Below are 452,221 nucleotides of genomic sequence, written 5' to 3'. Positions count from 1 at the left end.
AGGAGGCGCGCGATGACGAAACCGTCGCCGCCATTGTTGCCGGGACCGCAGAGGACGAGGGCTTTGTGTGAGGTTTTGGCGAGATCGGGCCATTCGTTGAGGATGGCGGTGAGAACGCCCTGCCCTGCGCGCTCCATCAGGGTCAGGCCGGTGACGGTGCCCGAGGTGATGGCGTCGTGTTCAAGGGCGCGCATTTGGGCGGAGGTCAGAACGCCGGTCATCGCGTGGCTCTGCGATCATGTGTTGCGACCGTGTCAAAAGACACGGGATCAAGGGCGCGCATTTGGGCACTGGTCAGCAATTCTGCCATTTTTTGCCTCTAAAGTTTATAAACCGCCCATTTTGATTCCACATTGCACAAATATTGAGCATTGCATGCCGAATCCGGAGGTGCATTCAGATGCCGTCAACCTAGCCGATTGTGGGCCCATAAGAGAAATGGTCTCACGTCAGGCAATGATTCAAGGGAGTGAAGTGGTTCATGAAAAAGATCGAAGCGATCATCAAGCCTTTCAAACTCGACGAAGTGAAAGAAGCTCTGCAGGACATCGGTGTTCAGGGGCTTTCGGTTGTCGAAGTTAAGGGTTTCGGCCGTCAAAAAGGCCACACCGAACTTTATCGCGGCGCTGAATATGTCGTCGATTTCCTGCCGAAGGTGAAAATCGAGGTTGTGTTGTCGGACGATCAGGTCGACGGCGCGCTGGAGGCTATCGTGTCGGCGGCCAAGACCGACAAGATCGGCGACGGCAAGATTTTCGTCTCCCCCGTCGAGCAAGCCATCCGTATCCGCACCGGCGAGTCCGGTGAAGACGCACTTTAAGGGAGGGTGCGCGGCCCTCTCTATTGGCCCGCGCGCGCGCTAAAGTCATCCATCTACTGTGAAGGGACACTGTAATAAAATGAGCATCAAAGACGCAATCAAACTGATGAAGGACGAAGACGTTCAATACGTTGACGTTCGCTTCACCGACCCGCGCGGCAAGTTGCAGCACGTGACGCTGCGCCACACGGAAGTGGACGAGGATTTCTTTGAGGAGGGCTTTATGTTCGACGGCTCCTCGATTGCCGGTTGGAAATCCATCGACCAGTCCGACATGAAGCTCATTCCGGATGCGGCGTCGGCCTATATCGATCCGTTCTATGCCGAGAAGACCATGTGCGTGCATTGCACCGTGGTGGAGCCGGACACAGGCGAGAGCTATGACCGCGACCCACGTGGTTGTGCGCAGCGCGCCGAGGCCTATTTGAAGTCTTCGGGCATTGGTGATGCGTTCTACTGTGGTCCCGAGGCGGAATTCTTCCTCTTTGACGACGTGCGTTTCTCTGTCGGGATGAACAAGGTTTCCTTCGAAGTCGACGCGCTGGATGCGGCGTGGAATTCGGACACCGAGTACGAGATGGGCAACACCGGTCATCGTCCGGGCATCAAGGGCGGTTACTTCCCTGTGAACCCGATCGACGACGGTCAGGACATCCGCGGTGAAATGCTGACCACGATGGCCAACATGGGCATGAAGGTCGACAAGCACCACCACGAGGTGGCGTCCTGTCAGCACGAGCTGGGTCTGATTTTCGGCACGCTGACCACGCAGGCAGACGAGCTGCAGAAGTACAAATATGTCGTGCACAACGTGGCTCAGGCCTACGGCAAATCCGCGACATTCATGCCAAAGCCCATCGCGGGCGACAACGGCACCGGCATGCACGTGAACATGTCGATCTGGAAAGACGGCAAGCCTCTCTTTGCGGGTGACAAATACGCCGACCTGTCTCAGGAAGCGCTGTATTTCATCGGTGGTATCCTCAAGCACGCCAAGGCGCTGAACGCGATCACCAACCCGTCGACCAACTCCTACAAGCGTCTGATCCCGGGCTTTGAGGCCCCTGTTCTGCGCGCCTACTCCGCGTCCAACCGGTCGGGTTGCGTGCGTATTCCATGGGCGGAATCGCCCAAGGCGAAACGCGTCGAGGCCCGTTTCCCCGATCCGTCCGCGAACCCCTACCTGTGCTTTGCGGCGCTGTTGATGGCCGGTCTTGACGGCATCAAGAACAAGATCGATCCGGGCCCCTCGTCCGACAAGGATCTCTACGATCTGCCACCCGAAGAACTGGCCGGTATCCCGACCGTTTGTGGCAGCCTTCGTGAGGCTCTTGAGGAGCTGGAGAAAGACATGGACTTCCTTCTGGCCGGTGACGTGTTCACCAAGGACCAGCTCGAAGGCTACATGGATCTCAAGTGGGAGGAAGTTTACTCCTACGAGCACACGCCACACCCGATCGAGTACAAACTGTACTACTCCTGCTAAGCGCGGGGTGATCGAGACATTGGGAAGGGGCGCCTTTTGGGGCGCCCTTTTTCGTATGCGGGTGTTGGGGTGGCGCGCCGGAGAGCTACGCCCATGCGATCTATCGCGCGACCAGTTTCAGGAATTCGGATTCACCAATAATCCTGATCTCATGCCCCTCAAGAGCCAATTGCTCAGCTCGACGGTGTTTGGAGCTTTTTTCGTGGCCCGCCAGTGTCGAAAGGTCCTGATCGCCGACAACAAGGATTGAAACCTTCTTCGAAACACTCGACTTAACTGTGATTCCGGCGCCTGCGGCAATGGTCGCAGCTTCGATGCGCGAAATAGACAGTTGCCCTGTAAAGCACGCAACCTGGCCATATAGAGGACCTTCTTGATTACCCTCAAGCGCAATGGAAGTTTGGTAGTTGTTACGCTGTGACTTAGCTAGATCTGCGAAGGTTTGGCCCGTCTTTTCCTCCGCCTTCAGAGTAACCAGTGCAGCCGCCCGTGCATCTTCTTCGGCATCATGATGGTCGAATTGTAACCTTAGAAATTCTTTCAGGCTGGCCAGACCATGCCCCCCATTTCCTTTGAGCTCCGGCCACGCCCGTCTAGCTATTCGGACACTATCCAGCCAATTGGCGCGTAACTCTGGAATGCCATAGTCTTCGCAGGCCGCTTTGAATGCTTGTTTGTCGAAGTTGCTATGCTGGATAAGGATGTGGCGTTCCAGAAAAGGACGCAATGTTTGTATGGCCGCATCAAAGGTCAAAGCATTTTCTACGGCTGCTTCGTCAATTCCGTGCAAAGCAATATTGAAATCGTCAAATTTTTGACGTGGGTCGATTAGGACGCCGAATGTTTCGACACGTCCATCTGGCCGCACCATTGCCAACCCGATTTGGCATATACTCCCCTGATTTCCATTGGCTGTTTCCACATCGACAGCAACAAAGCGATAGGTTTCCCGAAAGAGCCGGCTCGGGTCGGCGTGGTCTGGTGGTGGCACCACTTCTGCAATTTGTTGGATCGGTGGCTTAGTTTCCTCCAAGCCAATACTCTCGCTCAGGCTCGGCGTTGCGGTTCGCTTAAAAAGTCTTTGAAAAATCCGGTTCATTGGGAATCCAATAAATTTGATTGAATTTCCGCTACTGTATTCTTCAGATTTTCAATCCGTCCAGTCCGCAGTCGGATCAAACCCGAAATTCGCCAGACGCCACGACAAATGGTAAAGGCCCCGAGCATGTGCCGGGGCCATTTTCGTGTTCAGGGCGCTGGTGGTTGTGCCGCTCAGGGCGCGGGGGGTTCCCAGAGTTCGATCGGGTTGCCTTCGGGGTCGTGGATGCGGGTGAATTTTCCGATGCCCTCCATGCTCACCACTTCGCCGCAGGGGATGCCGGCGGCTGTGAGGTCGGCGCAGGCGGTGTCGAGGTTTTCGACGCGGAAGTTCAGCATGAAAGCGTGGTCTTTTTCGAAGTAATCCGTGTCCGCGGCGAAAGGGGAAAAGACCGTCACGCCGGGGGCGGTGGTCCAGGGCGTCATCGCCTCGGAGGTCGGGGCGGGGTCGATGCCCAGATGGGTGTGATACCACGCCGCCAGGGCGTCGGGGTCTTTGGCGCGAAAGAAGAAGCCGCCAATTCCAAGTACTTTGACCATGTCGCTTTCCTCGTTTTGTGTTGAGCGCAGGGGATTTGGTGATCCGACTATGGCGGCGCGCGCGGGATTTGGGTAGGCAGGGGTTTTAGAACATAGAAAATTGACGAGAGGGACGGATATGGGCAATCGGGTTGTGAAGTTTGGTGTCGTTGTGGGCGCCGTTTTGGCGGTGGGGGCGTGTTCGGGCGCGTGGGAAGAGGACGGTCTGGGCGGGATCGAGACCAAGGCCCCTGCCTCGATGCAGGTGAGCCGCGCGCCGACGCCCGCCGATGAGATCCAGTTGTTCACCGGCAGCAGTGCCGCGCGCAGTTTTACGGTTATTCAGGACATCGAGGTGGCGGTGAACAAAACCACGGCCTTCCATCCCAATCCGACCGTTGCCGGTGTGGAGGCGCGGCTGCGCGCGAGTGCGGCCAAGCTCGGCGGGGATGCGGTGATCAATGTGGTGATTTCGGACGTGAAAATCCGCGCCTTTAGTTGGGGCGGTCGCACGGGGTCGGGCACGGTTGTGAAATACTGACGGGTTCGGGGGTGTCAGGCAGGTTGTATGGGGCTGGTGTGGGGCCGTAAGAGACTTTGGACGGCCTTGCAGCGAACGGCCGCAAGGAGGCCATTTTGACCTATGCTACATACCGTTCGAATGTCAGAGATTCGCAGAAAACCTACCAACCAAAGAGTGGCCAGTTTGCTGACTGCCGCCATCAAACTCGACTTTGGGTTGCTACTTAGAATTAGGTAGTCAACGCAGAGGAATATCGGAGTTCGATAGCTCGATTCCTGAATATTCACTGACCAACTCTTTTATTGAGGCTTCACTGTCAGGATTAATGCTCGGGCCAAAACACACTGACTTAATGGCAAAACCTAGACTGTCATTTTCGAGGGGAAGTTCAAGAAAGCGTATCGGTCCGTGCTGACTTTGTCGTTGCTGAATTGGCAATGCAGGAACATGCGTACCGTCACTCTTGTGACCCCCAACATCCCGCAAACCAAACGGCATTGTATCGTCGGTCACCGTGAGACGAGATATCCGCACCTCCCGCTCGGATCGAAAACGCGGATCCTTGAAAGCATACAAATCAAACACCAACATTGATGCCAGCTCTTCCAACTCGTGGCGATTATCTGGGTTATCTTCAAAAGCGGATTGCAGCATAGATAGGCCCGAATTTACAAAGTCCTTCAAGTAGTCAGTATCATAAGACACTCGCCTTACCGCCACACCAGCGGCTTCTGTCAACCAGAATGCGTCGATTCCCAGAGTGCACCCCGTACCGTGACCCGCATATCGGTCCCAAAGTCCGACATCATCCTTCTCTTCGGTCAGGCTTCCTATCATCATTGTGGTCGCAGGCTCGTGTGTCGTGAGCTTGATGTTTGCCGTCCAACGAGGAAATTCTTCGACCCAGACCTCACGGTTCTGATACGCCTCAATAAACTTGGATTTGGCGTATTCATACTCGGATGTATCATTCATCTTCGAGAATTCCGAAAGTCGTAGCTTTTTGGTCCGAAGAACAGCTTCCGCGCCCTCCGCTGAAGTGTAGTGATACAACGTTTGGCCCGTAACTGGCTCGAAGAAATGCTTCATCAAAACTCCCACCTTCCAATTGAACATTTTCTTCTGGGTAAGCTCTAACAGTGAAATTGGCTACTGTCCGACTCCTACTTGTCGGATAACGAGCCAATGGCTGGTTGTCCTTGCGTTTTCGATCCTGAGCCATTTCTGCTTTGATTGGAAGCGCGGTCATACCATTCGTGAAATCGGACGGCAGCTCCGTCCGCATTGCCGACCAACCCGTATTACAGACACGCTGCACGGGGAATGGGCGGTGGGGTTTTGTTGGCCCTGCCCTACAATGCGCAAAGGCCCCGGGCTTATGCCGGGGCCTTTTTTCGTGTTCAGCGCGCTTGGGGGTGGGTCGCTGAAGGGGGTAGGCGCGGGGTTGGTTAGCGGTAGAGGACCGGTTCGCCCATTTTTTCGTGGATGGCGTTGGCCATCTGGGGCTGGATTTTGAGGGCCTGACCGAGGGCGTGGATGTATTCCGCTTCGGCTTTGCTATCGAGGTCGAGGGCGACCAGCGACATCATGTAGACCTGCTGTTCGAGGCCACGGGGCACGTCGCGTGCGAGGGCCTGGACATCGACGGGTTTGGACAGCTCTTCGTTCACAAAGGCCATTTCGTCGTGGGTGAGGTCCTGCAGGTTGGCCATCAGGGCCTTTTTCTCTTCGGCGTCGATGCGGCCGTCGGATTTGGCGGCCTGGATCATCGCGCGCAGCATGAGGGCGGCGGTGTCTTCCTGTTCGCGCGACGGGGTGACTTCGGGTTCGTCCATGCGCTGGATGGCTTGGTTCAGCATATCGCCGAGCGAGCCCGAGGAGGGTTTGGGGGCTGCGACCTGACCGGGGTTGGAGGCTTTGCTCAGACCTTCGAGGAGGCCACCGAGGCCGCCCTGTTGGGAAGCACCGCCGCCGCCGAGGACCTGACCGAGCATGTCCTGAAGACCGCCTGCGCCGCCCGCAGAGGCACCGCCTGCCCCGCCGCCGAGGACTTGGCCGAGCAGGTCGCCCAGACCGCCCGTGCCGCCCTGAGATCCGCTCTGCGTGCGTGTGGTGGCTGTGGTGGTGTTCCCGCCGAGCACCTGGCCGAGCATATCGCCCAGACCGCCGCCTGCGCCGGTGGAGGAGCCGGAGCCAAAGACGCTACCCGTGCCGGGGTTGGAAGCTTGGCGGGTGGCGCCGCCTTTGGCCATGGAGCTGACGCCTTTGGCGACTGCGACACCGATGGCAACTTTGGCGAGAGTTTTGACGAGGCTCATAAATTGGGGTCCTTCCCTTAGAATTCTTTGAGGGCATTGTGGGGGGCTGGCGCGGCGCGGGTAAGGGGAATTCCGCGCGTTTGGCGGCATGTGAGGGATGCGTGCGGGTATGGCGCGGGGATTCGGGCGGGGCGGTATGTGCGGGGGCGAGATGTGCGGATTTGGGGGGGCGATTGGCGGTCGGTGCATCAAAATTGCAGGCATTTTTGACCAAAAGGTCGATAAATGGTAAAAGGGCGCGACTTTTTGGCCGCAGTTTTTGCGCAAACGCACAATGCGGTTAGATTTCAGAACGCTAGGCGGAATTTTCTCTGTCACGCGGCGCGGCGGTTGCGGTAAACGACGTAACGTCGCGAATTTTGGCGGAAACGGGTTGTTTCCAATTCCGCGCGTGACGTCCCTTCGGTGCCGGTTATGTGCCGAATTCATGCCTTGTTTCGAAGACTAAACGTTAACCAGTAGATAAATTTTAAAGAGTTCAATGAAACCATCTTTGAAAAACCTTTCCAGCACATCCGTTCCAGAGGGCGATTTTGCCGTTCTGGAGGGCTCTGGCGCGATGGAGAACGGGCGGGCGCATAAGGCCCGTGCGGTGGCGGTTTCGGCCGCGCGCCCCATGAAACGCGTCGCCGAGGGGCTGTATCAGGGTTTGCGGATTGCGGTCTTTGGATTGGCGATGGTGATTGTCTATTCTTTGGCGAAAGACGGGTTGGTGGCGTTTTTTGGCGCCGATAGTGCGCGCTCAACCTATCCTTTGTCGGTTCTCAACGAGCCTGCGCCCGAACCCAGACCCTTTGTCGCCGATCGCCCGCCGAGCGATTCCGCGCCCCTATTGCCGTTGTTGATCCCGTGAGGCGTGCGGTGCGGGCAGATGGTCGGCGCCGTGAAGTGCACCGTGAAGTGCGCCGTGCGGCGTTGATTGCGGCGGCGGAGGCGCGTCGGGGCGAGATGGCGGATCGGCGTGGGGATGTGGCGCCTGTGGCGCCCGTGGCAGAGCCGTCGGGGTTTGCCAAGGTGGTGACGGTTTCCGACACGGCGGTGCGGGTCGTTCAGGTGGGATTGTTCGCCGCGGGGCTGATCTATTTCATTCACACCTTTTTGGCGGGAACGCCGTTTACATCGCTATCCGATCCGGTTGTCGGGATGTGAGGGCGGGTCGTTGAAACGGCTTGGACACCGGACATGAAAAAAGGGCGCCTCGCGGCGCCCGTTTTCGTTTTTGGGGGTTGGTGGGGGCTGCGGGGTTAGCCGCGTGCCTTGCCCACGAATTTCCATGCGGCGGGCAGGATCAGAGCGGCCAGAGCCAGTTTGATTGCGTCGCCCACGAGGAAGGGTGTGAGGCCCCATGCGAGGATCGGTTGGTCCCAGCCGTAGAGTTGGCCGAGCCAGATCAGGCCGGGTACGTAGATGAGCACGTTGCCGATGAACATGCCGAGCGCCATTTTGCCAAACGAGCGGTCCCAGCCTTTGCGGGCGAACATGCCGAGCGCGATGGTGGCGAGCACGTAGCCGATGAGGTAGCCGCCGGTGCCGCCCTTCATGTAGGCGAGGCCGAATTTTTCCGCCGAGGAGCCTGCGAAGACGTCAAAGCCGAGCGCGCCGACGAGCATGTAGAGCGCGATGGTCGCAAACCCGAGGCGCGGGCCGTAGGCGGCACCAAGGCCAAGGACCGCGAAGGTGCCCATGGTGATCGGGACCGGCCACATCGGCACGGCGATTTTGGCGCTGATTGCGAGGATTGCCACACCGGCGAGCACGAGGGCCACCTGTTTGGCGCGCAGAGCGGTGCCTGAGTTTGCGCCGAAAGCTTCGGCGAGCACTTTGTCGGTCATCGGGATTGCCATGAAATTTATCCTTTCACACATCGCAGGTGGAATTGGTTCACTTGTGCCCCATGTGCCCTGCCTTCGCAAGACTATTGGCGGCTTTGGCGGGGGCAAAAGAGGCAAAGCTGCGAAAGTTGCTAAATGGCGGGGGGCGAGTTTGCAAACCCCGCTTAGCGGGAGTTTTCAAAGGTGGTGGTGGAGACGTAGTCCTTGCGCGGGCCTGCCACGTGCCAGCGCGATTGCCACATGGGCCAGCGCGAGAAGTCATAGGTGACATCATAGCGGTCGGGCGCGCAGTCGTGGCCTGCGGTGGGGTTTGTGGCGGCGGGGTCGACGTGGTGGAAGAACCGGCCATCGTCGAAATGGACCGCAATGAGGTCGCCGTCGCTGTGCCACAGGTAGCGCCGCGTGGCCTCAAACGAGGTGCCGGCCAGTGTGAGCGTGCCGGTTTCGGTTTGCAGCAATCCGGTGTCGGTGCGCGTGAAGGTGCAGGTGCCGGTCAGGGTGCCGGTCTGGCGCGCGCGCGCGTCCTCGATGTGGCGGGAGATGGTCCAGTGGCCTTCGAAGTCGTCCAGAGTGCGCATGGGGTCCCTTTTGGCCGGATGGTTGCGTAGTTGCGTGCGGGGATGCGCATTGCGGGGATGCGCGGGTCATTTGTGCGCGTCATTTGTGCGCGTATGGGCGCGGGCGTGCAAGGCCCAGTCTTGCCCTTTCGGGGCGGCGCGCGTACACCGCGCGCGACATCTGACGCAAAGGAAAGACGCCCATGATCCCCCGTTACTCCCGCCCCGATATGGTCGCCATCTGGGAACCGGCCACGAAATTCAAAATCTGGTACGAGATCGAGGCGCATGCCTGTGATGCGATGGCCGATCTGGGGGTGATCCCGCGCGAGAATGCGGATGCGGTGTGGAAGGCCCGCGATGTCGAGTTCGACGTGGCGCGCATTGACGAGATCGAGGCGGTGACCAAGCATGACGTGATCGCGTTCCTGACCCATCTGGCCGAACATGTGGGGTCCGAGGAGGCGCGCTTTGTCCATCAGGGGATGACCTCTTCGGATGTGTTGGACACTTGTTTGAACGTGCAGCTGGTGCGTGCGAGCGACATTCTGGTCGCGGATATGGAGGCGCTGCTGGCGGCGCTGAAGAAACGCGCGATCGAGCATAAGAACACGGTGCGCGTCGGGCGCAGCCACGGCATTCACGCCGAGCCGACGACCATGGGTCTGACTTTTGCGCGGTTTTACGCGGAGATGGATCGCAACCTCGCGCGCCTGAAAGCGGCGCGCGAAGAGATCGCCACGGGGGCGATTTCGGGCGCGGTCGGCACGTTTGCCAATATCGATCCGCGCGTTGAGGAGCATGTCTGTGCGAAACTCGGCCTGACGCCGGAGCCGATTTCCACGCAGGTGATTCCCCGCGACCGTCACGCGATGTTCTTTGCGGTGCTGGGTGTGATTGCCTCGTCGATCGAAAACGTGGCGATTGAAATCCGTCACATGCAGCGCACGGAAGTGTTGGAGGGGGCGGAGTTTTTCTCCATGGGCCAAAAAGGGTCCTCGGCGATGCCGCATAAGAAAAACCCTGTTCTGACCGAAAACCTGACCGGTCTGGCGCGTCTGGTGCGCATGTCTGTGGTGCCCGCGATGGAGAACGTGGCGCTCTGGCATGAGCGCGATATTTCGCACTCCTCCGTGGAGCGCGCCATCGGGCCGGATTCGACCATTACGCTCGATTTTGCGCTCAACCGTTTGACAGGTGTGATCGACAAGATGTTGATTTTCCCTGAAAACATGCTCGACAACATGAACAAATTCCCGGGGCTGGTCATGAGCCAGCGTGTGCTGCTCGCGCTGACGCAGGCGGGTGTGTCGCGCGAAGACGCCTATTCGATGGTACAGCGCAATGCGTTGAAGGTCTGGGAATTCCGCACCGATTTCCGTGAGGAATTGTTGGCGGACGCTGATGTTGTGGCCGCCCTCGGGGTGGAGGGGATCAACGAGAAATTCGACATGGAATATCACACCAAACATGTCGATACGATTTTCAAACGCGTGTTTGGCTAAGAAAATCCGCGGAAATGTGGTAGGGTCATCCTCAGGTCAACTTTGGAGATCCTACCATGATCCGCAAACTTGTTCTTCTATTCGCTCTGATTGCGCCCTTTGGCGCGCCCGCCCTTGCCGAAGGCTGCAGCCATGAACAACGCGCCGCCTCCTGTGCGGACGGGTTGGTTTGGAACGCGGAAAAAGGAATGTGCACCGAGCAGGTGATGGGCTAGGCCCCTGCCCTTTTCGTGCATTTGCCTCGTAAAATCGCGAGCTTGGTAGCTTTGCGTTAAACCTCTTTGTGCGACAGTTGTGCCGAACGGGGCATTTGCGCATGAGGCGAGTTTGAGCGGACTTCCACAATTAACCACGGATGCGGGCGGTTTGCCCGAGCTGGGCGGCTTTGACGGCGCCTTTGATCCCGATGCCTATGGCACGGAGGATTTTTCGCAAGGGTCCACGCGGGTGCCCACGGCGCTGCCGCGCAAGGCGAAGGTGGCGATTATTGTGCGTCTGCTGGCGGCGGAGAATATCAAGCTGCCGCTGTCACATTTCCCCGAACAGATGCAGGTCGATCTGGCTCATCAGATGACCGAGCTGCGCTATATAGACAAGGAAACATTGGCCGCGGTGGTCGAGGAGTTTCTCGATGAACTCGGCGCGATTGGATTGTCCTTTCCCGGTGGGTTGGAGGGGGCGCTCGATGTGCTCGACGGGACAATTTCGCAGACCACGGCGTCCAAGCTGCGCAAGAACGCAGGCTTCACCTTTACCGGTGACCCGTGGGAGCGGATTGCGGATGTGGATGATGCGCGCCTGATGCCGGTGTTGGAGGCCGAGAGCGTCGAAGTGGGCGCGGTGTTGCTCTCTAAACTCAAGGTCGCGAAGGCGGCGGGGCTGATGTCCAAGCTGCCCGGGGAACGGGCGCGCCGGATTGCCTATGCGATTTCGCTGACCGCGTCGATTTCGCCGCTGGTGGTGCAGCGGATCGGGATTTCGATTGCCGCGCGACTGGATGCGCAGCCGCCCAAGGCGTTTCGCGATATGCCGCCCGAACGGGTTGGCGCGATCCTCAACTTTTCGTCGTCGAGCACGCGCGAGGGGGTGTTGGAAGGGCTGGACGAGACCGACGAGGCCTTTGCCCGCGAAGTGCGGCGCAACATCTTTACCTTCGCCAATATCGCTACCCGTCTGGACGGGCGCGATGTGGGCAAGGTGGTGCGCGGTGTCGATCAGGCGGTTCTGGTGCGCGCTTTGGCGGGGGCCTCGGGCGACGGCGAGAAGGCGCGCGATTTCATTTTGGGCAATATGTCCAAACGGATGGCCGACGGGTTGCGCGAAGAGATGGCCGAAATGGGCGAGATTGCGGGGCCGGAGGTCGAAGAGGCGATGAATGCGGTGGTGGGCGCGGTGCGCGAGTTGGAAGCCGCGGGCGACATTTTCCTGTTGGTTGGCGACGACTGAGGGTCGATTTTTGCGCACCGCCTCTGCGCGTGGTCGCGGGCGGTGGGCGTGGACAGGCGACAGGCGGGCGCATAAGGAAAGTCATGATCTGGTTTTCCCGCCTCCCCGACCACACGCGTGGTATTCTGTTCATGCTCGCCTCGGTGAGTGCGTTTTCCTTTATGGATGCTTTGGCGAAGATGTTGGGCCAACGGGTCGATATCTCGCAGGTGCTATTGGCGCGTTATGGCGGGCAGTTGGTGGTGGTGCTGGTTCTGTTTGGCGCGTCGCTGCGGGTGATTGCGCGCACGGCGCATCCGTATTTGCAGCTATTGCGCGCGGTTTTGCAGCTCAGTGCGGCGGGGTCGTTTTTCATCGGGTTGAAATCGCTGGGCCTTGCGGAGGCCACCGCCGTGGGTGATCTGGCGCCTTTGTTCATCACCTTGCTGGCCGCTGTTGTTTTGGGCGAAAAGGTCGGGCCGCGCCGGTGGGCGGGGATTATTGCCGCGCTTTTCGGGGCGTTGTTGATCATCCGGCCGGGCACGGAGGTGTTCACGCCGCAGGCGCTCTGGCCGTTGATGGCGGCACTTTGTCTGGCCGGATATGCCATCGTGACGCGCCATATCGGCACGCGCGAGAGCCCGATGACCGCCCTGCTCTATTCGGGGATTTTCGGCACGGTGATGATGGGATTCGTGGCGCCTGTGCGCTGGGTTCAGCCCGATGGGACGGCGATCTGGTTGATGGCAGCGATCGGGATTGTGGGCACGGTGGGACAATTGATGATGATCCGCGCCTATATGAGCGCGCCGGCCTCGAGCGTGGCACCGTTTTCCTATGCGGGGCTTTTGACGGCGACGCTATGGGGTGTTTTGTTCTTTGGAAACTGGCCGGATTACTGGACGGTGGCGGGTGCGCTTGTGATCGTCGGGGCGGGTCTTTATGTCTGGCAGCGCGAGATGCGCCAACCGGTTGCGGTTGCGCAGGAGGTTGGCGAAGGGCCCAGATGACGATGAAACGCAGCGATCGGGACGGCACGGTAATCGAGGGCTCGCGCGCCCATTGGGTCGAGAATCTGGTCACGCGCGGGTTGTTGTCGATGGTTCTGGCGCTGCCCTACCGGTGGCGGGTGCCGTTCATGGGCTGGTTGATGTCGCGGGTTGTGGGGCCTTTGGCGGGTTACAACAAACGGGTGCGCGCGAATTTGAATTTCGTGCATCCCGAGTTGGACGAAGCGGCGGTGTCGCGGCTGGCGCGCGAGGTCACGGATAATGCCGGGCGCACGATGATCGAGATTTATTCGGGGCGTGAATTCATCGAGCGGATGAAGGATGTGGAGTTTCGCGGTGCGGGTGCTGAGCAATTGTTTGCCGCGCGCGATGCGGGGCGCCCTGTGGTTCTGGTGACGGGGCATTTTGGCAATTACGACGTGCCGCGCGCGGCCTTGAATGCGCGGGGGTACCCCCTCGGGGCGCTTTATAATCCGATGAAGAACCCGTTTTTTAACGCCCATTACGAACGCACGATTGCGACGATTGCCGAGCCTTTGTTTGCGCGGGGATTGGGCGGGTACGGGCGGATGCTGCGCTATCTCGCGCAGGGAAACATGGTCGGCATTCTGATCGATTTGCACGTGAAAACAGCGCCTTACATGGACTTCTTCGGCAAGCCTGCGCGCACGGCCCTGTCGGCGGGGGAAATGGCGATCAAATACGATGCGCTTTTGGTGCCCATTTACGGGGTGCGGGGCGCGGACGGGTTGAGTTTCCACGTCGAGGTCGAGGCCCCCATTGAAAAGGGCAGCGCCGAGGAGATGACGCAGGCGCTCAACGATAGTCTGGCGGCGATTGTGGCGCGCCATATGGGGCAGTGGTTCTGGATCCACAGGCGGTGGAAGCCCGACCAGTATCCCCCTGAAATTGCAGCACAAGTGGCGGGCGAGCAGAAAAAAGGCGGAGCCTAGGCTCCGCCGAACTCATCACCCCCAACGACCCAAGATGGCCGAGGCACTGGAGTGACCATGGCAGGGTTGTGCGAAGATTCGGCTAAGGTATTCGCTCTAATTTGCGACAGTTGCGGCGAGGATCGGTCCGGCGCCATTCGCCTGAACGATGACGGCGGCTTTGTCTGTGCCTGCCACGGGGGCCTCGATGGAGAGCGGGCCGAGCCCGTCCCAGTCGCGCAGCACGGTCCATTCGGTCACGATATTTGAGTAGTCGATTTCGCGGCCCGCGTTTTCGCCCCGCCCGATGGCGACGCGTTCATGGGGTTTGTAGCGCACCAGTTGCACGCGCATGACGGGCAGTCCGGCTGCGACGGGGGTGAGGTGGATGGTGAGCGTTGTGCCGTCGCGCCGAGCGATCAGGCCCACGGCGGGGGGTGCATCGCGCGTCATGCGGCGGTCGATCAGTTCGGCGAGCTTCATCGGTTTGTTGCCGATCACGTGGTCGGCGCCCTGCACGATGATTTGGGGGGTGTAGATGGTGCGTTTGCCGGCGGCCTTTGCGTAGGCTTTCTGGCGCAGGGTGAATTTGGGTTGGGCGAAGTGGTCTTTCCAGCCGATGTAATCCCAGTAGTCGACGTGCAGCGACAGGGCGATGACGTTTTCGCGGGTGGCCAGTTCGTTCATCATGGCGTCTGCGGGGGGGCAGGACGAGCAGCCTTGGGAGGTGAAGAGTTCCACCACCACGGGCACGCGGGTGGATTGGGTGTCTTGGGCCTGTGCGACGGTGCCCGCGCAAGCGAGGGCAAAGGACATCAGGAAGGGTTTGAGGTGTCGCATGGGGTCTCCGGCCTTGGTGGGGACTAGTTAAGACGACAGAGCCGCCGGTGCCAATCAAGGTTTTGAGAGAAACCGTTACAAAGGGGAGAACGGGGGGGCGCGCTAGAGCAGTTCGGGGACCATGCCGAGGGTGAGTGCGCCGATGGGTTTACCGGTGTCGGGGTCGGTGATGGTCATGGAGACCTGCCCCTGATAGGCGCCCGTCGAGGTATCGATCTCCATTTCGCCGACGTAGATGGCGCGCGGGCCCACGGGCACGGTGTGGGCATGTTTGACCTCGTCGCCCTGCCAGTAGTCGGTGGTTTTCTGGGACATCGCGATGGTGATGCCGTTTTCGTCGGTCAGGATCGCCTCTGTCAGGGCGCCGTCATAGGAAGGGAATTGTTTGCGCAGGAATTCCGAGGCTGGGTTTTGCAGTATCGCGGCCACGAGGTCCTCGGCCTGCCCCGTCGTCCATGCGTGATCGAGGTCGCCGATCTGGGCGCGGGTGGTGATGATGTGGTCGCGATTGGCCGCGCGCAGGCTCTCTATGATGACGGGATCATGGGCCCAGAGGGACACATAGTTGGTCATCAGCAGTTCGAGGTAAGGCGCCCAGTAGTTGCGGGTATCGTTCTGGGTGGCCCCGAGCGGGAGCGGCGCGATCACGAGGAGGGAAAAGGCGGCGCGCAGCAGGAGTTCGAGGGCAGATTTCATCGGTGCGCGGTCCTTATGACGGGGTGTGCGCAGGCTACAGGCGAAAACCTTCTACCGTGTTAAGGTCTAAGAACTGGGATTTTGGCGGGTTTTCGGGGGATGGGCGGCAAATTGTGTGCAATAGTATACAAAAAATCGCAAGCCCCCCTTGATTGGACTCGGCCAATCCGTCAAAAGCGGCTTAGCGTAACCCTCCATCGTTGAAAGGGAGCCACCCCCATGACAGTTGTCGTCGGTCAAGATACCGCAAAAACACGCCGTACCCTCAAGGTCGGCACCACCGAATATGCCTATTACTCCATCCCCGCCGCTCAGGAAGCCGGTTTCGGAGAGTTCTCGAAACTGCCCGCCGCGTTGAAAGTGGTTCTGGAGAACATCCTGCGGTTCGAGGATGGCGGGTTTTCCGTCTCCACCGACGATATCAAGGCCTTTGGCGAATGGGCGAAGAACGGCGGCAAGAACCCGCGCGAGATTGCCTACCGCCCTGCCCGCGTGTTGATGCAGGATTTCACCGGCGTGCCGGCTGTTGTTGACCTCGCCGCGATGCGTGACGGGATCAAATCGCTCGGTGGTGACGCCAAGAAGATCAACCCGCTGGTGCCTGTTGACCTCGTGATCGACCACTCGGTGATGATCGACGAATTCGGCAACCCGCGCGCGTTCCAGATGAACGTGGACCGCGAGTACGAGCGCAATATGGAGCGCTACCAGTTCCTCAAATGGGGTCAGTCGGCGTTTGAAAACTTCCGCGTTGTGCCCCCGGGCACGGGCATTTGTCACCAGGTGAACCTCGAGTATCTGTCGCAGACGGTTTGGACCGATGCCGATCAGGACGGTGTTCAGGTGGCTTATCCGGACACATTGGTTGGCACCGACAGCCACACCACCATGGTCAACGGCGCGGCCGTTCTCGGTTGGGGTGTTGGCGGGATCGAGGCCGAGGCTGCGATGCTCGGCCAGCCGATTTCGATGCTGATCCCCGAAGTTGTGGGTTTCAAGCTGACCGGCGCGATGGTCGAAGGCACCACCGGCACGGATCTCGTGTTGAAGGTCGTCGAATTGCTGCGCGAACACGGTGTGGTTGGCAAATTCGTTGAATTCTACGGTGACGGTTTGGATCGTCTGCCGCTGGCGCAGCGTGCCACGATCGCCAACATGGCGCCGGAATATGGCGCGACCTGCGGGTTCTTCCCGATCGATGACGAGACGCTGCGCTACCTGCGTCAGACGGGTCGTGACGAGGATCGTATTGCTCTGGTTGAAGCCTATGCCAAAGAGAACGGGTTCTGGCGCGGTGCGGATTATGCGCCGGTCTATTCCTCGACCCTCGAGTTGGATATGGGCGAGATCGTTCCCGCCATTTCCGGACCAAAGCGTCCTCAGGATTACCTCGCGCTGACCGGTGCGAAGGAAGCCTTTGCCAAGGAAATGAAAGAGACCTTCAAGCGTGACATGGCCAAAGCCGTTCCGGTGAAGGGTGAAAACTACGAGATGACGTCGGGCAAGGTTGTGATCGCCTCGATCACGTCGTGCACCAACACATCCAACCCCTATGTGATGATCGGGGCCGGTCTGGTGGCGCGTAAAGCGCGCGCGCTGGGTCTGAACCGCAAGCCATGGGTGAAGACATCGCTGGCACCGGGATCGCAGGTTGTGACCGAGTATCTGGAGGCTGCGAATCTGCAGGCCGATCTGGATGCGATCGGGTTCGACCTCGTAGGTTACGGGTGTACGACCTGTATCGGCAACTCCGGTCCGCTCCAGCCCGAGATTTCGGCCGCGATTGCCGAGGGCGATCTGGTCGCGACCTCTGTTCTGTCGGGTAACCGCAACTTCGAGGGTCGTATTTCGCCTGATGTGCGTGCCAACTACCTCGCCTCGCCGCCCCTCGTGGTGGCCTATGCGCTGGCCGGTGACATGAACATCGATCTGACGTCGGAGCCTCTGGGTCAGGACAAGGATGGCAATGACGTCTACCTCAAGGACATCTGGCCGACCGATAAAGAGATTGCCGATCTGGTCGAAAAAGTCGTCACCCGCGATGCGTTTGTGAAGAAATACGCAGACGTGTTCAAAGGCGACGAGAAATGGCAGGCCGTGGAAGTGTCCGGCGGCGAGACCTACGACTGGCCGGTGCATTCCACCTACATCCAGAACCCGCCCTACTTCCAGGGGATGTCGGCGCAAAAGGGCACGATCCACAACGTCAAGGATGCCAAGGTTCTGGCGATCCTCGGCGATATGGTCACCACCGACCACATTTCTCCGGCCGGTTCCTTTGCCCAGACCACGCCTGCGGGTCAGTATCTGATCGAGCGTCAGGTGCCTGTGCGCGAGTTCAACTCCTACGGGTCGCGTCGCGGCAACCACGAGATCATGATGCGCGGCACATTCGCCAACATCCGCATCAAGAACGAGATGCTCGATGGGGTTGAGGGCGGCTACACCAAGGGTCCCGACGGTCAGCAGGCAGCGATCTACGATGCCTCCATGGCCTATCAAGAAGCGGGCACACCGCTCGTGATTTTTGCCGGTGAGCAATATGGTGCGGGGTCCTCGCGTGACTGGGCGGCCAAGGGCACAGCGCTCTTGGGTGTGAAGGCGGTCATCGCGGAGAGTTTCGAGCGTATTCACCGCTCGAACCTCGTCGGGATGGGTGTGGTTCCGTTCGAATTCACCGGTGGGGATTCGCGCAAATCTCTGGGTCTGACGGGGTCGGAGACGGTCACGATTATGGGTCTGGATAGCGTGAAACCGCTGGAGACGTTGAACGCGGAGATCACCTACGCCGATGGCACGACCAAGACGATTGCGGTCAAGTGCCGGATCGATACCGCGCCGGAGATCGAATACATCGAGAACGGTGGCGTGTTGCACTACGTGCTGCGTAACCTCGCCAAGGCGTAAGCCCGCGCGACATATGTGATTTGGAAAGCCCCGGTGAAAATCGGGGCTTTTTCTTTGCTGTGGGTTCGGCCATCATATTCGAACTGCGGAATATGGGAGGGAACGATGACGCGTTCAGATCACTGGGACACGGTTTATGCGGATAAGGATCCCACGCACGTCAGTTGGTATCAGGAGCGCCCCGATGCCTCTCTGGACATGATTGCGCGGGCGGGCACGCCGCGCGGTGCGCCGGTTCTCGATGTCGGTGCGGGGGCGGGATTTCTGGTCGATCATCTGATCGCGGCGGGGTTCACCGATATCACCGCGCTCGATCTGTCGGCGAGTGCGCTCGCGGCATTGGTGGCGCGGCTGGAGGCGCAGGCGATTTTTGTCGAGACGGTCGCGGGCGATATTACGCAATGGGTGCCCGATCGGGCCTATGCGCTCTGGCATGATCGTGCGGCGTTCCATTTCCTCACCGATGCGGGGGATCGTGCGGCCTATGTGGCGCGCATGGAGACCGCCCTGCCCCGAGGCGCGCAGGCGGTGATTGCGACCTTTGACGCGGACGGGCCGACGATGTGTTCGGGATTGCCGGTGGTGCGCTATAGCCCTGCGGCTCTCGCAGAGGTGATCGGGCCGTCGTTCCGCTTGGTCGAGAGCTGTCATGTCGATCATGCCACGCCGCGCGGCGGGTCGCAGAAGTTCCAGTTTTCGCGGTTCGAGCGGCTTTAGGGGTCCTGTGCCTCATCTGGGGGCAGGTCGTAATAGTCGCCTTTTGAGGCGGTGAAGATATGGGTGAGGCCGTTTGGCCCCGGTGTGATGCCGGTGGCTGTGTCGAACAGGCCGAGCGAGATCGACATGTGGTCCTGCCCGTCGGGTTTCCAGAACAGGGTTGATCCGCAGGTGGCGCAAAAGCCGCGCTGTGCGGCGGGGGAGGATCGAAACCATGTCACGGGGCCGCTGTAGGTGATTTGCGTGAGGGGCATGGTGGTCGCGGCCCAGTAGTGGCCCGAGTGTTTGCGGCATTGGGTGCAATGGCAGGCCGAGAGCCGTTCCAGCGGGCCTTTGATGGCGATGGTGACAGCGCCGCACAGGCAGGATGCATCTGGCATGGGGTCCCCCGAGTGGTGGTTTCGGGGAACCCTCTCAGGCTCAGGCCGGTTCGGCAAGGCCGAGAGTGACGAGCGCGTCCAGATCATAGGCATTGGCCGTTTTGAAGGCGGGATGATCGGCGCAGCGCGCCACCCAGTCGCGGATCACCGGCACGTCCGGCACGCCATCGGGGAACCAGAAATAGGTCGACACGATGATCATGTCGGCGGCAGTAATGCTGTCGCCCATGAGATAGGGACGCCCGTCAGACAGCGCGGTTTCAAGCGCCGCGACCGCCTCTGTCACGCCGCGCCATGTGGCGGTGAAGATCGGGTGTTCGGCCTGCGCGAAGGTCAGCACATGGACCGGTTCGAACACATTGCCATACCACGCCAGCCAGCCGAGGTAGGTGCCGCGACCCTTTTGCCCGACACCGGGACCGCCGGCGGCGAAGTGGTCGGTGAGGTAGAGCATAATCGCGTTGGATTCACGGATTTCCTCGCCATCCTCGGTGACCAGAAGGGGGACTTTGCCATCGGGGTGCGGGTTGGCGGGATCGGCGTGGCCCGAGCCGTCGTTGCGTTTGATATGGACCGGTTTGATGTCGACTTTGTCGAGGGCGTCCAGTGCCGCGATGAGGGCCACGATGCGTGTCGAACGTGAATGGGGGGAATGGTAGAGGGTCAGCATGGGGGGCTCCTGTGTTAGATTGATGGGGAGAGAATGACATGACCCTCTTGCCAAAATCTGTCAGGAGTGATCGCCTAGAGTGACGCCATGCCCAAAACCGACCGCCTCTTTCGCCTGCTCCATCTGATCCGCGGATTGACCCCGCCGGTGACCGCCGCCCGTTTGGCCGCGTCGATGGAGGTGAGCGAGCGCACGATCTATCGCGACATTGATGCGCTGCGTGCGGCCGGGGCGCGCATCGAGGGGGAGGCGGGATTGGGCTATACCATGACCGAGGACCCCGCCCTGCCCCCGCAGACGTTTTCGCAGTTGGAGATCGAGGCGCTGGTGCTGGGTCTCTCGGAGGTGCAGCAACGCGGGGATACGGGGTTGGCGGATGCGGCGGCGGATGCCTTGGTCAAGATCATCGCCACCCTGTCGGAGCGCCAGCAACGCCAGGCCGCCCATGCGATCAACATGGTGCACCGGATGCATGACCCCTCTGTGCCGCCGGTCGATATGTCGGTGCTGCGCGAGGCGGCGTGGGCCGAGGAGGCGGTCGATATTGTCTATGTGGATCGCCAGATGCGCGAGAGTGCGCGGCGGATTTTCCCGCTGGGGATTTCCTATCTGGAGCACACGGTGATGGTCTTGGCGTGGTGTTGTCTGCGCGAGGATTTTCGCATGTTCATCGCCGCCCATATCCGGAGCGCGACGCGCACCCGCCAGAGTTTCCGCCCGCGCCGCGTGCCCCTGTTGCGCGACTATATTGCGCGGCTGGAGGCGCGCGCGCCCTACACGGGGCCTATAAAGCCGGTTGATTGACGCGCGCAGACAGTTTGGCCGCGCTTTCGACGCGCTCGGAGTAGCGGTCGGTGAGCACGGCGGAGCGGCCACGGGTCATATACGTGAATTTGACCAGCTCCTCCATGACATCGGTGATGCGGGCGAGATAGGGCGAGGGTTTCATGCGGCCCTTGGCGTCGAATTCATCCCATGCGCGCGCCACCGAGGATTGGTTGGGGATCGTCACCATGCGCATCCAGCGGCCCAGAATGCGCATCTGGTTGAGGGCGTTAAAGGATTGCGAACCGCCGGAGACCTGCATGATGGCGAGCGTTTTGCCCTGGGTCGGGCGGATGCCGCCCATCGAGAGGGGGAGCCAGTCGATCTGGGATTTCATCAGGCCGGTCATGGCGCCGTGGCGTTCGGGGGATGACCAGACCATGCCCTCTGCCCAGATCGCCAGCTCGCGCAGCTCGGCCACTTTGGGGTGGTTTTCAGGGGAGGTATCGACCTGTGGCAGGTCGCGGGGGTCGAAATAGCGCACGTCTGCGCCGAGCGCGGTGAGGATGCGCCCGCCCTCCTCTGCGGCGAGGCGGGAATAGGAGCGGTCGCGCAGGGATCCGTAGAGGATGGCGATGCGCGGGGCGTGGTGGTCGTCATCCGGGGCGGCGAAGAACGCAGGGTCGATGGGGGTGAGATCAGCGGTCGAGATGGCGGGCAGATCGGGGGTGGCAGTGAAATCGGAATGGGTCATGCGCGGGGTCCTTCGCCCTTGCCAGTTTCGGGGAGGATGTCGTGGATTTTATCGAGCGGGCGACACAGGCGGGTGCCGCGCGCGGTGGTCACGAAGGGGCGGTTGATCAGGATCGGGTCGGCGATCATGGCGTCGAGGATGTCGTCTTCGGTAACGTCGTCGCGGGTGAGGTTGTGGGTCGCGGCCTCGGCCTGTTTGGCGCGCAGGGTGGATTTGGCGGTTTCGCCCGCAGCCGCGATGAGGGCGGCGAGTTCGGCGCGCGTGGGGGGCGTTTTGAGGTATTCGATGACCTCGACATCTTGGCCTGCCTCCCTGAGCAGGGCGAGTGCCTTGCGCGAGGTGGAGCAGCGCGGGTTGTGATAGATTTTGGCCATGGGTTTACTCCTTTGGCGGGCAGCACGGGGCGAGTGTGTCGATGAGCGGCGCGCAGGTATCGCGCGTGCCCCCGCAGCAATCCTCGAGAAGGAAGTGCAGGAGCGCGTTCACCCCGCCCATATCGGCGCTATAGATCACCGCGCGCCCGTCGCGGCGCGATTTCAGCAGCCCCGCCTGCACGAGGTGGGCGAGGTTTTGCGAGGTTGTATTGGGTTTGGCGTCGAGTGCTGTGGCGATGTCACCTGCGCCCATGCCGCCCGGGCCGGTTTTGACCAGCAGGCGGAAGGCGTCGAGGCGCATGGGTTGCCCGAGGGCTGCGAAGGCTGTGAGGGCGCGTGTCGTATCCATATTTCATGAAATAATGAAATAATGATTCATGCGCAAGTGGAAACCCGTTGTTTCGCCAAATCATCCCCTTTGCGCACCCTCTGTTAACCATCTCGTGCAAAGATGGAGACATGAAACGCGCCCTTTATATGATCCCCCTGCCCCTGCCCGAACTTCTTGGGATGATTTGCCTTTTCGCGGTCCTGATCCTCGCGGGGTGAATCTGTTGCCACGGGTTGCCTGCTGACCTAGGCTCTGCGCGACATCATACCGAGGGAGGAACAGATGGCCGATCAAAAGCAGGGCTTTGACACGTTACAGGTGCATGCCGGCACGGAGCCCGATTCAGCGACCGGTGCGCGTCAGGTGCCGATCTACCAGACCACATCATTCGTCTTCAAAGACGCAGAACATGCGGCGCGGCTTTTTAACCTCGAAGAGGTTGGATACATCTATTCCCGCCTGACGAACCCGACCGTGATGGCCTTGGCCAACCGGATTGCGGCACTGGAGGGCGGTCAGGGCGCGGTGTGTTGTTCATCGGGTCACGCAGCCCAGATCATGGCGCTGTTCCCGCTCATGGCGCCGGGGCGCAATGTTGTGGCCTCCACGCGGCTATATGGCGGGACGCTGACGCAGTTTTCGCAGACCTTCAAACGGTTTGGCTGGTCGGCGAAGTTCGTTGATTTCGACGATCTCGACGCGGTGCGCGCGGCGGTGGACGATGATACGCGCGCGATTTTCTGTGAGGCGATTGCCAACCCGGGCGGGGTGATTACCGATCTGGACGCGATTGGCGAGATTGCCAAAAAGGTGGGTGTGCCGTTGATCGTGGATAACACGGCCTCGACGCCCTATCTGTGCCGCCCGATCGAACATGGCGCGACTTTGGTGGTGCATTCGACGACCAAATACCTCACCGGCAATGGCACGGTGACGGGGGGCTGTGTGGTCGATAGCGGCACCTTTGACTGGGCCGCGTCGGATAAATTCCCGTCCCTGTCGCAGCCAGAGCCCGCCTATCACGGCAAGGTATTCACCGAAGTGTTCGGGCCGATGGCCTATACGTTCCATTCGATTGCCGTGGGTCTGCGCGATCTGGGGATGACGATGAACCCGCAGGCGGCGCATTACACGTTGCTGGGGATTGAAACGCTGAGCCTGCGGATGGCGCGCCATGTGCAGAACGCGCGTGAAGTCGCCAATTGGCTCGAAGGGGACGCGCGTGTGGAGGGTGTGACCTATGCGGGTCTGCCGTCCTCGCCCTATTACGACCGGATGACGCGGATTTGCCCGCGCGGTGCGGGGGCGTTGTTCACCGTGGCGCTCAAGGGCGGGTATGAGGCCTGCGTGGCCGCCGTCGGGCGGATGGAGTTGTTTTCCCATGTCGCCAACCTCGGGGATACGCGGTCGCTCGTGATCCACCCTGCCTCGACCACCCACCGCCAGTTGACCGAGGCCGAACAGGCCAGAGCGGGGGTTGCCCCCAATGCGATCCGCCTGTCGATCGGGATCGAGGATGTGAACGATCTGATTTCGGATCTCGACCAAGCGCTCGGCTAGGGCGTCAGACAGGTTGCCGGCCCGCGGTGTCATAGCGCGGGCCGGTATACATTTTCGTCACAAAAAGTGACCTTAGGGAAACTTGTCTTGACCCATGGGAAGTCTACACCCAGTATCAACGCGTTAAGAGTGTTGGGTTTGGGTGGTGACGATGGATGTGGTGTTTCGCATCGCGAGAGCATTGGTGTCGCTTTTGAGGAGCGAACCTATTGTTATTGCGCTATTTTTCGTACTGGTGATTATGGCCTGACCTGACGTGGGCCGGATCGTTTACTGCGCCGCTTTTTCGATTTCGGGCAGAATGTAGTTTTCCAAAATCTCGACAGTGATCGGACCGGCAAACCGGTATGTGATGGTGCCTTGTGCGTCCAGAACATAGGTCTCCGGCACCCCGTAGAGGCCCCATTCCAGCGCCGTGCGCCCCGGGAAATCGGCGCCCACGGCGGTGAAGGGATTGCCCAATTCGTCCAGAAAACCGACGGCGTTGCCGGATTCGTCTTTGTAGTTGATGCCGTAGATGGTGACGCCATCCTCGGCGAGGGTTTCGAGCTGGGGGTGCTCTGCGCGGCAGGGTCCGCACCAGCTGGCCCAGTAGTTCACCAGTTTGACACCGCCCGTGCGCAGCATGTCGTCGCTGAGCGGGGGGAGATCGCCGAGCGGGGTGATGGCGGCGACGCTCGGGGCGGCGCGCCCTGCCTGTGCGGTGGGCAGTTGGTCGGCGTCTTGCCGGCCCATGCCAAAGATGAACAGCCCCGCGAGGCCTGCGAAGATCAGCGGGGGCAGCGCCATGAGGGGCGAGATTTTAGGCATTGGGGCGGGTCTCCAGACGGGCTTCGGCGGCGGCGAGTTGTTTTTTGACGGCGCGTGCACGGGCAATCGTGCGCCAGATCAGGCCGGCCAGCAGCAGGAGCGAGATGGCGTAGGCGGCATAGACGTCGGTCGCGTATTTTCCCAGATCAGGCATCATCCGTGGACCCTTTCGCGCATTTCGATGGCCGAGAGGCGGCGTTTGCGGATTTCGGTGCGGGTGCGCAGCAGCACCAGCGTGATGAATAAGAGCACATAGCCCGCAATGGCGACCAGCGCGGGATACCAATAGACGTCCGCCACGTTGGTTTCCGCATCCAGCGAGAGCGATGCGCCCTGATGCAGGCCCTGATTCCAGAACAGCACCGCGTAGCGCGACAGGATGGCAAAGACCGAGCCGACAAGGCAGAGCACAGAGGTGAGGTCGGCGGCGGTGTCGGGGTTATCGATGGCTTCCCAGAGCGCCATGTAGCCGAAATAGAACAGCAGCAGGATCAGGAAGGATGTCAGGCGCGGGTCCCATTCCCAATAGGTGCCCCACATCGGTTTGCCCCAGATCGCGCCGGTGACCAGTGCGATGACGGTCATGATCATGCCGATGGGCGCTGCGGCCTTGGCGGCCAGAGCGGAGACATGGTGGCGGCGCACGATCCAGATCAGCGAGGTGACCAGCATCATCGCCCAGATGTTGATGGCCATCATCGCGGCGGGGACGTGGATGTAGAAGATCTTGACCGTTGCGCCCTGTCGGTAGTCATCGGGGGTGAAGAAAAAGCCCCAGATCAGGCCAGCGGCAAAGACCACGGCGGAAATCACGGCCAGCACGGGTAGTGCGCGGTCGGTCCAGGCCATGAATTTGCGCGGGTTCGCCCATTCCCATATCGATGCCATGTGTCTCTCCCTTTGCTTCGTTCTAGGGCGGATTGGGGTGAGGCTCAACTCACCTGAGCGCGACTTTGAGGGCGGCGGCTGCGGCAAAGGGCAGCAAAGCTATGGTGGCGAGCGTGATCCCGGCCTGCATCAGCAGGGGTGTTGCGGTGGACAGCCCGTCCGCGCCGCGCCGCACGACCTCTGCGCCAAAGATCAGCGTGGGGATGTAGAGCGGCAGGACCAGCAGGCTGAGCAGGAGCCCGCCGCGTTTGATGCCCACGGTGAGGGCGGCCCCGAAAGCGCCGATGAAGGAGAGCGCGGGTGTGCCGATGGCGAGCGTTACGACCATCCACAGGTAGGCGGCGGGATCGAGGTGCAACAGGAACCCCATCGCGGGGGCGGCCACGACCAGCGGCAGGCCGGTGGTGATCCAATGGGCGAGTGCCTTGACGCCCACGACCGCTTCGAGCGGCAGGGGCGCGGTGGCGAGCAGGTCGAGCGAGCCGTCCTCGTAATCGAGCGCGAAGAGGCGGTCGAGCGAGAGCAGGCAGGCCAGAAGCGCGCCGACCCAGAGCACGCCGGGGGCGATGACGGCGAGGCGGTCCGATTGCGGGCCGACGCCGAAGGGGATGAGGGTGACGAGGATCAGGAAGAACCCGAGGCCGAGGCCGAAGCCGCCCCCTGCCCTGACGGCCAGTGTGAGATCGCGCCACAGGAGCCGGATCATAGGAAGGCCTCGTCGAAATCGCCGCTCATTTTGTCGAGGCGGGCTTTGAACGGGGTGACGTCAAAGACGGTTTCTTCGATGCCGAGGTCAATGTGAGTGGCGATGATGGCGGCGCCGCCGCCTGCCACATGGGTGCGGATGGCGCGCCCAAAGAGGGCCACGGAGGCCGCGTCCAGCGACACGGTCGGCTCGTCGAGCACCCAGACGGGGCGGCCGGTGACCAGCAGGCGCGCGAGGCCGAGGCGGCGTTTCTGGCCCGCCGAGAGGTTGCCGGCCATGCGATCGGCCAGTGCGGTGAGGTCGAAGGCCTCCATGGCCGCCTCAATCCCCTGCCCGCCATAGACGCCGGCCCAGAAGGTGAGGTTTTCGCGTAAGGTGAGCACGGCTTTGATCCCGTCGGCGTGGCCTGCGTAGGCGATGGTGTCGGGATCGGCGGTTATGGTGCCCTCAAAGGCGGGTTGCAGGCCCGCGAGGGTGCGCAGCAGCGTGGTTTTGCCCGCGCCATTGGGGCCGCGCAGCACGAAGATATCGCCTGCGCTCACGGCGAAATCCATCCCCTCAAGGACCGGCAGACCACCGCGCGCGACGGCAAGATTTTCGACGGATATCAACTGCATCGGGGTGATCTTAGCGCGGGAGGCGCCGCTGTCATACCGGCAAAAGCGCCGCGGCCACGCGTCGGCCTTCGGAGGCGAGCACGTTGTAGCTGCGGCACGCGGTCGGGCTGGCCATGGCTTCGACGCCGATGTCGAGGTCTTCGAGGGCTGTGCGCAGGTCGGCGTCGATATGGGCCATTTCGGCACCTGTGCCCACGAGCAGCACGTCGATCTTTCCTGCCAGCGCCAGAAGCGCGTCGCGGTCCGTGAGGCCGGACCAGAGCGTCACCTCCGCGCTCAGGCAGATCACCGCGCCCTGATAGAGTTTGCCGCCGACGCGAAAGAAGCCGGGACCATAGCCGTCGATGGGCACGGCGTCCTCGAAGGGCATTTCATTTAAGCGAACCATCTGCCCCTCCTTTGCGGGTCGTGTCCTTTAGACGGCGGAACCGTCGGTCTGGATCCCCGGTGCGGGGTCTTTTTTCTCCCAGTCGCGTTTGACACCGAGCCAGAGCAGGATGTTGGAGGCGACGAAGACCGACGACCATGTCCCGACCACGATACCGAGCGTCATCGCAAAGACAAAGCCGCGGATCACGTCGCCGCCGAGCACCAGAAGCGCGATCAGGGCGACGAGTGTGGTGCCCGAGGTCATGATTGTGCGCGACAGGGTTTCGTTGATCGACAGGTTTAGCACGCCTGCGAGTTCCAGCTTTTTGTATTTACGCAGGTTCTCGCGGACGCGGTCGAAGACGACCACGGTATCGTTGAGCGAGTAGCCCACGATGGTCAGCAGGGCGGCGATGATCGACAGGTCGAACTGGATGCCGAAGAGGGCGAAGACGCCGATGGTGATGGCCACGTCATGGATCAGCGCGACCACGGCGCCGAGCGCGAATTGCCATTCAAAGCGCATCCAGATGTAGATCAGCACGGCGGTGATGGCGGCCACGACGGCGTAGATCGCGGTCATGATGAGTTCGCCCGACACCTTTGGTCCGACGCTTTCAACGCTCGGGAAGGTAACGGTCGGATCGACGGTTTGCAGCGCCTGTTCGACGGCAGCAATGGTTTCGGGCGAGACCGCTTCGACGTCGTCCTGTGCCTGAATGCGGACCATGGCGACGTGTTGGTTTTCGTCGAAGTTCGGGTCGAAGACTTCGGTGATCGAGATGTCGCCGAGGCCGAGGGGCGCGATGGCGTTACGGTAGTCGCCGACGCTGACCGCGCTTTCGGATTGGGTGCGGATCGTGGTGCCGCCTTTGAAGTCGATACCGAAATTCAGGCCTAGAGAGAGGAAGGCGGCCAGAGCGGCGGCGACCATGAGGGCGGAGAAGCCGAAGGTGACTTTGGCGCGTTTGAAGAAGTCGACGGTGGTTTCGTCGGGCACCAGTTTGACGCCCGAAAGCTGCCAGCCTTTGCGGTTCTTGCGGCGGTACCACATCACCACCATCAGGCGGGTGACGTAGAGGGCGGTGAAGACCGAGGTGATGATGCCGAGCGCGAGGGTGACGGCGAAACCTTTGACCGGACCCGAGCCCATGATGAACAGGATCGCGGCGGTGATGAAGGTGGTGATATTGGCGTCGACGATGGCCGAGAGGGCTTTTTCATAGCCCAGTTCGATGGCGCGTCCGGGACCTTTGGCGGTGCGCAGTTCTTCGCGGATGCGTTCGAACACCAGCACGTTGGCGTCAACGGCCATGCCCACGGTGAGCACGATGCCCGCGATGCCGGGCAGTGTCAGGGTGGCGCCGATAGCGGACAGGAGACCGAACAGCAGGGCGACGTTGATGATGAGCGCGATGTTGGCGAAGATGCCGAACAGCCCGTAGGCCAAGCCCATGAAGATCAGCACGGCGGCAAAAGCGACGCCGGTGGCGATTTTACCCGCCTCGATGCTGTCTGCGCCGAGTTCGGGGCCGATGGTGCGTTCTTCGAGGAAGTTGATTTTGGCAGGCAGGGCACCGGCGCGCAGAAGGACGGCGAGTTCTGTTGATTCCTCGACGGTGAAGGAGCCGGTGATCTGGCCGGAGCCGCCACGGATGGCTTCCTGAATGGTGGGGGCGGAGATCACTTCGTTATCGAGGACGATGGCGAAGGGCGCGCCGACGTTGCTGGCGGTATAGTCGCCGAATTTGCGCGCGCCTGTCGGGTTGAAGCGGAAGGTGACCGAGGGGCGGCCGTTCTGGTCAAACGCCGGTTGGCTATCGGTGAGTTCGTCGCCGGAAACCACGGGGCTCTCTTCGAGGATGTAGTAGAGGCCCGAATCCTCGAGCGCGGGGGCGAGGAAGTTGCGGGCGCCGGGGTTGTCGTCGGGGTTGGTGGTGCGCCCGACAACGGGGTTGAAGGTGAGTTTCGCGGTGGTGCCGATCAGCGATTTCAGCTCGGAGGCCGAGCCGATGCCGGGCACCTGAATGAGAATGCGGTCATCGCCCTGACGTTGGATCGTGGGCTCGCGCGTGCCGACCTCATCCACGCGGCGGCGGATGATTTCGAGCGATTGTTGCATGGTGCGATTGTCGGTGGCGGATTTTTCGGCCTCCGAAAGTTCGATGGTGATCACATCGCCGGCGCCGGAAACGGTGATGTCACGCTCGCCGGCCGCCGCCAGAGAGGCGACGGGGGAGGACAGGTCGCGCACGGTGGCCAGCGCGGTTTCCATGCCTTCGGGGCGCGAGATGCGCAGGCGCAGCTGCCCGTCGGGGGCGTCGATGCGCCGGATCGGGCCGACGGTGTCGCGTTCATCGCGCAGGGCGTCGCGCACTTCGGGCCAATAGGCGTCCATGCGGGCGGCGTAAACCTCGCCCACTTCGACTTCGCCCAAGAGATGCGCCCCACCGCGCAGATCGAGGCCGAGGTTGACCAGTGAATTGGGCAGGAACGACGGCCATGCATCGCGCGCGGCGGCGCGTTCAGGGGTTTCCCCGGCCGCTTCGATGGCCACGACGGCGTCGTTATGCCCTTCAACACGGCTATAAAAAGCGTTCGGGAGGGCGGAAATCAGGCCAAGGGCGACAAAACCCCAGATCATAATCCGTTTCCAAAGCGGGAATTCCAGCATCTCTTAAGCCTGTCTATTCAGTGGGGACGTTTTTTGGTGCATTTGTTTCACCGACGCGGCGTAGCGCCAAGCGAAGAGGCCCGCAACGGGGTGCGGGCCTAGATCATACGAATGTGTTCAGGACGCTTTCGCAGGCTCTGTTTTGGACAGAACATTGGACAGCGTGCCTTTTTGAACGCGCACTTTGACGCCATCGGCGATGGTCACTTCGAGGATGCCGTCTTCGCGCACTTTATCGACCTTGCCGATGATACCGCCGGCAGTCACGACTTCGTCGCCACGGCGCACTGCGTTGATCATGGCCTGATGTTCTTTCACTTTTTTCTGCTGCGGACGGATGAGCAGGAAATACATGATCACAAAAATCAGGATGAGCGGCAAAAACTGCATGATGGGGTTGGCGGCGGCGCCACCGGCAGCTTGGGCGTAGGCGGGAGATGCGAGCATGGAAATTTCCTCTATGTGTGTCTGTCAGCCGGGGGTTGTGGGCCCCGAAAGTCGTCGCGCACCCTAATCGGGGCAAACGTGGATGGCAAGAAAGCTCACGCGGGACATATGCCCCCTGCCCGCGTGCTGCAACAGGCGGCGTGAGGATGTGTGAAAGGTCGCGCGCGATCTGGCGTTGATCCGCCCGCGCGCACAGGTCATAAGCGGGCCACAAACCAGACTGAGAGGACACCTGCGATGCATGACATCAAAGCCATTCGCGAAAACCCCGAAGCATTTGACGCCGGCATGGCGCGGCGCGGGTTGTCCGGTGAGTCTGCGGCGATTTTGGCGATCGATGCGGCGCGGCGGGCGAAAATCGTCGCCGCCGAGGAGGCCAAGGCCGAACAGAACCGTGCCTCCAAAGAGGTGGGTGCGGCCAAGGCGCGCGGGGATGAGGCCGAGTTCGAGCGTTTGCGCGCGCTGGTGGCCGAGAAGAAGGCCGAAGTGGCGCGTCTGGGCGAAGAAGCCAAGGCAGAGGACGAGAAGCTGCGCGATCTTTTGATGCGGCTTCCCAACATCATGTATGACGATGTGCCCGATGGCGCCGATGAGAACGACAATGTCGAGTTGAAAACATGGGGCAGCCCGCGCAATTTCTCCTTTGCACCCAAAGAGCATTACGAGATCGCCGGTGTTGTCCAAGGCATGGATTTCGAAACCGGAGCCAAGCTGTCGGGGGCGCGGTTTGTCGTGCTCTCGGGGGCTGTGGCGCGCATTCACCGGGCGCTGGCGCAATTCATGATCGACACCCATGTCGACGAGCACGGTTTTACAGAGACCAACGCGCCCGTTCTGGTGCGCGAGGAAAGCATGTATGGCACCGGGCAGTTGCCGAAATTTGGCGAGGACAGCTATCAGACCACCGATGGCATGTGGCTCATCCCGACCTCCGAGGTGACATTGACCAACATTGTGCGCGATGTGGTGATCGAGGAAAGCTACCTGCCGCGCCGCTATACCGCGCATTCGCTGTGCTTCCGTTCCGAGGCGGGCAGCGCGGGGCGAGATACCGCCGGAATGCTGCGCCAGCACCAGTTCGAGAAGGTGGAAATGGTCGCCATCACCCGTCCCGATCAGAGCGAGATGGAGCATGAGCGGATGACGCGCTGCGCCGAGGCGATTCTGGAAAAGCTGGGCCTGCCCTACCGGACGGTGAAGCTGTGTTCGGGCGATCAGGGGTTCGGGATGAAGCGCACCCATGACCTCGAAGTGTGGCTGCCGGGGCAGGACAAGTACCGTGAAATCTCGTCGGTCTCCGTGGCGGGCGATTTTCAGGCGCGGCGCATGAATGCGCGCTACAAGCCCGCTGACGGGGGCAAGCCGGAGTTCGTGCATACGCTCAACGGGTCGGGTTTGGCCGTGGGGCGGTGTTTGATCGCGGTGCTCGAAAACGGGCAGCAGGCGGATGGGTCGGTGAAACTGCCCGAGGTTCTCAAGGACTATCTGCGCGGCAAGACCACGCTGACGGCCGCGGGCCAGTTGGTCTAACGCCCTATCGTGTGACGGAAATGGCGGCGCCTCGGGTTAAAACGAGGCGCCGTTTTTGTCTGCGCCTTCGTGGACGAATTGTTTGGCGATCAGGGCCAAGAGCGAGCGACCCTTGCCGTGCATGGTCGAGGGCGACGGGCGTGCGAGGTAGCTGTCGAGCATCCCGCGGGCATGATCGCGCCCGTAGTCACGCAGCCAGTAGAAGGCCCATGAAAACACGGTGAAGGCGTCGGAGATCTCTTCGATCTCGACCACTGTGCGATCCCCTTCGCGGGTGATCTGGGTGCGCGCCACGGTTTGTGTCGACGTGCCGCCGGGCACTTCGCAGATCGCCTGGATGATGATTTCGATGCGGTCGTCGTAGCGGATTTCGCTCATCGGGCGGACCAGAAAGGCGTGTTCGCTTTCCTCGGGTTCGAATGTTTCGAGGTTGTGCCCGAGGATGTTGAACCAGACAGGGAACAGACCGTCCTCGCGCAGCGGGCCGCATCGGTGGCTGCGTGTTTCTTTGTCGGGCCAATGGCAAAAGGCCTCTGCGGCCTGTTCGAGGGTCAGAGGGACCTTGAATTTCGAAAACACACGGCGGCGGGCGAAATGGAAATGGTCGAAGAATATCAGCACCTTGACCATCACAAGCGCGATGGCGGCCCAAATCACAAAGCCGAGCGCGAGGGACCAGACGCCGTCATGCAGAAGCACGGTTTGGGCGATGTTATCGGTGGACATGGCCAGAACGAGGACCACGATGGCGTTGGAGATGGCTGTGGCGGCCGCTTCGATCCAGCTATCGGGGAGAGCGACCAGAAGAGCGCCATAGAACACGCAGCCCAGGCCAAAAATCACCAGCACCGTGATGATAGGTTGGCCCGTGAAGAGCGCCGGCACGGTTGGAAGCGCCGCGCAGAACAGGGTCAGGCGGCGATAAAGGTATAGGCGAAACAAAATAACGGACATTGCGTCTTCTCCCAAGCTGACCTTAGGTGACCCAAAGAATAGGGCGTGGGAATGGCGTGTTTTGGGAAATCACGGCACAATGAACCAAATTGCCCCTTCAAGCGTAGGTAAGTTATGGAAAAATTCAAAGCACTGCTCGTCGTCGTCTCCACGCTGGCTTTTGCCGCGGGGCCTTTCCTCGTCCCCGGGTTTGGCGGATTTGATCCGACCCTCTATCCGATCCCCCAGATTGATCCTCCGGTGCAGCCGGCGGGATATGCCTTTGCCATTTGGGGGGTGATTTACGTTTGGTTGGTGGTTCATGCGGGGTTTGGCTATTTCAAACGCCGCCATGCCGAGGATTGGGAGCCGATGCGGTGGCCGCTGATCGCGTCTTTGGCGGTCGGGGCGATCTGGCTGCCGGTGGCGATGGTGTCGCCGGTCTGGGCGGTCATCCTGATCTTTTTCATGTTGGTGACGGCTTTGATGGCGATGAACCGTGCGCCGTTTCTCGACCAGTGGTTCGCGGAAGAACCTGTGGCGCTCTATGCGGGGTGGCTGACGGCGGCGTCTTTTGCGGGTCTGGGCATTCTGGGCGCGGGCTATGGCGTGGTTTTCGGGCAGATCGGCTGGGCGTGGATCGCGCTCGCCGGGGCGTTGATCACCGCCTTTATCGGGCACAACCTGCGCCCTGAGGCGGTCGCCTATCCTTTGGGCACGGCATGGGCGCTGATTGCGATCATGGTGCAGAACTGGGGCAGCCAGTGGTTGTTGGTTTTCGGGGCCTTTGTGGGCGCGGTGATCCTGCTGTTGCTGGCTGCGCGCGCGTTTCAGCGCCAGCAGCGTCTTGAGGTCCGGTAGGGCGACTAGAGGCGCAGTAAGGTTTGCGCGCCTAGAGGCGCGACAGCGCGCGGCGCGCCACCTGTGCGACGCGCGCGGAGGTTTGCAGGGTATCGATTTCGGCCAGCGTGGCCCATTTAACGGCGCAGGCGTCATCTGCGGCAATCGCGGTGCCGTGGGGGTCGTCGAGCAGCACGGCGGCGAGCACGAAGTGATGGGTCACCTGCCCCGCGGTATCGCGTGTCAGCGCCTCCCCCCAATCCAGAATGCGCTGCGGCGTGGCGGTGATGCCGGTTTCCTCGTGCAATTCGCGCGTGGCGGCCATCATGACGGTTTCGCCCCATTCCACGTGGCCACCGGGAAAGCCCCAGAACCCCGCATCGGGGGCCTTGGAGCGTTGAACCAGCAGAAAGCGCCCCGCGTCGTGGCAGACGGCGAGCGCGCCGAGTTTGGGGCGCGTGGTCATGCCCCTACTCCGCAGCTTGGCGTCCCGCTTTCGCGAGCATCGGTTTGAGGTAATGGCCGGTATGGCTCTGTTCGGTTGCGGCGACCTCTTCGGGGGTGCCGGTGGCCACGATTTTCCCGCCGCCATCGCCGCCCTCGGGGCCGATGTCGATGATGTGGTCGGCGGTTTTGATGACGTCGAGGTTATGTTCGATGACGATCACCGAATTGCCCTGATCGACCAACTCGTGCAGCACTTCGAGCAGCTTTTTGACGTCTTCGAAATGCAGACCCGTGGTCGGTTCGTCGAGGATGTAAAGCGTGCGGCCGGTAGCGCGTTTGGAGAGCTCTTTTGAGAGTTTGACGCGCTGCGCCTCGCCGCCCGAGAGGGTCGTGGCCTGCTGGCCGACCTTGATATAGCCAAGGCCGACGCGCATCAGCGCATCCATCTTTTCGCGGATGCTCGGCACGGCTTTGAAGAACTCCTGTGCATCTTCGACCGTCATATCAAGAACGTCGGCTATGCTTTTGCCTTTAAACACAATTTCGAGTGTTTCGCGGTTGTATCGTTTGCCGCGGCAGGTTTCGCATTCGACGTAGACATCGGGGAGGAAGTGCATCTCGATCTTGATGACACCGTCGCCCTGACAGGCCTCGCAGCGCCCGCCTTTGACGTTGAAGGAGAAGCGTCCGGGTTTGTAGCCGCGTGCCTTTGCCTCCGGCAGACCGGCGAACCAGTCGCGGATCGGGGTGAAGGCGCCGGTGTAGGTGGCGGGGTTGGAACGCGGGGTGCGCCCGATGGCGCGTTGGTCGATGTCGATGACCTTGTCGAGATGTTCGAGGCCTTGAATCGTTTCGCAAGGCGCGGGTGTCTGGCGCGCGCCGTTGAGGCGCATCGAGGCGGTTTTGAACAGGGTTTCGATGGTCAGCGTGGATTTGCCGCCCCCCGAGACGCCGGAGATCACCACGAATTGCCCGAGGGGGAATTCGGCGGTGACGTTCTGGAGGTTGTTGCCTGTCGCGCCCACGACGGTGACGGTTTTTCCCGACCCTTTGCGCCGCTCGGCAGGCACAGCGATTTCGCGTGAGCCGGTGAGGTATTGGCCGGTGAGCGATGCGGGATCGGCGGCGATATGGTCCGGCGTGCCGCGCGAGACGACGGTGCCGCCGTGCACCCCTGCCCCCGGTCCCATGTCAAACACGTAGTCGGCCTGACGGATCATGTCTTCGTCATGTTCGACGACGATGACAGTGTTGCCTTGGTCGCGCAGGTGTTTGAGCGTGCCGATCAGGCGGTCGTTGTCGCGTTGGTGCAGCCCGATGGAGGGTTCGTCGAGCACGTAGAGCACGCCCTGCAGGCCGGAGCCGATTTGGCTGGCGAGCCGGATACGTTGGCTTTCGCCGCCCGAGAGCGTGCCGGCGTTGCGCGACATGGTCAGGTAGTCGAGGCCGACGTTGTTGAGGAAGCCGAGGCGTTCGCGGATTTCTTTCACGATGGCGCGGGCGATTTCCTGTTTCTGCGGGCTGAGCGCGTCCATGATGCCGTCGATCCATGCGTAGGCATCCTTGATCGACATCTGCACCACTTGGCCTGCGTGCATGAGGTTGTCGGGCGGGCCTATTTTCACCGCGAGCGCCTCTTCGCGCAGCCGGTAGCCGCCGCAGGCGCCGCAGGGGCGGTTGTTTTGATAGCGTTCGAATTCTTCGCGGATCCAGTTGCTGTCGGTTTCGCGGTAGCGCCGCTCCATATTGGGGATCACACCCTCGAAGCTGCGCGTGACCTCGTAGACGCGCCCGCCATCGTCATAACGGAACGGGATTTCTTCGTTGCCGGAGCCGTAGAGAAAGACCTTCTGGATTTTCGGGTCGATGGTTTTCCACGGCGCGGAGGGTTTGAAGCCGTAGTGTTTGGCCAGCGCTTCGATGGTTTGCAGGAAGTAGGGCGTTTTGCCTTTGCGCCATGGAGCGATGGCCCCGTCGGCGATTTTGAGCGTCTGGTCGGGCACCACGAGGCGTTCGTCAAAGAACAGCTCCATCCCCAAACCGTCGCAGGTCGGGCAGGCGCCGAAGGGCGCGTTGAAGGAGAACAGGCGCGGTTCGATTTCGGGGATGGTGAAACCGGAGACCGGACAGGCGAAGTTTTCCGAGAATGTGATGCGTTCGGGGTCGACACTGTCGTCTTTGGGCACGGTTTCGAGGATCGCGATGCCGTCAGCAAGGTCGAGGGCGGTGCGCAGGGAATCCGCGAGGCGGGTCTCCAGACCTTCGCGCACCACGATGCGGTCGACCACGACGTCGATATTGTGGCGGAACTTTTTGTCGAGCGTGGGCGGGGCGTCGAGTTCGTAGAATTCCCCGTCGACCTTGACGCGTTGAAAGCCCTGTTTGCGCAGTTCGAGGAATTCCTTGCGATATTCGCCTTTGCGGTCGCGCACGATCGGGGCGAGCAGGTAGCCGCGTGTCCCCTCTTCGAGGCGCATGGTGATGTCGACCATGTCCTGCACCTGCTGGGCCTCGATCGGCTCGCCGGTCGTCGGGCTATAGGGGGTGCCGGCGCGCGCGAACAGGAGGCGCAGGTAGTCGTAGATCTCGGTCACCGTGCCCACAGTGGAGCGCGGGTTCTTAGAGGTGGTTTTCTGTTCGATGGAGATCGCGGGGCTCAGGCCGGAGATGTGGTCCACATCCGGTTTGCCCATCATGTCGAGGAACTGGCGCGCGTAGGCCGAGAGGCTTTCAACGTAGCGGCGCTGGCCCTCTGCGTAAATCGTGTCGAAAGCGAGCGAGGATTTGCCTGACCCCGACAGGCCGGTGATCACCACGAGCTCGTCGCGCGGGATGTCCACATCCACGCCTTTGAGGTTGTGTTCGCGCGCGCCGCGCACCTCGATATGTTTCAGTTCGGCCATGCGACCCACTACCCCGGATAAATTGTCGAAAACTTTCCTCTCCTATCTAGGCGAGGTGGCGCGCGCATCCAACAAGAAAATGAGAACGAAGCGCGAACACGCGATATTGACGCGCCCAGATCGCGCTCGAAAAGCCTGCGTGACTTGATCACAGACGGCGTTGAGGGGGCAATGGTAGGAAAGGGGCAACTCGAAACACCATTAAAGGAATCATCCATGTTCGGACTTTTTGGCGGATCTGCCCCGAAACTCTCGGTCGATGACATTCAGCACGGCGTTGAAGACGGTTCTATGGTTCTGGTCGATTGCCGCGATCCGATGGAATTGCGCAGCACCGGCAAAGCCAAGGGCGCGCTTTCTGTGCCGCTCGCCACGATGGCGATGAAATGTAACCCCTCGTCGCCGGAATGCCTGCCGGAATTCAAAAACGGTGACAAAACCATCGTGCTCTATTGTGCCTCGGGCGCGCGCGCGGCGGGTGCGGCCAATATGCTGCGCCAGATGGGGCACACGGAAGTGCAGAACCTCGGCGGGTTGAACAACTGGGCCATGGGCGGGGGCGATGTCGTGGCCCCGTGAGTGCCACACGCAATGCAATGAAAAGGGCGGCTCCGCGTGGGGCCGCCCTATTCATGTCGGGATTTAAGTGGCCTAGCTGTTTGAGGCCAGAGTGCCTTCGAACTTGGCCGCATCGGGGCGCGTATCGGCGTTATCGATCACCTCGTCGGGACCCATATACAGCGTTTTGCGCGCCGAGAAGCGGCCCGCGATAAAGCGCATGAATTCGGTGACGCGGGGCACGTGGCGCAGGTCGGGATGGGTGAGCACCCAGATCGGCATATGGTCGGACAGACCCAGACCCGGCACGCGCATCAGGCCGGGATCGGGGTTGCCGAGGAAATGCGAGCTGCGCACCATGCCGACGCCTTGGCGGGCGAGCGAGAGCGCCGAGACCATGTCGTCGGTGCGGATGGCGACGGTCGAATTGGGCATTTCCGCAAAGAGTTGCGATGGGCAGGCCTGCGACCATGCGGTGAAGGAGATATAGGGCAGCGCGCGGTCACGGTCGCGCCCCGCGAGCACATCGCTATATTCGGCGACATAGGAGGGCGAGGCGAACCAGCCGGAGCGCTGTTGGGTCATCATGCGGCCCCAAAGGCTCTCTTCGGGGCTGCGGGTGACGCGGATGGCCACGTCGGCTTCGCGCCGGTGCAGGTTCAGCACCTCGGTCACGCCGACGATGTGGATGTCGATGGCGGGATGCAATTCCCTGAACACTTTGAGGTCTTCGGCGAAATGGTCATCGGCCAGAAGGGGCGGCAGCGTGATGCGCAATTCGCCCTCTTCGGTTTCATCGCGCGCGGCCAGCGCCATATCGAGGGCGACCATGCGCGCCTCGACTTCCTCGGCGTGGCCGATCGCGACCTGACCGGCCTCGGTGGGTTGAAGACCAGAGGCAAGGCGGGTGAAGAAGCGCACACCGGCGGCATCCTCCGCCTTTGCCAGCTGACGTGAAACGGTTGCGTGGTTGACTCCAAGCACGCGCGCGGCACCCGACAGGCCGCCCTCACGGGCGACGGCGAGTATGTATCTAAGAGAATCCCAATCTGTCATGTGCGACAGGTTAGCACATGTTCGAAACCGCACAAGGTTTGCGCTACCCTTTTACTGTTTTGTCACAACAGAACCGTTTGATCCCCGCCGCGGGTGGCATTGCGGGGGGGCCGCGGTGGGCATAGAGTCATCGGTGGATTGCACATTCAGGGACCACCATGATTACCGATGTCGATGACTATTTCGCCAAGGGATGCGGGCGCTGTGCGCGGTTCGAGACGCCGGCGTGTTCCACGCGGATCTGGGCCGACGGTCTGGCGGCGCTGCGCGCGATCTGCCTCGATGCGGGGCTGAGCGAGACGGCGAAATGGGGGCATCCGTGCTACATGCACGCCGGTCGCAACATCGTCATCATCGGGGCGTTTCGCGAAAACTTCCGGCTGACGTTTTTCAAAGCGGCGCTGATGAAGGACCCCGAGGGGGTGTTGGAGCGCCAAGGGGCGAATTCGCAGCACCCTGACATGATCCGGTTCACGACCTCTGATGGGCCCGCCGCGCAGGCCTCGGTAATCTCGGCCTATCTGGCGGAGGCGAAGGGCTATGCCGAGGCGGGGATCACGCCGGTCAAGACCACGGTTCAGCCGGATTTTCCCGAGGAGTTGGCCACGGCGCTCGACGATGATCCGGAGTTGGCAGAGGCGTTTTATGCGCTCACGCCGGGGCGTCAGAGGAGCTACCTGTTCAATCTGAATGGGGCCAAACAATCGCCCACACGTGTTTCGCGAATTGCGAAGTTTCGCGACAAGATCATTGCGGGCAAAGGAGCTTTGGAGCGATGAGGTTTCGCGGGTCCCCTGTCGCGATTGAGCGATGCAAAGGAAGCAGGCGCGCATGCACCATTTAGGCACCGACCGGTTGAAGACCGCGCTGCTGATCATTGCGGTTGCGGGGCTGGTGGTGGGCATTGGCCTTTATTTTGCGGGACATGGCGATGTTGCGCAGACGGTCTGGTTCATCGGGGTCGTGCCGGTGCTGGCCGCGCTGCTGGTCGAAATCCTGCGCAGTCTGTGGCGTGGCGAGGTCGGGTTGGACATCGTGGCGGCGCTGTCGATGAGTGCCGCGTTGCTGTTTGGCGAAACGCTGGCGGCGGCGGTTGTGGCGGTGATGTATTCGGGCGGCACCTTTTTGGAGAGCTTTGCCGAGGGGCGCGCGCGCCGCGAAATGAACGATCTGCTGTCGCGTGTGCCGCGCATGGCGACGCGGCACAAAGACGGTGGTCTCGAAGAGGTGCCGTTGGAGGAGATCGCGCTTGGCGATGTGCTCCTGATCCGGCAGGGCGATGTTGTGCCTGTGGATGGCACGGTTACTTCGGATGGGGTCTTTGTCGACACCTCCGCCCTGACGGGGGAATCCCTGCCCGTGCGCCTGATGAATGGGGGCGATGCGATGAGCGGCTCCACCAATGCGGGAGAGCCCTTTGATCTGATCGCAACGCGCCTTGCCAAGGAAAGCACCTATGCAGGGATTGTGCGTCTGGTAGAGGAAGCGCAGGCGTCCAAGGCCCCTATGGCGCGCATGGCCGACCGGTGGTCTTTGGCGTTTCTGGCCGTGACAGTGGCCATCGCCTTTGGCGCGTGGTGGGTCACGGGCGATCCGATCCGTGCGGTAGCGGTTCTGGTGGTTGCGACCCCCTGCCCGCTAATTTTGGCGGTGCCGGTGGCGCTGGTCGCGGGGCTTTCGCGGGCGGCGCATTTCGGTGTTTTGATCAAGGGTGCGGGGCCGCTCGAAACCATGGCGCGGGTGCGCACGCTGATCCTCGACAAGACCGGCACATTGACCGATGGGCGCCCGCAGATCGTCGAGATCATCAGCCACGAAGGGATGGAAGAGGACGAGATCCTGCGCCTTGCCGCCGCGCTCGATCAGGCATCAAAGCACCCTGTTGCGCAGGCTATCGTTGCGGCGGCAAAGGCGCGCAGTCTTGACCTCCCCGTGCCATCGCAGGTTGCCGAGATCGCGGGTGAAGGCGTCGTTGGCGGTGTCGAGGGGCGCAGCGTGATCGTGGGGGGCGACGGATTTGTGGCGCGCCGTGTCGGGCAATCCACGGGCGAGCATGCGGCGGGGGTTGCGGGATCGGTTCTGGTCGCGGTGGCGGTCGATGGGCGCATGGCGGGGCATCTGGTGATGGCCGATCCGTTGCGCGAGGGGGCGGGCGGATTTCTCGACGGGCTGCGCGGCGACGGGATCGACCGCATTCTGCTGGCGACCGGTGATCGTGCGGCGGTGGCCGAACGGGTGAGCGCGGGGCTGCGCCTTGACGGGGTGCGGGCGGGTTTGACGCCGGACCAGAAGGTGCTGCTGGTTTTGACCGAGTGCAAGAATGCCCCCGTTATGATGGTCGGCGACGGGGTGAATGACGCCCCTGCCCTCGCCGCGGCGGATGTGGGCGTGGCCATGGGTGCGCGCGGGGCGGCGGCCTCGGCGGAGGCGGCGGATGTTGTGCTCTTGGTGGACCGCATCGACAGGCTCGGGATCGGGATCGATATTGCGCACCGTGCCCGACGCATCGCGGTCGAGAGCGTCATCGCAGGGATCGGCCTGTCGGTTGCAGGCATGATCGCGGCGGCTTTCGGGTATCTGACGCCGGTTCAGGGGGCGCTGTTGCAGGAGGCGATTGACGTGGCCGTGATCCTGAACGCCCTGCGCGCCTTGTGGATCGTCCCCCATGGCGCGAAGGTCGAGTGAGTGCGGGTGGTGGTCGGGGCGATGAGAAAAGGGAGAGGCGATGCCCCTCCCTTTGTCGTTCAGATCAGCGGGTCGTTTTGAGGGACCCCTGTCTGTAAAACCTCAGGCTTTCGCTTTGGATTTGCGGCGAAAGCCAGCCATTGCGCCAAAGCCCGTCAGCAGCATCATGCCCGTTGCAGGCAGCGGAACAGCCGAGAGTTTCGGGGCCTGAGGCGCCGAGAAGTTCGAAATCGTCAAAGTGTTCGATCCAAAGATGCCGTCCTTTGTGACGATCGAAAATCCGATCACGTCACCTGCGGATACTGCGGCATTGTAGCTACCGGACGCACAATTGCTGGCCAGACCGCGCGATGCGCCACCGACAATCGCGTAGGATGTTGCCCAACCGCAATCTGATCCGCCGACTTTCCAATCAAACGCGAAAATGCCGGTGCTGGCGGCGGTGGTTGTGACCGAGACGGTCGCGCCGCCAACGGCGTTGTTCGGTTCGACCAGATAGATACTGTTGGGTGCGCCGGAGGTGTTGACGGACCCGCCGCCAGTCGAAATCGTCCAATTGGACATATCGTAGGCACCGGTGAAACCCGTGATTGTCGCCGCGCTGGCGCTGCTGGCGATCAGGGGAGCCGCCGCGATCAAGGCGGCAGCAAGGATGGATTTAGAACGTCCGCTCATGTCTGGACTCCTGTCTATTTACGGTGGTGTTTGCAAAAAGTGCACGGACCGGAACGATCAGAATGCCTGCAAACACCTGGGTGAATTAACGTCCCGTAAACCATGAATCGGGGCACAAATAAGACAGGTCTGGCATTGTAGAGCGGACGGAGACAAAGGGCGCTGTTTCGCCATTTTGTGCGCTAAACCCGCGATATTTTGCACCTTTTGCCCTGTTTTTGCCGTCAAATTCAGAGGGATGGGAATCGGCGAGGTGTCCGGGTTTGATCTGAAACGGGGTGCTGGACGGGTCTGGATGGCGCGCGCGGGGCGCAGACACAAAAGAACCCCGCGCGGGTGGCGCGGGGTTTGAGGGTCGATTGGGGTGACGCCTAGATGTGGAGCGCGCGACCGTAGGCGGCCAGAACGCTTTCGTGCATCATTTCCGACATCGTCGGGTGCGGGAAGACGGTGTGCATCAGGTCTTCTTCGGTGGTCTCCAGCTGGCGACCGATGACGTAGCCCTGAATCATTTCGGTGACTTCCGCGCCAACCATATGCGCGCCGAGCAATTCGCCGGTTTTCTCGTCGAAGATGGTTTTCACCATGCCCTCGGCTTCGCCCATGGCGACGGCTTTACCGTTGCCGATGAAGGGGAATTTGCCGACCTTGATTTTATGGCCTGCTTCCTTGGCCTTTTCTTCGGTCAGGCCGACAGAGGCGACTTGGGGGTGGCAGTAGGTGCAGCCCGCGATCGAGTTCGGTTTGATCGGGTGGACTTTGAGACCGGCGATCTTTTCGGCGACCATGACACCTTCGTGGGAGGCTTTGTGGGCCAGCCACGGAGCGCCTGCAATGTCACCGATGGCGTAGATGCCCGGCACGCCTGTGGCGCAATATTCGTCGGTGACGACATGGGTGCGGTCGATTTTCACGCCGAGCTCTTCGAGGCCGATGCCCTCCACGTTCCCGACGATGCCAACGGCGGAAATGACCGTGTCGAACTCTTCGGTTGTGGTTTTGCCGCCCGCTTCGAGATGGGCGATGACTTTGCCCTTTTGGCGGTCGAGTTTGGTCACCGTGGTTTTTTCGCGGATCTTCATGCCCTGTTTTTCGAACTGCTTTTTGGCGAAGGCGGAGATGTCTTTGTCCTCGACGGGCAGGACGCGGTCCATCACCTCGACCACGGTCGTGTCCGCGCCGAAGGTGTTATAGAAGCTCGCGAATTCGATGCCGATGGCGCCGGAACCGATGACGAGAAGTTTCTTCGGCATCCGTTTCGGTGTGAGCGCATGGCGGTAGGTCCAGACCAGATCGCCGTCGGCCTCAAGGCCCGGCAATTCGCGGGCGCGCGCGCCGGTGGCGACGATGATGTTTTTGCCGGTCAGGGTTTCTTCGCCCTTGTCGGTTTTGACGACCACTTTACCGGGGGCGGCGATTTTTGCCTCGCCCATGATGGCGGTCACTTTGTTCTTTTTGAACAGGCCTTTGATGCCACCGTTCATTTGGGCCGCGACTTTTCGCGAGCGGGCCACCACAGCGTCGAGGTCAAAGGAGAATTTATCTGCCGACAGGCCGAACTCCTTGGCGCGTTCCATGTGGTGGTAGATTTCCGCAGACCGCAGCAGTGCCTTGGTCGGGATGCAGCCCCAGTTGAGGCAAATGCCACCGAGGTTTTCACGCTCTACACAGGCGACCGACAGGCCGAGTTGGGCAGCACGGATTGCCGCGACATATCCACCGGGTCCTGCGCCGATCACGACGAGATCGAAGTTCTGTTCTGCCATAGGGTCCTCCCGACACCGAAAACTAGTTTGACACTAAACTATCCTTCAAGATGCAGCAACGGCGCCCGCATGTTGGCAGGTTTTCGCGTGACGCATAGCTACGTCATGAAACGCATGCCGGCGCGGGAGGTGGATTGGGCAGGATTCAGGCCGCTTTTTGCGGCAAGGCATTCAAAACCCGCATATATCCGCCATCGTCCATAAAGGCCTGCTCTGCCGCCGTGGTCGCGCGCCCGAGGGCTTGGTTGCGATAGGGGAAGCGGCCGAACATGCGGATGATTTCGCGATGGGCCTGTGCGTGGCGCAAATTGCCGGGTGATTCCTCGAGCCGTTCGCACATCAGGCGCACGCAGCGGTCCTGATCGGTCTGACCCTCCGAGTGCATCAGGGGGAGGTAGAAGAACTGGCGCGCGGGCGGGTCGATGCGCATATCCCAGCCTTTGTCGATCGCAGCCTTGGCGGCGGCGAGCGCGGCGCGGTCGGAGGAAAAGGCTTTGCCCTCTCCGCGAAACATATTGCGCGGCAGTTGGTCGGTGAGAATGATGTAGGCCAGAGCCCCGGAGGGATAGGTCAGCCAGAGCGAATAGGCCCCTGCCTGCGCGTGCTCCCACCCGTCGAGAAATCGCGTGCGGATTTCGGCATCGAAGGCCTCGTCACTGGCGTACCATTTGTCGGGCCCGACCTCATCGAGCCAGAACGACAGAACTTCTTCCGGCTTCAGGGGTGTTGCCCCGCTTTGACTATTCACCATGCCTCACTCCAACGCGGTAACCTTGTTTTAAAAAACTGTTACAATTCCAACCAAAGCCCGCAAGAAAATTGTCCCCTAAGGCCTGACGTCGTGCCTTATGTTGCGCTGATGAAACAAAATGCGACGGGGCGGGGCGGATTACTGCGCAGCTGTACGGTCGGTTTCGGCCTCTGTTGCAGCATCTGCTTCGGCCTCGGCTTCGGCCATTTCGATGGCGACTTCCTGAGCGACCTCGGAGCCGACCGGTGATGTCGATGGCATCACGGCGACATAATGCGAGGTATCTTCCACGGCGATGGAGGCGCGGCGTGTGGTTCGCCAGACCGCATAGAGCGTGACAGAAGCCATCAACAGGCCCTGAAACAGGAAGTAGCCCGGCGGGCCGACGCGGCTCATGAACCAACCGGCGAGCAAGGGGCCGGTGACCGATCCGAGCCCGTTGACGAACATCATTGCGCCCGAGGCGGAGGCCATTTCGTCCGTTTCAAGGTGGTCGTTGGTATGGGCAATGAGGAGCGAGTAGAGCGGGTTCGCCGCCCCGCCCGCGATGAACCCGATGAGCAGCGCGACCCTGTAACCCGGTGCCAGAGCGAAGCCTGCGAAACAGGCAGTGGCCCCCATCGCGGCCACGAAAAGGATCACGACACGACGGTCGATGCGGTCCGAAAAGTAGCCCACGGGGAGCTGGAACACCGCCCCGCCGATAAAGATCGCGGCGACGAAGGCAGAGATTTTGGCCAGATCGAAGTCGGCCTGTGTGGCGTAAACGGCGGCCATCGACATCTGCGCGGAGAACACGCCGCCCATCAGGAACATGCCGACGATGCCCAGTGGCGAGGCCTCGTAGAGGCGGCGGAAGGTCATTGGTTTGGAGGTCTCGAATGGCGGTGTCGGGGTGATCGACAGCAGGATCGGGGCAAAGGAAATCGAGACCAGCACCGAGGGGATCACAAAGAGGACAAAGCCCGAGGGGTCGCCGCGCGACAGGATCGCCTGTGCGATCACGAGGCCTGCGAGTTGCACCAGAAGGTAGGCGGAGAGCGTTTTGCCACGGGTTTCGTTGGAGGCGGCGTTGTTGAGCCAGCTTTCGGCGGTGACATAGACGCCCGAAAAACAGAAGCCGATCACGACGCGCAGCGCCATCCAGACCCACGGGTTGGCGATGACGGGAAACAGGATCAGCGCGGCGGAGATAAAGGAGGCAAGCGCCGCAAAGACGCGCACATGGCCAACACGCCGGATCAGATCCGGTGCGATGCGCGATCCGCCAAGAAACCCGAGGAAGTAGCCCGACATCACAAAGGAGACTTCGGTCGTCGAAAACCCTTCCAACTCGGCGCGCACGCCAAGCAGAGTGCCCTGCAGACCGTTGCCGATCATCAGGAAAAGTATGCCCAAAAGGAGGGGGGACGAGGCGGTGAGAACCTGTTTCATATGCCCAGCCTTAGGTGGATTCGGCGGCTGGCAAAAGCAAAGAGGCATCACCATAGGAAAAGAAGCGGTAGCGCGCGGCGATGGCGTGGTCATAGACCTCGCGGATGCGGTCGCGCCCCATGAGGGCGGAGACGAGCATCATCAGCGTGCTTTTGGGCAGGTGGAAATTTGTCATCAACGCGTCGGCGACGCGGAATTGGTAGCCCGGCTTGATGAAGATGTCGGTCTCGCCCAGAAACGGCGCGATCTCTCCGCCTGCGGCGGCGCTTTCGATCAGGCGCAGCGCGGTTGTGCCCACGGGGATGACGCGGCCCCCTGCCCGTTTGGTTGCCGCGATTTCGGCCACGGCAGTGTCAGTGACCTCGCCCCATTCGGCGTGCATTTTGTGGTCGTCCACATTGTCGACCTTTACAGGCAAAAACGTGCCCGCGCCGACGTGCAGGGTGACATAGGAAAAATCGACGCCCTTTTCGCGCAGGCGCGCCAGAAGCGGTTCGTCGAAATGCAGCGAGGCGGTGGGGGCGGCAACCGCGCCCGCGTTGCGCGCCCAGATGGTTTGGTAATCCTCGCGGTCCTGCGCATCGGCTTTGCGGATCGCTTCGATATAGGGGGGCAGCGGCATGGAGCCTGCCTCGGCCAGCGCGCGGTCGAAATCCTCGCCGGAGAGCGAAAACGACAGGAGCGCCTGCCCGTCCTCTTTACCCAGCAGAGTGGCCGAGAGGTCGTCGGAAAAGCGGATCGCCTCTCCGATGTGCACCTTTTTGAGCGGCTTGACGAGGGCGCGCCATTGACCGGCCTCTGCCTGAGGTTCGAGCAGCGTGACCTCGACCTTTGCCTCCTGCCAGCCCTGCGCGGTGTCGCGCCCGCGGGTGCCCGAAAGGCGGGCGGGCAGGACTTTGGTGTCGTTGAGCACGAGTCGGTCACCGGGTTGCAGAATGTCGACGAGGTCTGTGACGACGCCGTCCGTGATCCGCTGCGGCGTGGCCACGAGCAGGCGCGCAGACGAGCGCGGGCGTGCGGGGCGCGTGGCGATCAGGTCCTCGGGGAGGTCAAAGTCGAAATCGGAGAGTTTCATTGCCTCGCGGCCTTTCTGGTCGTCACGGATCGCCGCTCGGGGCGATTTAATTGCTTTGGGCGGGCGAGCGGCGGCGGAAGATGTCGCGCAGCGCACCGGGGGTCAGGATAGAGAGCGGGTTGACCCGCACATCGGGATCGGACGCCGCGCCTCGCAGGTCGAAATTGAACCCGAACAGGCCCTCGCCCCGACGTGACACCACCTGCCCGAGCGCGTTGATAAAGTAGAGCGGCGAGATGACGCCCTGAAAATCTACCTCTTTGGAAGCGGTGTCATAGATGCCGTCGAGGGAGATGCCAAGAGAGGCGCCTTCGGCGCTGCCCTGCCGGATGGTGATGCGCTCAGGGGCCAGCAAAAACTCGCTGTTGATGTCGGTGAATTTGAGACCCCCGCCGCCGAGTTGCTCCAAGAGGCCGACGACCGAGATGGAGGACAGGAGTTTAGCCAGCGAGGGGGCGGACAGGACGCTCATATCTGTGATCTGGGCGCGCCCGTCGTAGGTGCGCGTTTGGGGGAGTGCGACGAGCGTGACGGTCATGGCCCCGCCTTCGGCGCGCTCGAGCAGCCCGGCGGCCGTGACCACGCGGCCCGCATTGCGCGAGGTGAGCGTGATGGTCGGCCCATGGGTGGCGGGCACGAGGGTGCCCGACAGCGCGGCCTCGCCGTTGAGGTAGCCCGAGAATACGCCGCGCACATCGCGCCCTGCCGCGAGTTCCGCCGACAGGTTGGTCAGGCGCAGCCCGTCGGAAACCCGCAAGGTATCAAGGGCGGCAGTGACGGGACCATGCGCATCGCCGCCGCTGCCCCCGCCGGAGGGCAGTTTGCGCAGATCGAGCAGCCCCCCTTCGAGGATCACGGCGGGTGGCGCGCCCGCCCCCTGCCCGTCGAGGCGCAGCGAGGTCGACAGCCAGTCATCGACGGCGAATTGGCCGAATGACAGCCGCTCCAACCCGCCGCCTGCGCGGATCGCCACCGCCCCGTCGCGCGCGGTGAGACCGTCACCGACAAGCGTGAGTTCCGACAGTCCCGGCGCGGCCCCACCCGTGCCCTTGGCCGAAAATGTCATGCCGGTCGCGGCCGCTTTGCGCCATCCGATCGGCGGGATATTCAGCGTTGCGCCCTTCAGGTCAGAGGTCAGCGCGAAACGCGGTGGTTGTTTGGACACCAGATCGACGGTGACCGCACCTTTGGCGGCGCCTTGGAACATGCCTGTGGGCAGGGCTATTGCGAAGGTGTCGAGGAAGTTCTGGTCGATCGCCACATCGGCGGTTACCGAGGAGAGGCCGCGGTTTTCGGCCCCGAAGGCTTTGACCCACCGCCCATTGGCGCGCGCGCTGTCCAGCGTCACCGGGCCTGCGATTTCCATGCCTTTTTGCGTGACCTCCACGTTCAGGGTTTTGGCCGCGAGTCTGCGATCGGGGATGAGTTTCGTGCTGACAACATCGCTCAGGACGCCCGTGCCGCTATAGGTCACATCGGCGGGTTGCAGTTTGCCTTTCAGGGGGAAGGCGATCTCCGCACTCAGATCGAACTGCCCCTCTGCCACGTCGGGTCCGAAGGTCGCATCCTTGAGCGCGTTCAATGGCTTACCCGATAGAATTGAGAGGGCCGCCTCGACCGTGGAGCGGCTTTTAAGAGCGATTTCCAGATTGGCGGGTTTTTGGGACAGGTCGGGCAGTTGAAAGCTGCTGCCCGCCACATCTAGGGCGCCGCCTTGGGGGGCTGTGATCTGACCGGCCTCCACGACAAAGGAGAGCGCGTTTTGCGACAGGGTGGCATAGCCCGCCGCACCGGTGAGCGGGGGTTGGGCGGCGAGAAGTTTGGCCGTGAGATTGTCAAAGGCCCATGTTGCCTCGACCAGCGGTTTTGGCACATCGGGGAGGCGGCGAAAGGCGAGCGTCAGGTCGCGGTAGACCCCGCCCGACAGGTTCGCGGCGAGCCAGTCACGGGTTTTGGTCACCGCGAGAGGGGGCCAGAGGGTCAGCAGGTCGGCGTGCGAGAGCACTGGCACGCGCAGATCGAGCGCGGTTTCCCACCCGTCGCTGTGCGCAATCGCGCGCCCGTCCCCGCGCAGGGTGAGCCCCTGCCGTGTGAGGTAGAACTGCCCGACGTTGAGACGCAGCGGGTCCAGCCGCAGGTGCAGATCGACCGCGCCGGATCCAAAGGCGAGCGGCGCCTCGAAAAAGCCCAAGGGGTCGAGGCGCACGTCCGACAATTGAAGCTGGCCGGTGAAGGCCTGTGGCCAGTTGCCCTGAAAATCCGACACCAAAAGATGCCCGCGACCCGAAAGGTTCAGCGTCGGCGAGGACAGGGACACCTCGGCAAAATCGAGGCGGTTCTCTTTGGGATCATAACCGACGTAACCCTTGGCACCGTCAAAGGCGATGGGTTTACCCCCGCCACCGGGGTCGACATGGCCCGCCCCGATTTCGATGGTGCCGAACATGCGCGACAGCGTGCCGGAGGAGTCGATCTCGGCGCGCAGGTTGCTCGAAAGCGGGGCGTTGACGACGGAGAGGAAAGACAGAGCGGGGCTGTGCAGAGCGAAATCGCTGGCCGGCACGCGGTCGGCGGAGAGCGATATCGAACTCGCCAGAGATGTCTTTTGAGTGGAGAAGCTGATTTCGATATCCGAGAGGTCTTCGGTGCCATTGAAGAGCGCGAAATTCACGGTGATATCAACGCTGTCGGGGTGATTGGACAGCACGACCGAGGCGTCGGTGGCCTGCCAGATATTGCCCGTGCGCGCATCCTCCAGTGTCACGGTCAACTCGCGTGCCTCAACGCGGGAGATGCCCGACAGCGGTTCGGTCAGGAAGGCATCGTCAATGGCCTGCAGCACCTCTGCACCGGAGCCAGCCGTGCGCGCAGAGCCGCCGAAATCTAGCGCGAAGGAGCCGTCAACGCGGCGCCGGATCACGATTTGCGCGCCCGAGAGACGCAGGACATCGGGTTCGAACCGGAAATCCGCCACCGCCTCGCGCGAGAGCACCGCGCGCAGTGAATTCAGCCGCGCCAGCTCTACGCCAGAGGCATCGCGGATGCCGACGTTGCGGGCCGTCACGCGGGGGATAAAGTTGCGGTCCACCATGACCACGACGCGCCCGAGTGACACCTGACCGCTGTCGAAATCGCGGTTGATGCGGGTCTCGATACGTTCAGTCAGTCGGGCGGGCAGGACGATTTCGCGCCCCGTCAGGGCAAGCGTGCCGAAGGTTGCAAAAAGCGCGCCAAACGCCACAAAGGCCAGCGCCCATAGCATCACCCGCCGCGACCAATGACGGTGCGTGTCGGGGGGCGGGATGTCTGGGTCCTGCGGGTCGGCGTCTTGGTTCATACGTCTCGTTGGCCTCTTGGCGGGCAGCTGTGTCGTTTTATCTTGTTGCGCTCTCGCCTACAATGAATGCTGTTGCCTGCCACAACTGGTGCGCGAAAGAAGGATGCTGACAGATGCTCGAAACCGGAACCCCTGCCCCCGACTTTACCCTGGCCCGTGATGGGGGCACGGATGTGGCGCTCGGCGATTATCGCGGCAAATCCGTGGTTCTGTATTTCTACCCCAAAGACAACACCCCCGGATGCACCACCGAGGCGTTGGATTTCACCGCGCTCAAGGATCGTTTCGAGGCCGCGAATACGATCGTGTTCGGCGTCTCCCGCGACAGCGTTAAAAAGCATGACAACTTCTGCAAAAAACACGGGCTGGGCATCGCGTTGCTGTCGGATGCGGAGGGCGACGTTTGTGAGGCCTACGGCGTTTGGCAGGAAAAGAAGATGTACGGCAAAACCCATATGGGGATTGTGCGGTCAACCTATCTCATTGACGCGGATGGGAAAATTGCGCAGGTCTGGGAAAAAGTGAAGGTGACGGGGCATGCCGAGGAGGTTCTCGTCGCAGCGCAGTCGCTTACGAAATGATGCCTTTGGGCAGGGGGAGAGCGCGATGACGGTTCAGACAACAGGCCAGACGGACGCCAAGACACTGGCCGAGATGGCAGTGGAGGTTCTGACCTGTGCAAAGGGGCGCGAAAAGACCGAGCTCAGCCATGCCCATGCCGCGCGGTGGCGGGCGTCGCGCGAGGCGGGAAATACCATCGAGGTTGGCACCGCATCGCCGCCGCTGCGCCCCGGGCGACCGGAGCGGCCGGAGCTGCTCGACCCGCGCGAGGTGCCGCAGCGCAAACCGGGCACGCCGGAGGGGCGCATCGCGATCCTGCATGCTATCGCGCATATCGAATTGAACGCGGTTGATCTGCATTGGGACATCATTGCGCGGTTTTCGCATGTGCCTTTTCCGCTCGGGTTTTTCGACGACTGGGTGAAATCGGCGGATGAAGAATCAAAGCATTTCAACCTGATGTGTGACCGGTTGGAGGCGATGGGCAGCTATTATGGCGCCCTGCCCGCCCATGCCGGCATGTGGCAGGCGGCCGAGGATACGGCGGGCGATATCATGGGACGACTGGCGGTTGTGCCCATGGTTCTGGAGGCACGCGGGCTCGACGTGACGCCGGGGATGATCCGGCTGTTCGAGCAGGCAAAGGACCGCGAAACCGTGGATGCGCTCAAGGTCATTTACGCCGAGGAGGTCGCGCATGTGGCCTATGGCGCGAAGTGGTTCAACTTTCTATGCGGGCGAGACGGGCTCGACCCGAAGGAGGAATTCCACACCTTGGTGCGCCGGTATTTCCACAGCGGGACCAAGCCGCCGTTCAACGAGGAAAAGCGCGCGGAGGCCGGAATGCCGCCCGATTTCTATTGGCCGCTGAGCGATGCGCTGCCACCTGCGTGGTCGCGCTAGGGTTGCGAAAAAAGTCCAAACGTTATGATTTGTTGCCTTGACCTAGGGGAATGCGATTACAGGGGGAAATCGCGGATTTGGGCGAATTCGACCCTCTGAGCGAGTCAAATTTAGGCGAAAAACCGCGCACTTGCAGTGGGTTCCCGCCTGATCGCCGTCCAATTGGTCAAAAGCATTGCCCCGATAAGAATCGTTTTGTAACACCGTTGGCAAGAAAGGCGCGCACCGAAAGGTCGACGCCTCAGGGGATGGGGAAAACGGTTTCAATCTACACATGATTAGACAATTCAATCACATGCTCGAGCGCCGTTTTCCGGAACGCCGCATTTTCATTCGCTCGGAAGCGGAGACCCGCTACCTTCGGCTCACACCGCTGACCCAATGCGCAGGGATCGTTGGAACAACGCTCCTCGGGGCCTGGATGATCACCGCCTCCGCGATGGTTCTGATGGACTCGATCGGATCGGGTAATCTGCGTGACCAGACGAGCCGCGATCTGGTGCTGTTTGAGAACCGTCTTTCCGAACTGGCCAGCGAACGTGACATGCGCGCCGAAGAAGCGGCTGCCGCCCAATCGCGTTTCACCACCGCCCTGACCCAGATTTCACAGATGCAGAGTGACCTTCTCGCCTCCGAGGAGCGCCGCCGCGAGCTTGAGACCGCGATTGACGTTGTGCAGGCCAATTTGCGCGACGCGTTCAGCGCGCGTGAAGAGGCGGAGCTGGCTGTTGCCGTGCTCGAAGGCAGCGAAGCGCCGACCGCGGGTGTGACACCGCAGGACATGGAAGCCACGGTTGACGTTCTCGCCGCGACGCTGGCCGATACGGCGGATGAACGCGATGCGATGGTGGTTCAGGCCAATCAGGCGATGCGCATTGCAGAGACGCTGGATGCCGATCTGAAGCTTCTGGAAGAAAAGAACGACCGTATCTTTTCGCAACTCGAAGATGCTGTGACCGTTTCGGTCGCGCCGCTCGACAAGATGTTCAAAGCGGCAGGCATGGACCCCGACCGCCTGATTTCCACCGTCCGCTCCGGATATTCCGGTCAGGGTGGACCGCTGACACCGATCACTTTTTCGACCATGGGCGGCCTGCCCGATCCTGATGGCCTGCGTGCCAATGGCATCATCGAAAAGATGGACCGTTTGAACCTGTATCGCATTGCCGCGCAAAAAGCGCCCTTTGCCCTGCCCCTCAAGGATGGCTTTCGCTACACCTCCGGGTTCGGGCCACGGTGGGGCCGGATGCACGAGGGCACGGATTTTGCCGCAGCCTACGGCACCCCGATCTATGCGACGGCCGATGGCGTGGTGACTTTTGCCGGTTGGCAGAACGGCTATGGCCGTCTGGTGAAGATCCAGCACGAGTTCGGAATCGAGACCCGTTACGCGCATCAATCCCAAATCCACGTGAAAGTCGGGCAAAGGGTCTCGCGCGGAGACAAGATAGGTGCTATGGGGAATTCCGGTCGCTCCACTGGCACGCATCTTCATTATGAAGTTCGTGTGGGAGGCAAAGCCGTGAACCCCATGATCTACATTAAGGCTGCCAACGATGTTTTCTAAAAGCAGAATAAATGAACCCGGGCCCAAACAGGGCGACGAGCAGAACAAACCCGATCAGGCGGCTGCAAAGCCTGCCACGCCAAAAGCGCCGGCTGAATTTACGCCAAGCGCGCCCAAGGCGAAACCGCCGGCATCTGTTCTCTCAGCGGACCTGACCGTCACGGGTAATCTCAAAACCACCGGCGACATCCAGATCGAAGGCACCGTTGAAGGCGACATTCGTGCGCATCTTTTGACGGTTGGCGAAACGGCGACTGTCAAAGGCGAATTGATTGCGGATGATGTCGTGGTCAATGGCCGCGTAATCGGTCGCGTTCGTGGTCTCAAGGTGCGTCTGACCTCCACCGCGAAGGTTGAGGGTGATATCATCCACAAAACCATCGCGATCGAAAACGGTGCGCATTTCGAAGGGTCCGTGCAGCGGGCCGATGATCCGCTCGGTGGGACAAAAACCCCGATGCCGACGCCGAAATCCGCCGCGACCGGCGAGGCCAAGTAACAAACGCATTGGCGTTGTGTTCTGAGGCGGCCATTGGGGCCGCCTTTTTCACGACCGCTGTTTGAATGGTTTTGCCCCTTCCCTCCCCCGACCTTGTCCGCGCGAACCTGCGCGGTGCGGCGTTCATGGTTTTTGCCATGGCGCTCTTTGCGGTTGAGGACAGTTTGCTCAAAGGGGTGGCGGCGCATTTGCCGGTGGGCGAGGTACTGATCCTGTTCGGGCTGGGCGGCAGCATCGTCTTTGCGGGATTGACCGTTATGCGCGGCGAGCGGATTTTTCACCCTGCCCTGCGCCAGCGCGTCATGGCGCTGCGGGCCGTGTCGGAGATCACGGGGCGGGTGTTTTTCACGCTCTCGCTGGCGCTGACCACGCTGTCGGCGACCTCGGCAATTTTGCAGGCGACGCCTTTGGTGGTTGCGGCGGCGGGGTCGTTTATATTCGGCGAACGTGTCGGGCTGCGCCGGTGGTTCCTGATCGGGCTCGGGTTTGTGGGCGTGTTGATGGTGTTGCGCCCTGGCGCGGGAGATTTCTCGGCGCTCTCGATTTTGGCGATTTTGGGGATGCTTGGCTTTGCGGGGCGCGATCTGGCGACGCGGGCGGCCCCTGCCACGCTGTCCTATGCGCAACTCGGCCTTTACGGGTTCGTGCCGTTGATTGTGGCGGGAACGGCGCTCATGGTTTGGCAGGGCGGCGCGGTCATGCCGGTGGCGCGCGATCTGGCGTTGCTCTTGGCCGCCGTCATCATCGGGGTGATTGCCTATACCTCTTTGACCATGGCGATGCGGATGGGTGAACTCTCCGCCGTCACGCCATTTCGCTATTCGCGGTTGTTATTCGGCATGGGGATGGGCGTTGTCGTCTTTGGCGAAACGCCGAGTTTCTGGGACTACGCGGGCGGTGCGGTGATCGTGGTCGCAGGGTTGATGATCATGCTGTCGTCGCGTCGGCGCCGTTAGACCAGCGCGCGCCGGTAGAGGTGCCATGTCGCATGGCCAAACACCGGTAGCGCCACGAAGAGCCCCAGAAACATCGGCACCATCGCCACAATCGTCAGCCCCGCAATCAGCACCGCCCAGACCAGCATCACCAGAAAATTCTGCCGCACGACATCGATCGAGATGATCATGGCGGTCACAAAATCCACCTCGCGGTCGAGAAGATGCGGCAGGCTCGTGACCGTGAGCGCGTAGAGCACAAAGGACAACACCGCGCCGACGGCCAGTTCGACGGCAATCATCGTCATGCCGGTCGGGGTAAAGAAGGCCTCATAGGAGGAGGAGATATTGGTGAGGTTCGAAATCCCCATGAACATCGCGAACAGCATATGGGCGATGAAAGACCAGAACAGCACGTAGATCACGATGATCGCGCCCATCCACGGGATCTGGCGGTCCCGTTCGGCGGCAACCACGCCAAGGATCTGATACCAATCCATCGCCGCGCCGGATTCGATGCGCCGCGAGACTTCGTAGAGGCCGACGCCTGCGAAAGGAGCAAAGAGCGGGAAGGCGAGCGAGATCACCAGCGTCCATGCCAGCGTCCCTGCCCCGAAGGAGACCAGCGCCAATCCGATCCCGACATAGACGGCTGCGAAAAAGATGCCAAAGGCGGGCGCGGTGCGAAAATCGCGCCACCCCGCGACGAGCGCGGCACGCAGATCGGCAAGCGTAAGACGCGCGATATCGGGGATCGGCGAGGCCGCGACTTGATCGGCATCATCCATCTGTGTCTTCCCTCTCCCTAAATCTCAGCGCGCAGCTTTGGCGGGGTGCTAACCGCCCACGAAGTTCACGCCAGAACCCCGCAAAGGTCAAGGACGTGCCGGTTTCACGGCTTGTCAAAGCCATCCGTCGTCTGGTCCCCGTCACGCGCGATGAGGAGCGTCGAGAACGGCACCATCGACACAGAGGCCGCCCGCGTGCCGAGCGCCCATTCGGTGATGGCCTTTAACGTGTCAGGTTTGGTGCGCGCGACGAGGATGATTTCGCCATCCACACCGGCGCGGAATGCGGCCTGATCGAGGAACCGTTTGATGGCATCCGTGTCCTGCCCGCGCCCGTCGATGTCGCGGAACACCAATGCGGCGGGGGTTTTGGCGCGCATGGCCTCCTGTTCGAGCGAATCGAGGCCGCGCTGGTAGGTGAGCAGGGCGTGCCCGCTCTCCTGCGCGGTTGCCACGACCTGTGCGGCGATCTGACGGCGGGATTGGTAGCTGGCGGCGGGGGTGTCGAGGAACCCGATAGCGTGGGGCATCACGTGGCGCACCTCGCCGAGTGTGACGGCGACATCCTGAGGCGATGCGCCATCGGGCAGGCCGACGAGGGCGAGCACTTCGTGGCCCTGCGCGATGAATGCGTCCCCCCGATCGGGCGCCTGCGCGTCGAGCGCATCAACACCGATGGTCACCGCAAATGGCAGGGCAGCGATCATGCCGTCGTCGGGTGCGATATCCCCGGTATCGATCAGCACGATCGACAGGAGCGGCCCGGGACGCGGGGCGTCCACACTAGCCGCGTTTGCGATATAGGCGGGCACTGACGCGCTGGCGGCAGGCTCGGGTGCCGCGAGCGAGGCATTGCCGCCGATGGTGGGCAGACGGGCGGATTTGCGCGCGTCGGTGCGGTCGGTGAAGGCGGTGACGCGTTCACCAAAGGCCGGTTTTTCGGCCGGCTCCGTTGGTGCGGGCTCATCTTTGACGACACCGGGCATCGCCGACTGCGCATCACCCGCGTCGGGGGTTTCCAGTTCGCTCACCCCTTCCTCGGGCTGCGCATCCTCGAGCGGGGCGGGATCGGTGGGCGCGCTGCCTTCGAGAGGGGGCTGAGGCGCGACACGGGTCTGGGTGTCGAGCAGCGGTTGTGGCGCGCGGTCGGGCAGAGCCAGTTCGACCTGAGGCAGGGCATCGCCCGTCGCGGTCTGCGGGGCGAGGCCCTGTGGCGCGGTGAGCGTTGGCGTGTCGGTTGTCGCGGTCTGGGTCTGCGGGGCCGTGCCATCCTGTGGGGCGACGGGGGCACCTTCGCGCGTGGTGATCTGCGGTTTGGGGGCGGCTTCGATGTCCTGCGGCACGGGCGCGGCGTCGCGCGGCGCGACGGTGGTGGCGACATCTGGTTGGGCGCCGGAGCGGTCGGGTTCGCCCGCCGCCCCTTCCGGTTCCAAGTCAGGAGCCGGCGTTTCGCCCGGAAGCGCGCTTTGCGTGACGCCCAGATCGCCCGCCGCAGCGGGTGGATCGTAGGTAATTGTGACCGGTTCGACCACTTCATTGGCAATCGCTATGACGCCGAAGCCCACAACAACACCCCAGACCAGTCCCGTCAGTATCCCGCGCCCCATGGATGCGTGCTCCTCGATCGCCACTCGTTTTTGGCCCTGCGTATGTTTTTGGGATCGTTCGGGGCCTTGCCCTTGACCCTTCGCATGGCTTCATGAACATGTATAGCGCGCCTTCGAGGCGGGATCATCCCCCTTTGACGTGCCATTTCATGCCCGCGCCTGCGGGGCTCACCAGCGACGAAACCAGCGACGAAAGACGGCCGACGATGCTTCTCCTGATCGATAACTACGACAGCTTTACCTACAATCTCGTGCATTACATCGGCGAGTTGGGGTGGCAGGCGAAGGTCGTGCGCAACGACGCGTTGGATGTGCAGCAGGCGATGGCGCTGCGCCCGTCGGGCATTGTGTTGTCGCCGGGGCCGAAAACGCCGACCGAGGCGGGCATTTGTGTGCCACTGGTCCATGCGGCCGCCGATGCAGGTATTCCGCTGTTCGGGGTGTGCCTCGGGCATCAGTCCATCGGCGAGGCCTTTGGCGGTAAAGTCGTGCGCTGCCACGAAATTGTGCATGGCAAGATGGGCGAGATTTCCCACCACAACACCGGCGTGTTCGAGGGCCTTCCTTCGCCGCTTGCGGGGACGCGCTATCACAGTCTGGTGGTGGATCGCGAGACCCTGCCGGAGTGCCTCGAAGTGACGGCCGAACTGGCCGACGGCACCATTATGGGGATGCGCCACCGCACATTGCCCATCGAGGGCGTTCAGTTTCACCCCGAAAGCATCCGCTCGGAACATGGTCACGCGATGCTCAAGACGTTCCTTGACCGTATTCCGACGGAGGAAATGGCATGAGCGATGCGATGAAGCCGTTCATCGGACTGGCAGCTGACCGTCCCCTGACGCGCGGCGAGGCCGAGGCGGCGTTCGAGTTGCTCTTTGCGGGGGATGCCACGCCTGCGCAGGTTGCGGGTTTGTTGATGGCGCTGCGCACCCGTGGCGAAACCGTCGATGAGATCGCAGGTGCTGCCGCGCAGATGCGCGCGGCCTGTGTGAAAGTTCGCGCGCCCGAAGGGGCGATGGATATCGTGGGCACCGGCGGCACGGGCAAGGCCACGTTGCAAATCTCGACCGCCACGGCGTTTTGCGTCGCCGGATGCGGCGTGCCGGTGGCCAAACATGGGAACCGCAAACTCAGCTCCAATTCCGGCGCGGCCGACAGTCTGGGCATGAACGGAATCAACGTCATGGTTGGCGCCGATGTGGTCGAAGAAGCGCTGAATGAAATCGGCATCGCCTTTATGATGGCCCCGATGCACCATCCGGCGATGAAGCATGTGATGCCGGTGCGGCTCGATCTGGGGACGCGTACGGTGTTCAATATTCTAGGGCCCTTGACCAATCCGGCCGGTGTGAAGCGACAACTGACGGGCGCGTTTTCCCCTGCCCTGTTGCGCCCCATGGCCGAAACGCTCGGCGCGCTTGGCAGTGAGAAGGCGTGGCTCGTCCATGGGTCTGATGGCACCGACGAGATCACTGTGACGGGGCCCACGCAGGTGGCCGAATGGCACGACGGGATTGTGACCGAGTTCGAGGTGCATCCCGAACAGGCCGGTCTGCCGGTCTATGCCTTCTCGGAGATCGAAGGCGGATCGCCCGAAAGCAACGGGGCGCGGTTGCGCGCGGTTCTGGCGGGTGAGGAAAGCGGCGCCTACCGCGATGCAGTTTTGTTAAATTCCGCGGCGGCACTATTGATTGCCGGTCGTGTTGAAACGCTGACAGACGGTGTGGCCATGGCGGGCGAGAGTATTGATCGTGGCGAGGCTCTGAACCGGCTCGTCGCATTGGCGGAAATGACCGCGCGCCACTGAAAACCAACGTCGTCTCGAAATATACAAAACCGCCGCGTATTTCCAACGCGGCGGTTTTTTTGTCTGTCGAGGGACTGCATCGCAGTATCGCTAGTTCGTTATGATCTCCGGTCCCATCAATGCCGTAGGCAGGAAGGTCGAGATGATCGGCACGTAGGTGATCAGGATCAGGAAGACGAAGAGGATGGCGAGGAACGGCAGCGCGGCACGTACCACGGCCATCATCGGCATCTGCGCCACGCCGGAGGTCACGAAGAGGTTGAGACCCACGGGCGGGGTAATCATCCCGATTTCCATGTTCACCACCATGATGATGCCGAGGTGGATTGGATCAACGCCCAGTTCGATGGCGATCGGGAACACCAGCGGCGCGACGATCACGATCAGGCCCGAGGGTTCCATGAACTGCCCGCCGATCAACAGGATCACGTTGACCATGATGAGGAACATGATCTTGCCAAAGCCTGCCGAAAGCATCGCGGAGGCGATCTGTTGGGGGATTTGTTCGTCGGTCAGCACATGTTTCAGGATCAGCGCGTTGGCGATGATGAACATCAGCATGACGGTCAGCTTACCCGCATCAAACAGGGTTGCTCGCGTGTCTTTATGCACGAGGGCGTGGAAAATCGCGAAGCGTTTGAAGATGGCCAGCGGGCCGCCTTTTACGCCTTTGAGCGGTCCCATGTCGCGGTAGACGAAGGTGGCCACGAGGAAGGCGTAGACAGAGGCAACGGCGGCAGCTTCGGTCGGGGTGAAAATCGCGCCGGTCACGCCGGGGATGCCATAGATTCCGACCATGATGATGACGATCAACATCAGGCCCCAGAAGGCATCGCGGAACGAGGCCCAGATTTCGGCCCACCCGGCCCATTGGCCTTTTGGCAGGTTTTTGATGCGCGCAATGACGTAGATCGCAATCATCAACATACTGCCCGCAAGAAGGCCCGGGATCACACCGGCGAGGAACATCCGCCCCACCGAGACATCCGTGGCGGAGGCGTAGACGACCATCACGATGGACGGCGGGATCAGGATGCCGAGCGTGCCCGCGTTACAGATGACGCCGGCGGCGAATTCTTTGGAGTAGCCCATTTCGCGCATCGCGGCGATGACAATGGTCCCGATGGCAACCACGGTCGCCGGTGAGGATCCCGACAGGGCCGCAAAGATCATACAGGCAAAGACGCCCGCGATGGCCAGACCGCCGTGGAAGTGACCCACGCAGGCGATGGAAAACCGCACGATGCGTTTGGCCACGCCGCCCGTCGACATGAACGACGAGGCGAGGATGAAGAACGGGATGGCCAGCAGGGTGTAATGGCCTGCCATGGCTTGGTAGAGCGACTGGGCCACCGAGGCCAGCGAGGTGTCCGAGAACGCCAGCAGGAAGATCATGGAGCTCAGGCCCAGAGAGACCGCGATTGGCACACCAATCAGCAAAAGACCGATGATGAGTACGAAAAGTAGGACGACTGCCATGGGGATTATTCCTCGTATTCGCCGCGTTGGATGTGCTCGATCTCTTCCTCGGCCTCATGGCTGACGATGAGCGTGGCCTGTTTACCGGTCACGATACGAATGGTGGCCTGAACGATGCGCAGCAGGATGAGCGCGCACCCGAAGGGCAGGATGAAATAGGGAATGACGCGGGGCAGTTTGTCGTAGGTGTCGCCGTAGTTGATCGCATCTTCGAGCCAGCGGAAAATCCCCAGCATCGGCACCTGATCTGTGGTGTAGAAGGCGCGGTCGCGCACCCCTTCGGTAAAGCCGGTCGGGAACCAACGCCCCTCGGTCGGCTGGAGTGCGGCAAAGGGTGCCCAGTAGTCCCACGCGCCTTTGAGCAGGAGCAGCGCATAGACGACGCAGACCAGTGCGGAGATGATGGCGAGAACCCGTTTGGGACCCGCGGGCAGCATATTCGTGATGGCATCCACACCGAGGTGGGAGGTCTTTTTGAACCCGTAGGAAATGCCGAGCAGGACAAGCCAGGCAAAGAGGATCAGAACGACCTCAAGGCCCCAGATGAAGGATGTGTTGAACACGTAGCGCAGGATCACATTAATGAAGGTGACCAAAGTCATCGCGCCGAGAATGAAGGCGATGACGTTTTCCTCGAGCGCGTCGATGAACCGCCCCGTGGCAGACGTCGGTTGGTTATCCGAATGCTGGCTCATTGCTATCCCCCTGTCCCCTTTTGGCACCCGCGCGCGCGGGATGCGGAGAACGGCCCCCCTACCGCGATGCGCGGGGGGCCGTCCGGTCCTGCAAACGCAAGACTTAGTTTTTGGCGTTGATCGCCTGTGCTGCGGCGATGTTGTCGGCGCCTACGTCGGCTTCGAACTGGGCCCAAACAGGCTTCATCGCATCAACCCATGCCTGACGCTGGTCGGCGTCGAGTTCACGGATCACACCGCCTGCGTCGAGCACGGCCTGACGGTTATCCGCATCGACTTCCGCGATGGCGGCGTTCCGCTCTGCGGTGACTTCGTTCATGATCGTTGCGAGCTGGTCGCGAACGTCTGCGTCGAGACCTTCCCACCAGTCAACCGATGTCACGACCATGTAGTCGAGCAGGCCGTGGTTGGTTTCGGTGGTGCCGTCCTGCACTTCGAAGAACTTCTGGCCGTAGATGTTGGACCATGTGTTTTCCTGACCATCGACAACGCCGGTTTGCAGCGCGCCGTAGACTTCGGAGAAGGCCATCGGCTGTGGCGAGGCGTCGAGCGCTTCCATCTGGGCCACGAGAACGTCGGAGGGCTGAACGCGGAATTTCAGACCGGCGGCGTCGGTTGGCAGGATGAGGGGTTTGTTCGCGGAGAACTGTTTGAGGCCATTGTGCCAGAAACCGAGGCCGAGAAGACCACGACGCACCATGCTTTCCTTCATTGCCACGCCGGTTTCGGAGTTCTGGAACTCATCCACAGCGGCCATGTTTTTGAACATGAAGGGCAGATCGAAGATGCGGAAGACTTTGGTGAAGGTTTCGAATTTGGACAGCGAAGGTGCCGCCATCTGTACGTCGCCCTGAAGCATGGCTTCGAGCACCTGGTCATCGTTGTAGAGCGTGGAGTTCGGGTAGACCTCAACACAGGCCACGCCGTTCATTTCGGCGTTCACGCGCTCCATGAACAGGGTCGCGGCGATCCCTTTGGGGTGTTTGTCGGTGTTGGTCACGTGGCTGAATTTGATGACCATTTCGCCATCGTCACAGGCCGCAAAACCGGCCTGAGCGGTGACAGTAAGAGCGAGCGCCGTTGCGGCGGTTGCAAGAAATTTCATGGATATCCTCCCGTAAGTATCCGTTTTTTAACGAGCAGCGCACGGGATTTTCGATCCCGCAACACTTGGGTGAGACACAACAGCCTGTGAACACATCGATCAAGTGAAAGTCGCGGAGGGGGTTTTGAATTGATTTTTTATATTATTAACAGGCCATTAAGGATCAAACTTCCAGTTGGTGGAAATGCTGCAACGGCATCCTGTGCGACATCCCGCACGCCTGTTAGCGCCATATGTGCGGAAATCCGCACACCACCCCGATTGGTCATCCCGACTCAGGGCGCCTTATCGATAGGCTTCGGCGCGCACGCCGTGGCGGGCGAGTTTGTCGTAGAAGGTCTTGCGCGGCAGTTTGAGCGCCTTTGCAGCTTCTGTGGCGTTGCCGTCATGGCGTTGCAGGGCGGAGATGATCAAAGAGCGTTCCACCTGCGCCAATTGTTCGGCAAGACCGAGTTCCACTTCATGCGCCTCGCCATCGGTCAGCCCCATGGCAAACCGCATCGCCGCATTCATCAGGGATCGCGCATTGCCCGGCCAGTCCTGCGCCATCAGGCGTGCGATCACATCCTGACCGATTTCGGGCACCGGCAGGTCGGATTGCTCGCAGGCAATGTCGACATAGTGGCGAAAGAGCACGGGGATGTCTTCACGCCGCTCGCGCAGGGGCGGGATACGGATCACGGCCGCCTCTAGCCGGTAGTACAGATCGGGCGAAAACCGTCCCTCGCGCGTGGCGCGCCCGAGGTCGCTGTAGGACCCCGCGATCAGGCGCGGACGGTCGTGGTGTTCGAGCAATTCAGTCAGCGCGAATTGCGCAGGCGAGGGCAGCCCTGCGACCTCGTCGAGAAAGACCGTGCCGTCCTTTGCGTCGAGAAAGCCGGCGGTGAGGCTATCGGGAGTCTGCGCGGAGGCGGAGAATTTCAGGAACGGTGCCTGACTGCCCGCCGAGAGCAGATGAATGACCTCGGCCATTTTCGCGGTCCCCACGCCGGGTTCGCCGGTGACGAAGACGTCCGCAGCCGAGCGGGCGACGGCGCGCGCTTCTTCGCGCATGGCGCGCGAGAGCGCAGAGGTGCCCCGTAGCATCCGCGCGGCTGCATCGCCCTGTGCCACCTGCCGTTTCAGGCGGCGGTTCTCCATGACGAGGGCGCGGGTGCGAATGGCCTTTTCGACCACCGCCACAAATTCCTTCGGCGCGCAAGGTTTTTCGAGAAAATCGAACGCCCCCAATGCGATGCCCCGGACGGCCATGGGAATATCGCCTTCTCCGGTGAGCAGGATCACGGGCAGTTCGGGGTCGATGGAATGGGCATAATCGAGAAGAACGAACCCGTCTTTGCCGGGCATACGGATGTCGGACACAATGACGCCTGCGAAATCGCGGCTGATGTGGTCTTTGGCCTCGATGTACGAGCCGACAAGGCGCGGTGCCATATCTGCCAGTTCGAGCGTCTGGCCCAGCGCCTCGCGCACCGAAGGGTCGTCATCGACCAAAAGAACGTCCACCCTCATTCCGCCGCCTCCCGCATCTTGGCCGCTGTCAGGTCAATGGTGAATTCCGCGCCGCCGGTGGGCCGGTTTGATCCGCGAATCTCGCCGCCAAAGGATTGCACCAGCCCGTAGGAAATGGACAGGCCCAGCCCCATGCCTTCGGAGGCGCCGACTTCCTTTGTGGTGTAGAAGGGATCAAAGATCTTGTCCGGCTCGGAAATACCGGGGCCCGTGTCACGCACGCTGAGGCGCACAGGGTCACTGCCGGTAATGTCGATTTCGATCCGCTTTTGCGGGCTGTCGCGCATCGCATCGGCGGCATTGGACAGCAGGTTGACCACGACCTGTTGCAGGCGAACCTCCCCGCCACGCACCCAGACCGGCGCGCCCGCAGTCCAGTCAACGCTCACATTAGCGAGGGCGAGTTTGCCGTCGGTTACTTCGAGGGCGGCATCGACGACGCCGGTGAGGTCGACATCGGCCAGCGTATCGGTTTCCTGACGCGCGAAGGCACGCAGGTTTTTGATGATGCGCCCCATGCGGCGGGCAAGGTCGGAGATGCGCCCGAGGTTTTCGGCCGCTTTTTCAGGGCGGTCGCGTTCTAGAAACGCCTGCGCGTTTTCGGCAAACGAGCGGATCGCCATGAGCGGTTGGTTCAACTCGTGGCTAATCCCCGCCGACATTTGGCCCAGCGCGGTCAGTTTCCCCGCCCGCACCAGATCGGCCTGCGCACGTTTGAGATCACGGTTGGCAATTTCGAGCGCCTGTGTGCGTTTGGCGACGCGGGCCTCCAGTCGTGCGTTGGCCTCTGCCAGAGTGCGCCTGCGTTCGGTGGCAAGGAACAGAAGCGCCCCGAAAGCGAGACATATGGCCGCCGTCAGCCCCGCCTGCAGGGCGGCGAGGCTGCGCACCGGTGCGAGATCGAGCAGGAGTTCCGCCGTCAGACCGATGACCGGACGCGGTTGTGTCAGGTGCAGGGCGCGGGCGGGAATATAGGGGCCCGCGTCCAGCGTGTAGAGTTCATGCCCCCCCACCGTCCGCTTCGCCACCAGCGGGAACCCCGCGCCATCGCGCCCCGTCAGGATCAGTTCGGTGCGATTGGTCACAAAGACCAGCCCGCTCTCATCTGTGAAATAGACCGTGGCGGTTTCGGTGGGCCAGCTCCATTCGACATCGGCCACATCCACGGTGACCACAACGGCCCCCACCGATGGCCCGCCGGGTGAGAACACTGGAGCCGCAAAGACATAGGTGCGTGCGCCGGATGGGTCGATAATGCGCTCTATGCCCAGCGCCCCGTCACCGGCGCGCTCCAGTGCCCTGCCCACGCCATAGGAGCCCACAGAATTGGCGGCCGACGCGAGATTGCGCCCGTCCTCACCGACCACGAAAATCCCCGCCGCGCCGGTTTTGTCGACCATCGCCTGCAGGAGCGCATGTGTCGCCTCTACCGTGTCGCGCGTCTGTCCGCGTTCCAGCACGAGGGAGAGAACCGTTGGATGGTCGGCCAGAAACACCCCGAGATCACGGTGCCTTTGCAGGTCGGTGGTAAGGCGGTCGGCCGCCAGCGTGAGGTCCGCATGCCCGCGTTCGCTGGCCTGATCGAGCTCTGCGCGAAAGGCCACCGCATAGACGCCCAAACCGAAACCGGCCGTGCAGAGCACAAACAGAACCGCCCCGATCAGGCGACGGCGCGCCGATGTGTGGGGTTTGGAGATAGCTTGGGTTTCGGGCGCGGTATTTTCCATTGCAGCGCAGTCTAAAAACTCCCGCTTGCAAAGCAAAGCGCGAAGCGCGAGCGTGCGGGCATGAAGCGCTACAGTATGTCTCCCAAAGACCCCGATTTCGTCCAAAACCCTTACCCCTTTTACGATCGTCTACGTGAAGGCGGGCGCATGGTGTTTTGGGAAGAGTTGGGATTGCCGGTCATCGCGGGTTACGACGGGGTGTCCATGGCGCTGCGCGATTCCCGTTTCGGGCGCCAGCCGCCCGCGGAGTTTGCGCCCGTGATTCCCGCGCATCTGCGGCCCTTTTACGATCTCGAAGACCATTCGATGTTGCAACTCGAAGGGGACACACACAGGCGCCTGCGCGGTCTCGTTCTACGCGCCTTCACGTCACGCCGGATCAAATCGCTGATGCCCGCCATCGAGGTGGTGTGTGATGACCTTCTGGACGCGATGGACGGCGTTGAAAATAGCGAGGTGGATTTCCTCGACGCCTTTTGCCGCCCCCTGCCCGTGCGTATTATCGCCCAGCTTTTGGGCGTGCCCGAGGAGATCTGGCCCGATCTGCTGGCGTGGTCGAACGACATGGTGGCGCTCTACCAACCCCGTGCCACCCCCGCGGTCGAGGCCAAGGCAGTTGCCGCCGCGACAGCGATCTCGGACTACCTGCGCGCCTATGTCGACTCCCGCCGCGCCGCGCCTGCCGATGATCTCATCACCGAGTTAATCGCGGCGGAGGCCGAGGGCGAAAAGCTGACCACGGACGAGTTGATTTCGACCTGTGTCCTGTTGCTGAACGCGGGTCATGAGGCCACGGTGCATACGGTCGGGATTGGGGTGAAGACGCTGTGTGAACACGGGTCGGCGCAGGAGGCGCTCGGCGAAGACGCCATCGACCAGACCATCGAGGAGGTGTTGCGCTACGATCCTCCGCTGCATTTCTTTGACCGCTGGGTCTATGAGGACACTGTGTTCCTGGGCGAAACGTTGAAGCGGGGCGACCGTATCGGGCTGTTGCTCGGTGCCGCCAATCGCGATCCCGACGCATGGGATGATCCCGACCACTTCGATCCGACGCGCAAGATCAAACAGAACACGGCCTTTGGTGCGGGGGTGCATTTCTGCGTCGGCGCCCCCCTCGCGCGGTTGGAATTGCGTGTTGCCCTGCCGCGTCTTTTTGATCGTTTTCCCGACCTGACGGTCACGGCGCCTCCGCGATACGCCGACATCTGGCATTTCCACGGGTTGGAGGACCTGCGCGTGCGCCTTTAGTCTTCTCTTTGGTCCACACGCGCGCTACCAAAGCGTCCATGATGACAGTTCTCGATAAGATAAAAGCCTATAAGCTCGAAGAAGTCGCCGCCGCGAAAGAGGCGGTGCCATTGGCCGACCTTATGGCGAAGGCGAAATCCCAGGAACCGCCGCGCGGGTTTAAAGACGCGCTGATCGGTGCATCCAAAGTGGGATATGGTTTGATCGCGGAGGTCAAAAAGGCCTCCCCGTCAAAAGGTCTCATCCGTCCCGATTTCGATCCCCCCGCGATTGCCGCCGCCTATCAGGCCGGTGGCGCGACTTGTCTGTCGGTTCTCACAGACACGCCATCGTTTCAGGGCGCGCCCGAATTTCTGCGTCAGGCCAAGGCGGCGACGTCGCTGCCGATCCTGCGCAAGGATTTCATGTATGACACCTATCAGGTGGCCGAAGCGCGTGCGTGGGGGGCGGATGCGATCCTGATCATCATGGCCTCCGTCGAGGATGCGCAGGCCCTCGAACTGGAAGCGGCCGCGATGGAGATGGGCCTCGATGTGCTCGTCGAGGTGCATAACGCCGAGGAATTGGAGCGCGCCAGCGTGCTCAAATCGCCCCTGCTCGGCATCAACAACCGCAATCTCAAGACCTTCGAGACGACGCTCGACACCACGCGCGAGTTGTCGCGTCTGGCCGGTCCCGAGCGGTTGCTGGTCTGTGAGAGCGGTCTGTTCACCCGCGAAGACCTCGCGGACATGGCGCAATACGGCGCGCGGTGTTTCCTGATCGGGGAAAGCCTGATGCGTCAGGACGATGTTGCTGCTGCGACGCGCGATCTGATCGCCTCGCCTGTGTCGGGAGCGCTATAGGCCATGGCCGAGCTGACCCATTTTGACGCCGAGGGCCATGCGCATATGGTCGATGTCTCGGGCAAACCGGTGAGTGACCGTGTGGCCGTCGCAGAGGCGTTTGTGAAAATGCAGCCCGCGACTTTGGCCCATATCACCGAAGGCACGGCCAAAAAGGGTGACGTACTTGGTGTGGCGCGGCTCGCAGGGATCATGGGGGCCAAAAAGACCGCCGATCTCATCCCGCTATGCCATCCCCTGCCCGTGACCAAAGTAACGCTGGATATCACGCCTGACGACGCCCTGCCCGGGGTGCGGATTGTTGCGACGGTGAAGACCTGTGGTCAGACCGGTGTGGAGATGGAGGCGCTTACGGCGGTCTCTGTGGCTGCTTTGACGGTCTATGACATGCTCAAGGCGGTCGAAAAGGGCATGGAGATTTCCGGTATCCGCCTGCTGCGCAAAGAGGGCGGCAAATCCGGCACCTATGAGGCGGAGTAGATGATTTCGGTTGAGGAAGCGCTGGCACGGGTGTTTGACCTTTGTGCGCCGGTGGGACGCGAAACGGTGCCGCTGCGTGCGGCGGCGGGGCGTGTTCTGGCCACTGCGGTAACCGCGCGGCGCGACCAGCCACCGTTTTCGGCCTCCGCCATGGACGGTTATGCGGTGCGCGACGCGGATTGTGGCGAAGGGGCTTCCTTTGACGTGGTTGGCACCTCCGCTGCGGGGCACGGGTATTTCGACACGGTTGGCGCGGGCGAAGCGGTGCGCATTTTTACTGGCGCGCCCGTCCCTGCCGGTGCGGATCGTGTCATCATTCAGGAAGACGTCACACGCGACGGCGATCGCATCACGCTCACGGAACCTCTCGGCGCAGGCACTAACATTCGCGCCTCCGGTGGGGATTTCAGCGCCGGTGACACATTCGCACCGACGCGCCGTCTGACGCCGCAGGATGTGACCCTCTTGGCGGCGATGAATATCGCTCAGGTAGAGGTCTATTGCCGCCCCGAAGTTGCGATCATCGCCACGGGCGACGAATTGGTGATGCCCGGAGAAGATCCCGGTCCCTCGCAAATCATCGCGTCGAACAGTTTCGGTCTGGCCGCGATGGTCGAGGCCGCAGGCGGGATTGCCCGCATGTTGCCGATTGCGCCCGATGACCCCGATGGCCTGCGCTATGTGTTCTCGCTGGCTGAAGGGGCCGACATGGTGGTGACCATTGGCGGCGCCTCGGTCGGGGATCACGATATTGTTGGCAAAGTTGCCGAGGAACTGGGGCTCGATCGGGCGTTCTACAAGATCGCGATGCGTCCGGGGAAACCGCTGATGGCGGGGCGCCTCGGGGAGGCAGTGATGCTCGGCCTGCCGGGCAATCCGGTGTCGGCCATGGTCACGGGGCAATTGTTCATGCTGCCCGCGCTCGCCGTTTTGTCGGGACTGGCCGCTGCGACGGCACCGACGCTAACGGCGGTTCTCACGCAGGACATTTCCGAAAACGGGCCCCGTGAGCATTACATGCGCGCGCGGCTCAGCGGGAATGAAATCGCCCCTTTCGAGCGTCAGGACAGTTCTCTGATGTCGATCCTGTCGGATGCAAACGCTCTGCTTAAACGTCCGCCATTTGACCGCGCGCGCAAAGCTGGTGAGACGGTCGACTACGTCCCGTTTTAACCAGTTGTTAACCTCCACAGGCCAAGGCTGAACCCAACAACGCGCCGTCATCGCTTTGATCCGGTAAGCGGAGAGAAAAGTTGACAGATTCAGGGAACGTGGGTAGAACATTGTCAGAACAAAACGGAACTAGCCGACGGATTGTCCGGGTTGCTGCGGGTCTCGACCTTCGGCTCAACCCGACCAAACCTGACCCGTTGCGAAAAATAACAATGATCCGCCAAACCGTAACCTACTGCGGCCCGGCGGCGAGGAGCGAGCAGATGCTGACGAAAAAGCAACTCCAACTTTTGGAATTCATCAACACCCGCATGAACCGTGATGGCGTGCCGCCCTCTTTCGACGAGATGAAAGAGGCGTTGGACCTGCGGTCGAAATCGGGCATCCACCGTCTGATTACGGCGCTTGAGGAGCGTGGCTTTATCCGCCGCCTCGCCCACCGTGCCCGTGCGATCGAAATCGTTAAACTCCCCGAAAGCCTCGGCGGTAACGCCACGCATGGCGGTTTTTCCCCGCGTGTGATCGAGGGCGACCGCCCCAGCAGCCCGCCCCCCGCGCGCGCTATGGAAGTTGCGACAATCGAGGCCGTGAACCTGCAAATCATGGGTAAAATCGCCGCCGGTGTGCCCATCGAAGCTATCGAAGATGCCACCAACCAGGTCGCCGTTCCGGGGTCGATGCTATCGGGGCGCGGCAATCACTACGCGCTCGAAGTCAAAGGCGAATCCATGATCGAGGCCGGTATCAACCACGGCGACATCGTGGTGATCCGCGAAACCTCCAGCGTGTCGGATGGCGATATCGTCGTGGCGATGGTCGAAGGCTATGAAACGACATTGAAACGCTATCGCCGCACCGGCGGGATGGTGGCGCTCGAGGCGGCGAACCCTGCCTTTGAGACACGGATCCTGCCTGCCGAGAATGTCGAAGTTCAGGGAAAGCTGGTCGGCCTGATCCGCAGCTACTGATCGCGACTGACAATTTGATTTTGATGCTGCCGCGTGCCTTCGGGTTGCGCGGCGGTTTCTATTTGCGATCTGCCAGACGGATCGATGTCGGTGTGAGAATGCGCCGTGCGGCCTCTTTGCCCTGCTGGGCGCGCGCGGATCGGGCATCCGTTGCACGTGATCCACGCAAGGCGGGCGTGTTCCAAAGGCGCGTGCCCGCAGTGGCATAGGCTGTATCGAGGACCACGTTTTCACCGGCGAGCGAAAAGGCGAGTGCACCGCTTTTGCGCAGGGAATTCTCGTCAATCAGGAGGCAATCGCGGGGCATGGGCCCCTCCCACATCTGATTGACGATCACGATGTCATGGGGTCCGCATGCCGCATCAACGCGCTCCTGCCACCCCCGCCCTGTGACATGGGCGACGCGAATATCGCCGAGGTGCAGCGCCACAGCGACGCGTTCGGCGGCCCGCGCCTGCACCGGCAAATCGCCGTCGTTTTCGAGCCAAGTGAGGGCAGCAAAACCACTTCCCTTCGGTTTGGAGAGCACGCGACCTTCGGGGCCCATCCGACCGACGAGGCCACCATCACCGGAGACGAGCAGATCGGGACGCCCCTGCATGGACCACAGCAGAAACCCCGCCATCACGGGGATCAGGCCCAATCTCTGCCACCGCCCCCGCCACAGAATGACAAACAGGCTTCCAAGCGCGATGAGCGGCAGGGTTTCGGGTGCCGGGGAGGCCAGCCGAGTGACCGAACCGCCCCAGCCGGACACGGTTTCTGCGACCACGAGGATCCATGCGATAGCAGGTTTCATCACCAAGAACGCCAGGTTCGACAGGCCCAACGGGGCAAGGACGAGAGCGGCCAATGCGGCGGGCATGATGAGGGCGCCCATCAAGGGAACGGTGAACAGGTTGGCCACCAATCCGTAGTCGGCAATGCGGTTAAAATGGGCGGCGGCCACCGGCGCGGTGGCGATTCCGGCGACGGCGGAGGACATGACCAAGGTCACGAACATGCGCAGCCAGGCGGGCCATGTCGCCATGAAATTCAACCGTCGCGACACGCCAAACACCGTGACCAATGCGGTGGTCGCCGCAAAAGACATCTGGAACCCCGGCTCGGTGAGCACCTCGGGGTGCAACAGCAGGATGGTAAGCGCGGCGAGAGCGACCGAGTGCAGAGATATGGCCTGCCGGTCTACGAGGACGGCGGCCAGCATGATCGCGACCATAATAAAGGCGCGCTCGGTTGCGACATTGGCGCCTGAAAGAGCGAGGTAAAAGGCCCCTGCTGCGAGCGCGCCGAGTGCGGCGTATTTCTTGATCGGCCAGTGCAGCGCTGCGCCGGGGATCAGGGTTAGCGCGACACGCAGGGCAAAGAAAACAGCGCCGGTCAGCAGCCCCATGTGCAGGCCGGAGATGGCGAGCAAATGCGACAGGTTGGCGGCGCGCAGGGATTCTGCGGTCTCCTCGGAAATACCGGCGCGGTCGCCGGTGAGAATGGCGGCGGCAAAGGCCCCTTCCTGCCCGCCGATGGCGGCTTGGAGATGGTTGGACAGGCGCTGGCGCACGCGGTGCACCAAGAGCAGCGCACCTTCATCGGTGGGGCCGGCGCGCAGCACCGGAACCCGTGTATAGCCGACCGCGCCGAGTTGATCGAACCACGCCATACGTTGGAAATCGAACCCGCCGGGTTCGGTTGGGCCAGAGGGCGGTGACAAATGTCCGGTGAGCGCGAGCCGCATGCCAGGTTCCGGCGTAAAGCCGGTTTGATCGCCATGGAGCGAAATGCGCACGCGCTTTGGCGTACGCTCAGGGGCCATGTTGCGCAGGGTGACTTGGTCAAAGGTCAGGCGCAACGCGTCAGAGGCAGAGCGGTCGATTTTGATCACGCGGCCTTCGACGGGGCCGTAATAGCGAAATGTCAGAACCGGTTCGCCGATCAGATGGGTGCGCAGTCCGGCGACGGAAAACCCGATGCCGATGGCGAGGAGCGCGATGAGCGGGGGGGCCACATATCCGGGCAACCGCCATGCGAGGAGCGCGCCCGCCAGAGTGCATGCGGCGGCAATCCAGAGCGTCGCACGGGACGGTTCCAAGGGGAGCAAAAAGAACAGGCCGATCCCCATGGCGAGCATAATCGGCAGCCACAGGAATAGACGCCCTCGCTGTGCGTCGAGACCGTCGAGTAGAATGAGCGCTGCTGTGGTAAGGGGGCGCACTCTTGTGTCCTTTTCCGCCATCCCGTAGACCTGCCGCGACAATCATCCACCACCATGGTTAGCAAAGGGTTAATCACCGTATGTCCGATCTCCCCGTCGTCACTCGTATCGCCCCCTCGCCGACCGGAGACATGCACATCGGCACGGCGCGGACCGCCCTGTTCAACTGGCTCTATGCACGGGGTCGCGGGGGGAAATTCCTGCTGCGTATCGAGGACACGGACCGCGCGCGATCAACGCCCGAGGCAACGCAGGGCATTCTGGACGGGATGGCGTGGCTGGGCCTCGATTATGATGGCGACGCGGTGAGCCAGTTTGACCGCGCTCCACGCCACAAAGAGGTGGCGGAGGCGATGTTGGCCTCTGGTGCGGCCTATAAATGTTTTGCGACGCAGGAAGAAATCGAAGCTTTCCGCGAATCCGCCCGTGCGGCTGGCGAAAGCACGCTCTACCGCTCGCCTTGGCGCGACGCCGATCCTGCCACCCACCCCGACGCGCCCTATGTGATCCGCGTGAAAGCGCCGCGCGAGGGGGTCACCGTGATCGCCGACCGCGTTCAGGGCGATGTGACGATCCGCAACGACCAGCTCGACGATATGATCGTGCTGCGCTCTGACGGAACGCCGACCTATATGCTGGCCGTGGTTGTGGACGATCACGACATGGGGGTGACCCATGTGATCCGCGGCGACGACCACCTCAATAATGCTGCGCGCCAGATGTTGATCTATGCCGCGATGGATTGGCCGTTGCCGGTCTATGCGCATATCCCGCTGATTTTCGGGCCGGACGGCAAGAAGATGTCGAAACGGCACGGTGCCACGGGTGTGAAGGAATATCAGGCGCTCGGCTACCCTGCGCAGGCGATGCGCAACTACCTCGCCCGTTTGGGGTGGAGCCATGGGGATGACGAATTCTTTTCCGACGATCAGGCGAAAGAATGGTTCGATCTGGATGGAATCAATAAAGCGCCGGCGCGGTTTGACACCAAAAAGTTGGAAAACATCAGCGGTCAGCACCTGTCGGTGATGGGTGATAGCGCAATCATGGCCGAGCTTGAGGACTATCTGAGCGCAATTGATGCACCTGCATTGAGCATTTCGCAAAAAGGAAGATTGGCCGACGCGATGTCTTCGATCAAAGGCTCTGCGAAGACATTCGGGCAAATCATTGAAAAAGCACGTTTTTCGATCATCGATCTCCCGTTCGACTATGACGAAAAAGCTGCGGCTCTGGCAGGCTCGGTATCCAACGGTATACTGGATGAATTGACGCCGCACCTGCAAAGTGCTAGCTGGGAGCGCGACGCTCTGGAGAGCGCCGTCGGCATGGTCATGGAGGCCCGCGACATCGGCTTCGGCAAGGTTGCCGGACCGCTCCGCGCGGCACTGGCCGGTCGTACGGCAACACCGAGTGTTCTGGACATGATGATGGTGCTGGGCCGTGAAGAAACACTCACCCGCATTGCTGCGTTCCGCGCGCTAGGCACAGCCGAATAACCGGCCCGCCTCGTGTCAGGACCGGCGGCATGCGCCCGGGACAATCGGAATTGTCAGTGTAAAGAATTCGGCCGCAGCGCAAATAGCTTCGGCGGGTACATATGGCAGGAACGGGCGCTAACCCCTTTATGTCATTATTAAATTGCGGCCCCGCGCCGCACACGCCTGCAGATGTCGTCCGGTGAACTGGGCGACCAACTGACCTCAATACGACGCACCCGCGCCCATGGCGCGAGGCCGTCGCAAACCGAAGGAACGACCATGGCAGACACCCAGAAAACCGCGACCCTGACGATTAACGGAGAGAGCCACGAGCTTCCGATCTTTACGCCGACTGTCGGTCCTGACGTCATCGATATCCGCAAACTCTACGCCAATGCGGGCGTGTTCACCTACGATCCGGGCTTTACCTCTACCGCGTCCTGCGACAGCTCGATTACCTACATCGACGGTGAAGAAGGCATTTTGCTGCACCGCGGCTATCCGATTGGCGATTTGGCCGAAAAATCCCACTTTCTGGAAGTGTGCTACCTCCTTCTCTACGGTGAACTGCCAACGGCCGCCCAGATGGAAGATTTCGAGTGCCGCGTGACAAATCACACCATGGTCCACGAGCAGATGCACCGGTTCTTCACCGGCTTCCGCCGCGACGCGCACCCGATGGCCATCATGGTCGGTGTCGTCGGCGCCATGTCCGCCTTCTACCACGACTCCATCGACATCAACGATCCGTGGCAGCGTGAGGTCGCGACGATCCGTCTGATCGCGAAAATGCCGACGCTTGCGGCGATGGCTTATAAATACACCATCGGCCAGCCTTTCGTGTATCCGCGCAACGATCTCGACTACGCGGCCAATTTCCTGCGCATGTGTTTCTCTGTTCCTGCAGAGGAATATGAGGTGAACCCGATCCTCAGCCGCGCGATGGACCGTATCTTTACGCTGCACGCCGACCACGAACAGAACGCGTCTACATCGACTGTGCGTCTGGCGTCCTCTTCGGGTGCGAACCCGTTCGCCTGTATCGCGGCGGGCATTGCCTGCCTTTGGGGTCCTGCTCACGGCGGCGCAAACCAGGCGTGTCTGGAAATGCTGCGCGAAATCGGCACCGTGGATCGCATTCCCGAATTCATCGCCCGCGCTAAGGATAAGAACGATCCGTTCCGTCTGATGGGCTTTGGCCACCGCGTTTACAAAAACTTTGACCCGCGTGCGAAGGTGATGAAGCAGTCCGCAGACGAGGTTCTCGAACTGCTCGGCGTGGAGAACAACCCGACGCTGCAGGTTGCCAAGGAACTCGAAAAGGCCGCATTGGCCGATCCGTATTTCGCAGAGAAGAAACTGTTCCCGAACGTCGATTTCTATTCGGGCATCATTCTCGAAGCGATGGGTTTCCCGACCTCGATGTTCACACCGATCTTCGCGCTCTCGCGTACCATCGGCTGGATTTCGCAGTGGAAAGAGATGATCGAGGATCCGGCGATGAAAATCGGTCGCCCGCGTCAGCTCTACACAGGTGCAAACGCGCGCGAATACCGCAACGTCGAAGACCGCGGCTAAAACTGCCCGTCTTTTCGAAATTGAAAAGCCGCCCTTCGGGGCGGCTTTTTTGTGTGTATGGCAGTGTGACGTGACTTACCCCGTCAGTCTCCCATGCCGAAGGGTGCCGCGGGAGATAAGAGCGGATGGGACAAGCGCCCCGCCCGATCCGCCTAGTGGCCTAGCGGCCTTCGTATTTCGCGGGACGTTTTTCGAGGAAAGCGACGACGCCCTCTTTGAAGTCGCGCGTTTGGCCGCAGTGGTTTTGCAGCTTTGCCTCGAGCGTGAGTTGGTCCTTGAGCGTGTTGTCATAGGACGCATGCAGGGCGTCTTTCACGTGGCGGTAGGCCACGGTGGGACCGTTTGCGAGGTGCTTTGCCCGTGCGGCGACATGGCCTGCGAAGAGATCATCTTCGACGCTCTCGTAGATCATGCCCCATTGTGCCGCTTTGTCGGCGGAGATTTCATCGGAGAAGAGCGACATGCCCATCGCGCGGGCGAGACCGACTTTGCGGGGTAGGAAATAGGTGCCGCCCGCGTCGGGGATCAGGCCGATGCGGGTAAAGGCCTGCACGAAGACGGCGCTTTCGGTAGCGATGACCACGTCACAGGCGAGAGAGAGCGACGCCCCTGCCCCAGCAGCCGCTCCGTTGACCGCAGCGATTGTGGGTATCGCGCAATCATGGATGGCGTGCATCATCGGTTCGTATTCATCGCGCAGCGTGCGTTCGAGATCGGCGGTCGCCGCAGTGACGCCATCGCCGAGATCCTGACCGGAGCAAAAGGTTTTCCCCGATCCCGTGATGACGAGCACGCGGGCCGTTTTGGGCGCATCGCGCACGGCATGCGTGATTTCGGCACGCATTTGCGTGTTCAGCGCGTTGCGCACATCGGGACGGTCTAGTGTCAGTGTCGCGATGCCGTCGCGGCTCGAAAAACGGATGGTTTCATAATGCATATGCGTTGGGCTCCCTCGCCGGTGTGGTTTCAAGATAAGCACGCCACCGGCAAGGGGAAGGGGAACGCCCCGTCACGGGCGAAAAAACTCAGATCCCGTAAAAGGACGAGACGCGATCGGGGGCCTCCACGGCGCGATCCCGGCGGGCCTTGACCGCGCGAATGACGGCAAGCGCGGTGGCATCCGGGCGCGCTTCGAGGCGGACGTAGGATGATCCGTCAATGGTGCGCTCCAACAGGCGATCCTCGACGAGAGACCGCCGGATTTGCGCGGCGTCCCTAAAAGTCGTCATGTCGTTGAAGAGGGACGAGATTTCGCGTTCCGAATAAGTTTTGCGAGGCGGTATTTGCGCCCAGAGCGCCCAGAGGCAATGTTGGCGCACTTTGCGTTTGGTTGACCAATCCGTCATGCGGCCCTGATCGTCAAAGCGCGACATGGCGCGCGTAACGGCGCGCCCCTCGACAGGCTCGATAGGCGGTGCGCCTTCCTGAGTGGCTTTGAGGTGTTGGTAGTTGCGATATCCCCCTGCCCGCGCGATGGCGTTCAGGAGCGTTTGGTGCGGCGGCGCCGCGTCTGCGAGATCTGCCCTGAGCGCTTTGGCGAAGGCAGATACATCTGGCAGGGTGAGCGAAAGGGTCTCACGAGTCATCGGTCTCTCCGTTGATCGCGTCCGTCGGGTCGTGCGGGAGCTGCCATTGCCGCGCGGGACGCGCGAAGTGCCGATTGGCGGTGGAAATGGCAGGTTCAGCGGACCCTTTTGGGGCGGCAGCGACTCGGTTTTCTGCGGACCGTGGCCAAGAGATAGCCCCCCCGGGCGCGCAAAATCAACCCGCGTGCGTCAATCGTCGAGAATATCGGACAGGCGTGCGCGCTCTTCGTCACTGAGTGCCGTGGTCTCGGGCGCGCTTTCGCGGCGGCGCACAAAGGCGAAACCGATGCCAAGCGCGGCGAGCAACATGGCCGGACCCGCGATCCAGAGCAGTTTGTTCGCACCCGTCGCGGTCGGTTTCAGGAGCACATATTCCCCATAGCGATCAACGATGTAGTCCACCGCCTGCGTATCGCTGTCCCCCGCGAGCAGACGTTCACGCACCAAAAGGCGCAGATCGCGGGCCAGCGTGGCGTTGGATTCGTCGATGTTTTCGTTGCGACAGACGAGGCACCGCAGGCCCTCGGATATGTCGCGCGCGCGCGCCTCCATGGCCGGATCGGCGAGAACCTCATCGGGTTGAACCGCATAGAGCGGGGTCGCAATCAGCATCGCGAGAGCAAGGACGAAGGGCTTCATTCCGCTGGCACTCCCTGAACCCTTGTCGCCACTTTGCGAGCACCACCCGCGACGCGGTAGCGGCGGTCCGACAGCGACAGAAATCCACCGAGTGCCATGATGATCGAGCCGCCCCATATCCAGTTGGCGAGCGGTTTGATGTAGGTGCGCACGGCCCAACCGCCGTCTGCCTGCGCATCCCCGATGACGAGATAGACGTCGCGCAGGAACCCGTTGTCGATGCCCGCCTCTGTCGTGGGCACCTGCGCCACAGGATAGGAGCGTTTTTCGGGATGGAGGGTGGCAACCTTTCTGGCGTTTTCGAACACGGACAGAGTGGCCATGGTTGAAAAATAGTTGGGACCTTGGACGCGTTCGACATTGTCGAGCGCGATTGTGTAGCCGGCGACCTCAAAGGTTTCACCGACCTGCACGACGCGGATGTCTTCGACCGTCCACGCCGTCAATCCGGCGATACCTGCCATTGTGATGCCAAGTCCGCCGTGTGCGAAGAGGCGTCCCCAATCGGCGCGCGGCAACCTTGTCAGGCGTGAAAAATCGCGCTTGCGTCCGAGTTTTTGCAAGATGTCCTGAATGGCGCCGCCCACGAGCCACGCCCCGAGCGCAAGCCCGACGGGACCGAGCAGGGTGCGCTCTGTCTGGATCGTCCAGATGAGCCCGAAAACGGCCAGTGCAAACACGGCCGCCGGCCACAGTTTGCGCATCGTCGGCGCGAGGCGCGCGCGCTTCCATGGCAGCATGGCGCCAACCGGGAGGACCAGCGCCAGAACCACGAAGAACGGCGTAAAGGCTGCGTCAAAGAACGGCGCGCCGACCGAGAGTTTGCGGTCCCAGAAAGCTTCGGCCACGAGGGGCCAGATGGTGCCGATAAAGACGACCAGGGCCGCCACCGCGAGCAGGATGTTGTTGATGACCAACGCGCTTTCGCGGCTGACCAGAGAGAAGACCCCTTTTGCCGTCATGGAGGCCGCGCGCAGCGTGAAGAGCATCAGCGCCCCACCCATGAAAACCGCAAGAATGATGAGAATGAACACGCCGCGTTCAGGGTCGTTTGCGAAGGCGTGCACGGATGTGATGACGCCGGAGCGCACAAGGAATGTCCCGATGAGCGAGAATCCAAAGGCGAGAATGGCCAGCAGAATGGTCCAGGACTTCAGGCTTTCACGCTTTTCGACAACGATCGCAGAGTGCAGCAGCGCAGCCGCAAAGAGCCACGGCATGAAGGATGCGTTTTCGACCGGATCCCAGAACCAGAAGCCGCCCCAACCGAGTTCGTAGTAGGCCCACCATGACCCCAGTCCGATTCCGATCGTGAGAAAGACCCAAGCCGCGAGTGTCCATGGGCGCACCCACCGCCCCCATGCCGCATCAACACGCCCCTCCAGAAGGGCCGCAACCGCAAAGGAAAAGGTCATAGAGAGGCCGACGTAGCCGAGGTAGAGGAACGGCGGGTGAAAGGCGAGACCGGGATCCTGAAGCAGAGGATTGAGGTCATCCCCGTTCAATGGGGCAAGTTCAAGCCGCCAGAACGGGTTCGAGGTAAAGAGGATAAAGGCCAGAAAAGCCACGGAAATCGAGGCTTGGACACCCAAAACACGGGCGCGCAAAGTGGCGGGAAGGTTAGAACCATAGAGGGCGGCGGCCGCACCAAAAAGCGCAAGGATCAGCACCCAGAGCAACATCGAGCCCTCGTGGTTCCCCCAGACTCCAGAGACTTTGTACAGCATCGGTTTGAGCGTGTGGGAGTTCTCGACGACAAGTTTCAGCGAGAAGTCGGAGGTCACGAAGGCGTAGGTCAGCGCGCCAAAGGAAAACGCAATAAGCGCGAGTTGCACCAGCGCTGCAGGTTCTGCCACTGCCATGAAGGCGCGGCGATGCATATGGGCACCCCAGAGCGGCAGAACTGTCTGCACGATGGCGACCAGAAACGACATGACGAGCGCGAAATGACCCAGTTCGACGAGCATGGATGCCCTCCCTTGTTGGGGGAGTTCTACCGCGCCTAACGCCCCTCGCCAATGGGATGCGCCGCGATGTCGCAAAGAAATGAAGAGGGAAACACAAATGAAAGGGGCCCGCGAGAGGCCCCTTTCCGTCGCTTCCCACCACCCCTCACCGGCCTAGACCAGTAAAAGGACCCCAAGTGACATTGCGAAAGCACCCACCACCGGCACGATGAAAGCCCACCCCCGCAGACCAAACGTGCCTTGAATAACAGAAAAATGGATGACCGCGCCCGCCATCAGCAAAGACAGGCTAAACAGCAAAACGACCGCGCCGCTGATCCTTCCGGCGTCCTGGACGATGTTCAGGATCCACCACCACCCCAGTGTGAAACCCGTTCCTGCCCAGGACAGCGACATCCCGAGCGCCAGTGGCGTCGCACGGGCGTGCCAGAGCCATGCAAAGGTGCCCGCGATCAACAAAGCCATCAGCGCAATCGCACCAAAGACAATGACAACCACTGTGTGCGGGCCAAAAACCTGCGCGCAGGTTAGCGCGACCGAGACGATCATCGCGTAGAGAAGAGCGACCTGTTTCATTGTTCCAACAACTCCTTTACCGCGGCGTCGAGTGCATCCGCTGCGCGCCGATTGCGCTCTATTGCCGTCCTTAGGCGCCCACCGGGCCAACATGCCCGCAACACGCATCTCACTATTTGAACCAACCTGCGCATCATGCCTGCCCTCTGGGGAGACGTTCGCGGATCATCGTGGTCATCTCGATGAGAACTTGCGTGTTCTTGTCGAGAACGACACGCGTTGCCGCGTCCTTTTGCAGATCGCGATAGAGCAGGAAGAACACCATCATGACCCACGGCCCATGCTCTGAAATCGCGCGTATCAAGGCATCATTCATCACGCGCCCCCTGCCAATCCGCGAGGGCCGGGTTGTCGGACGCGCCGAGCTCTTCATGCTCGTAGACCGGTCCGATACCGTCTGCGTCCGCCCGTAGCGCACGCAACGCCTCTATATTGGCGGCAACTACCGGCGCCTGCGCCGCCGTTGCCGCGATAGAGCGTTGAAAATCCTGCCCTTTCGCCTGATAGCGCGCCCCGAAGTAAAAGGAGACAATCGCACCCATCAGCCACCACAGCGGTTCAGGGACCAAAGAAATGCCCTGCATGCGGCTTGCGAACCAAACCGGATCTGTCATCGCGGAGACACAGAGCCCGATGGTCCCGAACGCCATCAATGGGCGCGGCACGCGGTTCAACCCATCCATGAACCGATCGAATCCGCCTTTTCGTGCCACCGCGAACTCACGCGCGAATTGGTCGAGCGCAGCCCCGCGCACATCCATTTCCCGCGCCGACGCGTTTTCGCGGTTTTCCATGAATACTTCTGCCGTCTCACGCACCACGTTTCGCCCGTTTGCGAACAAAAGCCCCAACAATCCATCAACTACCCCCATACCGACACACGAGCGCGGTGCTCGGCCTCCGACAGGTGATAGCGCTTGGAAATGAAGTCCTCTGCGCGCTTGATCCAACCACCTTTCTTGCCGTCTTTTGTGCGCGCGTATTTACGCGACGTCGGGCGGCGGTCAGCCAGCTTGTAGTAGTAGTTGCGGCGCGCGATGCCATAGGCGTCCGCCAAATGGTCAGGCGCCAAAGACTGTGCGATATGCGCCGCCTCAATCGTGTTGGGGCCGATTTTTCCGTCGACCGCAACCTGTTGGCCCATATCAACGAGAAGCCGTTGAAGAATGCGTACGGCATTGCTACCGGAATTGACGTACATGTCGAAAACACTGGCCTGAATAACCGGCGGCAATTCGTCGATGCGCGGCCTGTGGAAGTAGTGTTCGACAAAGATGTCCCGCGCCTGAGCGCGTGTCAGTTTTTGCACATCACGGGCCGTCGTGCGCCCGTCATGATCGAGGTCCAGCCCCAGCCTTTGTAGCGTGCCCAATGTCACGCCGTATTTTGTCGCCCCGCCCGGATCGTCGGGATCATTCACATATCCACCCTCTCGGGCGATGATCGCGTCTGCGATGTCTTGTACTGATTTCATTTGCCTCAAACCCACCATTGCTTGATGGTCTAAGGCTCCCTGAAAAAGGTTAACGCAGGCGGACTTAAGCGTTCGCGCAAAGCAGGAACGGTCATGGATTGCGCGCATGCATTGGGCGCAACACGTTATGAGTAGTTGGGTTTTTAGCTATCCGGCGCCTGATAGACACCCTGCTCCTTGAGCGCGTCCACGACCTCTTTGGGCATGTAGCTTTCGTCGTGCTTGGCGAGAATTTCGGTGGCGATGAAAACGCCATCCACGAGAGATCCCGTGCCGACCATGCCCTGATTCTCGCCAAAGAGGTCGGGCAGGACGCCTTCATAATGAACGGGCACGGATTCGGCGCCATCCGTAACAGCAAAGGTCACGTTGGTCCCCTCCCCGCGCACGAGCGATCCGTCCTCGACCAACCCGCCGATGCGAAATACCTCGCCCGCGCGGGGCGGATCGGCTGCGATCTGTGCGGGTGAGCGGAACAGGTTGATTCCATCGCGCATGGCAAAACCGATCAGCCCCGTCGACAGAGCCAAGGCGATTGCCGCAAACACAACCACTTGGATGCGTCGGGTCTTTTTAAGGTTCTTGAGGCCTGCCATGTGTCAAAACTCCTACGGATAGACCGGCGCGGACATCAATCCGGCCGTCTCTTCGATGCCGAGCATCAGGTTCGCATTCTGGATTGCCTGACCCGACGACCCTTTGGTCAGATTGTCGAGCGTGGCGATCACAATAGAGCGGCCTTCGATCCGGTCGGCGACCACCCCGATGTGACAGAAATTCGACGCGCGCACGTGCTTCATCGCCGGGGCCTGACCGATTGGCAGGACCTTGATGAAGGGTTCGTTGAGATAGGCATCGGCCAATGCGTAGTGAATGGCGCTGGCCTCCCCGTCGACATATGCGGTGGCCAGAATGCCCCGCGTGGCCGGAATGAGGTGCGGTGTGAACTGAATTTTCACAGGCCGCCCAGCGAGTTTTGAAAACTCCTGATCAAACTCGCCCAGATGCCGGTGCTTGCCGCCCAGAGAATATCCAAAAGCGTTATCTTCCAACTCACCGTAAAGCAGATGTTCCTTGAGCGAACGCCCAGCACCGGACACGGCGACCTTCAGATCGAGCACGATCCGGTCGAGATCAATCACACCCGCCGCAATGAGCGGGCGCAGGATGAATTGTCCCGTCGCCGCGTTACAGCCGGTGCCCGCTACCAAACGCGCGGCTTTGATGTCGTCGCGGTAGAATTCGGTCAGGCCATAGACTGCTGTCGGTTGGATATCGACGGCACTATGGGGCTGACCGTACCATTTCTCGTATTCGGCCGGATCGCGCAGACGGAAATCTGCGGAGAGATCGACGACTTTAAGCGTGCTCGGAAGATCTTTGATCACCGCCTGAGACGTGGCGTGCGGCAAGGCGCAGAACGCCAGATCGATGTCGGAAAAATCGACATCCTCGATCCGTGTGAGCGCGGGAAGATCCATGTGGCGCAGGTGCGGATAAACATCATCCATCGCAAGGCCTGCTTTGCGTTCGCCGGTCAGGGCGGCGATTTCCATAGACGGATGGCCCGCGAGAAGACGGACGAGTTCGGCACCGGTATAGCCGGATGCGCCCAAAATGGCGATTTTATAGGTCATACTAAGGTCTTTCCTGCCGCGTCCGGATCAAATCAGACGCCAAACTAAAGGGAAGTCGCGCGCACCGCAATTGCGGCAAAACGCGCTCACGCTTTGATGAAGTCGACTTTTCGTCGCAGAAACTGTGTCGCGCCACGGCTGACCTTTGCCGGATCGCCCGTAGTGAGGAACATGGCGTCCTGCCCAGAACCGACCATTTGGGGGTGGCGGGCCAGATAATCGGCAAGGCTCGCCGCGACCAGATCGGCCTGGCTGAAGACTTTCACATCGGGTCCCAAGGCATCCTGAAACACATCCGCCATGATCGGGTAATGGGTGCACCCCAGAACCGCGGCGTCAGGCATCGGCATTTTGCGTTTGAGCGCATCAACGTGGGAGCGCACGAGAGCATCGGCGAGGATCATATCGCCGTCTTCGATGGCATCAACGACACCACCGCAGGCCTGAGCCTCCACATCCACACCAATGGCGCGAAACGCCAACTCGCGCTGGAAGGCACGCGAGGCAACTGTCGCCGGCGTTGCGAAGAGAGCGACATGTTTGACCGACACCTCACGCGGCGGCGAGTTGTCGCCCCAATGCCGTTCGGTCAGCGACTCGATCAGAGGCACAAAGACACCCAGCACCCGTTTGTCGCGCGGCACCCAGCTTTCCTGCATCCGCCGCAGAGCTGCCGCGGAGGCTGTGTTGCACGCCAGGATCACGAGATCACATCCCGCATCCCATAGCCGCTCGACGGCGGCGGTGGTCAATTCGTAGACGTCGTTGGCGTCGCGCACACCGTAGGGTGCGTGCGCGTTGTCGCCAAAGTAGACGAAAGGAACGTCGGGAAGCTGTTTGCTCACCGCGTCAAAAACGGTCAACCCGCCCAATCCGCTATCGAAAATGCCAACGGCCATTTCAGTATCGGTCCTTCCGACCTTTTCGGGGGCTCCCCCCGTGTTTTTCCTCGAACTCGAACCCGAGACCGAGCTCGTCAATCGGCGTCGGAGACAGTGCATACGTCTCGCGGCGCAAAAAATCCATCATCTTCTTGGGATCACCCTTATGCGCATCCAATTTCTCGCGCGGGATCGGTTCTCCCACCACGACACGCACTGGTGCGCCGATGTGGCGTTTGAACTCACGGATCAACAGACCCATCCGCAACGTGGTATGGAGGTGGCTGGCGAGTTGGAACAGCCGCGAGTTCGCGCCGTCAAAGTAAACCGGGACCACCGTTGCGTTGGATTTCGCAACCATCTTGGCGGTGAACGCCCGCCAACCCGGATCGAGCGCACGCCCCATCGGACGCGCCGCCGTAGACACCGTGCCACCGGGAAAAATGCCGATGCAGCCCCCTTCGGCGAGGTATTGAAGAGCAGCTTTGCGGGTCGCGAGGTTGAGCGCGACAGCTTCTTTTGTCTCTTCAAACGACACAGGCAAAATGACGCGGTCCAGATCCTCGGCCCGTTTGAACACCTTATGCGCCAATATCCGGAAGTCGCCGCGCGTGATCGACAGGATATTGCCCAGCATCAGCCCGTCCAGAATGCCGTAGGGATGGTTGGCCACGACAATAAGTGGCCCCTCACGCGGAATATTGGCCAGATCGCCCCCCGCCACTTCGAGCTGTAGATGATAGCGTTCGACCATCACCTGCCAGAAATCGCGCCCTTCGGCCACTTCCTGATCATATCCGGCGGCTTTACGGATGAGCCCGAGGCGACCAGTGACATTCTCCATCAACCGGATGAGCGTGCGACCGGTGCGCGTCTCAGCCGAACTTGCATAGGTAATGTCACGCGCCACCTGTCGTGGCGACGCAATCGGACTGGACTTGGGGTCGCTGGTGCCGCTCGACTGGATCATTCGGGCTCCTCTCGCCTCTTATATAATGTGCAACCGGATCACGCTCCAGTGTAGCCTCATTTTTCATCTAAATGGCTCAGGAGCCTGAAACAAAAGAAAAACCTCGTCCAGATTATGCTTTCTTCGTTTCTTCCTGACCAAAAGGAATCTATGTCCCGAAACAAAAGAAATTCGCCATGTGCCCTTTGGCATCATAGTGTAGCGAAGATTGACGATGCGGGAGGATGCGATGGACTGGGACAAACTCCGGATTTTTCATGCTGTAGCGGACGCGGGCTCTTTGACGCACGCGGGCGATACTTTGCACCTGTCCCAATCTGCGGTGTCGCGCCAAATTCGTGCGCTTGAGGAATCGCTCGGGACCACTCTGTTCCACCGGCATGCGCGTGGTTTGATCCTGACCGAACAGGGCGAACTTCTGTTTGACGCGACGCGCGCGATGAACAAACGGCTCGACGCGGCGGCGGCCCGCATTCGCGACAGCGAAGAAGAAGTATACGGTGAACTCCGTGTCACAACGGCGACAGGTTTCGGCACGCTCTGGCTCGCCCCGCGACTGGAAAAGCTATACGACAAATACCCCGAGCTAAAGATTGACCTGATGCTAGAAGAGCGGGTGCTTGACCTTCCGATGCGCGAAGCCGATGTGGCAATCCGCATGAAGGAGCCATCGCAGGCCGACCTGATCCGCAAGCGACTCATGAACATCCGCATGCGCCTGTTTGCGACGCCCGAGTATCTCAATAAATTTGGCGAACCGCAGAGACTGGAAGATCTGAGCACGCACCGCCTGATCTGTCAGAACCCGAACGCGCCGCAGGTTTCAGCGGGCGCAAAGCTGATCGAGACGCTCAACGATTATGATATCCGCTCGAAACTCTACGTGAACAACTACTTCGGCGTGCTTCAGGCCGTGTTGAACCATCTCGGGATTGGCGTCTTGCCCGACTATCTGACCGAAAGCTCATCGTCGCTGGTCCGCGTTCTGCCAGAGATCGAAAGCGGCGAAGTGCCAGTCTTCCTCGCCTACCCTGAGGAGCTGCGTCATTCGAAGCGCATTCAGGTATTCCGCGATTTCATCGTGGAAGAGATTTCTGCGCATCGTCGCCAAATGCGCGACGAAGAAGAAGCGAGTCATTGATTGCAAAGGCATTTTTGACGCACACGGCATACGACGGCATACAGTTATGCATTAGACGCATAGCGGCATTGCGCCGCGCTGCGGGGAAACCCCTTGTTTCGTTCGTAAACCGCCCCTAAATGCAGCAATGAAGGCGCTGGTTGAGGAAACTCTTAGCGTTCTTTACCTCCCTGTTGGACTTGGGCCGGGCTCTGCCCGGCCTTTTTTTTGGCCACTTCACGCTCGCCCCTATGCTTTTCCCGATCAATCAGGGCTCTGCAAAGGCGTCTCTTTGTCTCTCAGGATCGTGGCCTGCACCTACCCTCCCTCTTCCCTCTTGGCCCGCCTTGCCATATGAGATCGCGCAACCGTTGCTGCCGCTCGAAGGGAACATCCATGACCGACCCCGCCATCACCGAGGACCTGATTGCTGCCCATGGGCTCAAACCCGAAGAATACGCGCAGGTTTTGCGCATTCTGAACCGTGAACCGACCTTCACGGAACTGGGCATTTTCTCGGCGATGTGGAACGAGCATTGTTCCTACAAATCTTCCAAATTGCACCTGCGTAAGTTGCCGACCACGGGACCACAGGTGATTTGCGGACCCGGCGAAAATGCGGGCGTGGTGGACATCGGCGACGGGCAAGCTGTCGTGTTCAAAATGGAAAGCCACAACCACCCCTCCTACATCGAGCCCTATCAGGGGGCTGCGACCGGCGTGGGCGGCATTCTGCGCGACGTCTTCACCATGGGCGCCCGTCCGATCGCCGCGATGAATTCGCTTTCCTTTGGCATGCCGGATCACCCCAAAACGCGCCAACTCGTACATGGTGTCGTCGAAGGTGTGGGAGGCTACGGTAACTGTTTCGGCGTTCCAACAGTGGGCGGCGAAGTCCGGTTTCACAAATCCTACAATGGCAACTGCCTCGTAAATGCTTTTGCTGCAGGCCTCGCGGATGCGGACAAGATTTTCTATTCGGCTGCGTCCGGCGTCGGCATGCCCGTCGTCTACCTCGGTGCGAAAACCGGGCGTGACGGCGTGGGCGGTGCGACCATGGCATCGGCCGAGTTCGACGACACAATCGAAGAAAAGCGCCCAACCGTTCAGGTTGGTGACCCGTTCACTGAAAAGTGCCTGATGGAGGCCACACTGGAACTCATGGCGACCGGTGCTGTGATTTCCATTCAGGATATGGGGGCCGCTGGCCTCACCTGCTCTGCGGTTGAAATGGGCGATAAAGGTAAGCTCGGTATCCGCCTCGACCTCGAAAACGTGCCCCAGCGTGAAGAAAACATGACCGCCTACGAGATGATGCTCTCGGAGTCCCAAGAGCGCATGCTCATGGTGCTGAAACCTGAAAAAGAAGCGCAAGCGCGCGCTGTGTTCGAAAAATGGGACCTCGATTTCGCCATCGTGGGCGAAACCATTTCCGAGGACCGCTTTCTCATCATGCACAACGGCACCTGCATGGCGGATTTACCGCTCTCGACGCTTGCCTCTTCGGCGCCGGAATATGACCGCCCGTCCATCGATACGCCCGCCGCGGGCGCGATGGAAGATGTGCCCCAGATTGACCCGATTGACGGGTTGAAGGCGCTTGTTTCCTCGCCGAACTACGCGTCCAAGGCATGGGTTTACGAACAGTATGACACACAGGTGATGGCGGATACCGTCCGCGCGCCCGGGCTTGGCGCTGGCGTGATCCGCGTGCACGGGACACCAAAACTGCTCGCCTTTACCTCCGATGTAACGCCGCGCTACGTGAAAGCAAACCCACGCGAAGGCGGCAAGCAGGCCGTTGCCGAAGCCTACCGGAACTTGAGCGCTGTCGGGGCCAAGCCACTGGCAACAACCGACAACCTCAACTTCGGCAACCCCGAAAAGCCGGAAATCATGGGCCAATTCATCGGCGCGCTCGATGGCATCGGTCAGGCATGTATTGCGCTCGACATGCCAATCGTGTCCGGCAACGTGTCCCTTTACAACGAAACCGACGGCCAGGGCATTCTGCCCACGCCGACGATCGGTGCCGTAGGCCTGATCGCATCCGAAGATGGTTTGATCTCGGGCACGGCGGCGGCGGGGGATGTTGCTCTCCTCGTTGGCGAAACAAAGGGTCATCTGGGCCAATCCGCACTGCTCGCCGAGGTATTCAACCGCGAAGATGGCGACGCACCCCATGTGGATCTGCGCGCCGAAAAACTCCACGGTGAATTCATCCGATCCAATGCCGCCCTGATTTCCGCAACAACCGACCTCTCGGACGGCGGGCTCGCGCTTGCGGCTTTCGAAATGGCGGATGCGGCGGGCGTTGGCGTGACGCTTGAATCTGATGCAACACCCGATCTCTTCGGCGAAGATCAGGCGCGCTACCTCATTGCCTGCACTTTTGACGCCGCCGAGGCCTTGATGATCGCGGCCGCTCAGGCGGGTGTGCCGATTTCGACGGTGGGCAAATTCGGTGGCGATAGCGTGAAATTCGGCGCCTCCGAGGCTCCGCTTTGCGAACTATCCGACCTCTATCGCGGGACTTTCGCGGGCGTGTTCAGCTAAGGCTCGGAGCCAGGCAGGCTTATGGCACAAAACCCCGGTGACCTACCTGCGCTCAGTGCCGATTGTTCTCAATGCGCGGCACTTTGTTGCGTCGCGCTCACGCTCGACGCGGGGGACCTGTTTTCATTCGACAAACCCGCCGGCACGCCCTGCGCCAATTTGAAGGGCCATCGCTGTGCGGTTCACGACGAACTGGACGCGATCGGCAATCGCGGGTGCATCCTTTACGACTGCGCGGGCGCGGGCCAACGGGTCACGCAGATGCGTTTTAACGGTGAAAGCTGGCGCGATGATCCCACGCTATTGCCTGCAATGCTGCGCGATTTCGCGGCCCTGAAACCACTGCACGAACGTATGCGCCACCTCGTGGAAGCCGGAGTTCGCGACCTTCCCGCCCCCTTGGAAGAAGAACGCGCTCGTCTTTTGCACGCCACCGCGCGGCGATGGTCCGACACGCCCGCATTGGCATCGTCATTCGACAGTTTTCTCACAGCACTTGCACAGCTCCCGCGCGCCTGACGCCTTGCGGGTCACGCCCACGCGTTCTACATCTAAAAAGAAAGCTACCCGAGGAGCGCCAAAGATGGCCATTACCGCCGCCGAGATCGAGCATCTGATCAAAACCGCCCTACCCACATCCACGGTGATTGTGCAAAGCGAAGACGGGCACCATTTTGCCGCCGAAGTGATCGATGAAAGCTTCAAAGGCCTCAATCGTGTTCAACAACAACGCGCTGTGAACGCCGCTATCCGCGAAAAACTGGACAGTGGCGAGTTACACGCCCTCGCCCTCACAACACGGGCGCCTGATTGATACCGGCGCGAGTGAAGGAATAGCCTTCTCGCAATTGCTGTAATTGTGGCTATATATCTCGCAAGACGTCGCCTGAAACGACATAGCCTCTGCACCGAAGCGGAAAACGAGCAAGCAGCCGGACGCCTTGAACGCTTCATAAAAGACGAAACGAAAATCTCACATCCCTAGACGGGTCCACGTCACGGGAAAGACCCTAGGAAACGCAAATGACCGCTCAGGAAAACATCCAGAAAACCGTTGATGAAAACGATGTAGTGCTCTTTATGAAAGGCACAAAGCTCATGCCGCAATGTGGGTTTTCTTCCCGCGTGGCTGGCGTTCTCAACTTTATCGGCATCGAATACACCGACGTGAACGTGCTCGCCGATGATGAAATCCGCCAAGGGATCAAAGAGTTCTCGGATTGGCCAACGATCCCGCAGCTTTATGTGAAGGGCGAATTCGTCGGGGGCTGCGATATCATCACCGAAATGACCCTATCGGGTGAACTCGATAAGCTGTTTGAAGATAAAGGCGTCGCCTTCGACACCCAAAAGGCCGAACAAATCCGCGCATCAAACGCGTAAGGCAAAAGATCACCGAAATTGACAAAGGCAGGGCCATGACGCCCTGCCTTTTTCCATTGTAGCACCAAAACCCGGTCATCGCTCTGTCGGCCACGGTCCGGGATGAGAGCGATGGGGTCATTCGATCATCGAACCGCCGCGGGTTGTTGGGCCGTACCCCATTGTCTGGGGGGTTGCCCGTACATCCGCTTGAACTCGCGACTAAACTGGGAAGCACTGATGTATCCCACGTCGAGAGCGGCCTCGGAGACGGTCATTCCACCCGCGATCTTCATCGCGGCATTGTTCAGGCGCATGGATTTGACGAACTGGATTGGGGACATGGTCGTGGCCGCTTTGAATTTGCGGTGGAACACGGCGCGGCTCATGCCTGCGTGGGCAGCCATGTCGTCGATATTTACCGACGCGTCCAGACGGGAGGACACATGCGCAATAGAGCGCGCGATGGCGTTGCCGGGGCCAAAGGCCTGTCGGGCAAAGGGCCCCGCCTCGCCCTTCAGGATTGCATAATACAGCTCGCGCAGCCGCGCATCGCCAAGCACCGCGCTATCCGTCGGGTTTTCCACCAATCGCACCAGCCGCAAAAGTGAGTCGAGGAACATCTCGTCCCAACCGGCCAATCGGATACCGCGCGCGGACCCCTTAGCTGTGGGGAGTTGGCCACCGGCGGCGTCCATTTCAAAGGCCAACTCGCTCATCAGGCGCGGATCGAGCGCGATGTAGACGCCGAACAGCGGGTTGTCGGGTGACGTCGTGGGGGTGCCTGCCTCGACCGGCATGGACATCGGGCAGCACAGGTATTCGCTGCTGTCATAGACATAGCGTTCCCCGTCGAGCACGGTTTCCTTGCCGCCACTGACGATGGCGATGATGCAGGGTTCATAGACCGCGGGTGCGCAGGGCACCGATTGGGTCGCACGGAACAGCTGCACGCCCTTAATGCCCGTTTCGACCATGCCATCCGCGGGCATCGCCCTTTCGATTATCTGTCTGATCTGATGTTTGCTCATGCCCTTGAAATAAGTTCAGCGAATGCGCCGTTGCAAACACAATGATACAATCAGGCAAGTATTCGCGACGACATCGCCTGTTTTACACGTGGGATGAGATTTATCTCCCTATCAACACGGGACAACCGCGAGGCCCCGTCACACCGTTGAAAGGAAAAGCGCCATGACAGACTCACTCTTTGGCCCAAAAGGATGGACGCCGGAGCGTCTCGGTCCGCTTGCAGGGAAAACCTATGTCATCACGGGCGCGAATGCGGGGGCGGGATTTCAGGCCGCGCGCATCCTTTTGACCCGTGGGGCGAAGGTCGTAATGCTGAACCGGAGCGCCGAGCGGTCGACCACCGCCATCGAGGAGCTCAAACGCGAATTCGGGGCGCAGGCCGAGGTGAGTTTTATCCGCATGGACCTGTCGGATCTCTCCAGTGTGCGCGCCGCCGCGCGGGAGGTTTTGGAGACCGTGCCGCGCATTGATGCGCTGATCTGCAATGCGGCCATCGCGCAGGTGCCATCACGCCAGCTGACCGTGGACGGTTTCGAGAGCCAGTTGGGCACCAACCATTATGGCCACTTCGTGCTCTCTGGGATGCTGTTTGAGCGTATCGAGGCCTCCGAAGGGCGCATCGTTGTTGTCGCCAGCCTCGGCTACAATATGGGTCTGCGCACCATCAAATTCGACGACATAAATTGGGAAAAGGATTACGGCGCCAACACCGCCTATAGCCAGAGTAAACTGGCGCAGATGATGTTTGCCTATGAACTACAGGACAGGGTCGCAGAAGCCTCCCGCAAGGTCGAAGTCTACGTCTGCCACCCCGGCTCCTCTGCAACCTCGTTGATCAGTACCAGCGGAGGATTGATGACGCGGGTGATGTGGTGGCTGATGACCAAAACGCCGATGGTGCAAACCGCCGAACAGGGTGCCTATCCCGAGGTTATGTGCGCCACCGAGAGCGGGATGGAGCAGCGCGCCCTCTATGGCCCCACCGGACGGATGGAATTTGTGGGTCCCGTGGGCCGTGGCACATTGGAGCCGCACGCCTATGATAAAGCAGTCATGAGCCGGTTGTGGGATGTCTCCGAACAGGCAACCGGTTTCAACTGGTCACTTTAACCGGCGCGATTGCAGCGCGGCCCGCCCGCCACCAACAGAACAGGAAACGAACATGGACATCCTCAAGACCGCGACAAATTGGGCGAAGGCCGAAATGCTTTCCAACAGTGTGTTTATCCTGTTTGCCGCGCTTTTTCTCGCCGCGAGTTTCACGCTTTGGCAAGTCGCGCGCACGGATATGGCGCGCGCCTATACGGTGGCGACACTGGTTGCAGGGATTCTGATGCTGATCCTCGGTGCAGGCCTGCTCTACGGAACGTGGAGCTCGCTTTCGGGATTTGCCGAGGCAGCCGCACAGGACACACCCGGCTTTGTTGCCTCCGAAATCGCTCGCATCGACAAGACGGTGGCGCAGTATAAGACGGCTGTTTTCAAGGTTATGCCGCTATTGATCATCGCCGCGGCTGTGCTGATTACGGTGCTGAGTGGACCCGGCTGGCGTGCGGGGTTGATCACCACCATCGCCTTCCTCAGCATCATCATGCTGGTCGACAGCACCGCGCATGCGCGGTTGGTAGACTACAAGGTTAAGCTTCTGGAGGTGAAAACCACGCCATAGGGATTTCGGGAGGCAAACTTCCAACGCCATCACGGGACGAGCCAATGGGGCCAGCAGACATGAAACGGCAGGGCGAAAGCCCTGCCTTTTTCGTTTTCATAATGCAGTCGCCGCGATTTTACAGCGCGTCTTCCACACCCATGCGCTCTTCGAGAGCTGCAGCCATCGATTCTGCGCGCGCGGCCAGTTCCGCCAATGCGTCCGTAACTTCGGCCGGGACCACCGGCACCTCGACCTTTTCGGCCTGTGGTTCGGGTCGGGCGCGCAATTCTTCGATCAGCGCTTCTTGTGCGCCAACCTTGGTGTCGAGCGCACGCATCTGTTCCTCAAGACCTGCGGTTTTGTCGGCGAGCATCAGCCCCGCCATCAAAAGCATCCGGTTCTCGGGAAGGCGTCCGATCTGGCTCGACAAAACGCTCGCTTCAGCGTCGAGCATCTGGGCCGCGGATTTGAGGAAATGTTCTTCCCCCTCCTGACAGGCCACTTCAAATTCACGTCCGCCGATGTTGATTTTGATCTCGGGCATCGTCTAGGCCTCCTCTGCCTGCGCTGCCGCGCTTTTCAGATCCGTGAGGATCGCGTCGAGTTCGAGCGCATCTGCCGAGCGCGCGACGCGTAGCGATTCCAATTCGCTCGCAAGCGCCTCGTTGACGAGCGCCGGATCGGCGAGCCCCGCCTCATTGGCCGCGCGCAAGGCATTGTTATTGTCACGCAATTGCGCGTTCACACGGCGCAGGCTCTGCATTTCACCGTCATGATCCATCAGCTGGCGACGCAGGCGTTCCACCTCGCCCTCCAGACCGGCCACATGGGTTTTCTGCTTTTCATGGATCGCACGCACACGCGCTTCCAATTGGGAATTGGTTTCCTGTTCGGCTTCCAGCGCCTCGCGGAGCCGTCCGACCTCGGCCTCCAACTCTTCGCTTGCTATACCACCCGAACCGTCGCCGGCGGCGTCTGCCCGTTCTTCGGCCACAGCAACCGCGCGCCCGATCCGTTCGAGCGCCGCAGTGATCCGTGCTTCATACTCCGAGATCTCGCCCATCGCCTTCACTCACACTATTGTCCGGCGGACACCGCCCCCGGATTGTTGTTGAGGGCTCTCGCCCCTATTTGCTGCGCGGCCCATGCACGCCGTCTGTTGTCGCACAGGCCCCTTGAGGCCCGCCCCGCAGTGGGCCCAGTGTGGCCCGAAAGGCCTTTGGCATCAACACCTACTGCGCCAAGGTTCACGCATGGCCCCACGATTCGAAAGCCTATCGCATGGGCCTCCCCTTTTCCAACCTTGAAACCCTGCCCGTTTCGCTGCGTGCAAAGTGCCGCTTGGTGCCCCGTTCACCTTGCCATTCCCGCCCATGTTGGTATCAACCACGGGACCCATTTGCCTAGAGGAGAGACGCCCGTGGACATCGCCAAACTGCGTGAGGCACACCCTGATCACTGGATGCGCGCCGCCGCCATCCGTACCCTGACCCTCGACGCGGTCGCTGCGGCCAATTCCGGTCACTCCGGTATGCCCATGGGCATGGCCGATGTGGCCACGGTCCTGTTCTCCAAACACCTCAAATTCGATGCCGCCGCGCCGACGTGGCCGGACCGCGACCGTTTCATTCTGTCAGCGGGCCATGGCTCAATGCTGATCTATTCGCTCCTGTATCTCACAGGGCACAAAGAAATGCCGATCTCGCAGATCAAGAATTTCCGCCAGATGGGCGCCAAAACCGCAGGCCACCCTGAAAACTTCCTGCTCGACGGCGTTGAAACCACGACCGGCCCTCTGGGCCAAGGCATCGCGAATGCCGTCGGGTTCGCTATGGCAGAAGAAGCGCTTCGCGCGCGTTTCGGCTCAAAGCTACAGGATCACTACACGTGGTGCTTTGCCGGCGACGGATGTCTGATGGAAGGCGTCAGCCACGAAGCCATCGCTCTGGCGGGACGCCAGAAGCTCGGCAAGCTCGTGGTTTTCTGGGACAACAACAACATTACCATCGACGGCGAGGTCACGATTTCTGATCGCACCGATCAGGTGCAGCGTTTCAAAGCCGCCGGTTGGCACGTTCAATCCGTCGATGGCCACGATCCCGAAGAGATCGACGCCGCTATTGCAGCTGCCAAGAAGTCGCAAAAGCCGTCGATGATTGCCTGCAAAACGCATATTGCACTTGGCCACGCAGCGCAGGACACCTCCAAAGGCCACGGTGCCCTGACGAACGCCGACCAACTCGTCGCAGCCAAAAAGAACTATGGCGTCGATTGGGGTCCCTTCGAAGTCGCGGCAGATGTGAAATCATGGTGGGAAGAGGTCGGATCGCACGGCCGTAAATCCCGCGTTGAATGGGAAGCTCGCCTCGAAGAGCAAAGCGATCGCCGCCGCACGGAATTCACCCGCGTCTTCGCCGGTGAAGCCCCCAAAAAGCTGGCCGCGACCATCAAGGCCCTGAAACGTCAGATCTCCGAAACCAAGCCCAAAGTTGCCACCCGCGCAGCCTCCCAAACGGTTCTCGAAGTGATCAACCCGGTCATGCCGGAAACCTTTGGCGGTTCGGCGGATCTCACCGGATCGAACAACACGCTAACGGCTGATCTCGGCGTATTTGACGAAAAGAACCGCAAAGGCCGCTACGTCTACTACGGCATCCGTGAACACGGCATGGCGGCTGCGATGAACGGGCTGTCGCTCCATGGCGGCCTGCGCCCCTATGGCGGAACCTTCTTCTGCTTCACGGACTATGCACGCCCTGCGATGCGCCTTTCGGCCCTGATGAAAACGCCGGTCACCTATGTCATGACCCACGATTCCATCGGTCTGGGCGAAGACGGCCCGACCCACCAGCCGGTCGAGCACCTCGCAATCTGCCGCGCGACGCCCAACACGCTGACCATTCGTCCCTGCGATACGGTTGAAACCGCCGAAGCTTGGGAACTCGCGTTGACGTCACAGTCCACGCCGACGGTTCTCGTTCTGACCCGTCAGGGCCTGCCGACGCTGCGCACAGAGCACAAAAACAACAACCTCGTGTCCAAAGGCGCCTATGTTCTCGCCGAGGCCGAAGGCAAACGTGAAGCCATCATCATTGCAACGGGTTCCGAGGTGCACCTCGCCATGCAGGCGCGCGAAACGCTTCAAAGCGCAGGTATCGGCACGCGTGTCGTTTCCATGCCGTCGATGGAGCTCTTTGCCGAGCAAGACGATGCCTATCGTCGCAAGGTCCTGCCCGCTGGGCCGGTCCGTGTCGGTGTTGAGGCTGGCGTGCGCGCGGCAGGATGGGACCGTTGGCTTCTAGGAGAACGCGGTCGCGAGGCAAAACAGGCGTTTGTCGGCATGACCGATTTCGGGGCCTCTGCCCCCGCCGAGGAGCTGTTTGAAAAATACGGCATCACCGCCGACAACATCGTCGCACAGGTGAAAGGTCTGATTGGCTAAACCGCCACTGACCCGCAAACAAAAACCGCCCGCGCCCTTACCGGCGCGGGCTTTTGTTTGGCTGGCCCCTATTGGGGAACCAACGCGCGCTCCGGGTTTGAGCGCACCGATGCCGCGTTTCGCCCCACGATTGCTGGCGCCTCCTGAATCAGACGATCATCGCTCAGGGCATGCACCATAAAGAGGGCGAAATCCGTGCGTCGGGTGAGATTGGAGGCGAGAACGGGATCGCCGACATGGCGCGCCCAGATGGGCAACCCTTCGCTTTCGCCCTCCTCGAGGTTCGATCCCCGCACGACCGTCCAGCGGCGATTGGATGCGAATATGCGGCGCGTCGCCTCAACCTGATCGCGCAGATCCGCAAACCGTGCCCAGAGCGCCAGTTTGCCAAACAGGGCGACAAACACCCGCAGTTTCAGCGGGTACCGGTCCTTCCCGTCCCGGCTGATGTGCCAGCCACAGGAAAACACCAGTCGCGCATCCGGATCAGCGGTATCCAGAACCGCCTGCGCGGTTTTGGTGGCATAACCCTCCACGCCCCAAGGCACGAGAACACACAGCACTCCGTCACATCCCGCCACAGCGCGGGCCACTGCATCAGGGTCATCTGTATTCCCCGTGAAGAGTATGATGGCGCCTTTCAGGTGATCGAGTTTATGGGCGCTTTGGGCGCGGCAAAGGCCAGTGACCTCATACCCCTGAGCCAGCGCGTGTTTGGCCATGTAGAGGCCCAGTTTTCCGGAAATTCCGATGATGCAGATGCGTTTCATGGGGTCATCCTTTCTCAAAATATTTGTTTCAGTGGGTGGGCGTGGCGCGAGGCGCTCGGATAGTCAGCCAAAGCGCAAAGCCGACCTCGCCCAGCGTGACCACCACCAGAAATCCGATGCGCACGATGCCGAGCCAGCCGATCTGCGAAAACGCGAAGGCGTAGAGACTGTCGAGGAGGTAGCCGAACGCACCGATGGTGAGCGCCAGCCCCAGAATTTTGGGGAACCGGTTCGAGGCGTCGACGAGACGACCCAAGAGCGCGAGATGCACAAAGAAGAACAACTGCCAGATCCAGACACCGGCGTGGTGCATATCAAACAGCCACCCTACCATCTCCGCCCGCTGGGCGTCCGACAGGGCCGCGAAACTGCCGTCGATCAGGGCGAGCGCGCCTGCGTGGAAGAACAGCATTCCGGCCATCACAGCGACCATCATCAACCGCGCGACAGCGGCGATTTTCGCGAGCACTGGCGAAACGGGGCGGAACATGGCGTAGAGCATGACCGTCGCAAAGATTTCTATGAGCATGACCAGCGCGTCGGCACCGATCCCGGACAGATAGAGGGCGCGCTTTTCGTTGATGTTGGCGACCGTGGCGGCGGCGTCACCGGCCACGACAATCTGGGACGGCACGTAGCCGATGGCATAGGCACCGAACACGGCGATCGACAGGTAAGCCACGCCTGTTAGGCGCGCGAACTGCGAGGATTGGGGGTCGAGTATCACTTGCATGACGTTTTCCTTTCGGCGTGAGCAAAGGTGTTTCGGTGCCGCACGCGGGATGCGGCGGCGGATTTGGCTTCTTTTGGGTTTGGTTTTGGTGCGACGCCTTGTCCGGCGACTTGAGAACTTTACGCCGGCATGACTCTCAACAAAATTGACGAATTTTGTGGTTCAGATATACTTTTTTGTATGGATAATGCCCCCAAGAGCTTTGACTGGACGCGCGCGCGCGCGTTTCTCGCAACCGCAGAAGAAGGATCCCTGTCGGCGGCGGCACGCAGACTCGGCCTGACCCAACCGACGCTCGGTCGGCAGGTCGATGCATTGGAAACAGAACTCGGGGTTGTGCTGTTCGAACGGTTTGGGCGCGGTCTGCAACTGACGCCTGCCGGTCGCGCGCTCCTGCCCCATGTGCGTGCCATGGGTGACGCCGCTGATGCGCTCCATCTGGCAGCCCTCGGACATGGCGCGGAGATGGAAGGCGAAGTGCGCATCTCGCTCTCGGACGCCTATGCCGGTTTGTTGCTGCCCGACGTTCTGCGCGAATTGCGCATGGCCGAGCCGCGGATCTCGGTGCATGTCCTCGCCGACAACGACGCGGCCGACCTGATGCGTCGAGAGGCCGATATCGCGATCCGCAACTTTCGCCCCACAGAACCCGATCTGGTCGCGCGCCGCCTACACGATACGCAGGCGCGGCTCTATGGCGCGCCGTCATATCTGACAAAACTGGGACCCCTTCGCGGTCGCGATGACCTGCGACGCGCGGAGATCATCTCGCCGGGCCCGCCCGAGAGCTTTGTCCCGTTTCTGCAATCTGCGGGCCTGCCCGTGGGGGTCGAAAACTGTCCGATCCGGTGCACATCTTTTCTGGCGATGTGGGAAATGGTAAAGGCGGGATTGGGACTGGGTGTCATCGACGCACGGATTGGCAATGCGGAACCGGAGGTTCACTGCGCCATGCCGACGCTCGACCTCGTGAGTTTTCCGGTTTGGTTGGTGGCGCATCGCGAAGTGCACCGAAACGCCCGACTGAGATTTGTCTATGATTTCCTTGCCGCGCGGTTTTGAGCGCGAGCGCGGGGCCTGCGCATAGCGCTTATGTTCGAATCGCAGAGCAAAACCTCGCGTGGTTTGATCTGAACCCTTCCAAATGACCACATCCTGCGCCATTGTGCCCGCAAAACAGGGGAACACGCCAAAATATGACCAATCGGATCGCGCTCGGCCTCGGCATTGTCCTGCTTGCAGCAATCGCGGCGGATTTTGCGTTCAATGACGGGCAAGCGTTGCTGTTTCTGGCGCGCAAGTTTCTCGACCTGATTAGGGTCATCGCATTTTGGCGATGATGCCCCGCTTCTCGGTTGACCTTTTTGTGTGGATCGCGAAGTTATCGTCAAAGTCAGCCGTGCAAAAATGTACGGACGGCTACAAGACCGGCGGACAGGTGTCATGCCGGTGTCATGAGGGGGCGACGCCATTTTGTCGCCCAGTTGCCAGAGCGTCATAGGAGGTGCTGATATGGCTGTGAAAGTCGCAATCAACGGATTTGGTCGGATCGGGCGGAATGTCCTGCGGGCCATCATCGAGTCGGGCCGCACCGACATCGAAGTCATCGCCATCAATGATCTCGGGCCGGTTGAAACCAATGCCCACCTGCTGCGCTACGACAGCGTGCACGGACGGTTTCCTGCCACAGTAACCACGACCGAAGATTCCATCGACGTCGGTCGTGGCCCGATCAAAGTGACCGCCATCCGCAACCCTGCCGATCTGCCATGGTCGGATGTGGATGTTGTCATGGAATGCACCGGCATCTTCACATCGAAAGAGAAATGTCAGGCGCACCTCGATAACGGATCGTCGCGCGTTCTCATTTCTGCACCGGGCACCGATGCCGACAAAACCATCGTCTATGGCGTGAACCATGACACACTGTCCGGTGATGACATTGTCGTCTCCAACGCGTCCTGCACCACCAACTGCCTGTCGCCTGTGGTCAAAGTGCTCAACGACAATATCGGTATCGTCAAAGGTTTCATGACGACCATCCACTCCTACACCGGCGACCAGCCGACGTTGGACACGATGCACAAAGACCTCTACCGCGCTCGCGCCGCCGCATTGTCGATGATCCCGACATCCACCGGGGCTGCCAAAGCTGTCGGTCTCGTCCTGCCTGAACTGAATGGCAAACTGGACGGCGTCGCCATCCGCGTTCCGACGCCAAACGTCTCTGTTGTGGACCTCACATTCGAGGCCGCGCGTGACACCACCGTAGAAGAAATCAACCAGTTGATCCGCGATGCAGCCGATGGTCCGCTCAAAGGCGTGCTTGGCTACACCGACGACAAACTGGTGTCGTCCGACTTCAACCATGATCCGCATTCGTCGATCTTCCACACCGATCAGACCAAGGTCATGGAAGGCACCATGTGCCGTATCCTGACATGGTACGACAACGAGTGGGGCTTCTCCAACCGCATGGCTGATACGGCCGTTGCGATGGGTAAATTCCTTTAAGATCCGCAATTGAAGCGTTACCGATTTCCGCCCCGGAGCCTGTTGGTTTCGGGGCGGATTCTTTTTGACATGGGGCTACCCACGGCTGACCCACGTTCGGTGACCCCGCACACTCGCATGTAATCTCAGGGAGCCAATCAATTGAAAATATACGTCATTACCGCTGTCGCCCTCGCCACGCTTTCAGGTTGCATGGAGCCAACCCCGGCAACTCCGATCGCATCGCGGGCTGGAAAGAACGTCTATTCAACCACATGTGAGGTCCACCAAGGCACCCTCGGCAGAAAAGCCATTTACGGGCCCAACAAGGGTCAGATCATCACACCGGCGAATGCCTGCACTCAGATCGCCGCAACCTGTCCGGCCGGTGCTGTCGTTTACAGTGTCGATCAGGGATACCCACAAATGCGCTCGGTCACGACCCAAAACGGACTCTATCGATCAACGCAGCGATACATGATCCGTGAGACCACGGTCGACTACTCCTGCAAAGGCTAACAGCCTGCAGATGATACGCGACGAGTTGCCCCGCCCAATCGGCGGGGCTTTTTGCATCAGGGTATGGCAAAGCCATGCGCGGGGCGGCCAACTCATGCACATAGCGCATAACGGTTAGCGCAAACAGGCATTGGTAAAACCGGTCGGAAAGGCCCATCTTCCCATCAAAGGAAGACGCCAAACCCCGAAAGGACCGGCACCATGAGCTACTTTGCAAAAATCAAATCCGCCGCCCAAAAACGGGCTGCCTACCGTCGCACATTGGCCGAAATCGAAGCCCTGCCGACACGCGTTAAGGCCGATCTGGACTTGGATGGCACGCGCGCATCTTCGATGGCCCGTCAAGCCGTCTACGGCTAACCATTCCGAATTTTGAGGGACGGGACCTCCTCCCCCCATCCCACGAAAATGCCCCGCTGGCGCTCTCGCCAACGGGGCATTCTTTTTGGGCTCGTCGCGTTTTCAATCGAACTTGGCGCGAATCCGTTTTTCGATATCTGGGGCCACGAATTTGGATACATCCCCGCCCAGACGCGCAATCTCTTTGACCAGTTTTGATGCAATCGCCTGATGGCGCGCCTCGGCCATCAGAAACACCGTTTCAATGCTGTCATCGAGCGCACGGTTCATTCCAACCATCTGATATTCATACTCAAAATCAGAAACGGCGCGCAGGCCGCGGATGATGATTGACGCGTTTACGTCGCGGGCACAGTGAATGAGGAGGTTCTCGAAAGGATGTACGAGGATTTCGCAATCGGTTTCCTCTGCCAATCCTTGAGTAAAGGCCTGCAGCATCTCGACACGCTCTTCCAGAGAGAACAGAGGGCCCTTGTCGCGGTTGATCGCAACACCGATGACCAACCGATCCACAAGAGCGCAGGCGCGACGGATAATATCGCCGTGGCCGTGGGTTACAGGATCGAATGTCCCGGGGTATAGGCCAATACGCATCGGCGCCTCCATTATTTTTGCGCACGCAACTATATTGCGCGTCGCAATGCAAGAGCGTTCGTTCCGTTATGACCTGTTTGGCTCGCCTCAGTGGCCCATGATCATGCCTTCAAGGGCATTTCTCTCCATCGCGAGCTCATCAAGCCGGGCTTTGACCACGTCACCGATCGACACGAGCCCGATCATTTTGCCGTCTTGAAGGACCGGCATGTGGCGGAACCGGCCCGCGCTCATCTTTTCGAGAACCTGCAGCGCCGTTTCATCGGGGGCACAGGTTTTGAGCGAGGACGTCATGAGTTCAGATACCGGACTGGTCAAAACGCCCGCGCCTACGCGCCCCAGTTCACGCACGATGTCACGTTCGGACAGGATGCCTTCGGCTGTGGTTCCATCTTTGCTCACCACAACCGCGCCGATCTTGCGTGATGATAGCAGTTCCGCCGCATCGGAGATTTTCATATCCGGGCGAATGGTCACGGTTGCCTCGATTGCTTTGTTACTTAGAATTTGTCCTACGAGCATGTTTCCTCCTACACGTTATCGTTTCCGTCCCCTACCAACAGGGTTTCGCGCAGTCTGCGTCGTGTCAAGCGTGACGTCTGTTTCAAACAGAGTCGCTACCCCCTTCCGCCCGCGCCAGTGCTTCGATATCGTCGCCGAGAATTGAAAGGATATCCCATGAAAGAACTAACCCATTTCATTGATGGCGCGGCGGTCAAAGGCACTTCGGGACGCTTCTCGGATGTCTTGAATCCTGCAACCGGCGAGGTGCAGGCCAAGGTGCCGCTGGCCTCTGCTGCAGAGGTGGATGCCGCAGTCGCGCGTGCGGAGATCGCGCAAAAAAAATGGGCGCAGGTGAACCCCCAACGTCGCGCACGGGTCATGATGAAATTTGGCCAACTCGTGAACGAACATATGGATGCGCTGGCCGAATGCCTGTCACGCGAACACGGCAAAACGCTGCCCGATGCGCGCGGGGATGTTCAGCGCGGCCTCGAAGTAGTCGAGGTCTGCATGGGTGCGCCGGCGATGTTGAAAGGCGAGTACACGGGCGACGCAGGCCCCGGAATCGACCTTTACTCCATGCGACAACCCCTTGGAGTTGTTGCAGGAATCACACCCTTTAACTTTCCCGCAATGATCCCGATGTGGAAAATGGCACCAGCCATTTCGGCGGGTAATGCGATGATTCTGAAACCCTCAGAACGCACACCATCCACTGCGATGATGCTGGCAGACTTGCTGAAAGAAGCCGGCCTTCCCGATGGCGTGTTGCAGGTTGTGCATGGTGGCAAAGAGGCGGTGGATGCCCTGCTCGACAACGAGACGGTTCAGGCCGTGGGCTTTGTCGGCTCGACGCCGATCGCGCATTACATCTACTCGCGCGCCGCAGCTCAGGGCAAACGCGCACAGTGTTTTGGCGGCGCAAAGAACCACATGCTGATCATGCCGGACGCCGATCTCGACAAGGCGGCGGATGCTTTGGTGGGTGCTGGTTATGGCGCGGCGGGCGAACGCTGTATGGCTATCTCGGTGGCCGTTCCCGTGGGTCAGGAAACCGCCGATCGCCTGATCGAAAAACTTGTACCGAAAATCGAAAGCCTGAAAGTTGGCCCCTATACGGGTGGCGCGGACGTCGATTTTGGTCCGCTGATCACCGCCGCCTCGAAGGAACGGGTGGAACGACTCATCCAATCGGGCGTCGACCAAGGCGCTGATCTGGTTGTTGACGGCCGCGGGTTGTCGATTCAGGGCTATGAGAACGGCTTTTTCACCGGCGCATCGCTCTTTGATAATGTCACGCCGGACATGGAAATCTACCGCGAGGAGATCTTTGGGCCTGTCCTATGCACCGTGCGCGCAGAGACTTACGAGGAGGGTCTGAACCTCGTGATGGAGAATGACTACGGCAATGGAACGGCGATCTATACCGCCGATGGCGACACGGCACGTGATTTTGCGACACGGGTGAATGTCGGCATGGTCGGGGTCAATTTCCCGATCCCCGTCCCGCTTTCCTATTACAGCTTTGGCGGATGGAAAAAGTCTGCTTTTGGCGACCTCAACCAATACGGTCCCGACGCGTTCCGGTTCTACACAAAAACCAAAACCGTCACTTCCCGTTGGTTCTCGGGGATCAAGGACGGGGCGGCTCTCAATTTTAAAGCGCTCGACTGATTTTCGGGACTTGTGTGACGAACTCACAGACGGGCGCTTCGGCGCCCGTTATCGTGTTCCCATCCTCATGCTCGAAGGGAGCACATCATGTTTGGCAAAAACGTTGGAAATCTCGACCGCATCCTGCGCATTGTCCTCGGCCTCGCATTACTTGCGGGCTTTTTCCTGAACCCGGACGCACAGTATCGCTGGCTCTACCTGATCGGTGTGGTGCCTCTGGTGACAGGTCTGCTGTCCACCTGCCCTCTCTACAAGATTTTCGGGTTCAGCACCTGCCCGCTCGACAAGCGTTGATCAGGCGGCACTCGAGAGCGATCTGAGGGCCTGCGTGTCCAGGAGTTTCACCTCGCCGCGCGCGGTTTCAACCCAACCGCGGCGCTGAAACTCCTGAAGCTGGCGCGAAATGACTTCGCGCGCGGTCCCGAGTTCGGCGGCCAGTTGAGCATGCGTGGCTTTCAGGCTGCCCTTCCCGTTCGAAAGCTCCACAAGCTTTTGGGCGAGGCGGATGTCGACCTTTTGAAACGCGATTTCTTCGATCACGTGAAATAGATCGGTGATCCGGCGCGAATAGGCCGAAAACACGAAGGTGCGGAATGATTGTGACTGGGCAACCAGATCATCGAAAACGCGGCGTGGAATGGCCACCGCTTCAACTTCGGTTTCCGCGATCCCTTCGGCTGCATAGTCTTCGTAGGCTAGAAGACAGGCCGTGGTCATCACACAGCTTTCGCCAGCATGCACACGGTAGAGGACGATTTCGCGCCCCCCTTCGGTGACCTGCTGAACCCGCACCGTACCTTCCAAAAGCAACAAAAGGTTTTCGGGCTGTTTTCCCGGCCCGAAGAGAACCGTGTTCTTGGGCAAATGTACAATCTGGGATTGGGCCACAAGCCGCTCGCGCACTGGCTGTTCGAGCCGTGAAAGACCTGTGAATCGGTCAATCCAGTCCATGACCCTCTCCTTTGCACTTCGGATAGAGGGTACTTAGAAGCTAACGGCCTCTTCTACAATCTCCGTCAGCAAATCTTCGACGGCCTGCATAGAGCCGTCCGGGTAGTTTCGAAACCCGATGGTGACGTCACCGGCACGATCCGCGACGTAGATGGAATAGGGGCAATGGACGATGTTGGCGGGATCCGCCTCCATGACCTGACGGGAAACAACAGCGGAACAGAAAAGAAAGACATCCGCATTGTCGAATATCACCACATCCGATCCGACATCGGCGCGGGTGCGTTCCAACATTTCACCGGTATGGCTGCGGTAATCGATGACAAGACCGCGTGAAACGATTGCATCCTCAACCGCGAAGGTCGCGTCGTCAAAGGTGCCGTCATAATCAAATGTGATCGCCTCGTCGTTTGCCCAAAGGGGTGCACCGGCACAAATGGCCAAACCGAGTATTGCAGCGAGATGTTTCATTTATCGATCCTCCCAATCCTTCGATCATAGCACAGAAAAAAGGCGGCCCGTAGGCCGCCCATTGTCGCGTTCGGGTTATTGCGAAACCGATTTCAGGTATTCGATCACCGCCACGATATCATCGTCCTTCTTCAAGCCCGCGAAAGACATTTTGGTCTTCTTGTAGACGGCTTTTGGCTTGGCGAGGAATTCCGTGAGATGGGCATCGTCCCAGATCACACCTTCATCATGGGCGCTGGCGAAATCCTTGGAGTATTTGAAGCCGTCGATATGCGCCACAGGAGCCATGTAGACACCATTGAGGATCGGACCTGTCTTGTTCTTGGCGCCCTCGCCCACCTGGTGGCAGGCCTTGCACTTTTTGAACACGTTTTCACCTTTGGCGGCGAGATCCGCGTCGAATGCGGCGACCACTGCAGCCGCCTCTTCGACGGGTGCTTCGGCTTCGGCTGCAGCCTCGGCCACCTGCGCGGGCATTTCTTCGCTGGTCGCGCTATCGGCCTCGACGGTGTCGCCTGTTTCTTCCTGCGGCGTCACATCCAGAACGGCTGCGCGTTTGGTGATTTCGACGCTTTCCTTGCAGTTCTCGTAACAGGCCTCACCCCAAAAATGGGCTTCCGCTGCTTCACGATCGTCGATGATGAACCCGCCGGCATTGGGCATTTCAACGTCGAGAAAGTTTTCGTTCGACAGGACAAAATCATCCTCAACCAGATAGTTGGAGTAGAGGATATAGGCCGTGATCGCGTAGACGTCATTGTCCGACATGGTCTGCGCGGCCCCGAATGGCATGGAGCGGCGCACGTAATCATAGACCGTCGACAGGTAAGGCCAGTAAGAACCCACAGTTTTCAGCGGGTCCTTGTCGGCCAGCGAGCCTTCGCCCCCTGCCAGTTTCGGCCAGTTGCCCGCCCCTTCGGCGAATTCACCGTGGCAGGATGCGCAGTTGTCCGAAAAGATCATTTCGCCGTCTTCAACGGAACCGGACCCGACAGGAAGCCCCTGCCCTTGTGGACCAATATCGTGGTTCCACGCGGCAACCTCTTCGGGCAGGGCTTCGCGGCCCAGACCCAATTTCTCCGCAATAGCCGGTGTTGCGAGGACAGCGACAAGCGCCGTTGCCGTCAGCAGTTTAGGAAACTTCGACATTCTCTGACTCCCCATTTTCTTTGACCCACCAAGTCTGGATGCAATTGTTGTGATAGACCGAGTTCTCGCCGCGAACTTCGCGCAGCTGCGCTTTTGTCGGCTGAACATAGCCAGTCTCATCATGGGCGCGCGATTGCAGAAGCATCTCGGAGCCGTCCCAAACGATGTCGAGGTAGAAACGCGTGAGGGCCTTGTCTTCGCCCGGCTTGGCCAGACGCGCCTTGGACCACGTTTTGCCGCCATCAATGGAGACATCCACACCCGAAATTGCACCGCGACCGGACCATGCAAGACCCGTGATGACCAGCGGACCGGGACCATGGGTGATCGGCACCTGCGGGCTCGGCGAGGTGACGACGGATTTCGCATCCATCACCCACGTCCATTTGCGCGACGTGCCATCGGCCAGTGTGTCGGTGTATTTCGACGTCTCTTCGCGGCTCTCCACGGGGTGATCGGTCACCTCGATGCGGCGCAGCCATTTGACCCACATGTTGCCTTCCCAGCCCGGCACCACGAGGCGCACAGGATAGCCATGCTCCATGCGCAGCGCTTCGCCGTTTGCCTTGAACGCCACAAGAACGTCATCGAGCGCTTTTTCCATCGGGATGGAGCGCCCGTTGGAGGAAGCATCCGCGCCCTCCACATAGACCCATTTGTCGGCCAGATCGCCCGCGGCCGTCAAACCGGCCTCTTCGAGAAGAGAGCGCAGCGTGATGCCCGAGTATTCCATGTTGTGAATCATCCCATGGGTAAACTGGGACCCGTTCAACTGTGCGCCAGCCCACTCCATGCCGGTATTCGCCGCGCATTCACAAAAATAGACGTGGTTTTCACGCGGGAACCGTTCGAGATCGGCGTAGGAAAAGACCAGCGGCTTATCCACGAGCCCGTTGATCATCAAGCGGTAGTCTTCCTTGCGCAGCTCGATTGCGCCGGAGTGGTGACGCTCAAAAGCGCAACCTTGCGGAGTGATCGTGCCATCAAGCGCGTGGATTGGCGTGAAGTTGATCGACGAAATCGGGTCGGCGGTCAGCCATGGCACGTTGCGGCGAATGACATCCGCTTCGTATTTGATCGGCATGCCGTAAGGTGTGGCGTCAACCGGTTCACCCGTGATCATCGCCCAATCCTGGGGCTCGGTGATGAGGGGATCGGGCCCGTTCTGCGCCACGACGCCGCCGGCGGCCAACCCTGCGCCTGTCGCTGCCGCTCCGCGCAGAAATGCGCGGCGCGAGGAGCCGGATTTATCTGGGGTGTCACTCATGGAGAGTCTCCCTATTGACTTCGCTCATTCGCATAAGTGAATGAGACTATTGCAAAAAAGCCGTCCCGCGCGGTCGCGGGACGGCGGTGTTAAATCAGAGGCCGAGGACCTTGACCGTGGTGTTCGGCTCGGCTGAAACGGTTCCCTTGGCACGGATGTAATCTTCGACCACGTCCCAGATCGCCGGCCCTTCGGTGCCCTCATTGACCGATGCCCAGCCCGCGACGACATAGGATTTCGCAGGATCAATGGTCTCGCCGGTTTTCAGCAAGGTGATGTCGGAAATCCGCGACCCTTGGGGTTTGGTGATGTCGATGGTGTACCCAAGGCCGCCCATACGAACCATGTCGCCGCCCTGCTGGTAGTAGGGATCGGGGTTAAAGATGTTATCGGCCACATCTTCCATGATCGTATGAATAAACTCGCCGGTCATTTCCGAACGGTAGGCGTTCGGGTAGGTCATAGAGGTGGCGTTCCAGATATCTTCGCGGGTGATGTTGTCGCCGGGCAAAAGGCTCGGGCCCCACCGCACGCCCGGGCTCATCGCGATGTCTGCCTCACGTTGCTCTAAAAGGGCATCGCAAATCAGGTCGTCCCAGGTGCCGTTGAAATTGCCGCGACGATACAACAGGCTATCGGTCTGGCCGATCACCTCGGACATCGCGCTCTCATACGGCGCACGCTGCTCATCAATCACAGCTGTGACTTCTGCGTCAGGTTCGATCACATCCGAGAAAATCGGGATCAACTTGTGGCGGAAACCCATCATGCGCCCGTCGCGCACGTCGAGGTCGACGCGGGACACGAATTTACCGTTCGAACCAGAGGCCACGACGATCGTTTCCCCCACCAGAACCGGCTCGGGCAGCGCGTCATGGGTGTGGCCGGACAGAATGACGTCGATGCCTTTGACGAGGCTCGCCATCTTTTTGTCTACGTCAAAGCCGTTGTGGGACAGCAGCACAACGAGTTCCGCGCCCTGCCCGCGCACGTCGTCGACGACTTCCTGCATCCGCTCGGTACGGATACCAAAGGAGTATTCAGGGAACATCCAACCCGGGTTCGCAATCGGCATATAGGGGAATGCCTGACCGATGACGGCGATTTTCACGCCGCCGCGCTCGAAGAAGCGGTAGGGTTCGAAATCTTCGGCGGGTTCGTCCCATTCGGCGTCAAAGATGTTCGCGCCGAGCGCGGCAAAAGGCAGGTCTGCCACGATCTCGCGCACGCGGTCGGACCCGAGCGTGAATTCCCAATGGAACGTCATCGCGTCGGGTTTGAGCGCGTTCATAACGTTGACCATATCCTGCCCTTCGGTGTGGTAGCAGGTGTAGGAGCCGTGCCATGTATCGCCACCATCCAGAAGCAATGCGTCGGGACGTGCCGCGCGGATCGATTTGATGACGGTGGACACGCGATCCAATCCGCCAACTTTGCCATAGGCTTCGCCCAATGCCGCGAAATCGCCCGATGACAGCGCGTAGTGGGAGGGCGATCCATCGTCGATGCCATAGAGTTTGCGGAAATCGGCGCCTGTGACGTGAGGCACCTCGCCTTTGTTTCCGCCCACACCGATATTGATCGACGGTTCGCGGAAATAGATCGGCTTCAACTGCGCATGGATATCCGTGACGTGAATGAGGGAGACGTTGCCGAAGGTGTCGAAATCCAGAAGCTGGTCCTGAGTCAGGGACTGCTGCGCGGCAAGGCGCGACCAGTTTCCAAAAGACGACACGCCGGTAAGCGCAGCGGTGGCCATAGAGACCTGAAGAAAATCACGGCGGGACAACATGCGGTTTCGCTCCGTTTGGTCGCGCAAGGGAATATATAAGTTATGCGCGAAATTGAATATATTCGAGTAAAGAAAACCCCACCCTTTTGGAAAAAGGCGGGGCTCTCCAAGATTTAGTTACGGACAGAAGGCCCTTCGACCGACAGACCGTTGCCGCGAGATGCGACGTATAGCTCAAGTGCGATGAACTCAGGAGAGCCCGGAGAGAAAGTCTCTGCACGGGTATCGCGCACGCAGCCTTTGAAGCGGCCTTGTACACCATTGAGCTTGGCGTTTTTCAGACGATAGGTCGGGAAACCATTGATCTGGCCCTGAGACAGGTGGTCGGCGCGGATCAGGTTACCGTAGTTGTCTTCGTGGCAATTCGCACAGGACAGTTCGAGCTGACCATACCGTGTATAGTAGATCTCTTTGCCCTGCTCCCACGTGGATTGTGCGGGGCCATCGATGGCGACATTCACAGGTTTGCCACGTGCCACAGAGGCAATGAGCGCCTCGAGGTTGAGCATGCTGGAACTATCGTATTTCTCTTTTTCCGCACCCATCCGTTCCGTGAGGCAGTCATTGATCTGCATCTGGACCGTGTACACCTGCTCTTTGGCGTCGTTCCATTTGGGATAGGTTGGACGGACATCGGCGAGGCTTTCGGCACCGTCGTGACAATCCGCACAGGACTTACCTTCTGAACCCCAAGCCTTTGCGAACAACTCTTCGCCGACTTCGACGCCGAGCATGCCGGGATTGTCGAAGTCATCCATTTCCATGGCCTGCGTGCCATCCGCACGGAAGCGCCAGCCGGAATAGATTTCATCGAGGCTCCCCTCGAGATGCGCCGGAGCGGCGGTTTGTGTGACGATTGCGATTTCGCCGTTGATCACCAGTTCGTCTTCGTCCGGGTCTGCGACAGCACCGCCTGCGAGAGCAACGGCCGTCATCGCTGCCAGTCCGGCGATGGTTTTGTTAATTTTCATGCGTATTCCTCCCTGGGTGAGCCACGCGCCGCCTTCTGTCGGGCGGCGCGCGAAGCAGCGCTATCAGCCGACGGCGATTGCCGCGGTGTCCTCATAGACGTCGCCGTCATCGTCGTACCAAGTGAACTTGAATTCACCAGCCGCCGGAACGGTTGCGTCGAATTCCATGTATGGGTTCGTCGAAATCGCCGGTTCGAGCGTCACGTCCACCACCATTTCACCATTAAACTCACAGGTGAACCGGTTGATGATCGAGCGCGGGATGATGTTGCCATCGCCGTCCTTGCGCTGACCCGATTCCATGGGGTGCGAGATCAGGGTTTTGATGGTGATCACGTCGCCAGCAGCAGCTGACTTAGGGACCTTAACGCGGGGTTTGACACCAGATGCCATTGTCTTTGTCTCCTTTAAATCAGTCGGTTAGCCGCCACAGCCGCCGATGGTCACTTTGACCGTCGACGAGGTCTGCACGAAAGAACCGTCAGCCATTTTCGCAACCGCAACCACGTCCTGCGTGCCGGCAAGGCGAATGCGGGTCGAAGCGGTTTGCGAGCCTGCGAGTGGGCCGAAGTTAAAGGTGGCCACGCCCGGTGTCGGGTTTCCGGCGGCGAAGATGGCAATGGACACAGCGCCCGGTGCATCGACGGTGATCGGAACGGTGTTACCGTTTTCCGCGATTTCCGGTGCCGTCAAAGTGATCCCGCCCTCGCCTGCCATCTCACCGCCGGTGAAGGCGGCGATGGCGTCGTCGGCTGCGGCACTGGCGCGGAACGGCAGCATCGCGGCAGCCGTGGCACCGAGACCGAGAGCCAGAGCGTCACGTCGTGTGAGTTTCATCTGTTTCTCCTCGTTTTGTCGTAAAGGCGACCGCGATTACTCGTCGGTCAGCGTCATAAGATAGGCAACCACGTCCTCGACCTGCTGGGCCGTCAGAAGCGGTGGCAGTTCACCCGTTGCGGCCTTGCCCGTGTAGGCATCACCCGGGCGCACATAGCCGGCCGTTTTGTAGAACGAAGGCATCATCGAGCCGTCGAACATCATTTTAGCGTTAGCCACGATACCGCGGAGTTCGGCTTCGCTCCAACGCGAGCCTGCGCCGTCAAGCATAGGGCCGATGTTGCCGTGGAAAGGAATATCCGCGTAAGCGTCGGCGCTGTGGCAAGAGACACAATTGCCCAAGCTTTTGCTTGTGACGATATTATACCCCTCTTCCGCGTTGCCTGCCATGCCGGAAAGCGATTCCGCCAAAGCACCGTCCGTGAATTTCACGTCCGCCGGGGCCACTTCGCCCACTGCTGCACCTGCCGTGAGGCCAAGCACAACAAAAGTCGCTGCGATGCGTTTCATGTCTCCTCCCTAAGACTATTTGAACCCTTCAGGGTCCTTCTTACTTTGGCATACCGTAGCGCACCAAATCGAACCGGCGCAAGAACAAATTCAAAAATGAGAATTTTCATATTTCTGTGCAGGTGCAGCATACGAAATTTTGCAAGCGCAGCAGAAATACAGGTCTATTCGCCGACGTCGAGTTTGCCTTGCTCCTGCTGTAGAACCACCTGACGGGCATGGTATTTCTGAAACGGCTCATCGGTTTGGTAGCCATGGTCCAACACCCATCGCATCATGTTGTAGGTGGTGAGACGCCCAAAGGCCCCCGGCACAGATGCGACCGCAGATTGAACTGCGCTCACCCCTTCGGGCACTTCTTCGGGAAAGTAGAGATTCGTTGGCGTGAAAAGCACGTTCCACTTTGACACGGCATCTTTCTCGGACAGAACCTCGCCATCGAAATCGACCACTTCGACGTCGCCGAACATGTTGATCTGGACCACGAAGAAATTGTCTTCGATCATCTTGGTGATCTCGGGATCGGGATAAACCTCTTCGTGCATCTTGGTGCAATAGATACAGCCGCGCTGTTCGATCATGACCAATAGCCGCTTGCCCTCTGCCCCCGCCTCCGCGAGATCCTCGCGCAGGTCTTTGAACGTGTCGCGTTGCCATGACGTTTTGTGCAGCCCGTCGTCGCCCATCTCGAATGCAAGGGCGGGCGTGACTGACAGGGCGAGGATTGCTGTGATGATCGTGCGGCGTGCAAATTTGAGCATTTTACAGACTTCCTTGGGATCCGATTTTGGTGAAGGCGGGGAAGGCATCGAGCATCCACTGGGCGATCAAGTTCACCGAATTGGTGATGATCAGGACAGCGAACAGGATGAGGAACACGCCCATGAGCTTTTCAACTTTTGGCAGATGGCGCCGGAATTTCGATGCGAATTTCAAGAACGGTTTGATAAAGAACGCGGCAACCACAAAGGGGGCGGTCATGCCGATGCCGAAGATGACCATCAGCAAAAGGCCGCGTGCCGCCGTCTCCTCAACCGATGCTGTAAAGACCACCGCCGTGAGGATGCCGCCGACGCAAGGCGTCCATCCCGCGGCGAAGGCCAGTCCAACAACGTAGGACGACCAGACCGTCATGTTGGAGGTGTCGCCTGCGTTCATCTGGAACTGGCGGTTGAGGAACCCGATGCGGATTACCCCGAGAAAATGAAGGCCCATGACAAAGACAACCGCTGCGGCGGCAATCCGGAACAAGTCCTGCTGGGAGCGGAATACCTGTGAAAGCGAGAATGCCGCCGCGCCGAGAAGGACGAAAACGGTGATGATGCCGAGCGAAAACATGGTCGCGGAAATAACCGCGCGGCGGCGCGCGCCCGCTGCCAATTCGCCCTGGGCATTGATTTCCCCCATCGATGTGCCCGCCATATAGGACAGGTAAAAGGGCACAATGGGCAGCACACAGGGAGAGAAGAACACCACAAGCCCGCCCAAAAAGGCCGAGATCAAAGTCACATCCAGCATAAAACCCTCCAAGACATCCGTGCGTGCGCCACATTACATGGTCGCAGCGCGCTTGTGTCATTCACATATTCAAATTATGTTGAGAATGACTGACCCGTCAATCGGTACTCTTATGGATCGCTTCATCCTCTCTCTTGCAGCCGCGCTGTTCGTGCTGTTTTCCACGCCTCTCTGGGCGATGGAATTGGTCATGGCGGAGCGCGACGGCTGCGCCTATTGCGCACGCTGGAACGCAGAGATCGCTCCGATCTACCCCAAGACGCCTGAAGGTGTCTTTGCGCCCCTGCGCCGGATGGACATCTCCGAGCGTCCTGAGGACATCGAATTCGTGTCCCGCCCCTTTCTCACACCGACCTTTGTTCTGGTCGACGCGGGCAAGGAAATCGGGCGGATCGAAGGGTATGGGGGGGACGAGATGTTCTGGGCAATGCTCACGGTCCTCCTGCGCGATCACACCGATTTCGATATCGACGCACTCAACCCAACCAATTGAGGAGTTTACGATGAGAAACCTAATGCTTGCCGCAGCGCTAATTTGTGCTGGCCCCGTTATGGCACAGGACGATGGCGCGTTTGTCGAATTCAAAGTCCTGAAACCCGAGGTTGCCTTGGCAGCCGCTCAGGCGGCGCTGCAAAATTGCCGCGACAACGGATATCAGGTCGGGGTGATGGTGGTCGATCGTTTCGGGCTGCCGCAGGCCTATGTCCGTGACCGCTTTGCAGGCCCACACGTCTTTGAAACCGCCCATCGCAAAGCATGGACTGCAGTGTCGTTTCGCACCGGCACACTCGAGCTCGGCGAGATCACGGCCCCCGGTGAAATGATGTCCGGCATCCGCGACCTCTCCATGCCACTCGCACTCGGTGGGGGGCTTCCAATCGAAGCAGATGGCAGTATAGTGGCGGGAATTGGTGTTTCCGGGGCCCCGGGTCCCGATATTGACCAGGATTGCGCACAAGCAGGCATTGACGCGATTTTCGATGAAATCGCGTTTTAGAGGACAAAAGGTGGATCAGGTGAACTCGCCATTGCCAGTGATCACGCAAGATATGTCCGAGGAGGACATGGACGTGATGATGTCGAACGCGTGCGACGCGTCTCAGCTTTTGAAGGCTTTGTCGCACGAGGGGCGGCTGATGATCCTGTGCCATCTTGTGACCGGCGAAAAATCCGTCACGGAACTCGAAGAGCTTTTGTCTGCCCGCCAAGCGGCGGTGAGCCAGCAATTGGCCCGCCTGCGTCTGGAGGGTCTGGTCACGCCGCGCCGTGACGGAAAGGCAATCTACTACTCCTTGACGGACGACCGCCCGCGTCGCATCCTCGAAGTCATCTACGACATGTTTTGTTCGGTGGATGGCGGGAAAGCGTAGAACCGATTAGGTCGGCGCTTCTCCTGTTTGTGGGAGGAATTCGTGATTGATACTATTGGACCCGGCGCGTTTGCCGCGCTCATTGGCCTGTGCGGCGGCTTGATCCTCGGTCTCGCTGCGCGACTGGGCCGGTTCTGTTCTATGGGTGCAATCGAGGACGCCCTCTATCAGGGTTCGGATGCGCGCGCGCGCCAATGGGGGATTGCGATCGGCATCTCGCTACTCGGCACAGGAGTGTTATCGGCATTCGGGTTCTTTGCGCCGCTCGAGACGATTTATGCGTCACTGAAATGGTATCCGCTCGCATCGATCATCGGGGGTTTGATGTTCGGCTATGGCATGGCCATGGCTGGAAACTGCGGTTTTGGCGCTTTGGCGCGCCTTGGCGGCGGTGATCTGCGCAACTTTGTCATCGTCACAGTGATGGGGCTGGCCACCTATATGACCCTGAACGGGCCATTGGCCGAACTGCGCGTCATGCTCTTCCCACCTGCCCCTTCCGAGGCGCCTGCGTCATTGATCAGGTTCGGCATCTCTCCCCTGATAGCGGGCATTCTGGTTTTGGCGATCACCCTGTCATCGCGCGCCTTCTGGTCGGAGCGCAGGCTGATTGGTTGGGGGGTTCTCGTCGGGCTCGCTATTGTGTCGGGTTGGGCAGGCACGTCATGGGTGTCGATGGCATCTTTTGAGGCAGAGCCGGTTTCCTCGCACACCTTTGCAGCCCCGATTGGCGACAGCATGTTCTACCTGATGACCTCATCCGCTTCGACGTTGAACTTCGGGGTCGGCTCTGTCGCGGGCGTCCTTGGCGGGGCAGCCATCGGGTCACTGATCAAGGGCCATTTCCGGTGGGAAGCCTGCGAAGACCCGCGCGAATTGAAACGCCAGATCGCGGGTGCTGCCCTGATGGGCGTGGGGGCGGTACTGGCCTTCGGGTGCACGGTCGGCCAAGGCCTCTCGGCGCTCTCCGTGCTCGCCTTTTCGGCCCCCGTTACCATCATCGCGATCATTGCAGGCGCGGCGCTGGGTTTGCGGCAACTGATCTCCGGGTTTTCACTCGCGCGCTAGGCCCGACTTGCGCGGTCGGTACGTTATGTCAGGGTATAATCATTACCTGTAAATCCGCGACATTCGTGCCCGTCGCCCCGATGATCAACAAATCTCCCGCAGCCTGCAACCCGTGGTAGGCGTCGTTTCGCGACAGCACGTCGGTGATGTCAGTGCCCGCCTCACGCATCCGGTTCAGCGTGCCACCATCGACAATTCCACCCGCGGCATCTGTGGGGCCGTCGCGACCATCGGTACCGCCCGAGAGGAACACAAAGTCCTTCAGACCACGCGCCTGCGCCAATTCCGCAACCCGTAGCGCCAACTCCTGATTGCGCCCGCCGAGCCCGTCACCCACAACCCGCACCGTGGTTTCGCCACCAAAGAGGTAAATCCCCGGCGCGCACGCCGTGTCGAGGATCGTCGCCGCCGCGTCCCCCACATCGCCTTCAAGCGGGACAGGGTCCACCTGTACATTTGCATCCCCGCCCGTCGCGGCACGCGCCATGGCCGCAACCGAAAGCTTATTGGAACCGACCAATGTGATCTCACTCTCGGGAAGTGGCCCGAGGTCGTGCGCGGGCTTTGACAGGAACGCTGCCACACGCGCGGGCACCTTTTCCCACACCCCGAAATCACGCAGCACTTGTGCCGCGTCGGCGCGCGTTCCAATTGGCGAAACCGTTGGCCCCGACGCAATTGCGCGCAGGTCATCGGAAACCACATCCGACAAAACCAATGTCGTCACACGCGCAGGGGCGGCGGCGCGCAGAAAGCCCCCGCCTTTGAGGCGCGAAAGTTGTTGGCGAACGAGGTTCATGGTGACGATATCGGCCCCGCAGGCCAAAAGCAGTCGGTTCACCTGCGCCTTTTCCTCGAGCGATATGCCACTCACCGGCGCGGGAAGCAGCGCCGAGCCACCACCGGAAATCAACGCGATTACATCGCCCTTTGCATGGGCCAGAACCTCTTCCACGCGCAGCGCCGCTCGTGCGCCTTCGGCGTCAGGGACAGGATGCGCGGCGGCGCGCACTTCGGCCCCTTCCAAGGGACGCGCGTTTTCGTAGTTGGTGACCACCACAACCGTGCGGGCATCGACATGTTTCATCGCCGCCTCGGCCATCGTGCGGGCGGCTTTGCCCACTGCAATAATTACCGGATCATCGAACCTTCGACCCTTTAGGGCCAATTCAACGGCCTCGGCCGGATCGGCCGCGGCAACGCCTGCGAGGAATATGTCGCGGGCCTTTTCGCGCAGGTCGCCACCGTGGGACGGATGGCTTTGGGGTGTGTTTTCTTCGGTCATGCACCTTTCCTGCCACGCGCACGTCGATGGGTCCAGAGCTCTTGCCAACGGCACGCGTCCGCGTCACCTTCTCCTCATGGAAATAGCACAAAATCCGCCCTGGACGATGGACCTCGACCAGTTTCGCGCAGCGGCGTGGTCGGCGCTGTTGCCGCAGGCCATTAGTGACCGGATCGACGCCCGTTTGGCCATGCTGGCCACCGTTGACGGTACCGGCGCACCGCAGGCACGCGGCGTGGTTATTCGCAGCGTTGATCCCGCGCGTGCGACGGTCGATGTATTTACCGATGCGGCAACGCAAAAATGCACCGAAATCATAGCGAACCCGCATGTCGCAATGACCCTTTGGCGGGAGGATGTGTTGCTGCAAATCCGTCTCAGTGGCACCATGGAAATGATCGAAGGCAAACAGGCACGCGCCGCATGGGACGGCCTGCCGGATCGCGCCCTGCCTGACTACGGCGTGACACCCCCGCCCGCCACCACCATCCCTGCCCCCGATGCCTACCGCCGGTCACCGAATGCTGCACGATTTGCGATCCTGCGGCTCACCGTCGCGTCGATGGATGTTGTGAGCTTGCACCGCCCCTGCCATACCCGCGCGCATTACTGGCGCGCGAATGATTTCGCCGGTGAATGGCGCGCACCCTAGGGGACCCAATGGAAACCATCCCACTCACCCGCGAGATCGTCCTCATTGGCGGCGGACATACCCATGCGTTGGTCCTGAAACGCTGGGGCATGAAACCGCTTGCGGGCGCGCGACTGACAGTTATCAACCCCGGCCCCGTGGCGGCCTATTCGGGAATGCTTCCGGGGTTTGTTGCGGGTCATTACGCGCGCGACGATCTGGAACTCGATCTGGTGCGACTGGCGAGGTTTGCAGGAGCGCGTCTGGTAATGGGGCGCGCAACGGGCATTGATCGCGTGCAAAAACGGATCCAGATCGAAGGCCGCCCGCCCCTGCAATATGACGTGGCCTCCATCGATATTGGCATCACGTCTTCCATGCCTGACCTTTCCGGGTTCGAAGACTTCGGTGTCGCCGCAAAGCCGCTCGAAAACTTCGCCACCCGTTGGGCAGAGTTTCTGACGCAGGCCCAATCGGGTGCAACGCCGCCCCTCCCCGTCGTCATAGGTGGGGGTGTGGCCGGCGCCGAGATTGCGATGGCCATGGCGCATGCGCTGCGCGACGTTGCACGCGCAGGGGTCACGCTCATCGACCGCTCAGAAATTCTGACAGAAATGCGCAGTGGGACACGACGCGCAATGCTCAAAAAGATGAGCGACCTACAGGTGACCATCCTGTCCAATTCGTCGGTGACGGCCGTGGAAGACGGGGCGGTCGTTCTATCGGATGGGCGCAGGGTTGCGTCGGGATTTACGTTAGGGGCGGCGGGCGCGCGACCCTACGAATGGCTCGCGCAGACCGGTCTCGATCTGGACCATGGGTTTGTGTCGGTGGGCCCGACCCTGCAAACCAGCGATCCATCGATCTTCGCGGTCGGTGACTGCGCACACCTTAGCCACGCGCCCCGTCCCAAAGCGGGCGTTTTTGCCGTGCGGCAAGCACCCGTGCTGTTCGACAACCTGCGTATTCTGGTGACCAGCGATCCCGAAAACACGGCGCTGCGCCGCTACCATCCACAGTCGGACTATCTCAAACTCATATCGCTGGGCGCAAAATCTGCGCTCGCAGATAAGAACGGCGTGCGCCTGTCGGGGTCGATGATGTGGCGTTGGAAAAACGCCATCGACCAGAAATTCATGTCCAAGCTAAGGGACCTCGCGCCGATGCCGCCTGCCCCCCTGCCCCAACGCGTGGCTGCGGGGGTGCGTGAGGAAGTGTCTGGCAAAAACCCGATGTGCGGCGCCTGTGGAGCCAAGGTGGGCGGTGACATTTTGACCAAGGCTCTTGCAGGCGCCTCAGAGTTTTCGCGTGCAGATGTCGAAAGCCTGCCCGGAGATGATGCCGCGGTTCTCGTGCATGGGAACATGCGGCAGGTGATCAGCGTCGACCATCTGCGCGGTTTTGTGGCCGATCCCGTTCTCATGGCGCGCATCACCGCCATTCACGCACTGGGGGATGTTTGGGCGATGGGCGCCGCGCCGCAATCGGCGCTGAGCACGATCACCTTGCCGCGCATGACCCCTTCCCTGCAGGAGGGCTGGTTGCGGGAAATCAATCAGGCCGCGCGCGGAGTTTTCGAATCCGAAGGGGCAGAAATCATCGGCGGCCATACGACCATGGGCGCTGAGCTATCCATCGGGTTCACGGTCACGGGCCTGACGGATCGCGCTATCACCTTGGCAGGTGCAAAGCCCGGAGATCGATTGATTTTGACCAAACCGCTGGGCACAGGCGTTCTTTTGGCCGGTGAAATGATTTTGCAGGCCCGCGGACAGGATGTGGCCCACGCCTATGCATCCATGGCCCAAAGTTCGGGACCTGCGTCGCGGATTTTGAAAGACGCACATGCGATGACCGATGTCACCGGTTTCGGGTTGGCCGGTCATCTGCTCGGCATCTGCCGCGCGTCGGGTGTCGGGGCCGAATTGGCTTTGGAATCTATTCCGCTTCTGGACGGGGCAATGGACCTCGCACAAAGCGGCATTCGATCCACGATTTACGCCGCCAACCGCGTCTATGCGCACCAAGTCGACGGACCAGAAAGCGCATTGGCGGGTCTGCTCTACGACCCGCAGACGGCCGGTGGTCTCCTAGCGGCGGTATCACCAGACGAAGCGGAGGCCACTTTGGCGCGTCTTCGCGATGCGGGATACACTGCGGCACTGGTCGGGGTGATCACCGAGGGACCGGCGACCCTACGCGTTGTGTGAGCGGCCTACAGGGCCTCCATGAGCAACATGATTTGCCCGGCAGCGTCGTCACGCGCCGGCACGCCCAGATCGCATAGATCGAGCGTCGCGGCGATATCCGCATCATGGCGCGCGCGCGATTTCGCGTAGCGCGGGTCATAGTGGAACGCCATCAATGCGCCGGCCAGTTCGACAAACTCGCCGGTTCTAGCCATTTCTGACCACATATCGACGCGTTCATAACCTTGGAGCGGAACCAGTTTTTGCAGCATTCGCTCGAGTTCATGCGCGTCCACCACGAGGTCGGAATAGGCCTCTGACAAATAGCGCGCCCGCGAGGAAAGAGGTGCGGTGACATTGATACGGGGGGCGGCGCACATCTGTTTCCACACGGAGGCGGGCACAGAGCGGTCGCCGATCCGGCTGCTTTCGGCCTCCACGAGAACCGGACGCGCCGGATCGAGTTTCGCAAGCGCGACCGCCAAGTCGCTTTCAAACGTCTTCTGGGGGGGCTGCAGCCCCAAGGTCCCAAATATCGAGCCCCGATGTCGCGCAATCCCTTCGAGGTCGAGAACCTGCCCGCCCCGCGCGGCGACGCGGTGGATCAGGTCGGTTTTCGCCGTGCCTGTGAAACCGTCAAGCAGGACGAACCGGTGCGCAAGTTCGGTGTCGTGCAGCGCGCCGTTCACGAGCCTGCGCCAACTGCGATACCCCCCCTCGATAACATCGACGCGCCAGCCGATCTGCGTCAGGACGGTCGCGAAAGCATTGGATCGTTGCCCACCCCGCCAACAATACACCAAGGGACGCCACTTCCCGTCATACTCGCCCAGACGTTCTTCGATGTGTTTGGCCGTGTTGCGGGCAACCAATGCCGCGCCGATTTTGCGCGCAAGGAAGGGCGATTCCTGTTTGTAGATTGTGCCGACCCGAATGCGCTCTGCGTCATCCAGAACGGGCAAATTGATGGCCCCCGGCAAATGGTCCTGCGCAAACTCGCAGGGTGCGCGCACATCAATAATCGTGTCGTAATCCGCGCGCAAAACGTCATCGATGGAGGAAAAACTCTTTGCCATAACGCATTGTAACCCCCCGCAAACCGCTGCGACAGGGGCTTTCTTGTCTCACCAGACGCGTTGAGATGTCGACTATCTAGATCAGGGCCCTTTGTCGGGCGATCATCGCGGCATGGGCGCGGTTTTTGGCATCAAGCTTTATGCAGATGGCGCGCATCTTCATCTTGATCGCGACTTCGGTGCTCTGGGTCGCAGTGGCGATTTCACGGTTGGTTTTGCCTTCCGACACCGCCTGCAGGATTGTGCGCTCACGACCGTCGAGTGTGATCTCTGCGCCTTTATTGCGGGCGGGCAAATCAGGGGGGAGAACGATATTCCCAGCGGCGACATGGCGCAAAGTTGCCGCGAGGCTTTGGACAGGTTGCCCTTTTGAAATGAAGCCACGTGCGCCGAGGTCCACGGCGCTATGCACGAAGGACGCATCGACAGTGCCGGAGAAAACGATCACGGCCGTCTCGGGGGACAGTTCCACGACGTTTCGCACCGAGGACAGTCCCTCCATACCGGGCATCGCGATGTCGAGCATGAGGATATCAACGCCACCGCCGGATAGCGCGGCAAGCGTATCGTCCAAGGTTGCGCATAGCGCGACCGTGAAATCATCGGAGGTTTCCAGCACAATGCGCAGAGCATCGGCGATCAGAGAGTGGTCATCGGCGATCAGGACAGACAGCTTCACCGGCCCGCGTTGCGCGGCCCCACTTTGACTGTCAGTTCTGTCCTTCGTCATTGGAAACGACCCTTTTTGTGCTTCATTTCCACGCCCCGATGGTTTGTGAAAGCCCCACCTAACGTCACACGCGCCAATTAAAAAACGAAAAACATTCTCACCTTGGCATTTTTACGCCAAGGTTCAACGATTGATCACGGCTGCAGCATTGTCGCACATTTTTGGCGCGCGCGGTTCGATTTTCGCGAAGCTATGCAGTATATAACCTGCTGTGGGTCTCAAAGAAGGGGCGCAATGAAAGTATTTGGGCTCAGCAAAGCGCCCCGAAGTCGGACAGAAAACCGCCAGCGTGTTTTCGTGGCCGGCTTCCTGTCGCTCGCGGTGACGCTGACCCTGCTGGTTATGTCGCTCTTTCTGTCCAACCGCGTGCATGAACTGTCGCGTGCGCAATCCGAAAACGGGGCGTGGGGGCGCATCCAGACGCACGTCGATTTCCAATCCTTTCAAGTCGCTTTGGCAAATGCCTGCATCGAGATGCAGGACACCGGTCTGGTATCGGATGACACACGCCGCGAGGTCATCAAAAGGTTCGATGTTTTCTACTCGCGCGTCGATGTGATCGTGGTCTGGGCCAAACGCACGGACCTATTTCAATTCGAGGAACCGCTCGCGCAGATTACTGCGTTCCGCGAAGCGGTCGCGCGCACGTTCGACACCTCGCCCCCGCAAACAGCGCAGGATTACGCCACGCTTAAAGGCATGAGCGATGCGATTGCGCCCGCTGTTCGTGATTTTACCGTTTCGAGCATGCTCAGCTTTGTAGAGCTTCGCGAAAGCCACCGCACAGGTCTCTATGAATCACTGCGTTGGTATCTGAACGTTTCTTTGGGAACGATGTGCCTGACCACTCTCATCACCCTTTTCATGGCGCTTCTGTGGCGCCAGATTGATCGCCACGCCCGCCATCAGGAGCGCATCAGCTCATACCTCGACGACCTAGTGGAGGCATCGCAAGACGCGGTTTTCGTTCTGGATGCCGAACTGCGGGTGGCAGATTTCAATGCGCGCGCCGAAGAGATGTTTGGCACGCCGCGGGCAGAAGCGCTCGGCAAACCCGCAGTGGAGACGTTCACTCCAATCCGCTGGCACACGGTGTTCAAACGCCGGTTGACGCACCTTATGGAAATGGAACCGCAAAACAGGAATTCGATCCGCGGATTTCGCCGTACTCCCGTGCGCGCACAGCGCAAGAGTGGCGAAATCTTTGCAGGCGAATTAACGGTTCTGCGGGAAAGTGGACCGGATGGTGAACCGATACTGATGTGCTTTCTGCGCGATATGAGCGACGAAATCGCCGCGCGGCGCGATGTGCGCGATGCGCTGCGGCGCGCACGCTCGGACGCCAATGCCAAGGCACGGTTCCTTGCAACCATGAGCCATGAAATGCGCACGCCCCTGCATAGTGTGATAGCAGCGCTGGATTTGGCCGATCCATCTCGTGATCCGGCCGAAACCAAGACCTATCTGCGCCTCGCGCGCGATGCTGCGGATACGGCTCTCATGCAGATCGAAGACGTGCTCGACGTCGCAAAGCACGACAATGCGGTTGAACTAGAACGTCCCGAAACCTTTAATCCCAAGGCAGCATTGCAGGGCGTTTGTGATCAATTGGAGGCGCTTGCAGAGGCAAGAAGAAACCAGATCACGCTCAAATGGCAGGGCCCCGACGAAATCACCGGCCTGCGCCGATCCTTTGTAAAAGCCTTCTACAACCTTGTTTCCAATGCGATAAAATTTACCGAAGACGGTCAGATTTCGGTAAGCGGCACACAAATCGAAGGCGCGGACGGCGCGCAGATCGAAATCCGTGTTGCCGATACGGGCATCGGAATCGCGGCGCAGGATCGCGAGAAGATTTTCGAGGAGTTCTTTTCAGGCACGGGCACCAATACGTCAATTTTGGGAACAGGTCTCGGGCTCGGGATTGTGAAGAGAGCCGTGAACGCTATGCAAGGTTCTATCAGCATCGACTCCACGCTCGGTGAAGGGTCAATTTTCGTGGTCCGCTTGCCCGTGTCGCTTTCCAGCATATTAAGCGCGGATGACGCGGGCACGGAAGTTCACGTCGCACCGCACGTTGCCCCCTCGCTATCGCAACAAAACCACCAAGACATGGCCGCCTCCCTCGCAGCCCTTCTGCGCCCCTCCTCCGACAAAGTCACGCGGCGCGCATTGGTGATCGAAGACCATCCTCTCAACCGCAACCTGGTCTGCACGATGATGGATAGATTGGGCTATCAGGTCGACGGCGCGCAGGACGGGATCGAAGCGCTCAAAATCTGCTACACGACGGCCTATGACGTGATCCTGACCGATCTCAACATGCCGAACCTGACGGGCGTTGATACAGCGGCCTGCATTCGACTGACACCAATGTGCAAAGACGCCTGTATTGTTGCCGTCACTGCGCATACGCCAATTCAACCCCATGAGCAGCTCCGCCTGTTCGAGGCCGGCATTGACGGCATTATCCAAAAACCGTTCACGCGCGAAACGCTGTGTCAGCAGCTCGATGACATTATTGCCGACCATGACGATGCGCTCGCGCTGCCGCGCCCGGGGAGCTATGGCTTACCCGGCACTCTGCCCACGGAACTTGTGGGGGCTGAAGGGGTGGAACTGCTGAACCAGACACGTGCCGATGTTGACGCTGTTCGGGACGCCTTGACGTCCATTCTTCGCGCGCCGGAGGGGGCGGATTGGAAAACATTCGAACAGGATGCCCACCGAACGACGGGTGCGTTCATGTTCCTCGGATTTTCCAACGCCGCTGCGACGTTTTCCGAAATCGAACACTCGGTTCGGCTGCGCGACACGGAGCGGCTCAAGGGGCTTTTGTGTTTGTTGGACCTTTTGAGCGACACCCTGGCGAAGGGCGATCTACACGCCATGCAATCCCCATGACCTGACGCCTCGGGCATAATTGTGGGGATTGTTCTGGCGACCTGTTCGAACGAACGTGTTTTCTTTCGCTTGATCCGTTGGTGGGGTGTATTTCTGGCAATTTTGGAACGTGACGTCGCGCAGGAACGCTCGGGCTCCATCCATACTTGACAAAAACTATCGGGTTACTTATGCCGAACCCACTCAGAGCCAAAATGGCCACGCCTCACGGCAAAACGCACATCAGCCAGCGCAGGCATAATTAGCCGCGCAGCCAACCCACAATCATTCACATCTTTGAACCCAACCGCGCACCCGCGGGAAGGCCAACATGTCTGAAGATATCCGCAAGGCACTCGAAATGAACGCACAACTGCCCGTCACCCCGCTCGAATCCGGATCAGAAACACCGATCAACGCACGCTCCCTGATTGGACAAGGCATGACATGCCAAATCGATCTCGACGGGCAAATCTATACCCTGCGGATTACGCGTGCGGGCAAACTTATCCTGACAAAATAGGCAGGGCACCAATTGGGGGGCGCGACACACCATTGCCGCGCCAACTTCCGGATCAAAGAGTGCGCATGATGAGGGATGCCGGTTCGATTTCTCCCGCCTCGGTCTGGACCGCATGCGCGTTGTAATTGAACCAGAATTCCTGCGATTGCGTGCGCCGTACACGAACCCCGACGGGCAAAGACCGCGTCACCATGTCCACCTGTGCTGCGACGATTGAGATCAGGCGGTCCCAGCCCTCATCATCCAGCCAGGCCGCGCAATACATCAAGTTACCGTTTTGCACCGCGACAGGCGCGCCTGCGCTGTCCTCTAGCACCGGCTCATGCTCTGACGCGATGGTTTCGAGGTATCCGACTGCATTTCCCCCACCCTCCAGAGCAACCGGACAATCGGAGCGCAGGGATTGGACGCGTGTGACTGTGACCTGTAGCGCATCCAATGACGGCGGAAGGGGGGTGGGAATTTCAAAGTCGATGGTGCGCGCGGCCGTACGTGGACCGAGTACAACGACGCATTTTGCCTCTTCCAAAGCGGTGCGCAAATCGTCAGGCAAGTGCATCAGGCCCGGAGCGAAGACTGCCTTGTAATCTGAGAAATCTCGCGTCGATGGCCCAACAATATCAATGTTCAAACCGGCGCGGCGCAGCGCGCGATATTGCGCCAAGACCAAGCCAAAGTAGCTTAGCCCCTGCCCGTGCGGCTGCACAGCCCAGGCCCATTCGGCGTCATAATCGAAAACCAATGCCACATCGGCCACATTGCCTTCGACTTTGGGGGCCGATGCCAGTTCGTTGGCAACCTGACGCACTTCGCGCAGACCTTCGGCTTCCGAGCTGTCGGGACGCAGAAGGCCCGAATGCATTTGTTCCTGTGCGAAGGGTGCTTGGCGCCAGCGGAAATAGCACACTGCTTCGGCGCCATGTGCAAAGGCCTCCCAACTCCACAACCGCACCATTCCGGGCAAGGGCGCGGGGTTATGAGGCGCCCAGTTTACCGGTCCCGGTTGTTGTTCCATGATCCACCATCGGCCGCGGCCAACCGCGCGATAGAGATCGTGGTGAAAGGCCTGAAAGTCAGCGTCCCCTTGGCGCGCAAAGGCCTGTTTATACTCCGGCGCGGCCACGACACGGTCCTCCAGAAATCCGAGCGGATAGCTGTCCCATGTCGCGATTTCCATGTCCGCACCGAGCGCGTAGTGGTCGAAATCCGTGACCTGCCCCATGTAGTTGTGGCTGATCGGCGCTTTGGAATATTTGCGGATTTCTTCGAGCTGGACGCGATTGAATTCGCGCACCTGATCCGATGAGAACCGCCGGAAGGCTAGCGCATGTGCGGGGTTTGGATCGGTCACCGTGAGATTGGGCAGGCCGATTTGATCGAAGCGGTTATACTCCATAGACCAGAACACATTACCCCACGCCTCGTTCAGGGCCTCGATGTCGCCATATCGCGCCTCGAGCCAGCGTTGAAATGCGCGACAGGCTGCGTCGGAATACGAGACCGTGGTGTCGTGACATCCGTACTCATTGTCGGTTTGCCACGCAGCCACGGACGCGCCGAACCGTTTTGCCAGAATAGCGGTGATCCGGCGGCTTTCCTCGATATAACCTTCGTGGCTAAAGCAATAATGGCGGCGTGATCCAAATGCGCGAGGGCGTCCTTGTTCGTCCACGGCGAGCATGTCCGGGTGCTTGTCGACCACCCAGCGCGGCGGTGTCGCGGTTGGCGTTCCGAGCACGACCTTGAGCCCCGCTTCATTGAGAATTTCAATGGCTTTTTCCAGCCAATCCAGCTGTAAATCGCCGGGCCGGGGTTCGAGCCGCGACCACGCAAACTCACCAATGCGCACCCATGTGAGGCCGCTTTCGGCCATCATTCGCGCGTCCGCTTCCCACCGCTCCTGCGGCCAATGTTCGGGGTAGTAACAAGTCCCGAGTGCGCGCGGAAGGCCAACATGGGTCATGCGAATTCACCTGTGGTTTGGTTGGTGTTTGTCAAAGTGGGGAAAATCTGGGGCTGTCGGCCCTTCACCCCATGGCCGCATCATAGGCGGCAACGATAGCGTCCGCATTCTTGCGAACCTCGGATACGTCCATGCCGGGTTTGTACAGGGCCGACCCGATACCAAAACCCGCGATTCCGGCATTTGCCCATTGCGCAAAATTGGCCGGCCCTGCCCCGCCCACCGCGTAGGATTTCGCCGTGGCGGGTAGGACTGCCGATATCGCTTTGAACCCGTCGATGCCGATCAACGACCCCGGAAAGAATTTCAGCCCATCTGCGCCTGCGTCCAATGCGGAGAAGCATTCAGTGGGGGTCATGACTCCGGGAAAGCTGAGGAGGGTTGCGGCCTTGGTGGCGCGAATGACCTCCGGGTTGCAGTTTGGCGACACAATGAGGCGGCCCCCAACGCCTGCGACGTCGTCCACATCTTTGACGCTCAACACTGTGCCCGCACCGATCAGGGCCACGTCCCCAAAGGCGCGCGCGAGGAGTCCAATGCTCTCCAACGGATCCGGCGAATTGAGGGGGACTTCAATGCGGTCAATGCCCGCCTCGATCAGGGTTGCGCCAATCGTCTCTGCCTCTGGCGGTGTAATTCCACGCAAAATTGCGATGATGTTGCGGCTCATATCTGGTCCTCTAGGCTATGCTGGGCGGCGCTCAACCCTGCGAGCACACTGTCTTCGCCCGACGCAATGTCGGCTGTCACGCCTTGTGTGGCCAACGCGCGGGCATAAAGTTTCACGATCTGGGAGGCCCCGATCAGGGCCACGTTTTGATTTTGCCAATAGGCGCGCGCGCCGGCAAGTTCGCACCCCACCATCAGCCCCGACAAACGGCCCATAGCTTCATCACCACTGAGGTCGCCAATCAAGGTTCCAGCGCGCAGACCGAATAGATCGGCGTTAAAATCTTCGGGCCTGCGGATCATGTCGCTGACAGCCGTTTCAAAAGCATCGACGTCAACATCGGACCCGACCGAGAACCTCAGAATGGAACTCTTTGACAGGAGCGCAAACAGCTCACCCGTCATAAAGGTGCGGAAATGCTCGATTTTTCCGTCACTGATCTGGGCCCATTTCGAATGCGTCCCCGGCAAACAGATCACACCGGAGAAATCGGGGTTCTTGGCCAGATAGCCCAATATCTGGGTTTCTTCTCCGCGCATGACATCTGCCGGCGCGTCCTGTTTGATCCCGGGCAAGATGGATACAGACAGGCGTGGATCTTTGGTCGCCACGCGAACGGCGTGGCGAAGACCCGGCGGGCCACAGGGCACCGAGGTATAGGGCGCCTCTGCCCAACCCTGACGCGACCCTGCCATGCCGCAGATCACTACGGGTGTTTTATGCGGTCCCAAAAACGGGGAAATCAGAGACAGGAGCACGGGCTCGAAATCCTTCGGGGCGATGCTCCCCATTCCTTGGTCTGCATCGAGGCGTTCGACAATGGCGGTGCCCCGCATCACCCAAACCCGCAGGTTTGAGGTGCCCCAATCGACGGCAATCCAATCATTTTCGGGGCACGGGTTTGTCATCCCGTCACCACCACGCCGCCATCTGCGGCGATCAATTGACCTGTGATGGCACGGCTGGCGTCAGAGGCCAGAAACAAAACCGGCCCCACCATATCGCACGGCTCAAGGGGCGTTTTTACGCATTGGCGGCTCAATTGTTCGTCCAATGCCTCCGGCGTGACCCAAAGTTCCTTTTGCTTCTCTGTCATGACCCACCCCGGTGCGAGCGCATTCACACGCACGCCGTGGGGTCCAAATTCGCGCGCAAGCGATCGCGTCATTCCCGTGATCCCTGCATTGGCGGTGGTGTAGATCGGATACCCCGCATTCCCCATCATGTAGCTTACCGACGACATGTTGATGATCACGCCCCCACCGGCGGCCTGCATCGCGGGCAGGACAGTCTGACAGGCAAAGAAATATGCCTTGAGGTTGATCGCGATGGACCAGTCCCAAAAGGCTTCGTCAACCTCATCGGTGGCATGGCGTTTGTCGTTGGCGGCGTTGTTGATCAGAACGGTAATAGGCCCGTGGGCCGATGCGGTCTGATCCATCGCGGCCTTCAACGCTGCGGTGTCGGTGATGTCGCATTTGATGAACAACGGTCGGTTGCCGGTTTCGGCCGCCATCCTGTCGACAAAGGCGGATGCATCGGATTGGCCCACAAAGGCGACTTTGGCCCCTTGGCGTAAAAACCCTTCGCTCAACGCCGCGCCAATGCCGGAACCGCCGCCTGTGATGAACACCGACGCGCCTTCGAGATCGGGGAAAACCGGTGCGCTCATGAATGGCATCCCCCCGCAAGGCGTGTGCGAGCCCGCGTCGTTTGATCCCCTGCGATGTGGCGCGACCCGTTCATCGTCTGGTGCCCTCGATAACCCACATGGTTTCAGGGAAGCTCCATGGCAGCGTAATTCCGTGCGCCATCAGGTATTGGCCGCTGACCTCTATCGCCTGCGTTTTCAGCGCGGAGTGACCGCGCGAGAGGGCTTTGCGGGTTACCTCGTCCTTGTTGGCGAGGTCCACGCGATACATTGCATCCGCAACCAACCCGCTGAGCCGCAGAGGTCGGGGTGAAATCTGTGAAGATGTGTCGGCTTTGCCGGCAAAGACCACAAAGCGGTCCTCATTCACATGCTGTTCCGCCAGTACCGCCGGGTCGGCCGCATCGAGGCGCAGAATGTCGGCCTGTCGCATCCAGTCGCGGTTGTCTTTCCACCACCGCGTCACCCGACGCAGCACGTCGGCCTCCTCGTCGGTCAATTCGCGCGGGTCCATTTCGAAACCCATGTGCCGCTGAGCGGCGACCCATGCGCGAAAGCGGATGTCCAGAATACGGCCGGAGGTGTGGCATACGCGCGGACCGACGTGGCTGCCGGTCACACATTGGGGCAAAAACAACGCGGCGTTGTGTTGGATTTTCAACCGCTCCAAGGCGTCATTGCTGTCTGACAACCAGACCCGCTGCGTGCGCTCCATAATGCCAAAATCAATCCGCGCGCCGCCCGACGCGCAGGTTTCGATTTCGACCGACGGAAAGGCGGTGCGAAGCCGGTCGAGCAGCGCATATGTGCCGCGCGTTTGCTCCGCATCCGGTGCGGGGAGGACACGATTGTGGTCCCATTTGATATAGTCGATGTCGTGATCACCAAGCACTTTTGCGATCACCTCGAACAGGTAATCGCGCACCGGCTCGAGCGCCATGTTGAGCACCATCTGATTGCGGCCCAGAATCTGCTCGCTATCGCCCAGAACCCATTCGGGGTGCGCGCGATATGTATCGCTATCGGGATTGATCATTTCGGGTTCGAACCAGATCCCGAAAGTCATACCAAGCCCGTGGACATGATCGATCAGCGGTGTCAGCCCATCGGGGTATTTGCGCGCATCAATGGTCCAATCGGCCAAGGACGTGGTGTCGTCGTCCCGTTTACCGAACCAACCATCATCAAGCACGAAACGCTCCGCGCCGAGATCGGCGGCATGCGTGGCGATTTCTTTCAACTCCGGCAGATTGTGATCGAAATAGATCGCTTCCCAACAGTTGTAGTGCACGGGGCGCGGGCGATCCGGGTGGGGCCACGTGACAATCCGGTCACGCAGGTGGCGTTGAAAAGAAACCGCGCATCCGTTCAGCCCGTGACCGGAATAGGTCGCATAAAGAGGCGCCGTTTTGAAATATGTGATCGGGGCCAGCTCGGTATCCGTCGCATTGCCGAACTGGATCTGGCGGCGACCGTCAGGCAATTCCTCGGCCACCATTTTGTGCCCCCCGGACCATCCGTAGTGGAACGCGTAGGCCTCGCCTTGGGTGTTGGTTGCACCACGGCACGGTACGATGAGGCCGGGGAAATGTTCGTGTCCCGTGCGACCCGACCGGTTGTCGCGGTAACGCGCGCCGGCGGACCACGGCGTGCGGTTCATCTGAAACTCGCCACACCAACGACCCGAAAAATCAATCATGTCGTCCGACAATTGCGGCGCGGGCAGAACGGGTGCCGCCAGCCACTGCAGGATCAGAGGGCGGGCGCTTTCCACTTCGGCCCAAGTCGTCATCATGTGGGTCTGTGTGTCGATCGAGAAATGCGCGCGATATGTGAGCGCGTGATCCGGGTCGGTGAAGGTCAGGCTGATCGCATCTTTTGCAACCTCGGCGGTGCTGAACGTGAGGCTTGGCAAGATCACCTGCCCCGCGCCATCACGCACAACCATCCCCGGCTGGCCCTGAAAGCTGCGCGCCGACGTCGGACAAATCGAAAGCGCGGGATGCGTATCGAGCATGCCACCGGCAACGTCGGGGTCATGAACCGCAAACAGCGTGTCGAGGTTTTCACCATCTCCCAGACGCGGCCCCCAATAAATGGCCTGCGCCAACCGGTTGTCGCGCACGCCCAAGACAAGCGTTTGCCTGTCGTCATCCAAACGCCAGCACTGGGTCATTTCACGGCGCCGAGTGTCAGACCTGCGATGAAGTGGCGCTGCATCAGGAAGAACATCAGAACCGGTGGCAGTGCGGCAACGATCGAACCGGCAGACAGCATGTGATAGGCCACACCGAATTGCGCATTAAAGCTGGTGATGCCTGCCGTAACAGGCTGGGCCTGCGGACCTTGGGTCAGGACGACCGCCCAGAAATAGTCATTCCAGATGAAGGTGAAAACCAGCACCGAGAGGGCCGCAATGGCAGGTTTCATCAATGGCAGGACGATGTGCCAGAAAATCTGGAACTCTGTGATGCCTTCCACGCGCGCAGCTTCGATCAATTCGAATGGCAGAGCACGAATGAAGTTACGCATGAAGAGCGTGCAAAATCCGGTCTGGAACGCGATGTGGAACAGAACGAGGCCGAGTTTCGTGTTGTAGAGACCCGCGTTGATGGTGAGATCGCGCACGGGGATCATCAGGATTTGGAAGGGGACAAAATTGCCAGCGATAAACAGGAAAAACACAAAGAGGTTCAATCGGAATTTATAGATGCCCAACGCGAACCCCGTCATGCACGACAAGGCCACCGCGCCAATGACCGTCGGGATGGTGATCATGAAGGAGTTCAGGATGTAGCGCGGCATCGGGCTATCCATGAACACACGCCCATAGTTTTCAAAACCCGCGAACCGGGATGGCCACGACCAATAATCGCCGCCGGTGAAGTCCGAGCTGGGTTTGATGGAAAACATCGCAACGGCGAGCAAGGGGAGCAGCCACGCAATGACCGCGACGGGCAAGAGCGACTGATAGCCGATCTGCCACGTGCGGGAGGTTCTTTCCAGGGGGGTCGGGAACATCTTAGCGCCCTTTCTCGTCTTGATACATCGACCATAGGAAGTAGGCGATGAAGAACAGCATGATCACGAACAGGACGACCGCGATGGCCGCGCCGTAGCCCATGCGGAAGCCGTATTCCGATAGTGCTTTTTCGAACATGTAAAAGCTGAGAACACGGGTCGATCCAAACGGGCCGCCGTTGGTCATGATGGAGATCAGGTCGAACGAGCGCAGCGCGCCGATGATCGTGACCACAAAGGCAATGAAGGTTGCGGGTTTGAGTTGGGGCACGATGATGTACCACAGCATGCGACGCCCCTTTGCGCCGTCCAGACGTGCGGCTTCGATTTGTTCGGGGTCAACCGCATTCAGGCCCGTCAGATACAGGATCATGCAATAGGCCGTCTGCGGCCACAGGCCCGCGGCGATAATGCCGTAGGTGGCCAATGCCGGATCTCCGAGCACGTTGATTTGCCCCAACCCGACCGCGCCCAGAATGCCGTTCAGCAGGCCGAATTTCGGATCGTAAAACCATGTGAACACGAGGCCGACGACGACCTGTGAAATCACGAAAGGAAAGAAGAACAGGGATTTGTAGATACGGATGCCACGCACCGTCTGGTTGAGGAACAGGGCGATGAACAGGCCTGCAGGTATCGCAAGAAGATAGAGCAGCAACCATTTGACATTGTTTATCAAAGAGACGGTGAACGCGCGGTCGTTGACCAGCTTTTCGTAGTTCTCTGTCCCCACATAGGTCGCTTCGCCAAGGCCGTCCCATTTGTAGAACGACAGGCTGATGCTCTCGATGATCGGATAGACAACGTATGTGGAGAAAAACAGGATACCGGGCAACAGGAACAGCCACGGCGTGACGGTCTGCCGATTGCGATGAAACCACCCGTAGTGTCGCGCGTTTGCTGATGTGTCAGCCATGTTTCGATCCTCTGGCCCCAAGTGAAAAGACCCGCCACGCAGGCATTTTCAGCTAGGAAAGGTAGCGGGGCGACAGTCGCCGCCCCGCAATTTTTTTAGATTACTGGGCGATGTCCTGACGGACCGCCTCGAGACGCTCGAGAATGTCATCGAGGTTGTCTGGATACACCATGAACTCCTGCAGACCTTCCATGCCTGCGGACGCCATTTCTGCGGAGAAGTCCCGATCAAAGAACTGCGCCACGCCGCCCGGAGAGTCGTTGGACAGCATTGCAAAACCGGCTTCGAGGAATTTGTCGTCATCCACGGAGGACGCCGCATTCACGGGAAGCTGACCCAGCGCGTCACCCGCGTTGATCATGGTCTGGTTCTCGGCCGACACAACAAAGCGCAGGAACTCGCGTGCCGCTTCTTTGTTTTTCGCGTTCGAAGGGATGTGGAACGTGTCGGTTGGCGCGTCTTCCGCCATAGCAACACCTTCGGTGATCGCAGGGAACTGGTAGAAACCGAGTTGGTCATCGGAAAGACCACCGTCACGGAAATGCGGCACCGAGAAGTTGCCCATGAGGTAGGCCGTTGCTTCGCCATTGATCATGAACGGCAACGCTTCCTGCCAGCTGTAGGTCTGGTGGTCTTCGATGAAGCCGCCCATGTCGATCAACTTGCGCCAGTTTGCGAAGGTCGCGCGGACACGGTCGTCGGTCCACTCCACTTCGCCACGCGCCAGAGCCATGTGGAAATCATAGCCGTTGGTGCGCATGTTCATGTAGTCAAACCAACCACCTGCGGTCCAAAGGAATTTGGATCCGATTGTGTAGCAGGCACGACCCGAAGCGACGATCTTTTCACAGTTCGCAAGCTCTTCGTCGAAGGTTGTTGGAACCGTCAGGCCCAGCTCTTCAAAGATGTCTTGGCGATAGTAGATGCCCCACTGGTAGTAGGTATAGGGCACGCCCCACTGCTTGCCGTCGATGGTCATTGCACCTTTGGTCGATGCAAGGTTGGCAAAATCGGGCTCGGCCCAAAGGTCGGACACATCCTCAAACAGGCCCGCATTTACATAGGGGCCCATACGGTTGGCTGCGTACCAGTTGGCAACATCCGGCGCGTCAGCGGTCAGAAAGTTACGGATCTGCGTTTTGTAAGCTTCGCGATCAATCACTGTCAGCTCGATGTCCAGATCGGGATGCATGGCGCCAAATCGTTCGACCATTCCCTCCATGACAGCGCGAGGCGCAGGGTTGGACATGTCGGAGAATATCCGCAACTCGCCCGACAGCCCTTCGGCAAAAGCAGCGCCGCTCAGCATTGTTGTGGCGGCCATTCCGGCCAGCATCAGTTTTTTCATGGAACGCATAGTTTCCTCCCTATTTATGCTTCCCTGCATCCCACTCCACGCCCTAAACGGGGTTTCAAATAATGGAACTGCGTTTCTAATATTGAAAACATAACGCGAGTGGGTATAGTCTTGTCAACAGTTTCCTCGATGCAACGGGGAGGAGGGGATGCAATGGAAAGCAAAATGGATGGCACTGTGGGCAAAGCGCTCAACGTCCTCGAAGAGGTCGCGAGCTTTGGTCGCCCCGTTCGCTTTAGTGATCTCCTGAGCACCAGCGCCTATCCCAAAGCGACCCTCTATCGGCTGCTTCAAACGCTCACCAATCAGCGTATCCTGTCGCACGACGCCGACAGCGGCATGTATACATTGGGCATCCGCCTCGTCAGTTTGGCGCATGACGCATGGCGCACCAGTTCGCTGGCCCCAATTGCGCGGCCCTATCTGGATGATCTTTCTGCGAAAACGGGTGAGACGGTCCATCTGGCGCAGTTGGACCACGCGCAGGTCATTTACGTGGACAAGCGCAATGCGTCGCAACCACTTGCCATGTTTTCCGAGGCCGGCAAAGTCGGCCCCGCCTATTGCACCGGCGTTGGCAAAGCCATGTTGGCATACCTGCCCGATGATCAATTGGCCGAGGTTCTCGCGCAGCAATCCTGGCACCGGTTCACGAATGCGACGATGAACAACGAAACTGCGTTGAGAGATGAACTCGCCGCCATTCGTGCGCGCGGATTTGCCTATGACCGTGAAGAACACGAAATCGGAATCATCTGCGTCGCCGTCCCGATTCGCAGCGAGCGGGGGCGCATATTGGGTGCGATTTCGATCACCTCGTCGACGCTTCGCACCTCTCTCGACAGCTTGGAAGAATTCGTGCCGCTTCTGCGCGGCACAGCCGAAAAAATTGCGGCGCAGGTTCAGAACTGGCGCTTTCCCGACACAAACACCACCGCCTGAGGAGGTATCTATGACCGGCGTAACGTTAAACAACGTGACCAAGAAATACGGCGACATCCAGGTGATCCACGGCATTGACCTTGAGATCGAAGACGGCGAATTCTGCGTCTTTGTTGGACCATCCGGATGCGGCAAATCAACGTTGCTGCGGATGGTGGCTGGCCTTGAGGAAACGACGAAAGGCCAGATCAACATCGGCAAAAGAGACGTCACACGCATGGACCCTGCAGAACGCGGTGTGTCGATGGTGTTTCAGACCTACGCCCTTTATCCGCATATGACGGTCAAGGAAAACATGGGGTTCGGGCTCAAAATGAACGGCCATCCAAAGGCCGAAATCGAGGCCAAGGTCGCAGAAGCCAGCCGCATCCTGAAACTGGATGACTACCTCAAACGCAAACCGGCGGCCCTTTCGGGTGGCCAACGCCAACGTGTTTCCATCGGACGCGCGATCGTGCGCGGGCCGGAGGTGTTTTTGTTCGACGAACCCCTGTCAAACCTTGATGCTGAGTTGCGAGTCGAGATGCGCGTTGAAATTGCGCGTCTTCACAAAGAGATCGGCGCGACAATGATCTATGTGACGCACGATCAGGTGGAGGCGATGACCCTTGCCGACAAGATTGTCGTCCTGCGCGCAGGCCGCATTGAACAGGTCGGCGCGCCGCTCGATCTGTATCGCGACCCCGACAATAAATTCGTCGCAGGTTTTATCGGGTCGCCCTCGATGAATTTCCTTACGGGGATCGTGGACAAAGGTGCCGTTCGCATCGATGCCCTTGAGCGCACAATCGATGTGGACATCGCCCTGCCTGCCGATGGCACCACCGTTTCGGTTGGGATCCGGCCCGAACAATGCACCCTCACACGCCAGGGGCGGTTGACCGTTGATCTGTCAGAAGCTCTTGGCGGCGTCAGTTATACCCATATCGTCGTGCCCAGCGGCGAAAAAATCATCGTCGAAGAACGCGGGATCGATCGCATGAGAGAAGGTGACGCGGTCACGCTCGGTTTCGATGCGGGCGACGTCATGCTATTTGATGCCGCGTCGGGCACACGCCTGCGCTGAGAAAGACGGGACAACTATGAAACATGAATTGGTCGATCTATTCGTGATCGGCGGCGGCATCAACGGCTGCGGGATTGCCCGCGACGCGGCGGGGCGCGGACTAACCGTGACCCTCGCCGAACGTGGTGATCTGGCGCAAGCGACCTCCTCTGCCTCTACCAAGCTCTTTCATGGCGGGCTGCGGTATCTGGAATACTTCGAGGTGCGTCTGGTTCGCGAAGCCCTGATTGAACGCGAAACGCTGTTGCGCGCCATGCCCCATATCAGTTGGCCCATGCGGTTCGTGTTGCCGGTCCACAAGTATATGCGTTTTGACGGGGCAACCCCGACGTCGCGCCTGCTCGGGTTGGTCATGCCATGGATGAAGGGGCGCAGGCCGGATTGGCTGATCCGGATGGGGCTGTTTTTGTACGACCATCTGGGGGGGCGCAAAATTTTGCCCGCCACGCGCACGCTCGATCTGAGCACGTCTGACGAAGGTGCGCCGCTGAACCCGAAGTTCAAAAAGGCCTATGAATACTCGGATTGCTGGGTTGAGGACTCTCGCCTCGTGGTGCTGAATGCGCGTGATGCTCAGGCGCGTGGCGCCCGGATCATGACCCGCACAGAGGTCACACAGGCGCACCGTCACGCCGACCATTGGGTGGTGACAATTCGCGACATCAACACAGGCGAAACACACGACGTGCATGCACGCATGTTGGTCAATGCGGGCGGCCCGTGGGTCGGGCAGAACATCCGCGAGGTCATGGGCGTCAACTCGACCCAGACCGTGCGTTTGGTCCGTGGCAGCCATATCGTTGTGCCAAAACTATATGAGCACGATAAATGCTACTTCTTCCAAGGGACGGACGGGCGCATCATTTTCGCCATCCCCTACGAACAGGATTTCACGCTCATCGGCACAACGGATCAGGACCATGCCGATCCGGATGTCGCGCCGGTCTGCACCGAAGCGGAGCAGGATTACCTGTGTCACTTTGCATCGCAGTATTTTTCAACGCCCCTCACCCGCGATCAGATTGTCTGGACCTATTCAGGCGTTCGACCACTTTTTGACGACGGCGCGGATAGTGCGTCCGCAGCAACGCGCGACTACACGCTGACGGTGAACACAGACGGCGGCGCACCGGTTTTGAATGTGTTCGGTGGAAAGATCACCACCTACCGACGATTGGCCGAAAGCGCGCTGGCCAAAATCGCGGATCATCTGCCGGTGACGGTCAAGGACTGGACCGCCGGCGTGCCGCTGCCGGGCGGAGATTTTCCGGTGGACGGGGTCGACGGCCTGATTGCGAAACTCAAACGTGACCACCCTGCCCTCGGCAACCGCTGGGCCCGTCGCATGATCCGCGCCTATGGCCGCGATGCATGGACGATTTTGAACGTCGATGATTGGGGCCCCGACTTTGGTGCGACCCTCACTGGCGCAGAGGTCGCGTGGCTCATGGACAATGAATACGCGCTGACGGCGGACGACATCATTTGGCGGCGAAGCAAACTCGGACTGCGTCTGAGCTCTGAACAGGTCGGCATTCTGGACGCTTGGATGCAGGCACGCGCGGCATCGTAGAAAGGCATCACATGGGATATATTCTGGCAATTGACCAAGGCACAACATCCTCACGCGCGGTGGTTTTCGACGAAGATATGACTGTCGTCACCATCGCACAGGAAGAGTTCCCCCAGCATTTTCCAAAACCCGGTTGGGTCGAACACCGTCCCGACGACCTATGGACCACAACGTTGACGACCTGCCGTGAGGCCCTGAAACGTGCGGGGATTTCGGCATCCGATATCAACGCGATCGGGATCACCAACCAACGCGAAACGACCCTGATCTGGGACCGCACGACGGGCGAGCCGATCCACAATGCGATCGTCTGGCAGGACAGGCGAACCGCCGACCTCTGCCACAAACTCAAATCGGACGGGCACGAAGACCTCGTGCGCTCGCGAACCGGCCTGCTGCTGGATCCGTATTTTTCGGCGACCAAGGTCAAATGGCTTCTCGACAATGTCCCCGACGCACGTGCGCGTGCGCAGGCGGGCGAGTTGTTGTTTGGCACTGTGGATAGTTATCTGATCTGGAAGCTGACCGGAGGTGCGCGTCACGTGACCGACGCCACGAATGCGGCGCGCACAATGCTCTATGACATTCACGCGAGGGACTGGAGCGCAGATATTTGCGCGGTTCTCGACATCCCGCAGAACATGCTGCCCGAGGTATTGGATTGCGCCGCCGACTTTGGCGAGACGCAGAGTGATCTGTTGGGTGCACGGGTCCCCATCCGCGGCGTTGCCGGCGACCAACAGGCAGCGACCATAGGACAGGCCTGTTTCGAGACCGGCATGCTCAAGGCCACCTATGGCACAGGGTGTTTTGCACTTTTGAACACCGGGGATACGCCCGTTGCATCGGAGCACGGCTTGCTCACGACGATCGCCTACCAGTTGGATGGCAAAGTGACCTATGCGTTGGAGGGGTCGATTTTTGTGGCGGGCGCGGCCGTGCAGTGGCTGCGTGACGGGCTGAAAATCATTCCCGACGCCGCCGCGACGCAGGAAATGGCCGAACAGTCGGATGCCGATCAACCCATTATTCTGGTGCCTGCCTTCACCGGTTTGGGGGCCCCCTATTGGGAACCAGAGGCGCTTGGCGCGATCTATGGATTGACCCGCAATAGTGGCCCCGAAGACTTCGCACGCGCCGCTTTGGAGAGCGTCGGCTATCAGACCCGCGACCTGTTGGAAGCCATGTACAAAGACATGGGAGAGCACCCCGAAAAGGCCATGCTGCGCGTGGACGGCGGGCTGAGCGCGTCGCAATGGGCGATGCAATTCGTCTCTGACATCACCGATGCGCCAATTGATCGGCCAAAGTCCCTCGAGACGACCGCACTTGGGGCGGCGTGGCTCGCGGGGAGTGCCGTTGGCATGTACCCCGACCAGACGGGTGCAGCGGCTGCGTGGCGAAGAGACAGACAGTTCTCGCCCTCCATGACACCTCAAACACGCGACCGTAAATACGCGGCATGGAAAGCTGCGATTGCCGCGACATTGACGCATGCCAAGAGCTAACTTTTCGAGGCCCCTACTCCGCAGTTTGTGTTAGATGAAACGCCGCGCGCAGATGCCGGAGCTATCGAACGGGAGTTTTCCCGACTGCCTTTACTGCCGGCCATAGCGGAGACCGGTTTCAGGCCGACTGCGGCTTTGCCCCATCATTCGAATGCGCTAAGAATGCTCAGCCGAATTGATATAAGCCAGCACCAATGATTGCCGAGGTCGTTTCGGCATTTGCACACAGTCAATTGGATTGAACCTTGCCTGAACAAATTCAGCTCCCGCGCACGTTGAATGAATATTACGACCGCGCTCGCGAGAGCATGAGCCCACAGAACCGCGCCTATTTTCTGGCTGGTGCGGGCGATGGTAGGACGATGTCGGCGAATGAGTCAGCTTTTGATCATGTGTCGATTACGCCGCGGATGCTGCGCGATCTAGGCGGCGGCTCCACAGAGACACATCTTTTGGGGCAAAGACTCGCATCGCCTTTCCTCATCGCGCCCTTCGCCTATCACCGATTGCTGGACGCCGCAGGCGAGGTTGCAACCGCCACCGGGTCACAGGCACAATCGATCAAGATGATCCTGAGCGCGCAAAGCAGCGTCGACATCAACACAGTGCGCTCTGCCGGAGACGACTGTGATTGGTTCCAACTCTATTGGATGGGCAGCAGGCAGACCACGATCGAACTCGCTCAAATGGCCGTGGCTGCAGGTTTTGGAACGCTCGTCCTGACCGTTGATGCGCCGGTGCAGGGCGTGCGCGACCGGGAAATAGAGGCCGGGTTCGAATTGCCCCATGACGTGAGCGCGGTCAATCTGGCGCGGTTTTCGCGGCCCCGTTTTGCCCCGCTCGAAGGGACCCAATCCATCGTCTTCGACCGCATAGCGCACACCCTGCCCACGTGGGATGATGTCGCGTGGTTGATCGCGCAGGTGCAGGTGCCTGTTTTGCTAAAAGGCATCCTGCATCCAGATGACGCCGCCCGCGCACAATCCATCGGGGCGGCGGGGGTAGTCGTGTCCAACCACGGGGGCCGCGTATTGGATCGCGCGCCTGCCACGCTCGACGTGCTACCGGCGATTGTCGAAAAGGTTGGGCCGGACTATCCCGTGCTGATGGATGGTGGCATCCGGCGCGGTGTCGACATCTTTGTCGCGCTCGCGATGGGGGCCAAGGCTGTCTTGATCGGCCGTCCTATCGTGTGCGGTCTCGCGGTCGCGGGCGATCTGGGCGTCAGCCACGTGCTGCGGCTGCTGCGTGACGAATTCGAAGTAGCCATGCTCCTGAGTGGGTGCGCGACGATCGACGACATCCGCCGCGATATGGTTCACCTGAAACTGTAGCGCAGCGGGATGATCAACGTGAACTGGTCGCCGTTGAGGTAATTGGGCGGCGTCGGCATTTTCTCCAGCTTTTCCACCGTCTGCACCGCCGCACGATCGAGGATTTCCGATCCGGAGGATTGTGCCACCTCGGTCGACAACAGAGCGCCATAGCGATCGAGTGTGAACTTGATCTGCACCTCCCCTTCTATCCCGTCGCTGCGCGCTTTTGCCGGATAGGTTTTGGCGCCGCTGATCAACAGAACAATGCTCTTTTGCCAGTCGCGGATTTCTTCGGTCTGCTCGGCAGTCAATCCTTCGCTGTCGGCTTTGGCGGTGTCGGCCACGGTCTCTGCCTCAACGCCAGCAAAGGACTGCTCGGAGGCTATGCGGTCTTCCGCCCCGACCTGACTTTCCACATCAACCTGATCGGGGTCCTGCTCTGTCGCGATTTCTTCGGCAACCTCCTCCGTCTCCGCCTCCGGTTCCGGTGCGGCCACGCCGAACTTCAGACTATCGTCATCAACTTCATAGGGGATTTGACTGAGCATAGGCTGATCGGCGGCCTTCGCAGCCTCGAGGACCTCGGGGCTCTCGGTCACTGTTGGCGCCTCTTGGGCTTCGTCCTGGGCGATGGAGTCTTCTGCAAAAGCCGAGGGGGCCGCGATGAAATCCGACAGATCAAACATCATCGCGCCCGTAATGCCCTCGGGCTGTGGGTCAACAGGCTCCACGTTGGAGACATGGCCGAGAATGAGAGCAGGCACACCGGCATGAACGGCACCGCTCAAAACAATCGCGGCGCACCAGAAGAGCGGCATCACGCGGCGGGATGTGTAGGTCAGGCTCATTGGTCGTTGACCGCATTTGTCAGGGCGCCATCTCCACCCTCTGCCCCGCTCTCGTCGAGGCCGACCAGACCGACCTTGAGAAACCCATCGGCGCGCAGGATGTTCATGACCCGTATGAATTCGCCATAGGGCACCGATTTGTCCGCGCGGATGTAAATGCGCGTGTCGCGTCGTTGCATTGTGGCGATGCCGACTTCGAGATTGAGCCTTTCGTGCGTGGTCCCGATTTCGCCCACCGACAGGTCGAGACTATCGGTGATCGTGATGAACACCGGATCGCTCGACCGTTCTGGCGGGGCCGCGACGGCCACCGGCAACTCCACGGGAATGTCGACGGTCGACAGAGGTGCCGCGATCATGAAAATGATCAGCAGGACCAACATCACATCGATGAAGGGGGTGACGTTGATCTCGCTGTTTTCGCTGAGATCGCCATCGTCATCACCGCGAAGCCGCGCACCCACGTCGCCTACTCCGCTGCCGAGGCGGGAACGGTTTCCAGCCTGAATTCAGAATGTGCTGCCCCGTCATTCTGCGTGGACAGGTCCAGATCGCGCGACAGGGTCCGTTCGACCAGCGCACCGGCATCCGCCAACATCACTTTGTAGCCACCCAGAGCGCGCGCGAGAATGTTGTAGAAAATCACGGCGGGAATGGCGGCGACGAGGCCAATGGCCGTGGCCAACAAAGCTTCGGCGATGCCGGGGGCGACAATTGCCAAGTTGGTCGTGTTGCTTTCCGAGATGGAGATAAAGCTGTTCATGATGCCCCAAACGGTGCCGAACAATCCCACGAAGGGTGCCGTTGACCCAACGTTTGCCAAAACACCGGCGCCAAAGCCCATGCGTCTGGCGGCGCCGGCCTCGATGCGGGCAATCTCGGACCCCACACGCTCTTTAATGCCCGCCTTTGCCTCGGCCCCTTGGCCGGAGGCAGCGCGTTCACGAAGAGCAGCGCGCACCATCTGTCCCACGACGCCCTTTTTCTTCTCGAAGCGCGCACTGACAGCGTGGAGCGAACCAGCCCGATCCAGATCCCGATAGCGCCTGCGCAGGGACCCTCGTTCCCACCTCAGGATCAGAATCCGCGCCGCGAAGATGACCCAGACTGCGACCGAGGCGGTCAGCAGCGAGAGCATCACGCTTTTGACGACCCAGTCCGCCGCCATGAACATGCCAAGCGGCGACATCTCGTCATGTTCGGCCTGCTCGAAAAGCGTTGTGATCGTTTCCAGATCAAGAGCGCCAGCAGGCGCGACTGCCGCGACACTCGCGAGGGCGGCAACGAAAATTGGTGCGAACTTCATAGTTAGATCTCGGCCCATGTGCGGATAAGGTTGTGGTAGATGCCGGTTAGACGAACCGTTTCTGGATCGTTGGCACCGATGGAGCTACTCAGCGACTGAATGGATTGGTCCAGATCGAACAGGATCGTGCGGTGCGCATCAGACCTGATCATGCTTTGCAGCCAGAAAAAGGAAGACACCCGAGCGCCACTGGTCACGGGGGTGACCTCATGAAGGCTCGTCGCCGGATAGAGGATCATGTCCCCCGCCGGCAACTTCACCGTTTGCATTCCGTAGTGATCTTCGACCAAAAGCTCACCGCCCTCGTAGTCTTCGGGCTCGCTCAGGAACAGGGTCATCGACAGGTCGGTGCGCAGCCGTTCCTGCGTCAGCGGATTGACCCGAAAGGCATTATCTATGTGGCGGCCAAAGGTTTCCGCATGTTCGTATTTGTTGAACATGGGCGGCAGTATGCGCGCAGGCAGGGCCGCCGAAAGAAACAGCGGGTCGGCCGTCAGTTTTTGCAGAATGAATTTGCCCAGCGTTTGGGCGGTGTCCGATGTCGGTGGCAACTGTTGGTTGCGTTTGACCTCACGGGATTGGGGACCGGCGGTTGTTGATCCGTCCTCCCAGTCAGCAGCATCAAGATGCGCGCGCACTTGTTTGACGTCATCTTTGCTCAGGATAGAGGGAATCGTAATTAACATGGAACACCTTCGGTAGTGTGCGAGCAGCCGCTAAGCTGCTCGCGTTTTTCAGGGATGAGTTAGAACTTCATTTCCAGGGAGAGCGAAACTTCGCGACCGGGAGCGACATAGGTAAACGGCGTCCCCGAGCGATAAGCCGCGTCATAGACGATCGTGTCTGCGACGTTAGTCACGCCCATTTTCAGCACGGCGTTATCGGCGACTTCGTATTCACCCAAGACATCAAAGGTCAGTGAGTCCGGAATGGAACGCCCGTTCGCGGCCACGCTGCCCAGATCAATCGCGCCTTGATAGTTGACGCGACCGCCCACCATCAGTTTGTCCGTCAACTGATATGTGGCCAGAATGTTCAACTGCTCGTGGGCAACGTTTGCCACGGACAGACCAACATTGTCGCCGTCCACACTTTCGAGAATTTCACTGCTCATGAAGTTGGCGCCACCAAACAGGCTCAGACGTTCGTTGACCTTACCTGCGACACCGAGTTCGATACCTTGGATACGGTATTTCAACGTATCAGAGGCGACGGTCGCACCACGGGGGCCGGAGTCTTCGCGGGCATTATCCTTTGTGGTCTGATAGAGCGCCGCGGTGAGCAGAAGATCGGGCGAGAAGCTATATTTCGCACCGATTTCAAGCGACGTGTTCTTTTCCGGCGCGAGGCCAGAACCATTGGTGTCGAGGCCGCCGTAGAAACCACCGCCCGCTTCCAGTTCCTGACCGGCAGGGTTGGTCGAGGTTGCCGCAGCAGCATAGACGTTCAGACGATCATTGAGCGCATAGGTGGCACCCAGATTCCAGTTCACCATGACGTCATCGCGAGACAGGGCATAGGCATCTTCACCCGAGCCACCGGTACGTTCGATGTCATACATATCCACACGCACGCCGCCGTTGACTGTCAACTGCTCGGACAGGGTGATCGTGTCCAGCGCATAGATCGATGTCGTTTTAACGGTGGTGTTTGTGGCATCCGTGCCGAGCTCTGGCTGCTCGCCCCCCCAACATCCTTCGCCAATCGGATCTGGATCGATCGCATCAACGGTACAGCCACGCTGCCCTTCGGGTGGCAGATAGTCTTCACTGCTCAGGTTCGAGTAGCTCAGCTTTTTGATATCCTCACGCGATGCGGCAAAGCCGAGTACGTAGGAGTGTTTCACACCGCCAAGCTGCGCGTCGCCACTCAACTCCAGCACGTTGGCGAGAACATCGGTTTCCTGATTCCAGCTCTTAAAGCTAAGCCCGACCTGCCAATCTTCGGGGTTGGCGGAGTCGTTGTCGATCAGGCGGCTCGGAGCCGTCAGCACATAGTCGTTGGTCGAATGTGACGCGCGGAATGTGTTGGTGAGGACCATGCCGTTGGCAAATTCATAGGTCGCCTTGGCTGTGCCAACTGTTTCTTCAACGACTTGGAAATCACGCCCGGGCACCCCGTAGAATGTATCGCGGTCGATGCCGAATTCCGTGACGGGGCCAACCAAACCCAAATCTTCGTTGTTCACATAGGGAACGCCCCAATCGGGTGTCTGCTCGATCTTGGTGAAGCTCAGGTTCCCTTCGAGGGTCAGCGCGCCGTTCGCCTTGTATTTCACGGCCAGAGCGGCACCTTTGCGGTCATCCGTGAGGACATCGCGACCCGCAACTTCACCATCCTGGATCAACCCGTTGAACCGCAGTTGGAGGCGGTCATTGATGACTTTGTTGGTGTCGATTGTCTGACGCACGGTGGACGCGTCGGTCACTGTGGTCACGGTGCGGGTGAAATCGATATCCTGTGGGCTCTTGGAGATGATATCGATCGCCCCACCTGTGGTACCGCGCCCACCGACAGTCCCTGCAGGACCTTTTGCCACTTCAACCTGTTCGGTGTTGAAGGTTTCGGCGACGCCGGTACCGGGGCTGCGGATGCCATCTGTGTAGGTGTCGTTGTTCGCTTTGAAACCGCGGATATAGATGTTGTCGCCAAAGGAGTTCCCGCCTTCGCCGAAGCCGAGCGAAATCCCCGGAGTCGAGCGGGCCAGTTCACGCACGCTGGTGGTTCCTGTGGTTTCCAGAACCTCTTGGGTAATGGCCGTGACGGTACGCGGATTGTCTTTTAGCGGGCCGGGCATGCGGCTGTTTGCCAGCGTGTTGGCCTTGAACGGGGAGTTCTGGTCGACATAGCTGCTGCCGCCCGCCCCTGCTTTAGCTTCAGCGAGGGCCTGTGCTTCGGCGCGCAGCAGAGCTTCGCGTTCCGCTGCTTCCTGCTCGGCGCACACGGGCGTCCCTGCCAATGCGGGCGTACAGACTGTGGGTGCGGCTGCGCGTGGTTGTGACGCTCTCACGGGTGTCGACTGCGGGCGCGCAGGTGCGGTTTCCGCTGCGGGTTGGGCAACAGGCTCAGCCGTGGTTTCCACCTCGACGGTCGGAAGGATTATCGGCCCTGATTCTTGGGCGGTTCCAGGGGTTGCCATACACGCCATGGCCAAAGACGCGCCAAAGCCGCCGGCGAGCAGGGTTGAGTTTTTACGAAGTTTTTCTGGGTGAATCCGGATTTCAGGTGGTCGACGCATAGGTCCCTCGTTTGGAGTTTTTGGTTTTGCACTGGCCACTCCGGGGGAGCTTCGCTTGTTTGACGGATCACCGATTAACCCGACTAATTTAGTAAGTAAAGATGGATTGCTGACAAAAGTAGTCGGATTAAGCGAATGGGGACTTTTGGACCGCCTGCAACTGTCAGGTTGAGACCCACCGATCGTCCAAATAACCAAGTGCTCTGGGCATCTGCGCGAGAAGCCGGACTACGGATCAATCTGATCGTGAGTCTCAGAATGTCTCACATGATTTTAGGGGATTAATGACGTGAATTCATAATCATAGGGGAAAACCGGGGGTGTCCGTCGACCCATTCCGGCCCCTAAGCAGCCCGCCCGAAACGGAGCAGGAATCCGCCGTGGCATGCCTAACACCCCACAGATCGGTTTGACGGGCCGTCCGGTCAAACGGAACTGATGCACCCCAATAGCCAAGGGTTCATCGGATGCTGTTAGATCGTACGCTTTGGTGAAATGGTGCCCCCACACTGCCTTACTAGGGCAGCCGGAAAGTCTATAAGCTATTGCTTTTCAGAGATATTAACCGACGTCATCGCCCCTCTGTGTCCCATACTTGGTCTGTTTTGTGTCCCACGAACGAGGTAACAAGACAAGGCCGAAGAATTGCATAAGCACGAACTTTTCGCATCACCCTTTCCCGCCCATATTCCGCATTCCCCGTTCGTTGCATTGCTTCAAATGCAAGTTGCTCATGCTTCCTCACCCACCGAAACCAGATAAACGAGTAGAAGCTTATGGTGACCAGCATAATGAAAAGGACAGCTGCCCCGAAAAGAGTCAGGTCCGGTCGCGGGGTCCGCTCAAAGAACACCGAAGCGACCATCAAACCCTGAAGCACAATGGCAATCAACAAGTAGGCCCCAAAGGCCCCGCTGAACTCAGCCTGCAGGTCCACCAAGAGGGACCACCTACCTGCATAGAATTCACGTGGTGTGGCCGAGCGGTGCCTCAAAATGATGAGGGCAATACGTTCAACCGGCTTGCGAAATCGGAAGCGCTAGCATCCAAAATGGGTGCGCTGAACTTAAACTGAAAAATACTGATACAGGCCGGTTCACACACCCGCGCGCATGTTTTGAAGCTGCCTGGACATCACCCTGCATTTGCAACTTCGAGTATGCGATACACACTTGCCCGCCCGATACCCAAACGCTTGGCAATCTCCGTGGCCCCTACACCCTCTTCATGAAGCCCTAGAACCTCATTTGCTTTCGCCTTCGCGGTGGGCTTGCGGCCCTTATACTTTCCAGCCGCCTTGGCCTTGGCGATACCCTCGCGCTGGCGCTCAAGCATGATCTCGCGTTCGAACTGAGCGACACTCCCGAGAATGTTCAGCATCAGGCGGCCATTTGGGGTTCCCGTGTCGATGGACATATCGAGGATGCGAAGGGATGCGCCCTTGGCCTCTATCTCCTCCAACAACTCCACGAGGTGGGCCACAGAGCGCGCCAGACGGTCCAGCTTGGTCACCACTAGGGTATCACCCTCGCGGATGTATTCGAGGGCCTCAGCGAGCCTCTCACGGGCCTTTACATCCACCGATGAGACTTGCTCCACAAAAACCTTCTCACACCCAGCTTTGCCAAGGTCACGCTCCTGCGCTTCCAGCCCTGCGGTTTGGTCCAATGTGGAAGTCCGAGCGTATCCCACAATCATCGTCATTACTCCTCAAGTGTCTCAATAAAGTCTAAGAGGATGTAAGCCGAGTGTCTCAAAATGTCAATAGGTACTCTGTGAGACAGCTCGGGAGGGTGTCGTGAGACGTCTCACTAGAGCAAGGGCTATTGGGAAGTCGGCGTGTAGTGAAAGGGTAAAGAGCGGGGCGCTTCGCGCTACGCTTGGGGCTCAGGCACAGCTGCACCTTACGTGCACGAAAAGTCTAAGCGTGAGGCGCAATGTAGGAGAGTTGCCCCCGGGCATGGGGGGAATAGCGCAGCGCCGTTTATGATCTTTAGCTCTCAGATTTTTGCGCAGAAATGTTTGGAGGGTGCGCGCTCGGCTTTTTTTTGGACACGTTAGTACGACATTGATCAATGCTCTGCGTAGAATTGGACAGAGTCCGGACATTCGCCGCAGGTGCAAAGTCGTGGACAACACTAGTATATTTTGACGTTGAAGGCGGCTTTATCATCGCTCGAGCGATTTTAAAGAAACTCAGAAAACCTACGGACCTTTCCGTCAACGGGGTAAGAAGTTATTCGAAAATCACCCGATGTTGCCGCCACACGCTTCACACTAAAAGCCTTTCTGCTCTTCTGAACCGCGATTGCCTTAGCTTCCAATTCGGACGAGGCCCGCGCGCCAAGAATAACTCCTGCAATCTGGTCTGGGTCAATTTTTTCGAAGATCGCATTGGCTCCTGCTGGTCCCTGAGAAATCACGCGGTATTCTTCCTCATACGCCCATTCGGCTGATTTTGTCCCCAGAACAGGGCCAAGCATGTCGGACAGTGAGCCTGCGAACCATCGCAACTCAGGAACCTGATCTGAATAATTCACGTCGCCACTAGCGTACTGGTTCGGTAGCTCTGACAAGGCATCAACAACACTCGGCTTGTAACAGATGACAAAACCCGAATGAGACGCACCATAGTGCGCCCACATTAGATGACTATCCCATTTACGCGCTAAGCTTAAAACAAAGGATTGCCCCATGAGCTGTATACGTGGCCAGAATTTCGTGTTAAATCCACTCGCTTTTCCCGAAAAGCTCGACCAAGCGTTTTCGATTTCATCTGCGGATCGAAGGGGGTCGTATTTTGCGTGCCACTGATCGAACACGCCACGGCTAGGCTTTACTGAGGTAAACTTAAACTCGAACGGATCATTGCAATGTGCTGCAGAGGCAAACTTGACTGATCCATCGACCACAGCCTTGTCGAAAACGTCGAGCAGAACCTCTTCCGTACCGCCCATGAATTTGTAGAACATGAAATCTCTCCAAATACACCTTCTGCTACGGAGCAGTACTTCTGGCCGCTGCCTTGTCTAGCCAAGATGTTGCCCCGTCAATAAATGCAGCTAGGCGCTCTGCATCTTCACCATCAAATACCGAAGCCTGAGCAACATTTTGAGCAACAGGGAGCAGCGCTTCCAGATCATAAATACCCTCATCAGGCGCCTTCTTGATGCTAAAACTCGTTCCATGGGAGCTTAGGGTTTCCGTAAGTAGAGAAGTTGCCGCTCCCAACAAGAAACCAGCGTCTTTTTGCGCGGACTGCACGACCCAAATTTTGCACCGATCTTCGCCAAAAAAATACGCGTATGCTCGGATGGCAGCCCATGTTTTTGGGTACCTTAGGTATTTCCCAGAAGCTAAATCCTCTTCAAACAATGGCTTGAGTGCATCCCGAAACTCTTCCCAATCCTGCATTGAGATTGGACTGTCCATCCGCTCTTCAGACACGCCTATTTCGCCGAGAAGCCTGCCATAGTCGTTAAAGGTTTCGACCCCGTATGCAACGTTGCGTTTAGTGATCAACGCTGCGCTCAAGGCCTTCGCGGCGTCGCCGTGTGAATAGGTTCTTAGGATGTCCGCGATGAGTAGGTAGAGCTCATCTGATGGCCCTAGCATAAAAAACCCACGTTTTGCCTTCATGCGACTGACAGCTTCTCCAATCGAAAACAGTGCGTTCAACAACTCTTGTGTAGGTTTCACTGCGTTGGGTTCGGTCATTCGGTACTTGATTTCTTTAAACACTTCGCCAATCAAAGGTTGGTCTATAGAATCCTTATTCAGCAACCATTCGTCAAATAGAGCATATAGCGCAGCTTCATCATTTAAGTTGTCCAAAGCCTTCTGGATTGCAGAAAAGGGAATGGTATCTTCCGACAACCCGAAGGCCATATATGTTTGAAATACATTGACGTGGCCTATCCCTCTGCGCCTGAGAACTTGATAGTGTGGCTCACCTATTGAGTGCTCTTGACCAGTGATTAGTTTTGCTCGGGCCGGGAACAAGTATGCCAACAATGGTATGACTGACTTGTACGAGTGAGCTTCTATCAACTTAGCCAGCACTTCAACTTGCTCGCTCTTTTCACCGTCAGTCCCAAGGACAAAACTGCCCTCAGAAAACAAGAAGTCACGATTGGCTTTGACCCAGTCGAAAATCTTCGGTTCAAATAGCCTAAGTCCTTCCATCGCAATTATATCAGCCGGATCAACTTCATTCTCAAGCGCTGGCCAAGTGAATTTCAGAGCATTGGTGTAACGGTTGATGTCTCTTGGCGTCTTCACCCACCGTCTGACCCCATGGGAAACAATTTTATACCAACGATCAGAATCCTCGACTTGATCGGCGATGAACCCAATATTTTTGTCGAGCAAAGACAAAAGCGCCGATGAAGACGGCTGAGGAAGCGTCAATTCTTGCTGAATAATTTTTTCTGCGAATGTAGGTTCAAGCGGATCTACTGCTTTTCCCTCCTCAAGTGCAGCCCAGACATGCTTTCTGTCGTAGGATAGCACGTAAGTTACATACGGAAGCTTTCCGACACTCTTGACCATCTGCATCATCGAACGGATTTCATCAGACGACAAACGGTCGAGGTCGTCGATGATAACTACAATTCGGCGTTGTTCCTTGTTCAGACGTTCAACAAGCTGCGCATAAGTAGATTGTAAGGAGGGCGTAGACAGCCATCGATCAAGCGATGCGTCCAAGCTCCGCTTTCCCATATTCGTAGCAGCGCCCGAAAGTAGGCCCGCAGTTGGATCAACAGTTAGTCCAACAGCCGCCACCAAACCTGCCAAACTGTCAGTGTTTCCTTTGGCAAACCTCCCAAAAGAGGTTTGAAATTTTTTGGCTTTGGACTTATCGTCTGGAAGGTGTTCGGCCAACACTTGAAAAAATGCTGAAATAAGATCAGTTCGTCCGGAAAAAAGCCAAGGCTCAAAGTCAACCACGGTTACTGGTACGCTTTGATCTTTGAGTTCTTGGTTGTGCTTGCGCATGTATGCCTTGGTGAAGTTTAGAGCCGTAGTTTTTCCACTTCCCCAGGGACCGCAAAGACCAATAACAAATCCGTCGCGTGACGAAATGTTCAAAATTGTTTGGCTCAACCGCCTTGCAAATCCAGAAAACCCAAGCACATCATCGCGCCATGGATTTAATTTTGGCACATCATTCGACAAAGTCGACGTACTATTTTCGTTTTTCAATTGGCTGCCCCTTTGCAATCTGATGGGTGCAAAAAAATTTTCTCAAACGGTTCGCTTCATTCCGATCTCATACCATTGGTCTGTCGCCCCGCTAACTGCGAGCCCTGTGCTAATCAGCTATCGGTTCTCTCCCGACAACTTATTCGAGTGCTAAGCTGAATAGTGTCCGTCACCTTAATTGCGGCAAGTCGACGCCAACTGCAACGGAAACCGGTTGCAGTGTGTCCACTGATCGTATGTCGCGCACGGTTTGAAGGTCTGAAATGCAGCATAGGGCCGAAAGGGGCTCGGTCTTGAAACCATGCACGACAGGTTGCCAAGGCCCACGCAAATCAATCTTCGCGATGGCCTGGCAACCTGCAATCCACTCAATGGGGCCGATTAGAAGTCATCTTCGCCTGCCAAGCAGAACGCGTGTTCATTGCTGGCGATGGGACCAATTTCCTCATCCCACTCGTCGTATTCGCTCTCGCTTAGGCCATGCAAGTGATCGACCACAAACGTGGTTTTAGGCTCCCCAAGAGCTTGTCGGAGCGCTTCTGCGAGGATTTCAACATCCCGACTACGGGTCGTTCTGATTGCGTCCTGAAACCCCTTTGCCAGCTCCTCGATTTCCAATTGTCTTTGTGCATCTGAGGGCGGCTCCCAATCATTGCTTTGGGGCCAGTTACGCGCTTCATGCCATGCACCGGGAAGCCGTTCACCGGCCTTGATGAATTCGTTTCGTTTGTTTCGCATGTTCAAAACTGTCCTTTCCGAGATTCCAGCTGCGCGGGCAATGGTAGGCTTCGTCGCCTCATCCTTTAGATCGCGTGCGACAATGCTCCATGCAGCATCAAGTTTTTCTGTGGGTGTTAGGGCGAGTTTGTCTTTGCTGTTCACGGCAAGCGCCTTCAGAGCTGCGGCAACTTCAGAACCTTCAAAGATGTACACTGGGATGTTGAGGTAACGCTCTTCGCGGCGTTGGTTAAAGCACATCTCATAGGCTGAGAGGCGGTGCCGCCCGTCCATCAGCTCATAGGTGCCTTTAGCATTGCCATTGCCATCAATTTCCCGCCAAACCCAGATCGGGTCTAGGCGCTTGTTGGCGCGCAATGTTCGGGCGAGCGTCTGAACGTGGCTAGAGGATATTTGGCCCGCTCGATGCTCAAACAGGCCTTCGTCACTAATGAGGTTGGGGCGTAGAAAGACGCGTTTTGGTCTTGGCATGACAATTTCCTTTCATGCTTGAGTTTCGGGTGAAGGAGAAAGACCACTTTCCTCGCAATTCGCTCGTCGCGTTGCATCGCGCTAACCGCGCAAATGCGTGCTTTAAGGCGTGCGTGGTGAGGGAGGATTGGTGCAGCGAACATCCCCTCTCAGGTGACTGAAGGGACAGCCCTAAGGGCGCGTTCGATGCGTTGTGGAAGGATGCTTAAGGTGCACTCAAAGGGCCTGTCTGGGTGCGCGTTCAAGAGCGCGACAGGGACTAGGGCAAGCGCCTAGAATGATAGTGATCTTCATCCACCTTACGAAGAAAGTGGATGTGACCACTCGCGGTAACGATGCACCTACAGGGCCACCTCAAGGCAGTTGCTGAGCAAGTCTCAGAGGCTATCCAGAACACTTCGCAAGGAAGCAGCCCTAGATTAGCCCCACTATGGCGCACCGCAGGTTTGAAGAAAGTGAACTGCCTTTGGCTTGTCCTTCCTAGGGGTGCCACTAATCAATGTCAGCGCTCAAAGGTGACGCGATGCACCTCTCTCCGATCTCAGCATCCGCTTCAGTGAGATTCTGAACAGCCCTGACAGGTGATCGAACGAAACTCTCGAGAGAGCAGGACGTGAAACTCCCTCAGGGCATAAACGCATGCGCCTTTATCATGGCTTCCGTCGCCGCCTTGAGTTTCGCTTCGTCACCGCCATAGACTCGATTGCCTACTCCGCCCAGTGAGTGGCCAAGAATCCTATGCTCATCCCGCTCAGGGACCCCTGCCGAGACCAAATAGTCTTTCATATTATGGCGGAGTGAATAGACCACATGACGCCTATTCGAGGTGAACTTTCGCAAATGTCTCATCAGAGCCTGAGAGACCGCGTCTGCCCCTCCTTCATACGCATATCGAGGAAAAAGCATTTGGTCCCCGTTTGCGCGTTGCATCGCCGCTTTTGCGGCCTCCAAGGCATCCCCAACTAATGGGACTGAACGGATAGACACCTTGTTTTTAACGCGCCGCTCTTCATGCCAAGCAACGCGAAGGTGCGGATATGGCCCCTCCAATTCAACATCTAACGTGCGCAACCCTACGATCTCTGAGCCACGGCATCCCGTCCCCTCGAGCAATCGCCAAATAAGACCAAGTTCCGGCACCCGAGTTGCCTGCGCCATTTTCTCACGCATTGCCAAAATAATGTTCGATGGCAACGGGTCTCTTAATTCCCACTCGGTTTTTGGCGCAGAATTTTTTTGCGCAACATCTAGGCCTTCAAAGGGGTTGTGAGCTTGCCCCTGGAGGTCGTGTTCTTTGATTGCGAGCGATACCATTGCACGCACCATGTTCAACTCACGCTTGACCGAAGATGGTGAGAGCGGCGACCCGTCATTTTTCTTCGTCGCTAGCATGTCATCCCTGAGCTTTCGCGCATGCTCCCGCTTGAGGTCCACCAGAGCGAGCCTATCAAGGGGGCCAAGAGATGCCTCGATGCGCCTGCAAACACGCTCTAAGCGGTTCTTCTGGTTTCTCCCCTCAGCACCTCCCATGCGCTCTGTGCGATACATTTTCTTCGCATCCAGCATGGTCACAGCCGGTTCTTGCGCTTCAGGGTTAACCACTGCTCGGTAAAGAACTGGGTCAGCCCCTCTCTGCTTGAGATTCTCGGCAACAACTTCACGCGCTTCGTCTTCATCACGTACACCAGAAACCCCAGCCACTATTTCCTCAGCCTCCTTTACTCTTTCTCTCCATTGCTCAAGGGGCGAAAGATGACCCTCCCCAGCGGCCTTACGGCGCGCCTTAGCCACGATTTTCTCATATTCGGAGAGGAGTTTAGCGTGCTCCGTGAATAGGTCAGCACCTTCACGAGCTTTCATCGCCACTTGAAAAACCGACGCGCCCAACTCTTGCGCAACGTCTTTAGGATACCTTCGGCGGAATCGTTTTCGGCCTCCCGCCAGTTCATCAATGTATTTCAGTTTCATCACAACAACCATGCGAAGTGTCCCCAAAGTGTCCTGTTTTGCGTCCCAGGAGGAGAGCTAACGCCATGTAATTATTGAAAAACAATACCTTCAAAAGGTAAAGATGGTGCCCCCACACGGACTCGAACCGCGGACCTACTGATTACAAATCAGTTGCTCTACCAGCTGAGCTATAGGGGCACGGCGCCCATTTATGCCGGGACAGGCCGGGGCGCAAGTGGATTTTCGACTTAAGTCAGATCCGTCGCGTTCTCGGACCGTGCCAGCAACACAACGGCGGCCAAACCGACGGCGATGACGAGCAGTGCGGCCGGAGAGGCCTGTTCGAGGTGTTCGAGGGACGCTTTCTCGTGAACCCTTGTTGCCAGCGTGTTGTAGTTGAACGGGCGCAGCAGCAGAGTCGCTGGCAATTCCTTTACACAATCGACGAAGACCAAGAGCAGAGCCGTTCCGACGGACCCGCGGATCAGCGGCAGGTAAATACGGCGCAATGTCCCTGTGAGCGTCTGACCGAGCGAACGCGCGGCCATCGGTAAAGACGGCGACACGCGACCCATCGCAGAATCAGCCGCACCCTGTGCGATGGCGAAGAAGCGAACGACATAGGCAATGACGATCGCAAAACCCGAGCCCGTCAGGATCAGACCGGGATCATTTCCTGTGACCCCTTCCCATGTGTCGGCAATGAAATGGTCCAGACCGGCAAGCGGGATCAGGATGCCGATGCCCAGAACGGCACCCGGAGCGGCGTAGCCCAAGTTGGTGACAGGCAAGAGAAGCGTTGGCAATTTGCGCCCCGTCAAACGCACGCCATAGACCATGAAAAGAGCCAGCGCGACGGTGACGAAGGCCGCACTGCCCGCAACTGTGAGCGTATTGGCAAGGGCAGAGATCAATCCGGGCTTTAGCCATTCTTCCGGTCGGCCCAGCGCATGGTGCGCCATAACCGACACCGGCAGAACAAAGCCTACGAGAAACGGGATCGAACAGAGCCCCAGCGCGAGCCACGCCCGCCAACCGGTCAGCTGGATTTGCGTGATCGGGCGAGGTTGCCGCGCCGAGCCGTGGAAACGCGCGCGCCCGCGCGACACCTTTTCTAGAGCCACCAAAGACAACACCAGAATCAAAACGACCGAGGCAATTTGAGCGGCGCCACCGGCGTTGCCCGCCTGCAGCCATGTCGTAAAGATGCCGGTCGTGAGGGTTTGCACCGCAAAGTAGGAGACGGTTCCGTAGTCCGAAAGTGTTTCCATCATGACAATGGCCGTACCAGCCGCGATTGCGGGGCGGGCCATCGGGACCCCGATCCGCCAGAAACGCGCCCATCCCCCTGCCCCAAGCGCGCGCGCGGTTTCATACATTGCACCGGATTGTTCGCGAAAGGCCGCGCGGGCCATCAGGAAAACGTAGGGTGTCAGAGCCGCTGCGAGGACAATGGTGGCCGATCCGAGAGACCGGATTTCGGGGAACCAGTATTCACGCGCGGACTGCCACCCAAAGAACCCTCGCAGGGCGCTTTGGACAGGCCCCGCGTATTCGAAAAAATCGACGAGGGCATAGGCCCCCACATAGGCAGGAATGGCTAGCGGCAGCAGCAAGAGCCATTCAAGATAGCGGCTGAGCGGGAACCGATAGAGCGTTACAAGCCACGCCGTCGTCGTTCCGGTCACCGCCGCCAGAACAGCCACACCCAGTGTCAGCGCCGCTGTGGTGGTCATATAGCGGGGCAGCGTCGTGGCCAACAAATGGGGCCAGATGTTTTCGGTAGGAAAGAGAGCGATCCATAGAACCGAAAGGATCGGCAACAGCACCAAAAGCGCAATTGCGAGCGCGCCTGCCGACCACGGCTCGATCCGGCGGCGGCGCGCGGCATATTTCGCGCGCGGAGGTGTCTGACTCATTTGCTCGGTCATTTGATCCGCTTAATGGAAAGCGGTTTCCCTGTCCAGAAATGCCCGTATAGTAATCGCGTCCACGGTTCGGGGCATTTCAGTGGTATCGAGTGCCCTCGGATTTAGGCCATTAGAGCAGACGAGACGAGCAAAAGGAAAAGCGCGGCACATGATGATCGCGATGCACATCGGTGCACATTGCACGAACGGCGCCCAATTGATGCGCGGGTTACTCAAGAACAAGGCTGTTCTTGCCGAAAACGGCGTGGTGATACCCGGCCCGGCGCGCTACCGCGATATACTTCCCGACCTGATGAAAAAGGTCGGGGGCAGTCGCGCGACACCCGACACGCAGGCGATGGTCATAGACAATATTCTGGACGGGCAAGACTGCGAACGCGTCGTTTTGTCTTACGAGGATGTCATCTGCCGCGCGCCGGTGGTTCTGGAAAATGGCGAACTCTACGGTAAGGCGAGTTTCAAACTGCCTTGGTTGCGCAATGTATTTGCAGATCACGACCTGCATTTCTTCCTCGGGGTTCGCAATCCGGCGACTTTCATACCGAGCACTCTCGATATCTGTGGGCCGAATACGAATTACGAAAACTTCGTGCGCGATACTGACCTGACATCGTTACGGTGGTCAAAACTGGTCGCACGCATGCGCGACGTCTGCCCCGATGTGCCCGTCACCGTCTACGCATATGAAGACACGCCGATCACCTGGGCGCAGGTCATACGGGAGGTGTCAGACCTCGATCCGATGGTGCCGATTTCGGGCGGTCTCGATGTGCTCGCCACGATCATGCAACGCGAAGGCATGCGCCGTCTGCGCACCTATCTGCACACCCATCAACCCAAGAACGAAAAGCAACGCCGCCAGATTTTGTCCGCGTTTCTCGACAAATACGTCGACCCCGAGCAAATCGAGGAAGAGATCGACCTGCCCGGTTGGGACGCCCCGCTCGTCGATGCGCTAACCGTCGCCTATGAGGACGATCTCTACACGATCGAAGGAATGCAGGGCGTGCGCTTCATCGCGCCCTGAGGCACGCCTACTCAGGTGCTGCGTGCACAGCAATCAGGTCCATGATCCCGACGGCAGGACGCTCGGAAAGCCATCGCGCAACCAAGCACCCTGAGTCCGCATAAAGGCTTCCGTCGGAGGCACCGGCACTACTGCGCCACGCGTCGGCGTTCTCGGGCATCGACTGCGCCGAGGGCAAACACGTCGCCGGGTCGAGATCAAATCGGGCATCCTGCGACACATATGTTGCGATGCCTTCATTGACCCATGCCGGAAATCTATTCAACGCACGAAGGCCGATGCGTTGGTGGATGACGACATGGGTCAACTCATGCGCGATGATATCGGTGTCGTGACCGTGCGGCCCGAGATAAAAGATGCGCGACCCATAGGTCATGGCGCGCGTCTTATTGCCGCCCATGACCTCATTGCAGGTTTCGGTCAGGCAAACGAGAACGATCGGGCGCGTGGCAATGGGGCCCATGGCGGCCTCGACCCGCTGCGTCGCGCGCGCATAGCGGCGCGCCATCTCGTCACCGAAACCTTCGTCGCGGGTCTCCACATAAAGGCCCTCGGCGGCCTTTTCGAAACCGAAACAGGGCGGACAGATCGCGGCCAGCAACGGCGTGTAGCCCAATGCGACCAGCCCCAGCGAAAAGCCGGTGCACAATGCCGCGACGATCACCGCCGCGCGTTTGACGACCGTTCGCCCCAAGTCAGCGTCAGCTCATGCCGAGCGCTTGGCGATACATTTCGAGAACGGCTTCTTCTTCGGCGATCTCGTCGGCGGATTTTTTACGCAGGGCAATCAGTTTGCGAAGGGCCTTCGTGTCGTAGCCGCGCCCTTTGGCTTCGGCCATAACTTCCTTTTGCTGATCCGCAATGTCCTTTTTTTCCATTTCGAGCCGCTCAAAGCGTTCTACGAATTGGCGCAGTTCGTCGGCGGTGACGCGGTAGGCATTATCGGCAGCGGAAGGTGTATCGTCCATCATCTGTTCAGACCCTTGTTTGGCGTTTGGCACGGCGTCGCCCTGCCCGTGGAAAGGTGATCGATACAAGCCCCGCCCGCCCCTGACAAGCGGTTCAATCCCGACCAATCCACTTGCGTGATTTGTCGCCACACGGTAGGCCACCCCTGCCCTTTAGATGCCTTTAGAAAGTTAACAATGCTGCAATCAATGATCTGGATCGGAACCGCGCTGACACTCGCGGGCGTCGCTTTGCTTGGATATTGCATCTTTGTGGTTGCGCGGGCGCGCAAAAAGGGCGGCACAGAGGAAGAGATCAAGGCACGCATGCAGAAAGTCGTGGCGCTCAACCTCGTGGCACTGATGGTTTCGGCCATGGGTCTGGCGGCTGTCACCGTCGGAATTCTCCTCGGTTAGGGGCGAAAAAGAATCATCTCCCGACGCGCGCGCCGCGCTTCTGGCGGAAACAATCCTGCGAATTTCTCAGCGATGTCATCACGGTGACCCCGTTACAGCCCCCTCACAGCGAAATTGTTTTACACAACCTCACCGTGCAGTATTCTGCGGTGGGGCTTTCGACTGACTGCGTTTTTGCGTGCCAATTCGGCGCGTGACATGCAACTCGGGGCTGATGGCCCATCCAAACGGGCCCATGCAACGAAAGCGTTCCAATGTCAGAAGACCTCTCAGCCTTTCGAAGTGCCCTCGACGCGTGCGGTGACGTGTCGGGCGCATCGCGCAATGACTGGGTGTCGATGGTCGATGACCTGGCCACAGAGTATGGCTACTTCGAACCGCTCGGCGCGGACCATGCGGTGGCCTTTATCGACGCGGGGCCAAAGCTGTTGGTCTGTTTTGAAACCTTTGAATCGATCCAGGCCCGCGGCCAGAACGGATTGCCATCCGGTTTCTCGGCAGCGGCAGACAATGGATGGTCCACGCTCACCATGATCGCGCATGGCGAAAGCGGTGATGCCCCCTGGTTCCGTCGTCCACATGTCTATGGCTATTTCGACCGTTTGGTGAATGACGCATTCTTCGAGGACTTCGATCAGGTCGTCATTTATGGCGCAGGCTCGGGTGGCTATGCCGCCGCTGCCTATTCCGTCGCCGCACCGGGAGCGACCGTCATCGCCGTCTCGCCACAGGCCACTCTCGACGGTCGCATGGCCGCGTGGGATCACCGCTACGCAGCGGCGCGACGCGCGGATTTCACGGGACGCTACGGGTTTGCCCCCCACATGATCGACGGCGCGGGTGCTGCATTCGTGATGTATGACCCCCGTATCGATCTGGACGCCATGCATGCAGCCCTATTTGCGCGCGCGCATGTCGCGCTTCTCCCGCTGAGACATTTCGGGGCGCATCCCGATAAGATACTCGATGACACAGGCGCACTGGACCGGATCATCGGCGCGGCCATGAGTGGACGCCTTAACCCGCGCGTGATCCACCGCGAAGCCCGCACCCGCCGGCTGAGCGAGGCCTACCTGACATCGGTGCTGAACGCGATCGACGCGGATCAGAACCCGCTGCGCTGTTGGCTTTTGTGTCGCCATGCCCGCCGTGCATTCCCGAAAAACTTAGCCTTCGAGGCGGCCGGCAAACAGGCGGCGGCAACACTAAATGCGCGTAGCATAACCCTGCCAAAGGCGCTCACACCGGCGCTTGAAGGCGCCTAGAGCAGGCCGCTCATGCCAAACCGCCATCGGTTTCGACAAACCGGATGATGTCCTCAACACCCTGACCGTTGCGCAGGCTCGCCATGACATAGGGGCGGGTTTGCCGTGCCGCGCGGGTATCGCTTTCCAGCAGTTGCGGATCCACTCCGACATAGGGCGCCAGATCAATCTTGTTGACCACGAGGAGGTCCGAGCGCGTCAGACCGGGACCCTTTTTGCGCGGGATGTCCTGTCCCGCGGCGGTGTCGATCACATAGATCGTCAGATCGGCCAGTTCGGGCGAAAACGTCGCCGCGAGGTTGTCACCGCCACTTTCGATCAGGATGACATCGAGGTCAGGAATAGCCGCGTTCAGGTCCGCCACGGCCGCGAGATTGATCGACGCATCCTCACGGATCGCGGTATGGGGGCAGCCGCCGGTTTCGACGCCGCGAATGCGCTCCATCGGCAAAATTTGCTGGCGCATGAGCGCCTCTGCGTCTTCACGGGTGTATATATCGTTGGTGATGACGGCGACCGAGTAGCGCTCCGAAAGAGCGCGGGCCAATGCGCCCGTGAGCGTCGTTTTCCCCGCCCCTACAGGGCCGCCAATGCCCACGCGAAGCGGTCCGTTCGGTGATGCCATGGTGTTCTCCTTCAGGTCTTGAAAATGCGCACGTCCAGATCCTCGTGTCGGGCCGAGGCGACGTCCCCCGCGAATGCGGAGGTAGCGAGGTCATCCAAACTTGCGCAGGACGCAGTTTGCGCAATCTGCGCGATGACGGGATGCAGGCGCGACAGCACCGATTGCCCATCGCTCTGGCCCAGCGGGATAAACCGGACACCCGCACTAACGAGGTTGGACGCAAAGCTCGACAGATAGAGCATCAAAACCGTTTCCACTGGCAGGTCCAGCGTGCGCGCGGCAACACCGACGACCACAGGTATGGCCGCGTCCTCAACATCGAGGCCCGCGATATCACGAACGGTTCGCGCGAAAGCCGCCCCTTGGTCACGGGTCTCGATCCAACGTTCCTGTGTCGGTGCCAGTGCAGCGGCGAAATCGGCCATTTCATGCGGCTCCGCACCGCGCAGCACAACCGACAGGATCACCGCATCCGACCATCCCCCACCAAAGCGCAAAACCGCGTCCAGCCATCGCTCCATACTCGCGCCGTCATGCACCGCGCCTTCGCTCACCGCCTGTTCGAGACCGTGCGAATACGCGAAAGAGCCGAGCGGGAAACTCGGCGACATCCATTGCGATAGCGTCAGGAGCGCGGTGTCAGTCATGCGCGTGCCCGTGCGCCGTGTCGTGCCCGTGGGAATGATCGTGCGCATGATCATGATCGTGTTCTTTTCTCGCAGGTTGGCCGTGATCATGCCCCATCGTACGCCCGTGCCCATAGGCCCCGCCCTCGGGCGTAAAGGGAGCTTCGATTTCCCAAACTGATGCTCCGAGCCCTTCGAGCATGGAACGCAACACGGGATCGCGCTGGATCACCAGCCGGTCCGCCTCAATCTGGCAGGGGGTATGACGATTCCCGATGTGCCACGCGTATCGTGTGATCTGCGGGCCGCTCACCGCATAGAGGTCTTCGCTCGCCGCAATAATCGCGATCACGCGCCCGTCCTCCAATTTGATCGCGTTACCTGCATCCAGAGACGTGGTGCGCGCCAGATCGACATGAATCGCCTCACCTTTGTTGGTTGTTAGCGTTTTGCGACGTAACAACCGTTGGTCATAGGTGAGCCGCACATGATCGCTCGCACCTTCGTGCGAAGTGAGAATTTCGAGCCCTCGCAGCACGCTCATACCAAGTTCCTTTCCGGCATTCGGGTTTTGTTAATTGTTGATGCCCAGATTTGGCGGGCAAGGAGAAACTGATCATGATTCCCGATTCCACCCCCGTCCCGCTCGCCGCCGTAGACGAACTCGCCACATTGCGCGCCGAGATTCAGCGGCTGAAACAACGGGAGTCGGCATTGTGCGACGAAATCCGCACCCGCGCGACCGAAAACGCGGCAACCCATGTTGTTGGCGACACGCGCGTCGCGATGGTCGAAACGCGAAAAACCCGCCGCATTGATGTCGAAAGACTTCCGGACAGCGTGATCGGGGACGAAAGTTTTTACTCCGAGGTTTCGGACACGCATGTTCTGCTCTGGCCCACGGTTGACTCGACTGCGCACCAAACACCCGAGCCTGAAGTGGATGAAATTGAGGTGCCGGCCACGTCGATGGGTGAAATGCCCGTGGTGGAAACTGAAACCAACGCGGAAACCCCGGTCGACAGCGAGCCGCCAGAAGCCAATGTGGCCCCGTTTATTTTGAGCGCCGCATTGTCTGCAGGAGCCACGAACATTCACGCCGAGGACCCGCTGCCTGATGCCGACTTTGCGGACGCCGAGGCCGAAGAACCCTTTGAGCTTACCGGCGAGATCGACGGCGACATGACCGCCGAAATCGACGACACCGACGACACGCACGACGAGATCACCAATCTTTTCACGATCGACGCCGAAACTGCGCAAGACGACCTCGAATGTGATGTCGAGAATACGCCGGAGATGGATGCGCCGCTTGATCTTCGCCCGACGGCCCATACCGAACTTTCGCCGCTGGGCGGGTTGATCGATGAAGACATCGCGGCGGCTCTGGATGAAAGCCAAATCCCGATGGAACCGGCGACCATGAAAGACGCTTTGGCGCAGGCCGAGGCGTTGGAGGCCGAACTCGACGCGCAACTCGCGGGTCGGCGAGACCTCCTTGGGACCGACGAAGATGATGAGGGCACGTCCTTTTTCTCCGGGCGTGCAGCAACCGGAACCGACGCCTGAGGCACACGTGCCAATCACTGGCATACAGAAAGGAAGCAGGCGATCATGATTGACCCTTCGACCGTAGACGAACTCCTGAGATTGCGCGCCACGCTGGCGGCTTTGCGTGCCCGAGAGGCCGCGATAGAAGCCTCCTTTGCCGCAGCTCCCGACGACACCGCGTTTTGTGGACTGACAGCCGAGGTCCGGGTCGAACGCAACAACTACGCGGTTTTTGACATTATGCGACTGCCACCGGAAATTCGCGATAACCCCGCGTTTTACCGCGACAAAGAGGTGACATCCGTGCGGGTAGAACCATTTGGCACCAGCGCGCCGATCCTCCCGTTTGAGACCGCGCGTCCCGCGATTGCGATGCGTTGAACGGGACGTGTCGCGAAACGGTGCGTTTGGGCGGCCGCTAAGATCCGCTCCGCTGCAAGCGCTCGTATTCACAGTCAAATTCATGGGAGCAGTCTCCCGATACACCAAAGGCTCAGAACAGAAAGTATCGTTGCGCCATGGGCAGCTCTTTTGCCGGTTCACAGGTCAGCAATTCGCCATTTGCCCGCACCTCATAGGTCTCCGGATTCACCTCGATTGTCGGTGTTGCCGCATTCATAACCATCGACGATTTTCCGATGTTTCGGGTGTTTGAAACCGCAACCGTTTGCTTTGCCAAGCCGAGTTGTTTGCCGACGCCTGCCGCCTGAGCCGAGGCAGACACGAAGAGGACGGCCGAATGTTCGACGGCCCGCCCCATAGAGCCAAACATCGGCCGTGTATAGACAGGCTGCGGCGTTGGAATGGAGGCATTCGGATCGCCCATTTGCGCGACCGCGATTGAGCCACCCAGTAGGACCATCTCCGGTTTGACGCCAAAGAATGCTGGCGACCACATGACAATGTCCGCACGTTTTCCAACTTCGAGCGAACCGATCTGGCCCGACATACCATGGGCGATTGCCGGATTGATGGTGTATTTCGCAACGTACCGCTTCACACGCACGTTGTCGTTGTCACCCGTTTCGTCGGACAGGCGACCACGTTGTTTCTTCATTTTATCCGCCGTCTGCCATGTACGGATAATGACCTCGCCAACGCGCCCCATGGCCTGACTGTCCGACGCGATGATCGAAAACGCGCCCATGTCGTGCAGGATATCTTCGGCGGCGATGGTTTCTTTGCGGATGCGGCTCTCTGCAAACGCCACGTCTTCGGGGATGGATTTGTCGAGGTGATGACAAACCATGAGCATATCGAGGTGCTCTTCGAGCGTGTTGACCGTGTAGGGTCGTGTCGGGTTCGTGGATGAGGGGATCACATGCTCTTCGCCCACAACCTTGATGATGTCGGGCGCATGGCCGCCACCGGCACCTTCGGTGTGGAACGCGTGGATCGTGCGCCCTTTCATGGCGGCGACTGTGTTTTCAACAAACCCGCTTTCGTTGAGCGTATCGGTGTGGATCATGACCTGGACATCCATGTCGTCAGCCACGGACAGGCAACAATCGATAGCGCCGGGCGTTGTTCCCCAGTCTTCGTGCAGTTTCATGGCGCAAGCGCCCGCATCCACCATTTCAACCAAGGCCGCAGGTTGGGAGGCATTACCTTTGCCCGCCAAGCCGATGTTCATCGGAACGCCGTCAAGCGCCTGCAGCATGCGCCCGATGTGCCATGGCCCCGGCGTGCAGGTTGTCGCAAGGGTTCCATGCGCGGGTCCAGTGCCACCGCCCAGCATTGTCGTGAGGCCGGAATGGAGCGCGTCCTCGATCTGCTGGGGGCAAATAAAGTGGATGTGACTGTCAAACCCGCCCGCTGTGATGATCCGGCCCTCACCCGCGATTGCCTCGGTTCCGGGGCCTACAATGATGTCCACGCCGGGCTGGGTGTCGGGGTTTCCCGCCTTACCAATGCCAGCGATGCGCCCATCCTTGAGCCCGATATCCGCTTTATAGATTCCGGTGACGTCGAGGATCAGGGCGTTGGTAATAACCGTGTCCACCGCACCCTGAGCGCGCGACCTCTGGCTTTGCCCCATGCCATCACGGATCACTTTGCCGCCGCCGAATTTCACCTCTTCTCCATAGAGAGGGGCGTTGTGAGCACTGCCGGCCAATTCCGCCGTCAGGTCCCTTTCGACCTCGATGATCAGATCTGTATCTGCAAGTCGAACCCGATCACCGGTGGTCGGTCCGAACATGTCGGCATAGGTCGCGCGGGAAATTTTTGCTGGCATGTCTGGTTCCTCAATATTTCTCGAAGCCGAGGCGAATGTCATTGGTCCGCTGGCGGGTCAGTTTTTCCAGGCAACTGGCGTGGATCAAAGGTTGGATTGATCCGCCCTCATAACGCAGTGCTTCGGCATGGCAGGCGGCATCGCGGAAAGGAATCCACGCCCTTTGGGCATCGCGCAGGGCCAAGGCAACGCCCGGCTGATTGGTCTTTAGATCGGCCATCACATCTTGGTAGGTCGCGTTCAGTTCAGCATCCGCGGCGTCCAAAGCAAGCCCGGCACAAATATTCATGTCCGTTTGCGTTTGGGCGTTGTCGCAATCGCGCTCCTGCCCCGAAGCAGAGGTCGCCACAAAACACATCGCTGCAACTATTGCCGTATGTTTCATGATTTTGCAGACCCCGACTTCGGTCCCTGATCGGTCAGACGCCGCCGGTTCGTGCGGACCTTTCGTGCGACGGGGGACAACATGGCAGAGCTTGTCGCGACAGGCCCCTTGCCCGCCATAATGGCGCGCGTTCCCGCCACGGCTGCGCGCAGGGTGGCCTGCTGTTTTTCCGCAATCATGTCTTGGACTTCTGTGGGTCGCGTGGTCCAAAAACCGGCCATGCCCAACATGCGCATTGCGACCACTGCCTGAGCATCGGCAACCATTTTGGCATAGCGCAGTTGGAGGTCAAATAGGGGATACATCTACAGTTTTCCCATGATTTTCTGGTTGAAACCGAACACATTGCGCTCCCCTGATAGGGGCACAAGGCTGACTTCTCTGGTTTGCCCCGGCTCGAAGCGGACTGCCGTGCCCGCAGCGATATCGAGCCGTTTGCCCCGAGCCGCGTCACGGTCGAAATCCAGTGCGGTGTTGGTCTCGAAGAAGTGGTAATGTGATCCGACCTGCACAGGGCGGTCACCGGTGTTGGCGACTTCCAGGACCGTGACTTCGGCGCCCGCGTTCAGCTCGATCTCGCCATCTTGAATAAAGTATTCTCCGGGAATCATCTCTTTGCGCCTTTTCTCTATCGGATCGGGTGATGCACGGTGACGAGCTTGGTTCCATCAGGGAACGTCGCCTCCACCTGCACTTCGTGGATCATTTCGGGGATGCCTGCCATGCAATCGGATTTGGTAACGACATGGGCCGCGGCGTCCATCAGGTCGGCCACGGAACGCCCATCTCGCGCGCCTTCCACGACGAAATCCGTGATCAGGGCGATGGCTTCGGGGTGGTTGAGTTTTACCCCCCGCTCTTTGCGCCCGCGCGCAACCATTGCCGCCATGGACACGAGCAGTTTGTCTTTTTCGCGCGGTGTCAGATTCATCGATTTGTCTCACTATTTTTCGAAGCTTGCATCATCGTATCGACGCCATTTCACATATGCCAGACGCGCGGCAGCGGATCTGCGCCGAGTGCCTGTAGCGCTTGGATTACATAGCGGCGCAGCGGGTATGCATCGTTGGCAAAGGCGCGGATCACTAGTTTTCCGTCCCAGCCGGACACCCCTGCCCGCACGCCATCTTGGGACAGCCGTTTCAACGCAGCTGCGCGATCCTGTGCGCCCTGCGCGAAGAGGCCGATTGTTGTAATGGCCCGTGCGCCGCAGAGCGTTACAGGGTGTTCCCCGTCACTCAGGATGCCCGAACCGATAGCCAAGGGGTCAATGTAGACCGGTCTGCCATCACGGCGAACTTCCCGCCTGTCGACGAAATCCAGACTCTGCACGGTTTCGCCCATCGCCTTGCGTCCCAGAACGATCGTCTCGACAAACAGAAACCTCGCCTCCCCCGAAAGCTCAACCCGCGTATCGCGCCGCAATCGGGCGCGATCAAACAGGATCGTCTCCTGCGGCAACCAGTGGAGTGTGGCCCCGCCCCCCGCGCTAAGGCTCAAGCGAACCCGCGCCGGCTCGGACAGGTCGGTCGATGCATAGGCTCGCTCTGCCGTCTGGGTTGTGCCCGTCGCGGCGCATCCGTTCTCGACAGCTAGCGACAGATCGAGATTGTCACCGCCCGTCAATCCACCCGCCGTATTGAGGAACACGGCCTCTGGCACGGGACGGTGGATGCGCGGGAGCATGATTTTTGCGGCCCCCTCCTGTCGCAGCTCTCGCAAACCTTGGGGGCCAAAAGACACGCGTGCCACGCCTTGCACGCGCTGCATTTTAGCGGCGGGGGCAGATGCGAGGTGGTCGAGCATGGTAATCTCCATTCGAACCGACGCTAGCCGTGCGTAGGCGGCCCCTGCAACTCCCCCGCCTTTGGCGCCTGCGTCCCATGCCAATTATTTTGACCATTTGACCAATTTTTAGGCGCCAGCTTGGTCTGGTGCAAAAGCCAATCCTGGGTTAAGCGAATTGCATGACTGACACGCTTACAATCCGCCGTCCCGACGATTGGCACCTGCACCTGCGCGATGGCGCTATGCTACGTGCCGTCCTCCCCGAAACCGCGCGCCACTTTGCCCGCGCCATCATCATGCCGAACCTTGTGCCGCCGGTCGTGACCGGAGCGGATGCCGCCGCGTACCGCGAGCGCATCCTGTCGGCCAATGCCGAACGCGGCACGTTCGAGCCGTTGATGACGCTTTACCTCACAGAAACCACGGACCCTGAAGACGTCGCGGCGGCCCATGCAAGCGGGCTGGTCAAAGCCGTCAAACTCTATCCGGCAGGGGCCACGACCAACTCCGCCTCCGGCGTGCGCGATTTTGAAAAAGTGCGCGCGGTTTTGGACAAGATGGCCGAGATCGGCCTGCCGCTATGTATCCACGGCGAGGTCGTCACGCCCGATGTCGATATCTTTGATCGCGAAAAGGTCTTTATCGACACGGTGCTCGACCCGATCCGGCGCGCCCATCCCGATCTGAAAGTCGTGATGGAACACATCACGACCTCTGACGGCGCGGATTATGCCCGCGAAGGCGGCGACCGTTTGGGGGCGACGATCACGACCCACCACCTCGTGATCAACCGCAACCATATCTTGGTCGGCGGGATCAAACCGCATTACTACTGCCTGCCTGTGGCCAAGCGTGAAACGCATCGCCTCGCTCTGGTCGCCGCTGCGACGTCGGGCAATCCGTCCTATTTCCTCGGCACCGACAGTGCGCCCCATATGGACTCGGCCAAAGAAACCGCCTGCGGATGCGCCGGCTGTTTCACCGCGACCAACACGATGTCCATCCTCGCCGAGGTGTTCGAAAAAGAGGGCAAGCTCGACAATCTCGAGGCATTTACTTCGCGCAACGGCCCTAATTTTTACGGGCTCCCCGTGAACGAAACCACGCTGACCCTGCACAGAGGGTCGCCGGTAGAATACCCTGCAAAAATCGACACCGAGGACGGTCCAGTGACCGTTTTCGATCCACAAATGCCGCTGCATTGGCGCGTTGTCGACTGAACTTCCGAGCCTGAAAGGATGCGCCCCGCATGATCCCCTCTTCCTATCCTGACGAGACTGAAATCGCCCGCCTGACGGCCCGGATGCTGTTGGAAATCGGCGCTGTGAATTTCCGCCCCGAGGAACCCTTTGTCCTCGCGTCGGGTCTGCCGTCGCCGACGTATATCGACTGCCGGAAACTGATTTCTTTCCCGCGCATCCGCTCGACTTTGATGGATTTTCTCGCCGTGCAGATCATGCGCGAAGCGGGGTTCGAAGCCTTTGACAACATCGCCGGCGGTGAAACTGCGGGGATCCCCTTTGCCGCATTGGTTGCCGAACGGCTCGCGCTGCCGATGACATACGTGCGCAAAAAACCCAAAGGCTATGGGCGCAATGCGCGCATCGAAGGCGCGATGAGCGAAGGCGAACGCGTGTTGCTGGTTGAGGATTTGACGACTGATGGCGGATCAAAGCTGTCTTTTGTTGATGCCATCCGCGACACCGGCGCGACCTGCGGCTGGACTGCGGTGATTTTCTATTACGGCATCTTCCCCGAGACCGAAAAGACACTGGGCGACCATGGCGTCAAACTCATCAGCCTGTGCACATGGTGGGATGTTCTGGAGGAAGCCAAACGTCAGGGTAGCTTTAGCGCTGGGAGTCTCGCGGAGGTTGAAAAGTTCCTCAATGACCCACGTGCGTGGCAAAAAGCGAATGCAGTAAAATGACCTGATAGCGCTGCGGGCAAAAAAATCTCTAACCACAAGCTGGCGGTTTTTTCCGTTCTTTCGGGGCGGTTTAGTCGGCGCAAATAGGCCGGTTAAAAGTTGTCCACAGTTTATACATTTTGAAACACGCAGGTCGGGTCGCTATGCAGTTGGGACCCGCATCGGCCGCTGAGTCGGCTGTGGGCAATAAACAAGAAACATATGGCTCGGGGGATGCACGGGGATGAATGAGGTGGGCAAAATCCAACCGCTACGCGACGGGGACGCATCGCCGGACGCCGCAGCAACAGGCGAAGACTCTGTCCTCCCCCATAATATCGAGGCCGAACAGCAACTGCTGGGTGCCTTGCTCACCAATAATGACGTGTTTGACCGCGTCGAGTCGGTGATCAAGCCGGAGCACTTTTTCGATCCGGTGCACCGCGCCATTTTCGAGAAAATTCGCGACCGCATCGGGCGCAACATGCTCGCCTCGCCCGTCACACTCAAAGCATATATGGCCGATCACGAGGGGCTAAACGAATTGGGCGGCGCGGGCTACCTCGCCAAACTCGCCGCGAGCGCAATCGCTACCTATGCGGTCAAAGACTACGCGCAGCTCATCTACGATCTCTATTTGCGCCGCCAACTCGTCGATGTAGGCGCGCAGATCACCGGTTCGGCCAAAACTGCCGAAGATGACCCCGCAGAACAAATCGTCACCGCAGAGCGCAATCTCTACGATCTGGCGACCGCGGGTCAGGTCAGCCGTGGGTTCAAGTCGTTTCTGGATGCGGTGACCGAGGCGGTTCAAAACGCCAACGCAGCTTTCGAGCGCGGGGGCGGCATGGCCGGCGTGGCCACAGGGCTGCTCGATCTCGACAAAAAAATGGGCGGGCTTCACAAATCCGACCTAATCATCCTCGCAGGGCGCCCCTCGATGGGCAAGACGTCCTTGGCCACCAACATCGCCTTCAACATCGCGAAGGCATATAAAAAGGGCAAACGCCCCGATGGCACCGAGGGTGCCGTCGAGGGCGGCGTCGTTGGGTTCTTCTCTCTCGAGATGAGCTCCGAACAGCTCGCTGCGCGTATCCTCGCAGAGGCCTCCGAGATTTCTTCGCACCGCATTCGGCAGGGTGACCTGACCGAAGAAGAATTCCGCCGGTTCCTTGATGCGGCAGCGACGCTTGAGCACTGCCCTCTTTATATCGACGACACGCCTGCTCTTTCCATCGCGCAGGTTTCGGCGCGCGCGCGTCGGCTCAAACGGTCGGGCAATGGTCTCGACCTGCTGATCGTGGACTACCTGCAGCTATTGCGGGGCTCGTCGAAGTCGGGCGACAACCGTGTTCAGGAAATCGGCGAAATTTCGATGGGCCTCAAAGCCATCGCGAAGGAACTGCAAATCCCGGTGATCGCCTTGTCCCAGCTGTCGCGTCAGGTCGAAAACCGCGAAGACAAACGGCCACAGCTCTCTGACCTTCGAGAATCCGGATCGATCGAGCAGGACGCTGACGTGGTGATGTTCGTGTTCCGCGAGGAATACTACGTCGAGCGGGAAAAACCCTCCGATGACAGCCCGAGCTTTGCGGAGTGGCAGGAAAAGATGAACCGCCTCTACGGCATCGCGGAACTGATCCTCGGCAAACAGCGTCACGGGCCAATCGGCACCGTTGAGCTTAGTTTCCAGGCCGAGTTCACCCGCTTTGGCAATCTCGAAAAACACTGGTCGCCGGATGACGCCCACTAACAAGATGCGCGAAGGCAACTTGGGCGAATAGGACTTGCGAAAACGCGGTCGGCCCGTCACAACACGGGGCCATGGGAACGTCACTTCTCCATATTGATCTCAGTGCCTTGGTGGCCAACTGGCGCGCGCTCGACGCAGTGTCGGGCGGCTCGGTTGAGACTGCGGCAGTGGTAAAGGCCGACGGCTATGGCACCGGCGCCGAACGTGCGGGTCGCGCACTTTTCAACGCAGGTGTGAGAACCTTTTTCGTGGCTGCCGTCGAAGAAGGCGTGGCTCTGCGCGCAGCTTTGGGTCCGGAGCCGGTGATCAATGTATTTGGCGGCCATATGGCAGGCGATCAGGACATGATTGCCGATATGGCGCTCGTTCCGATGCTGAATTCCGTGGAACAGATCACCCGCCACTTCGAGGCATTGCCGGGCAAACCGTTCGGCATTCAACTCGACTCGGGCATGAACCGGCTCGGCCTAGAGCCCGTCGAATGGGACGCTGTGCGCGACATTGTCGTCTCCGCGGGTCCGACACTGGTCATGAGCCATCTGGCCTGTGCCGATGAGCCCGATCACCCGATGAACGCCCGCCAATTGACCGCCTTTCGCGCCATGACCGATGGCCTCCCGCTGCGTCGTTCCTTCGCGGCCACGGGGGGTATTCTGCTCGGACCAGAGTATCATTTCGACCTGACGCGTCCGGGCATCGGCCTCTATGGCGGGTTGCCCTATTCGGATGCGCGGCCCGTTGTGCGCCTCGAGTGTCCGGTCATACAAATTCGCGACGTTGCAGAGGGTGAAAGCGTCGGCTACGGCAATAGTTGGGTTGCCCAATCGCCGTCCCGCATCGCAACCATCGCCGCAGGGTACGCGGATGGCATTACGCGCCACATCTCGAATGCCGGGACACTTTTCGACGGGGACACGCCCTGCCCGCTCGTCGGGCGTGTTTCCATGGATTTGATCACCGTAGATGTCACACATCTGCCCCACGCGCCCAAAACGCTCGACTTGCTTTGCGCCCATCAGCGCGTGGACGATCTCGCGGAGGTTGGCGGTACCATCGGGTATGAAATTCTGACATCTCTCGGGCATCGCTACCAAAGGCAATATAAAGCATGAGCGCCGCGCGTGTCATAACCCGACCCCTGGCAACGCTCGGTGCGGCGACACTCGGACTTTTGGCAGCTATCGGTCGCACTGCCCTCTTTGCGCTTTCCGCGTTTCGCCACATGGTCACGCCGCCCTTTTACGGGCGCGAAGTTCTGAACTCGTTTTGGAACGTCGGATACCTATCTCTGCCCGTTGTGGGGCTCACTGCGCTTTTCACCGGCGGTGCGCTGGCGCTGCAAATTTACGCGGGCGGATCGCGATTTTCGGCCGAAGCGGTTGTGCCCCAGATTGTCGGCATCGGCATGGTGCGCGAATTGGGGCCTGTGCTCGTCGGGTTGATGATCGCCGCGCGCGTCACTGCCTCCATCGCCGCCGAAATCGCGACGATGAAGGTCACCGAACAGATCGACGCCCTCGTCACGCTTTCGACCCACCCCATGAAGTATCTCACCGCGCCGCGCGTTTTGGCGGGCATCATCACGGTGCCCCTTTTGGTGGCGGTCGGTGATGTGATCGGGATCTTCGGGGGCTGGCTCGTTTCGACCCAATCCCTCGGGTTCAATCCCGCGACCTATTTGCGAAACACCGTCGATTTTCTGGAGACGCCGGATATCGTGTCCTCACTGGTCAAAGGGGCCGTTTTCGGTGCCATCGCGACGGTGATGGGGTGCTATGCGGGAATGGAATCCGGTCGTGGCGCGCAGGGGGTTGGTCAGGCGACAAAGGGCGCGGTCGTTTCGGCCGCTGTGCTGATCCTCGCGGCCAACTTCCTCCTGACACAGGCATTCTTCGCGTCATGATCGAGCTGAAAGACGTCCACAAAGCCTTTGGCAGCAAAGAAATCCTTCGCGGGATCAATCTGGACGTCGAACGCGGCCAGTCTTGCGTCATTATTGGCGGGTCGGGCACGGGTAAATCGGTCACCCTTAAATGTATCCTTGGCCTGATCAAACCCGACCGCGGCACGATCAGTGTCGATGGGAAGGAAGTAACGGCGTCCGGTGACCGCGATGCCTTCCTCGCCCAGTTTGGCATGCTATTTCAGGGCGCTGCCCTGTTTGACAGCATTCCCGTCTGGCAAAACGTGGCCTTTCGATTGCTGCGGGGCTCTTTGAAACGTCCCAAGGACGAGGCCCGTGACATTGCGATTGAAAAGCTGCGTCGCGTCGGACTGTCCGCAGACGTCGCCGACCTCTTTCCCGGTGAACTTTCGGGCGGGATGCAAAAACGCGTTGGGCTCGCACGCGCAATCGCGGCAGAACCCAAGATCATCTTTTTCGACGAACCCACGACCGGGCTTGATCCGATCATGGCCGGGGTCATCAACGACCTCATCCGTGAAATCGTGGTGGAGATGGGCGCGACCGCGCTCACCATTACGCATGACATGACGTCGGTGCGCGCGATTGCTGACAAAGTGGCGATGCTTCACCACGGCAAAATCCGCTGGCACGGACCGGTTGCGGACATGGACAGCGCCGATGATCCCTATCTGCGCCAGTTCATTACGGGTTCGCCCGAAGGGCCGATCGAGACGCTCCGTTAGGCCCCCAAACACGCCAACGGCAATTCTCCGCCGGTTTTCTTCCGATTTCTTTTTCCACTTGCCTTCATTGAGGGGGAGTTTCTGCGGAATCCTCCCACTGCTTGGGCGACCGCGATGGATGTACGTTGGATTTGTGGGCGGAGAATCGCCTGCAATAGAAAGAGGTCACATTCGACATGTCCACTGAACAACTTTTGACTCACCCACGCTTTAGCAAAGCGGCCCATGTGTTTCAGTCCGCTGCCACGGTTCTGGTTGGCATCGCTGCGCTTACGGGCATTCTGAGTGTCGTGTTGGCCCTGTTTGGTGTGCTTCCGTGGCTGGGCCTAGAGGCACAGTTCGGGGACGGACCTGCAACCAATATCGGTGTCCACGTTCAAATTGGTCTCACGGTGCTTCTCATTGGACTGATCGCGCTCGTTCCGTCCGGTCAACGCGTAATGTCCCTGGAACGCGTGCATCGCGATTTCAAAATGACCATGGAAGACGTGTCGATGGCCTACCACCTCAGCCACGCCGCGGATCGTGCTGGTACATTCAAAATGGCGGCACAGTTTGACGATGTGCGGGATCGTTTGTCCCACATGCGCAGCCACCCGGACCTGTCGCGGTTGGAGCCTGAAGTTCTCGACCTCGCAGCACAGATGTCTCACACCACCCGCGATCTGGCTGCGATCTATTCGGACGAAAAACTGACCCGCGCACGTACGTTCCTGCAAGAACGTGAACGCGAATTGACAGACTTCGAAGAGAAAGTGCGCCTTGCGATCTCCATCACGGAGGACATCAAATCCTACCAACGCGATCTCGGTGTGCGCGAGCGCAACGTCGATCACCTCATCGCGCTTCTCAAAACCGACCTGAGAGAAGTGCTGCCTGACCTCGGCATCTACCAGCCGGCGAATGCGGCGAATGCGGGCGACGAGCAGAAAGTGGTCGCGATCCTCGGGAAAGATCGCACGCAGTAAACGACAAGTTTTGTAACGAGTTCCCTCTATTGTAAAAAGTGCTGCGCGGGGTCATGTGTAAAACATGGCTCCGCAACGTGTTTTGAATCTCTCACTTTTAGCTTTATTTCCAATCGCATGGGCGGCACCGTTGTTGCGCGCAGGCCTACTTCCCCTCTTTGGCTTGTCCGAAATTTCCGTGCTGTCAGGCATCGCGAGCCTGTGGAAAACCGACGTCTTCCTCGCCGTGATTGTCGTCCTCTTCGCGCTCGTCGCGCCGATGGCAAAGGTCATCGCATTGGAGGCAATGCTGTCGGGTCGACTGTCGGCGCGTATGACAAATGCCCTCGGGTTTCTGGGGCGTTTGGCGATGGCGGACATTTTCCTTATCGCAATCTACATAACCCTCGCCAAAGGGATCGGCGTGGGACGGGTCGAGGTTGCCTGGGGGTTATACCTGTTTACATTCTGCATTCTGGCCAGCCTCGGCTTGGGTTTCTGGGCAAAGAAAAAGCACACTTGAAGCCTGCGCCAACGAGGCAGTAGGTTGTGGCTCCGAGCAGGCAAAAAGAGAGCCCGATGGCCAAACCTCAAAAGAATTTCGTCTGTTCCGATTGCGGTGCGGTTAGCGCCAAATGGTCGGGACGCTGCGATGGATGCGGCGCGTGGAACACGATCGTTGAGGAAAAACCTCTGTCGCAGTCGGGTCCGGCGTCCAAAACGCTCGGCGGCATGCGCGGCAAGGAAGTCGTGCTATCCGATCTATCGACCAAAGAACCCCCACCGCCCCGCACAGCATGTGGCATCGGAGAGTTTGACCGCGTCCTCGGGGGCGGATTGGTTCCTGCCTCGGCTATTCTTGTCGGGGGTGATCCCGGCATCGGGAAATCGACCCTTTTGCTACAGGCCGCCGCGCGTTTTGCAATGGCCGGTCTCAAGGTGATCTATGTCTCGGGCGAAGAGGCCGCCGCGCAGGTTCGCATGCGCGCTCAACGTCTTGGCCTTGACAAGGCACCTGTCAAACTGGCCGCCGAAACCAACCTGCGCGATATTCTGACGACCCTCGAAAAGGAGGCGCCCGACCTCGTCGTGATCGACTCCATCCAAACGATGTGGGCCGACAACGTCGAAAGTGCACCCGGATCGGTCAGTCAGGTCCGTGCAGCGGCGCACGAACTGGTGACCTTCGCCAAAACGCGGGGCTGCTCGGTTGTTCTCGTGGGTCACGTGACCAAAGAGGGCCAACTCGCCGGTCCGCGTGTGGTCGAGCATATGGTCGATACTGTGCTCTACTTCGAGGGCGAGCGAGGGCATCAGTTCCGCTTGCTTCGCGCGGTAAAGAACCGGTTTGGTCCCGCCCATGAAATCGGCGTGTTCGAAATGACGGGGGATGGGCTAAGCGAAGTCGCCAATCCTTCCGCGCTGTTTCTCAGTGAACGCGATCAACCCGCGCCGGGATCCGTGGTTTTTGCCGGCATCGAAGGGACCCGACCCGTTCTGGTCGAATTTCAGGCCCTCGTGGCCCCCTCCCCGCATGCCCAGGCGCGGCGCACCGTCGTCGGGTGGGATGGCGGGCGGCTCGCCATGATTCTGGCCGTTCTCGAAAGCCGCTGCGGGATTCCCTTCGCGGGTCTCGATGTTTACCTCAATGTCGCAGGCGGTATGAAGGTTTCCGAACCCGCTGCGGATTTGGCGGTTGCAGCGGCGCTTTTGTCGGCGCGCGAGGACGCTGCTTTACCTAAGGATTGTGTGGTTTTCGGGGAACTCTCGCTTTCAGGCGCGCTTCGCCCCGTGGGTCAGATGGAAAATAGGTTGAAAGAGGCCCAAAAACTTGGTTTTTCATCCGCAATCGCACCCGCACACTCCAAGGCGGGCAACGACAGCGGCATGATGCTGCGTCAAATGAGCGACCTTACCGGTTTTGTCGGAGAGGTTTTCGGGGCGGGATAACCGCCGTCAGATAGCAAAAGAGGGGCAATTCCCGCATGGAAGGCTTCACCATCATCGACGGTATCGTCGCGCTCGTGATCATCGTCTCCGCCCTTCTGGCCTATTCGCGCGGCTTCGTGCGCGAAGTCATGGCGATCGCAGGTTGGGTTGTCGCAGCGATTTTGGGCTACATGTTCGCGCCAAAGGCTGTGCCGCTGGTCAAAGAAGTCCCGTTCTTGGGTGACTACATTGCCGAAAGCTGTGAGTTGTCCGTGATCACGGCGTTCTTTGCGGTCTTCGCGCTGGCGCTGATCGTGGTGTCGATTTTCACGCCTCTGTTTTCCTCGGCGGTCCAGCGGTCCGCATTGGGTGGGATCGATCAGGGCCTCGGATTTCTGTTTGGCGTGTTTCGCGGCATTATCCTCGTCGCAATCGCGTTGGTTGTGGAAGACCGGATTTCCACCGGAGACCGCATGGCAATCCTTGAAAACTCCCGCACTGTGAAGGTCTTTGATCGCTCGCAACAGCGCATCGATGAGAGCCTTCCCGACGATGCACCGGGCTGGATCACACAGCGTTATGAGTCGCTCGTTTCGACCTGTACCGAATAAGACCTGCCGCAAAACTGCCAAATCGGTTGTCTGACGCGTGGCTATGCCTATATCGTGACATGTAAATGGACCTTACATGAAACGAGGGTCGGCCCGTGTCATCACCGTTCTTCTGGAAACTATTGCACAAACGCTATGTTGCCTCACCGGTTGCGGACGAAGCGATCTACCAGCGTAAACTGCGCGAAACGCAGGCACGGCTGCAGCCATCGTGGGATATTCTCGAAATCGGCTGTGGTTCGGGGAACACGGCGCTCAACCATGCGCCCTTTGTCAATTCGGTCACGGCCTGCGATTTTTGCGATCCAATGATGGACCACGGGCGCGCCCGCGCCGCGTCCGAGGGTATCACAAACGTCACCTTCAAAGAGGCGCGTTTGGAAGACATTGCGATGGATCGTGACTATGACGCAGTGCTCATGCTGTCGCTGATCCATTTAATTCCCGACTGGAAGAACGCGATAGCAAAGGCAGCCGCACTGACCAAACAGGGCGGCATATTTGTCTCCTCGACCGCCACCCTCGGGAATGCCGCAGGACCGATGAAGTGGATCGCGCCGATTTTCCGTTTCTTGCCCATCGTGCCCACCCTCGCCGTCTTTTCGCGATCCGACCTTTTGGAAGAAATTATCGCCAACGGATTTACGCTCGAAGAAAGCTGGACCAACGGTGACAATGACGAAATCAGTTTTGTTATCGCCCGAAAAACCGGCTGAACTGCGTCCTGTAGGCTGCGGGATGCGACCTTTCGCGCGTGCATTGTGATCCTTTCGTGACACTCGGGCCCAGAGGCTCTAAACGGAGGGCGATAGCGCACCCCAAGGATTCGGAGCACGCCGCCCCATGCATCCCACCCCACCGACCGCCCTCGCCACAAATCCGTTCGACGATGACAAGTTGAAAGAAGAATGCGGCGTCTTTGGCGTCGTCGGTGTCGCGGACGCGGCGTCGTTCATTGCATTGGGGCTTCACGCCCTCCAACACCGCGGTCAGGAAGCTGGCGGGATCGTCACCTATGACGTGGATGCCGGATTCCAGTCCGCCCGCCGTTTCGGCTACGTGCGCGACAACTTTACCAGCCAGAAAGTCATGGAAACGCTCCCCGGCCCTCTCGGGATCGGCCACGTGCGCTATTCCACGGCAGGCTCCAAAGGCAACACTGCGATCCGTGACGTGCAGCCGTTTTTCGGCGAGTTTTCCATGGGTGGGGCGGCAATTGCCCATAATGGTAACATCACCAACGCCGTCGCTCTACGCCGTGAACTGATCGAACGCGGTTCGATTTTCCAATCCTCGTCAGACAGCGAATGCATCATCCACCTGATGGCCCGCAGCCTGCAGCGCAATATCCCCGAGCGGATGAAAGACGCGCTGCGCCGAGTTGAGGGTGCGTTTTCCGTCGTCGCCATGACCCGCACCAAACTGATCGGAGTCCGCGATCCCATGGGCGTTCGCCCTCTGGTACTCGGCAAGATCGGCGATACCGGTTATTGCCTGTCGTCTGAAACCTGTGCTCTCGATATCATCGGTGCAGATTTTGTTCGCGAAATCGAGCCCGGTGAAATGGTGGTCATCCAAGATGGCCGCGTCGACAGCTCCAAACCCTTTGAACCCAAGAAATCGCGCTTTTGTATTTTCGAGCACGTGTATTTTTCGCGCCCGGATTCGATCCTCGAAGGGCGTTCCGTTTATGAAACGCGCCGCCAGATCGGTGTGGAATTGGCGAAAGAAGCACCTGTGGATGCGGATATGGTCTGCCCTGTGCCGGATTCCGGCACACCTGCGGCCATCGGTTTCGCCCATGAGAGCGGCATCCCCTACGGCATGGGCATCATCCGCAACCAATACATGGGCCGCACGTTCATCGAACCATCGGAGCAGATCCGTAACATGGGCGTGCGCCTCAAGCTCAACGTCAATCGCGCGCTGATCCGCGACAAACGCATCATCCTTGTCGATGACAGCGTGGTGCGCGGGACGACGTCTCAAAAGATTAAAGACATGCTGATTGATGCAGGCGCTGCCGAGGTTCATTTCCGCATCGCCTCTCCGCCCACGATGTGGCCGTGTTTTTACGGTGTCGATACGCCGGACCGTGACAAACTTCTGGCCGCAAATATGAGTGTTGAACAGATGCGCGCGCACCTTGGCGTGGATAGTTTGCAGTTCATCTCCCTCGACGGGCTCTACCGCGCGGCCGGTGTTTCCGAGGGGCGTGATGCGGTGTCCCCGCGCTACTGCGACGCCTGTTTCTCCGGCGAATATCCCGTGATCCCCACCGACATGGTCGACAAAGGGTTCAAGTTGAAAGAACCCGCGCAATAGAGGTGGCTTTGCATTGCGAAGTCGGTGCGCCCATAGGCGTCGCGGGCTTGCCCCAGCAGAGTTAAGCGGTCACATTCCTCACGATCAGTGAACGTTAAGGAACTCCCATGGTCTCTATCCTCGATCTCGACCCTCGGTGGCGCACGCTCATGGCCAAGGGCGGCGTGATGGATATCGGCTTTGATCACCCCTCCGACTGGCCCCACGGTGAACGTGGCGAAGAGCCGTTTGTCAAAGAAGGCGACGATCAGCTGACCTCCGAACTCTGTCGTTTCGGCGCGGCGCGGTTCCTGCGCGTGACACTGTCTCTGCCCATTCGCGGATCCGAGGAGGTCCTTTACGTGGCTCTGTGGGCCAAGGTCGCTCATGACGTCTTTTATGCCTATCTCGATACACTCGACGGCGCACCCGCGCCTGCGCCCGCGGCGGGCACCCTCGCAAACAATCTCACGCCTTTGGCAGGTTCCGGCGCGGAGCTGATGATCGAATTCGGGGATGGCACGGCGCGCCCTGCGGCGACGCTAACCGGCGTGGATGATCTGTCATTCGACCAGCTTCTCGATCTCTATGAGGCGGCAGGTGCGCTTTCGCGGGACGAACTCAACGGCGCATGACCTGACGCGCCGAAAACGCGATCGCGGGATTTCGCGCCCCTTGACCCCCGCGCGGGAAAAGCGCACATCTCCCGCATGACCGATCTGACCAAAATTGCCCTCGTCACCGGCGCTTCGCGCGGCCTTGGCTTCCACCTCGCCGAGGCTCTTGCCCCGACGTATCACGTTGTTGCTGTGGCCAAAACCACCGGCGCGCTCGAAGAGTTGGATGATCGGATCAAGGCGAAGGGTGGTCAGGCCACGCTCGCGCCAATGGATGTGACCAATACCGATGCCATGGCGCATTTGTGCCGTGGAATTTATGACCGTTGGGGGCATCTGGACCTGTGGGCCCACACGGCGATCTATGCCCAACTTCTCTCCCCTGCCGATCACATTGATCCCAAGGATTTCGACCGTACGATTTTGACCAATGTCACTGCCCTCGGGAAACTGATTCCGATGGTCGGCCCGCTGTTAAGCATGGCAAAAGGCCCGACAGACGCCCTGTTTTTCGATGATCCGCATGCGGGTGAAAAGTTCTTTGGCGCTTATGGTGCATCCAAGGCCGCTCAAATCGCCATGGCGCGCAGCTGGGCCGCCGAGACCGCAAATATGGAAAAGGCGCCTCGCGTGCACGTGGTGTCACCGCGCGCCATGCCAACGGCAACCCGCGCGCGGTTCTTCCCGGGTGAAGATCGCGCAACTCTCGCCGCCCCCGCTGACGAAGCGGCCCGACTGCTCGGAACCATCGGCGTTATCTAATCGGATAGCGGCGCGAAGAGGTCGATGCGATAGCCGTCCGGATCTGCGACAGTCGCATATCGTTGCCCCCAAAACGCATCCCATGGCGCGGTAAGTACCGCGTGGCCTTGCGCGGAGACATCGCGCACAACCCTGTCCACTTCCGCGGGTGTGTCACACAGCATTGCAAATACCGAATGGTTGGGCGCATGCGGGCGTTCGCCAGTCAACTTTTCCATGAGCTCTGCTGCATCAATCATCAGGCGCGGCTCACCAGTTACGCGCACCGGCTCCACATGCTCATCGGACTTGAATGCCCCCTCCCCGTCGAAATCAAAACCGAGCAGAGCATAGAACGCGATGGAGCGTTCAATGTCCGTGGCGCTTACAGCGACGGCATCTATCGTCGGACGGGGCATGGTTTCTCCAATTCAGGCTTGCTTAGCTTGCTGCGATTCCCAGCCTGCTTTAAGAGGGGGTAAAGGGCAACAGGCAAGAAACAGTCAGGGACGACACATGCGGATCCTCATTACCAATGACGACGGCATTAACGCCCCCGGCCTGAAGACGCTGGAAGCGATTGCCACCGAGATCGCGGGACCCAACGGCGAGGTCTGGGTCGTCGCCCCCGCCTTTGAACAATCCGGCGTCGCGCATTGTATTTCATATGCCCATCCGACCATGATTTCAGAGCTCGCAGAGCGCCGCTGGGCCGCCGAAGGGTCCCCTGCAGATTGTGTTCTCGCAGGGCTACACGACATCCTGCCCGAACGTCCCGATCTCCTGTTGTCCGGTGTCAATCGGGGCAATAATGCCGGGGAAAACGTGATGTACTCGGGGACCATTGGCGGCGCCATGGAGGGCGCTTTGCAGGGCGTGCCCTCGATCGCCATGTCGCAATTCTTTGGCCCCGGAAATGCGCGTCTGGATGACCCGTTTGAAAGTGCTGCCATGCACGGAGCCGGTGTTGTTCGCAAACTTCTGGACCACGCGCCGTGGGACGGTTCGGCAGATTATTCGTTGTTTTATAACGTAAATTTCCCACCTCTGCCCGCATCCAAGACCGGCGACATTACTGTGACGCGCCAAGGGCGTCGTCCCACCGCGGGTTTCGGCATCGAAGGCCAAATATCCCCAACGGGGCGGCGGTTCCTGTGGGTGCGCGGGTCCGAGCAATCGGTAGAAACGGGTGAGGGAACGGATGTGTCGGCCAATCTGGCGGGCGCCATTTCGGTCACGCCGATGCGGGCCGATCTAACGGCAGATGATCGTTTAGAAGCCGTGGAGCGCGCATTGGCATGAGCTACACTCCAGAGACAAAAATGCAGTTTCTCTACACGCTCCGCTCCAAAGGCGTCACTGACGCGCGGACCCTGAATGCGATGGAAAAGGTCGACCGCGGCTTGTTCGTCAAAGGCATCTTCGCGAACCGAGCGTATGAAGACATGCCGCTGCCCATCGCCTGCGGCCAAACGATTTCACAGCCCTCCGTTGTCGCGTTGATGACCCAGGCCCTCGATGTCCAGCCGCGCGACAAGGTTCTGGAGGTTGGCACCGGCTCCGGCTATCAGGCCGCCATTCTCAGCCAACTGGCCAGACGCGTGTATACTGTGGAACGTTTCCCCCGCCTTGTGCGCGAAGCTCAGGCCGTTTTCGATAAACTCGGCCTCGCGAATATTACCCCGATGGCCTCCGATGGCAGTTACGGGCTACCTGATCAGGCCCCCTTTGATCGCATCATTGTCACCGCTGCAGCCGAGGACCCGCCCGGGCCCCTCTTGGCGCAACTCAAAGAGGGCGGTATCATGGTGTTGCCCGTTGGGCAGTCGGATACAGTGCAAAGCCTGATAAAAGTGACGCGCACCGAAACAGGTTTTGAGTACGACGAATTGCGCGCTGTGCGTTTTGTTCCCCTTTTGGAGGGGATGGGACAAGAGTGATGGGCAGATTGCCCGATTGAATTGCCGAGAACGGGGGCAACAAGATCCCCACGGCCAGATGAGGAACGAGCTATGACAAATCCCCAAACGGCATCCCGCCTGCGCCGAACGCTTTTGGTTGGCGCCGCAGCAATGGCGCTCGCCGCGTGCGAAGCGCCTGTTGATTTTGATCTGCGTGGCCTTACCGACGGCTTCACAACAGCACCCGCCGCCCAAGAGGCGCGCGTCGCGGCCAAACCCGTGCCCGATGCGAACGGGATCATTTCCTATCCGAGCTATCAGGTCGCCGTCGCAAGACGTGGAGATAGTATTGCCACCGTCGCCTCCCGCGTCGGCATAAACACCGCAGAGCTTGCGCGTTATAACGGCATTCCCACGGATGTGGCGTTGCGCGCGGGCGAAGTGATCGCCCTGCCCCGTCGCGTCGGAACAGGCCAAACCACCACCACGGCCGCTGGCACGATCGCCTCTGGCGAGCGCATCGATGTCACCACCTTGGCCAGTGAGGCCATAGATGCCGCCGACCGCAATGGCGGCGCAACGATCGCCTCAGCCACCCCTACGGCGCCACTCGCGACCGAACCCGTGCGCCATCAGGTCCAACGTGGCGAAACCGCCTACTCCATCGCGCGTAAATACGGCATCTCTGTGCGCGCTCTGGCGGACTGGAACGCGCTCGGGACGGATCTCGCCATTCAGGAGGGGCGCTATCTGCTCATTCCGGTGAAAGTGGGCGCCGCGCCTGTCCAAGAAGAGGCCACAACAGAACCGGGCACGGGTACTGCGACGCCGACGCCGCCGTCAGCCACCAAACCCCTTCCCGACCCGGCCGAGGCCGCACCTGCTCCGGTCGCGTCAAAACCCGCGGCCAATCTGGGCGCGACACAAACATCGTCCGACATGGTCGTGCCTGTCTCCGGCCCGATTATCCGCGACTACGATAAGGCGAAGTCGCAGTTCATTCTGTTCTCCGCCCCCTCCGGCACCCCCGTGAAGGCCGCAAAGGCAGGCACGGTAAAGCTAATCTCGACCAATGCCGACGGTGTGCAGATTATGGTGATCGACCATGGTGGCGGGTTGCAAACCGCCTATAGCTTTATCGACGGGCTATCGGTGAAAAAGGGTGACACAGTCAGCCGTGGTCAGACGATTGCCAAGGTCACGGCCAATGAATTCAATGCGTTGCAGTTCATGGTCTTCAAAGGCACGCAGACTGTCGATCCGACCCCATACTTGAATTAATCGCGCAGTCGACCCGAGGCGACGTCATTGTCAAGGATGTGGCGTCGTCTCGCCTCGTAGGCCGAGCTACTTTTTCGACAGATTGAGCACGTCTGGGCAATGGTCGAAATGCCTTGGCTCATATCCCTGTGGGTTTGCATCAATGCGTGTGCGCATTGCAGGCGCGGTTGGCGAAAAAAACATCCGATTTCGACAAAATACCGGAATCATTAACGCGTCTAAACCATCCATTAACCATTCGAGCCCTATGGTTAATTCAGGTTACGGGCAAAACCGGACATCGAGCAGTATTGAGACCCTGATCCGCGCCATACGGCTTACCCGACGTTTCAATACGTCGCGCGCGGATCGGGGGCTCCACCTTTCCACCGATACCAAATTGGCTACCCATTCAGGGCAGCTTCACGCCCTTACGGCCCGCCAGATCCGTGAAATACTGCCACGCGACCCGACCGGACCGCGCACCGCGTGTCGCCTGCCACTCGATGGCCTCCGCACGCAGATCCGCATCCTCAATCACGACGCCGTATGCCTCGCAATATCTATGGATCATCGTGAGGTATTCGTCCTGCGAACACGGGTGAAAACCGAGCCAAAGCCCGAAGCGATCCGAAAGAGACACCTTCTCCTCAACCGCCTCGGACGGGTTAATCGCGGTCGAGCGTTCGTTTTCGATCATGTCGCGGGGCATGAGGTGGCGACGGTTTGAAGTCGCGTAGAACAGCACATTATCGGGGCGTCCCTCGATCCCGCCGTCCAATACCGCCTTCAGCGATTTGTAGTTCTGGTCATCGTGGCTGAACGACAGATCGTCGCAAAAGAGCAGAAAGCGGTGATCGCTCTTTCCGAGCAGCGCGAGGAGACGTGCAACTGATGGAAGGTCTTCACGCTGCATCTCGATGATTTTGAGCGGTGTTTCTGTAGCGACGGCGGCATGGATCGCCTTAACCAAAGACGATTTTCCCATGCCCCGCGCGCCCCAGAGGAGCGCGTTATTTGCAGGCAGTCCACGCGCGAACTGACGGGTGTTTTCGAGCAAGGTATCGCGCGACCGGTCTATGCCTACGAGGAGCGAGATATCGATCCTCGACACTTTGCGGACCGGCAAAAGGGCATCTGGTTCTGTTTGCCACAGAAAGGCACTTTCCGCATCGAAATCAGGTGCCGCGAGGGGCGCCGGCGCCATGCGGTCAAGCGCGTCGGCAATCCGGTTCAGCGCCGCCTCGTTCATTTGTCATCGTCCTCGTCGAACTCTGCGAATAGGTCCTCATCTTCGTCGAGAACGCCCGCTTCGCGCAATTCCTGGGTGCGTTTCTTTTCAACACGCGCCACGAGAAGGATGGAAATTTCATAGAGCCCGTAGACCACAACAAAGAGGATCAGCTGCGTCGTCACATCGGGCGGCGTCACCAGAGCGGCGACGGTCAGAACCCCGACCACCGCATATTTCCGCGTGGCCCGCAGCCCGTGCGCAGTCGCAAGGCCCGCTTTACCCATCAATGTCAAAAGCACCGGAAGCTGGAAACAAAGCCCGAATGCGACGATCATTTTCAGAGTGATATCAAGGCTTTCGTTGACCTTCCCGTTGAAGACGATGTCGATGCCTGTGTCTTCCACAGCAGTCGCCACGTCACCGGAGTTCTGGACCAATGCGCCGAGGAAAGACGGAAGATCCGCAAAGCCCAGAAAGAATGTCATCGCGAGAGGGACGACGATGTAATGGGCGAATGAGGCCCCAGCCAAGAATAGAGCGGGCGAGGCTATCAGGAATGGCAGAAAGGCGTTCTTTTCGTTGCGGTATAGACCGGGCGCCACAAAGCGCCAGAGTTGAAACGCGATCACCGGAAAGGACAGCATCAGCCCGCCCACCATGGAAATTCGGATCAACGTAAAGAAGTATTCCTGCGGCGCTGTGTACTGCATCACCGGATTCGGGTTGCCCAAGGCGCGCATCGTGTTTTCGATCGGCACGAGCAGGAAATCCAGAATGGCGCCACCAACGGTGAAACAGATCACCATCCCGACGACAAAGGCCAAAACGGCACGGATCAGGCGGGTGCGAAGCTCCGCGAGGTGTTCTATCAGCGGGGCTGAACTGTCTTCGATTTCGTCTTGGTCAATATCGGAGCTGGTCATGCGTCACCCTTCTTGGCGGGGGCTTTCTTTTTGGCGGGGGCCTTCGCCTTTTTAACAGCGGTCTTGGCTGTGGTTTTGGGCGCGGTTTTTGCCGCAACCTTGGTCTTCGCGGGCGCCTTCGCTGGTGCCTTCTTTGCGGCGGGCGCAGCATCCGAAGTCGCCTGCGCCTCGGCGGCTTCACGTGCTTTTCGCGCGTTGGCCGCCTTGGCGGCATTGTCGGAAATCGCCTTGGCCATATCGGCCCGCTCCGGATCCAACGCGGGTTTGTCCGCCGCTTTAGCGCCTGACTTTGCCTCGCCCTTCATAGGGTCCCAGTTCTCGAAATTGTCAGCAGCCTCATTGAGCTTATCGAGACCGAATTTCTTCGGGTTCGCTGCCGCATCGAGTGCCTTTTTCGCCTCCCCTACACCTGCATCATCTGCCGCCTGCTCCATCGCACGCGAAAACTCGCGAGCCATGTTTTTAGCGCGTGCCGTGAAACGGCCGAGCGTGCGGAACATGCCGGGAAGGTCCTTGGGACCAACCACAATCAGGGCCACGATGCCGATGATGAGAAGCTCGGACATGCCAATGTCGAACATGGGCGCGCCTTTCGGGACAGAGGGTTACAGAATGCGTCGCGACGTGACGGACAGGATTTAAACCTTGTCCTTGTCCTCTTCGGGAGTGACGTCTTTGGCCATCTGAGCCGCTTCTTCTTCGATCTCTTTGGTGCCGTCAGTTACACCGCGTTTGAACGCCGTGATGCCTTTGCCGACTTCGCCCATGAGGCCGGAAATCTTGCCGCGTCCGAAGAGGACGAGAACGACGACCGCGATGAGCAACAGGCCTGGCAGGCCGATGTTATTGAGCATGGTAATTCTCCCGTTCAGGGGCATCCCGCGCCCCTTTGAAATCTTGCAGTCAGAAGGAATAGGCCCGCTTTTGCCGCCCGAAAAGAGCAAATCGCTCAAATCTGCGTTGATGCACAACATTGGCGCGGGTTGGAGGGCTGGAAAAGGCCAACTGACATGTTTATGTCAGTTGCACACCTATAGAATTCTGTCAGCGACCCCGAATCGGAGAGAGTGATCAATAACATTCAAATCATTGAAACTGTTGGGTTTCGCAGGTGCAGCCTCTGCACGCGCAGCTTGCGCCGGAGCGCGCGCATCCCATTCAAGGCGCAGATGGGGCGTTGAGGCATGGCGAAGGGCGGCAAATCCACCGGCATGGGTCGCAGTGATCGCCTGTATGATCTGGTGGTGATCCTGCGCGACGGCGCACGGCATACATCGCGCGAGCTGGCGCAGAAACTGAAGGTTTCGGAGCGCACAATATGGCGGGACATGGCGGTGCTCAGGTCATCGGGCGTGCCCGTCGAGGGGGAACGCGGTGTTGGCTACATCCTTACCGCGCCCATTACCTTGCCGCCCCTTAATCTGAGCATGGGCGAATTGGAGGCGCTTCACCTCGCCGTAGCCATTCTTTCAGAGGCCGCGGACCCCGAGTTGGCCGAAAACGCAGCAAGCCTTGCCACCAAAATTGACGCCGTTCTGCCCGAAAACGCTCCCCCGCCGTCGACCGGATGGGGGTTCGCCATCTACCCCTTCGCGGATGCGGCTGCGGGTTTCCGGCATTTGCCACTGCTTCGCGAAGCTGTGCGCGAGAAAAAAGTGCTCCGCGTCACCTATCGTGGGCTTTCTGATGAGCGCACGACACGACTCGTGCAGCCGCTTCAACTCGAATACTGGGGGCGGGTTTGGACGATGACCGCGTGGTGCGAATTGCGATCGGATTTCCGGGTTTTCCGGTTGGATCGGATCGAAGGTCTCATCGACACCGGCGCGACTTTTCGCGACGAGGCGGGAAGGACGCTGGCCGACTACCTCGCGCGCTCAAACCTTTGAGGGAACGGGGAAGACAAAGCATCTTTCGCGGCGCAACATCAGCCACATCGGTGTTCCCGGCTTTGGCAGGAATACCGATGGCACGGTTGCGCGCAGGATCGAATTGTCGAAATCCATGCGAAACTCCACGAGGCTTTCACGCCCCATAAACCGCGCGCGCTGAACCACGCCGCGCGCGGGCGTTCCGTCCTGAGGCGTCGGGTGCGGCCCGCGGCCGTCGCGGTCAAAATCGATGCGAAGGTGTTGGGGGCGAATGACGATTTCCACCTCGGTGCCATCGGGGCGGCCAGGGCAGAGAAATTCACCAAATGGCGTCGAGACCAGCGCACCTTCAACCGTGCCACGGATGACGTTCACATCGCTGAAAAATGCCGCGGCTTTGCGATCCACTGGCGCGTTGTAGATGTTGTAGGGTGCGCCCTGCTGCACGATGCGCCCGTCGCGCATCAACGCGATCTCATCAGCCATACGCATCGCCTCATGCGGCTCATGCGTGACGAGAAGGACTGCTGTGCCTTCTTCTTTCAGCAGGTCGAGCGTGCTATCGCGAATATCGTCCTTTAGCCGGTCGTCGAGGCCGGAAAAAGGTTCGTCCATCAACATGATCGAAGGTTTTGGTGCAAGAGCGCGCGCGAGCGCGACACGTTGCTGTTCGCCCCCCGAAAGTTCATGGGGATACTTGTCTTTGAAGTGCTTCAAACCGACCTTGTCGAGCAGATCATCCACCCGGTTCGCTTTGTCGGATTTGTGCACCTTTAGGCCGAAACCTACGTTTTCCTGCACCGAGAGATGCGGGAAAAGGGCAAAATCCTGAAACATCAATCCGATCGAGCGTTGCTCTGGCGGGACACGGAAAACGGTGTCGCATACGAGATTTCCGTCGACGTAGATTTCACCCGCGTCCTGCATATCCACGCCCGCGATGATGCGCAGCGTCGTGGATTTTCCGCACCCTGATGGCCCCAAAAGGCATGTCACCTGCCCCGGCATCACCTTTAGCGACAGGTCACTCACGACCTCCCGACCGCCAAATCGGCGGCAGATGTTGCGAAGTTCAAGACGGGCGTCGGTCACACGGTATCCGATAGAAAGACTTGGTTTCACGCGTCGTATCAGCGGGGCTTTTGTTTAGCAACCACAGTCGGCATTGCCCGCGGCATCGCCAAACTGTTCGATCCCGCCACATCCCGCGAAAATTCCATAATGGGTGTCAAAGGACCCAATAAAGTCGAAATGCACGGCAAAGCGGGTATCGTGGAGCATTTTCCACGTGTTTCCACAGACGGGATACACCTTGCCGGTTTCGATGTGATGGTGGCCGTCCAGATCAAAGTCATGTGGCGCGTGAGGGATGGACCCCTTGTAGATCACGGCCTGGCCGTAGTCTTCGCAGTCGGGTTCCAGTTCCAGTTTGAAGAGCCGATATGTCGCGGAAGTGAAATTGATCGGTGCAACCCGCTCCTCTAGTTCGCGGTTTTCGATTTCGAGCGGGCGATGCGACACGAGACGCGGATCGCCGAACCCCGCTATGCGCGCCATGTGTTCAAAATCATTCACATAGAGCGCTCCGGAGAGGCATTCGCCGTAAAGGATCGGATCCTGCCGGAGGTCTTCGGGTATGCGCCGGTCGGCGTAGATGTCGGAAAAATACATCTCTCCCCCGGGTTTGAGCAGGCGAAAGGCGTGTTCGAGCACGGCGGCTTTGTCCATGGCGAGGTTCAGGACGCAGTTGGACACGATCACATCGACGCTGTTGTCCTGCAAAGGTAGCTTGTCGAGCTCTTCGATATAACCTTGATGAAACGCGACATTGGACTCCGCATGCCCGAACCGCTCGGCATGCCAGTCGCGGTGCGCATTGGCGATGGCGAGTTGTTCCTCGGTCATATCCACGCCAATCACGCGACCGTTTTCGCCGACCAACTGTGAGAGCGCATAGACATCGCGTCCGGCGCCGCACCCGAGATCCAGAACAGTGGCCCCTTCCAGAGCCAAGGGGGCGATCAACCCGCAGCCGTAGTAACGCGTCAGAACCTCATCGTGCACCTTTGAGAGCACCGCCTTGACGTAGTCGGGCATATCATCGGGCGTGCAGCATGCGTTGGTTTTGAGGTCCGAAGACCCTTGCAGGACGCGTCCATAGTAGTCTTGCACCGACACGTGGTTCATAGCGCGTCCTTTCCCTTGATTTTGTCTGCTCCCCCATAACGCATCGGGTTTTCACAGAGGGATCACATCACCGTGTTGGTCGCGCCACCGTCGAGCAGGATGTTCTGGCCGACCATGAAGCCGGCGTGTTCTGAGCACATGAATGCACAGGTGCGGCCGAACTCCATAGGCGTGCCATATCTGCGCGCCGGTATCGTGGCTTCACGCTGTTTCTGCGCATCTTCCATGGAAATGCCCTGTGCCTTTACGACGCCTGTGTCGAGCGCAACGGCACGGTCAGTTGCGTGAATACCCGGCAAAAGATTGTTGATGGTCACGCCATGAGGGGCCACCTGCCGGGCCGTTCCTGCGACATAGCCGGTAAGACCGGCGCGCGCCGCATTCGAAAGGCCGAGTTGCGGGATCGGCGCCTTGACGGAAACCGATGTGATGTTGACCACACGTCCCCATCCCTGCTCCATCATCGATGGCAACAGAGCCTTCATTAGCGCGATGGGGGCGAGCATGTTGGCATCGATTGCGGCCATGAAATCATCGCGATCCCAATCGATCCATTGGCCCGGGGGCGGTCCACCGGCGTTGGTGACGAGAATGTCGATATGACCAGCCGCAGCGAGGACCTTTTCACGGCCCTCGTCGGTTGTGATATCGGCGGCGACGGCCGTTACCTGCACACCATAGGTTTCGCGGATATGCGCTGCCGTCTCTTCGAGTGTCTCGGCGGTGCGCGCATTCATGACCAAATCGACGCCCGCTTCTGCGAGGGCTTCGGCGCACCCGCGCCCCAATCCTTTTGACGATGCGCAGACAAGCGCGCGCTTTCCTTTGATGCCGAGGTCCATGGTCTCTCCTTTGCGTGACGCACTCTTTTATGACGCCCCGCGAGGCATGTCACGTTTCCGTTCTCCGGATTTTTCGAAACAGTCAATTCTGCCGTGATTTCCTACAGATAGACAAAAACCGCAACGTGCATGCATTTCCCGAGATCCTATGTTGATCTTGATAGTTTTTGGGTACACTGAAGACGCAAAGCAGCTGCAACAGGAGCACGACGGCGTGACGATCGACCCGAATGCGACACCGGATCAAAAAACACCTGATTTGCCCAAGCAGAGTGTGGGCGTTTTCGATGCGCAGAGTTTTCGGGTGACGCATGGCGTCAACCGCACCGACCCTATTGGTCCGGCCCCCGATCTCGAACTGGCGGATGTCTACCAACTTTCCAGCGATGCAGAGCGCGCGCGCCTCTCCATCGAGGTCGGGGATGACCAGCTCTATGTGGCCAATGATTCTGATGTAGGGACCGCAAAAGCACGCCTGTTCTTTGACAGCTGCGTGACGTTCATGTCCGAACGCGGCGGCAGTCTAGAGGCGCTCGTGGTGATTGAGACCGACGACGAGGGCCATGTGGAAAACTGCTACTTTCTCCCATTGAGCGAAGTCAGCGAGGAAACCGACTATACCCTTGTGGACATCGATACGGAAAACGCGCGCGCACGGCTGGCCGAAATCGCCTATGTCGCCTTCACGCGCGGCACCCACATCACTATGGCCGACGGAATCCAGACACGGATTGAGGACCTGAACGTCGGTGATCGCGTCCTGACGCGCTATCACGGCGCGCAGAAAATTCAGTGGATCGGCCAGCAAACAGTGCGCGCGACCGGCGCCCTTGCCCCGATCGTGATCCGGCAGGGGACGTTGAATAATGCCCACGATCTGGTGCTATCGCCCAACCACCGTCTGTTCATCTATCAACGCAGCGACAAATTGAACGCAGGGCGCGCCGAAATTCTGGTCAAGGCTGGCCTGTTGGTCAACGGGCGTGACGTGGTGCAGTCGGACGGCGGTTTTGTGGACTACTTCCAGCTCCTTTTCGACAATCACGAAATCATCTACGCCGAGGGCATTGCCGCCGAAAGCATGTTTGTGGATAGCCGCATTCGCCCGTTTCTCCCCGCCGAAGTGAGTGCACGCCTCGATCCGGCGCATTCTAGCGGACCCAAAGGCGGCACACGGCGCGCAGTCGAAATCGTCGATGGAGAGCTTTCGCCTGAGACGGCTACCGACATATTGCGCGCTGCGAGCCGCGGATAGTCGGCCAACACACGTTTCCCGTTGCCGCCCTTGCCTGCTGCGGGCTATATCGCGGCCATGTTGGATCACGCCTCTAATGCCCCCGCCCTGCCGCCCGAAATCGCGCGACGCCGTACCTTCGCGATTATTTCTCACCCGGACGCCGGTAAAACGACGCTGACGGAGAAATTCCTCCTTTATGGTGGCGCCATTCAGATGGCTGGTCAGGTGCGCGCAAAAGGCGAAGCACGGCGCACACGCTCCGACTTCATGCAGATGGAAAAGGATCGAGGGATTTCCGTGTCGGCCTCTGCGATGTCATTCGACTTCGGTCCGTTTCGCTTCAACCTCGTCGACACCCCCGGCCACTCGGATTTCTCCGAGGATACCTATCGCACGCTGACGGCGGTAGATGCGGCGATCATGGTGATCGATGGCGCCAAAGGCGTGGAAAGCCAGACCCAGAAACTGTTCGAGGTTTGCCGCCTGCGTGACCTGCCCATTCTCACCTTCTGTAACAAGATGGACCGTGAGAGCCGCGATACCTTCGATATCATCGACGAGATTCAGGAAAACCTCGCCATCGACGTCACGCCCGCCAGTTGGCCAATCGGGGTGGGACGTGATTTTCTGGGGTGCTACGACATGCTGCATAACCGGCTGGAGCTCATGGATCGGGCCGACCGGAACCGGGTCGCCGAAACCGTCAAAATCGACGGGCTGGACGACCCGAAGCTCAACGACCTCATCCCACCGCATCTTCTCGAAAAACTGCGTGAAGAAGTCGAGATGGCCCGCGAACTGCTGCCCCCCTTGGATCATAACGCGTTTCTAGAAGGCACTCTGACGCCAATCTGGTTCGGATCTGCGATCAACTCCTTTGGCGTCAAAGAGCTGATGGATGGTATCGCGGAATATGGGCCCGAACCACAGCCACAGGACGCCCAACCCCGCCCCATCGCGGCCGATGAGAAGAAGGTTATGGGGTTTGTGTTCAAAGTGCAGGCCAATATGGACCCCAAACACCGCGACCGCGTGGCATTCGTGCGCCTCGCGTCCGGCCATTTTACCCGCGGCATGAAGCTGACCCATGTGCGCTCCAAAAAGACCATGACAATTTCGAACCCTGTCCTGTTTCTTGCCGCTGACCGTGAGTTGGCCGAAGAAGCATGGGCCGGCGACATCATCGGCATTCCCAACCACGGTCAATTGCGCATTGGCGACACGTTGACCGAGGGCGAAGAAGTGCGCGTAACCGGCATTCCCTCGTTTGCCCCTGAACTTTTGCAAGGGGTGCGTGCAGGCGATCCGATGAAAGCAAAGCACCTTGAAAAGGCGTTGATGCAGTTTGCCGAAGAAGGCGCGGCAAAGGTGTTCAAACCCGCGATCGGCTCCGGTTTTATTGTGGGCGTTGTGGGCGCGCTTCAATTCGAAGTTCTCGCATCGCGCATCGAGTTGGAATACGGGCTGCCCGTCCGCTTTGACGCCTCCCAATTCACCTCGGCGCGATGGGTCAGTGGACCCCAAGACCAGATCGATCAACTGGTCAAAGCCAACACGCAACACATCTCATACGACCACGACGGCGATCCGGTTTTCCTGACACGTTTGCAATGGGACATCGATCGCATCGAACGCGATTATGCGGGAATCAAACTGTCGGCCACCAAAGAAATGATGATCTGAACGCGTTACTTTGATCGATGCACAGGGATGGCCGGCACCAAATATGGTGCCGGTTTTTTATGTGACCTCAACATGAAGAACGCCTCGATCCGTGTAAGTCGCAATCCGCGCATTCAGACAGACATGTTCCAAATTTAGCGATTTTCTGGTAACCTTACGTAGGGGAAGGGGCTAAATGAGTTCTGTTCAATTCACACTCATCCCCAGTGCATTCGGTACGTAATCGACTGCATAGTTTGGTTAATGAGGGTAATACAATGAGTACAGCTGTTAAGTTGCTGGCTGCTGCGGGCGTGTGCCTAGGCTCCAGCTTTACCGCACAAGCGGGAACCATACTTCTCGCAACGTTTGACTACGGTCCGACAACCTACAATGAAATGGAGACCACTCTTGAGAGTAACGGCCATACGGTCGATCAGGTAGACGCGAGAACCGGTGGTGCGCTCGCGAGCGCGCTCGGTAGCGCCGCCTACGATCAGGTTTTCTTTTATGACCTGACATCCAGTCGCTATATCAACCAAACCGACATTGACGCTGTCGCGAGTTTCTACAGCACGCACAATAGCATTGTGCAGGACTCTCGCTCCTACGGTCTGAACAACACCACTCCGGATCTCAAATCGGTTGAATGGCAATTGATCAATAACGTTGCCAATGCGTTTGACCGGTATGGTGGCGGGCTCTGGATCGGCACGGACCACAATCCAACCTGGACCCAAAACGCGAACCCAATCCTGTCGGCTCTCGGTTTCGATCCGATTGAAGGCAGCCATTCACAGGCCGTGAATGACTGGGATCCAACGTCTGAACTGCTCGATGGACTTGATCCGACCCAACTCTGGGCACAGGGCCATTCTGTGGGTCACGTTTCGCTCGGTATCCAACCCAACGGCGTCGATATGCGCTATCATTTTGGCCATTCGTCGCCTGCCTCTGGTGCGATACCGTATATTTCCGCGAACTTCGGAACCTACATCGCACCTGACGAAGACCCGGACGATCATCTGGACACGCCGGTCGTACCACTGCCCGCTGGTTTCCCGTTGATCCTGTCTGGCCTCGCCGCACTTGGGATCATCGGACGCAAACGTCGCAAAGCCTAAGCGAGCGCACTAAACATAATCAAAGCGGCCGCCATTTCTGGCGGCCGCTTTTCATGTCAGGCGGTCGTTACCTGCGCGTCCATCGTAATGTCACAGTTCAGCAGTTGCGAAATGGGACATCCTTTTTCGGCCTTCTTTGCGGCCTCTAAGATATCATCTTTGTCGCCGGTGGCCGTAATGGTGACGTCCAAATGCGCCTTGACGACCTTTGGCCCCCCCGACATTTCCAGATGGATCGTCGATCTGGTTTCGATGTTGTCGGGTGTGATCCCGCTCTCCCCGAGAATATTTGACAGTGCCATTGAGAAACACGCCGCATGGGCCGCCCCGACGAGTTCCTCGGGGTTTGTGCCCGCGCCGTCTTCAAAACGCGTGTTGAAACCATATGGCTGGTCCTTGAGTGCGCCGCTTTCCAGGCTCACCTTTCCCTTGCCGTCTTTGAGACCGCCGGACCACTTTGCGCTTCCGAATTTCTTGATCATATCATCCTCCTGTTGCGACTGACTTCAGCCTAGATCAACGCGGGCGCGCAGGACACTGTTCCATGCGGCTTTCCTTGACCTTTTGGGCTCTGAGGCGTATGAGAACCGCCGAAGACGTCATGGCAATCCGGCCGGACGGGCCGCGCGGGATATTGCGGCCGTTTCAACGCTGCACATCTCGAAAGGCAACATGTGACCAAATTCACCGATCTTAATCTCGACCCCAAAGTGCTCAAAGCCGTCGCCGACGCGGGCTATGAGACCCCCACCCCCATTCAGGCAGGTGCAATTCCCGCCGCGCTGGAAGGCCGTGACGTTCTGGGCATCGCACAAACCGGCACAGGTAAAACCGCCTCCTTCACATTGCCGATGATCACGCTTCTGAGCCGCGGACGTGCCCGCGCTCGGATGCCGCGTTCGCTGGTGCTATGTCCGACGCGCGAACTTGCCGCGCAGGTGGCCGAGAACTTCGACACCTACACAAAGTATTCGAAACTCACCAAGGCGCTACTCATCGGTGGCGTATCGTTCAAAGAACAGGATCAACTGATCGACCGCGGCGTGGACGTTTTGATCGCGACGCCCGGTCGCCTGCTCGACCATTTCGAGCGCGGCAAACTGCTTTTGACCGGCGTTCAGATCATGGTTGTGGACGAAGCTGACCGGATGCTCGACATGGGGTTCATTCCCGACATCGAACGCATCTTCTCGCTCACACCGTTTACCCGCCAGACGCTGTTCTTCTCCGCCACGATGGCGCCGGAAATCGAGCGGATCACTAACACATTCCTCTCTGCACCCGCCAAAATCGAGGTTGCCCGTCAGGCGACATCGGGCGAAAATATCGCTCAGAATGTGGTGATGTTCAAACCATCCCGCCGCGAACGCGCAGGGTCGGAAAAACGGGCCGTTTTGCGCGCGTTGATCGACGCCGAAGGTGAGACCCTCACGAATGGAATCATTTTCTGCAACCGTAAGACCGACGTGGATATCGTTGCGAAATCGTTGACGAAACACGGCTATGACGCCGCACCGATCCATGGTGATCTGGAGCAATCCCAACGCAACGCGACGCTGGAAGGGTTCCGCGAAGGACGTCTGAAGATTCTGGTGGCATCCGATGTGGCTGCCCGCGGGCTTGATGTGCCCTCTGTCACCCATGTGTTCAATTTCGATGTCCCGGGCCACGCGGAGGACTATGTCCACCGTATTGGTCGCACAGGGCGCGCCGGTCGTGACGGCAAAGCGATCATGATTTGCGAACCCCGCGACGAAAAGAACTTTGCAGCGGTCGAAAGCCTGATCGGCAAAGAGATCCCCCGTCTCGATGATCCATCGCGCAAAGGCGGCAAGGAAATCCCTGAAGCCGCCGAGACTGTAACCTCGGAAGAGAAACCGAAACGCGCGTCACGCTCACGCAGCCGTAAACGTGCGGAGCCGACGCAGGACGCAAAGAAGAGCGAACCGAAATCGGATGAGCAGCCCGTAGCGGAAGCGCCGCAGGCCGAAACTCCAAAGGCAGCTCCCGTTGCATCTGAGAACACCCGTGACACCAAACGGTCCAATTCCTCGCGCTCGCGCGGTGGACGGGGCAAGCGGGAAGAAGAAGTTCTGGGTCTCGGCGATCACTTGCCAACTTTTATCGCCAAGAGTTTTGATGATCGCTGATCCCTAAGCTTAGCGAAAAAACACAAAACCCCGCGCTACGGCGCGGGGTTTTGTTTTGGATAATGTGGTCTAGGCAATTGCGCCCAGCGAATGGGACGCAAGGTTGGACAGCTCAGTTAGACAGACGCGAGATCACGATCTGGACTTCAGGCTTTTTGCCGACTTCGCTATGCGTCGTTTTGCGGATGATCCGGCGCAACTCCTCTTCGAGCTTGTTATCATCGCTGAGCGTCTTGCGCCCTGCCCGCATCAGGAACTGGTTCACGTCCTCTTCGAGCACATCAACAAGAGGCGCGCGCGACAGGCCGGTTTCCGGCAGGCCACGCAATTCGCACCAGCAATCGCCCAGTGGCTCGTCGTCTTCGACAATCACTGTGGCCACGACCAGACCGTTCTGCGCCATGCGCATACGGTCACGGACGATACCGTCCAGCGCACCGATCTGGATCGACCCGTCGAGATAGGTTCGACCGGTTTCGACGTACTCGACGATCCGGGGCGCATTGCCCGACAGATCGACTGCGACACCATTGGGGGCCACTACCGCCTTGAAACCATTGGTTTCTGCAAGACGTGCGTGTTCGCGCAGATGGCGGTGCTCGCCATGCATCGGGATCACGGTCTGCGGTTTCACAACCTCATGCATGAGCGTCAGGTCAGGACGGTTTGCGTGACCTGACACATGGATATCATCGCGCCCCGAAATCGTGTCGACACCGAGTTCGGAGAAGTTGTTGAGGATGCGTGCAACCTCGGTCTCGTTGCCGGGGATGGTTTTGGAAGAAAAGATCATCGTGTCACCTTCGGTCATTTTCAGCCCGAGGTATTTGCCGCGTGACAGTTGGGCTGTCGCGGCGCGATGTTCGCCCTGCGATCCGGTCGTCAGAAGCATCAGGTTTTCATGAGGGATTTCTCCCGCATGTTCAGGTGAGACTGTTTTCGGGAAATCGCTGATAATGCCGGTTTCAATACCCGCCGTGATCATCCGGCGCATGGCGCGCCCCAGAAGGACCACAGAGCGACCCGACTTCGAGCCAGCAACGGCCAGCGTTTTGACCCTCGCGATGTTGGAGGCAAATGTCGTGGCTGCGACAAGCCCGTCGAGCGAAGCCACCAATTCATTGAGCGGTTCTACGACTTCCGCCTCGGATCGTCCTGGGTGGTGGTTGAAGACGTTTGTGCTGTCGCAGACCAGCGCTTTCACCCCGTCTTTGGCAACGCTTTCCCACAATTCACGATCAAAAGCCTCGCCCACCACGGGGGTCTCATCGATTTTGAAATCGCCGGTGTGGATCACACGGCCCGCAGGTGTGTCGATGACCAATGCCGAAGATTCCGGAATGGAGTGGGAAACCGGCAGGAAGCCGACGGTGAAGGGGCCGACGTCGACCTGCTCCGGCCATGCGGCAACGGTTTTGATCTGCAACTCGTCATGGCCGTGCTCTTCGAATTTCAGCCGCGCGATATGCGCGGTGAAGGCACGCGCGTAGATCGGCGCATCGAGGCGGGGCCACAGATGACCAACTGCGCCCACGTGGTCTTCGTGGGCATGGGTGATGAAGATGCCGTCGATGCGGTCTTTGCGCTCTTCGAGCCACGCCACATCAGCAAAGATCAGGTCCACGCCCGGCGTGCCGTCCATGGAGGGAAAGGTCACTCCAAGATCGACGACGATATAGCGTTCCTTGCCCGCCGGACCGTAGCCGTAGACGTAGCAGTTCATGCCGATCTCGCCGGCCCCACCGAGCGGGAGATAGAGGAGACGATCGGTCATGTGTTACCCTGTTCTTTGTTATATTGGTGGATCACGACGAGACCATGGATGGTCAGGTCTTCGTCGAAGTAGTCAAATAGCTTGTGGCCCTGATTGAACAGAGGTGCAAGTCCACCCGTGGCCACGATTGTCATCGGGCGGGTGTATTCTGCCTTTATTCGGCTACAGGTTTCACGCACCAAGCCCACATAACCCCAGAAAACACCAGATTGCATGCAGGCGACGGTATTGGTCCCGATCACCTTCTCGGGCATGGTCACATCGACATGCGGCAGGGCTGCCGCGGCGAGATGGAGCGCTTCGAGCGAGGTATTCACACCGGGTGAAATCACACCGCCGACGTATGCGCCGTCCTGGGCCACGACATCAAACGTTGTCGCCGTCCCGAAGTCGACCACGACGAGATCCCCCCCGTAGCGGTCAAAGGCCGCGGCGGTATTCACCAACCGGTCGGGACCGACGGTGGTGCCCACATCCACACGTGGGGCATGAGGCAACAGACACTCTGGTTTGCCCACCACGAGAGGGCGGCAATTGAAATAGCGACTGGCGAAAACCCGCAGGTTGAAGACCACACGCGGCACGGTGGACGAAATAATCACCTCCGTGATATCCGCCTCGACCTTTTGAAAGTTCAGCAGGGTCGTCAGCCAAACGTAATACTGATCCGCGGTGCGCTGCGTTTCAGTCGAGGTGCGCCATGTGGCAATGGATTTTTCGCCATCCCAGATGGAGAAGACGGTGTTGGTATTGCCGGTATCGATACAAAGCAGCATCAGAAATAGACCTCCGCGGCAGGAATGGAGAGGGTCCCTTGCGGGGTTTTCAGCACGAGATTTCCCGCCTCATCGACGGTCTCGAATGTTCCATGGTGTTCGGCGGTCATAGTTCGTGCCCGCACAGGCTGGCCCAAACGCGCAGCGCGGTTCAACCATGCGCTGCGAATGGGGCCAAATCCGTAGGTGACAAAAGTCGCCTCATGCGCCGCGTAGGACGGTGCCAGCAAGTCGAGGAACTCTTCGGGCGACACGCGCACGCCAGTCCCATCGACCAGCGATACGGGTGCTGTCGCCTCGGCTTCCAGTTGGTCGACACGTGGTGCCTGCAGCAGGTTCACACCAATGCCGATTGCGAGATGGGATGATCCCCTCTCCAACAGAATGCCGGCGACTTTGCCGCCGTTGAGCAAAACGTCGTTGGGCCATTTCAAACTGAACGGATCGGGGCGCCCCGCAACGGCGACGAAGGCATCATAGAGCGCGAGAGCCGCGACAAAGGAGCGTAAAGCGATCCGGTCAGGAGGCTCATTGGGATACATCAAATAAGTGGCGGCAAAGTTGCCTGCTGGCATTTGCCACGCCCGCCCGCGACGGCCGTGGGCCGCGGTTTGTTCATGCGCCAAAATCCATTGTGGAAACACACCAGAGGCCGCGACGCGCGCGGCCTCTGACATGGTGCTATCCACGGAGGCGAGGACATTGCGCCCTACCCCCGTGGGCCATTCTTGCATGTTAGCGGACAAGGGCCTCTGCCGCGATGGCCGCCATAGTGTCCAATCCCAATGCGTTGACGATACCGACGAGCACGAGAACCGAACTGATCGCCAAAAACGCAACCGGGATCATCGACGGCTGGTCATCGAGCGGCTCACCTTCTTCACCGAAGAACATGTAATAGACGATGCGCAGGTAGTAGAACGCACCGACGACGGACGCGATCACCCCACCCACGGCGAGCCATGTCAGACCTGCATCAAGGGCGGCCTGCAACACGGCAAGTTTGCCGAAAAAGCCGAGCATCGGCGGCACGCCAGCCAGCGAGAAAAGCAGAACCAAAAGCGCCAGCGCCTTGCCCGGTGCGACTTTCCAATAGCCATTCAGTGCGGCGATTTCGGTCACCGGTTTCCCATCGCGTTCCATCAGGAGGATGAAGGCGAAGGTGCCGATGTTCATCAAGATGTAGATCGCCATATAGAACATGGCCGACTGCACACCCAATGCATTCCCCGCCGCGAGCCCCATGAGAGCGAACCCCATATGCGCGATGGAGGAATAGGCCATCAGACGTTTGATGTTGGTCTGTCCGATACCGGCAAAGGCGCCAAGGAACATGGACGCAACGGCGATGATGGCCAAAATCTGCTGCCAGTCGCCGACGACGCCGCCGAAGGCATCGTGCAGGACGCGGGCGAACAGACCCATAGCTGCGAGTTTCGGCGCAGTCGCGAAGAAGGCGGTAACGGGTGTCGGGGCCCCTTCATAAACGTCAGGCGTCCACATGTGGAACGGCACGGCGGAAACCTTGAACGCCAGACCCGTCATCAGGAAGACGAGGCCGAACAGCAGGCCAAGCGGGACATCGCCCTGAGCCACAGAAATGATACCGGCAAAGGAGGTCGTGCCCGCGAAACCGTAGGTCAGCGACGCACCGTAGAGCAACAGACCCGACGACAACGAACCAAGAACGAAATACTTCAGACCGGCCTCTGTGGAGCGCAGGCTATCACGGCGGAAAGACGCGACCACGTAGAGGGAAAGGGACATCAGTTCGAGGCCGAGATAGAGCGCCATAAGGTCGCCGGCCGAAACCATCACCATCATGCCGATGGTCGCGAAAAGCACGAGGATCGGATACTCGAATTTGAGCATGTCGCGTTTGACCATGTAGTCGAGGGACATGATCAGGACTGCTGCGCCTGAGAGCAGCACGCCTACTTTTGCGAAGCGTGCAAAGGCATCATCAATAAACATACCATTGAAGGCGACGTTCGATCCATGCCCACCAAAGCCGATGAAGGCGGCGATGATCAGAAAGACGATCGCGACGCTCCATGTAACCGTGGAGGCGAGTTTGTCTTTGCCCGTGTAAACGGTGAAGAGAAGTGCCGCCATGCCGAACACGGCCAGCAGGATTTCCGGCAGGACAATCGAGAAATCGTTGGGGGTCATTTCGATGCCCTCCCCTTAATGGCTGGCGGCTGTGGCGACCATGTCGGTCGGCAGAGCGGCTGTGTAGTTGTCGATAAGGGCGGAAACGGACGGCCCGATGATGTCGAGCACGAGCGATGGGTAGACCCCTAGGAGGAGCGTCATGGCGACAAGCGGGGCCATGATCCATTTCTCACGCGCGGTCATGTCGGTGATCGCCTTGAGGCTCTCTTTGATCAAATCGCCGAGAACCACCCGACGGTAGAGCCAGAGCGCATAGGCCGCCGAGAAGATCACACCGGATGTCGCGACGAGCGCGATCCAGGTATTGGCTTTGAACATCCCGACGAGCGTCAGGAATTCACCAACAAACCCGGACGTGCCCGGAAGGCCGACGTTTGCCATTGTGAAGAACATGAAGATCAGCGCATAGGCCGGCATCCGGTTCACCAGACCGCCAAAGGCGTCGATTTCGCGGGTGTGCATCCGGTCATAGATCACGCCGACGCAGAGGAAGAGCGCGCCGGAAATGAACCCGTGCGAGATCATTTGGAAAATCGCGCCATCCAGACCCTGCTGATTGAGCGAGAAAATACCCGCCGTCACATAGCCCATGTGCGCCACGGACGAATAGGCGATGAGCTTCTTCATGTCCTCTTGGACGAGAGCGACCAGCGAGGCGTAGACAATCGCAATGACGGAGAGCCACAGCACGAAAGTCGACAGAAGTTCCGTGGCAATCGGGAACATCGGCAGCGAGAACCGCAAGAACCCGTAGCCGCCCATTTTCAACAGGATGGCCGCAAGAACAACCGAACCGGCCGTTGGCGCCTGAACGTGAGCGTCGGGCAACCATGTGTGAACCGGCCACATCGGCATCTTCACCGCGAAGGAGGCAAAGAAGGCAAGGAAGGCGAGCGTCTGGAACCCACCAACAATCTGGAACCCGAGGACGGTCAGATCATCAGACGGGAACTGCACCTGCGAAGGGTCGAGCATCGTCGCGATATCGGTGGTGCCTGAGTAGATATACATCGCAATCATCGCGACGAGCATCAGGACCGAGCCGAGGAAGGTATAGAGGAAGAATTTGAAGGCCGCGTAGATGCGGTCTTTGCCACCCCAGATGCCGATGATGAGGAACATCGGGATGAGGCCCGCCTCGAAGAAGAGGTAGAACAGCATGATATCGAGCGCACAGAACACGCCGAGCATCAGCGTTTCCAGCAGCAGGAATGCGATCATATACTCCTTGACCCGCACCTTCACATCCCACGCCGACCAGATCACCAGTGGCATCAGGAAGGTCGTGAGCAGGACGAAGAGAACGGAAATACCGTCCACGCCCATTTTGTATTTCAGACCCATGATCCAGTCGGCTTCTTCGACCATCTGGAAACCGGTGTCATTCGCATCGAACTGGGCGAGAATAAAGAGCGACAGCAGGAAGGTGATCACCGTCGCGAAAAGAGCGAGGCGTTTTGCATTCAGTTGGGCAACTTCGTCTTCGCCGCGCAAAAAGAGCAGCAAGACGACGGCAGCAACCGTGGGCAGGAAAGTGACGAAGGACAGCACGTTATCCATTATTCGGCCCCCCCGCCGATCGACATCCAGGTGATCAACAGTGCGATCCCCAGAACCATAGTGAAGGCATAGGTGAAGATGTATCCCGACTGTGCGCGCCCCGCGAGGCGTGTGAAGAACGGAACAATGCCCATTGCCAGCCCGTTGATTGCACCATCAATCGTCGACCCATCGCCGCGCTTCCACAGGAAGCGACCCAGCCACAGAGCCGGACGCACGAAGATGGCGTCATAGATCTCGTCGAAATACCATTTGTTGAGAAGGAATTGGTAGAGAACCGGCTGGTTCGCCGCCAGACGCGCCGGGAGGCTCGTATTGCGGATGTAGAACAACCAAGCCGTCCCGAGGCCGAGCAACATCGCGACAAAGGGCGACAGCTTTACCCAAACCGGCGCGTGGTGTGCTTTGTCGAGAATGGCTTCGGATGCCTCCGACATATAGATCGCACCGATAGCTGCGTGATCTGTGGCTACGTGTTCATCAGCATCGCCATGTGCTGCATCTGCCTGCAGCGTTTCGCCATGATCATCCACAACGGCTGCGTCGCCATGGTCGTCCATCGCTGCGTCATCGCCATGACCGTCGTCCATGGTCGTTTCGGCGTGATGCGGCATCTGGAAGAAGGACACCATTTTGTCGTGATCCAGGAAGAATGGTTTGACCCAGAGCATACCAGCCAAAACTGCGCCCACTGCCAGAACCCCAAGCGGGATGGTCATGGAAAGCGGGCTCTCATGTGCATGGTCGTGGGCGTGATGATCGCCGCGCGGTTTGCCAAAGAAAGTCATGAAGATCAGGCGCCACGAGTAGAAAGACGTGAACAAGGCCGCGATCACAAGAAGCCAGAATGGAAGTGCGTCGGCAGTCGCCCATGCGCTTTCGATGATTGCGTCTTTCGACAGATAGCCCGCGAAACCGATATATGTCAGCGGGATACCGACACCGGTAATGGCAAGTGTGCCGATGATCATCATTGCGAAGGTGAAGGGGATCTTTTTGCGAAGGCCGCCGTAATTGCGCATATCCTGCTCGTGGTGCATTGCGTGGATGACGGAGCCTGCGCCAAGGAACAGCATCGCTTTGAAGAATGCGTGCGTGAACAGGTGGAACATTGCGGCACCATAGACACCCGCGCCCGCGGCCACGAACATGTAGCCGAGCTGCGAACAGGTGGAATAGGCGATCACACGTTTGATGTCGTTCTGCACCAGACCAACTGTCGCCGCGAAGAATGCAGTGAAGGCACCGAGATAGAGAACGAAGGTTTTGGTCGCCTCGGCATACTCAAACAGGGGCGACATGCGGCACACGAGGAACACACCCGCCGTCACCATGGTGGCCGCGTGGATCAGCGCCGACACAGGTGTCGGGCCTTCCATCGCGTCCGGCAACCAAGTGTGCAGGAAGAGCTGAGCCGATTTGCCCATCGCGCCGACGAACAGCAGGAAGGCCAACAGGTTTGCCGCGTTCCATTCGGTCCACAGGAAATGGATCTGCGTCTGCGCCAGTTCAGGCGCTTTTGCAAAGATCGTGTCCATGTCGATCGCATCTGTCAGGAAAAACAGACCGAAGATACCGAGCGCAAAACCGAAGTCACCGACGCGGTTGACGATAAACGCCTTCATCGAGGCAGCTCCGGCGGACGACTTTTTGAAGTAGAAGCCGATCAGGAGGTAGGACGCCAGACCCACACCTTCCCAGCCAAAGAACATCTGAACGAGGTTATCGGCCGTGACCAGCATAAGCATGGTGAAGGTGAAGAGAGACAGATAAGCAAAGAAACGGGCGCGATAGGCCTCGTCGTCACCAAAGTTTTCGTCGTGGGCCATGTAGCCAAACGAATAAAGGTGCACGAGCGCCGAAACCGTTGTGACCACGACCAGCATGATGGCGGTCAGGCGGTCCAACCGGATCGACCAGTCGGCGGACAATGTCCCGCTCTCGATCCATTTCAGGATCGGGATGTATTGCGTTTCGCCATCAAAGCCGAGGAAGACGATCCACGACAGGAAGGCTGCAAGAAACAGAAGGCCCGTGGTCAGGATTTGCGCATTCCGCTCACCAATGGTGCGCCAACCGAAGCCACCAATAATGGCACCAACCAAAGGCGCGAAGAGGATGATCTTTTCCATTGGCGCTTACCCTTTCATCACGTTGACGTCTTCGACGTCGATCGTGCCGCGGTTGCGGAAGAAGCTCACGAGGATGGCGAGGCCGATCGCCGCTTCTGCGGCAGCAACCGTGAGCACCAGCATCGTGAAAATCTGACCCACCAGATCCCCCATGTAGGAGGAGAAGGCGACAAGGTTGATGTTGACGGACAACAGGATCATCTCGATCGACATCAAGATGATGATGACGTTCTTCCGGTTGAGGAAGAGCCCGAAAATGCCGATGACGAAAAGTGCGCCGGCCGCTGTCAGGTAATGTTCAAGTCCGACCATGTCGTCCCTCGGTTCTTTGTTTTGCCGCTTGGTGCGGCTTTTGTGTCAGGGCGGTCCACCGCCCGTTAAATCGTGGCCTGGGCCGACTTACAGCCCCTGCCCCGGTTCCACGTCTTTCATTTCCATGGCTTTCGCCGGATCGCGGTACATCTGTTTGAGCACGTTCTGGCGTTTGACGTTCGGGTTGTGGCGAAGGGTCAGAACAATCGCACCGATCATGGAGACCAGAAGGATCAGACCCGCCAATTGGAACAACATCAGGTAGTCGTCGTACATGAGTTGACCGATCGCCGCGGTGTTGTGGATTTCGGCGGCATCGGGGGTGACCGATCTACGCAGGGCTTGTGCCCCTTCGGCCGCAGTCCAATCGCCATATGCCAGCGCCAGCTGCATCAGGATCACCACACCGATCAACAGCGCGAAGGGCAGATAGCGCGCCATGCCCGCTTTGAGTTCGGCAAAATCGACGTCCAGCATCATGACGACAAACAGGAAAAGAACCATCACGGCCCCGACGTAGACGATGATCAAAAGCATCGCGACGAACTCCGCGCCCAGCAGGACGAAAAGACCGGAAGCCGACAGGAAGGTCAGGATCAGCCAGAGCACCGAGTGGACCGGATTTCGGGACACAACCGTGAACAGGCCTGCGCCGATCATCAGGATAGCAAATAGGTAGAATGCGATATCAGCGACAGTCATTCGCTGCCCTCCTCACGTTCGGCAAAGACCTCTTTGGCGAGATCGAGCGCCTTGGACATAGCAGGCAGGCCACCGAGCATGGACATCTGGTAGATCACTTCCGCTACTTCTTTTTCGGTCGCACCCGCCTTGATGGCGTTGCGCACTGTCATCTTAATGGGCGCTTCTGCCTGAGCACCCTGCGCGGTCAAACCGGCCAGCACGACAAGCAGTCTCGTTTTCGTATCGAGCCCGTCAGGATTGAACGTATTGCCCCAAAGCATGTCCATCTGTTCGCGCGACATGGACGGGAAAAATTTATCCAGTTCCGGCGGCGTGAACGTCGTCATGGACGGGTTGAAGGCAGCGGCCATCTTCTGGCCTTGCTCCATCATCTGTCCGAACATCTTGGCAAAATCGTTCATCGGGTTTCCTTAGCGATACGGCGCATCGAGTTCGAGGTTGCGCGCGATTTCCGCTTCCCAACGTTCGCCATTCTCGAGAAGCTTGGCTTTGTCGTAGAAAAGCTCTTCGCGGGTCTCGGTCGCGAATTCGAAATTCGGCCCCTCAACGATGGCGTCGACCGGACAGGCTTCCTGACAGAATCCGCAGTAGATGCATTTTGTCATATCAATGTCGTAGCGCGTGGTGCGGCGCGAGCCATCTTCGCGTGGTTCGGCATCGATAGTAATCGCCTGAGCGGGGCAAATCGCCTCGCAGAGTTTGCACGCGATGCAACGTTCTTCGCCGTTTGGATACCGGCGCAGAGCGTGCTCGCCACGAAAACGCGGAGACAAAGGCCCCTTTTCGTGCGGGTAGTTGATCGTGGCCTTGGGCGCGAAGAAGTATTTCAGCCCAACTCTGAAACCGGCAATGATGTCGGTCATCAGGAAATATTTCACGGCACGGGTGTAGTCGAGAGCCATGTGTTAACCTCCCAGAGCCCAGCGGGCATAAGCCCCGCCGAAAGCGCCAAATTGAGCGAAAAATGCTACGAGAACGACCCAGGCAAGCGACATAGGCAGGAACACTTTCCAACCGATCCGCATGAGTTGGTCGTAGCGGTAGCGCGGCACGATGGCTTTGACCATCGAGAAGATGAAGAAGAAGAAGCCCATTTTGAGGATGAGCCACAGGATGCCATCAGGCAGGCCGGGAATGGGCGACAGCCAGCCACCAAAGAACAACAGGCTGACGAGAGCACACATAAGCACGACGGCCATGAGTTCGCCCATCATGAACAGGAGGAACGGCGTCGAAGAGTATTCAACCTGATAGCCTGCAACGAGTTCGGATTCAGCTTCTGGCAGATCGAATGGAGGGCGGTTGGTTTCCGCGAGCGCGGAGACGAAGAACAGCACAACCATCGGGAAATGCGGGATCCAGTACCACGAGAAGATGCCGAAGCGGCCATCCTGCGCGGCGACAATGTCCCCGAAGTTCAGAGAACCGGTCGAAATGATCACACCGATGATGATGAGACCGATCGACACCTCATAGGAAATCATCTGCGCGGCAGAGCGAAGCGACCCGAGGAACGGATATTTCGAGTTCGAAGCCCAGCCCCCCATGATCACGCCGTACACTTCCAGCGATGAGATCGCGAAGATGTAGAGAATAGCGACATTGAGATCCGCGATCACCCACCCGTCGTTCCACGGGATCGCAACCCAGGCGATACAGGCGGTGACAAAGGTAATCATCGGCGCAAGATAGAAGACGAATTTGTCAGCGCCCGCAGGCACCACGACTTCTTTGACGATGTATTTGATAAAGTCCGCGAAAGACTGCAACAGACCAAAGACACCTACGATGTTCGGCCCTTTGCGCATCTGGACAGCAGCCCAGACTTTGCGGTCGGCGTACATCAGGAAGGCGAGCGCTACAAAGAGCGGGAGCAGCACCAAGAGGCACTGACCGAGCACAAGCAGCGCGATCCCCAGATTTGTTGTCGTGAAAAATTCGACCATGATTTAGCCTCTCACACCGTCGGTATTCGTCTGTCCGCGCAACTTTCCACCATCGTTTCTGCGTCGATGACGTGCTGTCCCACGGGGAGTGCTGGCGAGATGGTGTAAACAGCATCCGCGCGCCAAATTCCACCCTCATTCGAAAGATTTGTCCGCAGATGACGGGCAAATCCAAGTCCTTGCGATTGCGCATAGCCGGCGGCCGCGCATTCGCTAAAAGCATCCATGTGTTCCTTGCGCAAAAAGCCGCGCCCTTCCAGGAAAATATTCACCAATTCATCGTCAAAGGGCAGCACTTCGACAACCGTGAAGCGCGCGCTTTTGGGCGCGCTCACGGGGCCTGCCTCGACATCCGGTTCCGTCGACATGGCGCAGGCTGCCAGCGTCGTGCAAGCAACCAAAGCCGATCCACAGATGGCGCGAAGCGATATGTGTGCCCGACGCGTCATCACTCGGCCGCAATCGCCTCTTCACGGCGCGCTTTTGCGATCGCCGAGAGTTCGGCCATCAGTTGGCTTGCCCGTGTAATCGGGTTGGTGAGGTAGAAATCTTTCACTGCGTTGCGCAGCGTCGCCTTGGCCGGCTTGGACTCCTTGATCGGTGTCCATGCGTTTTGCGGCACTTCGTCGATAGCGCCCAGATGCGGCACGGCGTCTACGAGGGCGCGGCGCAAACCGGCGAGGTTGTCATAGGGCAAAGTCTGGCCGACTTCTGCGGACAGGGCGCGCAAAATCGCCCAATTCTCTTTCGCATCACCCGGAGGGAACGATGCGCGCAGCGCGAGTTGCGGGCGACCTTCGGTGTTCACAAACAGGCCGGCCTCTTCGGGATAGGCTGCGCCGGGCAGAATAATGTCTGCGCGGTGTGCGCCACGGTCGCCGTGCGAGCCCTGGTAGATCACAAAGGCACCTGGCGCGATTTCAACTTCGTCTGCGCCGAGGTTGTAGATCACTTCCGCCCCTTTGAGCGCAGCCGTCATTCCGCCATCGGTTGTCGCACCAACATCCATCGCGCCAACGCGGCCGGCGGCGGTGTGCAGAACCATGAATTTAGCGCCGGCATTTTCGGCCAGTTTCATCGCCTGTGACAGAACGGCTTCGCCATCTGCCTCGGTGAGAGCGCCCTGCCCGATGATGACGAGTGTCTTCTTGCCATCCCGTGTCGCGGCCGAAATCTCTTTGGCGGCGGTGTCGATCAGGGAGGCGCGGTCTGTGCCGACATGTACGTATTCATACGTAAGATCAACGGCTTCGCCAATCAGCCCGACAACAGCACCCCGTGCCCATGCACGGCGGATGCGCGCATTCAGCACCGGCGCTTCATCGCGCGGGTTGGTGCCGATGAGCTGGATCATATCCGCGCTATCGATATCGTCGATGGTTGCTGTGCCGACATAGGCCGAACGATTGTCGGCGGGCAGTTTCGCGCCGTCCACACGACATTCGACGGAACCACCCAGACCTTCAACCATAGTCTTGAGCGCGAAGGCCGCTTCTGTCGGAACCAGATCGCCAACAAGACCGGCGACTTTTTTGCCCTTCATCGCAGTAGCAGCGGCTCCGAGCGCCTCTGACCACGTGGCTTTTTGCAGCTTACCGTCTTTGCGGATGTAAGGAGTATCCAGTCGCTGACGTCGCAGACCGTCCCAGACAAAGCGCGTTTTGTCGGAAATCCATTCCTCATTCACGCCGTCGTGGTTGCGTGGCAGGATGCGCATCACTTCGCGACCCTTGGTGTCCACGCGAATGTTGGAGCCGAGCGCGTCCATCACGTCGATGGTTTCGGTCTTGGTCAACTCCCACGGACGCGCGGTGAAGGCGTAGGGTTTCGACGTCAATGCGCCGACCGGGCATAGGTCGATGATGTTACCCTGCAGGTTCGAGGCGAGTGTCTGGTTGAGATAGGTTGTGATCTCGGAATCTTCGCCGCGACCGGTTTGGCCCATCTGGGTGATGCCCGCGACCTCGGTGGTGAACCGCACGCAGCGCGTGCAGGAAATGCAGCGCGTCATTGCCGTTCCCACCAGCGGCCCGAGATCGAGATCCTCGGTTGCACGCTTTGGCTCGCGGAAACGCGAGAAATCAACGCCGTAGGCCATGGCCTGATCCTGCAGGTCGCATTCGCCCCCTTGGTCACAGATCGGGCAATCAAGTGGGTGGTTGATGAGTAGGAATTCCATCACCCCCTCGCGCGCCTTTTTCACCATGGGCGAATTGGTCTTTACGACCGGCGGCTGGCCTTCCGGACCGGGACGCAGATCCTTGACCTGCATCGCACAGGAGGCCGCAGGTTTGGGCGGGCCGCCGACCACTTCAACAAGGCACATACGGCAGTTGCCCGCGATCGAGAGACGTTCGTGGTAGCAAAAGCGCGGCACTTCGATCCCGGCCACTTCACAGGCCTGAAGGATCGTCATGGCCGGATCGACTTCGACCTCGCCCCCGTCGATAATGATTTTGCGCGTATCTGCCATGGTCAATTCACCTGTGTTGCGCGAGGGCGGCGGCGCGCCGCCCCCCTCATCTTGTCCTTGAGCGTGTCCTGCACGCCCCTGTCATCGTCAACCGCCAAATCGGCGATCAAATTCATTTCAAACGCAAGAACGAGCCGATCAGGCTGCCCTTTTCGATTTCGCTTTTACCCAGAGCACAGAGACCCGACACTTTGGTCGGATCAAACCCTGCATTGCGGGCATAGGCATAGGCCTTTTCGCGCATCCGCGCCTGTTCCGCATCGCTGTCGATGTAGTTGCGGATTTCATCATCCGAATACCCCATCTTCGATGCCTTATCTTTCAACGACCACAGAAAGCCCAATCCCTTGAGAGTGCGCGGGGCAATGGAGCCGCATTTGTCGCTCACCTCGATGGCGATGGCGATTGCCATCATCTGGTCGTCGATTTCCTTAACATCGTGCAATGGCGCCAGCGCCGCAGCCGGCGAGGCGAGAAACAGAGAGAGGATAAGGGGTTTTACAAATTTCATTCGGGACTACTCCGCCGCTATCGGCCGACAACTTTTCTCACGGAAAAGTTTGGCCTCTTTCAGATACGACCAGCCAAAGGCGTGGTCGGTGTCCCCATGTTTTTCTTTGTAGGCAAGACGTTCGAGCGCCTCGTCCAAGGTGGGCTTATGCCCTTTTTCGATCCACCACATGACGAAATGCTGTTTTCCCAGCACCTCGAACCACTCTTCGCGGCGGTCGTAAAACTGTTTGTGCACCGTGTTGAACACGAAATTTTCGAGCGTGGCGACATCTTCCCACACAGTCAGATTCGAAACGAACTGTGGGTCTCCGTCAATCTTTGCCGCCGTGTTCCCGGTGCCCGGTTCTCCGGAGCCCTCCATCATCCACACAAAACCCGGCATGCGTTTACCCAGGCTATTGATGCGGTCGAGGCTTTCCATGAACTCACCCACGCGCGGATCATCCGTCGGGGCGATGAGACGCCCGACGTTGAGTTCCGCAATATGGTGGGTGGCTTGTTGCATCGGTGTAATTACTCCGCGGCCACTGCGCTGATGCGACCGGATTTCTGTGCCTTGATCCGGTCTTCGATCTCGCCACGGAAATTCTTGATCAAACCCTGAATTGGCCACGCCGCAGCATCGCCGAGCGCACAGATCGTGTGCCCTTCGACCTGTTTTGTGACATCCCAGAGCATGTCGATCTCTTCGAGCTCCGCCTCGCCGCGCACAAGGCGGTCCATGACGCGCATCATCCAGCCGGTGCCTTCGCGGCACGGCGTACACTGGCCACAGCTTTCATGTTTGTAGAAAGCGGCAAGACGCCAGATCGCTTTGATGATGTCGACGTTCTTGTCCATGACGATCACCGCAGCGGTGCCAAGGCCGGAGCCCAGTTCGCCACGCAGGTAATCAAAGTCCATGATCGCGTCTTTCATGTCCTCACCGCGCACACAGGGCACGGAAGAACCACCGGGGATCACGGCCTGCAGGTTGCTCCAGCCGCCGCGAATACCGCCGCAATGCTTTTCGATCAGCTCTTCGAAGGAAATGCTCATCGCTTCTTCGACAACGCAGGGGTTGTTCACATGGCCGGAGATCGCAAAGAGTTTGGTGCCCGCGTTATTGGGGCGACCAAAGCCTGCAAACCACTCGGGGCCACGACGCAGGATCGTGGGCACAACGGCGATGGATTCAACATTGTTCACAGTCGTCGGGCAGCCATAAAGGCCGGCACCGGCGGGAAACGGCGGTTTCATCCGCGGCATACCCTTTTTGCCCTCAAGGCTCTCGATCAGCGCGGTTTCTTCCCCGCAGATGTAGGCCCCCGCTCCGTGGTGCAGGTAGAGGTCGAAATCCCAGCCGGATTTCGCGGCATTCGGTCCGAGAAGTCCCGCATCATAGGCCTCGTCGATCGCGGCCTGAAGCGCTTCACGTTCGCGGATGTATTCGCCGCGCAGATAGATGTAGGCCGCATTTGCCCCCATCGCGAAGGACGCGATGAGACAACCCTCAATCAGCGTATGCGGATCGTGGCGCATAATTTCGCGGTCTTTACAGGTGCCCGGCTCGGATTCGTCGGCGTTCACCACGAGGTAGGACGGGCGACCATCCGTTTCCTTGGGCATAAAGGACCATTTGAGACCGGTCGGGAAACCCGCGCCGCCACGACCGCGCAGGCCGGATGCCTTCATCTGGTCGACGATCCAGTCGCGACCATTGGCGATGATGCCCGCTGTCCCATCCCAATGCCCACGGGCTTTGGCGCCTTTCAAAGTGCGCTCATGCATCCCGTAGATATTGGTAAAGATCCGATCCTGATCCTTGAGCATCGCCCGTTATCCCTTCAGTCCTGCTGGCGCGCACGCCAGATCTGATAAATCACTACAAACGACCACACGAAAGCGGCGATCGCTGCCAGATCGAAGAGGAAGACAAACCGCGTTGGCAGCTCCATCTTCCCCCCGATCCATTGGGCCCCGAGCCAGAGAACCATCGTGGCGGCTATGACAATCCCGACCATGCGGGCTTTTCGCGCCAGACGTATCTCTTCCTCGGTTGCCATCTTCCGTCACGGCGTCAGTAGACGCCGCCCTTTTTCACTTTCGAGGAGAACTCGGTCTCCCCGCCTTTTGCCAGAACCTTGGCCTGTTTCACCCACTCGTCACGGGTGACACGGCCTTTGAAACCGGCGAGGTTGTCGTCCATCCACTTCACCTCTTTGGCACGCCATCCGCCAACTTGGTCGAAGTGATAGACACCCATAGAATGAAGAAGTGCCTCCATTTTCGGGCCTACACCTTTGATCTGTTTGAGATCGTCCGGACCGCCTGCGCGAGCGGCAGACAGGAATTCCGGTTTGCCATCGGCAGCTACTGCTTTGCGTGCAGGCGCTGCAGCTTTTGGTTTGGCTGCAGCTTTTGCGGCAGGCTTATCTGCAGCGGTTTTAGCCGTGGCAGGTTTCGCGGTGGCCGGTTTGGCAGCTGCCGTCTTCGGCGCAGCGGCTTTCTTGGCCGTCGGTTTCTTGGCAGTCGCTTTTGAGGCGGTCGCTTTGGGTGCCGCTGCCTTTTTCGCAGGTGCTTTTGCCGCGGCGGGCTTTTTGGCCGCTGCGGATTTTGCGACCGGTGCGGCGGCAGGCGCAGCCTCGACCTTTGCGACGCTTGCCTCTGCCGCGGGTGCCGTTACCGGCGCAGATTGCGCCACGCTGACATCTGCCGTTTTTTCGGCGACGGGGTGCGGTTTGCTGCGTGGGTGATCAACTTCGATCTCGGTCGCGGCCGAAGCGGGTTCATCGCCGATAGACGCCGTGTGCATGACACCGGTACGGGTCGCCTCAGCGCTCGCGTGGCCCGCAGAACTGCGATCAACCGTTGTCGACGCCTCGTCTTCGTACCAGCCGATCCAAAGCAGGATCGCCACGAGCAAAGCTACCAGAACCCCGACAATCACGGATGCGATCGTGGAATAGCTTGCCAAAAACAATAGCGCCAAAAAGGCCAAAACGCCGCAAATCGCCGCGATGGTCCAGATCCTCGTCGTTTTCGACGAATTCGTGTCACTCATCTTTTAACTCCTTCACCCATTTCCCTGTGGTCTGCCGCCTTTTTTGTGGCAGCTTTTTATACGTTATCAGTATTTTGCCCGTTTCGAGAATTCGGTTTCGCCGCCTTCGGCGAGGATTTTGGCCTGTTCGACCCAATTGTCACGGCTGACGCGACCTTTGAAGCCTTCAAGGTTCTGGTCCACCCAGGCAACTTCGTTGGCGGTCCATTTTGAAATCTGATCGAAGTGGAAGAACCCGAGCGTGTGAAGCATGGCTTCCAGTTTGGGACCAACTCCTTTGATCATTTTGAGATCATCCGCACCGGATTTGCGCGGCGCGCTAAGCGTGCGTGGCTTTTTCTGCGCGCCCGGCGTTGACGCAACCTCGGCTGGTGCGGCCTTTGCGGCGGGCGTGTTTGGTTTGTTCCCTTTGGCGGATGTTTTGGGTTTTGCGCTAGACTTGGCCTTAGCTTCCTGAACCGTCGCGCCCGTTGCATCGGCAGTTTTGGTTTTTGAAGGCTTGGCTGATTTCGCTTTGGCTTCTGCCGCCTGCTGAACCGCGGACTTTGCAGGTGCTGCGGGTTTGGGCGGCTGTGCCTTTGCTTTTCCACCGGATTTCACGATCCACGGCGTCAGGAGAGGCACTTCGGTGCCATCGATCCGTTTGAGAGTATCGCCCAGATCAGCGGCAAGGCCGACGGAGGCATTGTGTTGATGCTTGCCCGATTCAAACTCGGTGAGCGACGTCAGCCCCTTCAATGGCTCGGCTGCATAGCGGCCGTTTTGCGGTCCGGGCAGTGGCACTTTACCTGCGGCCATATTGTCCAGAAGCGTCGCAAAATTATCGGTGCTGAGATCTTCGTAGTAGTCCTTGCCGATCTGGGCCATGGGCGCGTTCGCGCAGGCGCCAAGGCATTCGACCTCTTCCCACGAGAACTTGCCATCAGCAGACAGTTGATGCGGGTTCGGTGCGATCTTTTCGCGGCACACGGCAATCAGATCCTCGGCGCCACAGATCATGCAGGACAGGGTGCCGCAAATCTGGATATGGGCGACGGAGCCAACCGGTTGGAGTTGGAACATGAAGTAGAATGTCGCGACTTCGAGCACACGAATGTAAGGCATCCCGAGCATGTCCGCGATACCTTCGATCGCGGGCTTGGTCAGCCAGCCTTCCTGCTCTTGTGCACGCCACAACAACGGAATAACCGCAGATTGCTGACGACCTTCGGGATATTTCGTGATCTGTGCCTCGGCCCATGCCTGATTGGCGGGCGTAAAGGCGAAGCTTTCGGGTTGTTCGTGGTGGAGGCGGCGAAGCATTAGCGGTCAATCTCCCCGAAGACGACGTCCATGGTTGCGATGATGGCGGATACGTCGGCAAGCAAATGCCCCTTTGCCATATGGTCCATCGCCTGCAAATGAAGGAACCCGGGCGCGCGAAGCTTGGCGCGGTAGGGTTTGTTGGTTCCGTCGGAAACCATGTACACGCCAAACTCGCCCTTGGGGGCTTCCACGGCGGCATAAACTTCGCCTTTTGGAAGCTTGAAGCCCTCGGTGTAGAGTTTGAAGTGATGGATGAGAGCCTCCATGGAGGTCTTCATTTCCGCACGTTTTGGTGGTGTGAGTTTTCCGCGCGCAAGGATGTCCCCCTGCCCTTCGGGCTCACGCAATTTGGCGATTGCCTGTTTGATGATGCGGGTCGATTCATACATCTCGTAGGTCCGGCACAGATAGCGGTCGTAGCAATCGCCACTGGTCCCGACGGGAATTTGGAAATCGAACTCGTCGTAGCATTCATAGGGCTGGCTGCGACGCAAATCCCACGCGAGGCCCGTGCCCCGTGCCATAACGCCGGAGAAACCCCAGTCGAGGATTTCTTCTTCGCTCACGATGCCGATGTCCACGGTACGCTGTTTGAAAATCCGGTTCTCAGTCAGCAGCGACTGGATATCGTCGAGCACTTTGGGGAAATGATCGGCCCACTCGTCGATATCATCGAGCAATTCGGGTGGCAGGTCCTGATGGACACCACCGGGACGGAAATAGGCGGCGTGAAGGCGCGCGCCACTCGCCCGTTCGTAGAAGATCATCAGCTTTTCGCGCTCTTCAAAACCCCAAAGCGGAGGTGTCAGCGCACCCACATCCATCGCACCGGTGGTGACGTTGAGCAGGTGGTTGAGCACGCGACCGATCTCGGAATACAGCACGCGAATGAGCGAGGCACGACGTGGAATATCCACGCCTGCGAGTTTTTCGATGGCCAGACACCATGCGTGTTCCTGATTCATCGGCGGCACGTAGTCGAGGCGGTCGAGATAGGGAAGGTTCTGGAGATAAGTGCGGCTCTCCATCAGCTTTTCGGTGCCGCGATGAAGAAGTCCGATATGCGGATCCGCGCGTTCCACGACTTCACCGTCAAGTTCGAGAACCATCCGCAACACTCCGTGTGCCGCAGGGTGCTGCGGACCGAAGTTGATGTTGAAGTTGCGGATCTTCTGTTCGCCGCTTTGCACGTCGCCCACGTTGCCGTCCATCTTACGAGACCCTCACTCTGTTCGCCTGCCATGCCTCTGGCAATGCGCCGATATGCTCTTCGACATAGGCGTATTGGGGCGCGAGATATTCGGCCGCCCAACCACGCATGTCGTCTTCAAGTTCAATTTGCACACCTTCGTGGACACGTCTTTCCATGTCCCCGGGTTTGTAGGTGATGTCGAGAAAATGGCACAGCTTGCGCAAGCCATCCTCGGTATAGAGCCGCTCGGAAAACTCGATGTGGAGCTTTTCGGCCGGCACAGCCTTTTTCAGCTTGGCCACCGCTGCGGCGTAATCGCCCCGCGCCATGATGTGACCTTCGTGTTGGTTGTGGGTCACGCGCTTTAGAATGCCGCGCGATTTCTGCGCCAGTGTCTTGTGCGGCGGGCAGTTGCGTTTTGCCTGCATGCGCACGTGAGACCAGAGGCGTTCAACGGGATCGCGCATCAAATAGACGATGCGCACATCATCGGTGAGACCGGCCATCATCGCCAACCGCTCTTGCGACAACAGCGCGTAAGAGGGTGTGATGTCTCCCACCACCCGCGTGCCTGCGCCCGCTTGGGAAAAGACGTAGTCCAGATAGGCCGGAAGCCCCTCTTCACCCTGACGCAATGCGGAAATCAGCCGTTCGAGATCAGCGATCTGCGCGGACAGGTTTTCCGCTTTCCAAATATTGCCGTTCGCCTCGGCGGTCGCCTTCGCGCTTTTCATGTCGCGAACACGATCTTCAAAAGCGCCGATCTGAAATTCGAAGTCATCGAAATCGATGGTGTCGAAGAAATGCGCCTCTTTGATCGCGGCAAGCGCGACCTCGTCATGACCATGCAGGTAGCGGTAAAGCCAGGACGTACCTGCCTTTGTCGCTCCGACACAGAACATGAGAGAGGGGAGACGCAATTCTTAGGCCTCCTGCTTCTCGTCGCCGGGAAGGATATATTTCGCGCCTTCCCACGGAGAGAGACTGTCGAACTGGCGGTATTCCTGCACGAGCTTGACTGGTTCATAGACAACACGTTTGAGTTCTTCGTCGTAGCGCACTTCTGTGTAGCCTGTGGTCGGGAAATCTTTGCGCAACGGGTGACCGCGGAAACCGTAATCGGTCAGCAAACGACGCATGTCGGGGTGACCCGAGAAAATAATGCCGAACATGTCGTAGACTTCGCGCTCGAACCAACCGGCACTCGGATGGATCGCAATGATCGACGGGCAGTTCTCGGTCTCACGCACCGCACAGCGGATGCGGATGCGGTGGTTTTGATACATCGACAGGAAATGGTAGACGACATCGAAACGCTGTTCGCGCTCGGGGTAATCCACGGCCGTAATATCGACCAGCGTGGAAAATTTGCACGTGCCATCCGTTTTCAGGAATTCGACGAAATCGACCAGTCCGGTCGGCGTGATCGTGATTTCCAATTCGTCAAAGTTCACCGCAACCGAGACCACGTCATCGGGGCGTTTGAGCTCAATATGGGCGCCCAGTTCCTTGAGTGCTTCGCTCATGGGTCGGTCTCCTTAGCGCGCGATGGTGCCGGTGCGGCGCATTTTGCGCTGCAACTGCAGGATGCCGTACATCAATGCCTCTGCTGTCGGTGGACAACCGGGCACATAGATATCGACCGGAACGATCCGGTCGCAACCACGCACGACCGAGTAGCTGTAATGGTAGTAACCGCCACCATTGGCGCAGGACCCCATCGAGATCACGTAGCGCGGCTCCGGCATTTGGTCGTAAACCTTGCGCAGCGCAGGGGCCATTTTGTTCGTCAGGGTTCCCGCCACAATCATGAGGTCGGACTGACGCGGAGAAGCGCGCGGCGCTGTGCCATACCGTTCGAGGTCGTAGCGGGGCATGGAGGTGTGCATCATCTCGACAGCGCAACAGGCCAGACCGAATGTCATCCAGTGCAGCGAACCGGTCCGCGCCCAGTTGATGATGTCTTCGGTGGAGGTGAGCAAAAAGCCCTTGTCCTGAAGCTCGCGATTGAGGGTCTGTGTGGCGTGCTCTTTGTCAGCACCTGCGGTATTCGCGCCAGTGGTCACGCCCATTCGAGAGCCCCCTTCTTCCATTCATATGCAAATCCGACGGTCAGAACCGTCAGGAATACCATCATCGACCAGAAGCCGACCAAACCCACATCCTTGAACGCAACCGCCCATGGAAACAGGAATGCGATTTCCAGATCAAAAATGATGAAGAGGATCGAGACGAGGTAGAACCTCACGTCGAACTTCATGCGCGCGTCATCGAAGGCGTTGAAACCACATTCGTAGGCCGAAACTTTTTCAGGATCGGGATTGCGAACGGCAACGATGAGGGCAGCAAAGATAAATACAAGACCCAGCGCGATGGCGAGGCCGAGGAAAATGACGATGGGAAGGTATTCCCGTAGCAAGTCTTCCACGAGCGGCTCCTTGTCTGCGCCTGATCAGAAATAGCTTTCAGGCGCGCGTGCTTAAGCTTGTCGTGGTTTATCCCTCTGTGCGTGCATGGTCAACCAAACCGAAGTCGTCAAATCTCCTAGTTCTGCCAACTTTTAGAAGTTTTTTTGCTCACGGAACGGCATTTCCCGAACGCGCTTGCGGTTTTCACGAACCGTCGCGAATCTTGAGCCTTTTCAGGGTGTTTTAGTCGGGTATAGCGCGGCGGGATGCCTACCCTTAGGGCCGTCGGAACGTCCTACTGCGGGGTTCGGCGCAAAACTTCGTCGCGAATGATCCTCGCAATCTTTGCGCAATCCTCCAGACTAAAGGTCAGAGGCAACCGCATGTCCACGATGGCGCGCAACACACGGTCGCTGTCGGGCAGCGGCTGCGGCTTTGCGTAGCGCCAACTGTCATAGCGCGATGTGAAGGCCACGGGCTCGGGCGCGCCGAACCATTTCAACTCCACCCCGCGCTTTGCGCACCGCGCCACGACACCTTCGATTTCTGCGTCGGGCCAGTCGAGCAACAAAAACTGGATCGACGATCCGACGAAGGTTTCCGCGTTGCCTCGGCGCGTCAGTGTGAGCCCTGTTGTGCCCGCTAACCCCTCCTCCACGACACGATAGCGCGCGTTCCATTTGTCGACCTGCGTAGAGAGGTTTTCGAGCTGCACACGCAGGATTGCGGCACGCAGATTGTCCATGCGTCCCGAAACATTGGGCGTGTCATATTTGACCTTTTCGAACACGTCCGGCCCCGGTGCGGCGCTATGGCGGTCGAAAAGCATATACGAACCCGACAAAAGCACTGCTCTGGCCGCGACATCTTCGTCATCGGTGATCAGCAGCCCGCCTTCACCGGAATTGATGTGTTTGTAGGTCTGTGTTGAAAAACAACCGATGCTGCCATGGCGCCCCGATGGCACGCCGCCCCATGCTGCCCCCATGGTGTGTGCGCAATCTTCGATAACCTCGACGCCGGACCCCGTACACAGATACATAAGCGCATCCATGTCCACGATATGCCCGCGCATGTGGCTGAGCATCAGGACCTTTGCGCCGCTCTCGGCGATCTTTACCGACAGGTCGTCAAGATCGATGGTCAGGTCTTCTGTGACGCCGACAAAAACCGGTTCCGCCCCGAGCGCGGCAATCGCGCCCGGCACCGGCGCGAGGGTGAAAGCATTGGTCAGCACCTTATCCCCTGCCCCCACGCCCAGCGCGCGCAGAGCACAGCCGAGCGCATAGCCGCCAGAGGCCACAGCGAGGCAGTATTTGGCACCGGTAAAGGCCGCAAATTCTTCTTCGAGGAGAGCGACGTCGCCTTTTTCACCGGGCAAGACGTTATAGCGATGCAACCGACCCGTCCGGAGCACCTCTACCGCGCGCTCGATGGCGCGATCCGGGATCGGCTCCTGCTGGGTAAAATTGCCGGTGAAGATTTCTTCGCTCATCCGATCAGCTCCGCCGTAACCTGCGACAGGAATGCGTAAGAATGCAGCAATGCCTCAGGTTCGAGCGATTTCACACCCTCCCCATCAGGCCCGAATGTGACCAAGGCACAGGACACTCCCGCGGCCCGCGCGGTCGCGCGATCGGTTTCTGTGTCCCCGACCAGATAGCTTTGTGACAGGGTGCCGCCGGCTTCTTCGACGGCTGCGATGTAGGGTTTCGGATCGGGTTTGCTCACGCCAACCGTTTTCGCCCCAATCATGGATCCGAACATGTCGCGCACACCGAGTGATACCAACAACCGGTCGGCGAGGCTTTCGGGTTTGTTTGTGCAGATACCGACCGCATAGCCTGCCGTCCGCAGGCCGTCTATCGCCTCCGCCGCGCCGTCATAAAGACGCGTGTGAACGTCGATGGATTCCGCATAGGCGTCGATGAACGGCTGATACTGGGCATCCACATCGGCGTCGTTATACCCCGCCAACACGCGCGAAAACCCGAGACGCAACATCGCCTTGCCACCCCGAAAGGCGGTGCGCGCATCGGCCACCGGATCGAGCACCACTCCATAGCCGAGATCGCGAAAGCAACTGTTGGCCGCCGCGATCAAATCCGCGGAGGTATCCGCCAGCGTTCCGTCAAGATCGAATATAACCGTCCGCATGAATGCTATCCCTGTCCGCTGGCAACGCCGTGTCGACAGATGTAACCTGTCGTCAGAATAAGTGACACGACAAGCCTTGCCGCGCCTCGCTACATGGGTAAAACGGCAGTCGAACAAAGAAAAGAGCAGATCGGGACGACATATGGCCAACGCGCTCATCCTACTCGCCGCGGGGCAAGGCACCCGCATGAACTCCGACCTGCCCAAAGTGCTCCACCCGCTTGGAAATGCGCCGCTATTTGCGCATGCGCTCGTCGCGGGTGGTACTCTTGAGCCCTCTCGCACGGTTGTTGTGGTCGGCCATGGCGGGGACGCAGTGGCCGCGCAGGCACAGGCATTTGATCCCGACATCATCACGGTCCGGCAGGAAGAACAGCTCGGAACCGCCCATGCAGTTGCTCAGGCGCGTGATGCCCTGAGCGGCTTTGAAGGCGATGTCTTCGTCCTTTATGGCGACACACCGTTTATCACTGGCGGAACGCTCGAAAATATGAAGGCCGCCCGCGAGATCTCGGATATCGTGTTCCTCGGGTTTGAGGCCGCCGACCCCGCCCGCTATGGCCGCTTGGTGATGGAGGGCGAAAAACTCGCGCGGATCGTCGAGTTCAAAGACGCGTCCGAAGCAGAGCGGGCCATCACGTTTTGCAATTCCGGCGTGGTGTGCTGCGATGCGGAAACGATTTTTGCGCTTATCGACAAGATCGGCAATGACAATGCAGCGAGCGAGTACTACCTGCCCGATCTCGTCGCGCTTGCATGGGAGAACGGTAAAACCGCGACTGCCGTCACCTGCGACGAAGCCGAGACATTGGGCGTGAACACGCGCGCGGAACTGGCGCGCGCGGAAGCGATTTTCCAGTCGCTGAAGCGCGCCGAGGCGCTTGAAAACGGTGTAACCCTCACCTCACCCGATACGGTGTTTTTCTCGCTCGACACGCTACTGGGGCGCGACGCCGTGATTGAACCCAATGTGGTCTTTGGCCCCGGCGTCACTATCGAAAGCGGCGCACGCATTCGCGCGTTCTCCCATTTGGAAGGCTGCCATGTTTCTATGGGCGCGACCGTCGGACCCTATGCGCGGCTGCGCCCGGGCGCCGAGATTTCGAATGACGCCCACATCGGCAATTTCGTGGAAATCAAAAACGCGTTGATCGGCGAAGGCACGAAGGTCAACCACCTCACCTACATCGGTGATGCGGAAATCGGTGATCGCACGAATGTCGGGGCGGGGACGATTACGTGTAACTACGACGGCGTGTTCAAACACCGCACAACCATTGGCCGCGATGCCTTTATCGGATCCAACACGATGCTGGTTGCGCCGGTGACAGTGGGCGACAATGCGATGACGGCAAGTGGATCCGTGATTACGAGCGATGTCGAGGCAGGTGCCTTGGCCATCGCGCGCGCAAAACAGTTAAACAAGCCAGGCCTCGCCGAAAGAATGTTCGCGCGGTTGAGAGCGGCCAAAGCCGCCAAGAAAGGGCAATAAGATGTGTGGAATCGTAGGTGTTTTGGGTCAGCACGAAGTTGCGCCACTCTTGGTCGAGGCGCTCAAACGGCTCGAATATCGCGGCTACGACAGCGCGGGCATTGCCACCATTCATGACGGTCACCTCGACCGCCGCCGTGCCGTGGGCAAACTGGTGAACCTGTCGGACAAACTCGTGCACGAACCGCTCGCCGGAAAGTCGGGCGTCGGCCACACACGCTGGGCAACCCATGGCGCGCCAACCGAAACCAACGCGCACCCGCATAAAGCAGGGCCTGTTGCGGTGGTCCATAACGGCATTATCGAAAATTTCCGCGAATTGCGCGCAAAGGTCACTGCGGCCGGCTATCAATTCACGACCGACACCGACACTGAAACCATCGCGCTGCTGGCGCAAAGCTATCTCGACGCGGGCATGTCCCATGTCGACGCCGCAATGGCGACCATCAATGAACTCGAAGGGGCATTTGCGCTGTGTTTTCTGTTCGACGGTCAGGACGATCTCCTGATTGCGGCGCGCCATGGTCCGCCTCTCGCGATCGGGCACGGGGATGGCGAGATGTTCGTGGGTTCAGACGCCATTGCTCTGGCCCCTCTGACACATCTGATCACCTACCTTGAGGACGGCGACCGCGCGGTTGTCACCCGCACCTCCGTCGAGATTTTTGACGAAACCGGTGCGCAGGTTCAGCGCGAGCGTCGCGAAATCCGGCTGGACTCCGCGCGGATCGAAAAGGCCGGGCACAAACACTTTATGGCCAAAGAAATTGCCGAGCAGCCAACGGTGATTGGCGAGGCCCTGTCCTACTACCTCTCCGGTGATGGGCGCAGAATTGTCCTGCCTGATCCGGGGCTCGATTTTTCCGCCTATGACCGGGTGGTGATGGTGGCCTGCGGCACCGCGTATTTTGCCTGTTTCGCTGCAAAATACTGGTTCGAGAAAGTCGCGCGCCTGCCTGTGGAAATCGATGTGGCGTCCGAATTTCGCTATCGCGAACCGCCCGTCTCACCGCGCACCTTGGCGATCTTTGTCAGCCAGTCGGGCGAAACCGCCGATACGCTGGCCGCACTTCGCTACATGAAGGGGAAGGCCGCAACGATTGCTTCGGTCGTCAACGTCCCCGAATCCTCCATCGCCCGTGAGAGTGATGTTGCCCTGCCCATTCTGGCCGGCGTCGAGGTCGGGGTTGCATCGACCAAGGCGTTTTCCTGTCAGCTGACGGTGCTCGCGCTTCTCGCGTTGGAGGCAGCGCGGGCGCGCGGTACGATTAACGATGCCGCACTGGACGACCACCTGACGTCGCTGCGCACTTTGCCGGGCATCATGACCCGCGCGCTTGATCTGGATGAAACCCTGAACGAAGTGAGCCAAGCGCTCAGCGAGGCCACCGACGTGCTGTTCTTGGGGCGCGGGCAGATGTATCCCATTGCCCACGAAGGCGCTCTTAAACTAAAAGAAATCAGCTATATACACGCCGAAGCTTATGCATCAGGCGAACTGAAACACGGACCTATCGCGCTCATCGACGCGCATATGCCCGTGATCGTCTTTGCCCCTCATGATGCACTGTTCGAAAAGACCGTGTCCAACATGCAGGAAGTCATGGCGCGTGGCGGCAAGGTGCTATTGGTGTCCGACCGCGTCGGGTTGGAAATCGCATCGGAAGGCGTTTGGCGCACGGTTCAAATGCCCGAAGTCCCCGACTTCCTCGCGCCGATTGTTTACGCGATCCCTGCCCAATTGATCGCCTATCACACCGCTGTGGCAAAAGGCACGGACGTCGACCAACCGCGCAACCTTGCAAAGTCCGTGACGGTCGAATGAGTTGGCCCGCCCCCGTCATTTTGAGCGGCACGCACGTTCGCCTTGAACCGCTGACCCGTGAGCACGCGCCGGCCTTGGCCGCCGCCGTCGGGGACCTGCACAAGCTGTGGTACACCGCCATTCCGGCACCAGAGGCAATGGGCGCTGAGATAGATCGCCGGCTCGGGCTGCAGGAAAAGGGCACGATGACCCCCTTTGCAATTTGTCAGCCTGATGGCACGCCTGTCGGGATGACGACCTATATGAATGTCGATGCAGTAAACCGGCGGGTCGAAATCGGATCGACGTGGATTTCTAAAACCGTACAACGCGGCCCCCTGAATACGCAGGCAAAGCTATTGTTGCTTACCCATGCGTTTGAGGCGCTCGATTGCATCGCCGTCGAATTTCGCACCCACCGCCTGAACACCCAAAGCCGACGTGCGATCGAACGTCTCGGGGCGCAATTGGATGGTGTTTTGCGTGCGCATATGGTGATGGCGAACGAAACGATCCGCGACACGGCGGTCTATTCGATTACCGCCCCAGAATGGCCCGCCATCAAGGCAGGGCTGGAAGGAAAACTCTCATGACCTTTGATGACGCCCTCGCCGCGCTCACGGCATTGGCCGACCCTGCGCGGGCTGCCGACTTGACCACGCGGTTTGGCCCGGTGGATCCCTTTGGTGTCGCGCCCGCTGCATTGGAAGACCTCGCGCGGACATGGCGGCAGGAAGTCGCTTTCCCAGCGCGGCTCGACCTCGCACGCGCGCTTTGGTCCAATGGCCGCCACGAAGCCCGCATCATGGCCGCAAAACTGCTCACACAGGCGCGAATTGCCGAGGATGGCGCGGTTTGGGATCAAATCGTGGCGTGGATCGCGGACGCCCGAAACTGGGCGGAAGTCGACGCGCTCGCCAGTGCAGGTGGACGGCGGATCATGGTGGATTTGGCGCGTTTGCAGACCGTGTACGAGCTGTCCACGTCCGAGCGTGGCCTGGAACGCCGTGCCGCGCTCCAATTGAGCCACCCGTTGGCAAAACTCGCCAACCCCTCCGCGCAGGAAGTGAACGCCCTCGACGACATCCTGCCGATGCTGACGTCTACGCTGGCCGATCCAGACACAGACGTTTCGCGTTGTGCCGACGCATGGCTGCGCAGCCTCGCCAAACATGACCTCAAACGGGCACGCATGATCCGGCGAGTAGTAAGCGCGCGCAAAAGTGACGGCTGAGCTATTGGCACGCCCCTACCAGCACCTTACGTTGTGCCCATGATAGACACGCCCCGCCTTGTAGATCCGTTTCAACGCGCGATCACCTACCTGCGGGTATCGGTGACGGACCGATGTGATTTTCGCTGTGTCTACTGCATGTCCGAAAACATGACTTTCCTGCCGAAAAAAGAACTCCTGTCTCTCGAAGAGCTCGACCGGATGTGTTCGACCTTCGTCGGCCTCGGCGTGCAAAAACTCCGCATCACCGGCGGCGAACCTTTGGTGCGGCGCGATATCATGACGTTCATGCGTTCCATGTCGCGCCACCTCGACAGCGGCGCGCTCAAAGAGCTCACAGTGACGACCAACGGATCACAGCTGGACCGCTTTGCTGCTGATCTGGCGGCCTGTGGCGTGCGGCGCATCAACGTGTCACTGGATACGCTCGACCCGGCTAAATTCCAGCGGGTCACACGGTGGGGTAAACTGGACAAGGTGCTGTCGGGTATTGATGCCGCGCGCCGTGCCGGTTTGCGGGTAAAAATCAACACCGTTGCGCTCAAAGGTTTCAACGAAGACGAGCTATTCACACTCGCCGAGTGGTGCGCGCGTGAAGACATGGACCTCACCTGGATCGAGGTCATGCCGATGGGAGATCTGGGCGGTGAGGACCGTGTCGGGCAATATTGGGCGTTGTCCGATCTGCGCAAAGAACTGGCGAGCCGGTACACGTTGAGCGATCTCGACGAGCAGACCGGCGGCCCTGCCCGTTATGTGCGGGTTGAGGAAACCGGTCAGAAGATCGGCTTCATCACGCCCCTGACCCATAACTTCTGCGAAAGCTGCAATCGCGTGCGCCTCACATGTACGGGCGAGCTATTCATGTGCCTCGGTCAGGAAGACAACGCCTCTCTGCGCGACATCATGCGCAATTCGCCAGATGACGACCAACCGCTCATCCGGGCGATTGAGGACGCCATCGCGCATAAGCCCAAAGGCCACGATTTCGACTATTCGCGTCAAAAGCCCGATGGGCAGGTGTCGCGACATATGTCTCACACCGGCGGCTAGAACGCTTAAGTCTCTTAGGCGCTGAGGCGACTTTCAACCATTTCAACATACCACGACGATCCGGCCGGAATGGCTTCGTCATTAAAGTTGAATTTGGGGTGGTGAACAGGTGCGCTGTCGCCGTTGCCAATCAGAATATAGGCGCCGGGCCGCTCTTCGAGCATATAGGCAAAATCTTCGCCGCCCATGACGAGCGGGCTCGGCGCACAGCTACCCGAAATTTTCGTCGCCGCCTCGATCGCATATCCGGTTTCTGTTTCGTGATTGACCATCGCCGGATAACCACGGTGGTATTCCACCTTTGCCTGTGCCCCGAACGCGCTGGCCGTGCCCGTCGCGATTGCGGTCAGCCGGTTTTCCGCCAGCTTTCGGATGTCCGCGTTGAGGGTCCGGCAGGTACCTTTGAGGGTCACCTTTTGGGGCAAAACATTGTGCGCCTTTGACGAGGTTTCAAACGAGGTGACCGAAACCACCACTTGTTCGGTCGGATCGACGTTGCGCGAGGCAATTGTTTGAAGCGCGATCACGATGTGGGAAGCCACGACGGTGGAATCGATCGCCTCGTGCGGCTTGGCCGCGTGTCCGCCTTTGCCCTCGACGGTAATCTGGAATTCGTCGGTCGCTGCAAAAAACGGGCCCGAACGGATGGCAAACTGGCCCACCGGATAGCCGGGCCAATTGTGCATGCCGTAGACTTCGTCGATGGAAAAACGCTCCATCATCCCCTCTTCACACATTACGCGGCCTCCGCCACCGCCCTCTTCGGCGGGTTGGAAAATGACCACCGCTGTGCCGTCAAAATTGCGCGTTTCTGCGAGGTATTTTGCCGCCCCCAAAAGCATGGAAGTATGCCCGTCATGGCCGCAGGCGTGCATCACACCGGGATTGAGCGACGCGTAGGGGGCGTCTGTTTCCTCCAGAATCGGCAGAGCATCCATATCCGCACGTAGCCCGACGGTGCGCCCCGAGGTGTTCGTCTTCCCACGGATCACCCCAACGACGCCGGTCTGCGCAATACCCTCGACGACCTCATCGCATCCAAAGGCACGCAGGAGGTCGGCCACTTTGGCCGCTGTGCGATGAACCTCGAACATCAGTTCCGGGTTTTGGTGGATGTCGTGACGCCATTCGGTGATTTCGGGCAGCATCTCGGCGAGGCGATTTTTTACGGGCATTTGGGAAGCTCCTTTTCACCCGCAAGCGTTATCGTGGCCGCAGGCAAGGTCAAGCATTTGCGTCCAAGTTTTTATCGATTGATAAAAAAATCGGCGCTGAACTCTAGGTTAGGCCTTGCGGCATTTTGCGACTCTGTTACCGTTTTGGAAATTGGGCGCTGCGTAAGCGGCCGCCGTGACAATAAAAACAATAAAATCAATCAACTGGGGGTACTTATATGGCCGATGGGGCCGCACCCGTACTGCATGTCCGGGACCTCAAGACCGTTTTCAAAACGCGGTCCGGGGCCGTTCACGCCGTGAATTCCGTCTCTTTCTCGCTCGCTCCTGGTGAACTTTTGGGCGTTGTCGGGGAGAGTGGGTCGGGAAAGTCCGTGACCATGATGTCGCTGATTGGCCTCGTCCCGTCCCCGCCCGCGGTCGTCACCGGCACATCGGTCGATTTCGGCGGCATGGATTTGTTGACCGCCTCGGAGGCCAAGCTTCGTGCGATCCGTGGGGCACGGATCGGATTCGTCTTTCAGGACCCGATGACCTCTCTCAATCCGGTGTTCACGGTTGGCTTCCAATTGATGGAGCCGCTGCGAAAGCACATGGGGCTCTCAAAGCCTCAGGCGCGCAAACGTGCGGCAGAACTGCTCGATCTGGTGGGCATTCCCGACGCCCATCGCCGATTGAAAGACTATCCCCACCAGTTTTCCGGCGGCATGCGTCAACGGGTGATGATTGCCATGGCGCTTGCCTGCGACCCCGAAGTATTGATCGCCGATGAACCTACCACGGCACTCGATGTGACCATTCAGGCGCAGATCATTGAGTTGATGCATGAGTTGCGCGCCAAACTCGGGATGGCGGTGATCTGGATCACCCATGATCTGGGCGTGATTGCGGGCATCGCGGATCGGGTTCTGGTGATGTATGGCGGCCAGATCGTCGAACACGCACCGGTGCGTGAGTTGTTCAAAAACCCGCAGCACCCCTACACCCGCGCGCTTTTGAAAACCGTTCCCAGTGTACGCGGTGAACGTGAGCCGAGGCTGTCCACGATTGAAGGTCAGCCGCCGATTCTGACCGCCCAGCCGACGATTTGCCCCTTTGCGGATCGCTGCCCGACGCGGTTCAACCGGTGCCTGACCGAGAACCCGCAACGCTACTACGCGGGTGACGGGCATGATGTTGCCTGTTTCTGGGATTTTGAAACGGGGACCCCGCGCCATGTTTGATATCACACCCGGACGTACGCTCGTTGAAGTGCGTAATCTCAAAATGCATTTCCCCATCCATGCAGGTGTTTTCCGTCAGCGCGTGGGCGAGGTGAAGGCAGTCGATGGGATCAGCTTTGATATCTACGAGGGCGAAACATTGGGCCTCGTGGGTGAGTCCGGCTGCGGGAAATCCACGGCGGGCCGCGCGATCCTGCGCCTCTATGACATCACAGACGGTGCAGTCAAAATTGACGGCATAGACATTTCGAGCCAACCACAACCTGACCTGCGCAAGATGCGTCCAACCATGCAAATGGTGTTTCAGGACCCGCAGGCGAGCCTCAATCCGCGCATGAAAGTGCGCGATATCATCGGGGAACCGCTTGAGGAACACACCTCGATGGGCAAACCGGAGCGGCGTGAAAAAGTTCTCGAACTCATGGACGCCGTTGGCCTGAACCGCGACTTTGCGAACCGGTATCCGCATGAATTCTCCGGTGGCCAACGTCAACGGATCGGGATCGCCCGGGCGCTGGCGCTGAACCCGAAATTTATCGTTTGCGATGAACCTATTGCCGCGCTCGATGTATCCATCCAGGCGCAGGTGGTAAATCTACTGGAAGACCTTCAGGCGGAGTTCGGCCTTACCTATCTCTTTATCTCGCATGATCTGAGCATGGTGCGTCACATCGCCGATCGCGTGGCGGTCATGTATCTGGGCCGCATCGTCGAGATTGCGGATCGCGAAACGCTCTACAGCGCCCCCAAACACCCCTACACGCAGGCGCTTTTGTCCGCTGTGCCCGAACCCGATCCGTGGATCGAGGAAAAGGTGGAACGCATTATTCTACAAGGTGATGTCCCCTCGCCCTCCAATCCCCCGCATGGCTGCAATTTCTGCACGCGTTGTCCGCAGGTCATGGACATCTGCCGCAGCGAAGAGCCGCCCGAGGTCGAGATCACGCCGGGGCATCGCACGGCCTGCCATTTGTATTCGAACAGCTAAGAGAGCGGCAAAAGCCGCCGGACCAGAGGAAACAAGAGCAATCCAACAAGGAGAAGTTGAAAAATGAAATTCAGAACAGCACTTTTAGGCGCTGCTGCCGCTTGGGCTCTCGCCCCGGCTGCATTCGCCGAACGGGGCGCGGACGGCCATGTAAACGTGATTTACTGGCAAGCCGCCTCCACCATGAACCCCTACCTTTCGGGCGGCACCAAAGAACTCGAAGCTGCCTCGCTGGTGCTTGAACCGCTCGCACGCTACGACGAAGGCGGCAACATGGTTCCATTCCTCGCCGAAAGCGTACCAACGGTCGAAAATGGCGGCGTTTCCGCAGATCTCACCACCATCACGTGGAAGCTCAAAGAAGGCCTGCTTTGGTCCGATGGCACGCCCCTGACCTCCGCAGACGTGGCGTTCACGTGGGAATACTGTACCGCTGAAGGCGGCGGGTGTTCGCAGTCCGAAAAATACAACGACGTCGTGTCGGTCGACACACCTGACGATTTGACCGTTGTGGTCACCTTTGGCGTTCCAAAGCCATTCCCCTACGGCCCGTTTGTCGGCGCGCAGGCTCCAATCATCCAGAAAGCACAGTTCGCTGACTGCGTGGGCGAAGCCATGGCGTCGTGCACAGACGAAAACTTTGCCCCAATCGGCACCGGTCCGTTCAAGGTCGACGAGTTCAAGACCAATGACGTGGCTTCGATGTCCGCGAACCCGAACTACCGCGACCCTGCGAAGCCCGCTTTCGCGACGCTGACACTCAAAGGTGGCGGTGACGCTGCTGCTGCGGGTCGTTCGGTTCTAGAAACCGGCGAATTCGACTACGCATGGAACCTGCAGTTGGCACCCGACGTGCTCGCCGCGATGGAAGCCGCTGGCAAAGGTCAGGTTGTGTCCTCCTTTGGCACATTGGTGGAGCGGATCATGGTTAACATGACCGATCCATCCGCGTCTCTGGGCGATGAGCGCGCAACCGCTGCGCACCCGCACCCGTTCCTGTCCGACATTGCTGTTCGCAAAGCGCTTTCCATGGCGATTGACCGCGAACTGCTGGTCGAGATCGGCTACGGCGCTGCTGGTCGTGCGACCTGTAACGTGCTTCCCGCACCGGCAATCTACGCGTCCACCGCAAACGATGCCTGTCTCGTGCAGGACATCGAAGGCGCAAAAGCGCTTCTTGATGAAGCAGGCTGGGTTCCCGGCGCTGATGGCATCCGTGAGAAAGACGGCGTGCGCATTTCCGTGCTCTACCAGACTTCCACAAACGCTGTTCGTCAGGATTTCCAGGCAATCATCAAACAGTGGTGGAATGAAATCGGCGTAGAAGTCGAACTTCGCAACATCGACGCGTCGGTGTTCTTTGGCGGTGATGCCGGATCCCCGGACACCTTCCAGAAGTTCTTTGCCGATCTCGAAATGTACGCCAACAACTTCGATGGCACAGACCCAGAAGCCTACATGGCAAACTGGGAATGTTCGCAGGCTCCACGTCCCGAAACACAGTGGCAGGGCAACAACATGCCGCGCTTCTGTTCCGAAGAGTATGACGCCCTCGTCGCTGAAATGGCGAAGACCGGCGACATCAACGAACGTGCGCGTCTGGCCAAGGCGATGAACGACATGCTGATGCAAGAGTATGTCATCATCCCGCTGGTTGACCGTGGTCGTGTTTCTGCGCACTCCAACACGCTTGGTGGTGTGGTGCTGAACACATGGGATTCCGAGCTTTGGAATGCCGCTGACTGGTACCGCATGGATATGTAATCCATTCTCGGGCGCTCCTTTCGAGGGGCGCCCACCCTTTTCCTGACAAAGATATGACCCGAGGCGCCTGCCCATGTTGAACTATACGATCCGACGCCTGTTGCTCGCGATCCCGACGCTTCTGTTCATCTCTTTGGTGATCTTTCTGTTGCTCGACCTCGCGCCGGGCGATCCAATGTCATCCATTCCTCTGACTGTGCCCGACGAGGTTAAACAGCGCATGCGCGAGGCTTTGGGCCTCGGTGAACCCGTCTATGTGCGCTACTTCCAGTGGCTCAAACAGTTCTTCATCGTGGAACCGCAGGTCGCGTGGGATCATTGGTTCGGCACCGATTTCTCCGAGGGCAAGCAGCGCGTGATTTCGTTCCAGAACCGCGCACCGGTGATGGACACGGTGATGGAGCGCGTGCCCCAAACGCTCTGGGTTGTGGGCCTGTCCTACGTCTTTGCCACGCTGATCGCCGTTCCGATCGGCATCTATTCGGCCTACAAACAATACTCCTGGTTTGACCAGATCGGGACATTCATCTCGATGATCGGTTTTTCGATCCCGACGTTTTTCTCGGGCGTTCTCCTGATCGTGGTGTTTTCGGTGATCCTCGGGTGGTTCCCCTCGATCTATGATACCACGCACCGCGTAACGGATTGGGACAGCTTCGTTTATCAAGCCAGACAGATGGCCATGCCCGTCTTCGTTCTGACCCTCTACAACGCGGCGCAGGTATCGCGGTTCATGCGCGCATCCACCCTCGACAACCTCAATCAGGACTACGTGCGCACCGCGCGCGCGAAGGGCATGTCCGAGCGCGTCGTTGTGCTGTTGCACGTGGTGCGCAACTCTCTCATTCCCGTGGTAACTGTCATCGCCCTTGGCGTTCCGACCATTTTCGGCGGCGCGATTATCACAGAGCAGGTGTTTCAGGTGAACGGTCTCGGGCAACTCCTGATCATTGCGATTTACGCATCTGACGCACCGATGGTTCAGACCGTGACCTTTATCTTCGCCGTCCTTATCGTTCTGTTCAACCTGGTCGCCGACATCCTCTACGGTGTGCTCGATCCGAGGATCCGCTATGACTAATCCAGTAGATACACCCGAACTCCCCGACGGTGCCATTGGCGTTCTCGCGACGAAGCCGCGCAATCAATGGCTCGACGTGTGGGACCAATTCAAGACGCATAAAGGCGCGATGGCGGGGCTCATATTCTTTGTCTTCATCGTGGCCGCCGTTTACCTCGGTCCGTTCCTTTGGACGCTTGACCCGGGCTATATCGACATTCGCTCGCGCAATCAGGGGCCGAGTTGGGCACATCCCTTCGGCGCGGACCAACTCGGGCGTGACATCCTCGCACGGATGCTTGCCGGGGGACGTGTTTCGATTTCCGTTGGTCTGACCGCGATGGGGCTCTCGCTCGTCGTGGGCACGTTCATCGGGGTGATCGCAGGATATTGGAAACGTCTTGACGGCTTGCTCATGCGCCTCACGGACCTGTTTCTGGCGCTCCCGCTCCTGCCGCTTTTGCTGGTCATCATCATGCTGTTTCGTGACCCGCTGCGCGCGGTTCTCGGCCTTGAGGCAGGTATCTTTACCCTCATCGTTTTCGTCATCGGCATCACCAGCTGGATGCAGACCGCCCGTATTGTGCGAGGCGATGTTTTGGCCCTGAAAGAGCGCGAATATGTGCTCGCCGCCCGCTCCATCGGGACACCGTCGCGCAGAGTGGTGTCGCGCCACATCCTGCCCAACATCCTTTCACCGATCATGGTCTCGGCCACCCTCGGAATTGCAACGGCGATTATCACCGAAAGCTCTTTGTCTTTTCTCGGCCTCGGGTTTCCGCCGGATTATCCGACCTGGGGAAGGCTGTTGTTCGATGCGAAGGATATGATCCAGCAGTATCCCGAACGGGTCGTCTGGCCCGGTCTTGCGATTTCCCTGACTGTTCTGGCCGTGAACTACATCGGTGACGGGCTTCGCGACGCCTTGGACCCGCGTATTCGGGGCCGCTAGGTCCCAAAACGAAATTAGGGACGAATGCGTTAAGGGCGCCACCTGTTTGGCGCTCTTGTCCGCTTTGGCGCCCGTCGATGCGAACTTCGGTTCTGAACACGCTCAGTATCAGAACAAATTCCCTGCATTCAGCCATATCACCCCGCCCTCATTGCTTGATTGCGTCAATTTTGGCCGATATGGAGAATAAATTCCCACGCACGGAGAGAACCCATGTATGAGTCGCTCGGTCTCGACCTTGAACCCCGTCAAGCTGCCATCCTGCTTGGCCTCATTCTCGGGCTCGCCTTTGGCGGGCTTGCCGAAGTGACGCGCTTCTGCTTTCGCCGTGCTGTCGCGGGACCCAAGGGCGAACGCGGGTCTGCGGCAGCCGTATGGCTCACCGCACTTGCCGCTGCTGTCGTTGGCGTGCAAATCGCAGTTTCGCGGGGACTCATTTCGTTTGACGACCACCGGTTCCTGAGCGCTGATCTTCCATGGCTCGCCATCGCGCTTGGCGGGCTGATGTTCGGTGCCGGCATGGTGCTCACACGCGGGTGTGTGTCCCGTCTGACCGTTCTGGCAGGTTCGGGAAACCTGCGTGCCGTTCTCGTCCTCGTGACATTCGCAATTGTCGCCCATGCCACTCTGAAAGGCGTGTTGGCTCCAATTCGCACCACGCTTGGTAGCGTCACGGTGCCGCTCGGCTCGGCCGCTCTTCCAGGCCCGGCGGTCATCTGGGTGGCCCTCGTGGTCGCCGTTGCCGCATTCGCGGTCTGGCGCTACACCACCAGCAAACGTGACATTGCACTCGGCCTCCTCATTGGCCTCGTGGCCGTGGCCGGATGGGTCGGAACGGGGTTTGTCCTCTATGACGACTTTGACCCGATTGCGTTCGAGAGCCTTTCCTTCACCCTCCCCTCCGCAGAGACCCTGTTCTGGGGCGTCGCTTCGACCGCTGTGCCTGCGGGCTTTGGCACCGGATTGATCGGTGGGGTCTTGGTCGGGGCGCTGGCGCTGTCGCTTATTTCGGGCCGCTTTGCGTGGCAGAGCTTTGAAAGCCCCGCACAAACCGGTCGCTATCTATCCGGTGCCGTGCTCATGGGCGTGGGCGGAGTTCTGGCCGGTGGTTGCACCGTTGGGGCGGGCCTGTCGGGTGTTCCGACGCTGTCGGTTGCGGCTCTGCTCGCCATTTTCTCTATTGGTGTTGGTGGGATCGTCACCGCGCGCTTTATCGGAGATGGCTCTTCTTCAACCGCCGCAGCGACAGCCACACCCCAAGGACTACCAGCGGAGTGATAACCGCCAGCGCGAGCCCCTTTGAAATGCCGAGGGGTTCAGCCAGCGGGTAGAGCACGTAGCCTGCCAAACCCACCGCATAATAGCTGATCGCCACGACCGAGAGACCTTCAACGGTTTCCTGCAGGCGGAGCTGTAAGTCGGCGCGTTTGTCCATCGATGCAAGCAGCGACTGGTTCTGGACCTGACGTTGCACATCGACTTTGGTGCGCAACAGATTGGCAGCCCGTGCCGCACGCTCGGCGAGGCTCCCCAACTGGCGTTCCGCCGCCTTTACTGTGCGCATCGCGGGATCGAAACGGCGCATCATGAATTCACTAAACAGCTGTCGGCCCCGAAATCGCGTTTCGCGCAGAACTTCGATCCGTTGGGTGACGATCGCCTCGTAGGCACCTGTCGCCCCGAACCGGAAATTCGACCGCGTTACAAGGGTTTCGATTCGCATCGAGAGGCCCAGAATGTCTTCCAGAAGGTCATCGGCGGCAACGTTGCTGTCCCCTGCCATTGAAGTCATCAACGTGGAAAGCTCGAGCTCGATTTCCGCCAGCTCGCCCACGACCCTGCGTGCCTGAACCAGACCCAGCATCGACATCGTTTTATAGGTTTCGATCTCACACAGCCGTTGCACAACCCTGCCGATCCGGCGTGGGCCGGTATCGGGGCGCGGGAAGAGTGCGAAGCGCGTGTGTCCGGCTGAATCAATTCGAAAATCCGAGGCCACGACCAACGCCTCATCGAGAACATGGGCCGCCGCGAGGCTTTCGCGTTCAAACCAGCTGTCGAGCCGCGCGATCATCTCATCTTCGTCTGCCACAGGCTCAATACGAATGAGTGCCGAGGTGATCCGTTGCCCCGGCGCCTCACCCAGCCAGTCCTCGGGGAAGAGATCAAAGGTACCTTTGTCAAAGGCCTGATCCGCAACGTTGTCGGCAAAGATGGTATAGGTCACAAATTCGGTGTGGCTTTCCCACTTCAACCGGTAGGGCCCGATTTTTCCCATGAAATGCGTGGCATCCGGCGCGGGATGCGCGCCGCCGTAGCGATCGAGCAGCGCGAGAAGATGGGCACGATCCGCCCCGCGATCGCGCCGTGCGGCATCTCCCGCCGCGCGGATCGCGAGATAGGCCGCCCGCCCTGGTGCATTCGCGAAAGGAAACGGGCGCGCGTGCAACTCGTTAGAAAGCTCGTAGCGGCGCGGGTGGTCGGATAGCGCAGGCATTGGCGTCTCGGCTCCTGATTTCGAACCAGCCTACGCGCCGCCACCCTATGTGCAAAGTGCAAAATTGTCGCGATATCAGAGGCTTGTCTGGATACCGGCGTATACCGTTAAAGGTTTACACCATCGCGGCGGCCAATGCGGTGTCCATCAATGCCTTGATTTCGGCCTCACCCGTGCCTGCAACGATGCGACCGAGTTCGACGTCTCCTTTGAGCACCACGAGCGTGGAACGGCGGGGAATTTTGTGCCCCTTGGTAAAGTCGGAGCGACCGTATTCATCCCAATCCACATCGATGAATGTGATGGCTTCCTCATAGGCTGGGTTGGCCTGTTTGAGTTTTGCGATGACGCGTTCTTGGGCTGCGCAGGTTGTGCACCATGATGCTTTGAAGTCGAGGAAGACGGTTTTGCCTGCGGCGAGGGCTTCTTCGACAATACCGGGTGTGTATGCAAAGGGTGCTGCGAGTGCCCCGAGCGGGACAAGAGACATTGCAGCGGATGAGAAAAGGAAAGAACGACGGTTCATGAGAAGCTCCTGAAATCAGAGTGAGACAGAAAGATCGATGAGCCACGCGGGCAGGCTTGCAACCGCCCAGGCTTCGATCAGATGATGTAGTTTGAGTAGAATGGCGAGGCCCACGCAGAGAAAAACCCAGCCCAAAACGGGGCGTGCGCGTTCTGCGAAGATGCGAAGGCGGGCTTGGAGTGCTTGTCTGGCGCCATAGCCAAGCGCGAGGATGAGGGTAGAGACGCCGGCGGCAAACGCGCACATGATCGCACCGGCCCAAAGCAGGCTTTGCCCCTGCGATGCGAGACCGATGGCACTGCCGAGTGTCGGGCCGATGCAAGGGCTCCACACCACGCCCAAAAGCGCCCCTGTGAGGAACTGTCCCGAGGCACCGGTGGTCTCAATCCCGCCAATGCGCGTGTCCGCAGTGGCGGCAAGACCCGCGGTGGCGGTCGAAAACGTGGCAGAAAAACGGGGGACGACGAGGATTAGGCCAAAGGCCACCATCATCAGGGCGCCGATCTGGGATAGTCGATCTTGGTCGAGCCCGATCGCATAGCCGATCGTATTCACGAGTAGACCGAAGGCGACGAACGTCACGGACATGCCGAGCGCCATCCAAACCGGACCGCGGGGACCAGCCTGCAGGCTGCCCGCGATCACGATCGGAAGGATCGGAAGGACACAAGGGTTGATGAGCGTCAGCAGTCCTGCGCCATATGCAAAAATCAAATCCATGCTGGGATTTTTGATCGGCGCGAAGCCGCATGTCACGCAACAATGACCTGACGGATCGTCACATGGGTGTCAGGCCGCTGAAACATTGGTCGGGACCGCAGAGGGGAAACCCGGTCCCGCCGATGCATCATACGAAGAGATTGACCGACTGTCGGCTGTGGCCTCGGACCAGCGACCCCATTTGCGCGGATCTTTGCGTGGCGAGTGCATCGAGAGCTGCGCGGCGGCCGTGACGGGCCCTCGTCATGAAACCCTGTGCGGGGCTGAAGTGAATGCGGCAATCGCGATCGAGGAACTTCGTCATGGCTTTCTCCCAAAAAGACTTTTCCTGTGGTGGACTAACTGGCTCTACTCGGCACGTATCTCGTAGTCCCAGTGAGCCATTTGAGTGCGATTGCGGGAAGTCTCTCCTAGGGCTAGCGATTTGTGCAAAAGGATATGGCGCGATACAAAACGTCAGCTTCCGCGCGGCGGGAGTGCGCCATCACCACACGTCCGGATCAATTCCCTTGGCCTCATACTCTGCGAATTTGTCCTGCAGAAAGCGCTGGAACGGTTGCTCGTCGTTTGCGCCGGTAGCGACGTATTCGAGGGCGGACAGGTGATGGAACGGCTTGAAGTAGCCGGGCATGCGGAACACCTCTCCACCAGTTGTCGGGGACAGGAACACCTGTGTTGGCGTGAAGTTGACGAACCACTTCGCGGCGAGACGCCGCTCTTCACGCGCCTCTCCGTCCAGATCGATCACCTCTCGTGACCCCCACATATCCAGCTGCAGCACATTGAAATGGGTGGTCAAATAGTCGGTGATTTCGGAGCGTTCGAAATTCACCCGATGCAACTCGCGGCAATAGGGGCACCCGCGCTGTTCGAACAGAACGATCAGACCTTTGCCATCCGCACCCGCCTCTTCGAGATCGGGACCGAGTTCGAGAAAGCTGTCGAGAAAGAACGGCTGATCATGCAGACCATCGTCGCCCAAAACCACTTCCGCCTTTGCGGGAAGTGCGAGGGACGCGGTCAATGCAGAGAGGAATAAACGTCGATCCATACCCCATCCTACCACATGGCTGCGCGTGGCTCTATTCGCGCTGCAGCATTTGCAATAGCGAAAAAGAACTGCCCGTAGCGAAGAAAAAAGGCGGCCCGAAGACCGCCTTTTATAATCGTGTCGCCTTATCGAAAGATCAGTCGATCTTGGGCAGCAGTGCGTTCATCGAATCCTTGGCATCGCCATAGAACATCCGCGTGTTTTCTTTGTAGAAAAGCGGGTTTTCGATGCCCGAGTAGCCGGTGCCCTGACCCCGTTTGGACACGAACACCTGCTTGGCTTTCCACACTTCCAGAACCGGCATGCCCGCGATGGGTGAATTCGGATCCTCTTGGGCGGCCGGATTCACGATGTCATTGGAGCCAATGACAATGACCACATCCGTCGACGGGAAGTCTTCGTTGATCTCGTCCATTTCCAGAACGATGTCATAGGGCACTTTGGCCTCCGCGAGCAGGACGTTCATGTGACCGGGAAGGCGACCGGCAACGGGGTGAATGGCGAAACGCACGTTTTTGCCACGCGCACGCAGTTTCGACGTCAACTCTGACACTGCGCCCTGCGCCTGCGCCACGGCCATGCCATAGCCCGGAACGATGACGATGCTGTCGGCCTCGTTGAGCGCTGCGGCGACACCATCGGCATCAATTGCGATCTGTTCACCTTCGACTTCCATTGCAGGTCCGGTCGTATTGCCGAAGCCCCCGAGGATGACGGAGATGAAAGACCGGTTCATGGCCTTACACATGATGTAGGACAGGATCGCACCCGACGAGCCGACCAGCGCACCCGTGACAATCAAGAGATCGTTGCCAAGCGAGAAACCGATCGCGGCGGCGGCCCAGCCCGAGTAGCTGTTCAGCATGGACACCACGACGGGCATATCCGCACCGCCAATCCCCATGATCAAATGGTAGCCGATGAAGAAGGCCAGCAGGGTCATCAGGAGCAGCGTCCACATCCCCGACCCGTTCATGAACATGATCAGCAGGAGGAGCGAAAGCGCGGCGGCACCAGCGTTCAGCATGTGACCACCGGGCAGTTTTTCAGCCTTGGAGGACACTTTGCCCGCCAGCTTGCCAAAGGCGACAACCGACCCGGTAAAGGTCACAGCACCGATGAACACACCGAGAAAGACCTCAACCTTGAGTATGGTCTGCTCGACCTCCGTTTTATGGGCGAGCGTTTTTGCGAAACCGGTTAGACCCTGCTCCTCAAACCACGCCTCGGCACCCACTGCGGTCAGTCCCGATGGCACAGCCGCCTTGAGCGCGAGAACATTCTGCAGCTCGATATACGCATTGAAACCGATGAAGACGGCGGCAAGGCCCACAAAGGAATGCAGCGCCGCGACGAGTTGCGGCATTTCGGTCATCTCGACCGTTTTTGCCACATACCACCCGAGAACCGAGCCGCCCGCCAGCATCAACAGAATGATGAACCAATGGCCAACGCCAGGTCCGAAAATGGTTGCGACTACGGCCGCGCCCATACCGACGATGCCATACCAGACAGCCCGTTTTGCGCTTTCCTGACCCGATAGCCCCCCAAGCGAGAGGATGAAGAGGACGGCGGCCGCGATGTAGGCGGCGGAGACGATACCTATGCTCATTGTCTCTTCTCCCTTAGGATTTCTGGAACATCGCAAGCATGCGACGCGTCACGAGGAAGCCACCAACGATGTTGATCGAGGCGATCAGCACGGAAATGGCAGCGAGGAATACGATCAACCACGATCCGGACCCGACCTGCAGCAGGGCCCCGAGAATGATGATCCCCGAAATGGCGTTGGTCACAGCCATGAGTGGCGTGTGGAGCGAATGCGATACGTTCCAGATCACCGAGAAGCCGATGAAACATGCCAGAACAAACACGATGAAGTGGCTCATAAAGCTTTCGGGCGCAAAAGCACCGATCACGATCATGATAAACGCGCCGAGCGCGAGGAGACCGACCTGCGAGCGCGTCTGTTTTTTGAACAGGGCAACTTCGCGGGCCTTTTTCTCTTCGACGGTCAGCTCCTTGGCCTTTTCCTTTGGCTTGGCCGCAATGGCGGCAACCTTTGGCGGTGGCGGCGGGAATGTGATGGCGCCCGCGTAGGTCACGGTCGCGCCACGGATCACATCGTCTTCCATGTTGTGGTTGATCTGGCCGTCTTTCTCAGGCGTCAGATCGGTCAGCATGTGACGGATGTTTGTGGCGTAGAGCGTCGATGCCTGCGCGGCCATGCGGCTCGGGAAATCCGTGTAGCCGATAATGGTCACGCCATTGTCGGTCACGATCTTCTCGTCCGCGACGGTGAGTTTGCAGTTGCCGCCCTTTTCTGCGGCCAGATCCACGATCACGGAACCGGGTTTCATCGCCTTGACCATGTCTTCCGTCCAAAGCTCGGGCGCTTCGCGGTTCGGGATCAGCGCCGTCGTGATGACGATATCCATTTCGGGCGCAAGTTCGCGGAACTTCGCAAGCTGGGCTTCGCGAAACTCGGGGCTCGATACGCTGGCGTAACCGCCGGTCGCGGCACCATCCTGTTGGGATTCTTCGAAATCGAGGTAGACAAACTCTGCGCCCATGGATTCGACCTGCTCGGCCACTTCGGGGCGCACGTCGAAGGCATAGGTGATCGCGCCGAGCGAGGTCGATGTGCCGATCGCGGCGAGACCGGCGACCCCTGCCCCAACGACGAGCACCTTCGCGGGTGGCACTTTGCCCGCCGCCGTAATCTGACCGGTAAAGAAGCGACCAAAGTTGTTACCCGCCTCGATCACGGCACGGTAGCCAGCGATATTCGCCATGGACGACAGGGCATCCATTTTCTGCGCGCGGCTGATACGTGGGACCATTTCCATGGCGATGACATTGGCACCGGTGGCTTTCGCAGCCTCCATGCCGGCCGTGTTCGCACCCGGATTGAAGAAGGAGATCAGCGTTTGCCCCTCGCGGAGCCGCTTCATCTCGGTTGTGTTTGGCTGGCGCACTTTGGCGACGATGTCGGCGGCTTTCCAGAGCGCGGCGGCCGTTTTCGTGACCTCGACACCTGCTGCTTTGTAGTCCGCATCTGCAAAACCGGCGAGCGCACCCGCTCCGGTTTCAATGGCCACGTCGTAGCCCAGCTTTTGAAGCTGTTTCGCGCTATCTGGCGTTAGCGCGACCCGCGCCTCGCCTTCGAAGGTTTCCTTGGGAACACCGATCTTCACGTGTTTGTCCTCTTCCCGTCTTGAATGTCGTGTTGGACACATCCCTACCCAACCCGACCATGGTTGCGCAATATTATTGCGCGCTAATCATCACCGATGTGACGCCTCGTCACAGCCAGCGGCCTGTCCTTTTTGCCCATTTCGCGAATTCTTCGGGAAAACCCGCGACGAGCTTTTGTTCTTCGGGGCGGATGAACCGTCGGTCCAGAATAATTGCAAATACCGGAACGCAGGCTAAGCCAACCCATGACCCGAACAGTAGGGAGACGCCCGCGAGTGTAAAGACGTCACCGAGGTAAATCGGGTTGCGCGACAGGCGAAATGGACCGGTTGTCACTAAAAACTGCGGCGAACGATGGGGAATGAATGTGGTTTTGCGCGCCATCATTGTTAACGCTGCCCACAATTGAAGCGCGACACCGACGAACGCGATCCCCCCACCAACCCATAGCAAGAGAAGGGTTGGTTCAAAGCCCAAGACACCGCGCAGAATGTATGCGACGATACAAAACCCCAAAAGCCAAATTGGCGGATAGTCGAAGGACCGGATCATGCGGCTCACATTAGAAAAATCCGAACTGGAATACTAGCGTTTCTGTTATGCGCCTGCGCGAATTAACACTTTCCGATGGCCCCCGATGCTATGCCATCTTGCACCGCACGGTGTTGGGGGGAACCGGTGCGTTTTACACCGAAGCCCAGCGCAACGCGTGGGCGCCGCAGACACCGCGCGATCTGGACGGATTCTCACGCAGGTTGGTTGCAGGTTTTGCCATCGGGGCGACCAAATGGGGGCGGTTGGTGGGATTTTTCACAATGGGCCACGATGGGCATATCGACTTTGCCTATGTCGCATTGGAGGAGATGGGAAAAGGCACAGCGCGCAGGCTCTACGATGCCTGCGAGGCCGAGGCGCGTAAGCTCGGACTAGCGGAAATGACTACCGAAGCAAGCCACCTCGCGCGACGGTTTTTCGAAAAACGCGGCTGGGTCGTCGTTGCCCGCCAAACTGTCATCCGTGACAGCGTCGGGATCGAAAATTTCCGAATGAAGAAAGTTCTTTAGGCGGATTTTCTCATGCCGTTTCGTTGCACGGAAAACGCGCGCACCGCGTCACCGAAAGCTTCGAAAAGCGGGCGCGAAACAGGGTCTTCACCGGCCTTCCATTCGGGATGCCATTGCACGGCAAAGGTAAAGCCCGGCGCATCTTTGACATAGAGGGCTTCAGGGGTTCCATCGGGGGCGTGACCGTCAATCACGATCCGCTTTCCGGGTCTTTTGATCCCCTGCCCATGCAGGGTGTTGGTCATAACCTCTCCCGATCCCATGAGCCGCTCGAATTCGCCCCCCTTTGAAAACCGGACGGGATGACGCAGCGCGAATTTCTCTTCGAGCGAGCCATCCGGCGGCATGCGGTGGTTCATCCGTCCGGGCAGATCGCGTATCTCCGGATAGAGAGTGCCGCCCATGGCCACGTTCACTTCCTGAAACCCGCGACAAATGCCCAAAAAGGGCTGCCCCGCCTCGACACAGGCGCGGATAAGCGGGAGCGCGATCGCATCACGGCACCGATCAAAGGTGCCATGCGCTTCGGTTTCTTCCTCGCCGTATTCCATCGGGTGCACATTGGGGCGCCCTCCGGTGAAGAGAAAGCCATCGAAAACCGACATCAACTCATGCGGGGACACGTATCCGGGATGCGCAGGGATCAAGAGCGGCATGCAGCCGGACACTTCCGCAATCGCCTCCGCATTCATACGCCCGCCCGTATAGGCAGGGTAATCTCCGTTGAGCAGGTCCGTGTTCCCGATGATACCAACGACAGGTCGCGACATTCTCGACTCCTTTGACGCGCCCACTTTATTCACTCGGCATCGCTTGAAAAGGCCATCTCATGCTTAACCGGTCGTTCTTTGGGAAATTGCGCAAGACAATGCCCTATTTGTACGCTTTGACTGCCCCTGTTAATGCGCCGCCTTCATAGCCAACCGTTTCGCATGCAGGACAGGTTCGGTGTAGCCCGACGGCTGAACACGCCCCTCAAACACGAGGTCGCAGGCCGCCTGAAATGCGAACCCGTCATACCCCGGCGCCATAGGAATGTAGGATGGGTCATCCGCGTTCTGGCGATCGACGACCAGAGCCATCTTTTTCAACGATGCCATCACCTGATCCTTGGTCACAACGCCATGGTGGAGCCAGTTGGCGAGACCCTGAGACGAGATGCGGCAGGTTGCGCGGTCCTCCATCAGACCGACGTCGTGGATATCAGGCACCTTGGAACACCCGACGCCCTGATCGATCCACCGCACGACATAGCCTAGGATACCCTGCGCGTTGTTGTCGACCTCATCGGCGATTTCCTCCTCCGACCAGTTCACCCCACCGGCAAGCGGGATGGTGAGCACGTCAGCCAAAGACCCCCGCGCGCCCTTGGCGGCGATGTCGTCCTGCACCTTGAACACATCGACTTTGTGGTAATGCGTTGCATGCAGGGTGGCCGCCGTTGGCGAAGGCACCCAGGCGCAGGTCGCGCCGGCTTTGGGATGCGCGATCTTTGCGGCGAGCATATCCGCCATCAAATCGGGCATTGCCCACATGCCTTTACCGATCTGCGCGCGCCCCTTCAGGCCACAGGCAAGTCCGATATCAACATTGCGATCTTCATAGGCTGAAATCCACGGCTGGTTCTTCATCTCGCCTTTGCGCACCATGGGCCCCGCTTCCATCGAGGTGTGGATTTCGTCGCCGGTGCGATCAAGGAACCCTGTGTTGATGAAGGCCACGCGATGCTTTGCCGCGCGGATGCATTCCTTGAGATTGACCGTTGTGCGACGTTCTTCGTCCATGATGCCGATTTTGACGGTATATTGCGGCAGGCCGAGCATGTCCTCGACGCGCGTGAAGATTTCGTCGGCAAAGGCAACTTCATCGGGACCATGCATTTTCGGTTTGACGATGTAGACAGACCCATGGAGCGAGTTTCGCATGCCACCTGTCTTTTTGAGGTCATGCATCGCGATGAGCACCGTCACCGCCGCGTCCAAAAGCCCCTCGCCAATCTCATTGCCCTCGGCGTCAAGCACCGCAGGGTTCGTCATCAGATGCCCGACATTGCGCACGAGCATCATCGCGCGCCCTTTTGCCGTGACCGTCCCACCATCAGGGCCGGTGTACACGCTGTCTTCATTGAGGCGGCGGGTGAATGACTTGCCACCTTTGCTGATCTCTTCGCTCAGATCACCCTTCATCAGGCCGAGCCAGTTTCGATATGCGCCGACCTTTTCCTCTGCATCGACGGCTGCGACAGAATCCTCGCAATCCATGATCGCCGAAACCGCGGACTCGAGCAGCACGTCTGAAATGCCCGCAGGGTCCTGACCGCCAACCGGCGTCGATGGATCGACGCGGACTTCAATTTTGAGCCCGTGTTTTTCGAGCAATATCCGCAAAGGGGCATCGCCCCCTTCGACAAATCCGACGAACTGCGCCGGATCGGACAGGCCCGTCTCTCCCATAGGTCCATCAACGATCAGCATCCCGTCGCGCACCGCAACTGATGTCAGCTCCGCCCAGGAACCACCCGCCAGCGGCGCCGCCGCATCAAGATGCGCCTTCGCCCATGAAATCACCCGTGCGCCGCGTGCCGGATCGTAGGCCTTTTGCGCGGGCAAATCGCCCAGAGCATCCGTTCCATAGAGCGCGTCATAGAGTGACCCCCATCGCGCATTGGCGGCGTTCAAAGCGTATCGTGCGTTGGTGATTGGCACCACGAGCTGCGGGCCCGGCTGGGAGGCGAACTCTGGGTCTATGCCGCTGGTTTCAATGGAAAAATCGGCTCCCTCTTCGACGATGTATCCGATATCACGGAGGAAAGATTCATAGGCCTGCGCATCGTGGGGCTGGCCCTGTCGTCCAACGTGCCAATCGTCGATCTGCTTTTGAATCGATTCGCGTTTGTCGAGAAGCTCCCGGTTTCGGGGCGCGAAATCACCAACCAAGCCGGCGAGCCCGCGCCAGAAAGCATCTTTCTCAACCCCTATGCCATCCAAGGCCTCGTTTTCGATGAAATCGGCCAATTGTTGATCGACCTGTAAACCTGATTTATCGACGTAAGCCATGGATTCGTCCTTCATTTTACCTGCGGGGAACCCTAGGAAGCTTTGCTCTTGTGAACAAGAAGCTACCGGCTCGTGGGAAATCTGTGCCAAACGTCAAAGATTTCTGTTGCATGGCGCACCAAATCGGAAATTAGCTAGGGGCAGAGCCTGTCCGAGACTTAACGCTCCATGTCTGACGCCGCGAAAGCTGCAACGCTTGTCACCTCACCTGATGGTGGACCGGAAAGTGGAGCCGAAAGATGTGCAGCAGTTGCGCGGATAGGACCACAAACGATTTAGCCTAAACGCCCAAGGAGCGTGAACATGGACCTCGATCCGAACACTGATCTTTCATTCACACGCAGGTTGCCGGTGCCGCGAAACCTTGTTTGGGAGTGCTGGACAACCCCTACCCATATCCCGAATTTCTTCATTCCCGAGCCGCACAAAGTCACGGCGTGCGAGATTGACCTGAGGGTTGGGGGCCGCTTTGACACAACCTTCGATGTCGATGGAAACATCGTGGAGAACAAAGGTGTGTACCTCGACATAGAGCCGGAGCGAAGACTGGTTTTCACAGACGCCTACACGGAAGGTTGGAAGCCTTCCCCCGACCCGTTCATGACCGCGATGATCCTGCTCGACGACGCGGCCGATGGCGGCACGACCTATACCGCAGTAGCGCGCCATCGCAGCGCGGAAGCTGCGCAAACACACGAGAACATGGGTTTTTTTGACGGCTGGGGGACAGTCGTCGACCAGTTAGTCAAATACGCTCAAAGCCTGAGATGACGGCTCACGCGATCTTCAAGCTTTTGAGGTGGGATTTGAGCAATTCCGCCTCGTGGCGTTTCAGGCATGGGCGTGCGGTCGGCGTCGGCGCAGATTTGCCTTGTGTTGCGAGTTCCGGAAACAGGGCAATGAGTTCCTCGCGTGTCGATTGGTCTAAACCGCCGAGCGCGAGTGTCGAGGGGTGAAAACTCTCCGACAGGGTGCCATTCGACATGACAATTTCGTGGTCGTCAAACAACATGTGGAAATACGTAACTGACCCACCCTCCTCGCGGCGGATCCGATCGCCATCGACGAGATGCTTGGCTGCAACCAGAACTTCGGAACTGTGGAACAGGATGTCCGCGTCTGTGCCCGAAAACAGAAGCCGGTGCTCGGGTGATACCTTGAGAAGCTTGTCGTTGCCCAAAACTCCGGGTTCGATACAGATGGGCGCAAAGCCACCCGTCGCGTTCACTGTCGTTGAGCCAATCCACCGGATCGCCTGAAACCCGTGATCGACGGTCCAAACCATCGCTCCAACGGATAGGTCTTCAATAGGAACCGCACCCTTATTTGTGACAATTTCGGTGCCCGCGCAGAAACACGCCACGTATTCGTTATACTGGTCATACTGCAGGTTGGAGGTTCGTTCGACGTTGAACGTGTAAGACTGGCCTTCAAGCAAGGGCTGATTTGCAACGAGGCCCTGGACGGGTCCCTGTTGGTAGCCATCACCGCCAAAGTGAATCGACGTCACCTTAAGGTCCGTCGTCGTGTTCAACAGGTCGTAGGCTGAATGAATAGTGGTGCCGGCCGCGTAGGTTCTAGTCCCGATGGTCGTCGTTTCTAGCAGAGACTGCGAGTAGTCAACTTCGTCGAGGAATTCGTCGTCATCGTTGATCTGTACTTTAACGGGCTCTGCGCCCGCCTTGAGCGTCAGCGTGAAAGGCACCCGGCCCGCCGCTGCGGCATTATACTCCGAAGGCAAGCCACCAACAAAATCCGATGGACTATAAATCCAAATAAACGCCATACTTTTCAGCTTCCAATCCAGCAACCGTCACAACATCGTACCCGGCATATCCTAAGAATTATATATCAGGTCTGAAGTCACCAAAAAGAGGGGAAACACATGAGATTCTTAGCGTATTTGGCAAATTTGTCGTTTTGCCGTAACGTCATCGCACCGTCGCCAAGGCCCTCCTATCACGACGGAGCAGTGTCTCGCAGGGACCCGCTTGCGACGTTCGATTGGTCCTAACCAGCGGCCTCGCCGTTTGGTCGATCTGAATGTTCCCGCAAGCGACATGAAAATCTGCGCGACTTTGTGGTTTTACATCGCACGGCGATGCTTGCGGCACGTACCGCTGGGGACTAACGTCTGAGCCTTACCGAGGCTTCAAAGCGCGAAGGACCCGCGATGAACGACACCGCCACCCAGCCGATTTTTCTGAAAGATTATCAAGAGCCTCACCATTGGGTGCGCGACGTACATCTCACGTTCCTGTTGGCTCCCACGGCTACACGTGTGCGGTCGCGCATCACCTTTGTGCCAAACCCGCAAAACCCCGGCGATCTCGAACTAAACGGAGAGGATCTGCGGCTTTTGTCAGTTGCCGTGAATGGCAATGATGTACCCTACGAGGTGACGGACACGGGCCTCACGATTCCCGCGCATGCGCTCGGCGAAGGGGACATTACGTTTGAAGCAGAAGTCGAAATCGCGCCGCAGGAAAACACCGCGCTAGAGGGTCTCTACATGTCCAACGGCATGTATTGCACGCAATGTGAGGCCGAAGGGTTTCGCAAGATCACATACTATCCTGACCGCCCCGACGTGATGGGCGTTTTTACCGTCCGCATCGAGAGCGATCTGCCTGTGCTGTTGTCCAACGGGAACCCGACGCAAAAAGGCGCGGGATGGGCAGAGTGGCACGATCCGTGGCCAAAACCGGCCTATCTTTTCGCGCTGGTCGCGGGCGATTTGGTGAACCATGCAGACACATTCACAACCAAATCCGGCAAAGCCGTCGACCTGAATATCTGGGTGCGCCCCGGTGACGAGGACAAATGTGCCTTTGGTATGGAAGCGCTCAAAAAGTCCATGACATGGGACGAAGATGTATACGGGCGCGAGTATGATTTGGACATTTTCAACATCGTTGCGGTGGATGATTTCAACATGGGCGCGATGGAGAACAAGGGGCTGAACATTTTCAACTCCTCCTGTGTTCTCGCCTCCCCCGAGACATCGACCGATGCAAATTTCGAACGCATCGAAGGCATCATTGCGCATGAGTATTTCCACAACTGGACCGGCAACCGCATCACCTGCCGTGACTGGTTCCAGCTGTGTTTGAAAGAGGGGCTGACGGTTTACAGGGACCAGATGTTCTCCGGCGACATGCGCAGCCATCCCGTTAAGCGGATAGAGGAAGTTCTGGCCCTTCGCGCCCGACAATTCCGCGAAGACAACGGCCCCCTCGCCCATCCGGTGCGCCCCGAGAGTTTTGTCGAGATCAACAACTTCTACACCGCCACGGTGTACGAAAAAGGCGCCGAAGTGATCGGAATGCTGCGTCGTGTGGTTGGCGATGAGGCCTATTACAAAGCTCTCGACCTGTATTTTGACCGCCACGACGGCGAGGCTGCAACCATCGAAGACTGGCTAAAGGTCTTTGAGGACACCACGGGTCGCGACCTTGCACAATTCAAACAATGGTACTCGCAATCGGGCACGCCACGCCTGTCGGTTGAAGAAACATGGGACGACGGTGCGTTGACCCTGTTTTTCTCACAAGAAACGCCTGCCACGCCTTCTCAAACGGAGAAGAAACCGCAGGTCATCCCCATCACGGTTGGTCTCATCGGCCCCAACGGAGACGAGGTTGTGCCAACGACCGTGTTGGAAATGACCGAAGCCGAGCAGAGCTTTACCTTTGAAAATTTGGGCGCACGACCTGTCGCCTCAATCCTGCGCGACTTTTCCGCGCCGGTGATCCTCAACAGGCACATCGATGCGCCGACACGTGCTTTCCTCCTCGCCCATGACACCGACCCGTTCCAAAAATGGGAAATGGGTCGAATGCTGGCGCGTGATACGCTCGTCGCGATGATTGTTGACGGCACACCCCCTGCGGCGACCTATCTCGATGCGATCCGCGACGTGGTTGTCGACGACGACCTTGATCCCGCGTTCCGTGCCCTGGTCTTGGGGCTGCCATCTGAAGACGACATTGCCCAAAAATTGGTGGATGAGGGCCATACGCCCGATCCGCAAGCAATCCATGACAACCGCAATGAATTGCGGCGCATTCGCACCGACCATCTGGCCGATATCCTGCCCGCGCTCTTTGACAGCATGAAGACGGGTGCTTTTGTCCCCGACGCCGAAGGGTCGGGTAAGCGGTCCCTGCGATTGGCTGTCCTGTCGATGCTAACCTTGATCGACGGTGGTGCCGCGGCCCGCGCCGCCTTTGCCGCAGCGGACAATATGACCGAACAGGCCGGAAGCCTGCGGTCGCTTCTTTTGGCGGACATGGGACAGGATGCGCTTGTCGCTTTCGAGAAGCAGTGGAAACACGATCGGCTCGTGATGGACAAATGGTTCGGGATGCAGGTCGCCTATGCGTCACCCGAAAAAACGGCCCAGATCGCGCAAACCCTCACCCAGCACCCAGATTTCACGATGAAAAACCCCAACCGGTTCCGCGCCGTTTTCGGGGCCTTGGCGGGCAATCACGCAGGTTTCCATCACGAAAGTGGTGCAGGCTACGCCCTATTGGCCAAACATTTGATTGAGCTGGATAAGTTGAACCCCCAAACCGCCGCACGCATGGCCTCTGCCTTCGAAACCTGGCGTCGTTACGACCCCACGCGTCAAGACAAGATGCGTGCAGAACTGGCGAGAATTGGCGCGACCAAAGGCCTGAGCCGTGACATGACCGAAATGGTCACGCGCATGTTGGGAGACGATGCATGACCCGTCAAAGGTCGGTGGTTCTGGAGGAAAAAGGCCGCATCGCCCTCCGCGACTTTGATGTCGGGATGGTCATGGGACCCGAAGACGTTGAAATCGCTGTCCATACGGTTGGCGTCTGCGGATCCGACGTCCACTATTATACGCACGGGCGCATTGGTCCTTTCGTGGTCGACGAACCCATGGTGCTCGGCCATGAGGCGGCGGGCACGGTCGTTGCGGTGGGTGAAAAGGTGACGCATCTGAAAACGGGCGACCGCGTGTGTATGGAACCGGGCATTCCCAACCTCACATCGCGCGCGTCCAAACTCGGGGTGTATAACGTCGATCCGGATGTGCAGTTCTGGGCGACCCCGCCGGCCCACGGCTGCCTGATGCCCAACGTCATCCACCCGGCTGCCTTCACCTACAAATTGCCCGACAACGTCAGCTTCGCCGAGGGCGCAATGGTCGAACCCTTCGCTATCGGGATGCAGGCGGCAGCTAAGGCCGCCATCAAACCCGGTGATGTTGCATTGGTGATCGGCGCGGGTCCGATCGGTATCATGACCGCACTGGCGGCGCTCGCAGGGGGGTGCGCGCAGGTTTATGTCCACGATGTCGTTGGGGCAAAACTGGAGGTCGCGGACCGGTATGACGGGATTGTCGCCCTTTCGCCTTCACGCCCCGCCGCAGAGCAGATCATGGACGTCACGGATGGTTGGGGTGCCGATGTCGTGTTCGAATGCGCCGGCCACCCGTCCGTCTATCCACACGTATTCGATGGCGTGCGTCCCGCGGGTGCCGTTGTGTTCGTGGGCCTTCCGGTTGACGCGTTCTCGTTCGATCTGGTCGGAGCCATGGCGAAAGAACTGCGCATGGAAACGGTGTTCCGCTATGCCAATATGTTCGACCGCGCTGTTGCCTTGATCGCGGGCGGCAAAGTGGACCTCAATCCTGTCATCTCCGCCACCTACCCGTTCGAGCAGGCGATAGAGGCATTCGATCGCGCGGTGGAGGCCCGTCCAACGGATATCAAAATCCAGATCACACTATAGCGCGAGATCACCTAGAGCGGTCCGCTAAGGCGTTCTTCGCTCAGGAGGACGTTCGCCTCGACGTTTCCAACGCCAGGTAGCGTCATGACCCGACGGCGCAGGATGCGTTCAAAATCGGACAGGTCCTGAGCCACAATACGCAGTCGGTAGTCAAACAGCCCGAGCACGTGCTGGACGGTTTGGACTTCGGGGATGGCGCGCACCGCGCGCTCGAAATCCTCAAGGCTCACTTGTCCCTTGGTGGCGAGTTTCACACCCAGAAAAACCGTTACCCCGAACCCCAACCCTTCGAGATTCAGATCGACGCGCCGCGGCCCGAAAACACCTGCTTCGCGCAGGCGCTTTATCCGTCGCCACGTTGCGGGCTGGCTCAGCCCGAGGTCGCGCCCAAGCGCGCCTGCGGACTGTGTCGCATCCTCGGCCAAGGCACGCATCAAGGCGCGATCAATATCGTCGAGATCAATCATAGTGGTACCACATGGCTCTCTTTGACCTGTGCGACGTGCATAAGTGCCTCGATGTCGGAAATATGGGGAAGGGTCAGGATCTTCTCGCGGTAGAGGCGTTGGTAGTCGGCCATGTCGCGCGCGACGACCAAGAGCCTGACGTCGACCCGGCCCAAAAACGTTCCGATGGAAATCACTTCGCGCACCTCGCGCGCCGCTGCGATGAATTCATCAAAGGCACGCGGTTCGGTTTTATCGAGCGTGAAGCGCAGAGAGACCTCGAATTCATAGCCCAGCGCGCGCCAATTTATTTCATCGCGAATTGCATGGACGACACCAGTAGCCCGCATCCGGTCCAGCCTACGGATAAAGGTCGCCGCCGTGACACCCGCCCGTTCGGCTAGAACCGCGAAAGCCTCATGCGGGTCCGCCTGCAACTGCCGTAATATGCGGCGATCGGTATCATCGAGACTGTTTTTCATCGCCGTTAACCATATTGCACATGAAAAATTTTGTGACTGGTAATGTTGCCATAATTCCGTGATTTCATTTCCATGCAACCTGCGATGGATGTGTCGCGCCATAAGTTCCCCGTGCGCGGTCTGCCACCAACGGATACAAATGGTTACACGAACCAATGTTGCGCGGAGTATTTAGATGAGCGCCGCAATTTTATAAGTCACGGACCCTAGATGGCTACAAAAACGATATACGTCTACGACGCAAGTACGGTCACCGTGAGTAACAGTGCTGGCACCGTGTACCCCGACGTTATCGCAGATGCCCTGTGGGGGGACGCCTTCAGTTGGGAAAACCCCAATGACCTGATGCTGACCGTGCCGTCCTCAACAACCGCCATCGAATTTGAAGACAGCGACGGATTGCTTCAGGACGACCCCTTCTCCGGCAATAACGTCATCGATCAGAAACTGATAGGTTCCGTGTCTTTCGACGGCACCACCTATTCCGAAACAACGACCGATGTGCGTTGGCAGGGCGCAGTGGTGGTTGAGAGCGAATATGTTGTAACGCTCTACGATCAGGCAAACCCGACAGAAATGTACACGATGGTCGGCGTCTCTATTACCGTCGGATATCAGAGCACAGTCGTCGGCGTTGCCTTCGATGGCGCCCAGCCGCCGTCCGGGACCGTCCTCACCTACATTCAGGGTCAGTCCACATATAGCTACATTGGGTCAAACTTTGACCCTGACCAAACGGTACCCTGTTTTGCCGCCGGCACGCTGATTGAAACGCCGGATGGCCCTCGCCCCGTCGAAACCCTGCGGGCCGGAGATTTGGTATCAACTCTGGACGAAGGCCCGAAACCGATCCTTTGGTGGGGCGCCAGTCAGGTTGACGGGACCGGCAATCTGGCCCCGATCCGTATCGCGCCGGGCATTCTCGGAAATACCCGTGACCTCTTGGTATCCCCCAACCACCGCATCCTTCTAAGAGGCGCGGAGGCAGAATTGCTGTTCGGGGAACCCAGTGTTCTCGTCCCTGCAAAGGCCCTCGTCGATGGGCGCACCATTATCCAGACGACGCAGAAACGCATCGCCTACCACCACATCTTGCTCAGCGGCCACGAAATCATCTTTGCCGAAGGCATCGCCACTGAAAGCCTCTTTACGGGCGCGATGGCATTGGCGGCCCTCGATGATGCGGCTCGCGCAGAGCTCGAGGCGATTTTTCCAGAGCACGCTCAGATGATCCAATCTCTCAATCGTCCATCCCTGACGGTTAGTGAGGGACGGCTGCTGATGGCTCACCTGCGAAATTCAGCGCCCAAATCCGCGAACGCCCTGCACTGACGCGGGTCGCGACCTGCCCGACCGCCCCCTGTCACGCATGATTAGATCATGAATATTACGCATTGCGCATGATGTTGCTTCAAAATATGCAATTTCTCGATATTTTGGGCACCGCATACCAATTTCATGCCTATTTTACACCTCGAAACAAACAAAGGGAGCGTCACCATGCGCGTCTATTACGATCGCGATTGCGATGTGAACATCATCAAAGACAAAAAAGTCGCCATTCTGGGCTATGGCTCGCAGGGCCACGCCCACGCGCTGAACCTGCGCGACTCTGGCGCGAAGAACCTTGTCGTGGCTCTGCGCGAAGGCTCCCCTTCCGCGAAAAAGGCCGAAGGCGAAGGCCTCAAGGTTATGGGTATTGCAGAAGCGGCAGCTTGGTGTGACGTGATCATGTTCACCATGCCCGACGAACTTCAGGCAGAGACCTACAAGAAATACGTGCACGACAACATCAAACCCGGTGCTGCAATTGCGTTCGCCCATGGCCTGAACGTGCACTTCGGCCTGATCGAGCCCAAAGAAGGCGTCGATGTGATCATGATGGCCCCAAAAGGCCCGGGTCACACCGTTCGCGGCGAATACACCAAAGGCGGCGGCGTGCCCTGCCTCGTGGCTGTGGACACGGACGCGACAGGCAAAGCGCTCGAAATCGGCCTGTCCTACTGCTCCGCCATCGGTGGCGGCCGCTCCGGCATCATCGAAACCAACTTCCGCGAAGAGTGTGAAACCGACCTCTTCGGCGAACAGGCCGTTCTTTGCGGTGGCCTCGTCGAGCTGATCCGTTGCGGTTTTGAAACCCTCGTGGAAGCCGGTTATGCACCCGAAATGGCCTATTTCGAGTGCCTTCACGAAGTGAAGCTGATCGTCGACCTGATCTACGAAGGCGGCATCGCCAACATGGATTACTCGATCTCCAACACCGCCGAGTACGGCCAATACGTCACCGGCCCGCGCATCCTGCCCTACGAGCAGACCAAAGCGGCCATGAAAGCAGTTCTGACTGACATCCAGCAGGGCAAATTCGTCCGTGACTTCATGCTCGAAAACGCTGTTGGCCAACCAACGATCAAAGCATCGCGTCGCGCCAACGATGAGCACATGATCGAAGAAACCGGTGCCAAGCTGCGCGGCATGATGCCGTGGATCACTGCAGGCAAAATGGTCGACAAAGACCGTAACTAAGTACACCCGTACCAATTTATGGAAGGGCGCCCATTGCGGCGCCCTTTTGCATGGGCGTAGCCATCGTTAATGCCCCGTTAACCTGTTCACCTTATGTCTCTCTGCAACTAAAAAAATTTGGGCCGGAGGCAGAAAAGTGAAAAACTTTGGGTGGGCGCTAACGCTCGTTTTGGCCACGTCTCTCCTACCCGATCTGGCGAATGCCAAACCGGGAAACGGCAACGGATTTGGCAAAAGCGCTCCGGGTGGGTGCACGTTCGGTCGCGCAGTCGGCAACAAACATTGCGCCTTTTTGGCCCCCGAGATCGATGCATCCAAAGGTGGTGCAGCTCTCGCAGGGATTTTAGCGCTTCTTGCGCTGGCGTATGAACGCCGTCGCGCGAGCTAAGGCCTTCGATTTCGGCGATGCGCGACCCTGGGCCACCTTGACCACCGTGTTCTTTCCGTTTCTTGTGCAGCGCAGGAAACAACCGATAGATCGCGCGTCAGGAAACCCGATGCCCACACTTCCCGATGATATGTCACAAAACGACGCTGACGCCATTCAGGCGGAACGCGCACGCATGTTCACGACGCGGTTCTGGTTGAACCTATTGCGTGGTCAGGAGGGGTTGGGCGACACCTTCTGGGCGGGGAATTACTTGTCGGGGTTGTTTTTGATCCCTGTTGTCGTTCTTTTGCTGGCAATTCCACCTGCGTCTGGATTGCTGCCCTTCATCTTTATCGCATTCGGGATCTATCTTTTGGCTGTGGCGCGCGCCGTTGCAATTGCCAAACCCAAAGGCGACACAGGTTTGGGGTGGAAGATTGCCGGCGTTGCTTGGACCTTGCTCAATGCAGCGTCTTGCCTCGCCTACGCACCATTTGTCGGCCCGTAGGCGGATCGCATGCTACCGCGTTGCCGCCTCAACCGCCGCGACGATGCTGTCCACGGCGTTTTCCAGGACGGTCTCGTCCGAACTCTCCCCCATCACACGGATCAAAGGTTCGGTGCCTGAGCGGCGGATCAAGAGACGCCCGTTTCCAACCAATTTACTCTCCGCATCCGCAATCGCGGATTGAACTGCCGCGTTTTCGAGTGGTCGCTGGCCGGTCCCGTAGCGCACGTTTTTAAGGAGCTGTGGAACAGGTTCAAATACGCGGGTCAACTCAGAGGCAGACTGGCCCGTTTCAACCATGGCCGCCAGGAATTGCAGCCCTGCGAGCAGCCCGTCACCTGTGGTTGCGAAATCGGTCATCACAATATGGCCCGACTGTTCGCCGCCCAAATTGTACCCACCCGAGCGCATGCGTTCGACCACGTAGCGATCGCCTACAGACGTGCGCTCAAGGCGTAAACCGCGCCCTTCGAGAAACCGTTCCAACCCGAGGTTCGACATGACTGTCGCAACGAGGGCCCCGCCCGCGAGGCGGTCCTGCTCGGCCCATCGCGACGCCATCAGACCCATCAGTTGGTCGCCATCGGCAACCTTGCCGGTTTCATCAAGGATCATCACTCGATCCGCATCACCATCTAGGCAAATTCCGATATCGGCGCCATGCGCAACGACGGCCTCAGCCGCTGTGTGGACATAGGTGGAGCCGCATCTGTCGTTGATATTGCGCCCGTTTGGCGACACGCCGACCGGAATGACCTCTGCACCCAACTCCCATAGCACCTCGGGCGCTGTGCGATAGGCGGCGCCATTTGCGCAATCGACCACGACTTTGAGACCGTTAAAGGACATCCCGCGCGGCAGGGTGGATTTCACACGCTCGTTATAGCGGAAACGCCCATCATCAATACGTTTGGCGCGCCCGATATTCTGCGCCTGTGCGGGATCCACACCGACGTCCATGAGCCGCTCGATTTCCATTTCGGCTTCATCGGAGAGTTTGAAACCATCGGGGCCGAAGAATTTGATGCCGTTGTCCTCTGCCGGATTATGCGACGCCGAAATCATGACGCCGACATCTGCCCGCATAGAGGTTGTCAGCATGCCCACGGCGGGCGTTGGCACGGGGCCGAGAAGAAACACGTTCATGCCCGTTGACGTGAAACCGGCCGTCATTGCAGTTTCAAACATGTAGCCGGAGAGACGCGTGTCTTTTCCGATAATCACCCGGTGCCCGTGACCTGCGTCCTGACGGAAATACCGCCCCGCCGCTGCGGCAAGTTTCAACGCCATTTCGGCCGTCATCGGAGCCGTATTTGCGCGTCCGCGCACGCCGTCGGTACCAAAAAGCTTACGTGACATCTGCGGCCTCTCCCTGATGCACTGACTGCCAAAGCGCCAGTGCTTGTTTTGTATCCTTGATATCATGAACGCGCACGATCTGAACCCCTTGGGCCACAGCCGCCAAGGCGACCGCGATTGACCCGGGCGTCCGATCTCGCGCTTCGGGTGCATCACCGAGTGTTCCGATGAATTTCTTGCGCGACGCCCCGAGCAGAACAGCGCAGCCTAACCCGTGAAACAGCGACAGGCGATTGAGGATCGCAAGGTTATGCGCGATGGTTTTGCCAAACCCGATGCCCGGATCGACGATGATGCGATCACGGGGAATGCCGGCGGCCTCTGCGACCCCGATACGGACATTCAGGAAATCGTAGACATCCAGCAGCACATCGTCATAGCGCGGATCATTTTGCATCACATCTGGGTCACCTTGGGCGTGCATCAGGCACACGGGCGCACCAGCGCGCGCGGTCGTTTGGGCCAGCGAGGGATCAAAGGTGAAAGCTGACACATCGTTGACCAAAGACGCGCCTGCGGCCAGGGCCTGTGCGGCGACGCAGGCCTTTCGCGTGTCGATGGAAATAGGCACGCTAGAGGATTTTCGGATGGCGGCGATGGTCGGCGCGGTGCGCGCGATCTCTTGTTCCACCTCAACCAGATCGGCACCCGGGCGCGTGCTTTCGCCCCCGATGTCGATGATATCCGCGCCATTTGACACCATGGACAGCGCATGTTCCCGCGCCAAATGGGGGTCGGTGAACTGCCCGCCGTCCGAAAAACTATCGGGTGTAACGTTGAGAATGCCCATCAGGTTCGGCCGCGACAGGTCTAGCCCCGCGACCGGTTTGCGGGGCGCGGTCAGGCGGTCCAGCACGTCTTGCGGGACATCCGCGGCGGCGATGATGAAGGGTTCATTTGCACGCGAAAGCACCTCCACATGGGTGAACCACGTCCAGCCACCCGCAAGCGTGACCGCGCCCGCCGGGCGGACCGGAACGTTTTGCATGAGAGGTCGAAAATAGGGTTTAGGCATCGCGACCTCTACGCAATCGCCACAGGGCCATCGATCGGCAGACAATTCATGTCGCCCGCCCCATCATCACAGGCCCCCAGATGAACGAAATGCTGAGCCGTCAATGTCTCTGCGAGCCATTGTGCGATTTCCAGAGGCCCGCCTTTGGGCCCGTGGACGGCATCGAGCACCATTTTTGAGGGCGCCCAAACGGAAATCTGCCCCTGCTTCATCGCCCAGTCCAATTCGGTGCGGGACGCGCGCACGACGCAGCGAGAATCCCGCGCCGCCAACACCCATGCGTTCTGTTCGATGGCGAGCAGGTCAATCCGCCGCTGGGTGAGGGTTGTGCGCGATTTTGGCCATGCGCCTGTGGGGTATCCAACGGTGATAACCACGGGACGCGGATCATCGGCAAGGGCATCGATCCACGCATCCAATTCGGGTGCAGCCATCGCTTCCGCGCCCAAATGAACCACGAGCGGATGGGGAACCGGCGCCTCGATCGTCACCGCTCTCTCTCCCGCTTGGCCATTTGTGCGAACGATCTCTACGCCGAGCGCGCCGGGACCACGGTCGAGCTTTTCTACCCGCACGAACACGCGAAAGGCGCGCGGTTCGGTCAGGATGCGCGTTGCAATCCGTTCGGCCAGAGTTTCCAGAAGGTTTAGCCGCTCCGCATCCAGTTCAATGCGAATAGCCTCGGTGAGACGGTCATAGGAAAGGATGCGGTCTACATCGTCGTCTATCGGCCCCGTCACAGGCGTCAGTTCCACCACGATGTTGAACGACACCCGTTGGCGCACTCCGCGTTCTGCCTGAAACGCGCCGATTTCGACTTCGACCACGTGATCGCGCAAAGAAATCCGGTCGAGCGGTCCGCCTTGTGCTGTCGCGGCAGCACGAGCTTCGGGATGGTCGAAGGCGAGGTTGATATCGGAAACCATGGGCACCTGAGTGGCTGTTTGCCGACTAGCTACCGCGTTTTCGCCCCGAGGTCCAAGCCAAACACCGCGCGCTTAACCCGCGCGCGGCAACGACCCGCCTATCTGTGGCCGCCTCAGGCCTGTGGCATCCGGTAAAAGAAATGGACGCCGATTTGCGCAGTGCGGGCAAATTTCTGGGCCCACCGCGGCGAAACCGCATTGGTGTGGTAATGCGTTGCACCAGAAGTCAGGCGACGTGGCGCACCATCCAACATCATCCGCGCGACCTTGGCGACGCGTTCGAACGCGCCCTCTTCGTGGATCGCTTCTGCGCGACCGTCGCATGTGTAGGAGAATTGGCATCGGTGCAAAGCGCCCGTGCCCTGATTTACAACGCTGCACACCGAGCTTGGAAAAGCAGGTGAAGAAACACGGTTCAAAATCACCTCAGCGACTGCAAACTGACCCTGAACACTTTCGCCGCGGGCCTCAAAATAGAGTGCTTCGGAGAGGCATTTGAAATCCTCGCCGCCGTTGGCTTCGGGCAGAGAGTCCAGATATTCGCGCGTGTAGGAAATCTGCACAGGCGGCGTTGGCTTTGGCTTGGGTTTATATTGTGCGAGGACACGGGATACGGCGGAGGTGTCAACGGTCTCCATCGCACTATGCTCTTGCGCAAACAGCGCGGTTAGTTCCGCACCCAGCGCGAGCTTGGGATTGTTGGACTGACTAAGCGTCACATCCGCATGCACAGCCTGCGCGGAGACGAAAGCCAGACAAATGGCAAGCGCCCGAAGGCCTTTAAAACTTTTCATGGACCCCTCCATTGCGCCCCCCAACATGGCGGGCCTCACGGTGGCATTTCGGCGGCTTACCTAAGAGAAAAGTGCTCAAAGGTCCAGTGCAGGGCCCGGACGGAGAGGTAAAGCAGGCGAAAATGTGGCGGAAAGTCGCCGGTCACGAGGTCAAAAATACGCGTTTTTGTATTACTTTACAACGCGTTAACCATAATGCCGATCTACTTGATTTCTGCTGCGACAAGTTGTGCCGCAGCCAACCGTGCCACCGGAACCCGGAAGGGAGAGCACGACACATAATCGAAACCGGCAGCCCTACAGAAGGCAATGGATTCGGGATTCCCGCCATGTTCCCCGCAAACCGCCAACGTGAGATTCGGTGAGGATTTTCGCCCCCGCGCTGCGCCGATTTCGAGAAGCTCGCCGACCCCTTCGGTGTCCAAGGTATGGAACGGGTCCTCGGGAAAAACGCCCTGCTGAACGTAGGCGTTCATAAACCGGCCCGCATCGTCGCGTGACAAACCATATGTCATCTGGGTGAGATCGTTTGTACCAAATGACAGGAACGCCGCATGCTGTGCGATCTCGTCAGCACGAAGCGCGGCGCGTGGCGTTTCAACCATGACCCCCAGACGATAGGTAAAGTCAGCACCCGTTTCATTGCGCACAGCGGCGGCAACGCCGTCGATCTGGGTTTTGACGAGTTCCACCTCACGCTTGGCGGAAACCAGCGGGATCATGATTTCGGGAACAACCGCACGGCCGGATTTGGAGGCCTCAATCGTTGCCTCGAAAATCGCGCGGGCCTGCATTTCGTAGATTTCAGGGAAGGTGATGCCCAAACGGACGCCGCGCATCCCGAGCATCGGGTTGAACTCGGACAGCCATTCAATCCGGCGCGTCACCTCCGATAGAGGCCGATCCAGTGCGTCCGCCAATTCGCGGGCACCCCGTCGGTCGCTTGGCAGGAATTCGTGCAAAGGCGGATCGAACAGACGGATACAGACCGGCAGGCCTTCCATGATGCGAAACAGTTCGATGAAATCGGAACGTTGCATCGGCAGGAGGCGGGCGATGGCTTCGCGGCGGTCGTTGTTGCCGTCTGCGAAAATCATTTCGCGCATCACAGTCAGGCGGTCACCTTCAAAAAACATATGCTCCGTTCGGCAAAGACCAATGCCTTCTGCTTTGAAGTCCCGCGCCATGGCGGCGTCGGTCGGCGTGTCGGCATTGGCGCGAACACCAAGATCGCGAATGCTGTCCGCCCAATCCATAAGTGTCAGATACCAATGATCTTTTGCGGGCGGGAGCATCTTCGCCTCGCCCATCAACGCTTCGCCGGCAGTCCCGTCGATGGTGAGAATGTCGCCCTCTTTCAGCTCACGACCATCTTCCAATGTGACAGTGCCTGCGCGGGTATTGATACGGATCGAGGCACCGACGACGCACGGCACGCCCATACCGCGCGCGATCACTGCCGCATGTGACGTAACTCCGCCCCGTTCGGTCAGCACACCAACGGATGAATGCATCCCGCGAATGTCTTCGGGGGCGGTTTCGCGGCGGACCAGAATGCAGGCCTCGCCTCTGGCTTCATGCGCCTGAGCGGCAGATGACGTGAAAACGATCCGGCCACAGGCGCCCCCCGGGCTCGCGGCGATCCCATGGGCCACCACAGCGCGGCGGGCCAACGGGTCGACCCGCGGGTGCAATAATTCGGTGAGCGATCGAGCCGGAACCCGCAAAATCGCCTCATGGCGCGGAATAATTCCGTCTTCGGCGAGTTGAACGGCCACGCGCAGGCCAGCGCGAGACGACCGCGGAACGCGGATGGCGTCGAGCACGCGCAGTTCACCATTGTCGATCGTGAACTTCAGCTCCATTTCGTCGCGCAGACGGTGACGGCAAAGCTGCGTTGCCTCGACAATGGCTCTGAACAGTTCAGGTTGGTCGTACTGGAATGACTTTTCGCTCTCGGAGGCGAGCGGCATGGACGGCGCATTGTGGGGATCGATTGCCGGCGTATGCCGTTTGTAAGTCCCGTATGTGCCGGGGGCACCGGTTTCACCGTCAACGAGTTGGACGACGCCATGGCCGCATTCACCATCACCAAGGGCGAGTGACATCGCCTGCACGACCAGTCCCAGGCCCGCATCTGCGGGGGCGCCTTTCGCCTGGCGCAATAGTCGCGCAGTGGTGCCTTCCCATGCGCGCGCCATCGATCGCAGGACTTGGCCCAATTGCACGGCCGGATCCTGTGGAAAGTCTTCACCAGTTTCTTCGAGATAGGCCACTTTGGCAGCGCGAACGGCGTCCCCTAAATCGACCGACCCGTCAAATTCGAACAATTCTGCGTCCACACGCTCTACATTCACCGAATAAGTTTGCACAAATTCGAGGTAGAGACGGTCTGCGGTATGTTGCCCGTATTTTGCCGCGAGCTCACTCTGACGCTGGTCATTCATGCCGATATTGAGGATCGCACCGGGACCACCCCAGTCGGGATCCTCTGATGATGGCCGCACGGACAAGAGTGGGCGCTCACCAAATACGCGCAAAAGGGCCGCGATATCGAAGAGCTCCCCTTCCGCCAAGCGGTGCACCATATCAAAGGAGATGGCGACGGTTTCGGGCACCGGCAAATCGAGGCGGATCAACCGCTGAAGGCACTTTGCCCGCCCGCCATGGGTGGCGATACCGATGGGGGCCACGCGGCGAACGCGTGTGAATCCGAGAATGTCACTATCTTGCTGCACTGCGGCACTCCTTCGCGCGAAAGGGTACGCTGCCCCCTTGCAGGCCGCAACTTAAACCTTTGCGCGCGCAAGGGTTCGTTAGGGAACTACCCCTCGATGCGCGTCAGATCAGCCACAGAAAGACAAGTGTCGCGGATGCGTCCCAGCAGGTTTAGCCGGTTTCGGCGAATGATATCGTTATCGGCATTGACCTGAACGGCCTCGAAAAACGCGTCCACGGGCCCACGCAATCCCGCCATTGCGGCCATGGCGGATGCGAAATCTTCGCTCTTCATGGCGGGCGAAATTTTGGTTTCTGCCACGTCGAGGGCGGCAAAAAGTGCACGTTCTGTGTCGGATTCAGCGAATTTGATGTCAGGGCCGTAAGAGTATTCGACGCCGTCTTTTTCCTCGGCTTGGGTGAGGATGTTATTTGCGCGTTTGAAACCCTGGATGAGGTTCGCCCCGTCTTCGGTGGCGAGCGTTTGGGAAAGCGCGCGGGCGCGTTTCACCAAAAGTGTGATGTCGTCATTGCCTGCCATGGCGAGGCAAGCGTCGATGACGTCATGGCGGATGCCTTCATCGCGCAGGAATACTTTGAGACGGTCATGGATGAACCCGAGGAGGTCGGCTGACGTGTCAGGTAGCGGGCCGGCGGCATCCTTGGCGGCTTTGGTCGATTTGTCGTCCAGTTTGTCCGCAATCGCATCAAAGGCCGCGCCGAAAACACCGTGCTCGGCAATCGCTTCGAGGATTTCTTTGAGGGTATCGATCACGCCATCGCCTTCGGCGACGAGGGAAATCTGATGCGCCAGAAGTTGCGTGTCGATGAAACGATCAAGATGAAGCCGCACGTCGTTGGCGACCAAGAGACGGATCAGGCCCAATGCGGCGCGACGCAGTGCAAACGGATCTTTGGACCCCGTCGGCTTTTCATCAATCGCCCAGAAACCAGTGAGTTTGTCGAGTTTTTCGGCGATGGCTACCGCGACGGAAACGGGTTGCGTCGGAACGTCATCGGAGGGGCCTAGAGGCGCGTAGTGGTCGCGGCACGCGTCGGCAACGCCATCGGACAAACCTGCCTTCTGCGCGTAATAGCGCCCCATTGTGCCTTGCAATTCGGGGAATTCATAAACCATTTCCGACGAAAGATCGGCCTTGGCAACCGTGGCGGCCAAGGCTGCTTCTGCTGCGTCTGCACCGACCACGGGCGCAATATCGCGGGCGAGTGCGGAAATCCGTTTGATCTGGTCGCTGACCGTGCCGAGTTTGTTGTGGAACGTGACTTTGTCCAGTGGCGCAGCCAGGGCTTCCAGGCCCCCGCGCGCGACGGTGCGAAGGTCGTTCTCCCAAAAAAATTTGGCATCCGACAGGCGCGCGGCGAGCACTTTCTGGTTGCCCGCCAGAATGGTCGCGCCGTGATCTGCCGTTTCGCGGTTGGCGACGGTGACGAATTTCTCGATGCGACCGGTGCGCGGGTTTCTCACGGAGAAGAACTTTTGGTGCTCTTTCATCGACGTCTGCAGAACCTCGGGCGGCAGGTCGAGGAAATCCGCGCCGATATCGCCCATCAGCATCACCGGCCATTCGACCAGACCGGCCACTTCGGCGAGCAGCCCACGGTCCTCGACGACCTCCAACCCTTGGGCGAAGGCCGCGTTTGTGGCGTCATGCCAGATCGTTTCCGAACGGGCCTGCGCGTCGAGAATGACGAAATGACGGCTGAGTTTCGCGACATAGTCGTCAAATGATGCCACCGAAAAGGATTCGGGCGCCATGAAACGATGGCCCCATGCCGTGTTGCCCGCCGTGATGCCGTCGATTTCCAGAGGCACAACTTCGGCGCCGCCTTCGTCGCTCAGGATGCACAGGATGCTGTGCAAAGGGCGAACCCATTTGAGCGACCCATTGCCCCAGCGCATGGACTTGGGCCATGGGAAATTGCGAATGGTCGCTTCCAAAACCTCGGCCACGATCTCGGCAGCTGGCCTGCCGGGTTTTGTGATCTTGGCCACATAGACCTGACCCTTTTTCTCGTCGCGGATTTCCAGGCTTTCTTTGGACACCCCTGCCCCGCGCAGGAACCCTTCGAGAGCTTTCTCGGGCGCATCGACGCGCGGCCCTTTGCGTTCCTCAACCGTCGTCACAGATTCCGTTAAAAGCCCATCGACCGACAACGCCAGCCGGCGTGGCGTCGCAAACGCGCCTGCCGACGCATAGGTCAACCCTGCCTCAACCAAACCGTCAGTGACGCGTTTCTTCAGGTCCTCGCTGGCGCGTTTTTGCATGCGCGCGGGAATTTCCTCGGAATAGAGTTCAATCAGGAGGTCGGCCATATCTGTGTCCTTCAAGGCGCGGGCGGGCAGCCAGCGGGTGCGGGATCGCCGTCAAATACGGCCTCGCCACAAGGGTTGATCTGGTTCCACGCGAAACCGCGACCGTCCGGATAAACGGCGATCACGCGGTCGATGCCGTAGTGGATGTTTGCCTCGCCAAGGATAGAGATCGCGTTACCGTTCTCGATATCCATGCCGATCTGGTCCGCATCAAAGCAGGAAAACCAATTCGGCGCGACGAGCGGCGTGGCATCATCGTAGGGTTCAAAAGTTTCCGTGATCATTGCGAGGCTAAGCGGGGTTGTAAAACAGGCCCGAAACCGGATCGGTGAGGTTTCAGCGTCTATGCCGGTGAAATCGGTCGCCAAAAGGTCTTCGGACGTGCCGACAACTGTAGCCGCCGTGACTTCAGACGCAGGAGCGGAGGCATCCAGACGCTCATAGTAGGCATAGACCTGACTGTAATAGAGCGCCGCACCGAAAATCAAAGAAGCGCCCACAATCCCACCTGCAACCCACTTACCGTTCATATCACTCAACCGCCTCGGCCACATGACCGCCCGCTGTCGTTTGAACAAAGGCATCTGCGCAGGCTTTCGCCAAGGTGCGAACGCGACCGATGTAGGCCTGACGTTCGGTGACGGAGATCACACCGCGCGCGTCCAGCAAATTGAAGATGTGGCTGGCTTTGATGCATTGGTCATAGGCAGGATGGACCATGATGATCCGCTTGCCGGTTTTCGGGTCCTCGGCGTCGACGGCGAGGAGCGAATGGCACTCGGCCTCGGCCTCTTCGAAATGCTTGAGGAGTGTCTGTGTATTCGCGGCGTCGAAGTTGTGGCGTGAGTATTCTTCTTCTGTCTGTTTGAAGATGTCGCCATAGCTTAGCGCGATGGGCGCCTGTGGATCGTTGAACGGCATATCCATGACGTGATCAATGCCCAGCACATACATCGCGAGTCGTTCGAGACCATAAGTCAGCTCACCCGACACGGGTCGGCAATCATGACCCCCAACCTGTTGGAAATAAGTGAACTGCGACACTTCCATGCCGTCACACCAGACTTCCCAGCCGAGCCCCCAAGCGCCGAGCGTCGGGCTTTCCCAATCGTCTTCTACAAAGCGGATATCGTGCAGTTCGGTATCAATACCGATCGCTTTGAGGGAGCCGAGGTAGAGTTCCTGCAGGTCTGGCGGGCTCGGTTTGATGAGCACCTGAAACTGGTAATAGTGTTGGAGGCGGTTCGGGTTCTCACCGTAGCGGCCATCGGTTGGACGCCGCGAGGGCTGAACGTAGGCCGCCGCCCATGGGGTCGAGCCGAGCGAGCGCAGGGTCGTTGCCGGATGGAACGTTCCCGCACCTACTTCCATGTCGTAGGGTTGAAGAACGGCGCACCCTTTGGCGGCCCAATAAGTTTGTAGCCGCAGGATGATTTCCTGAAAGGACCGCGGTTTCTGGACGGTGTCGGACATGGTCGCCTCGCACTTTCGCTGCAGGCCACTCAATAGGCGAGGCTCGGGGGGGCGTCAACGCGTTGTAGAGCCCTCGAAAGGCGCTTTTACGTGACGCATACTGTAATTTGATCGCGAGACGGTCGCGGAGTGTTGACCTTGCCGCTCAACATGTTTTTTTACCCCTCAATAGTTTGAAAGGGTCGAACGGACCCAACGCACACAGGAAGTCAGGGTTCTTATGAAACGCCTTTTCGCCGCTCTCCCCATCGGGGTCGCAGCTATGTTAGCCTCTTCGACCGCTGTTTGGTCTGAAACCTGGATCCAGATCGAAGCGCAGCCGTCCCTGACGCAAGCAACAGAAGCCGCGCAGCGCTATTCGGCGAGCCTGCCCAATGTGGTCGGGTTCGATTTGCCCGGCCGGTGGCATGCGATTGCAATTGGCCCTTTCGCAGACGATGACGAAGCTGACGCCTACCGTCGTTCGCTCTTGGCGGTACGACAAATCCCCTCGGATTCCTATTTATCGGACGGGTCCCGATTTGGAGCGCCGTTCTGGCCCGTCGGCGCGTCGCTCGCAGCGATTGCGGGTGCGCCTGCGCCAACTGCCACCACCGATGCACCCGTTGAGGTTGCCCAGCCGATCGCACCCGCAGAAGAGACTCCCGCACAAGCCCGCGCATCCGAGCGTGAACTGGACCGAGATGCGCGTGAGGCCCTTCAGGTCGCATTGAAATTCGCAGGCCATTACTCGGCAGCGATTGACGGTTCGTTCGGTCCGGGCACGCGAAACGCCATGGCCGCGTGGCAAATCGCGAATGCGTTTGAACCCACAGGTGTTCTGAGCACCAAACAACGCGATATGGTTCTTTCTTCCTATCGCAATGTGCTCGACGGTCTCGGGATTGCACGGGTCAGTGACGACGTCGCGGGCATCGAAATCGATCTCCCGCTCGGGGTTGTAACCTTTGACGCCTACACACCGCCGTTCGCCAAATTCAGTGCCAAAGACGGGTCGGGCGTTCAGGTTCTTCTGATCTCGCAAACCGGAGATCGCGATACACTCGGCGGTCTGTACGAGATCATGCAGACACTCGAAATCGTGCCGGTCGAAGGGCCACGCGAACGCGGAGAACGGGCGTTCACTTTGGTGGGGGCGAACGATCAGATTGTGAGTCACACGGAGGCCCGGCTTTTCGACGGCACGGTGAAGGGGTGGACATTGATCTGGCCTGCCGGCGATGAAAGCCGTCGCCAATTGGCGCTGGCGGCCATGCGGGAGTCATTCACGCCACTCAGAGATGCCGTTTTGCCCGACAGCTATGGCGCGGGCGGGGAACAGGACATCGATCTCCTTGCGGGTCTGGAAATCCGGCGCGCGGATGCTGTGGGCACCGGTTTCTTTGTTTCCGATGCCGGTGCGGTACTCACCACCAGCACCTTGGTCGAGAATTGTCGCCAGATTACCTTGGACGAGAATACCGAGGCCACCGTCACCTCGATGTCGGACGGTCTCGCCCTTCTGACACCGACCACACCGGTCGCGCCCTTGGCGGTCGCACGCTTTGACGCCCATCTACCACGCCTCCAGTCGGATGTTGCCGTGTCGGGTTTCGCGTATGAAGGTCGCCTCGGCGCACCCACACTGAACTACGGCATTCTGGCAGAGCATCGCGGTTTGGCGGGCGAAACCGACCTGCTACGTCTGGACATGACGACCCTGCCTGGCGAGGCCGGTGGACCGCTTTTTAATTCTGCTGGCGGGGTTATCGGTATCCTTGCGCCGCATTCCGCGTCGTCGCGCGCATTGCCTGAAAACGTGTCCTTTGCCTACGACATGGAAAAGCTTGTCTCCTTCCTCTCCGAGGCCGGTGTTACCGTTGCCGCCAGCGAGGCGACAGAGGCATTGTCGGATCCCGATCTCGTTGAGCTGGGTCGCAATCTAAGCACATTGGTGAGCTGCTGGACCGACTGATCGTCTGGTTTAGCTGCGCCAGAACCGGACCGTGAACAACGCATAGACCGACATGACTTCTAGCCGCCCGATCAGCATCGCGGCGGCCAGGATCCATTTTGCACCGTCGTTGAGCGATTCAAAGTTGCCCGCAGGCCCGATGATATCACCAAGCCCCGGTCCGATATTACCGATTGCCGTGGCCGCGCCTGAAATCGCGGTCACGAAATCGAGCCCCGTTGCCGCGAGCAAGACAGCGATCCCTCCGAGAGACACGATGAAGAACGAAAAGAATGCCATAACCGATGAGATAACATCCTCGCCCACTGCGCGGCCCTGATAGCGTGCAGAGAAAATGCCGTGGGGGCTGTGGATGCGGCTGATTTGCGCCTTCAGAGACGCGATGAGGAGTTGATAGCGGAACACTTTTACAGAGCAGGCTGTGGAGCCCGCGCATCCGCCGATCAATCCGATAAAGAAAAACGCAACCGCGGGCAGCGCGCCCCAGAGTTGGTAATCCACAGACGCGTACCCTGTCCCGGAGATGATCGAGGTGACGTTGAAGATACCTTCTCGGAACGAGTGTTCGAGATTGTCGTTGTTGACGACCAACCGGTATAGGGAAAATGCGATTACCAAAGTGAAGATAATGCCAAGGTATGCGTGCACCTGAGTGTCGCGCCACAGGGGTTTCCATGTGCCCTGCAAAATTTGGACGAAGCGCACGAAAGGCAAGCTCGCCAAGATCATGAATACCGACGCGACGTATTCGGCTGGCCCCTGATAGATGCCGAAAGACGCATCATGGGTCGAAAATCCACCGGTCGAAACCGTCGTCAAAGCATGGTTCAACGCGTCAAAGGCGGGCATTCCCACGGCCACATAGGCGACATGGCATGATACCGTGAGACCAAGGTAGATCACGGAAATACGGCTCGCGATTTCTGCGGCACGTGGCAGGACCTTTCCGTCTGTGTCGAAGGCTTCGGTGCGAAACACCTGCATGCCCCCGACGCGCAGTTCGGGCAGGAAAACCATCGCCACGACAATGATACCCACCCCGCCGAACCATTGCAGCATTGAGCGCCACAACAAAATCCCCTCAGGCAGGGCATCGAGGCCAGTAAAAACCGTCGATCCGGTGGTTGTCATGCCCGACATCGCTTCGAAAAACGCGTCCGTCACGGAGGATTGGGTTTCGCCGATAATGAACGGAATGCCCGCAAAAATCGGCAGGACGAGCCAAACCGTGGTCGTGAGAAGGAATATCTGTTGGATCGATAGGCGGTCAGACACCGCATTTGAGGACGCCAGCGCAATAGACCCACCGGCGACGAAAGTGATGACGCCTGCTTCGAAAAAGACCTGCCAATCACCGTTGCGAAAGTAAAGATCAACGAAGAGGGGCACGGCCATAGTCAGGCCGAGAATCGCGACAAGCGCACCGATTACATATCCAACGGGTCGTAGGTCAGTCATGTCGCAAGGCTTGGCCGCGTCGCGCGACCAAGTCAAGCGCGCCCGTCAACCAACGTGGATCAGCGTCGAGAAAAGCTTTGGATCGAGGCTCTCGTTTGTGAAGGTGGTGCCTTCGGTCAGGACGGAAACCGCATCATGGCTATGCAGGCTTTCCTGATGCGAGGCGATGATGCGGAAATCACCGACACGGGGGTCACCTTCCAGAGCTTGTGCAAACAGACGCGCGGCGTCTTCGACAAAAATCGGGTTGGCGGCATTCAGTTCCGCAAAGGCCTGCTCATCTTCGCGTTTGACCATCACTTGTGTTTCGGTCGCCACGGCGCCACGGGCCAAATCGATCAGGTCCTCGAACCACAGGCAGGGTTGATCGCTCTTCATTTCCACCGACATGCGCGCAACCGAGCGCTGCGAATGCGGGGTCGCGAGTTGTTGCCGGGTGCGTCGGGCATGTTCGGAAAGCTCGAGCGAGCATGGGCATGTCGACGAGTAGACATAGTCGAGATGCATGATCTTTTTGCGCACGCCGTCGCGTTCCACGAGCTCTAGCGCAATGTCGTAATACTGGTAACCCGCCAGACCGGAGCGCAGGGAGTCGACCTTCACAGGAAAGGAAAACCGCATCTGAATGCGCGCATCAAAGCTTTCGAGATCACGTTTGTAGTCGTCGAGCGCGGCTTCGATCACATCAAAGGAAAATGTGCGCTCAACGTGTTTGTAGAACGAACGCATGATGCGGGACATGTTGATGCCCTTTTTCTCTGCCTCAAGGCTCACCGTACCTGTGACCGAGGTTTCGAGCGTCAGATCACCATTGTCGCGGCTATGAAAACGGATCGGGAGGCGGAAGTTCGATATCCCGACATGCTGAATCTGGCGGCGCGCACCACGGATCAGGCTTTCGGGGCCGTTCTGCAGATCAGGCAGCGTGCCGCGATATGCTTCGTCGGCCTCGAAATCTTCGGGATAGGCACGCCTCAGCGCGGGGTAATTGGCAAAATCATCCGCCTCGGGAAGGAGCCGTGCAATCGCGGGGTCAAGTTCGGCCACCTCGGTCGGCGTGGCCCCCCGCGCCCAGTCACGCAGGCGCTCAAGCGCATCTTTCGCCTCAGCGAGACGAGCCGTCTTATCCACATCATTTGGCTGCATGTTCACGGGCCCACCCTCCACCTTATACTGTGCAGATATAGGGGCACGCCCCCGATTTACAAAGAAATACGGGGGCGAAACAGGTTTGGATCACGATTAGATCGCGTCGAGTGCGCCCAAAACATCGGCCAGAATGTCTTCGGGATCTTCGAGCCCCATCGACAAGCGGACCAGACCGTCGGTCAGACCGACCTCTGCGCGTTTTTCCACCGGCACGTTTTTGTGCGTGGTCGTGCAGGGGTGTGTCGCAATTGATTTTGCATCCGCAAAATTGTTGGAAATAGTAAATACATCCAACGCGTTGAGAAATTTGAAGGCGGCGTCTTTGCCCCCCTTCAGATCGATTGTGATGACGGTCCCACCGGCCTCTGCCTGCGAAATCGCAAGGTCATACTGTGGGTGCGCCTTATGGGTCGGGTAGCGCACAAAGTTGAGCGCACGATGCCCTTCGAGGGCATCACAGAGCGTCAATGCCGTGGCCGCCTGCTGACGCACGCGCAGATCGAGCGTCTCGAGGGATTTTAATTGCAGCCAGGCGTTGAACGGGGAAATCGCCCCGCCGGTATGTTTGACATACATTTCGATCGGGCCGCGGATCAGATCACGGTCGCCCGCGATGATCCCGCCGAGGCAACGTCCCTGCCCGTCCACATGTTTGGTCGTGGAATAGATGATGAGGTCCGCACCCGCCTCCTTGGCGTAGGAAAACACCGGCGTGCACATCGCGTTATCGACCACCACTATCGCGCCGACCGCATGGGCCAGATCACAGACCGCTTTGAGATCGATGACCTCCAAAGTCGGGTTGGAAATGCTTTCGAGGAACACGGCCTTTGTGTCGGGGCGGATCGCCGATTTCCACGCGTCGAGGTCCATGCCATCGACCATGGTGGTTTCGACACCGAATTTGGGCAGCACTTCGGAGACGACATAGCTGCACGATCCGAAAAGCGCGCGTGAGGAAACGAGGTGATCACCCGCCTGCAATATGGCCATCAATGCGCCGGAAACAGCCGCCATGCCGGAGGCGGTTGCAAATGCATCTTCACATCCCTCGATTTCCGCCATGCGGTCTTCGAACATGCGCGTGGTCGGGTTGCCGTAGCGGGCATAGATGAATTCATCATCGCCCTGCTCGACAAACCGTGCCTCTGCGGCCTCGGCACTGTCGTAGACAAATCCCTGCGTGAGGAACAAGGCTTCGGACACTTCGCCATATTGCGAGCGACGCGCACCGTGATGAATCAAACGTGTGCGTGGTTTCCAGTTTTTCTCGGTCATATCTCGCGGCTCCCTTCAGCCAACAAAAAACCCCACCTCGATCAAGAGCGGGGGCGCGGGGAGACCCGGTTTCGGGCTTTGGCGTCTCGTCTCGACCTCTTTAGCGGCATGTTTAGCGTGGCCCGCAATCCGGTGAACAAATCGCCACGATGCGCTTTGGCTACAAATCCTGCGACAAGCTGTCAACTCCGAGCGCCCCTGTTAACAAAGATTTACCTCGGAGTCGCACCATCGTCGCAAAGAACGCGCAGGTATCGCGCGAGCAGTCGGATCGTGAGGCGAAAAGGCCATGCCACTTGTTCAGGTAAATGTGACGGGCAGTCAGGCTGTCGAGGTTGAAGACGGGGCACTTGGGCGCGCCTTGGAGACCGCCCCCAAGGATGCGCCGGTCATTATCTGTATTCATGGCTACAAATTCTCGCCCCAAGTGCCCGCGCACACGCCGCATGACCATATCCTCGCGCTCGACCCCAAACGTGCATGCCGCAAGGCAGTGAGTTGGCCGCGCGCATTGGGATTTGGCGGCGGCGATGCGGCAGAGGGGCTGTGTATCTCGCTCGGCTGGGAGGCACGTGGTTCCATCTGGCAGGCCTATGAGCGTGCGGCGCAAACCGGCGAAGCCTTGGCGCGGCTGATCTGGAAACTGGACCGGCCCGTCCACCTGATTGGCCATTCATTGGGGGCACGCGTCGCGCTCGCAGCACTCGGTCATCTGCATGCGGGGGCTGTGGATCGGCTGGTCCTGCTCACGGCGGCCGAGTTTCGCGACAAAGCTCTTGCAGCTTTAGACAGCGAAGCGGGCGGTGCGGCCGAGGTGATAAATGTCACTTCACGCGAAAACGACGTTTATGACTGGCTCTTCGAACTCGCGCTTTTCAAAGGCGACGGTGATTGGCGGTCGCTGGGAAGTGGCCTTGGCACCTCGCGGCGCAACTGGGTCGATGTGCAAATCGACGACGTTCAAACCCGCGCAGCACTCGGACGGTTGGGGTTTTCAATTCCGGCGGCGGACCGGCTCATTTGTCATTGGTCTCCCTACCTGCGCAAAGGCGTGTTTGACTTCTACGCATCCGCTCTGCGGTCCCCTGAACGCCTCCCGATGGGGTTGATGCAAAGCCTGTTCGAGCGCCCCCATGCGCCGCGCTGGTCTCGTTTACTCACACCCCGCTTGCAGCCGCGGTCGTTGCCTTTTCGCCGGAACCCTACATTTTAGAGCCTAACGTCCTTTGCGCGGAGGCTTTGCCATGACGACCAAACCAATCGACCTTTACTACTGGCCCACACCCAACGGGTGGAAAATCTCGATTGCGTTGGAAGAAATGGCGCTCCCCCACGAGGTTCATTTCGTCAACATCGGGGCGGGTGAGCAATTCGAACCGGATTTCCTGAAAATTTCCCCGAACAACCGGATGCCAGCCATTGTCGATCCCGACGGGCCGGACGGTGAACCGATCTCGATCTTTGAATCCGGCGCGATCCTGCAATATCTGGCGCGCAAAACCGGACAGTTCTGCGGTCCCACTCAGCGTGACCGGATCGCCGTGGATCAATGGCTCATGTGGCAAATGGGCGGGGTTGGCCCGATGGCCGGACAGGCGCATCATTTCCTCAAATATGCCCCTGCGATGGATCCGCCCAACGATTTGCCCTACGCGAAAGACCGTTACCGCAATGAGGTTTCGCGTCTCTATGGTGTTCTCGACCGGCAATTGGCGAACAACGAATTTGTTGCGGGTTCATTCTACTCGATTGCCGATATGGCGATCTGGCCCTGGGCTTCGCTCTGGGAAGGGCAGCAGCAAACGCTGGACGACAAACCGAATCTCGCACGCTGGCTGTCGCAGGTCGGCGGGCGCGACGCGGTGCAACGGGGGCGTGCACTGGGGGCGGAAAAACGCGGTGATCTGACAAAGGATAAAGAGGCCCAAAAACTCCTCTTTGGTAAGCGCGACTAGCGTTCTTTGTCTTTCTGAATGGTGTGACGCGCGAACAGGCCCGACTGGCTAAAGATGAATGCAAACATCGCAATCGGCAGGCCGAAGGTTTTGAATTTCACCCATGCGTCGGTAGACATGGTTCTCCAAACCAGTTCGTTGGCGATGGCCAATGCGACAAAGAACAACATCATCCGGAAGGTGAATTTCTTCCACCCCTCGTAGTCCAGAGGCAAGGCTTCGCCCATCACAAGGCTGAGGTAGGAACTGCCCCGCAACAGGCCAAAACCGAGGATTCCCGCAAAGAGCAGGTAAATCATCGTCGGCTTCATTTTGAAAAAACGTTCGTCATTCAGCCAGATCGTCAAGCCGCCGAAAACCGTGACCAGCACGAGGGTCATGATCTGCATCACCGATAGCTTTCCGGTAATGCGCCAAAGCAGAAATGTGGACAGGGCCAGTATTGGAATGAACAGGGCCGTCATCAGGATGAAGCCTGAATAGGTCACGCCGCCAATCATGAATTCGCGGTCCTTAAGGAACACATATCCTGCGAAAAACGCGAGGATAGGTCCGAACTCCAACGCCGGTTTGACCCACGGTTTGATCTGCTTGTCAGTCATAGTGCGTCCTTTTCATCCACCCACTTCCACTATCACAGCGCCCGCTGCGATCAAGGCCATGAGCGCAAACCGCCGTGGCCCGACTTTTTCTCCGAGCACCAGCCAACCGATAAGCGCGGCAAACACCGTCGATGTTTCGCGCAGCACGGCAGCCTCGCCGACTTTGTCGAGCCGCGTCGCCATCATGACCGACCCGAAGGAAAAGAACGCAATGATCGCGCCGAGTATTCCGCGTTTGATCAAAGGTGCCAGATCGGGCTTTTCGACCAGCGTACGATACCGCAGCGTGGCGATAACCGGCATCACAAAGCTGTCGATCAGAAAGAACCATGCCAGAAACGTAAATGGGTTCGCCGTCGCGCGAATTCCATAGGCGTCATAGGTCGTATAAAGCGCCACGAAACAGCCCGTGAGCACCGCGAGACCAAGTGCCGGCACCATCGTTTCACGTCCAAGCGTGATCGTGCGCAGATTGTAGATCGCCAGCCCGAAAATTCCCGCCAGCAGGACAGCTACGCCCATCCATTGGGGCAGTGTGAAGTGTTCACCGAATACCAGCCCAGCACCGATCACGGTGAACAGAGGGCCTGTGCCCCGCACGACCGGATAGACTACCGTGTAGGCCCCATAGGTGTAGGTATAGGCCTGCGCCAGTTTGTAGCAAACGTGGATAACGAAGGCGCCTGCGAGAATCGGCCACATATGCGGCTCCGGCCACGGGACAACGAACAGCGCGATTGGCAACGCCATGAGGCCGTAGGAGGCGTCAATCGCACCGCGCGATAACCACGGATCGTGGCGGCCCTTCTGGAGGGCTCCGAAAATTGCGTGGAGAAATGCGGCGAGCAGCGCAAGAGCAAGGGCGAGTTTGTGACCGGCTTCGGTTCCCTCAAGCCCTATGATCCATTCGCTCATCGCGACCTATGCCTCGAAGGTCGGCAAGCTGCTGAACAAGCTATCAAAATCCGCGTATGGGTTGGGCACGAGGCGACCGTCGGCGCCCTCGATGAATTCATGGTCGATTTCGAACGCCCCGTCTTTCAGGAGCGCCTCTTCGAGCGAAAACACCAGGAAATCGGTGCGGAATTCCGGATCGAACGCCATGCCCCAGATGCGCGCCGGACAATCGGCGCGATCGCGGTCAACGACAAGCATTCCGGTCCCGACGAGTTTGTCACCGCTCACCACGACCATTTCGGCGTGAAGCGCACGCCCCTCGGGCCAGTCTTCGAGAAGCTGGTCAGGGCGTTCAGCATAGTCGAGAAAAAGCCCGCGCATTGCCGCACGGCGCGCAATGGCATCGCCGCCGGACAACCAGTTGTCGGGCCCAATCGCAGGGTGGATTTCGAGCATCAGACCTCCAGCCCCGTCAACGCGGCGGCAAATTCTTCGGGATCGAACGGCGCAAGATCATCGATCTGCTCACCTACCCCAATGGCATGGATCGGCAGGCCGAATTTATCGGCAAGGCTCACCAGAACCCCGCCCTTCGCCGTACCGTCGAGTTTCGTCATCACAAGGCCGGAGACATCCGCAAGCTTCTGGAATGTGTCGACCTGTGAAACCGCGTTTTGCCCTGTCGTCGCGTCGAGCACAAGCAGCGTATTGTGGGGCGCATCGGGATCGATTTTGCGGATCACGCGAACGATTTTCGCGAGCTCTTCCATGAGGTCGGCGCGGTTCTGCAACCGTCCCGCCGTATCAATCATCAAGAGATCAGCACCGTCGGCTTTTGCCTTTGTCAGCGCATCGAATGCGAGGCTGGCGGGATCTGTGCCCTCGGGAGCGGTAAGGACCGGAACGCCTGCGCGTTCGCCCCAAACCTGCAACTGCTCGACAGCGGCGGCACGAAAGGTGTCGCCCGCGGCAATGACGACCGATTTACCCGCCGCGCGAAATTGCGACGCCAGTTTGCCGATTGTCGTGGTTTTGCCCGACCCGTTGACGCCAACCACCAATACAACTTGGGGGCGGTGGGCATAAAGGGGCATCGGTTTTGCCACAGGCTCCATGATCCGCGCGATTTCACGCGCCATGAGGCGTTTGATTTCTTCGACCGAAAGCTTTTTCCCGTATCGACCTTCGGCCATTGCGGCAGTCACGCGCATCGACGTGTCCACACCCATATCCGCCGTGATCAGCAGTTCTTCGAGCTGTTCGAGCATGTCGTCGTCGAGTGTGCGACGAACGACGGTCTTTTCCTCACGCCGGCCCAGCAGTCGTCCGATGAATCCGCGCGCAGGGGCCTCTGTTGTCTTTTCAACGAGGCCCACCAAGGATGCATCATCAACCGCCTGCGAAATCTCCGGTGCCTGTGGTGCTTCGGGAATTTCAACCGGCGCTTCGGCGGGGGGAGAATCGGAGGGGATATTTGGCTCTTCGATCGGCGTTGGTGGAACATCGACCGGCAATTCGGCAGGAATTTCCACAGGAATTTCTGCTGGAATTTCTTCTGGCACGGGCGGTAAATCGGGTTCCGGCTCTACGGATGGCTCGGTCGGAATTTCCGGCTCTTGCGCCGGTGGATTCTCCGGTAGCGGCTCCGGCGTCAGGTCGGGCGCTGGATCGGACGGGATTTCGGGTTCCGGCGCTGCGGGCACATCCGGTTCCGGCGCGGCAGGCACCTCTTCGGGCGTTGCGGGCGCTTCCGGCGTCGGTGCGGGATCGGCAGGAGTTTCCGGTTCGGGGGATTGCTCCACCGCTTCGACAAAGGCCTCCTCGGCGCCGGTTTCTTCGCCACCCTCGCTGACAATCGCCTCAAGACCCTGATCGATCTTCGAGGAGGTTTTGAACAACCGGTTCTTCAGCTTTCCGAACAGCGACATCGCATTTCACCTTCTCAATCCGCGGCAGACTTAATCCCTAATGGGACACGATGGAAGCCCCGCGACGAAAACCACGTGAACCCGTCATCGCATGAGCCTATATACCTAAATATCGAAGTACCGCGAACCAAGGACGGCCGAATACATGATGACCGCGCATACGATCCGATATTACGCCGCAGCGACGCTCGCGCCCGTAGTCCTCTTGGCACTCGGTGCTGTTTTTGGCGGGTTTTGGGCACTCCTCGGCCTTCTCTACATGACCGCCTTGGCTTACAGCCTCGATGCCCTCACCTCCTTCGTGCGCACAACCGAGAATGGCGAAGCCGAAAACGGCGATGCAAATGCCCTGTCCGTTGTGCTGGCACTCGCGCATTTCGCGCTCTTGGCGCTCGCGGTCTGGGCGCTGACGGCGGGGCATCTGGTGTTCTGGGAACGGGTTCTGGTGTTCTTTGGCACGGGCCTGTTCTTCGGCCAAATCTCGAATGCCAATGCGCATGAATTGATCCACCGCGCTGATCCAACGCTGCGCCGGTTGGGGACCTGGGTCTATATCACCTTGCTCTTCGGGCATCATGCCTCGGCTCACCCAAAGGTCCATCACCGCCATGTGGCCTCCGAGAACGACCCCAACTCTGCCCCGCTCGGGTTGAGTTTTTATCGTTTTCTGCCAATTGCTTGGCTCGGCTCGTTCACCAAAGGGCTGAATGCGGAAAATGAATTGCGCGCACGGGGCCGAGCGGATGATTTGCACCCCTATGCACTCTATATCGGCGGTGGCATCGCCTGCCTGATGGTGGCGGGCATCATCGGTGGATTTGGCGGGGTTGTGAAATACCTCCTCCTTGCCGCCTACGCGACGATGCAGCTTCTATTGTCGGACTATGTGCAACACTACGGCCTTGAACGTCGCACCGACGCACACGGCAACATCGAACCTGTAGGTCCACGCCATTCGTGGAATAGCCCGCAATGGTTCACCTCGTTTCTGATGCTCAACGCGCCGCGCCATTCCGACCACCATGCCCACCCGATGCGCCCCTATCCGGCATTGGAGCTCAGCGCGGATATGCCTGTTTTGCCGCGCTCGCTGCCCGCTATGGCAACAATTGCCCTGTATCCCCCGCTCTGGCACCGGATCATGGATCCTCGCGTCGAGGCGGTCATGGATGCGCCTAACCTTGACTAAATTGCTGTTCACAATGTGATTGGAGCGACGCGCCAGCCCATGGCATAAACGCGTCATGTTCAAAACCTTGCTTCAAACCCTTCTCTTCACTTTCGCAGCGACCACGGCGCACGCCGCTGACCCGCTGTCTGCGAGCGAATTTGATGACTACACTGTTGGAAAAACGCTCACCTTTTCTGAAGGGGGTCTGGCCTATGGGACAGAGCAATACTTCTCGAATAACCGTGTAAAATGGGCATTTGATGAAGATACCTGCGTCGACGGGTTCTGGTACGAGGAAGAGTCAAACATCTGCTTCGTCTATGAGCACGGCGGCGACCCGCAGTGTTGGCAGTTCTTCCTACAAGGAGACAAGCTACGCGCGGTATTCCAAGGCAGCAGTGGCACCGAACTATACGAGGCAGAGGCCTCGGATAGCCCCCTCACCTGCATGGGGCCTCAGGTCGGCGTTTGAGGGCGCAGCCTTAGAACAGGCTGCCTTGCTCCGGTTTTTTCTTGGGCGCTGCCTTTTTCGCGGGTTTCGCCTGCGCGGCTGCGCCACCAATCGCGACGCGACCATCGGCGAACTCGACTTCATGCATACGGGCCGCATCTTTCGCGCGCGTCACCACCCCGTTTTCAGCGTCGCGTACAACTGCATAGCCGCGATCCAGCGTCGCCTTGTAGGACAGAACTTCCAACAACCCACCACTACGATCCAATGCACTGCGCCGATCCCGCAACCGTGTCGTCGCGGCGCGCTCTAGGCCCTCTCCAAGGGTTGTGAGGCGATCCCTATGGCGACTGAGGCGCCCCTGCAGCGATACGGGTTGCAGCCGTGCGGAGACCTTTGACAGCGCCAATTGTCGCTGATGCACGCCACGGATCAATGCCTGCCCGAGCAAACTCTCGGCGCGATCGAGCCTTTGGCGCGGACCGTCCAGCAGATGCGTCGGCTTTGGCATCGCGCGCGTCAAATCGGCGAGCCGGACCTTGCGCCGCTCAATCGTATTGTCGAGCCCCCGCGCCATGCGCGCCCCCAGCTCCTGCACGCTCACCCATAATTCGCGGCGCACCGGCACAGCCATTTCCGCGGCGGCGGTCGGTGTGGGCGCACGCCGGTCAGAGGCATAGTCGATGAGCGTGGTATCGGTTTCATGGCCGACAGCGGAAATGAGCGGGATGTCGGAGGCCGCAACCGCCCGCACGACGATTTCTTCGTTAAAGCCCCACAGGTCCTCGACCGAACCGCCACCACGGGCGACGATAATCAGGTCGGGTCGCGGAATCGCGCCACCCTTTTGCAGTTTGTTGAAACCGGCGATACCAGCCGCGACTTCGGCGGCACAGTTCTGGCCCTGTACGGCGACCGGCCAAATCAGGACATGGCGGGGAAAGCGGTCGCGCAGCCGATGCAGGATATCCCGGATCACCGCGCCGGACGGCGAGGTCACGACCCCGATCACCTCTGGCAAATAGGGAATGGGTTTTTTGCGGCCTTCGTCAAACAGCCCCTCTGCGGCCAAGGCGCGACGCCGTTTGTCGAGCATCGCCATCAACGCACCCTCACCCGCGACCTCCACCTGATCGACGTTGAGGTTGTATTTCGATTGCGGACCAAAGGTGGACAACCGCCCCGTGACAATCACCTCCATGCCTTCCTCTGGCACGACCGAAAGCCCCCGCACCTGCCCTTTCCAGGTATTGCAGGACACCACGTTCTGATCGTCTTTGAGGTCGTAATAGAGATGGCCGGAGCGCGCGTGCATCACCCGCCCGATTTCGCCGCGCACACGCACCCTGCCAAAAGCGCCCTCAAGCGTCTTCTTGATCGACCCTGACAGTTCTGAAACCGTGAATTCAGGTGCGTTCGAGGGGCTTTCGGGGCCATCGTCCTCTAATAGGTCAGACATGGGCATAGTTGGGGAATAGGTCAGACATGGGCTGCTCGCGCTTGTGTCGCTTGTCCGGTGACTTTAGAACGCGCAGGAATGAAAAAGAAGGGGTCCGGCACATGAATATATTGATCTTGGGCAGCGGCGGGCGTGAGCACTCTCTGGCTTGGGCGGTGATGCAGAACCCCAAATGTGACAAACTCGTCGTGGCGCCAGGCAATGCGGGTATCGCGGCTATCGCAGACTGCGCCGCATTGGATATAAACGACGGGGCCGAAGTGGTTCAGTTCGTCGCAGAAAATGCCATCGATTTCGTCATCATCGGGCCCGAGGCGCCTTTGGCAGCGGGCGTTGCGGATGATTTGCGCGCCGCCGGTATCCTGACATTTGGCCCATCGAAGATGGCCGCGCAACTGGAGGCCTCGAAAGGGTTCACCAAAGAGATCTGTGACGCTTGCGATGCCCCCACTGCAGGCTATGCGCGTTTCGATGATGCCGAGGCCGCCAAGGCCTACATCCGCACTGAGGGCGCGCCGATCGTGGTTAAGGCCGACGGTTTGGCCGCAGGCAAAGGCGTGATCGTCGCGATGGATGAGGCCACCGCGCTCGACGCGATTGACGACATGTTTGGCGGCGAATTTGGCGCAGCCGGCGCAGAGGTCGTGATCGAGGAATTCATGGAGGGCGAAGAGGCCTCTTGGTTCATCCTGTGCGATGGAGAGAACGTATTGCCAATCGGGACCGCGCAGGACCACAAACGGGTGGGCGATGGTGACACCGGTCTGAATACCGGCGGCATGGGCGCCTACTCCCCCGCACCCGTCATGACCGACGACATTGTGCGCAAGGCTATGGACGAGATCGTCAAACCCACCGTGGCCGAGATGGCAAAGCGCGGCATGCCCTACCAAGGCGTTCTTTATGCCGGTTTCATGATCAAGGACGGCCAGCCACGTCTGGTCGAATACAACTGCCGATTTGGCGATCCCGAATGTCAGGTGTTGATGATGCGGCTTGGCGCACAGGTGCTCGATTTGCTGCTTGCCGCGGCGGAGGGACGCCTCGACACCGCTCAGGTGAACTGGGCCGATGACCACGCGATTACAGTCGTGATGGCGGCCAACGGGTATCCGGGCGCCTATCAGAAAGGGACAGCCATTCGCGGGCTCGACGCCCTGCCCGAAGATTCCATGAATATGGTTTTTCACGCAGGCACGTCTATGACGGACGGGGTTCTGGTGGCCAATGGTGGGCGCGTTCTGAACGTGACCGCGCGCGGCAACAGCCTCAACGAGGCGCGCGATCGGGCCTATGAAATGATCGGCCAGATTGACTGGCCCGAGGGTTTCAACCGGACCGATATAGGATGGCGCGCTTTAAGCCGATCTTAACCTTAACGGTTCATACAGAAGGTGTTGAAAGCACCGACCGGCTCGAATGGCCTTCCGAATCGATAAGGTGGTGCGAACGCCACGATTTCCACGTGTACACGGGAAGGGCGCGCTCGAATGGCGTGCCTTTTCTCGTTTTAGCGGATCGTTAACGGCGCCTTAGCCCATTCGCTCAGACGCGTATCCACCCGGGCTTGCGGGGAAGACCACGGTCTTATTTCCGTTGAGAAACACACGGTGGTGAATATGGGCATGGATTGCGCGTGAAAACACCTGCGCCTCGACATCGCGACCGAGAGACACGTAGTCTTCGGGGCTTTGTGCATGGGTAACACGCACCGTGTCCTGTTCGATAATCGGCCCCTCATCGAGATCGGCCGTCACATAATGCGCAGTTGCCCCTATAAGTTTCACCCCCCTCTCGAACGCCTGTTTATAGGGGTTCGCGCCTTTGAATGACGGCAGGAAAGAGTGGTGGATGTTGATGATCCGGCCCGACATCTGTTTGCACATATCGTCCGACAGGATCTGCATGTAGCGGGCCAACACGATCAATTCCGCGCCGGTTTCCTCGACCACAGCCATGATTTCGGCCTCGGCCTTGGGCTTGTTCTCTTTCGTGACCTTGATGCAATGGAACGGGATGTCATGGTTCACGACAACCTTCTGATATTCCATATGGTTCGAAATGACCGCGACGATATCGATTGGCAGCGCGCCGATCCGCCAACGGTAGAGAAGGTCGTTAAGGCAGTGCCCGAAGCGCGACACCATGACGACAACCTTCATCTTTTCGGCTTCGTCATGAATGGCCCAGGTCGCGCCGATAGATTTTGCAACGGGTGCGAACCCATCTGCGACCGCGTCCCGCGACAGGCCGGTTTCCGGCGCAAAGCTCACCCGCATAAAAAACTGCTGTGTCGCCGGATCATCAAACTGCGCGGAGTCGGTGATGTTGCAACCCAGCTCGGCAAGCTTGCCAGAGATTGCCGCGACGATGCCGCGCGTTGATGGGCAAGTGACGGTCAACACATATGAAGTCATCGGGGTACCTGCAGGCTTTGGGTCGTCATGTGACGGGGAGTTTTGTCAGATGGGTCGCCGAATGCCAGTGCAAAAACAGAGTGTTTGGCAACCAGACGGCAGAATGCGTGCGAAAAAGTTTCCCAAAGGCGTCAGTCGCAGTCCAAAAACGGCGCGAAGCTATCAGGTCCGGTATAGGGCGCGACGGGCGTAGAGACAATTTCCCCACCCGAAAGGCGGTTTTCGACAACGTTTTTCCACTTCGCATCGGCGGTGAGAATGACGGGGTACATACCGTCACAGACACGCACACCGCCCTCGATAACGGGTGATCCGAGGTGGTGATTGGTTAGTCCGGAGACGCGGGCCGTTTCGTGCAAGGTCAGCCCAGGTCCCGACCCGCGCGCCTCAACGATCACGAGCTCTTTCGCCAGATGCGGTCGGTCGACATAGGCGATGTCCATGCGCCCGTTGCCATCAAAATCGGCGATGCCTGCGATGGACAGCCACCGGTAGCGGCGCCCGATGGGGGCTGTCTCGGCCACAACGCCGAGGGTCGTGCCCAACGGGTGATCGGGGGAATCCACCTCATCAAACACACGGATCGCCGCGCCACGGTCGAAATAGGAAATGACCGTCACCAGTTCCACTGTGCCATCGCCATCAAGATCGGCGAGCCGGGGCTTCGTGTCCTCATAGACGTTGTCATATGTGCCGACGCCGAGCACGCGGTCGGGCGACAGGCGCACTTCGAGCCCGCCATATTCCCCGCCCGGGATTGCGCCGTGACCGTACACCCCGGTCGGCTCCATATACCTCGCGGACAGGATTTCGGCCCCCGCCGCCTCTGCCATCAGCATTGCAATGAGGGCGAGCCCGCGCATCAAATCTGCTTTTCGGGGATCTGGACGACGAGACCTTCGAGCGCGTCCGTGACTTTCAACTGGCACGTCAGGCGCGAACGTTCGGGATCGGGCTCGAACGCGAAATCGAGCATGTCCTCTTCCATCGGGTCGCGGGGCGGGAGTTTTTCCACCCAGTCGGGCGCGACATACACATGGCAGGTTGAACAGGCGCAGGCCCCGCCACAATCCGCGTCGATGCCCGGAATGCCGTTGTCGCGCGCGCCTTCCATAACAGTGCGCCCGTTAGGCACGTCCACGACATGTTCGGTGCCACCGAACTCGACATATGTAATTTTGGTCATCGTATTCTCTCACGTTTCGGGTCCCGTCAGGCTTATCGCGGGTTTTCGCAGGATTAAAGAGGCGAGGCGCCGAATTCACGCAGGGTTGCGTTCGAGGCATCATGTTCTATGTTTGTTCTTACCCAATGTGCAGCGTGTCATGTCGTCAATCTACAGTAAGCAAAGTCCCCACCCAAATATGTGGCCACGCCCGCCGGTGGCCATTCCACATGCGTGGCTCGGGCGTCCGCCTGCAGGGGCCCGTGTCACGGTGGCGGGGCTCGTCCTCGTGCGTCAGCGTCCGGGCACAGCAAAGGGGGTCATTTTCATAACGTTGGAGGATGAGACCGGCATCGCCAATGTGGTGGTCTGGCGAAAGATGTTTCTGGCCAACAGGCGCGCGGTTATCGCGGGGCGGATGCTACGGGTGAGCGGGAAGTTGGAGCGCCAGAACGGGGTGGCACATGTCATTGCCGAGCAGATTGAAGATATCTCCTATATGCTCGATAGCTTGTTGACCGACACGGGCCCCATCAGTTCGCCAACCGACGGCTAGACAAACGAAAAGGGCGGCCTTGCGACCGCCCTGTTCACTCGCTGGAGAAGACTTATTCGCCGACGCCGAGCGCGACGAAACGGGGCTCGCCTGCGCGGCGCACCAGAAGCAACACAGTCTTGCGACCAGCTTCACGTGCCTCCTCGACCCGCGCCTGCAGATCGCTCACGGTTGCGATTTTTTGCTGACCGGCTTCGGTGATCACGTCACCGGCCCGCAGGCCCTTGGCGAAGGCTTCCGCATTTTCATCAACTTCGACAACGGCGAGGCCGTCAGTGCCCGCAGACACACCCAACTGCTCGCGCAGCGCATCATCCAGAGGCTGCAGCGTGAGGCCCATCATCTGCATCTGCGCAGGTGCCTCAGGTTGGGCTTCGTCTGCCGGAAAGGCGACGTTTTCGGCCTCTTCACGGCGACCGAGCGTCACCGAGAGGTCGACCTCTTTGCCATCGCGGAACACCACGACATCGACTGCTTTGCCCACAGCGGTGTCACCCACGGTGCGCACGAGGCCGCGTGTGTCATCCACTTGCGTGCCATCAAAGCTCAGGATCACGTCACCGCTTTTCATGCCGGCCTCCATTGCGGGACCTTCAGGAACATCGGTGACGAGAGCACCGCGCGCGATCTCAAGACCCATGGCTTCTGCGACATCCTCGGACACATCCTGAATACGCACACCGAGCCAGCCGCGACGGGTTTCACCGAACTCGATCAACTGATCCACAACGTTGGCCACGACATTCGAGGCCATAGAGAACCCGATCCCGATCGAGCCGCCCGTCGGCGACAGGATGGCTGTGTTCACGCCGATGACTTCGCCGTCCATATTGAACAGCGGACCACCGGAGTTACCACGGTTGATCGCCGCATCGGTTTGAATGAAGTCGTCATATGCGCCCTGCAGCGCGCGTCCGCGTTGGGAAACGATCCCTGCGGAGACGGAAAAACCCTGACCGAGGGGGTTGCCCATGGCCATGACCCAGTCGCCTACGCGGGCTTCATCACTGTTGCCGAGCGTTACGAATTTCAGGGGTGTATCGGTGTCAACCTTGAGCACCGCGATGTCGGTTTTCGGGTCGGTCCCGACGAGCGTGGCGGGCAGTGTGAATTCCTCGAAAAACTCGATTTCGATTTCATCCGCACCCTCGATGACGTGGTTATTGGTGATGATGTATCCGTCTTCGGAAATCACAAATCCGGAGCCCAAGGCCGACGACCGGCGCGGCGCATTCGGCGCCTGACCATTGCGGTCCATGAAGTCACGGAAAAAATCTTCGAAAGGAGAGCCATCGGGAACGACCGGACCGGGAGTGGTGGTCGGGGCCTCTACGACGGTGGTGGTCGTGATGTTCACCACGGCCGGGCTGACTTTATCGGCCAGATCGGCAAAGCTCTCCGGTGCGCCGCGCGCATCGCCTGCCAGTGTTGCAGCGAAGAGCGCAAACGCCGCGAGCAGCGCCGTGACCATTCCGCGCATATGCCGGACGTCCGTGCCCTGATCTATCATCATGGCGTGTGCCTTTATCATTCGTTGTTCCTCCGATTGGGGCGCGCGAATAGTCGCGCTGATATGATTGGCGTAAATGTAAGCCTTCCCTGCGACAACTCAATGCCAGTCGCGTTGTTTCAAGAGAGCGTGAGAATTGCGTGACGCCTGTGATGGTATGTCAGGTTGGGGCGACTACCCAGCATTGCACCACTAGCCTCGTCATGGATCGGATGTCACAGGCCGAGTTGCCCCCGCCCGAGCCACACGAACAGTATGCCCAGCGCAAGGGCAAAAAGGCCGATCCGTCGCCGTGTGTTGAACGAAATGCGCGCCAGGTAGAGGATAATGTCCTCCAAACGCGAAGGGGCCAGTGCAAGCACCAGCCCCTCTACACATAGTACGCAACCGATCGCGAGGATCGCGAAGCCCATCGGTTAGACTACCCTATTGTGACGCTGGCGCGGCACGCCCACGGTCGGATTTGAGGTAATCGAAGAACTCGCTGTCTGGCGAGATCACCATGGTCGTGTTGTTACCCTTCAGGCCCTCACGATAAGCGTTCAAAGAGCGGTAGAACTCGAAGAACTCGGGATCGGCGCCAAAGGCCTCTGCAAAGATACGGTTACGTGCAGCGTCCGCTTCACCACGGGTGATTTCGGCAGCACGAGATGCGTCGGATTCAAGCTCGACCACGGTCCGGTCAGCCTGCGCACGTACGCGCTGTGCGGCTTCTTCACCACGCGCCCGCTCGTCGGCTGCTTCACGTTCCCGCTCTGCCCGCATACGTGCGAAGGTTGCGTCAAGGTTCTGGTCCGGAAGGTTGGTTTGCTTCAACCGCACGTCGAGGATTTCGACACCGAGGGCATCTCCCTGCTGGCGCGCCAGACGTGTGATTTCCTGCATCAGGGACGCACGTTCCGCCGACAGAATGGTGTTGGATGTCACACCGTCCGCACCGAGAACGGCGCGAATTCTGTCGTTGAGAATGCCTTCGAGGCGATCTTCCGCAAAACGGACACCACCGACACCGACCGCTTGGCGGAAACGGACAACGTCCGAAATCCGGTAGCGTGCAAAGGCGTCGACCACGAGGCGGCGATCATCCGAAGGGGTAACCTCGGTCGCGGCTGTATCGAGCGACAGGATGCGGTCGTCGTAGAACACCACGTCGTCAATCACCGGCCATTTAAACCCGAGACCCGGCGTTTCCTTGACGGTTTGAATCTGACCAAATCGCAGAACCAATGCCTTTTGACGTTCGTCCACGATGTAGATCGAGGACAGGAACACCACCGCGAGGATGATGAGGGCGACGAAAATATAGGGCAAACGTTTCATTAGTTGCTCCCTCCGGTCGTAGAACGGCGCAATTCATTAAGCGGGAGATAAGGCACAACGCCTTGACCGCCGTCGCCACCGTTCTGATCCAGAATAATCTTGTCGACGTTGCCGTAGACCTCTTCGATGGTCTCCAGGTAGAGGCGTTTACGCGTCACTTCTGGGGCGAGGAGGTATTCCTGCAGAACGGCCGAGAAACGGCTCGCTTCACCCTGTGCTTCGTTGACGACGCGGGCACGATACCCTTCGGCCTCTTCGAGGATCTGGGCAGACGAACCACGCGCACCGGCGAGAACCGTGTTTGCATATGCGTCAGCCTGACGTTCCAGACGATCACGTTCCTGCTCAGCTGCCTGCACGTCGCGGAAGGCGTCGATGACCTCGCGCGGCGGGTCGGCCTTGGCAAGGTTGACACGAACGACGTTGATGCCGGCATCGTAGCTATCGAGGGTGACCTGGATCAGCTCCATCGCACGCTGCGCGATGATTGCACGATCCCGGTTGAGAATCGGCGACAGCTCGGATGCGGCAATGATTTCACGCATCGAAGCCTCTGAAACCGCCTGAACCGTCTGACGCGGGTCAGCAAGGTTAAAGAGGAATCGAGCCGCGTCAGAGATGTTCCAGACAACCTGGAAGTCGATATCGACGATGTTCTCATCGGTTGTCAGCATCAGACCGCTGTCACCCGAGGCTTCCATGCCGATGTTTTCCGTCCGCTCGCCTGTGACGTTGACCTTTTCGTAGGTGGTCACCGGCCATGGCGCAAAGTTCAGACCCGAATTCCCGACCTGCGAGAACTCGCCCAGAAAGAGCTCGACTGACTGCTCTTCGGGGTTCACGCGGTAAAAGGACGAAACAGCCCAAAGGCCGACTGCGGCCAAAAGGGCGAACACCAGAGTGCCCTTCGAAAAACGCGGGCCGCCGGAGCCGCCGCGTTGGCCGTTGGACGACCCTCCGCCGCCGCGCCCGCCCATGAGCACCTTGAGGTACTCATTGCCGCGGTTCAGCATTTCGTCAATTTCCGGAATCTGGGGTTGATCGCCCGGACGTCGGTTTCCCGGTCCCGGACGGTTACGGTCATCGTCTCCGGAGCCGCCGCGGTTTCCACCGCCGCCCCAAGGGCCGCCGTTGTTACTCGCCATGAAGATGGGTTCCTCTCCTAAAGTGTGGCACGCCGTTGGATAGCGCAGCCGTGTCAGAGGTTAAACTGTTCTTTTCGGTCCCGCTTTACAAGGGAGCAGGCGTAGCAACCCGTCAAAGTGATCTCATTCATGCACGCGCGTTGGCGACCGCATGAGGACGATTTCCTCTGCCATGGTCGGGTGAACAGCCACCGTTGCATCAAACTGTTCCTTGGTCGCACCGAGTTTTACGGCCACGCCCGCCAGCTGGATCATTTCACCCGCGTGCGGCGCAATGATGTGACATCCGAGAACCTGACGGCTTTCGCGACACACGATCAGCTTGAACAGCACACGTTCGTTTTTGCCGATGAAGGCGTTCTGCATCGGACGGAAAGCAGCGCAGTAGACCTCGACGGGGCGGTCGTCACGCGCCTGCTCTTCGGTCATGCCAACCGCGCCGTATTCGGGTTGGGTAAAGATCGCTGAGGGCACGTTTGTGTGATCAGGTTTTGTCGGGATGCCTTTGAACACGGTCTCATGGAACGCCACGGCTTCACGAATCGCGACGGGCGTCAGTTGGACACGGTCGGTCACGTCCCCTACCGCGTAAATCGACGGGATGTTGGTTTGAGAATAATCGTCCACGACAATTTCGCCCGCCCGCCCCGTGTCAACGCCTGCGGCCTCCAGCCCCAAACCAGCCGTGTTGGGTTTGCGACCGGTCGCATAGAGCACGGCGTCAAAGACCGCCTCACGCCCATCTGTTGCTTTGACCCAGATGCCGTCGTCGCGCTTTTCGAGCCGCTCGACATCCGTGCCCACGTGCAGGTCTACGCCCTGCTCCGTGATCAGTTCCGCGATGTGCCCGCGCGCTTCATCGTCAAACCCGCGCAGGATTTGTGCACCGCGGTAATACTGGGTGACCTCGGACCCCAGTCCGTTAAAAATACACGCAAATTCGCAGGCGATATAGCCGCCGCCGACGATCAGAATGCGCTTTGGCAGCTCCGGAAGATCAAAGACCTCGTTCGAGGTCAGTGCGTGCTCAATTCCCGGCACGTTGTCGGGTTTGAACGGGTAACCGCCTGTCGCGACAAGGATATGTTTCGCGGTTTTCTGGGTGCCATCGGCAAGCTGCACAGTATGTGGGTCGACGATCACGGCCCGCTGGTGGAAAATCTCGACACCCGCATTGTCCGCGTTCTTGGTGTAAATGCCTTCAAGACGCGACAGCTCTGCGGACAAACGGGACTGGAACGACGGCCAGTCGAATTTTCCCAGCTTGATGTCCCATCCGTATTCTTTCGCTTCCTGTGCAGCAGCCGAATACTGCGAGGCGAAGACCATCAGCTTTTTGGGGACGCAGCCCCGAATGACGCAGGTGCCGCCCATGCGAAACTCTTCGGCCATGGCAACTTTCGCACCGCCTTGAGAGGTGATGCGCGCGGCACGTACCCCACCGGATCCGCCACCAATAACAAAGAGGTCGTAATCAAAAGCCATGGGGGCGCCTTTCCTGTCGAGCATTCATTTGCGACAGAAGTAGGCGTTTAGTTGTAAAAGGGAAAGGCTTGGCTTCGTGGATAGGGGGTGTGCGCGCTCGGACCTAGCCGATATCGCTGAAGATATTTCCGGCATCGTCTTGGCCGATTTGCTCGTCCTGTACCTCGCCCGTCACGATATCGCGCGTTTGCACACGACCGTCGCTGTGCCCGATGATTACCTTGTCGCAGATATCGACAAACAGACCATTCTCGACCACGCCGGGGATCTGGTTGAGCACAAGCGCAAGTTGACGCACGTTGCCAATTCGCTGGAGGTGGAGGTCGAGGATATGGTTCCCCTCATCCGTGACATAGAGCGCCTGCCCGTCCATGCGCGGCGTCACTTTCTGGCCCGCGACATCCATCGACACCAACGTTTCCTCGATCAGCGCCTGAGTGATTTTCATGCCGAACGGAATGACCTCGACGGGCAACGGGAAAGCGCCGAGACGATCCACCTGTTTGGAGACATCGGAAATCACAATCATCTGATCAGAGGCCGTCGCGACGATTTTTTCCTGCAAAAGCGCACCACCGCCCCCCTTAATGAGGTTCAATTCGCCATCAAACTCATCAGCACCATCGATGGTCAGGTCGAGCCATTTTGCCTCATCGAGTGTCGTGATCTTGATCCCTTGGGTGCGGGCCAATTCAGCCGTGCGCGTGGATGTCGGCACCCCGACAACGTTCAGACCGTCGCGGACAAGCTCGCCTAGGCATTTAACCATCCAGGCCGCGGTCGATCCCGTGCCCAGCCCGAGTTTCATCCCGTCTTCCACGTATTCGACCGCTTTCTTGGCGGCGACAAATTTGGCGGTATCGATGGGCGGGAGTGCCTCGGACATGATGATTTCCCCAATCTGGCGTGACTCTTTGCCCGCTTATAGGCGAAGGGCCTCGGCGGTGGATAGGGCAAATTCCCGCGCGTGAAGAACTATTGCTGCGCGATTTCGCCCCCTAGCCGGATTGCTCACTCTTGAGAGGGCGCAATGGCTGCAATCACGGCCCCAAGACAGTGACGGGGGAGTATCAAAAGCATTCCGGGGCCAGCGAAATCGAGGGTAACCCGTGCCTGCGTTGCTTCATTCGACGTCCCGATGCGACCATTGGGCGCAAATTCGATGCCCTCGATAGGCCATCGCAGGCCCGTCGATTTTCCTGTAACCTGCCCAAGTGGAAACAATGAAACGCGCGTCCCGGGGGCGAGCTCCAGAGAGATGCCCTCGGGCACATGCAGACAGATATCGCATTCGCCAACCACAATGCAGCGACGTTCCGGATAACGCATCAACACGCTGTATACCGCCAACTCGTGGTCCAACCGCGCGCCCATGAACCCCAAAGCAAGCACGAGAGGTGCTTCGATACGGCTCAGACATTTCTCGAAATCCGTGCTATTCTGCTCGGCAATGTGGAAAAACCGGTCTTGTGGTATGGTTTCGCGCGCGTCTGCGCTAAGGCTGTCAAAGTCACCGATCACGGCCTCGGGGATTGCATTGAAAGACAGCGCAACATCGGCGGCTCCGTCCGCCGCAACCAAATACGGCGCAATTTTCAAAACGTCGTTAAGAGTGGTCGACTCAAGATCACCACCACCGACAAGAGTGACGTAATTACAGGTAGTTACGATTGGAATCGTCATTTTGATAAGTTGTCCTTACGCGCCACTGCCACATTTCGGACAGGAAAAAATCACGCCAATTTCCTTGTTCTGTTCTCATTTTCGAACCAATTGATGGTAAATATGAACCTGCTGAGCAAGAGCAGAAAGCGAGTTTTGGCATGGTAAACGATAGTAAAATCCTGACGGTATCCTACGGCACGTTTTCGTGCACGCTAGAAGGATTCGACGATCCCTTCTCCACCATGCGCTCCATTGCGGAGTATTTCCGCGATCTTGCTGCGGATGATCGCTACTTTGGGGCCGAGCCTCCGACGCCCGACCCGCAAATGTTGCACTCCATTGCCGAGAAAGAAGTCCAGCGCCGTGTTGAGGCCCGCATGGAAGATGACGGCCACGGTGTCGTTCTTCGCCAGTTGGACGGCGAGCAGAAAGACGACACGCCCGCACCAGTTACAGCACAGGCACCTAGCGCTGCCTCCCCTGCACCTGCCGTTGAAGCCCCTGCACCTGCGGCAGCCAAAGTTGGCACGCCCGTCGCCGCGGCAACGACTGCGACAGCTGCAGCAGCCATTGCGCCGGAAGTCGCCCCGCAAATTGCCCCGACGCTCGCAGATAAGCTCGCGCGTATCCGCGCTGCAGTCGCACGCCGCTCCGACGTCGATTACGTTGAAGAGCAGCAAGCGCCTTCGAGCTTCGCCGCGCCAGCCGCGTCCGCGCAAACTGCATTTGAAGAAGCCGACGTCGAAGATGCCGTCGAGAGTGACGCTGTCGAAACCGTCGTGGCCAAACCCATCGTTTCTGCCGACCCTGTAGACACTCCCGCAGAGCGCGAGATTGAAACAGACGACGAGATGGCCGACGCCCACGCCCCGGATGGTTTTAACTTTGCGGATCACGCTGTAGCGGAATCGCCGGACGCGGCAGAAGACACTGACGAAAATGATACGGATGAGGCGTCGGACGATATACTCGCAGCCATTTCTGCGCGCGCGATGGAAACACCCGTCGATACAGCACCTGAGCAGTCGTTCGAAGATGACGAGCCCGCAGATGCAATCGCGCTGACCGACAGCGTGGATGAGGCAATCGATTTGCCCGCCGACCCCGAGCTTGCAGCCGATATGGCCGAAGCCATGGGCACCGACAAGCTGACTGACGACGACGCCCCTCTGCGGTTGAGCGCGCGCGTTGTGAAAAAGGCAGATGTTGTCGAATCCGGTGACGATACCACGGATGTTTTGAAACGCGAGTTGGGCGATAGCTCGCTCGATACCGACGCCGAGGACGCGCTGCTACGCGAACTGGCCCAAACCTCTGTCGATGACAGCGACGCCCCACAGATCGCCGGCGATGTATTTGACGACGAATCCGACGAGACCGAAGAGGCAATTGCCGCCGACGCAGAATACGAAGATGAAAACGATCTGGAATCGGACACGCCGCTGCTTCTCGTTGCGCAGGCACCACAGGATGCCGACACCGACACGCCTGCGCCCACCGATGGTGAAGCCGGCGGCGAAGACGGCAACGGGCGCAACGTTTTCGATACAAGCGATGATGACATGTCGCGTATCATGGCCGCGACCGACCGTGAAATGGCAAAAGGCGAAAACACCCGTCGGCGCAATGCGATCCAGCATTTGAAAGCGGCCGTTGGTGCAATTCGCGCCGAAAAAACAGACAAAGCTGAAGCTAAACCAGAAGATGAAGAAGCGGATGCCTACCGCGCGGATCTCGCCCGCGTTGTTCGCCCCCGTCGTCCGGTTGATAACGCGACGAGCAAGCCGCGCCGCTTGGCGCCACTCATGCTTGTGTCCGAACAGCGTATCGATTCTCCCGCATCCGCCCCAATGGGCGCGAACATTGCACCTATCCGCCCGCGCCGCGTGTCCACCTCTGCACTTGCGCGTGCAGAAGAGGCCGACATCGATCACGAGAGCGATGAAGCCGCAGTTGGCGGATTCGCCGAATTTGCCGAACAGGTTGGTGCCGAGGGACTGGAAGAAGTGATCGAAGCGGCTGCGGCCTATTCAAACTTTGTCGAAGGTCTGGAAACGGTAACCCGCCCGCAAATCATGCGCCTCGCCGGAGACGCATTGCCTGCCGATACGCCCGTTGAAGAGCGCCTGCGCTCCTTTGGGCAACTCCTGCGCAAGGGCAAAATCCGCAAAGCACGACGCGGCCAGTTCATGGTGTCCGAAGACACCCGTTTCCGTCCGGACATTTCCGCTGCGGAATAAATGACATCAGATACCGAAAAAGGCCGCCCTCATAGGCGGCCTTTTTGATTTTGGCACATCAAATTGTTCCGATATCGCTGCTATTCGCTGTCCTCGGGTGGCGCCTGACCGATCCCGCGGAAAATAGACCGGAACGGGATCGCCCACAAAACGCCAAGACCGACATAGACCGCCAGTTCGACCCAAAGTGACGGGCGATTAATCCAGTTCAGCACTGTAACCGCCGCCACGATATAGAGCGGCAGCCCGATCACAAGGATCACAAGCGCCCATCGACGCCGTGCTTTGTATGACAGTGCCATGTTCGCCCTTAATCCTCGAAAGGATCGGTGACGAGGATCGTATCCTCACGCTCGGGCGACGTCGAAAGCAGCGCGACCGGGCAATCGATCAATTCTTCAATATGGCGCACGTATTTGATCGCATTCGCAGGCAAGTCGTTCCAAGAGCGCGCGCCTTCGGTCGATTCCGACCAGCCGGGCATCTCTTCGTAAATCGGTTTGCAACGCGCCTGTTGATCGGCCGCCGTTGGGAGGTAGTCCAAACGCTCGCCATCAAGATCATAGGCCACACAGATTTTGAGGGTTTCAAATCCGTCCAGAACGTCGAGTTTAGTGAGGCAAATGCCCTTTACCCCCGACGTCGCACACGTCTGACGCACCAGCGCGGCATCGAACCAACCGCAGCGGCGTTTGCGACCCGTTGTTGTCCCGAATTCATGCCCCCGCTCGCCCAGGCGTTGCCCGTCATCGTCAAAAAGCTCGGTCGGGAACGGACCTTCGCCCACGCGCGTGGTGTAGGCTTTGACGATGCCGAGGACGTAGTCGATCGAGCCCGGACCAATGCCAACACCGGTTGCGGCCTGACCTGCGATCACGTTCGAGGAGGTCACAAACGGATATGTGCCAAAATCGATATCGAGCAGCGCACCTTGGGCACCTTCGAAAAGAATCCGCTTTCCGGCTTTGCGTTTGTCGTTCATCACCTTCCACACAGGCGCGGCGTATGGCAGAATTTTGGGTGCAATTTCATTGAGTTGCGCCAAAAGTGCATCACGGTCAATCTCGTTCAGCCCGAGACCTTTGCGAAGCGCGTTGTGATGAACCAACGCACGATCGACGCGCAATTCCAACGTTGCCGCATCGCCGAGATCGGCCACACGGATCACGCGGCGGCCGACTTTATCTTCGTAGGCGGGCCCGATTCCGCGACCGGTGGTGCCAATTTTGGCAACAGAGTTCTGATCTTCACGTGCGCGATCCAGCTCGCCGTGGAACGGCAGGATGAGCGGCGTGTTTTCCGCAATCATCAGATTGTCTGGCGAAATTTCGACGCCTTGCGCGCGAATGGTTTCGATTTCCTGCAACAGGTGCCACGGGTCGAGCACAACCCCGTTCCCGATCACCGAGAGCTTGCCACCGCGCACCACACCCGAAGGCAGCGCATGCAGTTTATAGACTTTCCCATCAATCACGAGCGTATGGCCCGCGTTGTGTCCGCCTTGGAAGCGCGCGATCACATCCGCGCGTTCGGACAGCCAGTCCACGATCTTACCTTTGCCTTCGTCACCCCATTGGGCGCCGACCACGACGACGTTTGCCATAATGAGCCTTTCGAAAACGGATGAAACCCGGAGGTTCGTATAGCGATCCGGGCGTTGCGATGAAACCAGAAAACGCGGGTCTTATAAATCCCTGCCCGATTTGCGGCGGACGCGCCATTTTGTATGCAGTAGGGTCAAGGCCATGACACTTTTTGCATTGCCCGATTCAGATACGCTCTACCGCGCCCTCGTCGCACGCGATTCTTCCTATGAAGGGCAGGCCTATGTCGGCGTGACCTCAACGGGGATTTTTTGCCGCCTCACCTGCCCTGCGCGCAAACCGAAACCGGAAAACTGCCAATGGTTTGATAGTCTTTCGGCATGCCTGGAGGCGGGGTTTCGGGCCTGCAAACGGTGCCACCCCATGCGCGCGACCGGCGAGGCCGCACCTTTGGTGCGCGAACTGATGGAGGCTCTGGAAGCCGACCCCGAAAAGGTGTGGCGGGAAGCGGATATCGCGGCGATGGGGCATGATCTGTCCACCGTGCGTCGGGTTTTCAAACGCCAGTTCGGATTGACGTTTCTCGACATTGCGCGGCTCGATCGATTGCGGCGCGGGTTTGAAGTGCTGGGCGACGGCGGAAAAGTCATCGATGCGCAGTTGGAGGCGGGGTTTTCCTCAGCGTCGGCTTTTCGCGACCGCGTCGGGCGACTTTTGGGCACGGCACCGGGAAGGCTCTCACGCGATCCAATCCTGTGCATCGATTGGATCGACACGCCCCTCGGCGCGATGGTCGCGGTGGCCGATCAAACCCATTTGCACCTGCTTGAATTCGCGGACCGCAAAGCATTGCCACGCGAATTGCAGGGGCTCGCAAAGGGCGCGAAAGGCGCGCTCGGCTTTGGCCGAACAGAGATCCACACGCGCACGAAGGAGCAGATTGATCGCTTTTTCGCCGGTGAAAGTGCGGAATTCACCATCCCCCTCGCCTACCACGGGAGTGCATTTACCCAGCAGGTTTGGGACGCGCTTTGCACCATCCCCGCCGGCACATCGGTGAGTTACGGGAATCTGGCCGCCCAAATTGGCCGCCCCACGGCAACGCGTGCGGTGGCGCGGGCGAATGGCGCGAACCAGATTGCGATTCTGATCCCGTGCCACCGCGTGATCGGGGCGGATGGAAGCCTGACCGGCTATGGTGGCGGGCTGTGGCGCAAAGAGAGGCTGCTCGCTGCTGAGCGCACCTACGCCCGCAAAAGCATGGCTTAACGCCGCATTGCCCGGATCAGGAAAACAAACGTGACGAGGATGGCGAAACCGGCGGCCGCGAATGGCAGAACCGATGTTCCGGACTCTGGTGAGAAAGCGACGGACCAGAGCGATTTTCCCACCGCACCAAATGCCGCGACGCCGAGGCCGAGTTTCCAAGACTGGCGCCAGAACGCGGCGATGAGAAGAGCGCCGTACCCCACAACCGCCAGAAGGCCCAAAATGTTTGCCAGATTCCATCCCTGTGCCAACAGGGCTTTTTCCATTTCCAGGAAATCAATGACTTCGGGGCGGGGCGTGTCGGGTACCGGAAACCACGCCATGGATGTGATCATCGCAAAGATTGACCAACCTACACCGGCCCACGACCGTTTCCATGCGGCGTAGCACAGCGGCAATAAAAGGAGTGGACGCACATACCATGAAAGAATGTTTGCATGGCGCGCAAAGGTCCACTGCGCAAAGCTTTCCTGCGTCAGAACCGCGATCGCAAAGGCCAACGCGAGGCTCACCGGGACAAAAAAGGCTGCAATTGTGTTTTTGTTCGCAAACATTATCTACGCCCATACCTTGTTGCGGATTGCTTCATAAGAGTGGCGAGAAACGTGAAGGTTGTTCAACCCGTTTGTTCGGGGTTGCGCCATGGAGCGGGAGACCTTAAGTACCCCCATCGAACGACCCAAAGGCTGATCCATGGAAAACGTCATTCTCGTCATCCACCTCGTGCTCGCATTGTGCCTGATCGGCATCGTGCTCCTGCAGCGCTCGGAGGGTGGTGGACTCGGCATGGGGTCGGGCGGAGACGTCATGTCTGGGCGCGGCGCGGCAACAGCGCTGGGTAAGCTGACATGGATTTTCGCCATCGGGTTCATCTGCACCTCGCTTGCCTTGACTGTTTTGGCCCGTCGCGACGCGGCGTCTTCTTCGGTCATCGACGGCGTTGCCATTGAAGATGTGGTCACTGAACCTGCAACACCTACGCTTCCTTCGGGTGATGCATTGCTGCCCCCACCCGTTGTGGATGCCCCTGCGGCCCCACCGCGCGCGGACTAATCGAAATTCGCAAAACCTTGGCGTTTGCTCCAAATCGCCCCCAACATGTTGCGGTTTGCTTGCACGGGTCTTGCGAATCTGATACTTCTTAAATCCCGTGATATGCGGTCTTTTTGACTGCGTTTCCCACATTCATTCGGACGATCACGGGAGCTCTCAAAGCTTATGGCAAGATATGTTTTCATCACTGGCGGCGTTGTATCCTCGCTCGGCAAAGGTCTCGCTTCTGCTGCACTAGGTGCCCTGCTACAGGCCCGTGGTTATTCAGTCCGTCTGCGTAAGCTCGACCCCTATCTCAACGTCGATCCAGGTACGATGAGCCCGTTTGAACACGGCGAAGTTTTTGTCACCGACGACGGTGCGGAAACGGACCTCGATCTGGGCCACTATGAACGCTTCACAGGTGTTTCCGCGCGGATGACCGACTCGATCTCGTCAGGTCGGATCTACACCAACGTGCTCGAAAAAGAGCGCCGTGGTGACTATCTCGGCAAAACGATTCAGGTGATCCCGCATGTCACGAACGAGATCAAAGATTTTATCGACATAGGTGACGACGAAGTCGATTTCATGCTGTGCGAAATCGGCGGCACGGTGGGTGACATCGAAGGTCTGCCGTTCTTCGAAGCGATCCGCCAGTTTGCCCAGGACCGCCCACGTGGCCAGTGTATTTTCATGCACCTCACGCTCCTCCCCTATATCGCGGCGTCCGGCGAATTGAAGACCAAGCCGACCCAGCACTCGGTGAAAGAACTGCGCACCATCGGCCTCCAGCCAAATGTGCTCGTCTGCCGATCTGAGCACCCTATTCCCGAAAAAGAACGCGAGAAAATTGCGCTGTTCTGTAACGTGCGCAAAGAAGACGTGATCGCGGCACCCGACCTCAAATCAATCTACGAGGCCCCGCTCGCCTACCACCGCGAAGGGCTCGACCAAGCGGTTCTGGACGCATTCGGAATCGCGCCCGCGCCCAAACCCAATCTCGATGTGTGGCATGACGTGGCCGACCGCGTTTTCAACCCTGAAGGCGAAGTCAAAGTCGCCATCGTGGGTAAATATGTTCAACTCGAAGATGCCTATAAATCTATTGCAGAGGCCCTGACGCACGGAGGCATGGCCAACCGCGTGAAGGTCAATGTTGAATGGGTGGACGCGGAAATTTTCGAACAGGAAGACCCCGCACCGCATCTCGAAGGCTACCACGCCATTCTAGTTCCCGGTGGCTTTGGCGAACGTGGCACAGAGGGCAAAATCAAAGCGGCCCAATTCGCACGCGAACGCAAAGTTCCCTATCTGGGTATTTGTCTGGGCATGCAAATGGCGGTTATCGAAGCGGCCCGAAACCTGGCCGGCATTGAAGCAGCCGGGTCGGAAGAATTCGACCATGAGGCCGGCAAAAAACGTTTCGAACCCGTGGTTTATCACCTCAAAGAGTGGGTCCAGGGCAATCACACCGTGCGCCGCAAGGCCAGCGACGACAAAGGCGGCACGATGCGTTTGGGGGCCTATACTGCGGCGCTCAAATCCGGATCCAAAGTTGCGAAAATTTACGGTACCGAAGAGGTCGAGGAACGCCATCGCCACCGGTATGAAGTGGACACGAAGTATCGGGAAAAGCTCGAATCCTGCGGTCTGATCTTTTCGGGCATGTCGCCGGACGGGCGTCTGCCGGAGATCGTCGAGGCCGTGGATCACCCATGGTATATCGGCGTGCAGTTCCACCCGGAGCTCAAATCCAAACCTTTCGCGCCGGCGCCCCTGTTCAGCGACTTTATCCGCGCCGCGATAGAGAACTCGCGCCTCGTCTGATTGTCAGACGGCGGCGCCCCGCGATGGGTCGGCTTAGTCTTTTTCGGGGAATGAGGCGAGCGCCTGCGCAAGGTCTTGACCCTGCTCGCCCGAGGCCATGAGCCCGTCATAGGTGCCTTGGCGATCCTGCGATGACTTGTGCTGGTTCACTTTCCATTTGCCTTCCAAACGGTCGACTGTGAACCGGAAGCCAACGATCCCGCGCTTTAGCGCCGCGAGATAGGCAACCGGTGCATCGGAGACCGACCATGGCTTTGATTGTGCGGCCTCGTGCCGGTCGGACAGTGCCGATATATGGGCCTGCAACCATGCGCCATCCTGAACCGTTTCAAAGTGCCCATGGGCGTGAACAACGATATAGGCCCAGGTCGGCACGACTTTTCCATGCACAGCCTTTGAAGGATAGAACGACGGGGACACATAAGCCTGTGGACCCTGAAAAATCACCACCGAGGGACCTTCCATTTTCCAATGGGGATTCGCGCGGGCAAAATGGCCCTCGAGTACCGTCTTGCCCTCCTCATAGCGCACGAGTAACGGAAGATGCGTAATCTCGAATTCGCCACCGAGCGAGGTCACGAGCGCGCCAAAGGAAATCTGGTCCATGACGTCCCGCAAGAGCGCGGGATCGTCGATCGCAGTGGAGTCGGGTCGATACATGGTCAGGCCTCGCGCGGTTTGATCCGTCGGTAACACGCGCGCCTGCTCGGGGGAAATGCACAAATCGTGATGGCGGCGATAACCCGCGCTCCTGCCGTCAGGCGCGCGTGTCTTTGGGACTGCCCATCACGATGTAGGAGGTCAACGAATTCACATTGGGAAGCGTACCCAGCACGTCGGTGTGAAAGCGTTTGTAATCTGCCAGATCACGGGCCTCGACGCGCAGGAGGTATTCAAACGTGCCAGTGACATTGTGGCATTCGATCACTTCGGGCACGCCGGACACCGCCCGTTCAAAGGATTCCTGCGACCGCTTTGTATGCACAGACAATCCTACGGTGATGTAGGCGAGAAAACCGTAGCCCAATTTGGCCCGGTCAATCACCGCGCGATATCCCGCGATCACGCCGCTGCGCTCCAATTCCGCGACCCGTCGTGAGGTGGCCGATGGCGACAGCCCAACACGATCAGCGAGCTGCAGGTTGGTCAGCCGGCCATCGCGCGACAGTTCGTGCAATATCTTTTCACCAATCTGATCCATTTCGACCATTCCTTGCGCATTTCGCCCCTAGACACAAAACTTTGCACGTTTTTTGCATCACTGACAGACTAATGTCGCCCCATGGACATCACTCTCGTATTTGCTCTACTGACCTTTGCTTTCGTGGCCTCGGTGACGCCGGGACCAAACAACCTCATGCTGTTGGCATCGGGGGCGAATTTTGGCCTGCGGCGGACATTGCCGCATATGCTCGGAATTTCGTTCGGCCATTCCTTTATGGTGTTCATCGTCGGACTGGGTTTGGCACAAGCGTTTGAGACCATACCGGTTTTGAAACAGGTGCTGGTGGTTGTGTCGATTACCTACATGCTCTGGCTGGCATGGAAAATAGCACATGCGGCGGCGCCCAAAGAAGGCAAGGCAGGCGGGAAACCGTTCACCTTCCTGCAGGCAGCCGCGTTTCAATGGGTCAATCCCAAGGCGTGGATCATGGCCGTGGGCGCGCAGACCAACTACGCCCAAGGGGACGGTTGGAGTGCTGCGCTATTCGTCGGGGCGGCGTTTTTGATGGTGAACTTTCCTGCGATCACCCTTTGGGCATGGCTCGGCACGGAAATCAGGCGATTGCTTACCAACCAGCGGCGATTGACGATTTTCAACTGGACGATGGCGACCCTTCTGGTTGCATCTCTCCTGCCAATCCTGTTCCATTAGATTACTGTCATTTTCGTATGGTTAAACAACACTCTGTGGCCCTTCACGGGCGCGACAGGACTCTTGGCAGGTTAAGAGGGATCGGGCATGGATGACGATAGAGACGCACAAGATTGGCTAGAGGCCGAACTCGCCGACAGTCTGGATGAAGAATGGGAAATCGAGCTAGAGGATTCGATCCTCTCGCGCGAAATCAAAAAGATCTATCAGAAGGTCCATCCTGAAACCTTGCCTCGACCGGTCTATTTTACCGAGCTTTTGCGCCTTCAGGCGGAACTGATCAAACTGCAGGACTGGGTGCTCCACACCGGTCAGAAAGTTGTGGTTCTCTTTGAGGGGCGCGACTCGGCGGGCAAAGGCGGCGTGATCAAAAGGATCACCCAGCGCCTTAATCCGCGGTGCGTGCGCGTGGTGGCCCTGCCCGCTCCGTCGGAGCGCGAAAAAAGCCAGTGGTATTTCCAACGCTACGTACCTCACCTGCCGGCGGCGGGAGAAATCGTCCTGTTCGACCGGTCCTGGTACAACCGCTCCGGCGTTGAACGGGTGATGGGGTTTGCCTCGGAAGAAGAGGTCGAAAACTTCTTTCACGACGTCCCAGAATTTGAGCGCATGCTGGTTCGCTCCGGTGTGAAACTGGTGAAATACTGGTTCTCGATCTCCGATGAAGAACAGCAGATGCGCTTTCTCATGCGCATCCACGACCCGATGAAGCAGTGGAAACTGTCCCCCATGGACCTTCAATCGCGCATTCGTTGGGAAGACTATACCAAAGCCAAAGAGGACACGTTCTTTCGCACGAATATCCCCGAAGCACCGTGGTACATTGTCGAAGGCAACGACAAAAAGCGCGCGCGCCTGAACTGCATCGACCATTTGCTGTCACAGTTTGACTATGCCGAAATTCCACACGAAGACATTCACCTGACGGAGCGGGTCTACAACAAAGACTACGAACGCGCCGTTCTTCCACCGGAACTCTACGTGCCGCGCAAATACTGAATAACAAAGGGCGCCGGTCAAGGCGCCCTTCGTCGTTTAGGGCTTTAACCCGCATGCTGACCATTGACGTCTAATTCGATCCGGCGGCGCAGATAGCCGGGCGCGAAGAGCAGGAACAGGATGAACGCGGGCTCGCCGATCGCCAGACTGCTGACCACCTCGGCCCATGCATGTGTCATGACTTCGGGGAAAACCAACTGTCCGATCGTGTCGAAAAAGGCAATGGGTCCATCGATCAGCAGAAGGATGGCAAACAGTTTGGGCGCGTAGCCGGTCGACAGGAGGATCCAGCCGAGAACCAGACACCATGCGCCAAAGTTGATGCCATTTACCACGTAGGAGAAGTGGTGAAGCCGCAGCGAGAAGTAGGCAAGGGAATCGATCATTTCAGGCGAAAATCCCTGCAGTGCCTCTTGACCCGATGCCAACAGAATAGCGGCCACGTGGTTGGTAAGGTTCGCCCCCATCATCGGGATGCGCGCGATTTGAAGCACGATCAATATCGCGGTCAGACCCGGACGGGTGCGCCAAAAGAGCGCGAAGAAGGCAACCGTCAAAGCGACATCCGCGAGGATCATGCCGGTGTCGGCCACGACGGCCCAGCGCACAGTACCGATATTGTCACGGATGGCTTGCGCCGTGGCGGTGGGGTCACCGACCACAGTTGTAGGCATTCGCACAAAGAGTTCGGCAAAGATCCCGAAGAGAGCGAGAAGGAAATAGGCGAGCCCCGCGATCAGGGCCCAGTTGGGCGCGAAAAAGTTGCGAGGGGTTTGAGCGGGGGACATGGAAAGGGCAATCATAGGTTTCGACTTTCTGTTTTTGAGCATAGGGGTAGCGACCGCGCCCAATAGAGCGCGTTCAAGCAATTGATATTTATAACGTTTTAGTCTTCGGTGCCGTCAGGCTGATAGGAAAAGACGTTCTGGATCGGCTCACCAAACGCTTGTGCGATCTGGAAAGCCAGTTCCAGGGACGGGGAATATTTGGCCGCCTCGATGGCCATAATGGTTTGACGGGTCACGCCGGTGGCTTCTGCAAGGGCTTTTTGCGTCATCTCGTCATGGTCAAACCGCAACCGGCGAATGTTGTTGGCGATTTGTGGTTTGGGCTTTTTTGCACGCACCATCTTCAACCCTCCCTGTAGAGAAGGAATTTGCGCAACTCACCCGCGATCATTCCGATGAAAAATCCAAAGAAGATGAGGTGGATCGCCACCGGGCCACTGAACCCCGCCCAAAGCGCGCCGAGAGAGGCACAAAAGAACACGCCTGACACGATGGATTGGATACGAAGGGATTGGAATTCATAGGCGCGATCCCTCTCGTCTTCTCCTTCGTCCATTGCGTCTTCTTCGCCGGTCAGCACGGTTTCGAAAATCGCCTGAATGATCAGGGAACCGACGGTCAGGACGATGAAGATGGCGATGAAAATCAGCAGCGTCTTGCCCGTGTAGACGAGGCCCTCGGGCCCTTCAAAGCGCCCGGCGTTCCATGCTCTGCCGATCAGCAGCATGAAGATGATATATGCCACCGTGCTCGCGGTCATGACGGTGAGCGACATGCGTTCCTGAAATGACATCTCGATTTCCTTTTCGTCAGAAGGTTGTTGAGGGGAGATGTAAGGTGAGTCGCACTCTAGGTAAAGTATTTTTTACCTTAGGTATGTTTTATGTTACCTAAAGTCTGAAATAACAATCACTTATCCATCTCACAAAATGGTGGGACAGGGTTTTGTTTTGGGGAAACCCGTCCTATATCCAGCTCATGTTCGCAGAATTTCTCAAAAACCTCGTTCAACCGAATCCACCCACCCTGCCGAATTCGGATGCCCGTCTGGCACTGGCAGCCCTGCTCGTGCGCGTGGCGCGGGCGGACGGCAGTTATGATCCCGCCGAAGTCGCTCGGATCGAGAAATTGCTCTGCATCCGGTATGGTATCACCCCTCAGGAGGCATCCGGCTTGCGCGCTCAGGCCGAGGTTCTGGAGGAAGAGGCCCCCGACACCGTGCGTTTCACCCGCGCGATCAAGGATGCGGTACCCTATGAGGATCGCACCAGCGTGATCGAAGCTATGTGGTCCGTCGTCGTCGAAGACGGAGTGCGTGACGAAGGCGAAGATCAGGTTTTGCGGCTGGTCGCCAGTCTCCTCGGCGTCTCCGATCGCGATAGTGCCCTTGCACGTCAACGCGTGGGAAGCCGCCAATCCGACGGGTAGCGCACATGTTTGCCGCCTAGCGCTTCATCTTGGCGCCCCTTTGCGCCTAAAGAGCAGGCAGGACGTTGCGGCAAGTTGCCAATGATTATTGCATCTGCCCAAGAATTCGCCCTAACTCTTCCGCGATGTTGACAGCAAATTCAAATTCCGACTCCCCGGTTATCGAAATTCAGGGCCTACATAAGGCCTACGGTGACCTTGAAGTTCTCAAGGGCGTGTCGATGACTGCTCCGCGTGGCCACGTCGTGTCGCTCATCGGATCTTCCGGTTCCGGCAAGTCCACTTTGCTGCGTTGTGCAAATCTTCTTGAGGATAGCCAGCAGGGCGAGATCCTGTTTGAAGGCGAACCGATCCATTGGAAGGGCACGGGCCTGCACCGCAGACCCGCTGACCGCAAACAGGTCCTGCGAATTCGCACCAACCTCAGCATGGTGTTCCAGCAATTCAATCTATGGGCGCATATGACGATCCTCGAGAATGTCATGGAAGCGCCGGTGACGGTTTTGGGGCGCCCCAAGGCGGACGTCGAAGCCGCCGCGCGGGGATATCTCGACAAAGTCGGCATCGGCGACAAATGCGACGTCTACCCTGCGCAAATGTCAGGGGGGCAACAACAACGAGCCGCCATCGCGCGGGCCCTTTGCATGGAGCCCAAGGCGCTCCTTTTCGACGAACCCACTTCCGCGCTCGACCCGGAGTTGGAGCAGGAAGTCGTCAAGGTGATCAAAGCACTGGCCGAGGAAGGCCGCACCATGATCATCGTTACCCACGACATGCGGTTGGCAAATGATGTCTCCGACCATGTCGTTTTTCTACACAAGGGTCTGATCGAAGAAGAAGGAGCACCCTCCGCGCTCTTCTCAAACCCTAAAACCGAACGGCTGCAACAATTTCTAAGCGCGACTGTACCAGCCTAATAAAAAGCGCAATATTCGGGAGTAACCTCATGAAAAATCTAATTCTATCCGCCGCAGCTCTGGCACTACTGTCCGGTGCGGCCATTGCCCAAGACACCGTCCGCATGGGCACGGAAGGCGCCTACCCTCCGTACAACTTCATCGACGATAGCGGCGAAGTTGCCGGTTTCGAGCGCGAAGTGGGCGACGAAATGTGTGCGCGTGCCGAGCTGACCTGCGAGTGGGTCACCAACGAGTGGGACACGATCATTCCGAACCTCGTATCGGGCAACTACGACACCATCATCGCCGGCATGTCGATCACCGACGAGCGCGACGAAGTCATCGACTTCACACAGGATTACTACCCGCCAACCGCGTCGGCCTATGCCGCAATGACGGATAGCGTGGACTTGGAAGGTGGCGTGATCGCGGCTCAGACCTCGACCATTCAGGCAGGCTACATCGCGGAAACCGGCGCGACACTCGTCGAGTTTGCGACGCTGGATGACACCATCGCCGCTGTGAAAAACGGCGAAGTTGATGCCGTGTTTGCCGACAGCGACGCGCTCGTTCCTTTCGTTGAAGAGCAGGGTTTCACCTTTGTGGGCGAGCCTGTGCCACTGGGCGGCGGCATCGGCATGGGTCTGCGTGAAAGCGACGCCGAGTTGAAAGAAAAGTTCAACGCGGCCATCACATCCATGAAAGCAGACGGAACGCTCAACGCTCTGCTCGTGAAATACTTCGGCGAAGAAATCAGCCAGTATTAAATGGTTCGGGGCCGGGTAACACCGGCCCCTTCCGCTATGTTTGAAATTTGCGCCAATCCCGACAGTATTGATGGATTTCAATGGCTTGCCTGTTACATGACAACAGGCAAGCATATGCTATTTTATCAGTCCTTTCTGGTTGTACTGTCGCTTTTGGCGATTACAGCCCCGCTCGCGCTGGCGGTCGGCTTTGTGGGTGCCATGGCAACGCGTAGCCAGATCGCCCCTGTCCGGTGGCTCGGCTCGATCTACACCTCGATGGTGCGCGGCGTGCCTGACGTTCTGTTCTTTCTCTTCGTTCCCTTCGCCATGGATCAGGGCCTCGAGTGGCTACGCCACAAGGTGAAGTGCCCCGACTGGTCAGAGCCGATCCGGCAAGGGAATGATTTTCTGGTCTGTTCCGCCGCGAAGCTGCCGCTGAATTCGGCACCGCAATCAATCCATGAACTCTACGGTTTCTCGCTTGCCGTTGTCGCTTTTGCCATCGTTTTCGGTGCGTTTGCCGCCAATGTGATCGCGGGTGCGATGCGGGCGGTTCCCCATGCGCAAATCGAAACAGCCGAGGCCTACGGCATGTCCCATAGGCAGGCATTCTGGCGCGTACTCGTTCCCCAAATGTGGATCTTCGCCCTGCCCGGCCTGTCCAATTTGTGGATGATCCTGATCAAAGCGACGCCGCTTCTGTTCCTCCTCGGCGTGGAAGACATCGTATATTGGGCGCGCGAACTCGGATCGTCAAAAACCTCGCAATACGCCTATCCACACCCCGACTGGCGGCTTTGGTATTTCCTAGGACTTCTGGTCTTCTACCTCGCTTTCACGCGCGTCTCCGAAATCGTGCTGGACCGGATCACCCGCAGACTGAGCCACGGGCAAGCAACGCTCGGCGGTGAAGCAATGAGGAAAGCGGGATGAGTTGTTTTGAAACCGTTCAGAACTACGCCCTGCGCTCGGTTGGCTTTGGCGAACGGCTCTTGCCGAAATCGGACATTACGCTGTGCGAACAAATCACCCTGATCGGTTCGGGGATGATCTGGAACATCTATTTCGGGGCGCTTGCGCTATTGCTCGGGTTTGTTTTTGCAACGGCTCTCGCGCTCGGCAAAGCCTCCGAGCACCGGTATCTGCGAAAGCCGAGCGAGTGGTTCATCTTCCTGTTCCGCGGCTCGCCGCTCTTCATCCAGTTCTTTCTCGCCTACGAATTATTCGCCCAATTGCCGCGCGCGGGCATCGACATTTTCGGCATGACGGTCCAGACGTCTTATATGACCCGTGCTTGGGCAGGCGCGCTGGTGGTCTTGTTCTTCAATACATCGGCCTATTCGGCGGAGATATTCTACGGTGCGCTGCGCGCTGTGCCGAAAGGTGATATCGAAGCTGCAGAGGCCTATGGGATGACCGGCTGGGTTCAGTTCCGGCGGGTAACATGGCCCACAATGCTGCGCCTTGCATGGCCCGCCTACACGAACGAAGCCATTTTCCTCTTTCACGCGACCGCGCTGGTGTTTTTCTCCGGCTTCCCTGCGTGGCAGCAACGAGGCGATGCGCTTTACTATGCGAGCTATTTCGCAGAGAAAACGTTTAACCCATTCGTCCCCTATCCGATCGCTGCAGGGTATTTCGTGCTCCTGACGCTCTGTGTGATTTTGGTTTTCGGGTGGATCAACCGGCGCCTAAATCGCCACCTCCCCGCCGCACGCAGACCGCGTTTGCGCATTCGCCCGCAGGTAATTCGATGATACCGCCCGACCATTGGCTGGCCGCCCGCCCCGACATCCGGACCATTCGTGTGGCGGCCGCCGACGTGAACGGTCAGGCGCGCGGGAAAAGGATGCCCGCCCGAATGGCGCCTTCTGTGGAGAAGAGCGGCACGAGATTTCCTCTATCGGTCCTGAACCTCGATATCTGGGGCGAAGACATCCAAGACAGCCCTTTGGTTTTTGACAGTGGCGATCAGGACGGCGTGTTGATGCCCACCGAGCGCGGCTTTGTCCCCATGCCATGGCTGGAGGCACCCACCGCACTCTTGCCGATGTGGATGTTCCACGAAGATGGTACCCCATTCGACGGCGATCCACGACAAGCGCTTGCGCGGGTTGTTGAACGCTACGCGGCTCTGGGACTGACGCCCGTGGTTGCCACCGAGATGGAGTTTTACCTGATCGACGATTCCACACGCAAACTGCGTGTCCCCAAGAGCCCGAAATCCGGCAAACGCCGTCCGGGCGCGGAAACACTGGCCCTGCGCGCGCTTGACGCCTTTGATGTGTTCTTTACCCAGCTCTACGAGGCCTGCGAGGTCATGGACATTCCGGCCGAATCCGCGATTTCCGAAGCCGGTCTGGGGCAGTTCGAAATCAACCTGAGCCATGGGCCGGACGCCCTGCGCGCGGCCGACGATGCGTTCCTGTTCAAACAAATGGTGAAGGGGCTATCGCGCAAACACGGCTTTGCGGCGTCCTTCATGGCCAAACCCTATGACGATTATGCGGGCAACGGCATGCATGTGCATTTCTCGATGCTGGATCGTGATGGCAACAATATCTTCAACGACGGATCAAGTGCTGGCACAGACATCATGCGCTCGGCGATTGCCGGGTGCCTGCGCGCCATTCCAGACAGCACATTGATCTTCGCGCCCCACGGAAATTCCTATGACCGCCTTGTCCCCGGAGCCCATGCGCCGACGCGGATTTGTTGGGCCTATGACAATCGCACCGCGGCTGTCCGCGTTCCCGGTGGAGCGGCCGCCGCACGTCGCATCGAGCACCGCGTGTCGGGAGGGGACGTGAACCCCTATCTGATGATTGCCGCCGTTCTGGGCGCGGCACTCACCGGCATCGAAGACAATTTGACCGCGCCTCCGCCGATCACCGGAAACGCCTATGCACAGCCCCTTCCCGAAATGCCGGGCGATTGGGAGGCGGCGTTGGAAACCTTTGAAAACTCCAAGATGATCCGGCGAATATTTCCCGACGAAATGGTGCAGAACTTCGCCCTCACTAAGCGGCAGGAACTGGTCGATTATCAGGAACTCACACCTGAAGAGCAGATCGAACTCTATCTCGATACCGTCTGAGGCGTCGCCTCTCGCAGCCCCTTGTGAGGGCGCTCGCAAAGGGATAGCTTCGACCCGTTCCAATCGCGGTGGCATATGAAAATCGGGATTCTGCAAACGGGTTACCCACCCGATCCGGTAAAGGATAAACACGGGTCATTCGACGTCATGTTCCAAAGGCTCCTCGAGCCTCATGGTTTCACTTTTCAGACATGGAACGTGGTCGACATGCAATTCCCTGATGGGCCCGAGGCGGCTGACGGCTGGTTGATTACCGGCTCTCGTCATGGTGCCTACGAGGACCATCCATTCATCCCGCCTCTGGAGGATTTCATCCGCACGGTTCAGGGCTCTGGGCGGCGCATGGTGGGTATCTGTTTTGGCCACCAGATCGTAGCGCAGGCGCTCGGCGGGCGGGTTGAGAAATTCGCGGGCGGCTGGGCCGTGGGTCGACGAACGTATGATTTCACCGCACTCGGTGATGTGCACCTCAATGCATGGCATCAGGATCAGGTTGTCACCCTGCCCGAAGGGGCCGAAGTCATTGGAACCAATGATTTTTGCGCCAACGCCGCGCTCGTTTACGGCGATAGCATCCTGACGGTGCAGGCACACCCCGAACTGTCCAACCCGATTATCGCCGACTATCTGGCGGTGCGCGGCGATGACCCGATGTACCCGCGCGACATGATCGCGCAGGCTTTGCAAGACAACACCAAGCCAACGGATGAGATCCGCGTTGCAGCGCTTCTCGCAGACTTCCTCAAAAATGGGCAGGGGGCCCTATGACGATGGATTTCATCGACACTCTGCCTGAACCGGCACGGGCATATCTGGACGGGCGGAAACTCGATGAAGTCGAGTGTATCGTTGCCGATCTCGCCGGTGTGGCACGGGGCAAAGCGATGCCGGCTGCGAAGTTTGCCAAACAGAGCCATTTCTACCTGCCCAACTCGATCTTTCAGCAGACGATTACAGGCGATTGGGTCACGGATGCGGATGCGCCCTTCACCGAACCGGACATGGTTCTAACGCCCGATTTCACGACGGCCTGTGCCGCGCCATGGACCGCTGATTTTACGGTGCAGGTGATCCACGATGCGCACGATCAAACGGGGGCGCCTGTCCCTGTTGCGCCGCGAAATGTGTTGCGCCGGATCGTTGATCTCTACCATCAGCAAGGGTGGGAGCCGATCGTCGCGCCGGAAATGGAATTCTTCCTCGTTGCCCGCAACATCGACCCCAATCAACCGGTTGAACCCCCGATGGGACGTTCCGGTCGTCGCGCCGCCCAACGTCAGGCCTATTCAATGTCTGCGGTCGACGAATACGGCCCCGTCATCGACGACATTTATGATTTTGCCGAGGCGATGGGCCTCGAAATCGACGGCATTCTTCAAGAGGGCGGTGCAGGTCAAATCGAGATGAACTTGCGCCATGGCGATCCGGTGCGTCTGGCTGACGAAATGTTCTATTTCAAACGGATGATCCGTGAAGCCGCCATGCGCCATGATTGTTTCGCGACATTCATGGCAAAACCGATTCAGGACGAACCGGGGTCTGCGATGCACATCCACCATTCCGTGGTGGACCGGAGCACGGGCCAAAACATATTCGCCGACGAAAACGGCGTGGATAGCGCGGCGTTCCACCACTTCATCGCGGGCATGCAAAACCATCTGGCGGCGACAATCGCGATCCACGCGCCCTATGTGAACTCCTATCGCCGCTACGTGCGCGATTTCGCGGCGCCCATTAACCTTGAATGGGGCCGCGACAACCGCACCACCGGATTGCGCGTGCCGGTGTCGGGCCCCGAAGCCCGCCGGATCGAAAACCGCATTCCGGGCATGGATGTGAACCCCTATCTGTCGATTGCGGCCTCATTGGCCTGTGGGTATCTGGGACTGATGGAGCGGCGAGAGCCGCGCGCGGAATATGTCGGTGACGCCTATGACTCGGCCGACGGCATTCCCGAAACCTTGTCCGGAGCGCTCGACCTGCTTGAACAATCCAGCGCCATTCAGGAGGTTCTGGGCCGCGATTTCTGCCGCATTTACACAACCGTGAAACGCGCCGAAAACGATGCCTACCTCCAAGTCATTTCTCCCTGGGAACGCGAGCATCTCCTGCTGAACGTATGAACCTGCTTTATTCCAATGACCGTCGCGGGACCTACCCGCCGAGTTGGTACGCAGCGACGGCCAGCATGCTCGATCCCCTCCCCGAGTTGAAGGGCGAACAACACGCCGACGTTTGTGTTGTTGGCGCGGGATACACGGGGCTATCTGCAGCACTCCATCTGGCTCAAAAGGGCCTCGATGTCGTGGTGGTAGACGCCCAACGCGTCGGGTTCGGCGCCTCGGGGAGAAACGGCGGGCACGTTGGCACAGGGTTCAACCTCGAACCTTGGACGCTCGAAAAACTCGTCGGCGAACAAAATGCGCGCCGCCTTTGGGACTTCTCCGAAGAGGGAAAGGCTCTGACCCGATCCCTGATAGAGGCGCACGCGCCGGATGCGCACCTGCGCGACGGGATTGCCCATGCGCAATGGAAAGCCTCCGGTGTGGCCGACTACCACAAGCTCGTGGATTGGCTCGCAGAGACCTATGGCTACGAAAAGGGCGAGAAACTCGACCGGGACGCGATGCAGGCACTGGTCAAATCGCCGCGGTATCAAGGCGGCATTGTCGATTGGGGATCCGCCCATATCCACCCTTTGAACTACGTGCTCGGCCTCGCGCGTGCCTGCCTCGCGGCTGGTGTTCGCCTTCACGAACTCAGCCCGGTGCACAAGGTTGACGGAGGTAGCAATCCCGTCGTGCGCTGTGATCGCGGGTTTGTTCATTGCTCGCATGTGGTATTGGCCACAAATGGCTATGGCGGCCGCCTGAATGCGAAAGTCGCGGCGCGGGTTATGCCGATTAACAACTTCATGGTCGCAACCGAGCCCTTGGGCGAACGCGCCGCGGATGTGCTCTCCAAAGAGGTGGCCGTCGACGACAGCAAGTTTGTTGTGAACTATTTCCATCTCTCACCGGACAAACGCCTGATCTTTGGGGGTGGCGAAAGCTATGGATACAAATTCCCTGCCGACATTGCCGCAAAAGTCAGACCACGGATGGAAAACCTGTTTCCACAACTCCAAGGGGTCAAGATCGACTACGCGTGGGGCGGGACCTTAGCCATCACAATGACACGCATGCCCTACCTGACGCGGCCTGCACCCAATGTCTGGTCGTCCTCCGGCTATTCCGGTTACGGGGTTTCGCTGTCGGGCTTCTGCGGAAAACTGATGGCAGAGGCCATCGCGGGCGAAACAGAACGTTTTGACCTGTTCTCGAATACGCCGGCAATGCGTTTTCCCGGGGGCGCGCGCACGCGTCAGGGACTGCTGGCAATTGCGATGACATGGTACTCGCTACGCGACAAGTTGGGTATCTGAGCGCGCGACACACCCCATAGTGTGACAGATTTGCGAATTTTCGCCTGTGAGAGCTCGTGGGAGTGGATTTTCGCGCCGAGCTTCTTTACAGTTAAATCGAAAAGAGAATTCCGAAAAGGTGAATGTAATGTCCTTAGGCCCAAACGTTTATGACGCCGAACCGATCCCTCAGTCCGCGCGTGCCGAGATTGAGCGTTTGTTGGCGACGGGTGATCTGTTCCGTTACACCGCCTCTGAAAACGCACCCGTTACCCTTTTGGAGCGCGAATTCGCAGCGATGCTAGGGGTGAAATACGCTGTGGCTGTTTCATCTTGCTCTGCAGCAATCTTTTTGTCGCTGAAGGCGCTCGACCTGCCCCGTGACACCAAGGTGCTGATCCCCGCCTTTACCTTTGCGGCTGTTCCCTCCTCGGTCGTGCATGCGGAATGCATTCCGGTTCTTGTCGAATGTGGCGACAACTACCGCGTCGACATGGACGATTTCGAGGCCAAGCTGACGGACGAAGTCGGGGCGGTTATCATTTCGCACATGCGCGGGCACACGTCCGACATGGATGCAATCATGGCGCTTTGCGATGCGCACGGCGTGCCCGTGGTCGAAGACGCCGCACATTCGCTCGGAACTGAATGGGGCGGTCGTAAAATCGGCACGATCGGCAAAATCGGCTGCTTCTCCTTCCAGTCCTACAAACTGCTGAATGGCGGCGAAGGCGGCATCCTGATCACCAATGATGAAGACGTCATTGCGCGCGCCGTCATCATGTCCGGCGCCTATGAGCACAACTGGCAGAAACACAATGGCGCGGGCTCGGATGCTTTGGCGGCGGCCTTTGCCCGCTGGCAGAACCAACTGCCGCTCTACAACCAGCGACTGTCGAACCTCTCGGCCGCCGTCGTGCGCCCGCAGATCAGCGAAGTGCCCCGCCGCGTTCTTGATGGTCGGCGCAACCACGATTATGTCGCCGCAAAGCTCGAAGCGTCCCGTTTCCTGACCGTTCCTGCGAAACTGGGACCGGAAGAACGTGCGCCCGACAGCCTGCAATTCAATCTCGTGGACTTTTCGCGCGAAGAAGCGCTCGCATTTCAAGGCGCGGCCAAAACGCGCGGCGTATCGGTTCAGGTCTTTGGCCTGTCGACTGACAATGCGCGCGCCTTCTGGAACTGGGAATTCCTCGGGGAAACGCCGGATCTTCCAAAAACCCGCGAGATGCTGTCGAAAGCCTGTGATACACGCCTGCCCGCGCGTCTCCAGCAGCCTGATCTGGACTTCATCGCAGAGGCTCTTTTGGCCGCAGCCGAAGAAGTCAAAGGCGTCAAAATCGCGGCCGAGTGAAGCTAACTAATTCTGATTTAAAAGCCGCCCTTCGAGGCGGCTTTTTCAGTTCAGGACCTGAAGACGCCCTTTGAGAAACGGGCTCTGTGCGAGCAAGGGTTTGACTACCTGCTCATCCAAGAGCGGGCGCAGATGGGCCGAAATCTCCTGGGCCATTTCCTGTACTCCATCGCGGCGAATTGTCAGCACGATGCGGCGCGACAAGGGCGCGACGGGTAGCGCAATGACTTCGATATCTTCTGCATACCGCCCCGCGTTCAACACGCCGAGAGCTGACAGGATGGTCCACCCTGCCCCGCCAGCAACCATCGCCAAAATGGCGCGATAGCTGTCCATTTCGAACCGCCCCGTCAGGTGCATCCCTTCACGGGCGAGATGTTCGGCCAATACGCGCCCCATGGCATGACGACGGGTGTATTGGATCAAAGGCAACGATTCTACCGCGTCCTTGTTGCCCTTGGGCACCACCGCGACGAAAGGGTCGTCGAGGAGCGCGTGCTGTTCCATCCATGCCGCAGGCGTGCCGAAATCGGCCGCGACAATCACATCGAGCGCGCGGTTTTCCAAACGGTCAATCAGGCGGTGGGACGGGCCTGTTTCCAATTCGAACTGGGTCGAGGTGAGTGTGCCTGCCATCGTGGCGATCAAACTCGGTGTCACCGTGGTTTCGAAATCTTCAACCATTCCGAGCCGCAGTTGCGCCAATTGGCTCAAATCCAGGCCTGCGATTTCCGAGCGCACGCTGGCCGCTTCGAGCAATATAGACTGTGCACGCCGCCGCAACACGCGCCCTGCAGGCGTGAGTGTCATCGGTCTTTCGCGCCGGTTTAGCAGTTCCGCGCCAAGGGCGGTTTCGAGGTTGGAAATCTGTTGGGAAATGGCCGAAGGTGACGCGCCGAGACGTTTGGCGGCCGCCGACACGGAACCTTCTTCGGCGGCGGTCAAAAAGACCTCCACACCCCAAAGTGTCAACTTGCCGACCTTGTCGCTCATACCACTTCCCTATGCCTGTCATTGGCCAAGCTAGGCGGCTTTGCCCGCCCTGTCACGCCCGCTCTTGCGGGGGATCAAGCGGCGAGATAGCGTGATGGCCTTACATCTCGGAGTTCGCCAAATGACTACCCCGCAAAGCTGGGACGCCCGCGCCAAAGCGGCCACCTTTTTCGGTTTTACAGACCTGCCATCCATCAATGAACGGGGCACGGTTATCATCACCCATGGCGAGGGGCCGTACATCATTGATACCGAAGGACGGCGTTATCTGGATGCCAATTCCGGCCTGTGGAATATTGTTGCAGGCTTCGATCACGAAGGGCTGACCCGCGCCGCGCAAGAACAGTATGCGCGCTTTCCAGGTTACCACGCCTTCTTTGGTCGTATGTCGGATCAGGCGGTCTTGCTGTCGGAGAAACTGGTCGAGATCTCGCCGTTCGAGAGCGGCAAGGTTTTCTACACAAACTCGGGGTCCGAGGCGAACGACACCATGGTGAAAATGCTGTGGTTCATGCATGCCGCCGAGGGAAATCCGCAAAAGCGAAAGATTATCACCCGCAAGAATGCCTACCACGGCGTGACGGCAATTTCCGCCTCTATGACAGGGAAACCGTACAACAGCGTGTTCGGATTGCCATTGGACGGCTTCGTCCACCTGTCATGCCCGCACTATTGGCGCGAGGGGCGCGATGGAGAAACAGAGGCCGAATTTACCGCCCGCATGGGCGCCGAGCTCGAAGAGGTTATTGCGCGAGAAGGTGCGGACACAATCGCAGGATTCTTTGCGGAACCCATCATGGGTGCAGGCGGCGTGATCCCGCCCTCGGACGGCTATTTCGACACCATCATTCCGATTTTGCGCAAACATGGCATTCCGGTGATTTCGGACGAAGTCATTTGCGGTCTCGGTCGCACGGGCGAAATGTGGGGCTGCGAGACATATGGATTTACGCCGGATGTTATTATCTCGTCCAAGGCACTGACTGCCGGTTTTTTCCCGATGGGCGCGATCATCCTCGGCCCCGAAATCTCCGACCGCCTCCAACGCGCCACGGATGCCATCGAAGAGTTCCCGCACGGGTTCACCGCCTCTGGCCACCCTGTGGGATGCGCAATTGCACTCAAGGCGATCGAGGTGATCGAGGGAGGCCTCCTCGACAACGTGCGGCGTCTCACCCCTGCGTTCGAGGCCGGATTGCAGCGTCTGTCACAGATGGACAACATCGGCGAATGGCGCGGCAAGGGCCTCATGGGCGCATTGGAAGCCGTTAAGGACAAGGCCACGAAGACGCCATTTGACGGGTCTCTGTCGGTGTCCGAACGGATCGCCAATACCTGCACCGATCATGGCCTGATTTGTCGCCCGCTCGGGCAATCCATCGTGTTGGCACCACCCTTCATCGCGACCGATGCGCATCTCGAGGAGATGTTCGACAAACTCGAGGCGGCGCTGAAGAAAGTGTTCTCCGAAGTCGCATAAACAAAGGCGCCGGATGACCGGCGCCTTTTCATTTTCTGTTCTGTTAGATTGGCCGACCCAATGCGCGCCGCGCAATGCGGGCTACTGCAGCTTCGATAGTTTATCTTGCAGGTCGGCCAGTTGCTTTTTTATGGAAGCGAGATCTTCCTTTTCCGGTTCGTCGTCTTCTTCACGACTTGGGCCGGACCAATTTCCGGCCATTCCGCCAGTCATCGCTTTCAGGAATGCTTCTTGCTGCGCTTGCATGGCTTCAAAACCCGGAAGCTTTCCCCCAAAGCCATCCAACATTTTGGCCTGCCCTTCTCGGAACATCTCAAAGCTCTGCGCGAGGAATTGCGGCACTGCGGATGAGACCTCAGTGGTGTAACTACGCACGAGATCGGTGAGCACGTTGAGCGGCAGGACATTTTCACCGCGCGACTCATGTTCGGCAATGATTTGGAGTAGATACTGGCGCGTTAGATCATCGCCAGATTTAAGATCGACGATCTGGACTTCCCGTCCATCCCGAATGAAACCTGAAATGTCTTCTAGCGTCACATAGTCAGACGTCTCTGTGTTGTAGAGACGTCGTGATGCGTAACGTTTGATGAGCAGTGGTCCGTTCTTATCGGCGGCCATTCGGCTCCCTCCCCTTTGCTGGTGCAGAAAAAAGCCTAAGCGAGGCATAATTCAAAAGCAAAAGAAAACGGGCCCCGTGCAGGGGCCCGTCTCGCGATCCACGTTTCTAGGGAGGAGAGAAACGCAGAAGAGGTCTTTTTCGCGGCGCTTACTTAGCAGCAGCGGTCGCTTTTTTAGCAACGGCGGTCATGTCTTCGGTCGCTTTTTTAGCGGCAGCAGTCATGTCTTCGCTTACGTCTTTGCCGGTTGCGAGCATCAGTTCGATGGTTTCCATCTGAACTTTTTTCGCGACTTCAGCAAAAGCGGCCATGTGCTCGGCAGCCATTTCAGCCTGCGTGGAAGCAAACTCGGTCAGCGCTTTGGTGTAGTCGGTTGGCTCGTCTTTGACTTTGGCAACATCACCGATTTTGGCGAGCGTTGCTTTTGTCCATTTGGACGAAATCTCGGTGGATTTGTCAGCAGCTTCGATAGCAACTTTCGACATTTTTTCGCCGAAGGAAGCCTGAGTCTTGAAGGACTCTTGAAGAGCAGACATGTCCATCATTTTGGACATATCCATTGGGTAAGCGCCCATCATGTCTTTCATCAGCTTTGTGAAATCTTCAGTTTTAGCCATGGTACATTCTCCTGCAACCAGTGTTGATTTGACGAACGTCCGTCCCATCGGCCGTTGTCCTTCTTGTCTGGTAGGAATATGAATGCTGCGGCGCAGAAAATCAAGTAAAAAAATGCTGCAGCGCAGAAAAACCAAAGTTTCCAGTCTATCAGATACTTACAACTGCCTTTACGTAAGTTCCGGGTGCATCCGCGAGGGTTTCGTGCCCCGAATCGCCCGGATGGCGGGCGGGAATCATCGCGCCTGACCGCTTTTTGAGCCACGCTTCCCACCGCGGCCACCACGATCCTTCATTGAAATCGGCAGTCTCTTTCCATTCCTGCGCAGGCAGGGTCAGGTCCGGATTCGTATAGTGTCCGTACTTCTTTTTCGACGGTGGATTCACGATCCCCGCAATGTGACCGGACTCGGAGAGGATAAAGGTTTTGTCCTTTGACCCCATCTTTTGCACGCCGGTATAGGATGCATCCCATGCGGCAATATGATCGGTCTCGCACCCGATGGCGCATAGAGGCACGCTCACCTGATCAAGGGTGACTTTGGTCCCGCAGATCGGAAAGCCCTTGGACGACAACTCGTTACGCTGACACAACCCGCGCAGGTATTCGATTGCCATTTTCCCCGGCAGATTTGTCGAGTCTTCGTTCCAGAACAACAAATCAAATGCAGGGGGCGCCTCGCCCATCATGTAGGATCGGATCGCCGGTTTATAGATCAAGTCATTGGAGCGCAGATACGAAAAGGTGCGCGACATATAGAGTGATTGCATGACGCCCACGCGCTCGGCCTCTGCGGCGATACCGTCGACAAAATCATCGTCCAGAAACACACCGACCTCACCCTGATCGGAGAAGTCCGTCAGCGTCGTGAAAAACGTGGCCGACTTAACGGAGGTGTTTTTACGCTGCTTCATCAGGCCGAGCGTGATCGACAATGTCGTCCCCGCGATGCAGTAACCGACGGCGTTCACCTTGGGTTCGCCGGTGATCGCCTTCACCTCTTCGATCGCCGTGAGATACCCGTCCTCAACGTAATCATCCATGCCGACGTCGGCATAGCTTTGATCGGGGTTAACCCATGACACCACGAAGAGCGTGTAGCCCTGATCCACCACCCATTTGATGAAGGAGTTCTTTTCTTTCAGGTCGAGAATGTAGAATTTGTTGATCCACGGCGGGAAGATGATCAATGGCGTTTTGTGCACCTTTTCGGTGGTCGGCGCATATTGGATGAGTTCCAGCATGCGGTTGCGAAAAACGACGGACCCTTTGGTGGTCCCCAGATTTTTCCCGACCTCAAAGGCATCCTTATCGGCGAGCCGGACAATCACTTCGCCGTTGTGATCCTCCATATCCCGCACGAGGTTTTCAAGGCCGCGCACGAGGCTCTCGCCGTCGGTATCAATTGCCTGCTGCAAAGCGTCGGGATTGGTCGCGAGGAAATTGGTCGGTGCCATCATATCGACGATCTGGCGGGTGAAATAGTCGACCCGTTTACGTTCTTTCTCGTCGAGCCCTTCGAGATCGCCAACGGCCCGTTCCACTGCCTCGGCGTTCATCATGTATTGTTGTTTGAGAAAGTTGAAATAGGGGTTCGTTTCCCAAACCGGATTGTTAAAACGCCCGTCACTGGGGGTTGTGTCTGTCGGCGGGCGAAAGTCGCCATGGGACAACCGATGTTGGGCGTCCACGTAGTGTTTGAGCGTTTTGCCCCAATATCCGACCTGATGCTCCACAATCTTGGCGGGATTGTTCATCATCTCGGCCATATACGCGCTGGCGGCCTTCATGAAGAGATCCTGACTGGGCCCCTGTAACGCCGTGGGGGTCGGCTTTTTGCGCGCCATGGCTGCCACGAGTCGGGCTGAAAGCTCTTCGATCTTGCCGATGTTCTCGTTTAACTTGTCCAAATCGGGGTTTTCGCGTCCCTCGTCCTGCGCCATCTCGCCACCTCCCCCTATTTTGCACTTGCAGCATTTTAATATGCTGTAAGAATAATATCTGATACGATAACGATAGAGTACGGCATAGAAAAGATGCCGTTAGCGCGACCACCGGTGGCGGCGCGCAAAAGTCGGGAGACAAAGATGCGCTACATGGCCACATACGACTTCATGGAAACCCTGCGGACCACCAACCAATGGCTCGGGGCAACGGCTCAGGCAATTGGCTCATATCCTGCGGTGGCGATGATGCCCAATCCGGCCTTTCAATGGCTGGCGGCATGGGGTGAGGTTACGGAGCGGTCGTTCTCGCGCATGGTCACAAAACCCGACTGGGGTATCTATTCGGTCGTTGGCGAAGACGGGCGCGACCACATCGTCGAAGTCGATGTCGAAGTCTCCAAACCGTTCGGCGACCTGATCCATTTCAAGGTGCAGGGCCGCAAAGAAATGCCCCGCAAGGTGCTGCTCGTGGCGCCGATGTCTGGTCATTACGCAACTCTGTTGCGCTCGACTGTTGTCTCGCTCCTGCCCGATTGCGAACTCTACATCACAGACTGGCACAATGCGCGCGACATCCCGGTGTCCGAGGGCAAGTTCGACGTCGAGGATTATACCCTCTACCTCGTCGATTTCATGAAGCACCTCGGCCCGCAAACGCATGTGATCGCCGTGTGCCAACCCGCGCCGCTTACGCTGGCGGCGACCGCCTACCTTGCGGGCGAAGATCCAAAGGCTCAGCCGCGCTCGCTGACATTGATCGGCGGGCCGATTGATCCCGATGCGACCCCGACCGATGTGACCGATTTCGGCAATCGCGTCACTATGGGCCAGCTCGAGCAAAGCATGATTCAACGCGTTGGCTTCAAATACAAAGGGGTCGGCCGCAAAGTCTATCCGGGCCTGCTGCAACTGTCGTCTTTCATCGCGATGAACGCCGACAAACACACCAAGGCATTCTCCGACCAGGTGAACCGCGTCGCAAAGGGCGAAGCGAGCGAGCACGACAAGCACAACAAGTTCTACGACGAATATCTCGCGGTCATGGACATGACAGCGGAATTCTATCTCTCGACCGTGGATCGTGTGTTCCAGCGTCGTGAGATTGCCGAGAACATGTTCGAAGTCGATGGCAAAATGGTCGATATCGGCGCGATTACGGATGTTGCGGTAAAGACAGTTGAAGGCGAGAATGACGACATTTCCGCGCCCGGTCAATGTGTTGCGGCACTCGACCTCCTCACTGGTCTTCCCGACAACTTGAAGGCATCGCACCTCGAACCAGGCGCTGGTCATTATGGAATTTTCGCAGGCCGAAGCTGGCGCAATAACATCCGCCCCTTGGTTCTCGAATTTATTGATGCCAATTCCGGCCCCCGACTGGTCGCGGACAGTGAGGTCGCCAAGCCGAAGAAGGCTGCGGGCTAACCTAGGTCAAAACGAGAGTTGATGTCGTATCGAGCCAGTTGCGCAACGCGCGCGACACGCTCATCGGCGCCTCGAGCATGGGCAAATGCCCTGCCTTTTCAATCACCATGACCTGCGCGCGCGGCATGAGTTGGGCGATAAAATCCTGTCGACGTGGGGGGCAAATCGTGTCCGCCGCGCCTCCAATGATCAAAGCCGGAACACGCGCGCGCCGCAAAATGCTTTGCACATCCGGACGCCGTTGCATCAGGCGCGATTGCGCAAGGTAGGCGTCCACACCTTTGGCCAGTGCAATATCAATCCAGTAGTCCCGGATTGCATTCCGGTTCGGCCCTGCGAAAAGCGCCGAGGTCGGCATATCTTCGATCAATGCCTCGCCCAGCCTGCCTGTTCTGGCCTTGATCATGCGCGGTTCGCGTGCGGCCGCTGCGGGCGGTGGTTCGGCCTGCGCGCTAGCACAGATGAGCGCGAGCCCTGTAACCCGGTCAGGCGCGCGACGAAAAACTTCTGTTGCGACCGTGGCACCGAGGTCATGACCTGCGAGCGCAAAACGGGGCGGCGCTCCGGCGAGCACAGCGGTTGCCATCGCATCGAGGTCGCCCCCCTGCAAGGGCATGGCCATGACCGCCCGATCCGCGCTCAGATCCGCGATTTGATCGGTAAAAACGCGACCATCAGCCATGAAACCTGGCAAGAAAACGAGAGCATCCGACATGTTGCACCACCCTGACGCCTAGATTGCCACACCGGCCCAAGCGGTCAAGCGAGGCCTGTTCCCTACCCCACAAAAATATCGGGTTGTGACAAGTATACGGACATTATCTGCGCAGAATGCACGCAGATTGTTGGTTTAGGCCTTGGCCAGTACCTCGAAAATAGCGGCCTCGACGAGCTGCAGACATTCCGGCGTCGAAAATGAATGGTCAGCTCCCTTCACGATCGTCAGATGGATATCATCACCAACGGCATGGTCGATCAGCCGAAGAGGCACCGCCAAATCCACTGAACTATCTGACGTGCCTTGCAGGAACCGCGCCGGAAACGGCAATTTCAGCGGTTTGCGCAGCACCAGATTTCGACGCCCGTCTTCGATAAGGCGGCGGGTTATCGGATAGGGTGCATCGTAATCCGATGGCACCATGACGACCCCGTCTTCCATCAACTGCTGGCGCGCAGCAGGCGAGAACCCCGACCAAAACGCGTCTTCAGTGAAATCAGGCGCCGCCGCGATCCCGACAAGCCCCGCAATGCGTTCAGGCATGCGACCCGCAAGCAGTAAGGATATCCAGCCCCCCATCGACGAGCCGACGAGAACTTGGGGCCCCTCGGTCAGCGCCGTGATGGCGGCCGCGGCGTCTTCGGCCCAGTCGCCGATACACCCATCCTCAAATGCGCCACCGCTCTGGCCGTGACCCGAGTAATCGAAACGCAGGAACGGGCGCCCCTGCAGTTGCGCCCAGGATTCGAGAGCCGTGGCCTTGGTCCCCTCCATGTCCGACATGAACCCACCCAAAAACACCACACCAATGCCTTCGCCATGGGTGCGGTGGTAGGCAATGCGGCGGCCCTGAGGGGTTTCCATTGTGTCGGTCATCACATGCTCCTCGATTTACGCACATTGGGTAGCGGGTCCATGCGGGCTTGGCAATCACCGCGTGCACTGGGAAAATCTGCTGCGGAGGCACCATGTCAAACGCCACACAAGACGCTCTTAAACGGGCCACGATCAACGGTTTCCATCACGTCGCCATATTGGCGCGCAATCTCGAATGCGCAGTCGAATTCTATGGTGTCACTCTCGGACTTCCGGCTTTGCCACTCCCGCCTGATCTCGAGGCCTGCGTGTGCTGGTTCGATCTCGGGGATGGCAACCAGTTGCATGTCATGAAGGGCGAACCATCGCCGGACGGGCGCGCACATCTCGCGCTTGAGGTCAGCTCCGCGCAGGCCTGGCGCGACTACCTCACGCATCAGGAAATCGAGTTTTACGAGCCCGACCTTCAGATCCCGGGAAAAGCGCGAATATTCACGACCGACCCCTGTGGAAACCTCATCGAATTGACGGAAGCACCCGAGAGGCGTTGACAATTACGGCTACGAGCGGGAAAAAGCGCGCACGACATACCCGCAACCGGGCGTTCCGTGGGCGCCAAACTGACGAGGAGAGCCAGATATGGCCCCCATTTCCCTTACCTTTCCCGATGGCAACAAACGTGAATTCGAAGCTGGTGTAACAGCAGCGGAGGTCGCCTCCGATATTTCGACATCACTGGCGAAAAAAGCCATCTCGGCAACAGTGAACGGCGCGCATTGGGACCTTCAATGGCCGATCGATGCGGACGCCGATATCGCGATCCACACGATGCAGGATGACGAACAAGCGCTCGAACTGATCCGCCACGACCTTGCCCACATCATGGCCCGCGCGGTTCAGGAACTTTGGCCCGACGTCAAAGTGACTATCGGGCCGGTTATTGCCAACGGCTGGTACTACGACTTTGACCGCGCCGAGCCGTTCACACCCGAAGATCTGGGTGCAATCGAGGCGAAGATGAAGGACATCATCAACGCCCGCGACGCCGTGCGCACCGAGGTCTGGAGCCGCGCCGACGCCATCGCGCATTATGAGAAAACCGGCGAGAACTATAAGGTCGAACTGGTCAACGCCATTCCCGACGACGGTCAACCCATCCGCATGTATTGGCACGGTGACTGGCAGGATCTCTGTCGTGGCCCGCATTTGCAGCACACCGGACAAGTACCCGCCGACGGCTTCAAGCTCATGAGCGTTGCCGGTGCCTATTGGCGTGGCGACAGCAACCGCGAAATGTTGCAACGGATTTACGGCGTCGGGTTCAAGAACCGCAACGATCTAAAGGCCCATTTGACGATGCTGGAGGAGGCCGCCAAGCGCGACCACCGCAAACTCGGCCGTGAAATGGAGTTGTTCCATTTTCAGGAAGAAGCACCCGGCATGGTGTTCTGGCACCCGAACGGCTGGACGATCTACCGCGCGCTTGAAGACTATATGCGCCGCAAATTGACCGCCGCAGGATACAAGGAAATCAAAACGCCACAGGTTGTGGATCGCAAACTCTGGGAAGCCTCCGGCCACTGGGACAAATACCGCGAAAACATGTTCATCACCGAGGTGGACGAAGAACACGCGAACGAAAAACGCGTGAATGCGCTGAAACCTATGAATTGCCCATGCCATGTACAGGTGTTCAATCAGGGTTTGAAAAGCTACCGCGATCTCCCGTTGCGATTGGCAGAGTTCGGGTCGTGTCACCGCTATGAGGCCCATGGCGCGCTGCACGGGTTGATGCGCGTGCGCGGCTTTACGCAGGATGACGCCCATATTTTCTGCACCGAGGACCAGATCGCCGACGAATGCGCGCGCTTTATCGCGTTGTTGTCGGATATCTATCGCGACACCGGCTTTACGAAGTTCGATATCAAACTGTCGACACGTCCCGACGTGCGGATCGGGTCCGATGAACAGTGGGACAAGGCCGAAACCGCGCTCGAGCAGGCGATCCTGACGGTGCGCAACGATTTTGAAATCGATCCCGGTGAAGGCGCATTCTACGGGCCGAAACTCGACTTCAAACTGACCGACGCAATCGGTCGTGAATGGCAATGCGGCACCTTCCAAGCCGACTTCCAGCTGCCCGAGCGATTGGACGCCAGCTACATCGCGGCGGACGGCGACAAACACCGTCCGGTGATGTTGCACCGTGCAATTTTGGGTTCGTTCGAGCGTTTCATTGGCATTCTGATCGAAAACTATGCGGGCAAACTGCCCTTCTGGCTTGCCCCGCGTCAGGTGGTCGTGGCTTCGATCGTCTCCGACGCTGATGACTACGTCGCCGAAGTGGTCGAAACACTGATCGCGGCAGGGATCCGTGCCGAGGCTGACACCCGCAACGAAAAGATCAACTACAAGGTTCGCGAGCACTCATTGGGCAAAGTCCCGGTCATTCTGGCCGTTGGTGGACGCGAGGTCGAAGACAAAACTGTTTCAGTCCGACGTCTTGGAGAGAAACAAACCTCAGTAGTCACCCTCGACGAGATTGTTGAAACGCTGAAACAGGAAGCTCTGGCACCCGACCTGAAATAATCACCTAAGCTATTGTAAAAAAATATAAAACGCCCTCACCATGAGGGCGTTTTTGCATTTTGGGTGCCCAATCAACTCACAATCCCGTATGTTACAGGCCATGACAGGCGCGCGACAACACGCGCCCGTGAGTGGTAAGTGAGCGGCAACCTGTCGCAGGGTTGGTCCACCGCCTCCGAGGCGGAGAAACGCATGATCCATAGGGAGACACACGATGTCCAAACACACAAAATCACTCGCCATTGCTGGCGCCCTCGCTGCTGCACTTTCCGCGCACGCCACCACAGCAACTGCTCAAGAGCAGGAAAAATGCTTCGGTGTTTCGCTGGCCGGTGAAAATGATTGCGCTGCTGGACCGGGCACGACCTGTGCGGGCACATCCAAAGTTGATTACCAAGGTAACGCTTGGTCTCTCGTTCCTGCCGGCACCTGTGCCGATATCGAGCTTCCAGCAATGGCTGATGGCTCCGCACGCATGGGCGCGCTTGAAGCTCTCGAACGCGACATGCCGATGTAAGGCGAAACGCGCCACCAAAAACGGTTCGGCGGAGACGTTTTCGCCGAACCACCTTCGTTCACATAACGCGAGTGAGTGCCATGTTTGATCACATTGCTGGTCTGCCAAAGTCCACTGGCGTTGGCTACAAGGCCCAACATTTCACCGACATCCTCAACGACGCGCGCCCGGTTGAATGGCTCGAAGTTCACGCCGAGAACTATATGGGTGACGGCGGCCGTCCGATCGCACAGCTGCGTGCGCTAAGCGACAGATTTCCGATCTCGGTCCACGGTGTGGGCCTGTCAATCGGTGGCGAAGGGGACCTCGATCCAGACCATCTTGCGCGGCTGAAGCATCTTGTGGACTGGCTGAACCCGGCCTCGTTTTCCGAACATCTGGCGTGGTCCACGCATGACATTCCCGGGGCCTCGGCCTACTACAACGACCTCCTGCCCCTGCCTTACACCGACGAGACCCTTACACGCGTATGCGAACATGTCGAAACCGTGCAAAATGCCCTTGGCCGTCGGATGCTGCTTGAAAACCCGTCTTCATACCTCGCCTTCACCGAGAGCACTTGGGACGAAGTCGCGTTTTTGCGCGAGGTCGTGCGCAGGACCGGTTGCGGCCTATTGCTCGATGTAAACAACGTGTTTGTGTCCGCCATTAATCTGGCGACCGATCCTATTTCCTATATCGATGCCTTCCCTCTCGAAGCCGTTGGAGAAATCCATCTTGGCGGCCACGAAGAGGATGAAGACGACCATGGCAAACCCCTGTTGATCGATAGCCACGGGCGCGAAGTCGCGGATCCGGTGTGGGCGCTTTATGAACACACCATTTCGCGCAGCGGCGCAAAGCCGACGCTCATTGAATGGGACAATGATGTGCCCCAATGGGCGGAACTTTCCGCCGAAGCGTCCCGCGCCGCCCGCATACTCGATGCAGTTACTGCATGAACGCCGCTGAGTTCATATTCGCGACACTCGATCCGGCCGCACCCGTGCCGGACGGCATTGTTGGCGCGCAGGGCGAACCAACCACGAAACGTTTCAACGTGTATCGCAATAATGTCGTGGTGGGATTGAAGGATGCACTAAAGTCCGGCTTTCCCGCGGTCACTGCACTGGTCGGAGAGGACTTCTTTGACGCGATGGCGGGTGCATTCGTGCGTGAATACCCTCCAAGATCGCCCTTCATGCCCCTTTACGGCGATGCGTTTGCGGAGTTCATCGCAGGCTTTGCTCCCGCGGCATCCCTGCCCTACCTCGCCGATGTCGCCCGGTTGGAATATGCACTTCGCGTGGCCTACCATGCCGCCGATGCAACTGCGGTGAGTGCAGAGACACTGGCCGACCCGAAGGCCCTGACGCGGGCTGTCAAGCTGGCACCTGCCCTCGCCTGCGTGACCAGTGCCTATCCAGTGACGGCTATTCATCGCGCCGCTCTGGGCGGGTCAAAACCGGTTGGCGGCGCCGAGGATGTGGTGATCACCCGTCCGGGCTTTGATCCAATGGCGACGGCATTTCCGGCAGGCACGGCGGATGTCATCCGAGCTTTGCGGGATGGGAAATCACTGCAGGATGCGGCCTCTCTCGCGCCGGACCGATTGGATTTGACTGCATTTTTGGGCTGCCTCGTGTCAGGCGGCGCCATCGTACATCTGGAGGAAACCTGACATGCGCGCCATTCTCGATCGGATTGACCGGAGCGCCGTTGCAATCCTGCCCCTGCTCGCACGCCTGATTTTTGCCGGCGTCTTACTGCGCTATTTTTGGGCCTCTGCCGCGACAAAACTGGACGGAATTTTCACACCCTCGCTCGGAGCCTACGCGCAGATATTCCCGCGCCAGATGGAGGCAGCGGGTTATGACGTGAGCCAGTTCGGGGCGCTTCACTGGGTCGTCGTGATGGCGGGAACCTACGCGGAATTTATCCTGCCCGCGTTGATCGTGCTGGGCCTCCTCACACGTTTGGCCGCGCTGGGAATGTGCGGGTTCATCGTGGTGCAATCCCTGACAGATGTGGTCGGCCACGGGGCCGATGCGACCACGGTAGGGGCATGGTTTGATCGGGCGTCCGATGCGCTAATCCTGGATCAGCGCGCGTTCTGGGTTTTCCTGATGATCACGCTGATGGGCCTCGGCGCAGGCGCGTTGTCCGTGGACCGGTTGATCCGCTCACGTCTGGGTGCGGGTTACTCCCCCGAAAGAGCCGCCTGAACGTCCTTGGCCCAACCGAGATAGAGCGTTCCGTCAACATCGATCACGGGGCGCTTCATCAACGTCGGGTAGGCCAGCATTAGATCAATTGGGGCTTTCGCCTTTTCTTCATCCGACAACCCACGCCACGTGGTAGAACGCGTATTGAGGAGCCGATCTCCGAATTCCGCGAAAAACCCGCTCAATTCGTCGCGCGTCAATGGCGTTTCACGAACATCGTGGAGGGCCACCCCAAGCGTTTTGACGGCTTTTCGGCAGGTATCGCAGGCTTTAATCCCATAAACTTTCATAGACACCGACCCCTCCACAGCCACCGAAACGGGCAATTTTTCGCCAGAATTTCCGCATATCCGCGACCGGAACGGGCAAGGACATGCATTCATAAACTTGTCTCTTGCCTTTAAATTCCGATCCCTCAAAATTCAATGTGTGACTGCTATCTATCTTGAGCGACCGCTCTTTCACGGAGCAGCTAATGGACTTGGGAGATCTGGCTGCACCGGAGGCGCCGAACGGATCGGCGTAACATACATAGGAGAAGCGGGGATATGGCAACCGGCACCGTGAAATGGTTCAATACAACAAAAGGCTATGGCTTCATCGCGCCCGACGATGGCGGAAAGGACGTATTTGTCCATATTTCCGCAGTCGAACGCGCGGGCATGACGGGTCTTGCGGATAATATGAAGATTTCCTACGAACTGCGCGAGGGCCGTGATGGCCGCGCTTCCGCGTCGGAACTTCAGGCGCTCTGAACCGCGCGACAACACTTTTTTGCGGCTCCCGCTACGGGGGCCGTTTTTAATGGGAGGTTACGCCATGCCGACATTGCTTTGTTTCGGAGACAGCAACACGTGGGGCGCGGTCCCGATGGTTGATCGTGACGCCCCCGAACCGCGCATGACGCGCCGTTGGCCGGTCGTTGCGGGCGAAGCGCTGGGTTGGACGGTCATCGAAGAAGGTCTGCCGGGGCGCACGACCACGCGGCCCTGCCCCGTTATGGGGCCCCATATGGACGGGCGCATCGGGTTGTTCATCGCTCTTGAAAGCCACGGGCCGATTGATGCGCTCGCCATCATGCTCGGCACAAACGACTTCAAAGCCCATTTTGACATGACAGCAGAGGATGTCGCACGTGGCGCAGCTCTGTTGCTGGACATCGCCCTCTCAGATGAAATGCAGTCTCGCCATGCTGGGTTTGAACCCTTCCTCATCGCGCCGCCGCGCCCGTTTGAAGCCGGCGTTTTCACAGAAGAGTTCGCAGGCGCCGGAGAAAAGGCGACGGGCCTAGCCGACCTCTATGCCAAAGTTGCCAGCGAACGAGACGTCGCATTTTTTGACGCAGGCTCTGTGATTTCCTGTGACCCGGTTGATGGCATCCATTTTGGCGCGCAGGCCCATGTAACATTGGGGACTGCTGTGGCTGACTTCATCACATCGGAATTGGCGGACTAACCCGCCGTTGCAGGCGCAGCCTCCCACGCGTCGCCCATCGCCAAAATGCAGCTTTTGCCATCGGCATAGGTCTGGACCAGCGTCCAGTCACCGGTGGTCGGGTTTGACCAAATCTCGAGTGTCGCCTCTCGATCCCTTATGCCTGATCCCACTTGGACGGCTCCGAATTGAACGGTGAGTTTGCGCCGAATTTCTCCGCGGTCTGCGCAGAAAACCTCGGCAATCGGACCGGAGGCGAGCGCCGGGAGAGAGTTGAAAAGGAGCGCCGGAACCAATCCGGCCAGAAAGCGCGTCTTCATCCCCTGATTGTAACACATTTATGAAATTCGGGCTACGGCGATGGCTCGGATCAAAAGACCTGTGGATAAGTCAGTGGACCACTCGGGTGATTGCGAGACCGATAACGGCCGATGATCCCGTCAGAATTGCCCCCCACGCCACATCGACCGCAACCATCGACGGATGCCAGCGATCCAGCACTGCGTAGTTCGTGAATTCGTAGGTTCCATAGGCCATTAGGCCCAACAACGCGCCTTTAAAGAGAGTCGAAGCCAATGTCCCGTCACCTTGCAAGGCGGGCAAGGAAACGAAGAACAAAACCCCGGCCACATAGAAAAGATAGAAAATTGCGGCTGCCGTGACGCGAAAGTCATCCAAGAGCCAATCGCCCAAATGGGACTCGAAAATCGGTCGCATGACAAGCCGCAGGAAGACGGCATCAATGCCGAGAAAGACCACGGCGGTTGAAAGATAGAGCGTGATGAGCTGCATGTTCGCCTCCTTTATTGCCTTGTTTACGTGGCAAACACCATTTTGGATCAGAGACGACTTGCCACGACCTTAGCCTGTGGACAATTTGACGTTAGGTAATGGATTGTTTCCAGTTACGACCTAATGAGCTCGCTAACAGTTGCGGATACTTTGGAATCTTCCAAAGGAATTCGGTTAACTTCGCGCCAACCTTCGGGATCGAATTCCGGGAACCAAGTGTCGGCGTCTTCAACGACGAGGTCGACCTCGGTCAGCAATAGCCGGTCAGCAATCGGCATCATTGCACGATATATCCCTTCGCCCCCGATGCCGTAAATCCGAGCGCGGGCATCCGTTTTTGCGGCGTCGATTGCCGCCTCAATGGATGGCACAACAAGGTCGTGATCCACTTTTTGCGATGACACGACAATGTTGAGACGGTTTTTGAGCGGCCTCAGCGGCAAACTTTCCCAAGTGCGCCGCCCCATAATAACGGCACCGCCAGTGGTCTCGCGCATGAAAAACCGAAGATCGGCGGGCAGATGCCAAGGGATCTCGCCGTTTTTCCCGATGGCACCGGTCCGGTCGCGTGCAACAATCAGCGAAATCATCAGACGGCCACCGGCGCGCGGATCGCGGGATCGGGATCGTAGTCGAGGACTTCGATATCATCGTAGGTAAAGTCGAAAATGTTGGACACATCCGGATTGAGCCGCACGCGCGGCAGCGGCTTTGGCGTGCGCGAAAGCTGCAATTCCACCTGCTCGAGGTGGTTGGAATAGATGTGCGCATCGCCGATCGAGTGCACAAAATCACCGGGCTCATACCCCGTGACCTGCGCAAGCATCTGTAACAGGAGCGCATAGGACGCGATGTTGAAGGGCACCCCGAGGAACATGTCAGCCGAGCGCTGGTAAAGTTGCAAATGGAGTTTTCCGCCGAGAATTTTCACCTGCCACATTGTGTGACAGGGAGGGAGCGCCATGTGCGGCACATCCGCCGGGTTCCACGCGGAAACGATGAGCCGCCGCGAATCTGGAGTGTTCTTTATCGCGTGGACGAGACCGGCGATCTGATCGATCGTGCCGCGTTCACCACCTGGCCATTTGCGCCATTGATGCCCGTAAACGGGCCCGAGGTCGCCGTTTTCATCCGCCCACTCGTCCCAGATCGAGACCTTGTTGTCGCGCAGGTAGGCGATATTGGTGTCGCCGGCGAGGAACCAGAGCAATTCGTGTATAATGGAGCGAAGGTGCACTTTCTTCGTGGTAACCAGCGGGAAACCGTCGCTCAGCGGATAGCGCGCCTGAAGGCCGAAATAGGAAATTGTGCCCGTCCCGGTGCGATCGGTGGTTTTCTCGCCTTGGGCGAGGATCGTTTTGAGTTGGTCGTGGTATTGCTGCACGTGCGCCCCCGATTATTTTGCCCAAGACTAGACGCGTGTCGAACCGAATCCAAGCCAACATAGGCGCTGCCATTTTCGCAAATGTGCCGCGCGTGTCGCGGGGATGGCGGGCGGGGCAGATCGCGCTAAGGTAATGACGAAACGAACTGGAGGAAAACATGCGATATTTGCATACGATGGTGCGCGTTAAGGATCTGGAAAAGTCGATGGCCTTTTTCGAACTTCTCGGACTCAAACAGACCAAACGATACGACAATGAAGGTGGGCGTTTCAGCCTGATATTCATGGCGCCGGAGGGTCAGGAAGAGTGCCCGGTCGAGCTCACCTACAACTGGGACGGTGACGACGGTCTGCCATCGGACAGCCGCCATTTTGGCCATTTGGCCTATGAGGTCGAGGACATCTATGGCCTGTGCCAGAAACTCATGGACAATGGGGTTACGATCAATCGTCCTCCCCGTGACGGGCATATGGCCTTTGTTCGCTCGCCTGACAATATTTCCATCGAACTGCTGCAAAAAGGTGATGATTTGCCGCCTCAGGAGCCGTGGGCTTCGATGGGCAATACTGGCACTTGGTAAATCCATGGTTCGCAGGCTGATCTGTCGAGCACTTTTGGGGCTGGCGGCCTTGGCACCATTGCCATCGGTCGCCGCCGAGCAGTGCCGGCAGGCGCTCGCGCTCGGGCTGGACGTTTCAGGATCGGTTGATGCCGACGAATGGTCGCTACAAATCGAAGGGATCGCACGCGCGCTTGAAACCGAGCCCGTCCGGCGTGCGTTTTTGGCGATGGAAGGCGCGCTCGTTTATCTCATGATCTACGAATGGGCTGGCGATGCGGCCCAACGCGATCTGGTTGATTGGCGCGCGATCCGCAACGAAGGGGATTTGGACGGGGTTGCGGCAACGCTGCGCGACGTCCCGCGCCGCCCCCACGCACCTGGCACCGCCATGGGTGCTGGAATGGCCTATGGCGGAGAAAAGCTTGCACTTGTGAAAGGGTGCTGGCGTTACACGCTCGACATTTCGGCAGACGGGCGTTCAAATCTGGGCCCGAGACCGCACACTGTTAAGCTGTCACCGACGCTCGCCCATGTCACGATCAACGGTCTGGTCGTCTCGACTGGTTCGCCGCGCATTTCCGAGGCATCGCGGATGAAAGAACTCGACATGCTCGAACAATACTTTCGCGGTGCGGTCATTCAGGGACATGGTGCCTTTGTCGAAACTGCGCGTTCTTATGCGGATTACGAGGCCGCAATGACCCGCAAGCTTCTCAAAGAGCTTCAAACACTGACTGTGGGCGATCGCGGCATGGACACAGCCGCGACATCACATCAGTAAATGTAGCGAATCTGGTCGGTCCAATAGCGTTCAACCCGACGCAGTGCCGTGTTGATTTCTTCGATTCCTTCGGACGTCATGACCGACTTGCCAACCAGGCCATCGGCGTGGCGTACAAAGAGGTCTTCCACCGTGGTGCGGACATGGCGGCCTTTTTCGGTGAGTTTTACACGTACGGACCGGCGGTCAATTTCACTGCGCTGATGGTGCATGTACCCCATATCCACCAGCTTCTTGAGGTTATAGGACACGTTGGAACCCTGATAGTAACCGCGGGACTTCAATTCGCCCGCCGTCACTTCGTTCTCTCCGATGTTGAAGAGCAACAGGGCCTGAACCGCGTTGATTTCGAGAACACCAACCCGCTCGAATTCGTCTTTGATCACATCGAGCAATAGGCGATGAAGCCGCTCAACGAGACCAAGCGCCTCGAGATATTGCGTCATAAATGTGGTGTCGATCGATTTTGCGATCGCTGAATGCATACTCATCTGTCACTCCGGCTTAGGCACTTGAGACAGAATGCGTCAGATTTCCCAATATTCAGTTAAGCCAAGAAAACTTTCGGAAAATGCACCGCGCGTTGCGGGTTAACCTTTGGTCGCCCAATTGGAATGATCGGCCGCCGAGATGAGTTTTTCCAGCATGGGCGCGATGGCTGTCGGCACCTCGCGCTGGCCTGTGGCGAAGGCCAAGAGGTCCTGATCGTGCTCTTCCATCAGTAACTCGAATTCATCGAGATCCGCCACGGACATGGTCGCCAAGTGAGTGTCTGCGTAGCCGCCGATCAAGAGGTCCATTTCCTTGATCCCGCGACGCCATGCCCGGATTTTGAGACGCTTCCGGCGTGTTTCAACATCTTCCATATCAGACAGTCTCCATTTCCAACATGTTTTTGCACCCCTTCGCCCCTCATCGCAAGGGACGAACTAGCGCACCGATCCGTGAGGCGATATGACGGGTGCGAAAACACGCATGGGAGATGACTATGGGCTTTCTTTCAGACACGCTGGCACGTGTGAAACCGTCGCCGACAATCGCAGTGACGAATAAGGCGCGCGAATTGAAGGCGGCAGGGAAAGACGTGATTGGTCTGGGCGCGGGTGAGCCGGATTTTGACACGCCCGAGAACATCACGGCCGCAGGCATTCGTGCGATTGAAGACGGTCACACGAAATACACCGCCGTCGATGGCATCCCTGAATTGAAGGCAGCCATTTGTGCCAAATTCAAACGCGATAACAACCTAACCTACAGCCCCGCGCAGGTGACCGTGGGGACCGGTGGCAAGCAGGTTCTCTATAATGCCTTCATGGCCACCCTGAACCCTGGCGACGAGGTGATTATCCCCGCGCCCTATTGGGTGTCCTATCCCGATATGGTGTTGCTGGCGGGCGGCACGCCCGTCACCGTCGCGGCGACAATCGAAACCGATTTCAAATTGACGCCAGAGCAGCTTGAGGCGGCGATCACACCTCAGACGAAGTGGTTCCTGTTCAACTCTCCCTCCAACCCCACGGGTGCCGGCTATAGCCGCGCAGAGTTGAAGGCGCTGACAGACGTGCTCCTGCGTCATCCGCATGTGTGGGTTATGACCGACGACATGTATGAACATCTCGCTTTCGACGGGTTCGAATTCTGCACGCCCGCAGAGGTGGAGCCCGCGCTCTATGATCGCACACTGACGATCAATGGCGTTTCCAAAGCCTATGCGATGACCGGATGGCGGATTGGCTACGCGGCAGGGCCCGAGGCCCTCATCGGGGCCATTCGCAAAGTGCAGTCGCAGTCCACGTCAAACCCCTGTTCGATTTCGCAATACGCCGCGGTCGAGGCCCTGAACGGGCCGCAGGACTACATCGCCACCAATAACGAGATGTTCGTGCGCCGGCGCAATTTGGTCGTCGAAATGCTCAATGCCTGTGAGGGGATCGTTTGCCCGAACCCGCAAGGCGCGTTTTATGTCTATCCTGACATTTCCGGCTGCATTGGCAAAACCTCGGCCGGAGGCGCGAAAATCACCACGGACGAGGATTTCTGCACCGCGCTCTTGGAGGAGAATGGTGTGGCTGTCGTGTTTGGCGCCGCGTTCGGTCTCTCGCCAAACTTCCGGGTGAGCTATGCGACCTCTGATGACGCGCTCAAGGAAGCCTGCACGCGTATTCAAACATTCTGCGCAGGGCTGCGCTAAGGCATGTCTCGTGGTTTCTCTTTTACCATCCGGACAGAAGTTCGGGTGTTTTAAGGATGACCATGGACCTGTGCTTGGCCCCGCTCGCACCGCCACAATTGTGCTGATCGGCATTCTTCCGATTTGCAACAGAGCAGCATGCTAAACCCGTGTGAATGCATCACGGGTTGAACTCTCTTGTGCTGCACACTTGAACCCCGCCTCGCATCGCTGCACTTTGGAGGCGCGTGCGAAGGGAATGTCCATGTGCTTGGCTTCACATCCTTTCACGCTGTGCAGAGACATGACATGTGTATCGCCCCGGCTTCAGGGCTTCACAAAGATAGGAACGTGATGGATCTTCCCGACTATTATTTCCGCGTCCGCGAGAACGGTGCGTTCGTTTTCCGTGTGGATACGCAGAACCGCCAACGCCGCATCGAAATGGATCAGATCGCCGTCGTGAACGTCAAGAACGGCGAAATCAAACCTCAGGGCGGGCGGGACCTTAGCGCCGAGGACCAACGCGCGATCGACAACTGGATGGCCGAACGCATAGCGACGCTTGCCGCGCGGGACATGGATGATATCCACCGTGCCGTCGACTACCTCAACCTCACCGCGCATTGGGCTCAATCACGGGCGACGGATGCGCAATTAGAAGAGGTGACGGACGCAATTCTCATGGCCATGCACGATCTGCGTACCGTTTTGGTTCGCAAAAAATCGGATCGTTTGACGAAGGATTAGGTCGGGATACGCGCCTTTACGACCCAAAAGCGCCACGACATGACGATCCATGCCGCCGTCAAACCCACGAGCAATCCGATCCACACGCCAGAGCCACCCCAGTCAAACACAAATCCGGCGACATAGGCTGTGGGCAACCCGATCAGCCAATAGGATATCCCTGCCAGCCACATCGGCACCGCCGTATCCTGCACACCGCGCAAAAGACTGAGCGCTGTGACCTGACCCCCGTCGGAGAACTGGAACATCGCCGCAAAGACCATCAGCGTCGCACCCGTTGCCAGCACTGCATCACGTGCGGGTTCATCGGGCGCGATAAAGAGCCCGATGAGCGGCTTGGCGGCGAGCAGGAACACCGCACAGGTGACCGCCGCCATGACCAAGGACAGAACAACGACGACCAGCGCGCCACGCCGCAACTCGGCCTCGTCCCGGCTACCATAGGCGTTGCCTGCCCGAATAGTTGCGGCGTTGCTAAGCCCGATCTGGATCATGAAAGCGACGGCGGAAAGTTGCAGTGCGATACCATGTGCAGCGAGGGCGACAGTTGAAATCCACCCCATCATAAGCGCGGCAGCATTGAAGAGTCCGACTTCCGCCAATGCCGTCAAACCGATCGGCACGCCAAGGCGTAAAACTGTGCGGAACATGTCCCAGTCCGGTTTCAACACGTTGCGAAACAACGCGTTTTCCGGCGTCGCACGTGTCGCATACCATGCCAAACCGGCAAAGGTCACAATCGCGACGATCAACGACGCAATCCCCGCCCCCACCACGCCGAGTTCGGGAAAACCGAAGGTTCCGAAAATCAGCAGATAGTTCAGGAAAGCGTTCAATATGACTGCGAGAACGGTGGAAATGAGGACGACGCGGGTCCGCTCAAGCGCGGAAAAATAGGAACGCAACACCGTGACCCCTAGGGCGGGAAGCATCTCGAACCCCGTCACGGCCAGATAGGGTCGTGCGATGGCAGCAATCTCTGGCTTTTGGCCCAGCGCGATCAGAAGGTCATCGGAATAGCCGAACAGCGGATAGACCAAGATCCCCGTTAGCGCGGAGAGCCAGAGCGCCATACGCGTCGCGCGGCGCACGACCGTCGTATCACCGGCACCCGCCGCGTTGGCCACCAGCGGCATCACCGCAAAGGCGAACCCTGCCAGCATAATGAAAATGATGAACCAAAATCCCGAGCCGAGCACCAGGGCTGCGAGTTCATCCAGCCCATACCACCCCATCATAATGACGTCGGTCATATGCACGGCAAATTGCGCCAATTGGCTACCCGCCAATGGCAATGCAAGGAGCATCACAGCACGCGCATGCTGCCCATATGTTTTCTGTTGGTCCATGCAGGGCGTCTTACCTGCACATGCGTTGACCGCCTAGTCAAAATTCACACCTGACCCCATCACGAAATTTGATCACCCCGTAACGGTTGTCCTGTGATGATCATCCCTTAATGACATCGCGCCAATTGTGCGCGGGCGAAAATCCGAGAAGGCGTTTGGCTTTGTCATTCGAGTAAAAGGTTTCCTCTGTGCCCATTTCGCTCTTCTGAGGGACGCCTTTGTAGAACTCTTCAATGATCTCGGCGGTTGTCAGATTGACCGAATGATTGTCATTGGACGCATTGAAGATTTCAAAACCCAATCCATCCTTGTGCAGCATCAGATCGACCATCTGGCCCAGATCGCGCGCATCAATATAGGCGAAAATATTGCGCCGACGAAGTTGCGGATTCTCAAAATAGGACGGGAAATTTGCAGCGTATTCGTGCGGCTCGATGACGTTGTTGATCCGAATGCCATAGATGTCGTAACCGCTGCGCTCATGGAATGACCGCGCTGTCACCTCGTTCACGACCTTTGACATGGCGTAGCTGTCTTCAGGCACGACGGGGTGTTCTTCGTCTATGGGAATGTATTCGGGCTGACGCTCGCCATCGGCAAAGCAAACGCCGTAAGTCGTCTCGGATGAGGCAAAGATGACCTTCTTGATCCCAAGCTTTACGGCCGCTTCGATCACATTGTAGGTGCCCATCGTATTGACCCGATAGGTTTCGTTGTCGGGACGCAGAAGGATGCGCGGGACGGCTGCAAAATGAACGACCGCATCGAATTTCGGCACACCAGTCCCTGGGTCCAATTCGTCGAAATTGGCATAGGACGTAAGGGCGTTGAAAACCTGCCCGCTGTCGGTGATGTCCACCGTGAGGTTGTCCACACCCTCGCAATCGAGCGGCACCAGATCGGCATTCACAACGCGATGCCCGCGTTCCAGAAGATAGGGCACCACATGGCGTCCCGCTTTACCCGACCCGCCTGTAAACAGAATACGCATTTTCTCTCCCCCTTCGTTCTAATCCAATTAACCCGTGGCAGGCGTCATCGTCGACGCGCAGGCGCGAGCTTCGTCACATCATATCCGACCCAATCGAGGATTTCGCGGGCTGCCGCGACCTTATCTGCAGGTGGGTTCAGGCTACGTGCGATAATGTGTGCGCGACCGTTTGGCGTCCCGATAGCGGCCACGGAGTATTCGAAATCGGCCCAGATGAGCCACAACTCCTCGCCCCCAAACATATAACGGCTCGGTCCGATCCGTCGCGCCAAGCCATTGCGCGGCTTGCCATCAGCGCAAGGTCCTTCGATGACGGTGAGATCGCCATTGCTCTGCGGCGCGAATGTCACCCCGCCGAGCAAACAGGATGCACCTGCGGGAAGGTAGGTCTGAACCTCCTGCCAACGCCCCGCGAATTGGTCCATGTCGAGCGCCGCAACCGCGCGCATCGGAACCGTCGGGTCGCGAAATCCGGTTGCGGGCGGCGGTGCCGAGACACAGGCCGACAACAGAGCGAATGTCAGAGGGGCAATCAGTCCACGCATTGTGTCACCCTGCGCCCAGCAGCATCGAGGATATCATTACACCCGATCAACGGCTGCACCGGCGCGCAGCTTTGCGAACGGGCGAGACAGGCGCTTTCGCAGTCACTCGACGTTTTGCACGCTTTTCCTGCATCGCGCGGCGTCGTAAAACACACCAACAGCCCTTCTTCACCAGCAGCGAGGTAGTCACCCCCCCGCGCATCACAGGCCGATTTCGCGGTCACATTCGCATTCGGATTATAACCCGCAAGCCCGTAATCGGGCACCGTCTGCTCGGACTGACATCCGACCAGAAGTGCCATCACTAAAATTGCGGGAAATACACGCATTTCGCCCCCTAGAACGGCAATGGATGGGTTTTGTTGAGCGCGTTCAATTCTTTAACTACGGCATCAGACAGGGTCAGCGCCTCTGCGTCAATGGACATCTGGAGCTGCTCCACAGAGGTCGCGCCGAGGATCGGAACCGCCTCGAACGGGCGTGTCATGATCCAAGCGATAGCCATCGATGTCGGGTTCAGGCCATGTTTTTGCGCAACTGCGGTATATGCGTCGACCGCTGCCCATGCACGATCGTTGGCACGCCCACCGAGGGTTCCATCACCCACCGCAAGGCGGCTTTTGGGGTCGACGGTTTTGCCGCCATCGTACTTTCCGGTGAGCATCCCGCAGGCAAGGCAGGAATACGGGAGCAACGTAATCTCCTCGTGCACGGCCAGTTCGGCGAGATCCAGATCGTAGTAGCGGCACATCAGCGAGTATTCGTTCTGGATCGACTGCATCCGCGGCCCGCCGGTTTCCTCGGCGATGCGCAGCCATTGTGCCATGCCCCACGCACTCTCGTTCGAGGTGCCGAATTCGCGCACCTTGCCGGCCTTTTGCAGTTCGGCCATTTTTTCGTTCACGGCGCGCATATTGTCGAGCACCTCCGCCTTTGGCGGCTGGGTGGTCGGATCGAAGTTCCACATCTGGCGGAAATGGTAGGACCCGCGGTTTGGCCAGTGCAGCTGATAGAGATCCACGTAATCCGTCTGGAGCCGTTTCAGCGACAGATCGAGACGCGCTTCCAGTGTTTGCGGCGTGATCCCTTCAGGGCCGATGAACCCGCTCGGGCCTGCGATTTTCGTCGCCAGAATCCAATCGGCACGGTCGCCGCGCTCGGCAAAGTATTTGCCGATGATGGTTTCGGTGTCACCCACGGTTTCCTTGCGCACCGGGTTCACCGGGTACATTTCGGCGGTATCCATAAAATTGATCCCCGCAGCCTTTGCGTGATCAATCTGCGCGTGGCCCTCGGCAGTCGTGTTCTGGGTGCCCCAAGTCATTGTGCCAAGGCACAGCTCTGAAACTTCGAGGTCGCTTTTGCCGATCTTGCGCATACGCATGTGATGGATGTCCCTTTTCCGGTTTTGTGTATCGGGCGCATCCTATTGTTCATCGACACTTTGACAAGCCATGACGCGCCTTAGCCCTCCATACCCCCTGTGCACAAACTCGCGGCCTGACTGCGATCATTACTTGCGGAACAAAATAGGAACATTTAACCTGATCGCATGCCTCAGCAGCTCCTCACCAAAGGCGGTCGCCCCGCGACACGCCGCCCGCCCCTCTCGGTCATTGGCGAGATGCGGTTGGCCGATACGCGTGCGCATGAGATCTGCGGCCATTCGCGGCGCACATTGGCCGCACTGGTGGCCGCAAAACTGGCGGAAACAACGAATGGGCCGATGATCTGGATCACGCCCGCATGGTGGCCAGAACGGGTGAATGGCGACGGCTTGTTCGGGCTGGTGGATCCGGGCCGGTTCATCTTTGTGCATCCCACGCGACCCGAAGACCTGTTGTGGGGCATGGAGGAGGCATTGCGCTCGGGCACTGTGCCGTTGGTGATCTGCGACGTTACCGACCCGCCGTCTCTCACGCCTGTGCGCAGGTTGCATCTGGCGGCACAAACCGGCGCGGCGCAGGGGGCATACCGCCCCCTCGGGCTCTTGCTGACCACGGTCGGCGGGGGGGCTGCGGGGGTCGAAAGCCGGTGGGCCCTCAACCCCGCCCATCTCACCGAGGCACAGCCCCGCTGGCGGCTTGAGCGACTGCGTGACCGCACCGCGCCACCGGCCAGTTGGCACCTCACGCGCCACCGCGGCGAGGTCACGCTCGAAAGAGCGACTTCCCCTGTCATTGCCTGAGGGGCCTCTCGCCTCTGGCCCTTTGCGATCGAAGCCTTTAGACGTGGGCCAAGATCGACAAGACGGATTGGACCCATGGCCCGCACGCTCATCACCTCCGCACTGCCCTACATCAACGGGATCAAACATCTCGGGAACCTCGTGGGCAGCCAATTGCCCGCTGATCTCTACGCCCGCTACCGCCGCGCGCGCGGCGACGAGGTCCTGTTCCTCTGCGCAACCGACGAACACGGCACGCCTGCCGAAATCGCGGCGCAAAAGGCCGGAAAACCGGTCGCCGAGTACTGCGCCGAAATGCATGAGGTGCAGGCAGAAATCGCACGCGGCTTCCGCCTGTCGTTTGACCACTTCGGCCGGTCCTCCTCGCCGCAGAACCGCGATCTCACACAGCATTTCGCCGGACGCCTGTTTGACGCCGGGCTAATCGAGGAAGTCGAGGAAACGCAGGTCTATTCGCACACCGACGGACGGTTCCTGCCCGACCGCTACATCGAGGGTACCTGCCCCAACTGCGGTTATGAATCTGCGCGCGGCGATCAGTGCGACAACTGCACAAAGCAACTCGACCCGACCGACCTCATCAATCCGCACTCGACGATCTCGGGTGCAACCGATCTCGAACAGCGCGCAACCAAACACCTCTACCTGCGCCAGTCGAAAATGCGCGAAGCATTGAGCGAGTGGATCGATGCCAAGGCAGATTGGCCGATCCTGACCACCTCCATTGCGAAAAAATGGCTCAACGACGGCGACGGTTTGCAGGACCGCGGGATTACCCGCGACCTCAACTGGGGCATTCCGGTTCGCAAAGGCGCCGCGCCGTGGGATGGCATGGAAGGTAAAGTGTTCTACGTCTGGTTTGACGCACCGATAGAATATATCGCGTGCGGCGCAGAATGGGCCCAGAAACAAGGTCTTAGCCCAGATGCATGGGAGCGCTGGTGGCGCACGGACAAAGGCGCGGACGATGTTCGCTATGTGCAATTCATGGGCAAAGACAACGTGCCCTTCCACACGCTGTCATTCCCCGTCACGCTGCTCGGTTCCGGTGAGCCGTGGAAGATGGTCGATTACATCAAATCGTTCAACTACCTCAACTATGACGGTGGGCAGTTTTCGACATCGCGCGGACGTGGTGTGTTTATGGACCAAGCGCTTTCCATCCTGCCGGCGGACTATTGGCGGTGGTGGTTGTTGAGCCATGTGCCCGAGAGCTCGGACAGCGAGTTTACGTGGGAAAACTTCCAGACATCGGTGAACAAAGACCTCGCGGATGTGCTCGGCAACTTTGTCTCCCGTGTCACGAAATTCTGCCGCTCCAAATTCGGGGAAGTGGTGCCCACGGGCGGAGAATACGGCCCCCAAGAAGAAGCGGTCATCGCCACGATCACCGAAAAAATGGCTGCCTATCAGACCTTTATGGATGCGATGGAAATTCGCAAAGCAGCCGGAGAGCTACGCGCGATCTGGGCGGCGGGCAACGAATACCTACAGGAAGCCGCACCTTGGACGGTGTACAAGGAAGACTCGGAAAAGGCGGCAGCGCAGATCCGTTTCGCGCTCAACCTCATTCCCTTCTACGCGGCAATTTCGTCCCCCTTCATCCCCGATGCTGCCGGAAAACTCGGCACGGCGATGGCGGTTGGAACGCCGCAGTGGCCCGAGGATGTCGCAACGGCGATTTCGGCGCTTGCCCCCGGACACAGCTTTGTCGTGCCTGACAATCTATTCGCGAAAATCAGCGATGAAGAGCGCGCTGAATGGCAGGAAAAGTTCGCAGGAACTCGTGAGTGATCATGCGCGATTGATGTTCGAATAGGGTAACTTCGCCCCACCGAACGATGCCAACCAGTGTTGTGACATCTGCTTCGTCCTCGTAGTGCCACCAGCGCACGCAGGTTTGCGCGCGTTGGCGCACCTTTGAGTTGGGGTTGGCGGCAATTCCGTCTACAGTCCGGCCAACCCGAGGAGAGTTTTATGCGTAAACTGTGTCGTCTTTCTATCATCGCACTTCTGGCCATGACCGGCCCGAGCTTGGCTGCATCTTGCATCACGGACCAAGGCAGCTTTGGCAGCTACAAACAAAATTTGGCACGCGACGCGACACAGGCCGGCGTCAAAAACGCAGGCCTCGCTGCTCTGTCCTCGGCGCAGCTATCCGGCATCACATGGCGGTTTGAATCCCAACCTTCCTCGCAGACCGGCGTCAGCTACGGGGATCCGGCAGAGTTTCTGGCGAAACGGACGCAGTCAACTGCGGACGCCTTTGTTCAGGGTGCGCGGCGCAAAATCGCCAACAATCCGAAAACCTTTGCCTTCATGGAAAAGCAATTCGGTGTTCCCGCCTCGATCCTCGCCACGATTTGGGGACTTGAGACAAGTTGGGGCGGGTATTTGGGCGGATCGCCGGTCGTGGGCGCCTCTGTCACGCTCGCATCCTATTGCCGTCGTCACCCCCGCTTTGAAACCCATGCAATTGCGGCGATGAAGCTTGTCGATCGCGGCCTGATCACCGCCAATACAAAGGGCGGCCCGAGCGGCGAGTTGGGGCACATGCAGTTTCTGCCCGGCAACTGGATAAATTACGGTGTGGACGCGACCGGTGACGGGCGTGCAGACCCCTATAATGTAGTTGATGCGCTGGCATCTGCGGCAAATATGCTGCGCCAGAACGGGTGGAAACCCGGTCAGCCATTTGGCCAAGGCAGCGCGAATTTCAACGTACTGTCGGTATGGAACGATAGCGGCAATTACCAACGTGCGATCGCCTATGCGGCGCAGCAGATCGACCGCTAGAGTCACGCTTTAGCTCCCCTGAAGTCTTAGTGGCAAAACCTGAAATCAATCTTTTGATAAACCAATCCGCCCTGTGTGACCCCGTCACACAGGGTCTGTTTTGTTGGTACCCGCGGCCGGATTCGAACCGGCACGGCATTCCTGCCTAGGGATTTTAAGTCCCCTGTGTCTACCATTCCACCACGCGGGCCCTGACGGCTGGGCGCGACCATATCGTGGGGTTTTTCAGGGTGAAAGACCCTAATGTATGTGCACGCAGGCTACGCCGAGATATCCACGTTTTCTCAGGCCTCCAATTGTCGCGAAACGCATCAGCATGCTTGACGCGGCAGGCAAATGCACCGAGTTTCGGTTGCATGTTTCCAATCCGTGATCACAACCCATCCCGCCATCCTGCCATAGTCACCTACGCGCTTATGGCGGTGAATATTGCCGTCTTTCTCGCCATGCTTCCCGCCTACGCGGATGACGCGAAGCTCATTCAGGTGTTTTCTGACTATGCCCTCGTGCCCGCACGGATCAGTGCCGGGGAGGGGTATTTTACGTTTGTGACTTCAACATTCATGCATGGCGGTTTCATGCATATTGCGGGTAACATGCTGTTTTTATGGATTTTCGGCGACAATCTGGAAGACGAAATGGGGCATATCCCCTACCTCGGTTTCTATTTGATCTGCGGATTTGCCGCAGGATTTGCCCAATACATCGCCGCCCCGCACATCTCGGTGCCTATGGTAGGCGCGTCTGGTGCAATTGCGGGCGTGATGGGAGGCTATTTGCTTCTTTTCCCGAAAGCACGCGTGGATGTTTTGTTCATCTTTATCGTCATCTTCAAAGTCATTCCCTTCCCTGCCTGGTTGATGCTGGGCATCTGGTTCGGGTTACAGGTGTTCGGCGGTTTGGGTGCCTCATCTGAGGGCGGCGGCGTGGCCTATCTGGCGCACGCGGGCGGTTTCATTGCAGGTGTATTGCTGGCGCACCCCCTCTGGCAACGGCTAGGCGGGATACAGTTCTGGAACCGGCACCACGGTCACCCGCCACACGCGGCAGCGCGCTATCGTTTTGAGCAGAGCAACATCCCCAGCGTCAGAAGACGTCGATGACCACAGATGAAACAGTAAAAGTGACCTGCCATTGCGGCGCCGTTGAATTGCGCGTGACCCTGCTGGATGGGCTCAACACTGCACGGCGGTGCGACTGCTCTTACTGCCGCCGGCGCGGCGCAATCATGGTTTCGGCGGCTCTGGGCGGCGTGGACGTGATCAAGGGTGAGACCTTGCAGCTCTACACCTTTGGCACTGGCGTGGCCAAACACTACTTCTGTGGGACCTGCGGGATCTACACACACCACCAAAGACGCTCGAATCCGTTAGAATTCGGCGTCAATGTTGGTGCAATCGAAGAGGTAAACCCGTCAGAACTCGGCGATGTGCCGTGGTACGACGGGGTCAACCATCCTGCGGACCGATAACGGAGCCGCAAGAGCGACAATTAATCTACGGGCGGTGCTTCTGGATCAGGGTCGCCCTGATCTGCGCCGGTGTAGACTTCTACGCCAGCAACTTCGGTTCCGATGGTTTCACCCAAAGTGCTGGTTCCGCCGGAAACGCTTGCCACAACGGCAATACCCAGACCAACGACAGCGGCCGTGATGACAACCCAATCAACGGTGACAGCACCTTCGTCGCGGCGTGCATAGGTGCGAACTTGATTACACAAAATTTTAAACACGATCTTTCCCTCCGATCATTTCGAAGGTTATCGCATTCAAAAAAGACCTAATTTGGGCGTTAACCACGTTCAAATCGGCAATTTTGTGGTCGCAAGCCTCGGATCGGGGAAAATCGCGGGCGCCAGGCACGATTGTTCAGACCGATCAATGATGCGCTGAGGTGAGACGGGTTTGTGGCCGTTTAGGCGGCGCGAATCGCCTTTGAGAACCGATCAAACAGCCCTTCGTTGCCGCAAATGACCTCGCCGTCGGCGAAAATATCGCCCTTAGGGTTAATCGGCTGCACGAAACCGCCTGCCTCTTTAACGATTAACAGACCCGCCGCCATGTCCCAGCTGTTCAAACCACGTTCCCAAAATCCGTCGTAGCGGCCCGTGGCAACATAGGCGAGATCGAGGGATGCTGCGCCCCAACGGCGAACGCCTGCGCACATCGGCAGGACACGCGCGAGGTCGCGCAGGGTATCAGGCAGATCGGGGCGGCCGCCAAAGGGCAGACCCGTGGCAAAAATGCCTTCGATCATTTTGGTGCGGCCGGAACAGCGGATGCGGGTGTCATTCATCCACGCCCCCGACCCCTTCTCGGCCCAGAAAAGTTCACCTTTCGCTGCATCAAACACAACGGCAGCAACCACTTCACCACGGTGTTCCAGCGCAATGGAAACTGCCCAATGCGGCAGACCGTGCAGAAAGTTCGTGGTGCCGTCGAGCGGATCGACGATCCAGCGCCGCGTCGGATCGGTGCCTTCGACCGGTTTGCTTTCCTCCCCAACCCAACCGTAGGTCGGGCGGGCCTCCATCAGCATTTCGCGGATGATGGTTTCAGCCGCCGTATCAGCACGCGACACAAAGTCACCCGGTCCCTTGGAGGAAACCTGAAGGTTCTCGACTTCACGGAAGTCTTTTGTGAGAGACCGGCCCGCGGCACGTGCGGCTTTGATCATCACATTAAGATTGGCTGAGCCTTGCATCTTTGGGGCCTCCGGCGGTGTGGGTGCAGGTGGCGCGTATACGATGCAGCGCAGGAGATGTGAAGGGGGTATGGCGCGGGGGTGCGTGGGTGGTCAACGCTGAAGCTTCACCGCTTCGGTTTTGGCAATGCGAATGAGGTGCGCCATATAGGGTTTTGTGGCGTCCGCTTCACGCACAGCCGCGAACATGCGCCGCGTCTTTCCGGTCGCGGTCAGGGGGCGCACGACGTAATCACGATGCGTGCGCACCTCTCGCATCACCCAATCGGGCAGCACGGCAATGCCGCGATTTGACGCCACGAGCATCAGAATGACATCGGTAAGTTCAATCTGGCGCACGGAGGCCGGTTCCACACCTGCCGGTGTCAGCAGTTCCTTGAACACATCCAGACGCGCGCGGTCCATCGGATAGGTGAACAGGGTCTGGTCGCGAAAATCCTCGGCCTCGACAAAAGGTTTTTGCGCCAATGGGTTTTTGGCCGCCATCACGCACATCGGCGCGTAGTCGAACAGGGGGATATAGGTGATCCCGTCCATTTGATCAGGGTCCGACGAAATGACGAGATCGACGGCCTCTTTGTCGAGAGCCGTGAGCGCGCCAAAGGCGAGGCGCAGGCGAATGTCGACATCCACTTCGGGCCAGGCGTGTCTGAACTGGTCGAGCACGGGAATGAGCCAATCGAAACAGGCGTGGCATTCCATGGCAATGTGCAAACGCCCCGTCATGCCGTCTTCGATGCCGCGAAACTCGGCCTCGAGCGCTTCGACGCGGGGCAAAACGTCTTCGGCCAGTGCCAGCAGACGCAGGCCAGCGGCGGAAAGCTTGAGAGGCTTTGAGCGCCGTACGAAAAGCTCGACACCGGCCTGCTCTTCGAGGCCCTTCACCTGATGGGAAAGGGCCGATTGGGTGATGTTGAGCCGGTCGGCGGCACGCGCCAAACCCCCGGCCTCATGGATCGCCTTTATGGTGCGCAGATGCCGGAATTCGAGATGCATGAGATGAAGCCCGCTCATGTTCATGTTGAGAATTATGAATTTGTCTCACATCACCGAGTGTGAGACAAGGCCTGCCAAAGCGAAAAGCGAAAGCCCAATGACCCAGACACCCAATATCTCCTTCGAGTTCTTCCCGCCCAAAAACATGGAGGCCACCTTTGGTCTGTTCGAGACGGTTCAGGCCCTCCACAAGCTCGATCCATCTTTTGTCTCGGTGACCTATGGGGCCGGTGGGACCACGCGCGAGTTGACCCATGACGCAGTCGGGCTGCTCGGGCGGAAATTCGGGCTCAATGTCGCGGCGCATTTGACCTGCGTGGATGCCACCAAAGAAGAAACGATGGCAATTGCGCAGGGCTATGCGGATGCAGGCGTGACAGAAATCGTGGCTCTGCGCGGCGATCCCCCCAAGGGCGTAGGCGCCTTCACCGCGCATCCCGACGGCTTTGCCAACTCGGTCGAATTGATCGAAGCGCTCGCGCAGACCGGTAAATTTAAGCTGCGTGTTGGGGCCTACCCCGATCCACACCCCGAAGCCGCCGATAGCAACGCCGACATTCAATGGCTCAAACAGAAATTCGAAGCCGGTGCAGATAGTGCGATCACACAGTTCTTTTTTGATCCGGACAACTTCTTCCGGTTCCGTGATCGTGCCGAAAAAGCCGGGATCACCGGCAAGATCATTCCGGGCATCCTGCCGATTGTCAGCTGGAAAGGCGCACGCAAATTCGCCGAAAGTTGCGGCACGCCGATCCCTGCGCACCTCGACGAAGCCTACGCGAAAGAGGGCGTCGATGCGCACCAGCTTTCCGTCGACCTGGCCACGGATATGTGTGAAAAACTTCTCGCCGGCGGCGTAGAAGATTTACACTTCTACACGCTCAACCGCCCTGCTCTATCGCGCGACATCTGTGCGAACCTAGGTGTGGCCACGTCCTAATCGGCGTGAATGGCCGGGTGCAGAACCTCGGATGGATCGCGCCCTGTGGGGCGCGATTTGCGTAGGATAAACAGTTTGCCCCACCCCTTATTCATGCCGATTGAAGGGCCATGCGGATCGGCGAGGTAACGTCCGCGCCAACCTTCGGGCAAGGCGAGACCCGCAGCCTCCGCTTTGTCCAGCATCCACACCAAGGTCGTGTTGGCGAGTTTGCGGGATTTCGCGTTGCGACCGAGTTGCCCGCCGATATCGCCATGGCTGCCGCGAAACCACATCTGTTGCAGAATCTGCCCTTCCGCGTCGGGGTTGCTGTCAAATAGAACCGGCTGATAGGCCGCGCGGCGTTCATGGTAGGCGAGCGCATGGTAGGCGCGTTTTACGCATTTCGAGGCGCGGTTATCGTGGAATTCGTGGAACACGGACGAAAACCGCCACAAGATCGGCCATCGGATGCCAAGCGCCGAAACCGTGTCCCAAACGCCCAAAAATTCGATCGGGACATGTTCGTGGCAAGTTTTCGCGGCAAATGTCCGCGCAGCATCGGATTTGGGATCAAATTGGTAATGCCGATATCCGGTACGAATATTGCGCACCGTGGCCTGGTCTGCGCGAACGAGCCCGATTTTGTCGATGAACCCGGCAAGGGAGCGCACGGCGTAGGCTCCCCGTGAGAACCCGAAAAGATATATCCGGTCGCCCGGCCGGTACCGCGACGCAAGCGCGCCGTACACACGGTAGATTTGGCGGTTGATGCCGCGCCCCTCAATTACAGAACGCGCATCGCGCCATGTGTTCCACTGGATGCCCGCCTCGTAGTGAACCAGCTGGTTGGCCCCGGCCGCGGCCTCTGAGCATAGCTTGTAGGTCAGCCCCGCATTGGTTTCGGATCCCGCACGAAGGGAAGACATGGTGCCGTCCATGATGATGACATGGGTGATCGGACCACGGGTGCGCGCGGCACCGGTCGTACGAATGCGCGGGCCGACATGTAGGAGCCGGCCTAGGCGTGCGAGTAATCCGCGATCACGCGGCGGCACGCTTTGCATCCCGAATTGCAGCCCAGACCTTTTCGGAGGTGAAAGGCATGTCGATTTCGCGCACCCCAAGCGGCCAAAGCGCGTCCATCACCGCATTGGCAACGGCCGCAAGGGCGCCGACCGTGCCCGCCTCGCCACACCCCTTCATCCCCATGACGTTGGCGGTCGAGGGCACGGGCTCAGTGGTGAATTTGATGAAAGGCATGTCATCGGCACGAGGCATTCCATAGTCCATGAAAGACGCCGTGACGAGTTGGCCGTCTTCGTCGATCACACACATCTCCGTCAGGGCCTGACCAATACCTTGGGCCACACCGCCGTGGACCTGCCCTTCGACGAGCATCGGGTTAATGAGATTGCCGAAATCATCGGTGACATCGTATTTCACGACGGCCACGCGCCCGGTGTCGGGGTCGATCTCGACCTCTGCCAGATGCACACCGTTGGGGTAACTCCGACCTTCGATTTCACCCTGCACACGCCAGTCGGTCAGGTCTTTACGACCCTTGGCGCGCGCCATTTCGACGGCCTCCAACATGGTCGGCGCTTCATTCGTGCCCGCGACGCGGAATTGCTCGTCATCAAAACTGACAGTGCCGCCGAGTTCCGCCTCCAGAAAGGCCGACAGATCGGCAATGACCTTTTCCACGGTTTTGAGCGTTGCATTGTTTTGTGTGGTGACCGAACGTGACCCACCGGTCCCCCCCCCTTTGGCGATGCGGTCGCTGTCGCCCTGAACGATGTCGATGAGCGTGGCGGGAATACCGGTTTGATCGGCGAGGAACTGGGTCATCACCGTTTCATGCCCCTGCCCGTTTGACTGCGTGCCGACGTAGAGATTAACACGGCCCTCGGGCGTGAATTCGACCTCCGCCCATTCATCCCGATCACCAAGGATAGATTCGATATAGTAACAGATACCTAGGCCGCGCAGCTTTCCAGCCGCCTCGCTCGCCGCCTTGCGCGCGGGAAAACCATCAACATCGGCCTCACCGAGCCCGCGGGTGAACACGCGATCAAACTCACCGACGTCATAGAGTTCGCCGGTCGCCGAGCGATACGGGAATTGGTCCGGTTTGATGAAATTGATGCGCCGCAATTCAACGGGGTCGACACCGAGTTCACGGGCCGCCTGATCCATTGTGCGCTCAAGCGCAAAAATCGCCTCTGGCCGCCCCGCCCCGCGATAGGCGTCAACCTGTGTGGTGTTTGTGTAGATGCCGCGCACATGAAGGTAGGTGGTTTGGACATCATAAGTGCCCATAAGGACCTTTTCGAACAACTCGGACTGGATCGGCTGACCGTAATTCGAATTATAGGCACCAAGGTTGGAAATTGTGTCGACCTTATAGGCGGTGATTTTGTTGTCCGCGTCAAAGGCGAGCGTGCAGGTTGAGACCAGATCACGTCCGGCATGGTCGGACAGCATCGCCTCGGTGCGCTCGGACGCCCAGCGCACGGGACGCCCAGTGACCCGCGCGGCCTCTGCCAGGACAAAGTACTCGGGATATGGCGCAGCCTTCATGCCGAAACCGCCGCCGACATCCGGGTTGGTCACGCGAAAGGTTTCTTTGGGCAGTTTGAAGACATCGGCAAGGTCGCTTTTCATCCCCCACACGCCCTGCCCGTTGAAACAGACATGGCAGCGTCCGTCTTCCCATTGAGCAAATGCGGCGCGATTTTCCATGGCGTTCACGATCACCCGATTGTCGTAGACGCGGTTGGTGACAACATGTGCAGCCGCAGCGATGGCGGCCTCGACGGCGGCTTCATCGCCCCTGCCGTAGTCATAGGCGAGGTTTTCGGGGGCTTCTTCGTGGATGGCCACTCCGCCAACCTCGAGCGCCACATGCACAGGCAGATCATCGAATTCCACCATGATCATTTCAGCGGCGTCTTTTGCGGCAGCGACGGTTTCGGCAACCACGACGGCGATTGCTTCACCGACGTGGCGCACGCGGGTTTTGGCGAGAATCGGACGCAGGGGCTTTGCGCCATCGGATCCGTCGCGGTTCGTCACCGTTTCGCCGCCCATATAGGCGTGAAGGCCGGCCGCGATGAGGTCGTCATGGGTCAGCACCGCAAGAACACCGGAAGCTTCGCGCGCGTCGCCGACATCCAGTTCCGTGATCGTCCCATGGGCAACGGGGCTGCGCAGGAAAACCGCGTGAGCGGTATTTTTCGGTGCGATATCATCAACATACCGCCCCTGTCCGGTCAGAAAACGAATGTCCTCTTTGCGGCGTACCGGCTGGCTTTTCCCGAACTTTTCCATGCGCATATGCTCCCTGAAACGACGAAGGCCTCACTGCAACAGTAGCGGTGAGGCCTTCGGTGTTAAAGAGCGCAAAAGCGCGGATCAGCCGTGCGATTGAACCGTCTGGAAAGTAATTTGACCAAAGCCGTTGAAACGGGTCGCGGTAGCGGTTGAATAGGCGCCAACGCCGTAGAACATCATGTGGTCGTCTTCTTCCATCGAAAGCGGCAGCGCCAGTTCGCTCGGCAGTTTGTCGAGGCTATCACAGGTCGGACCGAAAACGGTGCGCGAACGGGTTTCACCGGTGCGAAGTTCTGCGCCCGGACCGTAGATACGCACGCGGTCGATCACGCCGATCAGGTGAAGCTCGGAAAGCGCGCCGTAGACGCCGTCGTTGATGAACACGTGCTCGTCATCGCGGATTGCCTTGATACGGGTGGCAAGCGAGTAGGCCTCTGCAACGAGGGCGCGACCGGGCTCGGACACAAGCGCGGGGCGGGCATCGCCAAAAGCGGCGTCAGTTTCACGTTCGATCAATGCAAAGATCGCTGCGAGATCGGGGGCAACATCGGTCAGGCGATAGGCAGGGAAGCCGCCGCCGACGTTCAGTCGAGCAATGTTGACACCGGCTTCGCGAGAGATCTGCGCAGCGGCCTGAATGTAGGTTTTCCACGCGTTCGGATCGGTACACTGGGTGCCCGGGTGGAAGGTGAGCGATGTCGTATAGCCCAGCTGGGCGGCAAGCGTGACGAGTTCGACGGCCTTTTCAACGGTCGCGCCGAATTTCGCGCCAAAGTTATAGGCGGCACCTTCGACGGGCAGCTTGAAGCGAACAGAAACCTCTACGCCCTCTGCAGGCACGAGTTCGCCGAGTTTGACGAGCTCGGAGTGGCTGTCGACGGAGTAGGATTTTACACCGAGTTCAACTGCATGCAGGATTTCCGAACGCGCGCGAACAGGATTGTTGTAATGCATGGCAGCGTGCGGCGCGATGCGTTTGATCGTGTCCATCTCGGCGGGCGATGCGACGTCGAAACCGGACACACCGGCAGCCACGAGGTTCGCGAGCACTTGTTCGTCAGGGTTCGATTTGACAGCAAATGTCACAAGCCCCGGGAATCCGGCGATAAAACGCCGTGCAGTTGCCTGCAGGGTTGCGGGGGAAAAGAACAGCACCGGGTGATCGGGCGCGTGGTTGCGGAGGTATTCTGTGGGCGTTGCCCAGATTGTTTTAGAGAGCCCCATTGGTCGTGTCCTTCACCAATAGAGCGCAGCCACTATCTTACCCGGATTTTCCGGTTGGGACGCGCTTGCGCGAGTTTCCAAACCAGGACGTGAGCGCCTCTCTGCGCTTCGTTTCCTGTGTGCGAGTTCAGGTTATATGCGACGCAAAAATGCCGAAGAAAAGCGTTGAAACGTGCGGATCAATGGTTAAATTGTAAGGTAGCAAAGTTAATTTGCTATATGAACTCTGGGGCCCACATGGATGAACTCGATCAGAAGATAATCAACGCGCTGGCGACGGATTCGTCGACCTCCGTGTCGCGACTTGCACGGCGTTTCAAGGTCGCGCGCTCCACGGTTCAGGCGCGACTGGAGAAGATGGAATCAAACGGGACCATTGCGGGCTACACGATCAAGCTCGGCAAAGCGGTGACGGCGCGGCGTATTCGCGCGACGGTTCTTATCGAAACGGTCCCCCGTGAAGTCACCGCCGTTGTTGCACGACTAAAAGCCATTCCCGAGGTCGAGATGGTTGCAACGTCAACAGGTCGTGTGGATCTGATCGCGCAGATTGCCTGCGGATCGACCGAAGATATCGACGAAACGCTGGACCGGATCGCCGACCTCGCAGGCGTTCAGGACATCGACAGTATGATCCATCTGTCAACCAAGTTTGACCGCTCAGTTTAGGAGCTTTGCGATACCATCACCGGCTCCTGAGACGTGAGTTTGCGGGCGTCGATCACCGCCTCCAGCGCACGGATGGACAAAACCACGGCGCGCGCCGGACCGGTAAGTTGATTACAACTCCCCGCAACGTACACTCCCACCGCCGGAGCATAGAGGCAAAACGCGCCCCCGACGCCGAGGTGGCCATAAAGTGTCGGGACCTTTCGCAACAGGTTTTCAGGGTCGCGCCAGCGATACCTCGTCGTCAACCACCGAGGTATTTTGATCCGCATGACCCCCAAACCGAACTCGGTTGGGAAAAACAGGGGCCGCCAGTCAAACAGGGTATTGAGATCGTCGGCCGCGAACAGGCGTCCCTCAAAGAAAGCGCGCGTGAAAATCAACGCCTCGCGCGCCGTGGAGACAATCCCGCCATCGGCCTGAAACGACGACATCGCGAGGGGCACTGCGACGCGGCGCGCACGGGACATCGGCATGGCGGGGCGTGTATCGGAGGGATCGCAATAGACATAGGTTGCGCGCAGTCCCAGGGGGGTCACGATGCGATCCTGCACAATCTCCGCGAAACTCTTTTGGTCGATCATTTCGATGACTTTACCGAGAATTTGGTAGTTTGAATCCGTGAAGCGGGCCCGGGGGCCTTCGCCGGGACGTGCAATCGCCCCATGGGATCGCGTGCGCTGTATGACTTCCTCGAACGTCCATGCCATATCTTTTCCATCGCTCAGGCGATGTCGCAGAAGCGCGCCCTGATTGCGCACCTTGTCCGAGTTTTTATACACGAAGAAGTCGCCGAGGCCCGACGTATGCGACATGAGGTGGCGGATGGTGAGTTCGTCCGTGTAGTCAACGCCATCCTTCACATGCATCTCTTTACAAAGCTTGCAGCCCTGCAGAAGCGAGCGAAACGGTGTGTCGAGCGTCAGTTTGCCCTCTTCACGCATTTGCATGATGATCGCTGCCACATAGAGCTTTGTCACACCATTGATGAAATAGGGTTTTCCCGGATCGAGGTCGCCACTGCCGTAATGGCCGGACTGTCCGGTCAGGGAGTCATATGTGCTCACGGCAACGCCCGAGTGCCACGGATCGTTCTGGAACCTGCCGAGCAGGGTTTGGATATCGGTTTCCTGAGCCATTGAGACCTCTTCGGGTTCGAGGGCATGCGGGACCCAATGCCCCGATCGCCGGTCAATTCATCCGTTCTGGAGGTCGAGCTGCCCGGGTTTCACCCTTTCCCTCTGGTGCCCCGCGCGATACACAACGGCGGACCAAAGACGCTCATTCAGGCAGACTACAATGGCAATGCACAAAACATTTGACGCAAATGCGGCAGAACCGCGGATTTATGACGCCTGGGAAAAGGCAGGAGCTTTCAAAGCGGGGGCCAACAAGAGCCGCGATGAGACCTTTTCGATCATGATCCCGCCGCCCAACGTGACCGGCGCTTTGCATGTGGGTCATGCATTCAACAACACCATTCAGGACATTCTCGTGCGCTGGCACCGGATGCGCGGTTTCGATACGCTCTGGCAACCCGGTCAGGACCACGCGGGCATCGCCACGCAGCTTATGGTCGAAAAAGAACTCGCGGCGACACAGCAACCGTCGCGCGCCGAACTGGGTCGTGAGGCGTTCCTCGAAAAGGTCTGGGACTGGAAGAGGACATACGGCTCCACCATCATTAACCAGCTTCAGCGCCTCGGATCGTCCTGCGACTGGTCGCGTAACGCCTTTACCATGTCGGGTGCGCCCAATGCGCCGGCGGGAGAAGAAGGCAATTTCCACGACGCCGTGATCAAAGTCTTTGTCGAGATGTACAATCAGGGCCTGATCTACCGCGGCAAGCGATTGGTTAACTGGGACCCGCATTTCGAGACCGCGATTTCCGATCTGGAAGTCGAGAACATCGAAGTCGCCGGCCACATGTGGCACTTCAAATACCCTCTCGCGGATGGCGTCACCTATACCTACGTCGAAAAGGACGAGGACGGGAATGTCACGCTGAGCGAGGAGCGCGACTATATCGCTATCGCCACCACGCGGCCCGAAACGATGTTGGGCGATGGCGCGGTTGCCGTGCACCCCGATGATGAACGCTATGCGCCGATTGTTGGCAAGCTGTGCGAAATTCCCGTCGGTCCAAAAGAACACCGCCGGTTGATCCCGATTATTACCGACGAATACCCTGATCCCGATTTCGGGTCGGGCGCGGTGAAAATCACCGGCGCACATGATGCCAACGACTATGGCGTCGCGCAGCGCAATGGCATCCCGCTCTATCGTCTGATGGACACCCGCGCACATATGCGCACCGACGGCGCCCCGTATGAAGAAGCCGCGGCGATTGCCATGGCTGTGTCGAAGGGCAAAAAGAACCTGTCCGAAGCCGAAGTGGACGCCATCAACCTCGTGCCCGATGCGCTGCGCGGGCTGGATCGTTTTGAGGCACGCGAGGCCGTGATCGCACAGATCACCGAAGAGGGTCTGGCCGTCATGACCACGCAAACCCGCAAGGTCAAAGATGAGGAGGGCGTTGAAACCGAGATCACCGAGACCGTCCCCTACGTCGAGAACAAGCCGATAATGCAGCCGTTCTGCGACCGCTCGAAAGTGGTGATGGAGCCGATGCTGACCGATCAGTGGTATGTGGATGCGGCCAAACTGGCCGGTCCCGCTCTGGACGCTGTTCGCGATGGCCGCACCAAAATCATGCCCGAGAGCGGTGAAAAGGTGTTCTTCCACTGGCTCGAGAACATCGAACCCTGGTGCATCTCGCGCCAACTGTGGTGGGGACATCAGATTCCGGTTTGGTACATCCCCGGCAAAGAGGACTGGTACGCGATCTGTGCACCGACCGAGGCCGAGGCCATCGAGAAAGCCATGCTGCAATCGCCCGAAGGGACCGAATTCCGCATCGTCGCCGACATGCAGGAAGCCGCCGCCGTTCTCGAAGAGCAGATGACCCTGCTCGACACGAAGGACGAGGGTGCGATCCGATCCTTTGACGGCCCGATGACCCTGCCGATGTTCCGCGATCCCGACGTGCTCGACACGTGGTTTTCCTCCGGTCTTTGGCCAATCGGGACGCTCGGATGGCCTGAATGGGACGAAAGCACATCAAAATACTTCTCGACCGACGTGTTGGTGACCGGTCAGGACATTCTGTTCTTCTGGGTCGCCCGCATGATGATGATGCAGCTTGCCGTGGTGGACGAAGTGCCGTTCCACACCGTCTACCTGCATCAGCTCGTGCGCGACGAGAAGGGCAAGAAGATGTCGAAAACCACGGGCAATGTGATTGACCCGCTGGAAATCATCGACGAATTCGGTGCCGATGCCCTGCGTTTTACCAATGCGGCTATGGCCTCGATTGGTGGCGTGTTGAAGCTCTCTGTGGACCGCATCAAAGGGTACCGCAACTTCACCACCAAAATCTGGAACGCGGCGCGGTTTGCCGAGATGAACGAGGTGTTCGAGAATTACGACCCCTCCGTGGTCCCCGCCCCCACCGCGACCGTGAACAAATGGATTGTCGGCGAGACGGCAAAGGTGCGTCAGGTCGTCGATAAGGCATTTGCGGAATACCGGTTCAACGACGCGGCGAATGCGCTCTATGCGTTTGTTTGGGGCCAGTTCTGTGACTGGTACGTCGAGTTGTCCAAGCCGCTGTTTTACGATGGCGACGATGCGACCAAGGCAGAGACACGCCAGACGATGGGTTGGGTTCTCGATCAGGCGCTGATCATGTTGCACCCGATCATGCCGTTCATCACCGAAGAACTCTGGGGCACCATGAAACCGGGGCGTGAAATGCTCGCCCTGACCGATTGGCCGGAGTTTGGCGACGAGTTGGTCGATGCGGCCGCGGATCGGGAAATGAACTGGGTCATCACGCTGATCGAAGCGATCCGGTCCTCGCGCGCCGAGGTTCATGTCCCTGCGGGCCTGAAAATCCCGATGGTTCAGGTCGAATTGGACGCGGCAGGAAAAGCGGCCTGGGCCGAAAACGAAGCGATGATCATGAAACTCGCGCGTATCGACAGCCTGAGCGAAGGCCCGATGCCCAAGGGCGCGATCACGATCTCCGTCCCGGGGGGGAGTTTCGCGCTGCCGCTCGAAGGGGTGATCGACATCGCAGAGGAAAAGGCACGCCTCGAAAAAGCTCTTCAAAAACTGACCAAAGAGTTGGGCGGTTTGCGCGGGCGTTTGAACAATCCGAAGTTCGTCGAAAGCGCACCAGAGGATGTCGTCGCGGAGGCGCGGGAAAACCTCGCCGCGCGCGAAGAAGAAGAGGCCAAGATCAAGGCCGCTCTGGCGCGATTGGCCGAAATTGCCTGATAGTCGCCTCAAGCGACCCAGATTACGAAGCGCCCGCCTTTGGCGGGCGTTTCTATTTGGGGGATAGACCCCGAATGCTGTCAGTAAACGACGCGATCAATTGCGCGCATGGCCCCGATGGATTTGTCGTAGACAAGTTCGAGAATGCGTCGCGCAGGTTTGGTTTTGATCGCTGCAGCAACAGGTGGCAGCGCGCGCACAGAGGCGGCAGCGGCGGCCGAGGCCAGAAAGGCGCGGCGGTTCAGTTTGGTCATTCGGGGTCCCTCCCGTCGTTTCACCCACTATATGTGGTAACAATGCTGACCTTTTTCAAGAGCTTGCGTCATCGCCGCGGTTCCGGCACCACATGCAATATGACTGATCATCGCCTGACCCGTATCGCCCAGAGCCTCCCCGACACCGTGCCCTTCGTTGCGCCCGAGCGCCTCGAAGAGCTGCGCGGCGCGCCGTTTGACGCGCGCCTCGGTGCGAACGAACTGGCCTATGGACCCTCGCCCGCCGCCATCGCGGCGATGCACGACGCGGTCGGCGATATCTGGAAATACGGCGTGCCGGAGACCCCCGCGCTCAAACGGGTTCTAGCAGAACATCTAGGGATACCGGAGGCAGCCTTGACAATCGGCGAAGGGATCGACGGGCTGCTTGGCACGTTGGTTCGGCTCTTTGTCGAACCCGGCGATACGGTCGTGACCTCCGCCGGATCATACCCCACATTCAACTATCACGTGGCCGGCGTCGGTGGAGCATTACACACCGTTCCCTACGCAGAAAACCACGAAGACCCGCAGGCGTTGATCGGCAAGGCGCGCGAAGTCCGGGCGAAACTGGTCTACCTATCCAACCCCAACAATCCGATGGGATCGGTGCATGATGCCGCGACGGTACAGGCGATGATTGAGGCCGTGCCCGATGGCTGTCTTCTGGTCCTCGATGAGGCCTACTGCGAGTTTGCTCCGGAGGCGACACGTCCGCCAATCAACATAGATGATCGGCGCGTGATCCGCTTTCGCACTTTTTCCAAGGCCTATGGCATGGCTGGTGCACGGATTGGCTATGGAATCGCGCACCCCGACATTGCCCGCGCCTTTGACAAGCTGCGCAATCACTTCGGCGTTAACCGTGTTGCCCTTGCGGGAGCGGTCGCGGCACTCGCCGACCAAGAATACTTGGAGGATGTTGTTGGCAGGATCTCGCGTGGCCGCGAAAAGCTCGCGCAGATTGCGCGGGCCGAAGGTTTGGTGCCCCTGCCCTCTGCCACCAATTTTGTGACGATGGACACAGGCCGCGACGGTGCCTTCGCGCGCGCGCTCCTAAGGGCGCTGGAGGCGCGCGGAGTTTTCGTGCGAATGCCCGGAATTGCGCCACTAGACCGTTGTATCCGCGTCAGCGTCGGGACGGATGGCGAACTGGAAATATTCGCGCGACACCTCCCTCTGGCAAGAGCAGATGTTTTAAAAGGCTCCCCGGAGGCCTAGCCGCAGCAGGTGCCAGCTTCCTGCGGCACGGCCTGAGGAACCATCCCCCCCTGCTCTGCCAGATAGGCAGCAGCGGCGGCAGTGCCGCCTGTGCCATGTGGAATACCCAAAGCAATAAACGCGGTTTCAATCGAACCGATCAGCCCCAAGACCATATGCGCATTGATGTGTCCCATATGCCCGATCCGGAAATGCCCGTGCCACTCCGGATCCTCCCAATCGGCCATCCCGAGGGGGATGCCGAGCGTGATCCCCATGTGCTCACTCAACCATTCGCGCAGCTGCGTGGCTTCGGGCGCACTCAGCGACAGAGTCGTCACAGCATGCGAACGGTTTTCGCGTTCCGCGATGTTGCAGCGCAACTTTCCGCCCTTCCCCCAGGCTTGGATCGCGGCCCAATATGTGCCTGCGAGGATTTCGTGGCGGGTCCAGACGTTTTCAATGCCCTCTTCGAGGATCATGTCGACTGCGGCGCGCAAACCGTAAAGGTGATGCGTTGGGGGGGTACCGTCGAAATATTCGTATAGAGCGCTGGGGTTTGCGCGGGTTTCCCAGTCCCAGTAGGGCGTGCGCATATCTGCGCTCGCACCCACGGAGGCTGCTTTGTCGGAGAACCACACGAACCCCATGCCCGGTGGCGTCATCAGGCCCTTTTGGGAGGCCGCGATCATGACATCCACGCCCCACGCGTCCATTTCAAACCGGTCACATCCGAGCGAGGCAATGCAGTCTACAGCCAACAATGCGGGGTGACCTTCTGCGTCGATCGCTTCGCGGATCGCAGCAATGTCGTTACGCACAGAAGTGGCTGTGTCGACGTGCACGGTGAGCACGGCCTTGATGTCTTTTGACGTGTCGGCGGCGAGAATTTCACGTAGCGCATCCGGATCGACGGGCGACTGTTTGCCGAAATCAAGGCGCGCAACATCCGCCCCCAACGCCTCTGCAACATCGGCCCATCCGGACCCGAAGGTACCCGTCACGCAAACTAGAACCTTGTCACCGCGCGAGAGAAAATTCGTAAGGGACGCCTCCCAGAGGCCGTGCCCGTTAGAGATATACATCGCCAAATGTCCGGTCGTGCGGGCAATCTTTTTGAGATCGGGCACGAGAGCGTGGGTCATTTCGACCAGTTCGCCGGTGTAGATATTGGGCGCAGGACGGTGCATCGCCTGCAGGACCGCATCAGGGACAACCGAAGGGCCCGGAATGGCGAGATAGTGACGACCGTTGGCTACGGGCATAAGTGACCTCATTTTGGCAGATTTCGCGTCCAAATCGGTAGCCGCCGTGGCCGCCCGCGTCAATCGCCGCGTGGTCGCGGGTCCCGTTGCTTGCGGCACAGGGGCTGAGCGGTTAAAGAAGCGGCACCGCAGGTGTCAAACGAGGCTACATGTTCACAGCGCTCAAGAAGGGCTTCAAAGCATTGGAGCACGGCAAGGTCGGACGCTTCGGCAACGATGTCTCCACGCCCTACACCCGTCGCCTCGCGACGTTGCATTTCCACCTCTTCGATCACGCATTTCTGCGCGGTCTGTGGACCAATCTCGATGAAATCGCGCCCGGCGTCTGGCGGTCGAACCAACCCTCACCGCGCCGGATCGAACGCTATGCGGCCTTGGGGATCAAAACGGTGGTGTCGCTGCGTGGCGAGCCCAACCTGAGCTTTGACATGTTGGAACGCGATGCCTGTGCCCGTCACGGGATCACCTATGTTGCCACGCGCCTCACCGCGCGCGCAGCCCTACCGGCTGCCGATTACCTCGCTTTGCTCGACCTGTTCGAGACATTGGAAAAGCCGTTTCTGTTCCACTGCAAATCGGGCGCGGATCGTGCGGGCATTGCGGCGGCACTCTATCTTTTGCAATTCGAAGGCGTCCCCATATCCGAGGCGCGCAAACAGCTTTCGCTGCGCTATATGCACCTGCGGTCTACAAAGACCGGCATTCTCGACCATATTCTCGACCTCTATGGGCGCGATTTGGATCAACATGGTGCGATGAGCGTGCGCGAATGGCTCCAAAACCACTATAATCCGCAGGAAGCCACCCGCACCTTCAAACGCTACCGGAGATTTCCGTGAGCACGCCCGACACGCCGCGCAAAAGCACCTCCGAGTTGCTGAGCTGGCTCTGGCAGAATTACATGCGCGGCCAGATCTGGCTCGTCGCCTTTGCGTCCATATTCATGCTGACCGAAGGCCTCATGCTGGGCGCGCTGTCCTACCTCATCAAACCGATGTTCGACCGTGTTCTGGTCGCAGGCGAATCCGGCGCGGTTATTTGGGTCGCGCTCGCGGTGATGGGCGTGTTTACAGCGCGCGCCGTGTCGGCGTTTTCCCACAATGTCCTTTTGGCGCTTGTCGGTGAACGGGTATCGGCCAAAATGCAATGCGATCTGGTGGGTCATATGCTCACGCTGGATGGCGCGTTTTTCCAACGCAATCCACCTGGCACGCTGATCGAGCGCACGCGGGGGGACACCAACTCTGCGGTTGTTCTATTGCGGTCGATTATAGCCTCGCTGGGACGTGATGCGGTGTCTCTTTTGTCGCTGTTGACGGTCGCCCTGCTGGTGGATTGGCGATGGACCTTGATCGCCGTAGCCGGTGCGCCGCTGCTATCGGTGCCAATCGCGCTTTTGCAGCGTTCTGTTCGCAAAACAACGCGGACCGCGCGCGAGGTTGCGGGTCGGGTGTCCACCCGTCTCGACGAAATCTTCCACGGCGCAACAACGATCAAACTGGCCGGCACGGAGGCGCGGGAAGCGCGCCGGTTCGGCGAGGAAATCGACGGCTACATCAGCGCGCAGGTACGCTCGCAGGCCGGTCAGGTTGGCATCCCGTCCCTGATGGACATTGTCGCGGGCCTCGGGTTCTTTGGCGTGCTTTTGTATGGCGGCCAACAGATCATCGACGGGACTAAAACCGTCGGTGAGTTCATGTCGTTTTTCACCGCCATGGCATTGGTGTTCGAACCCCTGCGACGTCTTGGTGCCGTATCGGGATCATGGCAGGCCGCGCGCGCCTCACTCGACAGGGTGCATGCGATCCTGTCGGAAAAGCCGGTTATCGAAACGCCCGCCGCACCGCGCGCGCTGCCAATCGCGCCTGAGAATGCAGATATCCGGTTTGAGGACGTGCATTTCGCTTATGCCGACGCGCCTGTGCTCGATGGCACCACGTTTACCGCCAAAGCGGGCGAAACCACGGCTCTCGTCGGCGCATCGGGTGCCGGGAAATCGACGGTCTTCCATCTGTTGACGCGCTTGGCCGATCCGGTGACGGGTCTGGTGACGATCGGCGGCGTGGCAACGGATGCACTGGCGCTCGATGAACTGCGCGGGCTCTATTCGGTTGTGTCCCAAGACGCGCTGTTGTTTGACGAAAGCATCCGCGACAACGTTCAAATGGGCGCCGAGGTGAGCGAGGCAGCGCTCAAATCCGCGCTTGATGCGGCCCATGTGTCCGACTTCGTTGCCAAGCTTGACCACGGTCTCGACACGCCCGCGGGCCCGCGCGGCTCTGGCTTGTCGGGGGGGCAAAAGCAACGCGTGGCCATCGCGCGCGCGATCCTGCGCGACCGCCCCGTACTTCTGTTGGACGAAGCGACCTCCGCACTTGATGCGCAATCCGAAAAGATCGTGCAGGACGCGCTCGAAAAACTGTCGCAGGGACGCACGACTTTGGTAATCGCCCACCGGCTGTCCACCATCCGCTCTGCGCACAAGATTGTGGTGATGGACAAAGGCCGCGTGGTTGATCAGGGCACGCATGACGAACTGCTGGCGCGCGGTGGTCTCTATGCCGATCTCTACCGCCTGCAATATGCCGACGGGCGCACGGTCAGCGACGGGAATACGCGCGGGCGAGATCCGCAGGGTCTGCGCCAAGGCGGTAGCGAAGAAGGCGCCAAAGGTTCCGGCCTGATTGGGCTAACCAGCCGTGCTTTTGATAGCGTGCTGGGTCTGTTTGGACGCGCAAAGGACTGATCGCGAGGCGTCCCTTTAGAGCGCGGGCGATTGCGACATCCTCCATCAGGGGAATATCGGGATGGCCGCCCACATCATCGTATAGCGCGCGCGAAATCAACAACGCCTGATCGCCATAGGGCAACCCGAAGAGCCGTGAGCGCAGATTGGCGCCGGCACCCACGATGCGCCCTCCCACAGCTCCGCCTCGAAACGACAGCGAAAAAGCCAGCGCGCGATCAGGCGTTGCAAGGTGGCGCAAAGCTTCCTCGGACCACCCCTCCGGCAGCCACGTGTCCGCGTGCAGAAACAACAGCCACGCACCCTGCGCCGCGAAGGCACCATGACGCATCTGCGTGCCCCGCCCCGCATCACCGGACACAAAGACAGCGCCGGCTTCCTCGGCCAGTTTTTCAATGTCGTCGCTCGACCCGCCATCGGTGATTACCACCTCGCGGATCAACCCCGCATTCAGCCCCTCGGCCAGACGCGCGAGCGTATCGGGCAGTTTGGGGGCCGTATCGAGTGTCGGGATAATGACAGAGATAGGAGCGCGCATCGGTGCAACGGGGCCTTTCGCTTTAAGTCGTCGGAACTTCTCTTATATGAAGGGTGACAAAGGGGAATTGCCATGGCCGCGCGCAAAATCATTGAAATTTCGGGGCCCGACCGGGTGAAGTTCCTGCAAGGGTTGGTGACCGGCGACGCAAGGCGACTGGAGCAAGGCGACGTGGTCTACGCGGCGCTCCTGACACCGCAGGGCAAGTTCATCGTGGACTTCTTTCTGGTGCCCATGGGTGATTTGGTTCTCCTCGACGTCCAGGAAAGCGAGGCGGATGCACTGCTGCAACGCCTGACGATGTACAAACTGCGCTCCAAGGTCGATTTGGCCCTGTCCGACCGCACGGTCAGTCGCGGCATCGGCGAAACGCCCGAAGGCGCGTTCCGCGACCCACGCCACGAGGCCATGGGATGGCGGGCCTATGACGGGCGGACGGGCGAAGATGTCGATTGGGACGCCCTGCGGGTGGCACATTGCATCCCCGAAACGGGCATCGAGTTGACGCCTGACACTTATATTCTGGAGGCCGGGTTTGAACGCCTTGGCGGAGTCGATTTCAAAAAGGGGTGCTACGTCGGCCAGGAAGTGACCGCACGGATGCACCACAAAACCGATCTGCGCAAAGGGTTGGTGAGCGTGGAGGTCGAGGGCTCGGCCCCCGTGGGCACCGAAATTGTCACCGCCGATGGGAAGACCGCAGGCACGCTATTCACACAGTCGGGCGGGCGGGCGATCGCCTACCTGCGGTTTGATCGAGCGTCAGGACCGCTGGTGGCAGGTGACGCTACGGTGCACGCGCCCACTAACGACCCGAGACACAAAAAAGGACGCGGATGAACGCGCCCTTTATCATTCACAACTGGCCGGCGTGTTAGGCGCGCTCTGAGTATTCCATGGTCTCGGTGTTGACCACGATGTCTTCATCCTGACCAACAAACGGTGGCACCATCACGCGCACACCATTGTCGAGAACGGCAGGCTTAAAGGAGTTGGCCGCGGTCTGGCCTTTGACGACAGGCTCGGTTTCGACGATTTTGCAGGTCACTTTCTGCGGCAGCGTCGCGTTGAGCGCCTCTTCGTCATGAAACTCGACCAGAATGGTCATGCCATCCTGCAAAAACGGGCGGCGTTCGCCAAGGATGTCGGCGGGCAGTTCGACCTGGTCGAAGGTCTCTGTGTCCATGAAGGCCAGCATGCCGTCGGTTTCATAAAGGAACTGCATGTCCTTCTGCTCAAGACGTACGCGTTCCACTTTGTCAGCAGAGCGGAAACGTTCGTTGAGCTTACGACCGTCGCGCAGGTTCTTCATCTCCACCTGAGCGAACGCGCCGCCCTTACCGGGCTTAACGTGATCGACTTTTACAGCGGCCCAAAGACCCCCGTCGTGTTCCAGAACGTTCCCGGGGCGGATCTCGTTTCCGTTAATCTTTGGCATGTGGCAAAACCGTGGCAATAGGTTGAAGGGTGTGTGGCGCACCCTATATATGGCCGGTTTGGCGCGCGCAAGTCGCGTATATGGTCGGGAAAAATAGCAAAGATATTACCAAAATGCATAGGAGATATGCATTCGGGCTGTATCCGAATCGCTTTGAACCTGTCATAAAGCCGCTCACGCCTGAAAGACAAGAGCAATAATATAAGGAAAAATCATGGCTGAATTTGTTGACGGCACAGCATTTAATCAGGAACAAGGTCAGCGGGCGCGCAAGCTCTTCGCAGCCGTGGTTCTTGCTGCTTTGGATGATGCAATCGCCGATGACAAGAAGTACGGAAACGGTCCGGAGCAGATCGCCCGTTGGGCGCGTTCCCGTGACGGCCGCGAAGTCTTGTCATGTGCTGGAATTGATCCGAACGAACGCGTTGTGTCCGGTCTGATGGACTTTGTTTCCAAAGGTGTGCGCACCTCTGTCGCGCTGTCGCGTGAAGAAAGCGAACGCCGCCACGCTGCGGAGCAGGCCGAGGCCGCCTAAGGCCCCTCCTGCAAAACGCCAGTCTAAAAGGCGCGCCTCCATATCAATGGCGGCGCGCCTTTTCTTTTGTGGATCGTGAAAATTCCCAATGGGGCCGACAGGATGATTTTTCGAGCACCCCAACGATGGTAAAGGTCATGGGGACGATTACAGGAGGCCCCCATGTCCAAAAAGATCGACATTGCCGCGATTGAACCGAAAATCGGGACGCTATACCCGCCGCCACATCATCAACATACCAAGGCGCGCGAAAAGCGGGCCCTCGGCGATGCGGCAGGCCTCACGCAATTTGGCGTGAACCTGACACGGTTGGCACCCGGGACGTGGTCTGCCCTGCCCCATTGGCACGAAAGAGAAGATGAATTCGTGTTCATTCTCTCCGGCACGCCAACTTTGGTCTATGGAGATACGATCGAACTTCTTGGCCCCGGGGATAGCGTCGGGTTCAAAGCGGGTGAGGAAATTGGTCACTGCATCCAAAACAACACCGACGACGACGTTCTGATCCTCGAAATCGGGAGCCGCGTTGAAGGGGAGCGCGCTTTCTATCCCGGTCTGGATTTGGTGGCCGACACGGCGCGCGAAAATTTCTACTACACTCTTGATGGGCAACCGATCCCCGATGTCCGTCGGCGCGGTCCACAAGACGATTGATCTGATCAACGCCGCAGACCCTTTGCGTCCGCGCCTGTCGTGACGTACTCACGGGCAACACAGAATAAGAGGCGGGCAAAGTGACAAAAGCGATCATGATTCAGGGCGCGGGATCGAACGTAGGGAAATCCCTTCTCGTCGCGGGCATATCGCGTGCCTTGGTTCTGCGCGGCATGTCGGTTGCCCCCTTCAAGCCGCAGAACATGTCCAACAATGCGGCCGTCACCATCGATGGGGGTGAAATCGGACGCGCACAGGCCCTGCAAGCACGCGCGGCGCGGCGCGATCCGGTCACCGACATGAACCCCGTCCTGCTGAAACCCGAAACCGACGTGGGCGCGCAGGTGGTCGTTCAGGGACAGCGGGTCGCGACATTAAAGGCCCGCGACTATGGCGCCATGAAATCGACGCTCATGCCTGCGGTCCTCGAGAGCTTTCACCGCCTTGCAGCCACCGCCGATATCGTCGTGATCGAAGGCGCGGGGAGCCCTGCGGAAATCAACCTGCGCGAGGGCGACATTGCCAATATGGGCTTTGCCGAGGCCGCAGGCGTGCCTGTGGTTCTGATCGGGGATATCGACCGCGGGGGCGTCATTGCGCAGATTGTCGGCACCCATGCCGTTTTGCCAGACGTGGATCGGGACCGCATCAAAGGCTTTGCAATCAACAAGTTTCGCGGTGATGTCAGCCTCTTTGCAGAAGGGGCCGAGGCGATTGCGCGCCGCACGGGATGGGACGATTTGGGCACCCTGCCCTGGTTTGATCAGGCACATCGGTTACCGGCAGAGGATGTGATGGATATCGCATCGCGTGGTTCGGGGCGGGTCAAAATTGCGGTGCCCCGTTTGTCCCGGATTGCCAATTTCGATGACCTTGATCCGCTCGCGGGCGAGCCAGATGTGAGCGTTCAAATAATCGAGGCCGGCCGCCCCTTACCCGGTGATGCGGACCTCGTTCTTATTCCGGGCACCAAATCCACCATCGGCGATTTGGCGTTTTTCCGTGAGCAAGGGTGGGACATCGACCTCAAGGGGCATGTGCGTCGTGGCGGACATGTGATCGGGGTTTGTGGTGGTTATCAAATGCTTGGGCGCAGCATTTCTGATCCTGAGGGAATCGAAGGGGCGGCGGGAACCTATGAGGGTCTAGGACTTCTCGATGTCGAAACCGTCATGCAGCCTGAAAAGCGGCTATCCCTTGTGGACGCGACCCATATCGAGAGCGGCACAGACATTCGCGCCTATGAAATTCACATCGGGCAAACGACAGGGCCCGACTGCGATGCGCCTTGGTTAACCGCGCAAGGCCGCCCAGAGGGTGCGGCCTCGCCGGATGGGCGAATTCTCGGGTGTTATTTGCACGGGCTCTTTGCGGCGGACGCGTTCCGGCAGGCCTATCTCGCGCGCTTTGGCGCGGGCGCGAATGGGATCGACTATGACGCAGGGGTGGAGATAGTTTTGGATGCTCTCGCGGCCCATGTCGAAACCCATCTCGACTTGGACCGTCTCATAGCGCTCGCAAAAGAGATTTGATTAGTCGAATTCACGCAGGGCAAGAGCGCGCTGCACCTCACGGCGGACAAGCCGGCGCACATTGCGCGTGATCCGTTCGCCGAGCGCGCCCTGGAGCTCTTCGCGAATGACCTGAGCCACGAAATCACGCAGGGCTTCTTCGTCCATCAGTTCGTCGTCTTCGAGACCGGTGTCTGAAAAACTGTTGCGAATAGAGGATGCAGCGGCGTCCTGCGCGCTGCGGCGGGCGGCATCGAGGGCGGCGGCACGAATATCTTCGACCCGCGCTGAATCAAACACGCGCTTATCGGCCTGTGGCGCTTTCGTCGGTTCCACGACCGCCTGTGGTGTATCTGCGCCACGATCAGGTGCGGATTGGAATCTCAGAACACGTGCACCGGTTTCGGCGAAGGCACGCGGCACTTCTTGGGGAATTTCTTCGGTGAGATCTTCGGAACCATCGGGTTCCCAATCGGATAGCTGCGCACCGACGGCAGATTCGAGTTCCGCGATGCGTTCTTCAAGCGTCATATGGGCCGCGTGGGCCACTGCATCCGCATTTGGCGTGTCGTCATATGCGGGCGACCACTCCGTTGGGACCTCGGTTGCTTCTAAGGTTTCTGGCATTTTCACAGCCTGATCCGCGGACAGAACAAGAGGTTCGGAAATTGATGTCGGATTATTTTGCGCCGCATCATCGATGCGCAAGGCAGGCGATAGAACAAAGGCGTCGCTTTGATCGACACGGGTCTCCGAGACAAGACGGCGAACCGAAGCGAGGACCGCCTGCGGGTCAAGATTTGTCATGGATTCCGACATTTTGTCCCCTGTCTGCCCCTACACACCTACCGAGAATTCTGCGCGTCTACGCGCACATCAATCCGGTCCTGAACGTTGCGTGGCTTGCTTTACTACCGGTCATGGTAGACAGCTTCCCGCGATCACACAATGGGTAGTGTATCGCAGAAATGTGCCTGCGCAAAGAGATGCCGACTTTTGTCGGTTAATTCCGGCCGAGTGACTTGAGCACGCGATCCAGTTTTTCACCCTCTGGGCTAACATAGCTCGTTGGGCCATCTTTGACTGCATTATAGTAGGCGGCGGGGTCGTAGATCGGCACATTGAGCTTGAGGTTCGATGCGGTCAGGGCGCCGACGCTCTGCAACACAAAGAAATACTGGGCCTCACGTGCGATCTGGGCCTGAATGGCCGACACCTGCGCGTCGAGCAGATCCTGTTCGGCATCCAGAACATCAAGCGTCGTCGAGGCGCCCAAATCCGTCTCTTCGCGCACACCGTTCAAGGCCACCCGTTGCGCCTGTACGTAGGTTTGGGATGCCTGTTCGGCGGCACCGTATACATTCAGAAGTGCCCAATTGGACCGCACAGATTGCTCGACTTCGCGCGCGGCCTGCAAAAGTGCTGCGCGCGAACTATCGCGCTCTGCGATAGCCTTGCGCACAGCGGACGCGATTTTGCCGCCCTGATAAATCGGGCCGGATGCGGTAACACCGACATTGCGATCCTGCGTGCCCAGATCATCGACGAACGTCACACGCGCCGACCCCTCAATGGTTGGCAACATGGACCGCTCCGCAATTTCAACTGCCAGATCGGCAGCCGCGGCGCGGTGTTGGAGGGTTTTAATCGCGGGGTGGTTGCTGCGCGCGATGCTCACCGCCTCGTCAACCGATTTTGCCGGCAAACGCACGGAGGGCGGGCTCGACAATGTGCCCGGGTAGTTTCCGATCGCGACCTTGTAGGTTTCGCGCGCAGACGAGAGTTCGCCCTGTGCAGAGGCGAGTTGGGCGCGGGCATTGGCCAGCTGGGCTTCAACCTGACTGACTTGTGTGCGGGTGATTTCACCGACTTCGAAACGATCACGCGAAGCGCGCAGGTTCTGAACGTTCAAACGCACCGCATTGTCACGTAGATTGACGAGGGCCTGAGCCTCGCGCACGGACATATAGGCGGCAACGGCGCTCGAAAGCACTTGCTGTTCGATGTTGAGAAGCGTTTCACGCGTTGCCAATACGGCCTCTTTGGCGACATCAACCGCGAGCTTGTTGCGCCCGAATGTATAGAGCTCCATCGTAGCGTTGAACGTCAACTGCTTGGTCCATTCGCCCTGAATGGTTCCAACGCCGGGCACGCGGCTGTCGGAGCGCGAAATCTGACCAGTATACCCGATCGAGGGGCGCAGATCCCCCAGCGCGGTGGCCACACCTTCATCCGTTGCACGCAGGGTCGCGCGGTTTTGGTCTAAAAGTCCCGAATTACGGTACGCGGAGGCAAGGGCGTCACCTAGCGACTCTGCAGATGCAGTGAGAGGCACTCCCGCGACGGCGAGCGCCACTAGCCCACCCAAGATGGAACGTTTGAATTTTCTGCTGCTCATCGGACCCTGCCTCTGCATCTATCTGACTTGTCGTGTCCGAGCAAAATGGCAAAAAGCGAACTAGAGCGCGAAGGCCCGCTTCGCTTCAAAGCCATTCATGACCGGTGCGGTGGCATTAAAAATCATCCGCCACGACATCTTACCGTCTATTTTGTAACCCAAACGCACCGCGCCAAGGGATCCGTCGAGAAAAACCGCACAGATCCGTCCGCCGTCCTTCACCTGTGACAAGATTGCCTCGGGTATCTCTTCGACACCGCCCTCAATCATCACCACATCGTAAAGTCCGTGCTGTTCTTCACCATCCTGTAGCGCGCCGACTTCGATCACAACATTGTCTGCGCCATGATCGGCAAGGAGCGAAGCGGCCTGTGCGGCCATCTCTTCGTTTTCTTCCAGGGCAACAACGGCCTGAGCCATTCGGGCGATCACAGCGCTCGAATATCCGAGGCCTGCCCCGATATCGAGGACAAGCTCGTTATTCTCGATTGCCAGAGCGTCGAGCATTTTTGAAAACGTCCGCGGATCGAGCACAACGCGGCTACCACCCAGAGAGATATCGCCGCCAACATATGCCGTGTCGCGCTGTGCATCAGGCACGAAATCTTCGCGCGGGATGTCCAGCATCGCAGCAATGATTGGAAATTTGGTGACATCCGAAGGACGGACCTGGGTGTCGACCATGGTGGTGCGCAACTGGCGGAAATCAGGCATAAGCTGAACTCTTTCGTTCAAGATGTCGTCGCAGCCGTTTTGCCACAACACTGCGGTGGCGGCAACATGTCAAAACATGGCATTTGCATCCTTGCAGCCCATGGAACCTTCATGTAAACCCCGCCTCACCCTTCGGCGAGTTGGCGGAGTGGTGACGCAGCGGATTGCAAATCCGTGTACACCGGTTCGATTCCGGTACTCGCCTCCAATAAAATCAATGACTTGCGTCATCCCACCTCTCCTTCACCACAAGTTGTGAAGCAACCGTTGAAACTTTCACGTTTCGGCCTTGCTTCGTTCCATTTGATTTCTCGCCTCTTGAGCGCGCTTTGCGAATTCTCTTTGCCGGATTGGCCCCCGCATTTTTTGAGCATCTCAACGCCTGAGTGACCGGTGACAGCCTTGACCATCTCGTCATCGCATCCGGCAAGATACAGCTCGATCGTCGCATTTTTCGTGAGACCGTGCGTTTTGGAATGGCTCGCCTTCTCATGCCTCATCTTCTTTTTGATGGTGCGTATTTCCTCCGCAACGATGCGGTAGCTCACCGGATGACCTTTGGGGTCGGTCACGACAGTACCATCCGTTCGCGCGAGTCCGTCGAGATGGGCCTTGAGGCGATCGGTGAGCGGGAGAATCACGTCAATTGGTTCGAAATAGGCGTTTGCCGTTTTCGGGCCGGACGAGCGTGTTATCCTGCGGATTTTAGGGCCTTAACCATCAGTTTCAGCAGCATTGCCTTTTCGGTATCTGAAAGCTCTGACAAGATGTCGTTTTGTAGCGCCAGAACGACAGGCTGAAGCGCGGTCAATTGGTCTTTGCCCTGCTCTGTCAGGTTGATCTTGAACGCGCGACGGTCTTCGTCATCAGGCGTGCGTGTAACAAGCCCCTTTTGCTCCAAACGCTTGATCACGCCACCAATCGTTGCGCGGTCATAGGCGATGCGTTTCGCCACAGTTGCCTGGTCGAGGCCCTCGCCTTTGCCCAAGGTGTTGAGTGCCGCAAATTGAACGGACGTAAGGTCAAAGCCTTCTGCTTTCATCCGCTCCTGAAAAACAGACGTGGACTGTTGTTGAAGCCGTCTTATCAGGTGCCCAGGGAGTTCCAGCAGGTTCAGTTTTTTCATCATCTAGCCCACCGATTATAGTATGCATACATACCATATTGACAAGGCGCCACGGCGTCCAGTATATAATAAGTATACATACTAAATGTGAAGTGAGGCGATATGCAATATCACCTGAATGGCTTTTCGACAGGCGATCCAGCCATCGTCAATAAATCTGATATGGTGCCGCAGCACAGTGAAACCGTCGACGTACTGATTGTCGGCTGTGGGCCAGCCGGGCTGACACTGGCGGCGCAACTATCTACATTTCCCGAAATCAAAACCCGTATCATAGAACGCAAGTCCGGCCCATTGGAATTGGGTCAAGCCGATGGCATCGCCTGCAGATCAATCGAGATGTTTGAGGCCTTCGGGTTCGCGGACAAGGTTCTTAAAGAGGCGTACTGGGTCAACGAAGTTGCCTTCTGGCGGCCGAATGAAGACGGCGCCAGCCTGCACCGCGCAGATCGCATTCAGGATGTAGAAGACGATTTGTCCGAGATGCCACACGTCATCCTCAGCCAGGCACGGGTGCATGATTTCTATCTCGACATCATGCGGAATTCGGCAAACGGCCTGGAACCTGATTATAGTCGCGAATTGCTTGATCTGACGACGGATCCCGAAGCGGATTATCCTATTACCGCAACCTTCAACTGCCTGAATGGCGAAGGCAAAACCGAGGTGATCCGCGCCCGATATGTCGTCGGCTGTGACGGCGCACGCAGCGCCGTACGCAAATCCATGGGCCACGACCTAAAAGGGGAAGCAGCGCGCCAACTCTGGGGGGTAATGGATGTTCTGGCCGTCACCGATTTTCCTGACATCCGGCTGAAAGCAGCAATCCAGTCTGCAGATCACGGCAGCCTCCTGATCATCCCGCGTGAGGGCGGCTATTTGGTTCGCATGTATATCGAACTGGACGCCCTACACGGAGATGAACGGGCCGCCGATCGGGGTGTGACGGCAAAAATGCTCATTGCGAAAGCCCGTGATATTCTGGCCCCCTTCACGCTGGACGTTAAAGAAGTTGCATGGTGGTCAGCCTATGAAATTGGCCAGCGCGTATGTGACGCATTTGACGACGTAGCTGATGCAGATCGCGCTACACGGAGTCCGCGCGTCTTCATCGCTGGAGATGCATGCCATACGCACAGCCCCAAAGCCGGCCAAGGCATGAACGTCTCCATGGCCGATGCATTCAATCTTGGCTGGAAACTGGGCGCCGTGCTGCGCGGTCAGGCTACACCTGCACTTCTGCAAACCTATTCCGAGGAACGCCGTGCAAAGGCAAAAGAGCTGATTGATTTCGACCGTGACATGGCGCGGTTGTTCAGCGCCAAGCCCAGGAATGGAGCGGAGGCGGCACAGTTCCAAAGCTACTTCAAGAAACACGGGCGATACACCGCTGGGGTAGAGACGCGCTACGATCCGTCCCTGATCACTGCCACCGGTGATCATCAGCACCTCGCATCCGGTCTGAAAACAGGCATGAGGTTCCATTCGGCCCCTGTAATCCGGCTGGCAGATGGAAAGCCGATGGAACTTGGTCACATGATCAAGGCTGATGGCCGTTGGCGTTTGATCGCCTTTGCAGGCAAAGGCGACGAGGGACAAAAGGATAGCGGTATTGCGAACCTGTGTAGCTATCTGTCAGAAAATCCAGACAGTCCTGTGGCGAGGCATACTCCGAAGGGCGCTGAGCCAGACAGCGTCTTTGATCTGCGCGCTGTGTTCCAGGTAGACCACCGGGCCTTGCGGCTCGAAACCCTGCCCAAGATGCTTCTACCGGCGAAAGGCCGTTATGGCTTGATCGATTATGAAAAGGCCTTTTGCCCCGACCTGAAGAACGGACCTGACATCTTCGATATTCGAGGCATTGATCGACAAAACGGCGTTCTGCTGATCGTGCGACCGGATCAGTTCGTCGCAAAGGTGCAGCCATTGGACGACGTCTTGGGTCTTGCTGTGTTCTTTGACAGATTTATGATTGGCGCGTGACGCCACATTGGCGTCATGCGCATAGGCCTGGTTTTTCTATTCGAAGAAGGTTGCATTGCGGCCACCGACCACGATGTCGAAATCATATGCCTGCTCGACATCTGCCGCGCCAACCTCTCGCGGTATGCCAAGATTGCGCTCAAACGCATCGCCCATCAGGATTGCCATCGGGTCTGTCGCATTGTTTGGCTCACCCGGGAAATACATCTGGGTGATCAACCGCGATGACCCGCCGCTGATCGACATATGGATGTGCTTGGGGCGCCAACGGCCAATGTCGGGCCGCGCAAGATAGGCACCCGGGCTGATGGCCCAGAACCGGTAGCGGCCTTCGTCGTCTGTCAGGACGCGCCCGACACCAAGGTGGTTTTCATCCAATTGCAGGCCGGAATGGTCTTCGACATGCCGATAGCGCCCGTGATGGTTCGCACTCCAGACCTCAAGCAGGGCACCTGCAACCGGACGACCCGATGCCGAACGCACACGGCCCGTGACCTCGATCGGCACGCCAGTCGCGCGGGGGCGGTCGGGGGCCGTGCGGGTCATATCCCACTCATGAGGCTTTGTCGCATAGCGCGCTGGCACAACCGGCACAAAGCTGGCGCGCGCAACATCAGGGATCAACCGCAACCGCTGGCGCGGGGTGCGTTGGTCAGAAGTGTTGTCGGTTGGGCCAATGCCTAATAGTCGTCCTTCGGTGCTCATCTCTCAGCTCTCCAGATCATCGAAAAAGGGGGTTTCGCCCGCGCCTGCCATGATGATGTCAAAGACATAAACCTCGGCTCCGCTGGCTGTGCGCCCATCGTGGCGGGCGATCAGTTTCGGCGCGTCTTCGCCCACGGCCTGCAAGACAGGGTCAGTGTCATTGCCCGCCTGATCTTCAAAGAACATCTGCGTCACAACACGATTGATGCCATCCGAGAAGATCGTGACCGTAATATTGGGCGCGCGGCCCGGTGCTGCACCCGGCAGGATCGTGCGGAATTCGTAAGCCCCCGACGCGCTGCGCAAACGACCATAGCCGTGAAACCAGGGATCAATCCCGTCATCGCCTCCCGTCGCCGGCGTGCGGTAAACCCCATTGGCATTCGCCTGCCAAAACTCCATGACGACGCCATTGGCCAACTCGCCATGCCGATCGAGCACGCGACCGCGCAGGATAATCGGCGTGCCAGCCGCCTGCCCCACCAGCCCTGGATCTACCCGCGTCAGGTCTTCGAGCGCTGGGTCGGCGAAATAGATTGGGAAATAAGGCCCGCAGGTGTCTTCGTTCGTGGCTGGCAAAAGATTGGATGTCGGGTCGGTCAATGCCTGTCCTCCATTGTCTTGGGTGCGTTTTGTATATTAAACATCCTGGGAGGCAAAACGGAAACCAACCGCTCATGACCAAAGCGTCCAACCATGACGTCTATTTTGTCCCAGGTTTGCACCGGGGCCTTCGTGTTCTCGAAATTCTTGGCGCGTCCGAGGCCCCGATGTCGCTGAGCGACATTGCACGCGCGATGGAACTCAGCCGCTCCTCTGCGTTTCGGCTGGTCTATACCCTGCGTCAGATGGGATTCATCCGGGAGGCCGAACAGGCCAACACCTTTACCCTTGGCGCACGGGTGCTTAACCTTGGGTTCGCCTATCTCAACCAGCAGCCCATTGCTGACATCGCTCGCCCGATCCTCGCGCAATTGCGTGATGAAACCGGCGTCTCCACACATCTGAGCGTTCTGGAAGGCGACGATGTGCTTTATCTCGTCAGCCATCAGGCACGGTCGGGATACGTGTCGAACATGCGCACAGGCACGCGAACGCAGGCCTATGCCTCTGCGATTGGCTGGTGCCTGCTGGGCGGCATCACCGAACCCGAGTTGCAGGAATTTGCCGACCGCCAGACCTGGCAGCGCTTCACCGAACATACGCCGATGGACGCGGCCAGCCTTTTGGCGCGGGTGTTGGAAGTGCGTACCGCGGGCTTTGTCGTGTCGCGCGGGTTTCGCGAACCGGGTGGGTCCAGTGTTGCTGTGCCGGTGCGCGACAATACTGGCAGCGTCGTTGCCTGCGTGAACCTGTCCGGTCCCGACAGCGGTTTTGATTTCGACCAGATCGACAGCTTCTATTTGCCCAAGATCCAAGAGGCCGCGCTGCAAATCTCGCGGGCATTGGGGTATCCGGGCAGTTAGGCTCATCTAACAAGCCCCAGGATTTCGCGGGCTTCGTCCGTATTGGCCAGCGCGCCGCCCAAATCAGTTATAATCCGCGCCGCCTTGCCCACCAATTGCGAATTGCTTTCGCAGTGCTCGCCTTTGGCGATATAGGCCGTATCCTCCATCCCGATGCGGATATGCCCGCCTAACAACCAGGCCTGCGCCAGCATCGGAAACGCGGCGCGGCCAATGCCAAAAGCAGCCCACTGGGTGTTGTCAGGCAGTTGGCTGACAAGATAGGCCATTGTCGCAGGGTTGGCGACCGCACCAAAGCGGACGCCCAGAACCATCTGCACCATCAGCGGTGTTTTGATGATCCCGCGTGCGACAAAATCCTTGACCATGTGAAGATCGCCGCTGTCGAAAATTTCGATCTCGGGTTTGACACCCGCAGCATAGATCCGCTCTGCCATGATCTCAAGATTGCGCGGGGAATTGATGACCGACGCCTGCCCCGACCACATGGTGTTGAAATCCAGCGTGCATATCTCGGGTTGCAGCGCCTCCACATGGGCCACGCGTTTCTCGGGCTCACAAAGGGTCGAGCCTTCGGCCGCTACCTTTGGATCACGTTCAGAGGGAATGAACCTCCCGCCCTCACCCGTGGTCAGATTGAGCAATACGTCAGTGTTTTCGGCGCGGATCCGCTCGACCAGTTCGGTATAGAGATCAAGCCTCATGGAACCTTTGGTCGTCTTGGGGTCGCGGACATGCAGGTGCACAATCGCCGCCCCTGCGCTTGCAGCGTCGAGCGCCTGGCGCGCGATCTGTTTTGGCGTGACGGGCAAATGCGGGCTGATTTCCGGCGTCATCAAGTTGCCGGTGATCGCGGCGGTCAGGATTGTTTTACGCGCCATCTCAGCAATCCAACACGTCGGCAACCGCGAGGGTCAGGGTTTGTACAATCAGATCAATCTCGTCTACGCTGGAGGTATAGGCTGGTGCCAACAGCACATGATCCCCATTGATCCCGTCGATGCAGCCCTGCGCGGGATAGGTCATCACGCCGCGCACCTTGGCGGCAGCGCCAATTTTCATTGCAATTCCTTCCGCAGGATCGAACGGGGCTTTGGTGGCACGGTCGACCACCAGTTCAATCGTCCAGAACAGCCCGCGCCCGCGGATATCGCCGACCTGGGGGTGCTGAGCAAAGGCATCGCGCAAACCCTCCTCAAGCTGTGCACCCCGCTGGATGACATTGTTCAGCAGGTTCTCTCGCTCGATGACACGCTGCACGGCCAGCGCGCCTGCGGTCGCAATCGCGTGGGACATATAGGTGTGTCCGTTCCACAGCTTGCCACTGCCCGCCTTGATGACATCGACAACTTTCTGTGCAGCCAGAACAGCCGCGATCGGCTGATATCCCGCCCCCAGACCCTTGGCCATGGTCGTAATATCGGCAGCGATCCCTTCTTGCTCTAGAGCATATGTGGTGCCTGTCCGCCCCATTCCGCTCATCACTTCATCTGCGATCAAGAGGACACCGTGGGTGTCACAAATCTCGCGGATACGCATCCAATACCCTGCAGGAGCGGGTTGCGTGCCAAGTGACGCGCCAACGACAGGTTCGGCGACAAAGGCCATCACAGTTTCAGGCCCAAGGGCTTGGATTTCCGCCTCCAGCAGGTTTGCCATACGCTGCGCGAAATCGGCTTCACTTTCGTCTGCATGTTGTAGGCGATAGGGATAGGGCGCGTCGATGTGATTGACTTCAATCAACAGGGGCGCAAAAGGGGCCCGCCGCCCCGCATGACCACCTGTCGCCAAAGCGCCCAGAGTATTACCGTGGTAGCTCGGCTTGCGGGCGATGATATGACGACGGTCAGGCTCACCGTTCTCGATGCAGTACTGGCGCGCCAGCTTCAATGCGGCTTCCATCGCCTCGGAGCCTGACCCAAGATACATAACCAGGCCGGCGCCAGTCCCTTCTGGAGCATGCGCAACCAGATGGGCCGCCAGATCTTCGGCGGGTTGGTTCGTGAAGGATCCGGTATGGGCAAAGGCGAGTTGATCGACCTGGCGCTTGATGGCTTCACGCACCGATATATTGTCGTGCCCAAGGCAAGAGACCGCCGCCCCGCCACAGGCGTCCAGATACCGTCGCCCCCTGTCATCAATGAGGTAGTTTCCGTCACCGGACACCACGACAGGCAAGCCAGACTCAAGGTCTCGGTGAAAGACACTGCTTTGGGTCATAGCGACTCTCTTTCGTCTTGCATATAAAATTATGTTTTGTATATTAAACGCAATTCAACGATGCAAGGTATATTCCATGCCCCCCCCACTGACCGGCATAAAAGTCCTCGACCTGACTCATGTGCTGGCCGGACCGTTTTGCAGTTATCAGCTGGCCTTGATGGGCGCGGACGTCATCAAAATCGAAGATCCGCTAAATCCAGATTGCGCACGTGGTCGCGGCCCTGACGATAGGCTGAATACAGTTGGGCTTGGCCTGAATTATCAGGTTCAGGGGGGTAACAAGCGCAGCCTTGCCCTGAATTTGCGGTCCCCCGAGGGGGCCGACGTGCTGCGCAAACTGGTGTGTGATACAGATATCCTCGTAGAGAATTACACAACCGGTGCCTTGGCGGCATTGGGCCTTGGATACGGTGACCTGTCAGAGGTAAATCCGCAGCTGATCCACTGTTCCCTAACAGGCTACGGCAACTGCGGCCCGCAGGCCGAACACGGTGCCTATGACAACACCATTCAGGCCGCGAGCGGCACGATCGCGCAATGCGGCGGGATCAAACCCGGCGTGTCCTTTGTCGACTACGCCGCGGGATATGCTGCCGCTTTTGCAATAACCGCTGCCCTGACAGGCCGGGCGCAGTCGGGGTGTGGCACGCAGATTTCGGTATCCATGCTGGAAGTTGCGATGCAGATGATGGCGCCCGAGGCCGCTGCCGCGCAACAGCAGGACCCTGAGGTGCGCGGCAAGGAAGCCGGCATCACGAGCTATGACACAAAAGACGGCACATTGATGCTGGGGGCGTTTCGCCCCGTCCAATATCGAAAGCTGGCCGCAATGTTGGACGGGCTGGGCCACCCACTGCCCCCCTTGGCGGAAATCCATGACTGGCCTGATGTCTGGGCCTTGAGTGATGTCACCAAATCCAAGCTGCGCGACATCTTCCTGACCGCAGACGCCGACACTTGGGTTACGCGATTGCGCGCCGCAGATCTGCCTGGCGAACGGGTCAGGACCCTGACCGAGGCTGTCACGTCGCCCCAGCTTGCAGCGCGGGGCTATTTCCAGCCCAGTCCGCGAGATACCACAACCGTTTTGCCCACATCCGCCTTTCATTTGGATGGACGAGCGGCCAAACTTCACCTTGCACCTCCGACACTTGGTCAGAACTCCCGCGACATCCTCGCAGACATGGATTTGACGCGGGACCAGATTGAACAGCTATTTAAAAACGGGATCGTGGCATGATGCAACTGACGGCGACCCTTTGGACCGAACTTCCGGATGATCTGCATCACCTGGGCGACCCTTCGGCGTGGGCCAAAATGACTCGTCCCGGCCAGCCGATGCATTCCTTTCTGGAGGCGGCCTTCTTTGATGAGGGCGGTAACCTGTGGCTGTCAGATGTTCCCTACGGTCGGATTTTTCGGATCACGCCTGCGGGCGTGTGGACCCACGAGCACCAGATCGATGGTGAACCCCATGCGATGCGGATTGCCCCGGACGGGCGACGTATTGCGGTGGACTATCGGCACGGGCTGATCGAACTGGTGGGCGATGCCGCCTTCGAAGTTCTCAGCACAGGCGGGGCAACACCCTTTCTTGGCTTGTCCGACATGGCCTACGGGTCAGATGGTGCCTTGTGGTTCACCGATAGCGGACGCACCAGCCTGAGCGATCCTAGTGGACGCGTCTATCGCTGGGAAAACGGTGACCTGCGGCTGGTTTTGGAGTGCGTGCCCTATTCGAACGGCATTGCGATCTCACCCGACAACGCTTGGGTCTATGTCGCTGCCACACGCGCCAATCAGGTTTGGAAATTCTCAACGCGTCTGCCCGAGGCCGGCGCGCCGATGGTCGGCACTTACCTGCAATTGTCCGGTGGGCTTGGCCCCGACGGGCTGGCCTGCAACGCGGATGGCTGGCTTGCCGTCGCTCAGGCGCAGGCGGGCCGTGCCTATGTGTTTGACGCCCTTGGCGACCTGATTGCCAACGTCCGACTTCCGCGCGGGCTTTGGACGACTTCCGTCACCTTTGACCCCGCAGACCCGCAACGCCTTATCATCGTGGACGCCCAGTTCGGCGGTATCTTCGCTTGTCACATCCCGAACCCCGACCATAACGAACGGACCTGATCCCATGCAAAAAGATGACCTACACGGCTACGTGCCCGCCATCGCGACGCCCTTCAACGAGAAGGGCGAGATCATGGAAGACGCCTTTGTCGATCTCTTCGAGTTCCTGCTGTCACGTGGGGCAACCTGTATCTGCATCGCAGGCGATAACGGTGAAAGCTGGGCGCTGAATGCTACCGAACGCGGTCGACTCGTGCGTCTTGCCAAGAACACCGCAAAGGGCCGTGTCCCGGTGATGATGGGCATTTCCGCCCCGACGATCGACGCCTCGCTGGCCTATGTGCGCGCGGCCGAGGAAAATGGCGCGGATGTGCTCCTGTCTATGCCGCAAACCTATGTTCTCAAGGCGTCAGAGGCGGAATTGATGGCACGGTTCGACAAGGTCTCGGCGGCGACGAAACTGCCGCTGGTCTTGTATAACTCACCCCGGCGCATGGGCTTTTCGCTGACCATCGACCAAACCGAATCCCTGCTCGACAATCACAATGTTATCGGGATCAAGGAAAGCCAGCGCGATTTCTTCTATCACACGCATCTGTTGCACCGTCTTGGTCACCGGATGTCGGTGATGACCGGCCCATGTCACTACATCCTGCCCGCCTTTGCACTTGGTGCCAAAGGCTTCATCGCGACAGGGCCGGAGTTCACGGATATGCTGCCCTCGGATATGGCCGCGGCCGGCACCGGCGCCCCTGATGATGCCTATCGACATGCACATCACCAGCTGACGGTGCTTTACGAGTTGCTGATGGGCACCGGCACGTGGCCCGCGTCGTTCAAAGCAGCGCTAAACCTTGTCGGCCAGCCTGCTGGCGTGCCGCGCGATCCGGTGATGCCGTTAGGCGATGCCGACATCGACAAGATCAAGCGCACCTTTGACGCATTGGGCATCTCTTACAAATGATCCGGTTGGTTCCAAACCATGCAGCCCGGATCAAACGGTCTGAAAAGGTGACGTTCACTTTCGATGGCATGCCTGTTGAGGGCCATGACGGCGAAATGCTGGTCTCTGCATTGGTGCGCGCGAACATCCTGACCCTGCGCCATGCCCCGCACGATGCCGCTCCGCGCGGCGCGTTCTGCTGCATGGGGCTGTGTCAGGAATGTGCTGTGGTGGTGAAGGGACAGACCGTCGAGGCTTGCCGCACCGAAGTCACTGCCGACCTTGTGGTTGAGCGGGTCTGATGTCTGATTCCTTTGACATTGCCATCGTCGGTGCTGGCCCTGCCGGCGGCCATGCAGCATTGAGCGCCGTCAAAAGCGGGCTGCGTGTGGTTTTGCTGGACGAACAAGCTGCTGCTGGCGGACAAGTCTGGCGGTGCAAGTCAACGAGTATTGTCTCCGCGCCGATGACACCTGAGAGCCTAGCGGGGAATACGTTGCGCAAAGCGCTCGCTGAAAGTGCGGTGACGCATCACCACGACACCCGTGTCTGGGACATCCGACGCGAGGACGACCAATGGCAGCTGCAAATCCTGAAAAACGCGAAATCAAGCCAGATCCACGCCCGCTCTCTCATTCTTGCCACAGGCGCGCGCGAGCATGTCCAACCCGTGCCCGGCTGGACGACACCCGGCGTGATCGGGCTGGCAGGAGCAACCGCGCTTTTCAAACAATCCCTGACCTTGCCAGGCAAGCGTACCGTTGTCAGCGGTACCGGCCCATTGGTGTTCTACGTTGCCAGTGAAATCAGGCGACTGGGCGGCACCGTCGCCGCCGTGGTGACCCCGAACTCACGCACCGACTGGGCGCGTGTCCTGCCCGCAATGGCACTGCAGCCAAAGCTGGTGGCGCGTGGTGCACTGTGGGTCGCAGACCTTATGTTGGCGGGGGCACCAATCCTTTGGGGGCATGCCGTGTCGCGCGTCAGCGGGCATGATCATGCAACAGGTGTTGCAACCCGAAATCTGGCACGAGGAACCGATGGGCCGTCGATTGAGGCCGACAGCGTCTGCTTAGGCCATGGATTGATCCCTAACATCGAGGCCGCGCAGATGCTTGGCGTTCCGATCCGGCATGATCCCGCATTGGGTGGCTGGGTGCCCGAAGCCGAGCCGGATGGTCGAACGCCTGTCGAAGGTCTCTATTTGTGTGGGGACGGCTGCGGCATTCGCGGAGTGACCGCCGCAGGCCTGCAAGGGACGCTGGTGGGGGCGCGAGTTGCGCGCGATCTGGGCAAATCCTCGCCCAAACCTTCGCTGCGCCCTTGGCAGCGTGCCGCGCGGTTTGGCCAAGCCATGACCGCTCTGTCACTGCCACGCCCCGATCTGGAGGCGCTTTCCACCGACGACTTGATCCTGTGTCGCTGTGAAAGCCTGACCCGCGCCGACATCATCGCTGAAATCGACACAGGTGCAGCCAGCACCAACGCAGTGAAATCGGGCCGACGCGCGTGCATGGGACCTTGCGGTGGCAAATACTGCCAGTCTGTGATTGCCACATTGATCGCAGACCGGACCGGAAAAGATGCGAAAGACATTCCACCGCCAACGCCTCGCCCTCCTCTACGACCTATTCCCTTGGGACAAGCGGCAGGCGCGTTTGACTATGACGACCTGCCCATCCCGAAACCGGCCCCCCTATGACGCAAGACACCACATATGACATTGCCATAATCGGCGGTGGGATCATGGGATGCGCCACAGCACTGCGTGTCGCAAATGGCGGCATGTCTGCGATTGTGCTGGATCAAGGCGATCTCGGCCAAGGGGCGTCGGGTGTGAACGCAGGCACACTGAGCCTGCAAATCAAGCGCGTGAAGCTGATGCCCTATGCCCTGAAAGGCCACCACCTTTGGGAAGAAATGGGCGCTGCCGTAGGGTTTGCCAAAACCGGCGGCTATACGCTGGCCTTCAATGCCCGCGAGGCCGAAATGCTGCAAGAGCGCCAAACCCTCAAAGCAGAGGCTGGCGCACCGATTGAATTCATATCAAACAATCGCTTACGTGCGGCCGAGCCAAACCTGACCCAAAAGGTTGAAGCGGCAAGCTTTTGCCCCGAGGACGGCTACGCCAATTCATCCCTGACCGGGCAATATTACCGAGGCCGCTTGCGCGATACCGGTATCCCGTACCGTGGGGGGTGCAAGGTGACAGCTATCGAGCGCGCGAATGGTTTCACGCTGACCACACCGCAGGGCAAGATCCACGCGAAACGCATTCTGCTGGCCGCTGGCGCATGGCTCAAACCGCTAGCCGCCCTTCTGGACGTGGACTTGCCCGTGAACGCGCGCGTCAACACAGTGTCCGTCACCGAACGCGTGCGGCCGCTGCTCAGTAGTGTCATCGGGCATGCGACCGGCCTTTTGACAATGAAACAAAAAGCCAACGGCACGGTCCTGATCGGCGGCGGTTGGCAAGGACTTGGCACGCCACAAGACGGTCGTGGCACCGTCAATACCGACACGGTCAAACCCAATCTGGCGCTGGCGCAATATGCTGTTCCTGCACTGGGGAAAGCCCGCGTAACCCGCAGCTGGACTGGCTTTGAGGCCAATGTGCCCGACTTCTACCCCCTTGCGGGCGCGCTGCCCGGTGTTCCTGATGCTTACGTCCTGGGCTGCGTGCGCGGCGGATACACCATCGGCCCCTATATCGGGCAGCTGATGGGCGATCTCATACTGGGGCGAGAGCCCGAAATGCCTCTGTTCGATCCGGGGCGCGATTTTGAAAAGGAAACGATATGACACAAGATCTGGCGCGACTGGACGGCAAATTGGCAGTGATCACCGGTGGCGGTAGCGGCATCGGTGAGGCCACGGCGCATGTATTTGCCCAAGCGGGCGCAACGGTCGTCGTTGCAGGACGCAGGCTGGAACCACTTGAAAAGGTTGCAAAAGACGTGGGCGGCCATGCCATTGCCTGCGATGTCTCGGACCAGGACGATGTGCGCGCCATGTTTGCCAAAGCCAAAGCCATCACCGGCCGCGTCGATGTCTTGCTCAACAACGCCGGCGGCCCCGGCCCGATTGCCCCCGTGGCCGAGGTCGACATGAATGACTGGATCACTTGCATGAACATCAACCTTGTTGGTGCTATGTATTGCCTGCAAGAGGCCGCCAAGATCATGACCGCCCAAGGGTCAGGCTCGATTATCAATATGTCCTCGCTCATGGGTATTCAGGGCTACCCGATGCGGTCGGCCTATGTGGCGTCGAAATTCGCGCTGATCGGCATTACCGAAACCATGGCGCGCGAACTTGGCCCCACAGGCGTTCGCGTCAATGCGTTGATGCCAGGCGCGGTTTCCGGCGAAAACATGGACCGCATCCTTGCCCGCCGGGCGCAGGCCGAAGGCCGCCCTGCGTCCGAGATCGAACGCGAGAACTACACCGATGTCGCTGCTCTGAAACGCTGGGTAGCCCCAGAAGAGGTCGGGCGTGCCGCACTTTATTATGCTAGCGATCTGAGTTCCGCCATTACAGGCGACAAGATGAAAGTGGATTGCGGTCGTTTCTGACACCGCAAACGGAAGGAAGCAAAATGAACGTCGCAACCTTGACCCTCCCCCTGCCCCACGACTGGTTCGCGGCGCAAACCGCTCTCCCTAAAAACCGATTTCGGATGTCGCGGCTGCGCGCGTCAGGCAGCGCGATGAACGGGCTTGCCGCGCGCGTCACTCAGGCCGCTGCTGAGCCGATGGAATTTGCCCCCTCTGACAGCACCCTTGACGGGGCGCAGCGACTTTTCGACAGCTACTTTCTTGTGGAACGCGCTGCTGGCGCGCCGGTTGACATGCTGCGCGCCGCCATGGCGCAGGCACTACCAATCTGCGCGGCGGATATCGAAACAGGGACGGAATTGAGCGAAGCGCAGCTCGAAACCCTCGCGCGCGGTCTTCACCGCCTCGCGGATTGGGCCCTGATTTCTACGGAGATGCCGGACTATGCGCCCCCCTCGCTGTCAGCCGACCCCCTGTTTCGATGGAAACAACAGCACCAGTTGTTCTTCCTTATCATCCACGGAATGCTGTATCTGCTTCACGTACTGGAGGAAGCATTGAGCCGCGAACATGCCCCCGTCATTCAAGTGATCTTGACGGATTTTGCAGACTTGATGGAGGCCTCCACTGTGGCCTTCCACCTTGCTGCCGACTTCTCAACCGAAGCCTACGAGACGCGCATCCGTCCGGATATGACCGCCCATGACCCGCATTTTTCGGGACTTTTCTATGCCGACCATAAAGAGTTGGTCACCAGCCTGCGCGTTCTGAAACGAGTGCCCGACGATTTCGAAGAGGAATTGAACCGGATCAGCAGCGCTATTTCCGACACTTACGACGCCCACGCCCGCGTCTGTCTGAGGTTTGTTGGCAAAACCGCAAGCCTGGCCTCCAAGGATGACAGCCGCGTTGCTGCTGAAAGCATTCGGGGCAAATACGTTAAACGGACCAAGGTCATCGCAGGGCTTGCCAATCCACGCGGGTAGAAGACGTCAGGTAAGGTGCTAGGCCTGAAGCGCATTCTTTCGGCGCTGAATACTCTTTGAGCGCGCGCGACGGAAACATGGCTGTGGAACGCATAACGTTGGAACGACGCATTCGAATACTGGGCAATACGGTGTTTTCCACCTTGAACAAATACGCAACCCCGATGATCACGTCTTTTTTCATCGTCTCTTTAGTGTCGGGGCTGGCGCTCTTTTTCCACATAGGGGGGCAGGCTTGGCAAGGGATTCACGAATGGCTGAGCATTGTCCTGATTTTTCCATTTGCGCTACACCTTTGGAAAAACTGGCGGCCTATGGTCACCTATTTCAGGCGTGCGCCAATTATGATCGCCTTTGTCGTGGCCACGGCACTGTCGCTGCCATTCTTCATGGTGGACACCCATAGCGCAGCAGGCGGACCGCCGCAGTCCGCTTTTGCTGAACAGGTCTTCACCAACAAACTCGCCACTTTGGCGCCTGCATTGGGTGTAGCACCGGAGACGGTGATCAAGCGGCTTGAAGGTGCCGGTTTTGATATGTCGTCGCCCAATCTACCCCCGCGCGGCATCGCCAGATTATCCAACAAGAGTTCATTGCAGCTGTCGGAGGCCCAGACAATTGCTGCACCATGAAACAAGCGTTCGCAGTTGGGTTGCGTCTCGCGCGGAACCAAGGCTGACAAATTGATAGACGCAACAGATCACAGGCTTGTTCCAGCCCCTCTGGATTGAGCCACATGGCACGTTTGGAGTGTCTAGCTGGGTTTGGTTGATGGGGCTTTGCGGCTACTATTTTTATGTGAGATCTGCGCGCCAGCTCATCCGCACTCGCCACCAATGCGAGTTCCGCTTTGGCGATGGTGCCGAGAAAATCAAAACTGTCGACGTCGAACGGCAGCTCCTCACCGGGTTGAACCAATTGAACCAGCACCGGATTACCGACGCCCATGCTGATGGTGTGATTATTTGCTGGCCGCTGCGAAAGGCTCGCAAACATCGCCTCACCGCTACCGCCACACCGGTTCTCCACGATGATGTTCCAGCCGGTCTGCTCATTGAGAGCTTTGGCCAGAATCCGGCCCATTGTGTCGGTTGCCCCCCGGCCCCAAAAACCGACCTCAATCATGATGGTCTTGCCCGGCTCCCAGTCCGGTCCGTCACAAGCGCGCTTGACGCAATCAAGGCAGCGGCAGAAAGCCCCTTGAGTTGGCGGTAATTTCTTCGATATCTCGCCTTTTATGCGTCGCTCAGTTACTTGTTTTGTTCAACGGCCAGGCGTTCTACCGCGCCTGCGCGCAAGCCTTCGATCTGGGTCACAAGTCCGTTTGGATCGACCATCACATTGGGCTCGCCAGCACTCCGTTCGGCCATGGCCTGACGATCCTCATCAAGGCCATTTGAAAAGCCATGTGTGGTCAGATGCACGTCGATGCCAATGTCGTTCGCCTCTGTCAGCGCACGCACACGGTCAAGGCTTTCGATAAAGGCCTCTACCTGTGGCGGGCCTTCGATGGCGTTCAGGCCCAAACCACCGATGGTGATAGCACGATGGGTCTGATCACCGTCTTTCACATCATACATGTAGGAGGCGGTGCCCCATGTGTGGCCGGGCGTCTCCAGAACGGTGAACTTATTTTCACCCAAGGTGATCTCGTCGCCATCGGCCACAACCATTTCCGGCTCGATCATGTCCCACGCGCGGCGCCCTCCTTGCGATGCTTTGGAGGAGTCCACCGCCTCGTCCCAGCCCTCCTGCGTCATCACGAACGTTGCATTCGCCAAGAGTGGCTTGAGCGCTGCTGCGCCCGCGACGTGGTCAAAATGCCCGTGGGTCATCAGGACGTATTTGATCTCTCCCAGATCGGTACCAGTCTTGGCAATGTTCTCCAGCAACAGTGGGGTGAACGGGCCATACAGCGTGTCGATCAGAACGGTGCCGTCGTCTGTGTGCACAAGCCAAGCCGAAACCCAGCAAACACCGACGAAATCAACATTGTCGAAGGGTGACCACGGCTCAACATATTGCGCATCAGGCGTGCTGAGCCAACGGCCCAGATCAGGGGGCATCTGCCCCGTGCGACCGAACTCTGCAAACTTCGCCATAATCTGGTCCGATGGGCACCCGTCAAAGAGCGCCTGCGCACTGGCGGGCATCGCCAAACCCATGGCAAGTGTCACGCCTAACCCTCTGGCAATAATATGTTTCATTGTCTCTCCTCCCGAAAAAGCTGTTAGGTCTTCTGTGCGGCATCGTTGGTTTCAGGGATGAACTTCCCGGGGTTCATCAACCCTTCTGGATCCAGCGCCCGCTTGATTGCGCGCATTGCTACCAACTGGCTTGGCTGCTTGAGCTTGCGCATCACATCCAGTTTGCTTTGGCCGATCCCGTGTTCCGCCGAAAACGATCCGTTCAGACGCGTCAGCAGTGCGAATATCTGCTGCTTGGCCTGATCCAGCGGCAAAGCCGCCCAATCCTGACCCTCTGCCGCGCTTAGAGCATAGTGCAGGTTGCCATCACCCAGATGCCCAACGGTTATAGGTTGGAACCCCATTTCGGCTACCGCCACATCCATGGTCGTGACAAATTCGGCAATCGCAGCGAGGGGTAGTGAGATATCTGTGTGATAGGCAGAGCCATTGGCCGTAATCGCCTCGAGGATCGACTCGCGCATGCCCCAAAGATCAAGGCGCTGTTGCTCGGACTGAGCGATCATCGCGTCGATGATGACGCCTTCTTCCATAAGTTGCTCAAGGGCGGCAAACACCAGACGCTGCAAACGCGTTTCACCGTCTTCCCCTGCTTCGGCATCGTCTTTACGGCTTGAAGCGACTTCGAAAAATAAACCCGTTTCGGCTAGGGCGTCCAGCGGGCGGCGGATTTTCGGAAATTCGCGGCAGATCACCTCCACGGCAGCGGCGGGCATGTATTCATAGGCCTCAACCCCGCCCCCAGTGCGGTCCTGCAAAGCGTTGAGTACGCGCGGCGCATCGCTGAGCGACGCGAGGGACAAAAAACCGGTGGTGCGGGTGACTGGCATCGGAGACAGCTTGAAGACAGCAGCCGTGATGATGCCCAATGTTCCTTCGGCTCCAATCAACAGATCCTTCAGATCGTAGCCCGTGTTGTCCTTGCGCAATCCGGTCAACGCGTTGATGATCGACCCGTCCGGCAGTACTGCCTCGATGCCAATGCAAAGCTCGCGAGTTGTCCCGTATCTTACGACGTTCGATCCACCTGCATTGGTCGAAAGCGCCCCACCAATCACTGCGCTGCCTTGCGCACCGAAGGTCAGAGGAAACACCAAACCATCCTCACGGGCGCGGTCTTGGGCTGTTTGCAGTACGACACCCGCCTCAACCGTCATGCAGCGCCCGTCCGCGTCCAAATTTCGGATCGTATTCATCCGTTCCAGCGACAGAATAATGCTCGTGTCGTCGCTGACGGGTACGCCGCCGCCGCAGAGGCCAGTGCGGCCACCGGACGGCACGATGGACACACCATGGGCGCAACATAGTCGGACAATATCGGCCACCTCTTGAGTGCTTTTGGGCCGCACGACTGCCAGCGGGATCCCCGCGTATTGCCCCGTCCAATCCTTGCAATAAGGCGCCGACACATCGGTGGCGCCAGACATCACGTGCGCCGCACCGACAATCTCAGCACAGCCTGACAGCAGGTCGTCCTGCGTAAGTGACTTCAATTCGGTGACCACACCCACTCCCCCCGTCGCTCCAGAGTGCTCAAAAATCACACCCCTAGAACTACCATGTTACACACCAGAGGGCCTGTCAATTGACATCTACCATGGTAGTATGCACTTTTGCCCCCTGACCCCTATTTGAAACGTAGGTACATGGACCCTATTTCACCGCAGAAATCTGTGACCGAGCTCGTCGCCGAGCGCATCCGGGAGGCGATCATTCTTGGATCGTTCCCGCTCGGCACCAAACTGTCCGAACAAAAACTGGCCGACCAACTTCAGGTCAGCCGCTCCCCTGTCCGCGAAGCTTTGGTGTTGTTGCAAATCGAAGGGCTTGTTCGGGTTTTACCTAAACGCGGGTCCTTCGTATTTTCGCCCGATGCACGCATCACCCGAGACCTGTGTGAGCATCGCATTATCCTTGAAACTGCGTGCCTGAAACTCTCAATCGAGCGGAACCATAAAGCGTTGCTGAAAGGCATGCGCGAGGGTATCGACCTGATGGAAAGCGCCATTAAAGCTTCCGACACCAAACGATATTCGCTTGGCGATCTATCCTTTCACCGCACCATCATCGCCCAAAGCAACAACACCTCGATGATCAAAGTCTATGAGACCACGATCGGTCCTCTAATGGCGCTGCGGACCCACCTGTTCACGATCACTGGAATCCAGCTAGATAGGTCAATGCAAGAACATACCGAAATGCTGAACGCCTGCACGATGCAAGACGTCTCAAAGGCGCAAGCCATTTGTGCAAAGCACATCAATCATCTTGCCGAACATGTCCTCGAGGAAAAACTCGACCTGACATAATAGATGTGATGACCCTAGATCCGCATCACGGCGGCAAAGCCCTCTGTGGCAGCATCAAGATTAGCTTCCGACAATCCGGCTGCATCGATCCGACCGTCTCGCGCCGTGTAGATGCCAAAATCCGCTCGAAGAGTCTCAACCTGTTTCTCCGTGAATCCAGTGTATGAGAACATTCGCTTCTGGTCCGTCAAGAAGGCGAGGTCCTGCGCGACTTGTCGATCTTCCAGCTTCTGGCGCAAGATCTGTCGCATGAGCGCAATGCGTTTGCGCATATCATCCAGTTCAGCCGTCCAATCCGCTCGCAGTTCCGCATCGTCCAGCACGGTTGCAACGATCCGTGCGCCATGACTTGGAGGCATTGAGGAACTGGACCGAGTTACCGTTCCGGCGACAGCCTGAGCTTGTCCAAGATGTTCTGGTGTATGTGTGACCAGCGTCAACGCACCAGTCCTCTCTCTGTAGACAGGAAAACTCTTGGAAAACGAACTCGCGTTAAACATTTCGCGAACCGATCCCGCGAAGATACACAGGCCGGCCACGTCTTCTTCCATACCATCGCCCAAACCCTGACACGCGCAGTCAACAAACGGCAGCAGCTTGCGATCAACAACGAAAGGAGTCAGGTTTTGGCCATTGTTCGATTGACAAATCCACACCAGTGGGGTTGTGACAGCAGGCATGGAGAAGAATTGTGTCACCGGGCTGCGCATGCGCAACCAAGTAGGATATCATTCCTTCAAAATCGAGACCGCGATCGCTGGCGCGGAAGTAAGGATAGGCCTTGATCGTCAGTCCCGCATCTGTCGCTACAGGCACATGGTCGGCCCAGGTAGGATCGCTGAGCCAAAGCGTTTTGCGCGAGACGGGGAACCAGAATAGAGCGTCGGTCAGCGGACAGTCGGATCAGTCTCTTGTTTAAGCGTCCCCTGATGCCGGCTAGCTAGGGCCGCAACTCCCCCTACCCCTAGCCATCGTTCAATTAACTGAATTCTGGGTCTATGCGCCGCGGCACAAATGACGACGTCCTGTTGCATGGTTGGTTAGCTCTCTATGCCGCTCAGGATCCGATGCGCTTCAGTTCAACCAATTCCGCACACCTGCCAAGCGCCCGCTAAAGCGCGCCAGAAGGCGATCTCGCGTTGCACACATAGTGCACACGGCTTCGCTTAAGTTTCTGAAATTAATGATTAACCTGTCAAATCCATCACGGGACAGCTTTGGCTGACATTTTTGAATGGCGGAACTGACGGTCAAGCAGGCATTCAAACCCGCCAATCAAACGGCAGCAAAGTCCCGCAAAGCACCAGTTCCCCCAACTGCCGGATTTGCACTTGCAGCGAAAGTCCGGTCTGAAGAGTTGCACTGAAGCGACATCGGATGCTTGTCGAAGTCCAATTGGCAGCGATCCACACCTAACTTCGGGGTTATCCAGGGCGGGTTACCCGCCCCGGCACCGCAGTCATTCGGTGACTGGATCGTCATCGCGGCGCGGGAAGGCGACCATCTCGACGTCTCGGAACATGCTGTGTTTGACGTTGATCGACGAGGTGTTGCCGCTGTCGTCGGTGTTGACGAAGAAGACACCGCAGTGGTCCCAGAAGTTCTTGCCATCTTTTTCGCCGGATTTGACGTTCAGTTTCAGAGTTTGCGTAGCCAATTTTCAACCCTCACTTTGAGTGTTTCGATGTACATGGCCAAGTCGGGCACCAAGAGGATGCCAGCGGGAAAATTGCCTCGCGAGGAATGCGCTGGCGCAGGGGAATTTTCTTGTTGAAGCGGGGCTTGCACCGCGCCTGACACGGCTGCCTGATTATGTTCAACAGTCAGAAATACGGCGTTGAGGATCTGAGTTTGGCCGTCAATTTCTGGACTGGCCCGTCAAAGCTGGCCTAAAACGCTGCAACTCCTGTAATGGGCCTGCAGATTGCTCGCAGCAAATATGATCTACTGACCATAAAGCGGAAATATGATCTGCGGATCATACGGCATGAAAGGCAATCGCCCGGCGTCGTATGCCAGCGGCAATGGCTTCCGCCAGAGGCAGTGGAAACCCATCCAGCAGGTCTGCTAGTGTCTTGTCCAGGGCGGGTTCAAGTTCTGCCGCGATGACCGACAAGACTTCTTCAGCCAGCGCCACTCCAAAACCAGCCGCCTTTGCAGCCTGCGGTAAATGGCGCGGCACTACCTCATTGATCCGGTAGTGTCCGTCGACGCCCATCGCGAGGCGCATCCGGTTCTGGCGAATTTGACCGTCATCCGCGCCTTTTTTTGCGCTCAGCACGTCATAAAGCGGGGACATACGGAAACCACCAGGGCGCAATGCAATGCTGAAATTCTTCGCATGCCCATCTGTCGCCCCCAACAGCCAAAACAGCACCTGCGCGCGCAAGAAGGCGCGTTGATCTGCCTCGGGTTCATCACTGCCCGCCAGCAACCCGATCCCTTCGGTGATCCCAGGCCCACCATCCATTTGGTATTTCTGGCTGGGCGGGACTGAGAGCGCTTGGCAAAAGTCTTCCTGCGGGAGGCGGATCAAGCGACCATCCTTGGTCCAACGCCGATCGAACCGCGTCACGACAAGGCTCCGCACGTCTTCAAAGTCAGCAATCTCGACCTCCGCCACCTCCATGCCCAGGGCACGGCAAAAGCTCATGCAAAAATACGCGTTCTCAACGCTGTCGGACAATCCTCAAAGCAGTTGTTTTTTGGCCTACGCGCGTTTCCCGTTAACCCCTTTTCGCGTCACGAACCGGCTTTGTGTAGCGGGTCGGCAGCGAAGTGTTTACTCTGCCAAGAGGCCGATTGATCCTTTTCGCATTCTGCTTGCGATGGCCGAGAGAAAAGCCGCCCCGAACGTCACCTTAGCGCATTTCCCGATAACCCTCGGCGCGTTGGACTGTGATCTCGCGGAGCACCTTGTCGTGGATTTCTTCTACAAAAGTTTGAGCGTTTTATGTGCGAGTTTTGGCGACACTATTTCCGCAAAGAAAAATCACAACTTCCCCTTCGAGGGCCAATTGGTGATTAGCGAAGCAGCAATATAGCATTCAAATAGAAAACAAATGGACACTCTTGGTCGACTTGGCTGTCACTTGTGAAAAACACTCATGTGGCCTCGCTGCCTCGCCGCCGCTTTCCAGTGCTTTTTACGGACGCCTTCAGGTTCAAGTTTCGCATATTTCCCGCCCGAAAATTTGGGCCAATCAAGCGCCAGTCCTGCCTTGACCATTTCTGCGCTGAGGTCTCGCCCGTCGGGAAGAAAACAGGTTGCGACAACCCGGTCATAGGAGATGCTCGGCTCAAGCTCAGCAGTAATTGTTTGACCTTTGCATAGTTTGACCAATTCCCACTTTGCCTTTTGGCCCCACGGATGCTCAAGTTCTGGCGCATCAATTCCGGCCAACCGCAAGCTGACTTTGCCAATTCTGATTGTGTCGCCGTCTACGACGTAACACTTTCCAGTAATTGTCGCAGGCTGCGGTTCCTCCACCTGTACTGACGGCTTTGGCGCAGGTGTGCGATAAATCGGCTTGTATGTTGGCGTCGAGGTGAAAGACTGAGCCGGAGCGCTCGGCCTTGAAGGTGGCGGATACGTTCGCTTTCTACTTTGCTGTCCACCGCCGAAAAATGCTCGGATAATTAATCTAATCATCGTACACACTTTCGCGTAAACTACAGCACCTTACGTCATTTCTGAGGTTGAAGTTCATGTTGAAATCTATGTCATTACAATAACGCCTTGATAGAATTCTCTGAGAAAAATTTGGCGATTTCAGAACAGAACTATGGTCAGATTCAGGAACATAAACAGATTTTCGACCCTAGGTTCCGAGGGGCCAATATCTTCCTCGCCGCCTTTTTCTCGAAGATTACGGGCCCGATGAGAGTGCAGCTTGTGTTTATCTCGTCCTAGTTCGGCGCATGAGCGGCCTGGAAGGTCTGGTTATCATGCATTGACTCGCCGTCGCAGCCCAAAGGCGTCTTAAAATTTATGCATCTACGTCAGATGCTTATCCTGTTAATCGCGGGTGAAAACCCTGCGCACCATGATTAACCTAAGGGAAACCTTACCTTTCGACACGTTTCTTCTCTGATACCTTTTGGGCAATGGAACACGAGGAAGATTGATGGACTCCGAGCGCGCGCATCCACATGTCGACATGTCCGACCAAGATCGCAACGAAGCGATTGATCGGTTGTATGACGTCGCACTCGATCCGGAACGGTACGAAACCTTGTTGGACAAATGGGAAAGTGCGGTTCGCCCGTTGAGGGCACAGGCAGATTTTTCGGCCCCCCGCCTTCTGGATGATCCAATGATTGCCGGGCATTTTCATCGGGCCGGCGAATTTCTGGACCGGATTGACGTAGGCCGGGATGGCGACGGAATTCAGGGCATTCTTGCACCCTTCGGCAAAGTGTCCGCATTTGTCCTCGACGACTGTCTCAAAGTACGGGCCGCGAACTCGGCCGCGACCGAACGTCTCTCACTCGGGGTGAACTCCAAACTGACCGACCTCGCTGTGAACTATGAGGATATCAAGGCCATTGGTGGCACAGTCCGCTCGTTGCTTGCCAGCACCGGACAGGACACCGCCGTCCTGAGGGTGCGTTCGTTGACACGAGGCCATTTTGTGGTCCTGCGCTTGCAACGATGCCAAACCGCGGGAGGCGTGCCCTTGGTCCTTGCGGCTTCCAGCGAAGTTGGCTGGCCGGAGGGGTTCAACGACATTCTCCGCCGCGCCTTTAGCCTGACGGGTGCGGAAACGGGCGTCGTTAAGAGTCTGGTCGAGTGCTGTTCCGTGAGTGATATCGCCGTTCAACGGGGCCGCTCGATCGATACCGTGCGCGCTCAAATCAAATCCATTTTGTCCAAGACCGAAACCCATTCTCAGGTTGAATTGGTGCGGCTGGCCCTGTCGGTGATGGATATGGCGAACCTGACATTGGATACTCAGGTCGAGCCACGTTTGGTCAGCAAAGGGAACGGTTCGCTAGAATCTATTCCGTTTCAAAGCATTACAACGCCTGATGGACGCCGGTTGGACTATCTGATCTTGGGCGCCCCCAAAGGGATCCCCATCCTGTTCCTTCCGTTGGATTATGGCCTCGTCCGCTGGCCCGCCTCTGCCGAAGCCGAGGCTGCAAAGCGCGGCTGGCGCGTTATCGTTCCGGTGAGAGCGGGCTATGGTCAGTCGGACATGATCGCGAAAGCCGAAAACTTCGACGACGCGATGGTCGAAGATGTCCTGCAGATACTTGAAACGGAAAAGGTCGAGCGCTGCCCGATCATTTCGATGGGCAGTGACTCATTCTATGGGATGCAACTGGCCCTGCGCCGCCCCGACATGTTCACGGCTCTGATCGCTTGCGCGGGTGTCCTGCCAATGACGCGGCGCGAACAATTCGAGCGTATGGAAAAATGGCATCGCTTCATTCTCGCCGGTGCGAAGTATACGCCCCACTTGCTCCCTTTTATGGTCAAAGCCGGCTTCCTCCTGGCGCGCAAAATCGGCAAGCGCGGATTTGTGCATGCCGTCTACGGAAGCTCCCCCGCAGATGTAGAAACATTTGAAAACCCCGAGGTTTTTGAATCCATGGTCACCGGATCAGAAGTCGCCCTGTCCACGACCCATTCCGCGCATGAAAGCTTTTCTCGTATGCTGCTCGGCCGCCAGAACGGCGATTGGTCCGCCGATGTCGATGCTTTGAAAGGGCGCCTGCCTGTCATTTTTATGAACGGGACCGATGACCCGCAAGTTCCACGAGAATCGCTGCAGGAATTCGAAATCGACCACGATTGGATCGACTATCGAGTCTACGAAGATGCCGGCCAACTGATTTTTTTCCGTCACTGGCCGGATGTCCTGAAAATCGTCGAGTCTTTTTTGAAGTGACAGAGCGTTTTACCCTATCTGGGGTATGACGGGCTCCATCCATTTCCATAGGCTCGATCTACTGAAGTTAGGGTAGTGTAAATGGTAGAACTTGTTGAGAATCTCCGGGCATATCCCAATGCACTGCAGGCAATCGGCGTGTTCGGTTTCATGCTCTATGTTGGTGCTTTTTCAGCGATCCAAGCTGGAAGGCTTTGTGGTAACAGTATTATCTTTTCCATCAACCAAGTGGTAGCCGCCAGCTGCGTCCTCATTGGGCTGGCTGGCGCTTTTAACCTGGCTTCCTTCCTGATCCAGGTGAGCTACATCAGCATCGGGTTGTATGGTATTTCTGTTCGCTGGCGACGCGCGCGACGCGCAAACCTGTCTCGGCACTCGCAACCTCCTTGCGAGCCGGGCACAATTTCTGCACCTTTGGTCTAACCTCACTCCTGCGAATTCTTGGTGAGGTGAGAATCAAAATAGAGCCCGCGTTCGGGGCACCCTATGGCAACGTTGTTCGCCCTAACTCGCCATAGGAACGCGTTTCGCGTGCCCCGCGCGCATCCCACCCATTTTCGAACACGACAACCCGCGCAACATGCCCCTAAATCGCGCCGTCTTTGACGGCCTGCATGGAGACATGCGTCGAGGTATTTCCAACGTGGGGCAAAGTCGAAATCTTTTCGCCAAGCACCTGCCGATAGCGGCTGATGTCTGACGTGCGGACTTTCAGCAGGTAGTCATACGAACCGGCAATCATATGACATTGCTCAATTTCTGTAACTTTGCGCACCGCGTCGTTAAAGGTTTCCAGTGCCCGTTCCGTGGTATCTGTCAGCTTGACCTCGACAAAGGCCACGTGGTCGCGACTAAGCTTTGCGTGGTTCAAAACAGCGCGAAATCCGGTGATATAGCCCTCGGTCTGCAGCCGCTTTAGTCGCAGCTGACAGGGGGTCTTCGACAACCCCACCAAACGCGAAAGCTCCGTCACAGGAAGCCTTCCATCGCGACTAAGCGCTTCAAGAATTGCATTATCGTATCGGTCAAGTTGGCTATATTTGTCCATAGATCGGAGCATATGTCACAAAAAACGGCCGGATCAATAGATTTATTGCCGCCATCTTTGATGTGCTTTGGTCACACCGACCGATCCGGTCATGCTATTTATAGAGCGACACATATCCAACGAAGGCACTGCTATGCAGGTTCTCAATCAAATACGGTCCGACATCCGCTCCAACACACTTCGCGACGAAAACGCGGTTCTAGATCAATTGCGCAGTTGCGCACCGGATGAGGCGACGCGTCAGAGGGCATCAACGCGCGCTGCTGAATTGGTCCGTGCCATTCGCGCCGACGCGAATCCGGGACTGATGGAATTGTTCCTCGCAGAATACGGCCTGTCGACGGATGAGGGAATTGCATTGATGTGTCTGGCCGAGGCGCTTTTGCGGGTCCCCGACACGGATACAATTGATGAGCTGATCGAAGACAAGATTGCCCCCTCTGCCTGGGGCGCACATTTGGGTAAATCGAGCTCGTCTCTGGTGAACGCCTCGACATGGGCGCTGATGCTGACCGGTAAGGTCCTGCAAGACGGCCCACGCGTCGCAACGACGCTGAGATCTGCCGTGAAGCGCCTAGGGGAACCGATCATCAGAACGGCTGTCGGCCGCGCAATGAAGGTGATGGGGGCGCAGTTTGTGTTGGGACGCACGATTGATGAGGCCTTCGACAACGGTCGCAAAAAGGCGGCGCGTGGGTATACGTTTTCCTATGACATGCTCGGGGAGGCCGCCCTGACGGCGCGCGATGCCACGAGTTTTCACCGCGCCTATGCTCAAGCCATCGCCAGACTTTCAACGCAGTGCAAATCCGACGATATCCGCGAGAACCCGGGCATTTCGGTGAAACTATCTGCACTCCACCCGCGGTATGAAACCGGCCAGCGCGACAGAGTTATGACCGAACTTGTCGCGCGCACCTTGGAACTGGCGCGTCAGGCGCGTGACGCAAAGATGGGGTTCAACATCGACGCCGAAGAAGCCAACCGGCTCGACCTGTCTCTGGATGTGATCGAAGCGGTGCTGAGTGACCCCTCTTTGGCTGGATGGGACGGGTTCGGGGTCGTCGTTCAAGCCTACGGAAAACGCGCCGGAAAGGTGATCGATTGGCTTTATGCTCTAGCCCGAAATCACGACCGAAAAATCATGGTGCGATTGGTTAAAGGGGCCTATTGGGACACGGAAATCAAACGTGCACAGGTTGAAGGTCTGTCGGGGTATCCGGTTTTCACCCGCAAATCGGCAACGGATGTTGCCTATGTTTGCTGCGCGAAAAAGCTATTGGAAATGAGCGACCGGATCTATCCGCAGTTTGCCACGCATAACGCCCACTCGGTTGCCGCGATCCTCGAAATGGCGACGGACCTACGCGCCTTTGAATTTCAGAGACTTCACGGCATGGGCGAGGCGCTCCACGATATCGTCATGAAGCGAAACGGGACGCGATGCCGGATTTATGCGCCTGTTGGTGCACATCACGACCTCTTGGCCTATCTGGTTCGCAGGCTGTTGGAGAACGGTGCGAACAGCTCGTTTGTAAACCAGATTGTGGATGACGCCGTTCCCGCTGAGCGGATCGCACAGGACCCGTTTGGCATGGTCGATGTGGCCCAAAGCCCTGTGCGTCTGCCAATTGACCTATACGCGCCCGAACGGCCCAATTCCACAGGTTGGGATCTCAGCGATGTTGTGGATATTGACGCTTTCGATGCCGCGCGCGCACATTTTCAGGACCGTCGATGGAAGGCATCGAGCATCGTTGTTGCAGGGGAAACATCCGGGCCAGAACACGACGTCCGCAACCCCGCCAATCCCGACGACATCGTGGGCACCGTCACATTCGCAGGCGAAGCCGAGGTCAACGCCGCAATAGGCGCCTCGCGCGCCTGGGGTGAAAATGCAGCGACCCGCGCGCAAGTCCTCAACAAGGCCGCTGATCTCTATGAAGAGAATTTCGGTGAGCTTTTTGCCGTTTTGACACGTGAAGCAGGAAAGACACCGCGTGATGCGGTGGCCGAGCTGCGCGAAGCGGTCGATTTCCTGCGGTACTACGCGGCGCGCGCAACTGAGCTAACTGCGCCGCCCTGCGGAGTTTTCACATGTATTTCGCCGTGGAATTTTCCTTTGGCGATCTTCACAGGTCAGATTTCGGCGGCTTTGGCTGCGGGTAACGGGGTTCTCGCGAAGCCTGCCGAGTCCACATCCATTGTCGCCTCACTCGCCGTTGAACTTTTGCACCGTGCCGGAGTGCCCACCGCCAGCCTACAGTTGGTTGTGGGCACAGGGTCGCAGGTCGGAGCGCAACTGACATCGAACCCCCGCATTGACGGCGTTTGCTTCACCGGCTCGACGGCCACCGCGATGTCGATCAATCGCGCAATGGCTGCAAACCTGTCCCCGACCGCGCCCTTGATCGCAGAAACCGGCGGGATCAACGCCATGATCGTCGACAGCACCGCCCTGCCCGAACAGGCGATCCGTGACATCGTTACGTCGGCCTTTCAATCGGCCGGACAACGCTGTTCGGCGCTCAGGATGCTGTATGTTCAAGACGACGTTGCCAAACCGTTTCTGGAGATGCTTTTTGGGGCCATGGATGAACTGGTGCTGGGCGATCCATGGTCGCTGCAGACTGACGTCGGACCGGTCATCGACGAGGCGGCGCGCGCGACCATTCTCGACCACATCGATGCGGCGCGCGATTCCGGTCGGATTCTAAAGGTCTGTGACGCTCTGCCCGAGCGCGGCAGTTTTGTCGCGCCAACGGTAATCAAAGTTGACGGCATTGCAGATCTCAAGCATGAGATTTTCGGCCCTGTTCTACATGTTGCAACTTTCGGCTCGGAAGAGTTGGATGACGTCGTCGATGCAATTAATGCGACCGGATATGGCCTAACTTTTGGCATGCATTCACGCATCGATGATCGCATCGAACAAGTGACGAGCCGCCTGCAGGTGGGCAACCAATACATCAACCGCAACCAGATCGGCGCGATTGTTGGCTCTCAACCCTTTGGTGGTGAAGGACTGTCGGGAACGGGGCCCAAGGCAGGCGGACCGTCCTATATCCATCGCTTTACAAAAACAGAACGCACCGTCGTTCCGGTCACCGATGGACCCATCGCGAAGGAGGCCGACGTTGCGCGTCTCCTGGCATCCGCGGAACCCGCGGGCGTGCGACTGTCATCCGCCTCTTTGCCGGGCCCCACAGGGGAATCAAACCGATTGTCAGAATACGGGCGGGGCACGGTGTTGTGTTTGGGACCAACGCGCGAAGGGGCGTTGGAACAGATGCGGATTGCACAGGAAAACGGCTGCGCGGCGGTCTGCGTCGCGCCGGAGCTTTCGCCACAGGAAGGTGTTTCAGGTGTTATAGACGCGGCGGCTCTGACAACGCTTGAGGGCTTTGATTTGGTCGTGTCTGACGCGACCGATGAGGCGTTGCGCCCCCTGCGCGAGGCCCTGGCTGCACGAGAGGGGAAGATCATTCCCTTGGCGAGCGGCACGAATTTGGCCGCGCTGTGCCGCATCGAGCGCCATATCTGTGTCGACACAACAGCCGCGGGTGGGAATGCGAGCCTTTTGGCTCAGGTCGACTGAGAGACAATTGAGAACCGACCGTATCGGGTCGTTGAGGCGTAAGGCGGCATCCCGCCTTACGCCATTTTTGCTTAGTGTTTGAATCGTTTGATTTCACCAGATGCGAGGCGCGCGCTGTAGGATTTCATCTCCTTGCGAACGATCGACATCAGGAAGTAGAGGCCGGTGATATTCACCACCGCCATGGCAAAGATCGCGGCATCCGAGAAGTCGATGACCGGGCCAAGGCTGGCGGCGGCACCGATGACCACAAAGACGCAAAAGATCACTTTGAAGATCAGTTCGGATGTTTTGCCTTCGCCGAACAGGTAGGTCCATGCTTTCAGGCCGTAGTAGGACCATGAAATCATCGTCGAAAAGGCAAAGAGAACAACCGCGACTGCCAACACATAGGGGAACCAGCTGATACCCGATGCAAATGCCGCAGAGGTGAGCGCAACGCCACTATTGCCGTCGACGGTGGCAATCGCGCTTCCATCAAGGACATAGAGGCCCGTCGTTGGATCAGAGATCAACTGACCCGAAATCGTGATCACCAAAGCCGTCATTGTACAGATCACTACCGTATCGATAAGCGGCTCCAACAGGGACACGAAACCCTCTGTAATAGGCTCATTTGTCCGCACGGCCGAGTGGGCGATAGCCGCAGAGCCAACACCGGCCTCGTTCGAAAACGCTGCCCGCTTGAACCCCTGAATAAGCGCGCCGACAAAGCCGCCCGCAATCCCCAGACCGGTAAAGGCGCCCGTAAAGATCTGGCCAAATGCCCAACCGATTTTATCGTAGTTGACGATCAGGATGATCAGGGCCGCACCGACATAGAGAATGCCCATGAAGGGAACGACCTTCTCCGTCACGTTGGCGATGGATTTGATCCCGCCGACGATGACCGCAAAGACCACAGCCGCGAAAATTATGCCCGTAATCCAACCCGGGTAATCGCCCACGATGCCTGAAATCTGCGCATGTGCCTGATTGGCCTGGAACATATTCCCGCCACCGAGCGCACCGAGGATACAGAAGATCGCAAAAAGAACGGCGAGGAATTTCCCACCGGGCAGGCCACGTTCCGCGAACCCCTTGGAGATATAGTACATCGGGCCGCCCGAAACCGATCCATCGGCGTATTCGTTGCGGTACTTCACGCCGAGGGTACATTCGGTGAATTTGGACGCCATCCCGAGCAGACCCGCAAGGATCATCCAGAATGTTGCGCCCGGCCCGCCGATGCCAACAGCAACTGCAACACCTGCGATGTTGCCTAGGCCCACGGTGCCGGACAAAGCGGTCGTCAGCGCCTGAAAGTGGCTGACCTCGCCGGCATCATTGGGATCCGAATAGTCGCCTTTGACCAATGAAATTGCATGGCCAAAGTAGCGGAACTGCACGAAGGCGAAATACACGGTGAAAATCGTTGCCGCCACAACGAGCCACAACACGATCCACGGAAAACTTGTCCCCGGTAGGGGTGCAAAAATCAGGCTGACGAACGGGCCGGTGAACTTGGCAAAGGCCGAATTGACCTTTTCATCCAGCGTCATCGCCGTTTGGGCATAGGCCGGCAACGCGAGCATGAGGCCCGGTGCGGCAAGGAGTGCGTTTTTGATGAGTTTCATGATCTTGCTTTCCCTAAGCGATGACAGTGACAGGCACGGTTGCACTCATGACGAGGTTCGACGTCGCGCTACCGAAAAAGCGCTTGGCGAAACCGCCCTCTGAGGAGCGGCAAACAATGATCTGCCGGCCACCCTGCTCTTCGCAAACGGCGATGAGCGTGTCCGCTACATCTCCGTGACGCACAACGCCTTTGGCCTTCACGCCGGCATCAGTCATCGACTTCACAGCCGGATCGACGATCCGCGATCTTGCTGTCGAAATCTCTTCTTCGCGCCGCTTGTGACGCAACGCGTTTTCTTCCGCAGTCTGGAAAGAATAGGGGGACCATTCGATCACATATGTGATCACCAACTCACAGTCGCCGATCAGCGAAGCAAGTTCGCTTGCAAAGGCGAGTGCCTTGTCCCCTGACGCCGTTCCGTCGAGGCCGACTATTAGTTTTGTTGTCATTTCGTTTCCTTTTCCCTGTTGACCTGTCCGCGCATCGAACAGCCAGAAAAAGCCGCCGGCGAAATACGTTTTGCTCCCCTTGTGGGAATTCACCTATTCAGCTCTCACACGAATAGGATAGTCATTTTGGATGGTTATGAGGCCCTAGTTTGCGGATCCCTTGGTCGTTTTGCCTAAATTTTTGCAAAAACGCAGCCAAAACGCCCAATCGAGAGGCCGTTCAGTTACAAATTAGAATGTATAATGAGATGCCATTCCAATCCGGCAGGTATAAATAACCTGATTTAGGACACGCAATTCATCCAACCGCTGCAGTTTAAAATGGGCGGATTGAACAATAGTATTGGACAATAGCCGCGCAGACTTTGCTATCGCGGCGACGGAGCGCCGGTGGATTCCCGCACAATCAATTCGGCCGAAATCTCGGACACGGTCAAAGGCATTTCAGGATTGTGAATGCGTCGCAGGATAACCTGCGCGAGGATCTGGCCGAGTTTGTTTGGCGACACGCCCATGGTGGTGAGAGCCGGGGTGGATACGGCCGCGTCCTGAATGTTGTCAAAGCCGATAACCGAAACATCGCCTCCGGGGCGCTGGCCGGATCGCGACAGCGCCAGACAGGCGCCGATCGCAACCATATCTCCGTTACATACCACCGCCGTGACTTCCGGATGCGCGCGCAGGAGCGCCTGCATCGCTTCCAGTCCGGCGAGTTTATTGTCCATGGAGTCCCATAGAATACAGGGGCCCAATGCGCGTTCGGATACCGCGCGTTTGTATCCTTCGATTCGCTCACTGCGCACGATCGTCATGTCTGTGCCGCCCAGATACGCAATGTGACGATGCCCTAAATCAGCAAGGTATTCCGTCGCTTTGCGGGTCGCTTCCGCATTGCGGATACCAACGTGATCGAAGGTCTCGTTCACCTGCCGCAGAAAGGTGACCGTCGGCATTTTATGCGCGGCGAGAAGGTCGAAAGTCTCGGTCGGCGTATCAAAGGCCGGCACCCATAGAAGTCCGCCCCGCCCGTGTTTGATAACCGCTTCGAGTTGGCTGGTTTGACGCTGTGCATCGTCGCGCGTGTCGAGGATCGAGACCATGTAGCCCTCGGTCTCGAGCAGGTCGACGACCCCGCTGACAACTTCCGCATTAAAAGGGTTCGAGAGTTGGTTGATGACAAAACCGATCTCGCGGTTTTCGCCGGATCGCATGGCAGCGGCGCGAAAATCGGGAACATAGTGCAGCTTTTTTGCCGCGCGCAGAACCTTGTCGCGGGTGCTCTCGGAAATGCGCCCCGTGCCCCGCAAGACCTGAGAAACCGTGGGAATCGAAACCCCGGCTTCCTTGGCCACTGTGCCTAATGTTGGCTTACGCGACATCGTCTCTCCTGAGCTGTGGTCCCCTTAACCCCGCGAGAACTGCGCGATTTCCGCTTTGGATTCAATGGGGCGATAAAATTTTTCGACCTTTCGCATGCTTCGCGTGAGTGCCTAGCCCGCAATTCTCAATTGACACATGGTATATCGTTATACCAATCTTGTGAAGTGGGCGGGGGATTCGCAGCTTGCCGCAACGGCAATCGATCCTCATGTCCCTGTAAAGCCAACCGATGAAAAATTCGATTGGCCAAAGGTTAAGACGGGCGTCGGCAGGGAGGCTGGCCTCGAATAAAATTTCTGGGAGGAAACATGACCCTACTTTCCAAAATCGCCGGACCCGTGTCCGGCCTAGCCATTATGTGTTCGGCTGTCGCAGCACAGGCCGATGTCCTTTTCTGGTCGACGCAGGCCAAGCCCGTCGAAGAAGCGCAAGCAATGCGTGAACAGGTCCTCTCCGGATTTGGAGATGCCGTGGATTACCAACCAAACGACGGTGGCCCGTGGCTCACGCGTCTTAACGCCGAACTGCAGGCCGGATCCGGCTCGATTGGATTGCTGGGCGGGTTGCATGGCGACTTCTCCGCAATGAACCCCGATGATCTGGTTGATCTCGGCGACCTTGGCGTCACCTCGGCCAGCGATACGTTCAACAATCTCGCAAAACTTGGCACCGACTCGCTCCAGTACATCCCGTGGATGCAGGCGAGCTATATTATGGCGGCCAGTAAGAAGGCCCTGGAATATCTGCCCGACGGTGCAGACATCGACGCGCTTTCCTACGACCAGTTGATCGAGTGGTCCGCAAACGTACACGAAGCCACAGGCGAGCCAAAGTTCGGCTTTCCAGCCGGACCAAAGGGTCTGAAGCACCGCTTTTTCCAAGGCTACCTGTACCCCTCCTACACCAATGGCGTTGTGCGCACCTTTGCGTCCGATGAAGCCGTTGTCGCATGGGAAAAGTTCCGCGAACTCTGGGAGCACACGAACCCTGCCTCGACCAACTTCTCCTTCATGCAGGAACAGTTGATTTCGGGCGAAGCGTGGATCGTTTTTGACCACACATCCCGTCTGGCGCAGGCGTTTAACGACATGCCGGATGATTTCGTGGCTTTCCCTGCCCCTGCAGGTCCAACCGGGCGCGGCTTTATGCCGGTTCTCGCCGGTGTCGCAATCCCGCGCACAGCACCTGACATGGACGCTGCCAAAGCATTGGTCGCCTATATGCTGAAACCGGAAACACAGATCGAAACACTGCGTGCGACGAACTTCTTCCCCGTTGTCGACGTTGATCTGCCAGACGATCTGCCGGCCTCTGTTCAGGCCGCTGGTGCAGCCGTTGCTAAAATGAGTGGCTCTGCCGATGCCAACCCGGGCCTGTTGCCCGCGGGACTTGGTGACAAAGGCGGCGACTTCAACCGCGTCTTTGTCGATGCCTTCGAACGTATCGTTTTGGCCCGTCAGGACATCCGCGCGGTTCTCGATGATCAAAAAGGCCAACTGGCCGCGATCATGGAAGAAACCGGTGCACCATGCTGGGCGCCTGATGCACCCTCCGATGGAGCATGCCCTGTCGAGTAATCGACGCGCAACGATCCAAACCGATCAACTGTCTGGGCCCCGATGGGCCCGGACACCCCCCACTTCACAAGGCGCCTGAGCGCCAGATTGGAGCGCCGCGATGAACGCTCGGATATTGCCCTATGTGCTGATCCTGCCGGTCACGATCTTCTTGTGTGTGTTCTTCCTCTACCCCTTCGTTCTGGTGGCCCAGCAGGCATTCGGAACAGGCTCAGGTTTCAGCCTCGAGAATTTCCGCGAAGTCGTCAGCTACTGGAAGTTCCCGATTTCTTTGAAAAATACCCTGCTGCTCGCTGCAGCGGTGGTCCCGATCCAGCTGGCTCTGGCGTTGCTCATGGCAACTATGGTCAACCGGATGCAAAAGGGCCGCGATCTGGTACTCTATATCTGGACGATCCCACTGGGCATTTCCGATCTTGCCGCGGGCCTGATCTGGTTGGCGATTTTCGAGCAATCCGGCTTCCTCAACACGATGATGAGTGGTCTGGGGATCGTCGACAGACCGGTCAACCTCCTCTCCTACCAGCATCCCGGTGTCGTCTTTCTCGCCATTGCGCTCGCCGAAATCTGGCGCGCCACCGCGATCATGCTTGTTATCCTCGTGGCCGGTATCGGGCTGATCCCGAAAGAATATTATGAAGCGGCCGAGGTTTTCGGCGCATCCCCCTGGAAGCGGTTCCTGCGTATCACCCTGCCTATGCTGCGCCCGTCATTGCAAACCGCATTGGTGCTGCGCGTGATCCTCGCCTTCGAGATCTTCGCCGTCGTCGCCGCGCTGGGTGGAACGCTGTTTCCGGTACTTATGGGCGAAACCTATGCCTATCAGTTTGATCTACTCAACAATGGTGCGGCTGCCGCGATGGCCCTGATCATTCTCGCGATCTCGATCGCCTTCACGCTCGTCATCCTGCGCATTCTGCGCGTACCGAAGGGAGCCACGATATGACCGATGCAGCCAGCGTTGATCTGCCCAGAGATACGCGAAAATCGGGTAAGTTTCTCTATGTGTCCGCAGTGGTCCTCCTGTGTGCGTGGGTGATCGTGCCGATCTATTTTCTGATGATCAACACGCTGTCCTCCCCCGAAACGGTCACGAGTTTTCCCAAACCTCTCTTTCCCGAGTTTGACTTGGGTAGTCTGAAGTTCTTTGCCGGGTTCGCCGGGATGCTCGCGGCGCTAAAAAACTCGGTTCTCGTTGCGGCCATGACGATGGTCATGTCGATCCTCGTCGGCGCGCCCGCCGGTTATGCACTGTCGCGCTTCGAGTTTCGCGGCAAAGGCCTCTTCCGGCTTCTGATCCTGTTGACGCGGGCGTTTCCACTGCCCCTGCTCGCGCTGCCATTGGCCGTGATGTTCATCCGCACGGGGTTGGACGACACGGCTTTTGGGCTTGCGCTGGTGCATACGACATTGGCGATCCCTTTTGCGGTGTTGATTACCTTTTCGCTGTTCTCCGGCATCCCGATCGAACTCGAAGAGGCGGCATGGACGCTGGGCTGCACACGGCTGACCGCATTCACCAAAGTCGTTCTTCCTCTGATCCTACCCGGGATCACGGCATCGGCAATCTTCGCCTTCGTGATCTCGTGGAACGAAGTTTTTGCGGCCGCTGTGTTGACCATTGAAAACCGGACCCTCACGGCGTTCCTGCTGCAAAACCTCGATACCTCACCGCTGCATTTGAAATTTGCCGGCGGATTCATCCTCGTCGTGCCTGCGCTGATCTTCATCTTCGCCGTACGCAAATACCTCTTTGCCATGTGGGGCATCGCGAACCGCTAGTCGGCGCGATCGAAAAAGGAACCATCGAAATGGCCGAAATCCTAATCAAGAACGTTGCCAAGACCTTTGGTGCCTATCAGGCGCTACAGGACATCAATCTCACCATTGCGGATCAGGAATTCATGGTCTTGCTCGGTGCGTCCGGCTGCGGAAAATCCACGTTGCTGCGCATCATCGCGGGGCTGGAAACCGCGACCTCCGGCGAGGTCTGGATCGGTGGGCGTCGGATCGACCACCTGTCCCCGAAAGACCGCGGCATCGCGATGGTGTTTCAAAACTACGCGGTCTTCCCCCATCTCACGGTGTTCGAAAACATCGGTTTTGGCCTGCGCATGCAGAAATTGCCAAATGACGAGGTGACACGCCGGGTCGAGCGGGTTGCCACGCTGATGCATATCGAACAGCTGTTGAAACGGTATTCCGGTGAGTTGTCCGGCGGTCAGCGCCAGCGCGTTGCCGTCGCGCGTGCCTTGGCGATGGAGCCGGACGTTATCCTGATGGACGAACCCCTGTCGAACCTCGATGCGTTGCTGCGCATGGAGATGCGCGCGGAGCTCAAAGGCGTGCTGGCTGAGAGCAAAACAACCGCGATCTATGTAACCCACGATCAAGTGGAAGCCATGAGCATGGCCGACCGCATCAGCGTCATGCATCAGGGCAAAATCGTGCAAGCGGCGTCGCCAATCGAGGTGTACCGCAACCCCTCAGCCGAATTCGTGGCGAGCTTCATCGGCAATCCGCCCATGAATTTCTTGCCCGCAAACGCGGCAGGCGATGGCAAATGGCAGGTTGCAGGCCAGACCATTGACGGTCCGCGCACCAACAATGCGGCGCTGAAGTTTGCGATCCGGCCGGAAGACATGTCCCTTGCCGACCAAGGACTCGTGGCGACCGCAAAAGTGGTCGAACCGCTCGGTGCGCATGTTCTTGTCACCTGTGAGATCGACGGAACGATATTCCGGGTCATTCTGGACAGTGAAACCACGGTTCAACCGGGTCAGAAACTGACCCTCGCCCCACATTCGGACCGCGTGCGCTGGTTCGACCCCGACACCACTTTTGCAGTCGCGTGAGATACCAAACATGGAAAACGACCTAATCGAACACGCCAAGCAGGTGCTTCGCGACAATGACCGCGGCACCTACACGGTCCCCACCCATGGGCTTTATCCGTTTCAATGGAACTGGGATAGCGCATTGAGTGCGCTAGGTTTTGCCCATTTCGACGAAGCGCGGGCGTGGACCGAAATTGACACGCTTTTCGAGAACCAATGGGACGACGGGATGGTGCCACACATCATCTTTCACCAAGTTGACGAGGGCTATTTTCCCGGTCCCGACATTTGGGGAACCGAGCGCCCGGTCCCCACGTCGGGCATCACCCAACCGCCCGTCGCAGGCTTTGCCGTTCGCCGCATGTATGATCGCGCGACGGACAAACCGCTCGCTACGGCGCGGGCGCGGGCGCTCTTGCCGCTCATCCACGCGTGGCATCAGTGGTTCTATCTCAACCGCGATCCACAGGGCACCGGATTGGTTGCGATCATCCACCCTTGGGAAACGGGACGCGACAATTCGGTGGATTGGGACGTCGCATTCCAACGCGTGCCAACCGAAGGTGTGGCCCCGTTTACCCGTCGCGACACGACCCACGCCAACCCCGCGCATCGCCCGTCGGACGAGCAGTACAAACGCTACATCTGGCTGGTGCAGAAGTTCCGCAATCTTGGATGGGATAACACCAAACTGCACGACGCCTCGCCGTTTCGGGTCGTCGATCCGGGGTTCAATGCGATTTTGATACGCTCCTGCGCAGACCTGGCTGAATTGGCGGACGAACTTGGCGAGCCGACCATCGCGGCGCAATCGCGCGCGATGGCGCAAAAAGGCAATGCAGCGATGGCGACGCTGTGGAGCGAGGAGTACGGCCAATATCTCTGCTATGACCGCATATCGGGCACACTCATTGAAAGTCCCTCGGTCGCCGGAATTCTTGCCGCCTTCGCGGATATCCCCCCTGACAAGGCAGCGGCCCTCACGCGCCGGATCGAGTCGCTGGCAGAGGCGTGCAACTACCTCGTGCCGAGTCACGATCCGAGGGCTGCAGAGTTCGAAGGTTTGCGCTACTGGCGTGGTCCGGTCTGGCTGATCGTCAATTACATGATCGCGGATGGATTAAAGCGCGCAGGGAAATCAGAGATGGTGGACCGTATCAACGCGGATTGCGTGCGCCTGATCCATCGAAGCGGGTTTGCCGAATACTACGACCCGATCACGGCAGAACCCTGTGGTGGCGCGCATTTCACGTGGACCGCTGCGATGGTGATCGAAATTCTGAGCACTCAGGACGTGACTGTCTAAGGAAACTTCAGACGGCACATTCGAAAAAAGAAACGGGCGGATTGCAGATTTGCAACCCGCCCGTTTTGGTCAACCGACTAGCGAACGACGTAGACCGACGACTTTGCGTGACGCACAACGCGCGCGGCGTTCGGCCCCAACAGATAGTCCTTCAAATCGGGGCTATGGGCGCCAATCACGATCAGATCCGCTTTGTCGTGTTTGGCGGCTTTTAGCACTTCTTCGTAGACCTTCCCGATCGAAATGACATGACGGATCGAGGCATTGCGTTCGGCCCCGACCGCCGCCAAACAGAACTCGGCCAATAGCCTTTTGGCGTCGTCACGCGCCGTCTTCACATGATGGTCTTCGAAATAGGCCCCGACAACCGAGGCGCCGTAATCGGGAACCACGGTAATCACATCGAGTTGCGCATCGTCGAGAGCCGCAAATCTGGCCGCCTCTTTCAATACATGCGCATCTTCAGGTCTGTTGATGTCGAGTGCACACAATACTGTTTTGGTCATGCGACTTCTCCTTCCATGACAGGTTCAGCGCGGCGCATCTGCAGGAACGTAATCAGGCCCAGCAGCAGGAACGCCGGAATGAACATGAGCTCTTTGGGCAACTGGTCGGCTGCGACCTGAACTGACGCAATCTGAACAGGATCATCGCCGTAGAAATCAAAGCCCGCCAGCGCATCGCTCAGGTCGGTGCCAAACATCGGTTCGTCCAGAACCTGCTCCCCGTCCAACTCGGCCAACACAAAGCCCAGCTCGTTCAGGCGTGCATCCGCGCCGTCGGTTTCCGGAACATTCACCGGCACCGTCAGTTCCTTGACTTCGAGGGTGTCGAAATCTGGTCCCGAAATAACAACGCGCATCTGGCTGCCCGCCGGTGCATCGCCCAGCGCCTGAGCGAAGGAGGCCGGTTCGACTTGGTCATAGGGTGACTGGATGTAGTTCATGAAAAAGCCGGGGCGGAAGAGCGCGAATGCAATGACCAGCAAAGCGACAGTTTCCCACACGCGGTTCTTGGTGAAGTACCAACCCATCGTCGCGGCGGTAAACACGAGGATACCGATGGTCGCCACGATAAACACCATGATCCCCTGAGCCCACGTCACATCGATGAGCAACAAATCGGTGTTGAAGATGAACACAAATGGCAGGGCTACCGTGCGCAGCGAGTAGAAGAAGGCGGTGAAGCCTGTGCGGATCGCATCCCCACCGGACACAGCCGCCGCCGCGAAACTCGCCAACCCGACAGGGGGCGTCACATCCGCCATGATCCCGAAGTAGAACACGAAGAGGTGGATGGCGATCAGCGGCACCACGAGGCCCGACTGGGCCCCGAGTTCCTGTACCACTGCAACCATGAGTGAGGAGACCACGATGTAGTTGGCCGTCGTGGGGAGCCCCATGCCCAGAATGAGCGACAGGATCGCAACGAAGATCAGCATCAGGATCAGGTTTCCGCCAGACAGGAACTCAACGAAATCCGCCATCACCTGACCGATACCGGTCAGAGACACGGTGCCTACGATAATCCCGGCCGTGGCTGTCGCCAGACCGATGCCGATCATGTTGCGCGAGCCGTCAATCATCCCTGTAATAAGGTCGTGGAAACCTTCGCGCAGACGCGAAATGGGATTTGGCTGGCCACGGAAGTAGGCCTTCAACGTTTTCTGGGTAAGCAGGATCACAAACAACAGTGTCGTTGCCCAGAATGCGGAAAGGCCCGGTGACTTACGCTCGATCATCAAAAAATAGACCAGAACGATGATCGGTAGCAGGTAATAGAGACCGGATTTGTAGATTTTGGCCAAGTCCGGCAACTCCACCACCGCGGCGTTGGGGTCGTCAGGTTCAAGGTCTTCGACCTGCGATGCCAAATAAATCAGACCAATGTAGATAGCCATCAGGAGCAGTGAGAGTAACCATCCTGACCCATCCGGAAACAACGATGTGATTGCACGCACCGGGTATTGGGTCGCGTAGCATAGCAACGCAAAACCGGCAAAAAACGCAAACATGCCGCCAATGGTTTTTGCCATCGAGACCACTTTGTTGCCGATGGTCGGCATGCGGGTTTTCACCGCCTCGAGGTGCACGATGTAGACGAGCGCGATGTAGGAAATGATCGCGGGCAGGAAGGCGTGGGTGATAACCTCGACATAGGAGATGCCGACATATTCCACCATCAGGAACGCAGCCGCGCCCATCACGGGCGGCATGATCTGACCGTTCACAGATGAGGCTACTTCGACCGCTCCGGCTTTCTCCGCGCTGAAACCCACACGCTTCATCAACGGGATGGTGAAGGTACCGGTGGTCACAACGTTGGCAATGGAAGAACCCGAAATCAGACCAGTCGCGGCCGACCCGACAACGGCCGCTTTTGCGGGGCCGCCGCGCAGGTGGCCAAGCGCCCCGAATGCCATTTTGATGAAATAGTTCCCGGCACCCGCCTTATCGAGGAGCGCGCCAAAGAGAACAAAGAGGAAGACGAATTTCGTCGAAACCCCAAGCGCGATGCCGAACACACCTTCGGAGGTGATCCACATGTGGCTCATCGCCTTGCGAAGGCTCGCGCCCGCCCAACGGATTTGATCAGGGACCCATTCGGAGGAGCCAAAGAAGACGTAGCACAGGAAGACGACCGCCAGCGCGACCATTACCGGACCGAGGGTCCGGTAGGCCGCGATAAAGAGGAAAATCAGGCCTGCCAGCGAATAATATGAATCCGAGGCATCCGCCAAACCGCCATTGCCGACGATTTTCTCGTAAAAGAAGTAGCCATACATGGCCAGGAATGCGCCCCCGAGGCCGAGTATCCAGTCGTACCACGGGATGTGGTCACGCGGGCTCGACTTGAACAGCGGATATGCCATTGCGGACAGGAAGATCGCGAAGGCCAAATGGATCTGCCGCGAGTTGTTGATCAAATCGCCAGGCAAGACATATGGCGCCGCGGGAGAGGCCAGAAGGACCTGAAAAATCGCCCAGAGCAAGGCAACGACCGCGATGAGAGTCCCGACCATGCCGGACGGCGTTCTCGCACCGCTATCTGACGCGGCGACCAGTTCCTGAAGTTCTTCTTCGCTAAGTGCGCGATTTTCCGTGTTCGACATTACGTCCCCCTGCTGGCGCTATCTGGCCCAGTCTTTGGCTGTTTTATTGTATATGTCGTTTTTTGTCCGCCGGTTCTGCGCCGATCGGTTGTACCGGGGACGACGCGCGCCCCCGGCAGTTCTTTTCATCTCAGGCGTGGATTACTCGATCCAACCCTTTTCCTTGTAGTACTTCGCAGCACCGTCATGCAGCGGTGCGGACAGACCAGCGGTCGCCATTTCCTGTGGGTCGAGGTTTGCGAAGGCAGGGTGCAGACCTTTGAAGTCGTCGAAGTTATCGAAAACTGCGGCGACGAGGGCATAGACAACCTCTTCGGAAACGTCCGCAGAGGTCACGAATGTCGCGCCCACACCGAATGTCATCGTGTCGGAGTCGTTACCACGGTACATGCCGCCGGGGATGGTGGCCGAACGGTAGTAGGAGTTGTCGTCGATCAGTTTATCGACAACTTCGCCGGATACTTCCACGAGAACGGAGTCACAGGCTGTGGTGGCTTCCTGAATGGAGCCGGACGGGTGACCGACGGTGTAGACCATCGCATCGATCTGGTTGTCACAAAGGGCTGCGGATTGCTCGGACGCCTTCAACTCTGTTGCCAGAGCAAAGTCGTCTGTGCTCCACCCCATCGCTTCGAGAAGCACTTCCATTGTGCCGCGCTGACCCGAACCCGGGTTACCGATGTTGACGCGTTTGCCTTTCATATCGGCAAAAGTTGTGATGCCGCTGTCGGCACGGGCCACGACGGTGAACGGCTCGGGGTGCACAGAGAAGACCGCGCGAAGACCTTCGAAGGGGCCTGCTTCTTCGAATTGCGAGGTGCCGTTATAGGCGTGGTACTGCCAATCGGACTGGGCCACACCAAACTCCAACTCGCCTTCGCGAATGGTGTTGATGTTGTACACGGAACCACCGGTCGACTCGACGGAACAACGAACGCCATGGTCTTTGCGCCCTTTGTTGACGAGACGGCAGATCGCGCCACCCGTTGGGTAATAGACACCGGTAACACCACCGGTGCCGATCGTGATGAACTCTTCGGCATAGGCGGCCGGTGCCATGAACGCAGCGGTTACAACGCCAGCGGCCGCAATTTTAAACTTCTCGAACATGTTAAACTCCCTGAAAGTTCGAATTTTCGTTTCTTATCGGTCGCCGACTTCCGTCAACGCCCGAGTTGCTTCCTCCACATTGGCGATACGCTCACGCGCGGTTTCGCCAGAGCGGCTCACAAGTAGTCCAACGATGACTTCCATCAGAAAGGTCGTGGCCACATAGGAAGAAAAGAAGTGCGGACTATCCGTCGGCACTATGAAGTGCACATCAGCGTGTTTGAGCGCTGGGCAACTATGTGAATCCGTAATCAAAACAACGTACACGCCGTTGTCTGCGGCAAATTTGGCCGCTTTCATGGCTTGTCGCGAAAACGGCGGTTTGGATACGATAACCAATGCATCGCGCGCATCCAACCCCGTCAGACCCGACCCGAGCGACGCGCCCATCCGGCTGACCATCGACCAGTTGTCGAAGGCAAAGTTGGCCATATAGGCTGTGTATTCAACCACGGCAGTCGATCCCAAAACGCCCTTGAGCACCACGCGACGCGCCTCGCCGAGACGGTCGACCACTTCTTCAAGTTCGTCTGCATCAATCGTGGCACCGAGCTGGTCGAGGTTTGTCTGGCAGGCCACAAGATGCGCGTCGAAAAATCCGCCGTCCTGCAAATTGTGATCGAGTTGGAGCCTTTCAGCGCGGTCTGCGAATTTATGTACCCGACGGCCCAGAGTGGTTCGCATTTCTTCGCGCACTTGCTCAAAGCTGTCGTATCCGAGCACTCGCGAGAGCCGTGTGAAGCTTGCCGGGGACACACCGCTGTCGGCCGCAATCCGACGCAGCGGTCTGGAAGCCGTATTGATCGGATTATCAATCACGTAGTCAGCTGCCGCTTTGAGCGCACCTGACAAATCCGCGTATTTTCCCGACAGTCTGGTTTCAAAAGCTACAAACAACACCCGCTCCACAACGTCATTGCGTCAGGGTTCACTTTGTTTCATTCCTTGTCAATCTGTGAATCTTTTGTTTCAAGCCTCAGCCTCAAAGGTGACGAATGTCCAAGATTTTTCCCCGTAACTGTCATGCCGCCACGCCCACAGCCCAGCGCGGTGAAGGCGTGTACCTTATTGATGCAGAAGGGAAATATTACCTCGACGGCTCAGGTGGGGCCGCCGTTTCCTGTCTTGGGCATAGCGATGAATCCGTAATCGCTGCGGTTCGCGACCAGGTGGAATCTCTCGCTTTCGCGCATTCCGGGTTCTTCACAACAGACCCCGCCGAGGCGCTGGCTGAACGACTCATCGCCCATGCTCCGGCGGGAATTGATCGCGTTTACGTGGTGAGTGGCGGCTCGGAAGCCGTAGAAGCAGCATTGAAACTGGCGCGCCAATTCATGATCGAAAAAGGCGAAGACAAACGCACACGGTTCATCGCACGACGCCAGAGTTATCACGGCAACACGCTCGGCGCGCTGGGAACGGGTGGCAATATGTGGCGGCGCGCGCCTTTTGACCCCTTGATGGTGTCGGCGTCGCACATCGACCCGTGCTACGAATACCGTCTGCGTCGCCCCGACGAGAGTCCCCACGACTACGCCTTGCGTGCCGCGGATGCGTTGGAGGAAGAGCTTTTGAGGGTCGGGCCCGAAACGGTCATCGGCTTCATCGCGGAGCCGGTCGTCGGCGCGACGGCGGGTGCCGTGCCTGCCATGCCGGGGTATTTCAAACGCATCCGCGAAATATGCGACCGCTATGGCATCCTGTTGATCCTCGATGAAATCATGTGCGGCATGGGGCGCACCGGAAAACTCTTTGCCTGTGAGGAGGATGGTATTTCGCCAGACATTATCACCATCGCGAAAGGGTTGGGCGCGGGCTACCAACCCATTGGCGCGATGCTGTGTTCTGGCGCCATCTACGACGCGATCGCCAATGGGTCGGGTTTTTTCCAGCACGGTCACACCTATCTTGGTCACCCTGTCGCCTGCGCGGCCGCAAACGCGGTTCTTTCACGGCTTCTCGATGATGGCCTCGTGGAACGCTCGGCGCAGATGGGGAAGACGTTGCAGGCTGCTCTGGAAGCCGAGTTTGGCGAGCATCCCCATGTCGGCGACATTCGCGGGCGCGGCATGTTCCGTGGTCTTGAATTCGTCGCCGACCGCGCATCTAAAGAACCCTTTTCGCCAGAGCGTGCCATCGCTGCGAAACTCAAAAAAGCGGCCTTTGCAAACGGGCTTATTTGCTACCCGATGAGCGGCACGATTGACGGCCAACATGGCGACCATGTCCTTCTGGCTCCCCCATTTATCATTACCGACGATCAGATCGGTGAATTGGTGAGCAAGCTTTCGGCCAGTCTGGATGCCGTGTTGTGAGGGCGCTGCCGCGTATCATGGTTGCTCCCAACGGCGCACGTTTGTCCAAAACAGATCACCCTGCTATCCCCCTAACTCTTGATGAAATCGTTGCCTGCGCGCGCGACTGCCATGCGGCAGGGGCAGACGGGATTCACGCCCATATCCGCGACGCAGACGGGCAGCACCTGCTGGATTGCGCGCGATACAGGCAACTTGTGTCCGCTCTGAAGGGTGCGGTGCCCGATCTGGCAGTTCAGATCACGACCGAAGCTGTCGGGCGCTACGACCCCGCCACGCAAATGGAGGTCGCCCTGAACGCCGGCGCCGAAATGGTCTCCGTGTCGATCCGCGAAATCTGTCGCGCGGATGTGTCTGACGTAGGTCGCTTTTTCCATCAATGCCGTGACACTGGTATTGCCGTCCAACACATCCTTTACGACCGTGGCGATTGTGAACTTCTCGGCGAGGTTTTGGCCGAGGACGAGCTGCACAATCCTGCCCTGCAACTCCTCTACGTCCTTGGGCGCTATAGTGAAAATCTACAATCGACGCCGAGCGACCTTTCGCCTTTTGTCGACTGGCAGGCATCCCTGAACCTTACGCCGGATTGGGCCGTCTGTGCTTTTGGCAAAAGTGAAGCGGTCTGTTTGAAGGCGGCGGCCGCACTCGGAGGGAAATGCCGTGTCGGGTTTGAGAACTCGCTGTATTTGAGCGACGGGTCGATTGCTGCGGACAACGCCGAAAAAGTGAAGGATCTCAGGGCAATTCTGACGCGCGATGAAGGTGCCTCCAATCAACTATGAATAGGCAATCGAGACCAATTCATAGCCAGCACGGCATCTCACTGTACGACTCTGGACGCTCCAAACCCTTGCCAAGGTCGCCCTCCCCCGCGTAATTCGGCATATCAACAATCGAAGGAGCATTGCGCGTGCTCGTATACCGCATCTTGCTCACGGTCCTTAGTCCACTCTTGCTTCTGGCAATGTTGCGGAGTGTTCTGAGCGGTCGCGAAACGCTCCATGATTTGGCCGAGCGGTTCGGGCGGGGTGTTACGCGTTCAAACACCCGTCCGGTTCTGTGGATTCACGGTGCTTCCAATGGCGAGTTGACCGGCGCGCGCCGATTGATCGAAACAATACGGGCCCGCGATGCCGCACTTGCGCTCCTCGTCACCGTTAACACGGTGAGCGCACGCCAAATGGTGCAGGACTGGAATATCGCCAATCTGGAAACCCGTTTGGCGCCGGTCGACCTGCGATGGGTCTTGAACCGATATCTGTCCGCTTTTCGTCCCGTGGCGCTCGTTTCGATCGAGAATGAAATCTGGCCGAACCGATTTGACCTTTGCAGGAACCGGGATATCGCGGTGCTCGTCGCGGGGGCCAGAATGTCCGAGCGTACAGCCATGCGTTGGGACCGAATTGCGCCGCTGTTGCGGGGCACGGTTGCGCGCACTATTGGGGCGGTTTCATATCTCTCCGCACAGGACGCCGCATCCGAGCAGCGACTGGTTCAAATCGGTCTGGACGCAGAGCGCCTCCTGCCGCGTATGAACCTCAAAAGCACCGTAAGTGCGACGACCGCGATCAAGCTACCTGACCTTCTCACATCTGCGTTTCCTCGCAATCTCACATGGCTCGCCGCTTCGACGCATGAGGGTGAAGAAGAAATTGTTTTGGCTGCCTTTCGCCTTATCCTCGCCGAACACCCGACTGCGCGGCTCATCCTGGCCCCGCGCCATCCTGCGCGCGGCGATGCTGTTGAGGCGGCTGCAAAAATCGCAGGTGTCGCATTGGCACGGCGTTCACGCGGCGAGGCTCCGGATGCCGCGCCCGTTTATCTGGCCGATACATTGGGCGAGATGGGTCTGTGGTTCCGCCTGTCCTGTGTCACTTTCCTCGGCGGGTCTCTCGTGGCGCGTGGTGGGCATACACCTTTTGAACCCGTGGGCTATGGATCGGTGGTCCTCCACGGACCCCATGTCGACAACCATGCGGCTGCGTTTGATGAACTCGCCGCTGCTCGTGCCTGCGAAGAAGTGCGTGACGCGCAAACTCTCGCGGCTGCAGTGTCGGGTTTGTTCAATGCGCCCGAACACGCCGCACAGATGGCGCAGACCGCGCGCGTGGCGCTTGAACCCCTGATCGAGACCCACGCCGATCTCGACGCGTTTTGGACTGCACTGGCGACGTCGACGGGAATTTCTACACTCGACAAACCCGCCCCGGACTGACGCCCGATCATGGACTTGTGTCCTATGAGGGGGCCGCTGGATTTGTTAGCAATACGGACGCCTCTTCGGGAATCATCATGTCGCCTGAAAAACTGATCCAGCGACCCGTCCAGCTCAAGAAAACCGGCAAAACCGGTTTGCGCACCCAGTTCGGGGCGCTTTGCTGGCGTGTTCGCAAGGATCAGGTCGAGATTGCGCTCGTAAAATCACGGCGGCGCAAACGCTGGATCATCCCGAAAGGGTGGCCGATGCATGGGATGACACCTGTTGCGGCCGCCTCACTGGAAGCATGGGAAGAGGCCGGCATCCGTGGTCAGGCCATGCCGATCTGTATCGGGCTCTATTCCTATATGAAAATGCCCCGCGACGGGAGCGACCCGTTGCCCTGCGTGGTCGCGGTGTTCCCGCTCAAAGCGCGCAGTTGTCACGACGAATACCCCGAGTGCAGCGATCGCAAACGCAAATGGGTGACGTGCAAAAAGGCGGCGGCTCTCGTATCAGAGCCCGAACTTTCGCAAATCATCCGTCGGTTCGATCCCTCGCAACTGAAACCCTGAACAGGGCTCCCGATTGCCAAGGCCCGTCATCCGCCCTATTTTGACTGACTTGGTGTCCCAAACCGAAAACACTGGCAAAAACCATGATCCGCTACGCGCTCAAATGTCCTGATGGCCACAGCTTTGAAAGCTGGTTCGCCTCTACCAAGGCGTTCGACGGGCTTGCGGCGGCGGGTCAGCTATCATGCCCGACCTGTGGCGCGAGCAAAATTGAGAAAGCGATCATGGCACCCCGTGTGTCCAACGGTGCTCAGGAAGCCGGAGGCAATGGGGTGGCGATGGGGTCCGACCTCGGTGCGCCGGCATCCGAAATGGAAGCAGCAATTGCCAAACTAAAAGCCGAGGTCGAACGCAACGCCGACTACGTTGGAGCGGAGTTTACACGCGAAGCCCGCGCCATGCATGACGGCGACATTCCACAGCGCGCCATTTATGGCGAAGCGCCGATCAAGGATGCAAAATCGCTGATCGAGGATGGCGTTCCCGTGATGCCCCTCCCCTTTGCCCCCAAACGCAAAGTCAACTGACCCGCCACACTGGCCGGATCTTTGCTGTTGCGACTTGCCCTTTCCCTTTCATGCGCTTAGGAACGGCGCGATTATTTGATGACAGGGAAACCGGCGGATCATGCCCCTTCTCGTGATGAAATTCGGCGGCACCTCTGTCGCTACTCTGGACCGCATCAAACGCGCCGCAAAGCGCGTCGGACGCGAAGTTGCCAATGGTTACGACGTAATCGTGATCGTCTCTGCAATGTCCGGCGAAACCAACAAACTTGTCGGCTATGTTGGTGAAACCTCCCCTATGTATGACGCCCGCGAATATGACGCGGTGGTGTCCTCGGGCGAAAATGTGACCGCCGGTCTGATGGCTCTGACGTTGCAGGAAATGGATATTCCCGCGCGTTCCTGGCAGGGGTGGCAGGTGCCGCTCAAAACCAACTCTGCGCATGGTGCGGCTCGGATTGAAGAAATTCCGACCGAGAACATCAACACCAAGTTCGGCGAAGGTATGCGGGTCGCCGTTGTGGCCGGTTTTCAGGGCATCAGCCACGAGGGCCGCATCACCACGTTGGGGCGTGGCGGCTCGGACACCACGGCGGTGGCATTTGCGGCCGCGTTTGACGCTGAGCGGTGCGACATCTACACCGACGTGGACGGCGTCTATACGACCGACCCGCGGATTACCGACAAAGCGCGCAAGATGGAGCGCATCTCCTTCGAGGAGATGCTGGAACTGGCCTCGCTCGGCGCAAAAGTCCTGCAAACACGCTCTGTCGAACTTGCCATGCGCTACAAAGTGAAGTTGCGTGTTCTGTCGTCTTTCGAAGAATATGACCCCAATGCCGGTACGTTGATTTGTGCCGAGGAGGATATCGTGGAAAACAAACCTGTTGCTGGTCTGGCCGCTTCGCGTGAAGAGGCCAAGATGACCCTCGTTTCTGTCGCCGACCGCCCGGGTATCGCCGCGTCGATCTTTGGTCCCCTCGCCGATGCGGGCATAAACGTCGATATGATCGTTCAGAACATTTCTGAGAACGGCGAGACGGACATGACGTTCTCCTGCCCGACCGATCAGGTGAAACGCGCCGAATCCGCCCTGTCGGGTGCGAAAGAACGGGGTGAATTCACCTATGACGAACTGATTTGCGATACAGACGTCGCAAAGATCTCGCTCGTTGGTATCGGTATGCGATCACAGTCCGGTGTTGCCGCCAAAATGTTCAAAGTGCTCTCGCAAGAAGGCATCAACATTAAGGTCATCGCCACCTCGGAGATCAAGATTTCGGTTCTCGTTGATCGCAAATACACCGAACTCGCCGTGCAGGCACTTCACGACGCCTTCGAGCTCGACAAAGCCTGAGGTCTCGCTTGCATAAGCAGAAAACTTTCGCAGATCCGTCGATAACTGCCGGATAACGATGCAAATTTCTTGAAAGTTAACGCTAACGGCACTCCCTACGGTTGATTTGCCCTACCCTAACGACCTACTTGTCCGGTAAAGACGCAACGACGCGAACCGATATGGTGACGCGCGCAGATCGGGGATCCATGGCAGAAAGCCTAGAAAGCGAAAGTCGAAAGCTTCTCGGGCGTCTCAGAGACACTCTTGCCGAGGACAGCGCAGGCCAGACGCGTCTGGACCGCATCACTCATCTGATTGCGGACAGTATGCGTACGGAAGTGTGCTCGGTTTACCTGTTCCGCGACACCGAAACGCTCGAACTTTGCGCGACCGAAGGTCTCAAACCCGAAGCCGTCCACAAAACACGTATGCGTATTGGCGAAGGTCTCGTCGGTCGCGTCGCGCGCGCGCGCCAAATGGTCAACACCGCCGATGCCCCCTCCGAGCGGGGCTTTCGCTATATGCCGGAAACGGGCGAAGAGATTTTCTCCAGTTTTCTGGGTCTGCCGATCCAGCGTCTGGGTGAAACGCTCGGTGTTTTGGTTGTGCAATCAAAGCAAGCCCGCCGCTTTACCGACGACGAAGTCTACGCACTGGAAGTTGTGGCGATGGTTCTCGCCGAGATGACCGAACTCGGTGCCTTTGTGGGCGACGACACGAGCTTTGCCGCCCTACACACCCATCCGGTGCTCTTTCGCGGCACCTCGGCGCAGGAAGGCGTAGCGGAGGGTCACGTGTTTCTCCACGAACCCCGCGTGGTCGTGACCAACCCCGTAGCCGACGACCCTGACAAAGAAAAAATCCGCCTCAACGAAGCCGTCAACCAGTTGCGCATTTCCGTGGACGGCATGCTTTCGGAAATCGAGCCGAGCGAAAAAGACCAACGCGAAGTTCTGGAAGCCTACCGCATGTTTGCCCATTCCCGTGGCTGGATGCGCCGGATGGAAGAGGACATCCTGCGCGGGCTCTCGGCAGAGGCGGCGGTGGAAAAAGAGCAATCCACCGCACGGGCCCGCATGTCGACCGTCCCGGACCCGTATATGCGCGAACGTCTGCATGACCTTGATGACCTGTCGAACCGGCTTTTGCGCATCCTGACGGGACAAGGCAGCGACACGGGCGCGGCGATGCCCGATGATCCGATCCTGGTTGCGCGCAACATTGGCCCCGGAGAGTTGTTGGAATACGGCAAAAACCTCAAAGGCATCATCCTGGAACAGGGGTCGGTCGGTTCCCATGCTGCGGTGGTTGCACGGGCGTGGGCCATACCTCTCGTCATCCATGCAGAACGCATCACGACCGAGGCGATTAACGGCAACCATGTTCTGATCGACGGAGATCAGGGGGTCATTCACCTGCGGCCCGAAGAAAACGTGGCCAAGGCTTTCCGCGACAAGATCGCGATGCAGACCGAGGCCGCAAAACGCTATGCCGATCTCGTCGATCTGCCCGCGGTGACCACCTGCGGGAAAACACTGTCACTACAAATGAATGCGGGCTTGATGGCCGACTTGCCGTCTCTGGCCTCGTCGGGGGCTGATGGTGTTGGTCTTTTCCGCACCGAACTGCAATTCCTCGTGCGAAACAAGGTGCCTCGCCGCGGCGAGCTTGCGTCGCTCTACAGCCGCGTGATGGACGCTGCTCAGGGCAAACGGGTGGCCTTTCGAACGCTCGATATCGGGTCTGACAAAGTCCTCCCCTACATGAAGCCTCAGGACGAACCGAACCCTGCAATGGGGTGGCGCGCGATCCGTGTCGGGCTCGACAAACGCGGCGTGATGCGGATGCAATTGCAGGCGCTGACCCGCGCGGCTGCGGGGCGGCCATTGACCGTGATGTTCCCCTTTGTGGCGCAATTCGACGAATACCGCCAAGCACGCGAGATATTCTACGAGGTTCTGGATAACGAAGCACGACTTGGGCATACCCTACCCGAGAGCCTCGAAGTCGGCGCAATGCTTGAAACCCCGTCACTGGCATTTGCGCCGGACAAGTTTTTCGAGATGACCGATTTCATTTCAATCGGTGGCAACGATCTAAAACAGTTCTTCTTTGCGGCTGACCGTGAAAATGAACGCGTTCGCAAGCGCTATGATACGCTCAACTACTCGTTCCTGTCGTTCATCCGTCAAATCGTTCAGCGCTGCGACGCTTTTGAAACGCCTGTGTCGTTTTGTGGCGAGGATGCCGGCCGTCCTCTGGAAGCCATAGCGCTCGCCGCGATGGGCGTTAGAACCTTGTCGATGCGCCCTGCCTCAATCGGGCCGATCAAATCGGTTTTGCGTCGTATTGACCTCGATGAAATCGCGGCAGTGATTGATGAAGCAGCGCAAAGCGGGGCGCAATCTGTGCGTCATGATCTCTCGCTTGCCCTCGCGAAACAGGGGCTTGTGCTCTAGGCGCGCGCACCCTCTGGGCTTGACGCCGTGATGGCGCCTCCCCATGTTCAAGCTATGAACAGACGTACTTTTACGCGGGGTTTAGCCCTGCTCGGCCTTGCGCCCTCACTTCCAATGCCCACGATCACGGCCGCCACTGCGGCCACACCGGCGCCCGTGGTTATAACGTCTTCGCAGTATGCTTGGGCGTCTTGGTATGCCCAAAAAAACGGTGTGACGTCCGTTGCGGCGATCGCACGTGATTTGAAAGTTGCCCCTGAGGTCGCTCAGGCGCTATTTCAAAAGCTGGTGGCAACCGGAGCCATTCGCGCCCCTGCTGCAGGTGGTCTTGCGACGGCATCGCGACCATTCCTTACCCGCGCGGGTCGACGTGCGCTGGCCGCCAAAGGTGGCGAAGCGGCACGCCGTATCGGCGCGCGCACACGGCGGGAATTGTTCAATGCAATGCGCCGCTTCGGTGAAGACGACAAAAAACCGGAAACGCCCGAGACGACTTAGCCCGACGCAATCTCCGCCCTCAACATGTCTTTGAGGGTGTCATAGCTATGCCCGCTGTCTTCGGCGAGGCGCAGCATGCCGAAGGTCACATGGGCCATGTCCTGATAATAGGCGGTATAGGCGTAATTGGTCGCAGCACCTGCGACAGCCCCCAGAATCGGCACTGTTTGGGCCGCCAGTTTTTGCCCAAGCACCAGCGATAGCCGCGGCGCCACGCGGGCGATGAGTGAATTCACTGTCGCCCCAGTCAGCGTTGTGCGCGCAACAAGAAATCCGAGGTCTGCACCATCATCGCTTTCCAGCGGCCCTGCGGCAGCAAAGGTCTGGATGCAGGCTTTTTTGACGTCGGCGCGGGTCGGGTCAAATCCGTGATCTTCCGCGACGCCTTGGATCGTGTGCAACAGGACGGTGGTGGTGACCGGCAGTTCGGCGAGCGCGGTGGGCAGCCCGCCGACACCACCGACAGCGCCCAAGCCAGACGACACAGCGCGGCTGAACCAAGTGTTTGCGCGAACGCCATTGCGACGTGTGCGCGCCGCGCCTTCAAATGCCAGTTCGAGCGCTGCTAACGTGCTGCTTTCCAACTGCGCGCTCACGGGTTTTGGAAGCTTGGCAAATAACCCATCTGCCGTGCCACCCACGAGGTTTAGAAGCTGCATGCCGGGGTTATTGGCAGACTTCAGGCGCCGTGCAAGGGCACGGATCGCTTCGGGCGTCGGGGCCTGTAGAACGGCGTGGGCACCGTCTGTAAGGGCGGGCGGGTTCGCTTTCATCGGATAGATGTGGGGTTCATCGCGCGGTTTTCCAAGTCCCCGTCAATCGACATCACGTGCGACCACGCCAAAGACCCCGTCCCACCCTCCCGGCGCAAGAGCGAGACCCAGCACACGGTCGGGGTTGGTGGGGGGCGGCATTTCCACGCCGTCGAGCTTCCGAAAACCAAAACGCGAGTAATAGGGTTCGTCCCCGACGAGCAGCACTCTGTCCCAGCCCAGACATACGGCTTCGGCGAGGCTTTCGGCCATCAACATCCCTCCCAATCCCTCGCCCTGTCTCGTCGGGTGAACGGCGATGGGCCCGAGAAGGAGCGCACGTGCATCCCCTATTCTCACAGGCCAAAACCGGATGGCGGCGGCCACGACGTCGCCTTCGTCGCGCACGACGAGACATAGATCGTCCACGCGGGGGACACCGGCACGCAGGCGGTATGATGACAAAAGCTCACGCCCCGGCGCAAAACAGGTGTCATAGAGGTGTTCGACCTCCCACCAATCATCCGCCGTTTCCACGTCGATCCGATACACTTCTGCCCCTTTCGCAGGTGCCTTATGCGCCTATCCACCTCAAAGCGCTCGCTTTTCGACTAACACGGCCCTAAATCAGGAGCAACGCAAGGAGACATACATGTTTTATCGCCCCGAAGACGGACACAACCTGCCCCATAGCCCGTTCTCGGCTATCGTGTCTCCGCGACCCATTGGATGGATTTCGTCACGCAGCGCAGCAGGCATCGACAATCTTGCGCCCTACTCGTTTTTCAATGCGGTCGCCTACACGCCACCACAGGTGATGTTCGCCTCAACTTCGGCGAAAGACAGCCTGACGAACATCCGCGAAACCGGCGTTTTCTGCGTCAATCTTGTCAGCTCCAATTCCGCACTGGTGATGAATGCAACGTCGGCCTCACTGGCGCATGGTGAGGATGAGTTCGTGCATGCAAATGCGGTCAAAACAGAATGCGAAACCATCGCCTGCGCGCGGGTGGCGGACGCCCCTGCGGCGCTCGAATGCAAATTGACGCAGATCGTGACGCTGGAGGGCAAAGACAATTTCGCCATCTTCGGCGAGGTGACCGGCGTGCATATGCGCGACGAACTGGTTGTGGATGGGCGCTACGATGTCGCTCGTGCGCGGCATTTGGCGCGCCTGGGATATCGCGACTATGCCGAAGTCAGTGAGGTGTTCGAGCTGACGCGTCCCGACGACTGAGAGCTTTCCCGAATGCTACTGCATAGACCAAAACGGGGCCGCGCGGGCCCCGTTTCTTTGTCATGTATATTCAGACTGGTGACCGCTTTAGTGCCCGCCGCCGAGCACTCCGGTGCGCACGGTGTAGTCCGTGGCAATCTCGTAGTCGGGATCGTCATCGCTATCGACCATGAGGTGTCCTGCATTGGATAACAGACGGTGACAGTCGCGGCTCAGGTGGCGCAGTTGGATTTCCTTGCCCGCGGCCTCGTATTTCGCGGCGAGCGTTTCAATCGCATTCAGCGCGGATTGGTCGGCAACGCGGCTGTCGGCAAAATCGACGATCACCATTGAGGGGTCGCGTGCCGGGTCGAAAAGCTCGCCAAATCCTTCGGAAGACCCGAAGAACAGCGGGCCCTGCACCTGATAGACCTTCGCGCCTTCCGGAGTGGTGTACGTTTTGGCGTGGATGCGACTCGCGTTCTGCCACGCATATGCAAGTGCGGAGACGATCACGCCGACCACGACAGCCACCGCGAGATCTTCCAGAACTGTGACCACGGTCACAAGAACGATCACAAAGGCGTCGACGCGCGGCACCTTGCGCATCACTTTGAATGAATTCCACGCGAATGTGCCGATCACCACCATGAACATCACACCAACAAGCGCTGCGAGCGGTATCTGTTCGATCAGCGGCGATGCCACAACGATGAACGCCAAAAGGAACAGTGCCGCGGCAATACCTGCCAGCCGCGTGCGTCCCCCTGATTTCACGTTGATCATCGACTGACCGATCATCGCACAACCGCCCATGCCACCAAAGAAGCCGGTGATGACATTGGCCGTACCCTGCGCCACACATTCCTGAGCAACGCCGCCGCGCTCGCCTTTGATCTCGCCGACGAGGTTGAGGGTGAGAAGGCTTTCGATCAGGCCAATGGCCGCAAGGATCAGCGCGTAGGGGAAGATGATTTCCATCACGCTCAGGAACTGCGACATGCTTTCAAACATCGGCACTGCGGGAATATGAAAAGTTGGCAAACCGCCCTCGATAGAAGCCATATCGCCAACGCGAGGCACCGGAAGATCAAACAGGATAACCACCAACGCCGTAATCAGAATACCGGCGAGCGGGGCGGGAATGATGTTTGTGAACTTTGGCAATCCCCAGACCACCACCATGGTCAGACCCACCAGCCCGATCATCAGAATGAGGGGCCAGCCCGTCATGAACATATCCGAACCGGGATTTTTGAACTGGGTCATCTGGGCGAGGAAAATCACGATTGCCAGCCCGTTGACGAACCCCAGCATCACGGGGTGTGGAACCAACCGGATAAACTTCCCCATTCGGAAGACACCCGCGAGGATTTGCAAAACTCCCATAAGCACGACCGTGGCAAAGAGGTATTCCACGCCATGCTCGGCCACCAGACTGACCATAACGACGGCCAGAGCACCGGTTGCCCCCGAAATCATACCGGGACGCCCGCCGATGACAGCGGTCACCAGACCGACGAGAAACGCCGCGTAGAGCCCTACCAGCGGATGGACCCCTGCCACGAAAGCAAAGGCGACAGCCTCGGGAACCAACGCGAGCGCGACGGTGAGACCGGACAGGAACTCGGTTTTGATCTGATTGGGTGTGAGCTTTGTCGAACCGCCACCAGACAAGGACAGATTTTTCGCGAAGGACGCGAGTGCGGATTGTAACAAGGGGAACCCCACATATTTTATGGATGCTTTTGTCGCCCTATAGAGGCAAACGTGACAAAGGGCCACTAATAGCCCCTGCAAGCCCCCGTTGCAGTTGCGGGGGAGCCACAAGGGTGACCGACTACGAGACAGATGGGGTCATTCAATTTTGGAGGTGGCGCGGACAGCATTGGCCCAATGATGCTCGTCGCCTTGCGCACGGAAAGATCGGATACGACGTCCCCATGGGGCACCGGTTCACTGTTGGAAACGTAAACCGTCTCGATTTTTTGAGCTCTACAAAGCTACGCGCTTTTCTATGTCGCCGTGAGGGCATAGTTTGACCGCGTGACCAGAAACAAGGGAACGGCATGGAACGAATTATTGGCGTGATGGGCGGCTCTGGCGTCTATGAAATTGACGGGTTGCAGGACGCAAGCTGGCAAGAGGTGAACACACCATGGGGACCGCCATCCGATTCCCTTTTGACAGGCTCGCTCGACGGGGTGCGGATGGTGTTTCTACCACGGCATGGTCGCGGCCACGTCCACACCCCCTCCACCGTCCCCTACCGCGCCAACATCGATGCGCTCAAGCAAATGGGTGTCACCGACCTCGTCTCGGTGTCGGCAGTCGGATCCTTTCGCGAAGAGATGGCGCCCGGTGATTTCGTTGTCGTCGACCAGTTTATCGACCGCACCTTTGCTCGCGTGAAATCGTTCTTTGAAACCGGATGCGTCGCGCATGTTTCCGTGGCCCATCCGGTTTGTGAGCGGCTCTCGGGTCTGGCCTATGAGGCCGCGCGTTCAACGGGTGTTACGGTGCACAAAGGCGGCACCTACCTCGCCATGGAGGGTCCACAGTTTTCCTCCGTGGCAGAGAGCAAACTCTACCGTTCTTGGGGCTGCGACGTCATCGGCATGACAAATATGCCGGAGGCCAAACTCGCGCGCGAGGCCGAGATTTGCTACGCATCCATCGCGATGGTGACAGATTACGACAGTTGGCACCCAGACCACGGTGCCGTGGATATCACCCAAATTCTCTCCACGCTAAAAGCCAACACGGCGCATGCAAAATCGCTTGTGGCCGCTCTGCCTGCCCTGCTGAGCGCGGCCTACGCGCCTTGCGAACACGGGTGTGACCGCGCTCTTGAATACGCGGTCATGACGGCGCCCGATAAACGCGATACGGCACTCGTGGAAAAACTTTCGACCGTCGCCGGTCGCGTCCTGAAAGGCTAAACCTGATGCAAACGAAGACTGTCAAAGATTACATCCGCACCATTGTCGACTTCCCGCACGAAGGGATCATGTTTCGCGATGTGACCACGCTCTTTGCCGACCCGCGCGGGTTTCGCATGGCGATCGACCAGATGTTGCACCCCTATGCAGGCCTCAGGATCGACAAGGTCGTCGGACTGGAAGCGCGCGGGTTCATCATGGGGGGCGCCATCGCCCACCAGCTTTCCGTGGGGTTTGTGCCTGTTCGCAAAAAGGGCAAACTTCCCGGCGCCGTGATTTCGGAAGACTACAAACTGGAATACGGCGAGGCCGTCGTCGAAATCCACGACGATGCCATTTCGCCGGGGGAAAAGGTCTTGATCGTCGATGATCTATTGGCGACTGGCGGCACTGCCGAGGCGGGGATCAAATTGGTTGAACGTTTGGGTGGCGAAATCGTGGGCTGCGCATTTATCGTGAACCTGCCGGAGTTGGGCGGGCAGAAATTGCTCGAAAAACTCGGCTACGAAGTGCACGCGCTGTGTGATTTCGACGGGGCCTAAATCCTCAGAACAGCGCCCGGGTTCATGATCCCGTTCGGGTCCAGCGCCTTTTTGATTGCGCGCATGGCTGCGAGTTTCACAGGGTCCTGATAGCGTTCGAGGTCTTCGACTTTGAGCCGTCCGATCCCGTGTTCCGCACTTACCGATCCGTCATATGCATGGACAAGATCATGCACAGTGCGCTTCACCTCGGCGCGGATGTCTTCATATTCGCGCCGATCACGGCCCTTCGCGGGGAACACGTTATAGTGCAGGTTGCCATCGCCCAGATGGCCAAAACAATTCACCCGGACATCCCCCAGCTCGCGCAGCGCAGCTATTCCTTCAGGGATAAAGGCGGGAATTGTCGACAGAGGCACCGATATATCATGCGACGAGATCGACCCGATGCGGCGGTTTGCCTCCGGAATGCTTTCGCGAACCGCCCAAAACTCGGCGCGCTCGGAGCCGGATTTGGCAATCACGCCGTCACTTGCCAATCCGGCGGTGAAGGCCGCAGTAAACAGATCCTCCAGCATCACAAACGGGTCCAAGGCCCCCGATGTTCCAACATCGATGAGGACGCACCACTCGGGTCGCACAGCAAATGGTTGTCGCAAATCGGGAAGAGTTTCCGTTAGAAAATCCAGCCCGACGCCGGAAATGAGTTCGAAGGCCGAAATCGTCTCGCCCAGTTGCGCGCGCGCCAATGCGAGGAGGTCGAGCGCAGCCTGCGGATCGGGCACAACAAAGAACGCCGCTGCTTCTCCGGTTGGTTGTGGAAACAGGCGCAGGGCCGCGGCGGTGATGATACCCAAGGTGCCTTCCGACCCGATCATGAGGTTTTTCAGGTCATAGCCCGTGTTGTCTTTGCGCAGCCGTTTCAGCCCGTTCCAAATCGAACCATCCGGCAACACGGCCTCCAACCCCAAACAAAGATCACGCGCGTTCCCATAGCGCAGCACGTTCAGCCCACCGGCATTCGTGGCGAGGTTTCCGCCAATTCGCGCAGACCCTTCCGCGGCCAGCGAGAGCGGGAATAGCCGGTCGACGCCTTGCGCAGCATTTTGCACATCGGCGAGGATCGCGCCGGCTTCGGCGACGATGACATTCTCGGAGGGGTAAATCGCTCGGATTGCCGTCATTCGCTCCAAGGAGATTACAAGAGGCGCTGGCCCGTCATGAGCCACTTGGCCCAACACGAGCCCTGTTCCACCGCCCAACGGAACCACCGAAACGGATGCCTGATTGCAGGCCTTCAGGATTGTGGAGACTTCTAGTGTCGAGGCTGGGCGCGCGACCGCCAATGCCTGCCCTTCATGGCGACCACGTGGGTCGTCCAGCTCGCCGGGATTGGCGGGACGCAACGTGCCGTGGGGCAGTTGCGCGGCGAGTGTGGCGAGGAAATCGGACATCAACACGGCTCCTTTTGCGGGTCAGGTGTAGCGTGCTGATTACCCCTGCGCCAGCGTTGCGATATTGCGGCAGGAATTAAGATTGCGCGCCGTCACAACATCCGCCTGCAGGAATTTCTCGATCTTTTGGGACGCTTTTGACCTGCCAAAACCGTTAGTTGTGTAAAAATAGAACACGTTTTTGACGAAATCAAACTGCTCCCCCTGATCGCAAATTTCGGCGAAACCATGCACATCAAAATTCACCGCGCCGCCACAGAAAAACAGGTGAAGGGATTTTGGCTCGGCCAATGCGGCCTTAAAAGGGTTGGCGGCAATAGCCATTTCCAATGCATCGGGCGACATGACAAAGACGGGGCGGGAAAAACCGAAATCGGTTTCAAGCACCCCTGTTATCTGCGCGCTAATTTCGCCTGCATCCCGTTCGCTTTCAAAGACCGCATTCCCGGATTGAACATAGGTGCGCACGTTTCCATAACCCACTGACTGCAGGCTCTGTCTGAATGCAGCCATCGGGAGTTTGCCATGCCCGCCCACGTTCACGCCGCGCAAGAGTGCGATCCAAGTCTGGCCCATCAATTCTCCGGTCAATCTTCGATAAACTGCGGTTCAAGCACCATGATTGTCGGCTCTGAGGGCAAGCGGTCAAGGGAAACAAGAAGTTCGGTCGTGCCCGTTTCGATGACGGTAAAGCTCGTGCTCATCTCCTGCAGGAACGCGTTCAGGCCACCACGCGAAAACCAATGCATCGGGATCACGATGGAGGATCGCAGTCGCGACACGATTTTCACCATGGTTTCACGCGGCACGGTTAAGCCGCCGTCAACGGGCGCCATCACCACATCCAGCCGCCCGATGGCCGCATATTGTTCTTCGCTTGGTTCATGATGGAGGTGCCCGAGATGCCCGATGCACAAACCGCCTGCCTCGAAGATGAAAACCGAGTTGCCGTTCGGCTCGCGCCCATCTCCCATGCGGATATCGGTTGGCACATTGCGGATCAACATGGGGCCAAGGTCGAGATTGTGTTCCGCGCCCTCTGCGAACCGCCCCCATCCTTCCAGTACATGCGTAACGCGGTCGTCCACGCGGCTGGTGTAATGGCTCGAATGGGCCTGATTCATGGTTACAACGTCAGGCACCCAGTCGGTCACACCAAAGTAGCCGTTGAAATCCGTCACGGCTTCTATTTCGCCTGCTTGGACAACGAACATCGCATGGTCGATATATTTGATGCGCACCGTGTGATCAGGCAGTGGATCCGTCAGGGCCGCACGCCAGATATAAGTCCCGCCGTCGATGTCGTTCGCCAAGGATCGACAGTGGCTGGGGATGCGATCACGTTCGCTCTCTTGTGCCGTGCCGGACGTCACGCCGATTGAGGAAAAACAAAGAAAGGTCGACACAATAAGTGTGGTTGCCTGCCGCATGAACCCGCTCCTTGGAGTGAACCGATGGGAGTGAGTATAGGGCAAAACCGCGATGCGTCAGGTTTCAATGTCGTGAACGATCACGCCTGACCGATATCGGTCCGCCCGCGGCGGTCGGCGCGCAAGGACGCATAAAGCACATGATTGCGCCACCGCCCGTTGATCTGCAGGTAGGATTGCGCCACGCCTTCGTATTTGAACCCGGCCTTTTCAAGCGCCCCGCGCGAAGCCGCGTTCTCGGGCAGGCACGCGGCCTCGATACGGCTAAGGTCCAGTTTTGCAAAGGCAAAATGCGTGAGTGCGGCGATCGCTTCCTTCATATACCCCTGACGGGCAAAGGGCGCGCCAATCCAATATCCGATTGTCCCCGCCTGCGACGGGCCGCGCCGGATATTGTCCAATGTGATCGCGCCCAGAAGCGCCTGATCGTCGCGCCGGAACAGGAAAACCGGACACCCCTGATCAGATTTATAGACCCGTTCAGACCAATAAACGCGGTTGGTGAAGGACTTGCGCGACAGGTGGTCGTCTGACCACGTCGGCTCCCATGGCTGCAGAAACTCTGCAGAGGCGCCGCGCAGACTACTCCACGCGCGGTAATCACTATGCTGCGGCAAGCGCAGTGTCATCCGTTCGGATTCAATCCCGAGCTTGACACGCCGCTTGAGCATCAGGCCGCGAACCGCTCTTTCAGGGTCGCCAGCGCTGGCGCGCGTTCGACCGGTCCGTAGAGCGCCATGGATGCTTTCGCAGTCCCCATCTGGCCGAGGAATTCACGTACGTCCGTCAGGTTCACCGCTTCTATACGCGCCACAGTTTCGGCGATGTCGGGCACGCGGTCCCAAATGCCGATCATGCGGGCATTACGCTCGGCGCGTGCGGCGGGGCTTTCGAGTCCCATAAGCAGGCCTGCTTTGATCTGCGCACGTGCGCGCGCCACTTCGGCTTCGTTGAGATCGTCGGCAGAACGGCGCAATTCGTCGATGGTCAGGTCAGCCAGAGCACCGACTTCTTCGCCTGAGGTTCCTGCGTAGATGGTCATCAGGCCGGTGTCTGAATAGGCGCCGGTCTGGGCGAAAATCGTATAGCAAAGCCCGCGCTTTTCCCGAATCTCCTGAAACAGACGCGACGACATTCCACCGCCCAACAGGGTCGAGGCCGCCTGAGCAGTAAAATAACTCGGGTCGCGGTATCCCGGCCCCTCGAAAGCGATCGTGAAATGGGCCTGTTCGAGATCCTTCACACGGCGGGTTTCGCCCCCGAGAAAGAGCGCAGGCTCTGCGTCGTCTTTTCCATGCGCTGTCAGATGGCCGAAAATCTTCTCGGCCTGCTGAACGATTTTGTCGTGGTCCACGTTACCGGCTGCTGAGAGGACCATGCGTTCAGGCGAGTAATGCTCTGCCACGAAGCCTGCGAGGTCTTCGCGGCTAAAGGCACGCACCCGTTCTGCGGGGCCGAGGATCGTGCGCCCAATTGCCTGCCGGGGATAGGCGGTTTCCTGAAGCCAGTCGAAGATGATGTCATCTGGCGTATCGAGCGCCTGACCGATTTCCTGCAGGATCACACCGCGTTCGACTTCCAATTCGCGCGCATCGAAAACTGGATTGAGGACGATGTCGCCAATCACGTCGAGGGCCAGTGCGACATCCTCTTTGAGAACGCGCGCGTAATAGGCCGTCGTTTCACGTGAGGTATAGGCGTTCAAATATCCACCAACGTCTTCGAGAACCTCGGCGATTTGCAACGGCGTGCGACGCGCGGTGCCTTTGAAGGCCATGTGTTCCAGAAAGTGGGCGATGCCGTTCTGTTCGGCGCGCTCATGGCGCCCGCCCGCCAACACCCAAACGCCAAGAGACGCGCTTTCCATCGAGGGTTGGAGTTCGGTGACGATCCGGAAACCGTTCGACAGGGTATGGGTTTGTCGGGTCAAGCAATACGCTCCTTCACGAGGGTTTTGAGCCCTTCGAGATCATTGGGCACGACGGTGAAACGTTCGTCGCGCTCGAAAAGATCCGCCATACGCTCAGGGAGCGGCGGGTGAATGCCACAGGCCGCTTCTACGGCGGCGGGGAATTTGGCGGGATGTGCGGTCGCCAGCGTGATCATCGGCACCTCGGACAGGAATTCTTCGGCGACCTTAACGCCCACGGCGGAATGGGGGCAGAGCACCTCGCCCGCACGGTCTTTGAAGGCCGCGATGGTGGCCGAGGTCTCTTCCTCCGATGCGCGCCCGGACACGAAGGTCTCGCGTAGACGTTCATGGGCCCCTTGGGACACCACGAAAGAGCCGGATTTAAGTTCGTCCATCAACTGTGCAATAGCGGCCCCGTCCCGATCGTAGACGTCGAAAAGCGCACGCTCGAAGTTAGACGATACCTGAATATCCATCGACGGTGAAATCGAGGGGGTAACGCCCTCTTTCGTGTAGGCCCCCGTTTCCAACGTGCGGTGCAGGATGTCGTTCTGGTTCGTGGCGATCACCAGCTTGTCGATGGGCAGGCCCATGCGTTTGGCGATGTAGCCTGCGAAAATGTCACCGAAGTTGCCGGTGGGCACGGTGAATGAAACCTTGCGGTGCGGCGCGCCGAGTGAAACGGCCGCAGAGAAGTAATATACAACCTGCGCGAGGACACGCGCCCAGTTGATCGAATTGACGGCGGCGAGCTTCACGCCATCACGGAATGCGGCGTCGGCAAACATTTCTTTGAGGGCTGCCTGACAATCATCAAAATCCCCTTCCACGGCGAGGGCGTGCACGTTGCTCTCGCTCGGCGTTGTCATTTGACGGCGCTGGACATCGGAAACACGCCCATGCGGGAACAGGATAAAGACGTCGACGTTTTCGAGGCCCTTGAACGCCTCGATCGCCGCCGATCCGGTGTCGCCAGAGGTTGCACCAACGATTGTGACACGGTCGCCACGACGCGCCAGAGCGGACTGAAACAGTTGCCCGATCAGCTGCATGGCAAAGTCTTTGAACGCCAAGGTCGGGCCATGGAACAGTTCGAGCAGGAAATGGTTCGCCCCCAACTGAACCAGAGGTGCGCGCGCATCGTGGCCAAATACGCTATAGGCGCGGGCAATGATGTCGCGGAATTCGGCGTCGGTGAAGGTCGTGCCGATGAACGGTTTCATCACGCGAAAAGCGATGTCTTCATAGGACAGACCCGCAAGTGCCGCGATGTCATCCGCGCTCATTTCGGGGATTGTTTCAGGCACATAAAGCCCGCCGTCCGAGGCCAGCCCTGTGAGCATCGCCTCTTCAAAATTTAGCACCGGCGCTTGGCCGCGGGTCGAGATATAGCGCATGTTGTCTGCTCTTTAGTCCGTTCGCGCCCTGATACGCCACGCAAGCACGGTTGTCACGCCCGCCCAGATCGCGGCAAACAAAAACCACTGGATTGCATAGCTCAGGTGATTATTCGGGATGCCTTCGGTGGTTACCGGCAGAGGCAAAATCCCCTGTCCCGTGTCCGACCGCGCGACGATCAAGACCGGCTCAGTTTGAAGGGCCGCGGCCAGATCATCAACATCCCGCGCGAACCAGATATTGCCCGCGACATCATTTTGCGGCGTGGATGCATTGCGATCATCCGGGACATGAACGTTTCCATTAACGGTGATGTCGGTTTGGAGCGGTCGGGAAACGTCTTTTGCCTCGAGCGGGATGTAGCCGCGGTCGATCAAAACCCGACGCCCCGTCGCGGTCTCTAGGGGGCTAATGACCCGATACCCTGCGCCGCGATCACGGGTGGAGACGAGGATGAAAATCTCATCAGTGCCGAGCGTGCCGGTGACAAAGACGGGTCGGTATTTTTCGGCTGCGGGATCGGACAAAGCATCGAGCGGGACTGGTGCCGCCTGCTGTGCAGAGGTGATCTTGGCCAACTCGCCCTCTTTCCACTCAAGCCTTTGGAGCTGCCACACGCCCAGCGTCACCATCACGGCAAAGCCGAGAGTCGCAAAGATGACCGTGGACCAAAATTTCAAGAGTTCGCCTCCTTGGATAGAAAAGGGCGCAGCCCTCGCCACGCCCTCTCCTGATTGGTTTCTCGGGTCAAAACCCTGCGGCTCACTGGCCCCAGATGTAGACCGCCACAAAGAGGAAGAGCCAGACAACATCGACGAAGTGCCAGTACCACGCAGCCGCCTCAAAGCCGATGTGATCTTCCGGCGTAAAGTGGCCTTTCATGGCGCGAACCAGACAGACGGTCAGGAAAATCGTCCCGATGATCACGTGCGCGCCGTGGAAACCGGTTGCCATGAAGAAGGAGCCAAAGAAGAACTCGCCGCCGAAGGTCCAGCCTTCATGCACCAGAAGTTCATAGTACTCGTAGGCCTGGAACAGGGTGAAGATAGCGCCAAAGATCACGCCGCCAGCGAGGCCGTAGACGATGTCTTTGCGGACATTGCCGTGCACCAGAGCGTGGTGTGCCCACGTGACGAAAGCGCCCGAACACAGCAGAAGAAGCGTGTTCATGAGCGGTAGGTGAAAGGCATCAACCGGAATGAATTCTGGTTTCGCGTATTCCGTGCCCGCGTATTCGTACATCGGGTAGAGCGCGTTCTTGAAGAACGCCCAGAACCAAGCCGCAAAGAACATGACTTCGGACATGATGAACATGATGAAGCCATACCGCAGACCGATGCGAACGACAGGCGTGTGGTCACCTGCCTGGTTTTCGAGAATGGTTTCACGCCACCAGCTCCACATCGTGTAGAGCACGCCGACGAAGCCGATCAGAAAGACCCATGGTTGGCGATCTGAAACTTCCGGCGACATCCATTGAACAGCGCCGAAAAGCATGATGAACGCCGCGACGGCGCCGGTAAACGGCCAGATCGACGGGGGAAGAATGTGGTAGTCGTGGTTCTTTTCGTGCGCCATATTTCGCGTCCTCTCCCTTGAGGGCCCTCTCACGGGTTTAGTTTAGGTCACTGACCTTGGCTGTACCGGCATCAAGCGCGGCAAAGTCTTCGGGCAGATCGGTTTCGTGGAATGTATAAGACAGCGTGATCCGATGCACGTATTTTGCATCTCTGTCTGTGGTGATTTCTGGATCGACGTAGAACGTCACCGGCATGAGCACGGTTTCACCCGGTTGAAGCACCTGCATTTCAAAGCAGAAGCAGTCGATCTTGGTGAAAAAGCCGCCCGCCTCGTAGGGCGCGACGTTATAGGATGCTGAGCCGGCAATGGGCCGATCCGTCGGGTTGGTCGCTTCATAGAAGGCCAGACCGGTCTCGCCGATCCGCAACTCCATCTCGCGCTCCACGGGTTTAAAGCTCCACGGGAAGTCGCGCGCGACAGAGGCGTCGAAACGGATTTTGATGGTCTCGTCGAGAATGACATCAGAGGCCGTTTCGGAAACGCCGGTGGCGCCGCCAAAACCCGTGACCGCACAGAACCACGAATAAAACGGCACAGACGCCCACGCGAGCCCGCCCATGAGCGTCACAACGCCAACGGTCTGCAGCAGGGTTTTCTGGGTACCTTCGAGACGTTTCACTGTTGCACCTCGGAAGTTGTCGAACGTGCGGGATCCAGAACGGTTACTTTTGCGATCGTCAGGCCCATGAGCAACACGACGAACAGCGCCAGTGCAAAGCCGAGCCCGACATTGCGGGACCGGCGGCGTTTGTGGACCTCGTGAAGTTTGGTGATGGCCATTAGAACGGACCTCCGACACCCATCGCGCCAAGAACGCGATCAACGAGAAGGGCCGCGAAATGGGCGAGCGTGTAGACCAGAGATAGTTTGAAAAACTGCCGCTCGGCTTTGTAATTGTCTGCCTCGGCCTGCACTTCGTCGCGGCGATAGAGACGCACAGCGCCCGCAAGGAATGCGCCATTCATCACAATCGCTGTGATCAGATAGGCCCATCCTGCAATCGGGGTCGCAAGCAATGCAAATGCCGCGACGGCGAGCAGAACAGTGTAGACGAGGATGTGAACGCGCGTCGCACGTTTGCCGTGTGTCACCGTCAACATCGGCACTTTGGCGGCGTCGTAGTCGGCATTCATGAACAGCGCCAGCGCCCAGAAGTGGGGCGGCGTCCACATGAAAACGAGCATGAACATCAGAACGGACTCAAGGCTCACCCCGCCTGTCACGGCCGCCCAGCCGATCATCGACGGGAAAGCCCCCGCAGCGCCACCGATCACGATGTTCTGGGGCGTCAATCGTTTGAGCCACATCGTGTAAACAGCAACGTAGAAGAAGATCGTAAACGCCAAAAGACCTGCTGCGACCCAATTTGTCGCGAGACCGAGCATGATCACCGAGAATGCGGACAGGGTCAGGCCGATGCTCAGGGCTTCCTGCTCGGTGACTTTGCCTGTTGGAATGGGACGCTTCATCGTCCGCTTCATCACACGATCGATATCGGCGTCATACCACATGTTCAGCGCGCCGGAGGCACCGCCACCGATGGCGATACACAGAATGGCAAAAAACCCGATGAATGGATGCACGCCACCGGGGGCCACAGCCAAACCGACAAAGGCCGTAAACACGACAAGCGACATCACGCGCGGCTTGAGCAAGGCGAAATAATCGCCGAAACCCGCTTCGCGGTCCTGTTCGAATGTGATGCTTGCGTCGGTCATCGGGGCCTTTCTGGAGTTTGCGTCCGACGGGGGGATCATCCCCACGCGCCGGACGCCATGATCAGTTCACCCAGAAACGGTCGCAAAACCGTCCCTGCGCTGTCTTTCTTACTGGGATGCCGCGACGCGCACGACGTCTGCATCGGTTTCCACAGAAGCATAGAGATCGCGTGCGCCTTCGAGCCAGGCGGCATATTCTTCTTCGCTCACGACCTTAACAGTAATGGGCATGTAGGCGTGGTCTTTACCGCAAAGCTCGGAACACTGGCCGAAGAATGTGCCTGTCTTCTCGGCTTTGAACCAAAGCTCAGCGACACGACCGGGAACAGCGTCCTGTTTCACGCCAAAGGCCGGGATGGTCCACGCATGGATAACGTCGGCGCCGGTCACGCCCATAACAACTGTTTTGCCTACGGGAACTACAACAGCTGTGTCGGTCGCCAAGAGGTAGAGATCGTCGGTGTAACCGTTCTCGGCCAATTCTTCTTTCGCCAGGAGGAAGGATTCAAACCCGAAACCTTCGTCTACATATTCGTAGCCCCAGAACCACTGGTAGCCGGTCACTTTGATGTAGATGTCGCCTTCGGGGATTTCCTGCTGTTTGAACAGAACCGGCAGGGAGAAGATCCCGATCACGACCAGAATGATCACAGGGATCAATGTCCACGCGATTTCCACGGAGGTGTTATGGGTAAATTTCGCCGGCGTTTTGTTGACCCGCGCGTTGTAGCGCACAATGACGATGGCGATCAGGACCAGCACAAACAGGACGATCGCGCCCATGACCCAGTTGAGCATGCCATCAAGCCGGTGAATGTCGCGGGCCAATTCTGTGGCCGCCGGCTGAAAGTCGATGCCACGGGGGACAGGCGCGCCCAGAAGCTCGCCCGATTGTTGCGCCAGAGCGGCACTCGCGGTCATCATTGCGGTGGATGCAGCCGTGATACCGGCAAAAAGCGTTTTGTTGCGCATGGTCTCTTCCCGTTATTATCGCCGCGATCCAGCCGAAGCGTGAACTTTTAAGCGGTTGCGCCCGGTTGCGTCGGGGCGCCTTTTCGTTTGAGTCTGCCTATGCAGAACACATATAGATTCTGGACTGCCAGTTTCGTGCAGCATTGAGCGCGTTTTTTGATCCAGATCAAGACCCGAGGTGGAAAAATCCATGAATGCGAGACGTTTTGACCCATTCGAAGGCGCCCTAGATAAGGACGCAGCACTGCACCTTCTACGCGAGGCCGTCAATGGGGCGGATGACGGAGAGCTGTTCTTTGAGCGGCGCACATCCGAAGGATTGGTCCTCGATGACGGGCGCATCCGCACGGCGTCCTATGATGCCGCCGAAGGGTTTGGCCTGCGCGCTGTCAAAGGTGAAACAACAGGTTACGCCCATTCCACCGAGATATCAGACAGTGCGATCAGGCGCGCCGCCGAGACCGCCCGCCTCGCTGTTGGTGATGGTGGCGGCACGCTCGCGCACGGTCCGCGGCCAACCAATGTCAAACTCTATTCGGACGAAAACCCCCTCGAAGGGGCGGCTTTCGAGGTCAAAATCGACACCTTGATGGAAATCGACGCTTATTTGCGGGATCTCGACAAACGGGTTGTTCAGGTGAGCGCGTCGCTCGCCGCGTCTTTTCAGGAAGTTTTCATTTTGCGCCCCGAAGGCATCATGGTGTCCGACGTGCGGCCCATGGCGCGGCTCAACATTTCTGTCATCGTCGATCAGGGCGGACGGCGCGAAAGCGGATCGGCGGGCGGCGGCGGGCGTTATGGCTTGACGTCGCTCATGTTGCCGCGTCACTGGCAGGGCGTTGCCCGCGAAGCCTTGCGCGTGGCATGCGTGAACCTCGAAGCCGTCCCTGCCCCTGCGGGTGTTATGGACGTCGCACTGGGCAATGGCTGGCCCGGCATTTTGTTGCACGAAGCGGTCGGACATGGCCTCGAAGGGGACTTCAACCGTAAAAAAACCTCGGCATTTGCTGGCCTTATGGGTCAACAGGTCGCCGCTCGCGGTGTCACGGTCCTGGATGACGGCACGATTCCGGACCGGCGGGGGTCGATTTCGGTCGATGACGAAGGAACGCCATCGGCCAAAAACGTGCTGATCGAAGACGGTGTACTCGTCGGTTACATGCAGGATCGCCAGAACGCGCGCCTCATGGGGGTTGATCCGACCGGAAACGGGCGGCGCGAAAGCTATGCCCACACGCCGATGCCGCGCATGACCAACACGTATATGCTAGGCGGCAACACCGCGCCTGAGGATATCGTCGCGGACGTCAAGGATGGCATCTACGCCGTCGGCTTTGGCGGTGGGCAGGTCGATATCACCAACGGTAAGTTCGTGTTCTCCTGCACCGAGGCCTACCGCGTCGAAAACGGCCGCGTCGGCGCACCGGTAAAGGGCGCGACCCTGATTGGCGATGGGGCCACGGCGCTTAAACAAATCCGCGCGATCGGCAATGACATGGCGTTGGATCCGGGTATGGGCAATTGCGGCAAACAGGGGCAATGGGTGCCCGTTGGCGTGGGCCAACCCACACTTTTGATCGGTGGACTGACGGTTGGGGGATCGGCGAGCTGATCTGCGCAGTTGGTGGGCGGGGAATCCGGGCACCGGTTTAAGGAGCGTTCGCATTGATCATTCCCCACAAACAGGGCCCAAAACGCGCATTTACGCAGGGTATTTTGCGTTTGCGGGCCCAGCGCACGCTGTGAAATCACTAAAATTCGAATTTTCTTTGACCTAGTAACCGCTCATTAACCAAATTCGGCGAATGTGATCCTGCAAGAGACGGAGTGCAGTTGGTTCAATGGATTTATTCCCTTCCCACCACCCCCTCACCCCACCCCACACCGAGGAAGATCGGGCGAACTGGCTTCGTCTCTTGCGTTCACGTCGCGTTGGCGTGGCGACTTTTTACCGGATGATGCGCGAACACGGTGATGCGCAGACCGCTCTCGCGGCTCTGCCGGACATGGCGAAATCTGCCGGTGTTTCGAATTACGAGATTTGCCCGGAAGGTGTTGTGGCCGCGGAACTGCGTGCAGGCCACAAAGCCGGTGCGCGTCTCGTGGCGCGGGGTGAGCCGGAGTATCCTGACTACCTCGCCATGATCGACGACGCCCCGCCTCTACTGTGGACGAAGGGCGATCTATCCCACTTTGAACGCCCCTTGATTGCCATCGTGGGCGCGCGCAACGCCTCTTCCCTAGCAACGCGATTTGCACGCACTCTTGCGCGCGAGTTGGCGCAGGAAGGTTTCGGAATCGTATCCGGCCTAGCGCGCGGCATCGACACGGCGGCGCATCTCGCCGGCCTCGAAAGCTCCACCATCGCCTGTCTGGCGGGTGGTCTTGATATCGTTTACCCGCCCGAAAACGCCCAGTTGCATGCGGACATTGGCGAAAAGGGACTTCTGGTGTCCGAGCATCCGTTCGGCATGAAACCCCTTGCGCGCCATTTCCCGACCCGCAACCGGATCGTGTCGGGCCTGTCGCGCGCAACTGTTGTCGTTGAGGCCGCAGCGCGTTCGGGGTCTCTTATAACGGCGCAAAACGCACTCGATCAGGGTCGCGATGTTATGGCGGTGCCTGGTCACCCCTTCGACGCACGCTCGGCGGGCTGCAATCTGCTCATCCGCGACGGCGCGTCGCTGATCCGTGGGGCACGCGATGTCATTGATGCCTTGGCAGATGCATCGCCAATTGCGCGCACACACGAGGTAACCCCTGAGGCAGCAATACCCGTACCGCCCGCCCCGCCAGAAAATCGCGACCTTTCCGATAACACAGTGCTCCACATGGAAATTCTGTCACGTTTGTCGACGTCCGCCCTCGCAGAGGATCAATTGATCCGTGACATCGGCCTCCCGTCAGAACGGATCTGCGCCGAAATCCTGTGCCTTGAACTGGAAGGGCGGGTTTCGCGCAAAGCGGGTGGTTTTATCGCGCTGTGCTAACCTGATGTAGGCTCGGTTTCGCGCCGGAAGCGCGTGCGCGACCTGCATTGAAATAGCCGCACGCCATGGGCAATAGAGAGATCACTAAACGCCGGAAGCGAGGTCTTTTGCGCAAGACCCGAGATGAAAGCCGATTGACAATCGCGTGTTGCACAACACATCTTGCCTCGCCATAAGTCACCAAACCACTGCCCCAAAGGATCGTTCATGCCCGTCGTCGTTGTCGAATCCCCGGCGAAAGCCAAAACGATCAACAAGTATCTCGGCAATGACTACACCGTGCTCGCCTCCTACGGCCACGTCCGCGACTTGCCGGCGAAAAACGGTTCCGTCGATCCGGACCACGAATTCGAGATGACGTGGGAAGTGGGCAATGACAGCAAAAAACACGTCAAAGCCATCGTGGATGCGCTCAAAGATGACGACACACTGATCCTCGCGACCGACCCTGATCGCGAAGGCGAAGCGATTTCGTGGCACCTACAGGAAGCGCTGACCAAGCGGCGCGCGATCAAAAAAACCACCTCCGTGTCGCGTGTGACGTTCAACGCGATCACCAAACAAGCCGTCACGGAAGCGATGAAAAACCCGCGTCAGGTCGATGCCCCGCTGGTGGAGGCCTATTTGGCACGCCGCGCTCTCGACTACCTCGTGGGCTTCAACCTCTCGCCGGTTTTGTGGCGCAAACTCCCCGGCGCACGTTCTGCGGGTCGTGTGCAGTCGGTCTGTTTGCGACTCATCGTCGAACGCGAAGTCGAAATCGAAGCCTTCAATGCGCGCGAATACTGGTCAGTCAAAGCGGTTCTCGAAACGCCGCGGGGCCAGAACTTCGAAGCGCGCCTTGTGCAAATGGGCGGCAAAAAGCTCGACAAATTCGATCTCGAAAACCGCGTCGGCGCCGAATTGGCCGCACGCGCAGTGGCGTCGCGCGACCTGAAAGTCGCCTCGGTCGAGGCAAAACCCGCCTCGCGCAACCCTTCTGCGCCGTTCATGACATCGACACTGCAGCAGGAAGCGAGCCGCAAATTCGGTTTCGGCGCACGCCAGACCATGAACTCCGCCCAGCGCCTCTACGAGGCCGGTCTCATTACCTACATGCGAACCGACGGCATCGACATGGCGCCAGAGGCCGTCGCCCAAACCCGTGACGCGATCAAAGAGCGCTATGGTGACAAATACGTGCCCGCCTCCGCGCGCATCTATAAAAACAAAGCCAAGAATGCGCAGGAAGCGCACGAATGTATCCGCCCGACGGATATGTTTGCCGCCCCTGATAAAGTGAACCTGTCGGACAAAGATCAGGCACGGCTCTACGACCTCATCTGGAAACGCACGATTGCCGCCCAGATGGAAACCGCGAAACTGGAACGGACGTCGGTCGATATTACCTCCGATGACGGCGAGATCGTCCTGCGCGCCACGGGTCAGGTCGTGGTCTTTGACGGCTTCATGGCGGTCTATACCGAGGGTCGCGATGACGTTGAGGAGGACGACGAAGGTCGCCTGCCCCAGATCATGGATGGCGAAGTCGTCAAACGCGTCGCCGGGGCTCTCGCGTCGGACGCAGAAGACAAAGAATGCGTTTTGACCGGTGATGGTGCCGTCCTCGCGCTGCAACATTTCACCAACCCGCCGCCGCGCTACACCGAAGCCACGCTGGTCAAACGGATGGAAGAGCTCGGCATCGGCCGCCCCTCCACCTACGCCTCGGTCCTGACGACCATCGTGGAGCGCGAATACGTTCGAAAAGAGCAGAACCGCCTGATCCCAGAAGACAAAGGCCGGATCGTCACGATCTTCCTGATGAACTTCTTCCGCCGGTATGTGGGGTATGAATTCACCGCGAACCTCGAGGAAGAGCTCGACAAAATCTCGGCGGGCGATCTCGATTACAAAGAAGTGTTGCACCGTTTCTGGCGCGATTTCTCGGCCGCCATCGCCGAAACGTCCGAGCTGCGCATTTCCGAGGTGCTCGACAAACTTGACGACGCGCTCGCACCAACACTCTATCCTCCGCGCGAAGATGGGTCTGACCCACGCGCCTGTCCTCTGTGTGGATCGGGATCCCTGCACCTCAAGACATCGAAATCCGGCGGCTTTGTCGGTTGCTCGAATTACCCCGAGTGCCGCTACACCCGCCCGATCGGTGGGGATGCTGCCGAAAACGAAGACCGGATTCTCGGTGAAGACGAGAATGGCAACGAGATCACTTTGCGCTCCGGCCGCTTTGGACCCTACGTCCAGCGCGGCGAGGTAACCGAAGAAGTCAAGAAACCGGACCGCTCCTCTCTGCCCAAAGGGTGGAAAGCGGAGGAAATGGACCTCGAGAAGGCGCTTGTCCTGCTGAGCCTGCCCCGCCAGATCGGCGAGCATCCGGAAGGGGGCATGATCACCTCCAACTTCGGACGCTTTGGCCCCTATGTGATGCACCAGAAACCCGAAGACCCCAAACCGGTCTACGCCAACCTCAAAGACCCCAATGATGTTTTTGAAATCGGCATGAACCGCGCTGTGGAAATTTTGGCCGAAAAACGCGCCAACCCGGGCGGTCGTGGTCGCGCCGCTGCGAAAGCGCTCAAAGAACTGGGCGAACACCCGCAGGAAGGTGGCCCCGTTCAGGTGCTCGACGGCCGCTACGGTCCCTATGTCAAATGGGGCAAGGTGAATGCGACACTGCCCAAGGACGTGAAGCCCGAAGATCTGACTATGGATCAGGCGGTTGAACTGATCGCAGAAAAGGCGGCAAAGGGCGGCAAGAAGAAAACGGCCGCCAAAAAGCCCGCGGCTAAAAAGACAGCGGCCAAGAAACCGGCCGCAAAGAAGCCCGCGGCGAAAAAGCCGGTAGCCAAGAAGACCGCATCGAAATAGACGCGATGCGTCATGTTGCGCCGCAGCATTCCGTTGACTTCCGCTTTGGGATTTCGTCCTATTGTGAAAATTTCAGGTGCCCCGGGAGAGACGTATGCAAAAGGTTTATGGTTCCGCAAAAGACGCCCTCGATGGGTTGTTGTCTGACGGCATGCTGATTGCTGCAGGTGGGTTTGGCCTCTGTGGAATTCCCGAACTACTGATCGATGCGCTCGTTGAAAGCGGCGTGAAGGACCTGACCATCGCCTCGAACAATGCAGGCGTTGATGGTTTCGGTCTGGGCAAGCTTTTGGAAACGCGCCAGATCAAAAAGATGATGTCGTCCTACGTGGGCGAAAACGCCGAGTTCATGCGCCAATACCTGTCCGGCGAGTTGGAACTCGAATTCAACCCGCAGGGGACCTTGGCCGAACGGATGCGGGCCGGTGGCGCGGGCATTCCCGGGTTCTACACAAAAACCGGTGTGGGCACTGTGATCGCCGATGGCAAGGATCAGCGGGATTTCAACGGTGAGACCTATATTATGGAAGAGGGCATCTTTGCCGACCTTTCCATCGTCAAAGCCTGGAAAGCGGACGAAACGGGCAATGCGGTGTTTCGCAAAACTGCGCGCAACTTCAACCCGCCCGCGGCGATGTGCGGAAAGATCTGCGTGATGGAAGTCGAAGAGATCGTGCCGACCGGCAGCCTCGACCCCGACTCGATCCACCTTCCCGGTGTCTATGTTCACCGTCTGATTCAGGGTGCGCATGAAAAGCGGATCGAGCAGCGCACCACCCGTCCCCGCCCCGCCGCATAAGTCGATGGGTTCGCCCTACGACCAATTACCCGACACGGCCTTTTGGCGAACCGGCGTTGCTGAGCAGGCACCCGACGTGATCGCCGGTCTCTATGAGCCTAAATTCCCGATCACTCCTGAAACGCGTATCATGACCGCGGGCAGTTGTTTCGCCCAACACATCCACCGCAACCTGGCCGAACGCGCATGGTCCGTGATCGACACCGAAACTCCCGCCAAGGCGCTGCCCGCGCGCGTGTTGCGCCAGTTCGGCTATGGCCTCTATTCGGCGCGCTACGGCAATATCTATACCGCGCGCCAACTCCTTCAGTTGATCAAGGAAGCCTACGGTGAGTTTTCTCCCGCAGAGCCGGTTTGGGACCGCGAAGGCCGGTTCTACGATTCACAGCGCCCCAACATAGAGCCGGACGGTTTCGCCAGTGGCGATCAGGTCATTGAAGCACGCACCCATCACCTCGCGGCGGTGCGTCAGGCGCTCGGCGAAGCGGACGTGTTCATTTTCACCTTGGGACTGACCGAGACTTGGCTGCATCGCGCCACAGGAACCGTTTATCCAATGGCGCCGGGCACCTTGGCCGGCACATATGATCCGGCACACCATGGGTTTTATAACTTTACGCTTCCCGAGATCATGGAAGACTTGGATGCGATCCGGGAATCACTACATGCGCTGAACCCGGATATGAAAATGCTCCTCACCGTCTCGCCGGTTCCTCTGACGGCCACCGGGGTGGAGCGCCATGTTTTACAATCCACGACCTATTCAAAATCAGTTCTTCGCGCGGCCGCGGGCGGTTTCTGTGCCGGACATGCCGACGTGGACTACTTCCCGTCCTTCGATCTCATCACCTCGCCCGCAGCGGGTGACCGTTTCTACGCGCCAAACCTGCGTTCGGTGACGGAGGAAGGCGTAAGCGCGGCGATGTCGATGTTCTTTGTGGCGCAGGGCGCAGAAGACGCGGTCCTGTTCGATCAAAGCGCGCCGCAAAGTGATGAAGACGATGACATCATTTGCGAGGAAGCGCTGATCGAGGCGGCCCGCCGATGAAGGTTCTCGTCCTTGGCACATCCCATGTGGGTGCCTTTCTTCTCGCGCGCGACGAGATCCGCGCGGATTTTCCCGATATCGAGGTGTCCTATTTCGGCCTGCCCGGCGATGTGTTTTCCCGCGCGGTTGCCCACAATGGAATCTTCAGGACCGAAAATGCAGACGACCGCCTTTTCGAATGGAACGAAGCGCGCGAGATCGATCTACGACCGTTCGACCAAATCCTTCTTACCGGCACGCGCTTTATGTGGCTGCTCGTCATGCGGCTGTTCGCGACGCGTGACGTTCTGGACGAACCACAGCGACGCGGGCTAGCGCTTATCAGCAGGCCCGCGCTCACAGCCTTTATTGACGCCGCGGTGGAGGACGCCGTGGCAGGCCTGTTCAACCGGATACCACCAGACCCGCGTATCACTGTCCTTCCTGCGCCCTATCCGCTCGTGCGGTCCTGGAAGCCGGGGTTCGGGCATGAGCCTATTGTCACTGCGGCGTCGCAAATGGACACCATTGGCGTTTGGACGGGCCTCTATGAGGATGCGATTTTGACCCACCTCGCTGCGCAGGGCATGGGGTTCATCGCGCAGCCACAGGACACCCGCGCCGACCCGATCCGGTCACAGAACCGGTTTGCCCGCGCGAATTCGTCGGCCGAGGAGGTCGGGAACCGCGTCGACAACCGTCATCTCAACGCCGACTATGGCAGACACGCTTTTTCGCATTACGCCCAATCCACCTTAGGGCTGACACCTGCCGCAGCGCAGAAAGACTTGGACGGCGCACCTTAAACGTTGTTAGGATCGCGCCACATTCGAAACGGAGACGACCATGCCTTGGGATCGCAATCAAATGGCCGCACGGGCCGCACTGGAACTCGAAGACGGGACCTATGTGAACCTCGGGATCGGTATTCCGACGTTGGTTCCCAATTTCATCCCCGAGGGGGTTACCGTGACGTTGCAATCCGAAAACGGGATGCTCGGCATGGGGCCGTTTCCCTATGAAGGTGAAGAAGACGCCGATCTCATCAACGCCGGCAAACAGACGATCACCGAACTGCCAAACACCGCCTATTTCGACAGCGCGTTTTCATTCGGAATGATCCGTGGCGGGAAAATCGCCATGGCGATCCTCGGCGCGATGGAAGTGGACGAAAAGGGCGATCTGGCCAACTGGATGATCCCCGGCAAACTGGTAAAGGGCATGGGCGGCGCCATGGATCTCGTGGCAGGCGTGGGCCGCGTGGTGGTTGTGATGGATCACACCAACAAACATGGCGACAGCAAGCTACTCAAGGAATGCACCCTACCACTGACGGGCAAAAGCGTCGTCGATCGGGTTATCACCAATCTCGGTGTGTTGGACGTGGTGGACGGTGGGCTCAAAATCGTCGAGCTGGCTGATGGGGTGAGCGAAGAAGAATTGCGCGCAGCCACCGAGGCGACCATCGTCGACTGAGACGACCTAGTTGGACCGGACCGCATCCGTGGCGAAGACGCAGCCATCTGAATAGAGCTCTGGCTGCGTAACGCAAAGACGCCGCGCGACCTGCCAAGCGGCGAGCACCTTTGGCACATAGGCGCGGGTTTCGGCATAGGGTGGCGGGCCGTTGTATTTCTTCACCGCATTCTCGCCCGCGTTATATCCCGCCAGTGCAAGCGCCACGTCGCCGTTGAATTCGGAAATCAACCAATCGAGATAGGCGATGCCGCCGCGGATGTTTTCGGACGGATTGGTGGCATCCGACACCCCGAACCGCGCGGCGGTGTCTGGGATCAATTGCATAAGGCCCTGTGCCCCTGCCCCGCTCACCGCATCGAATTCTCCCGCCGACTCGACCGAAATAACCGCAAGAGCCAGAGCGGGTGACACCTTTGAGCCGATCGAATGCACCAAAAGGTCCTTGCCATACTTTCGCGCAATCTCGGTGACCTGCTGGAAACTCGGTGACCGGATACTGGCCGCCTGATCGAGCGTGAGTGCCGCGAGGGCGGCCCCGAACCGTTCGGGACCTGCGCCTGCGAGGTCGTGGGGCACGGCACGCCAATACCAATCCAACAAGTTCTCGCTCGATGCCTCCGTCACAGCGGCCTCAACAGAAGCGGGCTGCGGGGTCGCAACCGGCGCGGGTTTTCGATCGCCGGGGCGGATTTGCACAGTGATCCGCTTTGACGTGCCCGACTTTGGTGGGGTCAGA

Annotated in this window: 453 protein-coding genes, 3 tRNA genes, 1 pseudogene and 1 riboswitch (1 of these 458 cut by a window edge); of the genes and pseudogenes, 200 read left to right on the top strand and 257 right to left on the bottom strand. The window is 58.9% G+C overall.

The features are described from left to right. Nucleotides 1-221: the beginning of an NAD(P)H-hydrate dehydratase gene (locus ABD815_RS11790; RefSeq protein ID WP_344847363.1), read on the bottom strand. The gene continues 1,330 nt to the left of window position 1, outside the view; the window shows 221 of its 1,551 coding nt (coding positions 1-221); its start codon is at nucleotides 219-221; its stop codon lies off the left edge, out of view. Nucleotides 222-481: 260 nt separating this feature from the next. Between ABD815_RS11790 and ABD815_RS11785 the strand changes: the two genes are divergently transcribed. Both ABD815_RS11785 and glnA read left to right on the top strand, forming a co-directional pair. Continuing rightward, complete coding sequence (locus ABD815_RS11785) at nucleotides 482-820, top strand: P-II family nitrogen regulator (protein WP_344847362.1); 339 nt, start codon at nucleotides 482-484, stop codon at nucleotides 818-820. 79 nt (nucleotides 821-899) lie between these two features. After that, entirely contained in the window at nucleotides 900-2,306 is a 1,407-nt protein-coding gene (glnA, locus tag ABD815_RS11780; protein WP_344847361.1) for a type I glutamate--ammonia ligase, read from the top strand. Nucleotides 2,307-2,406: 100 nt separating this feature from the next. Here glnA and ABD815_RS11775 read toward each other — a convergent pair whose 3' ends face one another. After that, the gene (locus ABD815_RS11775; protein ID WP_344847360.1) at nucleotides 2,407-3,405 is read right to left on the bottom strand and encodes an exonuclease domain-containing protein; all 999 of its coding nucleotides are present in this window, start codon (nucleotides 3,403-3,405) and stop codon (nucleotides 2,407-2,409) included. A 173-nt stretch (nucleotides 3,406-3,578) separates the two neighbouring features. Continuing rightward, a complete protein-coding gene (locus tag ABD815_RS11770) occupies nucleotides 3,579-3,944 on the bottom strand; it encodes a VOC family protein (protein ID WP_344847359.1) in 366 nt (121 codons plus the stop codon). A gap of 118 nt (nucleotides 3,945-4,062) precedes the next feature. Here ABD815_RS11770 and ABD815_RS11765 point away from each other — a divergent pair, with 118 nt between their 5' ends. Next, entirely contained in the window at nucleotides 4,063-4,464 is a 402-nt protein-coding gene (locus ABD815_RS11765; RefSeq protein WP_344847357.1) for a hypothetical protein, read from the top strand. 219 nt (nucleotides 4,465-4,683) lie between these two features. Here ABD815_RS11765 and ABD815_RS11760 read toward each other — a convergent pair whose 3' ends face one another. Both ABD815_RS11760 and ABD815_RS11755 read right to left on the bottom strand, forming a co-directional pair. Continuing rightward, a complete protein-coding gene (locus tag ABD815_RS11760; RefSeq protein WP_344847355.1) occupies nucleotides 4,684-5,535 on the bottom strand; it encodes a hypothetical protein in 852 nt (283 codons plus the stop codon). A gap of 359 nt (nucleotides 5,536-5,894) precedes the next feature. Continuing rightward, nucleotides 5,895-6,764 carry a DUF533 domain-containing protein gene (locus ABD815_RS11755; protein WP_344847353.1) on the bottom strand — a complete coding sequence of 290 codons (870 nt, stop codon included), beginning with the start codon at nucleotides 6,762-6,764 and terminating at the stop codon, nucleotides 5,895-5,897. Between the two features lie 481 nt (nucleotides 6,765-7,245). On the opposite strand from ABD815_RS11755, the gene ABD815_RS11750 reads away from it, so the two are divergent. Both ABD815_RS11750 and ABD815_RS11745 read left to right on the top strand, forming a co-directional pair. Then, nucleotides 7,246-7,617: a hypothetical protein gene (locus ABD815_RS11750; RefSeq protein WP_344847351.1), complete on the top strand. Its 372-nt coding sequence runs from the start codon at nucleotides 7,246-7,248 to the stop codon at nucleotides 7,615-7,617. 8 nt (nucleotides 7,618-7,625) lie between these two features. After that, complete coding sequence (locus ABD815_RS11745; protein WP_344847349.1) at nucleotides 7,626-7,913, top strand: hypothetical protein; 288 nt, start codon at nucleotides 7,626-7,628, stop codon at nucleotides 7,911-7,913. 95 nt (nucleotides 7,914-8,008) lie between these two features. On the opposite strand, the gene ABD815_RS11740 is transcribed toward ABD815_RS11745, so the two are convergent. Further along, nucleotides 8,009-8,608, bottom strand: a complete 600-nt coding sequence (locus ABD815_RS11740) for a biotin transporter BioY (protein ID WP_344847347.1) — start codon at nucleotides 8,606-8,608, stop codon at nucleotides 8,009-8,011. 152 nt (nucleotides 8,609-8,760) lie between these two features. Continuing rightward, nucleotides 8,761-9,174 (bottom strand): DUF6314 family protein, encoded by a 414-nt coding sequence (locus tag ABD815_RS11735; protein WP_344847345.1) that lies wholly within the window; start codon nucleotides 9,172-9,174, stop codon nucleotides 8,761-8,763. Between the two features lie 182 nt (nucleotides 9,175-9,356). Here ABD815_RS11735 and purB point away from each other — a divergent pair, with 182 nt between their 5' ends. From purB to ABD815_RS11710, 5 genes are all read left to right on the top strand, one after another. Then, a complete protein-coding gene (gene purB, locus ABD815_RS11730) occupies nucleotides 9,357-10,658 on the top strand; it encodes an adenylosuccinate lyase (RefSeq protein ID WP_344847343.1) in 1,302 nt (433 codons plus the stop codon). A 56-nt stretch (nucleotides 10,659-10,714) separates the two neighbouring features. Beyond that, complete coding sequence (locus tag ABD815_RS11725; protein WP_344847341.1) at nucleotides 10,715-10,873, top strand: hypothetical protein; 159 nt, start codon at nucleotides 10,715-10,717, stop codon at nucleotides 10,871-10,873. A 112-nt stretch (nucleotides 10,874-10,985) separates the two neighbouring features. After that, nucleotides 10,986-12,104: a flagellar motor switch protein FliG gene (locus ABD815_RS11720; protein WP_344847339.1), complete on the top strand. Its 1,119-nt coding sequence runs from the start codon at nucleotides 10,986-10,988 to the stop codon at nucleotides 12,102-12,104. A gap of 83 nt (nucleotides 12,105-12,187) precedes the next feature. Beyond that, nucleotides 12,188-13,093 (top strand): DMT family transporter, encoded by a 906-nt coding sequence (locus tag ABD815_RS11715; protein WP_344847337.1) that lies wholly within the window; start codon nucleotides 12,188-12,190, stop codon nucleotides 13,091-13,093. Beyond that, nucleotides 13,090-14,046, top strand: a complete 957-nt coding sequence (locus ABD815_RS11710) for a lysophospholipid acyltransferase family protein (RefSeq protein ID WP_344847335.1) — start codon at nucleotides 13,090-13,092, stop codon at nucleotides 14,044-14,046. Before ABD815_RS11715 ends, ABD815_RS11710 begins: the two co-directional genes overlap by 4 nt. A gap of 96 nt (nucleotides 14,047-14,142) precedes the next feature. Here ABD815_RS11710 and ABD815_RS11705 read toward each other — a convergent pair whose 3' ends face one another. Both ABD815_RS11705 and ABD815_RS11700 read right to left on the bottom strand, forming a co-directional pair. After that, complete coding sequence (locus ABD815_RS11705) at nucleotides 14,143-14,865, bottom strand: DUF1223 domain-containing protein (RefSeq protein ID WP_344847333.1); 723 nt, start codon at nucleotides 14,863-14,865, stop codon at nucleotides 14,143-14,145. A 102-nt stretch (nucleotides 14,866-14,967) separates the two neighbouring features. Continuing rightward, nucleotides 14,968-15,561 carry a hypothetical protein gene (locus tag ABD815_RS11700; protein WP_344847331.1) on the bottom strand — a complete coding sequence of 198 codons (594 nt, stop codon included), beginning with the start codon at nucleotides 15,559-15,561 and terminating at the stop codon, nucleotides 14,968-14,970. Nucleotides 15,562-15,780: 219 nt separating this feature from the next. Between ABD815_RS11700 and acnA the strand changes: the two genes are divergently transcribed. Beyond that, nucleotides 15,781-18,468 (top strand): aconitate hydratase AcnA, encoded by a 2,688-nt coding sequence (acnA, locus tag ABD815_RS11695; protein ID WP_344847329.1) that lies wholly within the window; start codon nucleotides 15,781-15,783, stop codon nucleotides 18,466-18,468. A gap of 105 nt (nucleotides 18,469-18,573) precedes the next feature. Beyond that, complete coding sequence (locus tag ABD815_RS11690; protein ID WP_344847328.1) at nucleotides 18,574-19,185, top strand: methyltransferase domain-containing protein; 612 nt, start codon at nucleotides 18,574-18,576, stop codon at nucleotides 19,183-19,185. Here ABD815_RS11690 and ABD815_RS11685 read toward each other — a convergent pair. Further along, nucleotides 19,182-19,565 carry a GFA family protein gene (locus ABD815_RS11685; RefSeq protein WP_344847327.1) on the bottom strand — a complete coding sequence of 128 codons (384 nt, stop codon included), beginning with the start codon at nucleotides 19,563-19,565 and terminating at the stop codon, nucleotides 19,182-19,184. The two genes, ABD815_RS11690 and ABD815_RS11685, sit on opposite strands and share 4 nt — an antisense overlap. A gap of 40 nt (nucleotides 19,566-19,605) precedes the next feature. Beyond that, nucleotides 19,606-20,235, bottom strand: a complete 630-nt coding sequence (locus tag ABD815_RS11680) for a glutathione S-transferase family protein (RefSeq protein WP_344847325.1) — start codon at nucleotides 20,233-20,235, stop codon at nucleotides 19,606-19,608. Nucleotides 20,236-20,322: 87 nt separating this feature from the next. Between ABD815_RS11680 and ABD815_RS11675 the strand changes: the two genes are divergently transcribed. Next, entirely contained in the window at nucleotides 20,323-21,039 is a 717-nt protein-coding gene (locus tag ABD815_RS11675; protein WP_344847323.1) for a helix-turn-helix transcriptional regulator, read from the top strand. Here ABD815_RS11675 and arsH read toward each other — a convergent pair. The 3 genes from arsH to ABD815_RS11660 are packed head-to-tail and all read right to left on the bottom strand — an operon-like array spanning nucleotide 21,020 to nucleotide 22,477. Beyond that, complete coding sequence (gene arsH / locus ABD815_RS11670) at nucleotides 21,020-21,754, bottom strand: arsenical resistance protein ArsH (protein ID WP_344847321.1); 735 nt, start codon at nucleotides 21,752-21,754, stop codon at nucleotides 21,020-21,022. The two genes, ABD815_RS11675 and arsH, sit on opposite strands and share 20 nt — an antisense overlap. After that, entirely contained in the window at nucleotides 21,751-22,128 is a 378-nt protein-coding gene (gene arsC / locus ABD815_RS11665) for an arsenate reductase (glutaredoxin) (RefSeq protein ID WP_344847319.1), read from the bottom strand. The genes arsH and arsC overlap by 4 nt, the downstream gene beginning before the upstream one ends. A gap of 4 nt (nucleotides 22,129-22,132) precedes the next feature. Continuing rightward, nucleotides 22,133-22,477 carry an ArsR/SmtB family transcription factor gene (locus ABD815_RS11660; RefSeq protein ID WP_344847318.1) on the bottom strand — a complete coding sequence of 115 codons (345 nt, stop codon included), beginning with the start codon at nucleotides 22,475-22,477 and terminating at the stop codon, nucleotides 22,133-22,135. A 264-nt stretch (nucleotides 22,478-22,741) separates the two neighbouring features. Between ABD815_RS11660 and ABD815_RS11655 the strand changes: the two genes are divergently transcribed. Then, nucleotides 22,742-24,019, top strand: coding sequence for an O-acetylhomoserine aminocarboxypropyltransferase/cysteine synthase family protein (locus ABD815_RS11655; RefSeq protein ID WP_344847317.1), 1,278 nt, complete (start codon nucleotides 22,742-22,744; stop codon nucleotides 24,017-24,019). A gap of 270 nt (nucleotides 24,020-24,289) precedes the next feature. On the opposite strand, the gene ABD815_RS11650 is transcribed toward ABD815_RS11655, so the two are convergent. The 8 genes from ABD815_RS11650 to yajC form a co-directional block, all read right to left on the bottom strand. After that, nucleotides 24,290-24,829: a DsbE family thiol:disulfide interchange protein gene (locus tag ABD815_RS11650; protein ID WP_344847316.1), complete on the bottom strand. Its 540-nt coding sequence runs from the start codon at nucleotides 24,827-24,829 to the stop codon at nucleotides 24,290-24,292. Then, nucleotides 24,822-24,986, bottom strand: coding sequence for a heme exporter protein CcmD (gene ccmD / locus ABD815_RS11645; RefSeq protein WP_344847314.1), 165 nt, complete (start codon nucleotides 24,984-24,986; stop codon nucleotides 24,822-24,824). Before ccmD ends, ABD815_RS11650 begins: the two co-directional genes overlap by 8 nt. Continuing rightward, complete coding sequence (locus ABD815_RS11640; RefSeq protein ID WP_344847312.1) at nucleotides 24,983-25,717, bottom strand: heme ABC transporter permease; 735 nt, start codon at nucleotides 25,715-25,717, stop codon at nucleotides 24,983-24,985. The genes ccmD and ABD815_RS11640 overlap by 4 nt, the downstream gene beginning before the upstream one ends. Before the next feature lie 49 nt (nucleotides 25,718-25,766). Next, nucleotides 25,767-26,423, bottom strand: coding sequence for a heme exporter protein CcmB (gene ccmB / locus ABD815_RS11635; protein ID WP_344847311.1), 657 nt, complete (start codon nucleotides 26,421-26,423; stop codon nucleotides 25,767-25,769). Continuing rightward, a complete protein-coding gene (gene ccmA, locus ABD815_RS11630) occupies nucleotides 26,420-27,040 on the bottom strand; it encodes a heme ABC exporter ATP-binding protein CcmA (protein WP_344847310.1) in 621 nt (206 codons plus the stop codon). The genes ccmB and ccmA overlap by 4 nt, the downstream gene beginning before the upstream one ends. A gap of 31 nt (nucleotides 27,041-27,071) precedes the next feature. Further along, nucleotides 27,072-27,428: an Mth938-like domain-containing protein gene (locus ABD815_RS11625; RefSeq protein ID WP_344847309.1), complete on the bottom strand. Its 357-nt coding sequence runs from the start codon at nucleotides 27,426-27,428 to the stop codon at nucleotides 27,072-27,074. Nucleotides 27,429-27,455: 27 nt separating this feature from the next. Continuing rightward, complete coding sequence (gene secD, locus ABD815_RS11620) at nucleotides 27,456-30,083, bottom strand: protein translocase subunit SecD (protein ID WP_344847308.1); 2,628 nt, start codon at nucleotides 30,081-30,083, stop codon at nucleotides 27,456-27,458. Nucleotides 30,084-30,200: 117 nt separating this feature from the next. Further along, the gene (gene yajC / locus ABD815_RS11615) at nucleotides 30,201-30,530 is read right to left on the bottom strand and encodes a preprotein translocase subunit YajC (protein ID WP_344847307.1); all 330 of its coding nucleotides are present in this window, start codon (nucleotides 30,528-30,530) and stop codon (nucleotides 30,201-30,203) included. A gap of 237 nt (nucleotides 30,531-30,767) precedes the next feature. Here yajC and serS point away from each other — a divergent pair, with 237 nt between their 5' ends. Next, nucleotides 30,768-32,060 carry a serine--tRNA ligase gene (gene serS, locus ABD815_RS11610; protein WP_344847306.1) on the top strand — a complete coding sequence of 431 codons (1,293 nt, stop codon included), beginning with the start codon at nucleotides 30,768-30,770 and terminating at the stop codon, nucleotides 32,058-32,060. Nucleotides 32,061-32,096: 36 nt separating this feature from the next. Here the strand turns inward: serS and ABD815_RS11605 are convergent, their stop codons facing one another. Continuing rightward, nucleotides 32,097-33,014 carry a hypothetical protein gene (locus tag ABD815_RS11605; RefSeq protein WP_344847305.1) on the bottom strand — a complete coding sequence of 306 codons (918 nt, stop codon included), beginning with the start codon at nucleotides 33,012-33,014 and terminating at the stop codon, nucleotides 32,097-32,099. 114 nt (nucleotides 33,015-33,128) lie between these two features. Here ABD815_RS11605 and ABD815_RS11600 point away from each other — a divergent pair, with 114 nt between their 5' ends. Then, nucleotides 33,129-33,854, top strand: coding sequence for a hypothetical protein (locus tag ABD815_RS11600; protein WP_344847304.1), 726 nt, complete (start codon nucleotides 33,129-33,131; stop codon nucleotides 33,852-33,854). Nucleotides 33,855-33,885: 31 nt separating this feature from the next. On the opposite strand, the gene ABD815_RS11595 is transcribed toward ABD815_RS11600, so the two are convergent. Then, the gene (locus ABD815_RS11595) at nucleotides 33,886-34,299 is read right to left on the bottom strand and encodes an NUDIX hydrolase (protein ID WP_344847303.1); all 414 of its coding nucleotides are present in this window, start codon (nucleotides 34,297-34,299) and stop codon (nucleotides 33,886-33,888) included. 4 nt (nucleotides 34,300-34,303) lie between these two features. Beyond that, nucleotides 34,304-37,183, bottom strand: coding sequence for an excinuclease ABC subunit UvrA (gene uvrA / locus ABD815_RS11590; protein ID WP_344847302.1), 2,880 nt, complete (start codon nucleotides 37,181-37,183; stop codon nucleotides 34,304-34,306). Between the two features lie 216 nt (nucleotides 37,184-37,399). Between uvrA and ABD815_RS11585 the strand changes: the two genes are divergently transcribed. After that, the gene (locus ABD815_RS11585) at nucleotides 37,400-37,762 is read left to right on the top strand and encodes a rhodanese-like domain-containing protein (protein ID WP_344847301.1); all 363 of its coding nucleotides are present in this window, start codon (nucleotides 37,400-37,402) and stop codon (nucleotides 37,760-37,762) included. Nucleotides 37,763-37,834: 72 nt separating this feature from the next. On the opposite strand, the gene ABD815_RS11580 is transcribed toward ABD815_RS11585, so the two are convergent. Then, entirely contained in the window at nucleotides 37,835-38,797 is a 963-nt protein-coding gene (locus ABD815_RS11580) for a LysR family transcriptional regulator (protein ID WP_344847300.1), read from the bottom strand. A 158-nt stretch (nucleotides 38,798-38,955) separates the two neighbouring features. Here ABD815_RS11580 and ABD815_RS11575 point away from each other — a divergent pair, with 158 nt between their 5' ends. Together ABD815_RS11575 and ABD815_RS11570 are read left to right on the top strand one after the other, a co-directional pair. Then, complete coding sequence (locus ABD815_RS11575; protein WP_344847298.1) at nucleotides 38,956-39,576, top strand: YdeI/OmpD-associated family protein; 621 nt, start codon at nucleotides 38,956-38,958, stop codon at nucleotides 39,574-39,576. A 52-nt stretch (nucleotides 39,577-39,628) separates the two neighbouring features. Next, nucleotides 39,629-41,482: a heavy metal translocating P-type ATPase gene (locus ABD815_RS11570; RefSeq protein ID WP_344847296.1), complete on the top strand. Its 1,854-nt coding sequence runs from the start codon at nucleotides 39,629-39,631 to the stop codon at nucleotides 41,480-41,482. Nucleotides 41,483-41,584: 102 nt separating this feature from the next. Here ABD815_RS11570 and ABD815_RS11565 read toward each other — a convergent pair whose 3' ends face one another. The 6 genes from ABD815_RS11565 to ABD815_RS11540 form a co-directional block, all read right to left on the bottom strand. Beyond that, a complete protein-coding gene (locus ABD815_RS11565; protein ID WP_344847294.1) occupies nucleotides 41,585-42,157 on the bottom strand; it encodes a VPLPA-CTERM sorting domain-containing protein in 573 nt (190 codons plus the stop codon). A 371-nt stretch (nucleotides 42,158-42,528) separates the two neighbouring features. Further along, complete coding sequence (gene lpdA, locus ABD815_RS11560) at nucleotides 42,529-43,923, bottom strand: dihydrolipoyl dehydrogenase (protein ID WP_344847292.1); 1,395 nt, start codon at nucleotides 43,921-43,923, stop codon at nucleotides 42,529-42,531. A 145-nt stretch (nucleotides 43,924-44,068) separates the two neighbouring features. After that, on the bottom strand, nucleotides 44,069-44,674 hold the full coding sequence (locus ABD815_RS11555) for a DUF924 family protein (RefSeq protein WP_344847289.1): 606 nt from the start codon (nucleotides 44,672-44,674) through the stop codon (nucleotides 44,069-44,071). A 138-nt stretch (nucleotides 44,675-44,812) separates the two neighbouring features. Further along, a complete protein-coding gene (locus ABD815_RS11550; protein WP_344847288.1) occupies nucleotides 44,813-46,108 on the bottom strand; it encodes an MFS transporter in 1,296 nt (431 codons plus the stop codon). Nucleotides 46,109-46,118: 10 nt separating this feature from the next. Then, complete coding sequence (queA, locus tag ABD815_RS11545; protein WP_344847286.1) at nucleotides 46,119-47,183, bottom strand: tRNA preQ1(34) S-adenosylmethionine ribosyltransferase-isomerase QueA; 1,065 nt, start codon at nucleotides 47,181-47,183, stop codon at nucleotides 46,119-46,121. Nucleotides 47,184-47,229: 46 nt separating this feature from the next. Further along, on the bottom strand, nucleotides 47,230-50,520 hold the full coding sequence (locus ABD815_RS11540) for a YhdP family protein (RefSeq protein WP_344847284.1): 3,291 nt from the start codon (nucleotides 50,518-50,520) through the stop codon (nucleotides 47,230-47,232). 113 nt (nucleotides 50,521-50,633) lie between these two features. Between ABD815_RS11540 and bcp the strand changes: the two genes are divergently transcribed. The 5 genes from bcp (at nucleotide 50,634) to ABD815_RS11515 (ending at nucleotide 55,006) form a co-directional block, all read left to right on the top strand. Beyond that, a complete protein-coding gene (gene bcp, locus ABD815_RS11535) occupies nucleotides 50,634-51,101 on the top strand; it encodes a thioredoxin-dependent thiol peroxidase (protein WP_344847282.1) in 468 nt (155 codons plus the stop codon). A 25-nt stretch (nucleotides 51,102-51,126) separates the two neighbouring features. Next, entirely contained in the window at nucleotides 51,127-51,984 is an 858-nt protein-coding gene (locus ABD815_RS11530) for a ferritin-like domain-containing protein (RefSeq protein WP_344847280.1), read from the top strand. A gap of 274 nt (nucleotides 51,985-52,258) precedes the next feature. Continuing rightward, nucleotides 52,259-53,551: a DUF5930 domain-containing protein gene (locus ABD815_RS11525; RefSeq protein ID WP_344847278.1), complete on the top strand. Its 1,293-nt coding sequence runs from the start codon at nucleotides 52,259-52,261 to the stop codon at nucleotides 53,549-53,551. Beyond that, the gene (locus tag ABD815_RS11520; protein WP_344847277.1) at nucleotides 53,541-54,050 is read left to right on the top strand and encodes a bactofilin family protein; all 510 of its coding nucleotides are present in this window, start codon (nucleotides 53,541-53,543) and stop codon (nucleotides 54,048-54,050) included. Before ABD815_RS11525 ends, ABD815_RS11520 begins: the two co-directional genes overlap by 11 nt. A 65-nt stretch (nucleotides 54,051-54,115) precedes the next feature. Then, nucleotides 54,116-55,006, top strand: coding sequence for a DMT family transporter (locus ABD815_RS11515; protein WP_344847275.1), 891 nt, complete (start codon nucleotides 54,116-54,118; stop codon nucleotides 55,004-55,006). Here the strand turns inward: ABD815_RS11515 and ABD815_RS11510 are convergent. Next, a complete protein-coding gene (locus ABD815_RS11510) occupies nucleotides 55,003-55,773 on the bottom strand; it encodes a DUF2189 domain-containing protein (RefSeq protein ID WP_344847273.1) in 771 nt (256 codons plus the stop codon). The genes ABD815_RS11515 and ABD815_RS11510 overlap by 4 nt on opposite strands. 104 nt (nucleotides 55,774-55,877) lie before the next feature. Next, entirely contained in the window at nucleotides 55,878-57,380 is a 1,503-nt protein-coding gene (locus ABD815_RS11505; protein WP_344847271.1) for a divergent polysaccharide deacetylase family protein, read from the bottom strand. A gap of 206 nt (nucleotides 57,381-57,586) precedes the next feature. On the opposite strand from ABD815_RS11505, the gene ABD815_RS11500 reads away from it, so the two are divergent. Then, the gene (locus tag ABD815_RS11500; protein ID WP_344848628.1) at nucleotides 57,587-58,174 is read left to right on the top strand and encodes an anthranilate synthase component II; all 588 of its coding nucleotides are present in this window, start codon (nucleotides 57,587-57,589) and stop codon (nucleotides 58,172-58,174) included. Then, nucleotides 58,171-59,190 carry an anthranilate phosphoribosyltransferase gene (gene trpD, locus ABD815_RS11495; protein ID WP_344847269.1) on the top strand — a complete coding sequence of 340 codons (1,020 nt, stop codon included), beginning with the start codon at nucleotides 58,171-58,173 and terminating at the stop codon, nucleotides 59,188-59,190. Before ABD815_RS11500 ends, trpD begins: the two co-directional genes overlap by 4 nt. A gap of 90 nt (nucleotides 59,191-59,280) precedes the next feature. Here the strand turns inward: trpD and ABD815_RS11490 are convergent, their stop codons facing one another. The 5 genes from ABD815_RS11490 to ABD815_RS11470 form a co-directional block, all read right to left on the bottom strand. Beyond that, the gene (locus ABD815_RS11490) at nucleotides 59,281-60,669 is read right to left on the bottom strand and encodes a TRAP transporter large permease (protein ID WP_344847268.1); all 1,389 of its coding nucleotides are present in this window, start codon (nucleotides 60,667-60,669) and stop codon (nucleotides 59,281-59,283) included. Between the two features lie 5 nt (nucleotides 60,670-60,674). Then, complete coding sequence (locus tag ABD815_RS11485) at nucleotides 60,675-61,364, bottom strand: TRAP transporter small permease (protein WP_344847267.1); 690 nt, start codon at nucleotides 61,362-61,364, stop codon at nucleotides 60,675-60,677. Nucleotides 61,365-61,467: 103 nt separating this feature from the next. Next, nucleotides 61,468-62,469 carry a DctP family TRAP transporter solute-binding subunit gene (locus ABD815_RS11480; RefSeq protein WP_344847266.1) on the bottom strand — a complete coding sequence of 334 codons (1,002 nt, stop codon included), beginning with the start codon at nucleotides 62,467-62,469 and terminating at the stop codon, nucleotides 61,468-61,470. Between the two features lie 285 nt (nucleotides 62,470-62,754). Further along, the gene (locus ABD815_RS11475; protein ID WP_344847264.1) at nucleotides 62,755-63,981 is read right to left on the bottom strand and encodes a sigma-54-dependent transcriptional regulator; all 1,227 of its coding nucleotides are present in this window, start codon (nucleotides 63,979-63,981) and stop codon (nucleotides 62,755-62,757) included. Further along, complete coding sequence (locus ABD815_RS11470; protein WP_344847262.1) at nucleotides 63,978-65,708, bottom strand: sensor histidine kinase; 1,731 nt, start codon at nucleotides 65,706-65,708, stop codon at nucleotides 63,978-63,980. The genes ABD815_RS11475 and ABD815_RS11470 overlap by 4 nt, the downstream gene beginning before the upstream one ends. 75 nt (nucleotides 65,709-65,783) lie before the next feature. On the opposite strand from ABD815_RS11470, the gene ABD815_RS11465 reads away from it, so the two are divergent. The 5 genes from ABD815_RS11465 to lexA all read left to right on the top strand — a co-directional run bounded on the left by ABD815_RS11465 (nucleotide 65,784) and on the right by lexA (nucleotide 70,425). Then, on the top strand, nucleotides 65,784-66,959 hold the full coding sequence (locus tag ABD815_RS11465; RefSeq protein ID WP_344847260.1) for a cytochrome P450: 1,176 nt from the start codon (nucleotides 65,784-65,786) through the stop codon (nucleotides 66,957-66,959). A gap of 38 nt (nucleotides 66,960-66,997) precedes the next feature. Next, on the top strand, nucleotides 66,998-67,804 hold the full coding sequence (gene trpC / locus ABD815_RS11460; protein ID WP_344847259.1) for an indole-3-glycerol phosphate synthase TrpC: 807 nt from the start codon (nucleotides 66,998-67,000) through the stop codon (nucleotides 67,802-67,804). Between the two features lie 3 nt (nucleotides 67,805-67,807). Beyond that, complete coding sequence (gene moaC / locus ABD815_RS11455; protein ID WP_344847258.1) at nucleotides 67,808-68,284, top strand: cyclic pyranopterin monophosphate synthase MoaC; 477 nt, start codon at nucleotides 67,808-67,810, stop codon at nucleotides 68,282-68,284. After that, nucleotides 68,285-69,457, top strand: coding sequence for a molybdopterin molybdotransferase MoeA (locus tag ABD815_RS11450; protein WP_344847256.1), 1,173 nt, complete (start codon nucleotides 68,285-68,287; stop codon nucleotides 69,455-69,457). 263 nt (nucleotides 69,458-69,720) lie between these two features. After that, nucleotides 69,721-70,425 carry a transcriptional repressor LexA gene (gene lexA / locus ABD815_RS11445; RefSeq protein WP_344847254.1) on the top strand — a complete coding sequence of 235 codons (705 nt, stop codon included), beginning with the start codon at nucleotides 69,721-69,723 and terminating at the stop codon, nucleotides 70,423-70,425. A gap of 58 nt (nucleotides 70,426-70,483) precedes the next feature. Here lexA and ABD815_RS11440 read toward each other — a convergent pair whose 3' ends face one another. After that, on the bottom strand, nucleotides 70,484-72,634 hold the full coding sequence (locus tag ABD815_RS11440; protein ID WP_344847252.1) for a ComEC/Rec2 family competence protein: 2,151 nt from the start codon (nucleotides 72,632-72,634) through the stop codon (nucleotides 70,484-70,486). A gap of 80 nt (nucleotides 72,635-72,714) precedes the next feature. Here ABD815_RS11440 and gltX point away from each other — a divergent pair, with 80 nt between their 5' ends. After that, the gene (gltX, locus tag ABD815_RS11435) at nucleotides 72,715-74,133 is read left to right on the top strand and encodes a glutamate--tRNA ligase (RefSeq protein ID WP_344847250.1); all 1,419 of its coding nucleotides are present in this window, start codon (nucleotides 72,715-72,717) and stop codon (nucleotides 74,131-74,133) included. Between the two features lie 261 nt (nucleotides 74,134-74,394). Beyond that, nucleotides 74,395-75,693 carry a citrate synthase gene (gene gltA, locus ABD815_RS11430; protein WP_344847247.1) on the top strand — a complete coding sequence of 433 codons (1,299 nt, stop codon included), beginning with the start codon at nucleotides 74,395-74,397 and terminating at the stop codon, nucleotides 75,691-75,693. 160 nt (nucleotides 75,694-75,853) lie between these two features. On the opposite strand, the gene ABD815_RS11425 is transcribed toward gltA, so the two are convergent. The 12 genes from ABD815_RS11425 to ABD815_RS11370 all read right to left on the bottom strand — a co-directional run bounded on the left by ABD815_RS11425 (nucleotide 75,854) and on the right by ABD815_RS11370 (nucleotide 85,423). Beyond that, the gene (locus ABD815_RS11425; RefSeq protein ID WP_344847246.1) at nucleotides 75,854-76,630 is read right to left on the bottom strand and encodes an enoyl-CoA hydratase-related protein; all 777 of its coding nucleotides are present in this window, start codon (nucleotides 76,628-76,630) and stop codon (nucleotides 75,854-75,856) included. Nucleotides 76,631-76,718: 88 nt separating this feature from the next. Then, a complete protein-coding gene (locus tag ABD815_RS11420) occupies nucleotides 76,719-77,279 on the bottom strand; it encodes a DUF2087 domain-containing protein (protein WP_344847245.1) in 561 nt (186 codons plus the stop codon). A 189-nt stretch (nucleotides 77,280-77,468) separates the two neighbouring features. Beyond that, entirely contained in the window at nucleotides 77,469-77,918 is a 450-nt protein-coding gene (locus tag ABD815_RS11415) for a cytochrome c-type biogenesis protein (protein ID WP_344847244.1), read from the bottom strand. Continuing rightward, a complete protein-coding gene (locus ABD815_RS11410) occupies nucleotides 77,915-79,885 on the bottom strand; it encodes a heme lyase CcmF/NrfE family subunit (protein ID WP_344847242.1) in 1,971 nt (656 codons plus the stop codon). Before ABD815_RS11410 ends, ABD815_RS11415 begins: the two co-directional genes overlap by 4 nt. Before the next feature lie 153 nt (nucleotides 79,886-80,038). Continuing rightward, complete coding sequence (locus tag ABD815_RS11405) at nucleotides 80,039-80,461, bottom strand: hypothetical protein (RefSeq protein ID WP_344847240.1); 423 nt, start codon at nucleotides 80,459-80,461, stop codon at nucleotides 80,039-80,041. A gap of 133 nt (nucleotides 80,462-80,594) precedes the next feature. Further along, a complete protein-coding gene (locus ABD815_RS11400) occupies nucleotides 80,595-80,777 on the bottom strand; it encodes a hypothetical protein (protein WP_344847238.1) in 183 nt (60 codons plus the stop codon). Then, a complete protein-coding gene (locus ABD815_RS11395; protein ID WP_344847237.1) occupies nucleotides 80,770-81,333 on the bottom strand; it encodes a holin family protein in 564 nt (187 codons plus the stop codon). Before ABD815_RS11395 ends, ABD815_RS11400 begins: the two co-directional genes overlap by 8 nt. Continuing rightward, complete coding sequence (locus ABD815_RS11390; RefSeq protein ID WP_344847235.1) at nucleotides 81,324-81,935, bottom strand: holin-associated N-acetylmuramidase; 612 nt, start codon at nucleotides 81,933-81,935, stop codon at nucleotides 81,324-81,326. Before ABD815_RS11390 ends, ABD815_RS11395 begins: the two co-directional genes overlap by 10 nt. Before the next feature lie 143 nt (nucleotides 81,936-82,078). Further along, nucleotides 82,079-82,531, bottom strand: a complete 453-nt coding sequence (ccmE, locus tag ABD815_RS11385; protein WP_344847234.1) for a cytochrome c maturation protein CcmE — start codon at nucleotides 82,529-82,531, stop codon at nucleotides 82,079-82,081. 12 nt (nucleotides 82,532-82,543) lie between these two features. Continuing rightward, nucleotides 82,544-83,572, bottom strand: coding sequence for an N-acetyl-gamma-glutamyl-phosphate reductase (gene argC / locus ABD815_RS11380; RefSeq protein ID WP_344847232.1), 1,029 nt, complete (start codon nucleotides 83,570-83,572; stop codon nucleotides 82,544-82,546). Between the two features lie 86 nt (nucleotides 83,573-83,658). After that, the gene (gene murI / locus ABD815_RS11375; protein ID WP_344847231.1) at nucleotides 83,659-84,471 is read right to left on the bottom strand and encodes a glutamate racemase; all 813 of its coding nucleotides are present in this window, start codon (nucleotides 84,469-84,471) and stop codon (nucleotides 83,659-83,661) included. Nucleotide 84,472: 1 nt separating this feature from the next. Continuing rightward, entirely contained in the window at nucleotides 84,473-85,423 is a 951-nt protein-coding gene (locus tag ABD815_RS11370; protein ID WP_344847229.1) for a lysophospholipid acyltransferase family protein, read from the bottom strand. A 229-nt stretch (nucleotides 85,424-85,652) separates the two neighbouring features. Between ABD815_RS11370 and ABD815_RS11365 the strand changes: the two genes are divergently transcribed. The 5 genes from ABD815_RS11365 to grxD all read left to right on the top strand — a co-directional run bounded on the left by ABD815_RS11365 (nucleotide 85,653) and on the right by grxD (nucleotide 90,482). After that, a complete protein-coding gene (locus tag ABD815_RS11365; RefSeq protein ID WP_344847228.1) occupies nucleotides 85,653-86,564 on the top strand; it encodes a LysR family transcriptional regulator in 912 nt (303 codons plus the stop codon). Between the two features lie 375 nt (nucleotides 86,565-86,939). Further along, entirely contained in the window at nucleotides 86,940-89,099 is a 2,160-nt protein-coding gene (purL, locus tag ABD815_RS11360; protein WP_344847227.1) for a phosphoribosylformylglycinamidine synthase subunit PurL, read from the top strand. 21 nt (nucleotides 89,100-89,120) lie between these two features. Continuing rightward, nucleotides 89,121-89,618: a hypothetical protein gene (locus ABD815_RS11355; protein WP_344847226.1), complete on the top strand. Its 498-nt coding sequence runs from the start codon at nucleotides 89,121-89,123 to the stop codon at nucleotides 89,616-89,618. Between the two features lie 64 nt (nucleotides 89,619-89,682). After that, nucleotides 89,683-89,913 carry a BolA/IbaG family iron-sulfur metabolism protein gene (locus ABD815_RS11350; RefSeq protein ID WP_344847224.1) on the top strand — a complete coding sequence of 77 codons (231 nt, stop codon included), beginning with the start codon at nucleotides 89,683-89,685 and terminating at the stop codon, nucleotides 89,911-89,913. Nucleotides 89,914-90,122: 209 nt separating this feature from the next. Next, complete coding sequence (gene grxD, locus ABD815_RS11345) at nucleotides 90,123-90,482, top strand: Grx4 family monothiol glutaredoxin (RefSeq protein ID WP_344847223.1); 360 nt, start codon at nucleotides 90,123-90,125, stop codon at nucleotides 90,480-90,482. Nucleotides 90,483-90,607: 125 nt separating this feature from the next. Here grxD and ABD815_RS11340 read toward each other — a convergent pair whose 3' ends face one another. Next, entirely contained in the window at nucleotides 90,608-91,492 is an 885-nt protein-coding gene (locus ABD815_RS11340; RefSeq protein WP_344847222.1) for an AraC family transcriptional regulator, read from the bottom strand. 163 nt (nucleotides 91,493-91,655) lie between these two features. On the opposite strand from ABD815_RS11340, the gene ABD815_RS11335 reads away from it, so the two are divergent. Both ABD815_RS11335 and ABD815_RS11330 read left to right on the top strand, forming a co-directional pair. Continuing rightward, a complete protein-coding gene (locus ABD815_RS11335; RefSeq protein WP_344847221.1) occupies nucleotides 91,656-92,603 on the top strand; it encodes an SDR family oxidoreductase in 948 nt (315 codons plus the stop codon). 52 nt (nucleotides 92,604-92,655) lie between these two features. Beyond that, on the top strand, nucleotides 92,656-93,162 hold the full coding sequence (locus ABD815_RS11330; protein ID WP_344847220.1) for a hypothetical protein: 507 nt from the start codon (nucleotides 92,656-92,658) through the stop codon (nucleotides 93,160-93,162). A gap of 118 nt (nucleotides 93,163-93,280) precedes the next feature. Here the strand turns inward: ABD815_RS11330 and ABD815_RS11325 are convergent, their stop codons facing one another. Next, entirely contained in the window at nucleotides 93,281-93,688 is a 408-nt protein-coding gene (locus ABD815_RS11325; RefSeq protein ID WP_344847219.1) for a cell division protein ZapA, read from the bottom strand. 3 nt (nucleotides 93,689-93,691) lie between these two features. Then, nucleotides 93,692-94,207, bottom strand: a complete 516-nt coding sequence (locus tag ABD815_RS11320) for a hypothetical protein (protein ID WP_344847218.1) — start codon at nucleotides 94,205-94,207, stop codon at nucleotides 93,692-93,694. A gap of 357 nt (nucleotides 94,208-94,564) precedes the next feature. On the opposite strand from ABD815_RS11320, the gene tkt reads away from it, so the two are divergent. Beyond that, a complete protein-coding gene (gene tkt, locus ABD815_RS11315) occupies nucleotides 94,565-96,586 on the top strand; it encodes a transketolase (protein WP_344847217.1) in 2,022 nt (673 codons plus the stop codon). A gap of 68 nt (nucleotides 96,587-96,654) precedes the next feature. On the opposite strand, the gene ABD815_RS11310 is transcribed toward tkt, so the two are convergent. Both ABD815_RS11310 and ABD815_RS11305 read right to left on the bottom strand, forming a co-directional pair. After that, on the bottom strand, nucleotides 96,655-97,356 hold the full coding sequence (locus tag ABD815_RS11310; protein WP_344847216.1) for an NAD(P)-dependent oxidoreductase: 702 nt from the start codon (nucleotides 97,354-97,356) through the stop codon (nucleotides 96,655-96,657). A gap of 28 nt (nucleotides 97,357-97,384) precedes the next feature. Further along, nucleotides 97,385-98,089: a DUF4386 domain-containing protein gene (locus tag ABD815_RS11305; protein ID WP_344847215.1), complete on the bottom strand. Its 705-nt coding sequence runs from the start codon at nucleotides 98,087-98,089 to the stop codon at nucleotides 97,385-97,387. 180 nt (nucleotides 98,090-98,269) lie between these two features. Here ABD815_RS11305 and ABD815_RS11300 point away from each other — a divergent pair, with 180 nt between their 5' ends. The 5 genes from ABD815_RS11300 (at nucleotide 98,270) to ABD815_RS11280 (ending at nucleotide 101,461) form a co-directional block, all read left to right on the top strand. Then, on the top strand, nucleotides 98,270-99,151 hold the full coding sequence (locus ABD815_RS11300) for a LysR family transcriptional regulator (protein WP_344847214.1): 882 nt from the start codon (nucleotides 98,270-98,272) through the stop codon (nucleotides 99,149-99,151). Between the two features lie 134 nt (nucleotides 99,152-99,285). Continuing rightward, the gene (locus ABD815_RS11295; protein WP_344847213.1) at nucleotides 99,286-99,429 is read left to right on the top strand and encodes a hypothetical protein; all 144 of its coding nucleotides are present in this window, start codon (nucleotides 99,286-99,288) and stop codon (nucleotides 99,427-99,429) included. Between the two features lie 172 nt (nucleotides 99,430-99,601). Then, nucleotides 99,602-100,603 carry a type I glyceraldehyde-3-phosphate dehydrogenase gene (gene gap, locus ABD815_RS11290; protein ID WP_344847212.1) on the top strand — a complete coding sequence of 334 codons (1,002 nt, stop codon included), beginning with the start codon at nucleotides 99,602-99,604 and terminating at the stop codon, nucleotides 100,601-100,603. 141 nt (nucleotides 100,604-100,744) lie between these two features. Next, entirely contained in the window at nucleotides 100,745-101,101 is a 357-nt protein-coding gene (locus ABD815_RS11285; RefSeq protein ID WP_344847211.1) for a hypothetical protein, read from the top strand. A 201-nt stretch (nucleotides 101,102-101,302) separates the two neighbouring features. Next, on the top strand, nucleotides 101,303-101,461 hold the full coding sequence (locus tag ABD815_RS11280; protein ID WP_344847210.1) for a hypothetical protein: 159 nt from the start codon (nucleotides 101,303-101,305) through the stop codon (nucleotides 101,459-101,461). Nucleotides 101,462-101,563: 102 nt separating this feature from the next. Here ABD815_RS11280 and coaD read toward each other — a convergent pair whose 3' ends face one another. Next, on the bottom strand, nucleotides 101,564-102,055 hold the full coding sequence (gene coaD, locus ABD815_RS11275; protein WP_344847209.1) for a pantetheine-phosphate adenylyltransferase: 492 nt from the start codon (nucleotides 102,053-102,055) through the stop codon (nucleotides 101,564-101,566). Nucleotides 102,056-102,142: 87 nt separating this feature from the next. Then, nucleotides 102,143-102,577, bottom strand: coding sequence for a CBS domain-containing protein (locus ABD815_RS11270; protein WP_344847208.1), 435 nt, complete (start codon nucleotides 102,575-102,577; stop codon nucleotides 102,143-102,145). 156 nt (nucleotides 102,578-102,733) lie between these two features. On the opposite strand from ABD815_RS11270, the gene ABD815_RS11265 reads away from it, so the two are divergent. Both ABD815_RS11265 and ABD815_RS11260 read left to right on the top strand, forming a co-directional pair. After that, nucleotides 102,734-104,233, top strand: a complete 1,500-nt coding sequence (locus ABD815_RS11265; protein WP_344847207.1) for a CoA-acylating methylmalonate-semialdehyde dehydrogenase — start codon at nucleotides 102,734-102,736, stop codon at nucleotides 104,231-104,233. Between the two features lie 87 nt (nucleotides 104,234-104,320). Continuing rightward, nucleotides 104,321-104,527, top strand: a complete 207-nt coding sequence (locus ABD815_RS11260; RefSeq protein ID WP_344847206.1) for a YgaP family membrane protein — start codon at nucleotides 104,321-104,323, stop codon at nucleotides 104,525-104,527. Here ABD815_RS11260 and ABD815_RS11255 read toward each other — a convergent pair whose 3' ends face one another. The 11 genes from ABD815_RS11255 to ABD815_RS11205 all read right to left on the bottom strand — a co-directional run bounded on the left by ABD815_RS11255 (nucleotide 104,528) and on the right by ABD815_RS11205 (nucleotide 113,699). Continuing rightward, nucleotides 104,528-105,184 carry a Crp/Fnr family transcriptional regulator gene (locus ABD815_RS11255; protein ID WP_344847205.1) on the bottom strand — a complete coding sequence of 219 codons (657 nt, stop codon included), beginning with the start codon at nucleotides 105,182-105,184 and terminating at the stop codon, nucleotides 104,528-104,530. A 33-nt stretch (nucleotides 105,185-105,217) separates the two neighbouring features. Beyond that, nucleotides 105,218-105,655 (bottom strand): DUF302 domain-containing protein, encoded by a 438-nt coding sequence (locus tag ABD815_RS11250; protein ID WP_344847204.1) that lies wholly within the window; start codon nucleotides 105,653-105,655, stop codon nucleotides 105,218-105,220. A 75-nt stretch (nucleotides 105,656-105,730) separates the two neighbouring features. Next, the gene (locus ABD815_RS11245; protein ID WP_344847203.1) at nucleotides 105,731-106,804 is read right to left on the bottom strand and encodes a c-type cytochrome; all 1,074 of its coding nucleotides are present in this window, start codon (nucleotides 106,802-106,804) and stop codon (nucleotides 105,731-105,733) included. After that, nucleotides 106,788-108,071 carry a sulfite dehydrogenase gene (soxC, locus tag ABD815_RS11240; protein WP_344847202.1) on the bottom strand — a complete coding sequence of 428 codons (1,284 nt, stop codon included), beginning with the start codon at nucleotides 108,069-108,071 and terminating at the stop codon, nucleotides 106,788-106,790. Before soxC ends, ABD815_RS11245 begins: the two co-directional genes overlap by 17 nt. Before the next feature lie 94 nt (nucleotides 108,072-108,165). Beyond that, nucleotides 108,166-109,863 (bottom strand): thiosulfohydrolase SoxB, encoded by a 1,698-nt coding sequence (gene soxB / locus ABD815_RS11235; protein ID WP_344847201.1) that lies wholly within the window; start codon nucleotides 109,861-109,863, stop codon nucleotides 108,166-108,168. A 113-nt stretch (nucleotides 109,864-109,976) separates the two neighbouring features. Next, nucleotides 109,977-110,834, bottom strand: a complete 858-nt coding sequence (gene soxA, locus ABD815_RS11230; RefSeq protein WP_344847200.1) for a sulfur oxidation c-type cytochrome SoxA — start codon at nucleotides 110,832-110,834, stop codon at nucleotides 109,977-109,979. Between the two features lie 63 nt (nucleotides 110,835-110,897). Continuing rightward, complete coding sequence (gene soxZ / locus ABD815_RS11225; RefSeq protein ID WP_344847199.1) at nucleotides 110,898-111,227, bottom strand: thiosulfate oxidation carrier complex protein SoxZ; 330 nt, start codon at nucleotides 111,225-111,227, stop codon at nucleotides 110,898-110,900. A 27-nt stretch (nucleotides 111,228-111,254) separates the two neighbouring features. Next, complete coding sequence (soxY, locus tag ABD815_RS11220; RefSeq protein WP_344847198.1) at nucleotides 111,255-111,671, bottom strand: thiosulfate oxidation carrier protein SoxY; 417 nt, start codon at nucleotides 111,669-111,671, stop codon at nucleotides 111,255-111,257. 36 nt (nucleotides 111,672-111,707) lie between these two features. Beyond that, complete coding sequence (gene soxX, locus ABD815_RS11215; protein WP_344847197.1) at nucleotides 111,708-112,181, bottom strand: sulfur oxidation c-type cytochrome SoxX; 474 nt, start codon at nucleotides 112,179-112,181, stop codon at nucleotides 111,708-111,710. A gap of 164 nt (nucleotides 112,182-112,345) precedes the next feature. Continuing rightward, a complete protein-coding gene (locus tag ABD815_RS11210) occupies nucleotides 112,346-112,942 on the bottom strand; it encodes a thioredoxin family protein (protein ID WP_344847196.1) in 597 nt (198 codons plus the stop codon). 1 nt (nucleotide 112,943) lies between these two features. Continuing rightward, nucleotides 112,944-113,699, bottom strand: coding sequence for a cytochrome c biogenesis CcdA family protein (locus tag ABD815_RS11205; protein ID WP_344847195.1), 756 nt, complete (start codon nucleotides 113,697-113,699; stop codon nucleotides 112,944-112,946). Between the two features lie 85 nt (nucleotides 113,700-113,784). Here ABD815_RS11205 and ABD815_RS11200 point away from each other — a divergent pair, with 85 nt between their 5' ends. From ABD815_RS11200 to ABD815_RS11185, 4 genes are read left to right on the top strand one after another with little or no spacing between them, the layout of a single operon-like run. Continuing rightward, nucleotides 113,785-114,192, top strand: a complete 408-nt coding sequence (locus tag ABD815_RS11200; RefSeq protein WP_344847194.1) for a hypothetical protein — start codon at nucleotides 113,785-113,787, stop codon at nucleotides 114,190-114,192. 10 nt (nucleotides 114,193-114,202) lie between these two features. Then, nucleotides 114,203-114,697 (top strand): GlcG/HbpS family heme-binding protein, encoded by a 495-nt coding sequence (locus tag ABD815_RS11195; protein WP_344847193.1) that lies wholly within the window; start codon nucleotides 114,203-114,205, stop codon nucleotides 114,695-114,697. Nucleotides 114,698-114,749: 52 nt separating this feature from the next. After that, nucleotides 114,750-115,070 (top strand): ArsR/SmtB family transcription factor, encoded by a 321-nt coding sequence (locus ABD815_RS11190; RefSeq protein WP_344848625.1) that lies wholly within the window; start codon nucleotides 114,750-114,752, stop codon nucleotides 115,068-115,070. 42 nt (nucleotides 115,071-115,112) lie between these two features. After that, nucleotides 115,113-116,138, top strand: coding sequence for a YeeE/YedE family protein (locus ABD815_RS11185; protein WP_344847192.1), 1,026 nt, complete (start codon nucleotides 115,113-115,115; stop codon nucleotides 116,136-116,138). A 28-nt stretch (nucleotides 116,139-116,166) separates the two neighbouring features. Here the strand turns inward: ABD815_RS11185 and ABD815_RS11180 are convergent, their stop codons facing one another. Next, nucleotides 116,167-117,423, bottom strand: coding sequence for a glycerate kinase type-2 family protein (locus ABD815_RS11180; RefSeq protein ID WP_344847191.1), 1,257 nt, complete (start codon nucleotides 117,421-117,423; stop codon nucleotides 116,167-116,169). 106 nt (nucleotides 117,424-117,529) lie between these two features. On the opposite strand from ABD815_RS11180, the gene ABD815_RS11175 reads away from it, so the two are divergent. Together ABD815_RS11175 and selD are read left to right on the top strand one after the other, a co-directional pair. Continuing rightward, entirely contained in the window at nucleotides 117,530-118,075 is a 546-nt protein-coding gene (locus ABD815_RS11175; RefSeq protein WP_344847190.1) for a pyridoxamine 5'-phosphate oxidase family protein, read from the top strand. Nucleotides 118,076-118,083: 8 nt separating this feature from the next. Continuing rightward, the gene (gene selD, locus ABD815_RS11170) at nucleotides 118,084-120,264 is read left to right on the top strand and encodes a selenide, water dikinase SelD (RefSeq protein WP_344847189.1); all 2,181 of its coding nucleotides are present in this window, start codon (nucleotides 118,084-118,086) and stop codon (nucleotides 120,262-120,264) included. 5 nt (nucleotides 120,265-120,269) lie between these two features. On the opposite strand, the gene mnmH is transcribed toward selD, so the two are convergent. After that, nucleotides 120,270-121,319 (bottom strand): tRNA 2-selenouridine(34) synthase MnmH, encoded by a 1,050-nt coding sequence (gene mnmH / locus ABD815_RS11165; RefSeq protein WP_344847188.1) that lies wholly within the window; start codon nucleotides 121,317-121,319, stop codon nucleotides 120,270-120,272. Nucleotides 121,320-121,395: 76 nt separating this feature from the next. Beyond that, nucleotides 121,396-122,049, bottom strand: coding sequence for a response regulator transcription factor (locus tag ABD815_RS11160; protein ID WP_344847187.1), 654 nt, complete (start codon nucleotides 122,047-122,049; stop codon nucleotides 121,396-121,398). Between the two features lie 234 nt (nucleotides 122,050-122,283). Here ABD815_RS11160 and ABD815_RS11155 point away from each other — a divergent pair, with 234 nt between their 5' ends. Next, nucleotides 122,284-124,953 (top strand): hybrid sensor histidine kinase/response regulator, encoded by a 2,670-nt coding sequence (locus ABD815_RS11155; protein ID WP_344847186.1) that lies wholly within the window; start codon nucleotides 122,284-122,286, stop codon nucleotides 124,951-124,953. A gap of 340 nt (nucleotides 124,954-125,293) precedes the next feature. Beyond that, entirely contained in the window at nucleotides 125,294-125,455 is a 162-nt protein-coding gene (locus tag ABD815_RS11150) for a hemin uptake protein HemP (RefSeq protein ID WP_344848622.1), read from the top strand. A 52-nt stretch (nucleotides 125,456-125,507) separates the two neighbouring features. On the opposite strand, the gene ABD815_RS11145 is transcribed toward ABD815_RS11150, so the two are convergent. The 8 genes from ABD815_RS11145 to ABD815_RS11110 form a co-directional block, all read right to left on the bottom strand. Continuing rightward, a complete protein-coding gene (locus tag ABD815_RS11145) occupies nucleotides 125,508-127,418 on the bottom strand; it encodes a beta-galactosidase (protein WP_344847185.1) in 1,911 nt (636 codons plus the stop codon). A gap of 64 nt (nucleotides 127,419-127,482) precedes the next feature. Continuing rightward, nucleotides 127,483-128,088: a 2-dehydro-3-deoxy-6-phosphogalactonate aldolase gene (locus ABD815_RS11140; protein WP_344847184.1), complete on the bottom strand. Its 606-nt coding sequence runs from the start codon at nucleotides 128,086-128,088 to the stop codon at nucleotides 127,483-127,485. Next, the gene (locus tag ABD815_RS11135) at nucleotides 128,085-128,996 is read right to left on the bottom strand and encodes a 2-dehydro-3-deoxygalactonokinase (RefSeq protein WP_344847183.1); all 912 of its coding nucleotides are present in this window, start codon (nucleotides 128,994-128,996) and stop codon (nucleotides 128,085-128,087) included. Before ABD815_RS11135 ends, ABD815_RS11140 begins: the two co-directional genes overlap by 4 nt. Continuing rightward, complete coding sequence (locus ABD815_RS11130) at nucleotides 128,993-129,760, bottom strand: SDR family NAD(P)-dependent oxidoreductase (protein WP_344847182.1); 768 nt, start codon at nucleotides 129,758-129,760, stop codon at nucleotides 128,993-128,995. The genes ABD815_RS11135 and ABD815_RS11130 overlap by 4 nt, the downstream gene beginning before the upstream one ends. A 70-nt stretch (nucleotides 129,761-129,830) precedes the next feature. Continuing rightward, nucleotides 129,831-131,915, bottom strand: coding sequence for an alpha-galactosidase (locus tag ABD815_RS11125; protein ID WP_344847181.1), 2,085 nt, complete (start codon nucleotides 131,913-131,915; stop codon nucleotides 129,831-129,833). Continuing rightward, nucleotides 131,912-132,760: a carbohydrate ABC transporter permease gene (locus tag ABD815_RS11120; RefSeq protein WP_344847180.1), complete on the bottom strand. Its 849-nt coding sequence runs from the start codon at nucleotides 132,758-132,760 to the stop codon at nucleotides 131,912-131,914. The genes ABD815_RS11125 and ABD815_RS11120 overlap by 4 nt, the downstream gene beginning before the upstream one ends. 1 nt (nucleotide 132,761) lies before the next feature. Further along, complete coding sequence (locus ABD815_RS11115; protein WP_344847179.1) at nucleotides 132,762-133,676, bottom strand: carbohydrate ABC transporter permease; 915 nt, start codon at nucleotides 133,674-133,676, stop codon at nucleotides 132,762-132,764. 100 nt (nucleotides 133,677-133,776) lie between these two features. Beyond that, nucleotides 133,777-135,033, bottom strand: coding sequence for an ABC transporter substrate-binding protein (locus tag ABD815_RS11110; protein WP_344847178.1), 1,257 nt, complete (start codon nucleotides 135,031-135,033; stop codon nucleotides 133,777-133,779). Nucleotides 135,034-135,186: 153 nt separating this feature from the next. Here ABD815_RS11110 and ABD815_RS11105 point away from each other — a divergent pair, with 153 nt between their 5' ends. From ABD815_RS11105 to ABD815_RS11085, 5 genes are all read left to right on the top strand, one after another. Further along, a complete protein-coding gene (locus tag ABD815_RS11105; protein ID WP_344847177.1) occupies nucleotides 135,187-135,975 on the top strand; it encodes an IclR family transcriptional regulator in 789 nt (262 codons plus the stop codon). Between the two features lie 10 nt (nucleotides 135,976-135,985). Next, nucleotides 135,986-137,041, top strand: a complete 1,056-nt coding sequence (locus ABD815_RS11100; protein ID WP_344847176.1) for an ABC transporter ATP-binding protein — start codon at nucleotides 135,986-135,988, stop codon at nucleotides 137,039-137,041. A gap of 16 nt (nucleotides 137,042-137,057) precedes the next feature. After that, the gene (gene glpD / locus ABD815_RS11095) at nucleotides 137,058-138,614 is read left to right on the top strand and encodes a glycerol-3-phosphate dehydrogenase (protein WP_344847175.1); all 1,557 of its coding nucleotides are present in this window, start codon (nucleotides 137,058-137,060) and stop codon (nucleotides 138,612-138,614) included. Between the two features lie 11 nt (nucleotides 138,615-138,625). Next, the gene (gene glpK / locus ABD815_RS11090) at nucleotides 138,626-140,122 is read left to right on the top strand and encodes a glycerol kinase GlpK (RefSeq protein ID WP_344847174.1); all 1,497 of its coding nucleotides are present in this window, start codon (nucleotides 138,626-138,628) and stop codon (nucleotides 140,120-140,122) included. A gap of 245 nt (nucleotides 140,123-140,367) precedes the next feature. Further along, nucleotides 140,368-141,456 carry an alpha-hydroxy acid oxidase gene (locus ABD815_RS11085; RefSeq protein WP_344847173.1) on the top strand — a complete coding sequence of 363 codons (1,089 nt, stop codon included), beginning with the start codon at nucleotides 140,368-140,370 and terminating at the stop codon, nucleotides 141,454-141,456. Here ABD815_RS11085 and ABD815_RS11080 read toward each other — a convergent pair. From ABD815_RS11080 to ABD815_RS11025, 12 genes are all read right to left on the bottom strand, one after another. Further along, nucleotides 141,441-142,286, bottom strand: coding sequence for an energy transducer TonB (locus ABD815_RS11080; RefSeq protein ID WP_344847172.1), 846 nt, complete (start codon nucleotides 142,284-142,286; stop codon nucleotides 141,441-141,443). The genes ABD815_RS11085 and ABD815_RS11080 overlap by 16 nt on opposite strands. Further along, nucleotides 142,283-142,750 carry a biopolymer transporter ExbD gene (locus ABD815_RS11075; protein ID WP_344847171.1) on the bottom strand — a complete coding sequence of 156 codons (468 nt, stop codon included), beginning with the start codon at nucleotides 142,748-142,750 and terminating at the stop codon, nucleotides 142,283-142,285. The genes ABD815_RS11080 and ABD815_RS11075 overlap by 4 nt, the downstream gene beginning before the upstream one ends. Nucleotides 142,751-142,755: 5 nt before the next feature. Further along, nucleotides 142,756-143,592, bottom strand: coding sequence for a tonB-system energizer ExbB (exbB, locus tag ABD815_RS11070; protein WP_344847170.1), 837 nt, complete (start codon nucleotides 143,590-143,592; stop codon nucleotides 142,756-142,758). Between the two features lie 2 nt (nucleotides 143,593-143,594). Then, nucleotides 143,595-144,278: a Fe2+-dependent dioxygenase gene (locus ABD815_RS11065; RefSeq protein ID WP_344847169.1), complete on the bottom strand. Its 684-nt coding sequence runs from the start codon at nucleotides 144,276-144,278 to the stop codon at nucleotides 143,595-143,597. Nucleotides 144,279-144,337: 59 nt separating this feature from the next. Then, a complete protein-coding gene (locus ABD815_RS11060; RefSeq protein ID WP_344847168.1) occupies nucleotides 144,338-146,830 on the bottom strand; it encodes a TonB-dependent receptor in 2,493 nt (830 codons plus the stop codon). A 1,134-nt stretch (nucleotides 146,831-147,964) separates the two neighbouring features. Continuing rightward, nucleotides 147,965-148,528 carry a recombinase family protein gene (locus ABD815_RS11055; protein WP_344848619.1) on the bottom strand — a complete coding sequence of 188 codons (564 nt, stop codon included), beginning with the start codon at nucleotides 148,526-148,528 and terminating at the stop codon, nucleotides 147,965-147,967. Nucleotides 148,529-149,016: 488 nt separating this feature from the next. Continuing rightward, nucleotides 149,017-149,802 (bottom strand): DUF2971 domain-containing protein, encoded by a 786-nt coding sequence (locus tag ABD815_RS11050; RefSeq protein WP_344847167.1) that lies wholly within the window; start codon nucleotides 149,800-149,802, stop codon nucleotides 149,017-149,019. A gap of 25 nt (nucleotides 149,803-149,827) precedes the next feature. Beyond that, on the bottom strand, nucleotides 149,828-152,035 hold the full coding sequence (locus tag ABD815_RS11045) for a KAP family P-loop NTPase fold protein (RefSeq protein WP_344847166.1): 2,208 nt from the start codon (nucleotides 152,033-152,035) through the stop codon (nucleotides 149,828-149,830). A 381-nt stretch (nucleotides 152,036-152,416) separates the two neighbouring features. Further along, entirely contained in the window at nucleotides 152,417-153,130 is a 714-nt protein-coding gene (locus tag ABD815_RS11040) for a hypothetical protein (RefSeq protein ID WP_344847165.1), read from the bottom strand. Nucleotides 153,131-153,868: 738 nt separating this feature from the next. Next, nucleotides 153,869-155,212 (bottom strand): tyrosine-type recombinase/integrase, encoded by a 1,344-nt coding sequence (locus tag ABD815_RS11035; protein ID WP_344847164.1) that lies wholly within the window; start codon nucleotides 155,210-155,212, stop codon nucleotides 153,869-153,871. 104 nt (nucleotides 155,213-155,316) lie between these two features. After that, nucleotides 155,317-155,392, bottom strand: a tRNA-Thr gene (locus ABD815_RS11030). A 50-nt stretch (nucleotides 155,393-155,442) separates the two neighbouring features. Continuing rightward, nucleotides 155,443-157,113, bottom strand: coding sequence for an ABC transporter permease (locus tag ABD815_RS11025; protein WP_344847163.1), 1,671 nt, complete (start codon nucleotides 157,111-157,113; stop codon nucleotides 155,443-155,445). 160 nt (nucleotides 157,114-157,273) lie between these two features. Between ABD815_RS11025 and ABD815_RS11020 the strand changes: the two genes are divergently transcribed. Next, entirely contained in the window at nucleotides 157,274-158,152 is an 879-nt protein-coding gene (locus tag ABD815_RS11020; RefSeq protein ID WP_344847162.1) for a hypothetical protein, read from the top strand. Nucleotides 158,153-158,159: 7 nt separating this feature from the next. Here the strand turns inward: ABD815_RS11020 and ABD815_RS11015 are convergent, their stop codons facing one another. Both ABD815_RS11015 and ABD815_RS11010 read right to left on the bottom strand, forming a co-directional pair. Continuing rightward, nucleotides 158,160-158,846 carry a hypothetical protein gene (locus ABD815_RS11015; RefSeq protein ID WP_344847161.1) on the bottom strand — a complete coding sequence of 229 codons (687 nt, stop codon included), beginning with the start codon at nucleotides 158,844-158,846 and terminating at the stop codon, nucleotides 158,160-158,162. A gap of 7 nt (nucleotides 158,847-158,853) precedes the next feature. Next, nucleotides 158,854-159,123 (bottom strand): DUF2312 domain-containing protein, encoded by a 270-nt coding sequence (locus ABD815_RS11010; protein WP_344847160.1) that lies wholly within the window; start codon nucleotides 159,121-159,123, stop codon nucleotides 158,854-158,856. 174 nt (nucleotides 159,124-159,297) lie between these two features. On the opposite strand from ABD815_RS11010, the gene ABD815_RS11005 reads away from it, so the two are divergent. Together ABD815_RS11005 and ABD815_RS11000 are read left to right on the top strand one after the other, a co-directional pair. Continuing rightward, entirely contained in the window at nucleotides 159,298-159,516 is a 219-nt protein-coding gene (locus tag ABD815_RS11005) for a hypothetical protein (protein WP_344847159.1), read from the top strand. Nucleotides 159,517-159,770: 254 nt separating this feature from the next. Beyond that, entirely contained in the window at nucleotides 159,771-160,781 is a 1,011-nt protein-coding gene (locus tag ABD815_RS11000) for a phosphoadenosine phosphosulfate reductase (protein WP_344847158.1), read from the top strand. A gap of 10 nt (nucleotides 160,782-160,791) precedes the next feature. Here the strand turns inward: ABD815_RS11000 and ureG are convergent, their stop codons facing one another. Genes ureG through ABD815_RS10985 form a run of 3 tightly spaced genes read right to left on the bottom strand, consistent with a single transcriptional unit; the run spans nucleotide 160,792 to nucleotide 162,576 of the window. Next, nucleotides 160,792-161,406, bottom strand: a complete 615-nt coding sequence (gene ureG / locus ABD815_RS10995) for an urease accessory protein UreG (RefSeq protein WP_344847157.1) — start codon at nucleotides 161,404-161,406, stop codon at nucleotides 160,792-160,794. An 11-nt stretch (nucleotides 161,407-161,417) separates the two neighbouring features. Beyond that, nucleotides 161,418-162,053: an urease accessory protein UreF gene (locus ABD815_RS10990; protein WP_344848616.1), complete on the bottom strand. Its 636-nt coding sequence runs from the start codon at nucleotides 162,051-162,053 to the stop codon at nucleotides 161,418-161,420. After that, nucleotides 162,046-162,576, bottom strand: a complete 531-nt coding sequence (locus tag ABD815_RS10985) for an urease accessory protein UreE (protein WP_344847156.1) — start codon at nucleotides 162,574-162,576, stop codon at nucleotides 162,046-162,048. Before ABD815_RS10985 ends, ABD815_RS10990 begins: the two co-directional genes overlap by 8 nt. 74 nt (nucleotides 162,577-162,650) lie before the next feature. Here ABD815_RS10985 and ABD815_RS10980 point away from each other — a divergent pair, with 74 nt between their 5' ends. Next, nucleotides 162,651-163,601: a hypothetical protein gene (locus ABD815_RS10980; RefSeq protein ID WP_344847155.1), complete on the top strand. Its 951-nt coding sequence runs from the start codon at nucleotides 162,651-162,653 to the stop codon at nucleotides 163,599-163,601. 45 nt (nucleotides 163,602-163,646) lie between these two features. Next, the gene (locus ABD815_RS10975; RefSeq protein WP_344847154.1) at nucleotides 163,647-163,964 is read left to right on the top strand and encodes a hypothetical protein; all 318 of its coding nucleotides are present in this window, start codon (nucleotides 163,647-163,649) and stop codon (nucleotides 163,962-163,964) included. 112 nt (nucleotides 163,965-164,076) lie between these two features. Here the strand turns inward: ABD815_RS10975 and ureC are convergent, their stop codons facing one another. From ureC to ABD815_RS10945, 6 genes are read right to left on the bottom strand one after another with little or no spacing between them, the layout of a single operon-like run. Then, nucleotides 164,077-165,819 carry an urease subunit alpha gene (gene ureC, locus ABD815_RS10970; protein WP_344847153.1) on the bottom strand — a complete coding sequence of 581 codons (1,743 nt, stop codon included), beginning with the start codon at nucleotides 165,817-165,819 and terminating at the stop codon, nucleotides 164,077-164,079. A 10-nt stretch (nucleotides 165,820-165,829) separates the two neighbouring features. Beyond that, the gene (locus tag ABD815_RS10965) at nucleotides 165,830-166,177 is read right to left on the bottom strand and encodes a lysozyme inhibitor LprI family protein (RefSeq protein WP_344848613.1); all 348 of its coding nucleotides are present in this window, start codon (nucleotides 166,175-166,177) and stop codon (nucleotides 165,830-165,832) included. Between the two features lie 23 nt (nucleotides 166,178-166,200). Continuing rightward, on the bottom strand, nucleotides 166,201-166,509 hold the full coding sequence (locus tag ABD815_RS10960) for an antifreeze protein (RefSeq protein ID WP_344847152.1): 309 nt from the start codon (nucleotides 166,507-166,509) through the stop codon (nucleotides 166,201-166,203). Further along, the gene (locus tag ABD815_RS10955; protein WP_344847151.1) at nucleotides 166,510-166,815 is read right to left on the bottom strand and encodes an urease subunit beta; all 306 of its coding nucleotides are present in this window, start codon (nucleotides 166,813-166,815) and stop codon (nucleotides 166,510-166,512) included. Nucleotides 166,816-166,832: 17 nt separating this feature from the next. Continuing rightward, nucleotides 166,833-167,135, bottom strand: a complete 303-nt coding sequence (locus ABD815_RS10950) for an urease subunit gamma (protein ID WP_344847150.1) — start codon at nucleotides 167,133-167,135, stop codon at nucleotides 166,833-166,835. 50 nt (nucleotides 167,136-167,185) lie between these two features. Then, on the bottom strand, nucleotides 167,186-168,010 hold the full coding sequence (locus ABD815_RS10945) for an urease accessory protein UreD (protein ID WP_344847149.1): 825 nt from the start codon (nucleotides 168,008-168,010) through the stop codon (nucleotides 167,186-167,188). A 161-nt stretch (nucleotides 168,011-168,171) separates the two neighbouring features. On the opposite strand from ABD815_RS10945, the gene pyrC reads away from it, so the two are divergent. The 14 genes from pyrC (at nucleotide 168,172) to ABD815_RS10875 (ending at nucleotide 181,473) form a co-directional block, all read left to right on the top strand. After that, complete coding sequence (pyrC, locus tag ABD815_RS10940; RefSeq protein ID WP_344847148.1) at nucleotides 168,172-169,212, top strand: dihydroorotase; 1,041 nt, start codon at nucleotides 168,172-168,174, stop codon at nucleotides 169,210-169,212. Nucleotides 169,213-169,241: 29 nt separating this feature from the next. After that, entirely contained in the window at nucleotides 169,242-169,922 is a 681-nt protein-coding gene (locus tag ABD815_RS10935) for an orotate phosphoribosyltransferase (RefSeq protein ID WP_344847147.1), read from the top strand. Between the two features lie 223 nt (nucleotides 169,923-170,145). Continuing rightward, on the top strand, nucleotides 170,146-171,654 hold the full coding sequence (locus ABD815_RS10930) for a replicative DNA helicase (protein ID WP_344847146.1): 1,509 nt from the start codon (nucleotides 170,146-170,148) through the stop codon (nucleotides 171,652-171,654). A 71-nt stretch (nucleotides 171,655-171,725) separates the two neighbouring features. Next, nucleotides 171,726-172,766, top strand: coding sequence for an alanine racemase (gene alr, locus ABD815_RS10925; RefSeq protein ID WP_344847145.1), 1,041 nt, complete (start codon nucleotides 171,726-171,728; stop codon nucleotides 172,764-172,766). Further along, nucleotides 172,763-173,557 carry an MlaE family ABC transporter permease gene (locus ABD815_RS10920; RefSeq protein WP_344847144.1) on the top strand — a complete coding sequence of 265 codons (795 nt, stop codon included), beginning with the start codon at nucleotides 172,763-172,765 and terminating at the stop codon, nucleotides 173,555-173,557. Before alr ends, ABD815_RS10920 begins: the two co-directional genes overlap by 4 nt. Beyond that, nucleotides 173,554-174,303 (top strand): ABC transporter ATP-binding protein, encoded by a 750-nt coding sequence (locus ABD815_RS10915; RefSeq protein ID WP_344847143.1) that lies wholly within the window; start codon nucleotides 173,554-173,556, stop codon nucleotides 174,301-174,303. The genes ABD815_RS10920 and ABD815_RS10915 overlap by 4 nt, the downstream gene beginning before the upstream one ends. A 176-nt stretch (nucleotides 174,304-174,479) precedes the next feature. Continuing rightward, nucleotides 174,480-175,271, top strand: coding sequence for a DNA repair protein (locus ABD815_RS10910; protein WP_344847142.1), 792 nt, complete (start codon nucleotides 174,480-174,482; stop codon nucleotides 175,269-175,271). Nucleotides 175,272-175,335: 64 nt separating this feature from the next. Beyond that, nucleotides 175,336-175,773, top strand: a complete 438-nt coding sequence (locus ABD815_RS10905) for a paraquat-inducible protein A (protein ID WP_344847141.1) — start codon at nucleotides 175,336-175,338, stop codon at nucleotides 175,771-175,773. Between the two features lie 56 nt (nucleotides 175,774-175,829). Then, nucleotides 175,830-177,200, top strand: a complete 1,371-nt coding sequence (radA, locus tag ABD815_RS10900; protein WP_344847140.1) for a DNA repair protein RadA — start codon at nucleotides 175,830-175,832, stop codon at nucleotides 177,198-177,200. 35 nt (nucleotides 177,201-177,235) lie between these two features. Then, nucleotides 177,236-177,790 (top strand): CvpA family protein, encoded by a 555-nt coding sequence (locus ABD815_RS10895; RefSeq protein ID WP_344847139.1) that lies wholly within the window; start codon nucleotides 177,236-177,238, stop codon nucleotides 177,788-177,790. A gap of 95 nt (nucleotides 177,791-177,885) precedes the next feature. Further along, nucleotides 177,886-178,506, top strand: coding sequence for a class I SAM-dependent methyltransferase (locus tag ABD815_RS10890; RefSeq protein WP_344847138.1), 621 nt, complete (start codon nucleotides 177,886-177,888; stop codon nucleotides 178,504-178,506). A 127-nt stretch (nucleotides 178,507-178,633) separates the two neighbouring features. Further along, nucleotides 178,634-180,115 carry an amidophosphoribosyltransferase gene (purF, locus tag ABD815_RS10885; protein WP_344847137.1) on the top strand — a complete coding sequence of 494 codons (1,482 nt, stop codon included), beginning with the start codon at nucleotides 178,634-178,636 and terminating at the stop codon, nucleotides 180,113-180,115. Nucleotides 180,116-180,222: 107 nt separating this feature from the next. Next, nucleotides 180,223-180,729: a DUF2199 domain-containing protein gene (locus ABD815_RS10880; protein ID WP_344847136.1), complete on the top strand. Its 507-nt coding sequence runs from the start codon at nucleotides 180,223-180,225 to the stop codon at nucleotides 180,727-180,729. Nucleotides 180,730-180,804: 75 nt separating this feature from the next. Next, nucleotides 180,805-181,473 carry an SDR family NAD(P)-dependent oxidoreductase gene (locus tag ABD815_RS10875; RefSeq protein WP_344847135.1) on the top strand — a complete coding sequence of 223 codons (669 nt, stop codon included), beginning with the start codon at nucleotides 180,805-180,807 and terminating at the stop codon, nucleotides 181,471-181,473. Here the strand turns inward: ABD815_RS10875 and ABD815_RS10870 are convergent. Continuing rightward, a complete protein-coding gene (locus ABD815_RS10870) occupies nucleotides 181,470-181,871 on the bottom strand; it encodes a VOC family protein (RefSeq protein WP_344847134.1) in 402 nt (133 codons plus the stop codon). The two genes, ABD815_RS10875 and ABD815_RS10870, sit on opposite strands and share 4 nt — an antisense overlap. A 97-nt stretch (nucleotides 181,872-181,968) precedes the next feature. On the opposite strand from ABD815_RS10870, the gene surE reads away from it, so the two are divergent. The 3 genes from surE (at nucleotide 181,969) to ABD815_RS10855 (ending at nucleotide 184,634) form a co-directional block, all read left to right on the top strand. Then, on the top strand, nucleotides 181,969-182,754 hold the full coding sequence (surE, locus tag ABD815_RS10865) for a 5'/3'-nucleotidase SurE (protein WP_344847133.1): 786 nt from the start codon (nucleotides 181,969-181,971) through the stop codon (nucleotides 182,752-182,754). Next, nucleotides 182,751-183,392 (top strand): protein-L-isoaspartate(D-aspartate) O-methyltransferase, encoded by a 642-nt coding sequence (locus ABD815_RS10860; protein WP_344847132.1) that lies wholly within the window; start codon nucleotides 182,751-182,753, stop codon nucleotides 183,390-183,392. The genes surE and ABD815_RS10860 overlap by 4 nt, the downstream gene beginning before the upstream one ends. A 72-nt stretch (nucleotides 183,393-183,464) precedes the next feature. Continuing rightward, nucleotides 183,465-184,634 carry a LysM peptidoglycan-binding domain-containing protein gene (locus tag ABD815_RS10855; protein ID WP_344847131.1) on the top strand — a complete coding sequence of 390 codons (1,170 nt, stop codon included), beginning with the start codon at nucleotides 183,465-183,467 and terminating at the stop codon, nucleotides 184,632-184,634. 391 nt (nucleotides 184,635-185,025) lie between these two features. Here the strand turns inward: ABD815_RS10855 and ABD815_RS10850 are convergent, their stop codons facing one another. The 4 genes from ABD815_RS10850 to ABD815_RS10835 are packed head-to-tail and all read right to left on the bottom strand — an operon-like array spanning nucleotide 185,026 to nucleotide 187,624. Next, the gene (locus tag ABD815_RS10850) at nucleotides 185,026-185,865 is read right to left on the bottom strand and encodes an ATP-binding protein (protein WP_344847130.1); all 840 of its coding nucleotides are present in this window, start codon (nucleotides 185,863-185,865) and stop codon (nucleotides 185,026-185,028) included. Then, complete coding sequence (gene tatC, locus ABD815_RS10845; protein ID WP_344847128.1) at nucleotides 185,862-186,770, bottom strand: twin-arginine translocase subunit TatC; 909 nt, start codon at nucleotides 186,768-186,770, stop codon at nucleotides 185,862-185,864. Before tatC ends, ABD815_RS10850 begins: the two co-directional genes overlap by 4 nt. Further along, a complete protein-coding gene (tatB, locus tag ABD815_RS10840; protein WP_344847127.1) occupies nucleotides 186,767-187,351 on the bottom strand; it encodes a Sec-independent protein translocase protein TatB in 585 nt (194 codons plus the stop codon). Before tatB ends, tatC begins: the two co-directional genes overlap by 4 nt. 57 nt (nucleotides 187,352-187,408) lie before the next feature. Further along, a complete protein-coding gene (locus tag ABD815_RS10835; protein ID WP_344847126.1) occupies nucleotides 187,409-187,624 on the bottom strand; it encodes a twin-arginine translocase TatA/TatE family subunit in 216 nt (71 codons plus the stop codon). A gap of 330 nt (nucleotides 187,625-187,954) precedes the next feature. Between ABD815_RS10835 and ABD815_RS10830 the strand changes: the two genes are divergently transcribed. Next, on the top strand, nucleotides 187,955-188,659 hold the full coding sequence (locus ABD815_RS10830) for a helix-turn-helix transcriptional regulator (protein WP_344847124.1): 705 nt from the start codon (nucleotides 187,955-187,957) through the stop codon (nucleotides 188,657-188,659). Here ABD815_RS10830 and ABD815_RS10825 read toward each other — a convergent pair. From ABD815_RS10825 to ABD815_RS10815, 3 genes are all read right to left on the bottom strand, one after another. After that, complete coding sequence (locus ABD815_RS10825) at nucleotides 188,648-189,733, bottom strand: ABC transporter ATP-binding protein (RefSeq protein WP_344847122.1); 1,086 nt, start codon at nucleotides 189,731-189,733, stop codon at nucleotides 188,648-188,650. The two genes, ABD815_RS10830 and ABD815_RS10825, sit on opposite strands and share 12 nt — an antisense overlap. A 54-nt stretch (nucleotides 189,734-189,787) precedes the next feature. Beyond that, nucleotides 189,788-190,828: a methyltransferase domain-containing protein gene (locus ABD815_RS10820; protein WP_344847120.1), complete on the bottom strand. Its 1,041-nt coding sequence runs from the start codon at nucleotides 190,826-190,828 to the stop codon at nucleotides 189,788-189,790. A 62-nt stretch (nucleotides 190,829-190,890) separates the two neighbouring features. Further along, entirely contained in the window at nucleotides 190,891-191,670 is a 780-nt protein-coding gene (locus ABD815_RS10815) for an SDR family oxidoreductase (RefSeq protein ID WP_344847119.1), read from the bottom strand. Nucleotides 191,671-191,818: 148 nt separating this feature from the next. On the opposite strand from ABD815_RS10815, the gene ABD815_RS10810 reads away from it, so the two are divergent. From ABD815_RS10810 to ABD815_RS10800, 3 genes are all read left to right on the top strand, one after another. Further along, nucleotides 191,819-192,925 carry a Hint domain-containing protein gene (locus tag ABD815_RS10810; protein ID WP_344847118.1) on the top strand — a complete coding sequence of 369 codons (1,107 nt, stop codon included), beginning with the start codon at nucleotides 191,819-191,821 and terminating at the stop codon, nucleotides 192,923-192,925. A 57-nt stretch (nucleotides 192,926-192,982) separates the two neighbouring features. Beyond that, nucleotides 192,983-194,590, top strand: a complete 1,608-nt coding sequence (locus tag ABD815_RS10805) for a peptide chain release factor 3 (RefSeq protein WP_344847117.1) — start codon at nucleotides 192,983-192,985, stop codon at nucleotides 194,588-194,590. 257 nt (nucleotides 194,591-194,847) lie between these two features. Then, entirely contained in the window at nucleotides 194,848-195,693 is an 846-nt protein-coding gene (locus ABD815_RS10800; RefSeq protein ID WP_344847116.1) for a VPLPA-CTERM sorting domain-containing protein, read from the top strand. A 56-nt stretch (nucleotides 195,694-195,749) separates the two neighbouring features. Here the strand turns inward: ABD815_RS10800 and ABD815_RS10795 are convergent, their stop codons facing one another. Continuing rightward, on the bottom strand, nucleotides 195,750-196,175 hold the full coding sequence (locus ABD815_RS10795; protein WP_344847115.1) for an OsmC family protein: 426 nt from the start codon (nucleotides 196,173-196,175) through the stop codon (nucleotides 195,750-195,752). A 192-nt stretch (nucleotides 196,176-196,367) separates the two neighbouring features. Here ABD815_RS10795 and ABD815_RS10790 point away from each other — a divergent pair, with 192 nt between their 5' ends. Beyond that, complete coding sequence (locus ABD815_RS10790) at nucleotides 196,368-197,843, top strand: DEAD/DEAH box helicase (RefSeq protein ID WP_344847113.1); 1,476 nt, start codon at nucleotides 196,368-196,370, stop codon at nucleotides 197,841-197,843. A 112-nt stretch (nucleotides 197,844-197,955) separates the two neighbouring features. On the opposite strand, the gene ABD815_RS10785 is transcribed toward ABD815_RS10790, so the two are convergent. The 26 genes from ABD815_RS10785 to ABD815_RS10660 all read right to left on the bottom strand — a co-directional run bounded on the left by ABD815_RS10785 (nucleotide 197,956) and on the right by ABD815_RS10660 (nucleotide 222,314). Then, nucleotides 197,956-199,617 carry a ribonuclease J gene (locus ABD815_RS10785; protein ID WP_344847112.1) on the bottom strand — a complete coding sequence of 554 codons (1,662 nt, stop codon included), beginning with the start codon at nucleotides 199,615-199,617 and terminating at the stop codon, nucleotides 197,956-197,958. Beyond that, entirely contained in the window at nucleotides 199,614-200,393 is a 780-nt protein-coding gene (locus ABD815_RS10780) for a type III pantothenate kinase (protein ID WP_344847110.1), read from the bottom strand. The genes ABD815_RS10785 and ABD815_RS10780 overlap by 4 nt, the downstream gene beginning before the upstream one ends. Continuing rightward, nucleotides 200,393-201,127 carry a biotin--[acetyl-CoA-carboxylase] ligase gene (locus tag ABD815_RS10775; protein WP_344847108.1) on the bottom strand — a complete coding sequence of 245 codons (735 nt, stop codon included), beginning with the start codon at nucleotides 201,125-201,127 and terminating at the stop codon, nucleotides 200,393-200,395. Before ABD815_RS10775 ends, ABD815_RS10780 begins: the two co-directional genes overlap by 1 nt. A gap of 1 nt (nucleotide 201,128) precedes the next feature. Next, nucleotides 201,129-202,565, bottom strand: coding sequence for an NADH-quinone oxidoreductase subunit NuoN (gene nuoN, locus ABD815_RS10770; protein WP_344847106.1), 1,437 nt, complete (start codon nucleotides 202,563-202,565; stop codon nucleotides 201,129-201,131). A gap of 15 nt (nucleotides 202,566-202,580) precedes the next feature. Next, nucleotides 202,581-204,128 (bottom strand): NADH-quinone oxidoreductase subunit M, encoded by a 1,548-nt coding sequence (locus ABD815_RS10765; protein WP_344847104.1) that lies wholly within the window; start codon nucleotides 204,126-204,128, stop codon nucleotides 202,581-202,583. Continuing rightward, entirely contained in the window at nucleotides 204,128-206,260 is a 2,133-nt protein-coding gene (gene nuoL / locus ABD815_RS10760) for an NADH-quinone oxidoreductase subunit L (protein WP_344847102.1), read from the bottom strand. The genes ABD815_RS10765 and nuoL overlap by 1 nt, the downstream gene beginning before the upstream one ends. Nucleotides 206,261-206,266: 6 nt before the next feature. Next, on the bottom strand, nucleotides 206,267-206,572 hold the full coding sequence (nuoK, locus tag ABD815_RS10755) for an NADH-quinone oxidoreductase subunit NuoK (RefSeq protein WP_344847100.1): 306 nt from the start codon (nucleotides 206,570-206,572) through the stop codon (nucleotides 206,267-206,269). Between the two features lie 87 nt (nucleotides 206,573-206,659). Continuing rightward, nucleotides 206,660-207,274: an NADH-quinone oxidoreductase subunit J gene (locus ABD815_RS10750; RefSeq protein ID WP_344847099.1), complete on the bottom strand. Its 615-nt coding sequence runs from the start codon at nucleotides 207,272-207,274 to the stop codon at nucleotides 206,660-206,662. Continuing rightward, complete coding sequence (locus ABD815_RS10745; RefSeq protein ID WP_344847098.1) at nucleotides 207,271-207,678, bottom strand: carboxymuconolactone decarboxylase family protein; 408 nt, start codon at nucleotides 207,676-207,678, stop codon at nucleotides 207,271-207,273. The genes ABD815_RS10750 and ABD815_RS10745 overlap by 4 nt, the downstream gene beginning before the upstream one ends. A 9-nt stretch (nucleotides 207,679-207,687) precedes the next feature. Next, nucleotides 207,688-208,179, bottom strand: coding sequence for an NADH-quinone oxidoreductase subunit NuoI (gene nuoI / locus ABD815_RS10740; RefSeq protein WP_344847096.1), 492 nt, complete (start codon nucleotides 208,177-208,179; stop codon nucleotides 207,688-207,690). Between the two features lie 3 nt (nucleotides 208,180-208,182). Then, nucleotides 208,183-209,223 (bottom strand): NADH-quinone oxidoreductase subunit NuoH, encoded by a 1,041-nt coding sequence (gene nuoH / locus ABD815_RS10735; RefSeq protein WP_344847094.1) that lies wholly within the window; start codon nucleotides 209,221-209,223, stop codon nucleotides 208,183-208,185. A gap of 11 nt (nucleotides 209,224-209,234) precedes the next feature. Beyond that, a complete protein-coding gene (locus tag ABD815_RS10730) occupies nucleotides 209,235-209,558 on the bottom strand; it encodes a hypothetical protein (RefSeq protein WP_344847092.1) in 324 nt (107 codons plus the stop codon). Nucleotides 209,559-209,671: 113 nt separating this feature from the next. Continuing rightward, nucleotides 209,672-211,696 (bottom strand): NADH-quinone oxidoreductase subunit NuoG, encoded by a 2,025-nt coding sequence (gene nuoG / locus ABD815_RS10725; RefSeq protein ID WP_344847091.1) that lies wholly within the window; start codon nucleotides 211,694-211,696, stop codon nucleotides 209,672-209,674. Between the two features lie 112 nt (nucleotides 211,697-211,808). Continuing rightward, a complete protein-coding gene (locus ABD815_RS10720; protein WP_344847090.1) occupies nucleotides 211,809-212,207 on the bottom strand; it encodes a DUF5333 domain-containing protein in 399 nt (132 codons plus the stop codon). 6 nt (nucleotides 212,208-212,213) lie between these two features. Further along, nucleotides 212,214-212,714 (bottom strand): DUF3291 domain-containing protein, encoded by a 501-nt coding sequence (locus ABD815_RS10715; protein WP_344847089.1) that lies wholly within the window; start codon nucleotides 212,712-212,714, stop codon nucleotides 212,214-212,216. 8 nt (nucleotides 212,715-212,722) lie between these two features. Further along, nucleotides 212,723-214,021, bottom strand: coding sequence for an NADH-quinone oxidoreductase subunit NuoF (gene nuoF / locus ABD815_RS10710; protein ID WP_344847087.1), 1,299 nt, complete (start codon nucleotides 214,019-214,021; stop codon nucleotides 212,723-212,725). A 14-nt stretch (nucleotides 214,022-214,035) separates the two neighbouring features. Further along, nucleotides 214,036-214,254, bottom strand: a complete 219-nt coding sequence (locus ABD815_RS10705) for a DUF5337 domain-containing protein (RefSeq protein ID WP_344847085.1) — start codon at nucleotides 214,252-214,254, stop codon at nucleotides 214,036-214,038. Nucleotides 214,255-214,268: 14 nt separating this feature from the next. Next, nucleotides 214,269-215,252, bottom strand: a complete 984-nt coding sequence (locus ABD815_RS10700) for an NADH-quinone oxidoreductase subunit E (RefSeq protein WP_344847083.1) — start codon at nucleotides 215,250-215,252, stop codon at nucleotides 214,269-214,271. A gap of 66 nt (nucleotides 215,253-215,318) precedes the next feature. Further along, a complete protein-coding gene (locus tag ABD815_RS10695; RefSeq protein WP_344847081.1) occupies nucleotides 215,319-216,554 on the bottom strand; it encodes an NADH-quinone oxidoreductase subunit E in 1,236 nt (411 codons plus the stop codon). Continuing rightward, nucleotides 216,554-217,768 carry an NADH-quinone oxidoreductase subunit D gene (locus ABD815_RS10690; RefSeq protein ID WP_344847080.1) on the bottom strand — a complete coding sequence of 405 codons (1,215 nt, stop codon included), beginning with the start codon at nucleotides 217,766-217,768 and terminating at the stop codon, nucleotides 216,554-216,556. Before ABD815_RS10690 ends, ABD815_RS10695 begins: the two co-directional genes overlap by 1 nt. A 1-nt stretch (nucleotide 217,769) precedes the next feature. Beyond that, the gene (locus ABD815_RS10685; RefSeq protein WP_344847079.1) at nucleotides 217,770-218,669 is read right to left on the bottom strand and encodes a sulfotransferase; all 900 of its coding nucleotides are present in this window, start codon (nucleotides 218,667-218,669) and stop codon (nucleotides 217,770-217,772) included. A 3-nt stretch (nucleotides 218,670-218,672) separates the two neighbouring features. Next, complete coding sequence (locus ABD815_RS10680) at nucleotides 218,673-219,275, bottom strand: NADH-quinone oxidoreductase subunit C (protein ID WP_344847078.1); 603 nt, start codon at nucleotides 219,273-219,275, stop codon at nucleotides 218,673-218,675. Nucleotides 219,276-219,287: 12 nt separating this feature from the next. Next, nucleotides 219,288-219,821, bottom strand: coding sequence for a NuoB/complex I 20 kDa subunit family protein (locus ABD815_RS10675; RefSeq protein WP_344847077.1), 534 nt, complete (start codon nucleotides 219,819-219,821; stop codon nucleotides 219,288-219,290). After that, nucleotides 219,812-220,177 (bottom strand): NADH-quinone oxidoreductase subunit A, encoded by a 366-nt coding sequence (locus ABD815_RS10670; protein ID WP_344847076.1) that lies wholly within the window; start codon nucleotides 220,175-220,177, stop codon nucleotides 219,812-219,814. Before ABD815_RS10670 ends, ABD815_RS10675 begins: the two co-directional genes overlap by 10 nt. A gap of 275 nt (nucleotides 220,178-220,452) precedes the next feature. Further along, nucleotides 220,453-221,652, bottom strand: coding sequence for a DegT/DnrJ/EryC1/StrS family aminotransferase (locus tag ABD815_RS10665; protein ID WP_344847075.1), 1,200 nt, complete (start codon nucleotides 221,650-221,652; stop codon nucleotides 220,453-220,455). Beyond that, nucleotides 221,649-222,314, bottom strand: a complete 666-nt coding sequence (locus tag ABD815_RS10660) for an HAD-IA family hydrolase (protein WP_344847074.1) — start codon at nucleotides 222,312-222,314, stop codon at nucleotides 221,649-221,651. Before ABD815_RS10660 ends, ABD815_RS10665 begins: the two co-directional genes overlap by 4 nt. Nucleotides 222,315-222,456: 142 nt before the next feature. Between ABD815_RS10660 and glmU the strand changes: the two genes are divergently transcribed. Genes glmU through moaA form a run of 5 tightly spaced genes read left to right on the top strand, consistent with a single transcriptional unit; the run spans nucleotide 222,457 to nucleotide 227,897 of the window. Beyond that, the gene (glmU, locus tag ABD815_RS10655) at nucleotides 222,457-223,806 is read left to right on the top strand and encodes a bifunctional UDP-N-acetylglucosamine diphosphorylase/glucosamine-1-phosphate N-acetyltransferase GlmU (protein ID WP_344847073.1); all 1,350 of its coding nucleotides are present in this window, start codon (nucleotides 222,457-222,459) and stop codon (nucleotides 223,804-223,806) included. Nucleotide 223,807: 1 nt separating this feature from the next. Next, on the top strand, nucleotides 223,808-225,631 hold the full coding sequence (glmS, locus tag ABD815_RS10650; RefSeq protein WP_344847072.1) for a glutamine--fructose-6-phosphate transaminase (isomerizing): 1,824 nt from the start codon (nucleotides 223,808-223,810) through the stop codon (nucleotides 225,629-225,631). Next, a complete protein-coding gene (locus ABD815_RS10645; RefSeq protein ID WP_344847071.1) occupies nucleotides 225,628-226,203 on the top strand; it encodes a GNAT family N-acetyltransferase in 576 nt (191 codons plus the stop codon). Before glmS ends, ABD815_RS10645 begins: the two co-directional genes overlap by 4 nt. Further along, nucleotides 226,200-226,844 carry a DNA alkylation repair protein gene (locus ABD815_RS10640; protein ID WP_344847070.1) on the top strand — a complete coding sequence of 215 codons (645 nt, stop codon included), beginning with the start codon at nucleotides 226,200-226,202 and terminating at the stop codon, nucleotides 226,842-226,844. Before ABD815_RS10645 ends, ABD815_RS10640 begins: the two co-directional genes overlap by 4 nt. A gap of 39 nt (nucleotides 226,845-226,883) precedes the next feature. Beyond that, a complete protein-coding gene (gene moaA, locus ABD815_RS10635) occupies nucleotides 226,884-227,897 on the top strand; it encodes a GTP 3',8-cyclase MoaA (protein ID WP_344847069.1) in 1,014 nt (337 codons plus the stop codon). A gap of 14 nt (nucleotides 227,898-227,911) precedes the next feature. Here moaA and ABD815_RS10630 read toward each other — a convergent pair whose 3' ends face one another. Continuing rightward, the gene (locus ABD815_RS10630; RefSeq protein ID WP_344847068.1) at nucleotides 227,912-229,072 is read right to left on the bottom strand and encodes a M20 aminoacylase family protein; all 1,161 of its coding nucleotides are present in this window, start codon (nucleotides 229,070-229,072) and stop codon (nucleotides 227,912-227,914) included. Between the two features lie 218 nt (nucleotides 229,073-229,290). Between ABD815_RS10630 and ABD815_RS10625 the strand changes: the two genes are divergently transcribed. The 6 genes from ABD815_RS10625 to ABD815_RS10600 all read left to right on the top strand — a co-directional run bounded on the left by ABD815_RS10625 (nucleotide 229,291) and on the right by ABD815_RS10600 (nucleotide 236,337). Then, nucleotides 229,291-230,295 carry an ABC transporter ATP-binding protein gene (locus ABD815_RS10625; protein WP_344847067.1) on the top strand — a complete coding sequence of 335 codons (1,005 nt, stop codon included), beginning with the start codon at nucleotides 229,291-229,293 and terminating at the stop codon, nucleotides 230,293-230,295. Next, on the top strand, nucleotides 230,288-231,283 hold the full coding sequence (locus tag ABD815_RS10620) for an ABC transporter ATP-binding protein (protein WP_344847066.1): 996 nt from the start codon (nucleotides 230,288-230,290) through the stop codon (nucleotides 231,281-231,283). The genes ABD815_RS10625 and ABD815_RS10620 overlap by 8 nt, the downstream gene beginning before the upstream one ends. A 63-nt stretch (nucleotides 231,284-231,346) precedes the next feature. Further along, nucleotides 231,347-233,047 (top strand): peptide ABC transporter substrate-binding protein, encoded by a 1,701-nt coding sequence (locus ABD815_RS10615; protein WP_344847065.1) that lies wholly within the window; start codon nucleotides 231,347-231,349, stop codon nucleotides 233,045-233,047. Nucleotides 233,048-233,120: 73 nt separating this feature from the next. Continuing rightward, on the top strand, nucleotides 233,121-234,128 hold the full coding sequence (locus tag ABD815_RS10610) for an ABC transporter permease (RefSeq protein ID WP_344847064.1): 1,008 nt from the start codon (nucleotides 233,121-233,123) through the stop codon (nucleotides 234,126-234,128). Further along, complete coding sequence (locus ABD815_RS10605; protein WP_344847063.1) at nucleotides 234,121-235,059, top strand: ABC transporter permease; 939 nt, start codon at nucleotides 234,121-234,123, stop codon at nucleotides 235,057-235,059. The genes ABD815_RS10610 and ABD815_RS10605 overlap by 8 nt, the downstream gene beginning before the upstream one ends. Before the next feature lie 213 nt (nucleotides 235,060-235,272). Continuing rightward, nucleotides 235,273-236,337: a YeeE/YedE family protein gene (locus ABD815_RS10600; RefSeq protein WP_344847062.1), complete on the top strand. Its 1,065-nt coding sequence runs from the start codon at nucleotides 235,273-235,275 to the stop codon at nucleotides 236,335-236,337. On the opposite strand, the gene ABD815_RS10595 is transcribed toward ABD815_RS10600, so the two are convergent. The 8 genes from ABD815_RS10595 to ABD815_RS10560 all read right to left on the bottom strand — a co-directional run bounded on the left by ABD815_RS10595 (nucleotide 236,270) and on the right by ABD815_RS10560 (nucleotide 243,603). Further along, the gene (locus ABD815_RS10595) at nucleotides 236,270-237,556 is read right to left on the bottom strand and encodes a DUF3422 family protein (protein WP_344847061.1); all 1,287 of its coding nucleotides are present in this window, start codon (nucleotides 237,554-237,556) and stop codon (nucleotides 236,270-236,272) included. The two genes, ABD815_RS10600 and ABD815_RS10595, sit on opposite strands and share 68 nt — an antisense overlap. 115 nt (nucleotides 237,557-237,671) lie before the next feature. Beyond that, nucleotides 237,672-238,082, bottom strand: coding sequence for a thioredoxin family protein (locus ABD815_RS10590; RefSeq protein ID WP_344847060.1), 411 nt, complete (start codon nucleotides 238,080-238,082; stop codon nucleotides 237,672-237,674). Nucleotides 238,083-238,097: 15 nt separating this feature from the next. Then, nucleotides 238,098-238,802, bottom strand: a complete 705-nt coding sequence (locus tag ABD815_RS10585) for a cytochrome c biogenesis CcdA family protein (RefSeq protein WP_344847059.1) — start codon at nucleotides 238,800-238,802, stop codon at nucleotides 238,098-238,100. Nucleotides 238,803-238,929: 127 nt separating this feature from the next. Beyond that, the gene (locus ABD815_RS10580; protein ID WP_344847058.1) at nucleotides 238,930-239,106 is read right to left on the bottom strand and encodes a hypothetical protein; all 177 of its coding nucleotides are present in this window, start codon (nucleotides 239,104-239,106) and stop codon (nucleotides 238,930-238,932) included. 180 nt (nucleotides 239,107-239,286) lie between these two features. After that, the gene (locus ABD815_RS10575; RefSeq protein ID WP_344847057.1) at nucleotides 239,287-239,853 is read right to left on the bottom strand and encodes a thioredoxin family protein; all 567 of its coding nucleotides are present in this window, start codon (nucleotides 239,851-239,853) and stop codon (nucleotides 239,287-239,289) included. A gap of 136 nt (nucleotides 239,854-239,989) precedes the next feature. After that, nucleotides 239,990-241,465, bottom strand: coding sequence for a Re/Si-specific NAD(P)(+) transhydrogenase subunit beta (gene pntB / locus ABD815_RS10570; protein ID WP_344847056.1), 1,476 nt, complete (start codon nucleotides 241,463-241,465; stop codon nucleotides 239,990-239,992). 13 nt (nucleotides 241,466-241,478) lie between these two features. Continuing rightward, on the bottom strand, nucleotides 241,479-243,050 hold the full coding sequence (locus ABD815_RS10565) for a Re/Si-specific NAD(P)(+) transhydrogenase subunit alpha (RefSeq protein WP_344847055.1): 1,572 nt from the start codon (nucleotides 243,048-243,050) through the stop codon (nucleotides 241,479-241,481). 109 nt (nucleotides 243,051-243,159) lie between these two features. Further along, nucleotides 243,160-243,603 carry a methyltransferase family protein gene (locus tag ABD815_RS10560; RefSeq protein ID WP_344847054.1) on the bottom strand — a complete coding sequence of 148 codons (444 nt, stop codon included), beginning with the start codon at nucleotides 243,601-243,603 and terminating at the stop codon, nucleotides 243,160-243,162. Between the two features lie 98 nt (nucleotides 243,604-243,701). On the opposite strand from ABD815_RS10560, the gene ABD815_RS10555 reads away from it, so the two are divergent. After that, the gene (locus ABD815_RS10555; protein WP_344847053.1) at nucleotides 243,702-244,115 is read left to right on the top strand and encodes a GNAT family N-acetyltransferase; all 414 of its coding nucleotides are present in this window, start codon (nucleotides 243,702-243,704) and stop codon (nucleotides 244,113-244,115) included. Here the strand turns inward: ABD815_RS10555 and ABD815_RS10550 are convergent. Next, on the bottom strand, nucleotides 244,112-244,885 hold the full coding sequence (locus ABD815_RS10550; RefSeq protein ID WP_344847052.1) for a gamma-glutamyl-gamma-aminobutyrate hydrolase family protein: 774 nt from the start codon (nucleotides 244,883-244,885) through the stop codon (nucleotides 244,112-244,114). The genes ABD815_RS10555 and ABD815_RS10550 overlap by 4 nt on opposite strands. A 129-nt stretch (nucleotides 244,886-245,014) precedes the next feature. Beyond that, a complete protein-coding gene (locus ABD815_RS10545; protein WP_344847051.1) occupies nucleotides 245,015-247,171 on the bottom strand; it encodes a malate synthase G in 2,157 nt (718 codons plus the stop codon). Nucleotides 247,172-247,474: 303 nt separating this feature from the next. Between ABD815_RS10545 and ABD815_RS10540 the strand changes: the two genes are divergently transcribed. Next, nucleotides 247,475-247,942: an SRPBCC family protein gene (locus tag ABD815_RS10540; RefSeq protein ID WP_344847050.1), complete on the top strand. Its 468-nt coding sequence runs from the start codon at nucleotides 247,475-247,477 to the stop codon at nucleotides 247,940-247,942. Nucleotides 247,943-247,946: 4 nt separating this feature from the next. Here ABD815_RS10540 and ABD815_RS10535 read toward each other — a convergent pair whose 3' ends face one another. Beyond that, complete coding sequence (locus ABD815_RS10535) at nucleotides 247,947-248,957, bottom strand: Hint domain-containing protein (protein WP_344847049.1); 1,011 nt, start codon at nucleotides 248,955-248,957, stop codon at nucleotides 247,947-247,949. Nucleotides 248,958-249,344: 387 nt separating this feature from the next. Here ABD815_RS10535 and pepN point away from each other — a divergent pair, with 387 nt between their 5' ends. Both pepN and ABD815_RS10525 read left to right on the top strand, forming a co-directional pair. Further along, a complete protein-coding gene (pepN, locus tag ABD815_RS10530) occupies nucleotides 249,345-251,906 on the top strand; it encodes an aminopeptidase N (protein WP_344847047.1) in 2,562 nt (853 codons plus the stop codon). Continuing rightward, on the top strand, nucleotides 251,903-252,940 hold the full coding sequence (locus tag ABD815_RS10525; RefSeq protein WP_344847045.1) for an NAD(P)-dependent alcohol dehydrogenase: 1,038 nt from the start codon (nucleotides 251,903-251,905) through the stop codon (nucleotides 252,938-252,940). The genes pepN and ABD815_RS10525 overlap by 4 nt, the downstream gene beginning before the upstream one ends. Before the next feature lie 11 nt (nucleotides 252,941-252,951). On the opposite strand, the gene ABD815_RS10520 is transcribed toward ABD815_RS10525, so the two are convergent. Both ABD815_RS10520 and ABD815_RS10515 read right to left on the bottom strand, forming a co-directional pair. Beyond that, entirely contained in the window at nucleotides 252,952-253,407 is a 456-nt protein-coding gene (locus ABD815_RS10520; RefSeq protein WP_344847043.1) for an Lrp/AsnC family transcriptional regulator, read from the bottom strand. Further along, a complete protein-coding gene (locus ABD815_RS10515) occupies nucleotides 253,404-253,868 on the bottom strand; it encodes an Lrp/AsnC family transcriptional regulator (RefSeq protein WP_344847041.1) in 465 nt (154 codons plus the stop codon). Before ABD815_RS10515 ends, ABD815_RS10520 begins: the two co-directional genes overlap by 4 nt. 210 nt (nucleotides 253,869-254,078) lie before the next feature. On the opposite strand from ABD815_RS10515, the gene ABD815_RS10510 reads away from it, so the two are divergent. The 4 genes from ABD815_RS10510 (at nucleotide 254,079) to ABD815_RS10495 (ending at nucleotide 257,269) form a co-directional block, all read left to right on the top strand. Then, on the top strand, nucleotides 254,079-255,200 hold the full coding sequence (locus ABD815_RS10510) for a Hint domain-containing protein (protein ID WP_344847039.1): 1,122 nt from the start codon (nucleotides 254,079-254,081) through the stop codon (nucleotides 255,198-255,200). Between the two features lie 168 nt (nucleotides 255,201-255,368). Further along, nucleotides 255,369-256,391, top strand: a complete 1,023-nt coding sequence (ilvC, locus tag ABD815_RS10505) for a ketol-acid reductoisomerase (RefSeq protein WP_344847037.1) — start codon at nucleotides 255,369-255,371, stop codon at nucleotides 256,389-256,391. A gap of 136 nt (nucleotides 256,392-256,527) precedes the next feature. Continuing rightward, nucleotides 256,528-256,779: a VPEID-CTERM sorting domain-containing protein gene (locus tag ABD815_RS10500; protein ID WP_344847035.1), complete on the top strand. Its 252-nt coding sequence runs from the start codon at nucleotides 256,528-256,530 to the stop codon at nucleotides 256,777-256,779. Between the two features lie 109 nt (nucleotides 256,780-256,888). Beyond that, nucleotides 256,889-257,269 (top strand): hypothetical protein, encoded by a 381-nt coding sequence (locus ABD815_RS10495; RefSeq protein WP_344847033.1) that lies wholly within the window; start codon nucleotides 256,889-256,891, stop codon nucleotides 257,267-257,269. A gap of 12 nt (nucleotides 257,270-257,281) precedes the next feature. Here ABD815_RS10495 and glmM read toward each other — a convergent pair whose 3' ends face one another. The 8 genes from glmM to ABD815_RS10455 form a co-directional block, all read right to left on the bottom strand. Then, nucleotides 257,282-258,628 carry a phosphoglucosamine mutase gene (gene glmM / locus ABD815_RS10490; protein ID WP_344847031.1) on the bottom strand — a complete coding sequence of 449 codons (1,347 nt, stop codon included), beginning with the start codon at nucleotides 258,626-258,628 and terminating at the stop codon, nucleotides 257,282-257,284. Further along, nucleotides 258,618-259,643, bottom strand: coding sequence for a dihydropteroate synthase (gene folP / locus ABD815_RS10485; RefSeq protein WP_344847029.1), 1,026 nt, complete (start codon nucleotides 259,641-259,643; stop codon nucleotides 258,618-258,620). The genes glmM and folP overlap by 11 nt, the downstream gene beginning before the upstream one ends. Before the next feature lie 8 nt (nucleotides 259,644-259,651). After that, nucleotides 259,652-260,569, bottom strand: coding sequence for a dihydroneopterin aldolase (locus ABD815_RS10480; RefSeq protein WP_344847028.1), 918 nt, complete (start codon nucleotides 260,567-260,569; stop codon nucleotides 259,652-259,654). 113 nt (nucleotides 260,570-260,682) lie between these two features. Further along, nucleotides 260,683-261,363, bottom strand: coding sequence for a cell wall hydrolase (locus ABD815_RS10475; RefSeq protein WP_344847026.1), 681 nt, complete (start codon nucleotides 261,361-261,363; stop codon nucleotides 260,683-260,685). 203 nt (nucleotides 261,364-261,566) lie between these two features. Further along, nucleotides 261,567-264,101 (bottom strand): putative PEP-binding protein, encoded by a 2,535-nt coding sequence (locus ABD815_RS10470; RefSeq protein ID WP_344847024.1) that lies wholly within the window; start codon nucleotides 264,099-264,101, stop codon nucleotides 261,567-261,569. Between the two features lie 86 nt (nucleotides 264,102-264,187). Continuing rightward, nucleotides 264,188-266,416 (bottom strand): glycine--tRNA ligase subunit beta, encoded by a 2,229-nt coding sequence (gene glyS / locus ABD815_RS10465; RefSeq protein ID WP_344847022.1) that lies wholly within the window; start codon nucleotides 266,414-266,416, stop codon nucleotides 264,188-264,190. An 11-nt stretch (nucleotides 266,417-266,427) separates the two neighbouring features. Beyond that, nucleotides 266,428-266,946 carry a DUF6446 family protein gene (locus ABD815_RS10460; RefSeq protein ID WP_344847020.1) on the bottom strand — a complete coding sequence of 173 codons (519 nt, stop codon included), beginning with the start codon at nucleotides 266,944-266,946 and terminating at the stop codon, nucleotides 266,428-266,430. Nucleotide 266,947: 1 nt separating this feature from the next. Beyond that, a complete protein-coding gene (locus ABD815_RS10455) occupies nucleotides 266,948-267,889 on the bottom strand; it encodes a glycine--tRNA ligase subunit alpha (RefSeq protein WP_344847018.1) in 942 nt (313 codons plus the stop codon). A gap of 220 nt (nucleotides 267,890-268,109) precedes the next feature. Here ABD815_RS10455 and ABD815_RS10450 point away from each other — a divergent pair, with 220 nt between their 5' ends. Continuing rightward, nucleotides 268,110-269,843, top strand: coding sequence for a trypsin-like peptidase domain-containing protein (locus tag ABD815_RS10450; RefSeq protein ID WP_344847016.1), 1,734 nt, complete (start codon nucleotides 268,110-268,112; stop codon nucleotides 269,841-269,843). A 9-nt stretch (nucleotides 269,844-269,852) separates the two neighbouring features. On the opposite strand, the gene ABD815_RS10445 is transcribed toward ABD815_RS10450, so the two are convergent. The 3 genes from ABD815_RS10445 to metZ all read right to left on the bottom strand — a co-directional run bounded on the left by ABD815_RS10445 (nucleotide 269,853) and on the right by metZ (nucleotide 273,728). After that, complete coding sequence (locus tag ABD815_RS10445; RefSeq protein WP_344847014.1) at nucleotides 269,853-271,301, bottom strand: TrkH family potassium uptake protein; 1,449 nt, start codon at nucleotides 271,299-271,301, stop codon at nucleotides 269,853-269,855. Between the two features lie 45 nt (nucleotides 271,302-271,346). Further along, a complete protein-coding gene (folE2, locus tag ABD815_RS10440; RefSeq protein WP_425549869.1) occupies nucleotides 271,347-272,447 on the bottom strand; it encodes a GTP cyclohydrolase FolE2 in 1,101 nt (366 codons plus the stop codon). 96 nt (nucleotides 272,448-272,543) lie between these two features. Beyond that, nucleotides 272,544-273,728 carry an O-succinylhomoserine sulfhydrylase gene (gene metZ, locus ABD815_RS10435; protein WP_344847010.1) on the bottom strand — a complete coding sequence of 395 codons (1,185 nt, stop codon included), beginning with the start codon at nucleotides 273,726-273,728 and terminating at the stop codon, nucleotides 272,544-272,546. A 79-nt stretch (nucleotides 273,729-273,807) separates the two neighbouring features. Beyond that, a riboswitch (SAM riboswitch) is annotated at nucleotides 273,808-273,886 on the bottom strand. 131 nt (nucleotides 273,887-274,017) lie between these two features. Here metZ and ABD815_RS10430 point away from each other — a divergent pair. Both ABD815_RS10430 and ABD815_RS10425 read left to right on the top strand, forming a co-directional pair. Next, on the top strand, nucleotides 274,018-274,941 hold the full coding sequence (locus tag ABD815_RS10430; RefSeq protein WP_344847008.1) for an alpha/beta fold hydrolase: 924 nt from the start codon (nucleotides 274,018-274,020) through the stop codon (nucleotides 274,939-274,941). A 31-nt stretch (nucleotides 274,942-274,972) separates the two neighbouring features. Beyond that, on the top strand, nucleotides 274,973-275,683 hold the full coding sequence (locus ABD815_RS10425; protein WP_344847006.1) for a glutathione S-transferase N-terminal domain-containing protein: 711 nt from the start codon (nucleotides 274,973-274,975) through the stop codon (nucleotides 275,681-275,683). Here ABD815_RS10425 and ABD815_RS10420 read toward each other — a convergent pair. From ABD815_RS10420 to ftsY, 4 genes are read right to left on the bottom strand one after another with little or no spacing between them, the layout of a single operon-like run. Beyond that, nucleotides 275,680-276,285: an inner membrane-spanning protein YciB gene (locus tag ABD815_RS10420; protein ID WP_344847004.1), complete on the bottom strand. Its 606-nt coding sequence runs from the start codon at nucleotides 276,283-276,285 to the stop codon at nucleotides 275,680-275,682. The two genes, ABD815_RS10425 and ABD815_RS10420, sit on opposite strands and share 4 nt — an antisense overlap. Before the next feature lie 12 nt (nucleotides 276,286-276,297). Then, a complete protein-coding gene (locus tag ABD815_RS10415) occupies nucleotides 276,298-277,200 on the bottom strand; it encodes an EamA family transporter (protein WP_344847002.1) in 903 nt (300 codons plus the stop codon). A 6-nt stretch (nucleotides 277,201-277,206) separates the two neighbouring features. Then, on the bottom strand, nucleotides 277,207-277,638 hold the full coding sequence (locus ABD815_RS10410) for a hypothetical protein (protein ID WP_344847000.1): 432 nt from the start codon (nucleotides 277,636-277,638) through the stop codon (nucleotides 277,207-277,209). After that, nucleotides 277,638-279,110: a signal recognition particle-docking protein FtsY gene (gene ftsY / locus ABD815_RS10405; RefSeq protein ID WP_344846998.1), complete on the bottom strand. Its 1,473-nt coding sequence runs from the start codon at nucleotides 279,108-279,110 to the stop codon at nucleotides 277,638-277,640. Before ftsY ends, ABD815_RS10410 begins: the two co-directional genes overlap by 1 nt. Nucleotides 279,111-279,255: 145 nt before the next feature. Here ftsY and ABD815_RS10400 point away from each other — a divergent pair, with 145 nt between their 5' ends. Next, nucleotides 279,256-280,299, top strand: a complete 1,044-nt coding sequence (locus ABD815_RS10400) for an alkane 1-monooxygenase (RefSeq protein WP_344846996.1) — start codon at nucleotides 279,256-279,258, stop codon at nucleotides 280,297-280,299. A 55-nt stretch (nucleotides 280,300-280,354) separates the two neighbouring features. Continuing rightward, the gene (locus ABD815_RS10395) at nucleotides 280,355-280,753 is read left to right on the top strand and encodes a hypothetical protein (protein ID WP_344846995.1); all 399 of its coding nucleotides are present in this window, start codon (nucleotides 280,355-280,357) and stop codon (nucleotides 280,751-280,753) included. Nucleotides 280,754-280,763: 10 nt separating this feature from the next. Here ABD815_RS10395 and xseA read toward each other — a convergent pair whose 3' ends face one another. Next, nucleotides 280,764-282,191: an exodeoxyribonuclease VII large subunit gene (gene xseA, locus ABD815_RS10390; protein WP_344846993.1), complete on the bottom strand. Its 1,428-nt coding sequence runs from the start codon at nucleotides 282,189-282,191 to the stop codon at nucleotides 280,764-280,766. 101 nt (nucleotides 282,192-282,292) lie between these two features. Here xseA and purD point away from each other — a divergent pair, with 101 nt between their 5' ends. Continuing rightward, nucleotides 282,293-283,564 carry a phosphoribosylamine--glycine ligase gene (gene purD / locus ABD815_RS10385; RefSeq protein ID WP_344846991.1) on the top strand — a complete coding sequence of 424 codons (1,272 nt, stop codon included), beginning with the start codon at nucleotides 282,293-282,295 and terminating at the stop codon, nucleotides 283,562-283,564. Between the two features lie 159 nt (nucleotides 283,565-283,723). On the opposite strand, the gene purU is transcribed toward purD, so the two are convergent. The 3 genes from purU to ABD815_RS10370 form a co-directional block, all read right to left on the bottom strand. Beyond that, entirely contained in the window at nucleotides 283,724-284,608 is an 885-nt protein-coding gene (gene purU / locus ABD815_RS10380) for a formyltetrahydrofolate deformylase (protein ID WP_344846989.1), read from the bottom strand. A gap of 131 nt (nucleotides 284,609-284,739) precedes the next feature. Beyond that, the gene (locus tag ABD815_RS10375; RefSeq protein ID WP_344846987.1) at nucleotides 284,740-285,471 is read right to left on the bottom strand and encodes a VCBS repeat-containing protein; all 732 of its coding nucleotides are present in this window, start codon (nucleotides 285,469-285,471) and stop codon (nucleotides 284,740-284,742) included. Then, nucleotides 285,471-285,794, bottom strand: coding sequence for a 2Fe-2S iron-sulfur cluster-binding protein (locus ABD815_RS10370; RefSeq protein ID WP_344846985.1), 324 nt, complete (start codon nucleotides 285,792-285,794; stop codon nucleotides 285,471-285,473). The genes ABD815_RS10375 and ABD815_RS10370 overlap by 1 nt, the downstream gene beginning before the upstream one ends. Before the next feature lie 178 nt (nucleotides 285,795-285,972). Here ABD815_RS10370 and ABD815_RS10365 point away from each other — a divergent pair, with 178 nt between their 5' ends. Continuing rightward, nucleotides 285,973-286,329 carry an OB-fold nucleic acid binding domain-containing protein gene (locus ABD815_RS10365; RefSeq protein ID WP_344846983.1) on the top strand — a complete coding sequence of 119 codons (357 nt, stop codon included), beginning with the start codon at nucleotides 285,973-285,975 and terminating at the stop codon, nucleotides 286,327-286,329. A gap of 52 nt (nucleotides 286,330-286,381) precedes the next feature. On the opposite strand, the gene ABD815_RS10360 is transcribed toward ABD815_RS10365, so the two are convergent. From ABD815_RS10360 to ABD815_RS10330, 7 genes are all read right to left on the bottom strand, one after another. After that, nucleotides 286,382-287,842 carry a Do family serine endopeptidase gene (locus ABD815_RS10360; protein ID WP_425549857.1) on the bottom strand — a complete coding sequence of 487 codons (1,461 nt, stop codon included), beginning with the start codon at nucleotides 287,840-287,842 and terminating at the stop codon, nucleotides 286,382-286,384. 212 nt (nucleotides 287,843-288,054) lie between these two features. Then, nucleotides 288,055-288,252: a DUF2065 domain-containing protein gene (locus tag ABD815_RS10355; RefSeq protein ID WP_344846981.1), complete on the bottom strand. Its 198-nt coding sequence runs from the start codon at nucleotides 288,250-288,252 to the stop codon at nucleotides 288,055-288,057. A 13-nt stretch (nucleotides 288,253-288,265) separates the two neighbouring features. After that, nucleotides 288,266-289,159, bottom strand: a complete 894-nt coding sequence (hflC, locus tag ABD815_RS10350) for a protease modulator HflC (protein ID WP_344846979.1) — start codon at nucleotides 289,157-289,159, stop codon at nucleotides 288,266-288,268. After that, entirely contained in the window at nucleotides 289,159-290,304 is a 1,146-nt protein-coding gene (hflK, locus tag ABD815_RS10345) for an FtsH protease activity modulator HflK (RefSeq protein ID WP_344846977.1), read from the bottom strand. The genes hflC and hflK overlap by 1 nt, the downstream gene beginning before the upstream one ends. A gap of 123 nt (nucleotides 290,305-290,427) precedes the next feature. Continuing rightward, entirely contained in the window at nucleotides 290,428-291,789 is a 1,362-nt protein-coding gene (gene gor / locus ABD815_RS10340; protein WP_344846975.1) for a glutathione-disulfide reductase, read from the bottom strand. Nucleotides 291,790-291,892: 103 nt separating this feature from the next. Next, nucleotides 291,893-292,675, bottom strand: coding sequence for a ribose-5-phosphate isomerase RpiA (rpiA, locus tag ABD815_RS10335; protein ID WP_344846973.1), 783 nt, complete (start codon nucleotides 292,673-292,675; stop codon nucleotides 291,893-291,895). Between the two features lie 125 nt (nucleotides 292,676-292,800). Next, the gene (locus ABD815_RS10330) at nucleotides 292,801-293,472 is read right to left on the bottom strand and encodes a thiamine diphosphokinase (protein ID WP_344846970.1); all 672 of its coding nucleotides are present in this window, start codon (nucleotides 293,470-293,472) and stop codon (nucleotides 292,801-292,803) included. A gap of 140 nt (nucleotides 293,473-293,612) precedes the next feature. On the opposite strand from ABD815_RS10330, the gene ABD815_RS10325 reads away from it, so the two are divergent. Next, nucleotides 293,613-295,694, top strand: a complete 2,082-nt coding sequence (locus ABD815_RS10325; protein WP_344846968.1) for a hypothetical protein — start codon at nucleotides 293,613-293,615, stop codon at nucleotides 295,692-295,694. Between the two features lie 80 nt (nucleotides 295,695-295,774). Here ABD815_RS10325 and ABD815_RS10320 read toward each other — a convergent pair whose 3' ends face one another. Both ABD815_RS10320 and ABD815_RS10315 read right to left on the bottom strand, forming a co-directional pair. Next, complete coding sequence (locus ABD815_RS10320) at nucleotides 295,775-295,996, bottom strand: DUF2842 domain-containing protein (protein ID WP_344846967.1); 222 nt, start codon at nucleotides 295,994-295,996, stop codon at nucleotides 295,775-295,777. 8 nt (nucleotides 295,997-296,004) lie between these two features. After that, complete coding sequence (locus ABD815_RS10315; RefSeq protein ID WP_344846966.1) at nucleotides 296,005-297,297, bottom strand: adenylosuccinate synthase; 1,293 nt, start codon at nucleotides 297,295-297,297, stop codon at nucleotides 296,005-296,007. Nucleotides 297,298-297,439: 142 nt separating this feature from the next. Between ABD815_RS10315 and ABD815_RS10310 the strand changes: the two genes are divergently transcribed. Beyond that, complete coding sequence (locus ABD815_RS10310; protein WP_344846965.1) at nucleotides 297,440-298,507, top strand: bifunctional transcriptional activator/DNA repair enzyme AdaA; 1,068 nt, start codon at nucleotides 297,440-297,442, stop codon at nucleotides 298,505-298,507. Here ABD815_RS10310 and ABD815_RS10305 read toward each other — a convergent pair. Beyond that, nucleotides 298,504-299,061 carry a hypothetical protein gene (locus ABD815_RS10305; protein ID WP_344846964.1) on the bottom strand — a complete coding sequence of 186 codons (558 nt, stop codon included), beginning with the start codon at nucleotides 299,059-299,061 and terminating at the stop codon, nucleotides 298,504-298,506. The genes ABD815_RS10310 and ABD815_RS10305 overlap by 4 nt on opposite strands. 139 nt (nucleotides 299,062-299,200) lie before the next feature. Between ABD815_RS10305 and secG the strand changes: the two genes are divergently transcribed. Both secG and pyrG read left to right on the top strand, forming a co-directional pair. Continuing rightward, the gene (gene secG / locus ABD815_RS10300; RefSeq protein ID WP_344846963.1) at nucleotides 299,201-299,560 is read left to right on the top strand and encodes a preprotein translocase subunit SecG; all 360 of its coding nucleotides are present in this window, start codon (nucleotides 299,201-299,203) and stop codon (nucleotides 299,558-299,560) included. Between the two features lie 165 nt (nucleotides 299,561-299,725). Continuing rightward, nucleotides 299,726-301,369: a CTP synthase gene (pyrG, locus tag ABD815_RS10295; protein ID WP_344846961.1), complete on the top strand. Its 1,644-nt coding sequence runs from the start codon at nucleotides 299,726-299,728 to the stop codon at nucleotides 301,367-301,369. 33 nt (nucleotides 301,370-301,402) lie between these two features. Here pyrG and ABD815_RS10290 read toward each other — a convergent pair whose 3' ends face one another. Further along, nucleotides 301,403-302,029, bottom strand: coding sequence for an FMN-binding negative transcriptional regulator (locus tag ABD815_RS10290; RefSeq protein ID WP_344846959.1), 627 nt, complete (start codon nucleotides 302,027-302,029; stop codon nucleotides 301,403-301,405). A 97-nt stretch (nucleotides 302,030-302,126) separates the two neighbouring features. Further along, nucleotides 302,127-302,570 (bottom strand): Lrp/AsnC family transcriptional regulator, encoded by a 444-nt coding sequence (locus tag ABD815_RS10285; protein ID WP_425549856.1) that lies wholly within the window; start codon nucleotides 302,568-302,570, stop codon nucleotides 302,127-302,129. Nucleotides 302,571-302,651: 81 nt separating this feature from the next. Between ABD815_RS10285 and ABD815_RS10280 the strand changes: the two genes are divergently transcribed. Then, nucleotides 302,652-303,245 (top strand): LysE family translocator, encoded by a 594-nt coding sequence (locus ABD815_RS10280; RefSeq protein WP_344846955.1) that lies wholly within the window; start codon nucleotides 302,652-302,654, stop codon nucleotides 303,243-303,245. An 87-nt stretch (nucleotides 303,246-303,332) separates the two neighbouring features. Then, nucleotides 303,333-304,244 carry a polyphosphate kinase 2 gene (ppk2, locus tag ABD815_RS10275; RefSeq protein ID WP_344846953.1) on the top strand — a complete coding sequence of 304 codons (912 nt, stop codon included), beginning with the start codon at nucleotides 303,333-303,335 and terminating at the stop codon, nucleotides 304,242-304,244. Nucleotides 304,245-304,288: 44 nt separating this feature from the next. Here ppk2 and ABD815_RS10270 read toward each other — a convergent pair whose 3' ends face one another. The 3 genes from ABD815_RS10270 to ABD815_RS10260 all read right to left on the bottom strand — a co-directional run bounded on the left by ABD815_RS10270 (nucleotide 304,289) and on the right by ABD815_RS10260 (nucleotide 305,825). Continuing rightward, nucleotides 304,289-305,047, bottom strand: coding sequence for a DUF4386 domain-containing protein (locus ABD815_RS10270; protein ID WP_344846951.1), 759 nt, complete (start codon nucleotides 305,045-305,047; stop codon nucleotides 304,289-304,291). An 83-nt stretch (nucleotides 305,048-305,130) separates the two neighbouring features. Then, nucleotides 305,131-305,373 carry a helix-turn-helix transcriptional regulator gene (locus ABD815_RS10265; protein WP_425549855.1) on the bottom strand — a complete coding sequence of 81 codons (243 nt, stop codon included), beginning with the start codon at nucleotides 305,371-305,373 and terminating at the stop codon, nucleotides 305,131-305,133. 2 nt (nucleotides 305,374-305,375) lie between these two features. Then, nucleotides 305,376-305,825, bottom strand: coding sequence for a hypothetical protein (locus ABD815_RS10260; RefSeq protein WP_344846949.1), 450 nt, complete (start codon nucleotides 305,823-305,825; stop codon nucleotides 305,376-305,378). Between the two features lie 185 nt (nucleotides 305,826-306,010). On the opposite strand from ABD815_RS10260, the gene ABD815_RS10255 reads away from it, so the two are divergent. The 10 genes from ABD815_RS10255 (at nucleotide 306,011) to ABD815_RS10210 (ending at nucleotide 315,962) form a co-directional block, all read left to right on the top strand. Next, nucleotides 306,011-306,460 carry a tellurite resistance TerB family protein gene (locus ABD815_RS10255; RefSeq protein WP_344848605.1) on the top strand — a complete coding sequence of 150 codons (450 nt, stop codon included), beginning with the start codon at nucleotides 306,011-306,013 and terminating at the stop codon, nucleotides 306,458-306,460. A 125-nt stretch (nucleotides 306,461-306,585) separates the two neighbouring features. Further along, a complete protein-coding gene (locus ABD815_RS10250) occupies nucleotides 306,586-307,377 on the top strand; it encodes an ABC transporter ATP-binding protein (RefSeq protein ID WP_344846947.1) in 792 nt (263 codons plus the stop codon). Nucleotides 307,378-307,406: 29 nt separating this feature from the next. Beyond that, nucleotides 307,407-308,126 carry a transporter substrate-binding domain-containing protein gene (locus tag ABD815_RS10245; RefSeq protein WP_344846945.1) on the top strand — a complete coding sequence of 240 codons (720 nt, stop codon included), beginning with the start codon at nucleotides 307,407-307,409 and terminating at the stop codon, nucleotides 308,124-308,126. 36 nt (nucleotides 308,127-308,162) lie between these two features. Continuing rightward, nucleotides 308,163-309,041: an ABC transporter permease gene (locus tag ABD815_RS10240; RefSeq protein ID WP_344846944.1), complete on the top strand. Its 879-nt coding sequence runs from the start codon at nucleotides 308,163-308,165 to the stop codon at nucleotides 309,039-309,041. Next, nucleotides 309,038-309,865, top strand: a complete 828-nt coding sequence (locus ABD815_RS10235; protein ID WP_344846943.1) for an ABC transporter permease — start codon at nucleotides 309,038-309,040, stop codon at nucleotides 309,863-309,865. Before ABD815_RS10240 ends, ABD815_RS10235 begins: the two co-directional genes overlap by 4 nt. Further along, the gene (locus ABD815_RS10230; protein ID WP_344846941.1) at nucleotides 309,862-311,205 is read left to right on the top strand and encodes a glutamine synthetase family protein; all 1,344 of its coding nucleotides are present in this window, start codon (nucleotides 309,862-309,864) and stop codon (nucleotides 311,203-311,205) included. The genes ABD815_RS10235 and ABD815_RS10230 overlap by 4 nt, the downstream gene beginning before the upstream one ends. A gap of 75 nt (nucleotides 311,206-311,280) precedes the next feature. Next, nucleotides 311,281-311,973, top strand: coding sequence for a type 1 glutamine amidotransferase (locus ABD815_RS10225; RefSeq protein ID WP_344846939.1), 693 nt, complete (start codon nucleotides 311,281-311,283; stop codon nucleotides 311,971-311,973). Next, entirely contained in the window at nucleotides 311,970-313,328 is a 1,359-nt protein-coding gene (locus ABD815_RS10220) for a glutamine synthetase family protein (RefSeq protein WP_344846937.1), read from the top strand. The genes ABD815_RS10225 and ABD815_RS10220 overlap by 4 nt, the downstream gene beginning before the upstream one ends. Continuing rightward, on the top strand, nucleotides 313,325-314,629 hold the full coding sequence (locus ABD815_RS10215) for an NAD(P)/FAD-dependent oxidoreductase (protein WP_344846935.1): 1,305 nt from the start codon (nucleotides 313,325-313,327) through the stop codon (nucleotides 314,627-314,629). The genes ABD815_RS10220 and ABD815_RS10215 overlap by 4 nt, the downstream gene beginning before the upstream one ends. 127 nt (nucleotides 314,630-314,756) lie before the next feature. Then, complete coding sequence (locus ABD815_RS10210; RefSeq protein WP_344846933.1) at nucleotides 314,757-315,962, top strand: DegT/DnrJ/EryC1/StrS family aminotransferase; 1,206 nt, start codon at nucleotides 314,757-314,759, stop codon at nucleotides 315,960-315,962. Nucleotides 315,963-316,007: 45 nt separating this feature from the next. Here ABD815_RS10210 and ABD815_RS10205 read toward each other — a convergent pair whose 3' ends face one another. Next, nucleotides 316,008-316,955, bottom strand: a complete 948-nt coding sequence (locus tag ABD815_RS10205) for a LysR family transcriptional regulator (protein WP_344846931.1) — start codon at nucleotides 316,953-316,955, stop codon at nucleotides 316,008-316,010. Nucleotides 316,956-317,076: 121 nt separating this feature from the next. On the opposite strand from ABD815_RS10205, the gene ABD815_RS10200 reads away from it, so the two are divergent. Continuing rightward, nucleotides 317,077-318,435, top strand: a complete 1,359-nt coding sequence (locus ABD815_RS10200; RefSeq protein ID WP_344846929.1) for an aminotransferase — start codon at nucleotides 317,077-317,079, stop codon at nucleotides 318,433-318,435. A gap of 81 nt (nucleotides 318,436-318,516) precedes the next feature. On the opposite strand, the gene phaR is transcribed toward ABD815_RS10200, so the two are convergent. From phaR to phaC, 3 genes are all read right to left on the bottom strand, one after another. Further along, nucleotides 318,517-319,056: a polyhydroxyalkanoate synthesis repressor PhaR gene (gene phaR / locus ABD815_RS10195; protein WP_344846927.1), complete on the bottom strand. Its 540-nt coding sequence runs from the start codon at nucleotides 319,054-319,056 to the stop codon at nucleotides 318,517-318,519. A 148-nt stretch (nucleotides 319,057-319,204) separates the two neighbouring features. Beyond that, a complete protein-coding gene (locus tag ABD815_RS10190) occupies nucleotides 319,205-319,672 on the bottom strand; it encodes a phasin family protein (protein ID WP_344846924.1) in 468 nt (155 codons plus the stop codon). Between the two features lie 148 nt (nucleotides 319,673-319,820). Further along, nucleotides 319,821-321,614, bottom strand: a complete 1,794-nt coding sequence (gene phaC / locus ABD815_RS10185; protein ID WP_344846922.1) for a class I poly(R)-hydroxyalkanoic acid synthase — start codon at nucleotides 321,612-321,614, stop codon at nucleotides 319,821-319,823. A 144-nt stretch (nucleotides 321,615-321,758) separates the two neighbouring features. Between phaC and phaZ the strand changes: the two genes are divergently transcribed. Next, entirely contained in the window at nucleotides 321,759-323,042 is a 1,284-nt protein-coding gene (phaZ, locus tag ABD815_RS10180; protein WP_344846920.1) for a polyhydroxyalkanoate depolymerase, read from the top strand. Between the two features lies 1 nt (nucleotide 323,043). Here the strand turns inward: phaZ and ABD815_RS10175 are convergent, their stop codons facing one another. Together ABD815_RS10175 and ABD815_RS10170 are read right to left on the bottom strand one after the other, a co-directional pair. After that, nucleotides 323,044-323,757: an alpha/beta fold hydrolase gene (locus tag ABD815_RS10175; RefSeq protein ID WP_344846918.1), complete on the bottom strand. Its 714-nt coding sequence runs from the start codon at nucleotides 323,755-323,757 to the stop codon at nucleotides 323,044-323,046. Nucleotides 323,758-323,892: 135 nt separating this feature from the next. Next, a complete protein-coding gene (locus ABD815_RS10170; protein WP_344846916.1) occupies nucleotides 323,893-324,636 on the bottom strand; it encodes an alpha/beta hydrolase in 744 nt (247 codons plus the stop codon). Between the two features lie 92 nt (nucleotides 324,637-324,728). Here ABD815_RS10170 and ABD815_RS10165 point away from each other — a divergent pair, with 92 nt between their 5' ends. The 6 genes from ABD815_RS10165 (at nucleotide 324,729) to ABD815_RS10140 (ending at nucleotide 329,886) form a co-directional block, all read left to right on the top strand. Further along, a complete protein-coding gene (locus tag ABD815_RS10165; protein WP_344846914.1) occupies nucleotides 324,729-325,127 on the top strand; it encodes a VOC family protein in 399 nt (132 codons plus the stop codon). Nucleotides 325,128-325,215: 88 nt separating this feature from the next. Then, the gene (thrS, locus tag ABD815_RS10160) at nucleotides 325,216-327,165 is read left to right on the top strand and encodes a threonine--tRNA ligase (protein WP_344846912.1); all 1,950 of its coding nucleotides are present in this window, start codon (nucleotides 325,216-325,218) and stop codon (nucleotides 327,163-327,165) included. A 214-nt stretch (nucleotides 327,166-327,379) separates the two neighbouring features. Then, nucleotides 327,380-327,682: a BufA1 family periplasmic bufferin-type metallophore gene (locus tag ABD815_RS10155; RefSeq protein ID WP_344846910.1), complete on the top strand. Its 303-nt coding sequence runs from the start codon at nucleotides 327,380-327,382 to the stop codon at nucleotides 327,680-327,682. 80 nt (nucleotides 327,683-327,762) lie between these two features. Next, nucleotides 327,763-328,623, top strand: coding sequence for an MNIO family bufferin maturase (bufB, locus tag ABD815_RS10150; RefSeq protein WP_344846908.1), 861 nt, complete (start codon nucleotides 327,763-327,765; stop codon nucleotides 328,621-328,623). After that, nucleotides 328,620-329,342 (top strand): HvfC/BufC family peptide modification chaperone, encoded by a 723-nt coding sequence (locus ABD815_RS10145; RefSeq protein WP_344846906.1) that lies wholly within the window; start codon nucleotides 328,620-328,622, stop codon nucleotides 329,340-329,342. Before bufB ends, ABD815_RS10145 begins: the two co-directional genes overlap by 4 nt. A gap of 1 nt (nucleotide 329,343) precedes the next feature. After that, nucleotides 329,344-329,886: a DoxX family protein gene (locus ABD815_RS10140; RefSeq protein ID WP_344846904.1), complete on the top strand. Its 543-nt coding sequence runs from the start codon at nucleotides 329,344-329,346 to the stop codon at nucleotides 329,884-329,886. On the opposite strand, the gene ABD815_RS10135 is transcribed toward ABD815_RS10140, so the two are convergent. After that, nucleotides 329,862-330,176, bottom strand: a complete 315-nt coding sequence (locus ABD815_RS10135; RefSeq protein ID WP_344848602.1) for an arsenate reductase family protein — start codon at nucleotides 330,174-330,176, stop codon at nucleotides 329,862-329,864. The genes ABD815_RS10140 and ABD815_RS10135 overlap by 25 nt on opposite strands. 258 nt (nucleotides 330,177-330,434) lie before the next feature. Here ABD815_RS10135 and ABD815_RS10130 point away from each other — a divergent pair, with 258 nt between their 5' ends. Next, nucleotides 330,435-330,641, top strand: a complete 207-nt coding sequence (locus tag ABD815_RS10130; RefSeq protein WP_344846902.1) for a cold-shock protein — start codon at nucleotides 330,435-330,437, stop codon at nucleotides 330,639-330,641. A gap of 64 nt (nucleotides 330,642-330,705) precedes the next feature. Continuing rightward, the gene (locus ABD815_RS10125) at nucleotides 330,706-331,341 is read left to right on the top strand and encodes an SGNH/GDSL hydrolase family protein (protein WP_344846901.1); all 636 of its coding nucleotides are present in this window, start codon (nucleotides 330,706-330,708) and stop codon (nucleotides 331,339-331,341) included. On the opposite strand, the gene ABD815_RS10120 is transcribed toward ABD815_RS10125, so the two are convergent. The 4 genes from ABD815_RS10120 to ABD815_RS10105 all read right to left on the bottom strand — a co-directional run bounded on the left by ABD815_RS10120 (nucleotide 331,338) and on the right by ABD815_RS10105 (nucleotide 333,496). Beyond that, nucleotides 331,338-331,640, bottom strand: a complete 303-nt coding sequence (locus ABD815_RS10120; RefSeq protein ID WP_344846899.1) for a hypothetical protein — start codon at nucleotides 331,638-331,640, stop codon at nucleotides 331,338-331,340. The two genes, ABD815_RS10125 and ABD815_RS10120, sit on opposite strands and share 4 nt — an antisense overlap. Before the next feature lie 70 nt (nucleotides 331,641-331,710). Next, nucleotides 331,711-332,112: a DUF2177 family protein gene (locus ABD815_RS10115; protein ID WP_344846897.1), complete on the bottom strand. Its 402-nt coding sequence runs from the start codon at nucleotides 332,110-332,112 to the stop codon at nucleotides 331,711-331,713. 113 nt (nucleotides 332,113-332,225) lie between these two features. Next, nucleotides 332,226-332,702 carry a dihydrofolate reductase gene (locus ABD815_RS10110; RefSeq protein ID WP_344846895.1) on the bottom strand — a complete coding sequence of 159 codons (477 nt, stop codon included), beginning with the start codon at nucleotides 332,700-332,702 and terminating at the stop codon, nucleotides 332,226-332,228. Further along, nucleotides 332,702-333,496: a thymidylate synthase gene (locus ABD815_RS10105; protein WP_344846893.1), complete on the bottom strand. Its 795-nt coding sequence runs from the start codon at nucleotides 333,494-333,496 to the stop codon at nucleotides 332,702-332,704. Before ABD815_RS10105 ends, ABD815_RS10110 begins: the two co-directional genes overlap by 1 nt. 158 nt (nucleotides 333,497-333,654) lie before the next feature. Between ABD815_RS10105 and ABD815_RS10100 the strand changes: the two genes are divergently transcribed. After that, on the top strand, nucleotides 333,655-334,077 hold the full coding sequence (locus ABD815_RS10100) for a VOC family protein (protein ID WP_344846892.1): 423 nt from the start codon (nucleotides 333,655-333,657) through the stop codon (nucleotides 334,075-334,077). A gap of 4 nt (nucleotides 334,078-334,081) precedes the next feature. Beyond that, nucleotides 334,082-334,840, top strand: a complete 759-nt coding sequence (locus ABD815_RS10095) for a DUF1194 domain-containing protein (RefSeq protein ID WP_344846890.1) — start codon at nucleotides 334,082-334,084, stop codon at nucleotides 334,838-334,840. On the opposite strand, the gene ABD815_RS10090 is transcribed toward ABD815_RS10095, so the two are convergent. Further along, a complete protein-coding gene (locus ABD815_RS10090; RefSeq protein WP_344846889.1) occupies nucleotides 334,834-335,331 on the bottom strand; it encodes a MarR family winged helix-turn-helix transcriptional regulator in 498 nt (165 codons plus the stop codon). The genes ABD815_RS10095 and ABD815_RS10090 overlap by 7 nt on opposite strands. Before the next feature lie 99 nt (nucleotides 335,332-335,430). After that, a complete protein-coding gene (locus ABD815_RS10085) occupies nucleotides 335,431-335,706 on the bottom strand; it encodes a succinate dehydrogenase assembly factor 2 (protein WP_344846887.1) in 276 nt (91 codons plus the stop codon). 122 nt (nucleotides 335,707-335,828) lie between these two features. On the opposite strand from ABD815_RS10085, the gene ABD815_RS10080 reads away from it, so the two are divergent. Together ABD815_RS10080 and ABD815_RS10075 are read left to right on the top strand one after the other, a co-directional pair. Continuing rightward, complete coding sequence (locus ABD815_RS10080; RefSeq protein WP_344846885.1) at nucleotides 335,829-337,031, top strand: pyridoxal phosphate-dependent aminotransferase; 1,203 nt, start codon at nucleotides 335,829-335,831, stop codon at nucleotides 337,029-337,031. A 333-nt stretch (nucleotides 337,032-337,364) separates the two neighbouring features. Further along, nucleotides 337,365-337,760, top strand: a complete 396-nt coding sequence (locus ABD815_RS10075; protein WP_344848598.1) for a hypothetical protein — start codon at nucleotides 337,365-337,367, stop codon at nucleotides 337,758-337,760. Here the strand turns inward: ABD815_RS10075 and ABD815_RS10070 are convergent. The 5 genes from ABD815_RS10070 to ABD815_RS10050 all read right to left on the bottom strand — a co-directional run bounded on the left by ABD815_RS10070 (nucleotide 337,757) and on the right by ABD815_RS10050 (nucleotide 342,029). Further along, nucleotides 337,757-339,109, bottom strand: a complete 1,353-nt coding sequence (locus tag ABD815_RS10070; RefSeq protein ID WP_344846883.1) for an MATE family efflux transporter — start codon at nucleotides 339,107-339,109, stop codon at nucleotides 337,757-337,759. The genes ABD815_RS10075 and ABD815_RS10070 overlap by 4 nt on opposite strands. Before the next feature lie 100 nt (nucleotides 339,110-339,209). Continuing rightward, on the bottom strand, nucleotides 339,210-340,100 hold the full coding sequence (locus ABD815_RS10065; RefSeq protein WP_344846881.1) for an NAD-dependent epimerase/dehydratase family protein: 891 nt from the start codon (nucleotides 340,098-340,100) through the stop codon (nucleotides 339,210-339,212). Between the two features lie 44 nt (nucleotides 340,101-340,144). Beyond that, nucleotides 340,145-340,645: a lipocalin/fatty acid-binding family protein gene (locus ABD815_RS10060; RefSeq protein ID WP_344846879.1), complete on the bottom strand. Its 501-nt coding sequence runs from the start codon at nucleotides 340,643-340,645 to the stop codon at nucleotides 340,145-340,147. Continuing rightward, a complete protein-coding gene (locus ABD815_RS10055) occupies nucleotides 340,633-340,974 on the bottom strand; it encodes a hypothetical protein (protein ID WP_344846877.1) in 342 nt (113 codons plus the stop codon). The genes ABD815_RS10060 and ABD815_RS10055 overlap by 13 nt, the downstream gene beginning before the upstream one ends. 8 nt (nucleotides 340,975-340,982) lie before the next feature. Beyond that, entirely contained in the window at nucleotides 340,983-342,029 is a 1,047-nt protein-coding gene (locus ABD815_RS10050) for an aldo/keto reductase (RefSeq protein ID WP_344846875.1), read from the bottom strand. Nucleotides 342,030-342,197: 168 nt separating this feature from the next. Here ABD815_RS10050 and ABD815_RS10045 point away from each other — a divergent pair, with 168 nt between their 5' ends. The 3 genes from ABD815_RS10045 to ABD815_RS10035 all read left to right on the top strand — a co-directional run bounded on the left by ABD815_RS10045 (nucleotide 342,198) and on the right by ABD815_RS10035 (nucleotide 345,629). After that, complete coding sequence (locus ABD815_RS10045) at nucleotides 342,198-342,833, top strand: ImuA family protein (protein ID WP_344846873.1); 636 nt, start codon at nucleotides 342,198-342,200, stop codon at nucleotides 342,831-342,833. A gap of 75 nt (nucleotides 342,834-342,908) precedes the next feature. Next, nucleotides 342,909-344,627 carry a methionine--tRNA ligase gene (gene metG, locus ABD815_RS10040; protein WP_344846871.1) on the top strand — a complete coding sequence of 573 codons (1,719 nt, stop codon included), beginning with the start codon at nucleotides 342,909-342,911 and terminating at the stop codon, nucleotides 344,625-344,627. A gap of 183 nt (nucleotides 344,628-344,810) precedes the next feature. Further along, a complete protein-coding gene (locus ABD815_RS10035; RefSeq protein ID WP_344846869.1) occupies nucleotides 344,811-345,629 on the top strand; it encodes a lytic murein transglycosylase in 819 nt (272 codons plus the stop codon). A 104-nt stretch (nucleotides 345,630-345,733) separates the two neighbouring features. Here the strand turns inward: ABD815_RS10035 and ABD815_RS10030 are convergent. Next, nucleotides 345,734-345,819: transfer RNA gene (locus ABD815_RS10030), tRNA-Leu, on the bottom strand. A gap of 166 nt (nucleotides 345,820-345,985) precedes the next feature. Between ABD815_RS10030 and ABD815_RS10025 the strand changes: the two genes are divergently transcribed. Together ABD815_RS10025 and ABD815_RS10020 are read left to right on the top strand one after the other, a co-directional pair. After that, nucleotides 345,986-346,732: a rhomboid family intramembrane serine protease gene (locus ABD815_RS10025; RefSeq protein ID WP_344848595.1), complete on the top strand. Its 747-nt coding sequence runs from the start codon at nucleotides 345,986-345,988 to the stop codon at nucleotides 346,730-346,732. Next, nucleotides 346,729-347,100 carry a GFA family protein gene (locus ABD815_RS10020; RefSeq protein ID WP_344846867.1) on the top strand — a complete coding sequence of 124 codons (372 nt, stop codon included), beginning with the start codon at nucleotides 346,729-346,731 and terminating at the stop codon, nucleotides 347,098-347,100. Before ABD815_RS10025 ends, ABD815_RS10020 begins: the two co-directional genes overlap by 4 nt. Nucleotides 347,101-347,120: 20 nt before the next feature. Here the strand turns inward: ABD815_RS10020 and ABD815_RS10015 are convergent, their stop codons facing one another. The 3 genes from ABD815_RS10015 to ABD815_RS10005 form a co-directional block, all read right to left on the bottom strand. Beyond that, complete coding sequence (locus tag ABD815_RS10015; protein WP_344846865.1) at nucleotides 347,121-347,360, bottom strand: hypothetical protein; 240 nt, start codon at nucleotides 347,358-347,360, stop codon at nucleotides 347,121-347,123. Nucleotides 347,361-347,542: 182 nt separating this feature from the next. Then, nucleotides 347,543-348,331 (bottom strand): inositol monophosphatase family protein, encoded by a 789-nt coding sequence (locus ABD815_RS10010; RefSeq protein ID WP_344846863.1) that lies wholly within the window; start codon nucleotides 348,329-348,331, stop codon nucleotides 347,543-347,545. 93 nt (nucleotides 348,332-348,424) lie between these two features. Further along, complete coding sequence (locus ABD815_RS10005) at nucleotides 348,425-349,327, bottom strand: LysR family transcriptional regulator (protein ID WP_344848592.1); 903 nt, start codon at nucleotides 349,325-349,327, stop codon at nucleotides 348,425-348,427. A gap of 97 nt (nucleotides 349,328-349,424) precedes the next feature. On the opposite strand from ABD815_RS10005, the gene metF reads away from it, so the two are divergent. Beyond that, nucleotides 349,425-350,267, top strand: coding sequence for a methylenetetrahydrofolate reductase [NAD(P)H] (gene metF, locus ABD815_RS10000; RefSeq protein ID WP_344846861.1), 843 nt, complete (start codon nucleotides 349,425-349,427; stop codon nucleotides 350,265-350,267). Here the strand turns inward: metF and ABD815_RS09995 are convergent. The 3 genes from ABD815_RS09995 to ABD815_RS09985 form a co-directional block, all read right to left on the bottom strand. Then, nucleotides 350,264-351,313, bottom strand: a complete 1,050-nt coding sequence (locus ABD815_RS09995) for a DUF2235 domain-containing protein (RefSeq protein WP_425549854.1) — start codon at nucleotides 351,311-351,313, stop codon at nucleotides 350,264-350,266. The two genes, metF and ABD815_RS09995, sit on opposite strands and share 4 nt — an antisense overlap. After that, entirely contained in the window at nucleotides 351,291-353,579 is a 2,289-nt protein-coding gene (locus ABD815_RS09990) for a xanthine dehydrogenase family protein molybdopterin-binding subunit (RefSeq protein WP_344846857.1), read from the bottom strand. Before ABD815_RS09990 ends, ABD815_RS09995 begins: the two co-directional genes overlap by 23 nt. Nucleotides 353,580-353,663: 84 nt before the next feature. Continuing rightward, nucleotides 353,664-354,806 carry a type III PLP-dependent enzyme gene (locus ABD815_RS09985; RefSeq protein ID WP_344846855.1) on the bottom strand — a complete coding sequence of 381 codons (1,143 nt, stop codon included), beginning with the start codon at nucleotides 354,804-354,806 and terminating at the stop codon, nucleotides 353,664-353,666. A 237-nt stretch (nucleotides 354,807-355,043) separates the two neighbouring features. Here ABD815_RS09985 and ABD815_RS09980 point away from each other — a divergent pair, with 237 nt between their 5' ends. Then, a complete protein-coding gene (locus ABD815_RS09980; RefSeq protein ID WP_344846853.1) occupies nucleotides 355,044-355,475 on the top strand; it encodes an Lrp/AsnC family transcriptional regulator in 432 nt (143 codons plus the stop codon). Here ABD815_RS09980 and ABD815_RS09975 read toward each other — a convergent pair. Further along, nucleotides 355,472-356,614 carry a serine hydrolase domain-containing protein gene (locus ABD815_RS09975; RefSeq protein ID WP_344846851.1) on the bottom strand — a complete coding sequence of 381 codons (1,143 nt, stop codon included), beginning with the start codon at nucleotides 356,612-356,614 and terminating at the stop codon, nucleotides 355,472-355,474. The two genes, ABD815_RS09980 and ABD815_RS09975, sit on opposite strands and share 4 nt — an antisense overlap. Before the next feature lie 160 nt (nucleotides 356,615-356,774). Between ABD815_RS09975 and ABD815_RS09970 the strand changes: the two genes are divergently transcribed. Beyond that, nucleotides 356,775-359,816, top strand: a complete 3,042-nt coding sequence (locus tag ABD815_RS09970; RefSeq protein ID WP_344846849.1) for a valine--tRNA ligase — start codon at nucleotides 356,775-356,777, stop codon at nucleotides 359,814-359,816. Between the two features lie 80 nt (nucleotides 359,817-359,896). On the opposite strand, the gene ABD815_RS09965 is transcribed toward ABD815_RS09970, so the two are convergent. Continuing rightward, nucleotides 359,897-360,070, bottom strand: coding sequence for a Tat pathway signal protein (locus tag ABD815_RS09965; RefSeq protein WP_344846847.1), 174 nt, complete (start codon nucleotides 360,068-360,070; stop codon nucleotides 359,897-359,899). Nucleotides 360,071-360,169: 99 nt separating this feature from the next. Between ABD815_RS09965 and ABD815_RS09960 the strand changes: the two genes are divergently transcribed. Next, nucleotides 360,170-361,291, top strand: coding sequence for a pyridoxal phosphate-dependent aminotransferase (locus ABD815_RS09960; protein WP_344846845.1), 1,122 nt, complete (start codon nucleotides 360,170-360,172; stop codon nucleotides 361,289-361,291). Here the strand turns inward: ABD815_RS09960 and ABD815_RS09955 are convergent. Further along, on the bottom strand, nucleotides 361,288-362,535 hold the full coding sequence (locus tag ABD815_RS09955) for a pyridoxal-phosphate-dependent aminotransferase family protein (protein ID WP_344846843.1): 1,248 nt from the start codon (nucleotides 362,533-362,535) through the stop codon (nucleotides 361,288-361,290). The two genes, ABD815_RS09960 and ABD815_RS09955, sit on opposite strands and share 4 nt — an antisense overlap. Before the next feature lie 149 nt (nucleotides 362,536-362,684). Here ABD815_RS09955 and ABD815_RS09950 point away from each other — a divergent pair, with 149 nt between their 5' ends. After that, nucleotides 362,685-363,374: a phosphatase domain-containing protein gene (locus ABD815_RS09950; protein WP_344846841.1), complete on the top strand. Its 690-nt coding sequence runs from the start codon at nucleotides 362,685-362,687 to the stop codon at nucleotides 363,372-363,374. Nucleotides 363,375-363,436: 62 nt separating this feature from the next. Continuing rightward, nucleotides 363,437-365,281, top strand: coding sequence for an ABC transporter ATP-binding protein (locus ABD815_RS09945; RefSeq protein WP_425549868.1), 1,845 nt, complete (start codon nucleotides 363,437-363,439; stop codon nucleotides 365,279-365,281). Here the strand turns inward: ABD815_RS09945 and ABD815_RS09940 are convergent. Next, nucleotides 365,208-365,819, bottom strand: a pseudogene (locus ABD815_RS09940) (TIGR04283 family arsenosugar biosynthesis glycosyltransferase); the annotation flags it as partial. The gene ABD815_RS09945 and the pseudogene ABD815_RS09940 sit on opposite strands and share 74 nt — an antisense overlap. A 72-nt stretch (nucleotides 365,820-365,891) precedes the next feature. Between ABD815_RS09940 and ygfZ the strand changes: the two are divergent. After that, complete coding sequence (gene ygfZ / locus ABD815_RS09935) at nucleotides 365,892-366,659, top strand: CAF17-like 4Fe-4S cluster assembly/insertion protein YgfZ (protein ID WP_344846837.1); 768 nt, start codon at nucleotides 365,892-365,894, stop codon at nucleotides 366,657-366,659. Between the two features lie 34 nt (nucleotides 366,660-366,693). Here the strand turns inward: ygfZ and efp are convergent, their stop codons facing one another. Beyond that, nucleotides 366,694-367,257: an elongation factor P gene (gene efp / locus ABD815_RS09930; RefSeq protein WP_344846835.1), complete on the bottom strand. Its 564-nt coding sequence runs from the start codon at nucleotides 367,255-367,257 to the stop codon at nucleotides 366,694-366,696. A 214-nt stretch (nucleotides 367,258-367,471) separates the two neighbouring features. Here efp and ABD815_RS09925 point away from each other — a divergent pair, with 214 nt between their 5' ends. From ABD815_RS09925 to ABD815_RS09915, 3 genes are all read left to right on the top strand, one after another. Then, nucleotides 367,472-367,792 carry a DUF6280 family protein gene (locus ABD815_RS09925; RefSeq protein WP_344846833.1) on the top strand — a complete coding sequence of 107 codons (321 nt, stop codon included), beginning with the start codon at nucleotides 367,472-367,474 and terminating at the stop codon, nucleotides 367,790-367,792. A 162-nt stretch (nucleotides 367,793-367,954) separates the two neighbouring features. After that, complete coding sequence (locus ABD815_RS09920; RefSeq protein ID WP_344846831.1) at nucleotides 367,955-368,446, top strand: cupin domain-containing protein; 492 nt, start codon at nucleotides 367,955-367,957, stop codon at nucleotides 368,444-368,446. 80 nt (nucleotides 368,447-368,526) lie between these two features. Continuing rightward, nucleotides 368,527-369,978 carry a cobyric acid synthase gene (locus ABD815_RS09915; RefSeq protein ID WP_344846829.1) on the top strand — a complete coding sequence of 484 codons (1,452 nt, stop codon included), beginning with the start codon at nucleotides 368,527-368,529 and terminating at the stop codon, nucleotides 369,976-369,978. On the opposite strand, the gene ABD815_RS09910 is transcribed toward ABD815_RS09915, so the two are convergent. The 3 genes from ABD815_RS09910 to ABD815_RS09900 form a co-directional block, all read right to left on the bottom strand. After that, the gene (locus ABD815_RS09910; protein ID WP_344846827.1) at nucleotides 369,979-370,764 is read right to left on the bottom strand and encodes a hypothetical protein; all 786 of its coding nucleotides are present in this window, start codon (nucleotides 370,762-370,764) and stop codon (nucleotides 369,979-369,981) included. 196 nt (nucleotides 370,765-370,960) lie between these two features. After that, a complete protein-coding gene (locus tag ABD815_RS09905; protein ID WP_344846825.1) occupies nucleotides 370,961-372,355 on the bottom strand; it encodes a TolC family outer membrane protein in 1,395 nt (464 codons plus the stop codon). A 60-nt stretch (nucleotides 372,356-372,415) separates the two neighbouring features. Further along, nucleotides 372,416-373,069, bottom strand: coding sequence for a protein-L-isoaspartate O-methyltransferase family protein (locus ABD815_RS09900; RefSeq protein ID WP_344846823.1), 654 nt, complete (start codon nucleotides 373,067-373,069; stop codon nucleotides 372,416-372,418). Nucleotides 373,070-373,203: 134 nt separating this feature from the next. Here ABD815_RS09900 and ABD815_RS09895 point away from each other — a divergent pair. Next, a tRNA-Cys gene (locus tag ABD815_RS09895) sits at nucleotides 373,204-373,277 on the top strand. 19 nt (nucleotides 373,278-373,296) lie between these two features. On the opposite strand, the gene ABD815_RS09890 is transcribed toward ABD815_RS09895, so the two are convergent. Both ABD815_RS09890 and ABD815_RS09885 read right to left on the bottom strand, forming a co-directional pair. Continuing rightward, nucleotides 373,297-373,641, bottom strand: coding sequence for a site-specific integrase (locus tag ABD815_RS09890; protein WP_344846821.1), 345 nt, complete (start codon nucleotides 373,639-373,641; stop codon nucleotides 373,297-373,299). 119 nt (nucleotides 373,642-373,760) lie between these two features. Next, entirely contained in the window at nucleotides 373,761-374,111 is a 351-nt protein-coding gene (locus ABD815_RS09885) for a MarR family winged helix-turn-helix transcriptional regulator (protein WP_344846819.1), read from the bottom strand. A gap of 186 nt (nucleotides 374,112-374,297) precedes the next feature. Here ABD815_RS09885 and ABD815_RS09880 point away from each other — a divergent pair, with 186 nt between their 5' ends. Next, the gene (locus tag ABD815_RS09880) at nucleotides 374,298-376,178 is read left to right on the top strand and encodes an FAD-dependent monooxygenase (RefSeq protein ID WP_344846817.1); all 1,881 of its coding nucleotides are present in this window, start codon (nucleotides 374,298-374,300) and stop codon (nucleotides 376,176-376,178) included. Nucleotides 376,179-376,214: 36 nt separating this feature from the next. Here the strand turns inward: ABD815_RS09880 and ABD815_RS09875 are convergent, their stop codons facing one another. Together ABD815_RS09875 and ABD815_RS09870 are read right to left on the bottom strand one after the other, a co-directional pair. Continuing rightward, nucleotides 376,215-376,883, bottom strand: a complete 669-nt coding sequence (locus ABD815_RS09875; RefSeq protein ID WP_344846815.1) for a dioxygenase family protein — start codon at nucleotides 376,881-376,883, stop codon at nucleotides 376,215-376,217. 3 nt (nucleotides 376,884-376,886) lie between these two features. Then, nucleotides 376,887-377,486, bottom strand: coding sequence for a dioxygenase family protein (locus ABD815_RS09870; RefSeq protein WP_344846813.1), 600 nt, complete (start codon nucleotides 377,484-377,486; stop codon nucleotides 376,887-376,889). Between the two features lie 74 nt (nucleotides 377,487-377,560). Between ABD815_RS09870 and ABD815_RS09865 the strand changes: the two genes are divergently transcribed. Then, on the top strand, nucleotides 377,561-378,349 hold the full coding sequence (locus ABD815_RS09865; RefSeq protein ID WP_344846811.1) for an IclR family transcriptional regulator: 789 nt from the start codon (nucleotides 377,561-377,563) through the stop codon (nucleotides 378,347-378,349). Between the two features lie 2 nt (nucleotides 378,350-378,351). On the opposite strand, the gene ABD815_RS09860 is transcribed toward ABD815_RS09865, so the two are convergent. Further along, a complete protein-coding gene (locus ABD815_RS09860) occupies nucleotides 378,352-379,230 on the bottom strand; it encodes a beta-keto acid cleavage family enzyme (RefSeq protein WP_344846809.1) in 879 nt (292 codons plus the stop codon). Nucleotide 379,231: 1 nt separating this feature from the next. Continuing rightward, nucleotides 379,232-380,569 carry an aspartate aminotransferase family protein gene (locus ABD815_RS09855; RefSeq protein WP_344846807.1) on the bottom strand — a complete coding sequence of 446 codons (1,338 nt, stop codon included), beginning with the start codon at nucleotides 380,567-380,569 and terminating at the stop codon, nucleotides 379,232-379,234. 76 nt (nucleotides 380,570-380,645) lie between these two features. On the opposite strand from ABD815_RS09855, the gene ABD815_RS09850 reads away from it, so the two are divergent. From ABD815_RS09850 to ABD815_RS09805, 10 genes are all read left to right on the top strand, one after another. After that, nucleotides 380,646-381,812 (top strand): CaiB/BaiF CoA transferase family protein, encoded by a 1,167-nt coding sequence (locus ABD815_RS09850; RefSeq protein ID WP_344846805.1) that lies wholly within the window; start codon nucleotides 380,646-380,648, stop codon nucleotides 381,810-381,812. Next, nucleotides 381,809-382,699, top strand: a complete 891-nt coding sequence (locus ABD815_RS09845; RefSeq protein WP_344846803.1) for an SMP-30/gluconolactonase/LRE family protein — start codon at nucleotides 381,809-381,811, stop codon at nucleotides 382,697-382,699. The genes ABD815_RS09850 and ABD815_RS09845 overlap by 4 nt, the downstream gene beginning before the upstream one ends. Before the next feature lie 4 nt (nucleotides 382,700-382,703). Further along, on the top strand, nucleotides 382,704-383,603 hold the full coding sequence (locus tag ABD815_RS09840; RefSeq protein ID WP_344846801.1) for a dihydrodipicolinate synthase family protein: 900 nt from the start codon (nucleotides 382,704-382,706) through the stop codon (nucleotides 383,601-383,603). 47 nt (nucleotides 383,604-383,650) lie between these two features. Beyond that, nucleotides 383,651-383,884, top strand: coding sequence for a 2Fe-2S iron-sulfur cluster-binding protein (locus ABD815_RS09835; protein ID WP_344846799.1), 234 nt, complete (start codon nucleotides 383,651-383,653; stop codon nucleotides 383,882-383,884). Continuing rightward, nucleotides 383,884-385,284: an FAD-dependent oxidoreductase gene (locus ABD815_RS09830; RefSeq protein ID WP_344846797.1), complete on the top strand. Its 1,401-nt coding sequence runs from the start codon at nucleotides 383,884-383,886 to the stop codon at nucleotides 385,282-385,284. Before ABD815_RS09835 ends, ABD815_RS09830 begins: the two co-directional genes overlap by 1 nt. Next, the gene (locus tag ABD815_RS09825; protein WP_344846795.1) at nucleotides 385,281-386,384 is read left to right on the top strand and encodes an NAD(P)/FAD-dependent oxidoreductase; all 1,104 of its coding nucleotides are present in this window, start codon (nucleotides 385,281-385,283) and stop codon (nucleotides 386,382-386,384) included. Before ABD815_RS09830 ends, ABD815_RS09825 begins: the two co-directional genes overlap by 4 nt. Beyond that, a complete protein-coding gene (locus ABD815_RS09820; protein ID WP_344846793.1) occupies nucleotides 386,381-387,157 on the top strand; it encodes an SDR family NAD(P)-dependent oxidoreductase in 777 nt (258 codons plus the stop codon). The genes ABD815_RS09825 and ABD815_RS09820 overlap by 4 nt, the downstream gene beginning before the upstream one ends. A 23-nt stretch (nucleotides 387,158-387,180) precedes the next feature. After that, entirely contained in the window at nucleotides 387,181-388,125 is a 945-nt protein-coding gene (locus tag ABD815_RS09815; protein ID WP_344846791.1) for a hypothetical protein, read from the top strand. Nucleotides 388,126-388,181: 56 nt separating this feature from the next. Then, nucleotides 388,182-388,757, top strand: coding sequence for a DUF4405 domain-containing protein (locus tag ABD815_RS09810; protein ID WP_344846789.1), 576 nt, complete (start codon nucleotides 388,182-388,184; stop codon nucleotides 388,755-388,757). Between the two features lie 76 nt (nucleotides 388,758-388,833). After that, a complete protein-coding gene (locus ABD815_RS09805; RefSeq protein ID WP_344846786.1) occupies nucleotides 388,834-389,340 on the top strand; it encodes a hypothetical protein in 507 nt (168 codons plus the stop codon). A 35-nt stretch (nucleotides 389,341-389,375) separates the two neighbouring features. Here the strand turns inward: ABD815_RS09805 and ABD815_RS09800 are convergent, their stop codons facing one another. Together ABD815_RS09800 and ABD815_RS09795 are read right to left on the bottom strand one after the other, a co-directional pair. Further along, nucleotides 389,376-390,332, bottom strand: coding sequence for an MBL fold metallo-hydrolase (locus tag ABD815_RS09800; protein ID WP_344846784.1), 957 nt, complete (start codon nucleotides 390,330-390,332; stop codon nucleotides 389,376-389,378). Between the two features lie 23 nt (nucleotides 390,333-390,355). Further along, nucleotides 390,356-391,837 carry an FAD-binding oxidoreductase gene (locus ABD815_RS09795; protein WP_344846782.1) on the bottom strand — a complete coding sequence of 494 codons (1,482 nt, stop codon included), beginning with the start codon at nucleotides 391,835-391,837 and terminating at the stop codon, nucleotides 390,356-390,358. 168 nt (nucleotides 391,838-392,005) lie between these two features. Here ABD815_RS09795 and ABD815_RS09790 point away from each other — a divergent pair, with 168 nt between their 5' ends. Continuing rightward, nucleotides 392,006-392,641: a GntR family transcriptional regulator gene (locus tag ABD815_RS09790; RefSeq protein ID WP_344846780.1), complete on the top strand. Its 636-nt coding sequence runs from the start codon at nucleotides 392,006-392,008 to the stop codon at nucleotides 392,639-392,641. 14 nt (nucleotides 392,642-392,655) lie between these two features. On the opposite strand, the gene ABD815_RS09785 is transcribed toward ABD815_RS09790, so the two are convergent. The 4 genes from ABD815_RS09785 to ABD815_RS09775 all read right to left on the bottom strand — a co-directional run bounded on the left by ABD815_RS09785 (nucleotide 392,656) and on the right by ABD815_RS09775 (nucleotide 395,270). Further along, nucleotides 392,656-393,339: an aminotransferase class I/II-fold pyridoxal phosphate-dependent enzyme gene (locus ABD815_RS09785; RefSeq protein WP_344846778.1), complete on the bottom strand. Its 684-nt coding sequence runs from the start codon at nucleotides 393,337-393,339 to the stop codon at nucleotides 392,656-392,658. Then, nucleotides 393,245-393,457, bottom strand: coding sequence for an aminotransferase class I/II-fold pyridoxal phosphate-dependent enzyme (locus ABD815_RS15120; RefSeq protein ID WP_425549853.1), 213 nt, complete (start codon nucleotides 393,455-393,457; stop codon nucleotides 393,245-393,247). Before ABD815_RS15120 ends, ABD815_RS09785 begins: the two co-directional genes overlap by 95 nt. 643 nt (nucleotides 393,458-394,100) lie before the next feature. Then, nucleotides 394,101-394,298 (bottom strand): hypothetical protein, encoded by a 198-nt coding sequence (locus tag ABD815_RS09780; RefSeq protein ID WP_344846777.1) that lies wholly within the window; start codon nucleotides 394,296-394,298, stop codon nucleotides 394,101-394,103. Between the two features lie 321 nt (nucleotides 394,299-394,619). Next, nucleotides 394,620-395,270 carry a HipA domain-containing protein gene (locus ABD815_RS09775; protein WP_344846775.1) on the bottom strand — a complete coding sequence of 217 codons (651 nt, stop codon included), beginning with the start codon at nucleotides 395,268-395,270 and terminating at the stop codon, nucleotides 394,620-394,622. Between the two features lie 22 nt (nucleotides 395,271-395,292). On the opposite strand from ABD815_RS09775, the gene ABD815_RS09770 reads away from it, so the two are divergent. Beyond that, the gene (locus ABD815_RS09770) at nucleotides 395,293-395,685 is read left to right on the top strand and encodes a hypothetical protein (protein ID WP_344846773.1); all 393 of its coding nucleotides are present in this window, start codon (nucleotides 395,293-395,295) and stop codon (nucleotides 395,683-395,685) included. 44 nt (nucleotides 395,686-395,729) lie between these two features. Here the strand turns inward: ABD815_RS09770 and ABD815_RS09765 are convergent, their stop codons facing one another. Further along, entirely contained in the window at nucleotides 395,730-396,293 is a 564-nt protein-coding gene (locus tag ABD815_RS09765; protein WP_344846771.1) for a thermonuclease family protein, read from the bottom strand. 475 nt (nucleotides 396,294-396,768) lie between these two features. On the opposite strand from ABD815_RS09765, the gene ABD815_RS09760 reads away from it, so the two are divergent. After that, nucleotides 396,769-398,538: a bifunctional helix-turn-helix transcriptional regulator/alpha/beta hydrolase gene (locus tag ABD815_RS09760; RefSeq protein ID WP_344846769.1), complete on the top strand. Its 1,770-nt coding sequence runs from the start codon at nucleotides 396,769-396,771 to the stop codon at nucleotides 398,536-398,538. Between the two features lie 81 nt (nucleotides 398,539-398,619). Continuing rightward, nucleotides 398,620-398,961: a CBU_0592 family membrane protein gene (locus tag ABD815_RS09755; RefSeq protein WP_344846767.1), complete on the top strand. Its 342-nt coding sequence runs from the start codon at nucleotides 398,620-398,622 to the stop codon at nucleotides 398,959-398,961. 163 nt (nucleotides 398,962-399,124) lie between these two features. Here the strand turns inward: ABD815_RS09755 and ABD815_RS09750 are convergent, their stop codons facing one another. Next, a complete protein-coding gene (locus ABD815_RS09750; protein WP_344846765.1) occupies nucleotides 399,125-399,586 on the bottom strand; it encodes an Lrp/AsnC family transcriptional regulator in 462 nt (153 codons plus the stop codon). 133 nt (nucleotides 399,587-399,719) lie between these two features. Here ABD815_RS09750 and putA point away from each other — a divergent pair, with 133 nt between their 5' ends. After that, nucleotides 399,720-403,184 carry a bifunctional proline dehydrogenase/L-glutamate gamma-semialdehyde dehydrogenase PutA gene (gene putA, locus ABD815_RS09745; RefSeq protein WP_344846763.1) on the top strand — a complete coding sequence of 1,155 codons (3,465 nt, stop codon included), beginning with the start codon at nucleotides 399,720-399,722 and terminating at the stop codon, nucleotides 403,182-403,184. Between the two features lie 71 nt (nucleotides 403,185-403,255). Here putA and ABD815_RS09740 read toward each other — a convergent pair whose 3' ends face one another. The 3 genes from ABD815_RS09740 to ABD815_RS09730 form a co-directional block, all read right to left on the bottom strand. After that, a complete protein-coding gene (locus tag ABD815_RS09740) occupies nucleotides 403,256-404,800 on the bottom strand; it encodes an alanine/glycine:cation symporter family protein (protein WP_344846761.1) in 1,545 nt (514 codons plus the stop codon). Between the two features lie 13 nt (nucleotides 404,801-404,813). Then, nucleotides 404,814-405,251 (bottom strand): universal stress protein, encoded by a 438-nt coding sequence (locus ABD815_RS09735; protein WP_344846759.1) that lies wholly within the window; start codon nucleotides 405,249-405,251, stop codon nucleotides 404,814-404,816. A 368-nt stretch (nucleotides 405,252-405,619) separates the two neighbouring features. Then, the gene (locus ABD815_RS09730) at nucleotides 405,620-406,630 is read right to left on the bottom strand and encodes a LacI family DNA-binding transcriptional regulator (RefSeq protein ID WP_344846757.1); all 1,011 of its coding nucleotides are present in this window, start codon (nucleotides 406,628-406,630) and stop codon (nucleotides 405,620-405,622) included. Nucleotides 406,631-406,939: 309 nt separating this feature from the next. Here ABD815_RS09730 and ABD815_RS09725 point away from each other — a divergent pair, with 309 nt between their 5' ends. The 5 genes from ABD815_RS09725 (at nucleotide 406,940) to ABD815_RS09705 (ending at nucleotide 412,351) form a co-directional block, all read left to right on the top strand. Then, complete coding sequence (locus tag ABD815_RS09725; RefSeq protein WP_344846755.1) at nucleotides 406,940-408,208, top strand: extracellular solute-binding protein; 1,269 nt, start codon at nucleotides 406,940-406,942, stop codon at nucleotides 408,206-408,208. Between the two features lie 100 nt (nucleotides 408,209-408,308). Next, a complete protein-coding gene (locus ABD815_RS09720; RefSeq protein WP_344846753.1) occupies nucleotides 408,309-409,154 on the top strand; it encodes a carbohydrate ABC transporter permease in 846 nt (281 codons plus the stop codon). Then, nucleotides 409,151-409,990, top strand: coding sequence for a carbohydrate ABC transporter permease (locus ABD815_RS09715; protein WP_344846751.1), 840 nt, complete (start codon nucleotides 409,151-409,153; stop codon nucleotides 409,988-409,990). Before ABD815_RS09720 ends, ABD815_RS09715 begins: the two co-directional genes overlap by 4 nt. Nucleotides 409,991-410,019: 29 nt before the next feature. Then, entirely contained in the window at nucleotides 410,020-411,063 is a 1,044-nt protein-coding gene (locus ABD815_RS09710; RefSeq protein ID WP_344846749.1) for an ABC transporter ATP-binding protein, read from the top strand. 10 nt (nucleotides 411,064-411,073) lie between these two features. Beyond that, entirely contained in the window at nucleotides 411,074-412,351 is a 1,278-nt protein-coding gene (locus ABD815_RS09705) for an amylo-alpha-1,6-glucosidase (RefSeq protein WP_344846747.1), read from the top strand. Nucleotides 412,352-412,428: 77 nt separating this feature from the next. On the opposite strand, the gene ABD815_RS09700 is transcribed toward ABD815_RS09705, so the two are convergent. The 4 genes from ABD815_RS09700 to ABD815_RS09685 all read right to left on the bottom strand — a co-directional run bounded on the left by ABD815_RS09700 (nucleotide 412,429) and on the right by ABD815_RS09685 (nucleotide 417,470). Beyond that, nucleotides 412,429-412,857, bottom strand: coding sequence for a universal stress protein (locus ABD815_RS09700; RefSeq protein ID WP_344846745.1), 429 nt, complete (start codon nucleotides 412,855-412,857; stop codon nucleotides 412,429-412,431). Then, nucleotides 412,854-415,463: a TRAP transporter permease gene (locus tag ABD815_RS09695; protein WP_344846743.1), complete on the bottom strand. Its 2,610-nt coding sequence runs from the start codon at nucleotides 415,461-415,463 to the stop codon at nucleotides 412,854-412,856. The genes ABD815_RS09700 and ABD815_RS09695 overlap by 4 nt, the downstream gene beginning before the upstream one ends. A 141-nt stretch (nucleotides 415,464-415,604) precedes the next feature. Then, nucleotides 415,605-416,573, bottom strand: coding sequence for a TAXI family TRAP transporter solute-binding subunit (locus tag ABD815_RS09690; protein WP_344846741.1), 969 nt, complete (start codon nucleotides 416,571-416,573; stop codon nucleotides 415,605-415,607). 33 nt (nucleotides 416,574-416,606) lie between these two features. After that, nucleotides 416,607-417,470, bottom strand: a complete 864-nt coding sequence (locus tag ABD815_RS09685) for a MurR/RpiR family transcriptional regulator (protein ID WP_344846739.1) — start codon at nucleotides 417,468-417,470, stop codon at nucleotides 416,607-416,609. Nucleotides 417,471-417,568: 98 nt separating this feature from the next. Here ABD815_RS09685 and ABD815_RS09680 point away from each other — a divergent pair, with 98 nt between their 5' ends. From ABD815_RS09680 to ABD815_RS09645, 8 genes are all read left to right on the top strand, one after another. After that, complete coding sequence (locus ABD815_RS09680) at nucleotides 417,569-418,888, top strand: aspartate aminotransferase family protein (RefSeq protein ID WP_344846737.1); 1,320 nt, start codon at nucleotides 417,569-417,571, stop codon at nucleotides 418,886-418,888. Nucleotides 418,889-418,905: 17 nt separating this feature from the next. Beyond that, entirely contained in the window at nucleotides 418,906-419,673 is a 768-nt protein-coding gene (locus ABD815_RS09675; protein WP_344846735.1) for a beta-keto acid cleavage family enzyme, read from the top strand. Between the two features lie 128 nt (nucleotides 419,674-419,801). Continuing rightward, nucleotides 419,802-421,106, top strand: a complete 1,305-nt coding sequence (locus tag ABD815_RS09670; RefSeq protein ID WP_344846733.1) for a 3-deoxy-D-manno-octulosonic acid transferase — start codon at nucleotides 419,802-419,804, stop codon at nucleotides 421,104-421,106. Nucleotides 421,107-421,183: 77 nt separating this feature from the next. Then, the gene (locus tag ABD815_RS09665; RefSeq protein ID WP_344846731.1) at nucleotides 421,184-421,663 is read left to right on the top strand and encodes an NUDIX hydrolase; all 480 of its coding nucleotides are present in this window, start codon (nucleotides 421,184-421,186) and stop codon (nucleotides 421,661-421,663) included. A gap of 83 nt (nucleotides 421,664-421,746) precedes the next feature. After that, nucleotides 421,747-422,190, top strand: coding sequence for a DUF1178 family protein (locus ABD815_RS09660; RefSeq protein WP_344846729.1), 444 nt, complete (start codon nucleotides 421,747-421,749; stop codon nucleotides 422,188-422,190). A gap of 100 nt (nucleotides 422,191-422,290) precedes the next feature. Next, a complete protein-coding gene (locus ABD815_RS09655) occupies nucleotides 422,291-423,526 on the top strand; it encodes an aspartate kinase (protein WP_344846727.1) in 1,236 nt (411 codons plus the stop codon). Between the two features lie 188 nt (nucleotides 423,527-423,714). After that, entirely contained in the window at nucleotides 423,715-425,967 is a 2,253-nt protein-coding gene (ptsP, locus tag ABD815_RS09650) for a phosphoenolpyruvate--protein phosphotransferase (RefSeq protein ID WP_344846725.1), read from the top strand. Between the two features lie 54 nt (nucleotides 425,968-426,021). Continuing rightward, nucleotides 426,022-426,465: a hypothetical protein gene (locus tag ABD815_RS09645; RefSeq protein WP_344846723.1), complete on the top strand. Its 444-nt coding sequence runs from the start codon at nucleotides 426,022-426,024 to the stop codon at nucleotides 426,463-426,465. Here the strand turns inward: ABD815_RS09645 and ABD815_RS09640 are convergent. Together ABD815_RS09640 and ABD815_RS09635 are read right to left on the bottom strand one after the other, a co-directional pair. Next, a complete protein-coding gene (locus tag ABD815_RS09640; protein WP_344846721.1) occupies nucleotides 426,462-427,238 on the bottom strand; it encodes an EcsC family protein in 777 nt (258 codons plus the stop codon). The two genes, ABD815_RS09645 and ABD815_RS09640, sit on opposite strands and share 4 nt — an antisense overlap. A 42-nt stretch (nucleotides 427,239-427,280) precedes the next feature. Beyond that, complete coding sequence (locus ABD815_RS09635; RefSeq protein WP_344846719.1) at nucleotides 427,281-427,769, bottom strand: GNAT family N-acetyltransferase; 489 nt, start codon at nucleotides 427,767-427,769, stop codon at nucleotides 427,281-427,283. A gap of 100 nt (nucleotides 427,770-427,869) precedes the next feature. Here ABD815_RS09635 and ABD815_RS09630 point away from each other — a divergent pair, with 100 nt between their 5' ends. Further along, nucleotides 427,870-428,454, top strand: a complete 585-nt coding sequence (locus ABD815_RS09630) for a flavin reductase family protein (protein WP_344846717.1) — start codon at nucleotides 427,870-427,872, stop codon at nucleotides 428,452-428,454. Nucleotides 428,455-428,541: 87 nt separating this feature from the next. Here the strand turns inward: ABD815_RS09630 and ABD815_RS09625 are convergent, their stop codons facing one another. Beyond that, on the bottom strand, nucleotides 428,542-430,152 hold the full coding sequence (locus tag ABD815_RS09625) for a SulP family inorganic anion transporter (protein ID WP_425549852.1): 1,611 nt from the start codon (nucleotides 430,150-430,152) through the stop codon (nucleotides 428,542-428,544). A 350-nt stretch (nucleotides 430,153-430,502) separates the two neighbouring features. Between ABD815_RS09625 and ABD815_RS09620 the strand changes: the two genes are divergently transcribed. Both ABD815_RS09620 and ABD815_RS09615 read left to right on the top strand, forming a co-directional pair. Continuing rightward, the gene (locus ABD815_RS09620) at nucleotides 430,503-431,375 is read left to right on the top strand and encodes an S-methyl-5'-thioadenosine phosphorylase (RefSeq protein WP_344846715.1); all 873 of its coding nucleotides are present in this window, start codon (nucleotides 430,503-430,505) and stop codon (nucleotides 431,373-431,375) included. 5 nt (nucleotides 431,376-431,380) lie between these two features. After that, nucleotides 431,381-431,917, top strand: coding sequence for an adenine phosphoribosyltransferase (locus ABD815_RS09615; RefSeq protein ID WP_344846713.1), 537 nt, complete (start codon nucleotides 431,381-431,383; stop codon nucleotides 431,915-431,917). Here ABD815_RS09615 and ABD815_RS09610 read toward each other — a convergent pair. The 12 genes from ABD815_RS09610 to coxB all read right to left on the bottom strand — a co-directional run bounded on the left by ABD815_RS09610 (nucleotide 431,914) and on the right by coxB (nucleotide 442,322). Beyond that, nucleotides 431,914-433,311 (bottom strand): FAD-binding oxidoreductase, encoded by a 1,398-nt coding sequence (locus tag ABD815_RS09610; protein WP_344846711.1) that lies wholly within the window; start codon nucleotides 433,309-433,311, stop codon nucleotides 431,914-431,916. The genes ABD815_RS09615 and ABD815_RS09610 overlap by 4 nt on opposite strands. A 39-nt stretch (nucleotides 433,312-433,350) precedes the next feature. After that, nucleotides 433,351-433,887, bottom strand: coding sequence for a DUF1697 domain-containing protein (locus tag ABD815_RS09605; protein ID WP_344846709.1), 537 nt, complete (start codon nucleotides 433,885-433,887; stop codon nucleotides 433,351-433,353). A gap of 11 nt (nucleotides 433,888-433,898) precedes the next feature. Beyond that, complete coding sequence (locus ABD815_RS09600) at nucleotides 433,899-434,741, bottom strand: MBL fold metallo-hydrolase (RefSeq protein WP_344846707.1); 843 nt, start codon at nucleotides 434,739-434,741, stop codon at nucleotides 433,899-433,901. An 80-nt stretch (nucleotides 434,742-434,821) separates the two neighbouring features. Further along, nucleotides 434,822-435,412: a GNAT family N-acetyltransferase gene (locus ABD815_RS09595; protein ID WP_344846705.1), complete on the bottom strand. Its 591-nt coding sequence runs from the start codon at nucleotides 435,410-435,412 to the stop codon at nucleotides 434,822-434,824. After that, complete coding sequence (locus tag ABD815_RS09590) at nucleotides 435,412-436,671, bottom strand: M16 family metallopeptidase (protein WP_344846703.1); 1,260 nt, start codon at nucleotides 436,669-436,671, stop codon at nucleotides 435,412-435,414. The genes ABD815_RS09595 and ABD815_RS09590 overlap by 1 nt, the downstream gene beginning before the upstream one ends. After that, on the bottom strand, nucleotides 436,668-438,050 hold the full coding sequence (thrC, locus tag ABD815_RS09585) for a threonine synthase (protein ID WP_344846701.1): 1,383 nt from the start codon (nucleotides 438,048-438,050) through the stop codon (nucleotides 436,668-436,670). The genes ABD815_RS09590 and thrC overlap by 4 nt, the downstream gene beginning before the upstream one ends. A 12-nt stretch (nucleotides 438,051-438,062) precedes the next feature. Then, nucleotides 438,063-438,731, bottom strand: a complete 669-nt coding sequence (locus tag ABD815_RS09580) for an SURF1 family protein (RefSeq protein WP_344846699.1) — start codon at nucleotides 438,729-438,731, stop codon at nucleotides 438,063-438,065. Nucleotides 438,732-438,813: 82 nt separating this feature from the next. Beyond that, nucleotides 438,814-439,629 (bottom strand): cytochrome c oxidase subunit 3, encoded by an 816-nt coding sequence (locus ABD815_RS09575; protein ID WP_344846697.1) that lies wholly within the window; start codon nucleotides 439,627-439,629, stop codon nucleotides 438,814-438,816. Between the two features lie 37 nt (nucleotides 439,630-439,666). Continuing rightward, the gene (locus ABD815_RS09570; RefSeq protein WP_344846695.1) at nucleotides 439,667-440,251 is read right to left on the bottom strand and encodes a cytochrome c oxidase assembly protein; all 585 of its coding nucleotides are present in this window, start codon (nucleotides 440,249-440,251) and stop codon (nucleotides 439,667-439,669) included. After that, nucleotides 440,248-440,412, bottom strand: coding sequence for a cytochrome C oxidase assembly protein (locus ABD815_RS09565; protein WP_344846693.1), 165 nt, complete (start codon nucleotides 440,410-440,412; stop codon nucleotides 440,248-440,250). The genes ABD815_RS09570 and ABD815_RS09565 overlap by 4 nt, the downstream gene beginning before the upstream one ends. Next, nucleotides 440,412-441,350, bottom strand: a complete 939-nt coding sequence (cyoE, locus tag ABD815_RS09560; RefSeq protein ID WP_344846691.1) for a heme o synthase — start codon at nucleotides 441,348-441,350, stop codon at nucleotides 440,412-440,414. The genes ABD815_RS09565 and cyoE overlap by 1 nt, the downstream gene beginning before the upstream one ends. A 108-nt stretch (nucleotides 441,351-441,458) precedes the next feature. Beyond that, entirely contained in the window at nucleotides 441,459-442,322 is an 864-nt protein-coding gene (coxB, locus tag ABD815_RS09555) for a cytochrome c oxidase subunit II (protein WP_344846689.1), read from the bottom strand. Between the two features lie 190 nt (nucleotides 442,323-442,512). On the opposite strand from coxB, the gene tldD reads away from it, so the two are divergent. From tldD to ABD815_RS09520, 7 genes are all read left to right on the top strand, one after another. Beyond that, the gene (gene tldD, locus ABD815_RS09550; protein ID WP_344846687.1) at nucleotides 442,513-443,934 is read left to right on the top strand and encodes a metalloprotease TldD; all 1,422 of its coding nucleotides are present in this window, start codon (nucleotides 442,513-442,515) and stop codon (nucleotides 443,932-443,934) included. Nucleotides 443,935-444,163: 229 nt separating this feature from the next. Beyond that, nucleotides 444,164-445,312 carry a DNA-processing protein DprA gene (dprA, locus tag ABD815_RS09545; RefSeq protein ID WP_344846685.1) on the top strand — a complete coding sequence of 383 codons (1,149 nt, stop codon included), beginning with the start codon at nucleotides 444,164-444,166 and terminating at the stop codon, nucleotides 445,310-445,312. 207 nt (nucleotides 445,313-445,519) lie between these two features. Continuing rightward, on the top strand, nucleotides 445,520-448,180 hold the full coding sequence (gene topA / locus ABD815_RS09540) for a type I DNA topoisomerase (protein WP_344846683.1): 2,661 nt from the start codon (nucleotides 445,520-445,522) through the stop codon (nucleotides 448,178-448,180). A 94-nt stretch (nucleotides 448,181-448,274) separates the two neighbouring features. Further along, nucleotides 448,275-448,979, top strand: a complete 705-nt coding sequence (locus ABD815_RS09535; protein ID WP_344846681.1) for a CoA transferase subunit A — start codon at nucleotides 448,275-448,277, stop codon at nucleotides 448,977-448,979. Beyond that, nucleotides 448,930-450,027, top strand: a complete 1,098-nt coding sequence (locus tag ABD815_RS09530) for a GSCFA domain-containing protein (protein ID WP_344846679.1) — start codon at nucleotides 448,930-448,932, stop codon at nucleotides 450,025-450,027. Before ABD815_RS09535 ends, ABD815_RS09530 begins: the two co-directional genes overlap by 50 nt. Then, on the top strand, nucleotides 450,024-450,812 hold the full coding sequence (locus ABD815_RS09525; protein WP_344846676.1) for a hypothetical protein: 789 nt from the start codon (nucleotides 450,024-450,026) through the stop codon (nucleotides 450,810-450,812). The genes ABD815_RS09530 and ABD815_RS09525 overlap by 4 nt, the downstream gene beginning before the upstream one ends. Before the next feature lie 40 nt (nucleotides 450,813-450,852). Then, the gene (locus tag ABD815_RS09520; RefSeq protein WP_344846674.1) at nucleotides 450,853-451,482 is read left to right on the top strand and encodes a 3-oxoacid CoA-transferase subunit B; all 630 of its coding nucleotides are present in this window, start codon (nucleotides 450,853-450,855) and stop codon (nucleotides 451,480-451,482) included. A 6-nt stretch (nucleotides 451,483-451,488) separates the two neighbouring features. Here ABD815_RS09520 and ABD815_RS09515 read toward each other — a convergent pair. Next, a partial coding sequence (locus ABD815_RS09515; RefSeq protein ID WP_344846672.1) for a lytic transglycosylase domain-containing protein occupies nucleotides 451,489-452,221 on the bottom strand: 733 nt, incomplete at its 5' end.

It is taken from the genome of Celeribacter arenosi (genome assembly GCF_039539485.1).
In the GTDB taxonomy this organism is placed as follows: domain Bacteria; phylum Pseudomonadota; class Alphaproteobacteria; order Rhodobacterales; family Rhodobacteraceae; genus Celeribacter; species Celeribacter arenosi.
This window is presented reverse-complemented; position numbering and strand designations above follow the sequence as displayed.

Coding starts and splice junctions, on each gene's coding strand:
- ABD815_RS11785 (WP_344847362.1), top strand. CDS start 482: ATGAAAAAGATCGAAGCGATCATCAAGCCTTTCAAACTCGACGAAGTG.
- glnA (WP_344847361.1), top strand. CDS start 900: ATGAGCATCAAAGACGCAATCAAACTGATGAAGGACGAAGACGTTCAA.
- ABD815_RS11775 (WP_344847360.1), bottom strand. CDS start 3,405: ATGAACCGGATTTTTCAAAGACTTTTTAAGCGAACCGCAACGCCGAGC.
- ABD815_RS11770 (WP_344847359.1), bottom strand. CDS start 3,944: ATGGTCAAAGTACTTGGAATTGGCGGCTTCTTCTTTCGCGCCAAAGAC.
- ABD815_RS11765 (WP_344847357.1), top strand. CDS start 4,063: ATGGGCAATCGGGTTGTGAAGTTTGGTGTCGTTGTGGGCGCCGTTTTG.
- ABD815_RS11760 (WP_344847355.1), bottom strand. CDS start 5,535: ATGAAGCATTTCTTCGAGCCAGTTACGGGCCAAACGTTGTATCACTAC.
- ABD815_RS11755 (WP_344847353.1), bottom strand. CDS start 6,764: ATGAGCCTCGTCAAAACTCTCGCCAAAGTTGCCATCGGTGTCGCAGTC.
- ABD815_RS11750 (WP_344847351.1), top strand. CDS start 7,246: ATGAAACCATCTTTGAAAAACCTTTCCAGCACATCCGTTCCAGAGGGC.
- ABD815_RS11740 (WP_344847347.1), bottom strand. CDS start 8,608: ATGGCAATCCCGATGACCGACAAAGTGCTCGCCGAAGCTTTCGGCGCA.
- ABD815_RS11735 (WP_344847345.1), bottom strand. CDS start 9,174: ATGCGCACTCTGGACGACTTCGAAGGCCACTGGACCATCTCCCGCCAC.
- purB (WP_344847343.1), top strand. CDS start 9,357: ATGATCCCCCGTTACTCCCGCCCCGATATGGTCGCCATCTGGGAACCG.
- ABD815_RS11725 (WP_344847341.1), top strand. CDS start 10,715: ATGATCCGCAAACTTGTTCTTCTATTCGCTCTGATTGCGCCCTTTGGC.
- ABD815_RS11715 (WP_344847337.1), top strand. CDS start 12,188: ATGATCTGGTTTTCCCGCCTCCCCGACCACACGCGTGGTATTCTGTTC.
- ABD815_RS11710 (WP_344847335.1), top strand. CDS start 13,090: ATGACGATGAAACGCAGCGATCGGGACGGCACGGTAATCGAGGGCTCG.
- ABD815_RS11705 (WP_344847333.1), bottom strand. CDS start 14,865: ATGCGACACCTCAAACCCTTCCTGATGTCCTTTGCCCTCGCTTGCGCG.
- ABD815_RS11700 (WP_344847331.1), bottom strand. CDS start 15,561: ATGAAATCTGCCCTCGAACTCCTGCTGCGCGCCGCCTTTTCCCTCCTC.
- acnA (WP_344847329.1), top strand. CDS start 15,781: ATGACAGTTGTCGTCGGTCAAGATACCGCAAAAACACGCCGTACCCTC.
- ABD815_RS11690 (WP_344847328.1), top strand. CDS start 18,574: ATGACGCGTTCAGATCACTGGGACACGGTTTATGCGGATAAGGATCCC.
- ABD815_RS11685 (WP_344847327.1), bottom strand. CDS start 19,565: ATGCCAGATGCATCCTGCCTGTGCGGCGCTGTCACCATCGCCATCAAA.
- ABD815_RS11680 (WP_344847325.1), bottom strand. CDS start 20,235: ATGCTGACCCTCTACCATTCCCCCCATTCACGTTCGACACGCATCGTG.
- ABD815_RS11675 (WP_344847323.1), top strand. CDS start 20,323: ATGCCCAAAACCGACCGCCTCTTTCGCCTGCTCCATCTGATCCGCGGA.
- arsH (WP_344847321.1), bottom strand. CDS start 21,754: ATGACCCATTCCGATTTCACTGCCACCCCCGATCTGCCCGCCATCTCG.
- arsC (WP_344847319.1), bottom strand. CDS start 22,128: ATGGCCAAAATCTATCACAACCCGCGCTGCTCCACCTCGCGCAAGGCA.
- ABD815_RS11660 (WP_344847318.1), bottom strand. CDS start 22,477: ATGGATACGACACGCGCCCTCACAGCCTTCGCAGCCCTCGGGCAACCC.
- ABD815_RS11655 (WP_344847317.1), top strand. CDS start 22,742: ATGGCCGATCAAAAGCAGGGCTTTGACACGTTACAGGTGCATGCCGGC.
- ABD815_RS11650 (WP_344847316.1), bottom strand. CDS start 24,829: ATGCCTAAAATCTCGCCCCTCATGGCGCTGCCCCCGCTGATCTTCGCA.
- ccmD (WP_344847314.1), bottom strand. CDS start 24,986: ATGATGCCTGATCTGGGAAAATACGCGACCGACGTCTATGCCGCCTAC.
- ABD815_RS11640 (WP_344847312.1), bottom strand. CDS start 25,717: ATGGCATCGATATGGGAATGGGCGAACCCGCGCAAATTCATGGCCTGG.
- ccmB (WP_344847311.1), bottom strand. CDS start 26,423: ATGATCCGGCTCCTGTGGCGCGATCTCACACTGGCCGTCAGGGCAGGG.
- ccmA (WP_344847310.1), bottom strand. CDS start 27,040: ATGCAGTTGATATCCGTCGAAAATCTTGCCGTCGCGCGCGGTGGTCTG.
- ABD815_RS11625 (WP_344847309.1), bottom strand. CDS start 27,428: ATGGTTCGCTTAAATGAAATGCCCTTCGAGGACGCCGTGCCCATCGAC.
- secD (WP_344847308.1), bottom strand. CDS start 30,083: ATGCTGGAATTCCCGCTTTGGAAACGGATTATGATCTGGGGTTTTGTC.
- yajC (WP_344847307.1), bottom strand. CDS start 30,530: ATGCTCGCATCTCCCGCCTACGCCCAAGCTGCCGGTGGCGCCGCCGCC.
- serS (WP_344847306.1), top strand. CDS start 30,768: ATGCATGACATCAAAGCCATTCGCGAAAACCCCGAAGCATTTGACGCC.
- ABD815_RS11605 (WP_344847305.1), bottom strand. CDS start 33,014: ATGTCCGTTATTTTGTTTCGCCTATACCTTTATCGCCGCCTGACCCTG.
- ABD815_RS11600 (WP_344847304.1), top strand. CDS start 33,129: ATGGAAAAATTCAAAGCACTGCTCGTCGTCGTCTCCACGCTGGCTTTT.
- ABD815_RS11595 (WP_344847303.1), bottom strand. CDS start 34,299: ATGACCACGCGCCCCAAACTCGGCGCGCTCGCCGTCTGCCACGACGCG.
- uvrA (WP_344847302.1), bottom strand. CDS start 37,183: ATGGCCGAACTGAAACATATCGAGGTGCGCGGCGCGCGCGAACACAAC.
- ABD815_RS11585 (WP_344847301.1), top strand. CDS start 37,400: ATGTTCGGACTTTTTGGCGGATCTGCCCCGAAACTCTCGGTCGATGAC.
- ABD815_RS11580 (WP_344847300.1), bottom strand. CDS start 38,797: ATGACAGATTGGGATTCTCTTAGATACATACTCGCCGTCGCCCGTGAG.
- ABD815_RS11575 (WP_344847298.1), top strand. CDS start 38,956: ATGATTACCGATGTCGATGACTATTTCGCCAAGGGATGCGGGCGCTGT.
- ABD815_RS11570 (WP_344847296.1), top strand. CDS start 39,629: ATGCACCATTTAGGCACCGACCGGTTGAAGACCGCGCTGCTGATCATT.
- ABD815_RS11565 (WP_344847294.1), bottom strand. CDS start 42,157: ATGAGCGGACGTTCTAAATCCATCCTTGCTGCCGCCTTGATCGCGGCG.
- lpdA (WP_344847292.1), bottom strand. CDS start 43,923: ATGGCAGAACAGAACTTCGATCTCGTCGTGATCGGCGCAGGACCCGGT.
- ABD815_RS11555 (WP_344847289.1), bottom strand. CDS start 44,674: ATGGTGAATAGTCAAAGCGGGGCAACACCCCTGAAGCCGGAAGAAGTT.
- ABD815_RS11550 (WP_344847288.1), bottom strand. CDS start 46,108: ATGAAACAGGTTCTCACCGCCTCGTCCCCCCTCCTTTTGGGCATACTT.
- queA (WP_344847286.1), bottom strand. CDS start 47,183: ATGAAACTCTCCGATTTCGACTTTGACCTCCCCGAGGACCTGATCGCC.
- ABD815_RS11540 (WP_344847284.1), bottom strand. CDS start 50,520: ATGAACCAAGACGCCGACCCGCAGGACCCAGACATCCCGCCCCCCGAC.
- bcp (WP_344847282.1), top strand. CDS start 50,634: ATGCTCGAAACCGGAACCCCTGCCCCCGACTTTACCCTGGCCCGTGAT.
- ABD815_RS11530 (WP_344847280.1), top strand. CDS start 51,127: ATGACGGTTCAGACAACAGGCCAGACGGACGCCAAGACACTGGCCGAG.
- ABD815_RS11525 (WP_344847278.1), top strand. CDS start 52,259: ATGATTAGACAATTCAATCACATGCTCGAGCGCCGTTTTCCGGAACGC.
- ABD815_RS11520 (WP_344847277.1), top strand. CDS start 53,541: ATGTTTTCTAAAAGCAGAATAAATGAACCCGGGCCCAAACAGGGCGAC.
- ABD815_RS11515 (WP_344847275.1), top strand. CDS start 54,116: ATGGTTTTGCCCCTTCCCTCCCCCGACCTTGTCCGCGCGAACCTGCGC.
- ABD815_RS11510 (WP_344847273.1), bottom strand. CDS start 55,773: ATGGATGATGCCGATCAAGTCGCGGCCTCGCCGATCCCCGATATCGCG.
- ABD815_RS11505 (WP_344847271.1), bottom strand. CDS start 57,380: ATGGGGCGCGGGATACTGACGGGACTGGTCTGGGGTGTTGTTGTGGGC.
- ABD815_RS11500 (WP_344848628.1), top strand. CDS start 57,587: ATGCTTCTCCTGATCGATAACTACGACAGCTTTACCTACAATCTCGTG.
- trpD (WP_344847269.1), top strand. CDS start 58,171: ATGAGCGATGCGATGAAGCCGTTCATCGGACTGGCAGCTGACCGTCCC.
- ABD815_RS11490 (WP_344847268.1), bottom strand. CDS start 60,669: ATGGCAGTCGTCCTACTTTTCGTACTCATCATCGGTCTTTTGCTGATT.
- ABD815_RS11485 (WP_344847267.1), bottom strand. CDS start 61,364: ATGAGCCAGCATTCGGATAACCAACCGACGTCTGCCACGGGGCGGTTC.
- ABD815_RS11480 (WP_344847266.1), bottom strand. CDS start 62,469: ATGAAATTTCTTGCAACCGCCGCAACGGCGCTCGCTCTTACTGTCACC.
- ABD815_RS11475 (WP_344847264.1), bottom strand. CDS start 63,981: ATGAGGGTGGACGTTCTTTTGGTCGATGACGACCCTTCGGTGCGCGAG.
- ABD815_RS11470 (WP_344847262.1), bottom strand. CDS start 65,708: ATGGAAAATACCGCGCCCGAAACCCAAGCTATCTCCAAACCCCACACA.
- ABD815_RS11465 (WP_344847260.1), top strand. CDS start 65,784: ATGTCTCCCAAAGACCCCGATTTCGTCCAAAACCCTTACCCCTTTTAC.
- trpC (WP_344847259.1), top strand. CDS start 66,998: ATGATGACAGTTCTCGATAAGATAAAAGCCTATAAGCTCGAAGAAGTC.
- moaC (WP_344847258.1), top strand. CDS start 67,808: ATGGCCGAGCTGACCCATTTTGACGCCGAGGGCCATGCGCATATGGTC.
- ABD815_RS11450 (WP_344847256.1), top strand. CDS start 68,285: ATGATTTCGGTTGAGGAAGCGCTGGCACGGGTGTTTGACCTTTGTGCG.
- lexA (WP_344847254.1), top strand. CDS start 69,721: ATGCTGACGAAAAAGCAACTCCAACTTTTGGAATTCATCAACACCCGC.
- gltX (WP_344847250.1), top strand. CDS start 72,715: ATGTCCGATCTCCCCGTCGTCACTCGTATCGCCCCCTCGCCGACCGGA.
- gltA (WP_344847247.1), top strand. CDS start 74,395: ATGGCAGACACCCAGAAAACCGCGACCCTGACGATTAACGGAGAGAGC.
- ABD815_RS11425 (WP_344847246.1), bottom strand. CDS start 76,630: ATGCATTATGAAACCATCCGTTTTTCGAGCCGCGACGGCATCGCGACA.
- ABD815_RS11420 (WP_344847245.1), bottom strand. CDS start 77,279: ATGACTCGTGAGACCCTTTCGCTCACCCTGCCAGATGTATCTGCCTTC.
- ABD815_RS11415 (WP_344847244.1), bottom strand. CDS start 77,918: ATGAAGCCCTTCGTCCTTGCTCTCGCGATGCTGATTGCGACCCCGCTC.
- ABD815_RS11410 (WP_344847242.1), bottom strand. CDS start 79,885: ATGCTCGTCGAACTGGGTCATTTCGCGCTCGTCATGTCGTTTCTGGTC.
- ABD815_RS11405 (WP_344847240.1), bottom strand. CDS start 80,461: ATGAAACAGGTCGCTCTTCTCTACGCGATGATCGTCTCGGTCGCGCTA.
- ABD815_RS11400 (WP_344847238.1), bottom strand. CDS start 80,777: ATGAATGATGCCTTGATACGCGCGATTTCAGAGCATGGGCCGTGGGTC.
- ABD815_RS11395 (WP_344847237.1), bottom strand. CDS start 81,333: ATGGGGGTAGTTGATGGATTGTTGGGGCTTTTGTTCGCAAACGGGCGA.
- ABD815_RS11390 (WP_344847235.1), bottom strand. CDS start 81,935: ATGAAATCAGTACAAGACATCGCAGACGCGATCATCGCCCGAGAGGGT.
- ccmE (WP_344847234.1), bottom strand. CDS start 82,531: ATGGCAGGCCTCAAGAACCTTAAAAAGACCCGACGCATCCAAGTGGTT.
- argC (WP_344847232.1), bottom strand. CDS start 83,572: ATGACCTATAAAATCGCCATTTTGGGCGCATCCGGCTATACCGGTGCC.
- murI (WP_344847231.1), bottom strand. CDS start 84,471: ATGGCCGTTGGCATTTTCGATAGCGGATTGGGCGGGTTGACCGTTTTT.
- ABD815_RS11370 (WP_344847229.1), bottom strand. CDS start 85,423: ATGATCCAGTCGAGCGGCACCAGCGACCCCAAGTCCAGTCCGATTGCG.
- ABD815_RS11365 (WP_344847228.1), top strand. CDS start 85,653: ATGGACTGGGACAAACTCCGGATTTTTCATGCTGTAGCGGACGCGGGC.
- purL (WP_344847227.1), top strand. CDS start 86,940: ATGACCGACCCCGCCATCACCGAGGACCTGATTGCTGCCCATGGGCTC.
- ABD815_RS11355 (WP_344847226.1), top strand. CDS start 89,121: ATGGCACAAAACCCCGGTGACCTACCTGCGCTCAGTGCCGATTGTTCT.
- ABD815_RS11350 (WP_344847224.1), top strand. CDS start 89,683: ATGGCCATTACCGCCGCCGAGATCGAGCATCTGATCAAAACCGCCCTA.
- grxD (WP_344847223.1), top strand. CDS start 90,123: ATGACCGCTCAGGAAAACATCCAGAAAACCGTTGATGAAAACGATGTA.
- ABD815_RS11340 (WP_344847222.1), bottom strand. CDS start 91,492: ATGAGCAAACATCAGATCAGACAGATAATCGAAAGGGCGATGCCCGCG.
- ABD815_RS11335 (WP_344847221.1), top strand. CDS start 91,656: ATGACAGACTCACTCTTTGGCCCAAAAGGATGGACGCCGGAGCGTCTC.
- ABD815_RS11330 (WP_344847220.1), top strand. CDS start 92,656: ATGGACATCCTCAAGACCGCGACAAATTGGGCGAAGGCCGAAATGCTT.
- ABD815_RS11325 (WP_344847219.1), bottom strand. CDS start 93,688: ATGCCCGAGATCAAAATCAACATCGGCGGACGTGAATTTGAAGTGGCC.
- ABD815_RS11320 (WP_344847218.1), bottom strand. CDS start 94,207: ATGGGCGAGATCTCGGAGTATGAAGCACGGATCACTGCGGCGCTCGAA.
- ABD815_RS11310 (WP_344847216.1), bottom strand. CDS start 97,356: ATGAAACGCATCTGCATCATCGGAATTTCCGGAAAACTGGGCCTCTAC.
- ABD815_RS11305 (WP_344847215.1), bottom strand. CDS start 98,089: ATGCAAGTGATACTCGACCCCCAATCCTCGCAGTTCGCGCGCCTAACA.
- ABD815_RS11300 (WP_344847214.1), top strand. CDS start 98,270: ATGGATAATGCCCCCAAGAGCTTTGACTGGACGCGCGCGCGCGCGTTT.
- ABD815_RS11295 (WP_344847213.1), top strand. CDS start 99,286: ATGACCAATCGGATCGCGCTCGGCCTCGGCATTGTCCTGCTTGCAGCA.
- gap (WP_344847212.1), top strand. CDS start 99,602: ATGGCTGTGAAAGTCGCAATCAACGGATTTGGTCGGATCGGGCGGAAT.
- ABD815_RS11280 (WP_344847210.1), top strand. CDS start 101,303: ATGAGCTACTTTGCAAAAATCAAATCCGCCGCCCAAAAACGGGCTGCC.
- coaD (WP_344847209.1), bottom strand. CDS start 102,055: ATGCGTATTGGCCTATACCCCGGGACATTCGATCCTGTAACCCACGGC.
- ABD815_RS11270 (WP_344847208.1), bottom strand. CDS start 102,577: ATGCTCGTAGGACAAATTCTAAGTAACAAAGCAATCGAGGCAACCGTG.
- ABD815_RS11265 (WP_344847207.1), top strand. CDS start 102,734: ATGAAAGAACTAACCCATTTCATTGATGGCGCGGCGGTCAAAGGCACT.
- ABD815_RS11260 (WP_344847206.1), top strand. CDS start 104,321: ATGTTTGGCAAAAACGTTGGAAATCTCGACCGCATCCTGCGCATTGTC.
- ABD815_RS11255 (WP_344847205.1), bottom strand. CDS start 105,184: ATGGACTGGATTGACCGATTCACAGGTCTTTCACGGCTCGAACAGCCA.
- ABD815_RS11250 (WP_344847204.1), bottom strand. CDS start 105,655: ATGAAACATCTCGCTGCAATACTCGGTTTGGCCATTTGTGCCGGTGCA.
- ABD815_RS11245 (WP_344847203.1), bottom strand. CDS start 106,804: ATGTCGAAGTTTCCTAAACTGCTGACGGCAACGGCGCTTGTCGCTGTC.
- soxC (WP_344847202.1), bottom strand. CDS start 108,071: ATGAGTGACACCCCAGATAAATCCGGCTCCTCGCGCCGCGCATTTCTG.
- soxB (WP_344847201.1), bottom strand. CDS start 109,863: ATGTTGTCCCGCCGTGATTTTCTTCAGGTCTCTATGGCCACCGCTGCG.
- soxA (WP_344847200.1), bottom strand. CDS start 110,834: ATGAAAATTAACAAAACCATCGCCGGACTGGCAGCGATGACGGCCGTT.
- soxZ (WP_344847199.1), bottom strand. CDS start 111,227: ATGGCATCTGGTGTCAAACCCCGCGTTAAGGTCCCTAAGTCAGCTGCT.
- soxY (WP_344847198.1), bottom strand. CDS start 111,671: ATGAAACTCACACGACGTGACGCTCTGGCTCTCGGTCTCGGTGCCACG.
- soxX (WP_344847197.1), bottom strand. CDS start 112,181: ATGAAACGCATCGCAGCGACTTTTGTTGTGCTTGGCCTCACGGCAGGT.
- ABD815_RS11210 (WP_344847196.1), bottom strand. CDS start 112,942: ATGCTCAAATTTGCACGCCGCACGATCATCACAGCAATCCTCGCCCTG.
- ABD815_RS11205 (WP_344847195.1), bottom strand. CDS start 113,699: ATGCTGGATGTGACTTTGATCTCGGCCTTTTTGGGCGGGCTTGTGGTG.
- ABD815_RS11200 (WP_344847194.1), top strand. CDS start 113,785: ATGACTGACCCGTCAATCGGTACTCTTATGGATCGCTTCATCCTCTCT.
- ABD815_RS11195 (WP_344847193.1), top strand. CDS start 114,203: ATGAGAAACCTAATGCTTGCCGCAGCGCTAATTTGTGCTGGCCCCGTT.
- ABD815_RS11190 (WP_344848625.1), top strand. CDS start 114,750: ATGTCCGAGGAGGACATGGACGTGATGATGTCGAACGCGTGCGACGCG.
- ABD815_RS11180 (WP_344847191.1), bottom strand. CDS start 117,423: ATGACCGAAGAAAACACACCCCAAAGCCATCCGTCCCACGGTGGCGAC.
- ABD815_RS11175 (WP_344847190.1), top strand. CDS start 117,530: ATGGACCTCGACCAGTTTCGCGCAGCGGCGTGGTCGGCGCTGTTGCCG.
- selD (WP_344847189.1), top strand. CDS start 118,084: ATGGAAACCATCCCACTCACCCGCGAGATCGTCCTCATTGGCGGCGGA.
- mnmH (WP_344847188.1), bottom strand. CDS start 121,319: ATGGCAAAGAGTTTTTCCTCCATCGATGACGTTTTGCGCGCGGATTAC.
- ABD815_RS11160 (WP_344847187.1), bottom strand. CDS start 122,049: ATGACGAAGGACAGAACTGACAGTCAAAGTGGGGCCGCGCAACGCGGG.
- ABD815_RS11155 (WP_344847186.1), top strand. CDS start 122,284: ATGAAAGTATTTGGGCTCAGCAAAGCGCCCCGAAGTCGGACAGAAAAC.
- ABD815_RS11150 (WP_344848622.1), top strand. CDS start 125,294: ATGAACGCACAACTGCCCGTCACCCCGCTCGAATCCGGATCAGAAACA.
- ABD815_RS11145 (WP_344847185.1), bottom strand. CDS start 127,418: ATGACCCATGTTGGCCTTCCGCGCGCACTCGGGACTTGTTACTACCCC.
- ABD815_RS11140 (WP_344847184.1), bottom strand. CDS start 128,088: ATGAGCCGCAACATCATCGCAATTTTGCGTGGAATTACACCGCCAGAG.
- ABD815_RS11135 (WP_344847183.1), bottom strand. CDS start 128,996: ATGACAAACCCGTGCCCCGAAAATGATTGGATTGCCGTCGATTGGGGC.
- ABD815_RS11130 (WP_344847182.1), bottom strand. CDS start 129,760: ATGAGCGCACCGGTTTTCCCCGATCTCGAAGGCGCGTCGGTGTTCATC.
- ABD815_RS11125 (WP_344847181.1), bottom strand. CDS start 131,915: ATGACCCAGTGCTGGCGTTTGGATGACGACAGGCAAACGCTTGTCTTG.
- ABD815_RS11120 (WP_344847180.1), bottom strand. CDS start 132,760: ATGTTCCCGACCCCCCTGGAAAGAACCTCCCGCACGTGGCAGATCGGC.
- ABD815_RS11115 (WP_344847179.1), bottom strand. CDS start 133,676: ATGGCTGACACATCAGCAAACGCGCGACACTACGGGTGGTTTCATCGC.
- ABD815_RS11110 (WP_344847178.1), bottom strand. CDS start 135,033: ATGCGTTCCATGAAAAAACTGATGCTGGCCGGAATGGCCGCCACAACA.
- ABD815_RS11105 (WP_344847177.1), top strand. CDS start 135,187: ATGGAAAGCAAAATGGATGGCACTGTGGGCAAAGCGCTCAACGTCCTC.
- ABD815_RS11100 (WP_344847176.1), top strand. CDS start 135,986: ATGACCGGCGTAACGTTAAACAACGTGACCAAGAAATACGGCGACATC.
- glpD (WP_344847175.1), top strand. CDS start 137,058: ATGAAACATGAATTGGTCGATCTATTCGTGATCGGCGGCGGCATCAAC.
- glpK (WP_344847174.1), top strand. CDS start 138,626: ATGGGATATATTCTGGCAATTGACCAAGGCACAACATCCTCACGCGCG.
- ABD815_RS11080 (WP_344847172.1), bottom strand. CDS start 142,286: ATGAGCCTGACCTACACATCCCGCCGCGTGATGCCGCTCTTCTGGTGC.
- exbB (WP_344847170.1), bottom strand. CDS start 143,592: ATGAAGTTCGCACCAATTTTCGTTGCCGCCCTCGCGAGTGTCGCGGCA.
- ABD815_RS11065 (WP_344847169.1), bottom strand. CDS start 144,278: ATGTTAATTACGATTCCCTCTATCCTGAGCAAAGATGACGTCAAACAA.
- ABD815_RS11060 (WP_344847168.1), bottom strand. CDS start 146,830: ATGCGTCGACCACCTGAAATCCGGATTCACCCAGAAAAACTTCGTAAA.
- ABD815_RS11055 (WP_344848619.1), bottom strand. CDS start 148,528: ATGATTGTGGGATACGCTCGGACTTCCACATTGGACCAAACCGCAGGG.
- ABD815_RS11050 (WP_344847167.1), bottom strand. CDS start 149,802: ATGTTCTACAAATTCATGGGCGGTACGGAAGAGGTTCTGCTCGACGTT.
- ABD815_RS11035 (WP_344847164.1), bottom strand. CDS start 155,212: ATGAAACTGAAATACATTGATGAACTGGCGGGAGGCCGAAAACGATTC.
- ABD815_RS11025 (WP_344847163.1), bottom strand. CDS start 157,113: ATGAGTCAGACACCTCCGCGCGCGAAATATGCCGCGCGCCGCCGCCGG.
- ABD815_RS11020 (WP_344847162.1), top strand. CDS start 157,274: ATGATGATCGCGATGCACATCGGTGCACATTGCACGAACGGCGCCCAA.
- ABD815_RS11010 (WP_344847160.1), bottom strand. CDS start 159,123: ATGATGGACGATACACCTTCCGCTGCCGATAATGCCTACCGCGTCACC.
- ABD815_RS11005 (WP_344847159.1), top strand. CDS start 159,298: ATGCTGCAATCAATGATCTGGATCGGAACCGCGCTGACACTCGCGGGC.
- ABD815_RS11000 (WP_344847158.1), top strand. CDS start 159,771: ATGTCAGAAGACCTCTCAGCCTTTCGAAGTGCCCTCGACGCGTGCGGT.
- ureG (WP_344847157.1), bottom strand. CDS start 161,406: ATGGCATCACCGAACGGACCGCTTCGCGTGGGCATTGGCGGCCCTGTA.
- ABD815_RS10990 (WP_344848616.1), bottom strand. CDS start 162,053: ATGACTGACACCGCGCTCCTGACGCTATCGCAATGGATGTCGCCGAGT.
- ABD815_RS10985 (WP_344847156.1), bottom strand. CDS start 162,576: ATGAGCGTGCTGCGAGGGCTCGAAATTCTCACTTCGCACGAAGGTGCG.
- ABD815_RS10980 (WP_344847155.1), top strand. CDS start 162,651: ATGATTCCCGATTCCACCCCCGTCCCGCTCGCCGCCGTAGACGAACTC.
- ABD815_RS10975 (WP_344847154.1), top strand. CDS start 163,647: ATGATTGACCCTTCGACCGTAGACGAACTCCTGAGATTGCGCGCCACG.
- ureC (WP_344847153.1), bottom strand. CDS start 165,819: ATGCCAGCAAAAATTTCCCGCGCGACCTATGCCGACATGTTCGGACCG.
- ABD815_RS10965 (WP_344848613.1), bottom strand. CDS start 166,177: ATGTGTTTTGTGGCGACCTCTGCTTCGGGGCAGGAGCGCGATTGCGAC.
- ABD815_RS10960 (WP_344847152.1), bottom strand. CDS start 166,509: ATGTATCCCCTATTTGACCTCCAACTGCGCTATGCCAAAATGGTTGCC.
- ABD815_RS10955 (WP_344847151.1), bottom strand. CDS start 166,815: ATGATTCCCGGAGAATACTTTATTCAAGATGGCGAGATCGAGCTGAAC.
- ABD815_RS10950 (WP_344847150.1), bottom strand. CDS start 167,135: ATGAATCTGACACCGCGCGAAAAAGACAAACTGCTCGTGTCCATGGCG.
- ABD815_RS10945 (WP_344847149.1), bottom strand. CDS start 168,010: ATGCTCGACCACCTCGCATCTGCCCCCGCCGCTAAAATGCAGCGCGTG.
- pyrC (WP_344847148.1), top strand. CDS start 168,172: ATGACTGACACGCTTACAATCCGCCGTCCCGACGATTGGCACCTGCAC.
- ABD815_RS10935 (WP_344847147.1), top strand. CDS start 169,242: ATGATCCCCTCTTCCTATCCTGACGAGACTGAAATCGCCCGCCTGACG.
- ABD815_RS10930 (WP_344847146.1), top strand. CDS start 170,146: ATGAATGAGGTGGGCAAAATCCAACCGCTACGCGACGGGGACGCATCG.
- alr (WP_344847145.1), top strand. CDS start 171,726: ATGGGAACGTCACTTCTCCATATTGATCTCAGTGCCTTGGTGGCCAAC.
- ABD815_RS10920 (WP_344847144.1), top strand. CDS start 172,763: ATGAGCGCCGCGCGTGTCATAACCCGACCCCTGGCAACGCTCGGTGCG.
- ABD815_RS10915 (WP_344847143.1), top strand. CDS start 173,554: ATGATCGAGCTGAAAGACGTCCACAAAGCCTTTGGCAGCAAAGAAATC.
- ABD815_RS10910 (WP_344847142.1), top strand. CDS start 174,480: ATGTCCACTGAACAACTTTTGACTCACCCACGCTTTAGCAAAGCGGCC.
- ABD815_RS10905 (WP_344847141.1), top strand. CDS start 175,336: ATGGCTCCGCAACGTGTTTTGAATCTCTCACTTTTAGCTTTATTTCCA.
- radA (WP_344847140.1), top strand. CDS start 175,830: ATGGCCAAACCTCAAAAGAATTTCGTCTGTTCCGATTGCGGTGCGGTT.
- ABD815_RS10895 (WP_344847139.1), top strand. CDS start 177,236: ATGGAAGGCTTCACCATCATCGACGGTATCGTCGCGCTCGTGATCATC.
- purF (WP_344847137.1), top strand. CDS start 178,634: ATGCATCCCACCCCACCGACCGCCCTCGCCACAAATCCGTTCGACGAT.
- ABD815_RS10880 (WP_344847136.1), top strand. CDS start 180,223: ATGGTCTCTATCCTCGATCTCGACCCTCGGTGGCGCACGCTCATGGCC.
- ABD815_RS10875 (WP_344847135.1), top strand. CDS start 180,805: ATGACCGATCTGACCAAAATTGCCCTCGTCACCGGCGCTTCGCGCGGC.
- ABD815_RS10870 (WP_344847134.1), bottom strand. CDS start 181,871: ATGCCCCGTCCGACGATAGATGCCGTCGCTGTAAGCGCCACGGACATT.
- surE (WP_344847133.1), top strand. CDS start 181,969: ATGCGGATCCTCATTACCAATGACGACGGCATTAACGCCCCCGGCCTG.
- ABD815_RS10860 (WP_344847132.1), top strand. CDS start 182,751: ATGAGCTACACTCCAGAGACAAAAATGCAGTTTCTCTACACGCTCCGC.
- ABD815_RS10855 (WP_344847131.1), top strand. CDS start 183,465: ATGACAAATCCCCAAACGGCATCCCGCCTGCGCCGAACGCTTTTGGTT.
- ABD815_RS10850 (WP_344847130.1), bottom strand. CDS start 185,865: ATGAACGAGGCGGCGCTGAACCGGATTGCCGACGCGCTTGACCGCATG.
- tatC (WP_344847128.1), bottom strand. CDS start 186,770: ATGACCAGCTCCGATATTGACCAAGACGAAATCGAAGACAGTTCAGCC.
- tatB (WP_344847127.1), bottom strand. CDS start 187,351: ATGTTCGACATTGGCATGTCCGAGCTTCTCATCATCGGCATCGTGGCC.
- ABD815_RS10835 (WP_344847126.1), bottom strand. CDS start 187,624: ATGCTCAATAACATCGGCCTGCCAGGCCTGTTGCTCATCGCGGTCGTC.
- ABD815_RS10830 (WP_344847124.1), top strand. CDS start 187,955: ATGGCGAAGGGCGGCAAATCCACCGGCATGGGTCGCAGTGATCGCCTG.
- ABD815_RS10820 (WP_344847120.1), bottom strand. CDS start 190,828: ATGAACCACGTGTCGGTGCAAGACTACTATGGACGCGTCCTGCAAGGG.
- ABD815_RS10815 (WP_344847119.1), bottom strand. CDS start 191,670: ATGGACCTCGGCATCAAAGGAAAGCGCGCGCTTGTCTGCGCATCGTCA.
- ABD815_RS10810 (WP_344847118.1), top strand. CDS start 191,819: ATGTTGATCTTGATAGTTTTTGGGTACACTGAAGACGCAAAGCAGCTG.
- ABD815_RS10805 (WP_344847117.1), top strand. CDS start 192,983: ATGTTGGATCACGCCTCTAATGCCCCCGCCCTGCCGCCCGAAATCGCG.
- ABD815_RS10800 (WP_344847116.1), top strand. CDS start 194,848: ATGAGTACAGCTGTTAAGTTGCTGGCTGCTGCGGGCGTGTGCCTAGGC.
- ABD815_RS10795 (WP_344847115.1), bottom strand. CDS start 196,175: ATGATCAAGAAATTCGGAAGCGCAAAGTGGTCCGGCGGTCTCAAAGAC.
- ABD815_RS10785 (WP_344847112.1), bottom strand. CDS start 199,617: ATGACCGATCGTCTCCTCTATCTCCCGCTCGGTGGGGCCGGCGAGATC.
- ABD815_RS10780 (WP_344847110.1), bottom strand. CDS start 200,393: ATGCTGCTTTGTATCGATACCGGCAATACCAACACCGTCTTCTCCATC.
- ABD815_RS10775 (WP_344847108.1), bottom strand. CDS start 201,127: ATGCAAGAATGGCCCACGGGGGTAGGGCGCAATGTCCTCGCCTCCGTG.
- nuoN (WP_344847106.1), bottom strand. CDS start 202,565: ATGACCCCCAACGATTTCTCGATTGTCCTGCCGGAAATCCTGCTGGCC.
- ABD815_RS10765 (WP_344847104.1), bottom strand. CDS start 204,128: ATGGATAACGTGCTGTCCTTCGTCACTTTCCTGCCCACGGTTGCTGCC.
- nuoL (WP_344847102.1), bottom strand. CDS start 206,260: ATGGAAAAGATCATCCTCTTCGCGCCTTTGGTTGGTGCCATTATTGGT.
- nuoK (WP_344847100.1), bottom strand. CDS start 206,572: ATGGTCGGACTTGAACATTACCTGACAGCGGCCGGCGCACTTTTCGTC.
- ABD815_RS10750 (WP_344847099.1), bottom strand. CDS start 207,274: ATGACTGTCGCTGATATCGCATTCTACCTATTTGCTATCCTGATGATC.
- ABD815_RS10745 (WP_344847098.1), bottom strand. CDS start 207,678: ATGAACGATTTTGCCAAGATGTTCGGACAGATGATGGAGCAAGGCCAG.
- nuoI (WP_344847096.1), bottom strand. CDS start 208,179: ATGGCTCTCGACTACACCCGTGCCGTGAAATATTTCCTGATGACCGAC.
- nuoH (WP_344847094.1), bottom strand. CDS start 209,223: ATGGTCGAATTTTTCACGACAACAAATCTGGGGATCGCGCTGCTTGTG.
- nuoG (WP_344847091.1), bottom strand. CDS start 211,696: ATGGCAGATACGCGCAAAATCATTATCGACGGGGGCGAGGTCGAAGTC.
- ABD815_RS10720 (WP_344847090.1), bottom strand. CDS start 212,207: ATGAAATTTGTAAAACCCCTTATCCTCTCTCTGTTTCTCGCCTCGCCG.
- ABD815_RS10715 (WP_344847089.1), bottom strand. CDS start 212,714: ATGCAACAAGCCACCCACCATATTGCGGAACTCAACGTCGGGCGTCTC.
- nuoF (WP_344847087.1), bottom strand. CDS start 214,021: ATGCTCAAGGATCAGGATCGGATCTTTACCAATATCTACGGGATGCAT.
- ABD815_RS10705 (WP_344847085.1), bottom strand. CDS start 214,254: ATGGCAACCGAGGAAGAGATACGTCTGGCGCGAAAAGCCCGCATGGTC.
- ABD815_RS10700 (WP_344847083.1), bottom strand. CDS start 215,252: ATGAGTGACACGAATTCGTCGAAAACGACGAGGATCTGGACCATCGCG.
- ABD815_RS10695 (WP_344847081.1), bottom strand. CDS start 216,554: ATGCTTCGCCGCCTCCACCACGAACAACCCGAAAGCTTCGCCTTTACG.
- ABD815_RS10690 (WP_344847080.1), bottom strand. CDS start 217,768: ATGGACGGCAACGTGGGCGACGTGCAAAGCGGCGAACAGAAGATCCGC.
- ABD815_RS10680 (WP_344847078.1), bottom strand. CDS start 219,275: ATGAGCGAAGCACTCAAGGAACTGGGCGCCCATATTGAGCTCAAACGC.
- ABD815_RS10675 (WP_344847077.1), bottom strand. CDS start 219,821: ATGGGCGTGACCACTGGCGCGAATACCGCAGGTGCTGACAAAGAGCAC.
- ABD815_RS10665 (WP_344847075.1), bottom strand. CDS start 221,652: ATGAGCGAAGAAATCTTCACCGGCAATTTTACCCAGCAGGAGCCGATC.
- ABD815_RS10660 (WP_344847074.1), bottom strand. CDS start 222,314: ATGCGGACGGTTATATTCGATCTTGACGGAACGCTGGCGGATACCTCC.
- glmU (WP_344847073.1), top strand. CDS start 222,457: ATGGCCAACGCGCTCATCCTACTCGCCGCGGGGCAAGGCACCCGCATG.
- glmS (WP_344847072.1), top strand. CDS start 223,808: ATGTGTGGAATCGTAGGTGTTTTGGGTCAGCACGAAGTTGCGCCACTC.
- ABD815_RS10645 (WP_344847071.1), top strand. CDS start 225,628: ATGAGTTGGCCCGCCCCCGTCATTTTGAGCGGCACGCACGTTCGCCTT.
- ABD815_RS10640 (WP_344847070.1), top strand. CDS start 226,200: ATGACCTTTGATGACGCCCTCGCCGCGCTCACGGCATTGGCCGACCCT.
- moaA (WP_344847069.1), top strand. CDS start 226,884: ATGATAGACACGCCCCGCCTTGTAGATCCGTTTCAACGCGCGATCACC.
- ABD815_RS10630 (WP_344847068.1), bottom strand. CDS start 229,072: ATGCCCGTAAAAAATCGCCTCGCCGAGATGCTGCCCGAAATCACCGAA.
- ABD815_RS10625 (WP_344847067.1), top strand. CDS start 229,291: ATGGCCGATGGGGCCGCACCCGTACTGCATGTCCGGGACCTCAAGACC.
- ABD815_RS10620 (WP_344847066.1), top strand. CDS start 230,288: ATGTTTGATATCACACCCGGACGTACGCTCGTTGAAGTGCGTAATCTC.
- ABD815_RS10615 (WP_344847065.1), top strand. CDS start 231,347: ATGAAATTCAGAACAGCACTTTTAGGCGCTGCTGCCGCTTGGGCTCTC.
- ABD815_RS10610 (WP_344847064.1), top strand. CDS start 233,121: ATGTTGAACTATACGATCCGACGCCTGTTGCTCGCGATCCCGACGCTT.
- ABD815_RS10605 (WP_344847063.1), top strand. CDS start 234,121: ATGACTAATCCAGTAGATACACCCGAACTCCCCGACGGTGCCATTGGC.
- ABD815_RS10600 (WP_344847062.1), top strand. CDS start 235,273: ATGTATGAGTCGCTCGGTCTCGACCTTGAACCCCGTCAAGCTGCCATC.
- ABD815_RS10595 (WP_344847061.1), bottom strand. CDS start 237,556: ATGCCTGCGCTATCCGACCACCCGCGCCGCTACGAGCTTTCTAACGAG.
- ABD815_RS10590 (WP_344847060.1), bottom strand. CDS start 238,082: ATGAACCGTCGTTCTTTCCTTTTCTCATCCGCTGCAATGTCTCTTGTC.
- ABD815_RS10585 (WP_344847059.1), bottom strand. CDS start 238,802: ATGGATTTGATTTTTGCATATGGCGCAGGACTGCTGACGCTCATCAAC.
- ABD815_RS10580 (WP_344847058.1), bottom strand. CDS start 239,106: ATGACGAAGTTCCTCGATCGCGATTGCCGCATTCACTTCAGCCCCGCA.
- ABD815_RS10575 (WP_344847057.1), bottom strand. CDS start 239,853: ATGGATCGACGTTTATTCCTCTCTGCATTGACCGCGTCCCTCGCACTT.
- pntB (WP_344847056.1), bottom strand. CDS start 241,465: ATGAGCATAGGTATCGTCTCCGCCGCCTACATCGCGGCCGCCGTCCTC.
- ABD815_RS10560 (WP_344847054.1), bottom strand. CDS start 243,603: ATGATCCGGTCCTTCGACTATCCGCCAATTTGGCTTTTGGGGTTTTGT.
- ABD815_RS10550 (WP_344847052.1), bottom strand. CDS start 244,885: ATGTCGCGACCTGTCGTTGGTATCATCGGGAACACGGACCTGCTCAAC.
- ABD815_RS10545 (WP_344847051.1), bottom strand. CDS start 247,171: ATGGCTTACGTCGATAAATCAGGTTTACAGGTCGATCAACAATTGGCC.
- ABD815_RS10540 (WP_344847050.1), top strand. CDS start 247,475: ATGGACCTCGATCCGAACACTGATCTTTCATTCACACGCAGGTTGCCG.
- ABD815_RS10535 (WP_344847049.1), bottom strand. CDS start 248,957: ATGGCGTTTATTTGGATTTATAGTCCATCGGATTTTGTTGGTGGCTTG.
- pepN (WP_344847047.1), top strand. CDS start 249,345: ATGAACGACACCGCCACCCAGCCGATTTTTCTGAAAGATTATCAAGAG.
- ABD815_RS10525 (WP_344847045.1), top strand. CDS start 251,903: ATGACCCGTCAAAGGTCGGTGGTTCTGGAGGAAAAAGGCCGCATCGCC.
- ABD815_RS10520 (WP_344847043.1), bottom strand. CDS start 253,407: ATGATTGATCTCGACGATATTGATCGCGCCTTGATGCGTGCCTTGGCC.
- ABD815_RS10515 (WP_344847041.1), bottom strand. CDS start 253,868: ATGAAAAACAGTCTCGATGATACCGATCGCCGCATATTACGGCAGTTG.
- ABD815_RS10510 (WP_344847039.1), top strand. CDS start 254,079: ATGGCTACAAAAACGATATACGTCTACGACGCAAGTACGGTCACCGTG.
- ilvC (WP_344847037.1), top strand. CDS start 255,369: ATGCGCGTCTATTACGATCGCGATTGCGATGTGAACATCATCAAAGAC.
- ABD815_RS10495 (WP_344847033.1), top strand. CDS start 256,889: ATGCCCACACTTCCCGATGATATGTCACAAAACGACGCTGACGCCATT.
- glmM (WP_344847031.1), bottom strand. CDS start 258,628: ATGTCACGTAAGCTTTTTGGTACCGACGGCGTGCGCGGACGCGCAAAT.
- folP (WP_344847029.1), bottom strand. CDS start 259,643: ATGCCTAAACCCTATTTTCGACCTCTCATGCAAAACGTTCCGGTCCGC.
- ABD815_RS10480 (WP_344847028.1), bottom strand. CDS start 260,569: ATGGTTTCCGATATCAACCTCGCCTTCGACCATCCCGAAGCTCGTGCT.
- ABD815_RS10475 (WP_344847026.1), bottom strand. CDS start 261,363: ATGAAAAGTTTTAAAGGCCTTCGGGCGCTTGCCATTTGTCTGGCTTTC.
- glyS (WP_344847022.1), bottom strand. CDS start 266,416: ATGGCCGACCTCCTGATTGAACTCTATTCCGAGGAAATTCCCGCGCGC.
- ABD815_RS10460 (WP_344847020.1), bottom strand. CDS start 266,946: ATGAACGGTAAGTGGGTTGCAGGTGGGATTGTGGGCGCTTCTTTGATT.
- ABD815_RS10455 (WP_344847018.1), bottom strand. CDS start 267,889: ATGTCCGACACCGTCCAGAAACCGCGGTCCTTTCAGGAAATCATCCTG.
- ABD815_RS10450 (WP_344847016.1), top strand. CDS start 268,110: ATGAAACGCCTTTTCGCCGCTCTCCCCATCGGGGTCGCAGCTATGTTA.
- ABD815_RS10445 (WP_344847014.1), bottom strand. CDS start 271,301: ATGACTGACCTACGACCCGTTGGATATGTAATCGGTGCGCTTGTCGCG.
- folE2 (WP_425549869.1), bottom strand. CDS start 272,447: ATGCAGCCAAATGATGTGGATAAGACGGCTCGTCTCGCTGAGGCGAAA.
- metZ (WP_344847010.1), bottom strand. CDS start 273,728: ATGACCGAGAAAAACTGGAAACCACGCACACGTTTGATTCATCACGGT.
- ABD815_RS10430 (WP_344847008.1), top strand. CDS start 274,018: ATGCCACTTGTTCAGGTAAATGTGACGGGCAGTCAGGCTGTCGAGGTT.
- ABD815_RS10425 (WP_344847006.1), top strand. CDS start 274,973: ATGACGACCAAACCAATCGACCTTTACTACTGGCCCACACCCAACGGG.
- ABD815_RS10420 (WP_344847004.1), bottom strand. CDS start 276,285: ATGACTGACAAGCAGATCAAACCGTGGGTCAAACCGGCGTTGGAGTTC.
- ABD815_RS10415 (WP_344847002.1), bottom strand. CDS start 277,200: ATGAGCGAATGGATCATAGGGCTTGAGGGAACCGAAGCCGGTCACAAA.
- ABD815_RS10410 (WP_344847000.1), bottom strand. CDS start 277,638: ATGCTCGAAATCCACCCTGCGATTGGGCCCGACAACTGGTTGTCCGGC.
- ftsY (WP_344846998.1), bottom strand. CDS start 279,110: ATGTCGCTGTTCGGAAAGCTGAAGAACCGGTTGTTCAAAACCTCCTCG.
- ABD815_RS10400 (WP_344846996.1), top strand. CDS start 279,256: ATGATGACCGCGCATACGATCCGATATTACGCCGCAGCGACGCTCGCG.
- ABD815_RS10395 (WP_344846995.1), top strand. CDS start 280,355: ATGTTCAAAACCTTGCTTCAAACCCTTCTCTTCACTTTCGCAGCGACC.
- xseA (WP_344846993.1), bottom strand. CDS start 282,191: ATGTCTGACCTATTAGAGGACGATGGCCCCGAAAGCCCCTCGAACGCA.
- purD (WP_344846991.1), top strand. CDS start 282,293: ATGAATATATTGATCTTGGGCAGCGGCGGGCGTGAGCACTCTCTGGCT.
- purU (WP_344846989.1), bottom strand. CDS start 284,608: ATGACTTCATATGTGTTGACCGTCACTTGCCCATCAACGCGCGGCATC.
- ABD815_RS10375 (WP_344846987.1), bottom strand. CDS start 285,471: ATGCGCGGGCTCGCCCTCATTGCAATGCTGATGGCAGAGGCGGCGGGG.
- ABD815_RS10370 (WP_344846985.1), bottom strand. CDS start 285,794: ATGACCAAAATTACATATGTCGAGTTCGGTGGCACCGAACATGTCGTG.
- ABD815_RS10365 (WP_344846983.1), top strand. CDS start 285,973: ATGTGGCCACGCCCGCCGGTGGCCATTCCACATGCGTGGCTCGGGCGT.
- ABD815_RS10360 (WP_425549857.1), bottom strand. CDS start 287,842: ATGATGATAGATCAGGGCACGGACGTCCGGCATATGCGCGGAATGGTC.
- ABD815_RS10355 (WP_344846981.1), bottom strand. CDS start 288,252: ATGGGCTTCGCGATCCTCGCGATCGGTTGCGTACTATGTGTAGAGGGG.
- hflC (WP_344846979.1), bottom strand. CDS start 289,159: ATGAAACGTTTGCCCTATATTTTCGTCGCCCTCATCATCCTCGCGGTG.
- hflK (WP_344846977.1), bottom strand. CDS start 290,304: ATGGCGAGTAACAACGGCGGCCCTTGGGGCGGCGGTGGAAACCGCGGC.
- gor (WP_344846975.1), bottom strand. CDS start 291,789: ATGGCTTTTGATTACGACCTCTTTGTTATTGGTGGCGGATCCGGTGGG.
- rpiA (WP_344846973.1), bottom strand. CDS start 292,675: ATGTCCGAGGCACTCCCGCCCATCGATACCGCCAAATTTGTCGCCGCC.
- ABD815_RS10330 (WP_344846970.1), bottom strand. CDS start 293,472: ATGACGATTCCAATCGTAACTACCTGTAATTACGTCACTCTTGTCGGT.
- ABD815_RS10325 (WP_344846968.1), top strand. CDS start 293,613: ATGGTAAACGATAGTAAAATCCTGACGGTATCCTACGGCACGTTTTCG.
- ABD815_RS10320 (WP_344846967.1), bottom strand. CDS start 295,996: ATGGCACTGTCATACAAAGCACGGCGTCGATGGGCGCTTGTGATCCTT.
- ABD815_RS10315 (WP_344846966.1), bottom strand. CDS start 297,297: ATGGCAAACGTCGTCGTGGTCGGCGCCCAATGGGGTGACGAAGGCAAA.
- ABD815_RS10310 (WP_344846965.1), top strand. CDS start 297,440: ATGACACTTTTTGCATTGCCCGATTCAGATACGCTCTACCGCGCCCTC.
- ABD815_RS10305 (WP_344846964.1), bottom strand. CDS start 299,061: ATGTTTGCGAACAAAAACACAATTGCAGCCTTTTTTGTCCCGGTGAGC.
- secG (WP_344846963.1), top strand. CDS start 299,201: ATGGAAAACGTCATTCTCGTCATCCACCTCGTGCTCGCATTGTGCCTG.
- pyrG (WP_344846961.1), top strand. CDS start 299,726: ATGGCAAGATATGTTTTCATCACTGGCGGCGTTGTATCCTCGCTCGGC.
- ABD815_RS10290 (WP_344846959.1), bottom strand. CDS start 302,029: ATGTATCGACCCGACTCCACTGCGATCGACGATCCCGCGCTCTTGCGG.
- ABD815_RS10285 (WP_425549856.1), bottom strand. CDS start 302,570: ATGGATCAGATTGGTGAAAAGATATTGCACGAACTGTCGCGCGATGGC.
- ABD815_RS10280 (WP_344846955.1), top strand. CDS start 302,652: ATGGACATCACTCTCGTATTTGCTCTACTGACCTTTGCTTTCGTGGCC.
- ppk2 (WP_344846953.1), top strand. CDS start 303,333: ATGGATGACGATAGAGACGCACAAGATTGGCTAGAGGCCGAACTCGCC.
- ABD815_RS10270 (WP_344846951.1), bottom strand. CDS start 305,047: ATGATTGCCCTTTCCATGTCCCCCGCTCAAACCCCTCGCAACTTTTTC.
- ABD815_RS10265 (WP_425549855.1), bottom strand. CDS start 305,373: ATGGTGCGTGCAAAAAAGCCCAAACCACAAATCGCCAACAACATTCGC.
- ABD815_RS10260 (WP_344846949.1), bottom strand. CDS start 305,825: ATGTCATTTCAGGAACGCATGTCGCTCACCGTCATGACCGCGAGCACG.
- ABD815_RS10255 (WP_344848605.1), top strand. CDS start 306,011: ATGTTCGCAGAATTTCTCAAAAACCTCGTTCAACCGAATCCACCCACC.
- ABD815_RS10250 (WP_344846947.1), top strand. CDS start 306,586: ATGTTGACAGCAAATTCAAATTCCGACTCCCCGGTTATCGAAATTCAG.
- ABD815_RS10245 (WP_344846945.1), top strand. CDS start 307,407: ATGAAAAATCTAATTCTATCCGCCGCAGCTCTGGCACTACTGTCCGGT.
- ABD815_RS10240 (WP_344846944.1), top strand. CDS start 308,163: ATGTTTGAAATTTGCGCCAATCCCGACAGTATTGATGGATTTCAATGG.
- ABD815_RS10235 (WP_344846943.1), top strand. CDS start 309,038: ATGAGTTGTTTTGAAACCGTTCAGAACTACGCCCTGCGCTCGGTTGGC.
- ABD815_RS10230 (WP_344846941.1), top strand. CDS start 309,862: ATGATACCGCCCGACCATTGGCTGGCCGCCCGCCCCGACATCCGGACC.
- ABD815_RS10225 (WP_344846939.1), top strand. CDS start 311,281: ATGAAAATCGGGATTCTGCAAACGGGTTACCCACCCGATCCGGTAAAG.
- ABD815_RS10220 (WP_344846937.1), top strand. CDS start 311,970: ATGACGATGGATTTCATCGACACTCTGCCTGAACCGGCACGGGCATAT.
- ABD815_RS10215 (WP_344846935.1), top strand. CDS start 313,325: ATGAACCTGCTTTATTCCAATGACCGTCGCGGGACCTACCCGCCGAGT.
- ABD815_RS10210 (WP_344846933.1), top strand. CDS start 314,757: ATGTCCTTAGGCCCAAACGTTTATGACGCCGAACCGATCCCTCAGTCC.
- ABD815_RS10205 (WP_344846931.1), bottom strand. CDS start 316,955: ATGAGCGACAAGGTCGGCAAGTTGACACTTTGGGGTGTGGAGGTCTTT.
- ABD815_RS10200 (WP_344846929.1), top strand. CDS start 317,077: ATGACTACCCCGCAAAGCTGGGACGCCCGCGCCAAAGCGGCCACCTTT.
- phaR (WP_344846927.1), bottom strand. CDS start 319,056: ATGGCCGCCGATAAGAACGGACCACTGCTCATCAAACGTTACGCATCA.
- ABD815_RS10190 (WP_344846924.1), bottom strand. CDS start 319,672: ATGGCTAAAACTGAAGATTTCACAAAGCTGATGAAAGACATGATGGGC.
- phaC (WP_344846922.1), bottom strand. CDS start 321,614: ATGGCGCAGGACGAGGGACGCGAAAACCCCGATTTGGACAAGTTAAAC.
- phaZ (WP_344846920.1), top strand. CDS start 321,759: ATGCGCTACATGGCCACATACGACTTCATGGAAACCCTGCGGACCACC.
- ABD815_RS10175 (WP_344846918.1), bottom strand. CDS start 323,757: ATGTCGGATGCTCTCGTTTTCTTGCCAGGTTTCATGGCTGATGGTCGC.
- ABD815_RS10170 (WP_344846916.1), bottom strand. CDS start 324,636: ATGACCGACACAATGGAAACCCCTCAGGGCCGCCGCATTGCCTACCAC.
- ABD815_RS10165 (WP_344846914.1), top strand. CDS start 324,729: ATGTCAAACGCCACACAAGACGCTCTTAAACGGGCCACGATCAACGGT.
- thrS (WP_344846912.1), top strand. CDS start 325,216: ATGGCCCCCATTTCCCTTACCTTTCCCGATGGCAACAAACGTGAATTC.
- ABD815_RS10155 (WP_344846910.1), top strand. CDS start 327,380: ATGTCCAAACACACAAAATCACTCGCCATTGCTGGCGCCCTCGCTGCT.
- bufB (WP_344846908.1), top strand. CDS start 327,763: ATGTTTGATCACATTGCTGGTCTGCCAAAGTCCACTGGCGTTGGCTAC.
- ABD815_RS10145 (WP_344846906.1), top strand. CDS start 328,620: ATGAACGCCGCTGAGTTCATATTCGCGACACTCGATCCGGCCGCACCC.
- ABD815_RS10140 (WP_344846904.1), top strand. CDS start 329,344: ATGCGCGCCATTCTCGATCGGATTGACCGGAGCGCCGTTGCAATCCTG.
- ABD815_RS10135 (WP_344848602.1), bottom strand. CDS start 330,176: ATGAAAGTTTATGGGATTAAAGCCTGCGATACCTGCCGAAAAGCCGTC.
- ABD815_RS10130 (WP_344846902.1), top strand. CDS start 330,435: ATGGCAACCGGCACCGTGAAATGGTTCAATACAACAAAAGGCTATGGC.
- ABD815_RS10125 (WP_344846901.1), top strand. CDS start 330,706: ATGCCGACATTGCTTTGTTTCGGAGACAGCAACACGTGGGGCGCGGTC.
- ABD815_RS10120 (WP_344846899.1), bottom strand. CDS start 331,640: ATGAAGACGCGCTTTCTGGCCGGATTGGTTCCGGCGCTCCTTTTCAAC.
- ABD815_RS10115 (WP_344846897.1), bottom strand. CDS start 332,112: ATGCAGCTCATCACGCTCTATCTTTCAACCGCCGTGGTCTTTCTCGGC.
- ABD815_RS10110 (WP_344846895.1), bottom strand. CDS start 332,702: ATGATTTCGCTGATTGTTGCACGCGACCGGACCGGTGCCATCGGGAAA.
- ABD815_RS10100 (WP_344846892.1), top strand. CDS start 333,655: ATGCGATATTTGCATACGATGGTGCGCGTTAAGGATCTGGAAAAGTCG.
- ABD815_RS10095 (WP_344846890.1), top strand. CDS start 334,082: ATGGTTCGCAGGCTGATCTGTCGAGCACTTTTGGGGCTGGCGGCCTTG.
- ABD815_RS10090 (WP_344846889.1), bottom strand. CDS start 335,331: ATGAGTATGCATTCAGCGATCGCAAAATCGATCGACACCACATTTATG.
- ABD815_RS10085 (WP_344846887.1), bottom strand. CDS start 335,706: ATGGAAGATGTTGAAACACGCCGGAAGCGTCTCAAAATCCGGGCATGG.
- ABD815_RS10080 (WP_344846885.1), top strand. CDS start 335,829: ATGGGCTTTCTTTCAGACACGCTGGCACGTGTGAAACCGTCGCCGACA.
- ABD815_RS10075 (WP_344848598.1), top strand. CDS start 337,365: ATGGATCTTCCCGACTATTATTTCCGCGTCCGCGAGAACGGTGCGTTC.
- ABD815_RS10070 (WP_344846883.1), bottom strand. CDS start 339,109: ATGGACCAACAGAAAACATATGGGCAGCATGCGCGTGCTGTGATGCTC.
- ABD815_RS10065 (WP_344846881.1), bottom strand. CDS start 340,100: ATGCGTATTCTGTTTACAGGCGGGTCGGGTAAAGCGGGACGCCATGTG.
- ABD815_RS10060 (WP_344846879.1), bottom strand. CDS start 340,645: ATGCGTGGACTGATTGCCCCTCTGACATTCGCTCTGTTGTCGGCCTGT.
- ABD815_RS10055 (WP_344846877.1), bottom strand. CDS start 340,974: ATGCGTGTATTTCCCGCAATTTTAGTGATGGCACTTCTGGTCGGATGT.
- ABD815_RS10050 (WP_344846875.1), bottom strand. CDS start 342,029: ATGCGTATGCGCAAGATCGGCAAAAGCGACCTCGAAGTTTCAGAGCTG.
- ABD815_RS10045 (WP_344846873.1), top strand. CDS start 342,198: ATGCCTCAGCAGCTCCTCACCAAAGGCGGTCGCCCCGCGACACGCCGC.
- metG (WP_344846871.1), top strand. CDS start 342,909: ATGGCCCGCACGCTCATCACCTCCGCACTGCCCTACATCAACGGGATC.
- ABD815_RS10035 (WP_344846869.1), top strand. CDS start 344,811: ATGCGTAAACTGTGTCGTCTTTCTATCATCGCACTTCTGGCCATGACC.
- ABD815_RS10025 (WP_344848595.1), top strand. CDS start 345,986: ATGTTTCCAATCCGTGATCACAACCCATCCCGCCATCCTGCCATAGTC.
- ABD815_RS10020 (WP_344846867.1), top strand. CDS start 346,729: ATGACCACAGATGAAACAGTAAAAGTGACCTGCCATTGCGGCGCCGTT.
- ABD815_RS10010 (WP_344846863.1), bottom strand. CDS start 348,331: ATGCAAGGCTCAGCCAATCTTAATGTGATGATCAAAGCCGCACGTGCC.
- ABD815_RS10005 (WP_344848592.1), bottom strand. CDS start 349,327: ATGCATCTCGAATTCCGGCATCTGCGCACCATAAAGGCGATCCATGAG.
- metF (WP_344846861.1), top strand. CDS start 349,425: ATGACCCAGACACCCAATATCTCCTTCGAGTTCTTCCCGCCCAAAAAC.
- ABD815_RS09995 (WP_425549854.1), bottom strand. CDS start 351,313: ATGCAAAGCGTGCCGCCGCGTGATCGCGGATTACTCGCACGCCTAGGC.
- ABD815_RS09990 (WP_344846857.1), bottom strand. CDS start 353,579: ATGGAAAAGTTCGGGAAAAGCCAGCCGGTACGCCGCAAAGAGGACATT.
- ABD815_RS09985 (WP_344846855.1), bottom strand. CDS start 354,806: ATGGGGCTCTCTAAAACAATCTGGGCAACGCCCACAGAATACCTCCGC.
- ABD815_RS09980 (WP_344846853.1), top strand. CDS start 355,044: ATGGATGAACTCGATCAGAAGATAATCAACGCGCTGGCGACGGATTCG.
- ABD815_RS09975 (WP_344846851.1), bottom strand. CDS start 356,614: ATGGCTCAGGAAACCGATATCCAAACCCTGCTCGGCAGGTTCCAGAAC.
- ABD815_RS09970 (WP_344846849.1), top strand. CDS start 356,775: ATGGCAATGCACAAAACATTTGACGCAAATGCGGCAGAACCGCGGATT.
- ABD815_RS09965 (WP_344846847.1), bottom strand. CDS start 360,070: ATGACCAAACTGAACCGCCGCGCCTTTCTGGCCTCGGCCGCCGCTGCC.
- ABD815_RS09960 (WP_344846845.1), top strand. CDS start 360,170: ATGACTGATCATCGCCTGACCCGTATCGCCCAGAGCCTCCCCGACACC.
- ABD815_RS09955 (WP_344846843.1), bottom strand. CDS start 362,535: ATGCCCGTAGCCAACGGTCGTCACTATCTCGCCATTCCGGGCCCTTCG.
- ABD815_RS09950 (WP_344846841.1), top strand. CDS start 362,685: ATGTTCACAGCGCTCAAGAAGGGCTTCAAAGCATTGGAGCACGGCAAG.
- ABD815_RS09945 (WP_425549868.1), top strand. CDS start 363,437: ATGCGCGGCCAGATCTGGCTCGTCGCCTTTGCGTCCATATTCATGCTG.
- ygfZ (WP_344846837.1), top strand. CDS start 365,892: ATGGCCGCGCGCAAAATCATTGAAATTTCGGGGCCCGACCGGGTGAAG.
- efp (WP_344846835.1), bottom strand. CDS start 367,257: ATGCCAAAGATTAACGGAAACGAGATCCGCCCCGGGAACGTTCTGGAA.
- ABD815_RS09925 (WP_344846833.1), top strand. CDS start 367,472: ATGGCTGAATTTGTTGACGGCACAGCATTTAATCAGGAACAAGGTCAG.
- ABD815_RS09920 (WP_344846831.1), top strand. CDS start 367,955: ATGTCCAAAAAGATCGACATTGCCGCGATTGAACCGAAAATCGGGACG.
- ABD815_RS09910 (WP_344846827.1), bottom strand. CDS start 370,764: ATGACAAATCTTGACCCGCAGGCGGTCCTCGCTTCGGTTCGCCGTCTT.
- ABD815_RS09905 (WP_344846825.1), bottom strand. CDS start 372,355: ATGAGCAGCAGAAAATTCAAACGTTCCATCTTGGGTGGGCTAGTGGCG.
- ABD815_RS09900 (WP_344846823.1), bottom strand. CDS start 373,069: ATGCCTGATTTCCGCCAGTTGCGCACCACCATGGTCGACACCCAGGTC.
- ABD815_RS09885 (WP_344846819.1), bottom strand. CDS start 374,111: ATGAAAGCAGAAGGCTTTGACCTTACGTCCGTTCAATTTGCGGCACTC.
- ABD815_RS09880 (WP_344846817.1), top strand. CDS start 374,298: ATGCAATATCACCTGAATGGCTTTTCGACAGGCGATCCAGCCATCGTC.
- ABD815_RS09875 (WP_344846815.1), bottom strand. CDS start 376,883: ATGAGCACCGAAGGACGACTATTAGGCATTGGCCCAACCGACAACACT.
- ABD815_RS09865 (WP_344846811.1), top strand. CDS start 377,561: ATGACCAAAGCGTCCAACCATGACGTCTATTTTGTCCCAGGTTTGCAC.
- ABD815_RS09860 (WP_344846809.1), bottom strand. CDS start 379,230: ATGGCGCGTAAAACAATCCTGACCGCCGCGATCACCGGCAACTTGATG.
- ABD815_RS09855 (WP_344846807.1), bottom strand. CDS start 380,569: ATGACCCAAAGCAGTGTCTTTCACCGAGACCTTGAGTCTGGCTTGCCT.
- ABD815_RS09850 (WP_344846805.1), top strand. CDS start 380,646: ATGCCCCCCCCACTGACCGGCATAAAAGTCCTCGACCTGACTCATGTG.
- ABD815_RS09845 (WP_344846803.1), top strand. CDS start 381,809: ATGATGCAACTGACGGCGACCCTTTGGACCGAACTTCCGGATGATCTG.
- ABD815_RS09840 (WP_344846801.1), top strand. CDS start 382,704: ATGCAAAAAGATGACCTACACGGCTACGTGCCCGCCATCGCGACGCCC.
- ABD815_RS09830 (WP_344846797.1), top strand. CDS start 383,884: ATGTCTGATTCCTTTGACATTGCCATCGTCGGTGCTGGCCCTGCCGGC.
- ABD815_RS09825 (WP_344846795.1), top strand. CDS start 385,281: ATGACGCAAGACACCACATATGACATTGCCATAATCGGCGGTGGGATC.
- ABD815_RS09820 (WP_344846793.1), top strand. CDS start 386,381: ATGACACAAGATCTGGCGCGACTGGACGGCAAATTGGCAGTGATCACC.
- ABD815_RS09815 (WP_344846791.1), top strand. CDS start 387,181: ATGAACGTCGCAACCTTGACCCTCCCCCTGCCCCACGACTGGTTCGCG.
- ABD815_RS09800 (WP_344846784.1), bottom strand. CDS start 390,332: ATGAAACATATTATTGCCAGAGGGTTAGGCGTGACACTTGCCATGGGT.
- ABD815_RS09775 (WP_344846775.1), bottom strand. CDS start 395,270: ATGGAGGTGGCGGAGGTCGAGATTGCTGACTTTGAAGACGTGCGGAGC.
- ABD815_RS09770 (WP_344846773.1), top strand. CDS start 395,293: ATGCAAAAATACGCGTTCTCAACGCTGTCGGACAATCCTCAAAGCAGT.
- ABD815_RS09765 (WP_344846771.1), bottom strand. CDS start 396,293: ATGATTAGATTAATTATCCGAGCATTTTTCGGCGGTGGACAGCAAAGT.
- ABD815_RS09760 (WP_344846769.1), top strand. CDS start 396,769: ATGGACTCCGAGCGCGCGCATCCACATGTCGACATGTCCGACCAAGAT.
- ABD815_RS09755 (WP_344846767.1), top strand. CDS start 398,620: ATGGTAGAACTTGTTGAGAATCTCCGGGCATATCCCAATGCACTGCAG.
- ABD815_RS09750 (WP_344846765.1), bottom strand. CDS start 399,586: ATGGACAAATATAGCCAACTTGACCGATACGATAATGCAATTCTTGAA.
- putA (WP_344846763.1), top strand. CDS start 399,720: ATGCAGGTTCTCAATCAAATACGGTCCGACATCCGCTCCAACACACTT.
- ABD815_RS09740 (WP_344846761.1), bottom strand. CDS start 404,800: ATGAAACTCATCAAAAACGCACTCCTTGCCGCACCGGGCCTCATGCTC.
- ABD815_RS09735 (WP_344846759.1), bottom strand. CDS start 405,251: ATGACAACAAAACTAATAGTCGGCCTCGACGGAACGGCGTCAGGGGAC.
- ABD815_RS09730 (WP_344846757.1), bottom strand. CDS start 406,630: ATGTCGCGTAAGCCAACATTAGGCACAGTGGCCAAGGAAGCCGGGGTT.
- ABD815_RS09725 (WP_344846755.1), top strand. CDS start 406,940: ATGACCCTACTTTCCAAAATCGCCGGACCCGTGTCCGGCCTAGCCATT.
- ABD815_RS09720 (WP_344846753.1), top strand. CDS start 408,309: ATGAACGCTCGGATATTGCCCTATGTGCTGATCCTGCCGGTCACGATC.
- ABD815_RS09715 (WP_344846751.1), top strand. CDS start 409,151: ATGACCGATGCAGCCAGCGTTGATCTGCCCAGAGATACGCGAAAATCG.
- ABD815_RS09710 (WP_344846749.1), top strand. CDS start 410,020: ATGGCCGAAATCCTAATCAAGAACGTTGCCAAGACCTTTGGTGCCTAT.
- ABD815_RS09705 (WP_344846747.1), top strand. CDS start 411,074: ATGGAAAACGACCTAATCGAACACGCCAAGCAGGTGCTTCGCGACAAT.
- ABD815_RS09700 (WP_344846745.1), bottom strand. CDS start 412,857: ATGACCAAAACAGTATTGTGTGCACTCGACATCAACAGACCTGAAGAT.
- ABD815_RS09695 (WP_344846743.1), bottom strand. CDS start 415,463: ATGTCGAACACGGAAAATCGCGCACTTAGCGAAGAAGAACTTCAGGAA.
- ABD815_RS09690 (WP_344846741.1), bottom strand. CDS start 416,573: ATGTTCGAGAAGTTTAAAATTGCGGCCGCTGGCGTTGTAACCGCTGCG.
- ABD815_RS09680 (WP_344846737.1), top strand. CDS start 417,569: ATGTCCAAGATTTTTCCCCGTAACTGTCATGCCGCCACGCCCACAGCC.
- ABD815_RS09675 (WP_344846735.1), top strand. CDS start 418,906: ATGGTTGCTCCCAACGGCGCACGTTTGTCCAAAACAGATCACCCTGCT.
- ABD815_RS09665 (WP_344846731.1), top strand. CDS start 421,184: ATGTCGCCTGAAAAACTGATCCAGCGACCCGTCCAGCTCAAGAAAACC.
- ABD815_RS09660 (WP_344846729.1), top strand. CDS start 421,747: ATGATCCGCTACGCGCTCAAATGTCCTGATGGCCACAGCTTTGAAAGC.
- ABD815_RS09655 (WP_344846727.1), top strand. CDS start 422,291: ATGCCCCTTCTCGTGATGAAATTCGGCGGCACCTCTGTCGCTACTCTG.
- ptsP (WP_344846725.1), top strand. CDS start 423,715: ATGGCAGAAAGCCTAGAAAGCGAAAGTCGAAAGCTTCTCGGGCGTCTC.
- ABD815_RS09645 (WP_344846723.1), top strand. CDS start 426,022: ATGAACAGACGTACTTTTACGCGGGGTTTAGCCCTGCTCGGCCTTGCG.
- ABD815_RS09640 (WP_344846721.1), bottom strand. CDS start 427,238: ATGAAAGCGAACCCGCCCGCCCTTACAGACGGTGCCCACGCCGTTCTA.
- ABD815_RS09630 (WP_344846717.1), top strand. CDS start 427,870: ATGTTTTATCGCCCCGAAGACGGACACAACCTGCCCCATAGCCCGTTC.
- ABD815_RS09620 (WP_344846715.1), top strand. CDS start 430,503: ATGGAACGAATTATTGGCGTGATGGGCGGCTCTGGCGTCTATGAAATT.
- ABD815_RS09615 (WP_344846713.1), top strand. CDS start 431,381: ATGCAAACGAAGACTGTCAAAGATTACATCCGCACCATTGTCGACTTC.
- ABD815_RS09610 (WP_344846711.1), bottom strand. CDS start 433,311: ATGTCCGATTTCCTCGCCACACTCGCCGCGCAACTGCCCCACGGCACG.
- ABD815_RS09605 (WP_344846709.1), bottom strand. CDS start 433,887: ATGGGCCAGACTTGGATCGCACTCTTGCGCGGCGTGAACGTGGGCGGG.
- ABD815_RS09600 (WP_344846707.1), bottom strand. CDS start 434,741: ATGCGGCAGGCAACCACACTTATTGTGTCGACCTTTCTTTGTTTTTCC.
- ABD815_RS09595 (WP_344846705.1), bottom strand. CDS start 435,412: ATGCTCAAGCGGCGTGTCAAGCTCGGGATTGAATCCGAACGGATGACA.
- thrC (WP_344846701.1), bottom strand. CDS start 438,050: ATGCGCTATATCTCGACCCGCGGCCAAGCGCCGGTGCTAAATTTTGAA.
- ABD815_RS09575 (WP_344846697.1), bottom strand. CDS start 439,629: ATGGCGCACGAAAAGAACCACGACTACCACATTCTTCCCCCGTCGATC.
- ABD815_RS09565 (WP_344846693.1), bottom strand. CDS start 440,412: ATGGCCATCACCAAACTTCACGAGGTCCACAAACGCCGCCGGTCCCGC.
- cyoE (WP_344846691.1), bottom strand. CDS start 441,350: ATGACCGACGCAAGCATCACATTCGAACAGGACCGCGAAGCGGGTTTC.
- coxB (WP_344846689.1), bottom strand. CDS start 442,322: ATGCGCAACAAAACGCTTTTTGCCGGTATCACGGCTGCATCCACCGCA.
- tldD (WP_344846687.1), top strand. CDS start 442,513: ATGAATGCGAGACGTTTTGACCCATTCGAAGGCGCCCTAGATAAGGAC.
- dprA (WP_344846685.1), top strand. CDS start 444,164: ATGGATTTATTCCCTTCCCACCACCCCCTCACCCCACCCCACACCGAG.
- topA (WP_344846683.1), top strand. CDS start 445,520: ATGCCCGTCGTCGTTGTCGAATCCCCGGCGAAAGCCAAAACGATCAAC.
- ABD815_RS09535 (WP_344846681.1), top strand. CDS start 448,275: ATGCAAAAGGTTTATGGTTCCGCAAAAGACGCCCTCGATGGGTTGTTG.
- ABD815_RS09530 (WP_344846679.1), top strand. CDS start 448,930: ATGAAAAGCGGATCGAGCAGCGCACCACCCGTCCCCGCCCCGCCGCAT.
- ABD815_RS09525 (WP_344846676.1), top strand. CDS start 450,024: ATGAAGGTTCTCGTCCTTGGCACATCCCATGTGGGTGCCTTTCTTCTC.
- ABD815_RS09520 (WP_344846674.1), top strand. CDS start 450,853: ATGCCTTGGGATCGCAATCAAATGGCCGCACGGGCCGCACTGGAACTC.